The sequence below is a fragment of the Marinicellulosiphila megalodicopiae genome, from assembly GCF_045862395.1.
In the GTDB taxonomy this organism is placed as follows: Bacteria; Pseudomonadota; Gammaproteobacteria; order Pseudomonadales; family Natronospirillaceae; genus Marinicellulosiphila; species Marinicellulosiphila megalodicopiae.
Map to the genome: position 1 here is coordinate 4,267,685 of NZ_AP023087.1, position 380,381 is coordinate 4,648,065.

Annotated in this window: 319 protein-coding genes and 4 pseudogenes; 133 read left to right on the forward strand and 190 right to left on the reverse strand. The window is 35.6% G+C overall.

Annotated features, from left to right (window positions below):
- Positions 1–279: 279 nt before the first annotated feature.
- The 3 genes and pseudogenes from TYM08_RS18345 (at position 280) to TYM08_RS18355 (ending at position 4,929) form a co-directional block, all read left to right on the forward strand.
- Positions 280–1,311, forward strand: a complete 1,032-nt coding sequence (locus TYM08_RS18345) for a hypothetical protein (RefSeq protein WP_422380602.1) — start codon at positions 280–282, stop codon at positions 1,309–1,311.
- 416 nt (positions 1,312–1,727) lie between these two features.
- A pseudogene (locus TYM08_RS18350) lies at positions 1,728–1,967 on the forward strand (LysR substrate-binding domain-containing protein); the annotation flags it as partial.
- A 628-nt stretch (positions 1,968–2,595) separates the two neighbouring features.
- The gene (locus TYM08_RS18355) at positions 2,596–4,929 is read left to right on the forward strand and encodes a hypothetical protein (protein WP_422380603.1); all 2,334 of its coding nucleotides are present in this window, start codon (positions 2,596–2,598) and stop codon (positions 4,927–4,929) included.
- 154 nt (positions 4,930–5,083) lie between these two features.
- On the opposite strand, the gene TYM08_RS18360 is transcribed toward TYM08_RS18355, so the two are convergent.
- From TYM08_RS18360 to TYM08_RS18370, 3 genes are all read right to left on the reverse strand, one after another.
- Positions 5,084–6,403, reverse strand: coding sequence for a sensor histidine kinase (locus TYM08_RS18360; protein ID WP_422380604.1), 1,320 nt, complete (start codon positions 6,401–6,403; stop codon positions 5,084–5,086).
- A gap of 101 nt (positions 6,404–6,504) precedes the next feature.
- Positions 6,505–8,115 (reverse strand): FAD-binding oxidoreductase, encoded by a 1,611-nt coding sequence (locus TYM08_RS18365; protein ID WP_422380605.1) that lies wholly within the window; start codon positions 8,113–8,115, stop codon positions 6,505–6,507.
- Between the two features lie 149 nt (positions 8,116–8,264).
- Positions 8,265–8,849: a response regulator gene (locus tag TYM08_RS18370; protein WP_422380606.1), complete on the reverse strand. Its 585-nt coding sequence runs from the start codon at positions 8,847–8,849 to the stop codon at positions 8,265–8,267.
- A gap of 465 nt (positions 8,850–9,314) precedes the next feature.
- Here TYM08_RS18370 and TYM08_RS18375 point away from each other — a divergent pair, with 465 nt between their 5' ends.
- Complete coding sequence (locus TYM08_RS18375; protein ID WP_422380607.1) at positions 9,315–9,509, forward strand: transposase; 195 nt, start codon at positions 9,315–9,317, stop codon at positions 9,507–9,509.
- Between the two features lie 488 nt (positions 9,510–9,997).
- On the opposite strand, the gene TYM08_RS18380 is transcribed toward TYM08_RS18375, so the two are convergent.
- From TYM08_RS18380 to TYM08_RS18405, 6 genes are all read right to left on the reverse strand, one after another.
- Positions 9,998–10,486: a hypothetical protein gene (locus TYM08_RS18380; RefSeq protein WP_422380608.1), complete on the reverse strand. Its 489-nt coding sequence runs from the start codon at positions 10,484–10,486 to the stop codon at positions 9,998–10,000.
- A gap of 264 nt (positions 10,487–10,750) precedes the next feature.
- Positions 10,751–11,626 carry a hypothetical protein gene (locus tag TYM08_RS18385; protein WP_422380609.1) on the reverse strand — a complete coding sequence of 292 codons (876 nt, stop codon included), beginning with the start codon at positions 11,624–11,626 and terminating at the stop codon, positions 10,751–10,753.
- Between the two features lie 140 nt (positions 11,627–11,766).
- Positions 11,767–12,894, reverse strand: a complete 1,128-nt coding sequence (gene ltrA, locus TYM08_RS18390; protein ID WP_422380610.1) for a group II intron reverse transcriptase/maturase — start codon at positions 12,892–12,894, stop codon at positions 11,767–11,769.
- Between the two features lie 420 nt (positions 12,895–13,314).
- Complete coding sequence (locus TYM08_RS18395) at positions 13,315–13,782, reverse strand: GNAT family N-acetyltransferase (protein ID WP_422380611.1); 468 nt, start codon at positions 13,780–13,782, stop codon at positions 13,315–13,317.
- Positions 13,783–14,033: 251 nt separating this feature from the next.
- Positions 14,034–14,495: a hypothetical protein gene (locus TYM08_RS18400; RefSeq protein ID WP_422380612.1), complete on the reverse strand. Its 462-nt coding sequence runs from the start codon at positions 14,493–14,495 to the stop codon at positions 14,034–14,036.
- 95 nt (positions 14,496–14,590) lie between these two features.
- On the reverse strand, positions 14,591–14,923 hold the full coding sequence (locus tag TYM08_RS18405; RefSeq protein ID WP_422380613.1) for a hypothetical protein: 333 nt from the start codon (positions 14,921–14,923) through the stop codon (positions 14,591–14,593).
- A gap of 165 nt (positions 14,924–15,088) precedes the next feature.
- On the opposite strand from TYM08_RS18405, the gene TYM08_RS18410 reads away from it, so the two are divergent.
- Together TYM08_RS18410 and TYM08_RS18415 are read left to right on the forward strand one after the other, a co-directional pair.
- Positions 15,089–15,379 carry a hypothetical protein gene (locus TYM08_RS18410; RefSeq protein WP_422380614.1) on the forward strand — a complete coding sequence of 97 codons (291 nt, stop codon included), beginning with the start codon at positions 15,089–15,091 and terminating at the stop codon, positions 15,377–15,379.
- A 2-nt stretch (positions 15,380–15,381) separates the two neighbouring features.
- Entirely contained in the window at positions 15,382–15,771 is a 390-nt protein-coding gene (locus tag TYM08_RS18415) for an HNH endonuclease signature motif containing protein (protein WP_422380615.1), read from the forward strand.
- Positions 15,772–15,898: 127 nt separating this feature from the next.
- On the opposite strand, the gene TYM08_RS18420 is transcribed toward TYM08_RS18415, so the two are convergent.
- From TYM08_RS18420 to TYM08_RS18440, 5 genes are all read right to left on the reverse strand, one after another.
- Entirely contained in the window at positions 15,899–16,417 is a 519-nt protein-coding gene (locus TYM08_RS18420; protein WP_422380616.1) for a hypothetical protein, read from the reverse strand.
- A 147-nt stretch (positions 16,418–16,564) separates the two neighbouring features.
- A complete protein-coding gene (locus TYM08_RS18425; protein ID WP_422380617.1) occupies positions 16,565–17,089 on the reverse strand; it encodes a hypothetical protein in 525 nt (174 codons plus the stop codon).
- Between the two features lie 1,431 nt (positions 17,090–18,520).
- A complete protein-coding gene (locus TYM08_RS18430) occupies positions 18,521–19,150 on the reverse strand; it encodes a class I SAM-dependent methyltransferase (RefSeq protein ID WP_422380618.1) in 630 nt (209 codons plus the stop codon).
- A 152-nt stretch (positions 19,151–19,302) separates the two neighbouring features.
- Positions 19,303–22,113, reverse strand: coding sequence for a PKD domain-containing protein (locus TYM08_RS18435; RefSeq protein ID WP_422380619.1), 2,811 nt, complete (start codon positions 22,111–22,113; stop codon positions 19,303–19,305).
- 593 nt (positions 22,114–22,706) lie between these two features.
- Positions 22,707–23,444, reverse strand: a complete 738-nt coding sequence (locus tag TYM08_RS18440) for an SDR family NAD(P)-dependent oxidoreductase (protein WP_422380620.1) — start codon at positions 23,442–23,444, stop codon at positions 22,707–22,709.
- A gap of 180 nt (positions 23,445–23,624) precedes the next feature.
- Here TYM08_RS18440 and TYM08_RS18445 point away from each other — a divergent pair, with 180 nt between their 5' ends.
- Positions 23,625–24,530: a LysR family transcriptional regulator gene (locus TYM08_RS18445; protein ID WP_422380621.1), complete on the forward strand. Its 906-nt coding sequence runs from the start codon at positions 23,625–23,627 to the stop codon at positions 24,528–24,530.
- Positions 24,531–24,616: 86 nt separating this feature from the next.
- The gene (locus tag TYM08_RS18450) at positions 24,617–25,687 is read left to right on the forward strand and encodes a hypothetical protein (RefSeq protein ID WP_422380622.1); all 1,071 of its coding nucleotides are present in this window, start codon (positions 24,617–24,619) and stop codon (positions 25,685–25,687) included.
- Positions 25,688–25,789: 102 nt separating this feature from the next.
- On the opposite strand, the gene TYM08_RS18455 is transcribed toward TYM08_RS18450, so the two are convergent.
- The 6 genes from TYM08_RS18455 to TYM08_RS18480 form a co-directional block, all read right to left on the reverse strand.
- A complete protein-coding gene (locus TYM08_RS18455; RefSeq protein WP_422380623.1) occupies positions 25,790–26,365 on the reverse strand; it encodes a hypothetical protein in 576 nt (191 codons plus the stop codon).
- A complete protein-coding gene (locus TYM08_RS18460; protein ID WP_422380624.1) occupies positions 26,358–26,993 on the reverse strand; it encodes a hypothetical protein in 636 nt (211 codons plus the stop codon). Before TYM08_RS18460 ends, TYM08_RS18455 begins: the two co-directional genes overlap by 8 nt.
- Before the next feature lie 238 nt (positions 26,994–27,231).
- Positions 27,232–29,067, reverse strand: coding sequence for a hypothetical protein (locus TYM08_RS18465; RefSeq protein WP_422380625.1), 1,836 nt, complete (start codon positions 29,065–29,067; stop codon positions 27,232–27,234).
- Positions 29,068–29,077: 10 nt separating this feature from the next.
- Entirely contained in the window at positions 29,078–30,901 is a 1,824-nt protein-coding gene (locus tag TYM08_RS18470; protein WP_422380626.1) for a hypothetical protein, read from the reverse strand.
- Between the two features lie 66 nt (positions 30,902–30,967).
- On the reverse strand, positions 30,968–32,299 hold the full coding sequence (locus TYM08_RS18475; RefSeq protein WP_422380627.1) for a cytochrome P450: 1,332 nt from the start codon (positions 32,297–32,299) through the stop codon (positions 30,968–30,970).
- Between the two features lie 10 nt (positions 32,300–32,309).
- Complete coding sequence (locus TYM08_RS18480; RefSeq protein WP_422380628.1) at positions 32,310–34,457, reverse strand: di-heme-cytochrome C peroxidase; 2,148 nt, start codon at positions 34,455–34,457, stop codon at positions 32,310–32,312.
- Positions 34,458–36,134: 1,677 nt separating this feature from the next.
- Here TYM08_RS18480 and TYM08_RS18485 point away from each other — a divergent pair.
- Both TYM08_RS18485 and TYM08_RS18490 read left to right on the forward strand, forming a co-directional pair.
- A complete protein-coding gene (locus TYM08_RS18485) occupies positions 36,135–36,476 on the forward strand; it encodes a hypothetical protein (RefSeq protein ID WP_422380629.1) in 342 nt (113 codons plus the stop codon).
- A 237-nt stretch (positions 36,477–36,713) separates the two neighbouring features.
- A pseudogene (locus tag TYM08_RS18490) lies at positions 36,714–36,854 on the forward strand (IS4 family transposase); the annotation flags it as partial.
- Between the two features lie 99 nt (positions 36,855–36,953).
- On the opposite strand, the gene TYM08_RS18495 reads toward TYM08_RS18490, so the two are convergent.
- The 9 genes from TYM08_RS18495 to TYM08_RS18535 all read right to left on the reverse strand — a co-directional run bounded on the left by TYM08_RS18495 (position 36,954) and on the right by TYM08_RS18535 (position 48,152).
- Complete coding sequence (locus TYM08_RS18495; protein WP_422380630.1) at positions 36,954–38,672, reverse strand: DUF2326 domain-containing protein; 1,719 nt, start codon at positions 38,670–38,672, stop codon at positions 36,954–36,956.
- Complete coding sequence (locus TYM08_RS18500; RefSeq protein WP_422382847.1) at positions 38,647–38,877, reverse strand: ABC-three component system middle component 6; 231 nt, start codon at positions 38,875–38,877, stop codon at positions 38,647–38,649. Before TYM08_RS18500 ends, TYM08_RS18495 begins: the two co-directional genes overlap by 26 nt.
- A complete protein-coding gene (locus TYM08_RS18505) occupies positions 38,861–39,874 on the reverse strand; it encodes an SMEK domain-containing protein (protein WP_422380631.1) in 1,014 nt (337 codons plus the stop codon). The genes TYM08_RS18500 and TYM08_RS18505 overlap by 17 nt, the downstream gene beginning before the upstream one ends.
- A 75-nt stretch (positions 39,875–39,949) precedes the next feature.
- Entirely contained in the window at positions 39,950–41,794 is a 1,845-nt protein-coding gene (ilvD, locus tag TYM08_RS18510; RefSeq protein ID WP_422380632.1) for a dihydroxy-acid dehydratase, read from the reverse strand.
- Positions 41,795–42,038: 244 nt separating this feature from the next.
- A complete protein-coding gene (locus TYM08_RS18515) occupies positions 42,039–42,470 on the reverse strand; it encodes a hypothetical protein (protein ID WP_422380633.1) in 432 nt (143 codons plus the stop codon).
- A 132-nt stretch (positions 42,471–42,602) separates the two neighbouring features.
- Positions 42,603–43,592, reverse strand: a complete 990-nt coding sequence (locus tag TYM08_RS18520) for a carbohydrate kinase family protein (protein WP_422380634.1) — start codon at positions 43,590–43,592, stop codon at positions 42,603–42,605.
- 112 nt (positions 43,593–43,704) lie between these two features.
- Positions 43,705–44,247, reverse strand: a complete 543-nt coding sequence (locus tag TYM08_RS18525; RefSeq protein WP_422380635.1) for a dihydrofolate reductase family protein — start codon at positions 44,245–44,247, stop codon at positions 43,705–43,707.
- Positions 44,248–44,378: 131 nt separating this feature from the next.
- The gene (locus tag TYM08_RS18530) at positions 44,379–46,319 is read right to left on the reverse strand and encodes a glycoside hydrolase family 3 protein (RefSeq protein ID WP_422380636.1); all 1,941 of its coding nucleotides are present in this window, start codon (positions 46,317–46,319) and stop codon (positions 44,379–44,381) included.
- 117 nt (positions 46,320–46,436) lie between these two features.
- Positions 46,437–48,152: a DEAD/DEAH box helicase family protein gene (locus TYM08_RS18535; RefSeq protein WP_422380637.1), complete on the reverse strand. Its 1,716-nt coding sequence runs from the start codon at positions 48,150–48,152 to the stop codon at positions 46,437–46,439.
- A 115-nt stretch (positions 48,153–48,267) separates the two neighbouring features.
- Between TYM08_RS18535 and TYM08_RS18540 the strand changes: the two genes are divergently transcribed.
- Positions 48,268–49,086 carry a hypothetical protein gene (locus tag TYM08_RS18540; RefSeq protein WP_422380638.1) on the forward strand — a complete coding sequence of 273 codons (819 nt, stop codon included), beginning with the start codon at positions 48,268–48,270 and terminating at the stop codon, positions 49,084–49,086.
- On the opposite strand, the gene TYM08_RS18545 is transcribed toward TYM08_RS18540, so the two are convergent.
- Together TYM08_RS18545 and TYM08_RS18550 are read right to left on the reverse strand one after the other, a co-directional pair.
- Positions 49,083–49,670 carry a hypothetical protein gene (locus TYM08_RS18545; RefSeq protein WP_422380639.1) on the reverse strand — a complete coding sequence of 196 codons (588 nt, stop codon included), beginning with the start codon at positions 49,668–49,670 and terminating at the stop codon, positions 49,083–49,085. The two genes, TYM08_RS18540 and TYM08_RS18545, sit on opposite strands and share 4 nt — an antisense overlap.
- Positions 49,671–49,805: 135 nt before the next feature.
- Positions 49,806–50,399: a hypothetical protein gene (locus tag TYM08_RS18550; protein ID WP_422380640.1), complete on the reverse strand. Its 594-nt coding sequence runs from the start codon at positions 50,397–50,399 to the stop codon at positions 49,806–49,808.
- A 569-nt stretch (positions 50,400–50,968) separates the two neighbouring features.
- On the opposite strand from TYM08_RS18550, the gene TYM08_RS18555 reads away from it, so the two are divergent.
- Both TYM08_RS18555 and TYM08_RS18560 read left to right on the forward strand, forming a co-directional pair.
- Complete coding sequence (locus tag TYM08_RS18555; protein ID WP_422382848.1) at positions 50,969–51,148, forward strand: hypothetical protein; 180 nt, start codon at positions 50,969–50,971, stop codon at positions 51,146–51,148.
- A gap of 352 nt (positions 51,149–51,500) precedes the next feature.
- Positions 51,501–52,634 (forward strand): hypothetical protein, encoded by a 1,134-nt coding sequence (locus TYM08_RS18560; protein ID WP_422380641.1) that lies wholly within the window; start codon positions 51,501–51,503, stop codon positions 52,632–52,634.
- A gap of 31 nt (positions 52,635–52,665) precedes the next feature.
- On the opposite strand, the gene mutY is transcribed toward TYM08_RS18560, so the two are convergent.
- The 3 genes from mutY to TYM08_RS18575 form a co-directional block, all read right to left on the reverse strand.
- Positions 52,666–53,691: an A/G-specific adenine glycosylase gene (gene mutY / locus TYM08_RS18565; protein WP_422380642.1), complete on the reverse strand. Its 1,026-nt coding sequence runs from the start codon at positions 53,689–53,691 to the stop codon at positions 52,666–52,668.
- A gap of 70 nt (positions 53,692–53,761) precedes the next feature.
- The gene (locus tag TYM08_RS18570; protein ID WP_422380643.1) at positions 53,762–54,577 is read right to left on the reverse strand and encodes a mechanosensitive ion channel family protein; all 816 of its coding nucleotides are present in this window, start codon (positions 54,575–54,577) and stop codon (positions 53,762–53,764) included.
- Between the two features lie 52 nt (positions 54,578–54,629).
- Positions 54,630–55,457, reverse strand: coding sequence for a CvfB family protein (locus TYM08_RS18575; protein WP_422380644.1), 828 nt, complete (start codon positions 55,455–55,457; stop codon positions 54,630–54,632).
- 99 nt (positions 55,458–55,556) lie between these two features.
- On the opposite strand from TYM08_RS18575, the gene TYM08_RS18580 reads away from it, so the two are divergent.
- Positions 55,557–56,465 (forward strand): LysR family transcriptional regulator, encoded by a 909-nt coding sequence (locus tag TYM08_RS18580; protein WP_422380645.1) that lies wholly within the window; start codon positions 55,557–55,559, stop codon positions 56,463–56,465.
- 64 nt (positions 56,466–56,529) lie between these two features.
- Here the strand turns inward: TYM08_RS18580 and rplQ are convergent, their stop codons facing one another.
- From rplQ to rpsJ, 28 genes are all read right to left on the reverse strand, one after another.
- Positions 56,530–56,916: a 50S ribosomal protein L17 gene (rplQ, locus tag TYM08_RS18585; RefSeq protein ID WP_422380646.1), complete on the reverse strand. Its 387-nt coding sequence runs from the start codon at positions 56,914–56,916 to the stop codon at positions 56,530–56,532.
- A 26-nt stretch (positions 56,917–56,942) separates the two neighbouring features.
- Complete coding sequence (locus TYM08_RS18590; protein WP_422380647.1) at positions 56,943–57,944, reverse strand: DNA-directed RNA polymerase subunit alpha; 1,002 nt, start codon at positions 57,942–57,944, stop codon at positions 56,943–56,945.
- 24 nt (positions 57,945–57,968) lie between these two features.
- Entirely contained in the window at positions 57,969–58,589 is a 621-nt protein-coding gene (gene rpsD / locus TYM08_RS18595) for a 30S ribosomal protein S4 (protein ID WP_422380648.1), read from the reverse strand.
- A gap of 18 nt (positions 58,590–58,607) precedes the next feature.
- Positions 58,608–59,000, reverse strand: coding sequence for a 30S ribosomal protein S11 (gene rpsK / locus TYM08_RS18600; protein ID WP_422380649.1), 393 nt, complete (start codon positions 58,998–59,000; stop codon positions 58,608–58,610).
- A 27-nt stretch (positions 59,001–59,027) separates the two neighbouring features.
- The gene (gene rpsM, locus TYM08_RS18605; RefSeq protein ID WP_422380650.1) at positions 59,028–59,387 is read right to left on the reverse strand and encodes a 30S ribosomal protein S13; all 360 of its coding nucleotides are present in this window, start codon (positions 59,385–59,387) and stop codon (positions 59,028–59,030) included.
- A gap of 128 nt (positions 59,388–59,515) precedes the next feature.
- Positions 59,516–59,629 carry a 50S ribosomal protein L36 gene (gene rpmJ, locus TYM08_RS18610; RefSeq protein WP_422380651.1) on the reverse strand — a complete coding sequence of 38 codons (114 nt, stop codon included), beginning with the start codon at positions 59,627–59,629 and terminating at the stop codon, positions 59,516–59,518.
- Between the two features lie 27 nt (positions 59,630–59,656).
- Positions 59,657–61,033: a preprotein translocase subunit SecY gene (gene secY / locus TYM08_RS18615; RefSeq protein WP_422380652.1), complete on the reverse strand. Its 1,377-nt coding sequence runs from the start codon at positions 61,031–61,033 to the stop codon at positions 59,657–59,659.
- Positions 61,034–61,468: a 50S ribosomal protein L15 gene (rplO, locus tag TYM08_RS18620; protein WP_422380653.1), complete on the reverse strand. Its 435-nt coding sequence runs from the start codon at positions 61,466–61,468 to the stop codon at positions 61,034–61,036. It lies immediately after the preceding gene.
- 2 nt (positions 61,469–61,470) lie between these two features.
- Entirely contained in the window at positions 61,471–61,656 is a 186-nt protein-coding gene (gene rpmD, locus TYM08_RS18625) for a 50S ribosomal protein L30 (protein ID WP_422380654.1), read from the reverse strand.
- 6 nt (positions 61,657–61,662) lie between these two features.
- Positions 61,663–62,163, reverse strand: a complete 501-nt coding sequence (gene rpsE / locus TYM08_RS18630; RefSeq protein ID WP_422380655.1) for a 30S ribosomal protein S5 — start codon at positions 62,161–62,163, stop codon at positions 61,663–61,665.
- Positions 62,164–62,173: 10 nt separating this feature from the next.
- Positions 62,174–62,524, reverse strand: coding sequence for a 50S ribosomal protein L18 (gene rplR, locus TYM08_RS18635; protein ID WP_422380656.1), 351 nt, complete (start codon positions 62,522–62,524; stop codon positions 62,174–62,176).
- Positions 62,525–62,536: 12 nt separating this feature from the next.
- Positions 62,537–63,070, reverse strand: a complete 534-nt coding sequence (gene rplF, locus TYM08_RS18640) for a 50S ribosomal protein L6 (protein WP_422380657.1) — start codon at positions 63,068–63,070, stop codon at positions 62,537–62,539.
- 11 nt (positions 63,071–63,081) lie between these two features.
- Positions 63,082–63,474 carry a 30S ribosomal protein S8 gene (gene rpsH / locus TYM08_RS18645; RefSeq protein ID WP_422380658.1) on the reverse strand — a complete coding sequence of 131 codons (393 nt, stop codon included), beginning with the start codon at positions 63,472–63,474 and terminating at the stop codon, positions 63,082–63,084.
- A gap of 79 nt (positions 63,475–63,553) precedes the next feature.
- Positions 63,554–63,859 (reverse strand): 30S ribosomal protein S14, encoded by a 306-nt coding sequence (gene rpsN, locus TYM08_RS18650; protein WP_422380659.1) that lies wholly within the window; start codon positions 63,857–63,859, stop codon positions 63,554–63,556.
- Between the two features lie 5 nt (positions 63,860–63,864).
- Positions 63,865–64,407, reverse strand: a complete 543-nt coding sequence (gene rplE / locus TYM08_RS18655; protein ID WP_422380660.1) for a 50S ribosomal protein L5 — start codon at positions 64,405–64,407, stop codon at positions 63,865–63,867.
- 15 nt (positions 64,408–64,422) lie between these two features.
- The gene (gene rplX, locus TYM08_RS18660) at positions 64,423–64,749 is read right to left on the reverse strand and encodes a 50S ribosomal protein L24 (protein WP_422380661.1); all 327 of its coding nucleotides are present in this window, start codon (positions 64,747–64,749) and stop codon (positions 64,423–64,425) included.
- A 35-nt stretch (positions 64,750–64,784) separates the two neighbouring features.
- Positions 64,785–65,153, reverse strand: a complete 369-nt coding sequence (gene rplN / locus TYM08_RS18665; RefSeq protein WP_422380662.1) for a 50S ribosomal protein L14 — start codon at positions 65,151–65,153, stop codon at positions 64,785–64,787.
- Positions 65,154–65,193: 40 nt separating this feature from the next.
- The gene (gene rpsQ / locus TYM08_RS18670; RefSeq protein WP_425325073.1) at positions 65,194–65,454 is read right to left on the reverse strand and encodes a 30S ribosomal protein S17; all 261 of its coding nucleotides are present in this window, start codon (positions 65,452–65,454) and stop codon (positions 65,194–65,196) included.
- A gap of 2 nt (positions 65,455–65,456) precedes the next feature.
- Positions 65,457–65,648, reverse strand: a complete 192-nt coding sequence (gene rpmC, locus TYM08_RS18675; protein ID WP_422380664.1) for a 50S ribosomal protein L29 — start codon at positions 65,646–65,648, stop codon at positions 65,457–65,459.
- Entirely contained in the window at positions 65,648–66,061 is a 414-nt protein-coding gene (gene rplP, locus TYM08_RS18680) for a 50S ribosomal protein L16 (RefSeq protein ID WP_422380665.1), read from the reverse strand. The genes rpmC and rplP overlap by 1 nt, the downstream gene beginning before the upstream one ends.
- Positions 66,062–66,073: 12 nt before the next feature.
- On the reverse strand, positions 66,074–66,760 hold the full coding sequence (rpsC, locus tag TYM08_RS18685; RefSeq protein WP_422380666.1) for a 30S ribosomal protein S3: 687 nt from the start codon (positions 66,758–66,760) through the stop codon (positions 66,074–66,076).
- A gap of 13 nt (positions 66,761–66,773) precedes the next feature.
- Positions 66,774–67,103 carry a 50S ribosomal protein L22 gene (gene rplV / locus TYM08_RS18690; protein WP_422380667.1) on the reverse strand — a complete coding sequence of 110 codons (330 nt, stop codon included), beginning with the start codon at positions 67,101–67,103 and terminating at the stop codon, positions 66,774–66,776.
- Between the two features lie 15 nt (positions 67,104–67,118).
- The gene (gene rpsS / locus TYM08_RS18695; protein ID WP_422380668.1) at positions 67,119–67,394 is read right to left on the reverse strand and encodes a 30S ribosomal protein S19; all 276 of its coding nucleotides are present in this window, start codon (positions 67,392–67,394) and stop codon (positions 67,119–67,121) included.
- An 85-nt stretch (positions 67,395–67,479) separates the two neighbouring features.
- A complete protein-coding gene (rplB, locus tag TYM08_RS18700) occupies positions 67,480–68,301 on the reverse strand; it encodes a 50S ribosomal protein L2 (protein ID WP_422380669.1) in 822 nt (273 codons plus the stop codon).
- 14 nt (positions 68,302–68,315) lie between these two features.
- Positions 68,316–68,612: a 50S ribosomal protein L23 gene (rplW, locus tag TYM08_RS18705; RefSeq protein ID WP_422380670.1), complete on the reverse strand. Its 297-nt coding sequence runs from the start codon at positions 68,610–68,612 to the stop codon at positions 68,316–68,318.
- The gene (gene rplD, locus TYM08_RS18710; protein ID WP_422380671.1) at positions 68,609–69,214 is read right to left on the reverse strand and encodes a 50S ribosomal protein L4; all 606 of its coding nucleotides are present in this window, start codon (positions 69,212–69,214) and stop codon (positions 68,609–68,611) included. Before rplD ends, rplW begins: the two co-directional genes overlap by 4 nt.
- Positions 69,215–69,217: 3 nt before the next feature.
- On the reverse strand, positions 69,218–69,853 hold the full coding sequence (gene rplC, locus TYM08_RS18715; protein WP_422380672.1) for a 50S ribosomal protein L3: 636 nt from the start codon (positions 69,851–69,853) through the stop codon (positions 69,218–69,220).
- Between the two features lie 95 nt (positions 69,854–69,948).
- Positions 69,949–70,260: a 30S ribosomal protein S10 gene (rpsJ, locus tag TYM08_RS18720; RefSeq protein ID WP_422380673.1), complete on the reverse strand. Its 312-nt coding sequence runs from the start codon at positions 70,258–70,260 to the stop codon at positions 69,949–69,951.
- Between the two features lie 388 nt (positions 70,261–70,648).
- Here rpsJ and TYM08_RS18725 point away from each other — a divergent pair, with 388 nt between their 5' ends.
- The gene (locus TYM08_RS18725) at positions 70,649–71,215 is read left to right on the forward strand and encodes a hypothetical protein (RefSeq protein WP_422380674.1); all 567 of its coding nucleotides are present in this window, start codon (positions 70,649–70,651) and stop codon (positions 71,213–71,215) included.
- A 76-nt stretch (positions 71,216–71,291) separates the two neighbouring features.
- Positions 71,292–71,663: a hypothetical protein gene (locus TYM08_RS18730; protein ID WP_422380675.1), complete on the forward strand. Its 372-nt coding sequence runs from the start codon at positions 71,292–71,294 to the stop codon at positions 71,661–71,663.
- Here TYM08_RS18730 and TYM08_RS18735 read toward each other — a convergent pair.
- The 6 genes from TYM08_RS18735 to TYM08_RS18760 all read right to left on the reverse strand — a co-directional run bounded on the left by TYM08_RS18735 (position 71,660) and on the right by TYM08_RS18760 (position 103,630).
- Positions 71,660–71,755, reverse strand: coding sequence for a hypothetical protein (locus tag TYM08_RS18735; RefSeq protein WP_422380676.1), 96 nt, complete (start codon positions 71,753–71,755; stop codon positions 71,660–71,662). The genes TYM08_RS18730 and TYM08_RS18735 overlap by 4 nt on opposite strands.
- Positions 71,756–71,852: 97 nt before the next feature.
- Positions 71,853–74,954 carry a hypothetical protein gene (locus TYM08_RS18740; protein WP_422380677.1) on the reverse strand — a complete coding sequence of 1,034 codons (3,102 nt, stop codon included), beginning with the start codon at positions 74,952–74,954 and terminating at the stop codon, positions 71,853–71,855.
- Positions 74,947–75,714, reverse strand: coding sequence for a rhodanese-like domain-containing protein (locus TYM08_RS18745; RefSeq protein WP_422380678.1), 768 nt, complete (start codon positions 75,712–75,714; stop codon positions 74,947–74,949). Before TYM08_RS18745 ends, TYM08_RS18740 begins: the two co-directional genes overlap by 8 nt.
- Positions 75,704–76,402 carry a hypothetical protein gene (locus TYM08_RS18750; RefSeq protein ID WP_422380679.1) on the reverse strand — a complete coding sequence of 233 codons (699 nt, stop codon included), beginning with the start codon at positions 76,400–76,402 and terminating at the stop codon, positions 75,704–75,706. The genes TYM08_RS18745 and TYM08_RS18750 overlap by 11 nt, the downstream gene beginning before the upstream one ends.
- 1 nt (position 76,403) lies before the next feature.
- Entirely contained in the window at positions 76,404–80,372 is a 3,969-nt protein-coding gene (locus TYM08_RS18755; protein WP_422380680.1) for a hypothetical protein, read from the reverse strand.
- Complete coding sequence (locus TYM08_RS18760; protein WP_422380681.1) at positions 80,369–103,630, reverse strand: right-handed parallel beta-helix repeat-containing protein; 23,262 nt, start codon at positions 103,628–103,630, stop codon at positions 80,369–80,371. Before TYM08_RS18760 ends, TYM08_RS18755 begins: the two co-directional genes overlap by 4 nt.
- 240 nt (positions 103,631–103,870) lie before the next feature.
- On the opposite strand from TYM08_RS18760, the gene mrcB reads away from it, so the two are divergent.
- The 4 genes from mrcB (at position 103,871) to TYM08_RS18780 (ending at position 109,235) form a co-directional block, all read left to right on the forward strand.
- Positions 103,871–106,384, forward strand: a complete 2,514-nt coding sequence (gene mrcB, locus TYM08_RS18765; RefSeq protein WP_422380682.1) for a penicillin-binding protein 1B — start codon at positions 103,871–103,873, stop codon at positions 106,382–106,384.
- A gap of 147 nt (positions 106,385–106,531) precedes the next feature.
- On the forward strand, positions 106,532–107,167 hold the full coding sequence (cobO, locus tag TYM08_RS18770) for a cob(I)yrinic acid a,c-diamide adenosyltransferase (RefSeq protein ID WP_422380683.1): 636 nt from the start codon (positions 106,532–106,534) through the stop codon (positions 107,165–107,167).
- Positions 107,167–108,492 carry a cobyrinate a,c-diamide synthase gene (locus TYM08_RS18775; protein ID WP_422380684.1) on the forward strand — a complete coding sequence of 442 codons (1,326 nt, stop codon included), beginning with the start codon at positions 107,167–107,169 and terminating at the stop codon, positions 108,490–108,492. The genes cobO and TYM08_RS18775 overlap by 1 nt, the downstream gene beginning before the upstream one ends.
- Before the next feature lie 5 nt (positions 108,493–108,497).
- A complete protein-coding gene (locus tag TYM08_RS18780; protein ID WP_422380685.1) occupies positions 108,498–109,235 on the forward strand; it encodes a hypothetical protein in 738 nt (245 codons plus the stop codon).
- A 324-nt stretch (positions 109,236–109,559) separates the two neighbouring features.
- Here the strand turns inward: TYM08_RS18780 and TYM08_RS18785 are convergent, their stop codons facing one another.
- Together TYM08_RS18785 and TYM08_RS18790 are read right to left on the reverse strand one after the other, a co-directional pair.
- Positions 109,560–109,946 carry a hypothetical protein gene (locus TYM08_RS18785; RefSeq protein WP_422380686.1) on the reverse strand — a complete coding sequence of 129 codons (387 nt, stop codon included), beginning with the start codon at positions 109,944–109,946 and terminating at the stop codon, positions 109,560–109,562.
- A gap of 637 nt (positions 109,947–110,583) precedes the next feature.
- Entirely contained in the window at positions 110,584–112,122 is a 1,539-nt protein-coding gene (locus TYM08_RS18790) for a hypothetical protein (RefSeq protein WP_422380687.1), read from the reverse strand.
- A gap of 759 nt (positions 112,123–112,881) precedes the next feature.
- Here TYM08_RS18790 and TYM08_RS18795 point away from each other — a divergent pair.
- The 7 genes and pseudogenes from TYM08_RS18795 (at position 112,882) to TYM08_RS18825 (ending at position 119,923) form a co-directional block, all read left to right on the forward strand.
- Positions 112,882–113,046, forward strand: a complete 165-nt coding sequence (locus tag TYM08_RS18795) for a hypothetical protein (protein ID WP_422380688.1) — start codon at positions 112,882–112,884, stop codon at positions 113,044–113,046.
- A gap of 57 nt (positions 113,047–113,103) precedes the next feature.
- Entirely contained in the window at positions 113,104–113,346 is a 243-nt protein-coding gene (locus tag TYM08_RS18800; protein WP_422380689.1) for a hypothetical protein, read from the forward strand.
- Positions 113,343–113,597 carry a hypothetical protein gene (locus tag TYM08_RS18805; protein WP_422380690.1) on the forward strand — a complete coding sequence of 85 codons (255 nt, stop codon included), beginning with the start codon at positions 113,343–113,345 and terminating at the stop codon, positions 113,595–113,597. Before TYM08_RS18800 ends, TYM08_RS18805 begins: the two co-directional genes overlap by 4 nt.
- Before the next feature lie 59 nt (positions 113,598–113,656).
- Positions 113,657–113,929: pseudogene (locus TYM08_RS18810) on the forward strand (Fic family protein); the annotation flags it as partial.
- Between the two features lie 277 nt (positions 113,930–114,206).
- Positions 114,207–117,212 carry a hypothetical protein gene (locus TYM08_RS18815; RefSeq protein WP_422380692.1) on the forward strand — a complete coding sequence of 1,002 codons (3,006 nt, stop codon included), beginning with the start codon at positions 114,207–114,209 and terminating at the stop codon, positions 117,210–117,212.
- A 275-nt stretch (positions 117,213–117,487) separates the two neighbouring features.
- A complete protein-coding gene (locus TYM08_RS18820; RefSeq protein ID WP_422380693.1) occupies positions 117,488–118,324 on the forward strand; it encodes a TauD/TfdA dioxygenase family protein in 837 nt (278 codons plus the stop codon).
- Positions 118,325–118,450: 126 nt separating this feature from the next.
- Positions 118,451–119,923: a DUF2867 domain-containing protein gene (locus TYM08_RS18825; RefSeq protein ID WP_422380694.1), complete on the forward strand. Its 1,473-nt coding sequence runs from the start codon at positions 118,451–118,453 to the stop codon at positions 119,921–119,923.
- A 238-nt stretch (positions 119,924–120,161) separates the two neighbouring features.
- On the opposite strand, the gene TYM08_RS18830 is transcribed toward TYM08_RS18825, so the two are convergent.
- The 3 genes from TYM08_RS18830 to TYM08_RS18840 all read right to left on the reverse strand — a co-directional run bounded on the left by TYM08_RS18830 (position 120,162) and on the right by TYM08_RS18840 (position 124,504).
- Positions 120,162–122,051, reverse strand: coding sequence for a hypothetical protein (locus TYM08_RS18830; protein WP_422380695.1), 1,890 nt, complete (start codon positions 122,049–122,051; stop codon positions 120,162–120,164).
- Positions 122,052–122,061: 10 nt separating this feature from the next.
- Positions 122,062–123,285, reverse strand: coding sequence for an ABC transporter substrate-binding protein (locus TYM08_RS18835; protein WP_422380696.1), 1,224 nt, complete (start codon positions 123,283–123,285; stop codon positions 122,062–122,064).
- Positions 123,286–123,874: 589 nt separating this feature from the next.
- Positions 123,875–124,504 (reverse strand): hypothetical protein, encoded by a 630-nt coding sequence (locus TYM08_RS18840; RefSeq protein ID WP_422380697.1) that lies wholly within the window; start codon positions 124,502–124,504, stop codon positions 123,875–123,877.
- Positions 124,505–124,807: 303 nt separating this feature from the next.
- Between TYM08_RS18840 and TYM08_RS18845 the strand changes: the two genes are divergently transcribed.
- Complete coding sequence (locus TYM08_RS18845; RefSeq protein WP_422380698.1) at positions 124,808–125,302, forward strand: transposase; 495 nt, start codon at positions 124,808–124,810, stop codon at positions 125,300–125,302.
- A 156-nt stretch (positions 125,303–125,458) separates the two neighbouring features.
- On the opposite strand, the gene TYM08_RS18850 is transcribed toward TYM08_RS18845, so the two are convergent.
- The 18 genes from TYM08_RS18850 to TYM08_RS18935 all read right to left on the reverse strand — a co-directional run bounded on the left by TYM08_RS18850 (position 125,459) and on the right by TYM08_RS18935 (position 146,630).
- Positions 125,459–126,151, reverse strand: coding sequence for a hypothetical protein (locus TYM08_RS18850; RefSeq protein WP_422380699.1), 693 nt, complete (start codon positions 126,149–126,151; stop codon positions 125,459–125,461).
- A gap of 514 nt (positions 126,152–126,665) precedes the next feature.
- Positions 126,666–127,295 (reverse strand): hypothetical protein, encoded by a 630-nt coding sequence (locus TYM08_RS18855; protein ID WP_422380700.1) that lies wholly within the window; start codon positions 127,293–127,295, stop codon positions 126,666–126,668.
- A gap of 6 nt (positions 127,296–127,301) precedes the next feature.
- A complete protein-coding gene (locus tag TYM08_RS18860; RefSeq protein WP_422380701.1) occupies positions 127,302–127,913 on the reverse strand; it encodes a hypothetical protein in 612 nt (203 codons plus the stop codon).
- 257 nt (positions 127,914–128,170) lie between these two features.
- The gene (locus TYM08_RS18865; RefSeq protein ID WP_422380702.1) at positions 128,171–128,722 is read right to left on the reverse strand and encodes a hypothetical protein; all 552 of its coding nucleotides are present in this window, start codon (positions 128,720–128,722) and stop codon (positions 128,171–128,173) included.
- Positions 128,723–128,755: 33 nt separating this feature from the next.
- Positions 128,756–128,968 (reverse strand): hypothetical protein, encoded by a 213-nt coding sequence (locus TYM08_RS18870; protein ID WP_422380703.1) that lies wholly within the window; start codon positions 128,966–128,968, stop codon positions 128,756–128,758.
- 840 nt (positions 128,969–129,808) lie between these two features.
- The gene (locus tag TYM08_RS18875) at positions 129,809–130,819 is read right to left on the reverse strand and encodes a tetratricopeptide repeat protein (protein ID WP_422380704.1); all 1,011 of its coding nucleotides are present in this window, start codon (positions 130,817–130,819) and stop codon (positions 129,809–129,811) included.
- On the reverse strand, positions 130,773–137,939 hold the full coding sequence (locus tag TYM08_RS18880; protein ID WP_422380705.1) for an RHS repeat domain-containing protein: 7,167 nt from the start codon (positions 137,937–137,939) through the stop codon (positions 130,773–130,775). The genes TYM08_RS18875 and TYM08_RS18880 overlap by 47 nt, the downstream gene beginning before the upstream one ends.
- A gap of 84 nt (positions 137,940–138,023) precedes the next feature.
- Complete coding sequence (locus tag TYM08_RS18885) at positions 138,024–138,848, reverse strand: cellulose binding domain-containing protein (protein ID WP_422380706.1); 825 nt, start codon at positions 138,846–138,848, stop codon at positions 138,024–138,026.
- A gap of 34 nt (positions 138,849–138,882) precedes the next feature.
- Entirely contained in the window at positions 138,883–139,257 is a 375-nt protein-coding gene (locus tag TYM08_RS18890) for a hypothetical protein (protein WP_422380707.1), read from the reverse strand.
- A gap of 310 nt (positions 139,258–139,567) precedes the next feature.
- The gene (locus tag TYM08_RS18895) at positions 139,568–139,984 is read right to left on the reverse strand and encodes a F0F1 ATP synthase subunit epsilon (protein WP_422380708.1); all 417 of its coding nucleotides are present in this window, start codon (positions 139,982–139,984) and stop codon (positions 139,568–139,570) included.
- Positions 139,985–139,996: 12 nt separating this feature from the next.
- Positions 139,997–141,403, reverse strand: a complete 1,407-nt coding sequence (atpD, locus tag TYM08_RS18900) for a F0F1 ATP synthase subunit beta (protein WP_422382849.1) — start codon at positions 141,401–141,403, stop codon at positions 139,997–139,999.
- Positions 141,404–141,421: 18 nt separating this feature from the next.
- A complete protein-coding gene (gene atpG, locus TYM08_RS18905) occupies positions 141,422–142,282 on the reverse strand; it encodes a F0F1 ATP synthase subunit gamma (RefSeq protein WP_422380709.1) in 861 nt (286 codons plus the stop codon).
- 35 nt (positions 142,283–142,317) lie between these two features.
- Positions 142,318–143,862, reverse strand: coding sequence for a F0F1 ATP synthase subunit alpha (atpA, locus tag TYM08_RS18910; protein WP_422380710.1), 1,545 nt, complete (start codon positions 143,860–143,862; stop codon positions 142,318–142,320).
- 8 nt (positions 143,863–143,870) lie between these two features.
- Positions 143,871–144,407, reverse strand: a complete 537-nt coding sequence (locus tag TYM08_RS18915) for a F0F1 ATP synthase subunit delta (protein ID WP_422380711.1) — start codon at positions 144,405–144,407, stop codon at positions 143,871–143,873.
- 12 nt (positions 144,408–144,419) lie between these two features.
- The gene (locus TYM08_RS18920; RefSeq protein WP_422380712.1) at positions 144,420–144,890 is read right to left on the reverse strand and encodes a F0F1 ATP synthase subunit B; all 471 of its coding nucleotides are present in this window, start codon (positions 144,888–144,890) and stop codon (positions 144,420–144,422) included.
- A 52-nt stretch (positions 144,891–144,942) separates the two neighbouring features.
- Positions 144,943–145,176 (reverse strand): F0F1 ATP synthase subunit C, encoded by a 234-nt coding sequence (gene atpE / locus TYM08_RS18925; RefSeq protein ID WP_422380713.1) that lies wholly within the window; start codon positions 145,174–145,176, stop codon positions 144,943–144,945.
- Between the two features lie 84 nt (positions 145,177–145,260).
- Positions 145,261–146,190, reverse strand: a complete 930-nt coding sequence (gene atpB / locus TYM08_RS18930) for a F0F1 ATP synthase subunit A (protein WP_422380714.1) — start codon at positions 146,188–146,190, stop codon at positions 145,261–145,263.
- 29 nt (positions 146,191–146,219) lie between these two features.
- Entirely contained in the window at positions 146,220–146,630 is a 411-nt protein-coding gene (locus TYM08_RS18935; RefSeq protein WP_422380715.1) for an ATP synthase subunit I, read from the reverse strand.
- Positions 146,631–147,145: 515 nt separating this feature from the next.
- Between TYM08_RS18935 and TYM08_RS18940 the strand changes: the two genes are divergently transcribed.
- The 3 genes from TYM08_RS18940 (at position 147,146) to TYM08_RS18950 (ending at position 149,628) form a co-directional block, all read left to right on the forward strand.
- Entirely contained in the window at positions 147,146–147,508 is a 363-nt protein-coding gene (locus TYM08_RS18940; RefSeq protein ID WP_422380716.1) for a hypothetical protein, read from the forward strand.
- Between the two features lie 128 nt (positions 147,509–147,636).
- Positions 147,637–149,205: a C13 family peptidase gene (locus TYM08_RS18945; RefSeq protein ID WP_422380717.1), complete on the forward strand. Its 1,569-nt coding sequence runs from the start codon at positions 147,637–147,639 to the stop codon at positions 149,203–149,205.
- A 9-nt stretch (positions 149,206–149,214) separates the two neighbouring features.
- Positions 149,215–149,628, forward strand: coding sequence for an SRPBCC family protein (locus TYM08_RS18950; RefSeq protein WP_422380718.1), 414 nt, complete (start codon positions 149,215–149,217; stop codon positions 149,626–149,628).
- A gap of 35 nt (positions 149,629–149,663) precedes the next feature.
- On the opposite strand, the gene TYM08_RS18955 is transcribed toward TYM08_RS18950, so the two are convergent.
- On the reverse strand, positions 149,664–150,221 hold the full coding sequence (locus TYM08_RS18955; RefSeq protein WP_422380719.1) for a hypothetical protein: 558 nt from the start codon (positions 150,219–150,221) through the stop codon (positions 149,664–149,666).
- Between the two features lie 210 nt (positions 150,222–150,431).
- On the opposite strand from TYM08_RS18955, the gene TYM08_RS18960 reads away from it, so the two are divergent.
- The 3 genes from TYM08_RS18960 to TYM08_RS18970 all read left to right on the forward strand — a co-directional run bounded on the left by TYM08_RS18960 (position 150,432) and on the right by TYM08_RS18970 (position 155,428).
- Entirely contained in the window at positions 150,432–151,253 is an 822-nt protein-coding gene (locus tag TYM08_RS18960; protein WP_422380720.1) for a response regulator transcription factor, read from the forward strand.
- A gap of 23 nt (positions 151,254–151,276) precedes the next feature.
- The gene (locus TYM08_RS18965; RefSeq protein ID WP_422380721.1) at positions 151,277–152,896 is read left to right on the forward strand and encodes an ATP-binding protein; all 1,620 of its coding nucleotides are present in this window, start codon (positions 151,277–151,279) and stop codon (positions 152,894–152,896) included.
- Positions 152,897–153,217: 321 nt separating this feature from the next.
- The gene (locus TYM08_RS18970; RefSeq protein WP_422380722.1) at positions 153,218–155,428 is read left to right on the forward strand and encodes a response regulator; all 2,211 of its coding nucleotides are present in this window, start codon (positions 153,218–153,220) and stop codon (positions 155,426–155,428) included.
- A 2-nt stretch (positions 155,429–155,430) separates the two neighbouring features.
- Here the strand turns inward: TYM08_RS18970 and TYM08_RS18975 are convergent, their stop codons facing one another.
- The gene (locus TYM08_RS18975) at positions 155,431–155,814 is read right to left on the reverse strand and encodes a RidA family protein (RefSeq protein ID WP_422380723.1); all 384 of its coding nucleotides are present in this window, start codon (positions 155,812–155,814) and stop codon (positions 155,431–155,433) included.
- A 70-nt stretch (positions 155,815–155,884) separates the two neighbouring features.
- Between TYM08_RS18975 and TYM08_RS18980 the strand changes: the two genes are divergently transcribed.
- The 4 genes from TYM08_RS18980 to TYM08_RS18995 all read left to right on the forward strand — a co-directional run bounded on the left by TYM08_RS18980 (position 155,885) and on the right by TYM08_RS18995 (position 158,466).
- Positions 155,885–156,349, forward strand: coding sequence for an EVE domain-containing protein (locus TYM08_RS18980; protein ID WP_422380724.1), 465 nt, complete (start codon positions 155,885–155,887; stop codon positions 156,347–156,349).
- Positions 156,349–157,665, forward strand: coding sequence for a DEAD/DEAH box helicase (locus TYM08_RS18985; protein ID WP_422380725.1), 1,317 nt, complete (start codon positions 156,349–156,351; stop codon positions 157,663–157,665). The genes TYM08_RS18980 and TYM08_RS18985 overlap by 1 nt, the downstream gene beginning before the upstream one ends.
- 224 nt (positions 157,666–157,889) lie before the next feature.
- Entirely contained in the window at positions 157,890–158,114 is a 225-nt protein-coding gene (locus TYM08_RS18990; protein ID WP_422380726.1) for a GNAT family N-acetyltransferase, read from the forward strand.
- A gap of 10 nt (positions 158,115–158,124) precedes the next feature.
- Complete coding sequence (locus TYM08_RS18995) at positions 158,125–158,466, forward strand: hypothetical protein (RefSeq protein WP_422380727.1); 342 nt, start codon at positions 158,125–158,127, stop codon at positions 158,464–158,466.
- A gap of 3 nt (positions 158,467–158,469) precedes the next feature.
- Here TYM08_RS18995 and TYM08_RS19000 read toward each other — a convergent pair whose 3' ends face one another.
- From TYM08_RS19000 to TYM08_RS19010, 3 genes are all read right to left on the reverse strand, one after another.
- The gene (locus TYM08_RS19000; protein ID WP_422380728.1) at positions 158,470–159,681 is read right to left on the reverse strand and encodes an NnrS family protein; all 1,212 of its coding nucleotides are present in this window, start codon (positions 159,679–159,681) and stop codon (positions 158,470–158,472) included.
- Between the two features lie 36 nt (positions 159,682–159,717).
- On the reverse strand, positions 159,718–160,167 hold the full coding sequence (locus tag TYM08_RS19005) for an RrF2 family transcriptional regulator (protein ID WP_422380729.1): 450 nt from the start codon (positions 160,165–160,167) through the stop codon (positions 159,718–159,720).
- Positions 160,168–160,535: 368 nt separating this feature from the next.
- Positions 160,536–161,471: a LysR family transcriptional regulator gene (locus TYM08_RS19010; protein ID WP_422380730.1), complete on the reverse strand. Its 936-nt coding sequence runs from the start codon at positions 161,469–161,471 to the stop codon at positions 160,536–160,538.
- A gap of 66 nt (positions 161,472–161,537) precedes the next feature.
- Here TYM08_RS19010 and TYM08_RS19015 point away from each other — a divergent pair, with 66 nt between their 5' ends.
- Complete coding sequence (locus TYM08_RS19015; protein WP_422380731.1) at positions 161,538–162,263, forward strand: NAD(P)-dependent oxidoreductase; 726 nt, start codon at positions 161,538–161,540, stop codon at positions 162,261–162,263.
- A 28-nt stretch (positions 162,264–162,291) separates the two neighbouring features.
- On the opposite strand, the gene TYM08_RS19020 is transcribed toward TYM08_RS19015, so the two are convergent.
- Together TYM08_RS19020 and TYM08_RS19025 are read right to left on the reverse strand one after the other, a co-directional pair.
- The gene (locus tag TYM08_RS19020; RefSeq protein ID WP_422380732.1) at positions 162,292–163,068 is read right to left on the reverse strand and encodes a nucleotidyltransferase domain-containing protein; all 777 of its coding nucleotides are present in this window, start codon (positions 163,066–163,068) and stop codon (positions 162,292–162,294) included.
- 68 nt (positions 163,069–163,136) lie between these two features.
- A complete protein-coding gene (locus TYM08_RS19025) occupies positions 163,137–163,913 on the reverse strand; it encodes a hypothetical protein (protein ID WP_422380733.1) in 777 nt (258 codons plus the stop codon).
- Between the two features lie 19 nt (positions 163,914–163,932).
- On the opposite strand from TYM08_RS19025, the gene TYM08_RS19030 reads away from it, so the two are divergent.
- The 4 genes and pseudogenes from TYM08_RS19030 to TYM08_RS19045 all read left to right on the forward strand — a co-directional run.
- Positions 163,933–164,436, forward strand: a complete 504-nt coding sequence (locus TYM08_RS19030; protein ID WP_422380734.1) for a hypothetical protein — start codon at positions 163,933–163,935, stop codon at positions 164,434–164,436.
- A gap of 12 nt (positions 164,437–164,448) precedes the next feature.
- A complete protein-coding gene (locus tag TYM08_RS19035; RefSeq protein WP_422380735.1) occupies positions 164,449–164,901 on the forward strand; it encodes a hypothetical protein in 453 nt (150 codons plus the stop codon).
- Positions 164,898–165,260 carry a hypothetical protein gene (locus TYM08_RS19040; protein ID WP_422380736.1) on the forward strand — a complete coding sequence of 121 codons (363 nt, stop codon included), beginning with the start codon at positions 164,898–164,900 and terminating at the stop codon, positions 165,258–165,260. The genes TYM08_RS19035 and TYM08_RS19040 overlap by 4 nt, the downstream gene beginning before the upstream one ends.
- 385 nt (positions 165,261–165,645) lie before the next feature.
- Positions 165,646–166,410, forward strand: a pseudogene (locus tag TYM08_RS19045) (sigma 54-interacting transcriptional regulator); the annotation flags it as partial.
- Between the two features lie 64 nt (positions 166,411–166,474).
- Here TYM08_RS19045 and TYM08_RS19050 read toward each other — a convergent pair.
- On the reverse strand, positions 166,475–167,209 hold the full coding sequence (locus TYM08_RS19050) for a hypothetical protein (protein WP_422380737.1): 735 nt from the start codon (positions 167,207–167,209) through the stop codon (positions 166,475–166,477).
- A 366-nt stretch (positions 167,210–167,575) separates the two neighbouring features.
- On the opposite strand from TYM08_RS19050, the gene TYM08_RS19055 reads away from it, so the two are divergent.
- Positions 167,576–169,216: an ATP-binding cassette domain-containing protein gene (locus TYM08_RS19055; protein ID WP_422380738.1), complete on the forward strand. Its 1,641-nt coding sequence runs from the start codon at positions 167,576–167,578 to the stop codon at positions 169,214–169,216.
- Between the two features lie 73 nt (positions 169,217–169,289).
- Here the strand turns inward: TYM08_RS19055 and TYM08_RS19060 are convergent, their stop codons facing one another.
- The 4 genes from TYM08_RS19060 to TYM08_RS19075 all read right to left on the reverse strand — a co-directional run bounded on the left by TYM08_RS19060 (position 169,290) and on the right by TYM08_RS19075 (position 174,934).
- The gene (locus tag TYM08_RS19060; protein ID WP_422380739.1) at positions 169,290–169,934 is read right to left on the reverse strand and encodes a hypothetical protein; all 645 of its coding nucleotides are present in this window, start codon (positions 169,932–169,934) and stop codon (positions 169,290–169,292) included.
- Positions 169,935–170,411: 477 nt separating this feature from the next.
- Entirely contained in the window at positions 170,412–170,705 is a 294-nt protein-coding gene (locus TYM08_RS19065; protein ID WP_422380740.1) for an ATP-binding protein, read from the reverse strand.
- A gap of 20 nt (positions 170,706–170,725) precedes the next feature.
- Positions 170,726–173,701 carry an ATP-binding protein gene (locus TYM08_RS19070; RefSeq protein WP_422380741.1) on the reverse strand — a complete coding sequence of 992 codons (2,976 nt, stop codon included), beginning with the start codon at positions 173,699–173,701 and terminating at the stop codon, positions 170,726–170,728.
- Positions 173,702–174,469: 768 nt separating this feature from the next.
- Complete coding sequence (locus TYM08_RS19075; protein ID WP_422380742.1) at positions 174,470–174,934, reverse strand: DUF1870 family protein; 465 nt, start codon at positions 174,932–174,934, stop codon at positions 174,470–174,472.
- A 109-nt stretch (positions 174,935–175,043) separates the two neighbouring features.
- Here TYM08_RS19075 and TYM08_RS19080 point away from each other — a divergent pair, with 109 nt between their 5' ends.
- Positions 175,044–176,000, forward strand: a complete 957-nt coding sequence (locus TYM08_RS19080) for an IS1595 family transposase (RefSeq protein ID WP_422380743.1) — start codon at positions 175,044–175,046, stop codon at positions 175,998–176,000.
- A gap of 176 nt (positions 176,001–176,176) precedes the next feature.
- Here TYM08_RS19080 and TYM08_RS19085 read toward each other — a convergent pair whose 3' ends face one another.
- Together TYM08_RS19085 and TYM08_RS19090 are read right to left on the reverse strand one after the other, a co-directional pair.
- Positions 176,177–178,348 (reverse strand): hypothetical protein, encoded by a 2,172-nt coding sequence (locus TYM08_RS19085; RefSeq protein ID WP_422380744.1) that lies wholly within the window; start codon positions 178,346–178,348, stop codon positions 176,177–176,179.
- A gap of 519 nt (positions 178,349–178,867) precedes the next feature.
- Positions 178,868–179,152, reverse strand: coding sequence for a hypothetical protein (locus tag TYM08_RS19090; protein ID WP_422380745.1), 285 nt, complete (start codon positions 179,150–179,152; stop codon positions 178,868–178,870).
- 614 nt (positions 179,153–179,766) lie between these two features.
- Here TYM08_RS19090 and TYM08_RS19095 point away from each other — a divergent pair.
- From TYM08_RS19095 to TYM08_RS19110, 4 genes are read left to right on the forward strand one after another with little or no spacing between them, the layout of a single operon-like run.
- The gene (locus TYM08_RS19095; protein WP_422380746.1) at positions 179,767–180,354 is read left to right on the forward strand and encodes a TetR/AcrR family transcriptional regulator; all 588 of its coding nucleotides are present in this window, start codon (positions 179,767–179,769) and stop codon (positions 180,352–180,354) included.
- A gap of 43 nt (positions 180,355–180,397) precedes the next feature.
- On the forward strand, positions 180,398–181,258 hold the full coding sequence (locus TYM08_RS19100; RefSeq protein WP_422380747.1) for an ABC transporter ATP-binding protein: 861 nt from the start codon (positions 180,398–180,400) through the stop codon (positions 181,256–181,258).
- 9 nt (positions 181,259–181,267) lie between these two features.
- Complete coding sequence (locus TYM08_RS19105) at positions 181,268–181,951, forward strand: hypothetical protein (RefSeq protein WP_422380748.1); 684 nt, start codon at positions 181,268–181,270, stop codon at positions 181,949–181,951.
- Positions 181,948–182,673 (forward strand): ABC transporter permease, encoded by a 726-nt coding sequence (locus TYM08_RS19110; protein ID WP_422380749.1) that lies wholly within the window; start codon positions 181,948–181,950, stop codon positions 182,671–182,673. Before TYM08_RS19105 ends, TYM08_RS19110 begins: the two co-directional genes overlap by 4 nt.
- 66 nt (positions 182,674–182,739) lie before the next feature.
- Here the strand turns inward: TYM08_RS19110 and TYM08_RS19115 are convergent, their stop codons facing one another.
- Positions 182,740–185,016: an extracellular solute-binding protein gene (locus TYM08_RS19115; protein ID WP_422380750.1), complete on the reverse strand. Its 2,277-nt coding sequence runs from the start codon at positions 185,014–185,016 to the stop codon at positions 182,740–182,742.
- A 343-nt stretch (positions 185,017–185,359) separates the two neighbouring features.
- Here TYM08_RS19115 and msrA (TYM08_RS19120) point away from each other — a divergent pair, with 343 nt between their 5' ends.
- The 3 genes from msrA (TYM08_RS19120) (at position 185,360) to TYM08_RS19130 (ending at position 187,537) form a co-directional block, all read left to right on the forward strand.
- On the forward strand, positions 185,360–185,983 hold the full coding sequence (gene msrA / locus TYM08_RS19120; RefSeq protein WP_422380751.1) for a peptide-methionine (S)-S-oxide reductase MsrA: 624 nt from the start codon (positions 185,360–185,362) through the stop codon (positions 185,981–185,983).
- A 398-nt stretch (positions 185,984–186,381) separates the two neighbouring features.
- The gene (locus TYM08_RS19125; RefSeq protein ID WP_422380752.1) at positions 186,382–187,362 is read left to right on the forward strand and encodes a helix-turn-helix domain-containing protein; all 981 of its coding nucleotides are present in this window, start codon (positions 186,382–186,384) and stop codon (positions 187,360–187,362) included.
- A 10-nt stretch (positions 187,363–187,372) separates the two neighbouring features.
- Positions 187,373–187,537 carry a hypothetical protein gene (locus tag TYM08_RS19130; protein WP_422380753.1) on the forward strand — a complete coding sequence of 55 codons (165 nt, stop codon included), beginning with the start codon at positions 187,373–187,375 and terminating at the stop codon, positions 187,535–187,537.
- A gap of 387 nt (positions 187,538–187,924) precedes the next feature.
- Here the strand turns inward: TYM08_RS19130 and TYM08_RS19135 are convergent, their stop codons facing one another.
- Positions 187,925–189,403, reverse strand: coding sequence for an ankyrin repeat domain-containing protein (locus TYM08_RS19135; RefSeq protein ID WP_422380754.1), 1,479 nt, complete (start codon positions 189,401–189,403; stop codon positions 187,925–187,927).
- 178 nt (positions 189,404–189,581) lie between these two features.
- Between TYM08_RS19135 and TYM08_RS19140 the strand changes: the two genes are divergently transcribed.
- Positions 189,582–191,000, forward strand: coding sequence for a hypothetical protein (locus TYM08_RS19140; protein ID WP_422380755.1), 1,419 nt, complete (start codon positions 189,582–189,584; stop codon positions 190,998–191,000).
- A gap of 326 nt (positions 191,001–191,326) precedes the next feature.
- Here the strand turns inward: TYM08_RS19140 and TYM08_RS19145 are convergent, their stop codons facing one another.
- On the reverse strand, positions 191,327–191,452 hold the full coding sequence (locus TYM08_RS19145) for a hypothetical protein (RefSeq protein WP_422380756.1): 126 nt from the start codon (positions 191,450–191,452) through the stop codon (positions 191,327–191,329).
- Positions 191,453–191,984: 532 nt separating this feature from the next.
- Positions 191,985–192,704 (reverse strand): hypothetical protein, encoded by a 720-nt coding sequence (locus TYM08_RS19150; RefSeq protein WP_422380757.1) that lies wholly within the window; start codon positions 192,702–192,704, stop codon positions 191,985–191,987.
- Positions 192,705–193,734: 1,030 nt separating this feature from the next.
- On the opposite strand from TYM08_RS19150, the gene TYM08_RS19155 reads away from it, so the two are divergent.
- Positions 193,735–194,265: a hypothetical protein gene (locus TYM08_RS19155; RefSeq protein ID WP_422380758.1), complete on the forward strand. Its 531-nt coding sequence runs from the start codon at positions 193,735–193,737 to the stop codon at positions 194,263–194,265.
- Positions 194,266–195,028: 763 nt separating this feature from the next.
- On the opposite strand, the gene TYM08_RS19160 is transcribed toward TYM08_RS19155, so the two are convergent.
- The 6 genes from TYM08_RS19160 to TYM08_RS19185 all read right to left on the reverse strand — a co-directional run bounded on the left by TYM08_RS19160 (position 195,029) and on the right by TYM08_RS19185 (position 201,263).
- The gene (locus tag TYM08_RS19160) at positions 195,029–195,367 is read right to left on the reverse strand and encodes a hypothetical protein (RefSeq protein ID WP_422380759.1); all 339 of its coding nucleotides are present in this window, start codon (positions 195,365–195,367) and stop codon (positions 195,029–195,031) included.
- Positions 195,368–195,674: 307 nt separating this feature from the next.
- The gene (locus tag TYM08_RS19165; RefSeq protein WP_422380760.1) at positions 195,675–196,460 is read right to left on the reverse strand and encodes a hypothetical protein; all 786 of its coding nucleotides are present in this window, start codon (positions 196,458–196,460) and stop codon (positions 195,675–195,677) included.
- Between the two features lie 322 nt (positions 196,461–196,782).
- Positions 196,783–199,287, reverse strand: coding sequence for a carbohydrate-binding protein (locus TYM08_RS19170; protein WP_422380761.1), 2,505 nt, complete (start codon positions 199,285–199,287; stop codon positions 196,783–196,785).
- Between the two features lie 294 nt (positions 199,288–199,581).
- A complete protein-coding gene (locus TYM08_RS19175; protein WP_422380762.1) occupies positions 199,582–199,716 on the reverse strand; it encodes a hypothetical protein in 135 nt (44 codons plus the stop codon).
- A gap of 66 nt (positions 199,717–199,782) precedes the next feature.
- Positions 199,783–200,148, reverse strand: coding sequence for a DUF6463 family protein (locus TYM08_RS19180; RefSeq protein WP_422380763.1), 366 nt, complete (start codon positions 200,146–200,148; stop codon positions 199,783–199,785).
- On the reverse strand, positions 200,145–201,263 hold the full coding sequence (locus TYM08_RS19185) for an FAD-dependent monooxygenase (RefSeq protein WP_422380764.1): 1,119 nt from the start codon (positions 201,261–201,263) through the stop codon (positions 200,145–200,147). Before TYM08_RS19185 ends, TYM08_RS19180 begins: the two co-directional genes overlap by 4 nt.
- Positions 201,264–201,387: 124 nt before the next feature.
- Here TYM08_RS19185 and TYM08_RS19190 point away from each other — a divergent pair, with 124 nt between their 5' ends.
- Positions 201,388–201,957: a TetR/AcrR family transcriptional regulator gene (locus tag TYM08_RS19190; RefSeq protein WP_422380765.1), complete on the forward strand. Its 570-nt coding sequence runs from the start codon at positions 201,388–201,390 to the stop codon at positions 201,955–201,957.
- A 54-nt stretch (positions 201,958–202,011) separates the two neighbouring features.
- Positions 202,012–202,665, forward strand: a complete 654-nt coding sequence (locus tag TYM08_RS19195) for a hypothetical protein (RefSeq protein WP_422380766.1) — start codon at positions 202,012–202,014, stop codon at positions 202,663–202,665.
- Between the two features lie 49 nt (positions 202,666–202,714).
- On the opposite strand, the gene TYM08_RS19200 is transcribed toward TYM08_RS19195, so the two are convergent.
- Positions 202,715–204,130: an MATE family efflux transporter gene (locus TYM08_RS19200; RefSeq protein WP_422380767.1), complete on the reverse strand. Its 1,416-nt coding sequence runs from the start codon at positions 204,128–204,130 to the stop codon at positions 202,715–202,717.
- Between the two features lie 260 nt (positions 204,131–204,390).
- On the opposite strand from TYM08_RS19200, the gene TYM08_RS19205 reads away from it, so the two are divergent.
- Positions 204,391–204,957: an outer membrane beta-barrel protein gene (locus TYM08_RS19205; RefSeq protein WP_422380768.1), complete on the forward strand. Its 567-nt coding sequence runs from the start codon at positions 204,391–204,393 to the stop codon at positions 204,955–204,957.
- Positions 204,958–204,972: 15 nt separating this feature from the next.
- On the opposite strand, the gene TYM08_RS19210 is transcribed toward TYM08_RS19205, so the two are convergent.
- The 5 genes from TYM08_RS19210 to TYM08_RS19230 all read right to left on the reverse strand — a co-directional run bounded on the left by TYM08_RS19210 (position 204,973) and on the right by TYM08_RS19230 (position 208,629).
- Entirely contained in the window at positions 204,973–205,632 is a 660-nt protein-coding gene (locus TYM08_RS19210) for a hypothetical protein (protein WP_422380769.1), read from the reverse strand.
- 139 nt (positions 205,633–205,771) lie between these two features.
- Positions 205,772–206,749, reverse strand: a complete 978-nt coding sequence (locus tag TYM08_RS19215; RefSeq protein WP_422380770.1) for a pentapeptide repeat-containing protein — start codon at positions 206,747–206,749, stop codon at positions 205,772–205,774.
- A gap of 15 nt (positions 206,750–206,764) precedes the next feature.
- Positions 206,765–208,072, reverse strand: coding sequence for a pentapeptide repeat-containing protein (locus tag TYM08_RS19220; RefSeq protein WP_422380771.1), 1,308 nt, complete (start codon positions 208,070–208,072; stop codon positions 206,765–206,767).
- Between the two features lie 254 nt (positions 208,073–208,326).
- On the reverse strand, positions 208,327–208,437 hold the full coding sequence (locus TYM08_RS19225) for a hypothetical protein (RefSeq protein ID WP_422382850.1): 111 nt from the start codon (positions 208,435–208,437) through the stop codon (positions 208,327–208,329).
- 18 nt (positions 208,438–208,455) lie between these two features.
- Complete coding sequence (locus TYM08_RS19230) at positions 208,456–208,629, reverse strand: hypothetical protein (protein ID WP_422380772.1); 174 nt, start codon at positions 208,627–208,629, stop codon at positions 208,456–208,458.
- Between the two features lie 317 nt (positions 208,630–208,946).
- Here TYM08_RS19230 and TYM08_RS19235 point away from each other — a divergent pair, with 317 nt between their 5' ends.
- On the forward strand, positions 208,947–209,558 hold the full coding sequence (locus TYM08_RS19235; protein ID WP_422380773.1) for a hypothetical protein: 612 nt from the start codon (positions 208,947–208,949) through the stop codon (positions 209,556–209,558).
- A gap of 31 nt (positions 209,559–209,589) precedes the next feature.
- Here the strand turns inward: TYM08_RS19235 and TYM08_RS19240 are convergent, their stop codons facing one another.
- The 5 genes from TYM08_RS19240 to TYM08_RS19260 all read right to left on the reverse strand — a co-directional run bounded on the left by TYM08_RS19240 (position 209,590) and on the right by TYM08_RS19260 (position 212,802).
- Positions 209,590–210,195: an exopolysaccharide biosynthesis protein gene (locus TYM08_RS19240; protein ID WP_422380774.1), complete on the reverse strand. Its 606-nt coding sequence runs from the start codon at positions 210,193–210,195 to the stop codon at positions 209,590–209,592.
- Between the two features lie 172 nt (positions 210,196–210,367).
- Positions 210,368–210,694 (reverse strand): DUF5665 domain-containing protein, encoded by a 327-nt coding sequence (locus TYM08_RS19245; RefSeq protein ID WP_422380775.1) that lies wholly within the window; start codon positions 210,692–210,694, stop codon positions 210,368–210,370.
- Positions 210,695–210,807: 113 nt separating this feature from the next.
- The gene (locus TYM08_RS19250) at positions 210,808–211,899 is read right to left on the reverse strand and encodes a 5-(carboxyamino)imidazole ribonucleotide synthase (protein WP_422380776.1); all 1,092 of its coding nucleotides are present in this window, start codon (positions 211,897–211,899) and stop codon (positions 210,808–210,810) included.
- Positions 211,900–211,903: 4 nt separating this feature from the next.
- Positions 211,904–212,392, reverse strand: coding sequence for a 5-(carboxyamino)imidazole ribonucleotide mutase (gene purE / locus TYM08_RS19255; RefSeq protein WP_422380777.1), 489 nt, complete (start codon positions 212,390–212,392; stop codon positions 211,904–211,906).
- A gap of 32 nt (positions 212,393–212,424) precedes the next feature.
- Positions 212,425–212,802, reverse strand: coding sequence for a YheV family putative zinc ribbon protein (locus tag TYM08_RS19260; RefSeq protein WP_422380778.1), 378 nt, complete (start codon positions 212,800–212,802; stop codon positions 212,425–212,427).
- A gap of 126 nt (positions 212,803–212,928) precedes the next feature.
- Here TYM08_RS19260 and TYM08_RS19265 point away from each other — a divergent pair, with 126 nt between their 5' ends.
- From TYM08_RS19265 to TYM08_RS19310, 10 genes are all read left to right on the forward strand, one after another.
- Complete coding sequence (locus tag TYM08_RS19265) at positions 212,929–213,558, forward strand: hypothetical protein (RefSeq protein ID WP_422380779.1); 630 nt, start codon at positions 212,929–212,931, stop codon at positions 213,556–213,558.
- Between the two features lie 2 nt (positions 213,559–213,560).
- Positions 213,561–214,919 (forward strand): hypothetical protein, encoded by a 1,359-nt coding sequence (locus TYM08_RS19270; RefSeq protein WP_422380780.1) that lies wholly within the window; start codon positions 213,561–213,563, stop codon positions 214,917–214,919.
- 120 nt (positions 214,920–215,039) lie between these two features.
- Complete coding sequence (locus tag TYM08_RS19275; RefSeq protein ID WP_422380781.1) at positions 215,040–215,375, forward strand: zinc ribbon domain-containing protein YjdM; 336 nt, start codon at positions 215,040–215,042, stop codon at positions 215,373–215,375.
- A gap of 35 nt (positions 215,376–215,410) precedes the next feature.
- Entirely contained in the window at positions 215,411–215,989 is a 579-nt protein-coding gene (locus TYM08_RS19280) for a hypothetical protein (RefSeq protein WP_422380782.1), read from the forward strand.
- A gap of 49 nt (positions 215,990–216,038) precedes the next feature.
- On the forward strand, positions 216,039–216,377 hold the full coding sequence (locus TYM08_RS19285; RefSeq protein ID WP_422380783.1) for an FKBP-type peptidyl-prolyl cis-trans isomerase: 339 nt from the start codon (positions 216,039–216,041) through the stop codon (positions 216,375–216,377).
- Between the two features lie 33 nt (positions 216,378–216,410).
- Positions 216,411–216,980, forward strand: coding sequence for a class I SAM-dependent methyltransferase (locus tag TYM08_RS19290; protein WP_422380784.1), 570 nt, complete (start codon positions 216,411–216,413; stop codon positions 216,978–216,980).
- Between the two features lie 173 nt (positions 216,981–217,153).
- Positions 217,154–219,355, forward strand: coding sequence for a beta-propeller domain-containing protein (locus tag TYM08_RS19295; RefSeq protein WP_422380785.1), 2,202 nt, complete (start codon positions 217,154–217,156; stop codon positions 219,353–219,355).
- Positions 219,356–219,542: 187 nt separating this feature from the next.
- Complete coding sequence (locus TYM08_RS19300; RefSeq protein ID WP_422380786.1) at positions 219,543–220,412, forward strand: arylamine N-acetyltransferase family protein; 870 nt, start codon at positions 219,543–219,545, stop codon at positions 220,410–220,412.
- Positions 220,409–221,335 (forward strand): DMT family transporter, encoded by a 927-nt coding sequence (locus TYM08_RS19305; RefSeq protein WP_422380787.1) that lies wholly within the window; start codon positions 220,409–220,411, stop codon positions 221,333–221,335. Before TYM08_RS19300 ends, TYM08_RS19305 begins: the two co-directional genes overlap by 4 nt.
- A gap of 49 nt (positions 221,336–221,384) precedes the next feature.
- A complete protein-coding gene (locus TYM08_RS19310; protein ID WP_422380788.1) occupies positions 221,385–221,975 on the forward strand; it encodes a Crp/Fnr family transcriptional regulator in 591 nt (196 codons plus the stop codon).
- On the opposite strand, the gene TYM08_RS19315 is transcribed toward TYM08_RS19310, so the two are convergent.
- The gene (locus TYM08_RS19315; protein ID WP_422380789.1) at positions 221,972–222,736 is read right to left on the reverse strand and encodes a hypothetical protein; all 765 of its coding nucleotides are present in this window, start codon (positions 222,734–222,736) and stop codon (positions 221,972–221,974) included. The two genes, TYM08_RS19310 and TYM08_RS19315, sit on opposite strands and share 4 nt — an antisense overlap.
- 231 nt (positions 222,737–222,967) lie before the next feature.
- On the opposite strand from TYM08_RS19315, the gene TYM08_RS19320 reads away from it, so the two are divergent.
- Together TYM08_RS19320 and TYM08_RS19325 are read left to right on the forward strand one after the other, a co-directional pair.
- Complete coding sequence (locus tag TYM08_RS19320; protein WP_422380790.1) at positions 222,968–225,457, forward strand: PKD domain-containing protein; 2,490 nt, start codon at positions 222,968–222,970, stop codon at positions 225,455–225,457.
- A 135-nt stretch (positions 225,458–225,592) separates the two neighbouring features.
- On the forward strand, positions 225,593–226,297 hold the full coding sequence (locus TYM08_RS19325) for an esterase/lipase family protein (RefSeq protein WP_422380791.1): 705 nt from the start codon (positions 225,593–225,595) through the stop codon (positions 226,295–226,297).
- 58 nt (positions 226,298–226,355) lie between these two features.
- Here TYM08_RS19325 and TYM08_RS19330 read toward each other — a convergent pair whose 3' ends face one another.
- From TYM08_RS19330 to TYM08_RS19355, 6 genes are all read right to left on the reverse strand, one after another.
- Positions 226,356–226,850 carry a hypothetical protein gene (locus TYM08_RS19330; protein ID WP_422380792.1) on the reverse strand — a complete coding sequence of 165 codons (495 nt, stop codon included), beginning with the start codon at positions 226,848–226,850 and terminating at the stop codon, positions 226,356–226,358.
- Between the two features lie 93 nt (positions 226,851–226,943).
- The gene (locus TYM08_RS19335) at positions 226,944–228,371 is read right to left on the reverse strand and encodes a radical SAM protein (RefSeq protein WP_422380793.1); all 1,428 of its coding nucleotides are present in this window, start codon (positions 228,369–228,371) and stop codon (positions 226,944–226,946) included.
- The gene (locus TYM08_RS19340) at positions 228,364–229,062 is read right to left on the reverse strand and encodes a prolipoprotein diacylglyceryl transferase family protein (RefSeq protein ID WP_422380794.1); all 699 of its coding nucleotides are present in this window, start codon (positions 229,060–229,062) and stop codon (positions 228,364–228,366) included. The genes TYM08_RS19335 and TYM08_RS19340 overlap by 8 nt, the downstream gene beginning before the upstream one ends.
- Positions 229,059–229,412, reverse strand: coding sequence for a hypothetical protein (locus tag TYM08_RS19345; protein ID WP_422380795.1), 354 nt, complete (start codon positions 229,410–229,412; stop codon positions 229,059–229,061). Before TYM08_RS19345 ends, TYM08_RS19340 begins: the two co-directional genes overlap by 4 nt.
- A 27-nt stretch (positions 229,413–229,439) precedes the next feature.
- Positions 229,440–229,790 carry a hypothetical protein gene (locus tag TYM08_RS19350; RefSeq protein WP_422380796.1) on the reverse strand — a complete coding sequence of 117 codons (351 nt, stop codon included), beginning with the start codon at positions 229,788–229,790 and terminating at the stop codon, positions 229,440–229,442.
- Between the two features lie 249 nt (positions 229,791–230,039).
- Positions 230,040–230,387, reverse strand: coding sequence for a hypothetical protein (locus tag TYM08_RS19355; RefSeq protein ID WP_422380797.1), 348 nt, complete (start codon positions 230,385–230,387; stop codon positions 230,040–230,042).
- 484 nt (positions 230,388–230,871) lie between these two features.
- Between TYM08_RS19355 and TYM08_RS19360 the strand changes: the two genes are divergently transcribed.
- On the forward strand, positions 230,872–232,680 hold the full coding sequence (locus tag TYM08_RS19360; protein ID WP_422380798.1) for an alkaline phosphatase D family protein: 1,809 nt from the start codon (positions 230,872–230,874) through the stop codon (positions 232,678–232,680).
- A 59-nt stretch (positions 232,681–232,739) separates the two neighbouring features.
- Here the strand turns inward: TYM08_RS19360 and TYM08_RS19365 are convergent, their stop codons facing one another.
- The gene (locus tag TYM08_RS19365; protein ID WP_422380799.1) at positions 232,740–233,129 is read right to left on the reverse strand and encodes a hypothetical protein; all 390 of its coding nucleotides are present in this window, start codon (positions 233,127–233,129) and stop codon (positions 232,740–232,742) included.
- Between the two features lie 71 nt (positions 233,130–233,200).
- On the opposite strand from TYM08_RS19365, the gene TYM08_RS19370 reads away from it, so the two are divergent.
- Entirely contained in the window at positions 233,201–233,548 is a 348-nt protein-coding gene (locus TYM08_RS19370; protein WP_422380800.1) for a winged helix-turn-helix transcriptional regulator, read from the forward strand.
- Between the two features lie 151 nt (positions 233,549–233,699).
- On the forward strand, positions 233,700–233,948 hold the full coding sequence (locus tag TYM08_RS19375; RefSeq protein WP_422380801.1) for an RNA recognition motif domain-containing protein: 249 nt from the start codon (positions 233,700–233,702) through the stop codon (positions 233,946–233,948).
- A 68-nt stretch (positions 233,949–234,016) separates the two neighbouring features.
- On the opposite strand, the gene TYM08_RS19380 is transcribed toward TYM08_RS19375, so the two are convergent.
- Positions 234,017–234,568 (reverse strand): hypothetical protein, encoded by a 552-nt coding sequence (locus TYM08_RS19380; protein ID WP_422380802.1) that lies wholly within the window; start codon positions 234,566–234,568, stop codon positions 234,017–234,019.
- Between the two features lie 421 nt (positions 234,569–234,989).
- Here TYM08_RS19380 and TYM08_RS19385 point away from each other — a divergent pair, with 421 nt between their 5' ends.
- Both TYM08_RS19385 and TYM08_RS19390 read left to right on the forward strand, forming a co-directional pair.
- A complete protein-coding gene (locus TYM08_RS19385; protein ID WP_422380803.1) occupies positions 234,990–235,664 on the forward strand; it encodes a DNA-3-methyladenine glycosylase I in 675 nt (224 codons plus the stop codon).
- Positions 235,665–235,699: 35 nt separating this feature from the next.
- Complete coding sequence (locus TYM08_RS19390) at positions 235,700–236,176, forward strand: DUF2306 domain-containing protein (protein ID WP_422380804.1); 477 nt, start codon at positions 235,700–235,702, stop codon at positions 236,174–236,176.
- Between the two features lie 606 nt (positions 236,177–236,782).
- On the opposite strand, the gene TYM08_RS19395 is transcribed toward TYM08_RS19390, so the two are convergent.
- The gene (locus tag TYM08_RS19395; RefSeq protein WP_422380805.1) at positions 236,783–237,769 is read right to left on the reverse strand and encodes a transposase; all 987 of its coding nucleotides are present in this window, start codon (positions 237,767–237,769) and stop codon (positions 236,783–236,785) included.
- Positions 237,770–238,373: 604 nt separating this feature from the next.
- On the opposite strand from TYM08_RS19395, the gene TYM08_RS19400 reads away from it, so the two are divergent.
- The gene (locus TYM08_RS19400) at positions 238,374–239,141 is read left to right on the forward strand and encodes a substrate-binding periplasmic protein (protein WP_422380806.1); all 768 of its coding nucleotides are present in this window, start codon (positions 238,374–238,376) and stop codon (positions 239,139–239,141) included.
- Positions 239,142–239,155: 14 nt separating this feature from the next.
- Here TYM08_RS19400 and TYM08_RS19405 read toward each other — a convergent pair whose 3' ends face one another.
- Both TYM08_RS19405 and TYM08_RS19410 read right to left on the reverse strand, forming a co-directional pair.
- Entirely contained in the window at positions 239,156–239,410 is a 255-nt protein-coding gene (locus TYM08_RS19405) for a hypothetical protein (protein WP_422380807.1), read from the reverse strand.
- A 441-nt stretch (positions 239,411–239,851) separates the two neighbouring features.
- Positions 239,852–240,454: a TetR/AcrR family transcriptional regulator gene (locus TYM08_RS19410; RefSeq protein ID WP_422380808.1), complete on the reverse strand. Its 603-nt coding sequence runs from the start codon at positions 240,452–240,454 to the stop codon at positions 239,852–239,854.
- A gap of 144 nt (positions 240,455–240,598) precedes the next feature.
- On the opposite strand from TYM08_RS19410, the gene TYM08_RS19415 reads away from it, so the two are divergent.
- Both TYM08_RS19415 and fabF read left to right on the forward strand, forming a co-directional pair.
- The gene (locus TYM08_RS19415) at positions 240,599–241,147 is read left to right on the forward strand and encodes a carboxymuconolactone decarboxylase family protein (protein WP_422380809.1); all 549 of its coding nucleotides are present in this window, start codon (positions 240,599–240,601) and stop codon (positions 241,145–241,147) included.
- 120 nt (positions 241,148–241,267) lie between these two features.
- Complete coding sequence (gene fabF / locus TYM08_RS19420) at positions 241,268–242,533, forward strand: beta-ketoacyl-ACP synthase II (RefSeq protein WP_422380810.1); 1,266 nt, start codon at positions 241,268–241,270, stop codon at positions 242,531–242,533.
- Between the two features lie 282 nt (positions 242,534–242,815).
- Here the strand turns inward: fabF and TYM08_RS19425 are convergent, their stop codons facing one another.
- The gene (locus TYM08_RS19425) at positions 242,816–243,346 is read right to left on the reverse strand and encodes a DUF1697 domain-containing protein (RefSeq protein ID WP_422380811.1); all 531 of its coding nucleotides are present in this window, start codon (positions 243,344–243,346) and stop codon (positions 242,816–242,818) included.
- A gap of 71 nt (positions 243,347–243,417) precedes the next feature.
- On the opposite strand from TYM08_RS19425, the gene TYM08_RS19430 reads away from it, so the two are divergent.
- Positions 243,418–245,586, forward strand: a complete 2,169-nt coding sequence (locus tag TYM08_RS19430) for a LemA family protein (protein ID WP_422380812.1) — start codon at positions 243,418–243,420, stop codon at positions 245,584–245,586.
- An 8-nt stretch (positions 245,587–245,594) separates the two neighbouring features.
- A complete protein-coding gene (locus TYM08_RS19435) occupies positions 245,595–247,997 on the forward strand; it encodes a beta-mannosidase (RefSeq protein WP_422380813.1) in 2,403 nt (800 codons plus the stop codon).
- 43 nt (positions 247,998–248,040) lie between these two features.
- On the opposite strand, the gene TYM08_RS19440 is transcribed toward TYM08_RS19435, so the two are convergent.
- The 4 genes from TYM08_RS19440 to TYM08_RS19455 form a co-directional block, all read right to left on the reverse strand.
- The gene (locus TYM08_RS19440) at positions 248,041–248,385 is read right to left on the reverse strand and encodes a HopJ type III effector protein (RefSeq protein ID WP_422380814.1); all 345 of its coding nucleotides are present in this window, start codon (positions 248,383–248,385) and stop codon (positions 248,041–248,043) included.
- A 101-nt stretch (positions 248,386–248,486) separates the two neighbouring features.
- Entirely contained in the window at positions 248,487–249,161 is a 675-nt protein-coding gene (locus TYM08_RS19445) for an OmpA family protein (protein WP_422380815.1), read from the reverse strand.
- Between the two features lie 107 nt (positions 249,162–249,268).
- Positions 249,269–251,164, reverse strand: coding sequence for a biosynthetic arginine decarboxylase (speA, locus tag TYM08_RS19450; protein WP_422380816.1), 1,896 nt, complete (start codon positions 251,162–251,164; stop codon positions 249,269–249,271).
- 54 nt (positions 251,165–251,218) lie between these two features.
- Entirely contained in the window at positions 251,219–251,578 is a 360-nt protein-coding gene (locus TYM08_RS19455; protein ID WP_422380817.1) for a 4a-hydroxytetrahydrobiopterin dehydratase, read from the reverse strand.
- 273 nt (positions 251,579–251,851) lie between these two features.
- On the opposite strand from TYM08_RS19455, the gene TYM08_RS19460 reads away from it, so the two are divergent.
- The 6 genes from TYM08_RS19460 (at position 251,852) to TYM08_RS19485 (ending at position 258,751) form a co-directional block, all read left to right on the forward strand.
- A complete protein-coding gene (locus tag TYM08_RS19460) occupies positions 251,852–252,934 on the forward strand; it encodes a zinc-binding metallopeptidase family protein (protein ID WP_422380818.1) in 1,083 nt (360 codons plus the stop codon).
- Between the two features lie 367 nt (positions 252,935–253,301).
- On the forward strand, positions 253,302–254,624 hold the full coding sequence (locus TYM08_RS19465; protein ID WP_422380819.1) for a hypothetical protein: 1,323 nt from the start codon (positions 253,302–253,304) through the stop codon (positions 254,622–254,624).
- Positions 254,625–254,674: 50 nt separating this feature from the next.
- Positions 254,675–255,142: a hypothetical protein gene (locus TYM08_RS19470; protein ID WP_422380820.1), complete on the forward strand. Its 468-nt coding sequence runs from the start codon at positions 254,675–254,677 to the stop codon at positions 255,140–255,142.
- A 130-nt stretch (positions 255,143–255,272) separates the two neighbouring features.
- Positions 255,273–256,943, forward strand: coding sequence for a DUF1592 domain-containing protein (locus TYM08_RS19475; protein WP_422380821.1), 1,671 nt, complete (start codon positions 255,273–255,275; stop codon positions 256,941–256,943).
- Positions 256,943–258,094, forward strand: a complete 1,152-nt coding sequence (locus TYM08_RS19480) for a twin-arginine translocation signal domain-containing protein (protein WP_422380822.1) — start codon at positions 256,943–256,945, stop codon at positions 258,092–258,094. The genes TYM08_RS19475 and TYM08_RS19480 overlap by 1 nt, the downstream gene beginning before the upstream one ends.
- 264 nt (positions 258,095–258,358) lie before the next feature.
- Entirely contained in the window at positions 258,359–258,751 is a 393-nt protein-coding gene (locus tag TYM08_RS19485; protein WP_422382851.1) for a putative zinc-binding metallopeptidase, read from the forward strand.
- 284 nt (positions 258,752–259,035) lie between these two features.
- On the opposite strand, the gene TYM08_RS19490 is transcribed toward TYM08_RS19485, so the two are convergent.
- The 3 genes from TYM08_RS19490 to fusA all read right to left on the reverse strand — a co-directional run bounded on the left by TYM08_RS19490 (position 259,036) and on the right by fusA (position 263,383).
- The gene (locus TYM08_RS19490) at positions 259,036–259,953 is read right to left on the reverse strand and encodes a hypothetical protein (protein WP_422380823.1); all 918 of its coding nucleotides are present in this window, start codon (positions 259,951–259,953) and stop codon (positions 259,036–259,038) included.
- Positions 259,954–260,226: 273 nt separating this feature from the next.
- Positions 260,227–261,165, reverse strand: coding sequence for a hypothetical protein (locus tag TYM08_RS19495; protein WP_422380824.1), 939 nt, complete (start codon positions 261,163–261,165; stop codon positions 260,227–260,229).
- A 121-nt stretch (positions 261,166–261,286) separates the two neighbouring features.
- Positions 261,287–263,383, reverse strand: coding sequence for an elongation factor G (gene fusA / locus TYM08_RS19500; protein WP_422380825.1), 2,097 nt, complete (start codon positions 263,381–263,383; stop codon positions 261,287–261,289).
- 410 nt (positions 263,384–263,793) lie between these two features.
- On the opposite strand from fusA, the gene glgX reads away from it, so the two are divergent.
- The 10 genes from glgX (at position 263,794) to TYM08_RS19550 (ending at position 277,871) form a co-directional block, all read left to right on the forward strand.
- The gene (gene glgX / locus TYM08_RS19505) at positions 263,794–265,842 is read left to right on the forward strand and encodes a glycogen debranching protein GlgX (RefSeq protein ID WP_422380826.1); all 2,049 of its coding nucleotides are present in this window, start codon (positions 263,794–263,796) and stop codon (positions 265,840–265,842) included.
- Positions 265,843–265,884: 42 nt separating this feature from the next.
- On the forward strand, positions 265,885–268,755 hold the full coding sequence (locus TYM08_RS19510) for an EAL domain-containing protein (protein WP_422380827.1): 2,871 nt from the start codon (positions 265,885–265,887) through the stop codon (positions 268,753–268,755).
- Between the two features lie 53 nt (positions 268,756–268,808).
- Positions 268,809–269,537, forward strand: coding sequence for a pyridoxine 5'-phosphate synthase (locus TYM08_RS19515; protein ID WP_422380828.1), 729 nt, complete (start codon positions 268,809–268,811; stop codon positions 269,535–269,537).
- Positions 269,538–269,614: 77 nt separating this feature from the next.
- Positions 269,615–270,511 (forward strand): alpha/beta hydrolase, encoded by an 897-nt coding sequence (locus tag TYM08_RS19520; RefSeq protein WP_422380829.1) that lies wholly within the window; start codon positions 269,615–269,617, stop codon positions 270,509–270,511.
- A gap of 10 nt (positions 270,512–270,521) precedes the next feature.
- Positions 270,522–272,567 carry a M3 family metallopeptidase gene (locus tag TYM08_RS19525; RefSeq protein WP_422380830.1) on the forward strand — a complete coding sequence of 682 codons (2,046 nt, stop codon included), beginning with the start codon at positions 270,522–270,524 and terminating at the stop codon, positions 272,565–272,567.
- A gap of 217 nt (positions 272,568–272,784) precedes the next feature.
- On the forward strand, positions 272,785–273,201 hold the full coding sequence (locus tag TYM08_RS19530; RefSeq protein ID WP_422380831.1) for a GFA family protein: 417 nt from the start codon (positions 272,785–272,787) through the stop codon (positions 273,199–273,201).
- Between the two features lie 447 nt (positions 273,202–273,648).
- Complete coding sequence (locus TYM08_RS19535) at positions 273,649–276,450, forward strand: methyl-accepting chemotaxis protein (protein WP_422380832.1); 2,802 nt, start codon at positions 273,649–273,651, stop codon at positions 276,448–276,450.
- 265 nt (positions 276,451–276,715) lie between these two features.
- Positions 276,716–277,138, forward strand: a complete 423-nt coding sequence (locus TYM08_RS19540) for a MarR family winged helix-turn-helix transcriptional regulator (RefSeq protein ID WP_422380833.1) — start codon at positions 276,716–276,718, stop codon at positions 277,136–277,138.
- Positions 277,139–277,161: 23 nt separating this feature from the next.
- Positions 277,162–277,689, forward strand: coding sequence for a pyridoxamine 5'-phosphate oxidase family protein (locus TYM08_RS19545; RefSeq protein WP_422380834.1), 528 nt, complete (start codon positions 277,162–277,164; stop codon positions 277,687–277,689).
- Positions 277,686–277,871: a hypothetical protein gene (locus TYM08_RS19550; RefSeq protein ID WP_422380835.1), complete on the forward strand. Its 186-nt coding sequence runs from the start codon at positions 277,686–277,688 to the stop codon at positions 277,869–277,871. The genes TYM08_RS19545 and TYM08_RS19550 overlap by 4 nt, the downstream gene beginning before the upstream one ends.
- A gap of 291 nt (positions 277,872–278,162) precedes the next feature.
- On the opposite strand, the gene TYM08_RS19555 is transcribed toward TYM08_RS19550, so the two are convergent.
- From TYM08_RS19555 to msrA (TYM08_RS19570), 4 genes are all read right to left on the reverse strand, one after another.
- Positions 278,163–278,363, reverse strand: a complete 201-nt coding sequence (locus TYM08_RS19555) for a hypothetical protein (protein WP_422380836.1) — start codon at positions 278,361–278,363, stop codon at positions 278,163–278,165.
- A 208-nt stretch (positions 278,364–278,571) separates the two neighbouring features.
- On the reverse strand, positions 278,572–280,188 hold the full coding sequence (locus TYM08_RS19560) for a methyl-accepting chemotaxis protein (protein WP_422380837.1): 1,617 nt from the start codon (positions 280,186–280,188) through the stop codon (positions 278,572–278,574).
- Positions 280,189–280,310: 122 nt separating this feature from the next.
- Positions 280,311–280,559, reverse strand: coding sequence for a hypothetical protein (locus tag TYM08_RS19565; protein ID WP_422380838.1), 249 nt, complete (start codon positions 280,557–280,559; stop codon positions 280,311–280,313).
- Positions 280,556–281,173 (reverse strand): peptide-methionine (S)-S-oxide reductase MsrA, encoded by a 618-nt coding sequence (msrA, locus tag TYM08_RS19570; protein ID WP_422380839.1) that lies wholly within the window; start codon positions 281,171–281,173, stop codon positions 280,556–280,558. The genes TYM08_RS19565 and msrA (TYM08_RS19570) overlap by 4 nt, the downstream gene beginning before the upstream one ends.
- 182 nt (positions 281,174–281,355) lie before the next feature.
- Here msrA (TYM08_RS19570) and TYM08_RS19575 point away from each other — a divergent pair, with 182 nt between their 5' ends.
- The 3 genes from TYM08_RS19575 (at position 281,356) to TYM08_RS19585 (ending at position 283,297) form a co-directional block, all read left to right on the forward strand.
- Positions 281,356–281,730, forward strand: coding sequence for a PilZ domain-containing protein (locus tag TYM08_RS19575; RefSeq protein ID WP_422380840.1), 375 nt, complete (start codon positions 281,356–281,358; stop codon positions 281,728–281,730).
- A gap of 96 nt (positions 281,731–281,826) precedes the next feature.
- On the forward strand, positions 281,827–282,705 hold the full coding sequence (locus tag TYM08_RS19580) for a hypothetical protein (RefSeq protein WP_422380841.1): 879 nt from the start codon (positions 281,827–281,829) through the stop codon (positions 282,703–282,705).
- Positions 282,706–282,739: 34 nt separating this feature from the next.
- Complete coding sequence (locus tag TYM08_RS19585; protein ID WP_422380842.1) at positions 282,740–283,297, forward strand: M23 family metallopeptidase; 558 nt, start codon at positions 282,740–282,742, stop codon at positions 283,295–283,297.
- 4 nt (positions 283,298–283,301) lie between these two features.
- On the opposite strand, the gene TYM08_RS19590 is transcribed toward TYM08_RS19585, so the two are convergent.
- The 3 genes from TYM08_RS19590 to thiD form a co-directional block, all read right to left on the reverse strand.
- Positions 283,302–283,790, reverse strand: coding sequence for a M48 family metallopeptidase (locus TYM08_RS19590; RefSeq protein WP_422380843.1), 489 nt, complete (start codon positions 283,788–283,790; stop codon positions 283,302–283,304).
- 115 nt (positions 283,791–283,905) lie between these two features.
- Positions 283,906–284,370, reverse strand: coding sequence for a hypothetical protein (locus tag TYM08_RS19595; protein WP_422380844.1), 465 nt, complete (start codon positions 284,368–284,370; stop codon positions 283,906–283,908).
- Positions 284,371–284,638: 268 nt separating this feature from the next.
- Positions 284,639–285,406, reverse strand: coding sequence for a bifunctional hydroxymethylpyrimidine kinase/phosphomethylpyrimidine kinase (thiD, locus tag TYM08_RS19600; protein ID WP_422380845.1), 768 nt, complete (start codon positions 285,404–285,406; stop codon positions 284,639–284,641).
- Positions 285,407–285,569: 163 nt separating this feature from the next.
- Between thiD and gmk the strand changes: the two genes are divergently transcribed.
- Positions 285,570–286,175: a guanylate kinase gene (gene gmk / locus TYM08_RS19605; RefSeq protein ID WP_425325074.1), complete on the forward strand. Its 606-nt coding sequence runs from the start codon at positions 285,570–285,572 to the stop codon at positions 286,173–286,175.
- A 209-nt stretch (positions 286,176–286,384) separates the two neighbouring features.
- Here the strand turns inward: gmk and TYM08_RS19610 are convergent, their stop codons facing one another.
- The 3 genes from TYM08_RS19610 to TYM08_RS19620 all read right to left on the reverse strand — a co-directional run bounded on the left by TYM08_RS19610 (position 286,385) and on the right by TYM08_RS19620 (position 292,428).
- Positions 286,385–289,465, reverse strand: a complete 3,081-nt coding sequence (locus TYM08_RS19610; protein WP_422380847.1) for an efflux RND transporter permease subunit — start codon at positions 289,463–289,465, stop codon at positions 286,385–286,387.
- Between the two features lie 9 nt (positions 289,466–289,474).
- Positions 289,475–291,121, reverse strand: coding sequence for an efflux RND transporter periplasmic adaptor subunit (locus TYM08_RS19615; protein WP_422380848.1), 1,647 nt, complete (start codon positions 291,119–291,121; stop codon positions 289,475–289,477).
- 215 nt (positions 291,122–291,336) lie between these two features.
- Positions 291,337–292,428: an aldo/keto reductase gene (locus tag TYM08_RS19620; RefSeq protein ID WP_422380849.1), complete on the reverse strand. Its 1,092-nt coding sequence runs from the start codon at positions 292,426–292,428 to the stop codon at positions 291,337–291,339.
- 85 nt (positions 292,429–292,513) lie between these two features.
- On the opposite strand from TYM08_RS19620, the gene TYM08_RS19625 reads away from it, so the two are divergent.
- The 3 genes from TYM08_RS19625 (at position 292,514) to TYM08_RS19635 (ending at position 294,717) form a co-directional block, all read left to right on the forward strand.
- A complete protein-coding gene (locus tag TYM08_RS19625) occupies positions 292,514–293,425 on the forward strand; it encodes a hypothetical protein (protein WP_422380850.1) in 912 nt (303 codons plus the stop codon).
- A gap of 56 nt (positions 293,426–293,481) precedes the next feature.
- Entirely contained in the window at positions 293,482–294,204 is a 723-nt protein-coding gene (locus tag TYM08_RS19630; protein WP_422380851.1) for a hypothetical protein, read from the forward strand.
- A 117-nt stretch (positions 294,205–294,321) separates the two neighbouring features.
- Complete coding sequence (locus TYM08_RS19635; protein ID WP_422380852.1) at positions 294,322–294,717, forward strand: response regulator; 396 nt, start codon at positions 294,322–294,324, stop codon at positions 294,715–294,717.
- A 38-nt stretch (positions 294,718–294,755) separates the two neighbouring features.
- Here TYM08_RS19635 and TYM08_RS19640 read toward each other — a convergent pair whose 3' ends face one another.
- The 5 genes from TYM08_RS19640 to TYM08_RS19660 all read right to left on the reverse strand — a co-directional run bounded on the left by TYM08_RS19640 (position 294,756) and on the right by TYM08_RS19660 (position 301,279).
- Positions 294,756–295,694 carry a GGDEF domain-containing response regulator gene (locus TYM08_RS19640; protein WP_422380853.1) on the reverse strand — a complete coding sequence of 313 codons (939 nt, stop codon included), beginning with the start codon at positions 295,692–295,694 and terminating at the stop codon, positions 294,756–294,758.
- A complete protein-coding gene (locus TYM08_RS19645; protein ID WP_422380854.1) occupies positions 295,691–299,242 on the reverse strand; it encodes an ATP-binding protein in 3,552 nt (1,183 codons plus the stop codon). Before TYM08_RS19645 ends, TYM08_RS19640 begins: the two co-directional genes overlap by 4 nt.
- Before the next feature lie 261 nt (positions 299,243–299,503).
- Entirely contained in the window at positions 299,504–299,926 is a 423-nt protein-coding gene (locus TYM08_RS19650; RefSeq protein WP_422380855.1) for a DUF3010 family protein, read from the reverse strand.
- Positions 299,923–300,234, reverse strand: coding sequence for a hypothetical protein (locus TYM08_RS19655; protein ID WP_422380856.1), 312 nt, complete (start codon positions 300,232–300,234; stop codon positions 299,923–299,925). The genes TYM08_RS19650 and TYM08_RS19655 overlap by 4 nt, the downstream gene beginning before the upstream one ends.
- 127 nt (positions 300,235–300,361) lie before the next feature.
- Positions 300,362–301,279 (reverse strand): hypothetical protein, encoded by a 918-nt coding sequence (locus tag TYM08_RS19660; protein ID WP_422380857.1) that lies wholly within the window; start codon positions 301,277–301,279, stop codon positions 300,362–300,364.
- A gap of 141 nt (positions 301,280–301,420) precedes the next feature.
- On the opposite strand from TYM08_RS19660, the gene TYM08_RS19665 reads away from it, so the two are divergent.
- Positions 301,421–302,629 (forward strand): adenylate/guanylate cyclase domain-containing protein, encoded by a 1,209-nt coding sequence (locus TYM08_RS19665; RefSeq protein WP_422380858.1) that lies wholly within the window; start codon positions 301,421–301,423, stop codon positions 302,627–302,629.
- Positions 302,630–303,327: 698 nt separating this feature from the next.
- Entirely contained in the window at positions 303,328–304,314 is a 987-nt protein-coding gene (locus tag TYM08_RS19670) for a hypothetical protein (RefSeq protein WP_422380859.1), read from the forward strand.
- Positions 304,315–304,891: 577 nt separating this feature from the next.
- Here TYM08_RS19670 and TYM08_RS19675 read toward each other — a convergent pair.
- Complete coding sequence (locus TYM08_RS19675) at positions 304,892–306,391, reverse strand: hypothetical protein (RefSeq protein ID WP_422380860.1); 1,500 nt, start codon at positions 306,389–306,391, stop codon at positions 304,892–304,894.
- An 81-nt stretch (positions 306,392–306,472) separates the two neighbouring features.
- Here TYM08_RS19675 and TYM08_RS19680 point away from each other — a divergent pair, with 81 nt between their 5' ends.
- A complete protein-coding gene (locus TYM08_RS19680; protein ID WP_422380861.1) occupies positions 306,473–307,180 on the forward strand; it encodes a hypothetical protein in 708 nt (235 codons plus the stop codon).
- 249 nt (positions 307,181–307,429) lie between these two features.
- Here the strand turns inward: TYM08_RS19680 and TYM08_RS19685 are convergent, their stop codons facing one another.
- Together TYM08_RS19685 and TYM08_RS19690 are read right to left on the reverse strand one after the other, a co-directional pair.
- A complete protein-coding gene (locus TYM08_RS19685; protein ID WP_422380862.1) occupies positions 307,430–308,032 on the reverse strand; it encodes a 2OG-Fe(II) oxygenase in 603 nt (200 codons plus the stop codon).
- A complete protein-coding gene (locus tag TYM08_RS19690) occupies positions 308,032–308,544 on the reverse strand; it encodes a hypothetical protein (RefSeq protein ID WP_422380863.1) in 513 nt (170 codons plus the stop codon). The genes TYM08_RS19685 and TYM08_RS19690 overlap by 1 nt, the downstream gene beginning before the upstream one ends.
- 102 nt (positions 308,545–308,646) lie before the next feature.
- On the opposite strand from TYM08_RS19690, the gene TYM08_RS19695 reads away from it, so the two are divergent.
- The 3 genes from TYM08_RS19695 to TYM08_RS19705 all read left to right on the forward strand — a co-directional run bounded on the left by TYM08_RS19695 (position 308,647) and on the right by TYM08_RS19705 (position 313,110).
- A complete protein-coding gene (locus tag TYM08_RS19695; RefSeq protein WP_422380864.1) occupies positions 308,647–309,639 on the forward strand; it encodes a Gfo/Idh/MocA family protein in 993 nt (330 codons plus the stop codon).
- A gap of 292 nt (positions 309,640–309,931) precedes the next feature.
- Positions 309,932–311,977, forward strand: coding sequence for a methyl-accepting chemotaxis protein (locus TYM08_RS19700; protein WP_422380865.1), 2,046 nt, complete (start codon positions 309,932–309,934; stop codon positions 311,975–311,977).
- A 482-nt stretch (positions 311,978–312,459) separates the two neighbouring features.
- On the forward strand, positions 312,460–313,110 hold the full coding sequence (locus TYM08_RS19705) for a TetR/AcrR family transcriptional regulator (RefSeq protein WP_422380866.1): 651 nt from the start codon (positions 312,460–312,462) through the stop codon (positions 313,108–313,110).
- A 392-nt stretch (positions 313,111–313,502) separates the two neighbouring features.
- Here the strand turns inward: TYM08_RS19705 and TYM08_RS19710 are convergent, their stop codons facing one another.
- Complete coding sequence (locus tag TYM08_RS19710) at positions 313,503–314,219, reverse strand: VC0807 family protein (RefSeq protein ID WP_422380867.1); 717 nt, start codon at positions 314,217–314,219, stop codon at positions 313,503–313,505.
- A gap of 327 nt (positions 314,220–314,546) precedes the next feature.
- Between TYM08_RS19710 and TYM08_RS19715 the strand changes: the two genes are divergently transcribed.
- From TYM08_RS19715 to TYM08_RS19725, 3 genes are all read left to right on the forward strand, one after another.
- Positions 314,547–316,814 (forward strand): hypothetical protein, encoded by a 2,268-nt coding sequence (locus TYM08_RS19715; RefSeq protein WP_422380868.1) that lies wholly within the window; start codon positions 314,547–314,549, stop codon positions 316,812–316,814.
- A 229-nt stretch (positions 316,815–317,043) separates the two neighbouring features.
- Positions 317,044–320,196: a PKD domain-containing protein gene (locus TYM08_RS19720; RefSeq protein WP_422380869.1), complete on the forward strand. Its 3,153-nt coding sequence runs from the start codon at positions 317,044–317,046 to the stop codon at positions 320,194–320,196.
- A 13-nt stretch (positions 320,197–320,209) separates the two neighbouring features.
- Positions 320,210–321,571, forward strand: coding sequence for a DUF1552 domain-containing protein (locus TYM08_RS19725; RefSeq protein ID WP_422380870.1), 1,362 nt, complete (start codon positions 320,210–320,212; stop codon positions 321,569–321,571).
- An 81-nt stretch (positions 321,572–321,652) separates the two neighbouring features.
- Here the strand turns inward: TYM08_RS19725 and TYM08_RS19730 are convergent, their stop codons facing one another.
- Positions 321,653–321,892, reverse strand: a complete 240-nt coding sequence (locus tag TYM08_RS19730) for a hypothetical protein (protein ID WP_422380871.1) — start codon at positions 321,890–321,892, stop codon at positions 321,653–321,655.
- A gap of 350 nt (positions 321,893–322,242) precedes the next feature.
- Between TYM08_RS19730 and TYM08_RS19735 the strand changes: the two genes are divergently transcribed.
- Positions 322,243–322,818 carry a GrpB family protein gene (locus tag TYM08_RS19735; protein ID WP_422380872.1) on the forward strand — a complete coding sequence of 192 codons (576 nt, stop codon included), beginning with the start codon at positions 322,243–322,245 and terminating at the stop codon, positions 322,816–322,818.
- A 184-nt stretch (positions 322,819–323,002) separates the two neighbouring features.
- Here the strand turns inward: TYM08_RS19735 and TYM08_RS19740 are convergent, their stop codons facing one another.
- The 3 genes from TYM08_RS19740 to TYM08_RS19750 form a co-directional block, all read right to left on the reverse strand.
- The gene (locus TYM08_RS19740; protein ID WP_422380873.1) at positions 323,003–324,400 is read right to left on the reverse strand and encodes an MATE family efflux transporter; all 1,398 of its coding nucleotides are present in this window, start codon (positions 324,398–324,400) and stop codon (positions 323,003–323,005) included.
- A gap of 126 nt (positions 324,401–324,526) precedes the next feature.
- The gene (locus tag TYM08_RS19745; RefSeq protein WP_422380874.1) at positions 324,527–324,871 is read right to left on the reverse strand and encodes a cupin domain-containing protein; all 345 of its coding nucleotides are present in this window, start codon (positions 324,869–324,871) and stop codon (positions 324,527–324,529) included.
- A 301-nt stretch (positions 324,872–325,172) separates the two neighbouring features.
- The gene (locus TYM08_RS19750; protein WP_422380875.1) at positions 325,173–325,853 is read right to left on the reverse strand and encodes a glutathione S-transferase family protein; all 681 of its coding nucleotides are present in this window, start codon (positions 325,851–325,853) and stop codon (positions 325,173–325,175) included.
- Positions 325,854–326,048: 195 nt separating this feature from the next.
- Here TYM08_RS19750 and TYM08_RS19755 point away from each other — a divergent pair, with 195 nt between their 5' ends.
- Positions 326,049–327,473: an alkaline phosphatase D family protein gene (locus tag TYM08_RS19755; protein WP_422380876.1), complete on the forward strand. Its 1,425-nt coding sequence runs from the start codon at positions 326,049–326,051 to the stop codon at positions 327,471–327,473.
- Positions 327,474–327,509: 36 nt separating this feature from the next.
- Positions 327,510–328,361: a LysR family transcriptional regulator gene (locus TYM08_RS19760; protein WP_422380877.1), complete on the forward strand. Its 852-nt coding sequence runs from the start codon at positions 327,510–327,512 to the stop codon at positions 328,359–328,361.
- 61 nt (positions 328,362–328,422) lie between these two features.
- On the opposite strand, the gene TYM08_RS19765 is transcribed toward TYM08_RS19760, so the two are convergent.
- Genes TYM08_RS19765 through TYM08_RS19780 form a run of 4 tightly spaced genes read right to left on the reverse strand, consistent with a single transcriptional unit; the run spans position 328,423 to position 330,770 of the window.
- Positions 328,423–328,704 carry a chorismate mutase gene (locus TYM08_RS19765; RefSeq protein ID WP_422380878.1) on the reverse strand — a complete coding sequence of 94 codons (282 nt, stop codon included), beginning with the start codon at positions 328,702–328,704 and terminating at the stop codon, positions 328,423–328,425.
- A gap of 10 nt (positions 328,705–328,714) precedes the next feature.
- A complete protein-coding gene (locus tag TYM08_RS19770) occupies positions 328,715–329,536 on the reverse strand; it encodes a leucine-rich repeat domain-containing protein (RefSeq protein ID WP_422380879.1) in 822 nt (273 codons plus the stop codon).
- A 41-nt stretch (positions 329,537–329,577) separates the two neighbouring features.
- Entirely contained in the window at positions 329,578–330,252 is a 675-nt protein-coding gene (locus tag TYM08_RS19775; protein WP_422380880.1) for a DUF2461 domain-containing protein, read from the reverse strand.
- The gene (locus TYM08_RS19780) at positions 330,249–330,770 is read right to left on the reverse strand and encodes a dihydrofolate reductase (RefSeq protein ID WP_422380881.1); all 522 of its coding nucleotides are present in this window, start codon (positions 330,768–330,770) and stop codon (positions 330,249–330,251) included. Before TYM08_RS19780 ends, TYM08_RS19775 begins: the two co-directional genes overlap by 4 nt.
- Before the next feature lie 52 nt (positions 330,771–330,822).
- On the opposite strand from TYM08_RS19780, the gene TYM08_RS19785 reads away from it, so the two are divergent.
- The 5 genes from TYM08_RS19785 (at position 330,823) to TYM08_RS19805 (ending at position 335,540) form a co-directional block, all read left to right on the forward strand.
- Complete coding sequence (locus TYM08_RS19785) at positions 330,823–331,377, forward strand: hypoxanthine-guanine phosphoribosyltransferase (protein ID WP_422380882.1); 555 nt, start codon at positions 330,823–330,825, stop codon at positions 331,375–331,377.
- The gene (locus tag TYM08_RS19790; RefSeq protein ID WP_422380883.1) at positions 331,377–332,678 is read left to right on the forward strand and encodes a CapA family protein; all 1,302 of its coding nucleotides are present in this window, start codon (positions 331,377–331,379) and stop codon (positions 332,676–332,678) included. Before TYM08_RS19785 ends, TYM08_RS19790 begins: the two co-directional genes overlap by 1 nt.
- On the forward strand, positions 332,675–333,316 hold the full coding sequence (locus TYM08_RS19795) for an HAD family hydrolase (RefSeq protein WP_422380884.1): 642 nt from the start codon (positions 332,675–332,677) through the stop codon (positions 333,314–333,316). The genes TYM08_RS19790 and TYM08_RS19795 overlap by 4 nt, the downstream gene beginning before the upstream one ends.
- A 329-nt stretch (positions 333,317–333,645) precedes the next feature.
- On the forward strand, positions 333,646–334,908 hold the full coding sequence (gene rho / locus TYM08_RS19800; protein WP_422380885.1) for a transcription termination factor Rho: 1,263 nt from the start codon (positions 333,646–333,648) through the stop codon (positions 334,906–334,908).
- A gap of 95 nt (positions 334,909–335,003) precedes the next feature.
- Positions 335,004–335,540: a hypothetical protein gene (locus TYM08_RS19805; RefSeq protein ID WP_422380886.1), complete on the forward strand. Its 537-nt coding sequence runs from the start codon at positions 335,004–335,006 to the stop codon at positions 335,538–335,540.
- Between the two features lie 393 nt (positions 335,541–335,933).
- Here TYM08_RS19805 and TYM08_RS19810 read toward each other — a convergent pair whose 3' ends face one another.
- The 5 genes from TYM08_RS19810 to TYM08_RS19830 all read right to left on the reverse strand — a co-directional run bounded on the left by TYM08_RS19810 (position 335,934) and on the right by TYM08_RS19830 (position 346,943).
- The gene (locus TYM08_RS19810; RefSeq protein WP_422380887.1) at positions 335,934–337,283 is read right to left on the reverse strand and encodes a DUF1501 domain-containing protein; all 1,350 of its coding nucleotides are present in this window, start codon (positions 337,281–337,283) and stop codon (positions 335,934–335,936) included.
- Between the two features lie 15 nt (positions 337,284–337,298).
- Entirely contained in the window at positions 337,299–339,965 is a 2,667-nt protein-coding gene (locus tag TYM08_RS19815) for a hypothetical protein (RefSeq protein ID WP_422380888.1), read from the reverse strand.
- A 339-nt stretch (positions 339,966–340,304) separates the two neighbouring features.
- Positions 340,305–344,660 carry an extracellular solute-binding protein gene (locus TYM08_RS19820; RefSeq protein ID WP_422380889.1) on the reverse strand — a complete coding sequence of 1,452 codons (4,356 nt, stop codon included), beginning with the start codon at positions 344,658–344,660 and terminating at the stop codon, positions 340,305–340,307.
- A gap of 976 nt (positions 344,661–345,636) precedes the next feature.
- Positions 345,637–346,383, reverse strand: a complete 747-nt coding sequence (locus TYM08_RS19825; RefSeq protein WP_422380890.1) for a DNA alkylation repair protein — start codon at positions 346,381–346,383, stop codon at positions 345,637–345,639.
- Between the two features lie 17 nt (positions 346,384–346,400).
- Positions 346,401–346,943 carry an RNA 2'-phosphotransferase gene (locus TYM08_RS19830; protein WP_422380891.1) on the reverse strand — a complete coding sequence of 181 codons (543 nt, stop codon included), beginning with the start codon at positions 346,941–346,943 and terminating at the stop codon, positions 346,401–346,403.
- 124 nt (positions 346,944–347,067) lie between these two features.
- Here TYM08_RS19830 and TYM08_RS19835 point away from each other — a divergent pair, with 124 nt between their 5' ends.
- The 5 genes from TYM08_RS19835 (at position 347,068) to TYM08_RS19855 (ending at position 355,067) form a co-directional block, all read left to right on the forward strand.
- Entirely contained in the window at positions 347,068–347,643 is a 576-nt protein-coding gene (locus TYM08_RS19835; RefSeq protein ID WP_422380892.1) for a GrpB family protein, read from the forward strand.
- Between the two features lie 124 nt (positions 347,644–347,767).
- Positions 347,768–350,797 (forward strand): WGR domain-containing protein, encoded by a 3,030-nt coding sequence (locus tag TYM08_RS19840; protein ID WP_422380893.1) that lies wholly within the window; start codon positions 347,768–347,770, stop codon positions 350,795–350,797.
- Complete coding sequence (locus TYM08_RS19845) at positions 350,787–352,424, forward strand: SWIM zinc finger family protein (protein ID WP_422380894.1); 1,638 nt, start codon at positions 350,787–350,789, stop codon at positions 352,422–352,424. Before TYM08_RS19840 ends, TYM08_RS19845 begins: the two co-directional genes overlap by 11 nt.
- Positions 352,425–352,808: 384 nt before the next feature.
- Positions 352,809–354,548, forward strand: coding sequence for a reverse transcriptase family protein (locus TYM08_RS19850; RefSeq protein ID WP_422380895.1), 1,740 nt, complete (start codon positions 352,809–352,811; stop codon positions 354,546–354,548).
- A gap of 57 nt (positions 354,549–354,605) precedes the next feature.
- On the forward strand, positions 354,606–355,067 hold the full coding sequence (locus TYM08_RS19855) for a GyrI-like domain-containing protein (RefSeq protein WP_422380896.1): 462 nt from the start codon (positions 354,606–354,608) through the stop codon (positions 355,065–355,067).
- 400 nt (positions 355,068–355,467) lie between these two features.
- Here the strand turns inward: TYM08_RS19855 and TYM08_RS19860 are convergent, their stop codons facing one another.
- From TYM08_RS19860 to TYM08_RS19870, 3 genes are all read right to left on the reverse strand, one after another.
- On the reverse strand, positions 355,468–356,856 hold the full coding sequence (locus TYM08_RS19860; RefSeq protein ID WP_422380897.1) for a DEAD/DEAH box helicase: 1,389 nt from the start codon (positions 356,854–356,856) through the stop codon (positions 355,468–355,470).
- Positions 356,857–357,201: 345 nt separating this feature from the next.
- Positions 357,202–357,525, reverse strand: coding sequence for a low molecular weight protein tyrosine phosphatase family protein (locus TYM08_RS19865; protein WP_422380898.1), 324 nt, complete (start codon positions 357,523–357,525; stop codon positions 357,202–357,204).
- A 5-nt stretch (positions 357,526–357,530) separates the two neighbouring features.
- Positions 357,531–358,142: a TetR/AcrR family transcriptional regulator gene (locus TYM08_RS19870; protein ID WP_422380899.1), complete on the reverse strand. Its 612-nt coding sequence runs from the start codon at positions 358,140–358,142 to the stop codon at positions 357,531–357,533.
- Between the two features lie 125 nt (positions 358,143–358,267).
- Here TYM08_RS19870 and TYM08_RS19875 point away from each other — a divergent pair, with 125 nt between their 5' ends.
- Together TYM08_RS19875 and TYM08_RS19880 are read left to right on the forward strand one after the other, a co-directional pair.
- Entirely contained in the window at positions 358,268–361,432 is a 3,165-nt protein-coding gene (locus TYM08_RS19875) for a cytochrome P450 (protein ID WP_422380900.1), read from the forward strand.
- Positions 361,433–361,707: 275 nt separating this feature from the next.
- Entirely contained in the window at positions 361,708–364,278 is a 2,571-nt protein-coding gene (locus TYM08_RS19880) for a PKD domain-containing protein (RefSeq protein WP_422380901.1), read from the forward strand.
- Between the two features lie 45 nt (positions 364,279–364,323).
- Here the strand turns inward: TYM08_RS19880 and TYM08_RS19885 are convergent, their stop codons facing one another.
- Positions 364,324–365,052 (reverse strand): SDR family oxidoreductase, encoded by a 729-nt coding sequence (locus TYM08_RS19885; protein WP_422380902.1) that lies wholly within the window; start codon positions 365,050–365,052, stop codon positions 364,324–364,326.
- Between the two features lie 129 nt (positions 365,053–365,181).
- On the opposite strand from TYM08_RS19885, the gene TYM08_RS19890 reads away from it, so the two are divergent.
- The 5 genes from TYM08_RS19890 to TYM08_RS19910 all read left to right on the forward strand — a co-directional run bounded on the left by TYM08_RS19890 (position 365,182) and on the right by TYM08_RS19910 (position 371,278).
- Positions 365,182–366,072, forward strand: coding sequence for a LysR family transcriptional regulator (locus tag TYM08_RS19890; protein WP_422380903.1), 891 nt, complete (start codon positions 365,182–365,184; stop codon positions 366,070–366,072).
- 300 nt (positions 366,073–366,372) lie between these two features.
- On the forward strand, positions 366,373–367,563 hold the full coding sequence (locus TYM08_RS19895) for a helix-turn-helix domain-containing protein (protein WP_422380904.1): 1,191 nt from the start codon (positions 366,373–366,375) through the stop codon (positions 367,561–367,563).
- Between the two features lie 210 nt (positions 367,564–367,773).
- Positions 367,774–369,531 (forward strand): family 16 glycosylhydrolase, encoded by a 1,758-nt coding sequence (locus tag TYM08_RS19900; RefSeq protein WP_422380905.1) that lies wholly within the window; start codon positions 367,774–367,776, stop codon positions 369,529–369,531.
- A gap of 482 nt (positions 369,532–370,013) precedes the next feature.
- Positions 370,014–370,511, forward strand: a complete 498-nt coding sequence (locus TYM08_RS19905) for a hypothetical protein (RefSeq protein WP_422380906.1) — start codon at positions 370,014–370,016, stop codon at positions 370,509–370,511.
- Positions 370,512–370,522: 11 nt separating this feature from the next.
- Positions 370,523–371,278 (forward strand): hypothetical protein, encoded by a 756-nt coding sequence (locus TYM08_RS19910; protein ID WP_422380907.1) that lies wholly within the window; start codon positions 370,523–370,525, stop codon positions 371,276–371,278.
- A 260-nt stretch (positions 371,279–371,538) separates the two neighbouring features.
- Here TYM08_RS19910 and TYM08_RS19915 read toward each other — a convergent pair whose 3' ends face one another.
- Positions 371,539–372,525, reverse strand: coding sequence for a transposase (locus TYM08_RS19915; protein WP_422380908.1), 987 nt, complete (start codon positions 372,523–372,525; stop codon positions 371,539–371,541).
- A 331-nt stretch (positions 372,526–372,856) separates the two neighbouring features.
- On the reverse strand, positions 372,857–373,162 hold the full coding sequence (locus TYM08_RS19920; protein ID WP_422380909.1) for a hypothetical protein: 306 nt from the start codon (positions 373,160–373,162) through the stop codon (positions 372,857–372,859).
- Between the two features lie 167 nt (positions 373,163–373,329).
- Here TYM08_RS19920 and TYM08_RS19925 point away from each other — a divergent pair, with 167 nt between their 5' ends.
- Positions 373,330–373,728 carry a hypothetical protein gene (locus TYM08_RS19925; RefSeq protein ID WP_422380910.1) on the forward strand — a complete coding sequence of 133 codons (399 nt, stop codon included), beginning with the start codon at positions 373,330–373,332 and terminating at the stop codon, positions 373,726–373,728.
- A gap of 78 nt (positions 373,729–373,806) precedes the next feature.
- Here the strand turns inward: TYM08_RS19925 and TYM08_RS19930 are convergent, their stop codons facing one another.
- The 6 genes from TYM08_RS19930 to rpmH form a co-directional block, all read right to left on the reverse strand.
- Positions 373,807–375,360, reverse strand: a complete 1,554-nt coding sequence (locus TYM08_RS19930) for a PH domain-containing protein (protein ID WP_422380911.1) — start codon at positions 375,358–375,360, stop codon at positions 373,807–373,809.
- On the reverse strand, positions 375,353–375,880 hold the full coding sequence (locus TYM08_RS19935) for a PH domain-containing protein (protein WP_422380912.1): 528 nt from the start codon (positions 375,878–375,880) through the stop codon (positions 375,353–375,355). Before TYM08_RS19935 ends, TYM08_RS19930 begins: the two co-directional genes overlap by 8 nt.
- 124 nt (positions 375,881–376,004) lie before the next feature.
- Entirely contained in the window at positions 376,005–377,381 is a 1,377-nt protein-coding gene (gene mnmE / locus TYM08_RS19940) for a tRNA uridine-5-carboxymethylaminomethyl(34) synthesis GTPase MnmE (RefSeq protein WP_422380913.1), read from the reverse strand.
- Positions 377,382–377,491: 110 nt separating this feature from the next.
- Positions 377,492–379,255: a membrane protein insertase YidC gene (gene yidC / locus TYM08_RS19945; RefSeq protein ID WP_422380914.1), complete on the reverse strand. Its 1,764-nt coding sequence runs from the start codon at positions 379,253–379,255 to the stop codon at positions 377,492–377,494.
- Positions 379,256–379,326: 71 nt separating this feature from the next.
- A complete protein-coding gene (gene rnpA / locus TYM08_RS19950; RefSeq protein ID WP_422380915.1) occupies positions 379,327–379,704 on the reverse strand; it encodes a ribonuclease P protein component in 378 nt (125 codons plus the stop codon).
- 11 nt (positions 379,705–379,715) lie between these two features.
- Positions 379,716–379,850: a 50S ribosomal protein L34 gene (rpmH, locus tag TYM08_RS19955; RefSeq protein WP_422380916.1), complete on the reverse strand. Its 135-nt coding sequence runs from the start codon at positions 379,848–379,850 to the stop codon at positions 379,716–379,718.
- Between the last annotated feature and the right edge of the window lie 531 nt (positions 379,851–380,381).

A 380,381-nucleotide genomic window follows, 5' to 3' on the forward strand; every position in this document is an offset into this window, starting at 1 on the left:
TGCTCTTCGGCTTTGGCATCCCTGCGCGCTCTACCGCCTAAGTCCATTTAGGCGCGCACAATTCTAATTAGTCACATCCCTGTGACGATAAATCCGAAACCTACAAAAGCTTATCCCGCTAGTTAAATTTTCGATAATGTCTTACGACTTGACCCCATCGTTTCTTCTATATAGATTAACCTATATTTTCGTTTGGTATTGTATACATCGAGTCGCTCAATTGGCTTATAAATCTATTCAGCGATGGTATTAAATTTTTTTAATTTTTGAGGAATTATGATGAGAGTTATATTTGGACCGCAAAGGCTTTTAAGGGTTTGCTTTTTGATTGCTGCTTTGTTTGTTTATGGTTACGAAAATCGAGCGAATGCTGAATCTGCTCCGGATTTGATTTTGCCTGCAGAGCAATTTCAAATTAAAGGTGAATTTCTTTTGCAGACTAAAGAGAAACTAACGATAACGCTGCATACGAACACTAAGTTTTATTTTATTGAACATGGAAGTGGTGAAGGTGTAGAAGGTGTAGAAGGTGTAGAAGGTGTAGAAGGTACTTCTTGGTACCACGATATATTAGAAGCCTTAATTTGGGATGTTCTTAGAAATTTTGTTAAGCAGTTAACAAAGGATGATCTTGTTAATATGCCCAAAGAAGTGTTTGCTCTAGATGTACTGGTCAAGCTAAATGAACGCGAATCATCATTAGGCTTTAAATTTGAATCTTTTGAAGTTTCCAAAATAATTTTGCCAGAAGAATACTTAGATACACTCAGGGGTATACATAAATCCTTATTGCGCGAGACCAATTTATTAATAAGTGAACTAGATTTTCTGGAGAGCCGACATCAATTTGTATCAACACTAAATAAATGCGAAAACATAAATTTAGAACTGATTGATAAATTGTCCAGTGATTTTGAAAGTAGCCTAAAATCTATAACGGATAATGAGCGTAAAGTAATTGATGAAGAAATACAGTTCGAGCGTATAAGGCAGGTTTATGCTGAAGATCCCACAGGTAATAAAAATCTAGTCCCTAAGTTGCAAAGCCTCGAACAGAAGATTCTAGAATCTAATGACACTCATGCGATGAGCATAAGAAATACCCAGGACACGCAGCAAGATCTTGAGTGGACTAAACGTATTTTCACACAATGCCAAAAATCACAAAAAATAGATTCAAGTACCAAGGAAAATACCAATCAATTTCTTGATAGGCTATTGAAAGATATTGAATATACAAAGCAAACAATAATGCGTAACACGAAAAATCTGAATGAAATAGAAAATAATTTTTTTGACGTTCCCATGTAGATAGATGACACACAAAAATATTCTTCACCTTACTTTTCACCATACTCCTCACCTTAACAAAAGCTGAGGCTCAAACTACTTGATTTCATACTGCATAACTAATCAAGTAATTTGAAGTAACGAAAAGTAGCTAGGGAGAAAGTTAGAACTGAATGACCAATTAGTTGATATGGTTGCTGATGGTTATGATTTAGCAATAAGAGCGTCTAGGCAGTTGCCAGATTCAAGTTTAATCAGTCGTAATTAACAACTGTTGATGTTGTTACCATTGCTGCGCCTAGTTATTTAGAGCGATGGGGCGTGCCTTTGACTCCTGATGATTTAGTTAATCATCGCACGATAAATTTTAGGTCTTCTGTTAATCAAAATATATGGCAATATCAAGATAAAACGGGTGGCAAACAACAGTAAAAGTAGACAGTCATTTAATAACAAACAGCGCTGAAATGGAATTGGCAATGTGTATTGCTGGGCAAGGTGTAGCAAGAGTGCCCAAATTGGTTTTAACAGATGAGGTGAAAAAAGGAGATTTACTGCTTTTGTTTGATGATTATCTGCCTGTGTCAGTTGATATATTTTTGATTTACCCAAGCCGGAAATATTTGTCATCAAAGGTCAGAAGTTTTATTGATTTTTTGGTTAACAAAATAGGGTAAGATAGCAAACAAAAAATCATTTGAATTTTTAAGGCCACAACAAACTTTGTAAAATATTTCATGTTGAGGGTTACTATTTAGAGGGGCACTATTTAGAGGGGCACTATGTAAAAGGTCACCCTTAAATCCCGCATAGAAAATCCCACATAGACACCCATATCATTAGCAACCATACACTAAATAAATAATTCAAAATTTCAAAATTAATTGGCAGTATCGCTTTTAAACGCTTTAAGCCAAATCGTTCTGATTTTGACTATAAGTGCTCAATCGTTCCAGTACACCCATCGCGTCCAATGTCCATGTTATGTTTATTATTAACATGAATTATGAACACACCTAGGCAGACGATAAACGTCATTCGTTAAAATAATTCTGACGTTCTCACTGGCACACTTTCTTATTCCAAAATAAGTTCAACCATTTTTTTATTTGCCTTTCAATGGATTTCCATGACTTTCAATGTAAAGGTCCATAGTTTTCTGTATGGTTTTCCTTTCCATGGTTTTATTAAATTTTCACTCTCAACCTAGACTAAAGTCTAGGTCTGTTACTGACCTTTGTTCTATATCCACTTTTTGTTGTTGTCCTCATAATAATAAAACCATTCACAACAAAGTAAAATAAAATGATTAGAAATAATACTTATAAGCTTTTTACACTATCTACATTATCACTTGCTGTTTTAGTCGGATGTAATTCAGATGACAGCAGCGCTCAAACCACTGAAGTTTCTTTTGCACCTAAGTTTAATGCCCTAGTTGCAAGAAACGGTTTTGAACGTGCAGCAGATCTATCTGATCTATTTTCTGGATCAATGGAAATTAAAGATATTAATGGCGATCTTGTAGACACGCAAAGCTGGTCTGTTTATTTAGAAGATGAAACCATCAACGGCCCGTTTATAGCAACCTCAAATAAAACATTATCATTAACGCCTGGCCAATATACTTTCAATTTAACTCTACAAAAAGGCGAACACACTTATTTAGGATCGGTTGTCGATCTAATTGAAGATGGCGATACTGACATCGTACCGATGACAATCAAACCTGTATTAGGTGTAACCACTAAAAACACAAACATCACTGGTCGTGTTGCCGAATTTGAATTTAACTATCCACAAGGTGAATTATTAGCAGTGGGCGCAACGCACTTGAATGTCAGTGTAAATAACGGCGTTGCAAGCAGCTATATTTTAGATGCTCAATCTGGAGTATTTTCAAATAACTCAAGCGTTTGGCACATTATGGAAGCAGGTGCTCAAAACATCACACTTGAATTATTAAAAGATGGTGAAGTCATTGCACATTCTAAAGATGAACAAGAATCACAAACGATTGTTTACGGCCAAAACATCAGCATGGATTTAATTCCATTATTTGGTGAGGTTGCTTTTGATATTACTGAAAATGGTAATGATGCTACGTTCAATTTCACCGTTCCAGCTGAAGTAGTAAACGAAGCAGGTGGTGCAAATAATTTAGATGTACGCTTTCAAGTAAGTGGTGATAAAAATAACGCAGATCAATTACTGTCCACTTTAACGATTGATGGAAATGGAGATGGCTCTATATCAGTGACATTACCTGACTTTCATTATGACACGATGGACATGGCTCTTACGTTTATCGATAACATCACAAATGAAGTGATTGGTAACTGCACGGGTGTAAATGTGGCACTTGATCAAAATAATAAAGCATTTAATTGCGACATTACTTTGCGTCGTCGCGCTGAATTAGGTGGCTCATTATTAGCAAACTACGCTTTTAACGTATTTGATACCGACGGACAACCTGTCACAAACGCTTCAGTATTTATTGATAGTGAATTAGCAGGTATCACCGGTAGTAACACTTCTTTAACTGCTGGATATTTAAATACATTCATGCAATCTGGACAACACGTTATTTCAGCTGAAAGTGACACACTTTACGGTGAATTGAATATTACCGTTGAGCCTTTAAGTGTAAAAAACGTAGACATTATTTTAGATAACGTGAAATCAATTGTTGATGGTGTTGAATTTCGTTTCAGCGCAAATGGACAAGTGGCAGGCATGAGCTGTGTATCAGTTAATGAACCACTTGACCCTTCAGGTTGGGCAGATAATTACATGTGTGCTTCTGAAAATATCGGTATGCAATGGAGCACTGAAGGTCCAATTGCTAACATGACATGTACAAATATTTTTGAAACCGTAGACCCTGATTTCACATTGAATAACTTCTTATGTTTACCTGAAAATTCACCTTTCGAATTTGAATGGAGCCCAGCGAACCAAATTGCTAATAAAACAAATATCAGCTGGAATGAACCGTTAGATCCTAACACTTGGGCAGATAACTTCTTAGTGATTTCATTGGCGCCAGTGAACACAACAATTGTAATCGATTCGTTTAATGCTGGCAGCATTGACTTAACAACTTTCGGTTTAGGCGGTAGCTCAGCATTTGGATACTATGAAGGATTAGGCCCTATTAATTCATCGCGCCAAGTACAAGTACGTGATGCTTGGAGCAATACTCAAGGATGCTGTGTTCAAATGACAATTGATGCTGAATTAGGAACTATTTCTAGTTACGGCGGAAATACTGCAAATGAACACCGTGTTTTTTATGGGGAATCTATTGGAGATTTAGGTGGCATTGGAGTCAAAAGTGAGTTGAATTTATCCTTAAAATTAACAGACATTATTTATGTTGATGTCGTAAATTTCCCATTAAATTCAAACGCAGTATTCCAAATCACATTAATTTCTTCAAATGGCAATAGACTCACTTGGAGTAGCTTTAACATGCCAATTGGCATGAATACGATCAGTTTAGCCGAGTTTTCAGGCGTATCTGAAGCTAATTTAGCAGATATTGATGGGATAGTTTTGGATATATCCGCGCATAATGTTACAAAAGAAAATGGATTAATAATCTCCGAAGTGGGAATTCAAGTAGCACAATAAACTTTATTAAAAACAACAATCAATTCAGCTAGTTCATTTCATATGAATTAGCTGAATTCTTTATAAGCATTTAGAAAGGAAATTATATTTCTGTTAGATGAATTACTCCCGATTTAAATTAGTGAAAATATCCAAATATTTATTCTAAAACTCTTTATTTTTTTGGAATAATAACTGAGAAAATCGAACCTTTATTTGGATGAGAATCCACACTTAATGTATAACCAAGTAATTTAGCTGTACGCTGAGCAATAAATAATCCTAAACCCAAGCCTTCATTTTTATCACCTCTTACATAATTTTCTTGATAACACTCACTAAAAATCCGAGATTGTTCATCCTGTGCTATTCCAATTCCCGTATCTTCAACACTGATTAACATATGACTGTCTTTTATTTGGCAATCAATACAAATTTCTCCAAACTGTGTATACCTAATGGCATTAGAGATTAAATTACTTAAAATTTGGTTTAACAATATTTCATCTGTTATTAATGATATTTTGCATTCTGGCCAAGTAATGATTAAGCCTTTATTTTTTGCCTGTGGACTAAACACACTCTCTAAATTATCAAAAAAATAGGCCAAATCCACCTCTCTAATATCCGCTTTTACTCCACCAGATTCGAGCTGTGAAATATCCAGTAATGCATCAAATTGATGTTGTAACGAATTCGCCACTCTTTGAATTTGACCAATCAGTTTTTTCGAACGCTCATCATGATCTGACTCACTTAATTCAGATGAAAAAAGTGTCAATGCATAAAGTGGCTGTCTTAAATCATGACTTGCAGAAGCTAAAAATTTTGACTTAGCTAAATTTGCTTGATCCGCCCTTAGTGTTTGCGCTTTTAATTCCTCAATCAAATCTTGATTTGCAAAACGTAGCTTTAATGACTGTATAAGTATCCTGTTATTTTGCACGCTGAAATAAGACATTGAAATCACAATTAAAATCGAACACAGTCCAATTGAAATATAAATTGGCTCATCCATTTTAAAAAATAACAAAACTGTGGCAGGTAAAAACAAAACCGGAAAATATGCAAAAAATGCAGGTTTATAAACCGACAAAGTAGACATAGAACCTGCCCCCATCCCCATTAAAGCAAGCATCATAAACACCTGATGATTGAATGTCAGCCCTGGAAATATGACAGCAACGCCCACACCCCACACAACACCAGCCGCCCCACACCCCAAAGAGAACAAATTTAGTTTAAATTGTATGTTTTTTTTAAAATCATCTTTAAAAATATAATATATAAAAGTTCGGGCAGTTATAACCATAAACAACAACCCCCACCAAGTGAAGAGTAAAACTGTATCAACCATTCCTAAAAAAGCAAACACCAACGTAGAACACACTATTATATTTGCAGAAGCAGAAATTATGAAACCAGCATTCAGTCGACTAAACTGTTCTAATAAAATCTGATGATCACTATTTTTTTCTAATAAAACTTCATTCATAAAAAATCACTCCTAATGAAACATATTCAACTAAAAAATTAATTATATTTCAAAAATATTTTTTAGTTGAAACGCTGTTCCACACATTACAACGAATAAGATTACAACTTAGTCGGAACAAATTTATTAGGGCTAAATATTCCTGATGCATCCGTAGTCTGTTTAATATCCAAACAACGTTTATAATCCGCTTCAGAATAATAATTACTCCAACTCTCACTCATATTCAGATTACCGTGTGTCGCCCAAAACCAACGATGGCTTTCAATTGAAAATTTACCTTTTTCTCCCACGCCTTCTGAATGATTAATAGATTGCCATGCAGTTGCTTTCTCTAATGAACCATTAATAGTAGGATCATAAAAAACATCCAAATTGTATCCAACATTTACATCGCGCCACGCATAGGCAGTTCCGTTCTTTTTATTTTTAAAATATGCAGAATCTTCACCACCAAAACACTGACACTGACAAAACAACATCAACCCTTCCTTGCCTCTACCCAGCATTTGATCAATGCGTCCCACTGCCCATGTTGGCCAATCTTTTTGAGCCACTTCATTGGTGACTTGTCCATTTTTCATATAAGGGTAATTAAATTCACGAGTTCCTTTGTATGTCCACAATGTATTGACTGCTTTTGATATCGGTGTAACGACATTGTCATTACATCTAATGGATAATAATTTAACCGCATCTAACTCGATCGCTTTTAATATTGATTTAGGATGTTCAAATGCTTTATCCAGAATTTTTTTAATCTGATCACACCATTTTTTATCATAAGCCGTTCCGTTGTCAGAAAATTGAAAATAAACCAATAACACCTCAAACGGTGAGGAGAAATTTTTTCCAAAATACGTGCACATATAATCATCTTTTGAAGCAAATCCAGTTTGATTTAACAGCCAATTCTCTTCAGCTGATGTGACTGTCAAACTAAAATCATAATCACCTGGTGCATTTTTCCAATCAATAGTGAGCTGAAAAAGCTCCTGCAACACGGTTGTATTCTTTATAAGATCATACGGAACAAACTGCATAAAAGATCGGGACTGACTATGATCCGAATCTTTTAATGGTTTGATATAAATATGAGTCACAACACCATAATTTCCAGGTCCACCACCCAGAACGGCAAAAAATAAATCTGGATGACTTTTCGCATCAACACTAATAAATTTGCCATCTGCTGTGTACATATCAAATGAAATTAATTGATCAGAAAACAATCCAAATGCTCGACATAGCTGCCCGTAACCACCAGTTTGAACATGGCCACCCACAAACACGTCATAACACTGACCCGTTGGCATAAACAACCCCATCTCTTCTAATTTTTTATTAAATTCAAGTAAGGTGTAACTCACACCCACTTTGAGAATGCCTGTTTTTTCAGTATATTCCCAATCTCTAAATGTTTGACTTATATCAATTTGAATATTATTACTTGCCGTAGACGAAAGACCTGAATATTGATTGCCTCCTGTACGTACAGCAATGGCTAAATTATTATCACGAGCATATTTAATTGCCTGTTTGATATCAGCATCAATTTCTAAATCGGTACCACTTGGAGTAATAATCGCACCTGGCGACATGTCTTTTATTGGATGAGAAGTCGACGCATATTGATAGGCATATTGCTGATATTCTGAACTGTCTTTTGTATACACAGAACAATTAAAAGTTGGAAGTTGCGGTATAGTCATATATTAAAACCTTATTATTATTGTTAATTACATAGAAATTTTCATTGTTAAAGTCGATAAATTAAATTTTCAAAAAAATTCAACTTTAAAAAATTCAACTTTAAATAGAAAAGTTCACCAAAAAAATTACTTCATATTATTTTTTAAACTTAGGAAAAACTATTTGCTTCGATGACAGCCTGCGTTCTATTTGTGACACCTAATATTTTAAAAATGGTGGTGACATGCATTTTTATCGTACCTTCTGACACATTCAAACGCGACGCGATGACTTTATTTGATAGACCCTGCCTTAACAATGAAAGTACTTCGTTTTGTCTCGGTGTCAGTGCAATTTTGTCTTTTTCAATATTATGAGGTGTATAGATTCCCCCATCCAAAACTAAACGAAGCACATTTAGCATCACCACACTGGTTGTATTTTTAGGTATAAATCCTTTGGCTCCGGATTGTAATGCTCGCTCTACTTCTCTTTGAGTATTTGAAGCAGTCACAATCACCACAGGGATATGTTTGTAATTTTCAGTCACATAAACCAACAATGAATGCCCGCTTTTCCCTGGCATATTTAAATCTGTAAGGATCAGTGAAATATCTTTATTATTTTCAATTTTATGTAATGCATCTTCAAAATTTTCAGATTCTAAAATAACCACGTCATCTTCGATTTTATTAAGCACATAACTTAAACCTTCACGAAAAAGTGCATGATCATCTACAACAAGTATTTTCATATTTTTTTATTTCACAAATTATAATAATGCTAAAATCAAGTTCACTTTAATCAGGTAATCACATCAAAATCTACTGATGCCTACATAATTTAAAGTTCAATTTTTTATAAGTATCCATCATATATGGACTCACTGACTTTTAGCAAATGAAAAAAACCTAATTAGTCCTATATCCAACCCTCGCACATACTGTACAAATACACAGCACTATTCAAAAAATAAAAGGGTAATAAATGCCTATAAACAAAATTCAATTTTAAAAAGGCCTTAGCGATCTTGGATTCATTGAAGATTATCGAACAGATAAGCAGTGTTTTATTTAATATTTTGGGAACTGGATATAGAGGCAAGCCTGAAATCGACACAACACACGACACAACAGGACAGACAACGCAATAGACACAATAGACACAATAGACACAATAGACACAATAGACACTCATAATACTGCATTACACCACATTAATGCGAAAAGCGGTTGCCAGGGTTCAAACTTTTACAAAAAACGATCAAAACTTATCGGGTCTACTGAGTGTAACTGCCCTATTGCATACCGATACTCATTCAAGAAACTTAAATTTTCACCCGAATGTACATTTAATGATTCCAGCAGGTTCACTATCCAAACAAAAAACCTGGATCGCGCATTGCAAAAAATAGACAATGATTCACCTGCATTAAAATACCTGTCTCAATATTTATATCGAGGTGTATTCAGTGAAAAAACTTACTGCCATGAATTTTTTTTAAAGATTATTACAACATGTATCACCAAATGGTTTCATTGCGAAGTCATCTGTCCTAGCTGTAAAAAAAATAATGACATATTGTGGATTGATTAAATCAAAAATAAAGATAGAAAAATGCGAACGATTGGGGCATAAAAAAAGGATAGGTATACGTGATAGGTTTAAACCAGAAAACTAATGGGGTAAAAATATTTTATGACACTGATTTAATTGAGTATTACCCAAAAAAAGGAAACAGTAGAATGAGAGTAAGGATGCCTCTCAAATTTTAAACATGGCAAAATTGAAGGAAGCCAAAACTCAGAAAAAAGTCACAGAAAAGAAAAACACTATAAATGAAGACCGGGCTTGTACAACAATAGAATTAAGTTGCGGCTACGCGCAACCTATTCTTATTTATTATACGTTTTCTAAATGTTGGTAGAAAATATCAGAAAATTCGATTGTTTCTGACTTTTCAGAAAGTAACCGAGCTTTGACTTGGTTGGTGACTTTATGAGAAAGAATAAGCTCTCTAAAATCTCCTTGTAATTCATAATTAAGTGCAGAAATCAGGACACTTAACATTCTAAGTGAACATAGTTTTGCAATATTGTTAACATCAGAAAATATTAGCCCTTCTAGAAAATCTTTACTTAATAATAAGTCGTAAGCGTGCTCTTTTAGCCAAATATCAGTATTTTCTTCTTTGATAATAAAAACACATAATTTATTAAAATCTGAATTTTTTCGACAAGATAACTCTGTTAATGCTGATGTTGCACAGCTCTGCTCAGAATCGTAATCTTTAATTAATTCAATCAAGACTGAATCATCTACTACATCCCAATCCGGCTCTTCAGGGAATATGAATTGAATTTCTTGTGCTTTAGTAAGATTAAATTTCATCATATGTACGTATAACGAGGCTGTAGAAAAATTAACTCTCTAAAACCAGTTTAAAAATTGTTTATTTTATAGGCTAAAAATAGCCTCGTTTTTTAAAATCTAGATAGGTAATGGCATTAAAAAATAATTTTAATCCACTCTCCGCACGATGATTTTTTGTGGTTTTAATTTTTCTACAGCCTGAACGCCGCAATAAGCGGCAAGATAAACGTTGGCTATAATTGTTGTGAGGAACGAACAGCAGCCAACGTTTAGATGTCCGTTTTAATTGTCTTTGTTGAACGTTTCACTTTCTTGATCCATTCCGTGTCTTCTTAAAACACACCTGAATGGAACAATCTTATGCTCACTATCCGCGTATGATGAGAAAAAACCTCTGAACTCACGTCCATTTTTAACAAGCATGAGAGATAAGCTGCCTCGATCTATATGGCCACTATGATTATTTTCATACTCTCCAGTAAGGATTAAGTTTTTGAAAGAGCCACGCACAGAATAGGTGTGTATATCGGATGCTCCTCCGATTTCGACTATTTCACCTTTAATTTCATGGCCCACTCTTTCAAATTGTGCACGGACTTCAATAGGAGAAAACTTCGATACGGCTATAAAAAACCTTCGCCCAACAACCTCTGAATCATTGATTGTGTCGGAGTCACCCTCACCAACATCATTTGCAATCAGCTCAGCCTCTATATTTCTTTGGCTTCCATCGTGGCCGATTGCAGTAGCGCTTATTTGATTAGTTTCAGAACTTTCACCACTGCGTTTTTCTTTCCTAGATTTCTTCCTTCTGCGTATTTCAGCCATTCCAATTTTAATTCTACGTTTATCAATTTCGTCAACACCGATAAATGGAACAAGAACACCGTTCCACACTCCCTCTATCTTAACTCCTCGATATTGAAGATTTTCTAGTGTTGGCTTTAGATGAGACCTAAATGTTATGGATAAAACAACTAAAAGCCCTGCGGTAACAACACCGCTTACCACACCGTTAAAAATTGGTGGAGCCCATTGAGAATGAGAATTGAAAAAGCTGGCATCAAAGTACCTGTAAGCAAAAATCCCTATACCTAGCAGTAAGGCCAATGGTATTAGCTTGATGATTACTTTACCTATTGCTTTTAAAAATTTCATTATTGGTTCCATGTGGTGACTTCCAATTTACGTAATCACGGTAGAACGACCCATTACTGAGCCGACCCCGTACAGATCCGGACGTGCGGAATTACCGCATCCGGCTCTTCAGTTTATTCACCCGTGTAAAGGCAAACTATTTAATACCAGTCAACAACTATGTATTTCTTGCTAACTCGCATCGGCTTAATTTTAAAATACTCTAACATCTTCATGTAATTTTGCCAGTTATAACTTTTACGACCACTTCGCCTATTCAACCACTTGAACAAACTGTGTATCACAAAATTTGATAACGTTGATAAACTTCGACTATTATCTGGAAGTCCAAAATAATTTTGAAATCCAATTAATTTTCTTCTCATCTCTGGCAACCAACAATTTAACCTTCTTGATCGCGACGTCTTGATAAAATCATAATATTTTTCAAAACTAGCACGCATCTTTTTAGTAGAAGTTCGACGTCTTAATCTTGGTTTTCCCTTTTTATCTTTACACCAATTAAAGGCAAACCCAAGAAACTCAAAACGGTGCTTCCTACTCGGAAAATATGCACTAAACTTGATTAAGTTTGTTTTCTCTTTAGCTAATTCAAGACCAAACTTTCTTAATCTCTCGGGTAATGATTGATAAAATCTGGCCGCGTCTTCTTCCATTTCAAAAGCACAAACAAAATCATCCGCATAACGAATCAACATTGCCTTACCTTTTATTTTGGGTTTCACGACTTTTTCAAACCATAAATCCAGCGCATAATGTAAATAGATATTGGCTAGCACAGGGCTAATTACACCACCCTGTGGTGAACCTGATTTCGATTTTACACACTCACCTTCAGGCATTTTCACTTTCGCTTTTAACCACTGATTAATCAAGTTTAGAAACGCTTGATCATCCACTCGTAGTTTCAACATGTCCATTAACCATTTATGATCCAACTCATTAAAGAAACCTTTAATGACTGCCTCAACAATATAATGATAATTCTTATATTGAAGATTTAGATTAAGACTATAAATCGCTTGATGCGCACTTTTGTTTGGGCGATAGCCATAGCTATTTGGTAAGAAATCCGCCTCCCAAATACTTTGCAGAATTTGACTGGCGCACTGTTGCACTAACTTATCTTTTACCGTCGGTAATCCAAGCGGACGAAGTTTATCTTTACCTTTTGGGATAAAAATTCGCTTCACATGATCCGTTCGATACTGTTTAGCTTTTAATTGTTGAGATAGTTTATTTATATTTTCAACAACAAGGACTACCAAGACAGACTGATTTGATACTGCAAAAAAATAATGACATTTTGTGGATTAATTACATCAAAAATAAAGATAGAAAAAGTGCGAACGATCGGGGCGTAAAAAAGGATAGGTATACGGGATAGGTTTAAATCAGAAAACTAATGGGGTAAAAATATTATATGACACTGATTTAATTGAGTATTACCCAAAAAAAGAAACAGTAGAATGAAAGTAAGGATGTCTCTCAAATTTTAAACATGGCAAAATTGAAGGAAGCCAAAACTCAGAAAAAAGTCACAGAAAAGAAAAACACTATAAATGAAGACCGGAATGATGACGCAAATGGATGCACTAGTGGCATGACAGCAGGATGCTTTGGAATGACCAACAATAGGTTAATTTAAATCAAAGTAGTTGCGGCTACGCGCAACCTATTCTTATTTATTATAGCTTTTTACGTAGCCAATGAACATGTGTTTTTAATCCACAATTTTTATAAAAAGACAAAGCAGCATCATTGAACCCCCAAACCTCTGTAAATATGTCTGTTGCACCACGATGCTTACAATAACGCTCAATTATTAAATTAAGCTCTTTACCTATACCAATTCCTCTATAATCTGGCTCTAGGTATATCTCTTCAATAGAGCCTATTGTAATAGGTTGCGATATGGGTGACTTGACTTCACGAATTAAACCAACTGCAAAACCTATATATTGTTCATTATTTAATACTACATAGGCAAAAGTATTTTCTGTGGATATATATTTAGAAAGGTCTTTTACGTCAGCAATTTCGCCAGGAGCCTTAAAGTATTCTGGCTCAGCAATATAATGCATCTCGTTTAACTTATACAGTGCAGAATACATGTATTCCAGATCATCACCGTTCGCACCTCTTATTTCTGCCACGAGTTCTCCACTGCGCTATAACGAGGCTGTAGAAAAATCAACTTTCTTCAACACTCATTTTTAATTTAATTAATTTCAAACAGTATATTCATTCTCATACGATATTTGAAACATTAATTTCACCAATTAACTAATATGCAATTTAGATATTATTAAGTGAGTGAGTGACTGTCTTCATTGTTATTGGAGCATACTTTGCGAAGCGAAACACAATGAAGGCGGAGAGTTTTTCGTCGGTTTTAATTAGTTTGTTATAAGGCTTTTTGCTCAAAGCACAGACCAGTGGAAGCAGGATTTAATTTTGTTCCATTTTCCTCTGTCAGCGTTACAGCAATACGATAATTGTTATGTAATATATTTGGGATTTCTAACGAATCACAGGATGTAGAGCCTTTATTTCTAAATCTAATGTAAATAATATCATCAAAATCACCATTAATAATATTATTTATTTTAAATTTTAAGACTGTGTTTTGTGTTTCAAAATTTAATACATCTGGTGAAATATCATACTTAATTTCATTTTCGATGTTAAATTTCTTTCCATCAACCATTTCTAATAACTCACCTTCAAATACAGATGCACCTATATTTATATCATGCGTATTATTGCAACCACAGGCTAAAGAATATTCTGAAATTAAAAAAAATAATGATAAAGTAATTAATATCTTTATTAGCATGGCTGCCTTACGCTCTAATAAACCGCGCAACAACGCGGAGCTTTCATTATGTAAAATTCGCGAAGCGAAACACAATGAAAGCGGAGTGTTTTGCGTCGGTTTTAATTAGCTTTGTATGGCCGTTTTTATTTAATTCGCACATTAATGTTCGGCCGAGTAGAAATATAAATTTCAATGCCTGCCGAACTTATAAAACGTAACCTTTCATCATCATTAATTAACTTTTGATAGTTTACAGATTCGCAATCAAATATATAATATTCAAATACAATACTTTTATCATTGATGTTTATTATTTTAATACTTACATCCGATAATTTCGGGTACACTTTTAATTCGAGTTGAATGCCATTACCAGTAACATTGAAAATATATAAATTACCAACAAGCTCATCTACTATTTCCTCTGGAATAGATTCCAAACATTCTATAAATTCAGTTTCATCCCACTTTAACATCTATAGTAATCCCGATAGGCATATAACGCCGCAATAAGCGGTGAGTAACAGTTGGCTAAAATGCAGCGAAGCGGAACGAGCCCACTGTTACGAATCCGACTTGATTGCCTTGTTAAATGCCTGTATAAATCATGCATAGTATAAATTTTTCACGGGCACATAAAAATGACAGATATGACAGATTTAGAAGCAAGAATTACTGTATTAGAAGGTCAAATGCAGCAAGTGCTATCAAGCTTATCACTAATGGATAATTCATTAAATACTTTCGGTGATTACAAAAACCGAACAGGTGAAGAGTTAACCTTCATTGACAATCAAATCCAGATAATGATGAATACTCTGGAATCTATCTTATCAAGCAATATGCATCAAACAGATCTTGTTAGAGCTAAGGCGTTAAAAAAACGACTTAAAAACAATCAAACTAGAGCAAGAAAAGCTAAGGCATCCTAAAAATGGTAAACAAAGCTGATCGCTTAGAGCGCTTAAAAGTATTACAGGAACAAGCAAGAAACCAAGAGCAGACGAGCTATTACGGCGTGTTCAGCGAAGTTAGCGATTGTGCGAATATTCTGAATACTCTCGATCCTCAAAAACGCAAACCTTGGTTAACTGATGTACTTAATGACATGTATGTTAAGCAACAAGGTATTTGTCCTGAATGTGGTCTAAAAATGGATCATAACGACTATGAAGTAGATCACAAAGTCCCTCATAAATTTGGTGGTGGAAACGAATCATCAAATATTCAATTAGTTCACCCCAAATGTAATCGACTTAAAGGTTCAAGTGTTGATACTTCTGTTTTGCTTCGATATTTGGAAGATCGATATCAAAATTTATAGCCGGATACTACGGAAGGCATTTAACGCCGCAATAAGCGGCAAGATAAATGTTGGCTATAATTGTTGTGAGGAACGAACAGCAGCCAACGTTTAGCTGTCCGGTTTAATTGCATTTGTTAGACTTACATTACTCTGGACTTTTGAGTAATCCACTTTTGTATAATTCTCGCCACACGTTAATATACATTTGTTGACCATCAAGATTATCTAAACAAACTGCAACTGTATCTCCTAAATTCCCAAGGAATACACTACTACCCTCTGTTTTATCAGATTCTAAATCAGCTAGCAAAGTAGTACGGATTGTTTGAGGTATTTGATCACCAAGAAACTTTGAAAACTCCCAAATTCTTTCAAATTTTTCTGGGCTGATATCTTCAGTTAACTCGCTGACAACCATTGACATTGTTACTGCTAATTCTGCTCCATTTGAATAATCTGAAAACTGTTTGGATTTTGCTGGTGCGGCTTTTTCAATGATTTCAGATATTAACTTTAAACTAGCTGCACAAACTCCCCATGCATGTGACTCTTCATCAGTAACGTTAATATTTATAAATTTTATAGAATCATCAACATAGCTTTCGCTGTTTGCATTTAATATCAAAGAAAACCCAATGGATAAAGTTAGTAATATTTTTTTCATAATCATCCTAATTTTAGTTGATTAATGTAGATATGAAGTCTAACGCTCTAATAAACCGCGCAACAACGCGGAGCTTTCATTGTGTAAACTTCGCGAAGCGAAACACAATGAAAGCGGAGTGTTTTGCGTCGGTTTTAATTAGCTTTGTTATATTTTTAGTTGTTTATATGCAACATTTAAGGATAAATAAAGATCTAAACGACCTTGAAGTATTTTATCTCGCCACTCTTCAGTCTGTTTAATTTCCATTTCTTTATTTTCTCTCGATGCGTATCTATAAAAGTTAGATATGATATCGCCATAATTTCTAAGCGCCAATTGTTGATCTACGCAACCCAATAATAATAGGCGACCTTCAGAATTAGTGACACCCTTAAATAAAGTAAATATCTCTTCACGTAACAATGTTATTTTGTCATTTTTATCATAAGGTGCTTTAGGGTTTTTTGACCATTCAATTATGAATGCCCAATACTTCAAAAGAGCATGAGTCATTTCTTCAATTTCAGATGTAACAGATTCAAGAGTTTCTCTATGTTTTGTAATATATTCTTTTTCAATCGATTTTGAATGGTTATGCTTAGCAAGTGAATATGCTGAGACACCACTAATTAAAGCACCAAAACCAATTTTAATAGCAGTATCTGCAATTTCTATCCATGTGGTTGCCACAATTCTATCCTCTAAAATATAACATGTTATTAGACGGATTTTTTCTTCATTTCGCATTTTCAATAGTTACCGTCGATTTATTTGAATAACACAATATACATGAGCTCAAACACAATTAAAATTACTAAAACAACTATTTTTTTGAAGTAAATACGGAATATGTCTTTGCTATTTTAGAGTCTTGATATAAAAACATAGCAAATTGCAGAAACACGGAAAAATAGATAGCAAAAAGAAATAGGGAAAAATTCTGTCTATCTGATAATTAACATCCCATGGGTTATGGGAGTTTTCTAAAATTTAAATGAAAATCGAGTAATTAAAGTGATATTACAACGTATTTAGTAACAACTCCCTGTACATTCAAATTTTGAATTTTGAGAAATATGGATATTTTCCATATTTCTTGTCCGCCTATTTTTTTTTACTATTTTTCTGTCTTTGAGCTGGATTTACTATTTTTTTGGCTAAATCTGGATATCCAGTCAGCAATAATAGGGAAAATATGTAACTCCTTTTTTATAGATTTGGATAGTTTTTTCGTAATGAATCACGAACCTACAGTGAGATTAATTTCTATATCGAGGTCTACGTGTGGGTGATATTTTCGTGTTGATTTGGATTGTTTTTTCCGAATAAATCCGGAACCTACAGGTGAGATTAATTTCTGCATTGAGGACGACGTGTGGATGGTGTTTTTCGTTTTGTTTTGGATAGTTTTTCCGAATAAATCCGGAACCTACAGGTGAGATTAATTTCTGCATTGAGGACGACGTGTGGATGGTGTTTTTTTCGTTTTGTTTTGGATAGTGTTTTCGTAATGAATCACGAACCTACAAAAGCTTATCCTGTTAGTTAAATTTTCGGTAACGTCTTACGGCTTGCCCCCTTCGTTTCTTCTATATAGATTAACCTATATTTTCGTTTGGTATTGTATACATCGAGTCGCTCAATTGGCCTATAAATCTATTCAGCGATGGTATTAAATTTTTTATTTTTTGAAGAATTATGATGTGAGTAATATTTGGACCACAAAGGCTTTTAAGGGTTTGCTTTTTGATTGCTGCTTTGTTTGTCTATGGTTATGAAAATCGAGCGAATGCTGAATCAGCTTCGGCTTTGATTTTCCTGCGGAGCAATTTCAAATAAAAAGAGAGTTTCTAGCTGTCCCCCACGCACTTTATTACAAAAGAAACACATCACTTTCAATTTGAGTGTCTGACTATACCGTCTGACTAAACCTTCTGACTATGCCGATTCAGGTCAACCAAATAGCCAGCCACTTTAATTGTTGAAACATCGATTATTGCTAATTTATATTTAGTAATGTCCGTTGAACAAAGATACCCAAACAGCTGACGTAAAACTCATAATTCTTCCATTAGCGCGACAAGTCTAATAAATAATAATGATATTTTTTAACAAAATTATTTATACACTGTTTACTTTTTTTGCCACAATAAATAATGCTGCTTTTTCATGTGGCTGCCATTTATATTCTATTTTAAATCCCACTTTTTCAAATTGCTCAACTAACTCATCACAAGAAAACTTCATAACCAAAGGTGCTACCCCAAGTTTTGTCATAATAGGTAATATCCATTGCAATATCTTGGACTGCTGCTTTAAACAAGTTGTACTACTAATAAGCACTGCATCTTTGGGAAGGGAATGATATATTTTTTGTATCACTTCAGTGTAATTAGGCAATAAATGAAAGACACTCAATGCCAATACCATTTCATACTGATCTTTTTTTATTTCAAAATCATCTATACCCGTTTGAACAAATTGAATATTGTCGATGCCTTTTTGTTTTGCTTGCTGTATACCTACATTCAATAACGGTTCGCAGTAATCAATCGCCGTATAATGCTTTACATTGGGCGCATGTTTAATTGCCGTGCCGCCAGTTGCACATCCTATTTCTAAAATCGATGTATTTTTATCGTAGTATTTTTTTGTTTCCTCTAATTTGTGTTGATAAGCAGCTTCATCTGCAATGGGTTGACTTGCATATTTACTGGACATTTTATTCCAAAATTTAAGACCTTGATTCATGACATCTCCTAATTGCACTGGTTACTTGAAAGAGCATATCAAAAAAAATTTGAAATACACTATGACCATTGGATATAAATCACACACAAATAAAAAAAGTCACAAAGATTACTCTTTGTGACTTTTTAATTAAGCGTTAAATTTTATAAAAATTATTCGCCTCTATAATGATCTAATGTAATTTTCAAAATACCACCACTTGCGCTGACTTGATTTGGACTAAATTTCGCATCGTTTTCACCAAAAGTCCAATTCGCTAGACTCCAACGGTTAGTATCAAGAGTATTAAAATCATCAGTCCACTGCAATACAAAATTACCTGTGTTTTGATCAAGTGATGAGTATGACAAGTAATCTAATTCCATAGAAACTGGATACACAGAATCATCAATCGCTCCCACCCACTCTGCAATATTTGCAGGCCAAAGGTTTAAACGTATTCCTTGCAGACTTGTTAAACTTGCGTATTGATCAACTGTCATATTTTCTTTTCCTGCTCTAGACAAAAATTGTCCATCTAAGAAAAATTCAACACGATCTGGATACCAATCCATACGGTACAAATGAAAATCATCTGCTAAAGATTGTACTTGTGTATGCAGTGCATCACTTGTAATACGCTCTGACGCTTTACCAGTAATAATATTCGTTTGTAAATCAACGGCATTATTTTTACCTAACACCTCCATATCAATTTCTTCCCAAGGCTCAGGATCGACTTCACTGCCATTTTTGTAAGTAAAATAACCATTAACAATACCACTACCTTTTGCCGCTTTCATTCTTAATTCAATACTACCGTATAGATATAGATCTTCGGAGTAGATTTCGCCGGATGAATATAGCTTGTCATCGTTTAACGAATAATCAACTTCTTTAGGTGGCGTTACAATAACCGAACCGTCCGATTTTGAAATTTCTAAATATTTAATTCTGATCGCTTCTTCTTTATATAGTTTTGGAAGATTTAAAGCAGCAAACTGATTATTATCACTTTGTTGTGTACCAGTTAAATAATTACGGTAAGTATTTCGCGATTTTGTTTCAGCAACAAAACTCATGTCCGATGGAACCAAATCTTTTACATCATTAAAAGAAACAGTTTGTACACCCCAGTTTGCAACTTCTTCACGATAAATTAAACTGCTCACTGGCACGCTAACTCTTAGCCATTGATCATGGTAATCACGATCAATCGTTAAATTAATTGTGCCATGAACATCACCTTGCGTCGCATAATCATCACCAGGAATAGGATCAACGCCGTCGTAGTTTAATTGGATATCTAAGTAAAATTCACCATCGTCAAATTCATCAAGTTGCGCTGAGGTTAAACCACTATATGCACTGCGAACTTCTGTATTAGTTGGTAATACTGAGTTTGCAGAATCGATATAAATATCCATTGTGATCGTACCTAAATCTGCAAACGATGCATTATCATTTGAAACTGGGAATTTAAATCCATTACCATGCTGTGAATCCCAATCTGTATATTTTTTCACTAGAATATTGTTGATTGATTGTGCACCGTTACAGTTAGCATTCGCGGTATAGCCTTTATCAATCACGTAGTCAGCCGTTGATTGAGCGATACCATCCCATTCTGTTGCATTAGAATTCACATGACTCCAATCGTTATTGATGTTTGACATAGAGCCATCAACCAATAAATATCCGTCATGATCAATTACAGGATTTAAACCACATGTATTTATTGCATACAGTTTATGTTGAGCGCCTGCTGGAAGTGCAATTAACGAATAACTTTCATCTCCAGTTGTGACTGCAGCTTCTACTGTAATCATCACAGGTGTTTCAATTGTATTAATGCTATCTTTGACAGTAAACGTAGCAGTATACACACCTTCATTTACAATTGTGGTAGTTGCAGTTTCGCTATTAAATGCTTCATCATTTATTAACCATGAATAGCTTAAATTTGCATCATCTGCATCGGTTGCTGTTCCAGAAACAGTAAATGACTGTCCTGCTGTAACTGTGTAACTTGAATTAACGCTCACAACGGGTGCCACATTTAATTCAACTAACACGCTGATTGTTTTTATAGTTGGCTGATTTATTGAATCATCTGCCGTTAACTCAACTAAAAAAGTTTGGCTTGGTTGAGTTAAAGAAAAAATATGAGTTGGATTTTCTAAAGTTGAATCTCCTCCATCTTTAAAATCCCAATAATAGGTTATGCCATCACTTTCAGGATCAGAGGCATTTGCCATAAAATCCACCGAAACGGTATCAATAGTTTTTACACCAATTTGAAATGAAGGATTAGCAACAGGCGGATAATTTACTCCAACTTGTTTAGCAGGTACTGTAACTTCAACCATTTTAGTAGCTTTATTATTATCAGTGTCTGTTACGCTTAGTTCGACATTATGCACTACTATTGAATCACCTAATACATAGTCATGAATTGGGTTTTCTAAACTTGAATCATTACCATCTTTAAAGTCCCAAAAATAAGTTAATTGATCGCCATCTGCATCTGCAGCATTTGCTGTAAACGTAGCAGAGCCAGTCGAGGAAATTTGAACAACCGGATCAAGTGTAGGTGTCCTATTTTCACTTGAAGTAACAGCAGGAACAAATACATTTACAATTTTAGATTTAAATTCTCCTTTACTGTCATACACAGTTAATTCAACTTCATAAGTTGCATCCTCATTCAATTCAGGAAATTTATGTTCAAATGATGTTGCGCTTGATGATGTCGGTGAACCATCTTTAAAATTCCAGACATAAATTAAACTGTCGCCATCAGCATCGAATACTGTTGGGTTAAGTGTCACTGTATTATTTACTGCTGTTGTTGTGTTAAAACTAACCACAGGGGCTGCGTTATCTTCAGTATTTGTATTATTTGATGTTGACTCAGGATCAACACAACCTACGCCTGCAAAAATTGCAATGCTGCTGGCCGCACAAAGCGCTTTAAAGTTCATTTATCTTCCTCTTCTCATAGAATGAGAATGTAAATTAATAGTGATGAAATATGTTTAAATTTTTATTATAAAAAATTAATAAATTGCTTATAAAATTTTAGGTCAAATATAGTCAACCTTTTAAAATTACAAATCAATGTCACTATATTTTGATATATAAATTGTGAGACCTAATAGACATAAAATCGCCTACTAATTTACAAAACATTACATAAAGGTATACTTTAAATACATTATAGTTATGTGACACAGTGTCACATAACTCGAAAATACCCTTTAAAATAAGACCTTTTAACAGACAAAATTTCTAAAAAAATCCAAAACTTCATACAAAACATAACATTAATTTTGTATTTTCTTATTAATTAAGCAATTGGAGTGATTATAGAATTTGTTTAAATTTAATGATAAAAACCTTTGTACTGAGTCATTATTTTTTCATACTCAGTTCATCCTTTATTAAAAAATCTTCCTTGATTTTATATTGTTAAGTAGCTTTTAAATAACTATGTTTAGTACTTTTTTTTAGCAGCTTTTTCAGCAGCTTTTTCAGCAGCTTGTTTCTGCATTTAAGTCATTATTTTTTAATTAAATTAAATATGAAATTCTTTAAAAGTTTGAGCCAATTTATTTGGATGCTCCTCTAATAAAGTAAACATTGCCTTTGCAAAATCATCAGGATAGATATCTAACTGGCCCTGATTTATGCCTTCAAATGTATTTATAGCCACACTTTGCCTTGTTGCTTTTGGCATTTGCTCACCAGGGGCTAAACGGGTATCTGTAGGTCCAGGATACACACAAACTGCTTTTATATTATCTCCAGCTAGTTCTATTCTTAATCCTTGTGTTAAAGACATCAACGCAGCTTTAGTCGCACTGTAAGGCCCTAATGATGGGAAGTTACTTAAGGCGGCAATGGACGCAATATTAATAATAAACGCTTGCTTAGACTGTTTGAGCAGTGGTAAACATTGATGAATTATTTTAAGCGGCCCAAAATAATGGGTGTCCATTTCTAACTTAGCTATTTCAACTGCATTTGGGGCAGTATTAAAACAACCATTTGCTATACCTGCATTATTAATTAGCACATCTAAAGATTCGATCTTTTGAGTTAGACTTTGGATATCGCTATCATCAAGCACATCTAATTTAATAGCTTTGATTATTTCTGGATTAAGTGCAACTACTTCCTCTAATGCATTTTTATCACGCCCGGCCGCATAAATTGTACTTGCCCCGTTTGCCAATAATGCTTCTATAAACCCCAAACCTATCCCGCGATTTGCCCCAGTCACCAATACCGACTTACCTTTTAAATTAAACATATTTACCTCTTTTATCTATATGTATTGCATTCGTTTATCAGTAATTTGATAAACAGCTTTCTCGATAAACAACTTTCTCGATAAAAAGCAGTTTTATTTATTCATGATCAATTGACAATATAGCAAAATGGAATAACATTTATCCACCTTGCAAATAAATCAACCTTATAAGGCATTTAAATGGATCAGAAGCAGTTATTCCCAATGATGAATGCATTTATTGCAGTTGCTACGATTGGCAGTTTTTCTCAAGCAGCCAAGCAACTCGGTTCATCGCAACCTTCTATATCTCGATTAGTTAATGATTTAGAAGCACATTTAGGTGTGCGCTTATTGCAACGTAGCACCCGAAAGTTAAGCCTTACTGAAGCTGGTACTATTTATTTTGAAAAGGCCCATAAAATTCAACAGGATATTCTAGATGCCCAGCAATCGGTCAACGCATTTAAACAAACCCCTTCGGGACTATTAAGAATAGGTGCACCATTGCATTGGATTGATTTAATGATTGCCCCCTATTTGGCCGAATTTTTACAGCGCTATACTCAAATCAAACTTGAAATCATTGCAACGGATCAGCATCAAGATATTGTACAAGACAGCCTTGACGTGGTTTTGCGTGTCGGCGATCCTAAACATTCAACCTATATTGCTGTTGCCATTAAACCTGTAAAGCTTACATTGTGCGCAAGTGCCAAATACCTTAATAGATTCGGCACACCCAAGAGCATCACTGAGCTGACTCAACACAATTGCTTAATTTATAATAAGTTAAATGAATGGCAATCATTAACAAACAACCAATTAACTCAAATAAAAGCACAGGGTAATTTAGATTCAAATTTAGTCACTGTTTTAATTTCATCTGCGATACAGGGTATGGGAGTCACGCTATTGCCAAACCTACTTTTAAAATCATATTTTGATTCAAATGAATTAATTGAAGTACTTCCAAATGAAAATTGGTCAATTAAACACGCAACGGTAGAAAACGTTTACGCTTTATATTCCGATCGAAATCACCTTGCGGCCAAAACCCGTGCATTTATTGATTTTTTTAAACAAAAAATTCAAGATGATTTTTAGAAAAACTCTATTAACCAATCTTTAAATTACTGTTACACTCAGTGTTTATAGGGTAATTACAATAAAAATTATAAATGGGAATCACTATGTTTAATATCACTAAAAACAAGCAGCCTCACTTGCTCAACCAATATAAAACGCATCTTAGTGCATTACTAGATCGTACACTACTTCGAACAGACTTAAGTGACACGCAAAAAGAATTATTAATAGAGTTATGCAAAACATTAGACAACGCAAATAACTGGCAAGTCGCTTACGATATTGAACTGCAAATAATCGAACATTTAGATGAAGATGAACTCCAAGCTTGTTGGTCTAGAAAACTGGCTGACAAAGAAGATTTAACAGAATCATTGCAAAAATTTTATAAAACGCAAAGTGAATTGAAATTAGAAGGATCGAAGCTTAAATCCATGCTTGCTAAATTAGTTTGCGATTTGCAGTGGCGCTTTGAGGTAATTAGAGTGCGCTCTAATTTTGCAGCAAGAACTCGTTTTTTAATTGCCTGTATGTTTTTACTGTCCTTTTTTATTTTCTTCACTCCAACATTAACAAACACATTTTTAAATATAGAATTATTTAAAGATAACTTACGTTTGTATTATTTATTTACAGCGGCAAGTGCTGGATTATTAGGCGCCTCTTTTTCACAGCTCACATCAATGCGGACCAATTTATCACATGCCACAATCGAACAAATTCGAACCATGAGCCATTTTAGTTATGTGGTAGCAAGGGGGGTAATTGGTGCAGGGGCAGGATTAATTATGTTTTACATTATTCAATCTGGTTTATTTGATTCAGTAATTTTCCCCAAATTTATTGTAGACCAAAGTCAACTATTAGATATTTTACAAACTCAACAGGCCGAGCAAACTCGCTTTACTGAAGCTGGTGGAAAATTACCTATGGTGGCGCACGACGTGATGAATGCTAAAACAAAAATGTTGGAAAGTTCGAAAACCGTTCAAGTAATGGCAACAGCTCACAGCAATGAGAACCTTTTGCAAGTAGGCAGTTTGCAAAAACCGTCTCAAGGTATTTCTCTTTTAATAGTTTGGTGTATTGTTGCCGGTTTCTCTGAAAAATTAATTCCTGGTTTATTAAACAATGCAGAAAAAAAAGCATTAGCAGAATCGGAAAAAGCTAATTAATATTCAACTATCAAATATTTAAGAACCAAAAATTAAATAACCAAAAATTAAAGAACCGAAAATTAAAAAGCCCAAACTTTAAAAGTCTGGGCTTTTTTGGGTTTATGGCCAATTACGAATAATAATTTCCTCTATTATTAAATTGGCTGATTGTTGTTTATATGTAGCCCTAATTTTATCTTTAAGTTTATGTTTTGCTTGCAGATAGTATAATGAGTCTGCTTGTAATAATTGTTTTTGTAATTCATCCAACTGGTTATTCACGCTTTTTTTAGCCTCATCAAACATTCTTGCGTTTCGTTCATCGTTGGTTGCATCTAATTGTTTTTGTTCAATTAAGGTTGCCTCATGTTTGGTTAGCATTATCTCAGGTGCGTCCAAATAAATTGTATTGTTTTTATATTCGCTATTAAAATTCCAATCTTTTGCATCAACTGACATTTCAAACTCTAAACTCCATTTGTATTGAACAATGCCTTTTCCAAGGCCCAGCCCTTTAGTATCTTTAATCGTGTCATTAAATAAAATATCAAATTCAATCAGGTTAAGCGTTTGAATTTGATTAATAGTGTTTGGATCAAAATATTTTGAACTGACTTGTTTGGGAATATTTGCACCGATGATCATGCCGATTTCAATAATTAAAATTAAAAATACAACTTTCAAAAAATTATTCATGATCGTGATCCTTTGCTTCTAAACCTTGCTCTGTATCTTGAAGGCTTTGCTCATCTTTAGTGAATCGTTTTACTACAAAATACACAATGGTCGATACAATCATTACCGCCACAACATACGAAGTTAATATTTCAAATGCAGACACTGTAAAATTCAAACCTTTTGAAGCACCTAATAAAACAGGAAAACCCCAAGACACTAATGACACAGACCCAATTAATGTCATGATTATTTTTTGCTTATGGGTAATTGAATAGAATAATGTTTTCCCTTCATTATTATTTAATATCGGCAAAATAAATCGATGCAATAAATAGCCATTAAATGACAACACAACCACAATGCTCACCTTTGACCACACTTTTGGATTTAGGACATTTTCAGGTTCAAAAATAGAATAATGAATGATAAACCCAAGACCCGTTACCCATAAGATACACAAACCAATCGTGACTAGATTTGTTAAAAAATGCACCAATTTTAATTTTTCACTGCTTATCGGTTCAAATTGCAAAAATCGGATAATGATTAAATCGGATATCCAAGCACCACCCGCTCCAAAAGCCAGCCCAATAAAATGAAAAATAATTAATAATGTTTTGATATCTAATGCTTCGAAAATATTCACTGTATTAACCACTGTTAAACGATAATAATCTCAATACTACGCAATCACTTAAAAATTACCAGAGCAAGTTTGTTGCTATTTTATTGAATTTTGACGAGTTTCAAATTGACATCATTCTTTCAGGCATAAAAAAACGGATTAAGATCACTCTTAACCCGTCATTTAAAAATAAAATCCTTTTATTGCTTTCTCACCTTAAAGAAACTGTTTGACTCATTAAATAAATCAGGCGCTTATTCTACAACGTTTTTAGATACTCAAGCAATGCCCAAACACTTTGTTTATCATCACTCCAATCTAATTTATAAGTTTTACCATCTAAAGTAATGTCTTTATCATGTCCTGCATTACTAATTGATGGAGAACTTTGGGTATCAAATACATACCCTTCTTGTTCATCCCAATTATCCAATTCCCACTTAAACCCTACTAATTGAGTGTCGAAATCTAATTGGCTTTTTACAAATACATCAGGACGCTCATTTGGCACTAGCATATGATAAAGCGTAGGCACTGAACCATTATGCAAATAAGGCGCTTGCGCCCAAAGCCCAGGAAACGGCAATGCGTTATATCCATTTTGCACTCTTGGTGGCAACATGACCTGTTTACTTTGCCCAACTAACGAAACCCCTTTATATTCTGCACAAGGCTGAACTTGCTTTCCTTCCATTTCAATGGTGGTAGTTGGAGAACAATTTGCGTCACCTGCAAAACTTGCTTGCGCGCCGACTGTAATCACAGTGCCTGCCACTTTTGCACGCCCCATATCAGTTCCCATAATCGAATATACACGACCATTATTTGGTTGATGACAATCCGCACAGTTATCTTTGAATAATTGCTGTCCTGTTTTTGCTAGATCCACATCAACGTCAAATGGATAAATAGCAGGTGGTAGTTTTTGCAATACTTTTTCAGCATGGGCTGAAACACTGATATCAATATTATCAAATCCTAGTGTAATTTGAGCAGCAATGTTTTTATACATTGGTAACGGGATATGACCATTCCATTGACCGCCACCATTTATTAATCGTGTTTCATCTTCATTCCAAACTGGATCGTGAGAGTCTTGATCCCATACAACCATTATGTCTGTCACACCATGACTGGCTGGCATAACTAATGGTGCAATTAACTTAGTTGTCATCTTTTCATCAAAGGTTTGAAATGCTGTGGCCGCATTAAACCCAATGGCATCTTCCATGCCGGCGAATCCAGAATTAATTCTATCTTTAATATTTGGATACAGTTTTTCGGTTAATGTCACCCAACTTGCATACACGTTTTCTTGGTGTGTCACAAATTCAGCGATAATATCTGTCGCATCATTTTTAAATAATTGAATTTGAGCTGCCTCATAATTTGCATCAAATACTCTTCCGTCGTATTGATAATTATTGTAAAAATAATTTGGATCTTGAGCCTCTACTTTATCTAGCGCGGTTAAAAATGCATCCACTACTAATTGTTTTTTGGCAGACTCGTCAGTTTCATTGCCATAAATTTTATTTAAAGATTGGACAATACGCTCCCGATAACCAATCACGTTAAATTCAGAATTGATACCGCCATCTAAATATTCAAACTCACCACTTGGTAATCTAACTCGACCAATATGACACCCTCCACAGGTAAACGAGGCGTAATCAATATCTGCAGTTAAATCTTTTCTCACTAAACCAGTAAAGCCAATTCCACGTGGAAATGGATACCCTACTAAGCGCTCATCATGAAACAATCCCATAACCGATAAAAAATTATCTTCATCACCCCAATATTCAGGTGCAACTTCAGGCAATAATTTTAAGACAATCAAGGGAATACCATTGGTTTCGCTCACTGGAAAGTTTGCAAAATGATCATAGTTTACTTGGAATGTATCAATATGATCGGCAATATCCGCACGACGCTTTGCTTGAGCAAGCACCCAATCTTTAGGTACTGGTTTTACATAAGTGGATTTAGGTGCTTCTAACCGACTATCAAATAAACCACTTACTTTACCGTAAGCGAGTAATCCAATAATAGGCAATACAACAGCCGAAATTTTAAACAGAGGGTGATTCATAATTTATACCTTAAAGTGTTTTTAAATATTCAATAATAGCCATTGCACCTGGCTTATCATCGGACCAATTTAATTTGTATTCAATACCATTTTCATTCACATCTTGGTCGTGACCTTTATTTGAAAATGTTTCAAAACTTTTTGTATCAAAAACATAACTATGCTCTGCTGATACGGTTTGATGATTGTCTTGTACCCACTGATAGCCTAAATATGTTTGATCATAGGTTAACTGACTTTTGATAAACGTAGTTGGTCGCTCATTAGGCACTAATAAATGATAAATAGTTGGCACCGATCCGTTATGTAAATATGGAGCTTGAGCCCAAATTCCACTTAATGGTCTTGCGTTATAACCATGATGTTGATTATTAGGTGACATAATTAAATCTTCTTTTCCTTCTAAAGACACGCCACCAAATTGCGCACAGGGTTTCACTTGTTCACCATATAACTCAACCTTTGTTTGAGTAGAACATTCTTTAAAAAAACCACTGATGCCGCCTTTTCTAATTAATGTATTTACAACATAACTACGGTCAAGATTCACACCAAGGTTACTATAAACCTTACCGTTAAATGGTTGATGACATTGCGCACAGTTGTCTGCAAATAATGCTTCGCCTTTTTTAGCAAGTTCAACATTCACATCAAATGGATACACAGACGCAGGAAGTTTATCCAATAATTCGACAGAAAATGCAGACACTCTTAAATCATTATCATCTAAGCCAATTGTTAACTGTGCCGCCATATTACGATACATAGGAATAGGGATATTACCATTGTATTGCCCGCCACCATTAATTAACGTTTGATGAGAATTATCCCAATGCGCTTTTCTTTCATCTTGGCGCCATACAGTCATAAAATCCGTTATACCTGGAGAGCTCGGTAAAATGTGTTTGGAAAATAATTTTCCAAAAAAAGTCGAATGGGCATCATTATATGAATTAACTGTAAATATTCCGGTTGCATCTGCCATGCCGGGAAACCCTTCTAAAGAACGTGTCTGGAATCCCTTGTAATTTTTATCTAGTAACGCAGCATAACCGGTATAATCTTGCGTGGTAGTTTTATAAAAATCACCAATTAACGATCCAGATTTCTCAATAAAAAGTTTAATTTGATTTTTTTCATATGCCAAATCAAAGTTAACTACATCATTTTTATATTCATTATAAAAGTAACTATCACTTACGGATATTGCTTTTTCAAGTGCTGTTAAAAATGCATTTTCTAGTAATTGTTGCTGTTTAATCGGATCAGATTCATCTCCTATTATTTTTTGAAGGGTTTGATAAGTTTTCACTCGATAAGCAACAATATTAAATTCAGTATTCACGCCGCCATCAATATAATGAATTTTATTATTTTGATCTATCACGCGCCCAATATGACAAGCGCCACAAGTAAAGGATGTATAATCTATTTTGCCCATAGGCTCAATTCTAGCTAAGCCACTTATTCCTATACCACGAGCTATTGGATAATTTTCCTGCCTTGTATCTTTAAATAACCCTACGACATCTAAAAAGTTTTCTTCACTGCCCCATAATTCTGGTGCAATAATAGGTAATAATTTTAAAATAATGAAAGGTGTTCCATCTGTTTGGCTAAAAGCATAATCGGCAAACCAATCAAATGCTTCTTGATTATCTGCAATATATGATTCTTTTTGCTGTATTTTTTGTTGCTGAAATTCAGACCAATTTTGTGTAACAGGTATTACAAATGGTTTACCTGTTGGGGATGCTAATTGTTTTGTGGGAATTGCTTTATATATTGTGATGCCTACCAATAAAAACATGGCAATTAATAATATTTTTTTCATTTTATTTTTCTTATCGTTATTATTAAATAAAAAAGCCTCTCATAAGAAAGGCTTAATAGGGTTATCCTATTTCCATTTTAATTTGTAATCTTCTGGGAAAGGCCCATCTTTATAATCCATCTCAGATGCAGATTGAATATCTTTTCGCATTAAAACCTGCTTTACCATTTCAGGAATCATTGCCATTCCTATGTATTTACCCACACAGTCGTGAGATGCAAATCCATAGTTAAAATTATGATACCAATTACGATTTGCATTAAATTCTTCAGGATTTTCATAAGAATAATCATCAAACATTGCAGACTGAGTTAACGTTAAAACATTGGTTCCTGATGGAATTTTTGTTTCACGATCCGTGCCTTTTGCTATGGTGTAATCCATTGATGTTTGACGAAATAGATATGGGCTAATCGGTACAAATCGTAAAGCCTCCCAGACCATCGCATCAATTTTATCTGTATTAGAATCAAGAGATGCCGCTTTGGCTTGTTCAAATAATTCAGGACGTTCAATAAAAAAGTTAATCACTTGCGCAACGGCTTGTGAGGTAGTTTCTACGGCACCAATTAATAAGCCACCAGCGTTTGTACCAATACGCGTTAATGGAAAATCAACTTGAGGAGCGAATGAGCTACGCAACATACGTTTTACAATATCATCTTTAAATTCATATGCTGGCTTTTTAGCGATGGCTCTAAATATATTTAAAACTTGTACAGCACGACCCAATAACCGATCTTTGATTTGTACCGTTAGAATTTTACGAATCATTAACACAGTAACATAATCGACTAATTCTTTAGAACACTGTGCATGAATGTCTACAATTTCATCAAATCGCTCTTTAGAATTTAAGTCAAATGGCTGATTATGGAATGTATTATATTGATTCCAATATGACCATTTTAATAATTTTTTACGACTAATTCCGTCCAAACCAAAATATTCTTGAACTAATATCGCAGGAACCATACGACAATATTCATTTACAATTTCAATTTCTCCGTCGGCATCATCCAAAATTTTCTTAGATGAATCACGAATTAATTTTCTAATTCTTGGAATATCTTCGCGATTTAACATACCTTGCATAATTGATTTTTCACGATAATGTAGCGCATCATCATCGTGTGCCATTAAATATCCAGGTTCAGTATCAGTGACACCCATCTTTGGTTTATATAACGCGTTGGTAAAAATCGTCGGCATTTGTAATGCATCACGAACATCTGTAAATAATGCAAGTAACGTACATTCAGGCGTCACCAATACTGGACGTTCCTCTCGTAACTGTTTAAAAAATGGAAGCGGTTCATCATGCATCCATTTTTTCACTAATGGAAATTTGTCCGCATCAGCAGCGGCATCAAATAACTCAAGATAATTTGTAGTCATGATTCACCCCTTATAATGTTTTCAAATATTCAATTAAATCCCAGCGCTCTTTTTCAGATAACGCAGGTAATACTTCACCATTGTTTTGAGCAGTTTTTCCAGCACCGTATTCGTGCCCTGTGTTCATGTCACCAACACGAGTGGTAATAAATGCACTGCCATCATAATCTTTTGATTTAAATCCAACTCGATTAGCGTCAAACTCACGACTGCCAACTACAAATTCATCTGGTCGATATTCACCCTCAGCAGGATCAGTGTCTAGTTTTTTAGGTAATAATAAATCGTATAAAGTTGGAACCGAACCATTATGTAGATAAGGAGCAGTAGCCCAAATTCCATTTAAGGCACGACCTTTATAAGCCAATAATGAACTGTATGGGTTAGAAGTTGTATCAGCAACATAATTACCTTTTTTAACGGTTTCTGGCATTTTATTTTCAAAAAATGAAGACCCCAAAACATACAAACGATCTAACCAACGACGTATAAAGAACTTATCAGGGTCGGGTGTTGCAATCACTCCTTTTGTTGCAGAAGTTAATATTTGCAATACAGGTGCGTCCTCACTAATAAATACATCACCAACTCCTGTTATAGATTGAACAGTGTGCTGAAAATTACCAGATTTACCTGTTGCCATCACACCATTTATAGCAGCTGCTTTATCAGTACCGACTAAGTTTATATCCATCATATTTGCGATGATGATTCTGTCCGCATTATTTCGATCGACCACTTCGTGACATGATTGACAGTATTGAGCATAAACTAGCTGTCCACGTTCTGCTTTAACTTGATCGATTTCACCTAATATTTCTTGTGGCCAAACTGGTGACTGCAAGCGTTTAAGTTGAGCTTCTAAACGGCGTAAATTTGTGACATCGATTGAAGATTTAAAATTAACTACTTCGTTTTTATTTTTTTGATCGGTTATTAAAGTAGATAATTCAAATCCATTAGGCTCATGTGATGTCCAATCTAAAATGCCAAACACACCAATCACTTCTCCGGTATTACGACCAAGCGGCCCAACACCTGCATTATTTGCTACACCATTCCACTGAGTATAATCTGCCTGTCCTATATCCCATAAAAATGGATAGCTCACTGGAGCATTTGGTTCATTAAAAATACTATTACGTACTCGTAATAAATCACGTTGATTTAAACCTGGGTATCCTGGTTCTGTAGATGCTAATCGATCAAGTACCAATCCAAACTGTTTATCCACAATAATATTTTCATTTACGCCTTCAAGTACTAAATCGATTTGATCACGAGTTAAAACTCTACGACGTTCGCCGTTAGTTCCTGGTGCCGTGACCATTTCCATGGTATTGGCCAACTGCTGTTTGTTAATCATATGCTGTAATACACGGTTATAAATTCGTCCAAATGCATCTAGGCGACCATAACCATAATCGATATGACTGTGGTTTACTGTATTGTATAAACTGATTGTTTTTAGCCATTGCTCAGTTGACTCAATAACTTTAGCTTCTTTTTTAAAGTCATTATTACGTGCTAAAACAGTTTCAACATAACGTGTTTTTTTAGCTTCATCTGCTAACGTGGCACGCATTGATTTTTCAATTGCAGTTAAAAAGCCAACCATATCGGCCATTGCTGGACCGCCATCAATACGAATTGCCGATGTGATACCATCTTTTGTGAAATTAACTTGGTTAGTATGACAAGCAGCACAGGTGTAACCGATGTAGTCATTTCCCTGATATGTATCTTTAACTAAACCTACTGGTAAACCATCTGGGTTTAAGAATGTTTCTTTTTGCGGTAAATACCGATACTTATCAATATTGTGGTTGTCACGTAACAATTTATTTGAATTTTCTTGCTCTAATGACATAAATAAATCATATGGCATTAATGCTGAACCTTGAGTGGTATTATAAAACCAAAGGCTTTCTGCTTCTGTCCAACCTTGATCTAAATATACAGGGGTTGTAAAACTTTCCCCAAATTCACCATTTTCAAGTGCAATTGCACCTCGGTCGGGATCATCATCCCAGTTTTGGTAGGTTTTACCTGCAATTAATGCGATCACCATTAATAAAATAATGACACCAACAATGCGCCCTGAGTATTTCAATAGGTAAAAAATTGCTGCGAAAATGGATTGGAAAAATGTAGCCATATCAATATCCCTGTCATGCTTACCTGCACGAATTTATTGTTATTGTTTTAAGAAAGTCACTAGGTCTCGGACTTTGTTTGCGGTTCTACTGGCACCAGCGCTTTACTTTTACCAAGCAGATTAATAAATATACAAGCCGTATAATTATTTAGCTAAAATAACCGATTAGGCTTCTGAAATCTAGCACTTTTTGAATGGCGTTAAATAGAAAGGGGGATACTTAAAATCATTAATAAACTCAATCTATTCAGCTCAAATGTTGATCAAATATAAAGCATATAACAATTTAGTTACTTCATAGTTTTAAGATCATATAATTTATCAACCACTGTAATCACCCGCATTAAATCATCCGTTTTAAACTCTATATATAGATAAGTATCCACATATCGTAATGTTTTGAAATTAATTCCATTACTCACTCTACTTTGATAGTAATCAAATAACAGGATAACAGGCCTTTATTTTTAAATTTCATTCATGTGTAAACTTCAATTATTTCTAAATTTTCATTACCTATCCAAAAAAATATATGCAATTAATACATTCTCCTAATATCTTAAAATGCTTGATTGAGCTAAAAGATACAAAACTTTATTAGAATAAAGTGCATTAAATGATTGTTTCATATTAGAACCACAACTAACTAAATTCAAAAAAGCTCAATTGTGGATATCTGTTTTTACAAACATACAAATAAAAGTGACCAACAAAATATTCAACATCGGACGCGACGGATTTGATGCAGGTCAAGATGCGTTTTCTTTTGGTATTAGTGCAAAACAATATGTGTCGATGGCACTTGTTTAAAAGCAACAACTACTCGTGATTTGACGGACATAGTTGGATTAGGTTGTTTGATTAAACTGGAAGGTGGCGGACGCAATGTTCGGTATCAGTTAAGTTTGGATTAGGTTTGATTTGGTTTAGTGGATTTGATTTAGTAAATAAAGTTTTATTAGAAAAGTATTGTGAAGCAAGCGATTTGACCTAGAATCGAATCTCTTTTTTGTAGGTCGTATGCTTTCACACAGGGATGTGTGCAAGGGGCGTGAGCATGCTTAAAGGGATTTAAGTAGTAGAGCAATGTCTGGAACTAATTGCCGAGAACGCGGTAGCTTTGCTGCGAAAAACTAATCAGGGTTTTTGAGTGTCCATACCACACTAGTGACCCAAGCCCGAGCAGGTTTGTTTTGCGGATTTTAGATGACAGATGGGCGCGCGACCCTTTGGCTCTTAATTATATAATGTATAATGGCGTTTATGAAAACAGCTAACTTATATTTTTATGTAATATGTTTTAAATGCATATTGCATTACCACACCAAAATAAGAATTAATAATGAGTAAGAAAAAAGATAAAAACGCCCGAAAAAAATAGTTCAAAAAAAAGCACTAAAACAAAAAAATAAATCCATTTCGTTTCAAGCAAGTCAGGCTGTAAAAGAGAAAACAGCCGTTGAAAAATTAAATTACCGCATCACCGAGGATCCATTTTCAGTATCAACGAAACAAACACTACCCGAAGAAATAGAAAAAAGGAAACAATATCTTTTTGATAACTTAGAAGAGCGCCCAGAAGATTTAATAGAAGAGCTCGAACTTTTAGTGACTCAATATCCTCAAAATAATATCCTCTCGAACTTTCTTTCTAATGCCTATCTATTAACTAAACAAATGGAAAAACATGAAGCATTATCAGAAAAGACTTTTTCAGAGTGTCCAGAATACCTATATGGACGTGTTCATTGGGCAAAAATATTAATGGATCGCAACGATTACAAACAAGCCAATGAAGTATTTAACAATACATGGGATTTAAAGAAACTGTACCCACAACGTAAAGTATTTCACATAACAGAGGTACTAGCATTTTATAGTACAGCTATTACCTACCATGAAAATATGCAAGAAGAGAGTGAATTTTTATTTGCCTTTGATGTATTAAGAGAGCTTGATGTTGAAGAAGATATATTATTACAATATTCCCCATCAGTTATGAAATGGCGTTTTCTTTGATGTGTGTTTAGTCGATAAATAGAAGGCTTTTATCTTTAAAGGGTCGGTTGTTTCGTAATACTTTTTGAGTGTCTATGTCAAAATAAAGGCCTGACCCCAAGGACTCCAGCACAGTCAGCTATTATATTTAACTTAAAACCAAGAAAAATTAGTTTCAAACATTGCCTGCAAGTATGGCTGTCATATACACAATCAAATCGGCAGCCTGATGATCATATATTTAAATTAATATCAAAACGGCAAGTAGGTAATCGACCCGGAAGAATAGAGCCAAGAGCGATTAAACGAAGGCCAAAACCTTATAAATTATTGACCGTTACACGCGAAGTTGCAAGAGAGGATATTAGAAGAAATGGCCACCCAAAGAAACAGAAATAGTACTTTATTAAAAGACTTTATCTCTTAACTTAGTGCCATTCAACTCTGACCCTCTTGATTTTTTTACTCATTCATAGCGAAATATCAGAATTCAATAGTTTATCCAAACGCTTCACCAAATAACCAATTAATAGGGTCTTTATCATACAACTCTAATATTACATTATTTTGAATGTATTGTTTTTCTTCTTTATTTAAAATATTTAATTTATTGTCTTTGTCAAGAATCTCATCCAATGTGGATTGCCCCAAATTCACAAAATATTGTAATTCACTGCTTTTTATAATTTCAATAATAACTTTAAATATCATTGATTTTTGTCTAGGGTCCATCTCGGAAAAAATACAACCATCATGTGCAATAAAACTTAGTAAGCTGGGATTTAATTGATAAAGAAGTAGATCGTAGCAGAAAATTTTAACCTCATTAATCCCTTGTGATCCATCTCGTGGAATTTGAGCATCAATATTAAACAAATATTTTGCGTCGTTGGTTTCACTTATCTCTAATGAACCTCCGTGGTTTAAATAAAACTTCTTAACCAGTGCCCTGAACATATTCTCAATTGTCTCAAGAAAAATTTTAGAATCAACTAGATATTTTACAGCTTCAGCTTTTATATTTGCATTTTCCAAATCATATTGGCTTTTATCTTCTTTAAAACTTTGTAAAATCTGGCGATATTTATCCAACTCGCCAATTTCACTTTCAAAACTTCTTATTCTTTCGTTAATTGAGTTGTATTCTTCTAGCGCCCCTTTTGAATCTAGATCTTTTAAAATAGAATCTCTAATTCGCTCATTGTCTTTTAAATTAACATTCAAAGTATTCAATTGATCTTCTAATTCTAGTATTTCAGAATTAATTCTACTAGCTCTATTTTTTAATAAATTTTTATGGAAATCTGTAGCCTGATCTAATCGAATAGAGATTTTATCCCCAAAGAAAAACGATGCTTCTTCATAAATCTTCTTCACTTTTACAAGATCTATTTCTTTTACCCCCGCTTCATCAAGGCTTTGTTTTTTCCGCCCCATACTTTTAATTACTTCATATATTTCATTTCTAATTTTGTTTATAATTTCAGTTTTAGCGTCAGCTTCTCTTTTATATTTATCATAATTTTCAGCTATCACAAAATCTTGTTTATTCTTAATTAAAGTCTTTAACTCATCCTTTAAGTCATTTATATTACTCTCCCCTAACAAGCTTTCATAATTTTCTATAACACTTTTAGCTTTTTTTAACTTATTTAATTTTTCTTTTACAATTGATTTCTTAGTTACTAGATTAGTATTAATGCCTAGTAATGCTAAGTTGGTATACATTTGATGATAATCTTGCTCTGGTCTACCTTGCTGGGCAATTATACTAGAATAGTAAGTCCCGCCATATCGCCTAGCAAATACATTTAATATCTGCTTAAAGCTAACACCATTATAAAGCTCATTTTTAATGAATATTTTTTTAAGTTCAGATGGGTAATTTGATTTAACTATTTTTTCACCGTTTAAAATATGGTGTGATTGGCCGAAGTCTTTTTCAACCTTATAAGGCTTACCTTCATGCTCAAATTCTAAATAAAAAACACCATAACCAGAAAGGAAATTTTGAATTTTTTTCTCTGTAGGTTTCGTTGGGTCAAGATACGAGCCAAGCATTAAATGAATTAAGTTAAGTGAAAAACTTTTCCCTACTCCATTATATGTTTTTTTATCGGCACTCGTAAGTTGCAATCCTGCCAATATATTAAGTCCGCTTTCAAATTTTAACGTCTTAAATTTAGAATTATTAGAACTTAATTTTAATAATTTCATCTTGCACCTCCAATTTACCGATTATGTACAAATAATTTATACAATGTATTATTGTTTCAATGCTTATCTTTTTTGGGTAAGTTTTTAATAGCTCTGAATGAATACAATCAACAGTGAAATCTTTATGCTTTGCCAAATCTATAATGTATGAAGAAATACAAAATAAAGAATCTATTGGCTGTATGGATTTATTTGGAAGTATCATCAATTTTCACTCCCACTTCGCATATTTCAAAAAAATATGATATTAATATCCAAGAGATAATCATGCTATTAAAGTCTTTTACGTCCATTAGGCTTTCAAGAGCGTTATTAAGTCTAATTATTATTTTATTGAAGTCTAAATTATACTCAGAAGCTTTGACGTGTAATTGCGTTACGCTAATTCTATTTAAAATACTTTTAGCCTCTTTACTGCTGAGCATTTCCACTAATATATTTTTATATAAATCTCCAATTACAAATTCTTGTAAATCGCTAGCTAAGTTGCCGTCATCAATCCCTTTTATAATAGTGGTATAATCTAAGCTTTTTTTAATTTCAAACGAAATTCTCTCATTTAATTTGTTTAGCTTAATTTTAGGATCAACTTCTATTGAGTTAAAGTCTTCATCATATGATGGTTGCGGTAAGTTATTTTTTGCTTTTAAAAGCTTTTTATATGTTAGGTTTAACACTATATGGTCAGTGTATTTATCAGATTTATTCCTGAAGTATAATTCGCATAAATTTACCAGTCTATTTGTTTCTAAATTTTCTATAGATTTTATTAAATCACTCGAGTCATTTAATATACTAATTAAATCTAGTTTATAAACTTCAAGTATAGAGTCTATTGTCTCTTTTTTTGGTCTGGATTTTTCTAATAAATAGTATATTGAAATATTATAGTCTTTATATTTTTTATCAGATAATGCCTTAAGAGAGTGAAGTATTTTTTCTTTAGACCTAGTCGTTGTGACTTGAATAAGCTCTTTTTTGGTAGTATCTATTAAGTCAATATATGGGGCATTATTGCACCCAAAATTTGCATTTTCGAACTTCCTGTCAAAAACCAAATTAAAAACATCTCTAAAATAATTTTCACCATGAATATTTAAGCACTGATCATTTACAAATTGATGATGCTCAATATCTAGCCTAGTAATAGCCAGAATCCTGCTGATTGTATTAAAGGCCTCAATTCTATCCTGCACCATCATTTAATCACTCTTTCATTTTTATGGTTTCTAAATTAAAGCCATTTTAAAAACAGCTTTAATTTAACTGTAAAGCTATCAGTCCAGCAAATCCAAGTTACGAACCGCCCCCTTATCAGCAGAAGTCGCCAACAAAGCATAAGCCTTCAAAGCGCCCGTTACTTTACGAGCTCTTACTTCCGTCGGTTTCCAAGCGTCTTTGCCTTTTGCTTCCATCGCATCACGACGAGTTTGTAATTCTGCATCGGTTAAGTCGACGTTGATTGAACGCGCTGGTATGTTGATTAAAATCGTATCGCCTTCTTCTAGCAATGCAATTGCACCGCCTTGCGCGCCTTCTGGTGAAGCGTGTCCGATGCTTAGTCCAGATGTGCCGCCTGAGAAACGTCCGTCTGTTAATAATGCACAGTCTTTACCTAACCCTTTTGATTTAAGATAGGTGGTTGGGTATAACATTTCTTGCATGCCTGGTCCGCCTTTAGGACCTTCGTAACGGATGATGACGACATCACCTTTTACAATTTTGTCGGCTAAGATGGCTTTTACTGCGCTGTCTTGAGATTCAAAAATACGTGCACGACCTGTAAATACGTGAATACTTTCGTCTACACCTGCTGTTTTAACCACACAACCATCAAGGGCGATGTTGCCTTTTAATACAGCCAAACCACCTTCTAATGAATACGCATGTTCTAAAGAACGGATACAACCATTTGCACGATCTCCGTCTAACGTCGGGAAACGTGTTGACTGGCTAAATGCAGTTTGAGTTGGAATACCTGCTGGGCCTGCACGATAAAACTCTTTCACTTTAGGGTCAGTAGTTTGCATGATGTCGTATTTAGCTAACGCGTCTTTCATGGTTTTGCTGTGCACAGTAGATACGTCGGTGTGTAAAAATCCACCACGATCTAGCTCGCCCAATATCGCCATGATGCCGCCGGCGCGATGCACGTCTTCCATGTGATAAAGTGGAGAGTTTGGTGCAACTTTACATAACTGTGGCACTTTACGTGACAACTCGTCCATGTGAGACAAGTCAAAATCGATGCCGCCTTCTTGTGCGATGGCTAATAAATGCAAGATGGTGTTGGTTGATCCGCCCATTGCAATGTCTAGTGTCATTGCGTTTTCAAATGCTTTGCGGTTTGCGATGTTACGCGGTAAAACTGACTCGTCATCTTGCTCGTAATATTTACGAGTGATATCCACAATCGTACGACCAGCCTCTAAAAATAACTGTTCACGATCTGAGTGAGTGGCTAATGCTGATCCGTTACCAGGCAGCGCAAGGCCTATCGCCTCTGCTAAACAGTTCATTGAGTTAGCAGTGAACATTCCCGAACATGAACCACATGTTGGACAGGCTGAGCGCTCGTATTCGGCTACTTTTTCATCACTTGCTGAATCATCAGCAGCAATGACCATTGCGTCTACTAAGTCTAATTTGTTTTCTGAAAGCTTAGTTTTACCGGCTTCCATTGGACCGCCTGACACAAAAATAACAGGGATATTTAAGCGCATTCCCGCCATCAACATGCCCGGTGTGATTTTGTCACAGTTTGAAATACATACAATCGCATCGGCACAATGTGCGTTAACCATGTATTCAACAGAGTCAGCGATGATTTCACGCGATGGCAAAGAGTACAACATACCGTCGTGACCCATTGCGATGCCGTCATCTACTGCGATGGTGTTAAATTCTTTTGCTACGCCGCCTGCTTTTTCAACTTCGCGGGCTACTAGTTGCCCCATATCTTTTAAATGAACGTGCCCTGGTACAAATTGAGTGAACGAGTTTGCAATGGCAATAATTGGCTTTTGAAAATCGTCATCTTTCATGCCAGTGGCGCGCCACAATGCACGAGCACCCGCCATATTACGGCCTTCGGTTGAGGTTTTAGAACGATACTTTGGCATAACTTTGCACCTTTATATGTAATTAAATAATAAGCCGGGGGTCGGATCCATTTCTTGATGGATCACCTTAAATTGTGCCTCTAGTTTTTTGGATCTGACCCCAACCTTGTTGCATTGATAATAAAAAACGAGCAAAAAATTGGATCCGACCCTAAGCTAAACGCATTGATTAAAACAACGGCTTGTAATGAGTTGAATTTGGTGGGTATTTAACACTATTTTGCGAATTTTTTATACCGCATTTTTAATGAGATAAGTCTTTTTCATTTGTTTGAAAAGTTAACGCTGAAAGTATCCAAGGCAAAATAACTAAGCTAAAGATCGCTAGACTTAAATATAAGTATTCTGCAAATATTAAAATATTCAAACAAGACAGGATGCTAAACCCTAATAATCCAGCGAGCTTTCTTTTTAGAACAAGAAAACCTAAGTAAACCAAAAGTATATTAAGTGCCATATAAACAATGGAAAGCATCAAAAAGAACACAACGACCGATGCCAATTCTTTTAACCAATGCAACTCTAATGAAGCAAAAAAATCAGCAAACAGAAAACTGACTCCAAAAATATTTAAAATTAGGAGCATCACCCCCACCACTATCAATGTATTTAAGGCCATCGAAATTCGTACGATCATGTCTGAAATTAAAAATAATACTTTAATTGTTCTGTCCATAATAAACTCTTCGACGATTAGAATATTTCTTGGCAATTGGATCTGACCCTAGGTTATTTCTAGGTTATTTTTTTGCTGGAAGTGTCAGGGGCGATCAAAAATGGATCCGCCCCCTGGATTAAAATCTTTGGGTTAGATTTCTGAAATGTTGATTTCGCGAACGTCGTTCATTACTGCTTGGTTGGCTTCATCACGAAACATTAATGCTTCTTTTGCTCCGGTTTTTGAAATCACTGATTCGCAATTGATCATGCCTAAGCGTAAAGAATATAACGTGTCTTTACCCTGTGCTAACCCTGCTACAAAACCAGATGCTAATGAATCGCCTGCGCCTGTAGTCTCTACTACTTGTACGTTATTTGATGGACGTGCGTGGTATAGTTTTTCACGATCCCATACGTATGAGCCGTCTTTTCCGTTTGTGATCACTAAATATTTAGGTGGTAGATGACGCATCATGTCCATTAATTCAGGTACGGATTTTACGGCACCGGAATTTAAGCCAAGAAACTCGCAAGCTTCTTCTTTGTTCATGATTAATACTTCTAGATTATCAATTAATGGCTTTAATTTTTCATAGCCTTGCACGGCTTGGTATGACGATGGGTTGAAGGCAAATTTTGCTTCGGTCATCTGTGCAATTTTAACGATGGTTTCAAATGACTCGTGCATCATTGACGATGAGTAAATCCACTTAGTGTCTAATTCACCCACTTCGTCGATGTGTAATGTGTCGTTCACACCTTTATAAGTCAAAATGGTACGGTCGCCGCTCATTGAGTCCATTACAAAAGAAAAACCCGAGGTTAAGCCTTTTGCACGCGGGCCTAAGAATTGGACTTTTTCTTCTTTAAGCATATCAACAATGAATTCGCCGTTTGAATCGTCGCCGATTTTACCTAAAAAACCTGTATTTAAACCTAAACGCGCAAAGGATACGGCTGTGTTGGTTCCGCCGCCGCCTGTGGTTTGGTTCATTTTGTTAATTAGGACTTTTGAGCCTAACGGGAATGCGATGAATTCTTCTTTATGGTGACGCGTATCAATACGCACTAAATCCGAATCGGTTGAAACAAACGTGTCCACTAGCGCACTGCCAATGGTGATGACATCAAAACTCATAAGTAACCTTCTTATTATCGATCGCTGTTGCGATATGGCTATAAAATATGGAGGCTATTCTGCCTGATTTTGGGGCTTTATTGTAGTTCTATTTGAGCTAACTGAAAGTACATTAAATTTGCTTTTTATTAATGAGATAACCACTTTGCACAATTTCATTAGAGAACACGTTTGAATATTGAATTTCGCATTTAATTGGTTGCTCTAATGATCCAAACAAAGAGATGCCACCCCCCAATAATACAGGAATAGTGGTGATGATTAATTCGTCGATTAGGTTGGCTTGTAAAAATTGTTGAATGGTATTTCCGCCGTCTATGTAAGCGTTTTTAAATCCTAACGTTTTGATTTGCTGCATGATTTGTTGTGGGTTGCCTGACATTATTTGGATTTTGTCTTCACAACCATTTGGTATGGTTTTCATGGATTGACTTAATACTACGACGGGTTTTGTGTAAGGCCAGTCGCCGTCAAAACTCGCCACTAAATCAAAGGTGTTTTTGCCCATCACTATCACGTCGATTCGATCCATTAGATCGGCATACCCCATGTCACTGCCGTCTTTGTTTTGGATGTCGTGTAACCAATCGACTTGGTTATTTTTATCGGCTATGTATCCGTCTAGGCTGGTGGCGATGTATACGATGTTTGTCATGGCATGCTCTATGGTTTTATTTTGGAGGTGATTGTATGTGGGTTGGAATGGCACTGTCACGTGTTCATTATTTAAAATGCAGATACAAAAAAGGCCCACTTAAAAGTGAGCCTTTGAGAATAAAAAATCAATTATTCGTAAGTTAAGCCATATCCAAAATCGTATAATGGACTGTAAGATGGATCGCCAAAATTAAACGCATCACCTATACTTTCAGGCCATGAAAATGACAATTTGCCTTTAAAGTCATAATTGATTTCATCGGCGTCATTTTTAAATAATACCTCTGCAATACCGTCACCTTCACTGCCTGGTAACCATGCGGCTACAAATGCATCCGATTGTGCAATTTCGTCTGTGATGACTCTTGGTCGACCTGATACAAAAATACCGACAACTGGAATGCCTGCTTCTTTAAATTGCTGTATTGCAAGTAGGTCTTTTTTGGTGGCTGCTTGATATTCTAATGTGACTCCATCTTGCTCATAGTCGGTAACGGCTTCAATGTCACGATCCCCGAAAAACTCTGCGTAAGGGGTTTCACCAAATACATACACCACGACATCGGGCTTGTTCATTTCATCAAACTCACCGACTTCACTAAATGTGATATTTTCTGCTGATACTGTATTTTGAATGCCTTCTAAAATACTGGTTGCACCGACGTAGGCATCGTTATCGAAACCTGTTCCCTGCCAAGACAAGGTCCAACCGCCGTGCTGATTTGCCATGTTGTCGGCACTTAACCCTGCTACTAATACTTTTTGATTTCTGCTTAGTGGTAATAAATGGTTGTCGTTTTTAAGTAACACTAATGATTCACGAACGGCTTGACGGGCAACGTCTCTGCTTTCTTGTGAGCCTAATAATGTTGATTGACCCGCTAACGCTCGATCTGATGGTTGAACTTGATCAAACAAACCCATGTTCTTTTTAACGGTTAAGATGCGCTTTACTGCGTCGTTGATTCGATCTTCGCTGATCTCGCCCGCCTTTACTTCTGCAATGGTATTGGTGATAAAGTCTTTCCATGCCCAAGGCACCATAAACATATCAATGCCTGCATTCACTGCTTGTGGGCAGGATTCTCTTATACAGTTTTCTACTTCTGCATGTCCGTCCCAGTCACCAATGACAAACCCTTCAAAGCCCATATCACCGCGTAACACATCGGTTAATAGGTATTTATTGCCATGCATTTTTTCGCCCAGTGCACTTGAGTAAGACACCATGACTGTTTGTACGCCAGCATCAATGGCAACAGGGTAACCCGCGCCATGAATGGCAAGTAACTCTTCTAATGTGGATTTATTTTCAGCACGATCGTCGCCGTTTACTGTTCCGCCGTCGCCAATGAAATGTTTGGCTGTGGCAATAATATGATTTGAATTTAAAAACTCGTCAGAATCTGTGACATCACCCTGTAAACCTCGAACGATGTCGTCAGCTAAATTAGCCACAATAGATGGATCTTCGGAATAACTTTCGTAGGTTCTGCCCCATTTATCATCACGTGTCACTGCAAGTGTGGGTGCAAATGTCCAGTCTACGCCGGTTACACGTACTTCTTGTGCGGTGATTTCGCCTATTTTTTGCATGAGTTCTGGGTTGTTTGCCGCGCCTAAACCAATGTTATGAGGAAATACTGTCGCGCCAATGGCATTACTATGACCGTGCACCGCATCAGTTCCCCACATAATTGGAATCCCAATTCGGCCGTTGGCATCGGATATAGACTCGTTGAAGTATTGGTTTGCATAGTACAACCAATTACCTACGGTGAATTCCTCAACGACAAAAGGAATGCCTCCTCCATTTAAGACACTGCCTAGGTGGTATTTTTCAATGTCACCTTCTTCTATATAACGTATTTCAGCTTGTACCATTTGGCCGACTTTTTCTTCTAGTGTCATTAGCGAGACAATGTCATCGATTGTCGTTACGCTAATATCTACCATGCTGTTATCAACCAAGTCTTCAGTCATGGTTTCAGAATCATTATTTGAATCATCGGAACACGCACTCATTGTGGTTACGACTGCTAAAGCAATCATCCCTTTAGTTAAGCTCATTTTCTTTATCCTATTGAAAGTGGGTTTTATTTTTATGAAGCTGGCTTTGTGATACGTAATCCTTCATAAAGTTCTTGTTTATTACTGCCATAAAACTTTACCGCCTTTTATGTTTACCTAAAGTTGATTGGCTTTACGTATCTTACCTTGATAATGATAAATACGATGCTGAATTTCTATGCCGTATTTTGTTTTTTTACAAATGATGAAATCAGGTTTGGGAATGTCTGACTCATTAATTTGATCGATAAATTTTATATCATCCACTTTTGGCTGAATATGACTTGTGATGTTTTTATTAAATTCCGTTTTGGCTTTTGGGTATTTAAAGTCGTAACTGTCTTTAATTTTTTGGCCGTCTTCATCAAAATAATTCAGCGTAACTTTCGTGCCTTCTTTTTCAAGTTGAACATCTTGTACTCTGTACACTAAATGGTCTTTTAAATTTAAGGCGTTTTTTAGCATGTCGTCTGGATCGATTAATTTGGCTTTGCACGACTGGCAAGTTCTGGCGGCGATGTCGTTTTCTTCCATGCAGGTTGGGCATTGTTTGAACACATAACGGTAATCGCATTGTTTGGATTCTTCAAAGCCATTATCAATCACCCCCATACAGCGACGACCATAATGCTCAATAATGTCGCCATCTTCATCAACAATGCCCCAAAACTGATTAGCAAACTCACAAATGGGGCAAAACACCTGAACGATCTGTGCGTTTTCGTTGGGTTTTTTACTGCCGATTTCGGGGCTGTGAATGTCGTAGTTGTTGCCAGCGTAATCTAATACTAAGCATTCTTTTTTATTGGGGTGCAAACGCAAGCCTCGGCCGATCATTTGTTGATATAAACTGACGGATTCTGTTTTACGTAATATAGCAATGACATCCACATGGGGCGCATCAAAACCTGTTGTGAGCACTGAAACATTAATGAGGTACTTGATTTGTTGTTGCTTAAAGGAAGTAATAATTTGGTCACGATCTTTGATTTTGGTTTGACCGGTAATTAAGCCTGTTTTTTCATTGGCTAAATATTTTTGAATTTCTTTTGCGTGCTCGACGGTGGCTGCAAATATAATCACGCCGAGTTTGACTTCGCTTTTTTGTACGATGTCTTCGCAGATGCCCTGGGTCACTCTTGGATATTTTCGCAGCACTTCATTAGTTTGTTGTTCATTTTGAAATAACGAATAGTTTTGAATGGCCACATTTACAATATTGGCGGGGGTTAAGTGCTTTTGGCGAATGAGTGATGAAATGGCGATTTCGTAAATGCAGGTTTCAAATATTGGGTTTTCGATCTCTCTAACAAACCCTCTGTAATGTCTTTTATAGATCCAGCCTTTACTTAATCGATACGGTGTTGCGGTTAAGCCCAGTACTTTCACACTTTTGTCTTTTTTCTGAATAAATTCGATGACTTTTTGATATTGGGTGCTGCCTGATTTGTCGTCATCGTTTGCGTCCACACGATGGCATTCATCAATAATGATTAGCGAATAGTCTTGGGTAAAGGATTCGAGATTGGCGCTAATGGATTGAATGCTACCTACCGTCACTTGAGCTTGGTTGTTTTTTTGGTTTAAGCCTGCTGAAAAGATATCCACAGTCACATCGAGCATGGCGATTTTTTGTGCGTTTTGTTCGACCAATTCTTTTACGTGAGTCACGATCAATATTGGGCGTTTTGCCAATTGAGCCAGCTGCGCAATAATCAGTGATTTACCTGCGCCTGTTGGTAACACCAAAACCGCCGAATCGTTGCTTTTTTTGAAATGTGTAATGACCGATTTCACGGCGTGCAATTGATAATCTCGTAATTTAAATGACATTTGTGAACCAACACTCTAAAACAGTGGGGATTTTTACCTAAGAAAACAGTAAATAACAGTGAATAACGCAGTTGCGTTGTAATATTGTCGCATATAACAACTTAAGTGATTAAAAATGCAGTCAATCATCAATAAAGCGTTACCAAATGTAAGTAAAACAACTCAAACGATGCAAAGCAATGCTGGTTTTCTGTCAATCTTACTTTTATCTGTTTTTAGCTTAAGTAGCTGTGAAGATTCTTTGACAGATGATGCTTCGATCGATTCAACGCCAGCTGCGGTTGATCTGTCACGCGCTTCTGCGATTGTTAATCAAAATAATATTACTATTATTGCTAAATCCATGATTCAAAGTTTGAATCAAATCAATCCTGCTTTATCTGATGATGTATTGAAAATTACCGCATCGGCTCGCTCAGCTAAATTAGACAACTGCGAGTTTGAAGGCACGCAATATTCTCACATTACACAGCATGGTGGTGTGTCTTTTGATTACGATTTAGAATTTTTGAATTGCCAAAATAGTGCTAACGATGATCGTTTTATTGGAACACTTACTGCAGATATCGTATTTACAACGCCAACGCAATTAGATCAATACTCGATTGATGTACAAAGTAAATTAAAGCAAACAAACCGTTACGGTGAAATAACTGTCAGCCATATAAATAGTTACATTGAAGTATCTGGCGAAACAAGCACACAAACTTTTGATTTAAAAGTTTTGCAAGATGGTCATGGGACGTTTTTTGTTAAAAATATTTCAGCACTTGAACAAAATAATGCAACTCAACAATGGATGTCAGGACACTTATTACTAACCGCTGCAAATGAAAATATTGATATATATGTGGAACAGAACGAAGGGTTATATTTTGAATTTTCTGATGGTACGATGCAAGTTGTGAGCTGGGCTGAAATCAATACTAATTAACGCTGAAGTGTTATCCCTAAACTTAATCGGTTGATGGGTTGCTTCATTCCAAGCGACCCTTCAAATTGCCCGACGACCAACCACTTTGCATACACAGATACATTCGCATTAAAAAATGCGCGTAATTCTTGCACCATATCTACTTCTAAATAGGTGGCATCTGACCAATCGAAGGTGAAAAAAACGGGTCTTGCTTCAAACCCAATACTATAAAACCGGTTTTTTTTAGGCTGAAATACTGTATGGGCCCCGACTCCAACACCAATATCTTCATCTGTATTATGCTGTCGTAAATACAAATTAATTCGAGTTTTCAAACCACCTTGCGCTTCATTTTTGAAACTCTGATACCCATCTACAAATAATCCTAAACGCCACAAAAGATAATCGCCTTCAACTCGGCGGCTTAAACCTATGTATCCGATGTTTTTTTCATAGATATTTTTAAATTTAGGAACAATCGCAACACCAATTTTAATGTCATTATTTTGAAAATTACCATTAAATTGGGAGAGAAATCGAAATGAAGAAAAAGGATCAGCAGTTGCATCATATGGCGCATATACAACAGTAGGTTCAGGCATAACAAACTCAGCCCGAAGCGGATAGCTAAAGAGAATGATCAAAAACAGCAGGATGTGACGCATAGCAATCGATTTATTATTGTATGCTTTTGAGTGTAGACGATTGTTTAGGGTTTAGGGTTTAGGGTTTAGGGTTTAAGCATTAACCACTGGTTTTTCAGATTGAATTTTCCAACCCATCATTTTAGCCGTTTTAATCAGTAAATTATTTTGTGAAACCAACTCCACTTCACTATAAAAACGACAATCATAATAAAGTTGTGCTTTTTGAATCGCTTGAGGTAAAAGTGCTTGTACGTTATTTGCATCCATCGAATGTATGAAAGGCATATAACTTAAATTTAATTGAGAGGAACGCATCAACAACGATGTTATTGAAGGCCAATTTCTGGAAACCAAGACAATATTGACCGTTGGATCGTCAAAAGATTGAATAACCGCCTTCTCATTTGCTTTATTTATTGTCTTTTGAATTGGATTTATTAACATTTCTTGACGCATAAAATCGATGCAATATGACTGAATTTCATGACGTTCCTGGTCTGTTAACTCATGCAAAAGATGTTTTTGCACAATGTGTTTCAGACGATATTCATCAGTTTGTTCACTTTTTTCAAGTGTGGTATTTGTAGGAATTTGCGGCATAACAGCCGAAATTGCCCGCCCAAAACATTTATCTGGCAGATTAGATTGGACTAATTGATCTGTATCGAAAATAACTAACTTCATAATAGGTTCGACTAAATTAATGCGAAAACGCGACAAATTTTAAAGCAATTTCATGCCGTGAACCAAGATAATACGCGAGGTTCCTACATATGCAAAGAGGGAAAATATATATTTTTGTAAACTGCTAATTCGTTGGTCTTTCATTTGCACAATTAGAATTTAATACTACTTTTATCCAACTCACTCAACTAAAAAAGCACTAATACCTCAACTTCGACCTGTATTTGTTATTGCCGCTCAGATACCTTTACACCTTTACATTATAACAACAATCTTTAAACAATCATCTAACAATTAACCCCATCTCCAAAAAATGCTAGTGCAATTACTTCAAAAGCAGATCAAGCTACTGTTGGATTTGCAGCCATTACAAATTTCATTCAAGACTTGGCGCTTAATACAATTCATTTAGTCTCGGACATCAATCGAACAGCGATCAAGATATCAAGCATTGCCAGAAGCCAGATTACACTCCCTTGGATTTGGTAAGGGTTTATTCGTCATTTTGCCATGAACAATATGGCTATGTTCAAATTTATGTTGCTGCACCTGTAACAGTTTGAATTCACATAAATTTAGACACACAGAGCTTTGAAATGATCCCAGATCATTATCTACACTCTTCTGGAAATTTTCATATATACGACTCAAAGTGCAGAGTATTAATGAGTGGCAAAGTATGGGCAGCATCTAAAGAAACCGATGCACCACTTTATTTGGTAGATCCGAAAGTCACACAAGTAAAATGAAAGGATTTCACGAGCGTTGGATGCCATTAAACGAAGCAAATTAGATTAGATTAAACGCGTACGATTACTGGATATTAAAATAAGAACTACTCAACATAGGCGAATTTTTACAGATGAAAAATATCAAGAAATTTTAGATTGGTTTGATCAACCTCCTGTTAGCAGCGCAATTAAGTAAATTCATTTTGTATATATGCAACACGTTTTGAATTAATTAAAAGACTGTAAACTAAAGGGCTTGAAGGGTTTAATTTTTATTCATTCGATAGTTTGAATTCAGTCTCGTTTATTTAACTTTATTCAACTATATAACAACGTATAATCTACAGAACTTTCAATCAAGGGCACGATTATGAAATTCTCTCACTCGGTAAATTTAGTTTTTTTCACTTTAGTCATGTTTGGAGCTTCTCAGCTTTCAATGTCCGAATCATCAACAGATGACACCAATAATAATCAAAAAACTCAAACTTATAATTTAAAAGATGGATCTATCATTACAGGTTCATTAATCAACGAAGATGCCGATCAAATTATTTTAATGACGCGCTTTGGTGAAACAACAATCAATAAAAACGACCTCCTTGTTAAAAAAATTACAGTGTCTTTAAAGTCTGGTGAAGTGGTAATAGGATCCATTCAAAATGAAACACCGAAAGAATTAGTAATTAAAACAACTTATGGTGTAATTACTATTGATAAAAAAGATGTTGTTGATTTCAATGAAAAAACAACTAATAACAATAATGCCGATGATAAATTTGTTTTAGCTGAAGATTATTTGATCGATGTCTTTGGAGATCCTACGGGCAACACCCTCAAAAAAGATACCGTTTATATCAGCGGCCTGTCAGTGGGTTATGCATTTTCGGATAGTTTTCAAGTTTCGACTCGTTATGATGGTTTTTTCTACCAAAATGTAAACTTAAGACCTAAATTTCGAATTTTAAATTTGGGCAATTGGAAAAGGCAGTTAACAGCAAGCGTTGGATTTCATGCTCACTCTAATTGGCGCTTAACGAATTTTCATAAAGAAACCAAATATTGCCCTGAATTAAACAATCCGGATGCTTGTTATTACGACAATACTTATACGCCTTTAACTGAATTAAATAATGATGAATATACTTTTTATTCGTACGAAGAATTCATGCCAATGATTGAAGTTTTTGCAGCAACCAGTTACGCAAAAACTCGTTCAGATTCGAAAGGTCGCGTGCAATACACAATGGGCGCTTCTGCTAAATTTGTTGAAGGCGCGCAATCTCATCGAGCTTATGCTGCTATTGATATTGATTTAAATAAACGCTTAAAACTGATTACCGAAGTGATTTATGATCCATTTTATAATGCTGAATCTCTTCCAACAACCGCTCCATTTGAAAATGTTTATATTGATTTAGGCGCTATGTACACTTTTGATAATAATTTAAGCGTCGGTATGCACATGATGCCTTATTGGGTAACATTATATTGGAAACAGTAAATAGCTTTCTTAAATTAAAGGACATCTAAATTTAGATGTCCTTTAATTTTTTAAACACTTTCAATACTACCGCATTTAATCCAATTTCTTCTGTGACTTCTGGATGATACCAAATTTCATTATCATCGCTTCGCACTTCATTTGAATCACAACCTTTAACTACAACTGGATGAACCTGAAGGTGATAATGGCTAAAAGTATGTTTAAAACTTCCTAGTTTATGATTGTCTGACCCCATTAATTTTTCAATGTCGTCAATTTTTTCATATTCTGGAAAACTATATAATCCAGCCCAAATCCCTTTTGATGGTCTTTTTATTAAACGAATTCGCCCAAGTTTATCTAGCTGAATTAACATAAATGTTGATTTGGTGGGTTTATCTTTTTTAGGTTTAGAATTAGGAAACTCTTTTTGTCTTGATTCTAATCGTGCAAAACAATCTTGTTTGACTGGGCATTCTTCACAGCGTGGTTTACTTCTTTTACAAAGGGTTGCGCCTAAATCCATCATGGCCTGAGTATATTCAGCATTATCGGTTTTAGGTGTTAAATTTTCAGCCAATTCCCATAATTCATTTTCGACTTTTTTATTTCCAGGCCAGCCTTCGACCATTTTATAACGAGTTAACACGCGTTTAACATTACCATCTAAAATCGTTGCAGGTTTTTCAAACGCCAAGGAAATAATCGCTGCGGCTGTTGAACGTCCAATTCCTGAAAGGGATTCTAAGTCGGTTTGGTTGTCTGGAAATTTTCCACCAAAGTCTGACATCACTGCTTTTGCACATTTATGTAAATTACGCGCACGCGCATAATAACCAAGTCCAGTCCACAAATGCAGTACTTCATCTTCACTTGCCTTGGCTAGGGATTCGACATCGGGGAATGTATGTACAAATCGTTTGAAATAGTTAATTACGGTCACAACTTGAGTTTGTTGTAACATTATTTCGGACAACCAAACTCGATAAGGTGTTTTATTTAACTGCCAAGGTAAATCTTTTCTTCCATGAATTTCGTACCAATCTAAAACTTGTTTACTAAAATGTGTTGTCATAATTTTTTTCATTCATAAAAAAAGCCGTGCGGATATTATCTCACACGGCTAGTTTGATTATTTATTTTTATTATTTTGCTTGATGTAAATGCACATCCATTTGTGGAAAAGGAATATTTAACCCTTCTTTACCGAATGTTTTATAAATATTTTCATTCATTACAAAAAATACATCCCAATAATCAGCTGCTTCAACCCATGCACGAACGGCAAAGTTTACTGAACTAGAACCTAATTCTTTTACAACAATCACCACTTCAGGATCTTTTAAAATTCGAGTATCTGCATCACATAATTTCTTAATAACAGCACGCGCTAAGTCAACATCATCTCCATAAGCAATGCCTACAGTCCAATCTACTCTTCTTTTTGGTTCAGTTGAAAAATTCGTTAATGAACCTGTTGATAATCCACCATTTGGAATGATAATTGTCTTGTTATCAGGAGTTGTCATTACTGTATTAAAAATTTGAATCTCTTTTACTTTACCCGTATAACCTTGAGCATCAATTACATCACCCACTTTAAATGGCTTGAAAATCAAGATCATTACACCACCGGCAAAATTTTGCAAAGTACCAGATAACGCAAGACCAACTGCTAAGCCGGCAGCACCTAATATTGCAATGAAGGACGTCATTTCAACATTTAGCATACTTAATACAGTAATTGCCAACATGACTTTTAATAATATACTAGCAATGCTTTTTAGAAATGGTACTAACGATGGATCAAGCTTACTTTTGTCCATTAATTTAGAAAAGCCATTCATTAATAAATTAATTAGCCAAACACCCACAACCCAAACAATAATTGCTTTTAATAAACCAGGCCCATGTGTTAAGGCGATATTTGTGCCGTAATCGATAATCTCTTGTACATTCATTTTATTTTCCCATTATTTAATTAATTATTTTCAGTATTGTATCATTTATTTATTACAGTTTATAAATACCATCTTTTTTAATATCGATTACTTTTGACTTATATAACTGTCCAATTGTTGATTTAAATACTTTTTTACTCATTTTTAATATTTTAAAAATATCTTCTGGTGTTGATTTATCATGTAAATTTAAGACACCATTATTTTCTTCTAATTTTTTCAAAATTAATTGCTGGGTATCATCAAATTTTTCAATTCCTACTTTCATTAAACTTAAATCTATTTTTTTATCTTCTCTTACACGTTTGATATACCCTTTCATTCGCTGCCCTACTTGAAGCGGTTGAGGCGTTTGATCTTTGAAAATTACCCCAAAATGATAATCATCAATAATGGCCTTATATCCTAATGGCGTCGCAGCTTCTATTAATAAATCAACTTTTTGATTTTGTTTTAATTCTATAAATTCTTTTTCAATAAATTGATCTAAACGACTTGATGCGCATATTCTATTTTTTTGATCATCCAAATATAAAAAGACGACATATGACTCACCCAAAACCATTTTATGCTTTTGCTGTGAAAATGGCACAAACAAGTCTTTAGGCAAGCCCCAGTCTAAAAACGCACCAACTTCAGAGACATCCACCACTTTTAAGCAGGAGAAACGATCTACCTCAGCCTTTGGATTAATAAACGTAGCAATAATTTTTTCATCTCGGTCAAGATATATAAATACTTTATATTCTTGTCCCTGGGTTATTTCTTGTGTAATTTGCCCTTTAGGCATAAAGGCATCGCCAAACTCGCCACCATCAAATAGTGCGCCTTGATCGATAATTTTTTTTACTGTTAGTTGATTATATTGGCCGATTTTCATATTCGAGATTCGTTAATTAAATTTATTAAATTATACGCTAAGCTAGACCAGTTCTGTATTATTAGTAATAATATCTTTTTCTAATTAATTGACTGACTTATGAAGCCCAACATTCAAAGTGATCATTTGATCTTATTTACACAAGTCGCGCAACTTGGAAGCTTATCAAGAGCAAGCCTGTTGAATAATATTCCTGTTTCAACAATTAGCCGACGCTTAGCTAGCTTAGAGGGTCAAATTGGTTATCAATTATTAACTAGAAATACCAAAGGCATTCAAGTTACTGAAATAGGCAATGAAATATTACGTTACGGGAAAAGTATTAATAATGAATTGGAATCATTAAGTGCTTTTTTAGCTCATAAAAACGATGAGCCTCATGGGGTACTAAGAGTTTCAATGCCCGCCACCACTAGCGCAAGCATCATAACAGACATCATTCATAGTTATAAAAAACTTTGCCCCGAAGTCACGATTGATTTAAGAATGACCGATCGTTTTGTTGATCCAAGAATTGAGGAGTATGACATTGTATTTAATTATGTCATTAATGAACCTTTAAAAGATTCTTCATTAATCGCCAAACGAATCGTCACACCTAAAACTATCCTAGTGTGTAGCAACACTTTTGAGCAAAACATTCAAACTGCTGAAGATTTGAACCAAGTGAAATGCGTATCAACTTTAGAGCGAAATACTAAATATATCACTTGGCAATTACAAAAAGGAGAAACAAACATTATAGTTTCTCCAAAACCATCTGTTGTCGTAAATAATTTAGATGCGGTTAAATCTGCCATTTTAAATGGGTATGGTATTGGCAGATTAGTCGTTACTTCATGCGCAGAAGAACTAGCAAATGGTGAGTTAGTTCAAGTTCTTGAAGATTGGGATGTATCCTCGTGGGACGTGTATTTGATGTATCCTTCACGTAAACACTTACCCGCAAAAACTCAAAAATTTATAGAACTTATGAGTTTTATTGCCCAAGACAGATATTATGAATAATATTCTTTAAGATATAAAAAAAGCCAGCTAATGCTGGCTTTTTTTATTGGCAGATCAGAAGCATTTAATCTTCTGATACTTCCTCAGCTGCTACAGGACGATCGACTAATTCTACGATTGCCATTGGAGCATTATCACCAGTACGGAATCCACATTTTAGGATACGGATATATCCACCTGGACGCGCTTGGTAACGAGGGCCTAAATCAGTGAATAATTTACCCACTGAATCTTTTGAACGAGTACGGTTAAAAGCCAAACGACGGTTAGCTACTGAATCTTTCTTAGCTAATGTTATTAATGGCTCCGCAACTGCACGAAGTTCTTTTGCTTTTGGTAAGGTCGTCTTAATCACTTCATGTTCAAACAAAGAGTTAGCCATGTTTTGAAACATAGCCTTTCTGTGTGAGCTAGTACGATTAAAATGACGACCGGATTTACGATGACGCATTTACAATTCCTCAACTACAAATTTGGTTAGACAAGAACTTTGTCATCACTTCTTAGGCTAGCAGGTGGCCAGTTTTCTAGCACCATACCTAAGCTCAAACCTTTCGATGCTAAAACATCTTTGATTTCAGTAAGTGATTTTTTACCTAAATTCGGAGTTTTCAAAAGTTCAACTTCAGTACGTTGGATCAAATCACCAATGTAATAAATATTCTCTGCTTTTAAACAGTTCGCAGAACGAACTGTAAGCTCTAAATCATCAACTGGTCTCAACAATATTGGATCAATTAAATCTTCTTCAACTACTGGCTCAGCTTCCACTTCATTGTCTAAATCGACAAATGCAGCTAATTGCTGTTGTAAAATAGTTGAAGCACGACGAATCGCCTCTTCTGGTTCTACAGTACCATTAGTTTCAAGATCTAAGATTAATTTATCAAGATCAGTACGCTGTTCAACACGAGCATTATCCACTACATAAGCAACTCGCAACACTGGGCTATAAGAAGCATCCAGCTGAAGTTTACCAATGGCTTTACTCTCTTCATCGCCAGTTTGACGACTGCTTGCTGGAACATAACCACGACCCATTGTGATATGAAGAGTCATATTCAATGAACCGCTTGCACCTAACGTCGCGATAACGTGGTCAGGGTTGGTAATTTCTACGCCATGATCCAATTGGATATCAGCAGCAGTAATTACGCCAGAACCTGACTTACTTAATGTTAACGTTGCTTCTTCGCGATCAAACAAACGAATCGCTACGCCTTTAAGGTTTAATAAGATATTTAAAACATCTTCTTGAACCCCTTCAAGTACGCTGTATTCGTGCAAGACACCTTCAATTTCAACTTCTGAAATCGCGGCACCCGGCAATGAAGAAAGAAGAATGCGACGTAGCGCAGAACCCAAAGTATGGCCAAAACCACGCTCTAAGGGTTCTAACGTTACTTTAGCTCTTGTTGAGCTAAGCTCCTGAACATCAATGTTCTTAGGAGTTAAAAATTCGTTTGCTGATCGCTGCATAGTTGCCCCTAATTAGCAGTGTTATTACTTCGAGTAAAGTTCCACGATTAAATTTTCGTTGATTTCTTGAGATAATTCAGAACGTTCTGGAACTGCTTTGAACGTACCAGATTTCTTCTTAACATCAACATCAACCCATTCAACTGGAGAACGTTGGCCTGCAATCTCTAATGCACTATTAATACGTAATTGATTAAGGCTCTTTTCTCTCACAGAAACAACATCACCTGCTTTTACTTGGAAAGAAGCGATATTCACAGCTTGTCCATTAACAGTAATTGCTTTATGCGATACCAATTGACGCGCTTCAGAGCGAGTACAACCGAATCCCATACGGTAAACAACATTGTCTAAGCGACTCTCCAATAGTTGCAACAAGTTCTCACCTGTAGCACCTTTTAAGCGGGCTGCTTGTTTGTAGTAGTTACGGAATTGCTTTTCCAATACACCGTATGTACGACGTACTTTTTGCTTTTCACGTAATTGTACACCGTAGTCAGAAAGACGACCACGACGTGCACCGTGTACACCAGGAGCTGTTTCTAATTTACACTTACTTTCAAGTGCACGAACACCACTCTTAAGGAACAAATCTGTTCCTTCACGGCGTGATAATTTACATTTTGGGCCAATATAACGTGCCATATTCTTATTGCTCCTCTATTAAACTCGACGTTTTTTAGGTGGGCGGCAGCCGTTATGTGGGATCGGTGTTACATCTGTGATGTTGGTTATTTTATAACCACATGCATTTAATGCACGAACAGCCGATTCACGACCTGGTCCTGGACCTTTTACTTCAACGTCCAGATTCTTTAATCCGTAATCTTGTGCTGCTACTCCCGCACGTTCAGCTGCAATCTGAGCTGCGTAAGGAGTACTTTTACGAGAACCACGGAAACCCGAGCCACCGGCAGTTGCCCAACTGAGGGCGTTACCTTGGCGATCCGTTATAGTCACGATCGTATTGTTAAAAGACGCATGGATGTGGGCAATGCCATCAGCCACTTGCTTTTTAACTTTTTTACGAGTACGTGTCGTACCTGGCTTAGCCATCTTCGATTTCCTATAAAAAAATTAATATTATCTGCGAATTGGTTTAGTTGGACCTTTACGTGTACGAGCATTCGTTTTAGAACGCTGACCACGAACAGGTAAACTACGACGGTGACGTATGCCACGGTAGCAACCTAAATCCATCAATCGCTTGATGTTCATTTGTACTTCACGACGTAGATCACCTTCAACTGTAATAGTTTTAGTAATTTCGTCACGAATTTGATCTAACTCATCTTCAGATAAGTCACCGATCTTTCTAACTGGATCAATTCCAGTTGATGAAAGGATCTGTTTTGCGGTTGTACGACCAACACCATATACATACGTTAAAGAGATAACGGCATGTTTGTGGTCTGGAACGTTGACACCTGCTATACGGGCCATTCGATATACTCCGATTTAAGCTATTAAGTAGTTATTACCTAATAGACGACCGTCACAAAGGGCGCGAAAGCTTACATGAATTTAATTAAAAAAACAATAAGCTTTCTAAAAAGTTTATCTAAAAAAGATTAACCTTGACGCTGTTTGTGTTTTGGCTCAACGCAAATTACGCGTACTGAACCGTTACGGCGAATAATTTTACAATTACGGCACATTTTTTTAACTGATGCACGTACTTTCATGTTTAACTCCAAATACTGAGTGATTGCTTAACGGAACAAGCCCGCGCCACCGTCACCTTTTTGGTTTGATTTTTTCATCAGTGACGCATATTGACTACTCATCAGATGCGACTGCACTTGCCCTACAAAATCCATTACCACTACAACGACGATCAATAATGACATACCACCGAAAAAGAACGGTGCATTCATGCCTGATACAATACTTTGAGGAAATAATGAAACTGCGGCAATATATAAAGCACCAAAGAAGGTCAAACGTGCTGACACCCCATCGATATAACGCGAAGTTTGCTCACCAGGACGAATCCCAGGGATAAACGCACCCGAACGCTTTAAATTTTCTGCCACATCTTTTGGATTAAAAGTAACCGCTGTATAGAAATAACAGAAGAAAATTACTGCACCACCAAAAACGATGTAATACAAAGGTGTATTAACCTGAAGCAATTTAGAAATTGTATTTAATACATCCCAAACACCACCTGTTTTTTCACCTGCGAAACCACCCATCGCTTGTGGAAACAATAATAAACTTGAGGCAAAGATTGCAGGGATCACACCAGCCATATTCACCTTGATAGGTAAATGACTCGTTTGAGCTGCCATCATCTGTCTGCCTTGCTGTCTTTTTGCATAATTGATCGTTATTTTACGCTGACCGCGCTCCATAAATACAATAAATGCAACAACCGCAAGAGCAAATACCGCTACGAAGGCCACTTGCCACAACTCCATTGAACTACCACCCTCAGCAGGGTTAGCAGCGTTAAACAATGAAACCATCGCACCTGGTAAGCTTGAAACAATACCAGCGAAAATCAAAATGGATATACCATTTCCAATTCCACGCTCGGTAATCTGCTCACCTAACCACATTAAGAACATCGTACCACAAGTTAATGTTGTAACCGCTCCAATATAGAACGCTAATGGCACTTCACCATTAGCATTTAGGTATATCAAACTTGTACCTTCAGTACCGGGAGAACCCGCGAAACCAGCAGCAATGAAAAAGGCCTGAACCGATGCCAAAAGCAACGTTCCATATCTTGTAAATTGTGTGATTTTACGACGCCCAGCTTCGCCTTCTTTTTTCAACTGCTCTAAATAGGGTACAGCCACCGTCAATAACTGCATTATGATGGATGCAGATATATATGGAATAATCCCCAATGCAAATAAACTCATACGCTCTAACGCACCACCTGAAAATGAGTTAAACATTTCCAAGATTTGTAAGTTTTCGAACGTCTTTGCAAATTCTGCATTATTAATTCCAGGGACTGGAATATGAGTACCAATACGATAAATAAAAATGGCTAGTAATACGAACAACAATCGCGCGCGTAGTTCACCTTTTCCACTAGTATTACCTTGAGATACTGTACCTTGCTTAGTCATTTAGGCCTCTACTTTTCCGCCTGCAGCTTCAATGGCCGCTAATGCGCCCTTAGTCACTGAAATACCTTTTAATGAAACCGCTTTGTCGATAGCACCGGACAAGAAAACTTTAACAGTTTTAATGTTTTGACCTACTAAGTCAGCTTCTTTAAGAGCTGCTAGATCAATTACGTCCGCTGTTACTTTAGCGATATCAGTTAAACGCAATTCTGCAGCAAATCTTGCTTTACGTGACGTGAAACCGAATTTCGGTAAACGACGTTGTAAAGGCATTTGACCACCTTCAAAACCAGGTTTTACAGATCCGCCAGAGCGAGCCTTTTGACCTTTGTGTCCGCGACCACAAGTCTTGCCTAAGCCAGAACCTATACCACGACCAACACGTTTTGAGCTATGCGTTGCGCCTTCAGCAGGACTTAATGTATTTAAATTCATTATTATTCTCCTACTTCTTGAACCATGTAATTAACTTTGTTCAACATTCCGCGAGTTGATGGAGTATCTTCTACTTCAACAATTTCACGAATTTTGCGAAGACCAAGACCTTGTACACAAAGCTTATGCTTTGGCAAAGTGCCAATTGGACTACGAACCAGTTGAACTTTCATTGTTTTTTTAGCCATTGTCGGTTACCCCAAAATCTCATCAACAGATAATCCGCGTTTAGCAGCAACATCTTCAGGAGAACGCATTTGCGCTAAACCTTTAACTGTTGCACGAACCACGTTTACTGGGTTAGTAGAACCGTAACATTTTGCTAATACGTTATGAACGCCTGCAATCTCTAAAACTGCACGCATTGCACCACCAGCAATAACACCAGTACCTTCAGAAGCTGGTTGCATGTACACTTTAGAAGCGCCATGACGAGCTTTTACAGCGTACTGTAATGTGCCATTAGTGATTGCAACATTAACGATGTTACGTTTAGCGCTGTCCATTGCCTTTTGAATTGCAATCGGCACTTCTTTCGCTTTACCACGACCGAATCCAACTTTACCTTCTCCATCACCAACTACGGTTAGAGCGGTAAAACCAAATATACGACCACCTTTTACTACTTTGGCTACACGATTTACTTGAACTAATTTTTCTTGTAATTCGCCGCCTGCTTGTTGTTGTTCAGCCATCATTCAACCCTTAGAATTTAAGTCCAGCTTCGCGAGCAGCTTCAGCTAAAGCTTTTACACGACCATGGAATTTAAAACCAGAACGGTCAAACGCAACAGATTCAACACCTGCAGCTTTAGCACGCTCAGCGATTAATGCACCTACTTTTGTAGCTGCAGCGATATTGCTTGTCACACCTGAACGAACATCTTTATCTACCGTTGAAGCTGAAGCAATAATTTTGCCGCCACATGGAGAGATGATCTGTGCATAGGTATGTTGTGAACTCTTATTTACGCTTAAACGATAAACACCTAACTCTGCAATTTTTGCACGTGTTTTTTTAGCGCGGCGTAAACGAGATGTCTTTTTAGAAATCATCAGTGCCCTACCTTATTTTTTCTTAGCTTCTTTTCTGCGAACGTACTCATCAGCATAACGAACACCTTTACCTTTATAAGGCTCTGGCGGACGATAAGCGCGAATTTCCGCAGCAACTTGACCCACTTTTTGTTTATCCGCACCAGAAATCACGATTTCAGTAATCGTTGGCGTTTCTGCTTTGATGCCTTCAGGCAAAACGTAATCAACAGGGTGAGAGAAACCTAATGTTAGATTGACAGATTTAGCATCTGCCTTGGCACGATAACCGACACCTTGTAACAACAATTTCTTGCTAAAACCTTCAGAAACACCAGTTACAAGGTTGCTCACTAATGAACGCGCCGTACCCGCTTGTGCTACATCGTTTTTAGAACCTGATTTTGGTGCTAACTTTAATTGATTATCTTCTTGAGCAATGGCAACCGAATCGTTTAAAACGATTTCTAAAGAACCTTGAGCGCCTTTTGCTTTTACTGTTTGGCCATCAATGTTGATTTCAACACCAGCTGGCACATTGACAGGGGCTTTTGCTATACGTGACATATTATTTCCCCTTAGAAAACTTCACAAAGAACTTCACCGCCGATACCCAATTTACGGGCCGCACGATCAGTCATAACACCTTTTGATGTAGAAATAATTGCTACACCTAAGCCGTTTTCGATTTTTGGAAGTTCTTGGCTAGATTTATATTGACGTAAACCAGGACGACTAATGCGCTTGATTCTTTCAATAACTGATCTGCCTTCGAAATATTTCAATGTAACAGTCAAAATAGGTTTAGCACCTGCTTCAACTTCAACTTCAGAAATATAACCCTCTTCTTTTAATACATTAGCAATGTTCACTTTTGCTTTAGAAGAAGGCATAGAGACGGTTTTCTTACCCGCCTGCTGGCCATTACGGATACGTGTAAACATATCTGCCAGCGTATCTTGCATACTCATACGATTTTTCCTATTGTGCAGCGAAACGCGATGTTGGGGGGCACGAAAACGTGGTTAATCCCCCAATCTGCCGTCTAGCTTACCAACTTGCTTTTTTCAGACCTGGTACATCACCACGCATAGCGGCTTCACGAAGTTTGATACGAGATAGTCCGAACTTACGGTATACACCGTGAGGACGACCAGTCACTTGACAGCGACGGCGTTGACGTGATGGACTTGCATCGCGAGGAAGCTGTTGTAACGCAATTTGTGCGTCATAACGCTCTTCATCAGATGCATTCACGTCTGCAATGATTGCTTTAATTTTTGCACGCTTTTCAGCGAATTTAGCAACCGTTTTTGCTCTTTTGGCTTCACGAGCCTTCATGCTTTCTTTAGCCATTATTCTTATCCTTTAAAAGGGAAAGAAAGTGCTTTCAATAAAGCACGACCTTCATCATTAGTACGAGCGGATGTGGTAATAGTAATATCTAAACCACGCAATTTATCAACTTTATCGTATTCGATTTCAGGAAAGATAATTTGCTCTTTGATACCCATGCTGTAATTTCCACGACCATCGAATGATTTCGGGTTAATACCACGGAAATCACGTACACGAGGTAGAGAAATATCAACTAGACGATCTAAGAATTCCCACATACGGTCACGACGTAAAGTCACTTTACAACCGATAGGCCAGCCTTCACGCACTTTAAAACCAGCAATAGATTTGCGAGCCAAAGTTACAACTGCTTTTTGACCAGCAATCAATTCTAAATCAGCTACAGCATTTTCAACTTGCTTTTTATCACCAATGCCTTCACCAACGCCCATATTTAATGTCACTTTGGTAATTTTAGGCACTTCACTAACGTTCGCTAAACCTAACTCTTTAACAAGAGCAGCTTTAACAGTTTCTTTGTACAAGGTTTCTAAACGACTTGACATGTTGTGCTCCTCTTATTAACCAATAACTTTTTGGTTAGATTTAAAAATACGAACTTTAGCGCCGTCTTCTTGAATACGGAAACCAACACGGTCGCCTTTTCCAGTTTCAGGGTTAAAAATCGCTACGTTAGAAATTGCAATTGCAGCTTCTTTTTCAATGATTCCACCAGGCTGTTCAGCCTGTGGATTCGGTTTAGTGTGACGCTTAACAAGGTTGATACCCTTAACGACAACACTATTACCTTTGCGATCACCAGCAATCACTTTTACGATCTTGCCAGTTTTGCCTTTATCACGGCCAGCGATAACTACTACTTCATCGCCTGTTTTTAACTTATTCATATTTTACTCGCTTCCTGCTACCGTCTCATTCTTTATTAAAGAACTTCCGGCGCCAGGGAAATGATTTTCATAAATTTTTCAGTACGTAATTCACGTGTAACAGGGCCAAAGATACGAGTACCGATTGGCGCATTGTTTGCGTTAAGAATTACAGCTGAGTTTACATCAAAACGGATCAAAGAACCATCAGGACGTCTTACACCTTTTCTCGTACGAACAACTACTGCTGTCATAACCTGACCTTTTTTAACTTTACCGCGTGGAATTGCTTCCTTTACAGTAACTTTAATTAGATCACCCACTCCAGCGTAACGACGATGCGAGCCACCAAGCACTTTAATGCACATGACTTTTTTAGCACCGCTGTTGTCCGCAACATCTAGCATTGACTGTGTTTGAATCATTTTTCAAATCCCATATCAAATTTGACGGGCAACACTAGCCTTAAAGGCTAGCTGCACGTTGTTCTATACGAACTAGGTTCCAAGTTTTGGTTTTTGAGAAAGGACGAGATTCTTGAATCGTCACTAAATCACCAATTTGGCATTCATTTTTTTCATCATGTGCGTGAAGCTTTGTAGAGCGTTTAACATACTTTCCGTAGATTGGATGCTTAACTTTGCGCTCAACTAAAACAGTAACTGTTTTATCGGCTTTATTGCTGATGACATGTGCTGTAACTAAACGAGCATTAGATTCTGTCATTTTCATGCACCTGCTTTTTCAGTTAGCAACGTTTTAACACGTGCTATGTCTTTTTTAAGTTGCTTAAGCAGATGAGACTGAGTCAACTGACCCGTAGTCTTTTGTAGACGCATCTTGAATTGATCACGACGCAAATCTAATAACTGACTGTTTAGCTCTTCTACTGATTTCTCACGAAGTTCTGTTGCTTTCATTACATCACCGTCCGTTTAACAAAAGTAGTGGCAACTGGAAGTTTCGCAGCAGCTAAAGCAAATGCTTCACGCGCTAATTCTTCAGTAACACCATCCATTTCATAAAGGATATAGCCAGGCTGAACTTGGCAAACCCAATATTCAACGTTACCTTTACCTTTACCTTGACGAACCTCTAAAGGCTTCGATGTAATAGGCTTATCTGGGAAAACTCGGATCCAGATTTTACCACCACGTTTTACGTGACGAGTCATCGTACGACGTGCTGCTTCGATTTGACGAGCCGTGATACGACCACGACCTGTAACTTTAAGACCAAACTCACCAAAGCTAACTTTGGAACCACGAATCGCTAGACCGCGGTTACGGCCTTTTTGCATTTTTCTGAATTTGGTACGTTTAGGTTGTAACATTTTATACTACTCCTACTTACCAGCGCGCTTTTTAGGCTGTGATTTAGCTTTAGCACGAACTTCTTCGATACCACCTAAAATTTCGCCTTTAAAGATCCAGACTTTAATACCCAAAACACCGTACTGAGTATCAGCTCGGTATTCTGCATAATCGATATCCGCACGAAGCGTATGCAAAGGTACACGACCCTCACGATACCACTCAGAACGAGCGATCTCTGCACCACCTAAACGGCCACCAATTTGAATCTTGATGCCTTTTGCGCCACCACGCATTGCGTTTTGAACTGCGCGCTTCATAGCACGACGGAACATTACACGGCGCTCAAGCTGACCAGCAACACCCTGTGCTACTAGTTTTGCATCTAAGTCAGGCTTGCGAATTTCTTCGATGTTGATGTGAACAGGAATATCCATCATTTTGGATAATTCTTGTTTTAATACTTCAACGTCTTCACCTTTTTTACCAATTACTATGCCTGGACGGGCAGTGTGAATGGTTACTTTAGCGTTTTGAGCTGGACGCTCAATGACAACTTTTGAAACTGAAGCTTTAATCAATTTCTTTTCGATATAGTCACGTACTTGAATGTCGTTAACAAGCTTTTTACTGTAGCTTTTTGAATCCGCGTACCAAATGGAACGATGATCTTTAACGATACCAAGACGTATCCCCGTAGGGTGGACTTTCTGACCCATGTTACGTCTCCTATTAATCAGCTACTTTGATTGTTATATGACAGCTGCGTTTTAATTCGCGATCCGCACGGCCTTTAGCACGTGGACGGATGCGTTTCATTACTGGCGCGTCATCGACAAAAATGGTTGATACTCGTAACTCATCAACGTCAGCGCCTTCATTGTGCTCAGCATTGGCAATCGCAGATTCCAATATCTTCTTCACAACTACAGCCGCTTGTTTCGGACTATACGATAAAATATCTAATGCTTCAGCTACTGCTTTACCACGAATTTGATCGGCCACTAATCGAGCTTTTTGAGCTGAAAAACGTGCACTGCGTAATACTGCTTGTACTTCCATCTTTTACTCCTCTAATTAGCGTTTGGCTTTTTTGTCTGCAGCGTGACCTTTATAGGTACGTGTAGCAGCAAATTCACCAAGTTTATGACCAACCATATCTTCTGTGACAAATACAGGAACGTGTTGGCGTCCATTATGGACTGCAATGGTCAACCCGACAAAGTCTGGGAAGATTGTAGAACGACGAGACCAAGTTTTAATTGGACGTTTTTCGCCTGATTCCAATGCAGCCTCTACCTTTTTCATTAAATGAAGGTCAACGAAAGGACCTTTTTTAAGTGAACGTGGCACTGGCCTATTCCTCTTGTTTAATCATTAAAAAAATATAGCAACTAAATAAACGCCACTGAACATCAAGAACAATGACGCAATTTTATTACTTAGAACGACGAACGATATATTTATCAGTACGTTTGTTCTTACGTGTTTTGTAACCTTTGGTAGGAACACCCCATGGCGTCACAGGATGACGTCCACCAGAAGTCTTACCTTCACCACCACCGTGCGGGTGATCAACAGGGTTCATTACCACACCGCGAACGGTTGGACGAACACCACGCCAGCGCGAAGCACCAGCCTTACCTAATTGACGCAAGCTGTGCTCAGAGTTTCCTACTTCACCCAATACTGCACGACAATCAGCTAAAATTTTGCGCATTTCGCCTGAACGTAAACGCAATGTTGCATAGGTACCTTCACGAGCAACTAGTTGCGCAGAAGTACCAGCAGAACGAGCAATCTGCGCACCTTTGCCTGGCTTCATTTCAATACAATGAATCACAGAACCAACAGGGATGCTACGGATTGGCATACAGTTACCTGGTTTAATCGGAGTGAATTCACCCGACTCAATTTGAGTACCTGCACTCACACCTTTAGGTGCAATGATATAACGACGTTCGCCGTCTGCGTACAATACTAAAGCAATGTTCGCGCTACGGTTTGGATCGTACTCAAGACGCTCAACTGTCCCAACAATACCATCTTTGTTACGTTTGAAATCTACGTTACGGTAATGTTGCTTATGACCGCCACCGATGTGACGAGTCGTAATACGACCGTGGTGGTTACGACCACCTGATTTAGATTTCTTTTCCAACAACGGAGCGTACGGTGCACCTTTATGTAATTCGTGGTTTACCACTTTTACTAAATGACGACGACCCGCTGATGTTGGTTTACATTTTTGTAAAGCCATGATCTCAACTCCGATTAATCTTGGTTAAGAAAGTCAATTTCTTGACCTTCGATTAAACGTACATACGCTTTTTTCACGTCTTTACGCTTGCCCATTCCGTGACGAGTACGCTTAGTCTTACCTTTCTGAATCAAAGTACGAACAGTGTCGACTTTAACTGAGAAAAATGACTCAACGGCTTTTTTCACTTCTAATTTAGTTGCGTCAATAGCAACCTTAAACACGTACTGGCCATTTCCATCAGCAACAATTGTCGCTTTTTCAGAAATATGCGGACCTTCTAATACGGTTAATAAACGTTCTTGATTCATACTAATGACTCCTCAATTTGCTTAATTGCAGCAACAGTGATAACCACTTTTTTGTATGCAATTAAGTTTACTGGGTTAATGCTTTCTGCATCTGCCACGTCTACTTTCGGTACGTTTCTAGCAGCTAAGAACAAGTTCTTATCTACGTTATCAGAAATGATTAAAGCACTGTCTAAGTTCAAGTCATTCATTTTAGAAATGAACAATTTAGTCTTAGGACTTTCAACAGTAAATTCGTCAACAACGATTAAACGATCGCTACGAACCAATTCTGAAAGAATTGATTTGATCGCACCACGATACATTTTTTTGTTAACTTTTTGAGACCAATCTTGTGGCTTAGCTGCGAAAGTAATACCACCTGAACGCCAGATAGGAGAACGGATTGTACCAGCACGGGCACGACCAGATCCTTTTTGACGCCATGGTTTAGCACCACCACCACTTACTTCGCTACGAGTTTTTTGAGCACGTGAACCCTGACGGCCAGCAGCTAAATAAGCTGTAACTACCTGGTGTACCAATGCTTCATTGTATTCTTTACCAAATGCCGCGTCAGAAACTTCAACGGAATTAGAAGAACCTGCAATAGTAATATTCATTGCTTATTTTCCTTTTACCGATGAGTTAATCACAACAAAACCGCCCGGAGCACCCGGAACAGCACCCTTCACAAGGATAAGACCACGCTCAGAATCAACTTTTACAACTGATAATGATTGTGTAGTAACTTGTTCAGAACCCATGTGTCCAGCCATCTTTTTGCCTTTCCAAACACGACCTGGTGTTTGACATTGACCAATAGAACCTGGCGCACGGTGAGACAACGAGTTACCGTGAGTCGCATCTTGCATTGAGAAATTGTGACGCTTGATACCACCTTGGAAACCTTTACCTTTAGAGGTACCGGTTACATCAATGCTTTGACCTGCTTCAAATAAAGAAACCGAAACTTCTTCACCTGCTTTCAGAGTCGCTTCAGCGTCTAGACGAAATTCTTTAGTTAAAGAACCTGACTCAACACCAGCTTTTGCAAAGTGGCCAGCCTGTGCTTTAGTAACACGGCTTGCTTTTTTTGAACCGACAGTTACTTGAACAGCGTTATAGCCGTCAACTTCTACTGTCTTAACTTGGGATACGCGGTTGGGTAAAACCTCAACTACGGTGACCGGAACAGATTGACCGTCTTCAGTGAAGACACGAGTCATACCTGCTTTACGGCCGATTAGACCTAATGACATATTTTCCTCTCTTATGTACGGGGCTTAACCCACTATGGCCGTCACGCTTGACGTTACACTAGAGAGCGCGAAAGTATTTCCGCGCTATCTTTAAATTAGCTTAAGCTAATTTGTACATCTACACCTGCCGCTAAATCTAACTTCATTAGCGCGTCTACTGTTTTTTCAGTAGGCTGAACGATATCTAAAGTACGCTTGTGAGTACGAATTTCGTACTGATCACGTGCATCTTTATTTACGTGTGGTGAGATTAATACTGTGAAACGCTCTTTACGTGTTGGCAAAGGGATTGGTCCGCGAACTTGAGCACCTGTACGCTTGGCGGTATCAACGATTTCTTGTGTCGAAGCATCAATTAAACGGTGATCGAACGCTTTAAGGCGTATTCTGATTTTCTGGTTCTGCATGTTAACCAAAACTCCATTGTTAAAATAAAAAACGATTTGACCCTAAAATTTAGGGGTGGCGCATTATATGGGCGTTTGGGAAATGGGTCAACAATTTAATTGGTTTTTATTTGTACAAAACGCTTCCTTATTGTTATTTCTGTTTCATTTTAAGTATTCATTCTTCCTTCTATATATAAGAATCGATAAAACAATTGGCTTAAAGCCCTTATTTACCAGCCTTCCCCACACAAACAATCTACTCCTTTTTCATTTCCCTTTTTTAGCTTTAGGACAATCGTCAACTTTACAACGCTATTGATAATCACCCATTTTTTATAAACAAAAGCATTCAATTTATTTTCGAATTATTTATAATCAACACTCCTCAAACCGATATGGACAAACCATGAAGATATTATCCGCACTATTTATCTCGATTTTATTTTTAGCAAGCTGCCAAAGCGACACCCAATCTGGCGCATCCAGCCTAACACACACATCTAAACCTGTTGAATACTTAATCGCCGAAAACCTTTACACCAAAGTCAAAGACCCAGATTTTACAATTCAAACATTAACGGAAATGGATCTTGACGAGCCAACCCTTAATCTTTGGGATGGAGAAACATTAATGGGTTTTTATTTAAGCTCTCATGAAACCAATCCGTATATGAAATTACTTACCTATGATTTCATTATGAACAACATCAAAAAAGAACTCATAAAAGAATTAAATACCGAAGAGCTGATAGTTGTCGATCGCACTGATTTTATTGGTCCGACTGAATTAGATATGCGCTCATTTAAAGTTTCACACATTACCGAAGACGGTCTTGAAATCGTGCAAATTATGTATATTTTAAAACAAGAGCAAAACTTATATTCAAGCGTTTTAACGTCTGTAGGCGCAAATACATTTGATCAAATCTCAGCTCGTTCTGATGCCATCATGCGAAACGCCTACTTTAAATGACAACATTACTTGCGTCAGATCATAACAATTAGCACCTATGATCTGACGAAATCACGATAACTATCACGCACCTTTCTTGCAACAACAAAACTATCGAAATACACAAGCAATTTTTGCCACACTTGTTGCTATAATTGCTCGTCTCAAAATAGTCAAAAGTAGAATCACCATGGCGAAAGCCGACGACAAAAAGCCTAAAGCCTCAGCTACCAAAAATAAAGCGCCCGCTAAACACAAACCAGCTAGCACTAAGCCAAAAGCACCGAAACTAAAACAGGCACTACAAAGCCTAACAACCATGAATTTACATAGTGGACACACCAAGCAATGTTTTTTGATTCAACATAGCAAACACCTGAGCAAGCAATTTGCCCGACTCACGCATATATTCAATTTCTTGGGGGGTTTTGATTTTGACTTGCCTAAACTTCATCGATCATCACCCTAAATTGAGGACGATTTAGTTGTTAGCAAAAGCTTTTTAACCAACTGATTAAAAGTTAACTCTGGATGAAGCTCAGTCATCATGCCGATTTTCATCCAAAATTTTATTTATATTAACCAAGCATAACCAATGAAATGAACACTAACATCATCGATTACGCTAGGTAATTTAATGTACTTAAATCACTCTTTTTCAAACATTAAAAAAGCGATTTCTTGTAACCGCTCTAAACCAAAGGGAGATTAACATTAGAATCAGAACTAATGCAGAAATACTTCCAGACTCCTCCTTAGGCTCTTCAGGTAACTCTGGATCTTCAGGAGACTCAACTACATCTAAGACTGTTAATTGAATCAAATGCTCATACTTAATATCATCAACAATTACAGATAACCTTATCTCATGCTCACCAACACTTAACGATTGAGTACCCAAAACCGAAGAATTCGAAACATTTCCATCTAATGAAGATGTCCAAACCAAATTTTCAGAAACATCATTTCCAGTATTTGTGACAGCACTTGCTAAAATAGAATGTGACTCTCCTACAAATAGCTGTTCAAAATCAAGATCAACAACTATATCAACAACTACTTCCAACACAGTAATAAAACAACAACTTTCAAACTCTACATCGTGTTCCTCATCTGAAAGGTGAGCTTCAATTCTATAATCTCCAGCGTCCACCCCCTGAAGATTCCACTCATAAGAATCATTTTTACCATCTAGATCCTCTTCTAACCCAGCCACAATTTCAATACGCTGAGCATCACTAACGGCAAACAATGAAATCAAAGCATTGCTATCTTCATCTTCATCTTCCCATTGAATAGTAACAAATTGTGCTTCCACTATTTCTTGATCAATAGGGAAAACAAACTCAAACCTTGGAGCTTGATTTAAAATAGGAAGCATAATATTAAATTCAAAAGTATCACTTGGCGCACTTTGAAGCGCCTCCTCATCCACAGCAATTACATTCCAATAATAATTCTGATTATTTGACAATACTCCTGACTCAATTGTGATACTTGTTGAATCCGATTCCATTGAAAGTACGCTATCCTCTAAATTGATATCAGAGTACATATTAAAAATATATGTTACGGAATCTGAATCTACATCGGATGTTTCAAACACCTCTAACGGAAATACTAAAGTATTAAGTGTCGCCAAATTTGCTGGTGATTGCAGCAAAACTTGTTCAGGTGCTTCATTTGTTTCATTGACAAAAAACTCGGACTCTAACCACTGACTTGAAACAGTATTATCACTCGCTTTTACTCTCCAATAATACATTTGATTCTCAACCAAATCAGAAACACTCCAAATAACCGAACCATTCATTTCAACAAGCACCTCTTTTGAAGTCGCATCATCAAATAAATTGTTATCTGCCAATTCAAACATATAGCTTACCGCTTGGCCTTCAGGATCAATCGCCGCATCACTTCTTAGTTCAGCAAATGATGTGCTTAATTCTCCATTAGGAGATAGATTGCCTAAACCAAGTGGTGCATGATTTTGAGTACTAACAAAAATTTCAGCATTTGAAGTAATAACCTGATCATTTGAATCGGATATCTCAGCCAACCAGTAATATTGAGTATCCTCTATCAATGACACATCAAGAGTCCAAGAGCTGTTTCCATCACTTGGAACACTAAGTGCTGAAGATTGAGCAATCAATAAATCATTTGAATCGTAAACTCTATATTGAATAGTTAAATCATCATTGTCGATATCACTAATACCTGAAACAAAAAGTTCAGGCTGAACGTTACTAATCTGAGTATTTAAGGGGATGACTTCATTGTATACTGGCGCATCATTTTGTGAATTAATAAAAAAATCTGCATAAACCCAATCAGTTAAAATAGGAGTATTCGTTATAGATTGAGCTCGTGCTCTCCAATAATAAGTTTGATTATCAATTAGCGCTTCTGTTAGTTCATCTTCCATTAACAGCCACGTTGTATTGATATTAGATTCATCAATTAAACTAGAAGCTAAAACATTAGAAAAATCAGATTCCGAACTTAACTCAAATATATACTGGACTTGTATCAATTCAATATGAGAAGCATTCACAACAGATAATTCAGGTAAAAAAGGCGCTATTGAATCTTCAAATATTTCAGAAGAGTTAAGTGGGGCATTAACCATCGGCATAGTTAATACTAAATCAAAGATCGCCGGGTTTAGCCCATAACCTAATTCTTCAGAATTATTTAAACCATCATTATCAAAATCTGTTTCTAATGTTTGAGTCAAATCTGAAAAATACTGAAACTCCAGCTTATCCCTGAATCCGTCACTATCACTGTCGCTTTCTAGAATATTCAAAACTAAATCTAATGAGTTAAATTTACCTTGATTATCTCGTACCAATGCAGAGATAACATGCTCACCTGGCATTAGCATTACATCAATTACAGCACCTTGTCCTAATACACCCTCTAAATTAGATTGCCAAATAATTTCATTAGAAATATCTCCTTGCTCTAAATCATTTGCTGAACTAGAAAGCTCAATTATTTGGTCATCGTATAAACTTCCTTGATGTATTAAAGCTGTTAATACCGGCGATTCATTAGTATCAAATATTTCGTATTGATGAGTTCTTACTACATTAAACTCTACATTTAAATCAAACTCAAAATTCAAACCTACATGCTCAAACCCAAACTCGTTAATCACTTTCACATCAAAAGAATTATTAGCATCACTTATTATTGCATTTAAATTAATAGCCGTTTCACTTGAGCTAATAACTGAACTCACTGCTTGATTATTTATTTCATTTGTAACTACTACTAAATAATTTATTGTATCGACTGGAAGAGTTAATAATAATTGCTCACCACTTAATAAAAATTCACTCTCTAAAGCTGTTGATATATTAATAACATCACTTATTGCGATATCATCTACAGTTAATTGGATTAAATACTCTTGCCCTTTCTTCAAATTTGAAAAAGTTACTCGCCTTAATCCATTATCATTTAATGATTGCGAAATTTCATTTGTTAAATTTTGATTTTGGTATTGCTTTAAGTTTGAATCCCATCTCAAATTCATTTGAGAATATTCAGTCGAATAAATAATCGATTCATTTATTTGCCCTGACTCATTTAAAAACTCAACTTCAACTTCATCGGCATTATCTTGGTACCATGCTACTGTAAACGTAGTTGTTCCAATATCTGTTATAAAAATATTTTCTTGTTTAACTTCAGCGATAGAATTTAATGTAAAGGTCAATCCAAATATTATTACTAATAATTTATTCATAAGACACCCCATCTGTACGAGACTTCTGCTTTATCTCACCCTTTACTGACAAGCTCTTTTCGCCTCCACCAAGAAGTAAAACAATAATATTTTTATTACCTGATAAATACACAGCTAATCGATCAGCAATATGATCACCGTCCCCCACAACCACCACGTTTTGTTTATTTTGTAGATCAATGCTTAACTCATTCCAAATTTCTTTAGATATAACTTCATCATAAACAGGCATCGGTGCTTCAATTATTGAATAATTATTAAAATGCAGTTTTATACTTTCTTTCTCCACAGATTTACGGATATCGATTATTGTTTTAGATACACTAATATTTTTATCAATTTCAATAAGTTGCTGATAATTGACAGTAGTAATTTCAGGCAACTCTAATCCGCTAGATTTAGAAATTCGATTTTTTTGAACACTTTGCCAAGCTTCAAAACCGCCTTCTAAAATCTCAACATCAGCTCCCGTTTTCTCCTCAAAAATCAATTTAGCATTTTTCGCATCATCACTTAACAAACCTGCATCATAAATCACAACAGCGCTAAATGGTGGAAATTTTTTATTACTCAATATTTTAAAAGGAATATTAATAGCGCCAACAATGTGATTATTTTGATATTCGAGATTTGTTCTTAAATCAATAACAACCACCCTTTCGTTACGATCAAATTTCTCCTTTAATTGGTCAACAGATATAGCAATACTGTTAGCGCTTAAAAAGCTCATTAACAGACTAATTATTATTCTAGTTTTCATATTCATTTTCCATTTGTAATACTACTACTGCTTTAGTAGATAAAATTTCACTTAATTTTGATTCAATTAACTTTAAATGCCTAGGAAACATTTCACCTGTTTTAGTATTCTTTCCCATTAATGAACCTTTATAAATTTCTTTTTCATTAGTTGCTCCATTTGAATATTCATCAAATGCACCAATAAAATGCCCCACTTCATGCGCTGCTATATTTGCATCCATCAAAACTGACCAGTGATGTGTATCAATGGCAAATCTATTACTACCAACCACCACTCGATGCGCCCCTTTGTATGAAGAAAACTTCACTTTAAATACCAAAGGTATCGTTTCAGAAAAAGCATTCACAGAAAATCGATTGTTATACTTTGCATCGATTGCATCTAACCAGTTTTGCTTCACTTGATTCAAATCAAACCCACTTACACTTTGTTCACTTAGTATTTGAATCAATATTTCAATTTCTATAAAGTCTTCAAAAAAAGAAACATTAAACTTAGCAGGCCATTGTTTATTATTTTGTGCAAACATCTGCTGTTCGATGATTGCTTTTTCATGATTTACAAATCCACTAAATACCGACACTTTTTTTTCAATTGATTGTCTGTCTTGATGTGTTTTGTAAAACAACACCACAAGTAAAACCAGAACAACTAATACGAAAAACAAACCATAAACTTTTTTCAATTTATGGTTTCCAGCTTTCTACAGGGTTAATTACATTTATAAACAGCACTGAATTATTTGTGATTTTAAAATTATCACCAAATGGCTGATTATTTATCACGCTCATCATCACCCATTTACCTGTTTTTTTCTCAAACATTCTTATTTGCTGTAAATTATCTACACCAATATTTTTAACTATATCTAAAGCAGTTGTGTCATCAGCAAAACAATGATCGGCCAGTACATTTAGGCCAACAGTTAAATTATGTGTGCCACATGCAAAGTTTGCTAAATTTAAAATATAATTATCATCAAATTTAACCCAAAGAGAATCACCCTCAGATAAAACATAATTTGATTCAGGGTCTAAAATATTTGAAACAGTTATTTCATCCATCAATACATCTGGTGACAATTGATTATACCGACGAATACTAGTTACGCTCGATTGTTCATTCCATTTTGTTAATAATTCAGAAGCCGTTGAAACCACATCCAGCATTCCAGCTGTCACAACAACCAAATTATAATCATCCACTACCGCCTGTAAATTTGGTAACGTTCCATATTTCACCAAACTTGAATTTTGAGTAATCTCAGTAAAAAATACATTTTCTTGACTTAACACAGGCTTTTCTTTTTGTGAGCTATGATTCGACAATTGAACTTTTGCAAAATTTTCTAGGTGCATCATTCTAAGATTTATTTCACTTTCACCGCTTAAATCCTCTTCGAAGACAACCCAATCACCATTAATATTTGGTCTTGATTCATCTTCAGCTGAATCAGTTAACTGAAATTTTTCTTGCATACCTAAATGATACCCATAAATATCCAGTTGCTGTGCACTGTTATCTGACCAAACTATCCATTGCCCAGAAATAGATGGATGGTATTGACCAAATCCATCAGCACTTAAATTTTTAATTTCATTTGAAATTAAATCTTTAAAATATATATCGCCATAACCCACATCCGAAAAATCTTGCCAAACTACTTTTTGTTGCCACACTTCTGGATCAAATTGATCTTGAGTAGATTCCATTATTAACTGCGAAGTTTGATCAATTAAATGATACGCTTTAATTAATTGCGGTGCATTTGGATCACTCACAGGCTGAGTTTGATACACAACCCAAGGCCAATAAACACTTGGTTTAGTTTCATTTATATCAGAAGAATCCGACTGAAAAATAACTTGGTTTGTATTTAAATCAAATACTTCAATATCCCAATTACCATCTGACTGCCTTGCTTGCCATACAACATAATCACCATCAGTTTTTGGATTAATTTGATTAAAGCTACTACTTATTAATTGTTGATCAATTTGCATATCGAGTGTTTTAGCAAACACATTCCAAACACCTTCACGCTGATCTTGCCAAACGACCCAGTCCCCATTTGCATCCACTTGCTTTTGTTGACTGTGCGTATCCGCTAATAGAATATTTTGACCTAACAGATCACCAACTTGCACCGCACTTACAACTGAATTTGTTTGCCCTAAGGCATCTTCAACTTCAATTACAATACTATACCAACCTGCTTGTGCATTTTTCCCATCATCAAACTTACCGTCCCAATTAAAAATATATTCATCCTGATCATTAACTAATGCTTGGCTAAATTTCAAAGCCTCCTCAGGTAAATAACTAAAGTAATGTTGATCAATTAAAATCGTTTGTGAACTTGCATTTTCAAGTGCTTGCCATTGACTGCCAATTGCACCCACGACTGATAATTGATGTTCGCCATTTGTTAAATAATCAATGGATAATACTTTACTAATTGGTTGCTCAGCTCTGAAATAATTAGCACCAACCGTCCAACGATATTGTTCAACCGATTCAACATTTAGATTTACAAAATCAAAAACAGTAGGCGTTTCTAAATTTGTAATTTTTATTTCTTCAGCAGTTTGATCTATTATCCAAGAAACATTTACTGTTGAAGAATTCTCAAACAATCCAAATTCGTGACGACCTTGAATTTCTAAATTAATTGAACCTGATAAATCAGTAAGATTTAAAGTTTGAGAAGCATCTCTAGCCAAACTCCATTGTCCTTGATTAATTCTATATCGATAATAATCAACAAATTGCCCAGAAATATTCAATTGATAATCAGTTTGATTTGAAGGCGAAATAGGTGTGTTCATCAATACGGGTTTTGCATAAATTCCTTCATAAACTTTTCCAGTGAAAACCATACCATCTGCAACTGAGTTGCTATTCACAATCAAATTTAATGAGGAATCTTTAATAGACAAACTTTCAGATGCTGGAATAAATTGCGTCACATTTTGATCGACTATCATTATATTTGGAACACTTGCTATAACATTGATTTGAACAGTATTCACAACCTCTTCGTTTTCATAACTATCTTCAGCATAAAAATTAAGACTATAACTTCCTGCAGCCAGTTCAAATGGATAAGCAGGCTTAAAATCTTCATCATCAATTGCATAATAAATCGCAACTGGACTTTGATCTTCACTGATAAAGAAAATTTGAGTCTCTGGTAAAATATTATATTGATCATTTTGCTCTTCAAATTCCCCTCTGAAATATACATTGGTAACTGGTGCAATGACATCTGAATCAACTGTTTTATAAGTCACTTCATATTGATATTGAGCTAAATCCACATTATCAAAAATATTTAAATAATTAAGTTTTTGATTATTAGGTTCTGCGTATCTTGTATTTACCCAGGCATTTTTTGCATTTAATATTTTACCATCTGATCGAACAACCGATTCAATTGGGTACTTACCCTGCGCTGGATCTGTTACGCGAATGAAACCCCAATTTTCAACTAATGCCTCTACCGTGACTGTCGCTTTATTTCCAATCAATGCACTTACTTGCGTTTGAGTTAAATGATTAACAGGTAATTCATTGCAATCTGTTTCAAATAAAGTATCTGGAATTAAATCCGTTTGTGATTTATTTGTTGTCGCTAAAAAGTCAGTTAAACCATCACGCCCTGGCATGTCATTTAATACTTCTTGAACGATAAAATAAGCGTTAAGTGATTTTATTACACTTGTATCTTCGCCGCCCAATTCACTTGCATGGGTATAACGGGCGTTGAATTCAGTAAATTCACCTGACAATGAACTAATCATATCCCAAGCACCTTTCGCACAACTGCCTGGTTCAATATTTCCAAGATTAACCGTCAAAGAATTATAATCAGTTGGCTCATCATTAATTCTAGAACCAATTAATTGGGGGACAACCAATAAGTCTTCTAGATCTTCAACAATCGTTGGTTGCTCAGATGCAATCGTTACTTTGTTTGCCGCACCAAAACCAGCATTCTTAACTAAAACACCCAAAGTAAATGGAATTGGAGACTCAACAGTATCCAACGTAAAAGGATTATCTCCATCAACATCCCTTGGTTGAAAGTATGTAATTTCTAATTGTGGTTCGGGTTTAACTAAAATTGAATCAGGAATGACCGCTAATAAATCTGGATCAATTGAGCTGCCATATAAACTCCCTGCTAAATCCACATCAACTTCGTAATTTATTCCAGCTTGGCTTTCACCCCCAGCGGAAATTTTTGGAATAATAAACCAGTTTACGGTTGCCGTTTCTCCTGGTTGTATCAGTCCTTGTCCATCTACGCCACTCACACCAATTAACTCAGGAGGCTGTACAAAGAACAAATCAGAAGCCTCTACCATTTCACCTTCATCATTTTCAACAGCAAATTTTAATGAAGCAGAAAAATCAGTAATAACGGCATCGCCTTCATTATTGGTTACTTTTAAAGTAGCTAAAAAACCAATTCTTTCTAACGCAAGTTCTTGTTTGATTTCCATTCTTATATAAGAACATAAACCTTGGAATTCTTGCGCTGAAAACGAAAGGCTTGATACTAGAATCAACCCTAACGTTATTACGGATTTAATCATTTTATTTTGAATCATTGATTTCATGTTTTTCATCGATTTGATTACTGTATTCATTGTTGCGTCTCCTTTTCTAAGTTAAGGATCGCTTTAGGCTTTATTTGGAAGATTGAACTTTGCTGCCATTTTTGTTCTTGAGTATTTAATAACAACTCAGTGACACTATCGTCAGTTTTTGCTCCACATTGCTGATAAACAAGCGCACCGTTTGCATAGTACGACTGTAAATTTTCAACATCAAAGTTATAAACAATTGTATTCACTTCACGACGAGAGCTTTCCATCAACTGCCCAAACTGACCTTCTGATAATGCGAACGTATCTCCAATTTCAAGATCACCAGCTAAAATCCAAGCTTTCTTATTTTGAACCCAGTAATGATGTTCATCCGTTGTTTCCACTCTTAACAGCTCGCCAGTTTGAGAGTTTTGATACCTCAACTCTCGTAAATGGTCAGTTTGACGCTCGTATACTTTCATAACACTTGCACCGGATCCATCAAAGCCTTGTACTTGATCGCGAAGCTGAATATCTTCAATTGCTTTGCTTGTACCATCAGCCATTAGAATTGGTGTTCCTGGAACAAAACAACCCGTTCCTCCTGCGCCGTAGCCTGTTCCATATTGAGTGGATTGAGTTTGCGTTGATTGAGCATCTGTAGGTGATGTCTTGCAGTGAACTGCTGGAATATAGTCTTTAACTTTTTCAAGCATATCCCCTAATTTGCCAGGGCATTTAACACCCCCACCTAAATCTATAGTTTGATCTGTTCCTTCCGCTCCAATTCCAACACCGCCACAAATACTAAAATTCAATTTAATTCCAGTATTTGATCCAGCAGTTCGCGGCAAGTTTTCATTGATCGAGCGATATGCAGCAAACAAAAATGCTGACAACCCGTTTACAACATCATCTAAAGAAATTGACGCACTGGTTTGAATTGATCCACATTCAAAATCAGGTGCCGCAGGTAAAATACCCCCAACTGGACCGTAATATCTAAACTTAAATGGAATCTCAACAGTTTCCATCGCCCCTAATACAGGCATGTAATCTATTAACGGCTCCCAAGATCCCCATGCAGTGGTTTGCCCTTCAATGGTTAAGTCAGTTAAATTCTTAAGCCCATAGTTAGAAACATTTATCGGAACAACTACTTCAAGTCCAGGTGTAGGGTTATTAAATTCTGTATGAATCGGATCAACCACTAACACAGGAACTGGAACATGAGTTTCAAATTTCTGCTCGATGACAATTTCATATCGATCGGTATAAGGCACTGGCACAACATTAAAAGTAACGGTTACTAATGACTTATCTAATTCAACAGACTCTAAAATCACTTGATCCGCTTGAATATCAATAACACCAGAAGCCGTACTATGACCAGGTGCACTCACCTGATAAGTCCATTGACCAATGTTGATATCCTCAATGATTACTTTGCCATCAAAATCCGTCGTAAATGGACCTAAATCTTGTTGCACAACAGTATTTCGTAATCGAACGGTCGCATTTTCAACTTGCAACCCTAAGATATTAAACACATCAAATTGCACAGAGCCATTTACTGCGGACGTTAATAATGTATAAACATACGTATCCAAAGGCGCTATCGCATTGGAACCATTAAATTGATACACATCTTCGTGATAACCAAAATCGGCATCTGTAGGAGGCGTTAGCATCACATCAATTGAAACGCTTTGACCTACTGCCACATCGCCTAATTGAACTACACCATTATTTTTTTCTTGTGTGACACCCATCCAAGTAACGTTTTCTGGCAAGGTTACAAAAGCATTCTCAAGGGTACGTAACCCCGTATTCTCAAGAATTAATGGCACAATTCTTTGCTCACCACGATTCATACTGACATCAATATATCCCGCTTTTGGTGACACCACTTTCATAATTGGCACCGCATCGCTCAATGTCACTTTTGCTTCAAAGGTTACTGTTGCACCTTGCTCAGTCAATATTCTGTATCGAACATATAACTCTTCTGGTGCATCAAGCTGCGCTGTTAAATTAACCGTCACATTCACTTCACCATCTGGTGCTAGCAATATGTTATTACCGCTTTCTAGCTCACCTGACACTCGATACTCAGGCACTTCTGCACCCTCAGAATCAAGCGTATAAGCGCTGAAATCTAGTGCAATTTGTGTGATTAATTCTGAACTTGCGTTAATCAGCTTTATATCAATATCCAAGCTGTCTGCTTTAGATGATCGGATATTACCAAAACTCGGATTAGCATAGAGACGCATGTATGAGAATTGAGCCTGATTTAGTTGATCCACTACATCTGGGTGAGATGCCCAAACATCAAACTGACCACCCAAACCTAGACTTGGCACATACTCAAATTCAAACTCACCAATTTCATTTACAACAACTTCTTCGTACCACTTATATCCACGAACATTAAACCCAATTTTGACATCTACATTAGCTGCAAAACTATCATCAATTCGATTAAATGCCTGGCCTGTAATTAGCACAGTCTCGTTATCCGAATAGAAATCATGCTCCACATTCGCAATTGCATAATATGGCGTTTGAGTAATACCCGATAAAGTAGAGCCGGTGATAGCTCCATCCATTCCAACGATATAATCATTAAAATGTAACTGCTCAATAGTGGCTACAAACTCAATAGAACTGCCTGATTCAATACCAGCTGGCACCAGTACATTCATATCTATACAGATTGTCTCATTTGCACCTAAATGCACTTGAGCATCGCCGTTACTTTGAATAAATGATCCATTAGGAATTCCTGAGTAAGTGCCTCTTGCTAATTCAAAACCATTTTCATCGTTTATTTGAACCCACAATTCGCCAGGATCTTCACCATTTTTCTTACTTGCAATGAAGTAAGCAGAAACAAAACTATGGTTAGTAATACAAGCTTGAACGGTTGTGGTTGAACCTGCTAATGGCACATCATTTAAACCAACTGAAAGCATTTGATCGGGCACTTGAATATCATCAAATAAGAAAGCTTGTTTATAAATCACTTTATTACCTGATTGATCTTCATCAATTGCATCCACCACCAATAAATGAGTCGACAATTCATTGTTAATTGGTAACACAATTTGCTGCTGCGCAGTACTTGAAGAGGCAATTTCCACATTGATTGATAAATCACGAACAAATTGATCAACGTTATCTACTGACAATTGCACATGTAAATCGTCAATTGAAACCGCTGAATTATTACTGCCATTTTCAATTGTTAGTAATACTTCGTTGAAGTAATTAGTAATGAAGGGTTGCTCAACGCCATCTTGATTCACGTTGGCAACCGCGCTCATAGCAATTGGATTAACAATAATTTCACGCGCCGGTGAATGCTCTGACTGTGCATTTACTGCAACAACTTGATAAGCCACACTACTTGAGCCAGCGTAACGTTCATCAATCCATTGTGTCTGCGTAATTGGGTTGGCTGTCATTTGTTGATCACCTTTATAAATCAGGTAACCCACAACCGAAGCATCATTATTTTCCCAAGTTAACTCTGGCGCCTGCCCATTAGCAACATACGCAGTTAAGTTTGAAACCGCGCCTACTAATAAGTCTAAATTAAGCTGACCACTTATTGATTCGTTGCCTGCTTGATCCACACCTTTTACTTGGTATACATAACTGCCACCAATCGAAGGCTGATCATTAATTATGTACTGACCATTTCCTGCTGTTAACTCTCTTATGCTTTGACCATTTCGTAACAATTCATAAGTTTGAGCAACATTGGTAGCCGGATCATTCCACTGAACTTTGATGCCTTCAATATCTAAAGCAACACTCAATCCATCAACTAGATTTGGCGCTTCACGATCACTAATGACACCTAAAATTCTAGAGAACGAACTTAAAGCACCGCTTCTATAAGATTTAACACCATAACAATAAGCACCATCTACAACGGGTGTATCGACATAATTTAAGTCGGCGACTTCATCAATTAAATCAACTGGAACAGTCGAACATAAGCCATTTGCTCGATAAATTTGATAGCTTTGAGCTAATTCACTTTGATCCCACTCTAGCTCAACACGACCATTTACAACGGCAGTTGCTTCTACATTTATTGGTGGCAAAGCAGCAGTTGGTGTATCACCTGAGTACAACTCAATGATGCCACCACTTAATATTTCAGTGCTTGTGTTTCCATAACCATCAATAGCTTCAAATACAAATTTAAGATCACCATCCCCAAAACTGGAAGAAGCAGTAATTTGAGAGGTATAACTGGTATCTGTACCTGTTAACACCAAATCAACACGCTCACCACTTGGGTATATCGCTGATAGTTCAGGTAATTGCGCAGGTATTTCATCAAGCTCAATACTCACAACCAAATCAACATCACTTGTTGTTTGTACTGGTGAAGGTATATCCGTTGAGATACTCGCCGAAGGCCCTTTTGTATCAAAATACAAACTGACACCATCAGGCTCGCCATTAAATGCATTGGCGTTTTGATCAATTGCACTTGTTTTAACATGCGCCAATCCATTGCTATAGCTTTGCGTAACCATCATTTCACCTTGGTATAACGTTTCGCTTATTTTGCTTAATATCACTGCAATTGGACCATTAAATCCATTAGGTGTAATCGTTAAACTCGGTGTATTTCGAAGTGGCTCGCTAGAGGTTAAAGTCACATTTAATACACCTTGAGCAACAGGTGAATTTTTATCGAACGTCACACTAATTACAGGTGGTGTTTTATCAAAGTTTTGAGCAACGACATTTGAAATAAGCGATTCATTACCAGCTGAATCCAATCCTAACGCTGCATAATAATAAATACCGTCAATGTCAGGCTGATCAATAATATCGGAATCTGAAGTCACTAAAATTAGCTGTGCTTGATCAACTGAAGTGAATTCACTTTCAGAACGATACAACGCAATTTGCACAGGGGTTTCACCCGTGTTTGCTTCATCCCAAGAGATTTGAATTCCTTCACCTTTAAACAAAGCTTGTGCTCTAATAGTGACTGCCTCTGGTACCGAGGTATCTTTAATAACAACAATTTCATTTGACTGACTTGAAACACCAACAGTATCAACTGCAGTTGCTAATATTGAAGATTCACCTTCATTGATTGAGATATCAGTTAAGCTAAATAAGCCCATTTCATCTGTTGTGATATCACCAACTACTGCACCATTTAATCGAACTTTTACATTCATAAACGCTTCAGCGTAACCTGAAATATTCACAACATCTTCAACGGTTACCAAGTTATTAATTGGCGTAGTCAATACAGGAGCAGAAGGCGCATCTAAACCAATCACTACGTTTCTTGCAACTTCACTAATGTGACCTGCTCTATCAATCGCCACTACTTTCAGCTCGTGAATACCATTATTTAGGGAGCGAGGGTCAAACCAAACAGATAAGTCCTCAGCAGCTTGCTCTTCCCAAACTGCACCATCTACGTGTAGAGCAATTGTGCTTACCCCTAAGATCGCAGTTGAATTCGCACTTATTAATTCAGGGCGACTAATTGAAGTGTTTTGCTCAATGCTAACATTTGAAATAACTGGCCCATCTGTTATGTATTGGAAGGTTAATTCCAATGTAGGCGAGACTTCACCTGTGATACTTCTAAATTGAGCGTAAAGTGATTTCTCTCCGCCATTTTCTGAAATTTTAATTTGAGTTTGTTTTGAATACTCAACAAAGAAACTATTTAAGAATTGGCTGTTTTCACTTACGCGCATTTCATCGGCATTTAAAGCCGCCATTTCTAAAGTGACCATTCTATCAATTACATTTAGTTCACCATTTAAGATTTGGAAAGCAGGATGTAAAACAAGCTCTGATGACAATACCGATGACACTGCAAAATCAGGAAGCAAGATATTCACTTCATCTATATCTGCCATACCCCACCAGTTATCATCTAAATTAGAAAATGCTGAAGTCGTATGAATTATTGACTGTTCATTATTTTTGATCACGGAATGATTCAAATTGATTTGCGCAGCATCAACCACATTCAACCCTAAAGCATTGTATGCAATAAACAATGAATTCGCCGTTAACTGACTTGAACCATTCAATGAAATAGCTGAATTTTGAGCATGAGTGATGCTAATAGCTTCAAGATTAATAGCAGAGAATAAAGTCGTACTTTCAAGAGCTAAGCCAGTTTGTGCGTATTGAATATTCACAAACGACGCATCCATATCAGAATTTGACTCAACCTGAATACCACCCCATGGCTGCGATGTATCCGAAGCCGTCATCACGATTGGATCAAATACAGTTCCGGCTAACTCAAGCTTGCCATCTCGAACAATTAACGATGCCCCATTATGGAAAATCAATTCAGTGCCCGCTAAAACGCCTAAGACTTTATCATCAGAAATAATTAAATCTGAATAGATATCAATAGTGGATTCATTTTCACCACCAATGCTGATTTCAACTGCTTCAACATTTGAAATATTCGATAATGGATCTGCCCAAGCGTATGCAGTAATTTCACTTTGCTCACCTTTTGCATTATTAGCCACCACTGCAAAATGCTGTGTTTGCAAACGATTTAAATCAGAGATTAACGCATATTGTTCTGAATCCATTGATACAACCGCAACTGGCGTTAAGCCTGAAACATTTTCAATAAAGCCATCACTTTGATAGATAGCCACTTCATTTGTCCCACACAATGGCTGGTAATCGTCCCAAGCAATACTCACTTGATCGGTTCTCTCACCCATTGAAAGCTGCACATTAACACTGGCAGGAACGGGCTGATCAATTATGATTTTTGACGGCACAACATTCGTATCAACGTTGCCTACAAAATCCATAGCAATCACGGCTACATCATAAGTTTGATCCAGCTCTAAGTTATTTAAAACAAAACTCATTTGATTTGGATTTAATAAATGATCAAACGACTGACCATCAATATTCAATTCACCTTCTGGTTTGATATACACCTGCCAACCTGCAACATCAGATGTATTTTGAGCCGAAATTGTTAACTGTGCTTGAGAACAACTTTGCTGATTCAACGAAACCTCTGGATTGGCTGGCGCTAGCGCATCCACTTCACCAACAAACGCAGCTGAATTTAATGTCATCACGTTACCAGCCACATCACTTGCACCTGACACTTCAATATTAAATACACCTTGATGCTCATTTGTTAATGAAATCGACGAGGTTGTATAAGTATCATTTGGATAAACAGTGGTTAACCATTGCCCTAATTCAAACTCAACATCCGTTGAATCTTGACTATTAAGCGTCACTGTAGGAGTTACAGAAGTATTCATGGATGAATCAAAAATTATTGTGACGTTATAGCCATCAACTGCACTAACAGGACTAATATAATTTGTTTGAACAATTCTAATTTCAGGTGCAATCGTATCAGTTAGCGTTAAATCTATGGTGTTTGAAAGCGTGTTAAAGGTTAAATCTGTTAATTGATTGCCACCTACTATTGTCTCCAAACCTGTTAAATTCAGCCCTTGAGTTAACGTAATAGTTAATGCATCGCCTGCTTCATTCCAAACCACATTGTTTTGCTGACCATAACGTTTGTTTAAGCCTGCATATAGCTGACTATTGGCATGATTAGCTCCATTTTGAATAGCAGATGTGATCATTGGCTCACTAAACGTAAAGTGATACTGATCCGATACTGACGCACTTTGACTGCCATCAACATCGTTATATGTAATAGAGGTAAACATCGGTGGATCTATCACAACTGGCGTAGCAGAAACAGATTGTACCTGCTTGTTTTCACCGCCAGATTGATTCACAACAGTGACTGCAAAATGATAGGTTTGATCATTTGTTAATCCAGTTACCCAAGCGCTAGTTTGCGCTTTGATCATAACCAATACAGGCGACATAGAAGTCACATCTAAAATCTCTGTATCTGATTGATAGATTAAGTATTTAGACACAATCGAGTCAGGCTCAATGGCATTCCAGATTAATTCAACACGTTGATTGTATGGCGTTACGCTTACATCTTGTGGGTTGCTCAATAACGTACTGGCATCAAATTGAACACCTTTACTTTCGTTTCCAAGCGCATCAAGTGTTGTAATTCGAACATGATATAAACTTGCTAATTCAAGATTTACTAATTCAGCTTCAATGGCATCAGCACTTAATTCATGCTCTAACACGTCATCAACATAAACATTAATAGCTGCTCGGTCAGCATCATTTTCTAAGCGCCAACGTAAATTAATCGAAAGTGCACTTGGGAATATTAACGGCTCAACCACTTCTAAAGGCGCCTGACCATCAACTGGTGTGCTTGGCGTTGCCACAACTTGATTTGCAAATAAACCAAGGGCATCTACTGCTACGATTGCAACATAGCTATCCTGTGCAGCAGCTAAATCATTAATTGTTACTTGTTTTTGATTACCTGAAACTTGAGCCACTCTTGTCACACCAGCTTGGGTAATATCAGTAAAGTTTTGATCACTAACATAAGCGCGATAGAAGGCAATATCATTACCGTTTGCTGACTCATCATAATCTGACCAATCTACATTTAATTGATGACCATCACCATTAGGATCAATCGTAATAGCAACTTGACCAGGGGCTGTGTTATCAAAACGCAGATAATGCACATAAGGCAACGACAGGTTACCGGCTCTATCTTTAGATCTGAACGACAACGTGTTTTGACCTTGAGCAAGATTTAGCTCATACGACCATTGATCGCTATTAGTTGCACTGACAATTCTCGAACCATTCAACCAAATTTCAGCCAATATCTCTTTATCACCAGAAATTAATAACGGGTTACTTGTAGTGACAATTGGTAGATCTAATTGCAATGGCTCAGGTGCGGTTTGATCAAGTGTAAATCCAGTTGAACTCACATTGGATGTTAATCCAGCTTTATCCAACAACTGCACAACCACTTCATAATTAGCATCATCTAAATTGGTTTGTGATGTAAAAATCAAAGAGGTTGCAGCTAATGACCATTGCCCAACGACTTCAGTATTGTGAGTAATATCATTCACCACAAACGTACTACCATCAAAATCAATTCCGCTACCGGTTTCAACAAAATTAACAACAACCTCATTTGTATCGGAGTTAACTAAACTGTTATGACTTGGCACAACTGATTGAACAACAGGCTGTATTGAATCCACATCAAAGATGAAATCAACTGAACTTGAAGGCAATCCAAATTCATCGTTTGCCCATAATTCAATTTGATTCACCCCTTCTTGCAATGTAATTTGCGCAACCCACACGCCAGAAGCAAACTCTGCGACTTCATTTGAATCAACCACAATGCTACTTGAATAGTCTCTAGTACCGGAAAGTGTCACGGTTCTTTCAGTTAGTTTATTAACAATTGGCGATAACTGATGACTCACAACATTTGGAGCGGGTTTTGCTATAAAGAATACAAAAGCATCATCAACTGCAACAAATTCATTGCCATCTAAATCCTGTGCTTGAGCAATATTCAAACTTAAAGAACCAACCATCTCATCGGTTAATGCAATAGCATCAGTGACAAACGTATCATTTGTAAAACGCGTTGTTATCCATTGTCCGGTTGTAATAACAGGTACTTGAGAGACACCTTCCACAACAAATTGCGGCGCTGAATCTAACATCGACGAGCTAAACTGAATGCTTAGTTGATACATAGAATCAATTAATACTGGTGAAGCTGCATTAGGTGTCACTTGCGTTAACACAGGAGCAATTCGATCTTCTAGAGAAAGTGTTAATGCTGCAGTGTTTAATAGATTATTCTCGTTGATATCGCTAATTGAAACACCTGGTTCAATTAACTCATTACCAACGATACTAAACCCAGCTGAGACACTCACATCTACATAAGTAGAATCTTGTGACCAAATAACAGAATTAATTTCACCAAATGATGCACCTGCTGGAGAAAGATTAACATTCGCCTCAGCCGATAAATTAGTTAAACCGCTTTCATCCATTGCTTCGTTAAATACAAAACGATAGAAATCACCAATTGAAACATCATTAGACCCATCGGCATCTTCAAAGATGACATCGATTAACTCTGGAGATATCTGATCTTTACCTTTTAAGTAATCACTGCCTGTAATGTTATTTGCGGCTTTATCTGTAATGAACTTAGATGGAATGATTAGCTCATCACCAATTAGGTTATAGCCTTCAGTGATGGTTACAGTTACGGCATTTTCTTGGGCATTCCAAGAAATAGTGTTGATATCACCATATTTTAATCCACCTTGAGGACGCAACAACGCGTTTGCGTTTGTACTGTTATCAATTAACGACGAAGTAACCATAGCTTCAGAGAATACGAATTCATACTGGTCTCCCAAGCTAATACTTAAGCTTGAATCCACATCTATCCAATTAATACTTTGTAAAAAAGGTGCGATATTGTCGCTAGTTGGTAGCGATTGTGCACCAACTGCGTAATTACTTTCCTGATCTTGAATACCACTTACCGAAACGATATGGGTAGGCTGAAGGGTAAATCCCTCAGCTAACGTTACAATCACCGTTTTTTCATCGGCACTGATTTCAACAGCGGCATTTAAACCAAAACCAAATCCTTCGCCATTTACAAAATGCTCATTAGCATCATTGTTTGTTGCGCTATCAGTTAATAACTGTGCATTAATTGGATCTGAGAATACAAATGACAATGTATCGCCAACACTATAAATAGAGTCTCCGTCCAAATCATTATATCCAACTGTTTCAAACCTTGGAGGCGATAATTCACCTAAATCTTCAAAGATCCAAACTTGTGAAACTTGAGCTCGAATAGAGGTATCAGAATTATCATTCACAAACTGAAGCTGTAAATTACCATCAGCGTATAATGCTTTTGCTATTGAATACTGATATTGAGATGCTGAAGCCGTTGGCATCAATTGAGATTGATGAATCACGCTTTCAGTGCCATCAATTAACGATTGCCTTGTTGAAATGCCATCACCAGCATAATAAGTAACACGTACTTTATATTGCTTTTGAGGGTCCAAGCCTGCGTAATCTAATATGATTCGCTCATCATGCCAGATCATTGTTTTACCAGGATCTTGAGCAGCTGACCATTCGTTACTCATTACACCTTGAACAATTACTGGAGCCGCTATATCACCGACATGTTCTAATCCATTTTCATTAAAGTTACTGTAGCCTAACTCAAATGGTGCCTGTGTTAAAAATGGCGTTGCATTTACGTTATCAGATACCCTTTCACCAGTACCTAACGGATAATCAGTCGCGTGGAATGGACCTGATCCATCTACGTCACCCCACCAGCTTTGTGACGCATCTAAAACATTCGAGGTACGATTCAATAAACCATAATCGTCATTCAAAAATACTTGGTTATTACTCACATTCGTAGGTAGCCCGGCCAAAATATCAATACCACTGCCGCCATTGGTTGAAATACGATTGAATGCAATCGAAGGATTAGACAGGCTTCGCTCACTATAAACACCTGCTCCGATATTACCCCAAATTCGGTTACCCTCAATAATAGGGGACGAATCATAGATTCTAATACCGTGGCTTGAACTGCCGTGAATTTCACTGTTATAAACAGTGATATCCGCATTATTTAAATATAACGCCCCATAATATGAAGTATTACCGGCATAATGAATTTGCACAAAATCCAATATAGATAAATTTTCGATGGCAGAATTATTAAAATATAAACCTTTCCACGTTCCATTCACTGCCGAGCTTGCCGCCCCATCATTATTGGTATCTCCAACTACTTCATCATCTTCTAAAGCGGTGAAAATAATTGGCGCATCTGAGCGACCTTGAGCGACTAATGCGCCATCAATAACTAAGCCTGCAGAGTCCATTTTAACTACAACACCCGGCTCAGCAGTAATAACAAAACCAGCTGAGTTAGTCGCATCAGTCGTACCAAGATGATAATAAACACCTGCATATTCATTTTCAAAATACTCAAATGTAAAATCGCTTTGACGTGAATTACCATAATATTCAAAACGTTGATGAGTATTATTTCGAACAATGTTTCCATCAGCTGACGTTGGTAATGTGGAGAAACTTAATCGATATGCATAACCATTGCCTTCAATTGTATTTCTTTGAGGAACGGCCCCAGCAAAACCTGAATCAAACAATAAACCAAAGCCTGTATTATTAATGAATTGGTTATCATTTATTACACCATAACTACCTGAACGAATTCGATAACCATGATTATTATTCTCGATAGTATTATTACTTAAACTTGAATTCCCTGAATACTGATAAATACCATCATTAACGCTATTTGAAATAGTAGAGTTCTCAATCGATAGCCTAGCATTTTGCATATAAAGACCATGAGTACCACTATAATTAATCTCAATATTATCTAAATCAACTACAGTAGTTGTGCCGTTTAAGTACAGTGCACCGGTGCTTCTTCCTGAGTACAAAATACGAGTATCTGTTAACGAATTTTCTGTAGCAGAACTAATGTATATATGATTCCACAAACCCGAAGAAGGCACAGTTGCATCTGCATTATTATTCGTGTCGCCACCGTGTTCATCATCATGAATCGATGTAAAGATTACGCCATCAGCAACTAATTGACCTGATACCGATATGGTTGAAGAATTCGCCACCTTAACAATTGAGCCACGCTCGAATTCTAATTTAACAGAGCTATTAACAGTTACACTGCCCGTTAGAAGATAAACCGCTTTAGGGAAATAACTATCAACAGTAAATGTCCCTGATAAGTTAATCGCTTGATACGAGTCTGCATCCACAGTAGCTGTAGCGAAATTTGCATCACTTCTGTTACCAAACCCGTCGATTGTATTCACTTCAAAGCGATAATCGTTACCTAACTCTAGTCCTGAAATAAATATATCGTTCGCTAAAGGATTCACACTAAATCGTTCAGAGTTATTAAATAACGGCGCATTAGTTCCAAATGTAGCGTTTTCACCTACAAATACACTCACCTCATAGGCTGCGAGATCATTTGCAGCATTAGCCACTCTTGCCCAACTCACTCGAGCCAACGTTTTAATTGAATCATTTGAAATTGAGGCTGAAATAGAAGCAGGTACTTCTGGTGCCGTCACATCAATCAAAGCTGAATCAAAGGTGATTGCATCTGAATTAACAACTTCACTTAAATTACCCGCAGCATCAATTGCATAAACTTGATAATAATAATCACCATTAACTAAATCAGTATCCAAATACTCAATTTGACCGACATCAAGACTTGCCACTATTTCAAATGAATCAGCTATGTTAGATCGTCTTGAAAGCACATAATTTAAAACATCACTTTGATCACTAGGCTCAAGAAATTGAACTAAAAGACCTTGGTTATTTTGAACAATAGTTAATTGAGAGATGCCTGCAGGCGAAATTGTATCTGCTGATAACGCAAGTCTTGGTGTATTTGAAATCTTGCCGTTTAAGTCAATTGCCTGCACCCAAACATCAACTACACCCTGTTCGCTAGAGTTAAATTGATAAGCCCATTGACCTTCATTATTTGTGTCCGAGATAGTATTTTTTTGAATCAAACCAGTTGGATACTCAACGTACAAATTCAATAATGAAATGGACTCATTACTAAATAAGCCTGTAAGTGTTAGCCCTTGGTTATTAACAACCGAGTCAGCCAAAGTTGTGATAGATACAGAAACATCTAACACTGGTGCCACTTCTTTTATTAAATAAATAGCTGCAATTTTTGCTCGATAACCATCAACAGCTTCTAAATTCAGAACTAAATTACCATCCACAACTTCTGAAACTGGTAATAGATATTCATAAGACGTCGCAACTGTTGATATCGACTGAGCAGGGTGAATCTCAAATCCAGTACTTGTTACTAAACGCTGATTTGATACTTCTCCAGAAACATTCACGTAACTCACGATTAAACGATAACGCGCATTATTATCTAACGCACTAAATAACATCTCGATATTTTTATCGTTATCAACCAACAAGCTTTGTAGAGGGTTACTACCTAATTCAAGGCTTTGCTCACCTTCTACTACTGGATTTAACACACCATATTGCTTGTGATTTATCCCACCTGCATCGTAGTAAGCGTACTCAGTACCCGACTCTTGAATCGTATCGAATACGACATTGGTTGTGATTGAATCACCTGATCCATTAAATTCACCACTTGGACCATCTTGGGCACCCCACCAGTTATTTTGCGCTTGAACTTCTAAGCTTGAGGCATGCGCATTTATGCCATGGCGTCCATTTGCAAATATCTCACTGTCACTTACATTAACGCCCGTTGATGAATTAACATAAATACCATCCATACCATTCGCGTAAATTTCAGAACCTGTAATATTTGACGTGCCAGTAGATGTCTGCAAGAAACCCTGTTCGTTATTTAGCGCTAAAACACTTTGATCCACACTCACATTTGAGCGATGTGCATAAATCCCTGTTTTGCTTGATTGAGTAGAGCGGATGTTATTAAAACTTAAATTATTATTCGTATGAACAAAGATATTACCGTAGCCATTGTTACCACCAAATTTGATATCCACATAATCAAATACCGAGTCAGAACTCATCGTGCTATTAAATGTTAATCCATCCCAGATTCCCGCTCTTGCAATTGTTGCATCGCCATTTCTACCTAAGTCACCACCTGCGCTGTCATCATGAATCGATGTAAATGTAATTCGTTCTTGCTGCGTACCCTGCGCAATTAATGTTGCTGCATTTACAACTAACGAACCACTATCTGTAAATTTAACATTTACACCTGGCTCAATTGTTAATACACCGCCATTTTGCGTCCAATCTCCACTGATGTAATAACTGTTAATGATTTGGCCTGGTGCTTCAATATTATTGTGTTGCGCTAAGGTTAAATCCGTTGAACGTGTTCCCGCTCTTACCCATAACGCATTTTGCGCGTTTGGCACTAATATATTTTGATCTTCTGGGCTTGGCACCATCGTAATGGGTATATATAAACCACGATCATTTCCAGTGACCTCTGAATTAGTAATGCTAGAACCTGTTACTGCGTCATTAAATAACACACCCCAGCTCGCGTTATCCTTCACCTGCGTGCGATCAATATTTAACACTGCACTTTGATATGAATACACGCCATAAGTACCATTGTTATTAAATTTTGAATCAACAATAGTTAAATTAGATGAGTGACGTGCATATAAACCAATCTGATCACTATTCTCTACTACAACATGATCAAGTGTGCTGGTTGAACCCACACCATAAATATACAAACCATGAACAGCAGAATCTTGTATCGTGACATGACTTAAAGTTGGGCTAGCATTTTCAATATATAGTGCGCCATTACTACCGGTGCCACCAAAGCGAATATTCACATATTCAAGAATGCTTGCAAAATCGACACTTGAATCATTAAATGTAATACGACCCCAATCGCCTTTTGTGCCGTAAGTTAAGCCATTATTCTCCGTATCCCCACCAACACTATCGTCTCGATCAGAAGTAAAAGTAATCGGCTCAAGTTCTGTGCCTTTTGCTATTAATGCACCGTTGATTGTCAAATAACTACCTGCATCAAATTTCAATACAGTGCCTGCCTCGATATCCATTCGAGAACCTGCGTTGATTGTTGCGGTGGAATTAAGTTGACGATAAACAAAATCCGAACTCAGGGCTAAATCATAAGAACGTGCATTACCTAAGAAGTGAATAACCTGACTGTCGTTATCAACAATCGTATTATCTGAAACGCTTACAGGTAAATTTGAGAACGACAATCGAGCCGCACTTTGGTTATTACGAATCGTATTACCAGTAATCGGCTCGCCTGAAATAGCAGAGCTATTATAAATACCCCAACCGCTATGATCTTCAATCACGTTATTTTCAATCACTGGTGCGTCACCAGAATTAATATTTAAACCATGTTGGTTACGTGCAATGTGATTATCTTGATACGATGTCGATCCGCTATATTGATAAACACCATTAGTAGCGTTATCAAATACTTCGTTGCCAGAGAACACAACACCTGAACCATCGCGAGTATAAAAACCCGAAGTATTAGAGAATTCAATTCGGTTATTTTGAATGACCGTGCCAGATTTACGGTTATAAATAATGGCTGTACTTGAGCCACCAAAGCGTAACGTGCTGTTTTGAATAACCGAATCGCCCGTTGCATTAGTTGGAATATAGATATTGGTCCAATGAGCATCACTACCAAGTGATTCGCCATTATTATTAGTATCACCGCCAACTGAATCATCACTCCAAGAAGTAAATGTCACACCATCAGCTATCAACTGACCATTTACAGTAATGGTTCTTGAACCACCAACTTTAACAATCACCCCAGGGTCGATCGTTAAAGTCACATTGCTATTAATTGTGAAAGATGAACTCACATAATAAGTACCAGATTTCCAGTGAGTATCTTCCGAAATTGCACTATTAATCACACGATATGCACCCACGCTTGGCGTTACGATATCCGAAATCACCGCAGTACTAATATTTCCTGCCACATCTACCGTCCTTAAACGAATGCGATGCGCTAGGTCGTTTTCTAACTGCGTTAACGTGATTTGATTTTGATTTACATTCACTTCTATGACTTGAGCGTCATCATAAGTCGGTGCATTCGTACCGAAATTTATATCATCATCAATTGAGATATCTAAATATTGCTTAACAATATCCAATTGCCCATTAGTCGAAAGCGTCCATTGAACATCAATCCGAGCGTTACCAGCTTCAACAACCAAACCACTTACAGGCTCAGGTGCCAGAGTGTCCTCTAACGTATTATCAATTGATTCATTATTAAATGATGTATTTGCTTCACTTTTATTTCCAGCATTATCTTGCACAATTATTTGATAATCGTATGCAACGCCTAGTTGCACATCTGCATCAACAAACACATCAGCTCCAGGCACCACTTCAGTTAAAAGCTGCCACTGAATTTGCCCTGAAATACGTTTATTTATGATGTATTGCTGAACATCTGATTCCTGCAAGCTTTCTGTTGCAGATAACTGCCAAGACAGACTTAGACTCTCGCCAAGATCTTGTGGTGTATCGACCACCGAGAAATATTGAACCGCTATTGCTGGAGTCTGATCAACAATGACCTCAATCAAATCTAACGCATTTGAATTTTGAGCATTTACGCCCTGAGCTGCTATAAAATAAACCCCGTCAGCAGGTAGAATCCAACGATAAGAAAATTCGCCATTAGTATTAAGTGAATGCACTAGTTCTTTGGAAACCAATTGACTGTTTTGGTCATATACATGAATAAATACTGATTCGCTATTAGTAGAATCACCATTAATAATAACTTGCGTACCTGTTAATAAATCCTGGGTCTGTATGTTTGAAATACTTGCAGATGCTTGTGACAATGGCGCATCTAAGTTTTCGATCAACCAAAGCTGCTGCACAGTCGAGCGCAAACCTGAATCAGGTTTAATTGAAAGTAACAATTCATTAGAGCTAATGCTGCTAGCTGGTAAATCAAATCCATGAATTGTTGAATAAGCAGATGCTTGTATTTTGCCTGAAATATTTAAGCCATTCGCATCTTCGATATGCTGTAAATTGGTGCCTGAATCATTATTTTGAAATTGAGCAATCACTTTGTAACTATTTAACTCATTCAACCCAGTTGCTTGCAAATCAATGCTAGTAGAATCGAACCACATATCACTCCAAGCATCCGAACCAAGCTCTTCACTTGTTTTACCTTGTAATATTGTAAATTCACTCAACGTTCCGCGTTGCTCTAATCCACCTGCATCAATGTATCTAAATTTAGGCCCCTGTGTTTTGAAATCATTGGACAACATCGATGTAATATTTACATTCCCGTTTAATCTTTCACCTTGACCGACTAACCCTTCATCCACTTGGCTTGGGCCATCTTGAGCGCCCCACCAGTTATTTTGCGCCTGAACTTCTAAGCTTGATGCATGTGTATTGATGCCATAACGACCATTTGCATAAATTTGGCTATCATTGATACTCACACCTGTACCAGTATTTACATAGATTCCGTCATGCCCATTCGCGTAAATTTCAGAACCTGTAATATTTGACGTGCCAGTAGATGTCTGCAAGAAACCCTGTTCGTTATTTAGCGCTAAAACACTTTGATCCACACTCACATTTGAGCGATGTGCATAAATCCCTTTTTTGCTTGATTGAGTAGAGCGGATGTTATTAAAACTTAAATTATTATTCGTATGAACAAAGATATTACCGTAGCCATTGTTACCACCAAATTTGATATCCACATAATCAAATACCGAGTCAGAACTCATCGTGCTATTAAACGTTAACCCATCCCAGATTCCCGCTCTTGCAATTGTTGCATCGCCATTTCTACCTAAGTCACCACCTGCGCTGTCATCATGAATCGATGTAAATGTAATTCGTTCTTGCTGCGTACCCTGCGCAATTAATGTTGCTGCATTTACAACTAACGAACCACTATCTGTAAATTTAATATTTACACCTGGCTCAATCGTTAATACACCGCCACTTTGCGTCCAATCACCGCTAATGTAATAGCTGTTAATGATTTGGCCTGGTGCTTCAATATTATTGTGTTGCGCTAAGGTTAAATCCGTTGAACGTGTTCCCGCTCTTACCCATAACGCATTTTGCGCGTTTGGCACTAATATATTTTGATCTTCTGGGCTTGGCACCATCGTAATGGGTATATATAAACCACGATCATTTCCAGTGACCTCTGAATTAGTAATGCTAGAACCTGTTACTGCGTCATTAAATAACACACCCCAGCTCGCGTTATCCTTCACCTGCGTGCGATCAATATTTAACACTGCACTTTGATATGAATACACGCCATAAGTACCATTGTTATTAAATTTTGAATCAACAATAGTTAAATTAGATGAGTGACGTGCATATAAACCAATCTGATCACTATTCTCTACTACAACATGATCAAGTGTGCTGGTTGAACCCACACCATAAATATACAAACCATGAACAGCAGAATCTTGTATCGTGACATGACTTAAAGTTGGGCTAGCATTTTCAATATATAGTGCGCCATTACTACCGGTGCCACCAAAGCGAATATTCACATATTCAAGAGTGCTTGCAAAATCGACACTTGAATCATTAAATGTAATACGACCCCAATCGCCTTTTGTGCCGTAAGTTAAGCCATTATTCTCCGTATCCCCACCAACACTATCGTCTCGATCAGAAGTAAAGGTAATCGGCTCAAGTTCTGTGCCTTTTGCTATTAATGCACCGTTGATTGTCAAATAACTACCTGCATCAAATTTCAATACAGTGCCTGCCTCGATATCCATTCGAGAACCTGCGTTAATTGTTGCGGTGGAATTAAGTTGACGGTAAACAAAATCCGAACTCAGGGCTAAATCATAAGAACGTGCATTACCTAAGAAGTGAATAACCTGACTGTCGTTATCAACAATCGTATTATCTGAAACGCTTACAGGTAAATTTGAGAACGACAATCGAGCCGCACTTTGGTTATTACGAATCGTATTACTAATAATCGGCTCACCCGAAATAGCAGAACTGTTATAAATACCCCAGCCGCTATGATCTTCAATTACGTTATTTTCAATCACTGGCGCGCCACCAGAATTAATATTTAAACCATGCTGGTTACGTGCAATGTGATTATCTTGATACGATGTCGATCCGCTGTATTGATAAACACCATTAGTAGCGTTATCAAATACTTCGTTGCCAGAGAACACAACACCTGAACCATCGCGAGTATAAAAACCCGAAGTATTAGAGAATTCAATTCGGTTATTTTGAATGACCGTACCAGATTTACGGTTATAAATAATGGCTGTATTTGAGCCACCAAAACGTAACGTGCTGTTTTGGATAACTGAATCGCCCGTTGCATTAGTTGGGAAATGTATATAGCCCCAAGCAATTTGATCACCAGCACTCAATCCATCAGAGTTATGGTCCCCACCTGCTAAATCGTCACTAAAAGAGGTAAAAGTGACGCCATCTGCATTTAACTCACCTATAACTGTCAACGACCTGCCAGATGCAAATTTAACAATCACACCAGGGTCAATGGTAAGAGAATACCCAGCATTCAAGTTAATTGAAGCTGAAATATAATAAGTACCCGATTTCCAATGTGTATCTTTTGAAATATGACTATCAATGGTTGTGAAGGCTAATTGTGAAGGCGTTAATGCAGAAGAAATCACCCCCGTACCAATATTAGATTGCGCATCAATTGTACGAATACGCACTCTGTAACCAATATCATTGACTAAATTGTCCAATGAATACTGATCTTGATTCGCATTCAATGTGTAAAATTCGCCGTTATTATAATCAGGCGCATTCGTACCAAAACTCACCCCATCATCAATTGAGATATCCACAATTTGATTAACTAAATCACCTTGTGTATCTAATGACAAACCCCAATTTAAATGAATAATTTGATCACCAAGATGAGCGGTTAGATCAGTAATATCTTCGGGAGCCAATGTATCAACAATGGAATTATCAATGGCTGTTTTAGCAATCTGAACAAATGGCTCACTTGCGTTGCCTGCTACGTCTAGCACTTCAATTTTATAATCGTAGACAAATCCACTTAATACCAAGTCATCAACAAACGATTGCGCTGGCGCATTAACAACCTGTATTTGTATCCAGTTTTGCCCTGCTTGATCTCTTCTATATATAAAATATGATGCAACATCTGAATCTTGCGCAATGGCATCCTCAGCTTCAACCCAATTTAAAGTTAAACTTGTGCCACTATCATTTGGTGTATCGGTTACCGAGAAAAAAGAAACTGAGTTAGGCGCTGTTTGATCAACTTTAATATCAATAGGTAAACTTTGGTTTTGCATAGCATTGTCATTATGCGCCACAACTGACAATTGGTAATCGCCATCTTCTGGCAAAGTCCAAAGATACGAAAATAACCCATCTGAACTAATGGAATGCACATCAAAGTAGCTTGTTTGATCATTCAAAACTGAATAAACAACCAACTCAACGCTTGTCGAGAAATCAGCTTGCCCCGTTAAAACAACTTCCTGTCCTGTAAAAATCTGCCCATCTATTACATTATCAACATCAGCTGCTGGCAACATTGGAAACTCATCACTAAATTCAAGCAACCAAACTTGCTGAACAACCGCTCTATGGCCTGAATCCAGAATAATCGAAATATCTAAATTACCATCTAAATAACTAGATTGAGCAATCACGCCACCAAAAATAGCATTACTACTGCCTACAACCATTTCATCGATAATACGATTACCCAAAGCATCTTCAGCATGCTGAACATTGCCATTATTGTCAGAATTGAAAGCATTTATTACTAAAACATACTGCTTTAAAGGGTCTAAATTGGTTGTTGATAAATCAATTGACTGCTCATCATACCAAGCCGTTTGCCAAGCTGATGCTCCAAACTCTTGTGTAACTTGTCCTTTACTAAGCACAAAAGACGACAACAAACCGTGCTGTTCATCAGTACCGGCATTTGCGTAACGATGTGCATCTCCAAATTCTAAATACTGATCAATTAACAGCGAACTTATTGAAACATTGCCAGCAATCGAATTTCCCGAACCATCAAAGCTTCCATCTAAACTACTTGGACCATCTGGCGCACCCCACCAGTTATCTTGAGCTTGAACCTCAAGACTAGTTACATGAGTATTAATACCATGCCTACCATTAGCATAAATATAACTTTGCGAAACATTTACACCAGTATTGCTATTTGCATAAATACCATCATGTCCATTACCCAAAAATTTAGAATTGGTTAAAGACGAAGTACCCGAGCTAGTCTGAAAAAAACCTTGAGAGGTATTGAAACTAAATTCAGAATTTTCAACCGTTAGATTTGAGCGATAAGCGTACAAACCATACCCGTAAGCAAACTGAGATCGTAAATTTGAAATAGATAAATCGTTCGTATCAACATACAGATTGGCATTAGTTGATTGACCTGCGTACTTAATATCAACAAACTCAATAACCGAATCAGAAGTGACCGTTGAATTTAAACGAATACCTTCCCAGCTTCCCGCTTTGGCAGACTTTGGAGAATCGCCACGACCTAAATCACCACCTATGGAATCATCATAAAGCGATGTAAAAGTAATTGGTTTTCCTGCTACACCTTGAGCTAATAAAGTAGCCGCATTAACCGTTAACGAACTTGCGCTTGTAAATTTAACATTCACACCTGGCTCAAAAGTAAGCACTCCGCCGTTTTGAGCCCAGTCACCCGCGATATAATAAGTATTAATAGTTTGATTTGGAGCTAACTGTGAAGAATGGTTGAATAACGTTAAACTTGAAGTACGAGTACCAGCACGCACCCAAATTGCATTTTGATCGTTTGGCAATAACGTATTTTGATCTTCGGGATTTGGCAGCATATCAATTGGCACATACATACCACGATCATTACCCGTTACAGTCGTATTTGTAATGGTCGAACCAGGATAGTTATCCGCAAAATAAATTCCCCACTCTCCATTATCGATAATATTGGTTTGATCCAATAACACCTTAGCGCTTCTATAAACATAAATACCATGAGAGTCAGACTGAGTAATCTCACTATTATTAATTGTTAATGAAGCAGAATAATCAGCATATATTCCTTGGGCACCACTTCGCTCAATATTGACATTATTTAAAGTTACCACAGTGCCTGAGCCATAGGCATCAACACCAATGTATTGGCTATCTGTAATATTGATAAAATTTAAATTTGGTGACGCATGCTCTAAGTAAATAGCACCCAACCCTGATTGCCCGCCAGAAAAGTGGATATTTACATATTCTAAATAATTTAAAGAATCGATAATTGAGTCAGAGAATCGAATATTTGACCAATCACCAGCCTGAGCAAAAGATAATCCATCACCATTGTCATCGCCTCCCAATGTATCATCTCGATAACTTGTAAAGTAAATAGGAGAAAATTCTTCACCGCGCGCATTAAGTACACCATTTACCTGTAAATATGTACTACTGGCAAACTTAATAATTGAACCTGGCTCAATGGTTAATGTAATTCCTGAATTAACCGTAACGATTGAATCAATATAATGAACTTCATCTGCCCCCCAGGTTTCATCCTGACTTAACGCACCACCATGATGAATCAAAGCGTGAGCGTTGTTACTAAATACAGTAAATAGCAAAACAAGGTTAATTAATTTAAAGATATGATTTTGAAAAATCGACATGATTCATCCTAAACAAAGAAAAATTATAAAGAGCTGTTTTACGTTCAAAATCCATTTCCATGAATGAACAGACTCTTTGAGGCAATAAAAACCCCACGATTATACAGCCTGCAGCGTTTTGATCAAATAACAATCATTTTTGTTTCTTAATATTAAAAATTGTATCTATTATTTGTAGAGGGTAAGGTTAGATAAATATAAAAAACTAAACTTATAAGGTCGCTTTACTCACGATTCAATGTGCATAAAACCCACAAGCCAAGTACACAACAACTTGATACAATTACAACTTTCATCAAACATCAAAGCAGTATCATCATGGCAAAAGCCGACGACAAAAAACCTAAAAAAGCCACACCTAAAAAGCAACTGAACACAGGCAAGAAACAAACACCTGCTAAAAAAAAACCTACAGAAAAGAAACCTGTCAAAAAATCTAACATCGCTAAAAAAACAAAAAAAACACCCCCTTCTAAACCGAAAAAGTCCTCTTGGATAAAACGAACATTTTGGGTATTAGCAAAATTGTTTTTAGTTGGCCTAGTAATTCTTGCAACGTACATGACTTACCTCAACATTCAAATTCGCCAACGCTTTGAAGGGCGTACCTTTGACATTGCTACCTCTGTATTTGCCCAACCCCTTTCTTTATATGAAGGCAAAACTCTAAGCCAAAACCAACTATCATGGTCCTTAAACAACCTAGGCTATCGCAAAGACAGCAAAGTCGATCAACCCGGCGAATATTGGAATAACGGCAATCAGTTCACTATATATAAGCGCCACTTTGAATTTTGGGATCGCACCGAATCCGCCAAACGCTTACACATTCAATTAGGCAAGCAATCCATTGATCGTTTAACCGACGACCAACATCAAACGCTCATTCTTGAACGGCTCGATCCATTTGTTATTGGCGAATTATACGGACAAGACAAAGCCCGCGAATTAATCAAACTCGAACAAGTACCCACTACTTTGAAGGAAGGCTTTTTAGCCATTGAAGATAACAATTTCTACAACCATCACGGCATATCCCCTACCGGCATTGCCCGTGCGTTTTTTAGTAACGTCAAATCAGGCAGTCTCACCCAGGGTGGCTCAACCATTACACAACAGTTAGTTAAGAACTTATTCTTATACAACAAGCGCAGTTTATGGCGCAAAGCCAACGAAGCGTTAATGGCGATTTTAATTGATGCACAATATGAAAAAGACGAAATCCTAACCGCCTACTTTAATGAAGTGTATTACACCCAAGACGGCGCACGCTCAATTCATGGCCTGCAACTCACCAGCCGTTACTTCTTTTCGACTCAGCTTGAATACCTACAATTGCATCAACAGGCACTATTAATTGCCATGGTAAAAGGCCCGTATTATTACCATCCCATTAATCATCCTAAGCGCACATTAGAACGACGTAACTTAGTGCTGGGCGTCATGCACGAAAAAGGCATCATCACCGAGCCCGAACTCATTCAAGCCAAAGCTCAGTTATTAGATGTCAGCATCACTAAGCGCAGTCAAACCGCTCAGGACTTTATGCAATTAGTGAAACAGCAAATGGATGAACAATATTATGCGTCCGACCTTTCAAGCAAAGGCGTGCGAGTGTTCACCAGTTTCGAGCCGTACGTGCATCACCAAGCGTTAGCGCAATTAAAATCTCGAGTCGCCACCATCGAGAACCAACACAGCATTCCAAGCAACCAACTACAAAGCGCCGTTGTCATTACTGACACAACCAATGGCAACATCCGCACACTTATTGGATCAAGCCAAGGCAAGTACACAGGCTTTAACCGCGCATTAGACGCCAAGCGCCCAATAGGCTCGCTAATCAAACCGTTTATTTATTCCGAAGCACTCGCCTCGGGTGAATTTCACTTAGCCAGCCTACTTGATGACTCCCCTATTAATATGGAAATCAAAGGCCAAGGCACATGGCAACCACAAAACTACGACCATAAATCCCATGGATCCCCAACGTTATTAGAAGCCTTTGCTAAATCGTACAACTTAAGCGCAGTGTGGATATCTCAACAACGTGGCGTGAAACGATTAGTAAACACATTAAAAGACATGGGATTAGAGTCCGTAGACAACCAAAATCCATCATTAGCGTTAGGCGCCTTAGAGTTATCCCCATTTCAAGTAGCGTCGCTGTATCAAGTATTCGCATCTGGCGGATTCCAAATGCAACTCAACACATTGCTTGCGGTTGTTGATGAACAAAACCAAGTCTTACAACGCCATCAACCTCAAATGGAGCTTAAAATAGACACCCACACCATGAGCCTCATGCAATACGCACTTAACTACAACATGCGCGAAGGCACCGGTAAATTTGCCTACCAATACTTACCTCAATCTTTTATGGTGGCAGGCAAAACAGGCACCAGTAATGACGCACGAGATTCTTGGTTTGTGGGTTTTTCAGAAGACTCCCTTGCCAGTGTATGGCTAGGCTTTGACGACAACCAACCCATGCCCATTACAGGCTCAAGTGGCGCACTACGAGTTTGGACCGACATATTCAAATCACTACCATTAACCATGCAACGCCAAAGTCAGCCAGACGACATAAGCTGGCACTGGGTCGACTTAGCATCGGGCTACCGCACACAAGAAAACTGCAAAAACGCCGTTTACGTGCCATTTAAATTTAACGAAATTGCAGAGCGTTACATTCCATGCCGCCAAAGCGAAAGCCAACAAAAACAAAATTGGCTACAAAGATTATTAAGATAACGCGTAGAACATTCTCAAGCGTACTTGGGAATCCAGCAATTGAACGCTAACAACACAGGTAGGTTCGGACTCATCCGATCTCATTAAAAACAAATGAGACCAATCCAAACCTACAAAACAAATAAAAATTTGAAAGCAGAAACGACTATGACAGATTCAAACGACAACAAAATTGACAACGAACAAGACAAACACAAAGCAAAAATGAAAGCTCGTAAAGCCGTCATGGACAAAAAAATCGCCGCCTCCACAGAAGAACGTGGCGTGCTGATATTAATGAAAGGCAATGGCAAAGGAAAAAGCAGCTCCGCGTTTGGCACCATGGTTAGATCATTAGGACACGGACAAAAATGCGCCGTCATTCAATTCATAAAAGGTCGCCTAGAAACCGGTGAATTTAAATTTTTCAAAGACATGGCCAATACCAGCGAACAATTAAACTGGCACGTAATGGGTCACGGCTTTACATGGGAAACCCAAGACAAAGAACAAGACATCAAAGCCGCACAACAAGCTTGGGTCGTCGCACAAGAATACCTAAACAATGCCGACTACGACTTATTAGTATTTGATGAAATGAGCTACATGTTCAAATACGGCTACCTCGAAGTTGCACCCGTAGTAGAAGCATTAAAAAACCGACCTAAAAATCAAAACGTCATCATCACCGGTCGCACCATGGCACACGACTTACAAGAAATAGCCGACACCATCAGCATTGTACAAGACGAAAAACACGCATTTCGCTTAGGCGTAAAAGCACAAAAAGGGATCGAATATTAATGAGCCGTTTTTGCCCCGCACTATTCATAGCCGCACCGTCATCCAATCAAGGTAAAACGACAGTCACATGCGCCATTGCACGCAAGCTTTCAAATGAAGGCAAAAAAGTCAGAATTTTCAAAACAGGGCCCGACTACCTAGACCCTCAAATTCTACAACAAGCAAGTAGACACCCAGTCATACAATTAGATTTATGGATGTGCGGATTAGAATATTGCGAACAAGCATTATACGACGCCGCCCAAGATGCCGACTTAATATTAATAGAAGGCGCCATGGGATTATTTGATGGACAGCCATCAAGTGCCGACCTAGCCAAACAATTTAATATTCCCATTGCGGTCATCATGGACGTTAAAGGCGCCGCCCAAACCGTAGGTGCCATCTTGCTAGGCCTAAAAACCTATCGTGACGACATCGACATCACCCACTTTATAGCCAACAACTGCGGATCAAATCGCCACAAAGAATTAATTGAAGAGGCGATGCCAAAAGACATTAAATTTTGGTTCAACTTAGCACGCGACGAAAACATAGCATTACCCGAACGTCACCTAGGCTTAGTACAGGCAGAAGAAGTCACCGAGCAACTAGAACAACAATTCAATTACACCGCAGAAAAAATCATAACAGACGAAGATTTATTAAATTCTATAAAACCAATTGAATTTAAAAACCCGAATATAAAAATCGAAGCCTTCAAGCCACTTCTAAAAAACAAAACCATCGCCATAGCAAAAGACGTTGCGTTTAATTTTATATACGAAGCCAACGTACAAACACTAAAAGACCTAGGCGCAGAAGTCGTATTTTTCTCACCACTAAACGACAAACACCTACCAAATTGCGATTCCATTTGGTTACCCGGTGGCTACCCAGAATTACACGCCAAAAAAATCAGCGAAAACACAACACTGATACAAGACATTCAAAAACATTTTAAAAATCATAAAAAAATATTTGCCGAATGCGGAGGATTCATGACCTGCCTAGAAACCCTAACGGATTTAGAAGGCCACACATATAACATGCTCAACCTTATCCAAGGCCAAGCAACCATGCGTGGAAAACGCGGCTGCCAAGGCATGCAATTTCTAACAGTCCCATTTACAGACGAAAACGGTAATGTGACAGAGCTAGAAATAAAAGGACACGCACATCACCGATCACGTGCAGACAATACACCCGAGCCCGTGAGTTTTGCTAGAAGACAACGTCACCCAGCTCCTGGTGAAGCTATTTTCAAAGTGGATGGATTAGTTGCAAGTTACTTGCATGTGTTTTTTCGGTCTAATATGGAGATGGTTGGGGAGTTGTTTAAATAATTATAATGTCAGAAAAAATAAAAAAAAGTGTACGAAGAAATAAAAGATTAATATTAGGCACACTTGGCCCTACAATCATTGGGGCCATTTGTTTCTCAATATTAATCACATTTGAAAATCCCTCATCATTTTTATCGATTTTCGTTTTATATTTTCTATTTGCATTTATTTTAGGAAGTACCCCATTTTTTATATATAGCTGGTTAATGGAAAAATATATCAATCCAAAATCGAGCACTGATGCAACTGCAATTTTTAAAAGCACAATATTAGGATTACTAGCAGGTGCAATCTTTGTAATAATCCCACCCTTTGGTTATTCGATTTTAATTGGTGGATTTACAGGATTTGTAATGGGGTGGTTTCTTAGAAAAAACTATTCCAACGAAACAAATGAAACAAATGAAACAATTCATTTTAAAGATAGAACAATTAATATCGAAAAACCAGTTGAACTAAGCGAAGGCAATCAGAGAACTTCCTTTATCATATTATCTTTTTCATATTACAGTATTTACACACTTACTAAACACTGGGCTTTTGATTATTGGTCTGCAGTTATGAGTCTTTTAATGTTTATAAATATATTTATTTCTCTACCTTTTTTATTGTATTTAATTTGTAGATTTTTATCGAACCCTAAATTAATAATAAATCATAAGTTATTAATCGTATCAATTACAGTTTTACCTTTTACATTAATATTTCTTGAACCCATCTCCAACTTTCTTCATATTAGCTAAGGAGTCAAGAAAAAATAAAAAATAGAGGTTAATTTTTGACAGTTGTAAATTAAAACCCCAAATTTTACAGTATTTTCGCTTTAAGCCTGATTCTTTTGTGTGTTTTTCGGTAGAATTTGGATATGAATTTAAAGTTGCTTGGTTAGAAATGAACGACATTTTACATGTTATCCTGCTTGGATTCACGCATGATTGATATTATGAATGAGTAAATTTGTAAAACAAAAATCCGCTCGTCATCTTCAACAGTTTTATCGCTGGAGATCCAGTGCCTTTTTTAAACTTTTGAGTGTCTATGTCAAATGTAAGGCGCGACCCCGATATTCATGAAATTTTTGAATTAAAATCCTCTCTTTTCTCCAATGGTGTTTCATCGAATCCATCCATAAAAATTGAAAGTTTTCCTTCACCTAATAGAAAAGAAAACAATTTTAATGAGCAACTCAATCCTAACATATTTATTTTTTTACATGCCTCATTAATCATAGAATCTGGATCTTTAATTTTTCTTAATTCTATAAATATCGGAATTGAATGCCCTGTATTTAACTCTAAAAACTGAAGATATTTCAATAGTATAGACTTACCTTGACCAAGACTCCCTGTGATCAATATACCGTTTGCATCATTTATATTAATAATTTCATTTAATGAAATTAGTTTTCGATTGCTTCCTTCTACTTTTGGAGGGTAAAAAAAACTATTTAACATTTTCGATGCATTTTGGTCTATTAAAGTATAAATTTCTTGCTCTTTTTTAAATTTTTATGAAATTTATTTAAAACGCACTCATCCTCTAACCAACACTGAATTTCTGATCTATTTGAACCTGCCGCATTTTCTAAAAAGGTAGAAATATTTTTTTTCAAATAGGATATCGGTTTATTTTTTAATGGGGATATCATAATATTCGACTCATATACTAGACTATATAACTAATAAAGACTAATTTCGCTGCCAAGGATCATTACTTAAAATTTTAAATTATCGACTCAACTTCAGAATTAAATAAACAGATACCATCAAAGCTATCTGATTTAATGTTCAATATACCACTACAAAACCAGTTGTTACACCCATTTTTCTAGGTACGGAATCTTAGATCGCGTTCACCAAACAAAAGAAACAAGAGGAACGCAGAGTATCAGGTCTTTATTTTGACATAGACACTCAAAAAACATGAGATATTCAGGCTAAGCACTCATATTTACCACCCTCTTTACATTATTAGACAAACCACCACCCACGTAACATAACCATAAAACTGATAGAGTTGTGCCCCCCATTCATTAACGGCGGTGAGTCAAAAAAATCCAGTTTGCTGCTAGCTTTGAAAATATTTTTTAAGCTACTTTGACAAGCTGGATTCTGCCCCATTTAATTCAATTGAATAATGGTAAAAATCCGAACCATCATCATTGCCAGATACAACAAGTATTGCATCATCCATTTTTACTAATTGATAAGATTCGTGAATAAATGCAGGACCCTGCTCATTCACTTCACCTGGTACGATATACTCTTTTTCTAAAACTAAATATTTAGAGTAAATAAGCAGCTTGCCATCACTCATTAAAAACACATTAACTTTTTCATCAGAATATATGTCTGTTATATTTGCACTATCGATTAATCTACCTTCAACACTGTAATCATATTTATTTAATAAATGTCCACTTGAGGTGATCAAATAATCTTGATTAATAAGACTATAAATATAAGTATCATGTAACCTATCTGTTTCTAGTTCAATTTCATTTACTTTTTTTATTGAAATTTTAGAATCAATGACATTTATTTCATTAACTTCAAACCTTTCAAAGTATATTGAATTTATATCTATTTTCTCTGTGTACAATATTTTATTATTTTCAATGGAATGAAATAATCCAAAATTTTCTAGTATCACCCTATCTAAAATCTCATCCTTGCTTATATCTATCAAATCTAATGCATGTTTGATGTATGGATCACCATTTAATAAAATATTTTTTTCAACGAATATTCGACCACTAATTTGCTCCATCCTAGTATTATAATCTATATCTGAAACCCTGAATGCTTGTGTAATATTTTCGGCATTAACTACTAATTTATCAAAAGTAATTTTATTAGTTAAATCATCCTCCACTCGAGTTAAAAATACTATGATTCCATTTTTCATATATTGTAAACCAAAAGATTCATCACCCAAATAAACCTCATTTTTTATGAAACCTGTTTCTAAATCCAATTCAAGCAATCGATTCATCATACGATTATAACCAACAATACTTTTTTTATCTGATGTTGGTATTACAGAATACATATGAGCGCCTACATAATAATCATTAGTATTTTCCTGGTTTTCAACAACAACATCAATTGACTCAAATACTTTAATAAAACTTTTAGTATAATTTGTCATATTACTAATAATTTCAATATTAAGCGCAACATAATACGTCCCACTTTTACTTACTTTGTGGCGTGAAACTGCAGTCGTTGAAAAGAAGTTTTTAAAAGAATTTGCTGTTAAATTAATATAGTAATTTATACGATGATCATCTGGTACATTCACGATACTCTGTGTTGCATCAACAATTATTTCATTTGTTTGCTGATCAAAACTCAAACTTACTTTTACAGCAGCCCCTTCATATTGATTAGACTTTTCAACAGAATTTAATGTAATTATATTTACATTCGGGTCTGAAAATAAATCAAATTCTAAGTTGGGATTAATTCCATCTATCTCAGTTTCAGTCATTGTTTGCGTCAAACTATGTGTATCAGTTTGAGTTTTAGTATTCATTTGGGTTTCTTCAGATGAACTATCTGAATTAAAATCACTAATTTGACAAGCATTAAGCCCAACAAGTAGTAATACGGGTATTATTAATTTCATTTAATATCCTCAATTAAATATTTTCTTATATTAAAAATTACCACTATTTTATTTCAAAACTAAATCTAGTGCTTTCATTTCATGTATTCATCACAGTAGTATAAAAATTATTCTGGACACTAATTAAATTTATTTTGATAATCTACTGAGTTGTGGATGCGCCCAACAAACACCGTCCATGTAACAAAACCAAAAAAAATCTCTAATCAGCAACCGATTATTTTAAATGCCAGCTTAGATCATGGAAATAACTCGTAAATTAAAATCCGAAGTACATCATTCGTTAAGCTGCTAAATCAGCTCTGTACTTTTCCATTAAATCATAAGGTGATTTATAATTCAGCTTTTTCTTTGTCTTGTGCTTAATCGATTTACTGCATGTCGTACTTTTTTTTGAGTCACTGTTTTAAAGTCAGTGTGTTTAGGAATATATTATCGAAGCAAACCATTTACGAATTATAGAGCGTCAGGTCTTTATTTTTAAATAGACACGCATTAAAAGATCCAGTAAATTCGCCAAAAATCAACAGGGTCAAATCTTGACTTCAGACCTCATAGTAAGCTGGGGGCGCGTCCACCAAACACCACTTAACAGATATGCATCCTTCAAATTAACACACTTCACCATTACTTCCTTCTCAACCTATAAGCATACAAAAAACCACAATAAAGATACCTATAGGCATACATTTAAGCTGATTGTGCAATCCTATAGGTATACATTTACCACTTAAATGTATACCTATAGGTTACACAAATATGAATATTAAGAAAATTGCCCAAAAACAATATCGTCAAATCATTGACAAAGCCGCTCAAAGCACTCAATTTATTGAAGAACTCCCAGAAGGCTGGATTACAAGTGTGCGTAAATCCCTTGGTATGAGCGTGGCTCAACTGGCCTCAATAACCGGAGTTACCTGAGCATCCATTTCAAAAGTTGAAAAAGCAGAGACACAAGGTGCGGTTACGCTTAAAAAAATGCAAAGCATCGCCCAAGCAATGGGTTGTGAATTTGTGTATGCCATTGTGCCAAACGAAAATATTGAAAACGTCATCCTCAAACACGCGCAAGCCAAAGTAAAATCACAACTTACAATCGAAAGCACTCACATGGCTCTAGAAGCCCAAGCATTGTCACAAGCGCAGTTAAATATTGAATTTAATAGAAGAGTCGATGAGTTAGTAAATGAGATGCCTTATGATTTTTGGGAAAACAAATGAATTTTGAAGAACCAGATGGCGCCACACCTTTAGAACATGAAGAAAAAGAAGGGCTTAAGTTTAAACACATCACAACTCGCTCACAGTTAGATGAATTAGAACAGGCCAATATTTCTTCAGGAATTTTGTGGTTATCAAGAAACAAATCAACCGATTTATTAAATGAACATTTTGTGTGTTTATTACATAAGAAATTATTTGGTGAAGTTTGGAAGTGGGCAGGCAGTTTTCGTAAAACTGAAAAAACATAGGTATTGATCCAAGACAAATATCTGTACAACTCAGGTAATTATTAGACAACACTCAATATTGGATAGATCACAACGTATTTAAGCCTTGTGAATTAGCCGTGCGGTTTCATCATCGATTAGTATCCATTCACCCTTTCCCAAATGGAAACGGCAGACACTCAAGAATACTAGCCGACGCAATACTAACAAAGTTATTGAAACACAAACCAATAGACTGGGCTGGTGGATATGATTTGCAATCAATGACACAACGAAGAACTCAATACATCAAAGCATTACGATTAGCCGAAACTGGCGATTTTGATTTGCTTTTTACATTTTCTGGTTGTTAATTAAAATGGTGTTTTTGATTGACATATGTTTGAAATTGATCAGATCCAAAACTTTTACTCTAGCGCTATTAGTTTTTACATTTTAGATATTTTTCAAAAATAAAGTAACTACAAACTCCGAGTTTTAGCCAATGGTAAGTAAGGATATATAATCGAATAATTCAAAGGATTTTGTAATTGTTCACTGCGGTTAAATTATATAAAATACCCGCAGGTACCTTGTTGTAAAGATTTGCAATCTTATAAGGAAATAAATTTAATTAAATTGGATAAAACTATGATTTTTAGTAAAAACGACAGCCTTAAATCTAAGCGCTATTTATTGCCTGTTATCTTTTCGGCATTGGGATTAATTGGTTGTGCAGATAATGATGGAAATAGTGAAGGCACGGCATTTGAAACTAGCACACAAACTAGCACTAACGGTGAGACATCAACGATTACGCTATCTCAAACGGATACGTTAACTGATACAAACTCTCAATCACAGACCGGTACTGAGTCAGAAACAAATACAAATTCGCAATCAAATACTGATTCTGAAACAGATACAGATACAGATACAGATACAAACTCTCAATCACAGACCGACACTAAGTCAGAAACAGATACAAACTCTCAATCACAGACCGACACTAAGTCAGAAACAGAAACAGATACTAATTCACAGTCAAACACTGATTCTGAAACTCAAACTCAAACTCAAACTCAGACTCAGACTCAGACTCAGACAGATATTGAAACCGATCCGGTTAAAATTAAAGAAACATCCGTTTTGACGGTTTATGAATATTATGAGTTATTATCTGAGGCAATGTATGAGGTTAAGGGCAACCCTGTCACTGCGCTTCGAGATCCTGACCACGATACAACGCTAAGTACTATCAATTTTGAATGCGTTGATTTTGATGGCCAACCTGGTATTGCTGAAGAAAAAGAATTTACCGATGGCTCATCTATTTTAACAATCACTCAATGCGCTACTAGCTACGGTTTGTTAAATTTATCAATTACCTCAACGCCAAATGAGGTTACTGAATTATTTATGAGCTTAGAAACGCAAACGGGCACTAGCTCTATGCTATTAGAAATTGGAGTGGATAGTAGAACAGTTTTAGTCACAACTGAACTTAATGAAATTTATTCATTTGAAGTTGGGCAAGAATTTGAAAACTACACATCAAATGGCGCGGAATTAAATATTGAATTTTCACCTTTTGAATTTACGACAGACAGTCAATGTGAATATTCAAGGTCTGAATCAGTTATAGTCAATCAAGGATTACCTTATTTAGTTGCGCCAGATATTGAAAACCATTGCGTTGATACCATTAATTTCTCAACTAGCAAAACATGGTCGCAAGCAGAATCGACCTTGATTTATAAAATTGACGTGTCGGATTCCACTTCATTTAACGCCGCTTTTATCGCACAGGATTTAGACACGGCTTTTAAAACAACGTTACTAGATGACAGGGGTAATAAGCTTAATTATTGGTATCCTGATAATGTATTTTATTATCTGTTGGATACTCAATTAGAGGCTGGACAATATTTTATTCACCTTGAACATTTAAGCTCAAATGATTCTATTGGTGAATTATATTTTGAAATCGATAGTGAATTTGCAATGGTCTCATTTGTTGAAGAAACTGCTGCGCCAATTACACTTTCAGAAGTCTTAATAAGTTATGGTGATGTTTATGAATTAAATGTCACCCAAGCGGACATGTTTAGATTTAAAGTCGGTTCTGACTATTATGAAAATTTTTTGGGTCTTTCAATAACGGATGATCAAGGCATTCAACAAAGAGAAATTCAACTTTCATTTAATGGTGAATATAACGAAATTTATTTAGAAATTGGCCAGTATTTTGTTTTTGTCACCGGCGTAGAAGCTGAGCAAATATTAAAGCTGCAAACAAAGCAATCTAACCCTGCTAGTTTAGTGATTACTGATACAGCGCCAAAGATTGTCACTAATAGAACACCTAGCAGTGCATTATTAGACACGCAATATTCGCAAAGTGATTATACTTTAAATATTACGTTAGATAATTATGCTCAGATGGTCCAGCTTGCCAATGAACACATTCCAGAAGAAACAGACTTTACAAATATTGTAAATGGCAATATTACGTTGAGCGCAAACTCTGATGCATTATTGGGTTACACCACTTACGATTGTGAAGTGTCTGGTAATTATTATGAGCCTAATGGTTTTGATGCAGCAGGATACACTGAAGATTGTGTCATGAACTCTGGACCTGTGGAGTATAATTTTAATACTAATTTTTCACCTTATACACATTATTATTCATTCACAACACAGGATGGTTTTGTATTAACTGTTGATAAAGTATGGGGTACTTCATTTTTCTTTGACGCAGAGTTAGAACAAGAAACCTTTATTTCATTAGAAGGTTTTGGAAGCTTTATGGTTAAAGGTGATGCAGATAGAGAAGTTAAGAATTTCTTTGGTGCATCTAACAGTTACTTGTTTACTGATTATGATTATTTAAACACCGAAATTTCACAAGATAGTTTGTGTTTATTTAATGAAGTATCCAAATATGAAGTCAACGGATTTTTTGTTGATGCTATCGTTGGATTTGAAGATAACTGCGTAGAAGATTTTGATTTTGAAATTACTCGATCTTGGTCTGAGCCGTTAAGCACTTTGGAATATCAATTAACCGTTCCAAATGACAATACAGAATTGCTGGTATTTAAAAGTACAGGACAGATATATAACGAATATTTAATTACAACAATTTATGATCAAAATTTATCACCTGCTTATTTAGACGTTGCTGGCGGTGGCTACACAAATATTGAAGAAGTATTAGATGCTGGTGTTTATACCATCTATTTACAAAACACCTTTGATAGTGATGGGGAAGTTGAGCATGATGTGTATATGCAATTAAAAGCGATGGGCGCCACACTTGAATTTATTCAAGAGATTGCACCACCTACTATTGAACAAACTGTATTAGTTGATCAGTTAGTAACAGAGCAAGATGGCATTACGTTTGATTTGGTAGTTAGCGAAGCATCAATGATTTCTATTGAATTTGTCACAGTTGAAGACGTTGAATTTTACTTGCTTAATAGTAATAACGAATTGTTAAAAGATGCTTATGCATTAGGTGATGATATGTTCATTCAACTACCTGTAGGGTCTTACCAATTAAGAGCTTCCACTTGGGATAATACTTATTTAGATGTGATCTTAAAAACAGACACGCAAGATTCTGTATCCATTACATTGGCGCCTTAAAATAATAATTTAAGCGACGCGCCCTAAAATACGTTGACAGTAATTTAATTAAGCCAGCTCAAATATAGCTGGCTTTTTTTGTTCTGGCTTTCAAAATGCCGAGTGAACCCATTGAGGTCAAGCCGCTTACTTCACAATACTTTTTCAAATACAGAGGGTATGACATATCTCGCGTCATCATCTGATAAACAATGCATAGCAAAATAATCCACGTAACAAAACCAAAAAACATTCATCTAATCAGCAACAGATTATTTTAAATACCGACTTAAATTATGAAAATAACCCCATTAACCGATCACATCGGCGCGTTAATTGAAGACATCCAATTAAACACAATCACAGACCAGCAGTTTGATCATTTATATCAAGCATTCTTAAAACACAAAGTCATATTCTTGCGAGATCAAATTTTAACAGCACAACAACACCTAACTCTTGCCACTCGCTTTGGCGCATTAGAGCCCGCGCATCCTTTTTTTGCACATGCGCAAGAGTGTGATCAGATCACTATTATTGAAAGCGCGCCTGGGAATCCACCAGGAGAAAGTTTTTGGCACACCGATATGACATGGCAAGAAACTCCACCAAAATGTTCAATCTTACACGCTCAATTTGTACCCAAAACTGGAGGCGATACGATTTGGTGTAATATGGCTCAAGTTTGGAATGCGTTACCCGAAAGTGAAAAACAATATTTACGCAGGTTAAAAGTCTCTCATGAACTTCATGCATTTAAAGGCAGTCGTTACGATAAAAAAGAATTAGACGGCCAGAACTACGCCGATAAAGTCGCTCAGCAACATCCTCCTGTTATTCGTAACATGATTCAAATTCATGAGGAGACTCAAGAGGAAGTGTTGTTTATCAATGAGCAATTTACTAGAAGTGTGGTGGGGTTAGATAAAACACAAAGTGATGCATTATTAGCAAAACTATTTGCTCGTGCTAAAGACCCGAAATTACAAATTAGATTTTCTTGGCAGGCTAATTCCATTGCTATTTGGGATAATCGCGCCACTCAACATTTTGCAGTAACCGATTATGGCGATGCACCACGAAGACTTCATCGAGTGACGGTAAAGGGAGGGAGTCGATTATCAATAACATAATGAGACTTTGTCTTTAGCCCTGACACATACTCCAATGGATTTTTCTAATATTTGCGAATAAAAATAAAAACAATCAAACCTCATTGAGTTATTATGGAAGGCAAACGAATAAAGTAGAATCTAACAATGAAACAAAATAAGGCAATACCTACAGAACATTTAACTCGAGTGATTGATACTTTTCCATCAGTGCATATTCCCAGTGATTCTAAAATGCTACCCATTGAAGTGTCATTAATTGCACAGTTGGGTCATGGTGCCGGTAATCATTTATATGAGAGTATTGCATCAAGGCAAAAATGCCACAGTGACTTTGTTGACGAGCTCGAAGAGCCTTCTGCAAAATTAGCTGGGACTAATTATTTATTAGGCGACACCACTTCTTTATATTCCTTTATTGTTGGACCTACAGGACACCCATTTCACAAACATGCGGGTCATCGAATTTTTACCGCTGTATCTGGCAGTGGTGGCGCTCAATTACGTTTTTCTACGGCGACGCCTGAAGAAATCGAAAATAAGCCTCATACTTTTATAGACAAATTGCATTTTATTAACATACCACCGGATTGTATGTTCACGGTGCGTTTTGGCGGCGACACTTGGCATCAGTTTTGGCCGTTATCTAAAAACCCCATTCACCCTGTATTTTTTGCACTGTCTTGTCATACAGATGAACTTGGCGGTAATTTATCAGAGGAAATGAAAAGAAAAATTATAGACAATGAAGCAGACATTCCTTCGTTGACAGAAATATTACCATCTGAATTATCTGAATATATTCATTCAAAAGCATTTAAAGAAAAGAACGTAAAAACAACCACACTTGCACTAGATGCACCCGCCGGCACATTTCACCGAAAAGTATGTGACACTGTTAGAGGTACGATTGGTGTGTTTCGAGGGATTTGGGGTGGCTGGTATAAGTCTAGCGGATACGTTTCTCAAACTAACGACTCCAAAATGGTCAAAGAATATAACTCCCTTCCAAAAAACTCATTATTGCTTGAACATATATCTAATGAACAGGTACATCATGAAGATTCATTTTCCATAACCGTTAATAAAAGTCATTTTATAGAATTCGATTCACAACAATTATTAGAAAAAATGCTTGAAGAATTTTTAATAAATTCACCAAAAGGCGTTTCTAAATTAATGTCCATGCGTAATGTAATTGTGAAACCATTTGGTTTAAGAACTTCTCCACTTGGGTGTCCGGTTTCATCTTTATTGTCTGAAGATACAAGTAATTTATTTGCAAACAAATACCCTGTACTTGATCAAAAACAAAATGAAGCAGATAACACAACCCAAGTGATTCTTGGTGCTAATGACAAACATTTAAAATTCAGATCGTGCATCAGAGTTGAAGTGACAAATGATGATCACATAATTTTCAGTTTAGAGAATCGCGTTCATTGCGAAAATTTATTTGGAAGATTCTATATGTCGATGATCGATTATATGCACAGACATTATATTGCACCTACTATGTTACGCCGCTGTGTGGATTATGTGATTTCTCAAATGGATTCCAACAACAACACGACTGACACATTAAATTTAGAGCCGTTGATCGAGAAAACCCCAACATAATTAATGGTTTAAAAATCGTTAAAAATAAAAAAGGCTTAGAATTCAAACAATAATTAGAGGAACAGTTTTTAGCGCAATGTAACTTCTATTTTATTATAAAATTTATAATAGGCTAATATTAAATCTTGGAACAACTATAATTTTTAATAAAATCACGGCCGGACATTTAAATAATTACCAATTATCACCCATAAAAAAGCCAGCGTGTTGCTGGCTTTTTTATTTTGCATCCAAAACACTAAGGAATAAATTTACTCATTACTAAAGAGCAATCATTCTTTTCATTAGAAAAAATAATTCCTGATCCATCGATAAGTCCAGCAGCATCGCTTACATTAAATTCATAACTTAAATTTTCATAAGTGAACACCATTACCTCATCTATGAATGTTCCATGAAATTCAGATGTATCTAAAGTATCGGCACTTAATACCACACCATTAATTATGTAATTTAGAATGGTTAGTCTTGCATCAGAAAATGGAATATCATTACAACCAATATATCTTTTCAAATCCCATGTAGACTCCCAGCCTTGTACCGTTTTTTTAATTTCATTTACCCGAACATTATCAAGTTTGATTTGGTAATAATTTTCAATAAAATCTTCACCACCAAACATGCTAAAGTCAAAATACACACTATCGTCATTTTCCACAGACTTTACCATCGAATATTGTGTGCTTTTATTAATACAATAATTTTTAAAAGTCTGCCCAACAACATTAAAATTATTATAAGAGTTCAAATAACAAAAAACAGTTTCAACATCCACTTCCACATCAAATACTAATTCAATTAATCCTGTCATAAGTGGTAATTCTACATTCACACCCGCTGCCATAAATCGTGTATCTTCAGAAAACTCATAATCATTTAATTCATTTTCATTCTCTAAATTTAAATAATACCCCCCATCCTCAACGCCTGATGTAAAGTGAAAATCTTTTGTTAACCTTGATGTATTTGAAAAATCTACAATCATTATACGATCAAGTTCAACATTTCCATTAAAAAAATAATTATGAGTAGTTGAATATGATGAATACCAAAAATTATTGATATCAACATTCACATATGAATTTAATTTAAGAATATCTTTATTTATACTGGATTTAGTTTCACTAACACCATTTATATCTGTATACAATGATTTGTATTGATAATCGTCGTCAAACGAATTCATCAATTCATTTAAGTCAATTTTAATTTCAAACCATAAAGTTTCTTCATCTATTTTGGAAAAATAATAGAACAAATATTGCTCATCCGAATGCATACGGACATTAACATCATAATGTTTTTCATCAACATTATATCCAATATTCGAAAATTCTTTGGCTGGCTTGGATGCCATAACATTTTCAACGTTTACATCTATTCCATTAATAAATAGGATAGCTTCTGATTCCGAAAGACTGCCTTCTTCAACCCACTTTGATTTAATCATATCTTTAATTTCAGTTTCAGAAAAATTATAGGTAACCGCCTCAATTGAGTTAGCTATTAACACTCGATCAGAGTCTGATTGAAAATTAAATGTAACACTAATATTTGAGTAATCATTGCCTAAATTAATTGGAATTAAATACTTATCTCCAGAAACAACAGGAGAAATAGATGTTGAGTTTCTAATTACCACATCATTACTTTTAACTTCAAAAGACGTTTCATAACCGCCAGGAAATTGTAAAGCATTACTTGTACTGAATTCAAAAACGACAAAATTGAATGATTGATTGGACATCACATCAATTATTGCAGACCCAATATCTTTTCCATCTACTAAATTTAACTGAAAACCACCACCTATCTTTTCCCAATTACCTGGCAGGCCCGATCCATTGTAATTATTAAAATGTAATTCGTTGTTATAACTTAAACCATCATCAAAATTAATTTCACTGATTACATTGATAACTTCTGACTCTATCTTCTCGCCTTCTAAATATTCAACAGTAATACTTTCGTTTAATTTAAATGCTTTTGGATTATTGTGTGTTAGAAAAGCGCCAAATTCAGTTTCAGTTTCAGTTTCGGACTCAGTTTCTGTTTGCGTTGTATCAATCGCTTCAGGCAAACATGACAATAATAAAAAACAAGACATCAATAATATTAAATTTTTCATTTCTTTTTCCTTAATTGATTGTAAGTTCAGCTAAACGATCAGCTAACAATTGATTCATTTGAGTAATGGCTTCGTCTATCGATATTTCATCATTAATGACCATTTGATAATATTGAGTGAAATACAAAGTCTGTGCATATTGATCTAAAGGGTGGGTACGAATAATAGCCAAGTCTTGAATTGACTTTTTAATCACTGAATTTACATTCGTTTGATTTAAATAGTTTTTATAAAAGACTTCATTGTAATTTTCTAACATATCAATTCGTGTACTTACTATTCCATATTCATTAAATTCTGCTTGGTAATCAGCTTTGTCACTCCCACCAATCAATGAATCCAATATAGGCTTGATGACACTCATGTCTGCATTTTTATTGACAATTAAGTGCGTGCCACCCCAATTCCCACTTTTAGTACCCGGTGTTTGAGCCATAGCAAATTTATTGATTTGATCTGGAGCAATCCAAACTGACAAATGTCCCGACAACCAAATTCCTTGCACAGAAGCTAATAATTTATCGCCCCTATACGCACCATACCAATTGTCATTCCACATTCCGGTTTCAAATGCCAACGCTTCATCATGGAATATTTTTGCAAATTCATAAGCTTGGGTATAAAAGTCACGATCTAAATTATAAGCACCGTTTTCGTCTTCAAAAAGAAAAGCGCCATTTTCTAAATGACTGTGCACATACAAACGTAATATGGCATCTGAGTTATCCACAATGTAATAACCATTTTGTTTGGCGGTTCTGGCGGCTTGTAAATATTGATCCCAAGTGCCTGAAATTTGCTCAATGCTTACACCGGCGGCTATCATTAAGTCTGTGCGATAAAACTGCACACCTACTCCAGAGCCCATTGGAATTGCACGTTGTTTACCTAATGTGTCAATGCCTTTTTCAACGGCATAAGGGTAAAAATTGGATTTGTAGTCGGCAAAGTAATCCGTTAAATCCATTAACTCAAACCGATTCAAATACACACCTAATTGCCCATCGTCTACAAAATATATGTCTTTAGTACCTAAGTTGGATGCAATATCCAAAATCATGGCATTGTGATGAGTGCCCCAATCATTTGATGTGACATCACTTTGTGCAAACCATTGAGTTTTAAAATTTCCGTAATCGCCAAAGGTCGCAATCGTAGGTTTTGGGTCTTCTGCGATGGCAGTTAAACCCACTGCTGCTGTAAACACAGCGACCAGATAGTGTTGTATATTCATTAAATTTTCCTAATATTGAATCGATTCATTTTAAAAAATCGGATTATACAGGATTATTCATTTCGAATTTAAAGTTCTTTCCTTATTTTGTTGCGTTTTGCTAATGCCCCCCCAAACCATTAACAACCAAAACCCGCTTGAAAGCATTAAACTCAAACTTAAAACTGAGCCTTCAAACAGCCTAATAAAAATGATGTTTCTACAATCTCATCATGTTTCCAAAATTGAATAATAATTAACAATAATGGTCAGGCAGGCAAATAACATAAACCAAAAAATTTAAAAGTGAGCGTCACTTTAGAATACTCACTTATGTCGATGCACCACGCAGACTGCATCGAGTAAGTGTTAAAGGCGAGAGTCAATGGTACAAGAATAAAAAAAGGCTATATAAAATAGCCTTTAAACAACAAGTGATGCGTTTCTCTTAATTTTTATTTTATTATTAAATTAAATTAGATTCAGAATTTACATGAATAATCTAACCATACACTTAACTTTCCTTATTTAAATATTCAGTAAACTAATGACACCCACTTTTTTACTTTTGAAAATGAATCTACTTTATAAGGCTTGTTAATGAAGAAAGTTAATTCATGGGTACGAAAAGAAATTCAATAAACTGGCTATGTGAATATTGACTCAGCCTGAAATAATAGTCTTGTATTTCGCCAAACTGATTTTTTTGATGAGGATAGGGCACTGCCTCTAACGATTGTTGGTAAAAAGAGAATTCGAAGCTTTCTTTGTCCTCTAAAATAACCTGTAACGTAACATATCCCACAGAAGGGTTGCCTATAATCGAACGTTTACTGCCAAAATATAGGAGTTTAATTTGCATGCCATTGGGAAGATCAACCACCTCATCGCCCTTCAAAACAACTCTTGTACCTACTTGGTTTTCTTTCTCCAATTGCTCACAGTGGCGTATCAGTAAGGCACTATGTTTCATAAATTCAGCTCTTAAACTATCTTGAGCAGACACCACACTATTTTCTTTCCTTGATTCAAAAGTCAGACTTGCTGCTTTTTGTATTACGGAATAAGCCTTTAGAACAGGCGGTTTTTCTTTGTGGATAATTGTGTAGGACATACACGAATCTTCGCTGTTAAGCTTGAAATTGATGATATTACCTTGGTCATCATAGACAGATATTCCACCTTTAATGTGATCTACACATTGATGAACTGCATGATATATTTCTGTGGTTTCACTCATTTTTGAATCCTTGCTATAAACAGAAAGAACAAACACAACTTGAATTAACACAAGACTCCATATTCTTATTATTTGGGGTTTATGCATTTCAAGAACCATATACGATTTTTGTGTTTAGTTTGACAGAAACAATATCCACTTGCATCCAATCAATGATGCAAGTACGCCTTTGTGTGCATGTCCTCACAAACATCTTTCAACTTTACTTTGCATTTAGTTTTTATTTAGGATTCAAGAATCAAAGCCAAAGAAAATTCAACGACTCTGACCCTTAGATATCCTGATTTTATCACCATCCGAGAAGTGAAAATCAATCATAAAATATTAATCACCAGCATCCTAAATCCGCAAAAAGAAAGCAGAAAATCACTAGGTAAATTATATAAAGATCGGTGGCATGTTGAGTTGGATTTCAGAAACTTAAAAACCACATTGGGCATGAATATTTTGAGTTGTAAAACGCCAGAAATGTGTGAGAAGGAAATGTGGATGCATGTGCTTGCGCATAATATTATTCGATTATTCGCAGCACAGTCTGCCATTATTTTTAAAATAAAACCTAGAACCATAAGTTTTAAACATTGCCTGCAAGTTTGGTTAACTTATAGCCAGATTGATCGGAGGCCAGATGATGCGATGTTTGCCTTAATATCGAAACCGCGAATTGGTAATCGGCCTGGAAGAGTTGAGCCAAGAGCGGTAAAACGAAGGCCAAAACCGTATAAGTTATTGACCGTTAAGCGGGAAATTGCAAAAGCAGATATTAGAAAAAATGGACACCCTAAGAAAAAGAAATAGTATTTTATTAAAAGGTTTTATCTCTTAGCTAAGTGCCATTCAGGCCAGACCCCACTATATTTTGGGTTGCCTGTCCTTAAACTGCTACTTAAACTGCTTACGATTTTCAGAAAGGGTAATTTAGCTTGTAAGTCTTATTGTTGGGGATAAGAATGCTTAATTGTTATAATTTTCTAGTATCTCGTTAAGCGCTTGATTTCTATATTTATTGAAGCCACCAAAAAATGTTGGGTGATACATACGAACGCAAGATGCCGGTAAATCGGCATGTTTTACATTTGCAAGGGCTCTAGTCTTTATACCAGAATTGGTCTGAACAAATGTTACGTTAGGAAAGTGATGTGCTATGTCAGCATCACGATATGGACCAGTGAAAAATATGACGATATCAGGTTTAATAATTTTAATTTCTTCAGCAATAACAGAGAAAAAGTCTCTTTCAACTTGCCTTGTACGTGGATTTACACCCGTTCGGCCATTTGGTTTTCCTATTTTATTAATGTTATTCCAAATAAAATAATGAGATTTATTTTCATTTTGTAGTGCCTTTTGAAAGAACCTGAATCCTTTCCAAAAAGAGCTTTTACCATATCCACCGTAGAATTGTTCTTGACAGAAAAAGCTGTCATAAAACTTCATTGGCCCTTCTACATCTGGGAAGATTTTTCCCCACCCTTTCGTTTCCTGTCCAAAAATCATGACGGTTATATCGGCAGAGTTTAATTTTTCTTCGTCAACTGATAATAAAAGAGGATTTGTATATGCATTTACATCTAGCGTCTTTATGTTTTCTTGCAATTCTTTCCAGTGGCTGGCGTATAATTCTTTTAATTTTTGATTAATGCTCATTTAAGTACCTGTTTATTATTGGTTGCAGATCAATCGGCAAGTTGGTGTTGCAATGGGGGTATATTTTTAATAACTTTACAAACGTCAGCATTGATTGTATTAAAAAAATCAAACAATGACATGTGATTAAGATTAGGGTTTTTTCAATCATCAAAGCAATATCAAAGACAAACGAAGTCATTTTCTGGTTGTTGATCTGTTCGACGATGTCAGCAGCGATCTTAGCTCGTTGCTGTCCTTTAAACTCAAAGGGCTTAAATTCTGGGGGTCAGGCCTTTATTTTTTCATGTCAAATGTTTGGTCTGACCCTACTCTAATATTTAAAATATAACGAACTGACGAAGTAAAAATTAATTTACTAAAAAAGAGTAAAGAATTTCACTTCGCCTATTGACCGGGGTTTTCTAATGGGTGACCCCAAATTACTGTTGCTTTGTGTCAAATGTAAGGCCTGACCCCAAAGTATTCATGACCCCAAAGTATTCAGGGTGACCCTAATCATTTTCTAATCGTTTTACTCCAATATCTTTCTAATCTCATCTTTTTTAAGTATAACTAATATCAGCATACCTAAAGCAAAGAAAAAAAATGATTTAAAGAAGTGAGTAAATGGGTAAAAATAAATTGGAGTTGGTATATGAAGCACATCTTGATTTTCTAGCACATCAAGATATTCATTCCTAGATATAGAATCAGTAGCAATAATATTCCCATTAAGATCATAGCGAACTCCCTTATTATTTCTATAGTTAAAGTAAACTATAAATTCCAATTCATTAAAATAAAACAATTTAAAATCAGCGCCATAGCTTTCGACATTCCATCCACGTAAATATTCTAATTTCTCACTGTAAATTTGAACTCTACCACTAACTGGATGAGGAGCAACATAAATACCCCCATCCATTATCAAAGCACCCTTTACATTCCCTATGGGCCATTCTTGATCATTTAGAAACCAATTTATTTTACCAAATGCTGATAGAAACATCAGAGTTAAAAATGTAATACCAGTAATGATTAAAGAATAAGAAATAACCTCAACTAATGACTTTTTATCTCCTTTTTTCATTTTTGTAAAAAAAAGACCTTGTAAAATACAAATAATAAGAATCAATATCAACAATAGTAAAAAGTTATTCATATAGTTTTAATTCCAAATTACTTGAGGTACATCAATTAAAATGTTTTCTGAAATATCATTATTTCGTAAATCTAAATATTCTAATTTTTTCAACTGACTGATATTAGGAATTTCTTTCAATCCGCTTGCATTTAATGAAAGCTCTTTTAAAGATTTCAATTGCAGTAAAAAATCATAACTTTCAAATTTACTCTGACTTAAACTTAGAGCTTCAATTGTTGTATATGAGCCAATTAATTCAGAGTTTGTAACACTAGAATTGATAATATTTAAATACTTCAATTGAGGGTATTCGTTTAATTGAGCCATATTAAAATGACTATTCACTATAGTAAGACTTTCTAATTTAGAAAAATCTAATATGGATAAATTTGAGCTTTTAATATTCCTCAAAATCAAATGTTCGAGATATTCCAATTCAGACAGTTTAATTATTAATTCTTCATTAACATCAAAACAGTCAATGTTTTTTACAACATTTACGTATTCCCCATTTGTAAATTTTTTAAATATACCAACAGAACAACCCATAAATTTTTTATAAATTTCTGCTTCACCCTTTGCCTCAACGAATTGACACAAACTAACTAATAACAAAATTAAAAACTTAGTTTTCATATCGCACACTCTTTTATAGTTAAAAAATCAAACACATGATAAATAAACCTAACTTTGACACGCATGATAATCAAAATCAGGCCAATTAAAAATAGATTAATTTCGATCTTATAATATATTTACTGAAAAATGAATTTTGTTGAAGCCCTATAAATACTCAATCGAAAAACACATATTTGACTCTTTTCAAACCGAGTGAATGTCTATCATGAATGATATAGAGTATTTGTTGAATGGTTAAAGCATATAAAATGTAATTATTTGCCAAAGTAAAACAAGCTATTCGAATAACCTAACGTCCTTGTTCGTTTAAAGTCCTTCATTTTAGACACAAGACTTAAAGTATCACCTACAATTCCCTTGAAACTGGATTCGAAATTTTGAGTGATGTGCAACCATTGTTCCTGTTCAATATTTAGTCTAAGCAAAATATTTGGTAATGCTTGATCAATACTTCCACGTTTGTTTTTTCTAACTTGTCTGCCCGTCCAATCGACTAATTCTAAATAATTGGTTAACGTAAATGGAATACCTTTAGGCATATTCTCTCTGGGTTTGCCTGCAAAATTTAAAAGTGAACCTTCTTGCTGATCCAATCTATTGGGTACTTTTGATTGTTTCGCTTTTTCTGCTCGTTTTTTAATACTGGTGTGATCGGATTTTTCAGGTGTATTGGCCATTTGTGCACGTATTGGATTTAAATCCACATAGGCCATACAAGCCAACAAGGCTTTTTCATCTAATAATGCTTGTGATTTAAAACGGCCTTCCCAAAATTTTCCTGTGCAGTTATCTTCTGCATTCGCCATTCGAGCAAGGGGTTCGTTGATGTTTTTTACAAATCAAACTAAGTCCAACAAGCGTTCGCGCCATTCATTAATTTTTATGGTGACTGCATCTAATTCGACTTTTGAAAGATTTTCGCCATTGGCGAATTTTTGCGTTAGCATCGTTACTTTGTAGAGTTGATGCCAGCGTAATGCTATTTCAAGATCCGTCAGTTGTTTTGATTCTTCTTGGTCTATGAACACAACCAAATGAAAATGATTTGACATAATGGCATACGAAGCTATCTTTATATTAAAGATCTTCGGTAGTTCTTCTAGTCGATTTTCAATCCATTTTTGCCTGTGTGAATAATCCTTTTTTGTAATCGCATCTTTCCCTAAGATGAAACAACGCCTACAGCATCGGCTTACTATGTGATAGTAAGGCGTCGCTTCTAGTGAAACTAAACTCTTTCTGGCTATTGGCATATTTAACTCACATTGATCATTTCTATATTTTGAGATTAGGTCAAAGCGGTTAAATTGCCATTTTTCATTTGTGTCTTTTTGTATTTACTATGTGTGTCAGACTAGTACTAGATCAAAGCGGTTAAATTACCATTTTTCATTTGTGTCTTTTTGTATTTACTATGTGTGTCAGACTAGTACTTTTCTGTGTGAATAATCCTTTTTTGTAATCGCATCTCTCCCTAAGATGAAACAACGCCTACAGCATCGGCTTACTATGTGATAGTAAGGCGTCGCTTCTAGTGGAACTAAACTCTTTCTGGCTATTGGCATATTCAACTCGCTTTGATCATTTCTATATTTTCAGATTAGATCAAAGCGGTTAAATTGCCATTTTTCATTTGTGTCTTTTTGTATTTACTATGTGTGTCAGACTAGTACTTGCCTAATTGGCATATTCAACTCGCTTTGATCATTTCTATATTTTCAGATTAGATCAAAGCGATTAAATTGCCATTTTTCATTTGTGTCTTTTTGTATTTACGATGTGTGTCAGACTAGTACGTTAGAAAAAATGGACACCCTAAGAAACAGAAATAGTACTTTATTAAAAGGTTTTATCTCTTAGCTAAGTGCCATTCAACTCTGACCCCATTGATCCTAGTTGGTTTTTAGAGCTTGAGTGTCTATATCAATATATTGATCATTATTTATGTGTAAATTATTATACGATTCAATAATTTGAATTCTATTAAATCTATTATGCCTATCATTTTGATAAGCTAGTTCATACCATTTAAGAGTTTCATCTAAATTGGCCTCAATTTTCCGACCATAAAAATAATTCTCTGCAATTGTAATTCTTGCTTCTCTTCTATCAGCCTCTAAAGATTCAGAACTGTAATTATTCGCTGCAATTAATAGAAGCTCCCAATATTTATCATAGTTAGGCTCACCAAAATAATTACTCGCATACACACTAGACAAAAACAATTGAGCCTCACTACTATTATTTCGAGCAGCCAACATTATCAATTCAATAGCCTTGTCAATATTTTTATGTTCATAATCATCATCTAATAATACCATTGCATAATCAAATAAACCTCTTACACTATTATTATCAATGGCCATTTCAATCCAACGAACAGACTCATTCAAATCATATTCTCGGTTTTGTTCAAGATTATAAAGCCTCCCCATTATTAATTGAGAGTTTACATCACCGCCTAACGCCGATTTTTTTCTCCAATATTTTTGTTTTCTATTATTTGAAAATTCAATATATTCTCCGTCCGTTTTCCCATAAAAATTGGCCAGTGCAACTTGAGCAGGCAAATGATTATTTCTTGCAGACTTTCTATACCATTTAAGAGCTTTCTTCAAATCTTTTTGAACCACTATCCCGTTTTCAAAATTTTCTGCAATAAAGAATTGAGCCTCTTCATTAGCCTGTTTGGCTAGTTTAAAATTACTTTCAAATTCATTAATTATTTTTTTATCTACGTTAAGCTGATATTTAGAATCACTAGAATCACTAGAATCACTAGAATCACTAGAATCACTGCAATTCAATATAGATATACCAATTAAAAAAATTACAAACATGTTTAATATAGCTTTATTAACAAGACAACCCGTTTTCTTTATATGCTTCACACATTCTATCATCTAAACTCCCTCCTCCCATTTCTTTAGCTTTCTCATTTAGTTTATCATCGTTGATATCACCACTCAATTCAGCACCTGGGATAAATGGAACTGGAATTGACATTTCCCAATCTCCATCTGAATTTTCAGTTGGAATAGGTGGTGCATAATGTTCTTTAGGATCTAATGTAAAGTCAAATTCGAGGCCATCCTCACCAACTGTTGCTTCCAATGGGCCCTTAGATATTCCAAATTTAATGTTACTTATCCAAGAATCATCTACTTCTTCAACATTATTATCATAAGGATTGTTATGATCATTAATATCCTTTCTTCTGTTCTTTTGCCTTTTAATACTCTCTTGAATATCTGAATCATTAAGTTCTACTGTAAACATTTCGCCTTGGGTACTTCTCTCAAATGAACGAAATTTTCGATCACTCCAACCAAAGATGCCAGATGTATCAACAATCAAAATATCTAAATTTTCAAAATTGCGCTCTCGTAAATTAGGAGTGTAATATCTCTCATTTAAGTCAAATGCTGTAACATAAGATGTATTAGTTATAAGCGGGTTCCAAGTATCATATGACAAGACTTGATATGTATTTGGTAGGCGATATTCAAACCCACTAGGATCCACAAACACCATAGGATTATTCAAAACATAACTATAACGATTATAATTCTGTAAATTCAAAGGTGCCTGAATAAAAGGATCAGGGCTCAAAAAACGCCCCGTCAACGGATCATACATTCGCCCTTGCATTTGAATCACATCAATATCTTCTAAATATTCGTGCCCCGTATAAATTTTATCGGAAGCCGAAGCCTCACCTTCAAACAACATTTCACTACTAAAATCATAATCATCCAACTTCAAACCAAACGGACTAAACGCATACTGATCCGACCCTTTTTCAAGCTCGATGGTATGATCATTTGCAACTGCCAATAATGTCCCGATCTGATCATGCAATAAATAATTTGCAGACACATTTCTTTCGGTATCCAACACGATTTGCACTTCAGGAATACTATTAAAGGTAATACTTAATTGATCGTTTTGAACATCATCATTAAGACCTTCATATTTAAATTCTTTACCAGCTATGTAAAACGTTGTTTGACCGATTTCGCCAGTTTGATGATTTTTTGATTGTAGAACTTGATTATCAGCATACACAAATTCCTGAATAACCTCAGAGTGTTGCTTAATAGACAAAACTTGACCCATTGCATCACGAATGTATTCTATTTGACGCGGGCCATTATCATATTGAACAGCACCTAATTCAGTGTCGTAGACATAAAATGACTCATAAATTATGTCGCCACCACCTTGTTCAATCTGAGCTGTGGAAACTCGATGAGGATACGATGACCATGAAGCATAATTAATTACTTTTTCTGAATCATAAGAATTTTTTATAGTTTTCTTATTCATAAAACCACTAGAACGATATTCATAGTGCTCTGATCGCGTTTCGCCTGAAATACCGCCCACTGACTCCACTACGGATGTTAAGCGTGACCCTAAATGATCCACTTCAACGTTATTTTGATCTTTGCCATAATAATATTGTTGAGTGAAATTATTATTATGGTTTTGTCTTTTGGTTAAGTACCCACGGTTATTATAATTAAACGTCCAATTTTCAGTTAAGAAAGCTTGCAGGCCACCTTCCACCGTTGCATCTTTAATTTCAAAACTTGTTTCACCTAAAGTTGAGTTCTCTGGGCGATACGTTTTTTGCCAAATGATTTCACGATCTATAATTTCATTGTTATTTTTTAACGACAATTGGGTGACTAAAATTTCATCAATATTACCAAAATGATCAATACTCTTAGGCGTATATGAAAATAATCCGGTTGCGTTTGCATCAACATCATCACCAATTGTTACCTGCGCATAGTTGACAGCACCTGAGTAAGGGTCGTAATCAAATTCAACTATTTCTTTATTAACAAACTCATCCATTAATCTGAATGTTGTTTTGCTCAAACGATGTAAATCATCGTAATCAAAATAGGTTAAACCGCCAATTAAGTTCAAACCATCTTGATCAATATCTAAATATTCTTCAGAGGTTGCGACATTTCTTGAACCATTTTGACCATTGGTTTTGTAAGTAAAGGATTGTTTAAAGTAAGGTTTTTTTAAATTTGAAGTAGTATTACAATATTCTGCTGGGATCGATAACGCCCCTTCATATACAGTCTTAGATTTTAGTCGTTGGCCAGAATAGTCATACTCGTAACAATAACTATATTGACCATTATTAGCCAATTTCAAATTGTCGTATTTGTCATAATAGTTATACGTATATAAAAAATTAGGTGTTCGAGTTTCAATTAAACGATCGAAAACATCGTACATATTATTCGATGATCCATCAAAATTAATATCATTTACTGAGGATACTTTTCCTGCTCTATGATAGGTCGTTGATACCATATGCGTGACATTATTTTGTGGTAATGAATGTATAACCTGCCCTTTTGCATCATATACAAACGTCACATATTGATTCGCTCGATCTTTAACTGCTATTACTTGACCCATGGCATCAAAGTACGTCACTGTAAATTCATCAGACATTAATTGGTAGTCAAGTAAATGTTCAGTGGCATCACTATCCAGCTCTGAGCCAATATATTTCACTTCCATTTGAGTGGATTGATAGGTGTAGCCCAAAATCATAAAAGCTTTATTTGAAGATTTATATTGCTTATATACATGTAAACCTTGCGTATCCGCTTCACCATCAAAATTAACAAAATCTGGATTTGATTTATGTATTAAACGCCCTAATACATCGTATTCAAAATGAGTTCCATGCTGGGTTAAATCTACTTGATTTAAAGGGCCAAGTTTAGGCGTTGATTGATACACTAATTCTCCATCAGGGTTATATTGAAATAACACTTGATGATATTCACTTGTGTTTTGTTCACCTTTTGCCACAAATGCGTGATTGGCTGTGCCGGTTACTTGTAATTTTTCATTGTAATATTCGTAAGACAACAAACCTAAACTATCTTCTGTCACTTTATAAAACTGATGTAATAACGGATCACAAATAGTACTGCCATCACAATTTAAATACATTTGATTAATCGTATAATCAGTCAAATGATTAGTAGATTGTATTTCTCTACCAATGGCATCAAATTCGAAATCTGTTCTCTCCAGTGTCGAGCCATTTTTAATCGTTCTTGGCTGCCCATAAATATCAAAGTTTTCATAATAAAAACTGCTTATAAATTGTGCATCTTGATACTTAAGCTCATTTTCTATATTGATACCATTTGCATCATAGAAAAAATATTGTTTTTTGGTAATTTCAGATTGTCCACTACTGCCAATATTAATTAGATCAACATTACCAAAATCGTCATATTCAAATTCAGTTACTCTGTTATCAGTTAAATGATTTGACGGCTCTTCTTTACGGGTTAACACAGGTACGGCTGAATTGTTTTTAAATTCATAATTGAAAGAATAATCATCAACTATTGAATCTCCAACAAGATAATTATTAGTAATTTCAAAACGCTGTATTTTTGTAGATTTTACTAATTGTGAATTATAGTCATTAAATTTAGTTGAATAATTATCATCGAATGTATATTGATAAATATGAGTATAAGTAACTTCATTTTCGACCATATCTGTTACTGGGTTAATATAAGTCTCAATTATATTTTTAGGTCTAAAAATATCGGTTGAATCTTTAAAAGTAGATATCCGTTTTTTTGAAATAGGTTGCCCATCTAATGCAAATAGTTCAGTTTCCTCTTTTGATAAATATGTGAAATATACATTATTAATTTCAATAAAATTATAAACCTTCTTTACTAGAGAAGGTGCCCCGTCAATTTCTGAAGGTGTCGCCAAAGAGCGTGCCATTGCATTAACATTACCTGCTTTTGATTTTGACAGAATAGTTGAATCATCATCGCCTGAAATACCGGGATAAAATGAACTAGGTAATTGAGCAATAACATTTTCAGCAGTATCGCCTTCATAATAAGATTTTGAAATTTCTTTTACTTTACCTATGAATGGAAATTCTAAATAGAATTGTGATCGGGTCACACTTGCATTGCTGGTTGTACTTGTACTACGATTTAACGTTGTGTCAAATTCTTTTACGCTTGTAATAAATTCAAATCCAGTAAAGCCTTTACTTGATCCAACTGAAAAAGATTCATCTTGTTTATGGTAAAACCCACCAGCGTATTGATAAAATATTTTTGAATCATTTGTTGTGATGCTTTTAACTAAGTCAACATTAGTTAAGTTGTGGGCCTTTATAAATTTTGAATTATAATTTTTATCTGTTTTAACGTAGATACCTTGAGGACCATAGATATTTTTATCTTTTGTATTTGCGTAACCGAATGTGGTTTGTTGGCCAAAACTATCTGAAAAACCATTAAATGTAAGTTTATTTTTTTTGCTTCCGTAATATATTGTAGTTGGATTTGACCCACCATAACAACATACATCACTTTGAATAACTAAATCAGATTTTTCGTCACCATCAATATCAACCATAAATACAGATGCACTGTAATATCCGTATGAATCTTGTGAGAAGACAATTTTTGATGCTAAATAATCAATACCTGCAGTTTCTTTATTATATACACCTAATCTTGCTTCAACCGTATAACCATCTCGATTTAAGTATACAAAATCTTTAACTCCATCCATATTAATATCAATAAAATTAAAAGGTCTTATTGTATATTTTTTATTATGACCAATTAATGTAGCATCAGGCATATTGGTTAATGTATCCTCTACCTCATCATCTGTAATTAAAAGATTAAAGCGATAATTAATTTTTCGAAAAAAAGAACCGTCACCTTTATTGATATAAATATCACTAAATGCACCTCTTAATACCAGCGCATCATCCAAACCATCTGAATTAACATCAAAAACATAAACAATATCATCACCATCATTTGTATCAAAATATGTTCGAGTATCAAGACCACTTGATGTTTCTGTCTTGGAATATTTAATTTTTTCTGATTGCCCATCCCCATCAATATCAATGGTAACTGCATATTTATCCTCCCCGTCTTTCTCAAGAATCAGATCACTAAAAATTAATTTATTCCACCCTCCAGAATCCATTATCGAATATTCTTTATTCGCTAATGTACTATAATTTTGCCTAGTATAGTCATAACTATCACTCGACACTAAATCTATTGACTCTGGTGTTATTTTATAAATACCATAAAAAGATGAATATTCTCTAGTACTTTGAGTTGATACTTCCCACCCCGTACCATTTCCATGTATAAACAAATCCTCTTCACCATCTCCATCAATATCTTGAACAGAAATATTAGCTTGATTAGTACTATAGTTTAATTTGGAACTATAACCCGCTGGCACTAATTCTAAATCAGAACTAAACACACTACTAAATGATCTATTAACGTTTTTTAATACACCAAACGACCAATCTCTACTATAGATATTTGCATTAACCGTATATAGATCCAGCACACCATCATCATTATAATCATAGAATACTGAATTACCGCCCGTCTGTAATAACCCTCCAACTTCTTCAAAATCAAAAATATCACCAAATGATTCAAGCTCCCAATCAAATTCAATTTTTTCCAATGCTTTATTATTTGGTAAATGCTCTTGAACAAAATGTAGGTAAGGAACCTCAGCATTACCAAAGCCTGAGATTGAATTATCATTTTCATTAGAATATCCTAAATTATATGTTCTAAAAAACTTATCATCAGTTGTAATGGTAATATAATCTAAAATCATTTCATGTTTAAATAAACTACCTTCGTTGTAATACGGTAAATATTTATTTTTTGCTTGATAAAAGAATTCAATCTTTGAATTACCATATTCTATAATTGATAATTGTTTTTCTTTTGCACCAGATACTGAATCAAAATCTTCATATGCATAGCTTATAATCTGCCCGAACTTATTTTTCTTTTCTGTCAACATCCATCTTAATGGATTTATATAGGTACCCGCTAATTGGAAGTATTGATTAGTACCACCTGTCACTTCGTGAATAATACTTGTGTACGATGTTTTCCCTATTACAATACTACTAATATCATTATAACTGACTTTACCAAATGAATATAACTCACCATTATTTGTTTCGACTTCCCAATATGGTGATGTTCTATAATGAGGGAGCTCATTTAAAAAGTAAGTCTGAGCTTCGATGTATTTGAATAAATATCCACTATCAATTTCTGTTCGATATATACCATCGTCAACCTCAATTAATTCCTGCCCACTAAAACAAAATTGATCATTTCCATCAAAATTAATACCTTCAACATATGGCATTTTAGTTTTGCATCGATATATAGACTGAGTAGCAGATAAGCCCCCACCCTTACCCAATAACCCTACTCCTGCCTGGCTATCAAATGTCAACTCAACTTCAGGTTGAAAATCACCAGGTCCTTTTGGTAAAGTTAATGGTATATTCCAATTGGCCGAACCTGTTTGCGTCACACTAGCATTAATTTGTGTTGCACCTACTATAATTTCTTTTTGATCATTAATACTAGAAGTTAATTCAGGATCACTCGATTTAGCTAATTTTCTTGGAGCAATTGACAATTTTAAAGAACCATTTTTTGCTGTCACTGCAATATTTTCAAGGCTAGGAAGATCTAAGTACTCTTTTAATAGAAGCGCTGCCTGAGGGTATTGATTAGTATCGGCCTGTAATATCATGGAGGCATTGTTATTTTGCGTATTTGCAATCAATAAATCCATTTCCTGGTCATTATTTACATCAGCATTTTCAATCGAATAATTATTTAAATCATGTTGTTGTGTAAAAAAATCAGATGCCACATGCTCTAATTTTTGAGGCTGCCCTAAACTCCCATCTGCTAGTTTTTCCATATAAAAATCATCAAATGCAGATAAATTAATTGGCAATATTACTTTGCCAGCTAAAAATATCATTTGTTCTTCTGCGACAAAATATAAAGCATTATTGTCTTCATAGACCGTAATTTTTTCAATATCCAACTGATTCCCTGCCATCGATAGGCAAGTACAAGTAGCAGCAATAAAGCCAACTACAAATTTGATGATTTTCATTTTCTTTCCTATTGATTTAAAAAATCAAGCACAGTAAATATCCAAATATCTACCGCGCCATTTTTTGAATGTGTTATCTACTCGTTATTGATCCAACTGAACGAACGTCAGTTGAGATACGTTATTACCATTGTAAGAAATACAATTAGCATGTACCTGTGCGTTGACTTTTTCCCTACTTAAATATGACGCTAACGATACTGTTAAAATTCGATCCACTACGAATGAATTACCAGAAACCGTATACAAATAAGTTTGATGTTCTGGATTATTTGAACAAGACTCATTAAAAAGTGCATGTCCATCAGAGTCAACCAATTTTATTTTTAAGCGCCCGTCATCTAACAATTTTATAGATTTAACTTCGAATGTGGTTTGGATTGAACTATCAGGCTGAGAAGCATCAGTTTCAGTAGCTGTAGCTGTTTCTGTAGCTGTTTCTGTAGCTGTTTCCGTAGCTGTTTCCGTTGCTGTTTCTGTAGCTGTTTCTGTAGCTGTTTCCGTAGCTGTTTCTGTTGTCCCACTAGAACTCCCACAGAATGTACCACTTATTTCAGGTGCTTGAATACTTGAGCCAGAAGTTAAATTTAAAGAAAAGTACAATACCTTTACACTATTTGGCGGCACAGAGGTATATGCAAAGTCATCCCATTGATACAATTTGCTTGAATCAAATTGACCATCACCCCATGAGTTACTGATGGTGGCATTAGGAAAACTTGCATGAATATACCAATCTTCAATACTTGCACCGGATTCGTTTACAAATTCAATTCGTGCATTCGCTCCGCTTCCCCAATTATTATCAATGGAGAAAGTACAACTTGCATTTGCAACTTGTGATAAACAAGTGACACTTAATAAAGTTATCGCGACTATCCACTTACTATTTTTAAATAAGTTATTCATTTTACTTCCTAAATTTTCAAAAAAATAAAATAAATTAATCTAAATTTAATTCGATATACGTTAACTGAGAACGGCTACCCCATTTATCAACACAATCACTATGGACACCGGCATTAACTGTAAGGTCTGACATTTGAGCAGTTAAGGCAATCGTTAAAGCACGATCCGTCATAGCTCCGTTATTTAAATCCGTAAATATTTTACCAGTTCCATCATATTGTCCACCTGCACAATTTGATTCAATGACCGCTCCAGGATTATTCACATCTTCTAAAATTAAGTATAAAGATCCATCATCCCAAATACGTGCTTCTAATATTTTGTATTCACCTTCTTTTTCAATACCTGCAACTGAGCTAAAAGAAAGTGCTGATAAGAATACTGCTGATAATGTTTTTTTAATGGACATAATAAGTTCCTTTATGCATATACATGCACTGATTGAGTTAAATTTGCGAGATATTATAATGATTGAGAACCAATTCACAATTTATTTTTGATTTTTGATTTTTGATTTTTGATTTTTTAAAAAAGTATTTGCTACATACAAAAATATTATGACAAATATATTTTATACATTTTTGAAAAATATTTTACTTCCCATACATAATTTTTATTTATATTACTTCTTCTATCCATTTAAGGTGAATTTCATCCAAAAAAAACGCCACTCAGGTCACCCCAAGTAGCGTTAGCATTTGTATTTAACTATTATTCAATCAACGATGTGAGCGAATCTCAGCTAATACTTTCAATTGCGCCATAGCCATTGCTAATTTAGCAGTTGCTTCGTCGTAGTTCACTTTACCCGCTTTGCCAGATAGCGCATCTTCCGCTTCTTGCTTGGCTTTTTGTGCAGCGGACTTGTCTAAGTCAGCAGCACGGATTGCCGTGTCTGCTAAGATAGTGACGTGCTTTGGTTGAATTTCGATGTATCCACCCGAGACAAAAAACAATTTTTCTTCGCCTTCAACGTTGATGCGTACGTGTCCTGGTTTAATACCAGTTAGTAACGGTGCGTGACCTGGGCGAATACCTAATTCACCCATTTCACCCGTTACCACAACCACTTCAACAGGGCCGGAAAAAATCAGTTCTTCAGCGCTAACAATGTCGCAGAGTACTGTCTTTGCCATTGTGCTTCTCCTTTACGCTTTTTCGCGTAATGCGTGAGCGGCTAATACTTCGTCAAGTCCGCCTTTCATGTAGAAGTCTTGCTCTACAATGTGGTCAAACTCACCCGCTAAGATGCCTTTGAATGCTGCTAATGTATCTTTTAAAGCTACATATTTACCTGGAGCACCAGTGAAGACTTCTGCAACGAAGAACGGCTGAGATAAGAAACGCTGTACTTTACGAGCACGGTTTACTGTTTGCTTATCTGCTTCAGACAATTCATCCATACCTAAGATAGCGATGATGTCTTTTAGCTCGTTATAACGCTGAATGATGTTTTGCACGCTAGATGCAATATCATAATGCTCTTGACCAACAACTAGTGGATCAAGTTGACGTGATGTTGAATCCAAAGGATCAATCGCTGGGTAGATACCCAATGATGCGATATCACGGCTAAGTACAACAGTTGCATCTAAGTGAGCAAAGGTAGTTGCAGGAGACGGATCGGTTAAATCATCCGCAGGTACGTATACCGCTTGGATTGATGTAATAGAACCGGTCTTCGTAGAAGTAATACGCTCTTGTAATACACCCATTTCTTCAGCAAGTGTTGGTTGGTAACCAACGGCTGATGGCATACGACCTAGTAGTGCAGAAACTTCTGTACCAGCTAACGTATAACGGTAGATGTTATCAACGAACAATAGTACGTCTTTACCTTCGTCACGGAATTTCTCAGCCATTGTCAAACCAGTCAAGGCAACACGTAAACGGTTTCCTGGTGGCTCGTTCATTTGGCCATAAACCATCGCAACTTTTGATTTGTCGAATTGATCAACATTAACAATGCCAGATTCCTGCATTTCGTGATAGAAATCGTTACCTTCACGAGTACGCTCACCTACACCAGCAAATACTGATAAACCAGAATGCTGAATAGCGATGTTGTTAATTAATTCCATCATGTTTACAGTTTTACCAACACCGGCACCACCGAACAAACCAACTTTACCACCTTTTGCAAAAGGGCAAACTAAGTCAATTACTTTGATACCTGTTTCTAGTAATTCTGCAGTTAATGATTGTTCTGCATAAGTGGGTGCAGCACGGTGAATAGACATACGCTCTTCTTCACCGATAGGGCCACACTCATCAATTGGGTTACCAAGTACATCCATAATACGACCCAAAGTTGCTGTACCTACTGGTACGGCGATTGGTGCATTAGTCGTTGTAACTTCGATGCCACGTTTAAGGCCTTCAGTTGAACCCATTGCAATGGTACGCACTATGCCATCGCCTAACTGTTGTTGAACTTCTAGTACGGTTGGGTAACCGACTAAGTTCAGTGCGTCATATACTTTTGGTACTGAATTACGTGGAAATTCCACGTCAATTACAGCACCAATAATTTGTACGATACGACCGTTACTCATCATTGTATCCTCTTATTCTTAAACCGCTGCCGCGCCGCTGACAATCTCAGAAATTTCCTGAGTAATCGCTGCTTGACGTGCTTTGTTATAAATTAGCTCTAATTCATCAATCATGTCGCCCGCATTATCGGTGGCGGATTTCATCGCCATCATACGAGAAGCCTGTTCAGAAGCGATGTTTTCCACCACTGCTTGATAGACTTGTGATTCCACAAAGCGCGTTAATAGACCATCTAGCAAAGGTTTCGCATCGGGTTCATACATGTAATCCCAGATGTGACTTGCTGAATCATCTTCGCTGGCTTGCAAAGGTAAAAGCTGTTGAATGTTTGGTGTTTGGGTCATGGTGTTAACGAATTCGTTAAATACAACATACAGACGGTCAATTTTGCCTTCTGTATATGCATCTAACATTACTCTAACACTGCCAATAATGTCTTGTAACTCTGGACGATCACCTAAACCAGTCGAGCTGGCTTCGATGTTAAATCCAAGAGTTTTAAAGAATGTCGCGCCTTTTGATCCTATAGAACAAAGACTCGCTTCTACATCTTTGGCTTTCCAATCCACGATTTGTTTGTTAACAGCTTTGAACAAATTAATATTCAAACCACCACACAGTCCACGATCAGACGATACAACGATATAACCTACTCGTTTTACATCACGCTCATTCATGTAAATGTGCTGGTATTCAGGGTTCGCCTGAGCTAAGTGACCAATCACGCCACGCACTTTTTCTGCGTAGGGTTTAGTCGCGCTCATTCTATCCTGAGCCTTACGCATTTTACTTGCAGCAACCATTTCCATTGCTGAAGTAATTTTTCGCGTATTTTGAATGCTACCAATTTTGGTGCGAATCTCTTTTCCGGCTGCCATTTATCTACCTATTTCCCAACTTGTTAGACTTGCGTCTACCAAGTTTGAGTTGCCTTAAATTTCTCTAATGCTTCTTTGAAGGTATTAGTAACATCTTCGTTGAATACACCAGATTTAACTAAACCAGTCATGAATTCGCCGTATTCAGCGTGCATGAATGAGTGCAACGATGCTTCAAAGCGCAATGCTTCAGCAACTTCAACACCTTTAAGGAAACCATTGTTGGCAGCATAAATGATCACAGCCATCTCAGCGATTGACGCTGGAGAATACTGCTTTTGCTTCATCAATTCTGTAACAAGTTGTCCGTGCTCTAATTGAGCGCGAGTCGCGTCGTCTAAGTCTGAAGCAAACTGAGCAAATGCGGCAAGTTCACGGTATTGCGCTAACGCAGTACGGATACCACCGGATAATTTACCCATTAATTTAGTTTGTGCTGAACCACCTACACGAGATACCGAGATACCAGCGTTGATTGCTGGACGGATACCTGAGTTGAAAAGGCTGGTTTCTAAGAAGATCTGACCATCTGTAATCGAAATTACGTTCGTAGGTACGAATGCAGAAACGTCACCACCTTGAGTTTCAATGATTGGGAAAGCGGTTAAAGAACCGGTTTGACCTTTCACTTCACCTTTGGTGAAATCTTCAACGTATTTCGCATTTACACGAGATGCACGCTCTAATAAGCGAGAGTGTAAATAGAATACGTCACCTGGATACGCTTCACGACCTGGTGGACGTTTAAGCAATAATGAAATTTGACGGTAAGCCCAAGCTTGTTTAGTCAAATCATCATATACGATTAATGCGTCTTCGCCGCGATCACGGAAATATTCGCCCATCGCACAACCGGTAAATGCAGCGATAAACTGCATAGATGCTGTTTCAGAAGCAGAGGCAGCAACAATAATTGTATGTGCTAATGCGTCATGCTCTTCTAATTTACGTACAACCTGAGCAATCGTTGATTGCTTTTGGCCAATCGCTACGTAAACACACTTAATGCCAGAACCTTTTTGGTTGATGATTGCATCAATCGCTACGGCTGTTTTACCCGTTTGACGATCGCCAATGATCAATTCACGTTGACCACGTCCAACAGGTACCATCGCATCAATTGCTTTAACACCGGTTTGAACTGGTTGATCAACAGATTGACGAGCAATAACGCCCGGTGCAACTTTCTCAACAGGTGCGAATGTTTTCGCATCAATTGGACCTTTGCCATCAATTGGGTTACCTAACGCATCTACTACACGGCCTAATAATTCAGGGCCAGTAGGTACTTCTAAGATACGTCCAGTACATTTACATTTTTGTCCTTCGGCTAATGACTTGTAATCACCTAGTACTACCGCGCCAACAGAGTCGCGTTCTAGGTTCAATGCCATACCGTATAGGCCGTCTTGAAATTCAATCATCTCACCGTACATAACGTCGGCAAGACCATGAATACGTACAATACCATCAGAAACACTGACGATTGTACCTTCGTTCTGAGCTTCAGTTGAAACATTAGCAGACTCAATACGCTGCTTGATGATTTCACTGATTTCAGAAGGATTTAATTGTTGCATGACAACTCCTAAGAATTCATTGCTTCGGCCAATTTGGCCAATTTACCACTGACAGAACCGTCAATCACCAAGTCGTTTGCACGAATAATCGCGCCGCCGATGATGCTTGGGTCAATTTCAGTAGTAATAGAAACGTCGCGGCCTAATTTAGCTGCTAATTTCTCGCTTAATGTTGATTGCTGTGCGGGTGTTAACGCAATTGCTGATGTAATGACTACATCAACTGAACCTTCTTGTTCAGCTTTTAACAAATCAAACTGAGTAGCAATTTCAGCTAATAACGATAAACGGTGATTTTCCGCTAAGGTATTAACCAAATGAATTGCTTCTTCGTTTAACTCTTCACCACATAATTCTTTGATGAAGTTTGCTTTATCCGATGCCGTTAAGCCCGGGTTTCCCAACACAATAGAAACTTTCTCATCCAGGGTGACACTTGCCAATGTAGACAACATGTCTGACCATTTTGCTAAGGCATTTTGATCGCTTGCCACGGCAAACGATGCTTTCGCATAAGGTCGTGCGTATGTACTTAATTCAGCCATGATACGCCCCTTTTATAGCTCTGCTGCCAATTGATCTAGCAACGCACTGTGAGTAGATTCGTCAATCTCTTTTTGTAGAATTTTTTGCGCACCTGCAATAGATAACGCAGAAACATTCGCTCGTAACGCTTCGCGCGCCGTGTTTGCTTCTTGCTCAATTTCAGAATGAGCATTTGCTTTAACACGGTCACTTTCGGTAACGGCATCCGCTTTTGCTTCTTCAACGATTGTTGCAGCGCGTTTATTCGCAGCATCAATGATAGAAGACGCTTGCTCTTTAGCTTCTGATAATGCTTTTTCAGCATCTTCACTAGCTAACAAAAGTTTTTTCTCTGCTTGAGTAGCAGCGTCCAAACCTTCAGCAATTTTAGCTTCACGTTCTTTCATAGCAGTAATCAATGGTGGCCAAACAAACTTGACACAAAACCACACGAATACTGCGAAAGAAACCATTTCCCAAATCAAAGTCTGATTAATATTCACACTTTCACCTCATTTATAATTGAATTAAAAAATCTTAATAAATGGGGGGATATTAAGTACGAGTAAAGATAAGCATTAAGGCAATACCTAAGCCGATCATTGGTACAGCATCAACAAGTGCCATAACAAGGAAGAATTTACCTTGAAGCATTGATGATAATTCTGGCTGACGCGCAGAACCTTCTAAGAATTTACCGCCCAAGATTCCAACGCCCAATGCAACACCAAGTGCGCCTAAGCCAAGCATGATAGAAGCTGCTAGGTAAATCATACCGATATCAGTCATATTTTTTCTCCAGTTTTTAAGTTTAAAGTTTAAGTTAAGGTTTTTAAAATTACTCCAAAGCGTTAACTTTGGAGTCGTGCTCGATTAATGATCTTCGTGTGCTTGGTTTAAGTAAACCAACGTCAAGACCATAAAGATATATGCTTGCAACGCTACCACTAAAATATGGAAGATTGCCCAGCCTAATTGCAATACACCAGCAGACAAAGACATGATGAATTCAGATGCCTTCAACTCATGCATACCGTACATAGTTGCAATTAATAAGAAGATTACTTCACCCGCGTACATGTTGCCGAACAAACGAAGCCCTAGTGAAACAGGTTTAGCGACCAATGTGACTAGCTCAAGAACTAAATTCACAGGAATAAAGATTGCTTGCACAACTGGGTTTTTGAAGCTTAAAGGATTTAATGTAAGCTCTTTGATGAAACCAAAGCCCTTTACTTTAATGCTGTAGAACAACACCAATAAGAAAACACCTAAAGCCAAACCTAACGTCATATTAGGATCGGTTGATGGTACGATTTTTTGGAAAGTAGTTAAATGTAAGCTTTCCATTGTATGTGGAATCAAATCAACAGGAATCAAATCCATTAAGTTCCACAAAATAACTGTCATGAAAATAGTTAATGCTAAAGGCGCAACTATTTCATTTTTACCGTGGAAAGTTTCTTTGGTTTGACTATCAACGAATGATACGACCAACTCTACAAAAGACTGAGAGCCTTTTGGAACACCCGCTGACACACGACGTGCGATCAACCAGAAAAAGCCCATGCCAAATATACATAACGCGAGAGACCAACCAATTGAGTCAACATGCAAACCAGAAAAACCCATTGCAGCAGCCTCTTCCGCACAACTTGCCATTTGCCAACCTGCATCTGCAGCCGTCACTACTTCACCATGACAATCAATAGCACCTTCGGGTAAATTACCGAACGTGGAATTGACTAAATGGTGAGCAATATAGTCACCAGAAGGGACTAATTCTCCACTGTTTCCAGCCATTGTATTACACCTTTATTTGTACCCGCGTTTTACGACGGATGATTAATTTGAAACTGGGTAAGGACCACGTTAACGATAATCATTAAAATGTATCCAATAAACAGGGTGGGAAAATGCAGTAATTCTGGAATGGCGATAAATGATGTAACAAACAACGCACAGCTCAAAACTACTTTATAAAATTCGCCCAGGTACAACCCTGATTTAATTCGATCTATATCGCTGGTGCCGTAATAGGCAAAAGCTTTAAAATTTAAATAGGCTTGGGGGAGGGTAAAAATGAGTATTGCGCAAAACAACGACAATCCCACATTCACATTTACTAACAACACACCCGCCGCCAACATCAGCGCCACGCTTGCTTGAAGAAGAAGAGCCTTATTAAGAGCAGGCTTTTTCAGTTTACTGGGTTTAAACGGTTTAAATATCGAATCACTCATCTTGATGCACTACTTCTATTTAAACTACCCATCAAACATTTCATCAAACTTTCCGTTGACGCCTAAAGTTACGCCATTTTTTAGCGCCGTGTACTATAAAGGTTCACGCACCCAATTTCAATCTAAAATCTGCACTGTTTTGGGTGTTCAAGCCCCGTTTTAATAGCAAAATAATATTGGACTGAACTCAAGATTCATGCGTACCGAGTGAATATTTGAGCATTTATTATTCAACTTAATAGATTTCAAACTATTTCATTAAATTTAATGCCGAACATGCACTGTTTGCTACATTCTTTGAACCTCACTAAATCACTGCCTCACAATCGATATTACACACTTTTTGTTTTCAATCTTAAACAAACCAATAACATAACATTTGTCACAATTTAATATGACTGTCATATTATTTGCATAGCCTATTTCACGAGCACAATCGGCAACAACCGGCAACAACCGGCAACAACAACTACAACCACAACTACAACTACAACAACCATAAAAAGAGTACGATTATGATTCAGTCACCTGAAGGCAGCATCATCGACATACTATGCTCATTGGACGAGACACTTAGTAGCAACTCTATTGTGATGCGTCAATCTGAGTACAATCAATACTTGATTCATCAAGCCACCCTTAAAATTCTTGATTGGCTAAAAACCAAGTTAAAACTATCCATACAACTTCATTTAGAGGCCATTGAGTCAATAGATGAACAAAATATTCGGTTTACTTTAACTTGTCATGATTTTGCCCAAACATTATTTTTTAAAATTAAAGCCAGTCAAAATGGCCAGCTTAAATTTTCAAGTAATGTGGATTTCAATTCAGATATCTATGTTCAAGAACTCCCGCAACAAACCGTCGTAGCCTAAATACAGCCTAAATACGACACGCATAAAAAAGCCATTGGATGGCGGTTTATTTTTCTCACCTATAGATTCACCAAATCAAAACCGATATTCTGTCTTTATTTTTGAAACAACTAATTTGGATTTTTTATATGCGTAAATTTGGTTTGGCAATTGTTTGCTTAATTTGGCCATTATTTTTAATTGCCAATGAAATCATCACCCTACCAGACGGATCGATTTACGAAGGTCAAATTCAAGATGGGTTGTTATCAGGCGAAGGTAGATTAATTTACACCGACCAGACCTATTACGAAGGCGAATTTAAACAGGGCGTTTTTGAAGGTTATGGAAAACTTACCAAACAAAACGATTTTATTTATGAAGGCGATTTTTCCAATGGGCAATACAATGGACAAGGTAAATATTATAACGAACAAGTAAGCTATGAAGGACACTTTGAAAATAACGTATTTACAGGTAAAGGCATCCATATCGATTACGATGGAATAATATATTCTGGAACATTTACAAAATGGACATTAAACGATCAAGGCAGTATGCAAGACAAAAGCGGCAATAAATGGACAGGAATATTTAAAAATAACGAAATACAAAAAGGTGAATACATTGGAATTGATGGCACACATTATATTGGTGATTTTTCTTATGCTAGATTCAACGGATTAGGTACTTTAACCTATCCAAATGGCGATCAATATATTGGTCAGTTTTCTTGGGGCTCACCCTCAGGAAAAGGTCAATTGACCAAATCACTTGAAGATGGCACGAAAGAAATTCTAAAAGGTATTTGGCAAGAAGGGGAATTTAAAGGTGACCCAACATCCAATGAATATTTAAAATCTAATCGCGATCGCGAACAATACCTATACAACCAAACTGAATTATTAAATGCGCAATTTGATTCATTAACTCAGCACGATACTCAACAAATTGATTATTACTCATTAACTGCTGCAATGTATGGCGGGCAATCAGTGTTTGCCAGTGAAGTATCGATCATCAATCAAACACTCAATCAATATAAAATACAAGACAACCAACAAATTACACTTATGAATAGCATGGACAATCTAGATATTCCTTGGGCAACCCATCATGCAATTAAACTCAGCCTTGAACAAATCCAAAATAAAATCGATGTGACTCAAGATGTTTTATTAATGTATTTAACCAGCCATGGTAATGCCGATATTGGCATTGCATTAGATATTCATGGAATGAACATCGGGAATATCAGTCCGACTATGTTGTCCGACAGCCTAAATTCAACCAAAATTAAATGGCGAGTCATCATCATTAGTGCCTGCTATTCAGGTGTATTCATTGATAAATTAAAAAATAAAAACAGTATTATTATCACTGCAGCGGATTCGACACACACTTCTTTTGGTTGCTCCAATGATTTAGACATGACGTATTTTGGACAGGCATATTTTCAAGATGCATTTAAATCACTTGATTTTATTGACACGTTTAACAGAGCAAAATTATTAGTTAAGGAACGTGAAGAAGCTCAAGGCTATGAATTTTCAAATCCGCAAATTTTTGTAGGTGATAATATTAGAGCACATTTAAATTTAACAACAGAAATAAAAGACATCAAAGAAAAGGAAACTATATTGAATCAATTAAAAAAACTATTTTTAGATATTAAAGATAAAAACACAACTTCAGACAATTCACAGAACACAAAATAGGAATCCTATATGAGCATCAACATCACGATACAAACCACGATTCACTCCAACATCCAAACAGTTTGGTCGGCTTGGACAACTCCAGAAGATATCAACCAATGGAATTTTGCATCAATTGAATGGTGCAATCCAAAAAGCACGAACGATTTGATCGTTGGTGGTCGATTTAATTATCGCATGGAAGCAAAAGATGCCAGCATGGGATTTGATTTTGAGGGCACTTATACCAATATTATTTATAACGAGTTGATTGAATATAAACTAGATGACAATCGATTAGTAAAAGTTGAATTTATTATAGAAGGTGACCAAGTAATCGTAAAAGAGTCATTTGATTGCGAAGACGAAAACACGGCAGAACAACAAAAAATGGGCTGGCAGTGCATTCTAGATAATTTCAAAAAACATGTAGAAAGCAAATAAAAAAATAAAGGAACCAACTTATATTTGGCTCCTTTTTAATCCGTTGCGGCTACAAAATTTTCATTACCTTCAAACACTTTAATGGCATAAATCACATCACAGCTAATGCACTCAACCCAATATACCTGACTGTCTGTTTGATAAATTCCCGTGAAATTATATTCATCAGTCAAGCCATCAAGCTCAATCACTTTAAACGCAACCACATCCAACTGATGGTTTAACACCAATAAATATTTTACCCACTGACCCGATTCGTATTGTGCATAACCTGTATGATATTGCTCATTTAAACCATCGTAATTGTAATCACCCTCTACTTGAAAGAACACATCGTTTTCTTCTAACGCCAGACATTCTTCAAACTCAAAACCCGACCACACATCACAACTTAATGGGTAGATAGCCGCTAACGATTCATCAATGTGTTTTATATCAATGTTATTTATTGTAAATTGCGGATTTGACAACGCAGAATTCATTTGAATTTCATTAAAACCTGTCGCGTAATTTTTTTGCATCACTAATAATAAAACCAACATGACTGTAGTTGAAATTATTATTCTAATGTTACGGGGGTTAGATGTACTCATGTCTCTCACTCTTTTTGCTAATCATTTTGATAAGATTCATTATGATTAATCATTGTAAAAAATCGGTGAAAACTTAGTAAAAAGTCTTTCAAGATGTTTTTTATATCATTACATGAAAAGAAAGTTTGTAAATTGTTGTATCCGTCATTGTTTTTGGCGATAAAGTTGCTATAACTACACGCTGAAATTTCAATAAAAAATAAGTAACTTATGGCATCAATATTTTGGGTCGAAGATCAGTTTCATTGGATCAACAAAATTTTACCAATTTTACAAGCGCATCAATTTGATGACTCCCCAACCATTGTGGATTGCCATAAATCTGCACAGGCAGCCTGTCAAAAAATTAAAATAATGACCGACGATCAACGTCCAAGCCTTGCACTGCTTGATGCGAACATGCACGGCAATGACCATGCTGGTTTTAGTGTGTCACGTGCTTTAAAAGACAAATGGCCCGATTTACCGATCGTGTATTTTTCAGAACACTCAGGCACCGACATCGAAATGCAAGCACTGGAACAGGGCGATAGCCGAGACTTTATTGCCAAACATCAGAATAATATTGAACAGGTTTTATGCTGGCGAATAAAGGCAGTCATACGCCAACATCAACTTGCAGGCTCAACAAACAACAAAAGCACCTCACAAAAAAATGACGATTTTATTATTAATGGCGACTTAAAAATGGATTTAGCCACATGGCAGGTTTACTTTCGTAACCAAACGTTAATGAATCCAGCAAACACTAAACGCCCGTTAGCCCCTACTCCACGAAAAATTTTACGTGAATTATTACAATCCAGCCCAAGACCTATCTCAACAATTGATATGGCCCAACGCATTGATGCAGATGTGGAAAAGTTTTCCTACGCAAGTTATCGTCAACATATTAAAATTCTCAGACACTCTATTGAATTGATTGCACAATCAACGGATCCGAAATTCTCATTTTTAGAATTATGCAAACAGGGTAAAGGTATTGCTGCAGTGGGCGACGAAGGTGCATATCGTTGGAAATCCATTGATTAATATAATTTATTTGAGTAATTAAAATGACAAATCTAATTCAGCCATTGCGTTTTCCATATTTAAGTTTGATGGGTATATTTCTTATTATTCTTTCGTCCATTTATGATCATGCATTTATTTCAATTTATATTGCGCCCTATATATTGTCACGCATAACACAACAACTAGAATATGCCTGTCTTACATTAGGATTATTGATTTGTTTTTGGTCATTTATTCGCTTTCAACGCTTGGCACGTTTGCAAAAATCTAACATCCAGAATCTACTGATAGAAAACAACCAAATTAAAAAACAAAATAAATCCTTAAACAAAAAAGCATTTACTTATTCAACTCATGCCGATAAGTTAAAATATTTTATCAGTGAAAAACTATTAGAATTCATTGAGTACGACGAAAAATATCTGCATTTCAAGTCCATTGCATCGGAAGTTAGGCACAATGGCGTCATCAGTTACGACAAAGTAAAAACATTTATTCAAACACTGCAAACCCAATTAAAAATATTAAATAAAAACAACCCTGCCGTAGATATTTCTGCCATCAAACAATCAAGCGATGACGCAATGGCGTCAATGAAATACTTATGGGATTTGTTAGATTTAGCTACTACAGACAATATTGCTCTGCATATTAGTGATTATTTATGTGAATGCGAAGAACACTACATTCAGCATTCCTTAAATGCACAAGAGGTTCAATCAAAAGATTTTTATTATCAACCTAAATTCGCATTACTTTCCTATTTAAGTACACTTACTGAATCTTCCGAACAATATCGCAATATATTAAAAAGCAAAAAGAAAACCACAACTTTAATTAATGATCAATTTTATTTAATAATTCATCAATGTGAAGAATTATTAGGCAACCCAAATCATTTTATTTTACTTATTGAAAATATCATTAAAAATGCTCAATTCTTTTTACAAAAATCAAAATTCAAACAAAAAACCGATAAAATTGTTATCGAACTGGGTCAAGAAAACAGCCACTTATTTTTAAACATTTACAATCGTGGCCCCAATATCAAAGACGACAATAAATCAGAAATTTTTAAGCTGGGGTTTTCAACTCGAAAAGTAAAAGAGAATCACGGAAAAGGATTAGGATTATTTTTTAGCCATGAAATTGTCAGCGGATACGAAGGGAAAATACGCGCAGAGAATATTAAAAATCCGAATCAAGAATACAAATTAGATATCACTTTCGATGATGAAAGTGTCGAATACATTCAGATTCAACATAATGCGAATGGTGAAACTCTTACTTTAAACACCAAAGAATCGCATCCGCATACAAGCATCACCAATCGAAATTGCAAAAGTGAATTCAACCAAACCATAAAAAAAATCAAAATCTGTCACAGCTATTCAAAGAAAACCCATGAAATTATACTTAAAGAGATCAATAGCATTAATTTTGTTGATAACTTTTCTCAAATGGCACAATTTTGCATAGATGTTCAAAATAAAAAACGTAAAAGTGAATTAAAATGGACAATGCTTGATATCTCAGGCGTGCAATTTCAAATTCGCTTACCATTAGCAAGTGCGCGAATGGACGAATTTGACGAAACCGATATGGCGCTTGATGATGAATTTGAATCCCTTGACCAAAAATTCAATCAAGATTTAGAGTAATTACTCACTCAAATTGGATTCTGGGATTGCTTTCATGCCACAACAATTTAAAACATAGCCATTATTACTTACAAAATAATGAAGTTTTGCACAAATTAAATTTTATTAAGGCGATATAAAATCCATCATCTAAATAGAATCCATCATCTAAATAAAATCCATCATCTAACATTATTCTAATAGAATTCCAGCAATACAAAAAATACAACCTATACTAAAACTCATATAGAAGCACTCTGCATGCCACGGGCGTTTGAAACGAATTACAATAAAGTTTCTCGTGCATGGCTGCTAATTTATAGGGCCTAATTATCAATTTGTATGAATATTCCTACGATTCTCTCCAAATTTTTTGACTTTAAAGACACGCGAGACAAACCCGCTGTCAGCTTTAATGACGAATTACATTATCAATCCAGACGATTTTTAATGGTTCCGTCATTTTTGTCGTTTATTTGGCTTTTTTTCATCCCAATCGATCAAGCCTTATACCCTCAATTTCCGATTTTTATTTGGATTCGTGCCGGCCTTACACTACTTGGTATCATTTTATTAGCACTTACATTCATCGATTGGGTTGAAGGTAAGTACCAATATTTAGTCGCCCCAATTGCAATATATCTCGCTTTTGGCTCTGCCACTATTACAGGCCTTACAGGTTGCGATCCTACCTATTTAACAGGTTTTATTCTTGTTATTTGCTTAATTCCACTGATCCCAATAAAAAGAAAATACGGCCTTCTAATATTATTTGGCAGTTCAAGCTGGTGTTTAACTTTATCGTTTATCAATGGATTTAGCCCGCACGATGCCGCAAGTCGCTACAGCTTAAACGACATATTCGCCGCGCTTACAATATTATCTATATTTATATGGATACAAGATAAATACCGATATCAAATTTGGTTTAATAATACTCACACTAAAAACATCGCCCAAGAAAGTGTCGACTCGGCACAAGAACAAGTCGAAGCAAAAAGTCGATTTTTAGCCACCATGAGTCACGAAATTCGCACCCCTATGAACGGGGTAATTGGTATGGTCGAATTACTAAAAAATACCGATCTTGCTCCAAACCAGCGCCAATATGTGGATATAATTAACAATTCTGGTAAGGCACTACTAAATATTATTAGCGATATTTTAGATTATTCAAAAATTGAAGCAGGCAAATTAGATCTTGAAGAAATTGATATGGACATTGATGCATTATGTTTAGATGTCGTGTCATTGTTTAGTCTAACAGCTAATAAAAAACAACTAGAGCTTTTAATCGATATTGTCCCAGGTACCCCTTTATTTATAAAAAGCGACCCAACTCGGCTACGCCAAATATTATTAAACCTACTTGGTAATGCTTTAAAATTTACAGCCGAGGGCAAAGTTACACTTAGCGTTACTCCTATTGTGGATACATTAGAAACAGGTAAAACCATTTTAAAGTTTTCAATCACCGATACAGGAATTGGCTTAAGTGAAAAGCAAATAGCGCTGTTATTTTCATCGTTTTCACAAGCAGACAATTCCACCACCAGAAAATATGGCGGCACGGGTTTAGGTTTAAGTATTTCGAAATTTTTAGCAGAATTAATGGGCGGGGAAATTGGTGTCGATAGCACATTAGATGAAGGCTCAACATTTTGGTTTACCATTGCATGCGATTTAGCTGACAGTCGTTACATCAAGCAAAATCAAGTCACTGTTAATTTACTTAAAGGCAAACATATTTTAGTAGTTGATGACTCAGTTGAGTTTGTATCGGTTTTGCAAGAACAGTGCAAATCCTGGGGCATGACTGTTGATATTGCATACAGTTACGAACAAGCAATCATTGTTCTAGAATCATTAAGTGAGTCTAAAAAATCATTAGATTTGATTTCAATTGATATGTCCCTTCCTAATCAAAATGGACTGGATCTTTCAAAATGGATGAACCAAGACCCGACAATGAACTCAATTAAACGTGTACTAATCACCGGTTTGACCATGCTGCCTTCACAGGAGGAGTTAACTCTCGCCAAAATTGACCACGTCATTCAAAAGCCCGTAACATCACGCTCGTTAAAAGAAAAGTTTTCATCGTTGTTTGATGAACGATCTGATCAAGATCGAGTAGAAGAAGAAATCAAACAAAATCTGCAAATTGAAAATAAACGTGTACTTGTGGTTGAAGATAATAATGTGAATATCATGGTCATTCGTTCCATGTTAAAAAAACTCAATATGGGATTTAACATTGCTGAAGATGGCGAGATTGCTGTTCGGTTATTTAAAAAAACCCACGAGAACATAGATCTAGTTTTAATGGATTTTGAAATGCCCAATATGGACGGTATTGAAGCGACAAAACAAATTAGACGCTTTGAATTAGAAAATAATTTAACTCCAACACCTATTATTGGGTTAACTGCACATGCGATGAAAGAACATCAAACTCAAGGTATGAAAGCGGGAATGGATGACTATTTAACCAAACCTATTGAGTTAAAAATTCTCAAAGAAGCCGTAGTCAGACGCTTCCCGCCTTTATAGAATTATTCTATTTCTAAAATTGCGTCCATTTCCACTTGTGCACCTTTTGGCAGTTGAGCAACACCAATGGCTGCACGTGCAGGGTAAGGTTGAACAAAATATTCTGCCATCACTTCATTAACTGCTGCAAAATTTGATAAATCCGTTAAGAAAATATTTAATTTAGCCACATCTTGTAATGATCCTCCCGCGGCTTTTGCCACAGCAGATAAGTTTTTAAATACTTGGTGAATGTTTGCTTTGATGTCCCCTTCGACCATTTCCATTGTTTCTGGTACTAATGGAATTTGACCTGACATATAAACAGTGTTGTTAACCTTAACTGCTTGAGAATATGTACCGATTGCTTTTGGTGCATCGTCTGTGTGGATAATTTGCTTAGCCATAGTAGAAATCCTGTAAATTAATATATAATTGAACGTTAAAAACGCGATTATAACCACTAACGAGGCAAGCATGAAACAATTTTGGCTAATGAAATCGGAACCCGACGCATTTAGTTTTGATGATTTACAAGCAAAGGGTAAACAAGGCGAACCTTGGGATGGAGTAAGAAATTACCAAGCGCGCAATCATATGCAAAATATGAAAAAAAATGATCTTGTATTGTTTTATCACTCAAGCACCAAACCCGCTGGTGTGGTGGGCATCGCTAAAGTGATAAAAGAATCGTATCCAGACTTTACGGCTTTAGAGCCTGAATCTAAATATTTTGATCCAAAAAGTGATCCTGAAAACCCGCGTTGGTTTATGGTCGATATCGTGTTTCAAAAACATATAAAGCGCTTAGTCACTCTAAAAGAAATTAAAGCAAACCCTGCATTAAGTGAAATGCAACTGGTCACCCATTCACGTTTAAGCATCAATCAAGTTACCGAACAGCAATGGGACGAAATTATAAAAATGAGCGAGTTAAGCTGATGCAGTTTACTCCTGACTTTTTCAACGAAGCATTATTAAAAAATATCCTAAAAAAAGGATACCAAAAACCCAGCGACATTCAAAAAAAAGTCTTCACACCCATTCTCAATAAACAAGACATCGCCGCCAGTGCACAAACAGGCACAGGTAAAACGGCAGCGTTTGTCTTACCCATATTACAATCCATGCTAACCAACTACAGCGATGCCGATTTAACAAAATTTACAACCATAAATGTTGTAGTGCTAACTCCTACACGAGAATTAGCTTTACAAGTATTTGAACAATTTGATTTTTTTGCAAAAGACTTAGAAATCATCAAACCCGCACTTGTGATTGGTGGAGAAAAAATAGACAGTCAAATTTTAAAAATTAATCAAGGGGTGAATATTATTGTGGCAACACTTGGTCGATTAATTGATTTACAACAACAAGCACAGGTTGATTTAACCGGTGTACACACATTAGTATTAGATGAAGCCGACCGAATGTTAGATTTGGGTTTTGAAGATGAGCTAGCATCGATCTTGCAGTTTTTACCGCAAACCAAACAAACGTTATTGTTTTCGGCGACTTACCCTGAAAGCGTTAAAAAAGTAGTGGCTGAGTTTTTAAATAACCCCGTTTATTTGTCATCAAGTAAACAAAATACAGCCAATAAAAATATCAAACAATGGCTGTATGAAATCGACAAAAAAAATAAACCCGCAGCTATCATGAAAATTATTGAAGAATATAACCAACAACAATCAATCGTATTTTGTAAAACAAAACAAACCGTCGATGATTTAGATATGCAGCTGCGCGAAAATGGATTTCATAGCCGTGCGATTCACAGTGACAAACCCCAACACATTCGCAACAGCGCAATGACACAATTTAAAAACCGAGACATTCAAGTATTAATAGCCACGGACATTGCAGCACGCGGTTTAGACATCAAACAACTACCAATAGTAATTAATTATGATTTTCCGTTTGTGGCTGAAGATTATATTCACAGAATAGGCAGAACAGGACGAGCAGGTGAAAAAGGCATGGCGATATCCTTAGCAAGTGCAGAACAATATAACGAACTGATTGCCATTGAGTATTTACTTAAACACGTCATCCAGCGCGACACACTAGAAGGGTTAGAACCCATACATAATATGCCAAATTCTTTTTTACAAAAACCGAAAGAAAAACAAATAAGAAAGAAAAAAGCCAAGATCAAAATAAAACAAAATAATAGAACATCAAATCACAGTAAAGCACCTGACAAAAAATCAACAGGATTAGAATTAAAGCCAAGAAAGAAACGTCGTCTTCAATAAAATCAGCCATTATAAAAGAAATAATATTTTACGTAACAAGAAAACAAAAAGTAAAGTATTTTTATATTGTGCTAAATCATAAATTTTAATTTATTATCCAGGAGTCAAATCCATTTTTATTAAAACTTATAATCAAAGTCCACAAAAAATAAAAGTCCACAAAAAAGTTGAATTTGGCCCTAGCCCAATATTAGACATATTAATTTTTTAAAATAGGTATCTACATGCTCCCCATACATATCGACAGAGAATTAAAACTAAAATTAATTGAAATAGGATTCACCGATTTAAAGCTAAATCAAATCAATATATTTGTTGCCATTCTTAATGAGGCAAGTCACAAAGTATGCAAAAGATTAAATATGAAAAATATAGGAAACATTAAAAACGCTGAAATCGTAAATGGACAAATGCTTGATCACACTAAATACAGCCTAATGAATAAATAAAGGAAACCCCATGAAAAATTTGAGCGAACAAATAAACTGGCAAAAACAATTCGAAAACAGAAAATGGAAACGAATCACTCAATCAATTGAACTTGCATTACTGACTTTAATGACATTTACAGTAATAGGAGTCATTTTTATTTATGGTAATGGCACTAAATTTCAACCGGTGTTTATCGGATTTTCTATCGTGCTAGCTTGCTCTACTGCCTGCTTAATTCCGTTATTTTTTAAAGGGTATACTTTTAATAGATGGCAAGTATTTGTGATCACTTTAGGCTTGGGTTGTGGTGCAGCAATCACCGCGCTTGCCGCACTTTTAATGTTAGAGTTACAGTTGCTGACGGGTTAAATATTACCCTTTATCACCATCCACTCTTGGCGAAAACAAGACAGGAAAATAAACAACAACAAAAGATCCAAACGCTAGCGCCCATAATACACAAGCAATTAAAATCAACATTTGATAAGACTCAATTATCATTGGCATAAACACTCGCACAATTAATGCTAAAACCATCAACATCAAAGCGAAACTCATTGCATAATTTACCTGCATAATTCTTCCAGTATGACCTAATGACACCCTTGAAATCATCGCTAAAATCATTAAACCCATACCACCTACGGTAATAGCGTGAATCCCTAACGACGCACCAGTAATTGAACCTAACTTTGCTAACCCCAGCATGACTAAACCAATACAAATTGACCAATAACTTAAATGTAACGACCAAACCAAAGGTGTTTTAAGTGTCACCCAAATTTTCCAACGCAACGCTCTTATAAAATTTATAACACCAGCAATTAACAAAACAGCCGCTTCAACATAAATATGTAAAGGCAGAATTTGTGCGACTACTAAAACACTTAGCACAACTGAAATAATGGATAATTTTTCTAACCAACCAATAGCCGGTAATCTTTCAGTTTTTGTACCACTTGAGGTAAACATTGGAAACACACGTCCACCCATAATGCACATAATCAATGTCACCATTAAAACCATAATATGACTGATTGATATAAACGAAATATCCAATACACCTTTAGCCGCCAAATGCATTAATAAATTCAATACACCCATTAAACATAAAACAGGCACAAAAAATAAATTGCGCCATTTTTTAGCTTTAATAACAGGGTTTGCTAAATAATAAGCAGCCAATGGCAAATACAAAACATCAAGGGCGATAATTAAATTTTCAGGTATAAAAACTGGAAATGCATTAAATACACGTGCCAACAACCAAACCATTACAAGTGCAAAAAGTGTTTTACCTTTTACACTGGATACTCCAGTCCAAGTTTGAACCGCCGTCAATAAAAACCCTGTAATAATCGCCACCACAAAACCAAACAACATCTCGTGAACATGCCAAAAATACGCGCCACCCATAGGAGAAAATTGAATATAACCAGTAAGGGTTAAACCCCAAACTAAAATACTAAATACACTAAACAATGCACCTAGCCAAAACAACGGGCGAAATGCCATACGTAAAAAAGCAATGGGTTGATTGTCGTCCTCTGTTGTTTTAATGTGACCACTTGGTGAAATTATCATACCTACCTCTCTTATCTTAAAATTTTAAATATAAAATTATGGAAATAACAATATCGATTTCAACTCGTTTGAGCGCTTACCTTTTATTAAATCGGCCAAAGTATGTTGATCTAAACTTTCAAAAAAACAGGCCTTCGCTTTAGCTAATATATTTTTTAGTTCGCAAGCAGGTGTAATCACACAGTGGTTATTGTCACCTAAACACTCTACTAATGTTGAATCTTGCTCGGTCATTCTGACCACTTCGCCAATATTAATTAACTTCGCCGCTTTGCCCAATTTAAGCCCGCCATTTTTACCACGAGTTGCTCTTATGTAACCCTTGGCACTTAACTCTTGCACAACCTTCATTAAATGGTTTTTAGAAATGCTGTAACTGTCTGCTACCTCTTTAATGGTAACGGGAGCTTCAGACGTTTCTTTACTTTTTAAAGCTAAGTAAATCAAAATACGCAAAGAGTAATCAGTGAAACGCTTTATGTTCATGTTTGGGCCAAATATTTAAAGATGCATACAGTTTACATCTTTAAAGTGAAAACTCATAATCTTTATTTTAAATATGCACGGCACATTATATTAAACGGATATTTACCCTCATGAAGAAACATCCCTTTAAACCTCTAGACATGCCTTATAGTGTTGGCACATCCAATACTGGTGATTTTTAAGAAGAGTAACCTCATGTAAAAATCCACTTTGTCATATAATCCAATAATATGAACGCTGGACATCACCAAGATTAACGATTGCATAGAAGTAGCGTCAGGACATTCAAATTTTGTATTTAACTAACTAAACAATATCGAGCATTTCAAAAGTAGACGAGCCCGAACTGGCACTACGTCCCCTCCCCACTAACTATCTACCAATATTTTAGATATTAAATCATATACTTTTCGGACCCGTAAATTAGTACGCAATTCCTGATGACATACCAACCAAACAGGCAATGTCATTATTGGGCCTTGATCATTTAATATCCTTACTAAACTTGGCTCAAATTTTTCTGCATATTCTGACAAAAAAATCACACCTAAATCTTGTTTACATAATTGAATTTGCATCGGCTGAAATTCGGTCACTATTTGTACGTTTTTTTGTGACAACAACCAGCCTTGTTGATTTAAAATATCGATCATTCTTTTGTCTTTTTCAAAACCAATAATTTGAATGTCGTTTAAATCACTTATATGATCAATACTTTTAAAGGAAGACAAATACGTCTGTGTGCCCACTAACCATATATTTTCCTCTCCCAATTTTTTTGCAATTAATTCTGGTTGCGACGGCCTAAAATTACGAATCGCAATATCCGCTTCACGTCGATTTAAATCACTGGGGTTATTAGTCACCACTACTTCAATATCAATACCTGGATAATCTTCTTTTACTTTTTTAATCACTTTAGGTAATCGATAAACCGCATCTAGGTGCCCTGCTGATATGGTCACTAACCCTTCAAGTTGTTGCGAATGTCCTGCCGCTGTTAAAGAGAATTTCTCAGCGGCACTGGCCATTTGTTTGGCATGCAACAACAGCTCTTGTCCACTTTGGGTTAATACTAATCGTTGCCCACCACGCTCAAACAATGTGACGCCTAAGTCTTTTTCAAGGGCGGCAACCTGCCTGCTTAATGTGGGTTGTGCCATGTTTAATGCTTTAGCAGCAGCTGAGAACGAGCCTTCTTCGGCGGTGATTAAAAACCCTCTTGTGCGATTCCAGTCAAAGGCAACGGATGCCCAGCCTATACTTTTTTGCATACCTATTATGTCTTTTTCGTCAATTTCCATATCAATTTAGCATAGCTATACTCATTTCATACAATTTAATGAGTCGAATCGACAAAGGTAACCAACATGAAAGCATTAGTACTTGGCGCATCAGGCGCAACTGGACACAAATTAGTCGAACAATTATTGAATCAAAACACCCAAGTAAAGGTAATTGTGCGCCCAAGTAGCGTACTGCCACAAAGCATCAGCGCGCACCCTCAACTTGAAATCATACGCGGTGAGTTTTTATCATTTAGTGATCACCAAATACAAACATTAGTACAAGACTGCCAAATCATTGCATCATGTTTGGGTCACAACTTAACCTTAAAAGGCATGTTTGGTAATCCAAGAGCACTGGTCACAAACACAATTAAACGATTATGCGAAGCTGTCGCACTCAATCAACCCAACTCGCCAGTTAAATTAGTATTAATGTCATCCACAGGCGTGCGCAATAAATTAAATTTAGAAACGGTTTCCACCACTCACAATATATTAATTCACCTATTACGCTGGTTATTGCCACCACATAAAGATAACGAACAAGCCACCGCTTATTTACAAAATACAGTCAGTAAATCTAATCCATTTATAGACTGGGTAGCCGTCAGACCCGACGCATTGATTGTGTCTGACCAAGTCAGTGAATATAAAATTGAAGCCAAACCCACACGAGATGCGTTATTTAATGCTGGCGAAATTAGCCGAATTAATGTGGCGCACTTTATGGCGTCACTGGTAATGGACAGTGATTTATGGACGCGATGGAAATACAAGACGCCTGTGATTTACGCTAAAACAAATTAATAAAATGGCGATTCCTTTCGCCATTTTTTTATTTCAAGCATTCAACAAAAAAAGCATTAAAGTCTTTTAATACATTATCTTTATTTAAATCAGAGCTTTTATATTCACTTAATCGATTAAGCTGTTTTTCAATGAATTGGTTGATTTCTAATACAGCAGGAATCGACTCTTTTTCTAAACTTAGCTTTTTTCTGGCAACTAACTTATTAATTTCAATCGTAAGTTTCGATTGCTCTGGTAGTATTTCAAGCAATGTATCAAATTCAATAGGCGCAGGCTGTTTATATTTCTCTAGCCACATAATTGAAAGCAATGGTCTCAAAACATAAAAGTATTTTTTAAGTGGCACCAAATCTTGCTTTAGGTAACTTCTATAATTTGTATTCGCCATACTTCTGTAATGAAATATACCTTTATCAATACAATACGAATGAGATAATAACGCCCTGGCTTTGTTTGAAAACACCTCATCATCTACATAAACGATTGGCGAATGCAACCACTCAACAATTGTCGGGTTTGATCGATACAATAATTGTAATGCTTTTCGTATTTCCCAACCATTAATATCAACTTCGTCTACTATTTCGTATTCAATCACATCACGCTTACTTTCCAAATCAATTGACAGATACCAATCTTTTTTATGCACATAAATAAAACGAACATCATAATCACTATTGGGAGATTCAAATCCCCAAGCACGCGATCCTGATTCAACTGCATAGAGTACCTTTACATCAAACTCACTCTCTGCTTTTTTGATTCGTCGCATTATTTCTTTTTTTATATTATCTTCTATCATGACTACTCCAACTGTCTATTGTTCATTATGGAATTTAAATTCGTTCCATTTTACTACTTTCATATAGTTCAATTATTCTCAAGCCTCTTTAAAGCGAATTGACCTCGCTCATAAACAGGTTTTGATTTATCTTTAGCAAATTTTTCAGCCATTTCAATTGCTACACCATCTAATTTATCAATTTCTTTAATTAAGAATTCAGCAGCCACTCTACGAACAATGCTAGAGCGATCGTTTGAGGCTGAATTTAAAATATTTTCAAATGAATACTCTAATTCAACCACTCTTTGATCATAAAAAGTTTCAAATTTGAAAGTACGTAAACTAAGACTTAACCACTTCTTTTCTTTTCTATTTACCCACAATACGTTTTTCTGCAGTAATATACGATAAACCATAGATCTTAAACTTGGTTGAATAGAATTTTGTGAAATTTCAATTAAATACTTATCAAATCCACTTCGTTTTAAGATATTCAACAATATTTTAGATTGAGGTCCAGATTCGGATGCTATGATTTGATTTCTCATCTCAATTTTAATTAAATCAATGGACAATAATTGATATAAAACATCAGTATCAACTGGTTTCATTCTCTGCCAAGAATTTACATCTCTAAATGCAAGCATTAATGCTTTAACAATCAACTCAGGGTCGGTTTTAAATCCAATTTCGATTATCTTTTCTCTGGCCACTATCCTCACATTTTCAACCCAGTCATTGAGCCTTCTAAGTAACAATATAAAGAAAAACCCACTTGGTGCAGGTGAATCCAGTTTTTTTATTGCAGCCTCTCTAACGTGCCCATTATAACTAACGATTTCAATCCAATTAATTAAATTCATTTCTGTATTATTTAATCTATTGAAAACAACCCCAGATTTCGGTGGTACGCCCGAGCATAAAAACCTTCGTCGTGCAGATTATGTACAATGGAAAGCATTAAATAATGAGAAAGCATTACCTGAAGATCAATGGAGTAAGAAGTATGATGTAGCGGTGAATCAGGCTAATAAATCGCATCAAGCTGTAGAGGTATTTGCTAATAACAATGGGTTTACTAAAGCGAATGGTTGGACTAAAGAGCATACTTTTACGCTTAAAGGCAAAGATGTAAAAGGTATGGATGCGGATCAAGTGACTGACCGTCGTTTGGATTTGTATAATGAAAAAACAAATACTGGGTACGAACATAAACGAGGTGATCAATATTTAACAGCTGAAAACAAGTCTGAAATTTTAAGAGATGCGCAATTAATGAAAGATAACAAAGATTTAAATATAAAATGGCAATTTGATAAACATGCATCTAAACCATTGCAAGACTTCTTAAGACAACATAATATCCAATTCAATATTGGAATGTAATAAAGGTAACAAATGTATAAATTTACTAATCAAATAGACTTCGCCGAGTGGCGAAGTCAAGTTGAAAATAAAGCTCTGCTTTTTGTTGAAAAATTTGAAACATTGATAGATGAATCTGCGGAACAAACATTATTGAATATTGGAAAATGGTTGTTAAATACTTATCCAGAAATGATTGATTTAGAAAATGACACTGAAACTTGGGATTTATTGGTTTGTTTCGTTGGAGAAACATTTCGTAAAAGTTTGAATGGTGTCTGGGTTTGTGAAGATGAAGATGAAAGAAGCATTTATTATGGAAAACCAGTAGTTGTATTTGGTGCGAATGTTGTTTTGGAGGAAATTAAGTATTTTTATAATATTACTCATATTTTTACGATGATGATAGATAGGCAGCAAAGTGACAGAATTAAAGTTCATTACTTAGAATTTATTGAAGATATGACTAACGATGGTGCTTTATGAGCTACGAAACATTTATATTAGTTAACGAGCAAACGGAACCTAAAATAAAAAGTTTTCTTGAAGAGTTAGATTTTGAAAATGAAAATTTAGCTATTTTTGATTGCGATGGTTTTAAGTTTAAATTTCAAATTCATACGGCTGATTCAGTTCTTGAAGAATCGATCAAAATGATTGCTGGTAGCTCAATTAAAATTGAAAATTTCCAACCTTCAAAAACACGAATTGAATTATCGGGTGATCGAGATGATGAAGAAATGGATTATTTTGATCAGTTTTTAGATTTATCAGGTTTTTTTGAAGAACAAGAAGGTTGCTTAGTTTTTCAATTAGGGAATGGTAAGTTTACTTTTGAAGATTAAATGAAACCAAAAAACCACGGGGTCAGAGCCGAATGGCAGAACCACCAGGGTCAGGTCGTACGCCGTTACCGGCAATATATCTAGCGGGTTAAAGTCCCGTCTTAGAAAAAACCACCGGGGTCAGGTTTAGATTCTTGACAACCTTTTGAAGTTTACTAGGCTGATGCTAGTCATTTAATGTTGGCCTTTTTTATGTCTGATATTTAATTAAAAAATAAAACAATCTACAAAAGCGCAAGAGTAAACCACGGGGGGGCAGGTCTAGATTCTTGACAACCTTCTGAAGTTTACTAGGCTGATGTTATTCATTTAATGTTGGCCTTTTTTATGTCTGATATTTAATTAAAGAACCACCGGGGTCACCCATTAGAAAAACCCCGGCTTATTAAGACAGGCACACAAAGGGTTATTGTTTCTAGATGAAGTAGGTGAGCTAGGTTTAGATGAACAAGCCATGTTATTAAAAGCTATTGAAGAAAAAGAATTCATGCCCTTTGGTTCAGACCACACCATAAAAAGTGATTTTCAATTAATAGCAGGCACCAATAAAAATCTTTCACAGCAAGCTAACTCTGGTGAGTTTCGTGGAGATTTATTAGCCCGTATTGATTTATGGACTTATCAGTTACCCTCACTTAAAGATCGTATCGAAGACATTGAAGCGAACATTGATTTTGAATTAAACGCCATTCAAAATAAGAAAAAGACATTAATAAAATTCAACAAAAGTGCACGGGCTTTATATTTAGAATTTTCAAAATCAAGCCAAGCCACTTGGAAAAATAATTTTAGAGATTTAAATGCAAGCATCACTCGCATGACAATATTGTGTGATGGTGGACGCATTAACGACGAAATTACACTAGATAAAATCGAACGTTTAAAAAATAAATGGAACGCACATAACAGCCAAACAAATACTATCGACTTGGAAGACTATCTATCTTGCGAAGCGATAGACAATCTTGATTATTTTGATCAAGCACAACTTAGAACCATTATTGAAACGTGCTTAGACTCAAAGAGCATGGCCGATGCAGGACGAAAACTATTTGCAGTCAGCAGACTTAAAAAAACCACAACCAATGACTCTCATCGCGTAAAAGTGCTACTGAGTAAATTTGGGATTACTTCGATGCAATTGTTTTAACAATAATATATAGAAATGAAATTATAAAATATTTAATACAATTATTACAACGCGAAAAATAAAATCATTCAACAACACCCCAAATATCTAGCATTAACAGGTAACCATTATTATCAAAAGATTTAAGTTGATCTCTGTTATAGGGAAAATAATCATTCGTAACAAAAAAAGATTCCGATGTTTCTGCAAAATACTCAAATTCATTTGCAATGGCGTAAGCCTTTTCGAGCACGCCATTTCGATCCACCTCTTCATATATTCCACTGTCCCGCGCCAAATTAAATGCTGATAATATTTTCGCATTATCATCACCCAAATATTGATGCTGATACGCATGCGCTAATTCGTGTAACAGCATAAAAGGCTGATCTTTTGTCCATTCTATAAACGTATTAAAGGTATGAATCTCAATTCCTTTGGCCTTGTCCGGGTTAAGATTATTATTGATAAGCCATTGAGCTGATTTGTGATACTCAACATTTGCTATGTTATAAACTTCACTTTCATCTGTAATCCAAATAATGACATTTTGTTTAAGAAAATCGATTTCACTTTTTGGAAGCACATCCACAACCACTGCTAACCTTTCATGCAAAAGTGAAACGCCTGAATAATATTCAGAATTATCCATTAACGATTCCGTAATTTTTATAGTAAAACCCTGTACGTTTATTGTGGAATATGTAATTTCTATTTCATATTCAAGCGCACCACTGGCTTGACTCTCCTTACAACCACACAAAAAAATCAATATTATAAATGGTAATAATCTTAAATATTTATGTATATGATGAATCATTTTTAGCCTTTATTTATAAAATATTAAATTGATTACATAGTAAAGTAAAAATAAATTAAGTACACAACAACCCCTAATAAACCACCCCACTTAACCAACTGTCACGATAAACTCAACGTTAGCCATTGCAATATCAGTCAAAACCCTTTAACCTAGTTTTTCTTTTCTCCTCCAAGGCAATATATAAACATGATGTAATGATTACTCGTTAAATTTTTATCCAAACCTTTTTGGCTTTTATTAATTTAATGCAGGTAGTCTCGCAAATGCGTTTTCATGTTTCGATGTTTTGTCTTAATCAATGATTTTTGATTTATAAAAAACATTTCTACGCAATTTGACTCCTGCTTACTATTTGGAGTGCTTATGCCTAATACAACACAAAATACTCAATCTACCATTCACAACCAACCGATTATTGAATTTAATAATATTGATTTAACCCTACCTGATCAGCGTCAATTGTTTAAAAATTTATCGTTAAGTTTTACGCATCAAACTCAAGGTTTGATAGGACGAAACGGCACGGGAAAATCGGTATTCACTCAATTGATACAAAATTTTTCACTTGCCTGTTTAACTTATGACATTAAAGGTAATGTGAATTGTCATGTAGACAATATTGGTTTTTTCCAACAAAAATCCAACCTCTCGCCACCAGACAAAATAAAAATTGACGATTCAAAAAACCAAACCATTGCTGATTTCTTAGAAATCACCCCTGTAATTGATGCTTTAAATAAAATTGAATTAGGTGATGCCGATGAAGCCCTATTTCAAATTATAAATGACCAATGGACAATTAAAGCGGAAATTGAAACCAAACTTGAGCGCGCACATTTACCTGCAGATGTGGACTTTTTAGTCCAAAATTTAAGTGGCGGCCAAAAGACAAAACTAACGATATTAAAATTATTCAATAGTAATTTTGAATTTTTGGTTTTAGATGAACCCAGCAACCATTTAGACATTAAGGGTAAACAATGGTTATTAGAATTAATCCAACAATTTAAATTTGGTATATTACTGATCAGCCATGATCGTGAATTATTACGAGCCGTTGATTGTATTTACCAATTAACCTCAAATGGTATTGAACTTTTTGGAGGGAATTATGATTTTTATTTTGAACAAAATCAAATCCAACTAAACGCACTTAATCATCAAGTAAATCACATTCAAAAAGAAATTAAACTTCAAAATAAAAATCAACAGAAACAACTCGAACAAGCAGAGCAGTCGCAAAAAACAGGCATTAAAAATAAACATTCAAGAAGCCATAGCAAAATAGCATACGACACAAAAAAAGAAAGCGCACAAAGCACTAATCGCCAACGCACCAAACAAACCGATTTATTAAATGACGATTTAAAAACTAAATTAGATGATGCCAAACAACAAATCAGCCGCTACGACACTCAAGCATTAGTACTAGATCAACAAAACACCAATGGTAAACAGGTTTTATTTATTGAAGATTTAATCCTGCCTTATGTTAATAAAACCGTTAATCTTTCACTTAACAACAATGAAAAATTATTAATATCAGGAGAAAACGGTTCAGGTAAATCCACATTATTATCACTTATTTATAACAGCAATAAATATGAGCACATTCACTGCAACAAAAAAGTCGTTACCCTTGATCAACATTATTCGCTTCTTGATCAAAATTTAAATGCATTAGATAACCTATCAATATGGTTAACCGAACATAGTCATGACAACTTACGAACGTTATTAGCCAACATTGGCTTAAGACGAGATCGCGTATTTTTACCCTGTCATGCACTAAGCGGAGGTGAGCAATTAAAGTTAGCTTGGCTTTGTGTATCGACACAAACCGATTGTTTATTATTATTAGATGAACCTGACAATCATTTAGATATTGAAAGTAAAATATTGTTGCAAAATTGCTTAAAAGAATACAACTCTTGTTTTATTCTGGTGAGCCATGATGAAGAGTTTGTTAATGCGGTTGGAATTACTAAAATAATAAATCTGTAAATATAATTACGAGAGTGCCTAAAATTTAAAAAATTTAAGCACTCGATTAATTAAAATTCTTTCATATAAATACTTACTTAGGACAAATATCCGTTTTATGAAATGACAAATAAAGTGCCAATTGGGAGCCGTCTCTACATTGCACCCCATAAAACACCTCACTCATTTGAGATCTTGCAAACGAACTTGAGCGCCATTGTCCACTTCTTCCAACAGCAAACCAATCTCCATCTACATTTCTAACGTCAATATTTCCATAACGTGCATTACTTGCCGTACCGTAATTTACTTTTGCTAAATCATCTTCATAAGTAATTTGATGCACATCGATAAAAGCAGTTAATTGTTTTTCGCGTAATGTCTTATTAGTTTCAAACTGAACTGTTTTGCCTGCAACTATATATGGACATTGCTCTTGGGTGAAAGAATTAATTCTAACAATCATCGAATTAACTGTCCCATCTTTATCAGTATACAAACTACTAATGTTTGATAAATTTAATGCCGCCTGATAAATTTTATGCTTTTCTTCATTTAAACAAGCCGCATCCACATTGTTTTTTATTTCATAATTCACTGAAACATCGGCTGTTTTTTCAGGCATTTGAATGGATTGAAAAACAGATGCAGCAGCAGGACTTATTTCTTTTTTAGTTTCAGTGCTATTGCAGGCAAACATCATTATTGCGCTTGCCATCATTATTATTGATCTTGACATGTATATTTCCTTGAAGTGAGCTTTAACTCATGAATAAAAAATTAAGGCCGCATTTTACATAATAAACTCAAAAAAATCATTAATTGATTAACACCATATTTAACTCAACGGTTAATCCATCACACTTTTATTCCATCACACTTTTATTCCATCACACTTTTATTCCATCACACTTTTATTCCATCACACTTTTATTCCATCACACTTTTATTCCATTACACTTTTATTCCATCAAGTAGTTGATCAGGAAGTATTGAGCCGTAGGGTTCGAGAAAAAACAAATTGCAGATCAGACATGACCGGTTCAATTTTGTAAAATTCGTCCAGCTTACGCTGCTATTTATTTCTTACGATACCGGTTTAATCCGTTTATTAATTTTAATTTTTACTGAATGTTTGATCTTTAGCTTAAGTCACTTAATTTTATGCTTGTTATATTTTTATTATTAGAAAACATACAACGTCAATCAAGTTTATTCATTGACTCAATGGTAGCTCAAATTTCGCTGTAAAATCCATTTTACTTTTTTCGGTTTTTAATTCTGAATCGTGTGCGTGTAATATGGTTTGTACGATTTCCAATCCAAATCCTACCGAGTCATAGACACTGGGTAGGGAAATGTTTATAGGGTTGGATTCTAGATTCACATTATTTTTCACAATCACACAGCACTTTTGTTTTTTTACGCTGGCACTAATACGTATTTCATTGTCTTTTGGTGAATATTTAACGGCATTAACTAATAGGTTAATCATCACTTGTTTGATCATTTTGGCATCACAAAACAGTTTTACAAGTATTTATCGAGCATTTCGAACAACAATTCAGAATCAATCGGCTTACTTAAAAAGTCATCCATTCCTGCCTCTATACAGGATTCTCGATGTTCATTCATTGCATGCGCTGTAATGGCGACAATGGGTATGCGTATGGAGGTAGTATCATCAGTGTTTATTAAATTTTCTAATGCTCGTATTTTTCTTGCTGAGCTTGCACCATCCAATACTGGCATTTCAAAATCCATAATTATCAAATCATATTCATCAATTCCTTCTTGGTATGCTTTAAATGCTTCCTGGCCATTATCTACAACAACCGCTTGCGCACCAAGTTTTTTTACCATGCCTTTGATGACTATTTGATTTACTTTATTATCCTCTGCTACCAATATTTTTTTACCTTTTAATGATTTTCTTGGAATGGTGTCGCGTACATTAGTCTGCACAGCTGGTTTAGGTTTTGCTTTGGATTGATTGCTCAGTATTGTAAACCAAAATATTGAGCCTGAATTCACTTTTGAGGTAACACCAATATCGCCCCCCATTAATTCTGACAACGATTTTGAAATACTCAATCCTAATCCAGACCCACCAAATTTTCGTGTTATGGAGCTGTCCGCTTGATTAAATGCACCAAATAACTTTTCAATATTTTCTATAGATATACCAATTCCTGTATCAATAATTGAAAATTTTAAAAGTGGATTTTCTTTATTAAAATCAGTATTTGATTCTAATTCTATACCAAGAGTTATAGAGCCTTTTTCAGTAAATTTAAATGCATTCCCTATTAAGTTTATTAATATTTGTCGTAATCGAGTTGGATCTGACACAATGATAGTGGGCACATCTTCATGTATCGATAAGTTTAATTTTATATTTTTTTTCTGAGCATCGAATGAAAAAACAGAAATCACTTCATTACATAGCTTCATCAATTCAAATTCAATATGTTCTACGCTTAATTTACCTTCTTCAATTTTAGAAAAATCTAATATATCACTGATTATATTGAGCAATGAATGAGCTGAATTTTGAATAATTTGTAAATAATTATTTTGCTTTTCGGTTAATTTTGTATTTTGTAATAACTCCGTCACCCCTAACACACCATTCATTGGTGTTCTTATTTCATGACTCATGGTCGCCAAAAAATGACCTTTTGCTGTTACAGCTTCTTCTGCTAATTTATTTTTCGATTCTAAATCGGATACAAGGGTCTGGATTTTTTCTTGAGCGATGAGTCTTGCTTTGTTTTGGTGAATATTTCGTATTGTTGACGTTATTTGAGACGTAATCATTGCGCATGCAAATAAATCTATCTCTCTTGGGTATAGTTCATAAATGACTCGACCAAGCTGATCATCAGAGTTGTATATTGTTTCAACAACCATTGTGCATCTTGATTTATTTGGTTTTAATTTTTTTGGAAATAACAGTGTTGCGTCATGATTTTTAGAATTTTTAAAATTATCATTTTTGATATCATTAAAAGACAGTATCGTATCGATTTTATTAGGTGGAATCCACTTCATATTTTTTATTTTTTTGACTGGGTTTGGGTAGCCTAATACTAAGTAATTCTGCAAATCTATAAATCTTGATAGTTGTAAATATTTTGATCGAATTCCATCTGCTAATTCGTCAAAAGTTTTAGAATCTGATATTTCATCAATGATATCTTTAACAAAATAAATATTATCCCTAGAAGAAATATCTGTAGATCTTGTTAATGCAAATTCCTTTTCCATTGACTCCCTAATCAAAATGGTAATTAAATTAATTATTTTTGATTTTTTGCTACTGTTTACTTCTGATTTTTCTAACTTCTCGATTGAACCTAACCAAATTTTATAACCAGATTTTAATCGTATATCGGATTTTAATCGTTCTTCTAAAATTGGATAATAATGTTCTTCAAATTCAACAATACTTCGATCAATATTATTGTTAGATTGTTGCATTAATTTAAATACGATATCTGACAATAATTCATAAATATTCTCATCATACTCTATTACCTCATTGTCAATATTTTTTTCTATAAAAGGCAATACGTATTTATTCAGATCATACTCTAATTGATTTTTGGTTTTTTTTACAGAATGGAATCCACTTGAATTTCTTGTCACAAAAGTACTATCTAATGTATATAATTTTTCACATGATTGTTTATTTATGTGCTTCATTGCTAATTCAAATGCAAGGGCCCCCATTCTAACAAAAGGTTGTGATACGGTGGTTAATGTTGGGGTACATAATTTAGATTCATTAATATTATCAAAACCCGTTACCGCTATTTGTTGTGGGACTTTTATTTTTCTTAACGTTAATTCCTCAATCATACTAATGGCGCACACATCATTTGAGCAAATAATGACATCTGGAATATTTTCATTTGATAAAAATTTATCTAATGCTGCTGGGCCATCTTCCCGAATAAAATATCCGTAATAAATATTTTCTTCTTTTATTTCAATTTTGTATTTTGTTAGCAATTCTTTGTATATATTTAAACGCATTAATGCTTCAGGGTTACGTAACGGACCTGACACAAAAGCAATATTTTTATATTTTTGTTTGACTATTAAATCTTTTATTAATTCGCTGAAACCAAATATTGAATCCACAATAATTGAAGATTGTCTCGAAATAAAATTAGAAATATCCATTCCAATACTAACAACCGGAACAGATGAGAATTTTATTAATAATTGTTTGAATTCTTGCTCAGTTAAATAATTACTTAACGTTGGAGTTAATAATATTACGGCATCCACATTTTTTGAATTAATTTGTTCGTATATCACACTCTGATGATGTTCTTGATCCAGATTTGGATTACCAGGCGCGCCACCTAAAAACAAAATCAAATTGACATTTAACTTCACCGCAAGCGTGTTTATACAATCAATTATTGTGTTGTTGTAAGAATCACTTAAAGATACTACTTGAAGACCAATGGTGATTTTTTTTTGTATGGGCATAGCAAATTTCTACTTTTAACAACAAGATGAGTATTTTTTAAACAGTACATTTAGTATAGGCAAGGCTAGTAGACATGCCATGTAAGAAGGGCGATTCTTTTAGTTATGTTTCATTTTGAACTTTTTTAAATACAAACAGGTTAAATTAGATGGTAAAAAGGTTAAATTAGATGGTAAAAAGGCATTTTGAGGCTAACACACTATATCCTTTGAATATTTTAATGATTTCTAAAAAAGCGACTTAATACATAGATAACTCTCATTGGATTCAATATCAATATATATCGTGGCACACTGTGGATAACACCTAGGATAAATACGAGATAGGCATGTGAAAATATGTGGATAACTATTTAATATGATCAGTAACCTCTTAATTTATAGCGTCAAATCATCCAAATAAGTAGCACCTAAGGTTTTACACTGTATAAAATACTGTGTATAAAAATAGAATTTACATTCAATTAGCCTAAAACTTTTACAATTAACTGCCCAATACATGCTATTAAATTCAAAATGTCAGAGGCATCGTGCGAGCAGCAGGCTAATTCACAGCATAAATTCTATATATGGGCTGATTTAGCTTTTAAAATTGCAAAATCAGAAATGAGTTTCAAGCTTGTTACAGTTATCTATTGCGCTCACACCCAAATTTGATCGCTGCCTGAACAGTTATGGATTGTGCTCAATGAATACTCAAGCTTAAATATTTTATGAAACAAACTGCAAACTGAAAACTACAAACTACATAAAACATACAACAAATACCTATTCATCTTGATAATACTCAATGGTTACCTCAACATGCTCACTTTCCAATTTCAACTTTAAGCGCTGCAGTACCACGCCAAAGGTCATCATTGGAAGTGATTCAAATTCTGGATGATGAGCGTGAAGATCTTCCTCTTCAATAAAGCGATAAAGTACAACAGTGGTTTGTGCAGATTGCTTAAACCCTTGGTACGCCTGCGTAACTTTTTTGTTAACAAGTGCATCAATTTCAATTAATGAGTCGACCACGCCTTGAGGGAGTTTCTTTTTACCTGCTTCCCATTTACGAATAGTACGTTCATCCACATCAATCACTTTTACAAGAGTGGAAATTGAAAGGCCTAGCGCCTCACGTAGTGTTTTAAATTCTGCAGCATGCATTTTCTGATTTTCTCTGGTTAATTGTGTGGTGCAGCTTACACTAATTTTCCATTTAATCCGTAAACTTATAAGTCTGACCATATCATTACCGTTAATAGCGCAGGCTATATTTTCAAATAGTGTTGTTAATTTGTGAAACCTTTAAAATATTCTAAGCTTAATCAATAACAGAATAAAAAGTGATCACTTTATGCAACACATTGAATATCAAACATTAATCGATAGTCTTGAAAAACTCACAATACCCCAGTGCGATTTGATAAAAAAACGTCTAAGCTCGCATCCATTTACACCCAACCCCGTACTTAAAAATTTAGAAATAGAATTGGATCAACACCCTCATTGCCCCAAATGCCATTCTAGTCAAATCATACGTTTTGGCCAAGCGCACGGCAGGCAACGTTATCGGTGTAAAGGTTGCACTCGTACATTTATGTGCACAAATGGCACTCAATTTTTTCGATTACACAACCATGCCAAATGGCTTACTTATATTGAAAACATGGTGCAAGGTAAATCTTTGAGAGAATGTGCAAAATTAACAGATATGGCTCTAAGTACTTCTTTCAATTGGCGGCATAGGTTTTTAAGTATGGCTCAAACCGACCAACCCGAAAAGCTTGAAGGCATCATTGAGGCACACGAAACTTATTTTAAATTCTCTCAAAAAGGCGAGAGGAATATTAAAAGACAGCCACGAAAACGCGGAGAAAAAACCCTTTCAAAAAAATTAAATAACAAAGAATGGACACCCGTATTAGTAGCAGTAGATCGAGCGCATCATGAAATGGATTTTATTTTAAATGCTGTAACAGATGACAATATCGATCAAGTATTAGCGCCGAGATTAGCAAGCCAATGTATTTTATGTACCGATAATCAACCCGTATTTAACAAGCTTTGCGAACAACATCAAATTTTACACAAAGTCAGTCACAACCTTCAAACCGTTGAAGGAGTGTTTCATATTAAAAATGTAAACGAATATAACTGTCGTTTACAAAAATGGATGGAACGATTTCATGGTGTAGCAACAAAATATCTTGGACATTACTTGGGTTGGTTTAGAGCACTAGAAACTCAAAAGTATGAAAAAACCAATACTTTCAAACTATTAGCGCTGCAGCAACACTGTTTCGAAACATAGCCAAACTAGAGCCAAAACATAAAAATTTATTAATCAAATACAGCCAAGAAATACACTGAAATTTCGCATTACAGAAATAAAAAAAGGCCCAACTAAAAATTAGCAAGGCCTTTTGAAATTTATAATTTAACTATTTTTAATAGTGTTTATTTTAAATAGTGTTTATTTTAAATAGCTTAGTGAACAATATTTGCAGGTTGCAAAGCATGAAACGAATTAAGTACTTTAATACCACAGGCTTGACTTGAAGCCAAACTGGTTAGCACTTGGTTTCTTCTTGCTAAGTCATTAAATTCACGCGTGATGTCACCTTGCATAATTGCATCATCAACTGAAATCCCTGTTAAAAATCCTGACAACTGACGAGAGACAGGATCTACATGAACAAAGTTAGTATCCGTTTCACCAGAATGACAGTCATCACAGGTATTTAATGAAAACTTATGACGCACTTCACTTTGCATTAATGCTGATTGATTCACCCAACTGGCCATAGCAGTGACAGAAGTGTCATGACAGCTAGGGAAATTGCTTGGTAAATTATTTGGATTAATAGGTGCGTTCCACATATTTCCAACTGTGTAGTCTGCAAATGCACCCAAGAAATTGTGCGACTGACCTTGGAATGAATACTGTTCAGGTACAACATGAGCTTCGCACAAAATATCACCGGCATTTTGTTCTAAATAATCCGCCATCAAATTCGATCCATTACGAAATAATGCAGGATCTGGATTTTGTTTAATTGTGTCTGGCGTAATTAAACCCGTGTTTGGATCAATCACAAATTCTTTTAACTGCCATGGCGAAAATACATTTTTTCCATCAAATGCAAAATCATTGGTCCGCAATTGATTTAATTGAGTAGCACCATTAATTGTCACATCATCTGTAATATCTTTTAGTGCATTTTTGAATGCTAATGTATTTCTATTTTGTCCATTTATTCCAGCAATATTATCTAAATCAATCCATTGATTAGCTCTTGCGTTGATCTCTGTGCACACATCAGCTGTATCGGCATATTCAAATATGACTGTCAGTTTATTTAGACCTATTGACTGACACCCACCTTGTTGATCCATATTCAACAAACCAAACACAAATCGAATTTCACCTGGTTGACCAGATTGACCATAAGCGGTCGATTTTGATAGATCAATACGATTCACAATAGCCAATAATCGAAATGGTAATTGGTCAATATCAATATTTGTTAAATCTTGATTTGCACTAAAAGCATTACCTGTTGCGTCTTTGAAATATTCAACAACGCCTTTTCTTGCAGCAATACTAAAACCATTTACGCTATTTGTTTGTAACCAATTTTCTAACCAATTAACAATAAACTCTTGATCCGTTAAACCGGTATTACTTGATGCATTTAATTGACTCATTAATGTTTTAAATGACCAAGGCGCGTTTGGATTTATATCATTACCTGTACCATCGGAATTACAAGCATCATAAGTGAAAGCTGGGTCTGCTATGACATCTACATCATTAATAATTAATGCATTTTCCTCATTCACGACACCTGGTAAAATACCTCCACTATGCAAAGAATTATCCACAATGATCGCGGTTGTACCATCAGCTAATGTTACTTCTTTTAACTGTTTTTCAACAACACTGTCCATTTGTGGAAATACTTTTTTAGTCAGAACAGAGCGAGAAGAAAACTCAAAACTGATGGGTTTTTCAATTCTATTAATCAATTCTAATGTCTTAGAATCAGTCGCTAATGCGTCTTTCACATCTTCAAAAAACAACCCGGTAAATATACCATCTCCGGCTTCTTTATCTTTTCCAATGCCATCATCAAAAAGTAATACCTGTTTTGAATCTAGATCTAAAACAAAATTATTTTCTTCAGTAAGCTCTAAACTTTCTTTGGTCATCGTAACAAAAGCAACTGAATTTAACCCATTTTCATCTTCAGTTAATCGCATCGTGTCAACGGATTTTACTTTCAACTTTGAATCTTGTAATTGAGTAGATCCGCAAAAAAATCGAACTTGATAATCATTACATCTTTTATCTTGCTGTTGATTATTTTTACACACCAAACCCGCTTCTGGTGAAAACGATGCCAACAAATCTGGCGCTAAACTTCCATCATAAATAATATGGATACTGCCGCGTAGTCTTGCTTGAATGGCTGAAGGCTCAGAACACACTTGTTTACTTGTAAATCCGTTCAAATGCTCGTAATCACCACTACCACCTGGACTGTCTCGATCCAACCAAGGTGTCCACGAAGCAGCTACAGCTGGCAATGCGATTACACCAACTAATAGCGTTAGCAGGCATTTAATAAGGTATGCGTTTTTTCTATTACTTTTCATACAGGTTCCCTTTATACAAAGTTTCATAATTTATTATTTCCTACTCTTAACGTTTTTCGGATGACACGGCGTTTTGATCAGTAGCGCTCTGTTTTTAAATCACTATTCAGCTCACACAACATTATGCGCAATTTGAAAGGTAATAATTTTAAGTATTATTTAATTAAAACCACATTATATTCAATTAATCGAACTCAAAAAAATTATGCTCATTAAAGATATGTAATAAATATTACAGAATAATTACTTTTAATTTTTAGTTGCACTGTTAATAATTTTATTCACAATAAAACAAACAGTGAAGTAAAAATTTGACTGTAAAAAGTGTAGCAGCGAGAAATGACAACACACAACAATAGACAATTAAAGGAAAGTTTAAGGAACAAACCAGGAACAATCCTATATGGCTGATTATGTAATTTTAGAAATACATGGTAAGAAATTGAATCATTACAAAAATCGAAACCTTTCAGATTTCGATTTTTACAAACGATTTTACAAACGATTTTACAAGTAGGTTTATTCTGAAACTGTACGTTCGTCAACCGACCTTAATGTTACCGTTCCATCAGGAGCAATCATTACGCTATTACACATCCATCCACCATATCGATGTGCAGAACACCCAGTATATGTTCGTGACGTTGTGCCAGACGTACAGGTAACTGATGAGCCCGTTGCATTACAATTATTCGTACCGTCTTCATCAACCCTTACTTTATCAGCGTACGCTGAAGGTATAGATACTAATGCAATGACAGCTGTAGATAATGTGTAACATAAAAATTTTCTATTGAATTTCATATTGGATCCCTTTATATAAAGTGTTTAATTTTTAATTCCTACTCTTAACGTTTTTCGGATGACACGGCGCTTTTTAGAGTGACGCACTCTCAACTATATTAATTGATGTTACAAATTTAGACTGAACCCTTGAATTGAATTTTATTTCCATCAAATTTCAAACAATTCTAAATCGATACCATCAACTATTTTTCGATCGTAACTTACAAACTTACGCAGTTCAATGACTTTTAATTTATAAATTAATGCATAACATTAATAGATGGATTTCTCACACATTTATATTAGCAATTGAGCGCTAGTCTGCACTAATACCTATTAAACGAAATCTATATTGCATGAATACTATTCAACACTCAGCTGATATTTTAATTATTTGCATGCTTCTCACCGCTTGTACATTTACACTTTTATTGATTTTGGGAAAGTAAGACCTAAGTTAGCCAATATATGTGATTCATTTTTCATTTTCTAGCCCATATTTAAAGGGCTAAACAGGCGTAATGCTTACTTAATAAACCAGTTAATCAGGTTAACGGTTTTCACCTTGACTGCAATAAAGTGTAAACTATAATTATTTACGAAATCATCACTTTGTTCAAGAAACCGTAAACATGCCAAAATCAACAAAATACACATCAGCTCAACAAATTGTTTTTGCCGCGCAACGACTCTTTTTTAAACAGGGGCTTAAAAAAACATCAGTGGAGTCCATTTGTTTAGAAGCGGGTTTGTCCAAAGTGACCTATTACAAACACTTCAAAAACAAAATGCAGGTTGCCCTTGGTGTGACTCAAAAACTGATCGACGAAGGGCAACACTCATTTAATCGCATTAATCAAAAAGACATCAGTTTTCAAGAAAAAGTAAAACAAATTATTGCTGAGAAAATGGCCAATGCCAATAAAATGGGCGACGCATTCATCAGTGATCTTTTTACCGATCAACATACCGAGCTTATTAGTTTAATGAGTGAAGCGGCAATACAACAAAAACAATTCATGCTCGATTTTTTAAAAACAGGACAGCAAGAAGGTGTAATACGCAAAGACATCAGCGACGAACTACTTTGGTTTTCACTTGAATCATTGGATCACATGGTACGAGAATCAAGTCTTATCAGTTTGATGCCAGACACAAAACAGCGACTAAAATGGGCATTGGATTTTTTCTTTTATGGGTTAGGTAATCCATCTAAGTAATTTAAATATACATCACATAATTTAAAATTGAAGAGACAACAAAATGATTACTATCAAAAATTTAACATTTAGATACCCAAAAGCCAAAGTGGACGTGTTAAACAATATTAACTTCAACATTAACAAAGGTGAAATATTTGGATTTTTAGGGCCAAGTGGTGCAGGTAAATCCACCATTCAAAAAATTATGATTGGATTATTAAAAGAGTTCACAGGTGACGTTAAAGTATTAGGCAAACCCATACAAAATTGGAATCGGGACTTATATCAGCATATTGGCATTCAACCTGAATTACCCAATCATTTTAAAAAATTAACCGCTCGTGAAAATTTAAATTATTTTGCAACACTGTATAAAAAAGGCGAACCTATTTACAGCGCCGAAGAATTATTAGCCAAGGTGAATTTATTGGATGCGGCTGATTTAAAAATAAGCGAATTTTCAAAAGGCATGAAACAACGCTTGTCGTTAGCGCGTGCATTAATTCATAAACCCGAAGTGTTATTTTTAGATGAACCCACTTCTGGGTTAGATCCTGTGTCGTCACAAATGGTCAAAGACATATTGTTTGAGTTAAAACAAAACGGAAGCACCATAATAATGAACACTCATAATATGGCCATTGCAGATCAAGTATGCGATCGCGTGGCATTTATTGTAGATGGACATGTATCAACCATTGAAAAACCCCACGAGCTAAAAATCAAACATGGATCAGCTGCATTAATTGTTGAATATGTAAACGAACACGAAATAAAATTTGAAGAATTTTCGATGGTCGGTTTATCTGACAACACAAAATTTCAAACCATTTTAAAAGACCTTGAAGTGCGCACACTACACAGTCGTGAAGCGTCACTAGAAGACGTATTTATTAAATTAACAGGACGCACATTAGTGTAAGGGTTAATAATGAATACTTTTTTATTAGATATAAAATTACAGTGGCAAAACGGTTTTTATGGCGCAGCGGCATTTGTGACTGTTATTTGGATTTTAATTTTACGTTTTACACCCATTGCAGAGGTTGAACACATTTTGCCATTTTTAGTATTTGGCAATTTACAAATATCAGGTTTATATTTTGTGGCGGGCATTCGATTATTAGAAAAAGACGAAGGCACGTTGGCTGCACAAATACTCACACCCATGAGTGAATCCCATTATTTATTGAGTAAAGTGGCAAGCCTTGGTGTGCTTACATTATTAGAAAGTTTGGCATTTTTATATATTGGTGCAGGACACGAGCAGGTTTCATTTTTAGCGGTTGTTGGCATCATAGTTATGTCGGCTACCTTTGTATTAACAGGTTTAATTTGCATTAACTATTTTAATTCGTTAAATGAATTTATGATTCCGTCTATTTTTATTATGTTTGTTTTATTTTTACCTGTGTTTAATTTATTCGAATTTAGCGACTCGTGGTTATTTTATTTACATCCCATGCAAGGTCCATTAATGCTTTTAAATATTTCTATTGATGGAGGCAATCTCTCACAATGGATGTTCTCATTAATAAGCAGTGCCATTGTGTTAGGTGGTTTATTTTATTGGAACCATAAAAACCTATATAAAATTGCAGGAGAAGGTTTATGAGCACGCTAACTCATAATATCAAATTAGAATTATTACAAATAAAGCGCGACCCGATGCTGCCTTGGATGATATTATTTCCTGTAGTCTTAGCGTTATTGGCACGAATTGTTTTACCCGGTTTACAAATTTGGTCTATGCAGAATCATCAATACGATTTAATGCAATTTGCACAATTAGGACAGTCAATTTTAGTATTAACCGCGCCGCTTGTAATTGGTTTGGTGATTGGGTTTTTATTATTAGATCAAAAAGACGAAAACTCATTAATTGCTATTGCCTTAACCCCTGCCAGTTTAACGGGGTATTTATTAAAGAAAATGGTCGGCCCGCTTCTAATGGCTATCCCCATTACCTTACTAAGTTTGTGGATCAGCCAACTTGTGCCGTTTAATTTTATGCGCGATTTATTAGTGACCGTTATATCGCTTTTATTAGCACCCTGTTTTGGTTTATTTTTAGCTGTCCTGGCATCTAATAAAGTTCAAGGACTGGCGCTGTCTAAAATATCAGGTTTGTTTTTAATACCGCCAATATTAGGTTGGATTTATCAAGATGGCTTAGGCTGGTTAAACGGATTTATGCCCACTTATTGGCCGTGTTTTGTGTTTTGGAATTTTGAATCAGGGTTAAGTTATGGATTGATAGGTGGATTAATCGTTGCAATTGTTTACCCTGTTTTCATAATTATGGCGTTTTTGAAAGTGTTTATGAAATTGAAATAATAAATAACAGACAAAAAAAACACCCATAACAATGGGCGTTTTTAATTTTACAGTTTAATTCAAAAACTATTGCATACGTGCTTCTAATTGATCAGCTGCATCTTTAAGTGCTTCATCTATATCTCGACCATCAGCAAGTACTTCTTGCAACGCTGTATTTACAATAAGTGTTTCAGCAATATTATCGTATTTACTAGGCAATATAGGCGTCACATTATTAGCAATTTCAGCAAATAATAAACGTGCTTTTTGCCCATCTAAAAACGCTATTTCTTCATCAAAAATGGCATCGCTATATACTGTTTTATTTGCAGGAAACATCGCCCACTCTTTAAATCCTGTTAACTGAGCCTCTGGAGAAATCATGTACTCGATCGCTCTCCAAGCGGCGTCTTTTTTATCTGCTGACTGGGTCGGAATCGCTGCAAATGTGCCGCCCCATGTGCCATAAATACCAGCAGGTAAAGTTGATGCCCCCCACAAACCAGATGTATCCGGCGCAATCCAACCTTTCATATGACCTAATAACCAAGCACCTTGAATTTCCATGGCAAACAAACCATCATTAAATCCGTTATACCAATCATCATTCCACATACCCAAACTGGCATCTAAACCTTCGTTGCGTAACGTTAGAGCCATATTAAATGCAAATTTAAATCTTTCATTTTCAACTAACACTTCATCATTGGCGCCAATGTAAATTCCGTTACCTGGCTCAACTGTTCCATAAATAATAGCTCGAGCAATTCCATCGACATTTGAAACCAAATACACATCATGATCATCACGCAACGTTCGACCATAAGACAACCACGACTCCCACGAATCCATCACTTCTGTCAAATCAAATCCTAAGCCTTCCATATAATCTCTACGATAAAAAGCAACACCTGGACCTAAATCAACAGGGATCGCAACTTGTTGCCCCAATTCGTTTTGACCTTGAGAAACCGCGTAATCCACCATATTATTTTTATACATTTCAAATTCAGAAGACAAATCAAGCAATGCTCCGTCATTTAGGTATCCACCTATTAAACCGGTATCAATTAATTCAACATCTGCGGCACCTGATCCATTTTCTAAATTTAAAATTAATTGATTATGATGCACCCCCCAGCTATTAGGAGTCGATTTTATCAAAACGTTAGCTGTAGAATTTAAATCTTCATAGAGGGTTTGAAAGTAATTACCATAATCACCAAATGCATTAATTTCGATATTCTTTAATACAATTTCTGAATATATATCTAATTGTTCAGAAAATTCAACTTCAGTATAACCGGTATCCGCCTCATCAATTAATGTTTGATAATCAGTTAACTCTATATTTGACGCCTCATTAATTTTAGCCTCTACTTGTTGCGCAATTTCGGGCAACTTTTCAATTATCATTGTTGCAACAAACAAATGAAGTGATTCATCATCTAGGCTTAGTTGTGAATTATTTTCTCCAATTTCAAAAGCACTTTTATAGGCAACTTCAATTTCTTTTTCTACAATTTTAGAAACTGAATAGAATTTCATATTGTTTGAATGTGATGAAGCAGACACCTCACCTCGCTCAAAAAGATAAAGACCAATTGATGAAATATTAAGCTCATTTAATAAATTTAACTGCGCACTTTCTTTGGTTTGCATAGGATTAAAATTCATATATGCATTTAATAAAGTATTCATTGGTGAGATATATAAATCACTTAAATTATTTGACACCAACAAATAATTTAATTCTTCATCATTAGAAACTTTTGCCAGTACGCGTACTTTTTCTAAATTGTATTCCTTCAACTCAATAAGTATTTTTTTATCAAATGAATATTCACCATTTTGAGAAGACATTGAATATTCATTTTCGTCACACTTATAATTATCATTTAAATCTAAACATATTTGTGTTGTTTCACTTTCAGAAAGCACTGAACCTTCAAAATTTAGAGGCCCAGTATAAGTACTTGCATATTCTAAAACTAAACCAGACACAATATTTTCTTCAGAAGATACGGTTAATTCAAATTCACCAAAAGTATTAAGCCAATTACTTGCAGCAATAATGGTGTATGTCCCAGAATTTAAAGTTTCATTAATTTTAGAATTTGTTGAACCCTCAGTTGAATCATTATTTTGACTAACTAAATTGTAATCACTATCTAATAAAACTAAATAGGCATCCTCTTCTGATTTCAAATTAATTTCGACCAAACCATCTTTTGTTACTGTGAAATTATACTGGCTATTACCTGAATTATTTAATTCTAAAGTGCCAGTTCCATACCAAATTCCATTCTCTGATAACGTAACAGGTGTATCAGATGAATCATTACACCCTAAAAGCAACAAACTTATTACTGTACTACTTATTAACTTTAATCCAAAGCTGACATTTATTTCCTCATTTTATACGATTTTTTATTAACTGCATTATGCGTGGCTATCATACCATTTCTTTTAATCACAAATGAAAAGAAAATATATAGAATGCAGTTAATGAATAGTGATGAAGCGGTTAAATAACTTTATCATTACAATTTATATCATTCTAAAAAGATAATCTTAAAGTCGTCATACTAGGCGCTAATGGGTAATAACAGACTATTTACAAAAAAATATAATTATTTTTGTAAATTAATCAGGTTTAGGCACTCTAAAGTCATATAACCGAAACATAGATGAGATTTAAACGATGACAATTATTAGCAGATTAAAAATGACATTAGGATTAACCCTAATTGCAAGCACAGCCTTAATAGGTAATTCATACGCGCAAACCCAAACCATAATCGTAGCAGGTGGGTGTTTTTGGTGTGTCGAGTCAGACTTTGAAGCCGTTGAAGGTGTGAGTGAAGCCGTGTCCGGTTACATCGGCGGTCACACTAAAAACCCAACTTACAAACAGGTGTCCTCTAAAAATACAGGACACTATGAGGCTGTAAAAATTACCTTTGATGACGAAGTGGTATCACTTGAAACCCTGTCTGATTATTTCTGGAAAACCATTGACCCTACCGATGCAAACGGACAATTTTGTGACAAAGGCGGCCCGTATAAAACCGCCATGTTCTATCAAGATGCCGAGCAACAAGCCGTGTTTGAAGCATCCTTAGCCAAGGTAAAAGCAAATAAACCGTTCAGCGAAGATATAGTGACGCCAATATTAGCTGCCACCAAGTTTTACCCAGCAGAAGATTATCACCAAGATTACTACACAAAAAATCCAAAGCGTTACTCGTATTACCGATTTAGTTGTGGGCGTGACAGTAAAATTAAAAAGCTTTGGGGATCAGTTGAGAGCAAAAAACATAAGTAGTTAAATCTTATATTTTTTGAAGAATAGTTAACTTTTTGTTTAAGGCTAGTACTGCGGTACTGGCCTTTTTTTGGTCTTATTTTAAGGGCCTGTTTCAAATGGGTAAATGATGCCATCCTCAAGGCTTGCCTACAAGGATGTAGGTAAGGGCCGAGAGCATGCCTACAGGAAGTAGGTAGTAGAGCAATGTCTGGAACATATTGCCGAGGACGCGGTAGCTTTGCTGTGTAGGTCATATGCTTTACTGCGACAAAACTAACTAAATTCAAACAATAACGCTAATTCCACCCATTTACCCCAAAAGCAACCACCAGTTGACACATTACCAACCCCAGTTGCTAGACTGCAACCCTCTAACTACCTATGCTTAGCACAATTAAAACGAATAAGAGAACGTTATGATTTTAGCAGAGAAGATCGTCAAATTAAGAAAACACAACAGCTGGTCTCAAGAAGAACTGGCCGACAAAATGAGCGTATCAAGACAATCAGTCTCAAAATGGGAAAGCACAAACAGCATCCCCGATTTAAACAAAATCATATTGTTAGCCAAGCTGTTTGATGTATCAACCGACTCCCTACTAAAAGACGAGATCGAAACATTTGACGACGGCGCCCCCCATAACGAGACAAGCGCCATTCAAATAAGCCTAGAACAAGCCGCAAAGTACATCGAACATAAAATGGCAGTATCCGCCTTAACCATCAAAGGCGTGTTACTTTGTGTATGCTCAGTGATTCCCTTGTTTTTCTTCTTGGCCATGGCGCATACCCAACGATTAAACCTAACCGGTAACATCGCCACAGCGATTGGCATCATGGGCATGTTAATCATGATCTCCATTGCCGTCAGTTTTTTCATCAAAATCAACCAATATGAAAACGACATCAGCCAAATTGATAACGACCCCTTTGAATTGGCTTATGGCGTGCACAGCGTATTTAAAGAAAAGCTACAGCAATACAGACCCACTTATAACCTAAGACTATCCATTGGCATCTTCTTGTTCATTACATGCTTTGCCCCCTTGATGTTTGTCAGCGTGTTTTTCAAAGGCACAGACATCGTATTAATGATGTTAAATGTCTTAATGCTCATGATCGCAGTAGGGTTATATTTAGTGATACCCGCATCCGCCAAAATGGATGCCTTCAACAACATCCTAAAAGACACCACGCAAGATACGCCTAAAAGCAAACGCACCAAACGAGCTGAAAAACTCGCTGCTTTTTATTGGCCGTTATTAACCACCGTGTATTTAGGCTGGAGTTTATGGACCATGAACTGGGGATTCACTTGGATTATTTGGCCAGTGGGTGCAGTGTTGTTTGTGGCGCTGGTTGGGTTGATGGAATTGCTGGAGAAGGATGAGGGTTAGGGTTTGTTGGGTGACGGGTTTAGAGTATGTTGGTAATGATATAAACAGAATTATAAATGATATTGGTTTTATTATTGCGCTCTATTTACAGCCAAAAGTGGATGTCCTTTCTATGCTTTCTCCTTCGAAGAAAATTAACACCATTATTGAAAGTATTATTAAACAAGCGATTTGACCCCTTCTCCTTTTTTTATTAAACAAGCGATTTGACCCCTTCTCCTTTTTTATTAAACAAGCGATTTGACCCCTTCTCCTTTTAAACGCACTAAAAATCAACCTCGAATTAGTTTTGTCGCAGCAAAGCTACCGCGTCCTGCTCTCGCGCCTTACCTACATCCTTGTAGGCAAGCTTACGACCCACAAAACCATCGAACAAATCAATGTGGGTGATGGCTTGCCTTCACTGCTAACTTCTTAAAATATTCTTTAAAACAAGTTACCACAAGGGCAAGCACTCGCCCACAGTTAGCACTCGCCCACAAAAAAGCCCCGATCATTTGCATGACCGAGGCTTTTTAATTTGATTCAACTAACTACGAGTGGATCTTTCTAGGTTAGTTGATCAGTCTTTATCTCCCACGCTAAGCTTAACAAGTGCTTGCTGTGCGTTAGTGTAATAAAGTGTTTTCCCATCGTTAGATAAAGTAATGGCGCCGCTAAGGTCGGTTAATAAATCTTGGTTTGCATCTTCATTAAGCCCTAATAACTTAGCAGTAACTGTTTCGACTTCTCCTGTGCTTGCATCAATACGATACAGCTTTCGTGGGGTGCCGGCGCTTGTGTATAAAAACCCTTGACCATAGGTGATTTGATTAATGCCGTTACCTTGAATATTGGGTATTTTTGAAAATACTGAAATCTTACCCTTTGGGGTGATTTTATAAATTGTCCCGCTATCCCAGCTACCTGCGTATAGATTATCACTGTCATCAAATATTAAACCGATCACGCCTCTTACCTGAATTTTTTTTGCGACTTTTTTAATAGTACCGTCTGGAAAGATTTGCACAATGCTGTGGTTATTCGAGCCATTAAACATGGCAGCAAACACTTCGTCTTTTGAGTTAATGGCCAAACCGGTTACGCGATTAAGTTGATCCGCTAGGACAGAAACGTTGCCTTTAGAATCGCGCTTAAGCACTGATCCCGCTACAAAATCTGCCATAATCAAATCACCTTGACTATTAAATTCAAAGCCAACGATGCCTACCGATTCAGCAATAGGGTATTCATTCGAATCGCCTTCCCAGAAACTTAAAAACATGCCTTTTGTAGACGGTGCCGATGCTAAAATTTTGCCTTGTTTATCCACCTGAATATGATCGGGTTTGAATGGGGCAAACGTGCCTTGATGTTCGATGTCTTGAAAATTATGGGGTGAAAGTGCATTTTGTTTATTCTCTGCTAATTTAGCTTCAAGCAAGTTAACAATGTCTAAGTGTCCTTGTGATGTTGCATGATTTAATGCGGTATTGCCTCGTCTATTTTTGTGGTGGATGTCCACCTCTTTTGTCAGGATATGTTTAACCATGTCCACCTGACCTTTATAAGCCACAACACCTAGCACCTGATCTTTGAAATTATCAGGTTTTGATAAATCTGCTCCATGTGCGAGTAATATTTCAAACTTTGAAATATCTCCAAGCAACCCTGCTTTCATTAATAATGTGTGTCCATAATCATTGGGGTCGGCTTGATCCACATCTGCATTTTTTGAAAATGTTAATATTAATTTTAAATATTGATCATCGCTTTGATGTAATGAAAATGCGATAGCAGAAACAGGAAAGCTATAACGGGTATTTATGTCCGCGCCCTGTTTAAGTAATTCAGTAAATACGTCTACTTGCTGGGTTTGCATTGCAAGAATTAAGGGCGAGTATTGAAATTCAAAATTTAAGTCTATGCCACTTTGAATAAGCTGAATGGCACTTTGTGATTGTTTTGATTTTATCGCGTCATACAATAAATCCTGATCATCAGCTTGAGCATGTAATGCACTGATTAATGTAATAAATATAATAATTTTAGATAGTTTCATAATGATTTTGCTTTTAAATAACGATATTAAAATGAAAATAATTGCGCAATACAAATAATAATTTCTCAACAGTGCGTTGCATATTTGCACCACAATGTTTATGAATGTTTGGTGGTAATATAAATAGACACTCATTTTAATTATTAAGATACTATTTTCTAATATAAGGTAAAAAATAATGAACAGAAAAATCAACAAAACGTCAGTTGTATTAGCAACAATATTAGCAGGTTTAACTTTTTCATCACCAGTGATGGCAGAATTTAATACACAAGTTTTAAATGAAACGAAAGGCGGGTATTCAGATCGTGACTTAGAATCAGGTTTGGTGGCTAATTCTTCCTTAAGTGCGTTAGGCACTAAAATATCTTTGATAGAAAGTGGTCAAGCGTTTGTTGTTGTAGATAGCTCGACAATAAAAGAAGACATTAACATTTCAAACGGAACACTGTATTGGAGTGAAACGGTGTTTACAGATGGAGAATTAATTGCAACATTATTTTCATATAAAAATAATTCAATCACGGCAATCACTTCTTCCAATACAGATAAAAGCGGGTTTTCTTATGATGATCATGGCAATGTGGCGTGGGTCGAACAAGTAAATAACGCCAATGAAATTTTCTTTTATGATGGCGTTAGTGTCAGACAAATCACATCGGGTAACGTTGGATATTCAGTTAATGATTACAGCAAAAATATACATGTGGCTGATGGAAAAATAGTTTGGGGACAATCAGGTGCAATATTTTTATGGGACGGTTTTACGACGACTCAAATAACACCGACGAATCACTCAATAAATTCATGGACAAGTTTTGATGGTGAATCAGTTGTATGGATTGGCTCAAACGACACGGTTTCTAATGAAGTATTTCAATATAACTCACAAGGGCTTTCGCAAGTCACTAATGTCTATAACTCACCAAGTGGCGTTAAAGTAAATGCGCTTATAGAAGATAATGTGATTACTTTTCAACGAAGTGTCAGTTCGTTCGGTTTTGTTCCAAAAGAGCTGTACACATTTGTAAATGGTGAATCAGTATTGTTGAGTGAAAGCTCGGTAAATGATGCTCAAGTAGATGCTGGTAACCTATATTGGACTGAAGGCAATGCTGCCGATACTCCGACTGAACTGTTTGAATATTCAAACGGTATCACAACCCAAATAGAAACCAGTGCTGGATTCATCACAGGTTTAGATGCAGACGATGGTTTTTTAATTTGGAATACCATTAATTACCCTAACCCTACGACCTTAACAATAGCAAGTCCAGTTACGACAACTGATTCAGAAATCATAAATTTAGGTGCTGAGCATTCTTTTACTACTTTAGATCTTTCAGAAGAGATCACCATTGAAGTCATTGCCGGAAATAATTGGAACTGGGATCCAAGCTTAATCACTTTTGGATTTACCTCTAGCCAACAAAGCCTTGATGGAATCGTTGTAATTGATTCTTTGAATAACTCGTATAATTTAAATGGTTATTGGTCGCCAGTTAGTCTTGGGTTTAGAAACGATTCAATAACCCTAACGATTCCTGCTCAACCAGGAAAGACAATAAATGTTCATTGGTGGGCTGCCGGTCAATAGAAGCTAAATGCTAATCGCAAGGATGCGATTATTGCCAACACCAAGGCTAAGTCAAAAAAAAATCACCTAGAAAACCCAGCTAACGATTCACCGTTACCAGTTGATGATTAAAGTCGTAAACGTAACTGAGGATTGTGGAGGGTTAACATGCCTAAAGGAATATAATAAGCACAGCAATGCACGAATAGATTGCTAATGACCCTTTCGTTTTACTGCAAGAAGGCTTAAGGCATGAAATCAATAGGGTCAAATCTTGACTTCAGACCGCAGGAACACACTAGTGATGTCCGAAGTCAAGCTTTGCCCCCTCCCCCTTTTTTTTATTATCAGTTATTTTCATTACTGAAAATAACGCCAGGGCTTTCAAATAGCATCAAATTACCCAATTCATTTAAGTAACTGACTTTAAATGTATGCTGATTATCTAATGCAGGTCGCTGGGTTAATTTCAACGCCAATCGCTCAACTTCTTGAGGGTCTTGTAAAATTCAATGGGGTCAAAATTCAATGGGGTCGAGTCTTGACTTCGGACTGCCAAGGGGTATGAAGTCAAGGTTTGACGCTAATCATATAATTAAAATTCAATGGGGTCGAGTCTTGACTTCGAAAATTCAATGGGGTCGAGTCTTGACTTCGGACTGCCAAGGGGTATGAAGTCAAGGTTTGACGCTAATCATATAATTATACAAACCAACCCATAAAAACCAAAAACGCCGTTGTGAACAAACACAAAGGCGTTTTTTTGGCCTGCAAAAAATGTAGGTTGCGGATTCATTCGCAAAAAACAAATCAAAAAATTTCGGAATAAATCCCGAACCTACAAAAAAGGAAAAAAGGTCAAGTCAGTTGTTTCACAATACTATGTGTGTAAGAAAAGTATCATTAAGCAAGCGACTTGACCCATATCTATGCTCTTGACCCATATCACTCTGTTAGTACTTAAGAGTGTGTGTCCTGTTAGCACTTAACTAAATTCAGTCGTATTTAAGGTGAATCAGGCAACACATTCTCGAAAAAATCCTGCTCACGACGCTTTCGAATGTGCTGCGCGATTGAATTTCGCTCCCTCTGATCTTTATCGACTTTTAGGACAGACTGCTCACTACCATTAGGTGAAACCCAAACAACGACACGCTTAAGCGATTGACACATTCTCGTAGTCGCCAACCAACTTCGCATATCCTCACCAGTGAAAGCCATCTTGTCCAACTTTTGTCGAAGCTCACCTGTATTATACAAAAACTGTTCGCATTTATTTGATTGCTCGGTTTTGCGTTTAGCTTCGTTCCAATTGAGAGATGTGGAAGTATTATTTTCACTTGGCGGTAATTGACGAGGGCTTGGCCGAATAAGATCAAGCAAACCATCTAAATGCCCCGAACGGATTTGGAAATCTTCACGCGCAAATTTCCATTCACCCTGATCAATGTAGGCAAAATAAATACTGACATTGCCACCAAGTAAACGCTTAACCTCTGCACTGCGAAACTGAGTTTCCATCTGAATAATAGGCGCTCTCACATGCTCAACAAGCAGCACCCCGTGACGTGGCTGCCAGCTTTGCATGCCTTGCATCGCACGCTCTATTTCGACTCCTTGGCGCAGATTTTCATATTGCTTATTGTGGTCTCTCACTAAAAATATTAACAAGACGCCATTAACAAGAAAAATAGATAAAATGATTAGTTTAGTGTGAATACGCATATTAAAAATTAACAGAGACTAACTCGGGGGATAAAATAAATGATTTCGCGTGCCTTCTTATCATCTAATGATTGAAGTCAGTGCCAAATTTCTTAACACATATTATTTAACACTGCTTAAAGATCTTAATACTAAGCGGTGTCTTTTTCAGACTTCTCTATAGTGTTGCGATATTATCAATTACTTTTCATTAAAGATATTTTTTTCACGCACTGCTTTTAAATACAGACGACGATCCACAGAGACACTCACTCTAAAAAGCAATCAAAACTACCCGCCCCATGTTTCAGACCCAGCAATATTTTTCAGATAAAGCTGTAGGCCCGTGATCTTATGAGTGCAGGCTATCAAAAATGCATTTCTAGAACCACACAACTGTGGATGTCTTAATAAGCTTTTGGCAATGAATCCGAATATATGTCGAAGCTTTATTTCTACTTACAATTTAAGATTGATTGATAACCGAAATTCAATGGGGTCGAATTCAATGGGGTCGAATTCAATGGGGTCGAATTCAATGGGGTCGGAATTCAATGGGGTCGAGTCTTGACTTCGGACTGCCAAGGGGTATGAAGTCAAGGTTTGACGCTAATCATATAATTAAACAAACCAATCCATAAAAACCAAAAACGCCTTTGTGAACAAGCACAAAGTCGTTTTTTGGCCTACAAAACACGAATACCAAATCTGCTGAATGGTTTTTACAAAAAATGTAGGTTGCGGATTCATTCGCAAAAAACAAATCAAAAAATTTCGGAATAAATCCCGAACCTACAAAAAAGGAAAAAAGGTCAAGTCAGTTGTTTCACAATACTATTTGTATAAGAAATGTATCATTAAGCAAGCGACTTGACCCATATCACTCCATATTCGTCGTAAATAAGTTTGATTAATCCTGCAAACTGGGATGGATATTGGTTTTAAATTTTGTAATTTTTAATACTTAATATATAGATTGAATTTAAAAATCTCCTCAGTATAATCCCCTAACTTGTAAAGTAAAATTTAAATAACTATAAATGGATAAAAAATGATAAATGTAATAAAGGTTTTATTAGTATTAATTTTGATGCAGTCATGTGCGATGCCTCAATCTAGAACAATATCAACAAAAGATATCAATATTGAAAAAATTTCATACTCAGCTGAATACGAAGAAGTTTTGGAATCAATTTATGAAATTGCAAAAAGCAAAAAGTGGAAAGTCTTGCATAGTGGTGATGCGCTTCCTGATGAAGAAAAATCATGGGATTCCAACGCAACTTATGAGATAAGTAAAAAGGGAACCACTACAATCTCTCAAGATTATTTGGCGTGGAATAAAATTATTAATTTATATGATAATCCCAAACAATATATTCAATTGAAAACTAAAACAACTGCGTTTAGTTATGGGGCTGAGATCTTTATCGCTATTTATGAGCCTAAAAACAATACAATTCTTGTTGAGGTGGCAGCGGGCTCATCTCAGGCAGTTGAAAAGAAAAAACTGGATGGCTATATTTCATTTTTAGTGGATGAATTGAACATAAAGTATTTGAATACTGATTCAACACTATAAGTGTTTTGGAAAAAATTAATGAAAATAAACGTCACCTTTTAATATAATCGGTGGCGTTTTTTTATTAAAAGAATAGAAAGGAGTTAAGTCGCTTGTTTAACAATACTTTTTCTACTATGAACAAAAAATAATCTATTAAAATCCCAAAACAATGCCAAGACCACTTCGAATTGAATACAATAATGCGTTTTACCATGTTACGAATCGTGGTCGTGCAAAAGGGCCGAATACAGGTAATGAAGCACGCAAAGTCGCTATGTATTTATGCTAGGAAATATTAGATGAAAGATTAAATAATATCGCGGATTATTTCAATTTAAGCCACAAAAAACTTCCAAGACATACTAAATAAAAACTCACGCTATTAATGATTCTTAATTCAGTCCGTCTTACTAGTTCGGTCTTACTAGTTCGCTATCACGAAATGACCGATAGTAGACGCGATCCTCGTGATCCTGCATCACTAGGATGCAGCGAAAGCTGGCAGGTGAATTTTTAATTAAACAAACCAACCCATAAAAACCAAAAACGCCTTTGTGAACAAACACAAAGTCGTTTTTTGGCCTACAAAACACGAATACCAAATCTGCTGAATGGTTTTTACAAAAAAATGTAGGTTGCGGATTCATTCGCAAAAAACAAATCAAAAAATTTCGGAATAAATCCCGAACCTACAAAAAAGGGAAAAGGGTCAAGTCAGTTGTTTCACAATACTATTTGTATAAGAAAAGTATCATTCAGAAAGCAACCTGCCCCTTTACACTCATTGTTCTTTCTCTATCTCTTCTGAAGTTTTAAATTCTTCAGGTAGCTTCGTTAATGTTACATTTTGAAATAAAGTAGTAATTATAATAATCGTTATTATAGGAGCGGCTATTGAAAGTATTATTCCCCAAACGATTCCACAAATCATTATAAATGGAAATACTAATAATGTAGAGATAATAGGTGAAACTATACTTGCACCATCCATAAAATTATTTTCACAAGGATAGAGTGTAACACCACATCTTTTACATTCTTGTTTATAATCTACATTCTTAAACTTAGTCTTCTCTATAAAACTAAGTCTTTCTTTACAGTTAGGGCATTTACCAATCATAATCACTTAAACCTGTACTAATACCAAAAGGATCACTATCACCATTGTAAATAATATCATATCCATTGCCAATTGATGCTACTGATAGATTACTAAAAGCTAGCGGTCCAGCAACCCCTAAATTTCTTAAAAATCTAATATCTTTACTTTTAAACACTAACTAAGAAACACTAACTAAGACACCCATACCTATTCACTCTAAATGCCAAATTAGCAATATCAACTTACCAATTGTTTAACGAATAGTTGACACTGCTATTACAGCTGTAAAATTTATTAACACTCACCACACACAACAGCGGATGGCTTAGTGTACTTTTTTAATTAATATTTTTTTAGAAATCCGTAATGACAAAAACTGAATCGCAATTGAAATCATTAATGCGATGAGCATCGAAGGTATAAAATTAATTGTTGAAGCTAATATAAGTAAACTGAAATAGAAAAAAGATAAGCTGATTAAACCAAACATCAAACTTCTTAATAATAAAATAACGGACGCTTTAGATTCCATATGTGTAAAAACGGCCATGGTAATCGTCGCAATTGGAAATACCGCTAAAATACCACTGAATGTTTCACCCACGTGAGGGGCAATAGCCGTTACCATAAAAACTAACATGACTGAAAAACACATTCGTAACCATATTTCTATTGAAACTGTTTTTTTAGTTTTAATTTTCGTTTGCTTTTTAATTATTAATTGAGGTGATAAAAAAATACAGATGACCAAGCCCATTAATATAATAAGAAAACTTTGCCAAGCAGGGAGTGAAATATTTGAAAAAAGATAGCTAAAAAGTCCATATCCAATTAATGATAAAATCAACGATCCATATAAATTAAACTTTATTGCGCACCAGCAATAGGTCAAACAAAAAATACTCACACCTAACACACCCCAAAGTGTGTAATAAGAAGAAGACAGAGCAAAATCCACTCCTTGCTCAAAATACAAAAACAAAGTGATTGGGCCCGCTATTAAAGGAAATCCCATAAATAAACCAGCAATATTATTGCCATAACGATTTTTAATTAAGGTTAATAAAGCGATTAGGATAGGCGTGGTTAAAAGTTTTATAACTAACATCATTAGGTAATAAAGATCGAATAAAATAATACGATCTTTGGTCTCGCTTTATTATTGGTTAGATGCATTCTATTCTATTTCAAAACAATTTAAAGTAGCATCAAAACAGACACTCACTTAATCATACCCACTCAATAATATTTCACCTACCAAAATTGCAGGTTGTCGTTTACGGCAATAAAAACAAAAACAAAAAAAATCTACCCCCTAAAAAGCAACCTATATAAAAACCACATCCAAATTTAAACTAAAAAATTCACCGCAATAAATATCGTAGAAAAGCCGCCAAACTCAAAATAAATTCGGCGGCATTTTGGATTCGTTGTTAGTTACAAACGTTGTAGTTGCCGTTGGTCACGTTGACGTTATTGAAGTTAATGTTGTTACCACATGGTGATTCTCTAACGCTGGTGTTGCTTACGTTTACGTTGCTAATGGTAATGTCGCGGTTGTTTTCAAATTCGCTACGTGCTGACAGTCTTAATTCACCACCGCCATTAATTGTGCCTTTGTCGATTGTTACGTTGTAGCAGTTTTCTATTAAGATTGAGTTGTTGCCGTTATCGGCAAAATCGATCTCTTTAATATGCGCGCCGCCAGATTGTGATACGCAGAATAATCCTCTTGCGCCACCTCGTGAGATCACTTTATCTATCACGATATTGGTTGGGTATTGACCATTTATATTACCATTACCATTGGCAAAACGAAGTGTGGCATAACCTGTACCATTGCCTGTGTTATAGCCTTCAACTAGACCTATAGTCGCATTTCGTGTGTTGTTTAATAACAAACCTGCGTAACCGGTATCACGTGCCACGATGCGACCGATGGTTAATCCATCAATGACCCAAGTTTCTAATGCGTGGCCTGATGTGCCTTCTACATAAACATCATCTATACGAACATTGGTTGTTAAGCCACGGTTATCAAAACGAATACCCGCACCGCCGCTCATTCGCATGTCGATCTGGCCTAGATGTAGGTTGCTGGTATCGGCAATTAACAAGGCAAAGTTTGGATTACCTGTCATGTTTAGATACGGAATTGAAATATTTTCTGTGACCGAGCCCCAAATTGTAATAGCGCCACGGCTATTTGGTGCGGCATTCATAGTGCCGCACACTTCAAAAATGGTGTGACTTTTTAAGTTGATTCGAGCATCGCCTATGTCGCCGCTGGCCATAATCACGATTCGTTCTTGCTCAGTACGGTTTGTGGATAATTCACCTAATGCCGCAAATATTGCACCGGTGTAATCATTAGCGTAATCAATACCATTCATTTGATAGTTACCAGCACTGCCTGTGACACGAGCTTTTGCTACGCCATCACCACATTGTGCGGGCTCATTTGGATCTGGAACCACCACTGGCACACAAGGTAATGGGGTGATGCCGTCACCGACTATATTAATCTTATCAATATTTGGTAACCCAAGCTCAATGGTTGAACTCAACAAAATGGTGTTTGCGCCCTGGAACAACACAACGTTAATGCTGTGTGTTTGCCAATCTGTCCAAGCGTTTGTTGGTGCAAATGGCACAATTTGTTCACCAAGACCGTTAATACTTAACGCACCAGGTCGACTATCATTGATGCCAGCGTAGGTAATAGTTAATTGGTAAACACCACTTTGCATCGCTTCAACTGACCATTGGATAGTTGAGTCGCTGCGATTTTCGCTATTACTGTAACCACTGCCTGTACCACCATGCTCGTTTTGCACTAAGCCATCTACAAAACAAAACCCTGCGCTTTGCTCTTCGATCGTGGTATTGGCGCTTCCTACATTAATGTTGTTGCTAGTATGTAATTCAAAATAATCAAAGTTGGCGATGTAGTTTCCAGCGCTATCTTTACCCACTATATATAGGTTGTGCACCCCTTCAATTTGATTAACAACCGCTGCTGATTGCTCAACGTAATTTTGCCAATCGTTCGTCGAGCTTAATTGCATCAACGCAAATAACTCACCATTTGCAGAATCAACACGCATTTCAATTGCACCAGTACCGGTAATGCTCGCATATGCCGCACTGACCATTTCTACCTGGCTTAGATCGATATCGTTATAGACTGTGAAATCATCATTTTTAAAATAACCCACTGTTGTGCCGCCATTTTCAGTGGCTATTTCACCAGTACTTGAGCTAAAACTCTCCGCTTCGATGCGTCTTGTTGCAGGTGGATCAATGACTAACGCCCTTGTAAAAACGGTTGTTACCTGCCCATCGTTAACACTTAAACTGACCTGATAACTGCTTGCAATGAAATCTTGAGTAGGCGAAATTTCTTCACTGGTTTGCCCGTTACCAAAGTCCCAATGAAACGTTAAAGTATCGTTAGCATTTGGATCGGTTGATTGATTCATAAAGCTAACGGTCAAATCATTGATTTCATAAGTGAATTTTGCAACAGACGGCTGATTGACCTCAACTTCGGTCTCAGTTTTAGTTTCAGTAGGGGTTTGAGTTTGAGTTTGAGTATCGGTCTGTGATTGTGTATCGACTTGTGTTTTGGTTTGTGTTTGTGTGGCAGTTTCACCATCAGTTTGAGTTTCTGTCTGGCTTTGAGTATCGGTACTGCTCATGGTGTCGCTGAATGTCTGTGTTTGGCTTTGAGTTTCACTTTGGGTCTGCGAATTGGTGATGGAATCCGTATCGGTTACGCTGTTAGTGAAAGTTTGCGAACCAGAATCTGTATCAGTAATCGTTGCTTGATCATCAACTAAATCAGAATTAGGAGTCGGCTCGGTCATATTTTGCGTACAAGCACCAAGAAACAAAGCAGACGCCATACAACAGGCGGACAATAATTTTATATTCATGAATTCACCATTACAGAAAAAATCAAACATTAAAAGAAGTCAAAACGCGCAAACTGATTGAGTATGACATTGAAATAAACGACCCCAACAAATCAAACAAATCAAACAAATAGCAACAATTTAAAAACAAAGATTATATACATCTCATTAAAATAAGACGTGACGCAATTCTAAACAAGACAACTTAGCAAAAATTCAATTAAAGGCCTTCACGCTTAAATATTTTCCTACGAATTAATAGACAGCCATAAAAAAACCAGCGAGTTGCTGGTTTTTTTATTAGCAGATTAAACGCTATGGAATAAATTTATCCATAATCAAAGTACAATCATTCAGTTCATTTGAAAAAATAATGCCTGATCCATCGATAAGTCCAGCAGCATCGCTTACATTAAATTCATAACTTAAATTTTCATAAGTGAACACCATTACTTCATCTATGAATGTTCCATGAAATTTTTAAAGCCCAAATTATACAGAGAACTTGACTGAATTTTAAAAGTTACTCACTTCATTTTTGTTACGTTTTGCTATTGCAACCCCCGCCAAAACCAACAGTAACCAAAACCCACTAGCAGGCATTAAACTAATACCTAATATTGAGCCTGTTAAACAGCCTAATAAAAATGGTTTTGTTACGAGTGCATCACGATTCCAAAATTGTATAACAATTAATAATAATGGCCATGCAAATAACATAAACCAAACTGCAACAGAGACATCTAAATTATTAGGTCCTACCACATTTACCCAACCCTGTTTTGGTATTTGCAATAACTGCTTACCAAATAATAGTACGCCTACCGTTAAGTGACCCAATGTTATAAATAATAAAAATCGTGCAAAGTGTTTTTGTTTCATTTTGATATTACCTCTAATCGATTTACAAATTGATTCATCCATTTAACCTGTGATTTCATTAACATTTCATTGGGCATAAATTTCACCATGATTATTTTAAGTAGTTTAAAAACAAAATATTCATTGTGTGCAATTTGGCCAAATAGTCGACTGAGTTTATGCACCGATTTAATTCGAGAATGTCGCTGCTTAATTAATTCGGCAACAGGGTTATTTGTTTGTTTAGAAAAAATATAAGCTAATTCCATAGCATCTTCCATTGCTAATACTGCACCTTGCCCTAAATTGGGTGTCATGGCATGTGCGGCATCGCCAATGGCTATAATACGATTATGTCCCCAGTTTATTTTCCTATCTTGTAATGGGTGTTTTATCCACTGTGTATTTTCAAAATTTAATTGATGAAAGTCATTTGAGTTTGATGATTTTGTTTTTATAAATGCCTGTCTTGATGATTGATTATATTCATTTATATCTTCATCTGAGTTTAATTGAACGACATGAAACACATACGCTTTTGAATCAGACAACGCCACCATGCCTATGCGTTGTTTGCCAAACCAGTATTCACCAAATTGTTGCAGTGGAGATTTAAGTGTCACAACCGCGCGCCAACACATTAATCCTGTGTCGTGTATTTCTGCTTTTGCATGTAATTCATTATTTATGCCTGCGCCATTTACTAAATAATCCGCTTTTAAATGTTCACCATTATTTAAAGTGATGACCAAACCATTGTCATTGTCATTGTCATTGTTTTGAATACTCTCTATTTCTGCATTCAAAATAATCATTTCTTTAGGTATATTTTTTAGCAAAATAGTTTGTAACTCAGCACGATGTACTGCTTTGCATTTGAGGCCAATTTTGTCTGCTCGGGCTTGGGTGATGTGATTTTTGTAACCTAGGTTTAATGACCTAATGTCATCACTTTTTATTTCATCTACCAAACCTAATTTATCTAATATAGCTAACCCATTATTTTGTAGAATTATGCCTGCGCCCATTGCCTCAAGTGATATTGAGCGTTCAATTATTTTAAATGGAATGCCTTTTTGTAATAACGCATTTGCCAGCGTCAACCCTGCTATGCCTGCTCCATTAATGACAATCATGTCGTATCCTCTTTATATTTAATTAACCACACTATAAACTGAGCATGCTCATTGAGCAAGCTCATATTGTGTTTTTTTGCAATGAGAGTAAACTTAAGCCTCTTAAACTAGATTCGAGATAACCGTGAGTCGAGACAATCAAAAACAACAAACACGCGAGCTAATCCTTAATACTGCCAGCGAATTATTTATTGAACATGGCTATGAAAACACATCAACCAGAATGATTGCGAAACAGGCAAACATTGGTGTGGGGACGGTATTTTCGCATTTTAAAGATAAGCAATTATTAACTCAGGCATTGTTTCATAAAAAAATCGATGACAAATTATCCCGCCATTTAGAAAAAGCAAATAATGAATCAACGGGCTTGGGGTATTTTTTAAGTTTTGCTAAATTCTTATACGGTTTTTACGAGGAAGATCGTGCGTTTTCAAAGGCACTAATGCAAACCGCATTATTTGATGTCACGTATTTTGAGAAACAAATGAATGGCTTTATTTTACAAATTAGCGACAAGCTCAAAATAGATTTACCCAAACATACGCAGCAACAACGTCAAATCATGGCAAAAGCTTGGTTTGGGTTTTATACCTTTCATTTGTTAGCAGGCTTATCTCAACCTGATTTAAAATCTACGCAATGGCTACAAGCATTGCGTAAAGATTGTGAGATTTTATTATCCTGCCATTAATATTTCTATGCTAAATTAACGCCACCCATCTTACCCATAATAAACGGAAATCTTATGAAAAAACTATTTACCATTCTTTTTTTGCTCACTGCCCATCAATTATCTTCAGCACAGAGCGAAGTTGCTGATAAACCTTCTGCGTTATTTTCTGGGGAATCTGATTTTAGTGTGGGTGTCGATTTTTCACCATCGAACATTCCCTTTCCTGCGTCATTTGGCTTACATGCCAACTACCGATTAAATGATCAATGGGAATTTGGAGCATATTTATTAAACTCGAAACTAGCACTTGATTTATTTATTTTTGATATTGGACAAATCAGCGAAAAAACATACACCCTGCAAGCAACACGATTTTATGGACAAAGTTTTAATATTAAATTTGGTCTGGGTAAGCGAAATACAGAAATTCAACTTGCTAAAGATTTATTTGAATTAGCAATAAAAAACTATTCAACTATTCTTTCAAAAACCGATACGAATTACATTCGATTAGCTGCTGGAAATCGCTGGAAATTTAAGCAACGTTATTATTTTGATGTGGATTGGGCTTCGATAGATATCCCTGTTTCAGGTAAAATAATAACAAGTGCCGAAGAATATGGAGATACTGACGAAGATAAAAAAACCATTAGAAATGCTGAAACTTTTTTAAAATTTTATCCAGGCGGAGCGATATTTAAAATGATGGTGTCAGTAAAAATGTAATCGAATATTTTAAAGTGCATATCAATTTTTTTGATCTGCACTTTAATGTTTATTGTTCACCAATTTCAATTGTTTTTTCACGCTTTAGCAAGCTTGCAAATTCTTTAATACTGTAGACACTCACCAGTAATATCGCAATAACATCTGCTGCAGGGTAAGCATAAAACACTCCATCTATTCCCATTAATCTTGGCATGAAAATCAACAGTGGCAATTGAATCGCATATACTTTTGCTGATGAAAAAATAAGCGCAGGCCCTGCGTGCCCAGCTGATTGAAAATACGCGGTAAGTATTAAAAATACCCCTGTTAATGGAAAAGCAAAAAACACAATACCCGCCATATCCGATACAATTTTTACATTGGTTTCATCTGTATAAAACCAATTAAAAATCCAATGTGGTACAAAAATCATGATGCAAGTAATCGCTAATGAATACAGACTGATAATTTTAATACTCACAACAATAGACTCATGCACGCGCCTATATTGTTTGGCGCCGTAATTAAATCCGGCAATGGTTTGGAATGTAATCATCATTGCAATACAAGGTAATACGAAAAACATATACACCCTTGCCAACACGCCATATGCGCCGATGTATATTTCACTTTCACCTCCTGCAATATCGGACAGCGCTTTATTCGCCACCATAATAATGATCGATACGCCTGCATGGGTTAAAAATATTGGGAAACCCAAAAGAATAATCGTTTTAATATCAGTGAAGTTAAATTTTAAATATTTAAAATGAATTTTAATTTGCGTACGTTTGATGGAATAAAAAATAATACCCATGATTGTGGCTAATATTTGAGCACACAATGTCGCATAAGCTGCACCTGAAACCCCCAAACCTAACCCAACCCCTGACTGGCTTTGAAACATAAAAAACGGATCTAACACAGTATTGCTTATTGCTGAAATCATGATCAGCGTCATCATGTATTGCATCTTGCCTTCTGAACGAAATAAATCATTCATGACACCCACACTTAACATAAATACCGCGCCGTAAATAATCGGTAGCACATATTCTTTAGCGCGTAAAAATAAATCTTGATTAGGTTTTGCACCTAACCCTTCTAACATTTGATCGCATAATATATAGACAACAACAGAAATTATTGCGCCAATTAAACCAACGAGACTTAATGCCATTATGGCGGTTCGGTTGGCTTTTTCATGATCTTTAGCGCCTAACGCACGAGAAATAATCGATGCAGCGCCTGCGCCTATTAATGCAGAAATAGAAAACATCAGCATCTGCACAGGAAAAATCAACTGCACGCCTGCTAGTGCCGCATCGTCATGCAACATACCAACGAAGATAATGTCCACGACATTATACAAACCACTGACTAATAAACCCAAAATGATAGGCACTGCCATCTTGATGAATAGACCATTCATCGGCATATTACCCAATTGATATGTTTGACTTGATTGACTTGACTGACTCATTTACTGCGACCTTGATTTCGTGAGCCGATTCTAACGGATTTTCGAGGGATTTTCTTAAAATATTTTCATCAACCAAAGTAAACGTTATTAAGTGCAACTATTACTCGGATTCAATCGATTATTAGAATCAATTACATGGAATTATTTATAAATTGACTTATACCCACTAAACATTAAACTTCGCGTGATTTCTTCGCCATTTTTTGATGCCAATCAAAGAAGTTTATAAATCTGAATCACTTTAATATTAGGAATACAAAATGAAATTCTTTAAAACAGTAATTGCACTTTCTGTACTTGCAGCATCCACTTCTGCACTGTCTTTAGATAATAATAGAAAAGGTTTTCAAATAGGCATTGGTGCCGGAGCCGGTAAATTAGTTTCACAACGAAGTGATGAGGGCGTACTTGAGCAACCAAATTATGTTGATCAATTTGGCGTAAATACAACATTTCGTTTAGGTGGTGGAATTTCAGAACATTTTTCGTTGTTTTATATCAACAACGTTGGTTGGTCTGCCGATGAATACGGGATCAATACCGCTGCTGTTGGTGGTATGGCAGCGCAATTGTTTTTAACTGACTCAGCCCCGTCACTTTATGTTATTGGTGGAGGCGGGCTAGGGTCATTTTCAAGAAGCACTGCCTATACTTCAGCTAGTTATGCTGGATTAGGATTTATGGCGGGTGTTGGTTATGAGATTATTGATCACGTTCAAATTGAAGCGATGTGGAATCAAACAGGAAATAACATCAATCTAGAAAATTACGACCTAACCATGAACAGCTCCTCTTTTGGTATTACTTTAAACTATGTATGGTATTAATATTTAATTTTATTGTTAGTCGGCATCAAGCTGACTAGCATTTATAACATTCTTCGATTCGATATCACGCTTACGATCTCGCCAAATGCTAATACCTAGCCAAATAATTAAAGCCGAACCAATAATTATTGGATTATCCGTTGCCTCTAAAATTTGCTCTCCGAATGCGACAGTTGTAAACACAATCAACAAATAATAGGGAATATTCAAAAAAGTAGAAACTAAAATCAACCATGGCGTGCCACGACGCAATCCCCAGTTAAATGTAAATATGGCCAAACCGCTTGAATGGATCATCGCAGGAATTAATGTTTTATATGAAATTGGTTTGATGTCCATTTCTTTTGAAAAATATCGACCAATCAAATAATTCACTCCAGATCCCATTGTCGTTGCAATCACCATCGCCAAACTTAATAGCACAATGTCCATTTTTGTTGGCACCGATAGCACAACCAACAACACCGCAATATATTGTCCAGGAAAATATAAACTGATCACCACCAATGCTTCTAAAAAGATACAAAATACCGCCAACCAAAACCATTGATCCCCAACATTTTGTTTTAATTGATCTAGCAATTCTAGACCAGAAGGTACATAACCCAATCCGCTAGCAGCAGTAAATAGTATAAATATGCTCAATATGACCAGAGGCAGCTTGCTATATTTCATTTTAAAATCTCATTGATGAACAATTACTTACGTTTAAAAATGATATTTAGATGATTTAAAAAGGTCGATTTAACGTTGTTTTTTGTGAATTGAACGATTCACCCACATATTGATATGCAGATGAATCGAGTTTTCTCAGTTAAATATAAACCAAATCAAACTTTACACCTTCAATGCTCTCATCGTCTAATTTGATATCATTCAAGCTTGAACTGGATATGTCGAAGTTTTTGATTGTATTATTTTCACTGCTAAAATCAGGCAAGTTCACATCAGAATTTTTTACATTGAAATCTAAAAATTCATTAGTATAAAATTCAATATCTGAAAACCTTGAATTTTTTAACGATAATTGATTAAATTTTGATTTCTTAAATCCATCTTCGCTTCGAATATTAGAGCTCCCAATACTACCTTCACTAAATTTCGATTTTTTAATATCACAGTTAAATCCACTATTTTCTATAACATATTGATTGACGTCCACTTTAGAAAATTTATTCTCATCAATATTACAATTTTGAATCAATAGGTTATGTATTATCGAACCATCAAACTCACAATATTCGACATAACTATTGATGAATGACATACTTTCAAATGATCCTTGAGCAAACTTGCCCGATTCTAAATTTGTATTAGTAAATATCACATCTTTAAATATCGGCGATTCGCACTCAATATATTCAATAACAGAATTTGTGAAATTTACATTTGTAAAATTTGGATTTTCAAAATTAAATCTTTCAAAAGTTGAATTCTTAATTACCACATCTGTAAAATTAATATCGGCATTTCTAATAGTGCCGTCATCTTGCTTAATCATTTTAATAGAAGGCCCTAAATTTTCATAACCCACCCCATTAATTTCAGCATTATTAAATTTAACGCCTTGTAAATTTGCACCATCAAAGATAGCACCATTTATCACAACGTTTTCAAACACGGCGGATTTTAAACTCGCGCCACTTAAATTCAGTCCATTAAGTTGCATATTTTTAAACTCAACACCATCAAGATGTTGATTGGAAAAATCCATAAAACTCATATCAGGGCAGCCATTTATTTCACTGACCAAAAATTTAAACAATTGATTATTAACTTCTTGTTGATTCATAACATACTTCCTTTATTAATTTGATTTTGAAAACATAGAGATTAAAAATGAGAATAAACCTTTTGTATTATCTGCATCGGTCAATGGACGATAGCCAGTTCCTTCTTTTTTCATTTCATAAAGATTGCTGCCTTCGACATTAGAATCTTTAATTGTAATATCTTTAATACTTGATTCGTGAAATTCTGTATTTTGCATATCACTTTCATATATTGAAAAATCACCACTTGGGCTATCAATAAATTTTGTACCGGAAAAATTTGTTCCTCTAAAGTATATTTTTTCAAATTGACACTGATTGAATTCAGCATTTTTTAAATTAGATTTTTCTAAATCAAAACCTACAAACATCACATCATTTAATTTAAAATTAATTAAATTAACATATTCAAAATCTATTTTATTAAAAACTGTTCCCGTTTCACTCGATTCATTACTAAAACTATCAAAGGTCACGTAAGATGCATAAAACTTATCAAGAACTGCACCTTTGAATTTAATATTTTTAATATGAGACTTGTATATAGATAAATTCTTTATATTTGATTTTTTAATTTCAAAATCTAAAACACTCGACATATTAATTTCTAGACTTTCGATCGTTATATCATCAATTATAATCGATTCAATACTAGCTTTCTCAAATACAACTATTTTAACTTCAGCCTTTTCAAAAAATAAACTACCAACCTTAGTTCCACTGAATCTAATTTTATCAATAATTGATTTATTAAAATTAAAATCATTAACCGTCGAATTATCAATGACAGTATCATTTAATGTCGCAGCTTCAAAATTAAGTTTATCAATAGTGCAATAATAAATACGTAAGTCACTTAACTTTGCATCAGAAAAATTACAATCCATAAAGTGAGAATTATGGACATTTAAACTTTCACACTCTAATGAAGTTGCATTTACATTGAATAACTCACAATTTTCAATCGAACTATCGTTAAATTCTGCCCCTTCAAAACTAACACCACTTAAATCCACATTTTTAAATTCAACGTCTTTAAAAATAACACCTTTAAAATTAGCGCCACTTAAATTTAAGCTTGAAAATTTAACACCTGTAATTTTTGATCCTTCGAAATTTGCATTACTTAAATCATTACAATTAAACTCTACATTTTTAAATTTTTCATTTGAAAAATCTAAAGTATTTTCATCCAACTCTTTCAATGAATAAGATCTTTGTTCGGCTTCTTGAGCTTCTAATCCAAGCGACGCTCCTAATTCTTGCTTAGCAAGCTGCTCATCTATACCCATCAGTTTTACTTTATGTAAAATAATGATTTTATCAATATTTGTTTGATTCATAATCTATCAATCCTCCTATAATTAAAAACCCCATTCAAATAATCACCTAGGGCTCTGAAATTTAGTTTTCAAGGTATCCTTAGATTTTTTCGAACAGATATGTGACACACATTTATAGCCAAAAATCCATTGACTAGTTTTAAAATCATAACGTATATTTTAAAAAAATGAGAGAACTAAATTCATCTAAAAGCCCATTTTTTTGCAAAGCTAACTATTACTTAAACGTTTTACTGTATATTTATAGATAGGCATCACATAAATGCAAAAAAGTAGACACCACCCAAAGCAATCACGCCGAGTGTTGCTGCTGCAATTTGCACCAACCCATCACGCTCCATCAAACCTAAGCCTAATAAAATAATGGCAAAGGCTGGCCTAAATTATTGAGTGAAATAGGCATAGAAAGCACCACCGCCAAACTCAATAGCACAATATCCATTTTTGTTGGCACCGATAGCACAACCAACAACACCGCAATATATTGCCCCGGAAAATATAAACTGATCACCAGCAATGCTTCTAAAAAGATACAAAATACCGCCAACCAAAACCATTGCTCGCCAACACCCTATTTTAGTTGGTCAAGTAATTCAAGCCCCGTTGGCGCATGACCTAAAGTGTTTGAAGCGGTAAAGAAAAGGATAATCAATAAATGATTAAGGGTAATTTTGTGTATTTCATTGGCGTGACTCATTGAGGGTATACGTTTGAAATGTGGGTTTGGGTTTGGATGAATCAAGAAATATTTAACAGCTTCTATGAAATGTTAACAATCTCAGTTGACACAAAACCCTTATTCAAGCACTGTTCAAATTATAAAAATTATTTTCAATTTCATTAGTTTTCACACTTTCTAAATAAAGGACTGAACATGTCGACAACCCATCAATCAAAACAATCTACCCTGACCCAATCCACTTTGACATCAACAAATGCCGAACAGTCGATTCAGCAGCTCAAACATTTACAACTACAAAGCAAACGCGCAGGGGGATTTTCTATTTTAGGATTGGTATTTGTATTTGTATTGTCGATCACATTTTTTCTTTTTTCAAATCAGTTATTTGTTTCGACTGATGCTGACCAATTAGCCGAGCAAGAATTACTAGATAAAATCGATGAAATTGACGATACAAAATTAGCGGAAAGGCTAACTGAGAATTTCACACTTTTAAGCCAGTCTCGAGCTGAAAAAATATCCGAACAAAATCCCATCACAAATATTTTGTCTACATCCATTACTCGATTAGGAGCGGTTATGCTGGCTATTTTTATGATGCAGATACTGCTTTCGTTTTTTAGATATTATACACGCCTGGCTAATTATTACGGGACATACATAGTTGCATTAACATCCGTTGCCGATCGAGATGAAAACCAGTTCAATGACATCATCAGTAGAATTAACCCTGAGGCGATCAACTTTGGTAAAGATCCACAAATTTCTTATGACCGTATGTTTGAAATTATGAAAAACAAATGAAAAATTTCAGAAGATGTATTTAAAATTGTTTTTACATAAAAGCTAAAAAATACACGCCACCCAAAGCTATCAGACCAATTGTTGCGGCGGCTATTTGCACTAATCCATCTCGTTCCATTAATCCAAGCCCCAATAAAATAATGGCAAAAGCGGGACCTAAATTAGTTAATGGAATGGGAATCATCACAACCAATCCCAAAATAACAATGATCACTCCATTGATTCGATCGACAATTGGCGCTTCTGTAAATGCCCATCTTGGGCGTAAATATCGTTCAATTTTACGAACTTTTGGCTCAAACAATTCCAATGCAGATTGCACCTTATTTGATGGTAACTTCCAATCTAGCACCGACTTTGGCAGCCAGGTTTTGGTTAAACCAATAGCCATTTGAAATCCAAGAATCATGATGATAATCCCAGAAATAATGGACACAAATGGAATCACACTAAATGTTGTAACCAATATTAATAACATACCAAAGGTGCGGTCACCCAATTGATCGGTTAATTTTCGCAACGTTACATCAGCATGTTTGGCTGCTTTTATAAGTGTAAGTAACACATCAGACGTTCGTTCACGTGTAACAGTTGGCACTGTAAACAATGTCGATGTCTCATTTTGTTCGTTAGTCAAAAGTAGGGATTCCTGTGATGCATTGTATGAATTATTTAAAGGCGGTTTTCTAAAAAGTGGTTGAGTTAAAAGTGGTTGAGTTAAAAAGTGGTTGAGTTAAAAGTGGTTGAGTTAAAAGTGCTCGAGTTAAAAAGTGGTTAAATGAATACGCTGAGTCAATTTAAAATATTGATTAACCCCCGCCCTTTATTTCGGTAATAATTTTTTGAACATATTCACCAATAATGGGCACAAACTCAATTTGCGCTAATAAGAATAATAAGCCTGATAATACAATCGTTGCTCCTAAAGCCGTTCCTAATCCGAAAAATATACCACGGGCAAATTGTAAGGACAGCTGTTTAAAAATGGAGCCGTATAACGAAACCATACGATGCTGAGATATTTTTTTTAGCTCTTGCTCAATGGCGCTAAGGGATTGATTCATTGAATCAGGATCTTGTAGATAATCCAGAGGGTATTTAACTGAAGTATGCTTGCGGGATTTTCGTGAGCTCATATGTCAGGCCTTTTTAATTGGCTATGTTTTAAATTTTGAAACTTGCTCAGCATCTTTAAACCAAGATGATGAGCCAACTGCATCCTAACGTTAAACAATTAAAGATTGATGACTTAACCTAAATCGTTATTTAACAACGCTTCAATTTGTGCCATTTTTTGGTTGAATAAATCTTTGTCGTCTTCAACCAATGTAATGTGACCAATCTTACGCGCCACTTTTTCGCTCTTGTGGTACATATGTAAGTAAGCGCCTTCTATCGACATAAGTGCCATTTCATCGCATGCTTTACCAATCACATTAAACAACGCCACGTTATCACGAGTTTTAGTGCTGCCTAATGGGAAGCCAGCCACTGCACGAATGTGGTTTTCAAACTGATCACATACCGCGCCTTCAATGCTCCAATGTCCCGAGTTATGTACGCGTGGCGCGACTTCGTTGGCTAATAATTGATCGCCTTTACGGAAGTATTCAAAGGTCATTACACCCACGTAATCTAATTCGTCTAATACGCTTTTTGCGTATTGTTCACCCAACGCTTGAAGCGGATGATTATTTTGCACAACCGAACAATGCAACATCGACTGTTTGTGTTCGTTTTGCACTAACGGGTAAAAACGACATTCGCCAGATTCAGATCGTACCGCAATACATGACAGTTCATCATCAAAATCAACAAACCCTTCATACAATAACGGTACGCCGCCAAGTTCGGCAAACGTGCCAGCAACATCGGATTCAGTTTTTAACACTTTTTGACCTTTACCGTCATAACCCAATGTGCGGGTTTTGATGATTGCAGGTAAACCAATGGTTTTGGCTGCATCGTCTAAATCTTGTTGGGTTAAAATATCAGCAAAAGGTGCGGTTTGAATGCCAAGCTTTTGAAACAACGTCTTTTCAAACAAACGATCACGTGCCACTTCTAATGCCTTAGCACTAGGAAAAACAGGTAATTTTTTAGCAATTTTAGCAACCGTTTGCGCCGGTACCGATTCAAACTCAAACGTCACACGATCAGAGCATGCAATCACGGCATCGATACCTTCTTGAGAGTCATAATCATGTTGAATTAAATCGCCTACTAATTGCGCACACGCGTCTTTAGACGGGTCCAAAAACGAAAACGACACGCCCAATTTAATGCACGAAAGTGCCATCATTTGGCCTAATTGACCGCCACCGACTACTGATATTTTCAAGGGATTACTCCGCTGGGTTTGGATTATCTAAAACAGTTTGGGTTTGGTTTGCACGAAACGCCAATAATGCTTCTTTAATGTCTGGGTATTTATTAGACAAAATACTCGCCGCTAACAATGCTGCGTTAATAGAACCCGCTTTACCTATTGCTAATGTAGCAGTAGGAATGCCCGCAGGCATTTGCACGATCGACAATAACGAGTCAACACCGCTTAACATGCTAGATTGAACAGGAATGCCCAATACAGGTAAATGCGTTTTAGCTGCACACATGCCTGGTAAATGCGCTGCACCACCGGCACCAGCGATAATGACTTCTAAGCCACGCTCGTCTGCCGTTTCAGAATAACTGAATAATAAGTCGGGAGTACGGTGAGCAGAAACCACTTTAGTTTCAAATTCAACGCCTAGTTTTTCAAGGGTATCGCAGCAATGACGCATGGTATCCCAGTCAGATTTAGATCCCATGATGACGCCAACTTTAGCGGTCATAATGCAGCTCCTGTATTAGTTATGTAAAAGAATTAAGTAATAGAATTAGGATCAAAGCGAATCGGTTCACTTACAACATCATCAAGATTGGTTGACGCACTCACACGCGTAGACAGCTCATTGGGCTGGTTCACCGCCGTACTCAACGCATCTTCAAAACCACAATCGACACAGTCACGATGGTACAAAGCCTTCTCAACATCTTGATAAGCACGAATACAGTCTTGCGCACCACATTTAGGGCACACGGCCCCGGCTATAAAACGTTTTATCACAATGATCACATTAAAAGGAAAGGGCGCGATTATACCTGCTTCTTTAGGGTATGTGAAACTTAGTGTTTTACTGGGTGGGTTGCTAGATTCTAGAGAGGTAAGTTCAGGGTAAGGCTTGAATTTGTTAAGAGGCAAAAATACTATATTTTACCGATTTTTGAGTAATTAAGAGGTTAGAGGCGCTAAAAATAATATTGTAAATAATGTGATTCAGATTATTATACTTGCCTTAATGATAATTAGTTTAATAGGGATTTAGCTGTGTTTAATTTTTTTAAAGCAAAAGATACAAAAATCAATAACGAGTGGGCCTCAGTTTGGTCGTGTAATGAAATTCCTGAAGAGCTTATGGATGCATTAGAAGGTGCACGATTTCAACAAATGGAAGACCTACGAGATAAAAATAACATCAATTATATCGAAGCAATTCATAAATTGTACTTTTCTACTAAAGATAAAAACATGAAGGCATGTATTGCAACGGTGGTGGTTGATATTAGGCGCTCTCACTTTGCATTAGAAATATTATTAGACTCAGCAAAAAACGGTGAAACATTGGATGAACGTGAATTTTCATTAATGGGTGTTGCTGATGATCGTGATATCTCGTATGCAGAATCTAAAAAAGCATTGAAAAAAATTGATAAGTACGTGACGAAAAATGGAGTAATAGCGTATTCAAATAAATTATATAGTGAGAAAGGTGCTAGGCCGCTATATGATAAAACGCACCAACATTTTTTAGATGAAATAGAAAAAAAGGATTGTGATGCCGCTTTTGATCTTGCAAGGGCATATAAAAATGGAACGTTCGTGTATGAAAATGAAGGTCAGTATAAAAAATATCTTCAGTTGGCAAAAGATTTTGGTCATGATTTGGTTGGTCTGTAGATATGTTATTTGATTTTATGAAATCATCAAAGATAACAATAGGTAAAGTTAAGTCTACTAATTTTAAAATTGACATTGATGATTTTAAGTCTGAATATCAATCAGTTACTAACTTTTTTTTCGATACTAAAAAAGTTAGTAAAAAGAAAAAAAGCGTTTTATCTAAAGACTGGATTTATATTTTAAATAAATCTGACAGTTGGGTGCATTTATTAATGGGGTTAGATTACTTTGAAAAATTTTCAGATGCAATTACACTCGATGCATCAAATATTATGTGTGTTGAAGTTCAAAATAAAGATAGTAGTTTAAGTCACTCATTAGCTGTTGCAACTAAAAACCGATTAATACTTTGTGATTTCTCACTAATAAATGATGGGTTGTTTAGAAGAGGTGATGAGAATAAACAGATAATAAAGTACCAAAATAAACTTCCTAAATATGTCATTTCCTTTTACGAAACGTTTAAATCAATAGCTATATTAAGTTCAGATGAAACATATATTAATCCATTAGATTCCTTGACTGAGTTTAGTTGTTCTGACGATGTTTTTAATGAATTCACACATAATTGCAATATGTATGAGTTGATATATTTAAAAGGGTCAAATGATAGAGTCTTGGTTGGCATAAAAAATAGTACACCTATTATGCTATTCATTCCAAATAATGACTATAATAAATTTCAAGAAATTAAAAAAGGAGAAAAATATTTAGATCGTTATCTCAATCAAGTTTGTCGTGATGAATGCCCTAAGATAAATGAACATGAATGTTTTGATTTGTCACCCTTAGAAATTCCATATGTACCTTATTATAATAAGATTAATAAATTTAAAGATAAATGTTATGAAGACATAATTAAAATATTTAACTCAATTATTAACTCTGAAAATATAATAAACAAAAATTCTCAATCAAATTCCTTTCAATTGCATAAAATTGATAGCACATACAATCTTCGATATGAAAATGGGGTAGGAGATACAATAAATTATTTTATTAATCCTGATTTTCAATTGATTGTAGGGTTTGATCATGAATCAATACTTAGCCCGTTCGCAAGAGAAAAATATGAAGTCTATCCCAATATGTACAGTGGTGTTCCAAGTCCAATCTTTGATGTGTTAAAGAGAAGCAGTGTAGATGAGACATTAGTGACATTTGCATATTGGAAATCAAAAAAAGATGAAGGGTATAGGCATGGGGCAATTGATATAGAAACAAATGCTGAAAATGGTATATGGCTAATCGATTATTTATTTACTATATCAAATCAATATATTGATTATGCAAAAACGTTTTATGGCAAAGATACTGTAAATAACATCATCAAAGATGAAATTAGGGGTGCTTGGTAAATCGCGTACATTTTTCATATGTAAGCTTGCTCGCATAAAAAATATGAGAGCAAGCCAAAAACTCGCCAACCCAAAAAAGAACCATTACAATACCCGCCAAATAATTCAAGATAATCAAAAATGTCACACCCACCCTGCCCCAAATGCCAATCAACCTTCGTTTACCCAGACCAAAACCAACTCATCTGTCCTGAGTGTGCTTTTGAATGGAATCCCGATAATGCTGAAATAGATGATCAAATCATAGTGAAAGATGCCAACGGCGCATCATTAACTGCTGGCGACAAAGTGACCTTTATAAAAGATCTTAAAATAAAAGGCAGTTCTAAAGTATTAAAAGTGGGAGCCAAAGCAGTCATTAAACGAATTGTAGAAGGAAAAGATCATCAGTTAGATTGCAAACTTGTTGCCGGTGGTGAAATGATGGTTACGGCAAAATTTGTGAAAAAAGCATAATAGAAATAAAACTCAATAACGATTAAAGGTACCGCATGGAAATTATCCAGAAAAAGAAATCAAACAAAAATAAATTCACATTCAAAGACGAAACATTAAACTTTGAATATTCAGACAAAACAGGCTCAGGCGACATTGATGTGAATTACGCTGATATTCCTAAAAAATTCTCTATATTAATAGAGCGTAATGAGTGGTTAAGAAACGTCGGTTTATTGTGGTGTGCCATAGGTGCAGTGCAGTTAGGTTATGCCATTCTTACGGGTAGCTCTATTGAAGGCAAAGGGGTTTGGTTATTTTTGGGTTTGGGTTGTGTAGCATGGGCGCATTTTTCAACGATTCGATATTCTGTTTTTAAAACTCCGCCTGGTACTATTTTTGTGATTCATGATAAAAACCATGAATTGATTGTGGATGAATTATACAAACGTCGACAATCACAAATGTTAAATTGGTATGGTCCGATCAATCCTAATAACGAATTGGCTCAAGAAATTGGTAAATATAAATGGTTGGTTGAAGAGGCTGTGTTAAGTCAAATCGAAGCCGATCAAAAAATTGCTGAAGCAGAATTGATGTGTCGAGAAAGTGAAAGCGACGAACGTTTAAATTAATCAATATATAAATGTCATATTACAAAATTAATTACAGGAAATTAAAAACATGAACGAATTAATTATCACCGAAATAAAAGAAGGTGACGGTAAACAAGCAGTAAAAGGCGCACTAATCACCACCCATTATCGTGGCTGTTTAGCAGACGGCACGCAATTTGACTCGTCTATTGATAAGAACCAACCGTTTCAATGTGTCATTGGCACCGGTCGAGTGATCAAAGGATGGGACCAAGGCATTTTGGGAATGAAAGTGGGCGGTAAACGTAAATTAGAAGTGCCGGCGCATTTAGCTTATGGTGAACGCGCTGTGGGTAAAGTGATTCCTGCTAATTCTGATTTGGTGTTTGAGATTGAATTGTTAGAAGTATTAACACGAGATGATTAATATATTTTAAAAATTAGTTAAGAGGAATTAAATATGAGTTTTTATGATGATCCTGACAATGTAAAAAGTTACCTTAAAATGTGCGAAGGCTATGATGGAAATAATATTTATCACATGCTAAGCCAACACCTTCGCGAACAATCCACAGTGTTAGAGCTTGGCTCTGGTGGCGGATTGGATATCGACTATTTAAAACAACATTACGCTGTCACTGGCTCAGATTTATCAGAAGCGTTTATTGCTGTTTGCCAACAAAAACATCCCGAAATAAATTTTTTAAAAATAAACGCGCAATCAATGGATTTGAATCAATCTTTTGATTGTATTTATTCAAACAAAGTTTTGCATCACCTAAGTGAAGATGAATTACAAATTTCACTGCAACAACAAATTAAATGTTTAAATACAAATGGAATCATTGCGCATTCATTTTGGTTGGGCGAAGAAAATACACAAATGCATGGCATGTTATTTACCTACTACCGCAAACAAGCCTTACTTAACATTATGTCAGAATCTTTTGAGATAATTTCTACTTTAAGCTACACAGAATTTGAAGCGGATGATTCGTTGTTTATCATTGCTCGAATGAACAATTGCTAATCAAAACTTATTTATTACAATCGCTTTCAATAATCAGCACATTTGCAACGTTACTTACCGCATATTAGCGTTTAAATCTTGCTCTTTTTCTCATTTGGAGAATTTTTCTAAATCATTTATTAGCATTTAATTTACAATACGCGCGAAATTAATTTTGAAAATAAGGCTTTTTCATGAAATGGAATAAAATCGGGCTTCTTGTCACAGCGAACATCTCGTTATTAACACTCACGGCTTGTTTTAATAGTTCATCCGACTCACCTGATACAGATCTGAATTTGGATGAATCTATCAACCCAGCTGATGTTGTCATCGATTGCGAAAACGATACAAGCTTGCTGTGCTTCCCTAAAAACCAAGAAAATCTTAAATGGATAGCTTCTAATGTAGTATTCAGTGGCTATGGTAGTGGAACTGGAACTGGAACTGGGACTGGAACTGGGACTGGAACTGGAACTGGGACTGGAACTGGGACTGGAACTGGAACTGGAACTGGAACTGGAACTGGGACAGGCACACCAACAGGAACTGGAACTGGGTCTGGCACACCAACTGTAGATGAAGGTGCATTAATCAGCCTACCTAACACCCTCGAAAAAGGAATTGAAGAATCCGATTGGCTAAAAGTTATCAACAATAAATACTTAGCCACCCCTAAACAACCTAAAGAATCGATTAGTTACGTTTGGAAACTATACAATTCAGAAGAGATACAAATTTGCCAAGCACTGCTATTCAATCCAGCAATTGAAATCGACTCAAACAGTCCGATCAGCCAATGGTGTTTTGGGTATTGGGCCGTAGAACAAACATTAGTAGGCAGCAAACTTAAAGTATTTGAAATGATTGATTCTCCAGTGTCGAGCCAATTAGTATCACAAACACAATTAAATCCAAATGCAAATTACATCAACGGCATGTACGACGTATTAGATGATCAAGGCCTATTAGTGCTTTCCTCACTGAGCGACCAATCGCCAAGTCTATCTAGCTATTATGGCTGGTGGCATAACAAAAGCAGCGTTGATTTAATTGATGTTACCGATCCAATCAATCCTCAAGCTAGCTGGAATATTACATTTGACGGTCGCATCGTTGATACTCGTGTACTTGATGACACCCTTATTATTGTTAGTCGCCGCTCTCCTTATGAAATCAATCAGTTTAATGGCGAAATACCAATTGATCAGCTCGCTTATTTTCCGCACAAAAAAATGATGGGCACTATTCAAGTCAATGATGACGAAGCAAAATTGTTAGCATCCCTTGGAGATTGCGTTTTACCTGAAAGAAGAGTGGTCGGTAAATATGATGGATTAACCTTTACCTACATCACTAAAATCGACTTAAACGATCCAAAAAACGTGCAATCGATTTGCTCATTGACTCCAGCTGAAAATATTTACGCAAATACAGAGGCAGTGTATTTAATGTCAACGGTGCGAAATACCGATGCATTCTCAACACAAGAAGGCACAATTGAAACTCATTTAGAACGTTATGATGTGAATACTTTAGAATACACTGGGCGATTAAAAGCACCTGGAACATTAGGTCTTGGCATAGATTCAAAATTCAGAATCAAAGAACAAAGCTTAAATGAGCAAACTGTATTAACACTAATTTCAACGGAACAAAAACAGAACAGCTCCCTACCTGTCCACTTTATTCGTAACTATGAAATTGCTAATAATACGTTTGAGTTATTAGATGTTTATCCTGAAGAAGGTGAAGATCCAATTGGTAAAGAGCGCGAAGATATCTACAGCGCGCGAATTGATGGCAACAGTATTCAAATTGTTACTTATCGCAACACCGATCCTTTGTATGAATTTAACATCACTAACCCAAGTGACATTCAACTAGAATCTGAATTAGAAATTCCGGGATTCTCTACCTATTTACACAATATCGAAGACACCGAGCTTACGATTGGATTAGGTAAAACCGATGATAATCGCTTAAAAATCGAGTTGTATGATCAAACCGATAACACATCAACCGTAGTGGGCACTTTAGAATTAGGCAGAAATACCAATAGCCCTGCTATTGATGACTACAAGGCATTTACCTCTGTAAATGATAAAGAAAATAAATTGTTTAAAATGGCCATACCGATATTTCGTTACCAATATTATGATTACATAAACTCATACACCTACCCAAACATGACGGGGCTTTGGTTAATAGAGGTAGATTACGCAAACGAAGCCAGCATAAATCAAATTAATATCGTTCAAATCATCGATAACTTAGAAGACGTTAATCAATCACGCTCAGTGATAAAAAATCAAAATGTGTATTACGCATTAAACGGTGAAATTTATTCAACTGAATTTTCAAACGATGGTGAAGTACACAGCACCAATGATTGATATCGAGTAAATGCTTTAAAATCGAATCTAAGTTTAGCATCACCATAATGTCATCTTACATTTGTGGTGATGCATACACCCTTCTAAATATATTTTTCCTTTAACTTTATTTTCTTAACCTAGGTTAACGCCTAGGATTAAACACTCTTGTATTATAATTTTAATCATTTATCCACAAGAGTTTCTCATGAGTTTACCAATACATTTACAAAACTATTTAAACGATTTATCTATCCAAAAACCCAAGGAACTATCATTAAATTTTGTCGCCTCATTACAAAATAACCATCAAGCGCAATATAGTTTTAATAATTTAGCGGTTGTATTAGGGGAAACGATTTCACTCAATACTCTAGAAATCAGCAAAAAAATCGTCACCAATGGTTTAGGCGGATACTGTTTTGAACACAACAAATTAACTTATGATCTATTACAAACCCTTGGGTATTCAGTCCATTTAAAATTGGCGCGTGTATTAAATAATCAAGACAAACAAGTAGCAAGAACTCACAGAATCACCTTAATGGACTTTGCAAATAAGACCTATTTAATCGACACAGGTTTTGGTGCGTACAGCCCAAATGCTCCCGTGCTTTTACAAGAAAATATCGATCAAGCCATCGGATCTGAAATTTATCGAATCATTAAAATGGTCAATACAAAGACATCAGTAGTCGAATACGATTTACAAATTATTAAGGACAATCAATTCTATACCTTGTATCGGTTTGATCTTGCACATTACAACGAAGCCGATTGCGACGCGGGACATTTTTTTTCACATAAATACCCAGAAGCAGGATTTGTGAATAATCTAGTAATTAGTTTAAAAAACAATAACCAAGTAATCGCAATCAAAAACCAATACTTTTTAACTAGAGTAAACAAAGAAGAAAAAGCGACACTCATTTCAGACTCACCAACATTACACTCATTACTTACGCATAACTTTTCACTTACTATTGACAAAGCCATTACAGATCACTTATTTGATCGATTTATAAAAGGCAAAATCAATAACGAAAAAGAAACTCCCTATAAAAAGTCCGCATCATGAATCTTTTTTTATTGTATATCTGGGCAATATTAATGTCGTCTTCATTTATTGTTTCTGCCAACATGGCTCAATATGCAAGTCCGATTGCAACCTCTGGTTTTCGTTTTGCACTGGCGCTTATTTTTATATCATTTATTTTAGTAATAAAATGGAAAATGGATAAATTAAATATTGCTTCAGAAATAAAAAATTTATTCACCTCACCTAAGCTAATCATTAATTACATAATCATCAGCGGGACATTAGTTGGATTTTTCATCGGATTATTCATTGCATTACAGTATACAACGGCTTTAAATACTTCGGTTGTATATACACTTGTACCATTAATATCTATCGTATTTTCTCGTATTTTTTTAAAAGAAATATTAATGCCTATTAAAGTAGTAGGGTTCATTCTTGGCTCTATTAGCGCAATCATTTTATTATTAAGCTCACAATCTTCATCGATTTTATTTGCAAACATTTCATTTAACAAAGGCGACATTATATTTACCCTGGCTTGTATGTTTCTTGCGTTACACGTGATATTCGCGCAAAAATGGGGAAAAGTATTACCACCTATTTCAAGTGCATTTATGATTATGTGTTTTGGAGTGCTGTGGTTATTGCCTATTACAATTATTTGGGGGAATCTAAATCAAGTCACATGGCACGCTGGTGGATTTTGGTTGAACGCTTTGTATTTAACGATATTTACCACTTTGCTTACGTTTATTTTACAACAACGTTTGGTGCAGCATGTTGGCGCAAATCGGCTACTAGCATTTTCCTATACCATTCCTTTGTGGGTGGCGATTTATAGTGCAATGTCAAATCACCAACTTCAATCCATATTAAATTCAAAGTTTCTAGCAGGAGTGTTTATTTTAGTAATTGCTTTTATTTTAATTGAATCGAAAAAAACAAACGTCGTATACTGATAAATAATCATCATAGATTAATTCAGCATTAACATAAAAGGTTATTATTTTGGATCAGACCCAGCTACAAAAAAGCTTTCAATTGTTTTTTGATAATTTAGGCCACCCTATTGATTGGCGTTTATTTTCGCAAACCATGACAGTTCACCCAGTATTAAAAGGTGAGTATCTTTTTCGCCAAGGCGATGAAGCCAATCATTTATATTTTTTAAATACGGGGCTTGTACGATATGTGAGCGTCACTGAATCAGGAAAAGAATTCACCCAAACTTTTGCTCAAGGACCAAGAATCATTGGGTCAACAAAATCGATGGTTTCAAATTCACAGGCTTTATTTGGTATTCAGGCAATGGAAGATTGCATTATTATTTCATATCACTGGAATACACTATTTGAACAAATGCGCCAAGACAAAGGATTTTTAACCTGTTATTGCCATTTTCTAGAACATATTTTTATATTAAAAGAAGAGCGTGAAAACAGCTTTGTAAAAGATTCAGCTGAAAAACGATACTTAGATTTTTGCGTAAAATATCCAGATTTAAAAAACAGCATCGCTCAACAGCATATAGCTTCTTATTTAGGTATAACACCGGTTGCACTTTCAAGAATTCGCAACAAACTCAAGCGTAATAGTTAAGGAAACGCCAAACTCATTGCATAATATTTCCTTACCGTTGATAGACTTATCTTCAATTTTTCAGCAATCGTATTTTCATCCATATTTTTACTTTTATATTGAATAATTTTTTTAATTCTAGAATCTCTTAGAGCCACTTTTTTATCTTGATATTGTGTATCACCACGTAAAGTATGACTCACATACCCACGAGCACAGTTCAGCTCAATGGCTATTTGTTTTTTGGGTATGCCTTTTTTGTGTAATGCGTGAATTTTTTTAATACGTTGTGTAATCTCTTTGGGCTGTTTCCTAATTTGTTTTTCAATTAACTGTTTATCTTGTAATGCATAACGAATAATACTCTCAGAGTAATCTGTTTTCTGAGCAATCTGTTGAATAGTAAGGCCTGATTGATATAGCGATGCAATGTTGTTTGTTCGTTTATCTCGTTGTTTCTTTTCACTTTCAGCTCTAGCCTCAACTAAACCAGTGTCTTTTAGAGCATAGTCAATGGTTGATAAAGTCTGTTGAGTTTTAATTGAAATATTCTGCTTGGTTAAACCTGTTTGATAGAGTTTAATGATTTTTTCAATCAGTTTTTGTCTTTTATTTTTTCTGGCTAACGCCTCCTTCTTATTCTTTAGTATTAACTTTTTACGTCGCTTTTTTTCAATTTTTGCAACGTCAGCAGCAGGCAGATCTAATTGCTGAGCAATTTGAGCAATAAAGAATTTTTGATCCAACAATTCATTCACTTTTTTGATGGCGGTAGCATTCATGATTTCCCCTTTAACAAATTATTATTTTCATTAGCAATATTTTTCAATAACCATTTTTTCAATAACTACTTTTTCTATAACTACTTTTTCTATAACAAGATAGTTCAAAATTTTTAAATATTAAAAGAGTATATGTAATTTCAAACTTAAATTATGATGAATACCTCTAGTTTTAAAGGTTTATAAACCGCTATAATTCGAATCCAATAATTAATTGACTAATGGATACCTATGAACACTTGGACATATTTACTCAGCATCGCGACTGTGTTGGCATTAAACAGCTGTTTGGATCTTAATTTAGGTTCAAAAACCGATACCGCAACTCAGACTCAGACTGATACAGGGCAACAAACAGATACAGACACACACGAGCAAACAATTACTGACACTAACACACATACAAGTTCAAATTGTCTCGAACAAACCGATTACGCTGTATTTACTTCAAGCATAGATACAAACAAAACGGTTTCATTTGATGCATCTGAAAGCTTTATAATGGATTGTGTTACCGCTGGTGAAATTGAACGTTATCAATGGGATTTTGGTGACGGCACTATTATTACGACAAATAATCCACAAACCATTCATACCTATGCAGCTGAAGGACAATTTACAGTTACCTTAACGGTAAGTAGCGCCACTACATACATATCGTATACAAACATAATTGATGTGACGTTAGATGATAAAGTGTGTATTGAACTTGTTTCTAATCCTGCTTTTGTTTTTGAACAAAAATCAGATCAAACTTATTCTTTTGATGCGACAAACAGTTTTATATATGAAAACTGTACAACTAGTAAACCCTCACAATATAGCTGGAATTTTGGTGACGGCACGACATTAACAACTAATAATCCGCTAGTTGATTATACCTTCACACAAAGTGGCGATTATGAAGTCACGCTTACTATCATGGCTGATAGCTCGCCATATAGCCAAACTCATACGGTAAGTGTCTTTGATTTAGTTCAATGTGATATTTACCCATCTAGTTATTTTGAATCCAGTATTAAAGATGGTTTTGTGAATTTTGATGCAAGCAAAACGAAAGTCTATTCAAATAATCTTTGTTCAAATTATTCAGCCGTTGAATATCATTGGGACTTTGGAGACGGTAACAATGAAGTCACAACCGATGCATTAATTGCACATCAATATGAACAAGCTGGCAGTTATGATGTTGTATTAAATGCGACCAGTGAAAATGGATTAGTAGGTGAATTTTATCTAACCCTTGATGTTGAGCTAACCGATATCTGCGCGCCATCGCAGTCGGATTTAATGTTTGATATTGATACTTCGGGTGGAATTGATGTAGATGCCACGTTGATATTGGATGTGTCTAGCGATTTAGGGCCTCATTGTAATGCCAGTGAATACACTTGGGATTTTGGTGATGGCACGACCACAACTACCAATAGCGCGTATGTTACTCATCAATATTCACAGGCGGGTGTATATGACATTCTAGTGACAAATTCTTTAGGTCACTCTTTTTCTCAGTCAGTTAAATGGAATGATCAACTTTGTGTAATTGATGGGTATCCAATATGTGCCGTTCACAGTGGTGGTTATGAGGTGGTGGTCACGCCCCGTTTTGAAGGCTCTGCAGATGTAACTTTTACAATCGAAGACTCATCGAACTTAGTTGATCAACATACTTACAAATGGCAAACCAATGATGGACAGGCAGGAATCGGTCAAAGCTTTGATGCCATTTTTACTCAAGCTGGCGAATTTGAAATATTAGTGACCGTTCAAAATACAGGCAATACCATTTGGACAAATTTATTCACTTATGAAGTAAGAGAAGGTCAGTGTTTTGATCCTGTATCAAACCCTCGATGGACAAGTAGAAATCAATACAATGTAAATGATGATTGGAACTTACTGTTCCCCATTGAACCACCAGAGCCCCATTTAAGTGATATTAAAATTAACGGATTTAATGTCATGTTCAATGCTCAGGATTATTGGACTGGGTGTGACATGTACGTTGATGTGGTTTGGGACTTTGGTGATGGTACAACATTATCAAGCGAACACAAAACCATCACACATGACTATGAGTTAGCAGGTGAATATGTTGTGTCTATGTCTGTTTATAATGAATCCTATCAACGCACAATAGTTATTGAACCAGAAATCATGTGTTTAGCACTTCCTAACCCACAATTTGAAATTCAATCCATCGATGGTCTTGCAGTGACATTTGATGCACGAGCCTCAACAAGCTGTGCTAATTATGAATACCAGTGGAATTTTGGTGACGGAAATGTTTTAGATGGATTGGACGCGATTCAAACTCATCAATACCAACAGTCGGGCAGTTATACAGTGAGCTTGTCTTTAGCAGGCACTGATCAACAATTTACCCAAACGGTGACAGTCACAAGTACGGTAATAAGTGAAATGGTGATCACCCATAATCAAAATATACAGGATAAGACTGTAAGTTTTAGCGCCGATGCCTATTACTTGACAGTCGTAAATCAAGGTATCAGTGCTCGATTGATTATTGCTGATCCAATTCCCGTTGCGCCGCCATTAATATTTGGTTTTTCATGGGACTTTGGAGATCAAAATCAGGGCGACGGAGCATACATTCAACATACTTATACACAATTAGGCGTGTATACCGTCACTGTTACGGCAACAGATCTCCAAACAAATGAAACTCAAACCGAAACATTTGAAATTGTGATTAAATAAAAATCATTCAAAAAATAATAAAAAAGCGCAAATGATTTGCGCTTTTTTTTAACTGAAAAACCTAAGTGTGAATATCCACCTTAAAAAGTTACAATATTGGAATAAAAAATACAGACAGGTACAAACAAGGAATCTATGAAAACACTAATATTAATCGTGCTCGTATTGATTGGCATTATTCCAATACAAGCTATGGCTACCGACTGCACCATTATGCTACACGGTTTGGCTCGCACCAGTACATCAATGAATAAAATGGAACGTTACCTAGAGCGAAAAGGCCATTATGTAATCAACGACACCTACCCTTCGCGTAAACATAAAATAAAAAAACTGGCCAATGACGCGCTGGATGCCTCCTTAAAAAAATGCCAGCCCGATCAAAAAATAAATATTGTCACCCATTCAATGGGCGCAATATTATTTCGTCAATACATAGAAACCCACAGCATAAAAAATCTACAACACGTCGTCATGTTAGCGCCACCCAACCAAGGCAGCGAAATCGTCGATAAATTAGGCAACCTCCCCGGTTACAAATTAATTAATGGACCCGCAGGCGTGCAACTAGGTACAGACGAAACATCGCTACCATTACAGCTAGGACCAGCCGATTACAGCTTGGGAATCATTGCAGGAAACAAAACCATCAATTTCATGCTGTCGACTTTTTTACCCGATGCCAATGACGGAAAAGTCTCTGTGGAAAAAACAAAACTAGAAGGCATGAATCAACATTTAGTCATGCCAGTGACGCACCCGTTTATGATGCGAAGCAATAAAGTGATCAGGCAGGTGTATTATTATTTGGAAAATGGCGAGTTTAATGCGGAAATGTAGGCTCGGTATTTATGCCGAGAGTAGCGTCTTTGAGATATTATAAAGTGCTAAATTATTATTAAATTGTGTAAACTATATGACTTTCATTTAATACAATTTTTTTAATATAGTCGTCATAATTACCGTCGTAGATTCTATCCGTTACTGTATCTAGTAAATCGTCACCAAATTTAAATTCATATATTTTTTCAAATAAATATTCAGGTAATGATCCATTGATCTCTTTATTTTTAGAGTGGCATTTCCATGTAGATCGATCATTTTTAAGATACTGTGCATAGATTCTTTGAGCAAATTCTCGATCATCGATCATTTTTTGATATGTGTCTTTACCGCGCTCAACAATCCATCGAGTAAAATCCATACGCGAAAAATGATCGAAAGATACGTATTCACATAATTCAGCTAAAGCTAATGCTGCATTTTCCCACTCAACTTTAAATTGAATTAATTTAACGTCATCTAATTGCATTAATGTTTTATATAGTTTCTCTAATTCTAAGTCGGATGATTCAATCGTATTCCAAAACCAATTTGATATACATAAACTCATAAAATTTCACTTATAATTTAATAGGCCAATCTGCAAAGCCATTGATGTCTAATTATTTGAGCTGAATAACAGCCCTGCATTTATCGCACTTACTCACTGCTTCACAATAATCTCACTCTCACTTTTACCCGCATCACGATAAAACAAATTATAAGTATCAAACGGATAAATTTTTGCATCTTCGGTGACAAAATGCACACAGCTTCGTTTAACCGAAGTCGTACAAAAATCCTCGGCATCCATAAACGACATAATCACCACCCTAAATACGTTTTCATAAGTCATGGTTGGTAATGCAAATTTAGGCAAACAACACAATAATGTTTTTAATTTTTCAGATGCCAAATACGATATGGAATCAAGAGACAATACATCTTTAAGCGCTGACATTAATTGAGGATTTTTCTCCATAGACACAGAGTTGTCGACCCCTGCTAATAAAATGTCTTTTGGAATTAATCCTGAAACGGGTGTGAATTTATTAGGTTGTTTGATTGCATAACCAATACTTATATTTTCTGGATGACAAGGTAATGGCAGCATGTCTGCATCTGTGAATCCATTTTTACCGTTTATGATACTTTTACGAATTTCCGATAACGTCGTTCTCGATTTTTGATTAGGCCCGCGCCCTGCTTTTTGCATGGGTTGAAATGTGACTCCGCGAATGCATTTGTACGTTTTAGCAAACTCTATAATTTCGTCAACTTCATCATCGTTCTCACCTTGTATCACCGTGCAAACTAATGTGGTTGAAATATTATGTTTCTCTAAATTTTCCAATGCTTTTAAACGTATTTTACGGGCGTCGATTCCACGTATTTTTTTAAGCACTTCTTTTTTAAAGGAATCAAATTGCAGATAAATTTCAAAACCTGGTTGAAAGTCCTTAAGTCTTTTTACAAATTTTTCATCTTGGCTGATTTTAATACCGTTAGTGTTCACCATTAAATGACGCACAGGCGATTGTTTAATCAGTTGTAAAATATCAAAAAATTGAGGATGTAATGTGGGCTCACCACCAGAGAGTTGCACAAGATCTGGTTCTGACTCACTGGCAATTAACGTGTCTAGCATGACCTGAATATTAGCCATGGATTTAATATTGGATTTTTGTGGAGACGAATCAGCATAACAAACGGGGCAAGTCATATTGCATTCGTCGATGATATCAAAAATGGCTAAACAACTGTGTTGCTCGTGATCAGGGCATAATCCACAATCATAAGGGCAGCCTCTGTTAATAGGTGTCTGAAACACTTCAGGTAAATCGCCAGGTTTGATGTATTCTTTACAGCGTTTGTAATATTCAATATCAGTAGACACCAATACCTTTTGCACACCATGTTTTAAGCAGCGTTTTTGATAATACACATTGTCGTTTTGAAATATAATTTTAGCAGGCACTAACTCTAAACAGTGTGAACATAACGATTGCGTTTGCCCATAAAAAATATAGGGGCGCGCTTTTCGTTTATGTTCAGATTTTGTTTGGCTGATCTCGTTGATAGTCTCACTCATGTAAATTCCTTAATCGTTGTTTTACGATCATTGTGACTGCGTACAGCATTAAAAATAAAGTTAAAAAATGGAACGTATTAAATGGACCTACAATTAAATGATAAGGTTTTAAAAATTCCCAAAAAAATCGTTGTGCGCCATATACAAAGCAGAATAAATAAAATCCATAGGACAATACAAAGGGTTTATTAAATTTCAATAATCCCATAAAAATAAGTGCAAACAATACAAGCGAAAATGATTCATACAACTGAACAGGATGGCGATTAACACCATCACCAAAATCAATTGCAAACATAGAATGTGTTTCAATGCCGTAAGTAAAATCATCAAGCCCTGCAAAAAAACACCCCAATCGACCAAGGGCAATACTTAACGACAAACCCAACACATATACTGAACCAGTAGACTGTTGTATATTGGTGAATCGTTTGTAAATCTCAATGGCAACAATAGCGCCAACCAAAGCACCTACTACTGATTTGGCAATATGAATATCAGCAGAGAGCCAACTATTTAACGTACCAAACAAAAAACTGCCGATCACTAAGCCGACAGTGGCACTCAAAATATAATACGGATCTTTACCCTGGGTGACTTGAGGTGTAAATAGTGGCACATTTTTTTTAAGATAAAATGTGATTAAAAAACCAAGAAGGTAAGATGCTAAATCAAACAATAAGTGAATCATCCGGCAATTCGAACCGTCATTAGAACAGGAATACAACCAGTAAATTGTACAAACGAAATGACAATAGGGGAGGTGATCGTCCATGGAATGCTGTATTTTTTAATATTTTTAAATGAATGGATGCAATAAAATAAATTGAACATTATAAATAACAGGCTAACGATAAATCCAAATGACATACCTTCATTTGAAAAGCTAAATCGATTGTCATGTATATTATAAAAAATATTATAACCAGAAATGAATACCCCCAAACCCACATACAAATTTATTGGAATAAAAAGTAACATACTTATAATCCAACTAATAAATCGGTAGTCTTTAGTTTTTGATTCGTCATTGTTATTCATAGAAATACCAAATTTTATCATTATGGATCAATGAAAATTTATTTTTGCTAAAACAGGTATACAGCCTGCAAATTCAATAAATGAAATTAAGATTGGAATGATTAAGTACCAAACTCCTTTAAATTTATCTAAATTTCGTAACGAATACACAAAATAGAATAAGTTAAACATAATAAAAATAAAACTGATTAAAAATCCAATCGTCATTCCATCGTTAAACAAACTAAATCTATCATATTTTATATTTCTAACGACTTCATCACCAGAAAAAAACAACCCAAAGCCGACATAGAGATTGATAGGAATGAAAAGTAACAGCCCTAACACCCAAAACAGTAGTCGATTGCCATTTTCAATTTCTACTTTAACTTCATTCATTATCAAACCACCTTAATACAAATTAATAACTCATTATCATATAGAATAATTGAGTATTATGAAAACCAGCTATAAAAATTATACCCAAGTCGTTATTGAGGAAATAAATAATATACTTATAATCAAGAAATAAGACGAGTATTTTTTTAATTAAAACAATTAATAATCCTCTGAACAATCAAGATAACAATATTAGTTATTCAGAGGCTCTTTAATAATATCAGTCATATTCAAATCCTACCTCTACCTCTAGAATATTTTTATTTGTGCGCAACCAGAATATTCAATAAATGAAATAATTATAGGCGCGATTAAAAACCAAACTTTATGGAGGTTTCTTATTTTCTGATAGGATTTAATCAGGTAGAAAATATTGAAACTCATGAATAGCACGCAAACAATTAATAGCTGCATTTCATTTAAAGTGACTGACGTAAAATCCCATAAAAATAATGAACCTAATACTTCACTTATTGAAAAAACCAACCCCAATCCAACAAATAAATTTGCAGGTATAAATAGAATCGCCCCGAAAATCCAAAACCCAAAATGAAAACCTTCTGAATATTCATGATTTTTTACTTTCTGGTGAGTCATCTTTGAATCCATATTGTTTCTTTTTTGGTTATTATACTGAAACTATCAAAACTAATCCTATTTAATTTTTATGAATAAACAACTTCAATTGGCACTTTCAAACAAACATTTCGAACAACATGTCTAAATTTTCACAAAGTGGTTATTAAAGTTGCAAAAATGAAAATCGACTATGCAAATATGAATCAGTCATTTATCTATTTAAGATTGCAAATTGAATTAAATACCATTTTTCCATCTTATTTTATATGCGTTAGGCTCATCTTTGAAGCGTCATCTTTGTAAGGTCGTCTTTGAAAAGGCATCTTTGAATATTTATGCTGCTTATAAAAAATAGAATTTTTCATGAATCCATAAAATCAGTTATAGTAGCCAAGTAAACGTACCACTCATAAATAATAAGGTTGTTATTTATGATGTTGAATTGGGCGTTAAAACAATAATAACTAACTTAAACCCCTTAATAAATTTGAGAGACCCCATAATGAAAATTAAAAACTCCCCAACTAGACGCACCTTTTTGACGACATCGTTAAAAGGATTTGGTGCCGCTGCCGTTTCAACTGGCTTAATGAGCTGTGACGATGATTTACTTGCTGCTATTCTTGAAGCTCACGACGAACTTCCCTCTTCGCATATTCCTGTTGCATTTAATCATGGTGTAGCAAGTGGCGACCCAACCACAACTGCAATTATTTTATGGACACGCATAACTCCATCTAAACGTGCTCGTGCATTTAAAGTGTCTTGGGAAATCGCAACGGATATGGCTTTTAGTAATATCATTCACAATGGCGCAACCGTTACAAATGATTCACGTGATTATACAGTTAAAGTTGACGCAATTAATTTAGACCAAGGCTCTGAATATTATTATCGTTTCATTGCAAATGGCACCACATCTGAAATTGGTAAAACAAAAACACTACCAGAAGGCGCAATTGATCAAGTAAAAATGGCGGTTCTGTCCTGCTCAAATTATCCTGCTGGTTATTTTAATGTTTATAAAGTAGCAAGTGAAATGGATGACTTAGATGTTGTATTGCATTTAGGTGATTATATTTATGAATTTGATCGTGATGGTTTTGCAAGTGAATTAGACACTCAATTAGGTCGTGAAGTTTTGCCTGCTCACGAATTGTTTACCTTAGAAGATTATCGCACGCGCTATGCACAATATAGGGAGGACACCGACTTACAAGCTGTACATGCTAAATTAGCATTTATTGCAGTATGGGATGATCATGAAGTGTCTAACAACAGTTTTAAAGATGGTGCTTCTGGACACGATGAAAATTTAAATGGCAGTTATTTACTTCGCCAGCAAGGTGCACTTCAAGCGTATTTTGAATGGATGCCAATTCGCCCAGTTAGCGATGGCAACGAATTAGAAATTTACCGCAGCTTTAAGTTTGGTGAGTTAGTTGATTTACACATGCTGGACACTCGTGTAGTAGGCCGAGAAAAACAACTTGAGTTTGAAACTTACATTGATCCAGCAACAGGCGCATTTGACGGTGCGTTATTTACAGCAGATATAAGCGATCCAACAAGAACCATGTTAGGAGCCACTCAACGTCAATGGCTACAAACACAACTTGCACAAAGCACAGGTACTTGGCAATTATTAGGACAGCAGGTGTTAATGGGTGCCATGAAATTACCTGCAGCAGTTGCATTAAATTTAATGTCTCCTGCGCAATATGCAGAGCTTGGAGGACTTGCCCAATTAGCCGGTCGTGCACAAGCGGGCGACCCTACTTTAACTCCAAGTGAATTAGCTTATTTAAGTGCAAACCAAACTAAATTAACACCACAAGTTATTACTCAATTACAAATGCCAAATATTCCATATAATTTAGATGCTTGGGATGGTTATGCAGTAGAGCGTGAAGTGATTTTACAAACCGCCAAAGCATACGGAAAAAACCTAGTCGTTATTGCTGGGGACACTCACAATAGTTGGTGTAATGATTTGGTAGATATCTCAGGCGACAATGTGGGTGTCGAGTTTGCAACTGCTTCCGTAAGCTCACCAGGGCTTGAATATTTCATTAACATTCCTGCGGATCAAGTGATTACTACTGAATACGGCATTACCTCTTTAGTTGAAAATTTACGTTACTGTAACTTATCAGATCGTGGATTAATGACTTTAACATTCACTGAATCCGAAGCAACATCAAACTGGTATTATGTGGATACTGTGATTGATAAAAACTTCACAATCAATAATGCACGAAGCAAACAAGCCAGCGTACAAATTGGTCAAAACAAAGCGATTCTTGCTTAATTTTATTAATGCTCGACATTAATATGTCGAGCATTTTTATCATAATATAAAGTGTAATCCTACGATGATAATTTCTTATTTAAAATTTTGTTTGGATGCCAAATTAAAAGACATACAATAATTAGAATTGCATTAAACATTGGAAATGCCGATATCGTTAAATCGACGTTTGAATTTATTGTATAAGCAATACCAACTAATAAATCCAAAATTTGAATTCCAATCATCGCATTAATTAATAAACCATGATTCGCTGCTTGTTTCGAAATCATCCAGAACACTACTCCAAGCACCAAAAATCGGGCCGCTAACATTCCAAATGGGTATAAAATATCCGACGCCACTTCAGAGTGCCCAATTGCTGCTAATAATTGATTTGGCAAAACAAGATATCCGATGCCCAATATTAGTTGTATGATGGCAATAATTTTTAATATAAATGTTAACATTGTGTTTTCTCGATTGAATTAGGAAAACACACAATAGATTCATTTCACTTTGAATATAAGTACTGACTAAAATGCAACCGACTAACCAAAAAGTAAGTAACAGTGATTTAAAGCCTTGTGATGATCAATGCCCAATAAAATTATGCGCAACATTAATTGAAAAGAAATGGACAACGTTAATTATTAGAGAATTAGCAAGGGGTGAAAAACGATACTTTGAAATAGAGGCGGCACTTTATTCGATCAGTGCAAAAGTATTAAGTGAACGACTGCGCCATTTAGAGTCATTAGGTGTTATTGATCGACAGGTATTTAATACCATCCCTCCAAGCACCTGTTACTCTTTAAGTGCATTAGGATTTGATTTTCTTCCAGTGTTAAGTGCAATGGCGCAGTTTGGTGAAAAATTAAAAAATTAAGTCCGTAAAATTCCTAAAATATCTAAGCCATTGCTGAACAATACTTTGTATGTTTTAAAGCACTCATCTAAATGCCATCCGAACTGGACGCTTACTAGATTGATGCGTATAGTTCGCTCCAAATAACCGAACAACCAAAGTGGAAACAATCATGAAATTATTAGTACGTAACTTAGATCGCGCAACAACCAAAGAAGAATTAATGGATTTATTTCAAGACTGCGGAAGCGTACAATCTTGCGATTTAGTCACAGACCAAGCAACAGGTGAATCAAAAGGTTTTGGATTTGTTGAAATGCCTAAAAATATTGAAGCTAAAACGGCCATTAAAAACTTAAATAATAAATTAGTCGGTAAAAATAGAATTAGAGTAAAAGTAGCTGAAAATAAATCAGCTTAATATTTTAAATAAATAGCCAAGTTTAATACTTGGCTTTTTTATTTTTAAAACACCATTTCAAATCCTAATTACAATCCAAATAATCCATCTGTTTCATCTTGATGTGTATGACACATATTACATGATTCAATTGCGCCAAATTGCCACTTGCCGTGTTCATCTACTTCAACAACACCTTGAGTATTTGCCACAGCAAACACCCAATCATTTGACATTGGGTTACTTCCTTTATCCGCTTTAACTGTAGCGGTAATTTTAGTTGCTTCGTTATCCTCATTATATAAAACACGTATAACTGTTGAACCAATTGGAAATGAAGAATCGCTGTTTAAAGATTTGTATTGTTCGGCTTGATCCGATGTGACCCAAACTCTAATTTTGTCATTTGAAACTGATGAATGTGTCTCACCATTTGTGACTTCTTTAAAGTTATCTCCTTGATAGGTTTTAATTTGTAATTTTGTATAAGCTAATAATTCATCCTCTTGGGAGAGATTCCAAAATGTAATTTGATTCGCAAAAAAACCAACTTCAGTAATTTTATCTTCCTGAAGACAGCTTGTTAATGTTGAAGCAAAAACAATAAGAGAGATTGAATGTTTTAATAATAATTTATGCATTTTAGACAACTCATTCTTAATAATTAGCTCTACAATTATCATAAATATAAAATTTACGTGTGACTTACCTCTCAAATTAATACATCATTTTAATTTAAAAAAATAATGACACCTAAATTTTTAGTATATGACAAAAATGGTCACAAACTGAAAAATATAATCGCAATAAATACATTAAATTTTAAGAAATGATATAAAAGAATATTTTTTAATAGGATAAATTTATATAGTGATCGATTTATATAGCTGACTGATTATTGTACAATTTAAAATCTAAGTATTAAAATCTAAGTGTTAACATCTAAGTATTAATAGTGCGCAATAAATAGCTGCATAGTATCTCAATACTTTATCTGTGATTTACGTATGATTTGTGCAGATCAACAAAATACTCCTTAATTTTCATTACTAAAGAACCAATATGATTAAATTTGATGACATATACCAAATTGCTTTAAATCACAAAGGAAGCATCAACGAAATTGAATACGACTTACCCGCCTCGTTAGATTCTAAGAGCTTTCTTGAGATTCCAGACGATCGTTGGTTAGCCAATATGACCATGTGTATTTTTCAGGCGGGTTTTGTTTGGCGTGTTATACGAAATAAATGGCCTGATTTTGAAATTGCCTTTAGTAAATTTCATCCGCGCTATTGGGCACAGGTGCCACCTGAAGTACTAGAAGCGTTAGCAAAAGACACTCGAATTGTAAGAAATGCACAAAAAATTAATACAGTGCCATTAAATGCTCAATTTATATTAGACACTCAAAAAACTCATGGTACCTTTAGCGCATGGGTAAACCATTTTGAAGACGATAATTTACATGGACTATATCAAGAACTAAAAGATCGTGGATCTCGACTTGGTGGCAACAGCGCCATGTATTTAATGCGCATGACAGGCAAAGATACCTATTTATTTAGTAACGATGTCGTGTCTGCATTAATTCGTGAAAAAGTAATCGATAAAAACCCGACAAGCAAAAAAGCGAAAGCTGCGGTTAATGAAGCATTTTGCACATGGAAACAACAAAGTGGCCGCTCCTTTGGCGAGATTTCAAGAATATTAGCCATGACCGTTTGGAATGAATAAACGGTTTCGATCATAACATTAAAAAGAAGGTCATTATGTTTTCTTCAAATATTGCATTATTTCATGTGGTTTGCGCGCTGGTTGCATTGCTATCTGGTGCGCTTGTGCTTTTGATCAACAAAGGAACCGCTAAACACAAAATGGTTGGGTACGCTTATTTTAGCTCAATGCTATTAATGAATGTCTCGGCATTATTCACGCAATCGTTATATACATTTGGCCCATTTTATTGGATGGCTTTAGGTTCACTTGCTACTGTTTGCGCAGGCCTTGCTGTCCCCGTATTTTTTAGAAAAAATAAAAACTGGTTACGCCTGCATTATGATTTTATGCTCTGGTCTTATGTGGGGTTAATTGCGGCATTATTTTCAGAAATTATAGTCAGAGTGCCAGCCATTTCAAATGTTGTAGGTGGCGGATTATTATTTTGGTTGTTGGTTGGATTTGCCAGTATTGGTACGTTTACTATTGGTGGGCGTTTAATTTCTAGCAAGCGTAAAATGTTTGTTTAAGTAAAAATTAAATCTTCAAAACAGACACCCACTTTTGCTTATTCTCACAATAAATCTCGACCTTACAATATAGAAAACGACCAACCTGTAGGTTCGGGATTCATTCCGAAAAAACTAACCCAATCATTAAAACAAAATTTGTAAAAACCCTCACAATGATTCCCGAGCCTACAGTGTTGAAAATAATCTTTTATGTAGGTTCCGGATTCATCGTCACAGGGATGTGACTAATTAGAATTGTGCCAGGAGCATGCAATCGTTCAAAAAAAACACCTGTAAGTTCGGGATTCATTCCGAAAAAACTAACCCAATCATTAAAAAACAAAATTTGTAAAAACCCTCACAATGAATCCCGACCCTACAGTGTAGAAAATGAACAACAAGGACAGGCAACTAAATAAAAACCAATGACATCTAAAAATAAATAAGGCACATATTTTAGAAAATATGATGCCTTAACAAATTAATCTGTTAAAAAAGAGATCACACAGAGGGAATTGCTACAATTATCGAGCATTGCTCAATTCGAAGGCGCAGGGAATTCAATCAAAATTTATTGATTCGAATAAAAGCTAATAAAATATGTATGAATAATAAAAAAGGAAGCTAAAGCCCAAGAACACTTAATGATTTCACCCAGCCACAAGCTCGCTTGAGTCCAAATTTAGAAAAATGCTGATCGATACTGGATGCTTTGCCAATTAAGTTAGCAAAGCTATTGTTGATATTCAGTGACGCATTTAAAAACAACGTTTCGGACAAATCGAGTCGAGTTAATATGTCGGGTAATCCACTATCGATTTTTCCTTTTTTACTTTCTGCACATTGTTTTCCTGTCCAGTCTACTAATTCTAAATACGCCTTAGTTGAAATTTGAATGTGGGTTTTACAGTGTTTTGAAAGAGGTAATAAATCATTCGGTTGATCTTTTACTAGATTAGAATTGTTTGATTTTTTAAAGCACTCACTTCTTTTTTTGATTGATGTATATTCAGATTCTTCAGGTGTTTTAGTCATTTGAGCGCGCACAGGATTTAAATCTACATAAACCATGGCGGCTAATAATCCTTCATCGTCTAAAATCGCTTTTGATTTATATCGACCCTCCCAAAATTTGCCTGTGCAGTTATCTTCAATATTTGAGAGTCTAGAAATCGGCTCATTAATATTTTTCATAAACCAACCAATATTAATCAATCGATTACGCCAAATTTCAACGGTTTCGGCTAGCAAAATACGTTCTTGTGGGTTGAGTTTAGAGCCATCTAAAAACGCTCTAGAGATCATCGTACCCGTATACAATTGATGCCAGCGCTTGATTACCTCGGCAGCAGACCAAGACTCAGCCTGTTTAACGTTCACGCTAATCACCAAATGATAATGGTTATTCATGATTGCATATGAGGCGACATCAATTGCAAATATGCTGGGCAGTTTTAATAAAATATCTTCAACCCATGCACGGCGATGCTCAAAATCTTGGTTGGTATACTCATCTTTACCGCACAGAAATGCGCGACGCACGCAACGGCAGGTAATTAAGTATTTTGTAGTAGCAGTATAATTTACTAGGCGTTTTCTCGCTTTTGTCATGTTGATTCCTAATTGATTAATCAAATGACAACAAATTCAATCCATTTGAATTATGTTGTCTTTATATTTATAAAATGATAGATCGATTGTGAGGGTTGTCAAATTATTTTAATTAGCCTGTCCTTTTTAGCCGCTTTTTAGCCGCTTTTTAGCCGCTTTTTAGCCGCCCTTTTTAGCCTGCAAAAAACAAAATTTGTAAAAACCCTCGGAATGAATCCCGAGCCTACAGTGTTGTAAATAATCTTTTCTGTATGTTTCGAATTCATTCGAAAAACAACCCAATGCTTAAAAAAAATTTGTAAAAACCCTCACAATGAATCCCGAGCCTACAGTGTTGTAAATAATCTTTTATGTAAACCACCGACTCAAAACAGACACCCACTTTTGCCTATTTGAAAAAACTATCCAGCTCATTTAAAAAAACAAAATTTGTAAAAACACCCTCATTCAACCCCATTCTAAAAGAAAGTATTCGGGGGTTACTCAAAAATAGGTGTAATCTTACTGACTTCTAACTGGATGGCAGTAATAACTTTAATGTACTTTGAATCCATTTGGGGCTTGCTCATATGCTATCGTATAAAGAGTTTTTAGAGAGAATAAAATGAAACGAATTCTAAGTACGTTTATATTGATGTTGTTACTCAACAATCAATCCATTGCAGATGAAATTAGATTTGTCGGTGAGACCTATTGCCCATACCTCTGTGAAAAAGATCAAGAAGGTTTTATGCTTGAAATTGCGCGAGTGGTTTTTGAAAACAACGGCCATATGATCACTTATCAAGCATTGCCTTGGTCAAGAGCTCTGTTGACCATTCACAAAAACAAGCAAGCTGATGCGCTGCTTAGTGTTGTTAAAGAATCTGAACCAAACTTGATTTATCCAACCGAAGAACTTGGACATATTAAGGGCTGTTATTTCACATCTGAAAATAGTGATTGGAAATATACAGGTTTGAAGTCTTTAGAAGATATAACACTTGGACTGATTGATAATTATGGGTATGGGGCTGACCCTGTATTAGCTAAGCATATTGAAAAATTCAAAAACGATAAAAATAGAATAATCTTTCTTGCAGGAACAAGTACGTCCATCACACAGATTCTTCACATGATAGAAAGAGGAAGGGTTTCAGGCACTACGGATGATCAATACGTTGTTAATTACACTATAAAGAAAAACAATATAACTGGAATCAGACTGGCTGGGTGTTCTGGGGCAAATATTCCACTTTATATTGGATTTTCTCCTTTTAACCCTAAAGCTAAAGAATATGCAGAAATACTCAGCGCTGGGATTCAAACTTTAAGAAAATCTGGCGAACTGGAAATAATTCTTAACAAATACGGTGTGTCTGATTGGAAATAACATGAAGCCTACTATTAAAACAATTCAACGGCGGCTTCTTGGTTATAGCCACGTTCACGTTCATTAATTTCATTCAAGACAATTTCTTTTAATTCTAAAAGTTCGTTACCTGATAATTGATTTAATTCAACGCCAGCAAACACCCGTTTTGACAAATAGTCTTGCTCGGCACAGCGTTTATGAGCCACTCCTTTAGCAGGCACTGTAATAAGGTTTTCATGTTTAAAGCCTTTTGTGATTAATGGTGTTTTGCAATAAATACAACGCATAGGCTAGGCCCCTTAAATTCTAATAACTACCAAAATATATAAATTTATACGGAGATTTTTTCAATGCTGATTTACATTTTTCGTAAAGAAATGTATTTGATCCATTGGATAATTTTTGAGACTTGATGTCAGTCACCTTAAAACCGTAATCTACAATACTTCTCAAGAGTTCAAATCCGGCGCAGATCTGTAAGTGCGCTACTCCCACATACTTCTTATGCATCAAGTTAAACGCAATATCGTTTAGGATATGGATGTCTAACTCTAACGTCTAATCAAGCGCAATAAGGGAAGTAATTTTTTATTGTCCGTCCTTGGATTGCTTCTTTAATTCGATTTTGATTATAAATGGATTAAATTTTTGGTTGCGTAATTTAGCCAGGGGTCGGATCCATTTTTTAAATCATTTTTTTGGATCCGACCCCTGGCTAATTGGTTTATTTATTCTAAACAGGAAAATGCATCGTTAATTAATTCCATAGCATTGGCATTGACATTGACATTGACATTGTTGATGCTATTTGATCTTAGGTAGACGCCCATTCCAACAAGTTGCATTTGTAAAAGTCGTGCAAGCCGGCTTGGATTTTTTGATGCACTTAACTCACCTTGTTGTTGAGCTTGTTCAAGTAAGTCTGCAATCGCTGTTTCAATTTTGTTAAGTAATGTCTTTGCTTGAGTTAATAATTCTGCCTGGTCTTCGGTTAATTCTGCAATGGTTTTAACTAACATGCACATACTGCTGGGGGAAGGTTTTTGCTTGTTTAAAATTGTCTCAGTTATAAATTCTTTGATGGCTTCTATTGGCGACCCCGTTTCTTGTAGGCAATTGTCTAAACGCGTCATGCTCGATTGGGCATAATGATTTAACGATTCTTGAAACAACCCCTCTTTACTACCAAAGCTTGCGTAAATACTGCCCGGGCGCATATCAATAGCGTCTTGCAAATTGCGCATGGATGTTCCATGAAAGCCTTTACTCCAAAAAAGTTGGGTAGCTTTGTCGATCGCGATTTCTCTGTTGTGTTTTACAGGGTTGGCCATTTAAATTCCAATGAATTGAACAATTGTTCAATTTTATCTTGAACGTTCGTTCAAATCTAGCTATAGTTTTTGTTGTTGAACGATCGTTCATGTTGGCGATTAGGGTTCAACTTCACTTAATTCAATTATTGAGCAGGCATTCAAATGAAGAATTTTAAAATACACACACTAGAAACCGCGCCCGAAGCAAGCAAACCTTTATTAGAAACATCTCTTAAAACAAATGGCATGATTCTAGGTTTACATGGCGTGCTGGCAGAAGTGCCTGAATTACTAAATGCGTATCAGCAATTGCATTCTTTGTTTATGAAAACGTCATTTAACAAAGAAGAGCTAACCGTTGTTTGGCAAACCATCAACGTTGAGCACAACTGTCATTATTGCGTGCCAGCTCATACCGGGGTTGCAAATTTGATGAAGGTCGACCCGGCATTAACCGAAGCGTTACGAAATGGCACGTCGATGACCACTGAAAAATTACAAGTGTTACACGAAACTACCTTAGCCATGGTGCGAAATCGCGGGAATTTAAGTAACGATCAATTAGACGCGTTTTATCAAGCGGGGTATGAGCCGAGTCATTTATTAAATATTGTGCTGGGCATGTCACAAAAGGTGATCAGTAATTACACGAATCATTTAGTGAAAACACCTATCGATGCGCCGTTTCAAAAGTACGCTTGGACACAATAAACCGCGATAGCGGAGACTGATTATTAGTTAGATTTTAATGAGTTACGTATTATCTTGATCATATTTTGAGTAGAGCTAGACTCTCTACTTTATTAAATTGCTTTAAAACTTAGGTGCATCATGAAATCAGATATTGTTATAACAGGTATGGGCGCAATTACGCCTTTAGGCTGTGGCGTTGAAAAAGTTTGGGGTCGTTTGGTTGCTGGCGAAAGCGGAATAACGCTTATCGAACAACTACAGGAAGATGGCAGCCCTGTTCACATGGCGGGTATGGTGCCAAGTATTGAAGATGATCCAGACGCTGGTTTGGATGCTACATCTATCGTACCTAAGAAAGAACTGAAGAAGATGGATCGCTTCACTTTGTATGCAATGGCAGCAGCGAAAGAAGCACTAGAACAAGCAAATTGGTTCCCTGAGTCTGATGAAGACAAAGCGAACACGGCGACGATTATTGGTTCAGGTATCGGTGGTTTCCCAACGATTACTAACGCACAACGTACAATGGAATCACGTGGTTTTAAGCGCTTGTCTCCATTTGTTGTTCCGTCTTTCTTAGCGAATCTAGCCGCTGGTAACGTATCCATTAAGTATGGATTTCGTGGCCCAATGGGCTGCCCCGTGACAGCTTGTGCAGCGGGTATTCAAGCGATTGGTGATGGCGCTCGTATCCTTAGGAGCGGCGAAGCGAAAGTCGCGTTAGTGGGAGGTGCAGAAGCATGTGTTGACCCACTAGCCCTTGCAAGCTTTAACGCAATGAAGGCGTTGTCATTAAGGCACGACGATCACAAAAGTGCATCGCGTCCTTTTGATAAAAATCGCGATGGTTTCGTGATGGGTGAGGGTGCCGGTCTAATCGTTATTGAAACTAGAGAACACGCTGAAGCTCGTGGCGCAAAGATTCTTGCGATACTAAGCGGGTACGGCACAAGCTGTGACGCTCATCATATCTCATCTGGTCCAGATGATGGTGCAGGGGGAGCGCAGGCAATGCGTGCAGCACTTAAACAAGCAGGATTAACACCTTCAGATATTGATTATGTAAACGCTCACGCAACATCCACACCAGTTGGTGATCGCGCTGAGGTTGCAGGCCTTCGTTCGATATTTGGTGATGGTATCGCGAATACTCCAATTTCATCAACGAAGTCTTCAACGGGTCATTTATTGGGTGCTGCGGGTGGTATTGAGACTATTTTTACAATCCAAGCACTACAGAAAGGTATCTTACCGCCAACAATCAACTTGTCAGAACCTGATGAGAGCTTCGAAGGTTTAAACTTTGTACCGAATGTTCCTCAAAAAGCTGATATCAAACATGCGCTATGTAATGGTCTAGGTTTTGGTGGTGTAAACGCTGCGGTTGTTATCAGCAAAGTTTAATACTTGATTGGTTTCTCAAAGGGGTTAAAAAAGCGCTCACTGGGTTAATTGGGTTAATTGGGTTAATTGGTGAGGGCTTTTTTAGAAGCTTCCAGGAAAAAAGTGATGACTTTGCCCTATTCCATACATAGAAAAAATCAAAACAAAAAAGCCTTGTCTGTATAATGGTTAGCGACAAAACATACCTCTTTCCAACTATTACTTATGATGTCCGTTCTATTTTCTGCCTTCTATTTTCTTAGGTGTCTCTTCTATTGTTTTCTACTATTGTTTTCTACTCTTCTATTGTTTTTCTTTTAACATAAGTTGTAATTGCAATATCGTATTTTGATTTCTAGCGGTGCAGCTTACTTTTAATTTTTTTTCAACACGCTCTGCTAATTTTGAGCGCCCAATGCCTTCTGGTGCATACAAATAAAATACATCGTTAATTAATTGATAGGACTCAGAGGGTTTTTTTATTTCATCTAATATTTCAGTCAATGCCTGTTTGGAAATTTGAGGTTGGGTTTTGCAAAAGTAATAATGCAATTGTTTGCCCTCATCGGCAGTGAACGGACAATTTTTGATGCTTGTTAATAATTGGTCTTTAGTTAACATCATCACATCTGGGCAAAAGCCAAATTCTGCTTCAATTAATTTACCCATGTCCAAATCAAAGTGCTCACAACTAAATACAACATTACCTGATTGAATGTAAGTTTGAATGTCGTGTAAGCCATGTTTAGTCAGCAATGCTTTAAGCTCCTTCATGGGCAGTTTGTTTTTACCACCAACATTAATGCCTCTTAAAAGTGCGATATAAGTATTCATAATGATTGCTCTTAAAATCTATTCGGTAATCGAACTATATGCCATACTGTTATTTTTTTAAATTTTAAATTATGAAACATACACTTTTGCGCAAAATAATTTATGCAACCATTGCAATTGCTCTATGCATTATCAGTGTATTTGTCTTTAAATTGGGAATCACTCAAATTAAAGATACCCGTTATATTTCGCGCCTACAAATTGCCCCTATCGCAATTACAGTACAGGGCGATTATTTAATAAGTGGTCAAATTTATGGTGTCACTCATTTATTATTAACACCATTTAGCGAGCAGCAGGCGTTGATATTTGATTTTAAAATTGAAGAACGTTATATCAACAGCGATGGCGATACAAAATGGCGAACCACTCATCATCGAACCGAGGCAGTGGATTTTTATATTGAAGATAGCAGCGCTAAAACACGAGTCAGTTTAAATAATTACGATTTAGCGAATATTCCAATTCAATTTCCACATCAAAATACAACCTCAACAGAAGGGTATCGTTATACAGAAAAATGGATCACCAGCCACGATTTTCTGACTATGTTTGGCTTTAAACCCAATGCTAATTTAAATGTATTTACAATTTCACCTAATGCGAACAAACCTTATTTCATTAATGGCAATGGTAAAGATGCTCAATTACAAACCATGGGACTTAAAGGACTTTTTAGTATTTGGCTTGCATTAAGTTTCACCACGATTGCTTTAGTATTAATATTCAGTGCCTTAAGCAAGCATCGCATAATTGGGTTTTTAACAGTTTTAAGTGTCGTACAAATTACGCTACTACTCATTGCTGGTAGCTCATTAATTAAACGTGATATTACGCAAACTGCAAATTACTTAAAAGAACAACAGCTTAATATTCGATTATTAGAAAACAAAGACACCCAACAAAAATTTATAGAGCAATATTATCAACAGATTTATAGTAATGCGCATTATCAACTGCATCATTTTCCAGATAATATCATTGCGTTTTTTAGCTCTATAGTTTTACCTGAAGCCGATTTAGACATTTTACCCAATAATATTAAAAAAGTAGAATTGCAACATGGATCTATTATTTGGATTTTAATTGTCAGCTTATGTTTGCTTATTTTGTTTTTATGGATTGGATTAAAATACACCATTTCCAAACGAATGATCGAAAATATACCAACCAGTAAAATTAAAGGCGTGATGATTGGTTTAAGCGAAATCAAAGGTAAAATGATTCAATACCAAGATCAAATATTAACATCACCTCTAACTTCAACAACATGCTGTTGGTATGATTATAAAGTAGAAGAGCTTAAACAAAGTGGTAAAGACAAATCGTGGAAAACCATTGAAAAAAGAAGCGAATGGAAATTATTAAAATGCAAAGACGATTCAGATGGCGAGATGATCATCAATCCATCTAATGCGGATATATCATCACAATATGAATCAAGTGAGCGCATAGGGAATTTTCGTTATAGCGAAACCTGTTTGCCGTTTAATCAATTGATCTATTTATTTGGAAACGTCAGTGTTGGGCATGCAACGGGTAATGTCATGATGAAAACTCAAACCGATCAAAAGTTAATAATAAGCACATTTAACGAAAACAGTATTATGCTTAAAAAAGGTATGGTTGCCATGAGCATGATGGGCGCTGTATTTTCATTGTCCATTTTATTTGGATTATTAACCATGGCACGAATTGGTTCGTTTGAGCCAAGTAATTATGTACTGTTAGCGTTGTGTGTTCCTGTTTTTTTAATGGCTGTGGTGGGAGTATTGCATTATAACGATATTTTATTTTTACAAAACAGAGCTGACAGAAATTTTGCGAATATTCAAGTGACCCTTAAAAAGCGTTATGATTTACTAACGAATTTACAAAAAGTCGTAAAGGGATATTTACAACATGAGCACAAATTATTACAAGCATTATCAGTATTACGATCTAACTTTAATAAAGCATTAAATTACGATCAAGCGACACCCGATCGCGTAAAAAAGATCATGCAACAAGAATTACATTTTCAACAAAGCTTTAACATGATTGCTGAAGACTACCCGGATTTAAAAAGTGATGAATTAATTCAAGATTTTATGAACCGTCAAACAAAAATGGAAAATGAAATCAGTTTAATTCGAGAAGGATACAACGACGCGGTGAATCGTTACAACGAACGCATTCAATCGTTCCCTGACAAATTATTAGCTAATCATTTTGGTTTTGCTAAAAAAAGATACGCCTAGAGGTAATAATGATAAATTTAAGTGGAAACTGGACACTAACAGATGAGAATAATGATTTCTCTGTACAGATGAATATTCCTGGCGATGCAATTAGTGCATTATTGCAAGCTAATAAAATTGATGACCCCTATTATGGGAAAAACGAATACGACACTCGTTGGATCGCTCAACGAGTTTGGAGTATTAAACGCACATTTGAATTTACAAATTTAGAAAATGAAGCGTTTGAATTAAACGTCAGTGAAGTGGATTGTTTAGCAAAAATTTATATTAATTCTAAATTAGTATTAGAAACCAATAATGCGTTTTGTGAATTTTTTGCCGATATAGATTCGGTTTTAGTTGAAGGTATAAATGAAATTGAAATTGAATTTTTATCCAACACCGAACAGGCCAGTAAAATTCAAAATCAACAACCCTATTACATTCCTTATTTAGAATTTAATTGCGATATTCCAGATGGCAATATGCTGCGTAAAACACAGTGTGATTTTGGCTGGGATTGGAATATAGCGTTAGCGCCGTTTGGATTGTATGGTAACATCCAAATATTAAAAAAGTCTGCCCGAGTACAATCGGTACTAGTGCATCAAGTACATGCCGTTGATCATGTTGAATTGCAAATAGATTTAGAGATCATTAATTTTACTCGATCATGTGAAGTAGATTTTGAAATAGATGGAAAAGTATTAACCCATTTAGCATCTTCAGCTGTGAGTCAGTTTGTAATAGAAATTGATCATCCAAAACTTTGGTGGCCTGTCGGTTGGGGTGATCAATATCTTTATGAATTAAATATTAATTTAAATGATGTGAAAACCACAAAAAAAATTGGCTTACGTCAAATTAAATTATTAACTAACCAAGATGAAATTGGCGCTGAGTTTATGTTTGAAGTAAATTCACATAAATTATACGCTCGTGGCGCCAATTGGATTCCGCAAGATGCATTACATAGTAATATCACTCAAGAAAAAACAAGACAGCTATTACAATCTGCATTAGATGCAAATATGAATATGATTCGTATTTGGGGAGGCGGGCGTTATGAAACTGATTGGTTTTATGATATGTGCTCACAGATGGGAATCTTAGTTTGGCAGGATTTTATGTTCGCTTGTAATATTTATCCAAGTGATCAACACTTTTTAGATAATGTTGCATTAGAAGTGGTACAACAGGTTAAACGATTAAATACACATTCGTGTTTAGCATTATGGTGTGGTGACAATGAATTAATTGGTGCGCTAAATTGGTTTGACATTACTAAGCAGCATCGCGATCGATATCTGGTAGGATACGATCGATTAAACAGAACGATCGAACAAAATTTAAAACAAACCGACCAACATGCTATTTGGTGGCCATCCAGTCCATCACCAGGACCTATGAATTTTGGCGATGCTTGGCACGATGATCGATCAGGAGATATGCATTTTTGGGACGTGTGGCATTCGGGTAAATCCTTTGATCATTATCGCAGCATTAAACCAAGATTTTGCAGTGAATTTGGTTTTCAATCCTTTCCGTCAATGCATATTATTAAACAATTTTCTCAAGAAAAAGATTGGAATATTGCAAGCCCAATTATGGAAAGTCATCAAAAAAACGATGGTGGAAATGCACGCATTGCAGAAACTATGTTTCGTTATTTTCGTTTTCCTAATGGGTTTGAAAATTTTGTTTACCTGTCACAAATTCAGCAAGGTTTAGCAATTCGAACCGCCGTTGAATATTGGAGAAGCATCAAACCACATTGCATGGGAACATTGTATTGGCAATTAAACGATACTTGGCCCGTTGCAAGTTGGTCCAGTTTAAATCATGGTGGATCATGGAAAGCGATGCATTATATGGTCAAACGTTTTTATCAACCTGTTGCTGTATTTGCTATTGAAAAGGACGGTATGATTCAATTTAGTTGTGTGAATGATACGATTATTTCTACTGACGTGACATTAGACGTGTCGATATGTGATTTAAAAGGGAACACAAAACAATTAACACAACGCATACAAACCATCACGACACACACAAATCATATTTTATTAGAAATTCCTGTTACTCAATTAGCAGAAGAAGAATTAATTATTTATTCTTTTAACGCAACAAATGGAATGAGTGGTCAAGATCACTTTAGTTTAGTGCCATATAAATCTTTAGATTTACAAGACAGTCAGATAAAAATGGACACTAAAATTGTGGATGACTGCATTCATATAGAATTAGAAAGCCAAGCGTTAGCATTATTTGCCACTATTGAATGTGATGTGGATGTCAGCTTAAGTGATAACGTTCTAATGTTGCTACCAGGTTATACGCAAACGATCATTTTAGAAGTTGCAAAAGAACATTTAGGACGAGCAATGGCAAGTTTGCGAGTGACGGATTTATATAGCTGTTGTTATTAAATTTTCTTCAGTAAAAATTCAGGTGGGCATTGCCCACCTTTTTTTATTTCAAAGTTAACGCTGCATGTTCAAACTCAATGCCATCCCATCCGAATTTAATAAAATTACGAATATTTGCATGGTCATCATTTTTTGGATGTTGCAAAACATCCACACGATAGTAATCACCAAAACACATTAATGTTTGTGATTGATCTAGATTATTTAGTTGAGCAAAAGCAAATATTTTACAAGATCCTTCATTGGTACCTAGTTCGTTATGGGTGTCGCCATTTTTAAATGCCGAAGGCGAATAGATATAATTTTTTGTGATCACCTCCATTGTATCTGAAAATTGTACTGAATCCGGTTGAGTTGATAATCTGTTTATAAATGTTTGAACTGACATGGTTGCCCTTGTAAAAATAGAGATAAGTGAAATTTTAAATAAAAAAAACGGCCAAATTAATGGCCGTTTTTTTTATGTTTTGAAAAATTAATGAATATTAATTATTCAGCAACAATTGGAGTCAATGTTAATTCAACACGACGGTTTGAAGCACGACCTTCTACCGTTGCATTGTCATATTTTGGCATAGTTTCGCCACGACCAATTGCTTCGATACGGAATTCAGCGACGTTTTTATCCAAGATGTATTGACCAACAGCTAGTGCGCGTTTTTCAGATAATGCTTGGTTTAATTCGTCAGACCCTGTTGAGTCGGTGTGGCCTTCAACAGTAATAATTGTTTGGTCAAATTCTTCTAAAACTAAAACCACACCATCTAACGTGTTAGTGAATTCAGCATTTAAGTCAGATTTACCAGTAGCAAAGGTGATTTCACCAGGCATGTTTAAAATAATTTCATCGCCATTACGTGTAACAGAAACGCCAGTGCCCGCTAATTTATCACGCATTTTGTTTTCTTGTTTGTCCATGTATCCGCCAACTGCACCACCAGCAATACCACCAGCTGCGCCGCCGATCATAGCGTTTTTAGCACGTTCTTCAGGTGTTTTACCTGTTGCTAAACCAATTAATGCACCGCCAGCTGCGCCGATTGCTGCACCGATTGTTAATTTAGATGTTTTCTTTTCGCCTGTGTATGGATCAACAGTTGAACAACCAACCAATACAAGAGATGCGCTTACGGCTACTGCTAAAAGTTTGTGCTGAAATTTCATTATTATTTCCTCGATAGTTAAAATTCAATTATAAAACACTAGCGTATTGTAGTGTTTATTTATGAATAGGGCATGACTAATTGGTATTTTTTTTGTTATTAAAACGATCAACGTTTTAAATACGTGCCGCCATCAAAGGCATGGTATAGCTTTTCTAAGCATAAATTACGCTCAGGGTTACCACGCAGTTGCTCTTCAAAAGACGCTTTAAACGTATTGGAATCAAAATCCACATAACGCAAGACAGAGTCGGTGCTTTGCTGGTTTTGTAAATGATGCAATTCAAACCCGTATTCATTAAACAACACATTCACTGAGGCTGTATCCCCAAACAGATTGTGCATGTCTCCTAATATTTCTTGGTATGCCCCAACCATAAAAAATGCAACATCAGGCTGATTCACAAACGACGGCCAAGGCAAGGTGGTTTCGATGCCTTGCCCATCTACATAATCGTCTAATCGACCATCACTGTCACAGGTAATATCTTGAATCACAATGCGCTCAGTGTAAGGCTGATTCAAACCGCTTACAGGTAATACAGGGAAAATCTGATCAATGCCCCATGCATCTGGTAAAGACTGAAACAATGAGAAATTTACAAACACCTTGGCTGCCAACCACTCATTGATATGGTCAAGCTCCACTTGTTGAGTGTGTTTATCTAAATGAGGACCAATAAACTGGGCGCAGGCAAGAGTGGTTTCTTCAACAAATGCTCGTAGTGCTAAAGATACATCTCCCATAACAAACTGTGCTTTGCTTTGGCTTAATAGCGGATTAATTTGATCATAAACCGTTTTCGCTTCTGCGGCATTTTGAATATTCTTGGACTGTTCGTATAAATCCAAGCAGGCTATATAAATTGGGTGTTGGATATCATCTACTTCAATTAAATTTAAGCTGCCTTGTTGTACGTTTTTCTTTTCACATGACACCACATTACTGATTAACACAGCATGATGCGCCGTAACCGCACGACCAGACTCGCTGATAATTTGAGGATGAGTAATGTCATGTTTCACGCAAATATCAGCAAATGTTTTCACAATAACATCGGCGTATTCGTCAATGGAATAATTCATAGAGCAGGCATTTAAAGAGGAGGTGCCTTCATAGTCGACACCTAAGCCGCCGCCAACATCTAGAGTTTGTATACGACAACCAAGCTTAGAAAGCTGAATTAAAATTTGAGCAGATTCTGAAATGCCCGTTTGAATGTCGTCCAAATCCGCAATTTGTGAACCCAAATGAAAATGCAAAAGCTCCAAACAATCAAGTTGATTGGTTTGTTTTAATGCCGATACCATATTTAAAATTTGTTTAGCAGTTAAACCAAATTTAGATTTTTCGCCTCCTGTATTTTGCCAGTTGCCTTTACCAATACTTGAAAGTCTGGCGCGTAAACCAATGCTTGGTTTAACGTTTAGAGTTTCTGCAATTTGCAGTACTTGAGTCAATTCCGATGCTTTTTCCACGACGATCACGCATCTGTGCCCCATTTTCTTAGCAATTAGCGCCAACTCAATATATTGCTGATCTTTATATCCGTTGCAAATTAATGTCGCATAGGTGCCTTTTTTAGCATGTTTGGCCTGAGCAATGATCGTTAATAATTCAGCCTTACTGCCCGACTCTAACCCAATGGTTTGGACCTGATTTTGCCCATCAATGATTTGATTCACAACAGAATGTTGCTGATTCACTTTTATAGGGTAAACACTTAAAAAAGAAGATTGGTATTGATGAACGGCAATGGCTTTTGCAAAGCCGTCATTAAGTTGCTTAATTCGATCTGCGATAATAAATGGAAAACGCAGTAATACAGGGGTTTGAACACCTAATTGCTCAATTTGTTCAACAATGTCACAAAGAGGTGTAGTTTGAAATCCATCAGGACAAACACACAGTTGCCCTTGTTTGTTTAAGCTAAAATAACCTTCACTCCACTTTTCAATATTGTAAGTAGAAAGCGCATCTTGAATTGACCAATTAGTCGACATACTGTTTGTCTCGGGGATAAGTCTAAAGCGCGCTATTTTCTACTAATTTTAAGATTATTGTAAGTATGAATATTTCAGAACTTTTTCAAATATTTCATCAGTCTTAGCAGCCATAATAAAATCATTAATGTGCAAATCTGCAATGTCCTGAGTCCACCAAGACACTTTTACTTGATCAGACTGGCATATAATTTCAGGATGGTGCTTTTCAGTGTCTGCCAACTGAATTAATTGCTGTGTGAACATCATCACCTCATGCTCCCCACCAAATAAAAACGTTTTTTGTAAATGAGGGATTGACCCAATAATAACATTGTCCCAAGTCGGGATTTCAGAAGAATACTTTGCCATCTGAATTTCATCAATATGCTCATAATCGCTTTGAACGACTGTACAGTGTAATTGCTCTAACATAACGTCCCCTTTTATTTAGATATAAACAATGTATCGACAACTCGCTCAATTTCTTCAGTGATATTTTTACATTTAGTTACTTAAATTCGAAAAGATGACCTCTCTTATATTGTGAGTTCAATCTAACCGTTTAAAAGGTTTGTAGATCCATTAAACATTCCACTTAATTTGAATGGTTTATTAAAACTAAAATAAACAGTCTTAAATAGACATCCACTGTTATTTCAATCACACTCGTATTTCCTTATTTTTTAAATAACTTGAGTAATCTAAATGCAAACCTTTAAATGCGACGAATGTGGGCAACTACTTTTTTTTGAGAACAACAGTTGTATTCGTTGTGGACACTTATTAGGATTTTCAATTGAAGAAGGTGATGTACTTTCATTAAAAGCCGTAAAAGATTTTCCAGATACTTATGTTGATGTTATTGACCCACAAGGTGGGCAGTATCGTTTATGTCAAAACACAATTAAATATAATGCCTGTAATTGGTTAATACCTGCTGATGAACCCCATAAGCTATGTGTGTCTTGTCGCTTAACCGAAGTGCTACCGCCAATGCAAGATGAAACCCGTCGTGCACAGTGGGTGAGAGTTGAGACTGCCAAGAGGCGATTATTGTATACATTAATTGGTTTAGATTTACCCGTGCCTTCGCGATTACAAAACCCAGAATTAGGTTTGGCCTTTCGTTTTGAAGAATCCACTGAAGAAAAACAAGTTTTCACAGGACACGCATCAGGCATTATTACTTTAAATATGGCCGAAGCCAATGCATCGTTTCGTGAAAACGCACGTGAAAAATTAGGCGAAGTGTACCGTACCGTTTTAGGACACCTACGCCATGAATGCGGCCATTATTATTGGGAATTATTGGTTTTACCTTCACAAAAATGGTTACCAAAAGCTCGCGCTGTATTTGGTGATGAGCAAATTAGTTATCAAGATGCCATCGACAATCATTACGCAAATGGTGCGCCTGTCAATTGGAGTGATAATTTTATAAGCGCTTACGCAACGATGCATCCTTGGGAAGATTGGGCGGAAACCTGGGCGCATTATTTACATATGTTAGACACCTTAGAAACTGCTGCCGCTTATGATTTAGCAGTCAAATCGCCTTCTACAAAAGGTAAAAATCGACGTACAAAATCCTCCATGCGCAACAAAGATGATTTCGATAAATTATTTGAAATGTGGTATTCACTTACTTTTGTTTTAAATGGATTAAGCCGAAGCATGGGCATGCCAGATACGTATCCGTTTGTGATCTCCCATTCAGTTAAAGAAAAATTAAGATTGGTACACGATATTATTAATGATATGGCAGTAGGTGAATTGCAAGAAGAATAAACACTGTTACATAATCTTTTAGGGAAGGTTAGGGTTAAAGCCCTTCTCTAAAAATAAAGAAAAATCCGGTGTCTGTTTTGACAAAAAATCTACTTAAATTTTTTCTAGATGATTATTTTAGTTCGCGGATTCTTTATGTCAGAAATAAAATATTCAGTAAATTTAATTAATTGATCTTCAGTAGCCCACTGACTAGATTTTTTAAAAACTCAAAGAGGTATTCCTGTCACAATCGGTTATTTTCTCAAGTATAATCCAACAAAAGTAGCACAATTAAAACAAGCTCAACTTCGCAAAAATCGTACAATTAACATTTTCTACAATATTATTAGCGTAGCATGCCTTTATTCAACATGAGGTAGGACACATGAAAACAAAATATTTAGAAATGATTGCGCTCTTTGTTCTTTGCTCGTTTTTGTGCGGATGCTTCAATGAGCAAAACCAAGAAAGCGAAGATTCATCAATCTTAATGCAAACGAACACTACAACTCATATTAATCAGGTCGATTATTCTGTCAATGAATTCAGTATCACACCTTATAATTTAATGAAAACCTATCAATATAATTGCAGTGATTCATGGGATGGTATATCTAACCTTATCCAAGGTGAATACACAGGCAGCGCACTGATTGAGCAATCCATAAATGGCACCATTAAACAAAAAGAACTGCAAACAAATTTAAGTTTAGATATTCATTCTGCCCCTACGACTCATTTAGCTGGATTAGCATTAATTGAAAACTGGACGTTTTCTAATATCGACACATCCAGTCAAGACTTTGTAGTGCAAGCAACTTTTAATAACGAGGCAAACAGCAACAGAAATCAAGAGATTGGTTTACCTATTACAATTCACACCAATCAAGTGTGCGAGTTTCGTAATAGAATTTATTGGGATTATAATGTTAGTTACCCGTTAGTCGATGTTTTAACGGATGCCACTCAAAATCCGTTATTGGATAACGTTGAAGAAAAAAAATTACATGTCATTGAAGCATATAAATTAATTGGCGATGACATTCACGTTGACACAATAGCAGTAGAAAAAAACACCGCATCTAATATTGAAATACGCACACAAAGCATAATGACAAACAATGCACCATTTAAACGTAATTACGAAATTGATCCTGACGATTTACTGTTATTTAAGGGAGTATTCTCGCAAGCAAGAATAAAACATGGTAGCAATTACACAGTCTCATCATCATTTGAGAGCTGGGTCGGATTTGTCATTAAAAATGAAGCTATTATTGAAAATAATCAAGTTATTTCAAAGCAACGAATTACAACCTCAAACGATAGAATTTTAGTTATTAATACAGATGGCATAGAATCTGTTGCGACAGAAAGTACAATTATAGAATTAGATTTTGATGGAAAATACCCAAGCACTATGGAAAATAATATAGAATATTGTGTATCGATTAATGAAAATTTAGAAACAAATAATCAACGATCATTCCCTAGCACTGAAGATTTAATTACTAATTCACTCAACAACACATCAGAAAATGATTTAAATATTTTAATTAATCCAACATTAGAAAATTACTTAAAATATGGAATTTTAAAAATTATCGTATCAAACGAAGGGGTTATTTTAGATTGCTATTACATTGATCTAATGGTTGTAGATGATAATTTAGTAGGAGTTAGTAATAGCCTGTTTAAGTGGCAATAAATAATTTCATGTCAATAATAACCTTATATGTTTATCAGTAGGTAACCTCAATGAATAAATTAAAATATTTTTTGGCCTGTACAACTTTAACCATTTTCACAAGTCAAGCTCAAGCACTTGAAATTAATACATCACCTTTATTAACAGGATTATCTGCAATAGATCAGTCTATTTTTTTAACAGCGAATGTATTGTTTGAATCAAAATCGGGAAAGTTTTTATTTGGACCAACAACGGCCATTGGGCTTAATCGCTATGAACAAATTTACGGGTTAGGTTATCGATTGGAATATAACGCCAAACAATTTTATATTGCTAACGGTCAAGCTTTACTATTTTCAAATTCAAGCAGCCATAGTCTTGATTTGGAATATGAATTTAGCTATTTAATGAGTGGGATAAAAGTTGAATCCTCAAACATTGTTTTAAAATTTGGCGTAGGATTAATCAGTGAAAATATAACTTTTTTTGATGATATGACATTTGGGTTCGAAATAAAACTTGGATATAAACTTTAATTTAAAATAATTACATAGAGTCAAGTTAGATTGGTTAATTGATTATTAACGTTAAATCGTAAACTGATCAGAGATTTATCCGCTTGGCTTTGAATATTAACGATAGAATTAATAAATACAGGATTTTAATATGCGATACAAATTATATTTTGTTGTCATTGCCAATATGGCGATATCTAGTTGTTATGAAAACGAACCACTAAATAATGTGAGCAGAACGGGTACATCATCCAGTGTAAATACAAACACTCAAACTCAAACTCAAAGTGCTCAGCAAACGGACACTCAAATTCAAACAACCACTAACAATCAACTATCTACAACCACCCAAACAGAGACAAAGACCGAGACCGACATTACAGTTGAGAAATGCGAACAAGCACTTTCTGTAAACATAGACGTAATCGCGCAGAATAATCAAGATCTACAACTTCAAGGCAATATTGTTGGCTGTCCTGGAGTAAGCATTACAGGGCAATATAATTGGCAATTTGGTGATGGCGTTGAAATCAGTTCTAATCAAGCAATTGTTAATCATCATTATGATGTGGCTGGCAGTTATGAAGTTGAACTTAGATATGCAGATGCTTACACAGTCAATGTAGTTAATGTGCAACCAGATCCTATAGATGCAAAATGTAATGATGTAAATAACTACGGTGAAAAAACTCTAAAATTATTAACTTCTGAGCAATATAATAATTCTATTATTGATTTAACTGATATTTCATTGGATGCACAATACGATATAAACAATGTAGAATTTTTGATATTTTTAGAGTTTGCACAACAAATTGCGCAAGAATCTATGCAGAAAAATTTTGAAAATATTTTAGACTGCAATTTATTATCAGAAAAAGAATGTGTCGATAAATACTTTTTTAATGTACTTCCTGTGATTTATAGACAAATCAATCCAGAATTAAGTAAAAGTAACTGGTCCTACAATATAAAATTTCATTCTGATTTATTCGAAGAATTAGATTTTTCAAAAGCGATGAAATCATCACTTATCACAGCATTCAGTTCTCCACAATTTTTGTTTCACACAACATTGGGGGAGAGTAAAATTTCATTATTAAAAAAAATTGATGCGTTTAATTTACTTAATAAAGAAAATGAAAAAATTATCAATAGACGAATTGAATACAGTTTTAATGATGAACAAAGCGATCAATATATTCCTTTTTTCGGATTACCTTTATTTGAAAATGTAGTTATTTCACACATTGCGCTGCCCATTGAAGGCGACTATATTTTAAGTTTATATGTACGTGCTAATACGGAAGCGCTTGAAAATGATATTCCTTATATTCAGGTTTTAATAAATGATATGGAGCCTCATACAACACAAATAAACTCAAGTGAAACATTACGTTTAGATTTTAATGTTCACTTAAAGGCTTCAAATAATTCAATTATATTAAATCGAAAAATGTTTGAATCTCAGACAAATAATGGGGCTATTTTTTTGGACAGATTGGAAATTTCAAAAAATGAATCCACTTCACTATTTGTAAGAAATGACTCATCATTATTTGATCAGTATAGCAATAACGATTTTATTTTATCTAATTGGGAAATCGCTTCATTACTCTCGTTTAATTATTTAGGCTCGGTGCCAGACAAAGAGCTTGAGCGATTAGCTATTACAAATAAACTTGATGATAGCAAAATCGTTGAGCGACAAATTACACGATTATTAAATAGCGAACGCTCTATTTTATGGGGTGAAACTCATAATATTGAATCAATTACTTTTCCCAGCCTCAGCTGTAATACAAACCAAGGAATATTATAATGAATAGTAAAATCAATAGACGTCAATTCGTTAAAACTTCTGCGGCTGTTGCAGTCACAGGTTCAACAGCTATGACAACATTAAAGTTAAATGCAACAAATACTAATTTTGCAAAAAACGTAATATTTTTCTACGTGCCTTCTGGAGCACCGTCAAAGCGCTGGGCACCCACTGTTGTTGGTGGTGAATTGCAAATGAATGAATGCACACAACCGTATGAATCAATTAAACAACATTGCGTATTCTTTGATCAAATGCAGACGCAAGGCTCGCAAGGGGTTGATCTGGGCGGGTTAAAATATCAAGGTACATTTAAAGATCCAAATCTTATTGAAGCTTTTATTAAAGAATTTGGCGGTTATTATGCGCTTGATTTTTTACCAATAACCAGCACGCAAACTGCTACAAATAGTTTTGTTAATGGCGCTCCACTTGAAAGTAATCCATGGAAAACCTATGATCTATTACAGTCGAGTCAAGCTAATCCATTTAATAAAATAGTATCAGAAAATTTCAACCAAGCTCAGACGATCATTAATACAATTTCAAACGTGAATCCATCGGAAGTAATTCGCTATCAAAATATGTTGAACACACAAAAAACAAAATATGAAAATTTATATGATTTAACTGTTTTGCCCGCTGAAACAACACTTGAAAGCTATTCAACAAAAACAGATTTCCAAATAATAAATATGGTATCTGCATTCAAAACTAATAAAACAAATATTATACACTTTATGACAGGGACAACTGACGAACAGTCGGTCATCGTGCCACACCAAAGTTTTATAAATTATCACGTGGCGATTCATAATGGATGGAAAGATAATCAATATGTTGTTCAGCGCCGTGAATTTGATCAAAAGGTTGCAGATTTAATTAAGCAGTTAAAAGATACAAACGATAGCAATGGTGAATCATTATTAGATTCAACATTAGTTGTATTGTATTCAAACGAAGGCGACGGTGATGTGCATGATCCATATAATTCACCTTACATGCTAGCAGGTGGTGCATTTTTAAATGGCGGACAAGTAAGCGATATTTCCGATCAAGATCGATTTTTAGATACAATTGTTCAGCTTATGAATTCAAAATTATCATATCGATCCGAACTCGGCCCGATTTCGGGAATTGCAGTTCAGTAATTAATAAGCAATTAAAAAGGGTAGATAAAAAATATACCCTTTTTTTATGGTTATGTTTTAAATTAATATCTAGTTTTTTCTTTCTAACAGTATTATGAAACAAGTATCTACTTACCATTGTATTTATAGTGGATTGATTTTCGACAAAAAGCCAATTTGATAGTGGCCTTGTTAAATTGAGACTAAAAAAACCTTAGGTTCCAACCAAAAAAAATAAGACACAAACTAAAAACTGTATGTTATGGATTTATTCGCAAAAAGGTAATTTACGATCATTACGCAAATGGTGCGCCTGCCAATTGGAGTGATAATTTTATAAGCGCTTACGCAACGATGCATCCTTGGGAAGATTGGGCGGAAACCTGGGCGCATTATTTACATATGTTAGACACCTTAGAAACTGCTGCCGCTTATGATTTAGCAGTCAAATCGCCTTCTACAAAAGGTAAAAATCGACGTACAAAATCCTCCATGCGCAACAAAGATGATTTCGATAAATTATTTGAAATGTGGTATTCACTTACTTTTGTTTTAAATGGATTAAGCCGAAGCATGGGCATGCCAGATACATATCCGTTTGTGATCTCCCATTCAGTTAAAGAAAAATTAAGATTGGTACACGATATTATTAATGATATGGCAGTAGGTGAATTGTAAGAAGAATAAACACTGTTACATAATTTTTTAGGGAAGGTTAGGGTTAATACCCCTTCTCTAAAAATAAAGAAAAATCCGGTGTCTGTTTTGACTTGCTTTGTCTGTAGTTTTTTGAATGATTTTGATAGTTTTTTTCGAATGAATCCGAAACCTACAAAACAACCAACCTCAAGGGACAAACATCAAGGGGCACGCACTTTTAAAGATCTATGCGGTTACTTAAAACCGCTTCCTTATTTTAATGACACTCAAAATCAGTCCTTTTGTTTCAAAAATGAAATACTCTAATCAGTCGTTTTTTGCATTTTACTATTTAACATTTTAAGCCCAACGGCAAAGCCTAATGCCAATAACCCTGCCATCAATACAGCATCTGGGGAGGCACCTAATCGTTCGAACCATTGTGTGTAAAAATGAATCCCACCAAATACGGCAACGGTATTTAACACCCATCTTCGATTATTCTTCCATGCCCATATCGCCGTTGCGATTATGGCTAACGCCCAAAGCACTGCAAACACTGAATCGTCCATGATCACTACCCTATCTTCATTTCGCTCACCCCATAACGATCCTACCCAAAAACCAAAGTTAACTAGAAAGACACTGGTTCTTGATGTTGCAATGGCTACACGCTCGTATTCTGCGGGTAGTTTTTTGGATAATTGATACAGGCCAAACGCCAACGCACTAAAAATTACGACGGTTAAAAGGGGTTCTTGAATCACCAAAAAATAACTGGCATGAAAATACCCTGTTTTTGCACCAATACAGGCTGACAGGGTTAACGTGGCAAGTACTGCTAAAAGTGAGCTTTTAGCAAACACGGCGATCAGTGCAAACAGTAAAGTTACAGCCAAAATAGAATATAAATGTCCCTCAAATACTCCCATTATGCCCGCGCCCGACATTAAAGCGCCAACTAACAAACATATATTCGCCAACACTAACCATTCAGTTGTTTGACTTCTTAGCACGACTAAACCTGCAATCAGAATCAATAAACCAATGATGATTGCCGTTGCGGGTGTCGGAATTAAAGCCAGTGCTGCTCCACTGACAGCAATAACACCAAACCCAATTAAAAGGTTAAACGCCAAAGAGCCTGTGGATTTTGCGGCTAAGGATTTAAATCTTTCGTACTCAGCTTGAGTGATTTCATTTTCGCTGAGTAATTGATCAATATCGAGTGTGACTTTCATATTCATTCCTATTCATATAATTGATTAATACCAAATATTAAAAACCGTTAGGCTGTTTTTGCACTAATCGATCCTTTTTAACTTTATATTTTTGCCGTGTATTTTTATAGCCAACAAACAATAGCAAAAAGCATTGAAGATATCTGTTTGCCTAAGGCGGTTTTTCGTAATTCATGATCGTTTTCTATTTATCACTTATAAGTCACAACCCTTATGGCAAATACCTATATCGCCATTTTTAACGTTTTATTTGCTGCTCAAATCCTGTAAAAATTATTGATCAATTAATTCAAGATAAGCATCAACTTGATCTTCGCCTAAATATTCATTTGCGATTCTTATATAAGGAAATCTTTGATTGTCACCAATAAATTTTAATACTGAATGTTTATTTTCAGGTATCTCATTGATATTTGAAAGTAAAAATTCCAAAATGGATTTGGTAGTTTCTTTATTCTGTTTTGTTTCCAAAAGCGAATTAACCCACTGGTTCGATTCTAAATTTACTTCAAGCTGATCCAAAAAATGATTACGTTGATTGGTTGTCGAGCTTGACCAAGCTGCTTTAACGTCTTCTAATAATGCCACTTCTTTAATTTGATTACTGAACCCATTATCAACAAATTCATTCAATTCAATAATATATGGATGCTCAATAAATTTGCCTGAAAATTTATTTTCGAAATATTTTTTCCTTTGTATTAATGCTTCTGCCATTCTTTTTTGTTGTTGCTTTTGAATCGATTTTTTTCGATATAATTTAAAAAAGACGGAGTTTATTTTAGCTTTAAATCCCGAACCAAAATATTCATTGCCTCGTAGCATGTCATCTGTGAATTCGGTTTTTTCGAAATATTGAAAAATTGGCGTAAATAAAATATCAATCTGATCACTGTCGTAATTATCAAGATACGATTCTAAATAGTTCAAATACAATATCACTATTTTAATATTGTCCATATGCTCATAAATTTTATGATGATTATTAAAAAATTGTTCCGCATGTTGTGGGTCGCTATAAGTTAACAACCCTTTCATTAATACGGCATTATCGCCATCCTTCGATTTTAAAAAGTCATCGAAAAATGGATCTTTTTTGGCTGTGTTTTTATTCTCCTTAAATTGTTGAAGAATTTCATTTTCTATTTCACTAGCCGCTAAACTTACATTACTTAAACTTATTGCTAGAAAAGTAATTATTAAATATTTCATTTTGATCCTAATTCTTTATATGGTTACTGTGAGTTATTTAAGGACAAATCGTTAATACTGATACAAAAAAGCCCCGATCATTCACATGACCGAGGCTTTTTAAGCATTCAATTAAGAAAAATTACTTTTTCTTTTTCGCTGCTTGTCTTGCTTTTTCATCAATGATTACTTGTTCAGCAACATTGTTTGGACAAGGCATGTAGTGAGAGAATTCCATAGAGAATTGACCACGACCCGATGTCATTGTACGTAATGATCCGATATAACCAAACATTTCTGATAAAGGAACGTCTGCTTTAATACGAACACCAGTAACACCGGCTTCTTGGCTTTTCATCATGCCACGACGACGGTTTAAATCACCAATTACATCACCAACGTGATCATCAGGAGTAAATACATCAACACTCATGATTGGCTCGATTAATTGTGCGCCTGCTTTAGGGATAGACTGACGGAACGCGCCTTTAGCAGCGATTTCGAAAGCAACAGCAGATGAATCGACAGCATGGAAACCACCATCGTATAATTCAACTTCAACATCCAATACAGGGAAGCCAGCTAATGTACCGGTGTCCATCATAGATTTGAAACCCTTCTCAACAGCTGGGAAGAATTCTTTAGGAACGTTACCGCCAACAACTGATGAAGAGAAAACGAAACCAGAACCAGGAGCACCCGGTTTGATGCGGTAATCAATTTTACCGAACTGTCCAGAACCACCTGATTGTTTCTTATGTGTGTAAGAATCATCAATTTCTTGAGTGATGGTTTCACGGTAAGCAACCTGCGGCTCGCCTACGACTAAATCAACACCGTATGTACGACGTAAAATATCAACTTTAACGTCTAAGTGTAATTCACCCATACCTTTAAGAATCGTTTCACCTGAATCTTCGTCAGTTTCAACGTAGAAAGATGGATCTTCTGCAACCATTTTACCGATAGCGATACCCATTTTCTCAGAACCGCCTTTATCTTTAGGGGTTACAGAGATTGAGATTACTGGATCTGGGAAGATCATTGGCTCTAATGTACAAGGGTGTTTTGGATCACATAATGTATGACCCGTTTGTACGTTTTTCATACCAACGATTGCAATGATATCACCGGCTTGTGCGCGGTCAATTTCGTTACGATCGTTTGCGTGCATTTCAACCATACGGCCGATACGCTCTGTTTTACCAGTGAAGCTGTTTAAGATTGTGTCGCCTTTGTTTAATACGCCTGAGTAAATACGTACGAAAGTAAGGGCACCAAAACGGTCATCCATAATTTTGAATGCTAACGCTTTTAAAGGCTCATCAGTTGAAACTAATGCAACTTCACCTGTTGCTTCACCTGTATCAGGATCTGTTAATTCTTGTGGATCAACTTCAGTTGGGTTTGGTAAGTAATCAACAACCGCGTCCAATACGTTTTGAACACCTTTGTTTTTAAACGCAGAACCACAGAAAGTTGGGAAGAAGTCCATTGTACGTGTCCCTTTACGGATACAACGTTTGATGTCTTCAATTGAAGGCTCATTGCCTTCTAAGTAAGCTTCCATTAAGTCATCGTCTTGCTCAACAGCTGTTTCGATTAACTTTTCACGGTACTCTTCAACTTTGTCTACCATGTCAGCCGGAACGTCAGTGATTTCGAAGTTCTCAGGTAATCCTGTTTCATCCCAAACGTAAGCTTTACGAGTTAATAGATCGACCACACCAACGAAATCTTCTTCGATGCCGATTGGTAAAACCATAACTAGTGGGTTAGCTGCTAATACTTTTTCTACTTGATCAACAACACGGTAGAAATCAGCGCCCATACGGTCTAATTTGTTAATGAAGATAACACGAGCAACTTCTGAGTCATTCGCATAACGCCAGTTAGTTTCTGATTGCGGCTCAACACCACCCGATCCACAGAAAACACCTACGCCGCCATCTAATACTTTAAGTGAACGATAAACTTCAACCGTGAAGTCAACGTGACCTGGAGTATCGATGATGTTCATACGATGGTCTTTCCAGTAACAAGTAGTCGCAGCAGACTGAATCGTTATACCGCGCTCTTGCTCTTGTTCCATGAAATCGGTAGTTGCCGCGCCGTCATGTACTTCACCTGACTTGTGGATTTTACCAGTAAGCTTAAGAATACGCTCAGTAGTCGTGGTTTTACCCGCATCAACGTGCGCGAAAATACCGATGTTTCTGTATAACGAAAGATCTGCCATGTTTATTTACTCAATTTAAGGGTTGTAAAAATTGGCGCGTAGTATACAAGATTTTTCCACGGGTGCTTATAAAAACTTTTAAATTGACGTAATTAATTGTTGCTTTATATGCTTTTTGGCGATTTAGGCTGAAATTTCTAATTTTTTAAGTCCGATTCTCAAGACTTTAAGTTTTTTATGTCACCACTTGCCCGAGTGATTTTGATTGTCTAATCTAAAAGTTGTTTTAAATCATTCATCTAAAAACGCTTTTCATCGAAAAGCTCCACTTAAAACCCATGAAAATTCATTGTATTTCGCGTTTTTTTATAATGAGAACCAATTCAAATATAGGTTTCAAAAGGATTTTAGTGCAACCGACTGAGTTTGCTTTTATGATTAACAAAATTCACCAAACAAGAGAGACTGTCATGCCACAAGCACTAGCCCAAACACCTGATGTTGAATTTTTAGGTGTGGTAAAAGTTGAGCAGGGTTTTCAATTTACTGTCTTAGCGCCACAAGCCGACTCTGTTTTTTTATGTTTGTTCGAAAAAAATCATCAAGAGCTCGCCGATTTTAAAATGGAAAAAATGCCAATGGGGCGTTGGTCGATTGTGATTGAAGGCATTGATTATGGCCAATATTATGGTTACCGCACCAATGGCGAATACAATCCAGAGGTTGGTAAATATTTTAACACCAATTATTTATTGATTGACCCAAGAGCCCAAGCGCTTTCAAATCCTTTAATCACGCATCAACGTCAACTGGGTGAAGCCACCCCCATTGATCGCGATAACCAATCTTTAATTCCTAAATCCGTTGTTGTAGACCAATCATTTGACTGGCAAGGCGTGACCGCTCCAAATCATGCGTGGGACGAAACCATTTTATACGAAGTGCATGTTAAAGGTTTTAGCTATTTACGCAGTGACTTGCCAATCAGTCATCGCGGCAAATATTTAGCGTTTACACACCAGCCTTTAATTGATCATTTAGTTGAGTTAGGCATCACTGCTGTGCAATTGCTACCTTGTTTTGCAAGTGCAACCGAACAGCGCTTGGATGGATTGGGACTGCGTAATTATTGGGGGTACAACCCAATTAACTTTTTTGCTCCAGAGCCACGTTTTGCCACTGAAGATGCAAACCTAGAATTTAAACAAATGGTTCAATCACTGCACAAAAACAACATCGAAGTGATTATGGATGTGGTATACAACCACTCTGCTGAATCTTCTAAGCATGGTTCGGTTTTGAGCCACAAAGGCTTAGACGGCCCGCTTGCTTATTACCTAGATCAAGATTTCACAGGTTGCGGAAACAGTTTCAATTTAACAAATTTCACAACCTTGCAACTGGTTTTAGACTCCATGCGTCACTGGGTAACGACTTTTCATGTTGATGGCTTCCGCTTTGACTTGGCAGCAACCCTTGGCCGTGAAAATGCGACTTTTAATCATTACTCAGCGTTTTTTAAATGCGTTGAACAAGATCCAATTTTAAGCAAAATCAAACTTATAGCAGAGCCTTGGGACATAGGGTATGGCGGCTATCAAGTAGGTAACTTCCCTGCTATTTGGTACGAATGTAACGATAAGTTTCGCGATCAAATGCGACATTTTTGGCATCCACAAGAACATTGTAATTTAGCAGAATTTGCTCTTCGACTTATGGGCAGTACCGATTGTTTAGCTAAGCAATCACCAAAGTACAGCCAGTCTATAAACTATATTTGTTACCATGACGGATTTTGCCTTGAGGATTTTGTTAGTTACAACGACAAACATAATCATATTAATGGCGAAGAAAACCGCGACGGACATGGGCACAATATAAGTTATAACCATGGCGCAGAAGGCAAAGCGATGAGCCACGAAATGTTTTTAGCCCGCCAAAAACATAAACGCAATTTAATGGCGACCTTATTATTATCTCAAGGGGTTGTGCATCTTTTAGGGGGCGATGAAATTGGACGCACTCAAAATGGTAACAACAACGCTTACTGTCAAGACAATCACATCAACTGGTTTAACTGGGATCTAGATGAAAGCCGAGAACAGTTTTTATCATTTATGCAGTCCACTATTAAATTAAGACAGTCCAGCGAACTATTACGCAAGATTGATTTAACCAATCAAAATGATGTCAGCCACTGGTATCGTTTTGACGGTTATGCCATGACAACCGAAAATTGGGAGTCAAAAAAACAGACATGTTTGCAATTATTACTTTCCAATAAAATCGAAAATCCTGTCATAAATTTACACCTATCTGAGCAATATTTTTTGATTTTAATCAATGCAAGTCAAACTGACAAAGAAGCAACATTGCCTTGTACTCCGCAGGCTGGCTGGGAAGTATGCCTTGATACTAATTTTGATAAAGTCGAACCAAAAGAGGTCACAGGTGAAATTATGGTGACCGAACATTCATTAATTGTATTAAAACGTAAACAGCCCTTGCAGAGCTTGTAAACTGACTATACTGCTTAAAGTAATCTTTAATTTAAGCAGTATATGATTAATAAAATTCACACATATCTAGGTGGCTTTATTGCATGCCTTTTGTTTTGTGCAATCTTTTCAACGGTTGCGCAAGCTAAGCCTCTGCAATTGGCAAATACGCCCAATCAAGTTTCTATTTTAGAACATTCTACCTTTTTATTTTCCACCACCCCCGTCAAAGATCTCGATGCGATTAAGCATGTCTCAAGTATGCAGTGGCAAGAAACCCTTGAAACATTTGTATTTAATGGCGGTGAATTCTGGATTAAAACACAATTTAACAACCCGACAGATTCAGCTATATCAAAAGTCATTTATTTTGAAAAAGCTCATATTTTTGAAATCGATTTAACTCATCTGGACCAAAACAACCAAGTTTTATATGAAGTGCAAACTGGCTCAAATCGCCCAATTGAAACCAAACCGATTATTACTAACGGTTTTGCATTTAACCTGACATTTCCAGCTAATCAAGTGAGCACCATTTTTACACGCTTAGATACCACAGGCCTTAATCGTTTTGGTATGGACATTCTTACTGCTGACCATTTTCAAAACATCATTGACTCTCGAAAAATGTGGGAAATTTCTTTTTATTCCATTTGGGTGTTTCTATTTTTCTACAACGTAAGTGTGTTTTTACTCACAAGAGAATCCATCTTTTTTAGTTTTTCTTTTTTTCCAGTATTAATGGCCACATTAGCTGCATCCGATTCAGGGTTTTTATTCGAATTATTTCCAATGTTACGTGGCACACTCGGCCTAAAAATAGAGATGTTCTCTCTGTGTCTGATCATTTATTTTTTAGTTAGCATCCATGATATTTTTAAACCACTGCGCCTGCCTCACCCAACATTATATTTTATTAATTATTCAATTAAAGTCACCACATTCTGCTTGTTTGCTCTTTGCTTTTCGTCGTTGTATTTAGGTATAACAAAGCTCATCATCCTTTTATGTGCCATAACTTTAATAATTACGACATTCCAAGTGTATTACTTAGCAGCTAAGCGTTATCAATCTTATAGTGTACTTTCGATTGTTTGGACAATTTTCCTATTAGGAGCAGGCATGTCATTTATGACCGCGGTGGACCTATTAGATAAATCAGTCATCACTGATAATTCAGTTCATTGGTCCATTTTATTAAGCTATTCATTGCTTTCTTTAACGATTGTTAAAAAATTACAAGCTGAAAAAACCAGTGCTAAACATGCCATGGAAGAATCTCGAAAAAACATTTCCCGTTTTTATGATATTTTTCAAAATGCTGAAGAAGGCATTTTCTCCTGCGATGATGATGGCATCATTAAAGATGCGAACCCCGCATTATGCACGCTACTTCAAAACAAAAATCCTGAAGGCCAAAACATTGCAAATTGGTTTAATAACATCGAAGAAAAACAAGAGATTTTTGACGAGCTGCATAAAACGTTACGCATCAAAAATAGAGAGGTCACCTTTTTAGACGCTAAAAATCGCTTATTTTGGCTGTCCATTAGTTTAAGAATCATGCCAAATTCCAAAAACTCTAGCGAGCATATTAAAGGTACGATTGTTGATATTACCGACCTTAAAGCGACCGAACAAAAATTAAATTATGTAGCAGATCACGACAACTTAACCGGTCTTTTAAATCGCAATAAAATTCTAGAAGAGGTGTCATTAGCCATTAATAAATATGAGCACTGTTTTGGCATCAATATCAACTTAGATTCATTTAGCGCCATCAATGAATCGTGTGGGCAACTTGCGGGCAATCAATTATTAAGTGAAATTGCCAGTTTATTAGTAAGTAACACCTATGTTCGTCATCAAATTGCTCGTATTCAAAGTGATGAATTTTTTATACTTTTACCAAATGTTCAAGAAGCCGAAGGCATTGAGCTTGCTCACAGCATCAAAGAGAAACTCTCTCCATTCGCCTTTGAATGGGATCAGAAGAACTTTAAAATTAATGCAAGTATTGGCTGCGCAGCGTTTGATAAATCTGATCATGATTTACGTACCATTTATGAACGTACCGTCATTTCGTTAAAACAAGCCAAGCTTAACGGCGGTAATCGCATTGAATATTACTCAATTGACAACCACAAAGACAATGCTGCCAATATATTATTAACCGGTTACCATCGAATTAACGACGCACTCAAAAATGATAATTTTGTTTTATTCTATCAGCCGATTCAAACTCTTGGAGCAAAAGAAGGTTTGCATTATGAAGTACTGATTCGCTTACAAGATGCAAAAGGTGGCATCATTGCTCCTGGTGAATTCTTACCCGCTGCTGAGCGCTTTAACTTAATGCAGGATATTGATCGCTGGGTGATTAACCATTTCTTTAATTGGGTCACTTCCAACCCAGAACATGAAGCCCAATTAGAATGTGCCAGTATCAATTTATCAGGTAGCACATTAAGCACGCCAGAATCCATTGAGCGTATTAATGATTTATTTAATCAATACCCTATTAATCCTAAAAAAATCTGTTTCGAAATAACAGAAACCATGGCCATTACCCACTTAGAAACCACGCGTAAATTTATTAAAACCTTTAAAGATAAAGGCTGTCGTTTTTCTTTGGATGACTTTGGTACCGGATACTCTTCTTATAGCTACTTAGCTAATTTAGATGTCGACTATGTAAAAATTGACGGCAGCTTTGTGAAGGATATTGTTTGTTCACCTTCCAACCAAGCCATGGTGAAATCCATTCACGATGTGGCTATGGCTATGGAATTAAAAACCATTGCTGAATTTGTTGAAAACGAAGACATTGTTCTAGTGCTGCGTAGTATTGGAATAAATTACGCACAAGGATATGGCATCGCTAAACCTGCCCCACTTTCTAATCATCTGATATCTCAAGTTAAAGCATCCTAGTTTCTATGCTCGCGGTGCTTTACAATAAGTCATTTTTCGACTGACACCTCCTTATGACTCAACTTAGCGTAAACTTAAACAAAATCGCACTTTTGCGTAACTCTCGCGGCCGCGATTTTCCAAGCGTCAATGAATTTGCTCGCCTTGCCATGAAAAACGGTGCTGTGGGTGTCACCATTCACCCAAGACCTGATGAGCGTCATGCTCGCTATTCGGACATTTTAGCCTTACAAAATATCGTTAACGAATTTGAAGGTAAAGAACTGAATATTGAAGGTTACCCTACTGAGCAATTAAACAAAGAAGTGTTAGCAGTACAGCCAGATCAATACACATTAGTACCCGATGAACCTGGCCAAATTACATCTGATCACGGATGGGATTTAACCAAGCATTATGACTTTGTACAAAAAATAATCGAACCATTTAAAAACAGCAAAACCCGCATCAGTTTATTTGTTGATCCTGATTTAGAACAAATCAAATTAGCTGCAAAATTAGGTGTTGCACGTATTGAGTTATATACGGAATATTATGCCGTATCATTTGATTCAATTAATAAAAGTGCTGTGCTTGAACAATTCATGAAATGCGCAGACTATGCTTTGTCTCTAGGGCTTGAAGTGAACGCTGGTCACGACTTAGATTTACAAAACTTACCCGACTTTGTTGCGAAACAAAATATTGATGAAGTCAGTATTGGACACGCATTAGTAGTTGAGTCCCTTTTAAATGGCTTTGAAGACACCATTAAGAAGTATGTAAAAATATGTAACGCTTAATTTTCAGAAGACTCTGTATAACTAAGATCTTTTCATTTTTAGTTTTTCAGAGCCTTCTCTAGTAAATTGGAAAAGACATGACAGAAAAAAAAGATCACAAACACCAACCCGTATTTACCCCCAATCCCATTGCCAAACCCTTAAGATTATTCAGTTATGTCTTTCCAAATTCAATTGCAGGATATTTAGCCACTCTCTGGTCACGCCCTATTAATATGGGAAAAGGTCTGTATATTCCAAAATTAAAATCTCAGGCCAACCATATAATAAACACTGGCGTCACACCAATTTACGGTTACGGTGAAGGAGATAAACACATAGTTTTATTGCATGGATGGAATGCAAGAGGTGGACAGCTACGTAAATTTATTAACCCTTTAGTTAGAGAGGGGTTTTGTGTATGGTGGTTTGATGCGCCCGGTTTTGGTGAGCATCCTGGTAAAACCAGTAACGCCTATCTTTTTGGACAAACACTCATTGACGTACAACAACAAATTCAAGCAAAAACAGGACAGCCTATATACGCCACGATATCGCACTCATTAGGATGTTTGGCAACTATTCTTGCGACAAATCCTAAATTATTTCAACCCGCCTATTGTTGTACAAAACTTATTTGGATCGCCCCAAGCATTTCTCCTAATACTATGTTTGATTCCTATTGCGAACATATGAGCATTCGTGAAGCCATTCAACAAAAAATGCGCACATTAATACACGATGACATGCAGATCATTCTAAAAGAAGATCCTTGGCAATTTTTTAAGCGCGAAGATCTGTTTGATCATTTACCTAACCAAACACTGTTGATGTTTGATACTCAAGATGAAGAAGTATTACAAAGTGACTTTGAAAGCATCAACGACCGAATCAAACCTGAATGTACAATTAAAACAGAAGGCCTCGGTCATTATCGAATGTTAAAAGACAGCCCAGTTATTGAACAAATCACTCAATTTATCGCGACAAAGTAAGGAGCTTCACATGAGCAATCCATTATTTAATTTTAATGCACTACCAGAATTTTCAAAAATCAAAGCTGAGCATTTTAACCCTGCTATTGATGACATTTTAAAAACCAATCTACAAAAAATAAAAGACATCAAAATAGCATTTAAAGCCAAACCCAATACGGACTGCCTAGAGCAATTTAATGAAATAAGTCGTCACCTAAATAATGCTTGGTCACCTATCTCTCATCTTTCAAGTGTTCAAGATTCACCAGAAGTACGAGACGCTTACAAACAAGCATTACCAAAACTGACAGATTACTCCAATGCATTTTGGCAAGATGAAGAAATATACGAATTATATAAAACCATAAAAGACAGTGAATTATATTCTCAAATCAATAGTGAGAAAAAACGAGTGGTTGATTTAGCCATTCGTGATTTTGAGTTATCGGGCATTGCATTAGCTCAAGACAAAAAAGAAACCTATGCAAAACTCACAAGTGAACTGTCAGTTTTAACTCAACAATTTTCTGAACAAGTATTAGATGCCACTCAAAGTTTTTATATTCACATTAACGATGAAAGAGAATTAGACGGATTACCTGCTGGCGCAAAATCATTATTAAAACAATTAGCTCAACAAAAAGAATTAGATGGGTTTGTGATCACACTAGATTTTCCAAGCTATATGCCCATTGTGACCTATGCAAACAATCGAGAATTGCGTGAAAAACTTTATCAAGCATTTGTTACTCGTGCATCTGACCAAACTCCTAAAAAAGAAGACAGCGAGAAACTAAACAATCATCCCGTGATTGAGCAAATCATGCAAAAAAGAATTCAATTAGCAAAACTATTAGGATTTGCTAACTACGCTGAAAAATCCGTTTCAACCAAAATGGCCAGTAACGGCGATCAAGTGATAGAATTTTTAGAACAACTTGCAATACAAGCAAAACCACAAGCAAAAAAAGAGTTTCAAGCGCTACAAGCATTTGCAAAAAAAGAATGCGGCCTTGAAGATCTAAAACCATGGGACGTAGCCTTTGTTAGTGAAAAACTAAAAATGGCGCAATACAGTATTGACCAAGAACAGATCCGAGAATTTTTTCCTATTGAAAACTGCCTAAGCGGATTATTTCAAACCGTTGAAAAATTATACAACGTGCAAATCGTTAAAAATGAAAGCGTCGATGTATATCATAAAGACGTGGCGTATTTTGATATTTTTGAAAACAACGAAATCATTGCGGGTTTCTATTTTGATTTATACGCACGCGAAGGTAAACGCGGTGGCGCTTGGATGGATGACTGTCGTGCTCGTATGGTGACACCGACATTTAAACAGCTACCTGTTGCTTATATGGTATGTAATTTCACTCAACCCGACGAAAATGGATTGGCCACTCTAACCCATGACGAGCTGACCACATTGTTTCATGAATTTGGTCACGGCTTGCATCACATGATGACATCCATAGATGACTCAAACATCAGCGGCATTAGTCACGTTGCTTGGGACGCAGTGGAATTACCATCGCAATTTATGGAAAATTTCTGCTGGCAACCAGAAGTATTGGCGTACCTTTCAAGCCATAAAGATTCTGGTGAACCGATTAATGACGACCTTTTGCAAAAAATGCTCAACGCTAAAAACTTTCAATCGGCCATGTTTTTAATTCGTCAAATAGAATTTGCGATCTACGACTTTAAATTACATCAACAATATAATGAAAATAATCCTGATTTGATTCAGTCATTAATAGATGACATTCGTAAAGAGTTTGCGGTGATTGAAGCCGTGCCTTACAACCGATTCCAAAATAGTTTCACCCATGTTTTTGCAGGCGGATATGCAGCTGGATATTACAGCTACCTTTGGGCAGAGGTTTTATCGTCAGACGCATTTGCCATTTTTGAAAAAGAAGGCATTTTTAATAAAGCGACGGCAAGTCGATTCAAAAATGAAATCATCAGCCAAGGCGGATTAAAAGACGCTATGGAATTGTTTGTGAACTTTGCAGGTCGTGAACCAAAAATTGATGCATTACTAAAAGATCGAGGACTTTCTCTTTAAGTTTAATTTTTTGAAGGGATAAAAAATTAAACGCTTGGTGAGATATCTGGCGGCTCTTGTGCATCCTGCACCCACTGCATTAGTACATCCTTGTACGTCGCGTCGGAGAACCCGCCTTGCTATCTCAGTCGCTCGCTTGTATTTGTAGGTTTGGCTTTAGCCTATTGTTTTTAAAAACTGACACCATAAATGGTGCCCCACAAAACACAGGAATTTTATGCAAACAATAATTATACAAACAATAACAGGAAGCTGTCACTGCAACGCAGTCACATTTACAGTACCCAAAACATTAAACGATGTGAGATATTGCCACTGCACAACGTGCAGAAAACTAAGCGGCACGTCTTTTTCGGTTGTATCCTTAGTGAATTTAGAAGATTTTAAATTAACCAAAGGCGAAGATAATTTAGTTCACTACCGATCAAGCCCGCATAAAGATAGAGCCCATTGCAAAACCTGTTTTGCGCCGATTTTTGCACAACTAGACACTCATCCCGACGATAGAAGAATTCGTTTAGGTTCATTAAACGAAGAGCCAATCGTAAACATCACCGGACATATTTGGGTCAGTCAAAAACCAGACTGGTCTGTGATTAATGATGACTTGCCTCAGTTTCAAGAGTTCGAATAAACACAAAAAAGGAGCGAAAGCTCCTTTTTTATTGTTCAATGATTTTACTGTTTCTAAATCGTCTTCACCTAATTGTGCAGGTACTGCTCTTCTTTTAATCCTTCAAAATGTTGTTGCTTGATCTTTTTTTGCCAAGGGCCTGTCATGATTTGTGTGAGTTGATTTTGAATGTTTAGTTTATTTAATATAAGTATTCCCACTCATCTAAAATACTCATGAATCGTCACAAAACTGGACAATTTGAATAAGTCAAAAACCAAAATGGACAGTAATTAATGATAACTTCCCGCAGCAACATGCGTTTGAATAAATAGCCTTTTAATAATAGATATTCCCTTTCTTAATTTTACAGCACTACAATATTTCAACTACTTGTAAATTCTAACATTCAACCTAAGCTCAATAATAATCAACTTCATTGTGCATTGATATTTAGGATAAATGCTCATGGTTTCTTTTTTTAGTTTTTTACTTGGCAATCGCTCTTTTGTTAAATCAAAGGAATTGGCTAATTTACGCGGTCAGGTTCAGGCGATTAATAAATCTCAGGCCGTTATTGAATTTGATATGGAAGGTCATATTTTAATGGCCAATGACAATTTTTTATCGACTTTAGGCTATAGCCTTGAAGAAATTAAAGGCAAACATCACCGTTTATTTGTTGATGCACACACAGCAAAAAGCGATGAATATAAACAGTTTTGGCAACAATTAAATAATGGAGAGTACGTTTCTGGACAGTTTATGCGCGTGTCTAAAAACAAGCAGCCAGTCTGGATTGAAGCCAGCTACAATCCTATTTTCAATCACTGTAATCAACCTTATAAAGTTGTAAAGTACGCGACGGACATTACTCAAAAGGTTATTCAAGCAGCGGATTTTTCTGGCCAATTAAAAGCCATCGGACTTTCTCAGGCGGTCATTGAATTTGATTTAAAGGGCAATATATTAACAGCTAATGATAATTTTTTATCAACAGTTGGTTATCAACTTAATGAAATTCAGGGTTGCCATCACAGTATGTTTGTAGAGCCTGAATATGCAAAAAGCAAAGAATATCAAGCGTTTTGGCACAAACTAGGTTCGGGTCAAAGCAGTGTAGGTGAGTTCAAACGACTTGGCAAAGGTGCAAAAGAAGTTTGGCTAAACGCCAGTTACAACCCTATTATGGATGCCAATAACACCCCATTTAAAGTCGTTAAATACGCAACAGACATCACAGAAGAGAAATTAAAAAATGCTTTTGTTACTGGTCAACTAGCCGCTATCAACAAAGCGCAGGCAGTGATTGAGTTTGATGTTCATGGAAATATTCTACATGCCAATGAAAATTTTCTGCACACGTTAGGATATCAATTAGAGGAAATTGTAGGCAAACATCATCGAATGTTTGTCGATTCAAAACTTCACAACAGTTCTGAATATTCACAATTTTGGCAAAATTTAGCAAAAGGTCAATATGAAGCAGGACAGTATCGCCGTATTGGCAAGCACCAAAAAGAAATATGGATCCAGGCTAGCTATAATCCTATTTTAGATATGAATAATCAGGTATTTAAAGTCGTTAAATACGCAACGGATATTACTGAAGATGTGATTCAAAATGCAGATTTTAAAGGTCAGTTGGCAGCAATTGGCAAGGTGCAGGCAGTCATTGAATTTGATTTAAAAGGCAATATATTACATGCAAATGATAACTTTTTATCCACACTGGGTTACAGTTTAAACGAAATAAAAGGCAAGCATCACAGTATATTTGTGGATAAGTCCTATAGCCACACCGATGCATATAAACAGTTTTGGAAAAAATTAGAAGCTGGTAATTTCGAAGCCGGTCAATACAAACGTATTGATAAAAAAGGCAAGGAAGTATGGATTCAAGCCAGTTACAATCCGATTTTTGATGCCGTAGGCAAACCTTTTAAGGTTGTAAAATACGCAACAAATATCACCGAAAGTAAACTTAAAAACGCAGATTACGAAGGTCAATTAGCTGCTATCGGTAAGGCACAGGCAGTGATTGAATTTGATTTAAAAGGCAATATTTTAACCGCCAATGATAACTTTTTATCCACATTAGGTTACAAGTTAAGTGAAATTAAGGGTAAACACCATAGTATGTTTGTTGAGCCTTCCCACTCTAAAAGTACTCAATACAAGCAATTCTGGGAAAATTTAAGCCGTGGAGAATACGATTCAGGGCAATATAAACGTATTGCAAAAAATGGTGATGCTGTTTGGATACAAGCATCCTACAACCCGATTATGGATGCTGATAATCGCCCGTTTAAAGTTGTAAAATACGCCACAGATGTGACCGAGCAAGTTAATGCGGCCAATGCATTACAAACAACCGTTGATGAAGTTCAAAAAGCAGTAACGGCTGCTTCAAACAATGATTTATCAATACGGATTGGCCTGGAAGGCAAAAGTGGAATGTTGCGCGAATTATCCAGTGGCGTTAACGATATGTTAGAAAATATGTCTGACATTGTGCGACAAATATTAACAGCCGCTCAAGATATCACCACAGGCTCAACTGAAATAGCCAGCGGGAATAATGATTTATCTCTACGCACAGAACAGCAAGCTGCTAGTTTAGAAGAAACCGCTTCGAGCATGGAGCAACTTACTGCAACAGTGCAAACCAATGCAGTCAGCGCACGAAACGCAGATGACCTCGCATCTTCAGCTGCCATAATAGCCCAAGAAGGCGGGGACAGCATCAAAACAGTCATAACGACTATGACACAAATCAGTCAGTCTTCAGCTAAAATTGTGGATATCTTAGCTGTGATAGATGCTATTGCGTTTCAAACGAATATATTGGCTTTAAATGCAGCAGTCGAAGCAGCAAGAGCGGGTGAACAAGGTCGCGGATTTGCTGTGGTTGCCTCTGAAGTGAGATCATTAGCTCAGCGCTCAGCCACTGCTGCAAAAGACATTAAATCCTTAATTGAAGTGTCTGCTAACAAAATTGAAAACGGCAATCTTCAAGTTGCAAAATCTGGCGAAACCATGGAAAAAATAGTGACATCCATCAGTGATGTAAACACACTTGTTCGTCAAATTGCCGATGCATCTCAAGAGCAGGCATCTGGAATTAATCAGGTATCCATTGCCGTCTCGCAAATGGATGAAATGACGCAACAAAATGCCGCCTTAGTTGAAGAAGCCGCTTCAGCTGCAAAAAGCCTTCAGTTTCAAGCTGAAAAATTAAATAATCGTGTATCCCAATTCCGTTTATAATTTTTCTGCATTTTGGATTATTTATTGAGATTGATAGAATCTACTCATTTTATCAAAACGCTGAATAAATTTAATTTCTGAAGGCGCGTAAGGACTTAAAAGCAAACCTCTTATTTCCAAAATATTAACCAAGTATACAATTTTGATGTGGACATCTTTTAGAACTTGGATGATGGCCACTAATTTTTATTTGACTTATTTCGATCATTGCTATTTACTTGTATGTACAATCAATCAAATAACAAAACAATTATACTGAGACCCTATGTTTGAAACATGCCTATATTTTAATTTAAATCGAACCACTCGCCTGATAAATAAGATTTGGGATGACGCATTTAAGCAACATTCAATTTCACCTTCCCATGGATATTTACTACTTGCAATTCATCATGATTCATCTCAATTAACCGCCAATAATTTAAAAGATATTTTACAATTAGAAATTTCAACCATTACCCGATTTATTGATGTTCTAGAAAAAAATAAATGGGTAAAACGGATTACTTCACCCAGTGATAAACGCAGTAAATTTATTAGCCTGACAGCAAGTGGGCAACGTTTTGCCATTGAATTAGACAAAACGGCAAAGCAGTTATTTAAGACAGCACGCAAAAAAATAAATCCCGAAACTGTTGAGCAATGCGTGACACTTTGTCATAAAATTTCAGAAGAACTCAGTGTGTAATTGACAACACTAAAGGAATCAATATGTTTTTTGAAAACCAACTTAAAGCGCAAAATAAGTATCAAGATAAAACACTACCGCCAAAAGTGATATTAGAAAAAATGATCACGCAATATCTAAATCATACTCAGATTCAATTTATAGAAGAATTTCATTTTTGTTTTATAGCCACCAGTAATATGCAAGGAGATTGTGATTGCAGCTTTCGCGGAAGCGATTGCGATGAAAACACAGGTAACCTACTGCCTTTATTAGAAGTGATCGACCAAAAAACGCTGCTCATGCCCGATTTTTCTGGCAATGGATTATTGGATAGCGTTGGTAACTTGATAGACAACCCAAATATAGGGCTATTATTTATTCATCCTGATAAAGCGCAAAGACTGCGTGTGAATGGTAGCGTTAAAATAATCCTCCCGTCTGACGAGCATTTAAATACATGGCCAAAAGCAAAACGTATTTTGTTAATAAAAATTAATCGAGTGTTTTTTAATTGCCATCAACGTATTAAATCTTCCATATCAAATATGAATACTTTAGGAAAAAAATGACTGAATCTAAATTTAAAAAACTAACCTTTGAGCGTATAACTGGTGAAATAATTTCAAACACGAATCAACCAAGTGAGCGTGAATTAAAACTATTAGATTTTATATATGAACAGGAATTACAAATTATCGAAATCACAAAAACCTATGCTCAAGAAATTGAAGCGGCATCATGTTTTTTATAAATTTTAATTTTGGTTTAATTAAAATTTTGGTTTAATTAAAATTTTGGTTTAATTAAAATTTTGGTTTAATTAAAATTTTGGTTTAATTAAAATTTTGGTTTGATTAAAATTTTGGTTTGATTAAAATTTTGGTTTGATAAATAGCTGGATTTGATAAATAGTCGGGGTTGATAAATAGTCGAGGTTGATAAATAGTTGCAATATAAATGATCACATAAATTTATGTACATAGTATATCTAACTGTTAAACCTGTAAGAAGGTTAGATAGTTAGATATACAATTTTACGCTTTTAATGTTTACGCATATTATTGTAAGTGTTGGGTGTGTGCAAATCTTCAAATCCTGTGATGCCTGCATCTACCGATTCTACTTTTCCACCACGATTTAAAAATGCTTCTATATCAGCAGATACTTGGCTTGCGCGTTTTGAGTGGTTTTGAATAATCACATGTGATGTTTTTGGTTTTTGTGGGGTAATGATTTTACGCATTTTCGACTCCTTAAATCGACAGTGAATGAAAGCCCGCATCAAAGGATAAATATTTAATTCATCAGTGTTAAAGCGGTCATAAAATAATAGATTACATCAATATTTTTGCTGTTCGATTTTTAGACTAAAAATGTATAAAAATTGAATTTTCATACTTTTAATATTCACTAGACATAAAAAAAGACCCGAAGGTCTGTTAGTCGATCCATTATTCATTCTTAAATCTATTAGCAAGAATATTAAATGAATCAGTAAGCTTATTTAAGTCGGCGCTAATTTCTTTAGACTTATTTGTCATTGCAGCGCTTTCCTGACTGTTATCGCGAATTTGTACCACAATACTCGAAATATCCTCAGCAACTGTTGTTTGCTCATTAGCAGCAGTTGATATTTGAATATTCATATCATTAATTGCGCTGATGGATTTAGCAATATCTGCTAAAATTCCCGATGCCGTATTGACTTGCTCCACAACATCATCTGAGCGTTCTTGGCCTGTAGACATAGCGGTCACAGCATTGTTGGCACCATTTTGTACCGTTTCTAAAATCGACTGAATTTCACTTGTAGATTGTTGGGTTTTTTGGGCAAGGGTTCGAACTTCATCTGCCACTACGGCAAAACCTCGACCCTGTTCACCAGCACGCGCGGCTTCAATTGCAGCATTTAATGCAAGTAAATTAGTTTGTTCAGCGATGCCTTTAATTACATCTAAAACAGCACCAACATTGTTTGTATTCTCTGCTAGATTTTTTACAACTGCAGTGGCATTTTTTATTTCTTGTACAAAAGTATCAATACTTGCAATGGCATTGTTCATGGCAGTTGAACCTTTTGTCGCCAACTTATTGGTACTTTCAGTTTCACTGGCTGTAGTGCTTGCATTATTAGCAACATCTTGAGCAGTATGAGCCATTTCCTGAATAGCTGTAGCCACTTGTTCGGTACGACTTTTTTGACCCTCCGAAATACTCACCGCCTGATTAGACATTTTATCTAAAGAATGGGATGAACTAGAAAGCTGCTGACTAGAGTGCTGTAAATTTTCCATGACAGACTTCATGAAATCTTTCACTTGATTAATCGAGTGATTCAACACCCCTAACTCATCAGTACGCTCATCATCCAAAGGTTCCGTAATTTTACCTTTGGATACTTCGGACAAATCTGAAATACTTGCCTTTATTGGATTTACTACAAAGTGAGTAATAATATAAGCCGTTATAATAAAAAATATGAATGAAATAACTATAGAAATTACGATGCCTTTATTAATTATAAGATCGATAGATTTAAGTGCATTCACCGAAGGGTCTTCCGCAATTTCATATAACTGATCGGACAATGTTTGCAGTAATGCAGTGGGTTCACGATCAATACCACTTACTGCGGCATCGCCAATAGCGCTATCAAATTTGGCATTATCAAAAGCCTGTTTGCCTTTTGCGTAAGCTGCACCCATTTTAAGATGATCAACTTTGAATTTTTCTGCCAAGGCTAATTGATCTGGATAATCTTTTAAATGCTTAATTAATTCATCCACCTTTGCTTGAGTGATCGCCTGTTGAGCTAAAAATTTATCCCAATATTTTTTATTCTGTGCGCTGTCACTGCCTCGAAGTAATACGTTTTTCCATTCTTGAACTTGTTTTTTAAATTCAAACCCTGCCTCAACTGACAGCAATTGATTTCGGTCCATCGTAAGGCCAAGTTTTACAGATTTACCATTGTTCAGTAATTCTAAGCCGTTAAATAGAGTGAGTGATAAAAAGGATAGTGCAATCACAGAAAGCATTTTGTTGCGAATTGAGAGATTTGACCACATATGTTTTTCCAACTGTATTCGTGTTTATGAATTCAGTGTAGACAACATAGTGGTTTAGTAAAATTTGAATTGAAATAAATTGTTAAAAAAGTATACAGGGCAAATCCTAGCCTTTTTATTAATTATGAAATAATTGAAATTTTCTCAAATACAGATTGAACCAACGATAACACGCCGGCTTGATCTTGTTCGGATAATTGATCTTGTTTTATGGTGCTTTGAACCATTTTGGTAAAATCTTCTTCGAAATTATCTGACGCATCTAATAATGAAACAATCGAAATCACATATCCAAATATAAATAATTCCTGATCATTACAGGTTTTTTCTTTTTCTAATAAAAAGTCTAATGCTTGTTGTGCCGAACTCATTTAAATATTCCTCTTAATGCGCAATATCCATCTGGAAGTTTTGCTAAATATTGTTGATGCTCTGGCTGCGCAAAATAAAATATGAAGTCAGTTTCGATTTCTGTTGTAATTTGTGCATGTCCAATATCTTTAAGCTTTTTGGCAAAAGATTGTTGTGAAGCTAGAGCAAGTTTTAATTGTTGATTGTTGCAAAAAATAGCAGAGCGGTAAACGGTGCCAATATCATTTCCCTGCCTCATACCCTGGCTAGGATCGTGATTTTCCCAAAAAATCGTCAATAATTCGTTTACTGACACAATTTGAGGATTAAACGTCACTTTTACAGTTTCTGTATGACCTGTTTTACCTGTACAAGTTTGCTCATAAGTTGGATAAGCAGTGATTCCTCCAGCAAACCCAACAGCGGTATTACTTACCCCTTTAGTTTGCCAAAACAATCGCTCTGCGCCCCAGTAACAGCCCATTGCAAAGTAAATAACCTCGTGCTGCTCTGATTGATAATTCAAAGCAGTTTTAAAGATATCATGCTGGCATAAATGGTAAGTATGCGCGGCATTATCTTTAAGTGCGTTTTCAGGCTCAATCATCTTGGTTTTGTCAAAAAATAGATTCATAACAGGTAAAACCTTTAAAATGGTCTATATTTAAGGAAATTCAGATAAATGGTGTTTTCCATTTCTGAGTGAATTGATTTCTCTTAAAATAGGTATCTATTGAGCACTATCCGTAACTGCTCAAATTTGGCTGTGAGCTAAATAGTTACAAAAAATAGTTGCTAAGTTAAACGGAGCACACCATGTTTGAAAAACGTCGCTTTGAACGAATACAGTTTGATGCAAAAGCACATTTTGAATTTAATGATCAATTTATACAAGGCAAGTTGCAGGATATTTCTTTAAAAGGTGCGTTAATTCATCTAAATCATACCTATGAAGGTATATTAGATGGGAATTTAGGGGATCTAATCATCACATTAAATGACGGAAAAACTCGTTTAACCTTTGGTGCCACGATCGTTTATCATCATTCACACGATGTTGGGCTTGAATGTTTTAACATGGATTTTAAAACCGCCGAGCACATTACACGACTATTATCAGTTAATTTAGGTTCCGAAGATTTATTAGAAAGAGAGCTAGACAAGCTAATAGAGTCGTCAAATATTCACTAAAATGCTGAATCAAAACTGAACAGTTTGAATTTGGCACTTTAGTTCATAACATATTGTTTGCTAAACTGAAGCTAACAATTAAAGAAGATTACGATTATGCGTCAATTTGCGCCCCACTCAATGTTATGTTTTTGCTGCTTACTGCCTGTTTTGGCTTTAGCAAATCACAATCAAACTGATGAACCTACGTCACATCAATACTCAAATGGGGCAAAACACAAAACAAAATTGACGATCAGCCACAGTTCAAACACGACTCATACGTACTCAAATGCAAACTCCAGTTATTCATCAAGTACTTCTTACAGTACTCACTCTCATAATAATCATCACACTCATCACCATACCGGCTCATTAGAAGGGGATTTACTGTATATATTTTTGGAAATATTTGATGACTCACTTTTTTATGGTGGGATTGCAAGTATGGAACGTATTGATGGCAGTGACGGTGGACTAGGCCTAAGACCAAGAGTAGAAGGTGAGTTATTACTGCCGTTTTTTAAATTTGATGCAAGCGCACTGTCGACCATCGCACAAGATGAAATGGGCAGTGATTTGAGTTTTGAAATGGGCTATGGACCCTGGGGACTGCATTATCGTGACACTCAATTTTTCTCAGAATCTGCTTTGCAAATTAACAGTTTTCAAAAATTTGATTTTTTATATCGCATGTCATTTGGTTCGGATTTTGAATTAGATCTAGGTTTAGGCTCCTATCAAGTCAATGGCGAGCCGCAATTTTCGTTATCTTTTCCAATGAAAATTGCATTCACACCTTATAACATCATCGAGTTCAGACCTACTTGGACACAAGATGTGAGCGATTATGATTTAGCATTTTATGGTGGCACTGAGTTTTATTCATTTAAAGTGGGTTATCGCTACATCGTGCAAACAGATATTTATAATTACAATCCAGAACCTATCCAAGCTTATAGCAATATTTATGCAGGATTCTCAGCGCATTATTAGGCATACTATTATTTTTTAATAAAAGGTAAATTGAATGAAAGGAATATCACTTTATTTCACCTTAATTTTAGCACTAATTTTAACACTATTTTTAACACTAACTGGATGTGCCTCAGGGTTTAAAAGTATTGATGAAAAAATTAGCGAAGACACTCAAGATCTAAAAGAAATATCCCAAGCCAAACCCTTTAGTTTTTTCCCTGTTACAGGGCAAATATCCAGCCATTTTGGTTATCGGACTGATCCACACAACAAACAAAAAAAATTACATAAGGGTTTAGATATTACAGTGCCGGTTGGCACCAAAGTAATTTCAGCAGCCTCAGGACAAATAATGTTTGCAGGCAAACAATCTGGTTATGGTCTGGTGGTTGAAATATTACACGACAATCAAATGACCACTCGCTATGCGCACCTGAGTAAAATACTGGTTAAGCAACCGCAAACCATAGTGCAGGGCCAACTCATAGGGCTGTCTGGTCAAACAGGTAATGCAACTGGTCCTCATGTACATTATGAACTTTTATACAAAGGCGAACAGATTGATCCTTTTGTATTTACTAAGGATGGAAAAATTGTAGAAGCCAATTAAAAAATTACAATTTAACTAAATTCAAAAAACAACGCATATCAAATTCTAATTGAAAATAATCAGGCAACATATTCTGACAAAGTTGATAAAAAGCTTTGTTGTGCTCCTTTTCTTTTAAATGCGCCAATTCATGTACTACGATCATATTTAAAAAAGGCTCTGGACACTTTTTAAATATATGACTGATTCGAATTTCGTTTTTACTTTTTATTTTATTGCCTTGTTTTCTATTTACAAATGAATGTAAACCTAAAGCATGATTAATAACATGAATTTTAGGATCAAAAATTATTTTACTTAACGGTGAGGATTTTTTTATATATTGATTTTTAATTTCTAACACATACTCTCTCAATAACTTATCATTCACCACACCATGATGTGTTGGATATTTTTTATTGATGTAATCTTCTAATTTTTTTTCATCAAACAAGACTTGTACTTGCTGCCTAATATTTTCAGGATAGGCTTGAAGGTAATTAATTTCTGGCATAAGAGTGTTAATATAAAAATTGAAATGCATTCTACCAATTAATACTGTTTATTACGATCAATGGGTACGATCAAAAATAGGTATGATCAATAGACAGTCTGCATTTTTAGAATAATTAAATGGTGTTTAAAAAATTGGCTATGCCTTTTTTAGCATCTGCGTCATTATAATATTTATAACGAGCCATCATGTCATCTGTTAAATATTGAACAATTTCAAAATCTAATCCATTTTTGTCAAAACAATACATTCTTATACGCTCTGGTACCACTTCTGCAATTGAATAACGAATCTTATTTTTTTCGAATTTTTTGATCACTGCTTTTATATCATGGCAAATTAATCCCACATGATTCACTCCATGAAAATCATTCATTGCTCTTTGTGGACCTGTAATCCATTCAACCTGCTCTAGTGCAACGTAACATTCTTCATCTTGGTAATGTGCCCATTCTTCCTGTCCTTTTTCTGTTTTGCCTGACCATCCACCAATTTTTTTAAGATTAGGGTAAATCATCGTTAACAAATTCGCAGTGTCGACAATGTTAGGTACAGTGATATTAATATGTTCAATTTTCATAATCTTGCCTCGTTGTTGAATGAGGTTAGATTAGCAGGATATTTTATTAAGTAAATAAAAACATTTATTTAATAAAATAAAGACGAATTAAAACTTATTCAGCCTCGCGACAAATTTTAAAGTGACGAAAATTAAAAGTGACGAAAATTAAAAGTGACGAAAATTAAAAGTGTCTAAAATCAAAAGAAAGGAATGCATTGGTTTTAGAAAGGCGAAAAAAGATAGGAACAAAAAGTAACACCTCCTTCCTTGGAAGTGATTGAAATAGTTAGCTTGCAATACCTGCCAATCGATAAGGAAATTGACTGCCCATTCCAATGGATAATGCTTTTTTCAAACTGCGCTGTAATAAGCGGTGGCTATCGCCGACCGCTTCACAAATTTCTGCACCATGTGCAATATACCCAGCAATGGCTGCTGACAACACGCCTCCTGCGCCTTGAAATTGCTGATCGAGTTTGACGGAAGTGTAATCTTTTAAGCAACCGCTATTTGAATGTAATTGATTATGTATGGTTTTATCGGTTTTAGTGAATCGATTAGTTAATACGTATTCGCACTCAGTTTCTAAAATTAAATTCACAGCCATTTCCTCGCTTTCTGCATAGGGAATTAAAGTGAGTAATTCAGATGGATTTAGAATCGCAATCGTGCACATAGGTAAAATTAGATTGGTATAAGCATCGGTTAGCTCTTCTTGCTCTTCAACACTGGTTGGATCAAACACCACGGGGATATGCGGATAATCCATCAAAATAGAATGCACCGCTTCAATGTTTTCGATGCTGTTTAAATCACCAATTTTAATTACGCAAACTGGCATGTCTTCTAACACTGCACGAGCTTGAGCAACCAACGTACTGGCAGGAATGCAGTGTTGCCATTTCACTTCGCGAGAGTCCTTTGCAAACACGCCAGTAAGCGCGCTGGTGCAATGGCAGCCTAAAGAGCCTAATGTTTCGATGTCCCCTTGAAGGGCTGAAATACCGCTTGGATCATGGGAAGTAAACGTTAAAACGACAGGGAGTTGATTCATTTATTGGCCCAAAAAATTAAGTGAATGTAAGCATTAAAAGTAGCACAATTTCATCGATTGTCTAAAAATCAGCCGATCAAAAACGACTTTATTCCCCTTGCTAGAAACAGGCCATTGTCCTATGCTTGCCCGAATAATTTTTAATCATGACAGGAGATTTGCTGTGGGTCGTTTATATATAGTCTCTGCGCCATCAGGTGCAGGTAAAAGTAGTTTGTTGACTGCGTTGATTGACCAAGTACAAGACGTCAAAATATCCGTTTCTACCACCACTCGTGCATCGCGCCCTGGTGAAATAAACGGTAAACATTACAATTTTGTCACAATTGAACAATTTGAATCTATGATTCAACAAGACGAATTCTACGAACATGCAAAAGTGTTTGGCAATTATTACGGCACATCCAAATCCTGGGTAGCAGAGCAATTAGAGTCTGGTGTGGATGTGATATTAGAAATTGATTGGCAAGGCGCACAACAGATGCGTGAAGTGACTAAAGATATCATTACTATATTCATTGTACCGCCATCTATTGAAGCACTGCATAATCGTTTAGTAGGGCGTGGACAGGACTCAGACGAAATCATTGAAAAACGCATGAGCGAAGCAAGAAGTGAAATATCTCATTATGACGAATACGATTACGTTGTGATTAATGATGAGTTTGACCATGCCGTCAACCAGATCAAATCTATTTTTGCTTCAAACCGATTAACTCTTGAAACTCAACAACGCACGAACAAAGCACTTTTAGAAGCGTTGTTATAATAAAAAGGGTTTAAGAATTATTTCAAGATCACGTTGCTTTCAATATTATAGGTAACGTGCCTTGAAACATTTACATGTCTAAGTTGTATTTATATAAGTTGTATTTGTTTAAGTTGTATTTATCTAAGTTGCTTCCTAGAAAATTTCCAATCAAAATCACATCCTTGTGACACATCGTATAAACTCTAATACATATTTATTACCAACAATTAATGCTCACTTACTGTACTTTTATGAAACACATTACTTACTCGATCTTTTATTTTTTCAATGTTAAATAAAATCATTGGCAACATTAATAAAATCAATAACGTTGAGAAAGTCAAACCAAATACCAAACTGACCGCAATGGGTTGTAATAATACTGCATCTAAACTGGTTTCAAAAATTAAAGGTGAAAGACCAGCAACGGTTGTGATGGAAGTTAAAATCACAGGACGCAAACGTGAGGTTGCGGATTTTATTGCAGCATCAAAACTATTTAACCCTTCATCTAAATATCTTCTAAACACTGTCACTAAAACAATTGAATCATTAATGACAATACCCGACAAACCGATAAACCCAAAAATGGAAATTGTGGAAATCGGTAAGTCCATAATCCAGTGACCTGATATCGCCCCCATAATTCCAAAAGGTATGGTTGCTAAAACTGCAAACGGCCATAACCAAGACTCAAACACCCAAGCCAATATAATAAATATTAAAATTAACGCGACACCTACAGCCATTAATGCTTGAGTGAAAAATGTATTTAATTCTTCACGCTGACCTTCAAATGCTGGCTGCACATCAAATCGACTTGTAATGGTTGGTAGAATATTTTGCTCAACGTCGCTAAATAAATCATCAACATTATCACCTGTATATGTTGCAGTAATTGTAACTGATAATTTTCCATCACGAGATTGAATGCGATCAAGAGATTGGCCAAATTGTAGATTCACCAAAGCACCTAGTGGCAACGAAGTGCCATCACCCACTTGAATTGGCAAGCTAGACAGCCATAAATCCGAACCGCTAACGCGATCTTCTAATTTTAAATTAACCGGTATGGTTTCAAATGCTGTGTTCACGTCTGTTAATTTCAAACCATTTACTATTGATGAAACCTGAGATGTGATTGTATCTAACGTTAACCCTGCAGCTATTGCATCATTGGTTAATGACATTTGATATTGTGTTGAACCATAAGGAAGATCATCTGCAATATCAGAAAGCGCTTCATATTTCCCCAAAGAAACAATCGTTTCGCTTGCTGCTTGTTTGAGTACTTCTATATCATCACCTTCTAAACGTAATGAGAAATCAGATGAGCTAGATGGTCCTCTAAAAAATCGACGTGAACTGAATTTTAAAACATATTCATTAGGCGTATAGGCTGCTTGTACTTTCGCTAAATATTCAGCATTGGTTAAACTGCGCCCTGTATCGATTTTAAAATACACTTGTAATTCAACTTTACTTGGCTCAGTTGGATGATTAATTTCATGAATCATTGTATCGATATAATTTAAATTTTCTTCAGTGTCTATTTTTCTAACAACCGCTGCAATTTCTTGTAATGTTTGATCGGCTTGCTCAAAGGTGGTGCCGTTAATTAAATCCATTGAAAAAGTTAATTGAGATTGATCCAGACTTGGTGTTGCTTGAAATCCAATGCGTTCACTTTGTAATGCACCGACAATAATCAATACAAACGCAAGCATACCTGCCATTAAAATAGATCCATGGGTTACACAATAAGATACTCCTTTTCTAAAAGGCCCTTCACGAAATACATCAATTTTATGATCAAACCATTTACGATATTTATTTGGCTGTTTGGATTTTTTAGAACGCGTAAAACTGTGCCCCAAATGACCCGGTAAAATAATAAAACATTCAATTAACGATGCAATAATTGCAGCGGTAATGACAGTTGGAATATCAACCAAAAAATTACCAAAACTGCCACCAATTAATAATAAAGGTAAAAATGCAGCAATGGTTGTTAAGCTTGATGCAACCACTGCAGGCAACATTCTTTTTGCTGCTGTCATAGCTGCTGTTTGACTGTCCATGCCTTCTTCTTCTAACACCAAAGCATCTTCTGCTACCACAATGGCATCGTCAACAATAATTCCAATTGCAATCACAAACCCAAATAAACTGATTGTATTTAACGTAGTATCGGTGATACCCATAAACGCTAATGTACCTAAAAACGAAATTGGAATGCCTGCCGCTACCCAAAATGCAATACGCACTCGTAAAAATATAAATAGCACAATAAGCACTAATACCATGCCAAATAAACCGTTTTGCAACACTAGCGCCAGCTGCGATTCCACCACTTTATACACAGGATTAAATAAATGGACTTGCAACGTCTCTGGTAAAGTTTTTTCGTAAGCGGTTAACCATGTATCAAGTTTTTCTGCATTTTCTAAAGTGTCTTCACTACTATCACGTTTGACATCGATGCGTATGGCGTTTTTACCTTCAAATGTTATGACTTCTGCACGGTTTTGATATTGCTCAGTGATGTCGGCAATTTGAGCTAATTTAATTTGACCATTTTCAGTTTGTAAAACAATTACATCGCGCAATTGTTCGACAGTCCAGGTTAATTCTTTTGCCACCAACTGAGTACTGTTTTCGCCAACTTCCATTGTGCCACCTTGCACATTATTAAAGTGGCTTTTAATTTTTGCAGAAAGCTGATCAATGGTTAAATCTAATTTTGATAACTCACTTAATTTAATATCAATGACACGCTCTTTTGACGGCGCACCAATTAAATTTACTTCTGCTAGTCCTGCGTTTAATAATGACAGCTTTGTTTTCTGTCCTATTAATGTTAAATCAAAAATATCCATGTCACCGTAAATCATTAAGCTTGCAACATCTTCAGTGATACTTGGAATTTCAACGTCTTCTACTTCAGCTGCGGATGGTAAAGAAAGCGAGTCGACCATTTCTTGTACGGCTATTTGCGCATCTATAGGATTAACAGAATCATTGACACGCATAAAAAAGCTAGCACGTCCTGACTGGCTTGTTGAGCGAACAAAATCAAACATGTTTAATTGATTAATTTGTTGATCGATTGGGGCGGCAATATTATTTCGAACGGTTTGTGGATCGGCATTTTCCCAATTAACCGTTAAGCGTAAAACCGGTGCCTCGGTGTTTGGAAATAATTGACGATGTAATTGACTGTAACCCCACATCCCTGCCATTAAAATTAATAGCATGAATAAATTCGCGGCAATTTTGTGCTCTAAAATTTTATGATACAAACCCATAATACTCTCCTAGAAACTCAATTCTTTGATGACTTTGACACTTGTACCTGTGGCAGGGGACGACAAACGTGTTGCCAATATTTGTGTGTCATTTTCTAAATCATCGGCTTGTATTAATGTCCATTGGCTGTCATTAATAAATTGATACCCTAAAATTTCCACTTTAGTTTGTTGTAATCGATCTTCTCTAATTAAATACACATATTGACCTTGATAAATAGAATCAGAAGGTACGATAAAAGATTGAACACTTTGTAAGTTTATTTTTAACTCTATTGTGTCTCCTACTACAAACTCCTTATCACTTGGTAATAAAAATTCAACATTCACCGCACCACGTTCTGCACTGCTTGCCAAATAGGTTAAAATTAATTGTGTATTTTTATTATCTACCGTTAAATTTGCCTGGGTTTTATTTAAACTTAATAATGCATGTTTTGTAGCAGGAACCTGACCGCTTGCAATTAATGAATTTTGATCAATTAATGTGATCACTTGATCACCTGCTTTCAATTTTTGATTCACTGTTGCATTTAAATTAATAATTTTTGCAGGGTAGGGCGCTTTAATTAAATAGTCACTAAGTTGCGATTGCAGTTTTTGTAAATTAATTTTTGCTGATGTTAAATTTGTTTCACGACTGATTTTTTCTTCTTTAAATAAATCAACGGTTAATTGTGCACTGCGTAATTTGTCAGTGGCAGCTTCAATTGATGAATCGTTTGAAAAACCATCTTTTAATAATGTTTGCTCTTTTTTCAAATTGGTTTTTGCATTTTCCAACAACACTAAATTATTATTGTATTGTAATTGCGCAATGCGAATACTTGCTTGTTGCTGATCAACTGCGGCTTGTTGAGCTTGAATCGACAATTGTAAATCTGATGAATCCAACTCAACTAATAACTGTCCTGTTTCAACATACTCTCCAGCAGTGGCTAACACCTTAACGACTCGAACCGCAGCAGGCGCTGCAATATTGTCCGTCACTTTTGCTTTTATTTTTGCCAGTATAGGTAATTGCGGAGAATAACTGTCTTCAACTAATGTAACCGCTTCAATTTGAGTGGCATTGGAAGTTAAGTTTTGACGGCCCCAACGCGAATTTCCCAGCGCACTTTGCATTTGTCTTGCAGCATTTTGTGGAGAGTTACTGCCTGGTCGTTGGTTTTGTGCCGCTGCGGTTTTGGCCGTTGCAGTAGTATCGGTTGTGGTAGGGGCAGTATCGGTTGTGGAAGGGGTAGGGGTAGGGGAAGTGGTAGGGGAAGTGGGAGTTGTTTTTGCTGATTGAGTTTTTGTATCATCTTGTTTGTCTGATGATCTTGCATCTGCTTGTTTTTGTTGGTGTTCGCCAAATTGAGTTTCACTGCCCTTTTCTCTATTACCACCACCTAAGGCTTGACGCATTTGTTGACGCTGTTCATCCGTTAAGCTTTGCATATAAGTGCGGCGTTCTTGGGAGGACATGGCTTGAATTTCTTGTTGAGATTTTAATTTTGAACTTTGTTTAGAATCGGGTGAGTCTGAATTACCAGCCTTGGTTTGCGCAGCACCTTTGTATTGATTGGGTTGATCTTCACCTGATGATTGGGTCAGCAGTAAATATCCACCAACACCAATTAAAATGAATACGGCTAATATAATAATTTTTTTCATGACTACCTCTTAGGAAAACAAGACAAACTGTGCGAATTTTCTATGCGAATTTTAACGACTAAAATATCAGTGAATTGTGCACCAATTATGGATGCAATATACCCAATTGGCATAATTATAGGAAGGCGGTGGCAATATAGGTCAAAAGTAATGGTTATTAAAAATATGGTGCGAAATAAAACATCGTCCTTGATGTTTGTAATTGTGAACATCGCCTAAAACGTGCTGGGAAATTGCTTTAGAACTGAGGTAACATCTTGAATCATCTCTTCATTTAAAACCAAATCAAAGGCGTCGATATTTTCCTCTAATTGTTTTAAGTTCGTCGCACCAATAATTGTGGATGTCACGCCATCAATTTGATTGCACCAAGCCAAGGCCAATTGCGCCACCGTAACGTTGTGTTTTTGCGCAACGTGCATGTATTGCTTAACTGCATCGTTAGTCATTGGCGTATCCCTAAATAGTGAAGCTTGATTTGAAATACTCCAGCGGCTGCCATGTGGTCTGGCACCATCTATATATTTACCCGATAACACACCAGCGGCTAAAGGCGACCAAGGTAAATACGCCACCTTCTCATGTATGCAATTTTCAATTAAATGAGGCCAATCTTTACTATGTAATAAGTTAAATTCATTTTGAATCGACACCATTGCTGGTAAATCGTACTGTTCGCTCAAACGTAAAAATGTATTCAGTCCCCAGGGAGAGTCATCAGACAAACCACAGTGGCGAATTTTACCTGCACGCACACAACGATCTAACCCTTGTAAAATATCCAACATGCTGGCGATATTTTCTTGGGTATCTGCATCACTAAATTGCACCTGATTTGGCCAATGTTTACCAAAATGCGACGACGTACGGTTTGGCCAATGCAATTGGTATAAGTCGATATAGTCCGTTTGTAGTCTTGCAAGAGAGGCATCTACGGCTGCTTCAACCGCTTTACCTGTAATTGGACCGCCATTTCTAACCCAAGGCAAACCAGGGCCTGCAATTTTAGTGGCGATCACAATTTTTGAGCGCTTCTGTTGGTTTTTAGCCAGCCAATTACCAATGATGGTTTCAGTAGCGCCATAAGTTTCTGGCGTAGGGGGTACTGCATACATTTCAGCTGTATCAATAAAATTAATACCTTGAGCTAATGCCGCGTCAATTTGCTCATCTGCTTGCCATTGATCATTTTGCATACCCCACGTCATGCTACCTAAACACACTCTTGACACTAATAAATCGCTGCTACCTAATTTTGAATAATGCATGTTTGCCTCATTTAAATAAGAATTGATACCATATTGCATGGCTCATCACGCTAACACAACGTGAATTTTGGATTATGTAAAATGCTTGTTACTATGGCTTTTTATTTTAAAAGATTCGAAAGTTATGAATACTGTTGATAGTAATGAATTGACTGACATTGAAAATGCGCAGACCTTGTTTTCATTTTCTAGCTGGTTAAGTGCAGGGTTTTGGCAAATATTACGTCATAAATGGCAATTAATTCCTGCTGCATTATTTATTATACTGACATTAGCTTGTTTGATAGTTGGAGGGGCAATTCTTGTGCAAACCAGTGAAGGAGATACACAAATGGCCGTTATGGGCTGTATTTTTATGCTGGCTGGCCTGCTCTTTTATCCTGTAATTTCTGTGGGGTTTTTCTCTTTATTTCAAAAATTAGAATATGATCGCTCCGATACCACTCATTACTTTAATTCATTATTCTCTGGCTTTGGCACAGCATTTTATAAGTTATTAGGACTTGGTGGTTTTTTAGTCATTGCCCATTGTATTTTGATTGCCTGTTTAGCATTCATTTTTTCAATGCCTGATATCTTTGCCTCACAGTTTATGCAACAAATTAACACAGACATGTTAAGTGATGAATACATAACTCAACGTAATACAACGATGTCATTCGCCACATTTATTCTTTATCCTCTCATAGCCTCACCCTTTGCTCTAAGTCCTTTAAAAATATTACTACAACCAGAAACGAGCATTTTTGCAGCAATGCAACAAAGCATAAAAATTGTATTTTCGCACTTTTTAAATTTCTTATTTTTTATTATTTTCAGCAGTTTTATATTTGTTTTTTTTATTATTGGCGTTGCACTAATACCCGCAATTTTTGCTGGTATTTTTAGTTTATTACCCTGGGAAAACCGCTTAGCTGTCGCTCAAAATTTATTTACAGTACCCGCTTTAGCCGTGTTTTTTGGATTTGGATTTTGCATTGCTTGGTTTTATTCTGCGATCTATCATGCTTATTCAGAATATAACAAGAACAGTTAACTCATATTCAGCTTCAACTGATATCATTAATTAAAATACTCACAATTGGATTACTTATGAAACACATGCTACTCAAAACTTTATTAATTTACTCTACGGTTATATTTGCTTCCACTTCTTATGCGGCCACACCAATGGACATGCCCGTTTTTGAAGATCCTACAGCGATGAGCGTTGACCAGTTGCGCAGTGAAATTCCTAAATTGAATCGAGCATTAGGCGCGAATCCGCCTTCGTTTTTTAATGTAAATCACAAAAACCAAATTTACAAACAGTGGAGCGAGTATTTGGGTGCCGCATTGATTTTACAGCCAAAATCAAAAGATGAAGCCACCGAAAAAGTTCACATATTAGCCACATTGTTTGTGCAGGGTTATAACTTAAATGTGACAGGCATGGCAGTTAAAGCACACGAGGCAATTCAATTTTGTTTAAAAGTCGCACCTGAGTCTTCCGAATGTAAATTGTTATCTGCTATGTTTTATATGAGTGCTGACGCGACTAAGTTAGAGGAAGTCAAACAAACACTTTTTGCCCTACGCGAACAATACGGCAAACATAAAAATGCAGAGGTAGAAATTGCCCTAGCTTATTATCATATTTACGCTAACGACCATAAAGCTGCATTAGAGCAAATTGATGCCATCGATGTATTTTTTGAACACCTATACAATGACAACATCAAAAAATACCGCTTAGAACATTTAAAAGAATTTAAAGTGGCGATCCTGCTTGAACAAGCCAAGAAACAAGATCAAAAACAAACGCCAACTGAGTAAATCCTTAAGTTACCTGAAAACATAAAATCATTTTTAATTAAACCACCATTTGGTGGTTTTTTTTTGAATTCATTACCTATACTACAATTATCCTTTTCAATTAAAAATTAGTTTCCTATGAAAAAAGTATTGTTAGTCGAAGATTCTGGCGTATTTCGTGAGGTAGAAATCACGTTACTTAAAAAAATTGAAAAAATATCTATCGTCATTTCAGTTAATTTAAAAGAAGCCATCACTCAATTAAATACCAATGAATTCGATTTAATAATATGCGATTATCAATTACCTGACGGAACGGGGCTAGATTATTTAAAAATGGTGAGGGAAAACGGCAGAAAAACAACCAAAGGAGTCGAAGTACCATTTTTAATGGTAACAGGAAACAATGATATGGACATTGTTAAAGACTGCATCAAACAAGGCGTAACTGATTACTTAGTTAAACCATTACAAGCGGTTTTATTTTTACAAAAATGTTGTAAGCAACTGGAACTACCTATGCCTAAGTTATAACTAATTACTATTAAGTTTTAAGTTTTAAGTTTTAAGTTTTAAGTTTTCTGTATATACACTTCAAATTTGTTTCTGCCATTTTTCTTAGCGACATATAATGCTTGGTCCGCTTTTTTGTAAATATCTTCAATTTGTAAATATTTTTCTGGAGTAATACATACCAAACCAGCACTAATAGTTAAATGTTTAAATTCTGATTTTTCATGCACTATTTTCAACTTCTTTACGCATTCAATTAATTTACGAACCACAAGCATACTTCCTGCTACATCGGTATTTTGCAATATCACACAAAACTCTTCGCCTCCATACCGACCTAAACAATCTGTTCCGCGCTGCATCACTTCTTGCATTGCGTGTGCGACTGCTATGATGCATTTATCACCTTCAATGTGCCCATAATGATCGTTATACAACTTAAACCAATCGATATCGATCATGATTAAAGTAATAGTTTCATCATCGCGTTTCGATTTATTTAACGCCATCAATAAAAAATTATCCAAATAACGTCGATTGTATAACCCTGTTAATCCATCATGCTCTGCTAATTGATTCAATAAAATATTTTTTTCTTTCATTTGCTCATTAATATAAATCAAATCTTGGCGCATTTTTGCAAAACGCCCTAGAGACTGTAATTTGGCTTTTAAAATTGTTGAACTTACCGGCTTACCTAAATAATCATCGCCGCCAGCCTCTATGCCTTTTAAAATAATATCAGGAGTAATAGTGGCACTTAAAAATATAATCGGAACCCAACCTGTTTGAATTTCTCGAATTAATGCCGTGGTTTGCCTTCCGGTTAATCCCGGCATCATTTCATCCATAATTATTAAATCAATCTCTTCTGTTTTAAAAATATCAATAGCTTGTTGGCCAGATTCCACGCAAATAACGTGTTGATCTAAATTTTCTAATTCGGCTTGAGTAATCATTAAATCAATGGGGTTGTCATCCACTAATAAAATCCTCATAAAACTTCCTCCTGAAGCATTTGAACTAATTCATAACAGTAATCATTTAATGCTTTAATTTTCTCGTCTGGTTTTAACGCTGTATTTACTCTTAAATCATTTTCTAGATCTTGAGTAAAAATTGACATTTTCAAAAATGAAAAGTTAGAAGCAATGGATTTTAATGTATGAGCAGCCCTAATCATTTCTTCTTGATTATTATTTTTATTGGCATCAATTAACATATACAAATATTTAGGAATTTCTTCAATTGCTTTTTTAATGAAAGCCTTATATTTCATATCACCCATTAATTTTTTAAAATGAATCAATTTTTCATATACAACGGGGTTCTGACTTAAAAACTCACTTTCATCATTATTTATCACATCAGCATTTAATGGATTAACTTCTGCATTATCGGAATAATTTACATATAAATTAGGCAGCCATTTTTTTAGTACTTCAATTAAATTCTTTTCAACAAATGGTTTACTCAAGAAATCATTCATCCCTGAATCTAAACATTGTTTTCTAGCATCACTTAATGCATTTGCTGTTAAAGCGATTATTGGAATCGTTTTTTTGGTTGGATCACTCAATTCTCGGATATTTTTAGTGGCTTCATACCCGTCCATTTCTGGCATTAAACAATCCATCAAAATTAAATCATAGTCATTTTCTATTAACTCATCTAATGCCAACTTTCCATTTTCCATAACGGTTACACTAAACCCAAGTTGAAGCAAGAATTCTTTAACTATAATTTGATTTAAAAACGTATCCTCAGCCACCAAAATTTTAGCGTTAAATTTCACCTTATTTTTGTTATTACTTTTATAAATATCAGTATCACTTACTGGTGATAACTTTTTAATAACATTAATAGCTTGCACAACCAAATTATGTTGATAAACAGGCTTATTAAGGCTATGTATATTATATTGATTATATAAAAAATTAGAGTCCAACGAGTCATCTTTAATTAAAAGTATCGGTAGGATTTTTAACGACTTATCAATTTTTAATTCTGTATAAAAACGATCTAAGTAAGACTGAACAAACCCAAAATCAATAATAATTAGATCGTATTTATTAATTTCTTCTAATTCTAATAAATCTTTAGCAATATTTCTCCAATCAACTTTATTTCCTCTACAAATTTTACTGTAAAAATCGATATGGTTTTTCCCGTTATTTAGATATTCCTTATAAACTTCCGCACCTTTAAATTCTGACTTAACAATTAGGATTGATTTTTTTTCATCCCAAATTTCATTGTTTCTTACAATAAAATTATTTGTAAAAGGAAGCCTCAATTCAAATCTCGAACCAAATTCTGAAGTTTTAGCACGGATACTTCCTCGCATTAGGTCAACTAATTTTTTGCAAATTGATAAACCTAATCCCATCCCCCCAACTTTTCTTGTACTTGAAGAGTCTTCTTGAACAAAGTTATCAAAAATTGTTCCTACTTTATCTTTATCAATGCCTATGCCGCTGTCGTTGACTGCTACGATAACTTGCTTATTTTCAACATCCACATCTACTTCAATAAAAATATATCCTTCATTGGTAAATTTTATAGCGTTACTTAGTAGATTTGAAATAATTTGCTTAATTCTTAATTCATCACCTGAAAACTCAAAATTAAAATCTTGTTTAAAATTAACTAATAATTCTAATTTTTTTGATTTAGCTTCTAAATAAAATACCTCAACGGTTTGTAATAAAATCAATTTAATATTGATTGGATGGGTTTCTAGGCTTAATGTTTTCGATTCTATTTTTGAAATATCTAAAACATCATTTAAAATCATCAACAACATTTCGCTGGATTTCACAATCGTCTCGACATGCTTTTGTTGAATTTTATCTAAATTAGATTTAGCTAAAATTTGTGCAATGCCAATCACACCGTTCATAGGTGTGCGTAATTCATGGCTCATTGTTGCTAAAAAATCCGTCTTAGATTGATTGGCGGTTTCAGCTATTTCTTTTGCCTGAATCAGCTCATCAGACAGTTCATTTTTAATGAGTAATTCTTGTTGCAAATTAATATTATGTTCTTTAACTAGCATTTGCATGGATTTAATAGCTCGTGCTAATTCACCGAATTCATTTTTATCATGAATGGGCATACTTGATTGGTTTTTATCCATTGGTGAAGATTTAAGTGTTTCTGTCATATATTTAATAGAATGAATAATCGCACTGTATTTAAATACAATTAAAAAATAAATCACAATTAACATAGAAAAAAACAAAAATAAAATCGGTGGCGTAATCTCGATGTAGTTGACCCAGTTTATTGGGTCAAACGACATTGTTAACACTGCATTTTTAAAAAAATATTGGCGCTTCTCGCTGTATCCATTGGTATTATCATTTTTTACCCATTGAGTATTTTTTAATTCATAAATATGACGTTGATTTAAATTGAGATAAACACGCTCATTATCAAAATGCTGATTGATCGTAATTTTAAATCTAAACACTTTGTTTTCAACGTTAGGAATTAATAAATTCCCATAAAGTATCCCCTGATCAATCGAAATAAATACAGTGTCTTGTTCAGAATCATTATACAAAATACTAAAATATTCATTATCTATATCATTTAGAATATTATTTGCAGCATGACCTGTTTTGTCATTTAGCATCGCATCTAAAAAAAGTTGATTGTGTGTAATGGTTGACTGAATTTCATTCACAATCACCATTGATTGATGGTCAATTTGATTTAATTGCACTTTTTCCATCGCTTGTTTAGTAGGCAAATAAGCTGCGATTAATATTAACGATGCACTGAATAACGATATGGCGAAAAAAGCCAACACATGAGGATGAAACATCAATACTTTTAGTTTTGGTTTTTTCCAAATCCGGCCAATAAAGCTGACGACTTGTGAATCATTAAAGTACTTAGTTTCTTTAAGTAAAAACCAACACAATACAACCACAGCGGCACTTTCAAACATAATGTAATCAATAAAATCTGTGGTGGAAAATACCCAATTACCTATAAATGTGGCTGCAATGGCAAGGCTAAATAAGGAAAATTCAATATATAATGTTGTTTTAGATTGATGAAATAAATACGCTGCAATCCCTAATATGATTGCAGGTAAACCAAGATATAAAAAATAAACAAAATGACTGGGCACAAATTGACTGTTGTCTGGAATAAAAATTAGCACAAGCATCAATAAACTTACCATGACGCAATAGAACAATTTCAAAGTATTTGGGTGCATCCTTACAGACTCACCTAAATAATATTCTCGATAACTTAACCAGCCCGCCACCATAGTACTAAGACTTAAATAAAATTGAATGCAGATTTGATTGTGATTAATACTAAATGGGTTTTCAGAAAACAAATACATGCCCATTTGCAATGCCTTCACTGGAATCAAGCCGATTAAGGTTAATCCCATACAAAACATTCCAATGCTCACCCCTATATGACTCTGACCTTTCATCCAACGCAGTAATGTAAAACTTACGTAAATGGCAGACAGCAGCAACATACCTAACCAAACAGGAGTCAAGATTACCATGTTCATGAACCATGAATGGCCAAGCAAAGTGACAATTAACATGCCAATGCAGATCAATATTACTCGTATCAAATATATTCCAAATCGCGTTTATGCGGACTTAAATTAGAATTCAATTTTCAGTATAGCAGTGATGCTGGAGTTGCAAGATTGGCGGGAAAACTATATATATTTTTCATTTTAGGCAGGTAAAAAAAAACGGCATAAATCCTAGGATTTATGCCGTTTTTTGAAAGATGGTGTAAATATCGTATCAAAATAACTATTTTACAGTTGAAAATATGCCAATGCAGTTTCAAAAGCAGGTTCTTGAAATTTCTTTAAACCCGTTTCTTCAAATTCAATATGCACATCACTGGCTTTATTGGTTTCTTTTATTAGTTTTGGTGCTAATAGTTTCACTTCATAATTTGGCAGTAACTGTAGGATTGCTTCGATTTTAAAGCTAGTGCTGCTTCCAGAGAATTTCCCAGATTTCATCCGGGTTTTCACGACTACTTTGTCAATTTTATAATCATCAAACAATTGGACGATTTGCTTTTGCAAACCCTGCACTTGCGATTGATCATCGTCGTTTGATAATGTTATTTTTTTTGATCGACATTCTACAATGGTAAACATGTCTTCATTTTTTTCTAGCATGCAAAGGTTCATTTCTTTGCCAGTAAGTTCAACTGCGCAGACTCTCATATTTCTTCTCGATTAACGTTGGGTTTATCCCATATGTGAAAGACGTGAGCACAACCAGATTGTTGCGCTTGTTCAAAAAAGTGTAGACCTTCATTGCCATCGCTGTAATTTTGCGAAGAATCTTCATTTACTTGCTCAAAAGATTGGAATTCCCAATCGTGCTCGAGCAATAATTGTTTGGCCTTTTCTTTAGCTTGATCTTTGTCATCTGATTGAATCCAGCAATTGCAGATGCAACCTTCGACTTTTTCAATTTCTTTATGATTGATGCCAACTTTGGCAATCATCTGTATAAAATATACGAACATTTAACATGGACCTGTATATACACCGACTGAATTCAGTCATGATTTTAATGTGTTTGGGCTATAATGGGTTATAGATGACGTATTTTACGTAAATTTGCAAAAAATTGCGCTAAGGAATCGTTGATAACTAAGAATTAATCAACTCATCAATAATCCCTTCGCGGATTGCTTGATTGGAAATGACGATGCTGTCTAACTCAAAAGCTTTAAAGGCTTGATGCACAATCACAAATCCACTGATTAATAAATCCGCTCGTCGACTATTTAAGCCCACTAATTGACTTAAATTATGTAACGTTTCAGTTTGTACGAAAATTGGACGTAATCGATCAAGCGCCTTCGCGGTTATCACTCCATTTTGAATAAGATTTAAATTACTTAATGCCCAGCTGATGGTTTTAATACTGCCACTGGTAGCTAATGTTTGACGCCAATGCGTTTTACCAAATCGTTGGGCAACGGGCTGTAATTGTTCAAATACTGCAGCTTCAGCGGCATCCAGTTGGTCTTGAGTGATTTTTTCATCGGGAAAATAATCTTTTTTGATGCTGACACAACCAATCTCCAGACTGGCAACCTGCTCATGTTGCATGCCAGTGCCCATAATAAACTCGGTTGAACCACCCCCAACATCCATCACAAATCTCGGCACCGATTCACGCAATGTACTCACGCCACGATAAATTAACTTAGCCTCTTCTTCACCCGCTAAAATCTCGATTGGATGCTCCAGAACTGCTTCGGCTTTGGCTAAAAATGCTTTGTTTTGCTGGATATGTCGAAATGCGCTGGTGCCGACAATACGTACTTTAACACCAGGAAATTCACTTAATGTTTGATAAAAACTAGACAGGCAGCGTAGTGCACGCGCTTGTGTCGCCAAGGGAATATCCCCTGTGCTTAAGTCAGTGCTCGCGCTTAATTGAACTAATTCACGATTAGCAGCAACCTGAGTTAACTTGCCATTCGCATACTTAGCCACAACGATTAGATGAAAGCTGTTTGAGCCTAAATCAACAGCTGCAAAATGTTCTATATGATCCATTGTTTTGTGTATGTCTATTTTGAAGGGTTAATATAAAAGGTTCATTGTATAAGGTACAGTAAAATTTAGAGGTTAAACTGCACTTAATGTCGTTTATGGTTTATTATTTGCAGATAACTTATTTTTTATCATGTAACTATTATGCTTTACAGTCAATCCGCACAACAATTATCACAATGGCACTTATTAAAAGGACGCTTAATAGACGAGCCTTGTGAATACCTTAATCAATTTATTAAGCAGCTTAACCAGCTAGGATATGACATTCAATATTGCGTGTTAAATTGCAAAACTTTAGAGCCATCCTTTCAGTTAGAAATTTTTAACTGGATCAACAAATCCTTTTTACGCGAAAGCGACATGCATACATTAAATGCGCTCACCGACCATTCCATAAAAATGTACGACTTCGCAGAAGGCATTACCGTATTACAAAGCATTCAGTCTGAAACTATTGATTCAAAAGTAGACAGCACGAGTCCAATTTTTGATAATTACGATGAACAAAAAAGCATCAAAATCAATCCTAAAGACTTAGAGCATCCACTTGGGTTTCCCACAACATCTGACAATCTTCACGAAAATATTTCTGACATTTATAGCATTGCATTGCACACGGTTCACTCACCAACCAATGTATTTACACTTGCAACTTCTTTAGAAAACGGATTCAGCACCGAACAAGAAAGCGACTTTGAATTGATTGGTGCAATTATGGCCAGCTTTTTAGGAGATTACACCCACCAACGCATGATTAACGAGTTTATGCGTGTCTACCTGGGTCGCGACATTGCCAACGACATTCTAAAAGGGCAAATTGCCCGTGGAGACGTTCAAGAAATTGAAGCCGCCATTTGGTTCAGTAACATCAAAGCCCCTGAGTTTTCGGGCGACCAGTTTGAATCAAAAAAACACATCGCTAAACTCAATAGCTATTACCATCACCTAATTAAATTAATTGAATCCAACAACGGGCAAGTCTTAAAATTTATGGGTGACGGCGTATTAGCCATGTTTGAAGGCAATGATTCCTGCCATTTAGCACTTGAAGCCGCGGTTGAAAGTTTAAAAATTCAAAGCACTTTTGAGCATTCAGTAAGTTTAAATTATGGAAAATTTGATTTTGGCAACATCGGCGCTGAAAACAGAATGGACTTCACCGCCCTTGGCACCGAAATTCAATTAGCCTCTAAAATACAAGCTCAAGCAGCAAGTTTAGGTTGTGCATTATTAGGTTCCAACAGCTTTGCCAATAAAGTGACTGGCTGCCTAAAACCTTTGGGACATTATCGCTTAGAAGGTTTGAAAAAATTACAACAATTACATTGTTTGATTAGTTTTGAGCCTTAAATAAAATACCAATGAGAATACAAATGAGGACATCTCTAACTCAGTTAACAGCATGAAAAATCACCAAGTTAAGGCGTAAATTTATTAAATGCTGTTTACTAGTTTTGTAAATCCTGCGCGTTTAATTGTCTAATACCTTCATCCTCTAAGATTCCCATCAGTGAACTATCCCGCCCCAAGGGTTTCACTAGGGCGAAATTTGCTTCGCAAAGGGGTATCAAAATAAACCACAACCAAACGTAATTTTTTACATTTATATGGGTATATTAAACAACACATCTCTATACCATTTGTGATTATATTCGCTGGAGCGAATACCCTTAAAGATTACGCCGCAAGCGGCGAGGTATTAAACCCGGAGGGAATAAATTCAATGCTTAGCTAATAACTTAAAAATCAAAGTTATTTAGCAACAATATTTCAAGTGGGACAGGCTATTTCAAGTGGTAGGTTTGAATAGGACAGGCTAGCTTATATAATTTGAAAGGTTTCAAAATAGTTCGAATAGGTTCGAATAGGACAGGCTAGTTTATATAATTTGGAATTCCAAATACTGAGGTTACGGTAGTAGTTCTACTATTTGAGCAGGCTATGAAGAATAGTTTGACAATTTAAACTACCGTTCTATCATTTATTAATGACACATCATTCAAACGGACTGAATATATTATTCATTTTTTATTAATTATGGAATCAATATGACTAAAGCCAGAAAACGCCTTGTAAATTATGCGGCCACAACAAAATACTTAATCACTTGCCGCTGTGTACGACGTGCATTTTTGTGCGGAAAAGACGAATACACTAACCAAGATTTTGAACATCGACGCGAATGGGTCGAGGCTATTCTATTAAAACTACCCACAATCTTTGCAATTGATATTGCCTATTATGCAATCATGAATAACCATTATCATTTAGTAATAAGCGTTAATGTTGAGCAGTGTGAATCGTGGTCTAAAGTTGAAGTGATCAAACGGTGGCATCAATTGTATAACGGAACAATGATTTCAAAAGCGTTTATTAATGGAGATGAACTCAACCCTCAAGAAATAATTTTGTTAGATGAAACCGTTGAAAAATGGCGAAAACGTTTAATTAATATTGGCTGGTTCATGAAAAATATCAATGAACCCATTTCGAGACTTTCAAACATTGAAGACGAATGCACAGGAAAATTCTGGGAAGGCCGATATAAATCAAAAGCTATTTTAGATGATGAAGGTTTGTTATCAGCAATGGTCTACGTAGATCTAAATCCCGTTCGCGCTCAAACTGAAAATACACCCGAAGAGTCTAAATATACTTCCATCAAAAAACGCAGTGCCAGTTTTAAAAAATCTAATCAGTCTGATTTAGTTCAAGATCAACCTTGTGAACTATTGCCTCTATCAAAACATTGTAAAACCCATATTCCAATTTCGCCTAGGGCATATTTAGAGTTGGTAGACTGGACAGGTAAACAATTAACTGAAGGTAAGAAAGGAAAAATAAGCACCGATCTGCCTGATATATTAACTCGCCTCGATTTATCTGAGACATTATTTTTAAATGCAGCAAAAAATATAAATAACAGCTTCGCGAATTTAATAGGTAAAGCATCCAGCATTGATCAACATTTTTCTAAATTTGGACTCAAGCGAGCCTGTGGTTGGGTGAAATCCTTGAGTGTTTTGGGGTTTTAAATTTTAGTTTAACGTTTTTTATTAACATTTTCACAAATCATTAAAGCTAATTCAAACTCTCATACCTGTGACTTATATAATTTGTAATAATTCAGATCATTTTTTCAAATAATTCAAGGCATCTTTTAAATTTGATTGGTTAGTATGTCTAATTTTTATATTGCCTGTCCTTATTCCCACTTATTTTAGAGTATGTCTAACTTTTAAGGTGCCTGTCCTTATATCCCTTGTTAGTATGTCTAATTTTTATATTGCCTGTCCTTATTTCCACTTATTTTAGAGTATGTCTAACTTTTAAGGTGCCTGTCCTTATATCCCTTTTATTTGTGAGTGTATCTAATTTTGTTATGTTGCCTGTCCTTATTTCCCTTCATTTCCATCTTCATATTTGTGAGTATATCTAATTTTGTTATGTTGCCTGTCCTTATTTCCACTTATATTTGTGAGTATATCTAATTTTGTTATGTTGCCTGTCCTTATTTCCCTTCTTATTTCCACTTATTTGACTTCGAATGAAAACCTAGCCCTATATTCGGTGTAATGATTCATAAAATAAGCGACTGTTAATTCAAGAAATTTATCCACATCGAATTGAATCATTCATTTCAATAAATTGATAACTATGTCCCTTAAGCAATGTTGTGCTATAAATTTCTATCCAGCCAAATTTATATATGTCTTGCCAATTTAATGTTTCAGCTAATTGACTTTGTACGAATGTAAAACTGCTTTTAATACTCAAAGAATCGACACTTAATACCATCATATTATCGCTATGATCAAGTTCGATTTGAATGTCTTTATTTTTTAGATTAACAAGTAACAATGTCAATGTGTTGGATTTAGTTGGATGACAATGCGCAAAACTTTGAATTTGCTCTTCTGCGCCTGTCATTTTAACGTTAAACCCTTTAGCTCCCATTAATTTTTGCCAAAGCACACTTGCCCAATAATCTGGAGTCGGACTGTAATGTCCGTTATATCTTAGCAAGGCATAATCTCCACCAATCAAACTTTGGCGAATAATGGTTTGATTGCCTGTTTTTGCAGCAGTACCTAAATGCGCCAGCCACCACAATGAAGACCCAAATCGATCCGTAAGCTTCTCGGTGCCTCCACATTGTGACGCGCCTGTTTCGCCTAACCATAAAATAGTTTCATCAGAATAATCAGTAATCCAGCTTGCTACTTTTGTTGACTGTCTTGAAAATTCTTCAAATGTTTCATCATCTAATAAATGATCCCAATCGGTTTCTTTGATATTGATGCCACATCGGTCAGATTGGGTTGGATAATAGTGCCAGGTAAAAATATCGGGCTTTTTATCTTGCTGTAAAAACGATTTAGATGATCCTAAAATTTGCTTAAGAGGCTCGCCAATTTTTGGCCAAAAAGCATTGGCAGGACCAGCTAGTTTCACATTTGGATAATTTTGCATTAATTGTTTGGCTTGATGATATTCTGCACCGTATTGCTCAAATCCAATTTGATCGGAAAAACTAAACATCAACCAATGCGCCCCCATTTCATTACCAAATTCTATGTGTCCATTATAATTTTTGGGCAACCAACTAAGCAAACGCGTAAATTGAAAAGGTTGCCATTCATCCAAATGCCTTGTTAACGGTCCCGTACTTGCTGTAATAAATGGCCTTGCTTGAATGGTATCCGCAAAATTTAAAAATGCGTTTAGCTGCTGCTTGGTAAGAGTTGATTCAAATGTTGGATTGCTCGCTTCTGCTTCACTGTCTGCTAGCCATAATTTATCTGCCTCCGTCCCCCCTAATCGCAACCATTTCGGTGAAAGCAATTTCGCCCATTTTATTAACTCATTGTTATCCATATTTAAAGGGCGCGGTGGGGAGTTTGAGTCTGCCCACCACTGACCATCAGTTAACATAGCCGCATCAATGGCGACACCTAAATAATCCTTTGACACATAAAAAGGCTCGGATTGGATATTAACCTTGGCATAGCCATCAAAAAACTCAATATCTGCAGATAATAATAACCAACCACTCAATAATAAAAATTTCTTTGGATGATTTAAGACAAAACGGTAAACTGATTGAAACATGATGAATTCAAATATTAAAAGAAGCACAAAGTGTAATTCATCTTTTACCCACAGTTTATGAACCTTTTATGACACCAACTCATGCTTTTATACCAAGACGTTAGCCAAAGTGAACCACATGACTGCCCATACATTGAACAACAGGCTCAAGAATCATTTTTTCTGGCCAAGCGAGTCGACAGTGACGAATTGGATATTTTGTTCAATCAAGGTTGGCGACGATTTGCATATTACTATTTCAAACCGAGTTGTTTAACTTGTGAAAAATGCACACCTATTCGAGTGCCAGTTGCAGAGTTTAAAGCCTCAAAAAATCAACGAAAAATTCTAAACAAGCAACACAAACAATATCCAGAGTTTAGAGTGGAATTCAATGAAAAACTCTATCATGAAGAAATTTATCAGATATATAAAAGTCACAATACTCGTTTTACTCAAGCATGCGATAGTGAAGAAAATTTCATCAATGCACACTTTAATGACACCTGTGATTCGATTCAAAGTGAATACTATTTAGGTGATCAATTAATAGCCGTTGGTTTTTTAGATGTATCAGACAACACCATTAGCAGTAGTTACTTTATTTATCACACAGATTTCCAACATTTAAATTTAGGTACATTGAGTGTGTTAAAGGAAATTGAATACTGCAAGCAGTTAGAAAAACAATTTTATCATTTGGGTTATTGGATCGAAGACAATCAGTCAATGGCCTATAAAAATAAATTCTTTCCCCATGAGTTAATGAATTGGCATACTCAAAAATGGGAATTGATTACGAAGTCTTAAGGGCTGATTTTGCTTAGGACAGTTTTGCTTAGGGCTATTTTGTTTAGGGCAATGAGATCCCGATAAAGAAATATCGAGGGTGACAGACCGATTAGTTCATGACAAAGGTTCGCCAATAAAAGTATAGAAGTTGACATGATTAAAGTTTATTACTGGTATTAGATTTCAAATGACAATTTAGCAGTTTTCATCTTCCTCAATTTTGCCAAGGCAAATATTTTGAACAACTGACTGTCTAGATTTTATAAATCAATCAACCCTAAACCAACAAGCAATAGCAAAACGATCTTTATGACTGGCTAGCACTTCGTGTGGTATGTCTTCACTTAAAAACACAACAAAGCTTGCAAAGGTTGGATCAAATTTGAGCGGATCTTGCTCTTTAGGGTATATGACCAGCTGACCTTCGTGCTCGGGCTGCCAGCCTTTATTCAAATACAACACCATCGATACTTTACGGTTAGATTTTCCTTTAAATGCATCAACGTGTTTTTGGTAAAAGTCATTGGGATTGTATATGGAATAATGACACTCAAAATTATTTAAACCTAAATATAATGATTGATTTAAAGCGATTTTAAGTTGCTCACACCAAGCCAACCATTCGATCTCTGCTTTTGAGTGTCCTTCGATCCACAATGTTTTATCGCTGCGAATGTTTGTATCTAAAATTTGATTGGATTTCCTACCGACACTCGCCGCTTGAAACTCAGCAACATTTAATTTTGCTTGCTCCAATAATGCCTCACATATTTTTTGAGGGGCTTGATTAATTTGTAAGCTATAACTTTGCTCAACTAAATCATCAATGATTAAATTAAATAGTTTTTCATACGAAGATGTGAATGTCATTATTTACCATCAACATCATATTGACTGAGTACCACTCTCCAGTACGCCCCTTCTTTTATTAATTCAAAATCAATACTTTGAGCCTCTGTCTCATACACAATTTCGGAGTCTGCTTGACATGTAGGATGCTCTGTTTCAATTTCATATTGAGGCAACGTACAAAATAATTTCGGGAAATTGGTTAACCAGCGTACCACTGCTGCATGCTCTTGCTCATGAGTAATCACAAATTTTTGATTTTTTGATCGTTGATTTATCACATTTACAGTATCAGCAATAAATGGGTCGGTTTCGTGCAATTGTTCAAACTTGGCAAGTGACACTCGGTGCTTGTCTTTTTTGGAAATATAATTATAAGCTTTTTGTGGCTGTCCATGATCCCTAGCTTCGATATAATTGGCTAATACTTCATCTGGTGTAATGCCATATTCCAACAACGAGACTTCAGTCTCTTTATTAAAATTTGGAATTTTTATTTCCATGGTAAGAATAGATCTGATTCTGGACAACATAAAGCCTCTGACTACGTGACTATAAATTCGTACTCTGAGTTTATTTTTAAACACACACACTGTAAAGTCATATATTCATAATTAATAGAATTAGGTAACACTATGAAAACAATTCGCTGGGGCATTATTGGTGCCGGTAACATCGCTGAAAAAATGTCCGAAGCCATTAAGTTGAATAAATGCAGTACATTGCAATCTGTTGCATCAAAATCTGTTGAACGCGCACAGAGTTTTGCTAAAAAATATGATACCGATTTTGATGATTACCAAAGCATTGTTAAACGTGACGACATTGATGTGATCTATATCGCAACTACACATAATTTTCATTATGAAAATGCTATGCTGGCATTAACACATAAAAAACACGTTTTAATTGAAAAACCATTTACAGTGAATGCGAAGCAAGCAAAAGAATTAATGGATCTTGCTAAAAAAAATCAATGCTTTTTAATGGAAGCCGTTTGGACACGTTTTTTACCAAGCATTCAACGTTTAAAAGAAATATTAGATAGCAATGCTATTGGTGAAATAAAATTATTTGATATTTCATTTTGCAACATTGCTCAAGGCAAATATTTACCACGACTCATTGACCCAGAATTAGCAGGTGGCGTGACATTAGATATGGGCATTTACCCGATTACATTTGTGAATTATTTAATGGGTGAAATCCCGTCAAATGTTAATTCTATGTGTCGCTTATCTACAACTGGTGTGGATGAAATTGCAAGTTACCAACTGCAATTTAAACAAGGTGCCATTGCAAATATTAATACGAGTTTTAATTTATATACTCAAAATCGTGCAATGATTTATGGAGAAAATGGCTACATTGAATTTAATCATTTTCAACAGGGGCAAACATTTAAAGTGCACACACATAACCATTCTCACCAAGTGATTCAAAGTGACATTAAAACAGTTGCTAATCATGATAATGGGTTTATCTATCAAGTAATTGAAGTATGTGAAAAAATCAATAATGGCGACTTAGAAAGTAATATCATGCCATTACAAGAAACATTAGACACTATGCAATTGATGGATGACATGCGAAAAGATTGGGGAATGCTTTATCCCTTTGAACAATAATTCAACCTTTAACCGTATTAAATTTTAATACGGTTTTTAATTTATCTTGGTATCCCTTTCTTGGGTCCAACAAAAATATCTCAATGCAATTGGAATTTTCTGTATAAGGTCAGATTTACAAAAGCCTTTCTTATCGCAAACGTTTCGGGCTTATTTTTTAAATGGGCCTACATGGTTTTAAATTTTAAGGAAATATTAATAATTTAAATCATTTTTAGCACTTATCACTTTTTGACTAATGGCATTATTCAACTAACCTCAATTTTATAATGCTATTTTTTAGGTAAGCGAAATGAAACCCATAACACACTTTTTTACATTAAAGAGCAAAATTATAACCGGCTTTGGATTGCTCTCAATTATCATTTTATTAGTTGGAATAGCTGGAATTTTTGGCTTAAAACAAATGGCCAAACACTTTGAGTTTGTAACAGGTCCTGCCTGGGACACCGCAGACGGTGCAATGGAAGGCACGATTGGCATTGAAGCTGAGATTATTGCCATTGAAAATATTCTTGCAGGTCGTGATTATGAATCCAATATTGCTGCCTTAAACGATGGTATTGCCATGGAAGAAGAATCCCTTGGCCGCATGGAAGCCGCAGGTTTAATTCCTCAAAAAGATATTGCTATATTTAATGAATACTTAAATACCTATAAAGAATTGCGCAACGAAATTATTAGCGGTTATCTCGCCTTTTCTGAAGTAAAAGTACAATTTGATGCCAATGCTGCAAAATTTATTGAGTTTGGTGAAATACTAGAAGAGATAGGCGATAAAGCGGTGGATGCCATTGCCGATAATCCGGACGAATTATGGAGCTGGTCGACAGGTCTAGAAAAACGCTGGATGGCAGCAGACGGCGGGATGGAATCAAACATTGGCCTATTATGGTCAATGTACCAAATGAATTTATTGATTAATGAAAGCAATCCTGAAAAAGTAAAATTGATCTATTCTGAAGTGACCCAAGCGCTGGCATTTCTTGCTGAATCCGTTGGAGAAATGAAAAAAAGTGGATTTTTTAAGGCAAAACCGGGCTCAACATGGGGTAATAAATCCTATATAGACACATATACCGACTTTTATAATAATCATAAAAAGTTGTCCGCTGAATTATTTGAAAAATCATCAGCGTATCACGATGTCCATCATAGATATCAGCAAAGCGCCAATTCTTTATTAACGCAATTAGAAGTACTGGAATCAAATGGTGACGCAACCGTTGAATCGTTTGTTACTCAAGTATATTCACTACAAAAAAACATAAATTTGATCATGTTATCTGTTTTAATTGGAGGGCTAGTTGTTGCTTTGATTAGCGCTGCTGTATTAATTTCATCCATTATAAATCCAATTAAAACAATCTTGAGTCGCTTAAAAAACATAGCAGAGGGTGATGGTGATTTAACCAAACGCATCGAGCAAAAAGGCACCGATGAAATTGGCCAGCTAGCCGCTGCATTTAATTTATTTGTGGATAACATTCATAAAATCATCAAACAAGTAAAAGTAAACGCAACAGATATGTCTTCGTCTATGCTCAATCTACAAAAATCAACGACTCAAGCTGCCAATAGCGTAGAAGAACAAAGTTCCGAAACCGACCAAATTGCCACCGCCTTTACTGAAATGAATCAAACTTCAAAGGTCATTGCGGATGCAACGGAAATTGGCAGTCACAACGCCAACCTAGCAAAAGAAGCCAGCAGTAATGCCCAAGTAATTGTAGGTAGCGCCATTGAAACCATTGAAGTATTAGCTGGTGAAATTGATTCTGCATCTGAAGTGATTGGCAATTTAGAAAGCGACGTAACTAAAATTGTATCGGTATTAGATGTGATTAAAGGCATCGCCGAACAAACTAATTTACTTGCATTAAATGCAGCGATTGAAGCGGCACGCGCTGGGGAACAAGGCCGAGGATTTGCAGTGGTTGCCGATGAAGTACGAGCATTAGCCAGCAAAACTCAAGATAGTACTTCCGAAATTCAGTCCATGATTGATCGATTGAAATCGGGCTCATCCCAAGCCGTTAATGTCATGCAACGCTCAAAAGAGCGCGGGCAAGAGACCGTTACCAAAAGCACCGATGTCAAAGAAATCCTTAATCAAATTTCCGATCTGGTGGCTCAAATGTATCAATCCAATATTGAAGTGGCCTCAAACTCCCAAGACCAATCAACAGTCAGTGAACAAATGGACAAAAACGTGCAACGTATTGTGGATATATCCATTCAAACGAGAGAGCGCATGAAAGAGTCCTCCACCGTCAGCACTAACGTTACTGCTATGTCCGAACAAATGATGACTGCCGTTTCGCGTTTTAATGTCTAAGGCTTTAGGCTTTAACAGATTATTCCGCTGATGTATTAATCGCATTAGCGGATTTTTTGCTTTTAAGGAGAACCAAACAATGGATGTTCTTTGTTGCTTATGGTGGCAATAAATTCGGTTTTTTTGAATGATCTGGATAGTTTTTCCGAACGATTGCATGCTCTTCGGCTTTGGCATTCTCGGCAATTTGCTCCTGCACTGCTCTACCATTTACATCCCTGTAAAAGTGCGCGCTCTACCACCTAAGTCCATTTAAACGCGCAATTCTAATTAGTCACATCCCTGTGACGATGAATCCGGAACCTTCACAAGCAAAATTGAGTTTCTGTTTTGACTGTTAATTTGTCCTAAAGGGAAATAAGAAAATCAACGTTTTTTCAGCAATTCTGATAATCGTGATTTCTGACCCAATTGTTTTCCCTTGTTGTTCACTAATAACTTCTGTAAATTTGCAATGAAACTTATGTATCCAAGAGCTATATATGTCGTATAAAAAACACCATAAAAAACAATCAAAAGAACGTATTTTAGAATCTGCTTCTCAGTTATTTTGCCAATTTGGTTACAAGAAAGTATCAATTAGCCAAGTGATGAAATTAGCGCGTATGACACACGGTGCTTTTTATGCTCATTTTGAATCCAAAGAAGCGCTTTATAAAACATCGTTAGTGGATGTTTTACAACGAAATAGAAGCAACCGCTTGGCTAAATCGCCTTTCACCATTAACCACCTAATGGAATTAGTGAATAATCTAACCAATTTGCGCGCAATACCAAAAAAGAGCAACCCTTCTCCAGAAAATGTCCTATTTAATGAGATCGGCAATGAGAGCAATGAAATCAAGGGACTCTATGAGAAGTCTTATCATAGTCTGCTCACTCTACTTGAAAAACGTATAAAAGCACTTAAGAAACTAAAGCAATTACCAAATATAAAGTCACCAGAGCATGTGAAGGGAACATCACGCGTGATTTTAGCCATTATGGTTGGCGCTGTGGCAATCGCAAAAAGCATTCAAAGTGATACTGAACGACAAATACTATTATTAGCGGCTCAAAATCAGGTATTAAGCTTACTAGGAGATTCAAATTACATAGAACAATACATCACACCTTTGCCAGAGCGTGTTTAGAGTGAAGTGTTTAAAAAGGACAGGCTGTTTAAAGAGTTTAAGAGCAGGAGTTTAAGAGGACAGGCCAGGAGTTTAAGAGGACAGGCAACTAAAAATAATTTGACAGCACTCATAGCTTTTTCGTTTTAGGTTAGCTGTTCTTGGTTTTCGTCCCTGGTTTTCACTTTTCCAAAAAAGAATTGAGTGTGTCTCAGCAAGCATACGACCTATAAACATCAGCCCTTATCTATAATTAAAAACGATAATATCGAAAAAAATCTCGACCTTACAATCCATATAGCCTGTGCATAGACAAGATTGCACGTTTTCACACATGTAAGTGTGCAAGAAGGGGAATTTTGGTTTAAATGAAACTATGCAAAGCAATTTTCTGCATAGTTTTTAATATTACCTTACTTTTTTTCAGGCGGTTGTGCCATCACATCATCAAGTTTAAGTCCGGTCAAACCACTGATTGTGCGCCATAAATAATAAAAAATACCAATCATCATGACCATTGAAGGCAAGGCAATCATCGGGTAGCTGTACAATGTCATTTGACCTAATTGCTCATTAAATTCTTGGGTGCCCGCTGGGCTGGTGACAATCCATTTTGCTAGTATGTAATTCATAGTTGCTGAAAAACCAAATGAGGCTGCTAATAAATAGGTGGCTTTCATTAAGCGTTGGTCGAATGCTTCTGTGCTGTTGTTTTCTTCAAGCTTTTGTTTAATTTTATCCACATCCATCACTTTTGGATTAAACAATAACGTTCTAATTAAAGGATAAGGGGTAAAAGTAGACACTAATACTGCAATTCCGATAATGGCTGGAATCGCCGCTTCTTTTACTGCAAGCCATTGTGTGTCCAGCTCAAACAAACCAATGCCTCCGGTAAGCATGACACTGACTAAACCTAATAATGCTATAAAGTTAAATTTTCGATATTTGATTAACTCAAACAACCCCCAACCAATTGGGAACGCAAGGGCTGCGATCAAACCACCGGTTGCCCCAAGATGCTCGTCACCACTGAATTTCATTAAAATAACCGATGGTAAAACGATACTAAGAATAAGATCGAGCATTGGACGAGGTTTATGCTCTGGGGTAGTCGCTATGTTTGTCATGTTGTTATGTTCCAGATTGATGTGGGAATAATGATTTTGGATAATAACTGGCGATTATATAGCCTGAACATAAAAGTCGATAGGCTGAGTTGTGTTAATTGTGTCATTCGAAAATCACCATTAATTTAAAGTCATTAGGTTTTATCAACAATTTTTAAAGCGTTTATTATATAAAAGACAAGCTAATCGTTTGGACTTTTTATTAAACATGCACAAAAAGTGAGCACCTGTTTATATAGTTTAAACATTTTGATAACAATCAGTTGATCGAAAGTTTAAAATAAATACACTTACGATCAATAAAAATCTAATCGAGGAAATATCAAGATGGAAGCTTTCGTTGCTGTTGTAAATAGCCATAACGAGTTGGAAAACATCGCTGACAGGCAATATACCTTCACACAGTTATTTGATTGTGAACAGTCTCCATTATTGGTATTTGGTGAAAACTTAGAGACTGGCATTGTGTTTACAGAAAAATCTGACGACAGCCAAAATGAGCAATTAATTGCAAATGCGTTGTCCAATATCGCCAATATTGATATTTCCGAATGCCAACAGCCAAATGATCACAGTAATATTTTGCTGTTTATCCATGAATATGCCATTGAAAAACTAACTGATCCCACTTTTTTAGATAGTTTATTCACCCGTTTAAATAGTCAACAAATTTTAGTAGGTGTCCCAAACAAAGGATACCTAGCAGTTGGTGGCCTAGATGATTTAAACGATTTATGCTCCATGACCACTAAAGCATATCAAAACGTTGAGACGCCTATTTGTGCCGATGTATTTAAATTAACACAGGGCCAGACAACGGTTGAGCGTATTGGTACTGACACTTTAAATGCGTTTTATCAAACCCTTGAAGATTTAGGTATGCCAAATGAGTTCTTACATGGCGAAGACAGGAATATAAATGAAGTAATTCATGCGGATATATATCAAGACAATTACGATGATTTATTAAAGCTATGCCAAAACTTAATACATAACCGTTTAGATGAAATATTTACACATGAAATAAAAAGTTCTAATTTAATTCTTGATTTTTCAACTGAAAACTCAAAACAGCTTATTACTACCTTAGCTAAAGATTGCAAACAATATTTTGATTATCATCACTTTATTCGTGACAAGTTTAGATATACGTTAACCAGTATTTCCATTCAATTTAAGTTTGGAAACAGCGCCTTAAATTTTGAGTTGGGTTATTCCGACTTTGCTGAATTTAATGAAACGGACTGTTCAATTGTTATTAATAATTTACAAGATTGCACGTTTGAAGCGTTTAAAAAAATCGTAAATATTTCTGATATGTACATTCATCAAAATCAGCAAAAGCTTTCTCAGCCAGACTTCCCCGAAGATTATTTTGAATTAGGGTTATCCAATCAAAGCTTTAGGATGATCGAAGCATTATTTGAACATAATCGTTTAACATTAAATATTAAACAACTCAGTGCACCAACGGATTATAAGTGGATATTAGCAATGTGCGCTCGAGTTATTGATCAATTACAGTTAACCATCGACGTTTACGCAGATACTCACTTAGACGGCAACATTATAAAATCTCAATTTAAAGTTTCTAATGAGTTGCTGACTTATTGTTCATCAAATTGGATAAAACAACGCTGTAAAGATCAGTTGCAACATTTTACCAAGCATCAATTAGCTAATCCTTTAACGCTGTCTTTGATTCCTGCTTCGCATCCTGAGTTATTGTATTGCGTAAGTCATCTAAGCATTAACGCGTTACTGCAAAACAAAAAAACATTTTCTGAAAATTTTTGGAAACACTTTTTAATATTTAATTATCCAGAAAATTATAATTATCAACATGCCCAAGTTGAAACGCTAAATATTAGCCAAGAACAATGCATCAATATTATTAAATATCGAGCTGAATCGGGTTTAATAGTTAATTCAAATCAAAATGTATTATTTGTATTAACTGACCAAGAAAGTTTTAAAATTGTTACTCGATTTGAGTTAGAAAAAAAATTATTATCCGAGGTTAAACTTTTAGCGGACAACTACAGTGCATATCCAGCGTTAACTCACTCTCAATTTAAATTGTTTTACCAAACTCTAACACCACTAACTGACGACGTCGTCGAAGCTTCTGCTGCATCCATTAAGCAAACTGAAATCGACACCGCATTAACCAATGGCATGTTCGCAGTATTTTTATTAATAAGCCAAGCAGATGGTCAAATTGATCAAAAAGAAATCGATTGTTTGGGTAAAGTTTTAAAAGATGCTGCAACACAAAAAGCGCCAGACAGCTTATGGAGTAAATGTTGTACACTGGCAGTTGATCGTCTTGCAACTATTTGGCAGTTAATATCAGATGAGCAAACCAGTACCGATATTATTTTGAAAACCATTTTCGCTTTAAATCAATTAGAAGACACTCAAAGTAAAGAATTCAAATTTAAATTATTGGATTTAGGGTACAACATTGCCCAAAACAAACTCGGTAAATTTTTAGATTCAGAAAATGAAATTGGTGAATCTGAACAATTAGCATTGGATGCAGTGAGTCATTTGTTAGGCATTGAAGCCGAACAGTTAGAAGCGGCGACTTGATTTTCACACGCAAAACAAAATAACTACATTCAGGATACAAATACTCTTGAATGTATTTTTTTACAACAATTATACTCATTTATAGTTATCTTTTGTGATACACCCCTATGTTCACTCAATCCATTTCAGTATAATCGCCGTCGAAGTTACCTGTACTGCTCATGGAATTTTATGCAGACAAAATGAGGGTAACGGATTTAATCTAATCACTTAATTAGGCTACTCGACTATGATTTTTAATCTGCCTGTGTCTTTAAAAAGCACGCTGTCTTTTTACTCAACTTTAAAAAAACCATTTATTTCATTAATTGCAGCAGGGGTGTTAATTACATCCTGTGTACCTGCAGCAGATTTAGATGGCGATAACAAAAAATCTTCTGACATAAAAAGTGTCACCCCCGTTACTTCAATTACATCAGTAGGGTTAACTGTTACTGTTAATGCCGCTAATTCAACAGCAGATGCGGATGCAGAACTTATCTATATTTGGAAGTTTTCCGATGGTACGGTCATTCAAGAGCCTATCGCTGCACATACTTTTACTCAGCCAGGTGATCACAGTGCTGAACTGACCATTATCAATCAAAAAGATGGCAGTGTTTATCAAGCACCTCAAACGTTTAATCTTAGTGGTAACGCAAACTCTGAAGCTCAAAATACAATTGTTGAAGGTGAGCAGTTATTTAAAGAAGCGAATTGTAATTTATGCCATGGCGATGACGGTCAAAGCGGTGGCACGCCACTGAATTTAGCAAATTATAATCATCAAACATTATCCCAACCCATTGAAACAGCTATGCCAAAAACCATTGGCAAACCTGAAGACTGTCAAAAACAATGTGCCGATGCGATTGCTACTTGGTTATTGTCATTATATGAAGCGCCAACAGAAATCACAGTAGTTACTTCTAATAGCTCAGAGGGTCTAACTGCTGCAGTAAATGCTTCAAAAACGACGGCTCCTAATGGTTCTAATTTATCATTTTCTTGGAAATTTTCTGACAACACCGTAATAAACGAGCCAATTGCAGCCCATACCTTTGCTCAAGCAGGCACTCACAACGCAGTGCTAACCATTACTGATCTAGACGATAATGCCACTTATACAGCGACGCAAACTTTTAACTTATCAGGTAATGTTTTAACTCAAATGGACAATACGATCGTGGAAGGCGGATTAATGTTTGAACAAGCACAATGTTTACTATGCCATGGCGATGACGGTCAAAGCGGTGACACGCCACTGAATTTAGCAAATTATAATCATCAAACATTATCCCAACCCATTGAAACAGCTATGCCAAAACCCATTGGCAAACCTGAAGACTGTCAAAAACAATGTGCCGATGCGATTGCTACTTGGTTATTGTCATTATATGAAGCGCCAACAGAAATCACAGTGGTTACTTCTAATAGCTCAGAGGGTCTAACTGCTGCAGTAAATGCTTCAAAAACGACGGCTCCTAATACTAATAATTTAACCTATTCTTGGGCATTTTCTGATAATACAGTCATTAACGAGCCTATTGCAGCCCACACTTTTGCTCAAGCAGGCACTCACACTGCTACGGTTACGGTTACCGATTTAACCGATAACAGCATCTATACTAAAACTGAAACATTTGTATTATCGGGCACTGTATTAACTGATGAAGACAGCACATTAGTAGAAGGCAGTCTTTTATATGAAGAAGCGCTCTGCAGTAAATGTCATGGCGATAATGGTACCGCTGAAAACCAACCTATTTTGATTGAAAACTTCAGTCACTCGTCTTTATCTACTCGAATTGAAACCACTATGCCTCAAACATTTGGGGAAATTGAAGATTGCCAAAAAGAATGTGCCGATTCAATTGCAACTTGGTTACTTTCATTTCATGTAGAGATGAGTTGCTCAGATCAAAGCCCAGAAATATTACCTAAACGCTTGCGTAAATTAACGAACTCCGAATATGTGTTAACGGTTCAAGATTTATTAAACCGCCAAGATATAGAATCACAAATTGGCTTATTACAAGCAGACTCTGTAGTTAACGGTTATAAAAACAATGCAGTTTCTGGTTCTATTTCAGTATCTTCATTGAACTCATACTGGGACACAGCAAAAAGCATCGCAGAATCTACCTCTGTTAGCGGATTACTAAATTGCTCTAGCAATGATGTATCAAGCTGTGCAGATCAATTTGTGCCAGAGTTTGGCTTAAAAGCATTTAGACGCCCTTTAACTTCTTCAGAACAAACCGCTTATAAAAACTTATTTAAAGAAGGCTCCAGTACTACGCAAGGTGCGCAATTTGTAATTCAGGCGTTATTGTCTTCGGGAAACTTTATATATCGTTATGAAATTGGTCAAAACGGGCAGTTAACCCCTTATGAAACAGCAAGTATGATGTCTTATACATTCTGGGGAACCATGCCTGATGCTGTGTTATTGCAAAAAGCAGCAAACAACACGTTATCTACCCAAGCTCAATTAGAACAGGAGGCTCAGCGTTTACTTGCTTCACCAAAAGCGAAAGCACAATTGGCTCGTTTTGCTCAACAATGGCTAAACATTAATTCCATTGAAGACTATAAAGATGCTTCTGGTTATTCAAGTGTGTACAGCACTGCATTAGGTGCAGCTATGGATACTGAGTTTGAATTATTTACAGGAGAAGCGTTAACTTCAAATGAAGTGGGTGTCGAGTATTTATTTAATGCCGATACGACTTTTGTTAACTCAATACTGGGTAATTTCTACGGATTTACTAATGTGCCAAACTCAGGCTTTAATGAAGTTAATGTCAACGAACAACGTGGCGGTATTTTAAATATGGGTGCGGTTTTAGCACATTATGGCAAACCAAACTCATCTAACCCAATTGCACGTGGCGTAATGGTTAGAGAGCGCTTACTTTGCCAAGAATTTGGTACGCCTCCAAATAATGTTGGGGAAGTCGACCCTGTTAGCCCAGATCTATCAACACGCGATCGTTTTGCTGCTCACTCAACCAATGTAACTTGCGCATTTTGTCACGTCAAAATTGATGATGTTGGATTTGCATTTGAACGTTACGATGGCATTGGTCAATACCGTACAACAGAAGGCCAGGGTATTGCAGTATCTGATGCGGGTATCTTAATTGGTTTGGAAAATATGTCCGATGAAGATGTACACAACTTTAATGGCACAAGTGGTTTAAATGAAATATTAACCACTGACGGTTTAGCAAGCGTTGAGCATTGTATTACCGAGCAGTTCCAAAACTACATGCACGGTGTTGCAGCATATGATACATGCGCATCAGAAGATATCTTAGCTCGATGGAATACATCGGACGGGATTGTAGGGTTGTGGGTTAAATCAGTCAGTACTTCTAATTTCTTAAACCGTCAGTAACAGGAGATCAATCATGAACAGACGTTCTTTAATCAAATCTATTTCAGCCGGATCTCTAGCTGCTGGCCCAATGCTTTCTTTGCTAACACGCTCAGCATTAGCAGCCGATAGCGCACAACGTATTCGTACACTGTTTATTTTCACTCCTAACGGATGTGTGCCCGATTTATTCTTTCCACCAAAAGGCAGTCGTGTACTGCCTGAGCAAACAGCACCTTTACAAAGTGTTTATGATCAATGTGTTTTCATGGACGGTTTGGCGATGTTTGGTAACGCAGGTACTCACGAAGGTGGAACCATTAAATGTTTAACGGGTTATACCGGTGCAACATCCAACGCCCCTGCCACTTCATCTATAGATGTACTAATGGGAAAGCAAGATTGGGCAAACCGCGCTACCACACAAATTTCAACACCGTCCGTGCAAATGGGTGTGGATGTAAGATGGAAAGACGATACACGAAAAATTAGTTGGGACGAGGGTTCAGGACTTGGCTCCATTGATGATCCTAGAATTGTGTTTAATAACTTGTTTGGTAGCTTATCTGCCAACACTGGCGATACAACACCAGTGTCTACTGAAAGACATTCACAGCTAAAGATTTTTGATGTGATAAATGATGAATTAAAGGGTATTCGCTCATCACTAGGAAGCATTGAAAAAACACGCTTAGATCAACACACCGAAGCCATGTCAGTACTTGAGGCTAGGCTAAACCGTGATTATCCATCAGGTGGAACAGGTGGTGGAACCCCTATTATTTGTACTGCTCCTGATGTTAATTTAAACGGCATCACCGATGCATCGTTACAAAATAACGTTATTGAAATTTCTGATATTCAACAAGACATCGCGATTCAGGCGCTGTCTTGTAATATCACAAGATCATTAACGTTTAGTTACTCACACTCTGTATCGCCAACTGTCTTAGAAGGATTATCCCAAGGTGATCATGATTTATCTCACTTATCAGGCTCGGCGCATACTCAATCAAAAGCTAAATGGTCTGCAGAAATTGCCAAGTTTATTGAAAAACTAGCCAACACGCCTGATATTGATGGATCATTGTTAGATAACACCATTATCTGTGTCGTTTCCGATGTAGGAGACGCGGCGATTCATGATCATTACAGAATGCCAATGATGTTAGCGGGTGGTAAAAATGCAGGTTTAGCAACCGGTCGTTCATTAGACTTCAGAGGTTTTGGTCGCAGCGGTAAAAAAGGCGATGGTAAAGAAGCAGAAGTAGCAATCAGCCACAGTGATATTTTATCAACCTGTGCTGCTCAAGCCGGCTATGACGGAATCGTCATGGAAGGCACCGATAATATCCAAACAAGCATGTGGACAGGCGCGTCGGATACGCCAATTTAGTTTTTCTAGTTTTTGTTAGCGTATAAAAAACCGAACGTTTGTTCGGTTTTTTTATGGATGGGTGAATTGTTTTTTGCAGCATTATTTTTGATCAATGTTCCCATTAATGTAACGATCTTTTTGTTGTTTATAATTCATAAACAATGTCGAATACACACTCAATAAAAGCATTAAAGTAATCAAACGCCCAACTAATACAAACCACCCCTGTGGATAAATAGAATAAAAAATGGTTTTAGAATAAATAAAAATAGCCAAAGCTATAAGTGAATACATCACATGAATTGAATAATAAAAATTTGGTTTAATTGGCTTTTCCATATTAGCATCCTAACTAATGATCAATTTAGCTTACATAATACACCATGCTAACGGATACAAAAAATAGCTTAACGTTTAAATTTGTTATGGGAATTATTGGTATGTAAAACTGAATTTAAATACAACTTACAAACCCTATAATTTTAATAACGTGTTAATTTATATGACGCGGTTTTATCAATTAGATCATTTATTGACCCCTAACCATTTTCATCCAAAATTAAGCCTATTTCTTCAGGTTTATGTCTTAAAATAAAACCATACTCATATTACTAACAAAGAATCGTGCAATAATGATTGGAGAAATAAAATCGTGTTAACATCAAAAAAAATATCTATAGGTAACACTTATGTCCCTTATAAAAATGACACCCTACCATCCAAACTGGCCAGATGAATATCAAAAAATCGCCAAGCAATTACGTTTTTTATTGGAAGATGTTGCCCTACGAATTGACCATATCGGTTCAACGTCCATTAATGAGCTTGCAGCCAAAGACGTGATAGACATTCAAATAACCGTCGATGATATTTCAAATACATTTATTGAACAAAAATTAACCTCGGAAGGTTTTGTATTTAGAAACGAAGCGGATTGCGACAATTTAGTGGGGCTTGATAATGATTCAATCGAACTTAAAAAGAAATTCTTTCAAGAGCTTCAAGGGGAGCGTCGAGCACATATTCATGTCAGACAAATAGGCCGCCTTAATCAAGAATATCCTTTATTATTTAGGGATTACCTTCGCAGTCACTCAACTATAAAACTCGCATATGCGAAAATCAAAATAGAATTGGCTAAATATTTTAGTAATGATGCCAATGGTTATTACGCGATCAAAGATCCATATATGGACACGGTTTATCAAGCTGCAAAATTGTGGGCAAAGCAAACCAACTGGCAACAAGATTCTGAAGTTAATTAATAAATTGCTCATAATGATCACGCAAGAATCTTAGATACAATTTAATTTTTAGCTTAACAAGTTTAATTTTAAACTAGGCTCCAATTTGAAAAATAACTCATCAATCTAAAAATCATTGATGTTTGTATTTTGATGTTTGATGTTTGTATTTTGGCAGTGATAGTGTTTAATTTTTTGTAAGCCCTCATTTAGATTTTTTAAGTAATCGTTCATTTTGTTTTTTATACCAATACCATGTAGCTACGCTGCCTCTAAAACACTCATCTATACCCATCGCTATCCAGATTCCAATTAAACCAAATCCAAGATAGACACCCAAAAACCATGTGAATGGCAAAGAAATTAACCACATAGTGCTGATTCCAAATACAGCTATAAATTTTGCATGGCCAACAACTTTAACTGAAAATCCAATCACCATATTTAATATTCTTCCAACTTCTGCAAAGACAGCAATACCAATTATGGTACTACCTAATGCTATTATTTCTGGGTTTTGGCTGAACAAACCTAAAAGACTAGCTGAAAATACATATAAGAAAGCAAGAGTAACCACAACCAACGCCAAACCTTGTAATACACCTTTAATTAACGTGTTATGCATGTCTTTATATTTTTCTGCACCATACAAATATGAAACTTTTAATTGCACCCCAGCACTTAAAGAAACAGTAAATAAAACAACAATAAAAATAATATTAAATGCATATACTCGAGTGGCAAGGGCAACCTGGCCTAAATTTACGATCATGCTCATGATAACTAACTGCGACAAATGCCAAGCTTGCGGCTCTATTGCTGAAGGTATCGCAATATCTAAAATGGCCTTGGATGATTTTTTAAAGGATTGAATTGTTTTAGGTAGTGTAATTTTTATTTGTAAATAATAAATTGCTGCAAACGTCAGTATTAAATTTACAATCCATGCGATATCAGTAGCTAATGCAACTCCTTGAACGCCTAATTTTGGCAAACCAAACGCACCGTACATAAACGTATAATTGAAAAACAGATTCACGACAGTCATTACTGCTGTACAAGCCATGTTCCACTTTGTTTGTCCATAAGCTTGTAATGTCGCGCTGGCACCAAAACGAATTGATAACGCCAGAGCTGCAAACCCTAATGTTTTTAAATAAGTACTTCCATCTAGTAATGCATCGCCAGATAGCCCCATTAAAGCGGCCATGTGTACATTGAACATTAACAAAACAGCGCTAATGACAATGCCCGTTATAAAACATAACCCTAATATCGCACCAAAATTTAATGCAATAATATGACTGTGTATATTATTTTCATTTTGTGCGCTCTTTGAATGCTTACCAAATAACTTGGTAGCAACCGCCGCTCCGGCTGCATTTAACGCCACAAAAAAACTAAAACACATTCCTGTTATTGGCAAAATAGCCCCAACAGCTGCCGCGGAATCATCGGATTGTTGACTCAAAAACCACGCATCTGCCACATTAATTAGAAATACCATTAATGTATCAACGAATATAGGCCATGTAAGACTTAATAAACTTTTATCCATTACAGAAGAAGTTTGAGATTTTTTATGCTTAATTTTTGAAGTCATCTAAGTAATTTTTGAAGTCATCTAAGAAGTTAAATATATAAACCTACATTGTAATTCATTCTGTTTCATTACAGTTAGAAAATTAATGGTAATCAAATGATTCATGCATAAAATCTTAAAATTAAATTACTCGATATCAACACGATCACCATGACTTGGTGGCGTCGATATAACTAAAAATCGCAACGCCTGATCAGTTTCATTTATTAATTGATGTTTTGCATTTTTTGGAACATAAATGCCTGAAAAAGATTCAATGATTTTACGACTATCATTAATAATCATAGTAGCTTGACCTGAAAGTACATAAAAAAATTGCTCTGCACGGCAATGATAATGCAAAGTCTCTGTTGAACCAGGGGGAACCAATTCTTCGATCACACTTAAATTTTCAGACTTAAGTAAATGCCATCCATCGCAAATATCTGCCCATTTATAATGCTCTGAATTTTGTGTGGATATTGGATTCATTGGGTTACCTTTTTTTATTTGAAATTTAATTTATAGTTTGAATAAGTTAATGACACTTCACAATACATAAACTTAAAATCATTCTCTAACAACGCTTTCCAAGGTTTTGATTTGAATGTGTTGACGTAGCTTTGAAATATTAAGTCTAAGTCCTTTTTTGATATCGGGGCAATCTTGTTGATTCATTTTTTCTGAGATTGGTTTTGATTATAACTTAGTTAAATGTTGAGTTGTAGTTAGTTCAGACACTGGATCGTTAAAGTTTTGCTACGCAAATTTGAAGATGACGGCAAGGGCATCGTTAAATCAAATTATTTTCAATTAAATACCCGCGCTCATCTAACTCAATCACTTCTTTTTCTTTTAATGCCACTTCTTTCCATTTTATAAACGCAGGTTCATTCAGCATTTTTTGTTGATAACGTGTTAATGGTTCGGGCAATTTAATATGGTAAGTATTAAATCGGCTCATAATCGGCATAAACATACAATCGATGATACCAAACTCTCCTAGTAAATATCCTGAACTATTAATAGCACTTAACTCTAACGCTTGGCTTAATAATTCAATGACACGTTGAATATCATTTTGGCACAGCTCTGACAGATCACTTAAAAGCAAAGGGTGTTCTGCACGAATGTTCATGGGTAACTCACTACGAATGCCATTAAATCCACTGTGCATTTCTGCACAGGCACTTAATGAAAAGGCTTTTAGTTTGGCATGTGCTGGCATAGCTTTGCCATCTAAATGCTCTTCGTTTATGAATTGGCAAATGGCCAATGAATCCCAAACTTGAATGTCATCTATTATTAATGCTGGTACTTTGTAAGCAGGGCAAATACCTTGCATTTTTTCTCGCATGCCTTCATTAAATAATTGAATGTTAATTTCTTCAAACTCTAAATCAAAATAGCTAAATAATAACCATGGACGCAATGACCAAGAGCTGTAATTTTTATTACCAATTACTAATTTCATGTGTTTACCTTATTTAAATTATGAAGGGGCGTTTATGATGAGACTAATCCACTTAATACAATTTTGCGAATGATGATATTTGATGGGCAGATCAATAATATTGATCTCAATGATAATTTTTAATACTAGTCACAAGATTTTTACTATCAAATAAGTATAATCAAGCTCAAATTAATAAAAATAAAGGTTGTCCTAATGAGTATTAACAATCCACCAATTGGTCCTATTTTAGGAATGGTCACTAAAACTACAGCAAGATTGATGTGCGGTATTCAAAACCATCCCACAAAAAAAGTAACTAACTGTGGTTGGATTAGAATCAGAAAATTAGGAAACGACATTTGGCAAAGTGGTAAAAGATTTCGTTTCAATGAAAATTTTTATTATACAGGTGTCATTGAATTAACAAATTTAGATTCAGACAGCCAATATGAATATCAAATGGGTTATGAATCCAGTTATTCTGAAGGAGATAATTTATTAGAAACAGATTGGTCTAATGTCACTATTTATTCATTTAATACTCAAGGAGCATGTGATATTCGATTTTGTTTTGGATCCTGCCTAAATGATTTTGGGCATGATAGTCGAATTGGAAAGGTATTAAATTTCACAAAGGCTGAGCACAATAAAAAACCATTAAACATGATGTTATGGATGGGTGATCAAATTTATAATGATCCTGCTTTTGCATTATCACGACAATTTAATCACTCCAAGGGTTCAATAAAACAAAAGTACTACAATTTTTTTAATAAAGATAATGTCAATCAAATACTACCTTATGTGCCCAATTATATGTTGATGGATGATCACGAGATTGAAGATGTATTCACAACAGGTAAAAAAGAATATTTCAACAATGGAAATAAAAATGATAAAAACCGGGTGATTAACGGAATCAACGCTTTTTATGCTTATATGCAAAGCCATGGACCTATTTTTGATACATCAAAATGCAATAACCAACAAGACGTTTCATTTGTAAAAGGACAAAACGACTATCAAAGTCCTGCCAAACATTATACTAAACTAACACTTTCTGAAGAGGTGGGAGTATTTTTACTGGACACTAGAATTGAACGATCTAAAGAATTATTTATTTCAAAACAACAAGAATTAGAATTACGTGATTTTTTAAATTCTGAATTAAAAGTTAAATTTGTTGCAAGCTCCACAACTTTTTTAGCCGACAGAAAAGGGAAGCTTAAAAATGCCGATAATTGGAGAAAAGCAGGCAAGCAACGAAAAAGAATTTTAGACTTTATCACTGATGAAAACATTCATAATGTCATTTTTCTTTCTGGAGATGTGCATTCACATTTCTCTGGATGGACCCAACATAACGAAGGAGGGCCTGTTATTCATCAGTTGATATCTGGTGCACTTTATTGGCCACTTATTAATCCGCTTGCTCGATTATTTGAAAAACAGGTACGCTTTAAAAAAATAAAAGCAGCCGATCAATATAAATTCATCAAACATCCATCAACCGGACCTAAAGATTTTTACACAGGAAACGCAGTAGGTTTTGTTGAAATCATCGATAATATATTACTATTTAAAATTATAAACCATAAAGGTAAAGCGATTATATCAAGTGAAATTCACTTAGTTTAATGGCTATAAATTTTATTATTACATTGGTTGATATAAATGAATAAACATTTTGATTTAGAATTATTAAGAACGTTTTTGGCCATTGTTGATAATGGCAGCATGACCCGTGCTGTGATGCAATTACACAAAAGTCAATCAACAGTAAGCATGCAACTCAAACGTCTTGAGACCCAATTGGATGTCGTTTTATTTCATCGCAAGGCCAGTCGATTAGAAATTACCGAGCAGGGTAAATTATTAGCAGCCAATGCCCGACGCTTAATTACATTAAACGACCAGACCATTGAAAGTTTTAATCAGTCCCGCTCAAATCAAATAAAAATTGGCTGTCCTGATGATTATATGCATACAGCACTTTGGCCTGTATTGGAATATTTACAAATCCATCAAAATTTTAAATTTACGGTCATAACTAAAAACTCTGGCGAATTACGAGGTTTATTAGATGAAGGTGAATTGGACATAGCAATTGTAACTAGACAATCACAGAGCAACGAGGGAGTATTGTTATATCAAGATCAAGGTATGTGGGTGGCAAGTTCTGAGCAGTGCTTTAATCAACTTCCGTTATCGTTGGTTTTATTTGAATCTACGTGTAAATATCATTCACAGGTTGTGGATTATTTACAAAGTAATGAAATTGAATTTAATATATTAATACAATCAGCAAATGCGCATTTATTAAAACGATTCGTTCGTGAAAAGAATGCAATTACGGTTATGTCAAAACAGGCCGTGGATTCTGATTTTATTCAGAAAAAACAGATTTATGATTTACCCGAATTACCAAGTGTTGAAATAGTATTGATTAGCTCTGCCACAAATGCTTTATTGGCAAATGTGGATCTCAATGAACTTGCGAAATTTGTGAGTCAACAAAATAGTTAAGGACTCTGAATAACTAATATTTTTTCTCTTAGTTGTTCAGAGGCTTAATACTATTTTGTAATTATTCAATTTGCTCAGCTATATCAATATGATTTTCGACCACTTTATCAATAATCACCGCTAAAAAATCTTTGGCCATTTGTGGGTCTAATTCGAACTGTTCGGCTAATGCGCTGATACGCTCGTATTGTTTTAATTCGCGCAATTCATCTTTTGCTGGCAATTGATGCATCGCTTTGTAGATTCCTACTTGGTTCGTAATTTCAAAACGCTCTGCGATTAATGAAAAGATATCAGCATCAATTTTATCGATACGATCTCTTAATTGATCCAACGATTCCATATTACCTCTTTTAGTTTTCAATATTCTTTAATGTAAATCGATTATTTACACGTTTAAAACGTGCCGTACCATTGCCTGATGGCGAATAAAATTCGATTTTTAATAATGTATCAGACTGCATCACGTTTATTTTAAGGGCGTTTGATGAGGTTTGGGTATTTGTTATTTCAAAATTACGACCTTTTATGTTTATTTTTAATGAATTGGAATGAGAAATAGTAAACGCGTTTAAATTCACCACTTCAGAAAAGTTTACTGGGCGATCTTCAAAAATTTGGGACACTGCACTTTCAAGTTGAGTAAGCGTAATTGACTGCCCATCTTGCTCATAAAAATTACTTTCAAATTCGCTTACATCAAAACAAGCAAAGGTTAATGCTTTATTTGAACTGTCTGTTGGGCAGTTGTATTCATTTTTTTTGATTGGGTTACCATCAATATTTAAGCTGGTTAATGATGTAATATTAACAAGTGGCGAAAAATCATAAATATTATTATTAGACAAATCTAATGATTGTAATTGAAACGCTCGCGATAAATCTGCGATGTCTGAAATGCTATTATTTGATAAATCTAAATGCACAACCCCTTTCATAAATTGAAACGGTTTCACTTCTACAATTTGCGCTTGTGATAAATCCAAACGGCTCGTTTTGGCAATTAACGATTCCACTTCAAGACAATGCCCCACATCAAACTGAATAAATAATGCTCTTAATGTGTGATTTTGTTTAAGATTGTGCTCAAATTCATAACAATAATCGCCAAATTCTGAGGCTAAACTGAATGTGCTAAATACGCTTAAAGCAATGCTTGTAAGTAAAGTTTTCATGGTTTTCTCATTTAAAAGTTGTCTCATTTAAAAAGGTACATCTAAAAAGGTACATCTAACGCTTTGCATAAAAATGCCATAAGCTCAGTTTGTTGTTTTAATATTTTATATGCTTCATCAGCAAAGTTTGGTGAGCATACTTGGTCTTTGCTTAACCCAAACAAAATAATGAAATCTTTTCGCTTTAAATCTATTAATAGTGGGTGTGCTTTATCAAATCCCCTTGGCGGCCTAACTAACGAGTCACCAACAAAGTGCCAAGGCTCATTTATATTACTTGTCAGGCTGACCCACTTTTTTTGATTTTTATCAATATGATCTCTAATTTTACTCAAAGCCTGACTGTCTGGTTTCCAAATTCCCATACCCAAAAAGCATTCGTCTTGAGCTAGGTGTAAATAAAAAGAAGGGGAGTGTACGTCTTTACCCGCTTCGTGACGAAAATTAATGCCTACATTTGTTTTATAAGGTGTCTTGTCTTTTGAAAAGCGCGTATCACGATGCACGCGCATTAACGAACCCCCTACTTTTTTGGGTAATGCTATAAAATGAGGAGACAATCTTGATAAATTAAACGCAAAGGCTTCGATGAATTCTAACGCAGGTGTACGAACTTGATATTCGTACTTCTCTCGATTTTCATCAAACCAAGGTTTATTGTTATTTTTACTTAAGGCCTCTAAAAATTCAAAACTATCAGGATAAAACCCACTCATTTTTCACCTTTTTTATCAAACACTAAAAATGAGTAGTCATATGGATTTTTTTCACATGCTTTATGTTTTTCACAAAACGTTTGCTCAAATTGACTGATATCAAATTCTTCAATAAAAGCATCACCTTCAATGATGGTATCCACTTCAGTTATATACAAACGATCTGCAAACGATAAGGCCTCATTATAAATTTGTGCACCGCCTATGATCATGACTTCATTAAAACCTTCAGGCATAAGCTTCTGTGCCAAAGTTAATGCACTATCAATGCTATTAACGCAATGTACGCCTTCAATTTTTAAATTCTCTTGGCGTGATATCACAATATTGGGTCTACCAGGTAATGCTCGACCAATTGAGTCGTAAGTTTTTCGTCCCATAATAATGGGTTTTTTCATTGTTGACGTTTTGAAGTAACGTAAATCCTCAGGTAAGTGCCAAGGTAAAGTGTTGTTGACGCCTATGCAGCGATTTGAGCTCATGGCCCAAATTAAAGAAACTGTGATTTGATGGTTCATGCTTGGCCTTTGCAGTGGTAAAATAGCTTTTTATAACCAAAATACGTAAAAAATGACTCATTTAACAGAATTCCAAAGCGTTTTACAACAAGCAGACGTGATTTTTAGTCGCGAGCAAATTATGTTGGCCATCGATAAAATGGCAAAAAAAATCACCGAGCAATATCACGACAAAAATCCCATCCTATTAACGGTGATGAATGGCGGATTAATGATTGCAGCACATCTTGCAGAACGTCTGAATTTTCCATTAGAAATGCAATATTGCCATGCAACGCGCTATCGCGGTGCGACATCTGGTGAAGCAGATTTACAATGGCCAGTAAGACCGCAGGATACAATTAATGGTCGTCACGTCATTGTAGTGGATGATATTTACGATGAAGGCGCCACTTTATTTGGGATGCTGGAATATTTAAATGGCAAATGCGAAAGTGTAGCAACCGCAATGTTATTAGATAAACAGCATGATCGAAAAAGCCATCCAGAATTAATAATCGATTATGTAGGCTTAGAATGTCCAGATCGTTATGTATTCGGTTTTGGCATGGACTACAAACATTTAGGTCGTAATTTACCTGTCATTTATGCGGTAAAAGGCTTGTAATGATTTTGAGTAGTTGCACCAATAAACCCACTATAAGCAAAATAATCGCCTCATTTTGTATTGGCATAATCATAAATTCCGTCTCTTGTTTAGCAATAAGCAACGGCTTGCCAGATGCAGCCATCATTGCACCTGTAGATGAATCTAATCCGTTATTTAAAACAAAAAATACGGATTCTATTTCAAAAGAGGTAAGCAAAAAAGCGGAACCCAGTTACGAAGTCACGTTGTTATTTGCAGGTGATGCTATGCAACATGCTGCGCAGTTTAATTCTGCTTATAACCAAACAAGCAAAACCTATGATTACGATCAAAACTTCATTGAGTTTGAACCAATCATCAAACAAGCCGACATCGCTATTATAAATTTAGAAACCACACTAGGTGGTAAACCCTATGCTGCGTTTCCTCAATTTTCAAGCCCTGTATCGTTTGCAAAACAATTACAAACCAGCGGATTTGATATTGTTATGCTTGCAAATAATCACTCCAATGATCGCTGGCAACGCGGGGTTAATCGAACCATTAATCAACTTGATAAAATGAATTTTACCCATTCGGGAACCTATAAAACTAAAGCCGATCACGATGAAAATGTACCATTAATGATTGAAAAAAATGGATTGAATTTGGCTTTTTTAAATTACACCTTTGCTACCAATGGCATTGATTCAGTCTTTACCCAACAAGTTAAACGCATAAAATTCGATCAAATGCGCAAAGATATTCGCAAGGCTAAAAAATTAAATGCCGACAGTATTATTGTTTATATCCACTGGGGGGACGAATACCAAACTGACATTTCAAAATATCAGCAGGATGTCGCGGCATTTTTAATAGAGTCAAAAGTAGATGTTATTATTGGTTCACACCCTCATGTTGTACAACCAATGATTTGGCAAAAAGAGCAAGACAATCAAAAAGAGTTTTTGCTTGCATACAGCCTTGGTAATTTCATTTCAAATCAACGTGATTTACAACAATCTGGTGGGGCATTATTAGAAGTGACCCTAAAAAAAATACATAACAAAACAAATATTAAACAAGCTGGATATTATTTATCGTTTGTTAAACGTGAATTAAAAGAAAATGGATTTGATTATCAAGTATTGCCCGTTCGACTTTTTGAAAAACAAGTTGACGCATTGCAATGGGATCAATATGGCATGTTGTTAAAATATTTAATTTGGGCAAAAGATTTTTTAGATGAAAATAATCAAAATGTGCCCGAATTTCAATTTATTAACAATCAATGGGGAATTCCAAAATCAAGCAAACCAATGGCTGAACAATCATTATGATTAAATATGTGGTGTTTGATATCGCTGGTGTACTTATTCAAGATCAGTGGGTATCTATTGTGCGTACATTGTTAAATGACAAACAGTTAAATGACAAACAGTTAAATGACAAACAATTATCTAAACAAGATGTATTTGAGTTATGGCAACGCGAATCTTGTTTTCATGATTATGAGACAGGCAAAATTTCCACCGATGTATTTATCTCCCAAGCTAAAACTGCATTAAACCTGACAATATCCGATCAACAATTTAAAGAATTATTTGATCAAATCATAATTACTCCATTTAAACGCGCCGAAGAAGTACTCTCAAAAGTAAAATCACAATTTAACGTTGCAATTTTATCCAACACCAACCCAATGCATTATCAAAAAATTCTAAATAATTTTAATATTTATCAACATTGCGAACATTTATTTTTGTCCCATCAAATGGGTGTGATGAAACCCAGTGGCGAAATATTTTCAATGATGCTTAAACAGTTACATTGCAAGGCGCAACATGTCCTGTTTTTTGATGACAATATGCCTAATGTATTAGCCGCAAGAAAATTAGGAATTAACAGCGAACTTATTACTTGCCCCGAGGATGCTTATTATTATATTGAGCTTCATTCCCATAATATTTCTCAGTAAATGATCCATTGCATCGCTTTTAATGATTTTATTCACAACAATTTAAAAAAAAACCTATTATTTTCCAAGTTAGACTAGACATGAAAAAAAAAGCCTTCTATAGTTACAACATCTGTTTAGTTTCGTCATTCGACGGCTTCTTTAGGTTTTAATCGTTAAATTCCCCCCTAGGTTATAATTTTCCATGTTTAATATTGTTCTATCTATTATGAAAAATTTAATTATTGTGTCGGGCGTTTAATAATGAGTCAAAGGAATCTACCTAAAATGGGCGCAACCACTTGCATACTAAATATCCCTCAATTATATCTAATTAACAGCACTCATCTATGAAATTACAAGATCTTAAGAAAAAAACCGTACCTGAACTTCAAGAAATTGCCACAGAGATTGGCCTAGACGACATCAGTCGTAGTCGCAAACAAGACATCATATTCTCTATATTAAAAAAACACGCAAAAACTGGATCCGATATATACGGTGAAGGCGTACTTGAAATATTACAAGATGGCTTCGGTTTTTTAAGATCTGCACAGGGTTCTTACCTTGCTGGTCCAGATGATATTTATGTGTCACCAAGTCAAATACGTCGTTTCTCATTACGAACGGGTGATACGATTGAAGGTAAAATCCGCCCACCTAAAGAAGGCGAACGTTATTTTGCACTACTAAAAGTAGAAGCAATTAACCACGAACCAAACGGCGGCCGTCGTAACAAAATCTTATTTGAAAACCTCACACCATTATTCCCAGAAGAACAATTAACGCTAGAATCAGGCAATGGTTCAACTGAAGATTTAGCTGGGCGTATCTTAGATTTAGCATCTCCAATTGGTAAAGGCCAGCGTGGTTTGATCGTCGCTCCTCCAAAAACTGGTAAAACGGTTATGCTTCAGTCTATAGCTCAAGCAATATCTCATAACAACCCTGAGTGTTTTTTGATTGTCTTATTAATTGATGAACGCCCAGAAGAAGTAACCGAAATGCAACGTTCAGTACGCGGCGAAGTGGTTGCCTCAACTTTTGATGAACCACCAACACGACACGTACAAGTGGCTGAAATGGTTATCGAAAAGGCCAAACGTTTAGCTGAAAACAAAAAAGACGTGATCATCTTATTAGACTCGATCACGCGTTTAGCTCGAGCTTACAACACGATTGTTCCATCATCAGGTAAAGTATTAACCGGTGGTGTAGATGCACATGCACTTGAACGTCCTAAGCGTTTCTTTGGTGCGGCACGTAATATCGAAGAAGGCGGCAGCTTGTCGATCATTGCAACAGCATTGGTTGATACGGGTTCTAAAATGGATGAAGTGATCTACGAAGAATTCAAAGGTACAGGTAATATGGAAGTGCACTTAGATCGTAAAGTGGCTGAAAAACGTATTTTCCCTGCAATCAATATTCGTCGTTCTGGTACACGTCGTGAAGACCGTTTGATTAACCCTGCGCAATTACAACGTATTTGGATTTTAAGAAAATTATTAGCCGATATGGAAGATGTAGATGCCATTGAATTTATGATTGACCGTTTAAAACCTACTAAAACAAACAATGAATTTTTTGATGCGATGAAAGCAAAAAGATAAATATTGGTTTAATATATTAAGGAGCTTTTGCTCCTTTTTTTTTGCAAAAAATAATGCTATTTTATTTTCTTATCAAAAGGCATTTGAGGAAAAGTATGAATTGTTATCAATGTACAAGCACAGTATTAAAACCCATAAAATTAGATTCTATGTTACCTGCAAGACAATGCGTAAAATGCAATGGAGTGCATCTTGATTTATTAAATTATCGAAACTGGCGTGAGAACTCCTCGGTTTCTAGCATAACAAAAAGCGCAGCGGTAGCAGTAGATGCACAAGATAATAAAAAAGCTTTAGTTTGCCAAAAATGTTCAAAAATCATGCTTAAATTTAAAATCTCAGTCGATCATGAAAATTTTGTAGATGTGTGTAGTCATTGCGATGATGCATGGTTAGATTCCGGTGAATGGGAATTATTAAATGAGCTAGACATTCAAAATAAGTTAACTCAAATAATGACTGACCCTTGGCAAAAAAACATCAAGCAGCAACATTTTGAAGCATTAAAAGAAGGGCAGTATATGTCACAGCTAGGCGAAGACGATTTTGAGACAGTTAAATCTTTTGCTCAATGGATAAAAGATCATCCTAAAAAAGAAATAATTGAAAAATACATCCGAACAAACGGATAATCAAAAAGGAGCACAGGCTCCTTTTTTTTCATCTGTAACAATGAGGTTGAAGTAACTAAGCGCTTAAAGGCTTTAAGCATTTTTAGTAAATTCATTATGGATGATTTGAAAAAATTATTAATCCTGTATTAAAAATAGATCCAATAATTACAATAAAATCCGTTTAAGAACGAATCAATTATTAAAAAATAAAATTTAATAGTTGCTACAACATGCAATACTAAAATACTAAAATACTAAATGATACAACATACAGTACAAAATATGAATTTGCACAAAAGAAAAATCTTTTTACAAAGATCTGTACACTTTTGGATTTGATCTAAATAGATAGCGTATTTTTAGTTACTCAAATGGTAATAAATCGATCCTTAAATTGGACCACTTGCAACTCTAGACTAACGCTCCTGTTATAATTTTTCCCTTACTAATTCTTTCATGAATTCTTTGTTCATCCATGCCGACCGCTTTTGATAACGTTTTACCTACAGAAACTAAAGATTCTTCCAAAGGAATATCTGTTTGCCCTTCAGTTGTACCCGTAACTGAATTAATTGAACTGGATTTAAAATCGACTACCTGTCCATTTTTTATGTGCGGTTCAATTCCACCAATCACACCAGGTTTAATAGTTGAACCAAATACCATCATTGAATGATTCAAACTATTATGATCCCGACCTTTTAAACTATCTTCCAAATATGTACGACCAAATGTATTTAACGTAGCGAATACCACATCATCCTCCAACCCTAATTTTTTAATTTCAGTCCATAGTGTATTAACTAATACCATGCCTGAATTTGTTTGTGCCACTTCTTGAGCTAAGCCTACATCTGTATGATTATCGCCACCAAATGGAATACCAAATGTAAATACTGGTGACATTTTTATTTGAATAAGCGCTAATATCATTTTAATTTGATCAATAGGGTCGTTCCCTGTGACGCCATCGGTTAATGTTCCAATACTATCTGCAACACTTTGCGCTTGCCCCCTTGTCGTTATCATAGTGTCTAAAAATTCTTTTTGGGCAGGTGTTCCATTAAGTTTTACATCTTTATAGGTTGTATCGACAAAATGATTTCTCAGTCTCATCATTTTTTCTAAATCAGGAAAACTAGATTGAAACATTTCTTTTATGGCGATAGGTTTTAAAATTGGTAATCGAATGCTTCGACTACTAACTGCTGTACCACCTAAAGACATAGGCTCATCAATTACTGTCCCTAAATTCGTAGCCATTTCTTGAGCGATCATAGCGCCAAGCTGTTCCGATGAATTTGATAAATCACCAATACCACTCACACCGCCATTTAGTTGCATGGTTTTTGGAAAATCAGCATGTGCATTAACAAATGTACCATGTTGCCATAACCCCATTCTGTCGCGTAAATCTTGCGGTAATGTTGACCATGGTTGTGCTGCTAAATATTGTTTATCACCAAAACTCACTGAAGTAGGTGTCTTAAATCCATCCACATTTGGATGAGTGATTAAGCGCAGTGGATCATTTTGATCGTTAGGGTTTAAAGGGTAAGTACCTGGTCCGTTTGTGTTGATTGGGTCTCCAGCTTGAAAGTGACTCATAATTAAAAATTTATGATCAGCTCCTGCTGCAAACGCACGCGGTGACGCCAAGACAGCCAAAGGTATGCCTGTCACTAAAGACTTTAATCGTAACGAGCCAAATGATAATGCACTTTTAATTAAAAATTTACGTCGATCAATTTGCTTTTTCATATTCATAACCCTTAATTAAAAGCCAACGCCTAATAGCTCTGGTGATGTACAGGCAGCAAAAAACATTGCTTCAATACCTGCTTGATGATTACCGTTAAACCCGCACGACACCGAATCTTGATTAAATGCATCTTGCTCACTACAAACATTATTATTGGTTTGGATGTCATATACTTTTTGTAATCCATCAATCAAACTCTGATAACGTGGATGTCCATTTGGCACCCCCATTAACAATTCAACAGCCCGGGTGACTGACTCTTGTGAGGTAGCGTCTTTGCCAAATACACGCCAATAAGCGCGGTTTGCCGCATTTGCACAGGCAACATCAATTGACTTTGCATCTAATACTCCTATTTTTGTGCTCGTAATAAAGTCCCGTTCAGCACGATCAAATGCGTCTTTTGGAACGGTCCCAATATCGTCATTATTTGTACAAATCCACATTGGCTGACCAGTATCTGGAGCAACGTCTCTAATTTGAATAATGCGTTGATTCACTGCATCACAAAAACGTTGAGAACGAGCGCGACTGATTATAAATTTTTGATCTTCGTGTGCTTTTAAATTTTCTGCACCTGTAAATAACGCGGAACTAAAAAATTCCCTAACCAATCGATTAAATTTAAATCCGTTATCTTTGAAGTCTGCAGCAATTCGAATAAATTCAGGATCTGATTCACTGCATCGAGTTGAATTTCCCCACATACATAATTTTTGTAACCAGGCAGTTGCAAATCTAGGGTGGTCAGCTAAGGACTTTGCAAAATCTTGAATCGTGTTAATTTCATGCTGCACACCTAATAATGTAAAACTCGGTTGAAGTTCAGTGCTCACTTCTTTGGAATGATAATTTATACTAAACGCATTACTGAAAACTTTAGTCATCGGATCCATTTTTCTATGACACTGATAGCAAGCACTGGATGGGTCGGCATGCTCTAAATCAATTGAAGCCTCTGCACTTTTTGAATGTGCTGTGGCATCACTTTCAAAAAAAGTAGCATCTAAAGCCGATATTAAAATTTGATTCACCGTCACACGAAATTTATTGCCTTCATTGGTTTCCCAAAGCTCTAAAAATGTCGGCATAGTAAAAAATCCTGCACGAGGATAGCGCATTTGTACTACATCATTTTGTTTTATTGCGCGCATGTTGCTAGCAAGTTGAGCATCGTTTGCATAATCAACCGGCGTAGCAGTGGATTGAAATTCAACATAACGCCAATCGTTGTAATCTTCTGGCGTTAGATGTTCAAAACGGGCAAATTTATCAACATATCTTTCACCTCTTGATTCAGCATCAATATAAGAAAAGGCGACTAAAATTGCAGTGGTTACTTTCCAATGACTTGTTGACACTATTTTAGAAAAGTCATCGTCATTTTCGATTAAGTCCCAAGCTAAATTTCCTGCCATACTTTTTAAATTAGAAGTCATCAAAGACGACCCCTTTTCATCGGGGTTATTCGCAAATGGAAGACCCGATGTACCTGCAACAAAATTTCCAAATATATTGCCATACCCATTATTCAAAGGTGCTATCGATTGCTGTAAAGCAAAATCCATAAAACGTTGTATTTTTTGTTTATAAATGTCACTTTCTTGCCATGTTTGGATTACATTTTTTAATGCGGTTTTATCTAAGCCTGTCCCTGAAATATTCACTTGATTAAATTCTGCTGCTGTAACCGCTGCCCCACTTAAAACATACTTGGCTTTCATGATCGCTTCAGCCGCACTGACTGGCTCAAACTCATAAATAATATCTTCGTTTTCAGTAGGAATAGCAGTGGTATCAACTAAGTCATTGACCCAACTTTGCACACAATTAAAATCTTCATTATCTAATAGAGGCATTGGGTTTCGATTGTTGCAGCTTGAGTTGGCAAGCGTGTCAAATAAATCTTGGTTGATCAGTTTTAATAATAATGAGTTATCTGCATTTAAAGGGTCGATTAATTTTTCATTTTCGCACGCAATACCACCATGAACCGATGAACGATTTAACATTTTCAAACCGAAATCATTTGACTCTAGATCAAGCCCTCCACCGATATTGCCAAAGTTCACAGCACTGTGACAAAACAAACAATTGTTATCTGATTTCGCGAATACAGCCTTCACCTCATTGCTTGTGCAGGAATGTTCAGGTGCAGTGACTTCAGGGCAACCATTATTCAGCATCGTGCCTATTACATCAGGGCATTGGTCAACAGAGTCGTATATTCCGTCATTATCAGTATCGACGACAGGCACAATATCTGCTGGACATCCGTTATTTTGGGGTAAACCTATTTCAGTTGGACATTGGTCAACATCGTCATTTAATCCATCTTTGTCAGTATCAATTGGTGTGACAGCTACCGGGCATCCGTTATTTTGGGGTAAACCTATTTCAGTTGGACATTGGTCAACATCGTCATTTAATCCATCTTTGTCAGTATCAATTGGTGTTACAGCTACCGGACATCCGTTATTTTGAGACAGGCCAACATCATTTGGGCATAAATCAATGGAATTATTCACTCCATCATTATCCGAATCAATACTCAAACCTGTTTGAGTATTGTTAGTAGAAGTTGAGTTCACATCACAACTACTTATAAGAATCATTAATGCAGTCATCATGAATACACTAATTTTTAAGACTTTATTGAGTTGTCCGATTAATTGAAACATCACAAGACCTATTTATATAGTTAGATCTTAACTCTACCACCGCAACAATGTAATCGCTTACAATTGTGTGTGAAATTTGATCTATTTAACAGTTTCAATGCTATTTATTGTATTTGGGTAAAGAGTTAAAAGCCTCGTTGATTTAACATAGTGGACGCAAAAGGGTTATTGGTTAAATCGGATAGAGAGAATTTCTTGGGAATAAAACTAGGTTTTTGCAAACTAAAATAACCATGTATTTATAATCTTTTGGAGGAAATTAGACGATCTATTCAAGTATTTTAATAAAAAAGAGCGATGCATTTGTATCGCTCTTTTTCATTTATTTTACATCACATTTTATTCTTGTATTTTAAGTGCTAATTTTTGAGCAGCCTCTTCAAGGGCTTCTGAAACATCACGACCATCCACAAGTACTTCTTGTAATGCATCAAATACTATCGTTTCGCCAATATCATCAAACGGCCCTGGTGTCACAGGTGTAATATTATTTGCAATATCAGCAAACAATGCACGAGCTGGCTGGTCATTTAAAAATGCAATTGGCTCATCAAATAATTCATCAGAGTACGTTGTTGTATTAGCTGGAAACATTGCCCAGTTTTCAAATGCAGTTAATTGAGCTTGCGCGCTGATCATATATTCAATCACTTCCCATGCAAGATCTTTTTTGTCGCTTGATTGAGTAGGGATCGCCGCAAATGATCCACCCCATGAACCATAGACACCATTTGGTAAATTTGATGCCCCCCACAAACCAGCTGTTTCTGGTGCAATCCAGCCTTCTAGGTGTCCAAGTAACCACGCACCTTGCAACTCCATTGCAAAGTGTCCTTCTTTAAATCCATCATACCAGTTGTCATTCCACATGCCTGTATTGGCATCTAAACCTGAATCTCTTATTACTTTTGCCAAAGTAAAGGCTTCAACAAAACGTTGACTTTCAATTAAGATTTCATTATTTGGGCCAGTATACACACCATCCCCAGCATCTATATTGGAATAAATCATCGCACGCGCAACACCATCAGCATTAGAAACTAAATATACGCCGTGTTGATCTCTTAAGATATACCCATAAGATAACCAAGAGCCCCAACTTGTCATAACGCTCGTTAAATCAAACCCTAAATCCTCCATATAATCTCGACGATAAAATGCAGTGCCTGGTCCTAAATCAAGTGGAATAGCCACCTGTTGGCCAAGTGCGTTTTGGCCTTGTGAAACAGCATAACTGACCATGTCGTCTTTAAAGGGAGCAAATTCAGTCGTTAAATCTAACAATGCATCAGTTTGAGAAAAACTACCCACCTTGCCTGTATCAATTAATTCAATATCCCCAGCGCCTGATCCAACGGTTAATGTCAGTGCTAATTTATTATGTTGTCCACCCCAATCGTTAGTATTATATTTATAATTAACACCTGAATGATTAAATATTTCAGCTGATAATTCATCAAAATAATTTCCATAATTACCGTAGGTATTAATTTCAATTGTGCTTGCATTAATTGTTTCAATTTCAAGCATGCTTGCTATTAGATCATTTTTATTAAATGTTGAATCAATTCTATTACTGATTTCTAAAATATCTGCCTGAGTAAAATCAGAATGTAAATCAATCACAATATTTAATTCAGTTATTATAAAATTTAACTGTTCAAATATTTGGTTGCCAATAACGCTGTGTAAAAATAATTGTTGATCGCTAAAATCTACATCTTCGTTTTCACTTTCAATTAATAATGCGGACTCTAAAGCCTCGGACATTTCAATAGCGACAATTTGAGAGACGGCTGAAAATTTTTCATGCTCAAAGGTCGTAATCTGTGACACAGGATAATTGTGATTTAATGAATCAAACCCCTGATTTAATTTTAGAATATTTACAATTTCATTTTTTGTTTGGTCAATTGTTTGAAGTGGATTTTTTACACGAAAGGCTTTTATTAATGTAGTCATTGGGGATATAAATTCATATTCCCCCTCTGGTGCAGTAAGCACTAACGCTTGTGTAAGAGCATCACCTGTGTATTCATAAGTTGCTGTAAGTGGAATTTCAACAATCACAGAGTAATTATTTGCACGCAGCACATTGCCTTCAATTAAAGAAGGCGCAACAATTTCATAACTTCCAGATTCAGAAGTGATCTCTGAAAACTCTCCAGTATCACATGCACCATTGTTATTTGAATCTAAACAAACAGTTGCGCCATTTATAAAGTCTGAAGTATATACCTGTCCTAAAGCTAAGCTCACACCGTCGTCAATTCCTTCAGATAGTATTGAAACCGATCCAGAATTTTCCACATCTGAAATGACACTAAACGAAAAGTCTTCACTTGAATATTCAACCCAACTATCAACAATTATCTTATATGTGCCAGCTGTTAAATAACGTCCGATGCCAATTTGGGTTGGTCTATTTGATGATTGATCGATGATTTCATTCTCATCGTTCATTAAATAATAAAAAGGAGAGGATGATGTATTTGAACTATCTAAAATAAAATACTGCGCATCTTGTGTCACTGTTAATTCATATACTGAATTGCCTGTAGAATTGACACTTGTGATTCCTGAATTAATCCAACCACCATTTATATTTTCTATTTCATAAATAAGATCATCCAAACCGAAATCATAAATAATATAAGTATAATCAGAACCGCCACTTTCGTTGTAAACATTCAAGCTGATAAACACCGGCCCGTTGATATTTAAATTACTTAAATCAACAATAGACTCTGTGCTTAGTTCAAGATGATCGTCCCCTAGATTTATATGCCACGAATAAGTAAGTTCTTCATTATTAGGATCAGTTGAATTCGATGTGAGTATAGATCCATTTTGTAAGATAACTGCTGTTGGATCTATTGATTGAATTAACTGTGCGGCTCGATTCAAGGTTAGGTTAAATGAATCAATCGTTTCAGAAGCGGCGGTGATTATAAAACTATCAGAACTATATTTAGAATACGTTGCAGCAATCACATAGTATAAGCCTGTTTCTAATGCAACAGTGACTCTAGAATTAGTATTATTAAAATCATCATTTTGAGCAATAATATTATTATTTGAATCTAATAAATATAAATAGGCATCTGATGAAGAGGTTAAATCTATTTGTATTTCACTTTGCTCATATACTTCCAACAAATAGCTTGAATTACCCAATGATTGAGGATTTTGACCACCTGAACTTAACCACTGGCCTGTTAATGAAATTTCAGATATGTCTGTTTCTGTATGAGTTTCTGTATTTGTAAAAGTATCTGTATCTGTATCTGTATTTGTAGGATTATTTGCTTCTCGAACAAGAATTAATTCTCCAGCTGTCTCATTATTAGAATGCAAAATAACTTGATAACCTCCAGAGGCTCCTTCTGAATAAGTTGCCGCTACAACAAAATAAATACCTTGTTCCAAGTTTGTTGAAATTCTAGAGTTTACTAAATCGTTACTTTCATTAATTGATTTGGCATCATAATTTGTTAAAATTATATTTGAATTACTGTCCAATAAATATAAATAAGTATCAATCGACGACGCTAATTCAATGACAAAATCTGCCTGCGTATTCACAATTAATGCATACATGCTGTTATCAACAGAATCTTTATTTTTCCCTCCGGAATGATACCACTGACCATCAATTGAAATAATATGTTGATAACTTTCACAATTATCGGTTGAAATAACAATATTATTTACATCGAATGTTTGGGCACAAATTTTTTCAAACTCATCAAACTGATCAATAGAAATTTGTTCAGCATATGAACTGTTTGCACCGTATACATTTCTTAAAATATTATTATTATCGTCTGATATTTCACGAACTAAAAAAGACCCTGTATCCGAGGCAGTGAGAAACCCTTCAGATATTTCAATACCTGCTTCTGTTTTTGATGCGAGTTTGACATCATAGAACTCATTGTCGATTGTCATTTGAATTTTATATTGAAAATTTTCATTAACGCCTTCAGCTTCAATGAACAATTCACCATTATTTGTAACGCAATTATTAGATCGAATAATTATATATGAATCATTCGGGTCAGTAAGTAAATCAACCTCACCTGAAATCGGGCACGATAATGTGCTTTTTTCATATACCACTGAATTAATCATTTCACTACTTTGAATGTCCGAATTAAATAGCAATTGATCAAAATGTAATTGAATTTCAGCCAATACAATATCTAATTGCATTACTAATTCTAAATAATTGTCCTCGCCGATTTCTACTGTGTAATTAGACGTGGTGACTTGAGATTGCAAAATTTGACTGGAAGATTTTTCGATATCAATTAGGGTTTCGGTATTTGAATCTGTCTGAGTTGATGACTCAGTATTTGTGACTGTCGTAGTTTGCGTAGTAGTCTGCGTAGTAGTTTGTGTATTTGATTCTGTATTAGTTATTGAACCGGTATTTGTCGTTGTCGAAGTTTGAGTTACTGACTCGGTATTGGTTAACGAGTTTGTGTCAGTTATTGAACCAGTCTGTGTTTCTGATCCAGTATTTGTAGTTGAGCCAGTATCAGTGTCTGAATTGGTTATAGTTGCAGTTGTAGTTGAAGTTGCAGTGTCTGAGGTTGTGTCAGTTGGGCTAGGATCGATTATAAAATCGCAAGATGTAAAAGTCATCGACGCTGAAAGCAGTAATGCACCAGCAGGTTTTAATAGATTCATAGTTTATCTCTGTAGTGTTAGATTCCAAAAAATTATTAGATTGACAAAACTACGCGAAATACATGCCTTGAATTTCGTGATCAATCCTATTTAAGTTTGCGCTGATAGTATCAAATTAATAGTAAAGAAAATAGGGCACAGGGTTTTAACAGGAATTGATTTTTAATAACTTTTTTGCGTTTATTCTGTGGGTGTTTTCTGGTTTGCTAGCTCAACAAACAAACATAAAGAGTAATATCAACAAAAATGCCGAGCAATTGAAGTCATGCTAGAAAATTTTTCATTGGAATGGATTACTAAGGAACCTCTGAATTAGAAAGATTTTTTCAGCGAGTCATTTAGGCACAAAGTGCGCGGCGATCGTCGAAGCGAAATGACGGGTCCTTTTCGAGACGATCAACAAAGCAATTTGTGCCTAAATGGCTCGCCCTACGGGGCATTCAGAAATCTCACTACTCTTCGTTACGCTTTTTCAAAATAACCAGTTATTCTTTCAAAAGCATGCCTCGATTAGTAAAATTTCTGAAAGCCTGAATTTATCTTTCTAAATCAGAGATTCCCTAAGTATAAATTTCACTATTAGTATTCCCGATGGAGTCCTACAAACCAGACTGGTTTTTTTATGACTCAAAGCATTGGGCACTGACTCTCTGGTCGAATTGATGGGTGATTATTGAATCAATTTTAGTAATGACTTCCAGAGGCTTTTTCTGACAGGTTATGGAAGTATTTAGTTAGTAGCAGAAGGTGAGAGCTGGCTCTCGTGTATTAACAAATCATAAAAGTAGCTTTTTGCCATTCTTGAAAGTGGATGTCTTTTTGGGTTCTTTTTGGGTTCATCCTTTTTGAGTTCATTGCCGCTAAAACGAAACCGACTTGAATTAAATAGTAAAATTTTGCTATTGTTATTTTTTCCATTATTGTATCCTGACTCAATATAAACGTGTTGAATTATGTGCATTTAATCATTTTAACTTCAATATAGTGCTAGTATTTTCTGTCTTAATTCAACATCCATTTTTTCAATAGCATACCTTAATGTTGCCCTAGCAAACCTTATAGAATGTTGCTGAATAAAATCAACTACAGCTTGTTCATGATGTAAAGAAGTTGCCTTTAACAACCAGCCCACACTTTTTTGCACAAACTCATCACTGTCATCCAGTAATAAATCACAATTTTTAAATACTAGTTCTTTATCTAAATAATAAACCGTTTTACCTATTTTACGTTTAATGAATTTTACCCAAACCACATTACTGGCCCGACGACACCAAGAAACATCAGAATGAACCCAATGCTGCGTTTGTTCAATAAGATGTGGGCGCGCCATTAAAAAATGATAAATCGTTTTGATACATAGGTCATCCACTTGAGCCCAATTATTGGTGTAATGCTCAAGCCAATATTCAAAACGCAATAGTAGATCATCGTTATAATGTTTTTTTACAAATTTATTAATCAATGCAAAGGCCACTAAAACTTCTTCATGACACTCAATATTTTCAAGCATGAATTCCGTAATAGCCAGCGCCTCATTTGCGCTTACGTTTGGATAATGTGCATAAAAATCAGCAATGAGTTGTTTGATATCACCCGCGTTTGCTCCGATACAATTTATACCATGAGGAAAGTATCGCCGACTGGATTGCGCTTTGGCTTCTGTGGATACATTTCTTAGAGCTAATTTTAAATACGTAATGCACAAAGATTGATCAATCAATTTAAATCCTAATATTACTAAGCATTATGTTTAATCAAATATTTCGCAGGTACATCGCTTACAAGCCAAACGTGATTGACCGTTTTATAAAACTTGAAACCATCATCAAACATAAGTTTAGCCTTCACTGTAAATAAAACAGGTTTTCCATATCGACCACCAACTGATTTTGCGACAGAAGCGGTTTGCGACAAATGAACATGATGTCGATTTTGTTTTTTTAAACCGTTTTCAATTATTGAAGAGGCAAATTTTTCAGCAGACCCATGCAGTAAAAATTCAGGGGGCTCAATCGCTGCTAAAGCAAGGTCAACATCAATAGAATGCCCTTGATTTGCGCGAATCATCTCTGTAACTGGGTCAATAGCAAATCTTTGCTTATCGTTTGTTTCAACCACTATTTGCAAAAGATCTAACGTTAAATTAAATGAAGTGGTTTTCGAAATTAAATCACTTATTAAGCCCCAGCCATTTTCATCCAAAACTAAGCCTATCTCTTCAGGTTTATGCCTTAAAATATAACTCAGATATTTTGATACCTTTTTAATATCATTTTCCATTTAGTTACCGCTCCAATAAAAATTTCAAAAAACTATACGGATAATCTAATAAAGAGTCGAGCTATAATGAATGCCAAAATCAATTCATGTTAATATTCTAATAAATATAAAAACGGCAAAGCTAATGTCTTTAATACAAATCACACCCTACAATCCAAACTGGCCAAATGAATATCAAACAATCGCAAAACAATTACGCTCATTACTGGATAAAATTGCGTTACGAATTGATCATATCGGCTCAACATCCATAGATGCTTTGGCTGCAAAAGACGTCATTGACATTCAAATAAGCGTCGATGATGTTTCAAATACAGCGATTGAACAAAAACTAACGTCAGTCGGTTTTGTGTTTAGAGACGAAGCCATCTGCGATAATTTAGTGGGGTTAGATGCAGATTCAATCGAGCTTAAAAAGAAGTTCTTTCAACAAGCAGTAGGGCAGCGCCGGGTGCATATTCATGTCAGGCAAATTGGACGCATTAATCAAGAGTATCCGTTATTATTTAGAGACTACCTTCGAAGTGATGTACATACGAAAAGAGCCTACGCACAAATCAAAATAGAATTAGCTAAGCATTTTAGTAATGATGCCAATGCGTATTACGCGATTAAAGATCCTTATATGGATACAGTGTATGCTGCAGCAAAGCTTTGGGCTAAACAAACAAACTGGCAACAAGATACAGATTTTAACTAACTTTTCGTCACTACTTTTTGACACTATCTTAAAATTATGTGGATAAGTGATCGCATATTGTTAGTTAATTGATATTTACTCAGCCAAGAATTAAACTGGCTCATTTTTTAAAGGATCGATATAAATGAAAATCATTAAACATACCCAACTGAGATTTACCGAAGGTAAGTCCGATAAAGTTTATGAAATTGATTTATGTCAATTGTCCGATAAAAACGAATATTTCGTTAATTTTCGCTATGGACGTTTTGGTGCTAATTTAAGAGAAGGCAGTAAAACAGACGAGCCTGTTGAGCTTGAGAAAGCGGAAGACATATTTAATAGTTTATTGGTGTCCAAATTAAATAAAGGCTACCTCGACACAAATCAAAATTCTGAGATATCCGATCTAACTGTCCAAAAATCAACCAACATTGAATCGAATGTCGACCCTAGACACCAAGTGATTTTAAATTACATCGACACACCACCAAAACACTGGCCGTTAAATCGAATTATATGGCGCGCAGGTTTGTTAAACATAAGCGAGTCTGCAGATAAAATCATCCAACTGATTGGCACTCAAGATGCAATGCTTGATTACAGCATTGCTTGGACATTAGCGCGCTGTGCGGATGCCTCTCATGAATCGACGCTCGAATCATTCACAAAGCATAAAGATGCAAAAATACAACGCGTAGCGTTAGATGGGTTACTGCGTCTGGATTCAATCGAAAATAAAACTGAACGCTTTCAAAACATATATGATCAATTATCTAAAAAAGCGCAAACTGCGATGGATAATGGTGACACGCAAACATTGGTTGAGCTTATTAATGTCGACAAAGAAACGAATTATTTGCAATTACTATATTCCCTGGCACTGCAATCCACTTGTTGTTATGACGCCGTCACTCAAATAATCAGCAATATAAAAGTGAATAAACAAAATGCATTCAAACCCATTAGGCATATCTTAAAACTGAGTGAATTAAGAAATGACCATAAAATGTTTGCTTTAATTACGTTGAAAATTGAATCTGCAGATATAAGCAATTGGAGAGAACCTTTAAAATCGGACACAAGAGTGTACTTAAGAAAACGCTCTCAACGAACCGTTCGTAAATATGGTGAAACGGGCAGCTCACATTTTGTGGATTTAGCATTTGAAATTTTAGTATCCATGAAAGATGGTGAAGGCAATGCAAAAAGTAAGGTCGAGAATAAACAATATGTTCACCAAACGCGTCAATATGAAGTAACCAGTACTTCATATTTTAGTGAATTTTCGAAATATTTAGCGTTTAATTATATTTTGTATAAACACAGCGAGCTAACCAGCATTGGTCTATCTGGTAAAATTTGGAGCAGCCACAGCGAAGAGGCTGAACAAAATAGAAGCGAAGCTTTTCCAGAATTATGGGACCAACAGCCCGAAAAATTATTGTCACTGTTATTAAAAAGCAAGTGTAGCCAAGTTCATGACTTTGCTATTAAAGCCATTATTACTAACACTGAATTTTGTCAAACCATTGCTCTGGAGTCATTATTAACATTACTTAAATCGTCCTTTGAGCAAACTCAAATATTTGCATTTGAGTTATTGAAAACATTATTTGAAAATGACAAACACAAAGAAGTCATTTTTTATGCGTTTATTAATACACGATGTGATGACATTCACTCATATAGCTGCGAGTGGATTAAATCAAATATAACCCAGTTTAAACAATTCAAAAAAGCGCCCCTGTTTTTATTACAATCCAAAAGCCAAACACTCAGATCGTTCTATATTGATAATTTTGAATCATTTAATTTTAGCGATAAAGAAAAAAGTGAATTTTTTGTGTCGTTTTTACAATCCATCGTAACCTTAAAAGAAAAGCGCATCGCTTTAATTATGCCAGATGTGTTTACGTTGTTATCGTTACATTTTTCAAATTACTTGTATGTCATGCCGACCAGCATCATTGATTCTTTTTATAATAGTCACTTAGAAACATTAAAAATAATTGCCGTTAAGCTGACTGTGGCTAACAAACAATATAAAACCATATTAAAGCCTGAACGATACGCGATGATCGAGGGTTCGAATTCACCAGAAATGAAAGGTTTATTAATTGAAATATTTGGCTTACAAGATAAATCGGTATTACTTAAAGAGGCGGATAAATTAGTTAATTTTTGGCGAACGGATATTTCATTTTGTCGCGAAGCTGCATTTAACATTATTCAAACATTAGCTAACGATTCTGAATCTTTTTCAAATGATGTATTTCAATTATTATTTCCAGACTTATTCCTATCTGAAATTTACGAATCGTCCCATGATCATTTAACCTCTTTATTTACAGAAATTTTACAACCCTCATTAAATGCGTTAGATACAGATACTATTTGGCGTTTGATTTCTGCTAAATCCAATGCGGCGAACTTCATTGCGCAATATTGTATCAAGCATAATTCATCCATTACTTTTTCAGTGAAACAATACGCTATTTTAACGAATCATAAATTAGTGAATATTCGAAATCATTCCATTGAATATTACAAACATAATGTCACGGCAATTAAACAATCACAAATTGATGGTTTGCGTATATTAAATAGTAAATGGGATCATGTAATTGATTTTGCTTTAGACTATTTCAAATGTGAGTTTCAAGATGCCGATTGGAATTGCCAATTATTAGTGAGTCTTTGTGACAATAACAATGAAAAAATACAAAAGATGGGACGAGACTTAATTTTAAAATTCTTTAAGCAAGAAGATGGTCCTGAGTATTTATCAAAATTGAGCCAACATCCAAGCAAAAACGTGCAATTATTTTCAACTCAATTTCTAAATGATTTTGCAACAAACAATCCAGAAAAAATCATAAGTTTAAAATGGTTTTTTATGACGGTGTTATCTAGCGTATATAAAGCAAGAGTCAGTAAAAATCGTGTCATGAATTTTTTAATGACTGAATCAATTAAGAGAAAAGAAATAGCTGTGTTTTCAGCTGAAATTCTCGCTCATCATTCAGTGACGATCAGTACTATGGATTTAGAAAAATACATCGATGCCATGGTGCAAATCAAAAATACCTATCCTGATGTAGAAATTCCTATTGAGTTACCCACATTAAAAACAAAACCACTTAAGTTGAAGGGGAAACATCATGCAGTTTGATTATAAGTATTTTGGTCAATCAAATGTTTCAAGTGACGCAAAACAAACTCAAATGAATTTTGCTCCTGATACACTAAGAAGCCCTACTTATTTTGTGGCAGACTTAGCACAAAATATATTGTTTCGCGAAGCAATGGGAGCATTGCATGATGTAGTGGTTGCTGATTTACGTTTTCAGCCAAAAAACAGAGAAGAATATTTTCAATGGTTAGAACAAGAAGAGTCTAATTATTTGGCTCAATCTGCAATTGGTAAAAATGAAAATCAACTTCAATTAGATGCCGTTGGTAAAGAATTATTCGCATTACGCAAGCAACAAAACAATCTATTAACACCTTATTATAAAGCGCAAAATGCCTATTTTAAGTATCTATATAAAAACGATTACAACGCATGGTTTGTTTTAGATCCGGTTATCACTGTGCATCCTGATCAAGTATTTTTTGAATGTTTTAGTCAAGATGAGTCCAGTTACGGAAAATTAAGCTGTAATTTAGATGTATTCAAAAACATTACTGACTTTGAATGTGGCACAACTAATATTGATTACTCAGCTGAGCTGTATAACGAATTTCAAAAAATACGTGATTATAAAGATACACAATTTAAAATTGACCCAACAGGGTTTGATGTTCAAACACAACACGAAGAAAAATATAACGAACAAAAAATAGACTTACCCGATAGTTGGGTGAGGGGATTTTTACAAGTTAGCTCGGCCATGACATTACCGATGGTCAGTTTTGAATTACACCCTATGGATATCCACAATTTTCTGTTTGTATTAAAAAGACAAAAAGAAGATCAAGGCCCAAGATCCATCCGCTTTGAACTCACACTCGGCCAGCCAATTAAAGCAGTTTTTGAGCCTTGGAATCATGAGGTAATATGCAAGCGCTCTATTTATAAAGGCGCTGATCCACGGGAAATTAGAATATGGGGTAGAAGACGCTTAATGATTTTGGAGCGTTTAATTCCCATTGCTAAAAAGTTTACTGTGAATTTATTGGGCACGGGTTTGCCGTCATTTTTTATTGCTGATTTAGGAGATTTATCGTTCACATTAGGATTGTCTGGCTGGACAGCCAATGATTGGTCTAAAATGAGCAACTTTGACTTAATGGCGCCACGAGCAGAGGTAGACAGCCAAACCATTTCACTTGTATATAACGAAATGAAAAAAGTTTGGTTCAGCAATGCCAATGCATTAGGTCGCACGCTACAACTTGAAAAATCTGTCATTACTTCAGCATTAAGCCTGCTTGCTCAATCAGGCAAGGTTATTTTTGATTTAGCCAATAACGTTTATCGTTTACGTGAATTAAGTCAAGAACCCTTACCGTTAGATCAATTAAGATTTGAAAATGAACGAGAAAAAAATGCCAGTCGATACGTTCAACATAAATTAGTCAAAATTAAAAATAAAAAAACAAATCAAGAGTCCATTGAAATCAGTGGAACGATCATGGACAGTGGAAATACTTTTGAGACACTTATAGAATTAGATCTTGATCAACGCCTAATTAAAGCTAACTGTCATTGTCATTTTTATAACGTAAATAAATTAAGTAAAGGCCCCTGTGAGCATATGATTGCATTACGATTATTTGAAGGATCAATAAAATGAATTTAGATGTTTCAAATAATATAAGTACTGTTATAATTTCAAAATGTGGTGGCGCTGATCAACAACCTTGCAATCCGAATGGTGGATCGCCATTCTTGTTTACAGCCTACTCACGCGTCACTAGTCTGATCTTTACTGGGCGTAATAGTGCCCCCATAAACGTTTCAGTTTGGCTCCAGAGGAGCAAACTGTTTATGGGGGCACTATTACGCATCGAGCTGATCAGACCAGTCTTGAGAATTCTACGAAGGGAAATTCGATCGCGTCACCACATCCTTTCTGCGTTTATTTTTGATTCTATTACGTTTCCAACACTCCCACCTTTAAGATTCAGTATAGAAAATACTGGCGTTAATCCTTTATGCAAAAATGGGAGTGCTCATTATGCAAACTAGTGCACCTGGTAAATTAACAAGACAACAACTTTACGATTTAATCAGACAATCAAGTAAAGACGAATACATTTTAAAAGAAATGATTCGCCTTGGTTTTTGGAATGAATCAACCGGTAAACCTAGTTTGACAAAAGAGTTTATTGAGCGAAAAGGCGAGCTTGAAAAACAGTACAGTCAATTATTAAAAATTCATCATAAATATCAATCTACTGAGTCGTTACTTAAAGCATTCCATAAAGAGCGTAAAGAAAAAGCACTGCTGCATAGAGAAGAGACCAAACTTAAGAACAAAAAAATCAAGTTTGAAAAAGCACAAAACTGGTTTAAGAAGAACCTTACAGACATTCTTTATTTAGGCGAAAACGTCTCTTTTGGGCTTAACGGTAAATTTACAGACCGCGATAAATTAAAATCAAACTCGTTACCTGTAATAGAAGATATTGAATCATTAGCCAATAGTATTGGCGTCAGTGTCAGCGAAATTCGCTTTTTGTCCTATGATAGAAAAGTATCCAAAGTCTCGCATTATCAACAATTTTTAATTGCCAAAAAAACCGGTGGCACTCGCAAAATTTCTGCGCCGATGCCTCGTTTAAAACACGTGCAGTATTGGATACTCACGAATATTCTAGAGAAAGTAGCCATTCATGATTGTGCCCATGGATTTGTGACAGGTAAATCGATTGTCACTAATGCAGAGCCACATGTGGGTGCGGATGTAGTGATCAATATGGATTTGGAAAATTTTTTTCCTACTGTCACCTATAAACGAGTTAAAGGTGTGTTTTGTAATTTAGGTTACAGTGAAAAAATATCAACAGTCTTGGCATTACTATGCTCACAAGCAGATAACTGCGAAGTGGTATTAGATAATCAAACGTATTTTAGAAACCAAGGCGAGCGATTTTTACCTCAAGGCGCACCGACTAGTCCAGCGCTTACCAATATTTTATGCCGCAAGTTAGATAAACGAATGCTAGGCATGAGTAATCAATTAGGCTTTAAATATACTCGATATGCCGATGATCTTACGTTTTCGTCCTCACAAAAAACGGCTCATAATTTACAAAAATTATTCTGGCGAGTGAATCAAATCATTCCCGATGAAGGGTTTATTTTGCATCCTGATAAAACCAGAGTGATGCGCAGTAACAACAAACAAGAAGTCACAGGCGTGGTCGTTAATGAAAAATTATCTGTTGATCGTAAAACCCTTAAACGATTCAGAGCATTATTATTTCAAATAAATAAAGACGGTCTAGGTGATAAATCATGGGGCAAAGGTGCATTGATTCCATCTATTGAAGGTTATGCGAATTTTGTTTATATGGTTAACCCAATTAAAGGGGTTGAGCTTCAAAAAGCAGTGGTATTGATTAAACAAAAATACGGTGCACCCGTTAAGCCGCATAAATTGAGTTTATTAAACAAAAAACTCATGCGATTTAAAGCCAAAGAAGGGTTATTGCCTAAAAAAGACTGGTGGAAACCCAAACAAAAATCAGCGCCATTAGTTGAGTTAACTCAAATACAAAATGAAGCACTCAAAGGCCAACCAGGAAAAAGACCAACTGAAAAAAGTGACAGTCAAAACCAAAATGGCATTGAAGATGAGAATACTTTTGATATTCAAAGAACAGTAAATGAGAATAATACGCCATTTCAAATACTTACTTATGCATTGCTAATTATTCCTTTTATTATTTTTATTCTGTATATCAGCCGTTAATTACCAATACAGCACATATTAATCAATAAACGCGATATTCAATTATCAGGATATGACATGCATCACCAAGTCGTCAGTCAACAAGCAATACATCTATATGGTCTACAAGTTGAACTGACGACCTCTCACGCATTAAATCAGAAAATCATCACTGCGCAATGGCAACGATTTAATCATGCACTTAAATCAAACCATATTAAGCTTGGCACTAATTGGAAAAAATACGGCGTCACTTTAAAATCAGAAAACCGTTATGTGTATATGACAGCCATAGAATCCAATACTAGGCTTTCTGGGTTTGATTACTACCAATTACAAGCAGGACAATATCTTTACTTTCAACATTTGGGTGCTATGGAATTAATAAAAGTCACAATAAATAGAATCTATAAGAAAGTTATCCCCGAACAAAATCTAACTTTAAATCCTAATAGATCACTTATCCACTTTGAATGTTACGACCAACAATTTCAATGGAATCATCCTGATTCGGTTATCCACATTTTTGTGCCTATCTAATATTTTATAATTATTATTACGAACAATACTTTTGAATTTTTTAATAGTTTGAGAAAAAAATTAATTTATGAATATAAAATTATAATTATGTTTACCAAAGTCATTGTATAAGTATCGAAATAGGAATTAAAAAAATGGAAGAAACACTACAATCTAAAATTGAAAGATTAGTATCACTTGTTGAGGACTTATCTTGCGCAACCATCACGCTACTTTTATTTCTTTAAAATTACGACAGAAGAATAAGATATAGGAAATTTAAACTAGATTATTACTCACAAAAAAGGCCACTATTTTTTGTGGCCTTTTAGAAGAAGTTAGCCCAATTCGTTTGTTAAATATCAACTCAAACCTTTGGGATTTCGGTAAATGTCAAAAGGGCGGATGTACAATCCACGCCCTACAAATTTTTACTTCTTGGAACCAAACCCAACCCTTTTTTCTTAATAGGCGGTTTGTCTTTTAATTCTTTTTGTTTTTGTTTGGCTCTTTTGGATAGTGGTTTTTCTTTTTGCTTTGCATTTTGAATATTTTTTTGTGGTCCCTTCTTTTTACCGGGATTTTGGGTCGGTTTTTGGCCCGCCTCTATTTCGACATCGTCTGTTATATTTTTGTCTTCTTTTTCTTTGGGTTTGTCTAAATTTGAAATTGGCACATTATGACTAGGCACTAATCCGGTTAGCATGTCTCGTTCAATTATATGCGTTAGCAAATGTTCGATTGCGACGAGTTCGTCAAATTGATCGGCGCATACTAATGAGATGGCAATACCTTGTTTACCTGCACGTCCTGTACGCCCAATTCTGTGTATGTAGTCTTCTGGCACAAAGGGTAAATCGTAATTAATCACCAGTGGTAATTGCTTGATGTCTAGACCACGAGCGGCAATGTCGGTTGCAATTAAGGCTTGTACTTCTTTATTTTTAAATTGTTTCATGGCACTGTTGCGCGCGTTTTGTGATTTGTCAGCATGAATGGCTCGAATGCTGAATCCGTGCTCTGACAAAATACCTTCTAGTAAATCGACCGTTCGTTTTGTTTTACAAAAAATAATAACCTGCGATTCTATATATTCATTAAGCATTTGCATTATGGCTTGCGGTTTATCTTTTTTGTCAATTTCATAAGCCCATTGTTTGATGTCTTTGTTAACTGTGTTTTCTTTTGCGGATTTTATAAATAACGGATCCGTTAAATATTGGCTAATGATGCTTTTTATGGATTCTGGATAAGTTGCCGAAAATAATAGGGTTTGTTTTTGTGCTGGTAAAAATTTTAGGATTTCTTTTAGTTCTTGCTCAAAACCCAAATCTAGCATTCTGTCGGCTTCATCTAACACTAGGGTTTGTATGTTGGATAAATCGATTTTGTCTTGATTGTTTAAATCAATTAATCGACCCAAAGTTGCCACAATAATTTGTGCGCCTTGATTAATTTGTTCAATTTGTTTGTCTATTTTTTCGCCACCAATAATTAACGCTGGGGTAATATTAAATGGTTGGGCAAAGTATTCAAATTGTTCAAATACTTGATAAGCCAATTCACGAGTTGGGGTAAGTACAATTACTTGTAATGGCTTGTTGTTATTTTCTTGGGACAGCATAGATTGTAAAATTGGCCATACAAATGCCGCTGTTTTACCTGTACCGGTTTGCGCACTGGCAGTGACGTCTTTTCCTTGTAATATGGGTTCGAACACCTGTGTTTGTATATCGGTTGGTTTGCTATAACCTTTTTTTAATATACGTACTATTAAATCTTTATTTAAAAACGCTTCGGTAAATTTCATTGGTTTGTCTTTTTGAAGTAGTGGATCTATTTATAATATTATCTTTGAATGCATTCGAATCTACAAATATTCAACAGTTGCGAAATTCTGCGACGAAGAAAAGTCAGGCCTTTCATAGTGCATATTTTAAGGTTTTTATTCTATCATGGATATGGAATTTAGGCGCGCCAAAAAGGATAATTGTGATTTTCGTATTAATGGTTTTATGAAACCCACTTTACCCTTCTGAATTTAGACAAATAAAACGATATGGGTTCATTGTTTGTGTATCGTTAATATTAATATATGTGGTTGCAGGTGTTCATTTATATTTCGAATGACCGAGACAACTTAATGCCCTAGTTTTCAATTTAAATAATTGGGTATTTTATTATTCAAAATTTCAATTAAGCGCTCATCCATAAATTTATAATTATCTGGAATACCCAAACATATTATTTTCTGATCTTTGATGTGTTCACGAAACTGTTGTTTCAGTTTTTTGTTATGACGTTGTTCCATCACAAAAATATATTCAGCCCATTCTACGTCTTCGCTGCTGATATAAACTTGCGCACCTGAATTTAAACCTGCCGATCTTACATCCCAACCATCTACGTCACAAAATATTGCTTCGGCTGTTGGGCTTCTTAATTTATTTTGACTGCATAAAAATAATATTTTTTTCATTTCAATTAAACTTGTTTCCATTGCATAAAATGACCTATTGTTTTTTGGTTAAATTTTGCCATTTGTACAATGCTGATATCGTCTTTGTGAGTTAACCACCAACGTATACTGGTTAAGGTGCTTTGTACAAATTGACAAACAATATAGTCGTACTCTAGAGGTTCTAATTCATCTTTTAGCTTGGTAAATCCTATATTATTTAACTCACCGGTCATGATTTTGTTTTTGGTTTGCTCGTATAGTAAATCTGCACAGCTTTCAAATAGCACCCGAATTAATCTTTCATTATTGCTTATGAAATTAAATAAGCGTTTTTCGTTTTCTAAAACATCTTCATTTTGTTTAGATTCTATTAACATCGGTGTCAGTTTTTCAAAGCCATCCATCAACAGTATATGCAGTAATTCTTCTTTGCTTTTGTAATGTCGAAAATACGTGTTATAGCCAACAGATGCTCTTTTTGTAATATCTTTGATTGTCACATGGTCATAACCATTTTCTAAGGTTAATGACACCAATGCATCTTTTAATAATTGTCTTGTTTTTTGAATTCTTAAATCCATATTTCTATATCCCGAAATGATCAAATAAACTGAAATTTTCAATATTTGCATCATAACAAATTCATCTTTGATATGCCTAGAATCATCAGAAATTGAATTTATTTGTCACTCAAAGCATTCCATAAAATAAAGATATGGAATATTATACACCATAAATGCATTATAACTTTGAGTCTTTCATGTCAAAACAACACTTCCCTGGACCTAAACCCTGGCCGATTGTCGGTAATATTCCCGATTTATTAGGAGGCCCAGGACTCATTCAAGGATTGATCGGCGTTGGAAAACAACATGGGCCTTTATTTCGCTTAACACTTTCTGGATACTCGCCAATATTTGCAACCAATTACGACATCATTAATTTACTTTGCGATGAATCCAAATTCGAAAAAAAAGTGAGCAAATCTTTAGAAATGGTTCGCCAATTAACTGGTGATGGTTTATTTACCGCTTATCCTGAAGAACCAAATTGGCATAAAGCTCATGATTTATTAATGCCGGCGTTTAGTTTAGGCGCACTTAATAATTATTATCCAGCTATGCAAAATGTGGGTTTACAACTTGTTGATCGCTGGGAAAAAAATCCTGAAAACATCAATGTTGTGGATGACATGACACGCTTAACTCTTGAAACCATTGGTCTATGTGGATTTGGTTATTCATTTGAATCTTTTGAAAAAGAAGACACGCACCCATTTATTAATGGCATGTTAGGCGCGCTTAGCGAAACCATGAATCGATTAACCAGACCACAATGGTTAACTGCAATAATGAAAGGTAAGCAAAAAGAATTTACTGGCAATATTCATTATTTAAATGAAATTGTGGATAACGTCATTCAAGATCGCAAAAAAGAATCAGGCGCAAAAAGAATTGACAAAAATGATTTACTGTCATTAATGCTGGACAGCAAACAATTAGATGACACAAATATTCGTAATCAAATTATTACATTTTTAATTGCCGGCCATGAAACCACAAGCGGCTTATTGTCCTTTGCTTTATATTATTTACTTAAACACCCAGAAGCGTTAAGAAAAACTCAAAACGAAATTGATTCTATATTAGGTGAAGATCAAACAAAAACCCCAAGTTACAGAGAGTTAAGTCGATTTAAATATCTACGACAGGTATTAAATGAATCGTTAAGATTATGGCCAACAGCGCCAGTTTTTGCTGTGACCCCAAAAGAGAAAACTACGTTGCCAGGTGGTTATGAAGTGAACCCTGGTGAACAAATTTCTGTTTTAATTCCGTTATTGCATCGCGACCCAGAAGTGTGGGGAGACAATGTCGAGTTATTTGATCCTGATCGTTTCAGTTTAGAGAACGAACAAAATCGTCCTGAAAATGCATTTAAACCTTTTGGAAATGGTCAACGTGCGTGTATTGGTAGACAGTTTGCTATTCAAGAGGCGACCCTTGCATTGGTGTTAGTGTTACATCGTTTTGATATTATTGATCACACAAATTATGAACTAAAAATTAAAGAAAGTTTAACTTTAAAACCCGATAATTTTTTTATTAATGTTAGAAAACGGGTTTTTAAAAAATTTACAAAAAATGATTCTACATTAACAAATAATCCTACCAATATAGACTCAAATGCATCATTAAGTTTATTAAAACCTGTGCTATCACACAGTTCAAACATTAATGTATATTACGGATCTCAAATGGGATTCACTGAACAACTCGCACAGCAATACAGCGATTTTATTTCTAACTTTGGAATAACTTCGAATGCAATGCCATTAAATTCTGCTGTTGACTCTATATTAAATGAAGATATATTTGCGGTGTTTGCTGCAAGTTATAACGGTCAACCAACCAAAAACTCTGAACAGTTTATTCAATGGATTGAATCATTAAACAATAATGAACTTGTAGGTAAGTCATTTATTTTATTTGGTTGTGGCCATAAAGATTGGTTTGCCACTTATCAACAAGTGCCTAAACGCATTTACAACGCATTAATTAATGCTGGCGCCACTTCATTATTAGCATTAGGTGAGGGCGATGCTCGAGAAGATATTTTAGGGGATTTTGAACATTGGCAAAACTCTACTACGTCGTTATTGAATGAAATTGTTAATATTAAACAGCGCAATGAAAATAACGTAATTGAAGTGAAGCAAGAGGCTAATCATCAACCTGATAAATCCAATGTTAAGATTCAATGGTTAATTAAACAGGCCTCTACACAAAAAAACGATTTATTGTTTGATGTCATTTCTGTTAAAAAGTTAATTACATCAGAAAATGAAACCTGGGCAGGTCAAAAATTTGAATTGGTTTTAAAATCCCCCAACGATCAATATTATCGTGCTGGGTCACATTTAGAATTGAGTGTGACTAACCCTAAATCTTTGGTTACCCGTTTTATGAAACGCATGCGCTTGGACGATCAAGACACATTACAATTTAGCAAAAAATTTGGTCTGCGCTTTTTAAATAATGATAATAATCACTCAAATAATATTGTTAATGCAAAAAAATTATGCGAACAGTATTTAGATTTACACTGTAAAATTAGTGCAAGAACGCTAAAAATATTTTTGCAATTTATTCAATGTCCACCAGAAAAAATGGTCATTGAACAAATTCTTTCTTTAGATAATCATTATTTTAATATTGTGGATGTTCTTGAAAAACTTCCATCATTATCATTAGAATTTGATGATCTGTTAGAATTAATACCGTCACTTAAGTCACGTTATTATTCTATTGCCAGTTGTTTTGAAACTAACAAACATATCAAATTAATTATCTCTGAGGTAAATGATAATCAGTTTACTGGTTTAGCTTCTACTTATTTTAATCGATTATTAAAAGGGAAAATTAAACAAGTAAAAGCAAAAGTAATTGATTTACAGCCTGATTTTTCAATTAATCCCACTTCAAATACCCATAATATCATGATTGGCGCTGGCACAGGTGTAGCACCATTTATTGGGTTTAGTGAATTAATGCAATCTAAACAGATTAAAGACAAATTAACCTTAATTTATGGTTGTAAAAGAATCGGTGTTGACAGCATTGAATTGCCATTTTTTGAAAAACTACAATCAGACAACTATATACAACTATTTATTGCGCAGTCTCAACCGGAAAATAAACAAAAAAAATACGTACAGGATGTATTGCTGGAAATAGGTGATCAAATTTTTGATAAAATTCATAACGGTGCCAAAATATTTATCTGTGGCGATGCAAACAATATGGCTCAATCGGTTCAGCAAAATTTAAAAACGATTGCAGTCCTACACGGTAAAATAGAAGACAGTCAAAAATGGTTAGATCAATTGATCTCCAACAAACAACTTGTGATGGATATTTGGTAAGTTTGTATCGTAACTATTTAGAAATATTGTAAAAAATGACGACTGTTTAGTAGTGGTCGTTTTAGTAGTACTCTTTTTGGAAACGATCGTTTTAGTAGTGATCGTTTTGTTTTTATCGCGTCAATTAATGTCTCTTTGCTTACGTAATAACTAAATTAATCGTGATATTGTTCACATTCCTCACTGTACTACGTGTGGTAGTTTGGATTTTTACATTCTATTTGTTTAAGTAATGTTTTTATAATGTATATTTTGTAATTTTAAAGTTAAGAATTATGAAAACACTCATTATATTACTAACTGGTCTCACGATATTATTAGCAGGATGTAATCAAGAATCCGATATCCAAAAAGATGATCAGCCAATACAAACGACACCTTCTGCCTTCGCTTCAATTTTAATTGAGACATATTCCATTATTGTTACTGAATCCATTGTTATTTCAGCTGACACGCAATTGTTTTCTGAAAGTCAGCTTAAATATCAATGGTATATTGATAATGTGCTTGTCAGCGAACAATCTACTTTTACTTTTCAATTTAATAACACAGGTATCATTTCAATTAAATTGATTCTGCTTGATTCAAATTCACAACAACTGGATATTGTAACAACAAGTATTTCTGTGACACCTAAAAATGTTGTCACTAATCAATTTCCACATACTGCAATCATTGCATCTATCACCCAAGCTTTTACTAATGAAGTTTTAGTATTTTCAGCATTAGCTAATGACACAGATGGAAATATTGATTCTTATCATTGGCAATTAAATGGGCAAACGGTTTCAACAGACCCAGAACTAGAATTTCAATTTATTGAACAGGGCAACTATACGCTGTCGTTACAGGTTACTGATAATCAAGGCGATCAATCCAATACCGCACAAATTCAAATATTAATTATTGATAAGCAAATTGAACCAGTCAATCAAATGCCAACAGCTGTAATTGAAACTTTTTTTGTTGAAGGCACTGCACCGATTAATATTATTATTTCCGCTGCTCAATCTTCAGATGACGACACAATTTCAAAATACCAATGGAAAATAAATAACAAATTAGTAGGCAGTGATCGAATTTTTGAATATTTATTTGAAACTGCAGGGGATTATGTCATCGAGTTAATAGTGACGGATAACGAACAATACCAATCATTAGCTGTCACTAAATTAATTTCAATTGCTGCAGGCCCTATTAATTTTCAGCCTATTGCAAAAATTGATGTATCTGCCACAAAAGGGGAAGCGCCTTTAATAGTATCAATGACAGCTGAAAATTCTTCGGATGAGTTAGATGAAAATGGCGCAATAGCCAGTTATCAATGGTTTGTTAATGATGTATTAATTTCTGAATTTGCAACGTTTGATTACCAATTTGATGTTGCTGATAATTACTTTGTATCGTTAATTGTCACAGATAATCAATCGATTGCTTCAGAAAAAGTCACTCAACTTATTATCGTGACTGACCCTTTAGTTAATAATCAACCCATTGCAGTTATCGAAGCATTACCCGCATCAGGGGAAGCACCTTTAACTGTTTTCATTTCTGGCGAAAAATCAATTGACGATCAACAAATTGTTGAATACTACTGGAGCATCAATGATATTTTTGAATCGGCAGAATCTTCGTTTGAATACACATTTACGCAAGCAGGAGTTTATAATGTTGAGTTAATTGTGACAGATAATCTAGGCAAACCATCAACAAAACAAAGTCTACAAATAACCGTTGACCCTGCATATATTAATGAACTTCCAGTTGCACATATTGATGCATCAGTATCAACAGGTGAAGCGCCGTTAAGCATTGAATTATCTGGTTTAAATTCTACTGATAACAAACAAATATCCAGTTATGTTTGGAGTATCAATGGTGAGTTTGAATCAAACGAGGCTACGTTTTCAAAAACGTTTTCAGATCCTGGGGTTTATCAAGTTGAATTATATGTCGTAGATAATGAATTAGGACAATCATTAATTGATCAACAACAAATTATTGTGACTGAATTTGTCAACCAAGCGCCGGTTGCGACTATTTTTGCATCCTCTACTAATGGATACGCGCCATATACAGTATATTTTAATGGTTCAGGCTCTAAAGATGATCAAGATTTAATTCACAGTTATCAATGGGATGTGGATCATGTTAATCAATCCACCGACACCTTATTTTCATATACCTTTGCACAAGCGGGTGTTTATGATGTGGGCCTAACAGTAACCGACACCGAGCAAGCTGTTTCAACTCGAGCTTCTAAAATAATTACCGTGTTAGAAACCATGCAAATGAACACGCCACCTACTGCAAAATTCACAATGACAGCGGATGAGTTAACAGTCACCGTAGATGCTTCAGCGACTACAGATGCACAGCAAACTCAAAACTTAAGTTATCACTGGAACTTTTTTAACGAATTTCAAAAAACCACTGCAACACCGGTTACCAGTTATACGTTTTCAAATAACGGCTTAAAAGTCATCACATTAGAAGTAACAGACAGCGGCGGATTAACACATAAAATAAATTCAACAATTGTAGTTAATGTTACGTTATCGGACTATGAGCAATTATTGGCTGATGTGGCCGATGCTGTCTTAGGCAGTTGCGAAGGCTGTCATGCTACTAACTCAGGTAAACCCATTACTTTTACTGGTATTTCGGGGGCAGATTTAGAAACGTCTGTGATGTACTACATTTCAAAAAATAATCCCACCAATATCAATCGCGTTAAATACATTCCTAGTAATCAAAATGGATATAGACACCCAGCAGGGGATTGGCTAGATGTGATGAAGGATGATTGGGAACGCGCCATTGATGAAATTGTTAATCGGATGTAGTGAGTTACTAAACTGTAAACGGCCAATTGCTTGGCCGTTTTTTAATTACATTTGAGCAAATTGTTTTTCAACCGCTTTATGATCTTCACACCAAGCTTTATAAACACCTTTTGACATTTCATCAGGAAATATATCTTCTTGATTTGCAATGATGCCTGCAACAATATTATCCGCCACTTCAGCTGGACTAGTTTTGTCCATGTCTACTTCTGCTAACATGTCGGTATCAATTGCACCTGGAAAAACAGCTTGAACGTTGATGGCTTTATCTGCAAGGGTGCCTTTTAAAGATAAATGCGCAGACCACGCTGCTGCTTTTGATGCATTATACGCAGACATCGAAGGCATACTTGCTAATGATAACAACGTTAAAATGTTAACAATGCTCGCTTCTTTTTTCAGTGTTTGGTTCGTTTCAATAATTGGCGTAAATGCTTTTGCCATATTTAATAATCCAAAATAATTCACAGCAAAATTATGTGTTAATGACTCATCACTTACGGATAAAACATCGCCAAATGTAAGTGTCCCAGCATTGTTAATAAGCAAATTTACATCCTTTGTTTGCAACAACGCTTGGTTTACTGAATGAATATCTGTGATGTCTAATTGAATTGGAATCACTCTAGGGTCTAAAAAATTTGGCAATTTGCTGATGTCACGTGCGCCTGCATAGACTTTGGATGCCCCTTTTTCTAAAAGACTTTGCACCAAAGCTTTACCTAGGCCTCGATTTGCTCCACTTACCAATGCCACTGTGTTATTTAAATTCATGATATTTCCTCTGTTAACGTTAATAAGATTCATCAGCTTGTATGTTCAATCTGATGACAAGCATTATCTTTAATGTAAAAAATTAACAAATAGGTATATTAACATTGCAGTCATGTATAAAATGCATGAATGAATATACAATCTCTACAATTATTTATAGATGTTGCCACACTTGGAAGTTTTGCCGATGCCGCTCGCAAACTAAATGAAGATCCGTCTAAGGTGTCTCGAAATATAGCTGCATTAGAAAGCGAGTTAAGTGTGCAATTGTTTAAACGCTCTACTCGAAGTTTGTCATTAACTGAAGCTGGGCAACGATATTTATTACACATTACTCCTATTGTTGAAGCTTTGTCCTTTGCCAATGAAGACGCTAAATCTGTGGTTAATCGCCCTTCTGGTACTTTAAAAATTTCAGCTTCAACGGCTTTTGGACAAGAATGTCTATTGCCTCATATTCAATCATTTATGCAGTTATATCCAGATATTCATATCGAGATGTTATTGTCCGATGTGAATTTGAATTTGCATAATGAAGACATCGATCTGACTTTTCGATTAACCCCTTCATTTGAGTCCGATTTAATTGGCACTCGGTTACATGCTACCAAATATCATCTTTGTGCCAGCACTGATTATATTAAATCGCATTTATCCATTTCTTCTCCAAAGGATTTACAACACCATCATTGTTTAGTATTTGCTTTACCCAAATATCGTTCACGCTGGTTATTTAAAAACGAAGCGAACGAATTATCTCAAATTAAAATTCAATCTAAATTGGCAATTAGCAGCGCGTTGGCATTAAAACAAAGTGCTATTAATGGATTAGGACCTGCCATTTTACCTGACTGGTTAATACGAGAAGAATTAAAAACAGGACAGTTAAAAATAATACTGCCTCAGTATCAAGTGACCGCAACCGATTTTGATACAGCCGTATGGATGTTATATCCGTCTAAACGATTTTTACCACAAAAAACTCGTGTGTTTATTGATTATATAAAAAATATATTTTGATTAACTAAAATTTAAAGTTGTGGATAACTTTTACTAATGACAGTTTAGTATTTACCTTCCATCGGATTGAGCACAGTGTCATATTTAAAAATTCATCAATATAGAAAAAGTACTGTATACGTAATGTTAAAATAGATTTACATTAACTACATTCTCTAAACTATTCAAACAAATTACAACAATAATAATTTTAAAATAACTTTTGTGATAACTGTGATGCAGTTTGTAGCTCGATTTTATATAAATAGATTCTTTTATATTCTGCATGTTACTATTTTTTATTTATTGGTTATCTCGTTCATGTTTGATCAAGCTTATTTTAATTTTCACGATATTGTTTTGATATTAATATTTGTGGAATCCGTTTTATTTTCACTGATTTTAATATCAGTACACATGGACAAATTACACAGTCGCGTATTTCTTTCCCTTTTCTTATTAACGAAAGCCTTGGTTGCTTTTGATGCGCTTATATATTGGTGTATCCCTTTAAAATCTGTATTGTTTTCTGATCAATACCGTTTATTTTTTGTGTTCAAATTTGCTTTATTGATTCAAGGCCCACTTCTGTTTTTGTATGTTAAATCATTGATTTATTCAGATTTTAAGTTGGTTAAAAAAGATATTTTTCATTTTGTGCCGTTACTGTTGTTTCCGATTTTGTACGGATTAATTATTAATGATATTGGACCAGATGATTTATATGCAGGAATAGATGAGTATAACTTTTATTTTAGCAGTGGGTATTTTCGTTTTTTATTGAATGCTCAAAGTGTTTCGATTTTGCTTTATAGTATTATGAGTTTGTACATTTTAGTGCAATACCGCAAAAATATTACTGCGCGTTTTTCTGAAGTGGATTCCATTAGCTTAGCTTGGATTGCACTTTTAGTGATTGCTTACTTAGTGTTATGGGGATTTGAATTAAGTGCACAAATTGCTCATCAATTTGATTTAGGCGAATTAGCGGCCTTTGTTGGCTTAAGTAAAAACTACGTTGAATTGATTTTTATTAACTTATTGGTGGTGTATGCGGTTGTGAAAGTCGCGCAACCGACTGCTTTTATTAATGAACAAGACAGCGAAAACCTATTAGATAACTTGCAACAAAATAAAGAAGACGGCGTTTCTTGTATACCCGATTTTAATCAACAGGATGTGGATAAAGTCGTGCAAAGTATGGTGGAGCATGAATATTTTTTAGAGCATGACATCAACATTGAAAAATTAGCAGACAAAATAGGGGTCAATACTCGTATTGTTTCAAAGGTAATTAACCAAAGTTTTAATCAAAATTTCTTTGAATTTATTAATGGTTATCGTGTTGAAAAAGCAAAATTTTTACTCGAAAAATCCGTTTGTTTATCCATGTTAGAAATTATGGATTTGTCTGGGTTTAATAGTAAATCGACCTTTAACCGATTGTTCAAAAAACAAACTGGATTAACCCCTTCTCAGTATCGTTTAGAAAAATCTTTGCCTTGTGAATAACTGCATGTTTAAATTTGTGCGTTTTATCACAACTTTATAATCCCTATATAGAATGGGGCCTACAACCAAGTGACACGTCTCATCTTATAACATGACACTAAGTTGAGACGCCTCATGTAACAAAATGTTTTAGTTGGGACGACAGAAAAATTTAATTTCATTAACTTAATTGAAGTAAAAAAATCAACTTCTTATAAAAGGTTAATTCTCATGTCAAAAATTCTCAATTATTCACTTCTTTGCGGTGTTTTAGCTGGCGCATCAGCCTGTCAATCTACCAATGATACACCTGCTGAAACCATCACCATAATTGAAACAGTTACTGTAGTTGTAACGGTCACACAAACTGATTCAGATACACAATCCGAAACCATTACCCAAATTGACAATGAATCTATGACAGATACCAGCACAGATTCAATGACTGAAACAGATACGGGCTCAATGACACAAACCAATACCCAAACCCAAACCAATACCGAATCAACAACAGACACCCAAACAGATGTTAATTCACAATGTATCGGTGAAATTCAAGAATCCGGTTATTGCTTGCTTTGGCAAGATGAATTTCAAGAAGACACATTAGATGAATCAAAATGGAGTTATGAGCGTAACTGTTGGGGTGGCGGAAATGCTGAAGCACAATGTTATGTACAAAGCCCAGAAAACCTATGGGTTGATGGCGAGTATTTACGCATTCAAGCAAAACGAGAAGATGCAACCGGTCCTGCTTTTCAAGATGACCAAGACGGTTACGATATTAACGATACTTCCGGTTCTGGTGATTATACTTCAGCGCGTATTCGTACTTTAGGTAAGGGCGATTGGGCATACGGCAAAATCGAAGTGCGCGCAAAACTACCGTTTGGACAGGGTACATGGCCTGCAATCTGGATGCTTCCGTCTGAAGGCAACTACGATGGCATTTGGGCAATTAATGGTGAAATCGATATCATGGAAACCGTTAACTTAAAAGTAGACGGCGAACAAACCATTCATGGCACATTGCACTACGGTGATGAATATCCAAAAAATGTGTATTCAGGTGAAGAATATGAATTACCAGGTGGCGCATCGCCTGCGGATGATTTCCACACGTATACAATTGAATGGGAAGAAGGTGAGATCCGTTGGTACGTAGACGGTGATCATTTTGCCACTCAACAAAGTGCTGGTTGGTACACACAAGGGGATTTAGAAGATCCTCATGCGCCATTTAACCAAGCGTTCCACATCATCTTAAACTTTGCAGTTGGCGGTGAATGGGCAGCAAATGTTAATGATAAAGGCATCGATGAGTCGGTTTTCCCTCAAGAATTAGCCGTGGATTATGTGCGTGTTTATGGTTGTACTCATGATTTTGAAACCGGTAAAGGCTGTGCAAGCGTAGGTGAAAATTTTGCATTAAACGAAGGTAAGCAACCCCCCGAAGAGGTCGTAGTGGGTGAAACGGATTGGACCAGCGGCGAAGAAGTGTTGATCTATATTGATCAATTAGAACAACCTCTTGATTATGGATCGTTTCCAAATGACACGGTGTCTTTAAATTCTGTGGCTGAATTAGGTTATGGTTTTGTGGCAGAACTTGAATACTTAGCAGACAACTCAGCGGCGTTTTTCTTCTTTTCAAACTTTCGTGGATCGACAGGTAACGAAAACATATCGGGTTTTGATGCAATCGAATTTGAATATCGAATCACACAAGACACCCGTGAAGTGAAAGATAACATTTACTTCAGAGCCGATTGCACTTACCCATGCACATCAGGAAGTTATGACATTGGTTACCCAGCACTTAATGAATGGCAATTTGTCAGCATTGCAATTGATGATTTAGCAGAATTGGACTTAAACCCAAGCAACGTAAACGTCCCCTTTGCTATCTACCCAGAAGTTGGCAACCAAATGGGTGTGATCATTCAGGTTGATAATGTGAAAGTGGTTAAGGTTGCTGGGAGTTTATAATCTAAAGAATATGCAAAGCTTTTGATAGACTTTGCATATTGTGGGTTGTTTTTTATGGCAACAGACAATTATATTTGTTTTTGTTCCCCTAAATAGCAACCTACTTACTGGCTGGCTAGCTGTCATCTTTGATGGTTTACCAGTTCAGGATTTATTGTGAAAAAACAAACCTCAACCTGTAGGTTCCGGATTTATTCGGAAAAACCACCTGCAAGTTCGGGATTCATTCCGAGAAACCACCTGTAAGTTCGGGATTCATTCCGAAAAACCACCTGTAAGTTCAGGATTCATTCCGAAAAAACTAATCCAATTCATTCAAAAAACCAAATGTGTAAATACCCACAATAAATCCCACCCAATCTTCAAATCCAATAAAAAAACAAACTGAAATCTCTATCGCTTTTTGTTATTGTCTGCCTCTATTAACACCAAACAAACCTATTAAAAGCCAAACCGCTCCATCAAAGGAATCCAACATATCATTGATTTTACCATCAACCCAGAAGCCTTCATTCAAACAACGATTCAAAACCACCAGCCTGATGGCGGCGATTATTGTGGTGGGTACGTTTTCATCCTGTGGTACGGATTCCGCTGACAAAGACGATGACGGCGATGGCGTCAAAAATTCCCAAGATGCGTTTCCAAAAGACAAGCTTGAATGGCTTGATACCGACAACGATGGTACAGGCGATAATACTGATTTAGACGACGATAACGATGGCATTTCCGATTTAATCGAAATCGAATTAGAGTTTGATCCATTAGATTCAACCAATACTCCCCTTGATACCGATGCCGATGGTATTCCTGATGTGCAAGATTTAGATGACGACAATGACGGGTATGTTGACACGCTAGAAGTAAGTGAAATGACCGATCCGCTTGATGCGCAATCCATTCCTTTAGACACCGACGGCGATTTTGATCCGAACTCAACGGATGAAGATGACGACAATGATGGGATGCAGATAGCATAGAAATCACGGAAATGACCTATCCGCTTGATGCACAATCCATTCCTTTAGACACCGATTCAGATTTTGATCCGAACTCAACGGATGAAGATGACGACAACGACGGCTATTCCGATTCAATCGAAATCACAGAAATGACCGATCCACTAGATGCGCAATCAAAACCTCTAGACACCGACGGCGATTTTATTCCTGACTCGACCGATGCCGATATTGATGGCGATGACGTGTTAAATGAAGAAGATTTATTTCCATTAGATATCACAGAATGGGCAGATAACGATAAAGATGGTATCGGTGATAATGCTGATTTAGATGATGATAATGATGGGTATAACGATGATGTGGACGCTTTGCCATATTTAATTGACGAATGGTTAGACACCGATGGTGATGGGTTTGGTGATGATACAGATCATTATCCAAATGATATTAACTGCTGGAGCGATGCTGATGGTGATGATGTAAATAGTGATGGCACTGTCGGTTGTGATCAGGTTCAGGTGGGTATTACGGATATTGATTTAGGTAAAATCCAAGGCCATAACGGCTTTACGGTGGAAGGTGAAAACATCAAAGATCGTATGGGTTCGATTGTTAGTCATATTGGTGATATTAATAAAGACGGTTTTGGGGATTATGCTGTTGTGGCCAAGTCCTTTGATATTGGTGACAATTTAAGTGTTGGCAAAATTCATGTGTTTTTTGGCAGTCATATAAAACAGGCTGCGAATATTGATTTTACAGTAGATGCGCGTTTGAATGGATAACCAACAACAAGAACCAACAACATGCAACCAACAACATGGACAGGCAACTAAATAAAAATCAATGACATCTAAAAATAAATAAGGCACTTAATTTAGAAAATATGATGCCTTAACAAATTAATCTGTTAAAAAATAGATCACACAGAGGGAATTGCTACAATTATCGAGCATTGCTCAAATCGAAGGTGCAGGGAATTCAATCAAAATTTATTGATTCGAATAAAAGCTAATAAAATATGTATGAATAATAAAAAAGGAAGCTAAAGCCCAAGAACACTTAATGATTTCACCCAGCCACAAGCTCGCTTGAGTCCAAATTTAGAAAAATGCTGATCGATACTGGATGCTTTGCCAATTAAGTTAGCAAAGCTATTGTTGATATTCAGTGACGCATTTAAAAACAACGTTTCGGACAAATCGAGTCGAGTTAATATGTCGGGTAATTCACTATCGATTTTTCCTTTTTTACTTTCTGCACATTGTTTTCCTGTCCAGTCTACTAATTCTAAATACGCCTTAGTTGAAATTTGAATGTGGGTTTTACAGTGTTTTGAAAGAGGTAATAAATCATTCGGTTGATCTTTTACTAGATTAGAATGGTTTGATTTTTTAAAGCACTCACTTCTTTTTTTGATTGATGTATATTCAGATTCTTCAGGTGTTTTAGTCATTTGAGCGCGCACAGGATTTAAATCTACATAAACCATGGCGGCTAATAATCCTTCATCGTCTAAAATCGCTTTTGATTTATATCGACCCTCCCAAAATTTGCCTGTGCAGTTATCTTCAATATTTGAGAGTCTAGAAATCGGCTCATTAATATTTTTCATAAACCAACCAATATTAATCAATCGATTACGCCAAATTTCAACGGTTTCGGCTAGCAAAATACGTTCTTGTGGGTTGAGTTTAGAGCCATCTAAAAACGCTCTAGAGATCATCGTACCCGTATACAATTGATGCCAGCGCTTGATTACCTCGGCAGCAGACCAAGACTCAGCCTGTTTAACGTTCACGCTAATCACCAAATGATAATGGTTATTCATGATTGCATATGAGGCGATATCAATTGCAAATATGCTGGGCAGTTTTAATAAAATATCTTCAACCCATGCACGGCGATGCTCAAAATCTTGGTTGGTATACTCATCTTTACCGCACAGAAATGCGCGACGCACGCAACGGCAGGTAATTAAGTATTTTGTAGTAGCAGTATAATTTACTAGGCGTTTTCTCGCTTTTGTCATGTTGATTCCTAATTGATTAATCAAATGACAACAAATTCAATCCATTTGAATTATGTTGTCTTTATATTTATAAAATGATAGGTCGATTGTGAGGGTTGTCAAATTATTTTGATTAGCCTGTCCTTTTTAGTTCTTGGTTATTAGCCTGTCCTTTTTAGTTGTCCATCCAGATCATTTAAAAAAACAAAATTTGTTGAAAAATTCGGAATGAATCCCGACCCTACAGTGTAGAAAATAATCTTTTCTGTAGGTTCCGGATTTATCGTCACAGGGATGTGACTAATTAGAATTGTGCCTGGAGCATGCAATCGTTCGGAAAAACTATTTTGATCTACCGAAGCTTCACTTTATCAAAATGTCCGTAATATAAATTATCTCCCACTAACGACTCAAGCTCTTTAGTACTTGGAAAATTCGGCCATTTTTTTGTGGTTTGTTTGGCCGCATCTAAACTTTTCCAGGTTAATAACCAACAAATTTCATCGTATTTATCCACATTTTGAAATATTTCATAATCGGTAATCACCATTTCATCGGCATTCATTTCTTTAAATATGTTTTCACTTAATACCATCACTCGATCAAAATTGGTTTTGCTTACTTTAAATATGGCTATTTCTTTACAGCTTGTTGTCATTTTTTTATCTCTGATGTTGTAAAAATTTGAATAGTTTTTTAATTGATTTTTAAACCCACTACGAAATATATGGGTTCATATTTTTTAAAAATCTGTATTTCAATCCATAGCGTAATATATTAAGCTAAGGACTCTTGATATTTTCATTCTTAAAACGGAATCTTATTATGTTTAAATTTCAAACTGCCTCAATATTGATCGGCACTCTAGCTTTAATTTCTACAGCAAATGCCGATGAAATGGCTACTGAAACTTGTCAACCCTTTGCAAAAGAACAGGTGTCTATTTATTATTCAAAAACCATTGAACTAAATGGCGATCCTGGAAAAATATACGAGCAGTCTATCGCTCAAGTAAATGACATAGCCCTAAAAAATGGATTTAAATCATACAAAATGAATTCAAATGGTATATCGATTTCAACATCGTCTTATAACGGCATGTTAGATGTATCAATTAATATTGATATCGAATATCTATCGGATTTTAAAGCCATCACCGCATTATCAAAAGAAAGCGCAGCGACGAGTATTTCTTCTCAGCGTTATTTTGAAGGGTGTGAATAATACTTATAAAAATGACACTTATTGATTTTATTAATGAGTGTCATTTGTGGATAACCATATTTTTATTAACAATATTTATTACATCCAAGACTGATTTCTTTTTTGTAATTGGTAAAGACTACTATTTATCATGTTATCCACAATTATTTCCGATAATACTGCTGTTTTAATACTTCCTGATGCTAATACAAATTTAACTGACGCAAGTCCTCTTTTTTTAAGCCAAATGGATTGTTGCTTTTTCACTTGTTGAATTTTGTATTTAGGAAAAATAGCATAACTGAATCCAATAAACCCTTTTCGAATCACAATATAATCATCAAGCTGTAAATATCCAGAACGTTTATACATTTGGAAACACACTGTATTTAGTATAATAAATACGATACTCGGTACAACTAATGCGAATATTAGAAACGATTGTTGTAAAAATAATAATGTAAATACTATTAAAGAAACGGGCAGGCTTAGCCAATAAATAGTCCGAATATAAGAATATATATTGACGGGTTTTATTTTTTCAATATCGAAATCTAACCCATCAAAACAATGACTGGCCATTTTTTTAAATTGGTTTTTGTGGATTGATGGAACCATAATTTTTCCAAAAAACTCACTGGCCTGTTGGTTTTGTTTTTCTGAAAATGGCTCAAACTTCATGTTCAGTCGATTAAACAATACATCTAGCCAGTTTTGTTTCCACCAAATTGATTGCACTCTTGACTGTTTTAAATGAATTTCATATTTAGTAAATAATCCACTGGTTCGACTGTAACTTTTATTTTTTTCATTATAAGTTAACTTGAATTGATAAAAACTAAAGATTGAACCTAATACACTTAATAAACTAAATATAAAGCTTAAAAATATAAATAATGTGATAGCAATAATTGTCATTATGATGATTGAGCTTTGTTCTAAATAGGTTTGCGCATCGAATCCTAAGCCACTTAAATAGGTAAATGTTTTTTCAACAATATTTTGCGCAAAAGGTGCACCCGCTGCCAATATAATCCAAGCTCGGTTATTAGTAATGCCATTTATTATGATGTCGGTTAACGAACGTGTATTTAGTACTTTTACAGTTGAAAATTGTTCTTGATACACTTGTTCGCTCAGTTGTTCTAAATCTAAAGTTTTGTATTGGCTTGCTTCGATGATTTCTTTTGTATTTTCCTTTGCTATAAATTGTTGAATGTCTTGTTTGATTGATTCTGCTTGTTCAATAGTTAATGCAGCCAAATTGATTTCATTTTTAGCAGAACCCGCGCTGTCCATTTTTAAGATGGTTAAATCAAAAAATCGATAATAAAATGGTCGAGTGAGATTAATATTTTGAATTCGAGCAAAGGGTAATTCTGTTTTTTTCTTAAAGATAAATCCTTGGCGTACTAAGAACCGATCTTGTTTTTGAATGTAATAAAAATTTAAATAACTCACACAGGCTAAAAGAAAAATTAATAATACAAACCCAAATACTGCTAATAAAAAGTAAGGGGAATTAAAATCTATATTGTTGCGTAAACTATACCCTGCAAATAGAAATGCAGGTGCGATATTGAGTAATCCTTTTAATTGTTTAAAAACAAAAAAAACAATGGAAAACTTTGATAATCGCTGCCAATTATCCATTTTTTAAATCCTTATGTTTTAATATAAATTGCTTAATGGTTTCAGCATCGTTTTCTAATAACCCTTTAATTTCTAACGCATGCATCGATCCGCCCGCACTGAATAATACCAAACTTGCCAAACCTTTATGACGCTCTAACGGTCCGCGTTTAATTTCAATATGTTGCAAACGTGTATAAGGTTGAATCACTATACGTTTAAACAACACGCCAGAATACAAAGAAATATCATGTTGGCGTAATGCGTATTTTAATGTTTTTACATAGGCGATATTCCAAATAATCATACTTGAATACAACAACCAAAAAATAATCGAAATCCACCACATAAATGGTTCAATAAATATTATCAGACAGGCATTTATTCCAATAAATAGTGGTAATGGAATAAACAAAGACATCAGCACAACAGTTAAATAATTTTTATGTACCCTGTGGAATTTAAGTGTCTTTATTTCTGGAATGGACTGACTTGATAATTCGTCTAACGAATGGATATCGTGATTGCTGAACGTTGACATTAAAGATCCCTAATAAGGTTTAGATAATTTTGATGAATTATGGACGATAATTTTTTAGATTACTTAAGGCATTAGTCATTTACCTATCAATCCAAAAAACCAGTTGCATTAGTTATTCATCATTTTACTTCCCAATACAAAACGAGCCAAAAATCTTTCCAAGCAAATCATCACTTGTAAACTCGCCTGTGATTTCATTCAACGCATTTTGTGCTGCTCTTAAATCTTCAGCTAGTAGCTCGCCTGCGCCGTAACCTTGTAATTGCATTTTTCCGTTTTCTAGGGATTCTTGTGCAGCGGTTAGCGATTCTAGATGTCGGCGTCTGGCGATGAATCCGCCTTCGGTGGTTGAGTCGAATCCCATGATTTTTTTAAGATGGTTTTGCAGTAACTCAACGCCTAAGTTTTGTTTGGCGCTTAATCGGATTACAGTTTGATCCGTTGGGGTTTTGTCTGTGCTGATGGACTCGTTGGTTTGATCGATTTTGTTTCGAACTAATGTAATCTTTGACATTTGTCCACCGTGAGATAGGTAAGTACTTACAAACTCTGGATCGATTTGTTCGATGATGTGTTCATCAGTGGTTTGGCTGTCGACTACTAACAAGACTTGATCGGCTTGTTTGATTTCGTTCCAAGCGCGCTCGATGCCGATTCTTTCTACTTCGTCTGGTGCATCGCGAAGGCCGGCTGTATCAATTATGTGCAATGGCATGCCATCGATGTGTATATGCTCGCGTAAGACGTCGCGAGTCGTGCCAGCGATATCGGTGACAATTGCGCTGTCTTTGCCAGAGAGGGCGTTTAAAAGGGACGATTTACCCGCATTTGGCTTACCAGCGATGACCACTGTCATGCCTTCACGCAAAAGTGTGCCTTTGTTGGCTTGTTTGAATACGTCGTTTAATTGGGATTCGATAGCTAATAAGTCGCTTTCTACTTTTCCATCTGCTAAAAAATCGATTTCTTCTTCTGGAAAATCTATCGACGCTTCGACGTAAATTCTTAGGTTCACTAAGCTGTCGACCATTTGATGAATTTGTTTTGAAAACTCACCTTGCAGCGAGCGTATTGCGCAACGCGCTGCTTGTTCTGATGAAGACTCAATTAAATCAGCAATGGCTTCGGCTTGGGTCAAATCCATTTTGTCATTCATAAACGCGCGTTGTGAAAACTCACCGGGCTGTGCCAATCTTGCGCCGTGGCTTAATGCGGTTTTAAGTAATAAATCCATGATGACACTGCCACCATGACCTTGAAGTTCGATCACGTCTTCGCCTGTAAACGAGTGGGGCGCTTTGAAATACAATGCAATGCCTTGGTCTAATACGGTTTCTTGGTCATCGTAAAAATCGCAATAATGGGCGTGGCGAACTTTGGGTATGAATTTAATTAGTTTTTCGGCAATAGTAAGTGCTTGCACACCTGATAATCTAACAATACCTACACCACCTTGTCCCGGTGCCGTTGCAATTGCTGCGATTGTGTCTTGTTTCATCATGTTTATTGCCTTTGCTGTTTAATATCAATTACAGCCTGTTTAGTGGTTTTACATTGTTATTGTTAAAAAAAAAGACTCCAAGGAGCCTTTTTTAAATTTGGATGTTCTAATTATTTCGCAGCAGCTTCTGCTTTGGCAAGCGCTTCTTCACGATCGATTTGTTTGTTTACAATATATTGCTGACAGATTGTGAAAATGTTGTTCACTGTCCAGTACAACATTAAACCTGCTGGCATTCCGAAAATTATAAAGAACAAAGTCATACCAATTGGCATAAATTTGAATATTTTTTGTTGCATTGGATCCATGTTGGCAGATTGTGTCATCTTCATTTGGAAATACATAGACACACCCATCAATACAGGGAAGATGAATAATGGATCCGCTGCTGATAAATCTTGAATCCAAAGTGTAAATGGCATTTGACGAATTTCAACGGCTTCGATTAATACCCAATAGAGTGAAATCCAGATTGGCATTTGTACAAGCATTGGTAAACACCCACTAACTGGGTTGATGCCTTCCTTTTTATAGAATTTCATTAATTCAGTGGACATTTTTTGGCGGTCATCACCGTAACGTTCACGTAATTGAGTCATTTTAGGCGCTAATTTTTTCATTTTTGCCATAGACTTCATACTTTTTTGTGAAAGCGGGAAGAAAACAAATTTCACTAAAAGCGTTAGCAAAATAATTGCTAAACCCCAGTTAGGCACAAATGATTGAATTTTAGTTAATACCCAATAAATTGGTTTTGCAAAAATATAGAACATCCCATAATCAACTGAATGTTTTAGGCCTTCATGGTATTCATCAAGCTGTTCTTGTAATTCAGGTCCTACCCATAATTTTGCAGATAATGTTTTTGTTGCACCAGGCTTTAATTCAAACTCTTCGCTTTCGTTAATGGCAAAGTAATAATCATACCCTTTTGGTAAACCCATTTTTTGATGTTGCGTTTCGTTTTGGTTTGGAATCCATGCAACTACAAAGTATTTTTGGCTAAATGCAACATAACCACCTGTTACGGTTTGATTAAGTGAGAAAGCACCTTTGGTTGGTAATTTTGCAGATTCTTTTGCTAAGTCTTTGAATTTATATTTATCCCAAATGCTTTCTTCGGCTTGATTATCAAAAGCAAATCCAACAAACGAGGCTGCCGTTGTACTTTGGGCAGGATCAGGAGAATCATCACGTTTTAAACGATTATCTAATTTTACTTTTACATCAGCATCTGAAATATTTTTTACTTCATAACTTACGTTGATGATGTATTTGCCTTTGTAGAATGTATAGATTTTCGTCAATTCTAAATCAGACTGTCCTGTGTAAGTTAAACGAACATCTAGTGAATCTTGGCCGTCTTCTAAGTTGTAAGTGGTTTTTTCAGCTGAAAATAAACTTGCGTCTACATCGTTACTGCTACTGCGTAAATAACTTTGCGCAACAAATAAATAATTATTGGTGTTATTTAAAATCGTAACGGGTGTATCGCTGTGCTCTAAAGAAACAGAATAATCATTTAGTGCTGTGTAAACGATATCGCCATTTTTAGAATTAATTTTCACACTTAATAAGTCTGTGTGAATATCAATTAGTGCATTTTCAGTGATAACAGGTTCGTCTTGAACTTGGGGGGAAGTACTTGAAGTAGTTGGATTTGAAACTAAACCATCTTCAGAATTTATGTCTGTTTGAGAATCTTGACCTGAATTATCCGTAAATGAAGTATTTACTGAAGTGTCAGTCATTGTTGATTCTTGAGCATTTTCTAAAGCTCTGGCATCAATATCTTGTGTTTGTTTCCACTGAACGACTAAATATAAGCTCGCAACAGCAAAAGCGCCAAAAAGGCCAATACGGCGGTAATCCATGATGGGTTCCAATTAAAAAGTAGGGTTAAAAAATGTGCGCTATGCTACCTGCTAAGCGTATTTTTTTCCAGTTAATTGGTATTTTCAATGCGTTTTTTTAATCGTTTTAGTAAAGATTGGATCGTTTGATCAAGTTTAGGATTATCTAAGTCTTGTGTCGCTTTACGGGCTAGAACGATAAAATCAAATTTTTGAAGGTTTTGTGCATTTTTGTTAAAAATTCTAAAATTTTCACGAAAATGTCGTTTGATACGGTTACGAGCAACCGCGGTTTTGACTTGTTTTTTTGCAATTATAAAACCGATTCGATTGGTATCTAAATCTGTTTTTTTAGCAAGAAGGGTTATTTCTGAGCAAGAGATTTTTGCGTCTACGTGATCAAAAACGTTACGAAAATCCCCTGGAGTCAGAAGTCGACTAGTTCGAGCAAATTCGTAACGTTTTTTCATTGATCAGCAAATTATGCGCACAACTCTTTACGGCCTTTAGCACGACGACGCGCTAAAATTTGACGACCAGATTTTGTTGCCATACGAGCACGAAAACCGTGTGTACGTTTACGCTTGATAACGCTTGGTTGAAATGTTCTTTTCATAGTGGTTTCCAGGATAACTCGAAAATCGAGAATTGTTCAAAAATTGGAGGGCGGATTTTATAGATAAATGTTTGGTTTGGCAATGTAAATTTCCATATTGATTGTAACTTTTTTAACCATTCAATGAAATCTTATTCTTGAAAAGTATTTTTTTAAAAACGTTTTTTCATTTTCTTTTTAATATTAGTTATTACTTATATAGATAAAGTATATATATTTTTATTTATTGTTATTGTTCATTGTTATTAGAGAGACGCTTTTTTGTTGGTAAGCGACTCTAAGGCACAGAGTTATTGGTGTGTAGCTTGTGCATTTAGCTTTGAGAATTCCATTATATTCTAAGCTCAAGTAGTGTATGAGCGTGGGATAACTATCGGTTTTATCCACAGTGTTTTATCCACAGAGTTGTCCTCGTTTTTTCCTATTTGTTTTAACGCCGTTTTACCTGTGTTTATAAAGCTGTTGTTTATGTGTGTATAAAATATCATTTTTTAGTTTTTAACCCTTTAAAACAAGCATTTCTTATGTGGA

What these genes read in the sequence shown, in the direction of transcription:
- TYM08_RS19780 (WP_422380881.1), bottom strand. Translation starts at nt 330,770, where the DNA reads ATGAACCATCAAATCACAGTTTCTTTAATTTGGGCCATGAGCTCAAAT.
- TYM08_RS19745 (WP_422380874.1), bottom strand. Translation starts at nt 324,871, where the DNA reads ATGAATCCAATATCCACACAAAATTCAGAGCATTATAAATGGGCAGAT.
- rplC (WP_422380672.1), bottom strand. Translation starts at nt 69,853, where the DNA reads ATGTCATTAGGTCTAATCGGCCGTAAAGCAGGTATGACTCGTGTCTTC.
- TYM08_RS18795 (WP_422380688.1), top strand. Translation starts at nt 112,882, where the DNA reads ATGAATATTAAGAAAATTGCCCAAAAACAATATCGTCAAATCATTGAC.
- TYM08_RS19900 (WP_422380905.1), top strand. Translation starts at nt 367,774, where the DNA reads ATGTCAAAAATTCTCAATTATTCACTTCTTTGCGGTGTTTTAGCTGGC.
- TYM08_RS19555 (WP_422380836.1), bottom strand. Translation starts at nt 278,363, where the DNA reads ATGCGTAAAATCATTACCCCACAAAAACCAAAAACATCACATGTGATT.
- TYM08_RS19355 (WP_422380797.1), bottom strand. Translation starts at nt 230,387, where the DNA reads ATGACTCACCAGAAAGTAAAAAATCATGAATATTCAGAAGGTTTTCAT.
- TYM08_RS19610 (WP_422380847.1), bottom strand. Translation starts at nt 289,465, where the DNA reads ATGGGTTTGTATCATAAAATTTTAGAGCACAAAATTGCCGCGAATTTA.
- rpmD (WP_422380654.1), bottom strand. Translation starts at nt 61,656, where the DNA reads ATGGCTAAAAAAACAATGAAAGTTCAACTGGTTCGTAGTCCAATTGGC.
- TYM08_RS19765 (WP_422380878.1), bottom strand. Translation starts at nt 328,704, where the DNA reads ATGGAATCGTTGGATCAATTAAGAGATCGTATCGATAAAATTGATGCT.
- TYM08_RS19695 (WP_422380864.1), top strand. Translation starts at nt 308,647, where the DNA reads ATGAAAACAATTCGCTGGGGCATTATTGGTGCCGGTAACATCGCTGAA.
- TYM08_RS19865 (WP_422380898.1), bottom strand. Translation starts at nt 357,525, where the DNA reads ATGAAAAAAATATTATTTTTATGCAGTCAAAATAAATTAAGAAGCCCA.
- TYM08_RS18560 (WP_422380641.1), top strand. Translation starts at nt 51,501, where the DNA reads ATGAAATTCTCTCACTCGGTAAATTTAGTTTTTTTCACTTTAGTCATG.
- TYM08_RS19350 (WP_422380796.1), bottom strand. Translation starts at nt 229,790, where the DNA reads ATGAATGAAGTTAAAGTAGAAATTGAAAATGGCAATCGACTACTGTTT.
- TYM08_RS18380 (WP_422380608.1), bottom strand. Translation starts at nt 10,486, where the DNA reads ATGAAATTTAATCTTACTAAAGCACAAGAAATTCAATTCATATTCCCT.
- TYM08_RS19335 (WP_422380793.1), bottom strand. Translation starts at nt 228,371, where the DNA reads ATGAGTGAGACTATCAACGAGATCAGCCAAACAAAATCTGAACATAAA.
- TYM08_RS18435 (WP_422380619.1), bottom strand. Translation starts at nt 22,113, where the DNA reads ATGAACTTTAAAGCGCTTTGTGCGGCCAGCAGCATTGCAATTTTTGCA.
- TYM08_RS18850 (WP_422380699.1), bottom strand. Translation starts at nt 126,151, where the DNA reads ATGAGCATTAATCAAAAATTAAAAGAATTATACGCCAGCCACTGGAAA.
- TYM08_RS19700 (WP_422380865.1), top strand. Translation starts at nt 309,932, where the DNA reads ATGAAACCCATAACACACTTTTTTACATTAAAGAGCAAAATTATAACC.
- TYM08_RS19655 (WP_422380856.1), bottom strand. Translation starts at nt 300,234, where the DNA reads ATGTTCGTATATTTTATACAGATGATTGCCAAAGTTGGCATCAATCAT.
- thiD (WP_422380845.1), bottom strand. Translation starts at nt 285,406, where the DNA reads ATGAATCAACTCCCTGTCGTTTTAACGTTTACTTCCCATGATCCAAGC.
- TYM08_RS19830 (WP_422380891.1), bottom strand. Translation starts at nt 346,943, where the DNA reads ATGGAAAATGATATTAAAAAGGTATCAAAATATCTGAGTTATATTTTA.
- TYM08_RS18365 (WP_422380605.1), bottom strand. Translation starts at nt 8,115, where the DNA reads ATGACTATACCGCAACTTCCAACTTTTAATTGTTCTGTGTATACAAAA.
- TYM08_RS19140 (WP_422380755.1), top strand. Translation starts at nt 189,582, where the DNA reads ATGAACAGAAAAATCAACAAAACGTCAGTTGTATTAGCAACAATATTA.
- TYM08_RS19715 (WP_422380868.1), top strand. Translation starts at nt 314,547, where the DNA reads ATGGAAGCTTTCGTTGCTGTTGTAAATAGCCATAACGAGTTGGAAAAC.
- TYM08_RS19925 (WP_422380910.1), top strand. Translation starts at nt 373,330, where the DNA reads ATGTTTAAATTTCAAACTGCCTCAATATTGATCGGCACTCTAGCTTTA.
- TYM08_RS19365 (WP_422380799.1), bottom strand. Translation starts at nt 233,129, where the DNA reads ATGTTAACATTTATATTAAAAATTATTGCCATCATACAACTAATATTG.
- TYM08_RS18485 (WP_422380629.1), top strand. Translation starts at nt 36,135, where the DNA reads ATGGAAAAACATGAAGCATTATCAGAAAAGACTTTTTCAGAGTGTCCA.
- TYM08_RS19370 (WP_422380800.1), top strand. Translation starts at nt 233,201, where the DNA reads ATGCAACCGACTAACCAAAAAGTAAGTAACAGTGATTTAAAGCCTTGT.
- TYM08_RS19885 (WP_422380902.1), bottom strand. Translation starts at nt 365,052, where the DNA reads ATGAATTTAAATAACACAGTGGCATTGGTAAGTGGAGCAAATCGAGGC.
- TYM08_RS19245 (WP_422380775.1), bottom strand. Translation starts at nt 210,694, where the DNA reads ATGAGCTCACGAAAATCCCGCAAGCATACTTCAGTTAAATACCCTCTG.
- TYM08_RS19175 (WP_422380762.1), bottom strand. Translation starts at nt 199,716, where the DNA reads ATGGTGTTCACTTATGAAAATTTAAGTTATGAATTTAATGTAAGCGAT.
- TYM08_RS19195 (WP_422380766.1), top strand. Translation starts at nt 202,012, where the DNA reads ATGAAAAAACTATTTACCATTCTTTTTTTGCTCACTGCCCATCAATTA.
- TYM08_RS19720 (WP_422380869.1), top strand. Translation starts at nt 317,044, where the DNA reads ATGATTTTTAATCTGCCTGTGTCTTTAAAAAGCACGCTGTCTTTTTAC.
- TYM08_RS19425 (WP_422380811.1), bottom strand. Translation starts at nt 243,346, where the DNA reads ATGAATACTTATATCGCACTTTTAAGAGGCATTAATGTTGGTGGTAAA.
- fabF (WP_422380810.1), top strand. Translation starts at nt 241,268, where the DNA reads ATGAAATCAGATATTGTTATAACAGGTATGGGCGCAATTACGCCTTTA.
- TYM08_RS19910 (WP_422380907.1), top strand. Translation starts at nt 370,523, where the DNA reads ATGACCTATCCGCTTGATGCACAATCCATTCCTTTAGACACCGATTCA.
- TYM08_RS19755 (WP_422380876.1), top strand. Translation starts at nt 326,049, where the DNA reads ATGAGTATTAACAATCCACCAATTGGTCCTATTTTAGGAATGGTCACT.
- TYM08_RS19735 (WP_422380872.1), top strand. Translation starts at nt 322,243, where the DNA reads ATGTCCCTTATAAAAATGACACCCTACCATCCAAACTGGCCAGATGAA.
- rpsN (WP_422380659.1), bottom strand. Translation starts at nt 63,859, where the DNA reads ATGGCTAAAGAAAGCATGAAGGCTCGTGAAGCCAAAAGAGCAAAAACG.
- TYM08_RS19005 (WP_422380729.1), bottom strand. Translation starts at nt 160,167, where the DNA reads ATGAACATAAAGCGTTTCACTGATTACTCTTTGCGTATTTTGATTTAC.
- TYM08_RS19525 (WP_422380830.1), top strand. Translation starts at nt 270,522, where the DNA reads ATGAGCAATCCATTATTTAATTTTAATGCACTACCAGAATTTTCAAAA.
- TYM08_RS19070 (WP_422380741.1), bottom strand. Translation starts at nt 173,701, where the DNA reads ATGCCCATACAAAAAAAAATCACCATTGGTCTTCAAGTAGTATCTTTA.
- TYM08_RS19315 (WP_422380789.1), bottom strand. Translation starts at nt 222,736, where the DNA reads ATGAATGCTACCGCCATCAAAAAAGTGAATGAATTGTTGGATCAAAAA.
- TYM08_RS19160 (WP_422380759.1), bottom strand. Translation starts at nt 195,367, where the DNA reads ATGATTGGTAAATGCCCTAACTGTAAAGAAAGACTTAGTTTTATAGAG.
- TYM08_RS19105 (WP_422380748.1), top strand. Translation starts at nt 181,268, where the DNA reads ATGAATACTTTTTTATTAGATATAAAATTACAGTGGCAAAACGGTTTT.
- TYM08_RS19400 (WP_422380806.1), top strand. Translation starts at nt 238,374, where the DNA reads ATGAAACGAATTCTAAGTACGTTTATATTGATGTTGTTACTCAACAAT.
- rplF (WP_422380657.1), bottom strand. Translation starts at nt 63,070, where the DNA reads ATGTCACGTATAGCAAAAGCCCCTGTCAATGTGCCAGCTGGTGTTGAA.
- TYM08_RS19750 (WP_422380875.1), bottom strand. Translation starts at nt 325,853, where the DNA reads ATGAAATTAGTAATTGGTAATAAAAATTACAGCTCTTGGTCATTGCGT.
- TYM08_RS18940 (WP_422380716.1), top strand. Translation starts at nt 147,146, where the DNA reads ATGATTCAGTCACCTGAAGGCAGCATCATCGACATACTATGCTCATTG.
- TYM08_RS18990 (WP_422380726.1), top strand. Translation starts at nt 157,890, where the DNA reads ATGCTCCCCATACATATCGACAGAGAATTAAAACTAAAATTAATTGAA.
- TYM08_RS19320 (WP_422380790.1), top strand. Translation starts at nt 222,968, where the DNA reads ATGAACACTTGGACATATTTACTCAGCATCGCGACTGTGTTGGCATTA.
- TYM08_RS18950 (WP_422380718.1), top strand. Translation starts at nt 149,215, where the DNA reads ATGAGCATCAACATCACGATACAAACCACGATTCACTCCAACATCCAA.
- TYM08_RS19855 (WP_422380896.1), top strand. Translation starts at nt 354,606, where the DNA reads ATGCATCACCAAGTCGTCAGTCAACAAGCAATACATCTATATGGTCTA.
- TYM08_RS18805 (WP_422380690.1), top strand. Translation starts at nt 113,343, where the DNA reads ATGAATTTTGAAGAACCAGATGGCGCCACACCTTTAGAACATGAAGAA.
- TYM08_RS19930 (WP_422380911.1), bottom strand. Translation starts at nt 375,360, where the DNA reads ATGGATAATTGGCAGCGATTATCAAAGTTTTCCATTGTTTTTTTTGTT.
- TYM08_RS19725 (WP_422380870.1), top strand. Translation starts at nt 320,210, where the DNA reads ATGAACAGACGTTCTTTAATCAAATCTATTTCAGCCGGATCTCTAGCT.
- atpD (WP_422382849.1), bottom strand. Translation starts at nt 141,403, where the DNA reads ATGAGTAACGGTCGTATCGTACAAATTATTGGTGCTGTAATTGACGTG.
- TYM08_RS18915 (WP_422380711.1), bottom strand. Translation starts at nt 144,407, where the DNA reads ATGGCTGAATTAAGTACATACGCACGACCTTATGCGAAAGCATCGTTT.
- rpsC (WP_422380666.1), bottom strand. Translation starts at nt 66,760, where the DNA reads ATGGGTCAGAAAGTCCACCCTACGGGGATACGTCTTGGTATCGTTAAA.
- TYM08_RS18525 (WP_422380635.1), bottom strand. Translation starts at nt 44,247, where the DNA reads ATGACAAACATCGTATACATCGCCACCAGCCTAGACGGATACATAGCC.
- TYM08_RS18995 (WP_422380727.1), top strand. Translation starts at nt 158,125, where the DNA reads ATGAAAAATTTGAGCGAACAAATAAACTGGCAAAAACAATTCGAAAAC.
- TYM08_RS19135 (WP_422380754.1), bottom strand. Translation starts at nt 189,403, where the DNA reads ATGAAACTATCTAAAATTATTATATTTATTACATTAATCAGTGCATTA.
- TYM08_RS19200 (WP_422380767.1), bottom strand. Translation starts at nt 204,130, where the DNA reads ATGAGTCAGTCAAGTCAATCAAGTCAAACATATCAATTGGGTAATATG.
- rho (WP_422380885.1), top strand. Translation starts at nt 333,646, where the DNA reads ATGAAATTACAAGATCTTAAGAAAAAAACCGTACCTGAACTTCAAGAA.
- TYM08_RS18385 (WP_422380609.1), bottom strand. Translation starts at nt 11,626, where the DNA reads ATGAAATTTTTAAAAGCAATAGGTAAAGTAATCATCAAGCTAATACCA.
- TYM08_RS19840 (WP_422380893.1), top strand. Translation starts at nt 347,768, where the DNA reads ATGAAAATCATTAAACATACCCAACTGAGATTTACCGAAGGTAAGTCC.
- TYM08_RS19065 (WP_422380740.1), bottom strand. Translation starts at nt 170,705, where the DNA reads ATGATCAAACAAGTGATGATTAACCTATTAGTTAATGCCGTTAAATAT.
- TYM08_RS19090 (WP_422380745.1), bottom strand. Translation starts at nt 179,152, where the DNA reads ATGAAATTCAATAGAAAATTTTTATGTTACACATTATCTACAGCTGTC.
- rpsJ (WP_422380673.1), bottom strand. Translation starts at nt 70,260, where the DNA reads ATGCAGAACCAGAAAATCAGAATACGCCTTAAAGCGTTCGATCACCGT.
- TYM08_RS18410 (WP_422380614.1), top strand. Translation starts at nt 15,089, where the DNA reads ATGACAGATATGACAGATTTAGAAGCAAGAATTACTGTATTAGAAGGT.
- TYM08_RS19185 (WP_422380764.1), bottom strand. Translation starts at nt 201,263, where the DNA reads ATGATTGTCATTAATGGAGCAGGCATAGCAGGGTTGACGCTGGCAAAT.
- TYM08_RS18890 (WP_422380707.1), bottom strand. Translation starts at nt 139,257, where the DNA reads ATGTCCATTAAAAAAACATTATCAGCAGTATTCTTATCAGCACTTTCT.
- rpmJ (WP_422380651.1), bottom strand. Translation starts at nt 59,629, where the DNA reads ATGAAAGTACGTGCATCAGTTAAAAAAATGTGCCGTAATTGTAAAATT.
- TYM08_RS19625 (WP_422380850.1), top strand. Translation starts at nt 292,514, where the DNA reads ATGAATACTGTTGATAGTAATGAATTGACTGACATTGAAAATGCGCAG.
- TYM08_RS19490 (WP_422380823.1), bottom strand. Translation starts at nt 259,953, where the DNA reads ATGAAAGTCACACTCGATATTGATCAATTACTCAGCGAAAATGAAATC.
- mutY (WP_422380642.1), bottom strand. Translation starts at nt 53,691, where the DNA reads ATGACAACACATTTTAGTAAACAAGTTTTAGATTGGTACGAAATTCAT.
- TYM08_RS18575 (WP_422380644.1), bottom strand. Translation starts at nt 55,457, where the DNA reads ATGAAAATCGGCCAATATAATCAACTAACAGTAAAAAAAATTATCGAT.
- TYM08_RS19870 (WP_422380899.1), bottom strand. Translation starts at nt 358,142, where the DNA reads ATGATGCAAATATTGAAAATTTCAGTTTATTTGATCATTTCGGGATAT.
- atpE (WP_422380713.1), bottom strand. Translation starts at nt 145,176, where the DNA reads ATGACTGATATCGGTATGATTTACCTAGCAGCTTCTATCATGCTTGGC.
- TYM08_RS19055 (WP_422380738.1), top strand. Translation starts at nt 167,576, where the DNA reads ATGCCTAATACAACACAAAATACTCAATCTACCATTCACAACCAACCG.
- TYM08_RS18965 (WP_422380721.1), top strand. Translation starts at nt 151,277, where the DNA reads ATGACAAATCTAATTCAGCCATTGCGTTTTCCATATTTAAGTTTGATG.
- TYM08_RS19290 (WP_422380784.1), top strand. Translation starts at nt 216,411, where the DNA reads ATGAGTTTTTATGATGATCCTGACAATGTAAAAAGTTACCTTAAAATG.
- TYM08_RS19645 (WP_422380854.1), bottom strand. Translation starts at nt 299,242, where the DNA reads ATGAACATGGTAATCTTGACTCCTGTTTGGTTAGGTATGTTGCTGCTG.
- TYM08_RS19665 (WP_422380858.1), top strand. Translation starts at nt 301,421, where the DNA reads ATGCTTTACAGTCAATCCGCACAACAATTATCACAATGGCACTTATTA.
- TYM08_RS19790 (WP_422380883.1), top strand. Translation starts at nt 331,377, where the DNA reads ATGATTTTGAGTAGTTGCACCAATAAACCCACTATAAGCAAAATAATC.
- TYM08_RS18880 (WP_422380705.1), bottom strand. Translation starts at nt 137,939, where the DNA reads ATGAAAATCATCAAATTTGTAGTTGGCTTTATTGCTGCTACTTGTACT.
- TYM08_RS19165 (WP_422380760.1), bottom strand. Translation starts at nt 196,460, where the DNA reads ATGATGTTAGTTATAAAACTTTTAACCACGCCTATCCTAATCGCTTTA.
- TYM08_RS19635 (WP_422380852.1), top strand. Translation starts at nt 294,322, where the DNA reads ATGAAAAAAGTATTGTTAGTCGAAGATTCTGGCGTATTTCGTGAGGTA.
- TYM08_RS18785 (WP_422380686.1), bottom strand. Translation starts at nt 109,946, where the DNA reads ATGTTAAATAGTTTTTTTTACCCTCCAAAAGTAGAAGGAAGCAATCGA.
- TYM08_RS19920 (WP_422380909.1), bottom strand. Translation starts at nt 373,162, where the DNA reads ATGACAACAAGCTGTAAAGAAATAGCCATATTTAAAGTAAGCAAAACC.
- rplE (WP_422380660.1), bottom strand. Translation starts at nt 64,407, where the DNA reads ATGTCAAGTCGTTTAGAAACCTTGTACAAAGAAACTGTTAAAGCTGCT.
- TYM08_RS19895 (WP_422380904.1), top strand. Translation starts at nt 366,373, where the DNA reads ATGTTTGATCAAGCTTATTTTAATTTTCACGATATTGTTTTGATATTA.
- rplD (WP_422380671.1), bottom strand. Translation starts at nt 69,214, where the DNA reads ATGAATATTACTATTGCAGGTTCTTCTAATTCCGTTGAAGTTTCTGAC.
- TYM08_RS18825 (WP_422380694.1), top strand. Translation starts at nt 118,451, where the DNA reads ATGAAACAAAATAAGGCAATACCTACAGAACATTTAACTCGAGTGATT.
- rplN (WP_422380662.1), bottom strand. Translation starts at nt 65,153, where the DNA reads ATGATTCAAACACAGTCAATGCTAGATGTTGCGGACAACAGCGGTGCT.
- TYM08_RS19220 (WP_422380771.1), bottom strand. Translation starts at nt 208,072, where the DNA reads ATGAATCAAACAAATATTGATAAAATCATTATTTTACATAAAGTAAAA.
- TYM08_RS19305 (WP_422380787.1), top strand. Translation starts at nt 220,409, where the DNA reads ATGAATCTTTTTTTATTGTATATCTGGGCAATATTAATGTCGTCTTCA.
- TYM08_RS18740 (WP_422380677.1), bottom strand. Translation starts at nt 74,954, where the DNA reads ATGAATAAATTATTAGTAATAATATTTGGATTGACCTTTACATTAAAT.
- TYM08_RS19390 (WP_422380804.1), top strand. Translation starts at nt 235,700, where the DNA reads ATGTTTTCTTCAAATATTGCATTATTTCATGTGGTTTGCGCGCTGGTT.
- TYM08_RS18815 (WP_422380692.1), top strand. Translation starts at nt 114,207, where the DNA reads ATGATTTTTAGTAAAAACGACAGCCTTAAATCTAAGCGCTATTTATTG.
- TYM08_RS19285 (WP_422380783.1), top strand. Translation starts at nt 216,039, where the DNA reads ATGAACGAATTAATTATCACCGAAATAAAAGAAGGTGACGGTAAACAA.
- TYM08_RS18540 (WP_422380638.1), top strand. Translation starts at nt 48,268, where the DNA reads ATGCAGTCAATCATCAATAAAGCGTTACCAAATGTAAGTAAAACAACT.
- TYM08_RS19760 (WP_422380877.1), top strand. Translation starts at nt 327,510, where the DNA reads ATGAATAAACATTTTGATTTAGAATTATTAAGAACGTTTTTGGCCATT.
- TYM08_RS19770 (WP_422380879.1), bottom strand. Translation starts at nt 329,536, where the DNA reads ATGAAAACTTTACTTACAAGCATTGCTTTAAGCGTATTTAGCACATTC.
- TYM08_RS19690 (WP_422380863.1), bottom strand. Translation starts at nt 308,544, where the DNA reads ATGTTGTCCAGAATCAGATCTATTCTTACCATGGAAATAAAAATTCCA.
- TYM08_RS19180 (WP_422380763.1), bottom strand. Translation starts at nt 200,148, where the DNA reads ATGAAACAAAAACACTTTGCACGATTTTTATTATTTATAACATTGGGT.
- TYM08_RS19630 (WP_422380851.1), top strand. Translation starts at nt 293,482, where the DNA reads ATGAAACACATGCTACTCAAAACTTTATTAATTTACTCTACGGTTATA.
- secY (WP_422380652.1), bottom strand. Translation starts at nt 61,033, where the DNA reads ATGACTAAGCAAGGTACAGTATCTCAAGGTAATACTAGTGGAAAAGGT.
- TYM08_RS18570 (WP_422380643.1), bottom strand. Translation starts at nt 54,577, where the DNA reads ATGAATGTACAAGAGATTATCGATTACGGCACAAATATCGCCTTAACA.
- TYM08_RS19615 (WP_422380848.1), bottom strand. Translation starts at nt 291,121, where the DNA reads ATGAAAAAAATTATTATATTAGCCGTATTCATTTTAATTGGTGTTGGT.
- TYM08_RS18355 (WP_422380603.1), top strand. Translation starts at nt 2,596, where the DNA reads ATGATTAGAAATAATACTTATAAGCTTTTTACACTATCTACATTATCA.
- TYM08_RS19640 (WP_422380853.1), bottom strand. Translation starts at nt 295,694, where the DNA reads ATGAGGATTTTATTAGTGGATGACAACCCCATTGATTTAATGATTACT.
- TYM08_RS19650 (WP_422380855.1), bottom strand. Translation starts at nt 299,926, where the DNA reads ATGAGAGTCTGCGCAGTTGAACTTACTGGCAAAGAAATGAACCTTTGC.
- rpmC (WP_422380664.1), bottom strand. Translation starts at nt 65,648, where the DNA reads ATGAAAGCAACAGAACTTCGTGAGAAATCAGTAGAAGAGCTAAACAGT.
- TYM08_RS19535 (WP_422380832.1), top strand. Translation starts at nt 273,649, where the DNA reads ATGGTTTCTTTTTTTAGTTTTTTACTTGGCAATCGCTCTTTTGTTAAA.
- TYM08_RS19820 (WP_422380889.1), bottom strand. Translation starts at nt 344,660, where the DNA reads ATGAATCTATTAAAACCTGCTGGTGCATTACTGCTTTCAGCGTCGATG.
- TYM08_RS19325 (WP_422380791.1), top strand. Translation starts at nt 225,593, where the DNA reads ATGAAAACACTAATATTAATCGTGCTCGTATTGATTGGCATTATTCCA.
- TYM08_RS19010 (WP_422380730.1), bottom strand. Translation starts at nt 161,471, where the DNA reads ATGGAAATTGACGAAAAAGACATAATAGGTATGCAAAAAAGTATAGGC.
- msrA (WP_422380751.1), top strand. Translation starts at nt 185,360, where the DNA reads ATGACAATTATTAGCAGATTAAAAATGACATTAGGATTAACCCTAATT.
- TYM08_RS19520 (WP_422380829.1), top strand. Translation starts at nt 269,615, where the DNA reads ATGACAGAAAAAAAAGATCACAAACACCAACCCGTATTTACCCCCAAT.
- rpsK (WP_422380649.1), bottom strand. Translation starts at nt 59,000, where the DNA reads ATGGCTAAGCCAGGTACGACACGTACTCGTAAAAAAGTTAAAAAGCAA.
- TYM08_RS19710 (WP_422380867.1), bottom strand. Translation starts at nt 314,219, where the DNA reads ATGACAAACATAGCGACTACCCCAGAGCATAAACCTCGTCCAATGCTC.
- TYM08_RS18500 (WP_422382847.1), bottom strand. Translation starts at nt 38,877, where the DNA reads ATGATACTTCCAAATAAATCCATACAGCCAATAGATTCTTTATTTTGT.
- TYM08_RS19475 (WP_422380821.1), top strand. Translation starts at nt 255,273, where the DNA reads ATGCGATACAAATTATATTTTGTTGTCATTGCCAATATGGCGATATCT.
- rpmH (WP_422380916.1), bottom strand. Translation starts at nt 379,850, where the DNA reads ATGAAAAGAACATTTCAACCAAGCGTTATCAAGCGTAAACGTACACAC.
- TYM08_RS18800 (WP_422380689.1), top strand. Translation starts at nt 113,104, where the DNA reads ATGCAAAGCATCGCCCAAGCAATGGGTTGTGAATTTGTGTATGCCATT.
- TYM08_RS18895 (WP_422380708.1), bottom strand. Translation starts at nt 139,984, where the DNA reads ATGGCAAAGACAGTACTCTGCGACATTGTTAGCGCTGAAGAACTGATT.
- TYM08_RS19835 (WP_422380892.1), top strand. Translation starts at nt 347,068, where the DNA reads ATGTCTTTAATACAAATCACACCCTACAATCCAAACTGGCCAAATGAA.
- TYM08_RS19075 (WP_422380742.1), bottom strand. Translation starts at nt 174,934, where the DNA reads ATGGTCAGACTTATAAGTTTACGGATTAAATGGAAAATTAGTGTAAGC.
- TYM08_RS19740 (WP_422380873.1), bottom strand. Translation starts at nt 324,400, where the DNA reads ATGACTTCAAAAATTAAGCATAAAAAATCTCAAACTTCTTCTGTAATG.
- TYM08_RS19430 (WP_422380812.1), top strand. Translation starts at nt 243,418, where the DNA reads ATGAAACATACACTTTTGCGCAAAATAATTTATGCAACCATTGCAATT.
- TYM08_RS18980 (WP_422380724.1), top strand. Translation starts at nt 155,885, where the DNA reads ATGAAACAATTTTGGCTAATGAAATCGGAACCCGACGCATTTAGTTTT.
- TYM08_RS19680 (WP_422380861.1), top strand. Translation starts at nt 306,473, where the DNA reads ATGCTTTTATACCAAGACGTTAGCCAAAGTGAACCACATGACTGCCCA.
- TYM08_RS18840 (WP_422380697.1), bottom strand. Translation starts at nt 124,504, where the DNA reads ATGAGTGAAACCACAGAAATATATCATGCAGTTCATCAATGTGTAGAT.
- TYM08_RS19150 (WP_422380757.1), bottom strand. Translation starts at nt 192,704, where the DNA reads ATGCGTATTCACACTAAACTAATCATTTTATCTATTTTTCTTGTTAAT.
- TYM08_RS19060 (WP_422380739.1), bottom strand. Translation starts at nt 169,934, where the DNA reads ATGTCAAGATCAATAATAATGATGGCAAGCGCAATAATGATGTTTGCC.
- TYM08_RS18860 (WP_422380701.1), bottom strand. Translation starts at nt 127,913, where the DNA reads ATGAAAACTAAGTTTTTAATTTTGTTATTAGTTAGTTTGTGTCAATTC.
- TYM08_RS19100 (WP_422380747.1), top strand. Translation starts at nt 180,398, where the DNA reads ATGATTACTATCAAAAATTTAACATTTAGATACCCAAAAGCCAAAGTG.
- TYM08_RS18370 (WP_422380606.1), bottom strand. Translation starts at nt 8,849, where the DNA reads ATGAAAATACTTGTTGTAGATGATCATGCACTTTTTCGTGAAGGTTTA.
- TYM08_RS18440 (WP_422380620.1), bottom strand. Translation starts at nt 23,444, where the DNA reads ATGTTTAATTTAAAAGGTAAGTCGGTATTGGTGACTGGGGCAAATCGC.
- TYM08_RS19085 (WP_422380744.1), bottom strand. Translation starts at nt 178,348, where the DNA reads ATGAAAAGTAATAGAAAAAACGCATACCTTATTAAATGCCTGCTAACG.
- TYM08_RS18775 (WP_422380684.1), top strand. Translation starts at nt 107,167, where the DNA reads ATGAGCCGTTTTTGCCCCGCACTATTCATAGCCGCACCGTCATCCAAT.
- TYM08_RS19890 (WP_422380903.1), top strand. Translation starts at nt 365,182, where the DNA reads ATGAATATACAATCTCTACAATTATTTATAGATGTTGCCACACTTGGA.
- TYM08_RS19660 (WP_422380857.1), bottom strand. Translation starts at nt 301,279, where the DNA reads ATGGATCATATAGAACATTTTGCAGCTGTTGATTTAGGCTCAAACAGC.
- TYM08_RS18985 (WP_422380725.1), top strand. Translation starts at nt 156,349, where the DNA reads ATGCAGTTTACTCCTGACTTTTTCAACGAAGCATTATTAAAAAATATC.
- TYM08_RS19445 (WP_422380815.1), bottom strand. Translation starts at nt 249,161, where the DNA reads ATGAAATTTCAGCACAAACTTTTAGCAGTAGCCGTAAGCGCATCTCTT.
- TYM08_RS18975 (WP_422380723.1), bottom strand. Translation starts at nt 155,814, where the DNA reads ATGGCTAAGCAAATTATCCACACAGACGATGCACCAAAAGCAATCGGT.
- TYM08_RS19345 (WP_422380795.1), bottom strand. Translation starts at nt 229,412, where the DNA reads ATGAATAACAATGACGAATCAAAAACTAAAGACTACCGATTTATTAGT.
- TYM08_RS19545 (WP_422380834.1), top strand. Translation starts at nt 277,162, where the DNA reads ATGTTTTTTGAAAACCAACTTAAAGCGCAAAATAAGTATCAAGATAAA.
- TYM08_RS18755 (WP_422380680.1), bottom strand. Translation starts at nt 80,372, where the DNA reads ATGAATACAGTAATCAAATCGATGAAAAACATGAAATCAATGATTCAA.
- rplO (WP_422380653.1), bottom strand. Translation starts at nt 61,468, where the DNA reads ATGAATTTAAATACATTAAGTCCTGCTGAAGGCGCAACGCATAGCTCA.
- rpsQ (WP_425325073.1), bottom strand. Translation starts at nt 65,454, where the DNA reads ATGACAGAATCTAATGCTCGTTTAGTTACAGCACATGTCATCAGCAAT.
- TYM08_RS18465 (WP_422380625.1), bottom strand. Translation starts at nt 29,067, where the DNA reads ATGAATCACCCTCTGTTTAAAATTTCGGCTGTTGTATTGCCTATTATT.
- TYM08_RS18445 (WP_422380621.1), top strand. Translation starts at nt 23,625, where the DNA reads ATGGATCAGAAGCAGTTATTCCCAATGATGAATGCATTTATTGCAGTT.
- TYM08_RS19575 (WP_422380840.1), top strand. Translation starts at nt 281,356, where the DNA reads ATGTTTGAAAAACGTCGCTTTGAACGAATACAGTTTGATGCAAAAGCA.
- TYM08_RS18735 (WP_422380676.1), bottom strand. Translation starts at nt 71,755, where the DNA reads ATGAAAATCGGCATGATGACTGAGCTTCATCCAGAGTTAACTTTTAAT.
- TYM08_RS18870 (WP_422380703.1), bottom strand. Translation starts at nt 128,968, where the DNA reads ATGTCAAATCATTTTCATTTGGTTGTGTTCATAGACCAAGAAGAATCA.
- rplX (WP_422380661.1), bottom strand. Translation starts at nt 64,749, where the DNA reads ATGAATAAGTTAAAAACAGGCGATGAAGTAGTAGTTATCGCTGGCCGT.
- TYM08_RS18415 (WP_422380615.1), top strand. Translation starts at nt 15,382, where the DNA reads ATGGTAAACAAAGCTGATCGCTTAGAGCGCTTAAAAGTATTACAGGAA.
- TYM08_RS18520 (WP_422380634.1), bottom strand. Translation starts at nt 43,592, where the DNA reads ATGAGTTTTGATGTCATCACCATTGGCAGTGCGCTAGTGGACACGTTT.
- TYM08_RS19595 (WP_422380844.1), bottom strand. Translation starts at nt 284,370, where the DNA reads ATGAAAATTGAACATATTAATATCACTGTACCTAACATTGTCGACACT.
- TYM08_RS19845 (WP_422380894.1), top strand. Translation starts at nt 350,787, where the DNA reads ATGCAGTTTGATTATAAGTATTTTGGTCAATCAAATGTTTCAAGTGAC.
- TYM08_RS19850 (WP_422380895.1), top strand. Translation starts at nt 352,809, where the DNA reads ATGCAAACTAGTGCACCTGGTAAATTAACAAGACAACAACTTTACGAT.
- TYM08_RS19935 (WP_422380912.1), bottom strand. Translation starts at nt 375,880, where the DNA reads ATGTCAACGTTCAGCAATCACGATATCCATTCGTTAGACGAATTATCA.
- atpG (WP_422380709.1), bottom strand. Translation starts at nt 142,282, where the DNA reads ATGGCAGCCGGAAAAGAGATTCGCACCAAAATTGGTAGCATTCAAAAT.
- TYM08_RS19050 (WP_422380737.1), bottom strand. Translation starts at nt 167,209, where the DNA reads ATGATTCATCATATACATAAATATTTAAGATTATTACCATTTATAATA.
- TYM08_RS19880 (WP_422380901.1), top strand. Translation starts at nt 361,708, where the DNA reads ATGAAAACACTCATTATATTACTAACTGGTCTCACGATATTATTAGCA.
- TYM08_RS18780 (WP_422380685.1), top strand. Translation starts at nt 108,498, where the DNA reads ATGTCAGAAAAAATAAAAAAAAGTGTACGAAGAAATAAAAGATTAATA.
- TYM08_RS19095 (WP_422380746.1), top strand. Translation starts at nt 179,767, where the DNA reads ATGCCAAAATCAACAAAATACACATCAGCTCAACAAATTGTTTTTGCC.
- TYM08_RS19215 (WP_422380770.1), bottom strand. Translation starts at nt 206,749, where the DNA reads ATGAATCAACAAGAAGTTAATAATCAATTGTTTAAATTTTTGGTCAGT.
- TYM08_RS18885 (WP_422380706.1), bottom strand. Translation starts at nt 138,848, where the DNA reads ATGAATAACTTATTTAAAAATAGTAAGTGGATAGTCGCGATAACTTTA.
- TYM08_RS19380 (WP_422380802.1), bottom strand. Translation starts at nt 234,568, where the DNA reads ATGCATAAATTATTATTAAAACATTCAATCTCTCTTATTGTTTTTGCT.
- atpB (WP_422380714.1), bottom strand. Translation starts at nt 146,190, where the DNA reads ATGGCTGGAAACAGTGGAGAATTAGTCCCTTCTGGTGACTATATTGCT.
- TYM08_RS19675 (WP_422380860.1), bottom strand. Translation starts at nt 306,391, where the DNA reads ATGTTTCAATCAGTTTACCGTTTTGTCTTAAATCATCCAAAGAAATTT.
- TYM08_RS19795 (WP_422380884.1), top strand. Translation starts at nt 332,675, where the DNA reads ATGATTAAATATGTGGTGTTTGATATCGCTGGTGTACTTATTCAAGAT.
- TYM08_RS19015 (WP_422380731.1), top strand. Translation starts at nt 161,538, where the DNA reads ATGAAAGCATTAGTACTTGGCGCATCAGGCGCAACTGGACACAAATTA.
- TYM08_RS19550 (WP_422380835.1), top strand. Translation starts at nt 277,686, where the DNA reads ATGACTGAATCTAAATTTAAAAAACTAACCTTTGAGCGTATAACTGGT.
- TYM08_RS18430 (WP_422380618.1), bottom strand. Translation starts at nt 19,150, where the DNA reads ATGAATCAAGGTCTTAAATTTTGGAATAAAATGTCCAGTAAATATGCA.
- TYM08_RS18865 (WP_422380702.1), bottom strand. Translation starts at nt 128,722, where the DNA reads ATGGCGAATGCAGAAGATAACTGCACAGGAAAATTTTGGGAAGGCCGT.
- fusA (WP_422380825.1), bottom strand. Translation starts at nt 263,383, where the DNA reads ATGGCAGATCTTTCGTTATACAGAAACATCGGTATTTTCGCGCACGTT.
- TYM08_RS19455 (WP_422380817.1), bottom strand. Translation starts at nt 251,578, where the DNA reads ATGTTAGAGCAATTACACTGTACAGTCGTTCAAAGCGATTATGAGCAT.
- TYM08_RS19395 (WP_422380805.1), bottom strand. Translation starts at nt 237,769, where the DNA reads ATGACAAAAGCGAGAAAACGCCTAGTAAATTATACTGCTACTACAAAA.
- TYM08_RS18955 (WP_422380719.1), bottom strand. Translation starts at nt 150,221, where the DNA reads ATGAGTACATCTAACCCCCGTAACATTAGAATAATAATTTCAACTACA.
- TYM08_RS19705 (WP_422380866.1), top strand. Translation starts at nt 312,460, where the DNA reads ATGTCGTATAAAAAACACCATAAAAAACAATCAAAAGAACGTATTTTA.
- TYM08_RS19440 (WP_422380814.1), bottom strand. Translation starts at nt 248,385, where the DNA reads ATGTCAGTTCAAACATTTATAAACAGATTATCAACTCAACCGGATTCA.
- TYM08_RS19620 (WP_422380849.1), bottom strand. Translation starts at nt 292,428, where the DNA reads ATGCAATATGGTATCAATTCTTATTTAAATGAGGCAAACATGCATTAT.
- TYM08_RS19875 (WP_422380900.1), top strand. Translation starts at nt 358,268, where the DNA reads ATGTCAAAACAACACTTCCCTGGACCTAAACCCTGGCCGATTGTCGGT.
- TYM08_RS18830 (WP_422380695.1), bottom strand. Translation starts at nt 122,051, where the DNA reads ATGAAAAATTTAATATTATTGATGTCTTGTTTTTTATTATTGTCATGT.
- TYM08_RS19035 (WP_422380735.1), top strand. Translation starts at nt 164,449, where the DNA reads ATGTATAAATTTACTAATCAAATAGACTTCGCCGAGTGGCGAAGTCAA.
- TYM08_RS19815 (WP_422380888.1), bottom strand. Translation starts at nt 339,965, where the DNA reads ATGTTTCAATTAATCGGACAACTCAATAAAGTCTTAAAAATTAGTGTA.
- TYM08_RS18345 (WP_422380602.1), top strand. Translation starts at nt 280, where the DNA reads ATGAGAGTTATATTTGGACCGCAAAGGCTTTTAAGGGTTTGCTTTTTG.
- rplQ (WP_422380646.1), bottom strand. Translation starts at nt 56,916, where the DNA reads ATGCGTCATCGTAAATCCGGTCGTCATTTTAATCGTACTAGCTCACAC.
- rplB (WP_422380669.1), bottom strand. Translation starts at nt 68,301, where the DNA reads ATGGCTTTACAAAAATGTAAACCAACATCAGCGGGTCGTCGTCATTTA.
- TYM08_RS18820 (WP_422380693.1), top strand. Translation starts at nt 117,488, where the DNA reads ATGAAAATAACCCCATTAACCGATCACATCGGCGCGTTAATTGAAGAC.
- TYM08_RS18725 (WP_422380674.1), top strand. Translation starts at nt 70,649, where the DNA reads ATGAAGATATTATCCGCACTATTTATCTCGATTTTATTTTTAGCAAGC.
- TYM08_RS19810 (WP_422380887.1), bottom strand. Translation starts at nt 337,283, where the DNA reads ATGAAAAAGCAAATTGATCGACGTAAATTTTTAATTAAAAGTGCATTA.
- TYM08_RS19375 (WP_422380801.1), top strand. Translation starts at nt 233,700, where the DNA reads ATGAAATTATTAGTACGTAACTTAGATCGCGCAACAACCAAAGAAGAA.
- mnmE (WP_422380913.1), bottom strand. Translation starts at nt 377,381, where the DNA reads ATGATGAAACAAGACACAATCGCAGCAATTGCAACGGCACCGGGACAA.
- TYM08_RS18550 (WP_422380640.1), bottom strand. Translation starts at nt 50,399, where the DNA reads ATGAAGTTAGTTATTTTCGATACAGATCAATTAGTCCAATCTAATCTG.
- TYM08_RS18360 (WP_422380604.1), bottom strand. Translation starts at nt 6,403, where the DNA reads ATGAATGAAGTTTTATTAGAAAAAAATAGTGATCATCAGATTTTATTA.
- cobO (WP_422380683.1), top strand. Translation starts at nt 106,532, where the DNA reads ATGACAGATTCAAACGACAACAAAATTGACAACGAACAAGACAAACAC.
- TYM08_RS19340 (WP_422380794.1), bottom strand. Translation starts at nt 229,062, where the DNA reads ATGATTCACTTATTGTTTGATTTAGCATCTTACCTTCTTGGTTTTTTA.
- TYM08_RS19270 (WP_422380780.1), top strand. Translation starts at nt 213,561, where the DNA reads ATGTTATTTGATTTTATGAAATCATCAAAGATAACAATAGGTAAAGTT.
- TYM08_RS19435 (WP_422380813.1), top strand. Translation starts at nt 245,595, where the DNA reads ATGATAAATTTAAGTGGAAACTGGACACTAACAGATGAGAATAATGAT.
- TYM08_RS19415 (WP_422380809.1), top strand. Translation starts at nt 240,599, where the DNA reads ATGAAGAATTTTAAAATACACACACTAGAAACCGCGCCCGAAGCAAGC.
- TYM08_RS19330 (WP_422380792.1), bottom strand. Translation starts at nt 226,850, where the DNA reads ATGAGTTTATGTATATCAAATTGGTTTTGGAATACGATTGAATCATCC.
- TYM08_RS19685 (WP_422380862.1), bottom strand. Translation starts at nt 308,032, where the DNA reads ATGACATTCACATCTTCGTATGAAAAACTATTTAATTTAATCATTGAT.
- TYM08_RS18470 (WP_422380626.1), bottom strand. Translation starts at nt 30,901, where the DNA reads ATGAAAAAAATATTATTAATTGCCATGTTTTTATTGGTAGGCATCACA.
- rplP (WP_422380665.1), bottom strand. Translation starts at nt 66,061, where the DNA reads ATGTTACAACCTAAACGTACCAAATTCAGAAAAATGCAAAAAGGCCGT.
- TYM08_RS19170 (WP_422380761.1), bottom strand. Translation starts at nt 199,287, where the DNA reads ATGAATATAAAATTATTGTCCGCCTGTTGTATGGCGTCTGCTTTGTTT.
- TYM08_RS19580 (WP_422380841.1), top strand. Translation starts at nt 281,827, where the DNA reads ATGCGTCAATTTGCGCCCCACTCAATGTTATGTTTTTGCTGCTTACTG.
- TYM08_RS19000 (WP_422380728.1), bottom strand. Translation starts at nt 159,681, where the DNA reads ATGATAATTTCACCAAGTGGTCACATTAAAACAACAGAGGACGACAAT.
- TYM08_RS19300 (WP_422380786.1), top strand. Translation starts at nt 219,543, where the DNA reads ATGAGTTTACCAATACATTTACAAAACTATTTAAACGATTTATCTATC.
- TYM08_RS18420 (WP_422380616.1), bottom strand. Translation starts at nt 16,417, where the DNA reads ATGAAAAAAATATTACTAACTTTATCCATTGGGTTTTCTTTGATATTA.
- TYM08_RS18590 (WP_422380647.1), bottom strand. Translation starts at nt 57,944, where the DNA reads ATGCAGCGATCAGCAAACGAATTTTTAACTCCTAAGAACATTGATGTT.
- TYM08_RS19230 (WP_422380772.1), bottom strand. Translation starts at nt 208,629, where the DNA reads ATGGTTTTGGTTGGCGGTATTTTGTATCTTTTTAGAAGCATTGCTGGT.
- TYM08_RS19235 (WP_422380773.1), top strand. Translation starts at nt 208,947, where the DNA reads ATGTCGACAACCCATCAATCAAAACAATCTACCCTGACCCAATCCACT.
- rpsH (WP_422380658.1), bottom strand. Translation starts at nt 63,474, where the DNA reads ATGAGTATGCAAGATACGCTGGCAGATATGTTTACACGTATCCGTAAT.
- TYM08_RS19540 (WP_422380833.1), top strand. Translation starts at nt 276,716, where the DNA reads ATGTTTGAAACATGCCTATATTTTAATTTAAATCGAACCACTCGCCTG.
- TYM08_RS18970 (WP_422380722.1), top strand. Translation starts at nt 153,218, where the DNA reads ATGAATATTCCTACGATTCTCTCCAAATTTTTTGACTTTAAAGACACG.
- TYM08_RS18535 (WP_422380637.1), bottom strand. Translation starts at nt 48,152, where the DNA reads ATGTCATTTAAATTACGAGATTATCAATTGCACGCCGTGAAATCGGTC.
- rplR (WP_422380656.1), bottom strand. Translation starts at nt 62,524, where the DNA reads ATGATTTCTAAAAAGACATCTCGTTTACGCCGCGCTAAAAAAACACGT.
- TYM08_RS19560 (WP_422380837.1), bottom strand. Translation starts at nt 280,188, where the DNA reads ATGTGGTCAAATCTCTCAATTCGCAACAAAATGCTTTCTGTGATTGCA.
- TYM08_RS19110 (WP_422380749.1), top strand. Translation starts at nt 181,948, where the DNA reads ATGAGCACGCTAACTCATAATATCAAATTAGAATTATTACAAATAAAG.
- TYM08_RS19295 (WP_422380785.1), top strand. Translation starts at nt 217,154, where the DNA reads ATGAAATGGAATAAAATCGGGCTTCTTGTCACAGCGAACATCTCGTTA.
- TYM08_RS18790 (WP_422380687.1), bottom strand. Translation starts at nt 112,122, where the DNA reads ATGAAATTAATAATACCCGTATTACTACTTGTTGGGCTTAATGCTTGT.
- TYM08_RS18580 (WP_422380645.1), top strand. Translation starts at nt 55,557, where the DNA reads ATGAAGCCCAACATTCAAAGTGATCATTTGATCTTATTTACACAAGTC.
- TYM08_RS19360 (WP_422380798.1), top strand. Translation starts at nt 230,872, where the DNA reads ATGAAAATTAAAAACTCCCCAACTAGACGCACCTTTTTGACGACATCG.
- TYM08_RS19405 (WP_422380807.1), bottom strand. Translation starts at nt 239,410, where the DNA reads ATGCGTTGTATTTATTGCAAAACACCATTAATCACAAAAGGCTTTAAA.
- TYM08_RS18475 (WP_422380627.1), bottom strand. Translation starts at nt 32,299, where the DNA reads ATGACTACAAATTATCTTGAGTTATTTGATGCCGCTGCTGATGCGGAC.
- TYM08_RS19025 (WP_422380733.1), bottom strand. Translation starts at nt 163,913, where the DNA reads ATGAATTTAATTAATTGGATTGAAATCGTTAGTTATAATGGGCACGTT.
- rpsE (WP_422380655.1), bottom strand. Translation starts at nt 62,163, where the DNA reads ATGGCTGAACAACAACAAGCAGGCGGCGAATTACAAGAAAAATTAGTT.
- TYM08_RS18375 (WP_422380607.1), top strand. Translation starts at nt 9,315, where the DNA reads ATGCGAAAAGCGGTTGCCAGGGTTCAAACTTTTACAAAAAACGATCAA.
- atpA (WP_422380710.1), bottom strand. Translation starts at nt 143,862, where the DNA reads ATGCAACAATTAAATCCTTCTGAAATCAGTGAAATCATCAAGCAGCGT.
- TYM08_RS18545 (WP_422380639.1), bottom strand. Translation starts at nt 49,670, where the DNA reads ATGCCTGAACCTACTGTTGTATATGCGCCATATGATGCAACTGCTGAT.
- TYM08_RS19860 (WP_422380897.1), bottom strand. Translation starts at nt 356,856, where the DNA reads ATGAAATTTACCGAAGCGTTTTTAAATAAAGATTTAATAGTACGTATA.
- TYM08_RS19785 (WP_422380882.1), top strand. Translation starts at nt 330,823, where the DNA reads ATGACTCATTTAACAGAATTCCAAAGCGTTTTACAACAAGCAGACGTG.
- msrA (WP_422380839.1), bottom strand. Translation starts at nt 281,173, where the DNA reads ATGAATCTATTTTTTGACAAAACCAAGATGATTGAGCCTGAAAACGCA.
- TYM08_RS18455 (WP_422380623.1), bottom strand. Translation starts at nt 26,365, where the DNA reads ATGAATAATTTTTTGAAAGTTGTATTTTTAATTTTAATTATTGAAATC.
- TYM08_RS19670 (WP_422380859.1), top strand. Translation starts at nt 303,328, where the DNA reads ATGACTAAAGCCAGAAAACGCCTTGTAAATTATGCGGCCACAACAAAA.
- purE (WP_422380777.1), bottom strand. Translation starts at nt 212,392, where the DNA reads ATGACCGCTAAAGTTGGCGTCATCATGGGATCTAAATCTGACTGGGAT.
- TYM08_RS19470 (WP_422380820.1), top strand. Translation starts at nt 254,675, where the DNA reads ATGAATAAATTAAAATATTTTTTGGCCTGTACAACTTTAACCATTTTC.
- rpsD (WP_422380648.1), bottom strand. Translation starts at nt 58,589, where the DNA reads ATGGCACGTTATATTGGCCCAAAATGTAAATTATCACGCCGTGAAGGA.
- TYM08_RS19730 (WP_422380871.1), bottom strand. Translation starts at nt 321,892, where the DNA reads ATGGAAAAGCCAATTAAACCAAATTTTTATTATTCAATTCATGTGATG.
- TYM08_RS19495 (WP_422380824.1), bottom strand. Translation starts at nt 261,165, where the DNA reads ATGAAATATTTAATAATTACTTTTCTAGCAATAAGTTTAAGTAATGTA.
- TYM08_RS19205 (WP_422380768.1), top strand. Translation starts at nt 204,391, where the DNA reads ATGAAATTCTTTAAAACAGTAATTGCACTTTCTGTACTTGCAGCATCC.
- TYM08_RS19805 (WP_422380886.1), top strand. Translation starts at nt 335,004, where the DNA reads ATGAATTGTTATCAATGTACAAGCACAGTATTAAAACCCATAAAATTA.
- TYM08_RS18745 (WP_422380678.1), bottom strand. Translation starts at nt 75,714, where the DNA reads ATGAAAACTAGAATAATAATTAGTCTGTTAATGAGCTTTTTAAGCGCT.
- TYM08_RS19480 (WP_422380822.1), top strand. Translation starts at nt 256,943, where the DNA reads ATGAATAGTAAAATCAATAGACGTCAATTCGTTAAAACTTCTGCGGCT.
- TYM08_RS19385 (WP_422380803.1), top strand. Translation starts at nt 234,990, where the DNA reads ATGATTAAATTTGATGACATATACCAAATTGCTTTAAATCACAAAGGA.
- TYM08_RS19465 (WP_422380819.1), top strand. Translation starts at nt 253,302, where the DNA reads ATGAAAACAAAATATTTAGAAATGATTGCGCTCTTTGTTCTTTGCTCG.
- TYM08_RS19210 (WP_422380769.1), bottom strand. Translation starts at nt 205,632, where the DNA reads ATGAAATATAGCAAGCTGCCTCTGGTCATATTGAGCATATTTATACTA.
- TYM08_RS19510 (WP_422380827.1), top strand. Translation starts at nt 265,885, where the DNA reads ATGATTAATAAAATTCACACATATCTAGGTGGCTTTATTGCATGCCTT.
- TYM08_RS18450 (WP_422380622.1), top strand. Translation starts at nt 24,617, where the DNA reads ATGTTTAATATCACTAAAAACAAGCAGCCTCACTTGCTCAACCAATAT.
- TYM08_RS18960 (WP_422380720.1), top strand. Translation starts at nt 150,432, where the DNA reads ATGGCATCAATATTTTGGGTCGAAGATCAGTTTCATTGGATCAACAAA.
- TYM08_RS18530 (WP_422380636.1), bottom strand. Translation starts at nt 46,319, where the DNA reads ATGAGCTTAACTAAAGGGATGATTGCTTTAGCAGTCGTAACCACAATG.
- TYM08_RS19040 (WP_422380736.1), top strand. Translation starts at nt 164,898, where the DNA reads ATGAGCTACGAAACATTTATATTAGTTAACGAGCAAACGGAACCTAAA.
- TYM08_RS18480 (WP_422380628.1), bottom strand. Translation starts at nt 34,457, where the DNA reads ATGGCTACATTTTTCCAATCCATTTTCGCAGCAATTTTTTACCTATTG.
- yidC (WP_422380914.1), bottom strand. Translation starts at nt 379,255, where the DNA reads ATGGATTACCGCCGTATTGGCCTTTTTGGCGCTTTTGCTGTTGCGAGC.
- TYM08_RS18945 (WP_422380717.1), top strand. Translation starts at nt 147,637, where the DNA reads ATGCGTAAATTTGGTTTGGCAATTGTTTGCTTAATTTGGCCATTATTT.
- TYM08_RS19020 (WP_422380732.1), bottom strand. Translation starts at nt 163,068, where the DNA reads ATGATAGAAGATAATATAAAAAAAGAAATAATGCGACGAATCAAAAAA.
- TYM08_RS18405 (WP_422380613.1), bottom strand. Translation starts at nt 14,923, where the DNA reads ATGTTAAAGTGGGATGAAACTGAATTTATAGAATGTTTGGAATCTATT.
- ilvD (WP_422380632.1), bottom strand. Translation starts at nt 41,794, where the DNA reads ATGCCAAAGTATCGTTCTAAAACCTCAACCGAAGGCCGTAATATGGCG.
- TYM08_RS19515 (WP_422380828.1), top strand. Translation starts at nt 268,809, where the DNA reads ATGACTCAACTTAGCGTAAACTTAAACAAAATCGCACTTTTGCGTAAC.
- TYM08_RS19155 (WP_422380758.1), top strand. Translation starts at nt 193,735, where the DNA reads ATGATAAATGTAATAAAGGTTTTATTAGTATTAATTTTGATGCAGTCA.
- TYM08_RS18760 (WP_422380681.1), bottom strand. Translation starts at nt 103,630, where the DNA reads ATGTCGATTTTTCAAAATCATATCTTTAAATTAATTAACCTTGTTTTG.
- TYM08_RS19080 (WP_422380743.1), top strand. Translation starts at nt 175,044, where the DNA reads ATGCAACACATTGAATATCAAACATTAATCGATAGTCTTGAAAAACTC.
- TYM08_RS19460 (WP_422380818.1), top strand. Translation starts at nt 251,852, where the DNA reads ATGCAAACCTTTAAATGCGACGAATGTGGGCAACTACTTTTTTTTGAG.
- TYM08_RS18855 (WP_422380700.1), bottom strand. Translation starts at nt 127,295, where the DNA reads ATGAATAACTTTTTACTATTGTTGATATTGATTCTTATTATTTGTATT.
- speA (WP_422380816.1), bottom strand. Translation starts at nt 251,164, where the DNA reads ATGTCGACTAATTGGTCAATTCAAGATGCGCTTTCTACTTACAATATT.
- TYM08_RS19275 (WP_422380781.1), top strand. Translation starts at nt 215,040, where the DNA reads ATGTCACACCCACCCTGCCCCAAATGCCAATCAACCTTCGTTTACCCA.
- rnpA (WP_422380915.1), bottom strand. Translation starts at nt 379,704, where the DNA reads ATGAAAAAACGTTACGAATTTGCTCGAACTAGTCGACTTCTGACTCCA.
- TYM08_RS19530 (WP_422380831.1), top strand. Translation starts at nt 272,785, where the DNA reads ATGCAAACAATAATTATACAAACAATAACAGGAAGCTGTCACTGCAAC.
- rpsM (WP_422380650.1), bottom strand. Translation starts at nt 59,387, where the DNA reads ATGGCCCGTATAGCAGGTGTCAACGTTCCAGACCACAAACATGCCGTT.
- TYM08_RS19125 (WP_422380752.1), top strand. Translation starts at nt 186,382, where the DNA reads ATGATTTTAGCAGAGAAGATCGTCAAATTAAGAAAACACAACAGCTGG.
- TYM08_RS18505 (WP_422380631.1), bottom strand. Translation starts at nt 39,874, where the DNA reads ATGATGGTGCAGGATAGAATTGAGGCCTTTAATACAATCAGCAGGATT.
- rplV (WP_422380667.1), bottom strand. Translation starts at nt 67,103, where the DNA reads ATGGAAGTACAAGCAGTATTACGCAGTGCACGTTTTTCAGCTCAAAAA.
- TYM08_RS19410 (WP_422380808.1), bottom strand. Translation starts at nt 240,454, where the DNA reads ATGGCCAACCCTGTAAAACACAACAGAGAAATCGCGATCGACAAAGCT.
- TYM08_RS19915 (WP_422380908.1), bottom strand. Translation starts at nt 372,525, where the DNA reads ATGACAAAAGCGAGAAAACGCCTAGTAAATTATACTGCTACTACAAAA.
- TYM08_RS19590 (WP_422380843.1), bottom strand. Translation starts at nt 283,790, where the DNA reads ATGCCAGAAATTAATTACCTTCAAGCCTATCCTGAAAATATTAGGCAG.
- glgX (WP_422380826.1), top strand. Translation starts at nt 263,794, where the DNA reads ATGCCACAAGCACTAGCCCAAACACCTGATGTTGAATTTTTAGGTGTG.
- TYM08_RS18835 (WP_422380696.1), bottom strand. Translation starts at nt 123,285, where the DNA reads ATGAATATACAACACTATCTGGTCGCTGTGTTTACAGCAGCAGTGGGT.
- TYM08_RS19775 (WP_422380880.1), bottom strand. Translation starts at nt 330,252, where the DNA reads ATGAGTGGGTTTTATCCTGATAGTTTTGAATTTTTAGAGGCCTTAAGT.
- TYM08_RS18495 (WP_422380630.1), bottom strand. Translation starts at nt 38,672, where the DNA reads ATGAAATTATTAAAATTAAGTTCTAATAATTCTAAATTTAAGACGTTA.
- TYM08_RS19585 (WP_422380842.1), top strand. Translation starts at nt 282,740, where the DNA reads ATGAAAGGAATATCACTTTATTTCACCTTAATTTTAGCACTAATTTTA.
- TYM08_RS18935 (WP_422380715.1), bottom strand. Translation starts at nt 146,630, where the DNA reads ATGAGTGATTCGATATTTAAACCGTTTAAACCCAGTAAACTGAAAAAG.
- TYM08_RS19565 (WP_422380838.1), bottom strand. Translation starts at nt 280,559, where the DNA reads ATGAGTTCGGCACAACAAGCATTAGACTTTTTATTAGAAAAAGAAAAA.
- rplW (WP_422380670.1), bottom strand. Translation starts at nt 68,612, where the DNA reads ATGAATCAAGAACGTTTATTAACCGTATTAGAAGGTCCGCATATTTCT.
- TYM08_RS18515 (WP_422380633.1), bottom strand. Translation starts at nt 42,470, where the DNA reads ATGGACAGAACAATTAAAGTATTATTTTTAATTTCAGACATGATCGTA.
- TYM08_RS18875 (WP_422380704.1), bottom strand. Translation starts at nt 130,819, where the DNA reads ATGATAGAATGTGTGAAGCATATAAAGAAAACGGGTTGTCTTGTTAAT.
- TYM08_RS19280 (WP_422380782.1), top strand. Translation starts at nt 215,411, where the DNA reads ATGGAAATTATCCAGAAAAAGAAATCAAACAAAAATAAATTCACATTC.